The organism is Dactylosporangium cerinum (assembly GCF_042653625.1).
In the GTDB taxonomy this organism is placed as follows: Bacteria; Actinomycetota; Actinomycetes; order Mycobacteriales; family Micromonosporaceae; genus Dactylosporangium; species Dactylosporangium cerinum.
On the sequence record NZ_JBHSIU010000041.1, the window covers coordinates 514,488 to 851,419 of the forward strand.

Annotated in this window: 343 protein-coding genes, 2 tRNA genes, 13 pseudogenes and 1 riboswitch (1 of these 359 only partly in view); of the genes and pseudogenes, 158 read left to right on the forward strand and 200 right to left on the reverse strand. The window is 71.8% G+C overall.

Features of this window, described 5'->3' with window-relative positions; all coding sequences use genetic code 11:
• On the reverse strand, positions 1-992 hold the 5' portion of the coding sequence (locus ACFPIJ_RS31385; RefSeq protein ID WP_380120287.1) for a hypothetical protein. The gene continues 1 nt to the left of window position 1, outside the view; the window shows 992 of its 993 coding nt (coding positions 1-992); the start codon lies at positions 990-992; the stop codon is cut by the window's left edge — 2 of its three bases fall inside, at positions 1-2.
• Entirely contained in the window at positions 989-2,227 is a 1,239-nt protein-coding gene (locus tag ACFPIJ_RS31390) for an MFS transporter (RefSeq protein WP_380120289.1), read from the reverse strand. Before ACFPIJ_RS31390 ends, ACFPIJ_RS31385 begins: the two co-directional genes overlap by 4 nt.
• Positions 2,228-2,455: 228 nt before the next feature.
• Here ACFPIJ_RS31390 and ACFPIJ_RS31395 point away from each other — a divergent pair, with 228 nt between their 5' ends.
• The 4 genes from ACFPIJ_RS31395 to ACFPIJ_RS31410 all read left to right on the forward strand — a co-directional run bounded on the left by ACFPIJ_RS31395 (position 2,456) and on the right by ACFPIJ_RS31410 (position 6,473).
• Positions 2,456-3,832 (forward strand): CBM96 family carbohydrate-binding protein, encoded by a 1,377-nt coding sequence (locus ACFPIJ_RS31395; protein WP_380120291.1) that lies wholly within the window; start codon positions 2,456-2,458, stop codon positions 3,830-3,832.
• Between the two features lie 133 nt (positions 3,833-3,965).
• The gene (locus ACFPIJ_RS31400; RefSeq protein ID WP_380120293.1) at positions 3,966-4,544 is read left to right on the forward strand and encodes a hypothetical protein; all 579 of its coding nucleotides are present in this window, start codon (positions 3,966-3,968) and stop codon (positions 4,542-4,544) included.
• A gap of 10 nt (positions 4,545-4,554) precedes the next feature.
• Positions 4,555-5,655, forward strand: a complete 1,101-nt coding sequence (locus ACFPIJ_RS31405; RefSeq protein WP_380120295.1) for a sensor histidine kinase — start codon at positions 4,555-4,557, stop codon at positions 5,653-5,655.
• A gap of 194 nt (positions 5,656-5,849) precedes the next feature.
• Entirely contained in the window at positions 5,850-6,473 is a 624-nt protein-coding gene (locus ACFPIJ_RS31410; RefSeq protein ID WP_380120297.1) for a response regulator transcription factor, read from the forward strand.
• On the opposite strand, the gene ACFPIJ_RS31415 is transcribed toward ACFPIJ_RS31410, so the two are convergent.
• Genes ACFPIJ_RS31415 through ACFPIJ_RS31425 form a run of 3 tightly spaced genes read right to left on the reverse strand, consistent with a single transcriptional unit; the run spans position 6,463 to position 9,226 of the window.
• The gene (locus ACFPIJ_RS31415) at positions 6,463-7,656 is read right to left on the reverse strand and encodes a metal-dependent hydrolase family protein (RefSeq protein WP_380120299.1); all 1,194 of its coding nucleotides are present in this window, start codon (positions 7,654-7,656) and stop codon (positions 6,463-6,465) included. The genes ACFPIJ_RS31410 and ACFPIJ_RS31415 overlap by 11 nt on opposite strands.
• On the reverse strand, positions 7,653-8,897 hold the full coding sequence (locus ACFPIJ_RS31420; RefSeq protein ID WP_380120301.1) for an RNA polymerase sigma factor: 1,245 nt from the start codon (positions 8,895-8,897) through the stop codon (positions 7,653-7,655). The genes ACFPIJ_RS31415 and ACFPIJ_RS31420 overlap by 4 nt, the downstream gene beginning before the upstream one ends.
• Positions 8,894-9,226 (reverse strand): YciI family protein, encoded by a 333-nt coding sequence (locus tag ACFPIJ_RS31425; RefSeq protein WP_380120302.1) that lies wholly within the window; start codon positions 9,224-9,226, stop codon positions 8,894-8,896. Before ACFPIJ_RS31425 ends, ACFPIJ_RS31420 begins: the two co-directional genes overlap by 4 nt.
• A gap of 238 nt (positions 9,227-9,464) precedes the next feature.
• Between ACFPIJ_RS31425 and ACFPIJ_RS31430 the strand changes: the two genes are divergently transcribed.
• Complete coding sequence (locus tag ACFPIJ_RS31430) at positions 9,465-9,638, forward strand: CsbD family protein (protein WP_380120304.1); 174 nt, start codon at positions 9,465-9,467, stop codon at positions 9,636-9,638.
• Between the two features lie 41 nt (positions 9,639-9,679).
• Here the strand turns inward: ACFPIJ_RS31430 and ACFPIJ_RS31435 are convergent, their stop codons facing one another.
• From ACFPIJ_RS31435 to ACFPIJ_RS31445, 3 genes are read right to left on the reverse strand one after another with little or no spacing between them, the layout of a single operon-like run.
• The gene (locus ACFPIJ_RS31435; RefSeq protein WP_380120306.1) at positions 9,680-10,897 is read right to left on the reverse strand and encodes a cupin domain-containing protein; all 1,218 of its coding nucleotides are present in this window, start codon (positions 10,895-10,897) and stop codon (positions 9,680-9,682) included.
• A complete protein-coding gene (locus ACFPIJ_RS31440) occupies positions 10,894-11,154 on the reverse strand; it encodes a hypothetical protein (RefSeq protein ID WP_380120308.1) in 261 nt (86 codons plus the stop codon). Before ACFPIJ_RS31440 ends, ACFPIJ_RS31435 begins: the two co-directional genes overlap by 4 nt.
• 56 nt (positions 11,155-11,210) lie before the next feature.
• Positions 11,211-12,893, reverse strand: coding sequence for a DUF6194 family protein (locus tag ACFPIJ_RS31445; protein ID WP_380120310.1), 1,683 nt, complete (start codon positions 12,891-12,893; stop codon positions 11,211-11,213).
• A gap of 65 nt (positions 12,894-12,958) precedes the next feature.
• On the opposite strand from ACFPIJ_RS31445, the gene ACFPIJ_RS31450 reads away from it, so the two are divergent.
• Entirely contained in the window at positions 12,959-13,816 is an 858-nt protein-coding gene (locus tag ACFPIJ_RS31450) for a MerR family transcriptional regulator (protein WP_380120312.1), read from the forward strand.
• On the opposite strand, the pseudogene ACFPIJ_RS31455 reads toward ACFPIJ_RS31450, so the two are convergent.
• From ACFPIJ_RS31455 to ACFPIJ_RS31465, 3 genes and pseudogenes are all read right to left on the reverse strand, one after another.
• Positions 13,748-14,836: pseudogene (locus ACFPIJ_RS31455) on the reverse strand (PP2C family protein-serine/threonine phosphatase); the annotation flags it as partial. The gene ACFPIJ_RS31450 and the pseudogene ACFPIJ_RS31455 sit on opposite strands and share 69 nt — an antisense overlap.
• Positions 14,833-15,645 carry an alpha/beta fold hydrolase gene (locus tag ACFPIJ_RS31460; protein ID WP_380120314.1) on the reverse strand — a complete coding sequence of 271 codons (813 nt, stop codon included), beginning with the start codon at positions 15,643-15,645 and terminating at the stop codon, positions 14,833-14,835. The pseudogene ACFPIJ_RS31455 and the gene ACFPIJ_RS31460, both read right to left, overlap by 4 nt.
• 3 nt (positions 15,646-15,648) lie before the next feature.
• On the reverse strand, positions 15,649-16,029 hold the full coding sequence (locus tag ACFPIJ_RS31465) for an ATP-binding protein (protein ID WP_380120316.1): 381 nt from the start codon (positions 16,027-16,029) through the stop codon (positions 15,649-15,651).
• A gap of 174 nt (positions 16,030-16,203) precedes the next feature.
• Here ACFPIJ_RS31465 and ACFPIJ_RS31470 point away from each other — a divergent pair, with 174 nt between their 5' ends.
• Both ACFPIJ_RS31470 and ACFPIJ_RS31475 read left to right on the forward strand, forming a co-directional pair.
• Positions 16,204-16,530 (forward strand): STAS domain-containing protein, encoded by a 327-nt coding sequence (locus ACFPIJ_RS31470; protein ID WP_380120317.1) that lies wholly within the window; start codon positions 16,204-16,206, stop codon positions 16,528-16,530.
• A 35-nt stretch (positions 16,531-16,565) separates the two neighbouring features.
• Positions 16,566-17,753, forward strand: coding sequence for a low temperature requirement protein A (locus tag ACFPIJ_RS31475; protein WP_380120319.1), 1,188 nt, complete (start codon positions 16,566-16,568; stop codon positions 17,751-17,753).
• Positions 17,754-17,759: 6 nt separating this feature from the next.
• Here ACFPIJ_RS31475 and ACFPIJ_RS31480 read toward each other — a convergent pair whose 3' ends face one another.
• Positions 17,760-18,317, reverse strand: coding sequence for a hemerythrin domain-containing protein (locus ACFPIJ_RS31480; RefSeq protein ID WP_380120321.1), 558 nt, complete (start codon positions 18,315-18,317; stop codon positions 17,760-17,762).
• Between the two features lie 96 nt (positions 18,318-18,413).
• On the opposite strand from ACFPIJ_RS31480, the gene ACFPIJ_RS31485 reads away from it, so the two are divergent.
• Positions 18,414-18,755 (forward strand): TraR/DksA family transcriptional regulator, encoded by a 342-nt coding sequence (locus ACFPIJ_RS31485; RefSeq protein ID WP_380120323.1) that lies wholly within the window; start codon positions 18,414-18,416, stop codon positions 18,753-18,755.
• 57 nt (positions 18,756-18,812) lie between these two features.
• A complete protein-coding gene (locus tag ACFPIJ_RS31490) occupies positions 18,813-20,390 on the forward strand; it encodes a cellulose binding domain-containing protein (RefSeq protein ID WP_380120325.1) in 1,578 nt (525 codons plus the stop codon).
• Positions 20,391-20,429: 39 nt separating this feature from the next.
• Here ACFPIJ_RS31490 and ACFPIJ_RS31495 read toward each other — a convergent pair whose 3' ends face one another.
• Genes ACFPIJ_RS31495 through ACFPIJ_RS31505 form a run of 3 tightly spaced genes read right to left on the reverse strand, consistent with a single transcriptional unit; the run spans position 20,430 to position 22,211 of the window.
• Positions 20,430-21,155, reverse strand: coding sequence for a hypothetical protein (locus ACFPIJ_RS31495; protein WP_380120327.1), 726 nt, complete (start codon positions 21,153-21,155; stop codon positions 20,430-20,432).
• On the reverse strand, positions 21,155-21,550 hold the full coding sequence (locus ACFPIJ_RS31500) for a glycosyltransferase family 2 protein (RefSeq protein WP_380120329.1): 396 nt from the start codon (positions 21,548-21,550) through the stop codon (positions 21,155-21,157). Before ACFPIJ_RS31500 ends, ACFPIJ_RS31495 begins: the two co-directional genes overlap by 1 nt.
• A gap of 34 nt (positions 21,551-21,584) precedes the next feature.
• Positions 21,585-22,211 carry an ElyC/SanA/YdcF family protein gene (locus ACFPIJ_RS31505; RefSeq protein WP_380120331.1) on the reverse strand — a complete coding sequence of 209 codons (627 nt, stop codon included), beginning with the start codon at positions 22,209-22,211 and terminating at the stop codon, positions 21,585-21,587.
• Between the two features lie 46 nt (positions 22,212-22,257).
• Between ACFPIJ_RS31505 and ACFPIJ_RS31510 the strand changes: the two genes are divergently transcribed.
• The 3 genes from ACFPIJ_RS31510 to ACFPIJ_RS31520 all read left to right on the forward strand — a co-directional run bounded on the left by ACFPIJ_RS31510 (position 22,258) and on the right by ACFPIJ_RS31520 (position 27,377).
• Positions 22,258-23,409, forward strand: a complete 1,152-nt coding sequence (locus tag ACFPIJ_RS31510; RefSeq protein ID WP_380120333.1) for a hypothetical protein — start codon at positions 22,258-22,260, stop codon at positions 23,407-23,409.
• Positions 23,410-23,484: 75 nt separating this feature from the next.
• Positions 23,485-24,348 (forward strand): helix-turn-helix domain-containing protein, encoded by an 864-nt coding sequence (locus tag ACFPIJ_RS31515; protein ID WP_380120335.1) that lies wholly within the window; start codon positions 23,485-23,487, stop codon positions 24,346-24,348.
• A 272-nt stretch (positions 24,349-24,620) separates the two neighbouring features.
• Positions 24,621-27,377, forward strand: a complete 2,757-nt coding sequence (locus ACFPIJ_RS31520; protein ID WP_380120337.1) for an effector-associated domain 2-containing protein — start codon at positions 24,621-24,623, stop codon at positions 27,375-27,377.
• Here the strand turns inward: ACFPIJ_RS31520 and ACFPIJ_RS31525 are convergent.
• The 4 genes from ACFPIJ_RS31525 to ACFPIJ_RS31540 all read right to left on the reverse strand — a co-directional run bounded on the left by ACFPIJ_RS31525 (position 27,356) and on the right by ACFPIJ_RS31540 (position 33,909).
• The gene (locus tag ACFPIJ_RS31525) at positions 27,356-30,289 is read right to left on the reverse strand and encodes a tetratricopeptide repeat protein (RefSeq protein ID WP_380120338.1); all 2,934 of its coding nucleotides are present in this window, start codon (positions 30,287-30,289) and stop codon (positions 27,356-27,358) included. The two genes, ACFPIJ_RS31520 and ACFPIJ_RS31525, sit on opposite strands and share 22 nt — an antisense overlap.
• Positions 30,286-31,317 carry a hypothetical protein gene (locus ACFPIJ_RS31530; protein ID WP_380120340.1) on the reverse strand — a complete coding sequence of 344 codons (1,032 nt, stop codon included), beginning with the start codon at positions 31,315-31,317 and terminating at the stop codon, positions 30,286-30,288. Before ACFPIJ_RS31530 ends, ACFPIJ_RS31525 begins: the two co-directional genes overlap by 4 nt.
• A gap of 163 nt (positions 31,318-31,480) precedes the next feature.
• Positions 31,481-32,263 (reverse strand): transketolase-like TK C-terminal-containing protein, encoded by a 783-nt coding sequence (locus tag ACFPIJ_RS31535; RefSeq protein WP_380120342.1) that lies wholly within the window; start codon positions 32,261-32,263, stop codon positions 31,481-31,483.
• Positions 32,164-33,909 carry a thiamine pyrophosphate-dependent enzyme gene (locus tag ACFPIJ_RS31540; protein ID WP_380120343.1) on the reverse strand — a complete coding sequence of 582 codons (1,746 nt, stop codon included), beginning with the start codon at positions 33,907-33,909 and terminating at the stop codon, positions 32,164-32,166. Before ACFPIJ_RS31540 ends, ACFPIJ_RS31535 begins: the two co-directional genes overlap by 100 nt.
• A gap of 135 nt (positions 33,910-34,044) precedes the next feature.
• Here ACFPIJ_RS31540 and ACFPIJ_RS31545 point away from each other — a divergent pair, with 135 nt between their 5' ends.
• Positions 34,045-34,764 carry a GntR family transcriptional regulator gene (locus ACFPIJ_RS31545; RefSeq protein ID WP_380120345.1) on the forward strand — a complete coding sequence of 240 codons (720 nt, stop codon included), beginning with the start codon at positions 34,045-34,047 and terminating at the stop codon, positions 34,762-34,764.
• Between the two features lie 124 nt (positions 34,765-34,888).
• On the opposite strand, the gene ACFPIJ_RS31550 is transcribed toward ACFPIJ_RS31545, so the two are convergent.
• The 5 genes from ACFPIJ_RS31550 to ACFPIJ_RS31570 all read right to left on the reverse strand — a co-directional run bounded on the left by ACFPIJ_RS31550 (position 34,889) and on the right by ACFPIJ_RS31570 (position 38,648).
• The gene (locus ACFPIJ_RS31550) at positions 34,889-35,809 is read right to left on the reverse strand and encodes a class I adenylate-forming enzyme family protein (protein WP_380120347.1); all 921 of its coding nucleotides are present in this window, start codon (positions 35,807-35,809) and stop codon (positions 34,889-34,891) included.
• Between the two features lie 11 nt (positions 35,810-35,820).
• Positions 35,821-36,714: a class I adenylate-forming enzyme family protein gene (locus ACFPIJ_RS31555; protein WP_380120348.1), complete on the reverse strand. Its 894-nt coding sequence runs from the start codon at positions 36,712-36,714 to the stop codon at positions 35,821-35,823.
• A 139-nt stretch (positions 36,715-36,853) separates the two neighbouring features.
• Positions 36,854-37,309, reverse strand: coding sequence for a hypothetical protein (locus tag ACFPIJ_RS31560; RefSeq protein WP_380120350.1), 456 nt, complete (start codon positions 37,307-37,309; stop codon positions 36,854-36,856).
• Positions 37,306-38,148, reverse strand: coding sequence for a fumarylacetoacetate hydrolase family protein (locus ACFPIJ_RS31565; protein ID WP_380120352.1), 843 nt, complete (start codon positions 38,146-38,148; stop codon positions 37,306-37,308). The genes ACFPIJ_RS31560 and ACFPIJ_RS31565 overlap by 4 nt, the downstream gene beginning before the upstream one ends.
• Positions 38,148-38,648 carry a nuclear transport factor 2 family protein gene (locus tag ACFPIJ_RS31570; protein WP_380120354.1) on the reverse strand — a complete coding sequence of 167 codons (501 nt, stop codon included), beginning with the start codon at positions 38,646-38,648 and terminating at the stop codon, positions 38,148-38,150. Before ACFPIJ_RS31570 ends, ACFPIJ_RS31565 begins: the two co-directional genes overlap by 1 nt.
• 260 nt (positions 38,649-38,908) lie before the next feature.
• Between ACFPIJ_RS31570 and ACFPIJ_RS31575 the strand changes: the two genes are divergently transcribed.
• The 7 genes from ACFPIJ_RS31575 to ACFPIJ_RS31605 are packed head-to-tail and all read left to right on the forward strand — an operon-like array spanning position 38,909 to position 45,483.
• Positions 38,909-39,397, forward strand: a complete 489-nt coding sequence (locus ACFPIJ_RS31575; RefSeq protein WP_380120355.1) for a nuclear transport factor 2 family protein — start codon at positions 38,909-38,911, stop codon at positions 39,395-39,397.
• On the forward strand, positions 39,397-40,251 hold the full coding sequence (locus ACFPIJ_RS31580) for an NAD(P)H-binding protein (RefSeq protein ID WP_380120357.1): 855 nt from the start codon (positions 39,397-39,399) through the stop codon (positions 40,249-40,251). Before ACFPIJ_RS31575 ends, ACFPIJ_RS31580 begins: the two co-directional genes overlap by 1 nt.
• Entirely contained in the window at positions 40,248-41,855 is a 1,608-nt protein-coding gene (locus tag ACFPIJ_RS31585; RefSeq protein WP_380120359.1) for an FAD-dependent monooxygenase, read from the forward strand. Before ACFPIJ_RS31580 ends, ACFPIJ_RS31585 begins: the two co-directional genes overlap by 4 nt.
• On the forward strand, positions 41,852-42,751 hold the full coding sequence (locus ACFPIJ_RS31590) for an alpha/beta hydrolase (protein WP_380120361.1): 900 nt from the start codon (positions 41,852-41,854) through the stop codon (positions 42,749-42,751). The genes ACFPIJ_RS31585 and ACFPIJ_RS31590 overlap by 4 nt, the downstream gene beginning before the upstream one ends.
• Positions 42,748-43,860 (forward strand): amidohydrolase family protein, encoded by a 1,113-nt coding sequence (locus tag ACFPIJ_RS31595; RefSeq protein ID WP_380120363.1) that lies wholly within the window; start codon positions 42,748-42,750, stop codon positions 43,858-43,860. The genes ACFPIJ_RS31590 and ACFPIJ_RS31595 overlap by 4 nt, the downstream gene beginning before the upstream one ends.
• 13 nt (positions 43,861-43,873) lie before the next feature.
• Positions 43,874-44,740, forward strand: a complete 867-nt coding sequence (locus tag ACFPIJ_RS31600; protein ID WP_380120365.1) for an SDR family oxidoreductase — start codon at positions 43,874-43,876, stop codon at positions 44,738-44,740.
• A complete protein-coding gene (locus tag ACFPIJ_RS31605) occupies positions 44,737-45,483 on the forward strand; it encodes an SDR family oxidoreductase (RefSeq protein WP_380120367.1) in 747 nt (248 codons plus the stop codon). The genes ACFPIJ_RS31600 and ACFPIJ_RS31605 overlap by 4 nt, the downstream gene beginning before the upstream one ends.
• A 63-nt stretch (positions 45,484-45,546) precedes the next feature.
• Here ACFPIJ_RS31605 and ACFPIJ_RS31610 read toward each other — a convergent pair whose 3' ends face one another.
• Positions 45,547-45,825 carry a hypothetical protein gene (locus ACFPIJ_RS31610; RefSeq protein WP_327003347.1) on the reverse strand — a complete coding sequence of 93 codons (279 nt, stop codon included), beginning with the start codon at positions 45,823-45,825 and terminating at the stop codon, positions 45,547-45,549.
• Positions 45,826-46,074: 249 nt separating this feature from the next.
• Here ACFPIJ_RS31610 and ACFPIJ_RS31615 point away from each other — a divergent pair, with 249 nt between their 5' ends.
• On the forward strand, positions 46,075-46,935 hold the full coding sequence (locus tag ACFPIJ_RS31615; RefSeq protein WP_380120369.1) for a dioxygenase family protein: 861 nt from the start codon (positions 46,075-46,077) through the stop codon (positions 46,933-46,935).
• A gap of 192 nt (positions 46,936-47,127) precedes the next feature.
• Here ACFPIJ_RS31615 and ACFPIJ_RS31620 read toward each other — a convergent pair whose 3' ends face one another.
• Complete coding sequence (locus tag ACFPIJ_RS31620; protein ID WP_380120371.1) at positions 47,128-47,973, reverse strand: DUF6292 family protein; 846 nt, start codon at positions 47,971-47,973, stop codon at positions 47,128-47,130.
• A gap of 86 nt (positions 47,974-48,059) precedes the next feature.
• Here ACFPIJ_RS31620 and ACFPIJ_RS31625 point away from each other — a divergent pair, with 86 nt between their 5' ends.
• Positions 48,060-49,325 carry a sulfite oxidase gene (locus ACFPIJ_RS31625; RefSeq protein ID WP_380120373.1) on the forward strand — a complete coding sequence of 422 codons (1,266 nt, stop codon included), beginning with the start codon at positions 48,060-48,062 and terminating at the stop codon, positions 49,323-49,325.
• 372 nt (positions 49,326-49,697) lie between these two features.
• Here ACFPIJ_RS31625 and ACFPIJ_RS31630 read toward each other — a convergent pair whose 3' ends face one another.
• Together ACFPIJ_RS31630 and ACFPIJ_RS31635 are read right to left on the reverse strand one after the other, a co-directional pair.
• A complete protein-coding gene (locus tag ACFPIJ_RS31630; RefSeq protein WP_380120375.1) occupies positions 49,698-50,351 on the reverse strand; it encodes a response regulator in 654 nt (217 codons plus the stop codon).
• A complete protein-coding gene (locus tag ACFPIJ_RS31635; RefSeq protein WP_380120377.1) occupies positions 50,348-51,466 on the reverse strand; it encodes a sensor histidine kinase in 1,119 nt (372 codons plus the stop codon). The genes ACFPIJ_RS31630 and ACFPIJ_RS31635 overlap by 4 nt, the downstream gene beginning before the upstream one ends.
• Positions 51,467-51,575: 109 nt before the next feature.
• Between ACFPIJ_RS31635 and ACFPIJ_RS31640 the strand changes: the two genes are divergently transcribed.
• The 3 genes from ACFPIJ_RS31640 to ACFPIJ_RS31650 are packed head-to-tail and all read left to right on the forward strand — an operon-like array spanning position 51,576 to position 54,121.
• The gene (locus ACFPIJ_RS31640) at positions 51,576-52,391 is read left to right on the forward strand and encodes an ABC transporter ATP-binding protein (protein WP_380120379.1); all 816 of its coding nucleotides are present in this window, start codon (positions 51,576-51,578) and stop codon (positions 52,389-52,391) included.
• Positions 52,388-53,359: a transmembrane transport protein gene (locus tag ACFPIJ_RS31645; RefSeq protein WP_380120380.1), complete on the forward strand. Its 972-nt coding sequence runs from the start codon at positions 52,388-52,390 to the stop codon at positions 53,357-53,359. Before ACFPIJ_RS31640 ends, ACFPIJ_RS31645 begins: the two co-directional genes overlap by 4 nt.
• Before the next feature lie 9 nt (positions 53,360-53,368).
• Complete coding sequence (locus ACFPIJ_RS31650; protein WP_380120382.1) at positions 53,369-54,121, forward strand: arylamine N-acetyltransferase family protein; 753 nt, start codon at positions 53,369-53,371, stop codon at positions 54,119-54,121.
• 125 nt (positions 54,122-54,246) lie between these two features.
• Here ACFPIJ_RS31650 and ACFPIJ_RS31655 read toward each other — a convergent pair whose 3' ends face one another.
• From ACFPIJ_RS31655 to ACFPIJ_RS31665, 3 genes are read right to left on the reverse strand one after another with little or no spacing between them, the layout of a single operon-like run.
• Positions 54,247-55,746, reverse strand: a complete 1,500-nt coding sequence (locus ACFPIJ_RS31655) for an alkaline phosphatase family protein (protein WP_380120384.1) — start codon at positions 55,744-55,746, stop codon at positions 54,247-54,249.
• A gap of 41 nt (positions 55,747-55,787) precedes the next feature.
• Positions 55,788-57,023, reverse strand: a complete 1,236-nt coding sequence (locus tag ACFPIJ_RS31660; protein WP_380120386.1) for an MFS transporter — start codon at positions 57,021-57,023, stop codon at positions 55,788-55,790.
• On the reverse strand, positions 57,020-57,598 hold the full coding sequence (locus tag ACFPIJ_RS31665; RefSeq protein ID WP_380120388.1) for a helix-turn-helix domain-containing protein: 579 nt from the start codon (positions 57,596-57,598) through the stop codon (positions 57,020-57,022). The genes ACFPIJ_RS31660 and ACFPIJ_RS31665 overlap by 4 nt, the downstream gene beginning before the upstream one ends.
• Before the next feature lie 157 nt (positions 57,599-57,755).
• On the opposite strand from ACFPIJ_RS31665, the gene ACFPIJ_RS31670 reads away from it, so the two are divergent.
• Entirely contained in the window at positions 57,756-58,874 is a 1,119-nt protein-coding gene (locus ACFPIJ_RS31670) for an epoxide hydrolase family protein (protein WP_380120390.1), read from the forward strand.
• Positions 58,875-58,878: 4 nt separating this feature from the next.
• On the opposite strand, the gene ACFPIJ_RS31675 is transcribed toward ACFPIJ_RS31670, so the two are convergent.
• The gene (locus tag ACFPIJ_RS31675; protein WP_380120392.1) at positions 58,879-59,640 is read right to left on the reverse strand and encodes a hypothetical protein; all 762 of its coding nucleotides are present in this window, start codon (positions 59,638-59,640) and stop codon (positions 58,879-58,881) included.
• A gap of 616 nt (positions 59,641-60,256) precedes the next feature.
• Between ACFPIJ_RS31675 and ACFPIJ_RS31680 the strand changes: the two genes are divergently transcribed.
• Positions 60,257-60,532: a hypothetical protein gene (locus tag ACFPIJ_RS31680; protein WP_380120394.1), complete on the forward strand. Its 276-nt coding sequence runs from the start codon at positions 60,257-60,259 to the stop codon at positions 60,530-60,532.
• Between the two features lie 1,138 nt (positions 60,533-61,670).
• On the opposite strand, the gene ACFPIJ_RS31685 is transcribed toward ACFPIJ_RS31680, so the two are convergent.
• The 5 genes from ACFPIJ_RS31685 to ACFPIJ_RS31705 all read right to left on the reverse strand — a co-directional run bounded on the left by ACFPIJ_RS31685 (position 61,671) and on the right by ACFPIJ_RS31705 (position 65,867).
• Entirely contained in the window at positions 61,671-62,495 is an 825-nt protein-coding gene (locus tag ACFPIJ_RS31685; protein WP_380120395.1) for a hypothetical protein, read from the reverse strand.
• On the reverse strand, positions 62,492-63,322 hold the full coding sequence (locus ACFPIJ_RS31690) for a siderophore-interacting protein (RefSeq protein WP_380120932.1): 831 nt from the start codon (positions 63,320-63,322) through the stop codon (positions 62,492-62,494). Before ACFPIJ_RS31690 ends, ACFPIJ_RS31685 begins: the two co-directional genes overlap by 4 nt.
• A gap of 131 nt (positions 63,323-63,453) precedes the next feature.
• Positions 63,454-64,431, reverse strand: coding sequence for a hypothetical protein (locus tag ACFPIJ_RS31695; RefSeq protein ID WP_380120397.1), 978 nt, complete (start codon positions 64,429-64,431; stop codon positions 63,454-63,456).
• A complete protein-coding gene (locus ACFPIJ_RS31700; protein WP_380120399.1) occupies positions 64,428-65,303 on the reverse strand; it encodes an ABC transporter ATP-binding protein in 876 nt (291 codons plus the stop codon). Before ACFPIJ_RS31700 ends, ACFPIJ_RS31695 begins: the two co-directional genes overlap by 4 nt.
• Before the next feature lie 174 nt (positions 65,304-65,477).
• A complete protein-coding gene (locus ACFPIJ_RS31705) occupies positions 65,478-65,867 on the reverse strand; it encodes a GntR family transcriptional regulator (protein WP_380120934.1) in 390 nt (129 codons plus the stop codon).
• Between the two features lie 76 nt (positions 65,868-65,943).
• Between ACFPIJ_RS31705 and ACFPIJ_RS31710 the strand changes: the two genes are divergently transcribed.
• The 5 genes from ACFPIJ_RS31710 (at position 65,944) to ACFPIJ_RS31730 (ending at position 71,255) form a co-directional block, all read left to right on the forward strand.
• Positions 65,944-66,678 carry a hypothetical protein gene (locus ACFPIJ_RS31710; protein ID WP_380120401.1) on the forward strand — a complete coding sequence of 245 codons (735 nt, stop codon included), beginning with the start codon at positions 65,944-65,946 and terminating at the stop codon, positions 66,676-66,678.
• An 80-nt stretch (positions 66,679-66,758) separates the two neighbouring features.
• Positions 66,759-67,322 carry a DUF7691 family protein gene (locus ACFPIJ_RS31715; RefSeq protein WP_380120403.1) on the forward strand — a complete coding sequence of 188 codons (564 nt, stop codon included), beginning with the start codon at positions 66,759-66,761 and terminating at the stop codon, positions 67,320-67,322.
• A gap of 7 nt (positions 67,323-67,329) precedes the next feature.
• A complete protein-coding gene (locus ACFPIJ_RS31720) occupies positions 67,330-69,144 on the forward strand; it encodes a hypothetical protein (RefSeq protein ID WP_380120404.1) in 1,815 nt (604 codons plus the stop codon).
• A gap of 336 nt (positions 69,145-69,480) precedes the next feature.
• Positions 69,481-70,461, forward strand: a complete 981-nt coding sequence (locus ACFPIJ_RS31725) for a hypothetical protein (RefSeq protein WP_380120406.1) — start codon at positions 69,481-69,483, stop codon at positions 70,459-70,461.
• A gap of 2 nt (positions 70,462-70,463) precedes the next feature.
• On the forward strand, positions 70,464-71,255 hold the full coding sequence (locus tag ACFPIJ_RS31730) for an inositol monophosphatase family protein (RefSeq protein WP_380120408.1): 792 nt from the start codon (positions 70,464-70,466) through the stop codon (positions 71,253-71,255).
• Between the two features lie 318 nt (positions 71,256-71,573).
• Here ACFPIJ_RS31730 and ACFPIJ_RS31735 read toward each other — a convergent pair whose 3' ends face one another.
• The 3 genes from ACFPIJ_RS31735 to ACFPIJ_RS31745 all read right to left on the reverse strand — a co-directional run bounded on the left by ACFPIJ_RS31735 (position 71,574) and on the right by ACFPIJ_RS31745 (position 75,529).
• Entirely contained in the window at positions 71,574-71,942 is a 369-nt protein-coding gene (locus tag ACFPIJ_RS31735) for a hypothetical protein (protein ID WP_380120409.1), read from the reverse strand.
• A 78-nt stretch (positions 71,943-72,020) separates the two neighbouring features.
• Positions 72,021-72,902, reverse strand: a complete 882-nt coding sequence (locus tag ACFPIJ_RS31740) for a hypothetical protein (RefSeq protein ID WP_380120411.1) — start codon at positions 72,900-72,902, stop codon at positions 72,021-72,023.
• A 452-nt stretch (positions 72,903-73,354) separates the two neighbouring features.
• Entirely contained in the window at positions 73,355-75,529 is a 2,175-nt protein-coding gene (locus tag ACFPIJ_RS31745; protein WP_380120413.1) for an MMPL family transporter, read from the reverse strand.
• Between the two features lie 144 nt (positions 75,530-75,673).
• Here ACFPIJ_RS31745 and ACFPIJ_RS31750 point away from each other — a divergent pair, with 144 nt between their 5' ends.
• From ACFPIJ_RS31750 to ACFPIJ_RS31765, 4 genes are all read left to right on the forward strand, one after another.
• A complete protein-coding gene (locus ACFPIJ_RS31750) occupies positions 75,674-76,852 on the forward strand; it encodes a sensor histidine kinase (RefSeq protein WP_380120937.1) in 1,179 nt (392 codons plus the stop codon).
• Positions 76,853-77,010: 158 nt separating this feature from the next.
• Positions 77,011-77,316, forward strand: a complete 306-nt coding sequence (locus tag ACFPIJ_RS31755) for a hypothetical protein (protein WP_380120415.1) — start codon at positions 77,011-77,013, stop codon at positions 77,314-77,316.
• A complete protein-coding gene (locus ACFPIJ_RS31760) occupies positions 77,313-77,996 on the forward strand; it encodes a response regulator (RefSeq protein WP_380120416.1) in 684 nt (227 codons plus the stop codon). Before ACFPIJ_RS31755 ends, ACFPIJ_RS31760 begins: the two co-directional genes overlap by 4 nt.
• 118 nt (positions 77,997-78,114) lie before the next feature.
• On the forward strand, positions 78,115-78,405 hold the full coding sequence (locus tag ACFPIJ_RS31765; protein WP_380120418.1) for a DUF4287 domain-containing protein: 291 nt from the start codon (positions 78,115-78,117) through the stop codon (positions 78,403-78,405).
• A gap of 104 nt (positions 78,406-78,509) precedes the next feature.
• On the opposite strand, the gene ACFPIJ_RS31770 is transcribed toward ACFPIJ_RS31765, so the two are convergent.
• Together ACFPIJ_RS31770 and ACFPIJ_RS31775 are read right to left on the reverse strand one after the other, a co-directional pair.
• Entirely contained in the window at positions 78,510-79,370 is an 861-nt protein-coding gene (locus ACFPIJ_RS31770) for a hypothetical protein (RefSeq protein WP_380120420.1), read from the reverse strand.
• Positions 79,367-79,774: a hypothetical protein gene (locus tag ACFPIJ_RS31775; RefSeq protein ID WP_380120422.1), complete on the reverse strand. Its 408-nt coding sequence runs from the start codon at positions 79,772-79,774 to the stop codon at positions 79,367-79,369. Before ACFPIJ_RS31775 ends, ACFPIJ_RS31770 begins: the two co-directional genes overlap by 4 nt.
• 74 nt (positions 79,775-79,848) lie before the next feature.
• Here ACFPIJ_RS31775 and ACFPIJ_RS31780 point away from each other — a divergent pair, with 74 nt between their 5' ends.
• Positions 79,849-80,352, forward strand: a complete 504-nt coding sequence (locus ACFPIJ_RS31780; RefSeq protein WP_380120424.1) for a nucleoside deaminase — start codon at positions 79,849-79,851, stop codon at positions 80,350-80,352.
• A 98-nt stretch (positions 80,353-80,450) separates the two neighbouring features.
• Here the strand turns inward: ACFPIJ_RS31780 and ACFPIJ_RS31785 are convergent, their stop codons facing one another.
• The 6 genes from ACFPIJ_RS31785 to ACFPIJ_RS31805 are packed head-to-tail and all read right to left on the reverse strand — an operon-like array spanning position 80,451 to position 86,598.
• The gene (locus ACFPIJ_RS31785) at positions 80,451-81,818 is read right to left on the reverse strand and encodes an NtaA/DmoA family FMN-dependent monooxygenase (RefSeq protein WP_380120426.1); all 1,368 of its coding nucleotides are present in this window, start codon (positions 81,816-81,818) and stop codon (positions 80,451-80,453) included.
• 1 nt (position 81,819) lies between these two features.
• Positions 81,820-83,022, reverse strand: a complete 1,203-nt coding sequence (locus ACFPIJ_RS31790) for an LLM class flavin-dependent oxidoreductase (protein ID WP_380120428.1) — start codon at positions 83,020-83,022, stop codon at positions 81,820-81,822.
• Complete coding sequence (locus ACFPIJ_RS64595; protein WP_460491440.1) at positions 83,019-83,132, reverse strand: GNAT family N-acetyltransferase; 114 nt, start codon at positions 83,130-83,132, stop codon at positions 83,019-83,021. The genes ACFPIJ_RS31790 and ACFPIJ_RS64595 overlap by 4 nt, the downstream gene beginning before the upstream one ends.
• Complete coding sequence (locus ACFPIJ_RS31795; protein ID WP_380120430.1) at positions 83,129-84,316, reverse strand: LLM class flavin-dependent oxidoreductase; 1,188 nt, start codon at positions 84,314-84,316, stop codon at positions 83,129-83,131. Before ACFPIJ_RS31795 ends, ACFPIJ_RS64595 begins: the two co-directional genes overlap by 4 nt.
• Before the next feature lie 10 nt (positions 84,317-84,326).
• On the reverse strand, positions 84,327-85,424 hold the full coding sequence (gene solA, locus ACFPIJ_RS31800; protein WP_380120432.1) for an N-methyl-L-tryptophan oxidase: 1,098 nt from the start codon (positions 85,422-85,424) through the stop codon (positions 84,327-84,329).
• 4 nt (positions 85,425-85,428) lie between these two features.
• Positions 85,429-86,598 (reverse strand): NAD(P)/FAD-dependent oxidoreductase, encoded by a 1,170-nt coding sequence (locus ACFPIJ_RS31805; protein WP_380120434.1) that lies wholly within the window; start codon positions 86,596-86,598, stop codon positions 85,429-85,431.
• Positions 86,599-86,706: 108 nt separating this feature from the next.
• Positions 86,707-86,818: riboswitch (SAM riboswitch) on the reverse strand.
• 169 nt (positions 86,819-86,987) lie between these two features.
• Between ACFPIJ_RS31805 and ACFPIJ_RS31810 the strand changes: the two genes are divergently transcribed.
• Positions 86,988-87,827 (forward strand): enoyl-CoA hydratase/isomerase family protein, encoded by an 840-nt coding sequence (locus ACFPIJ_RS31810; RefSeq protein ID WP_380120436.1) that lies wholly within the window; start codon positions 86,988-86,990, stop codon positions 87,825-87,827.
• A 20-nt stretch (positions 87,828-87,847) separates the two neighbouring features.
• Positions 87,848-88,750: a serine hydrolase domain-containing protein gene (locus ACFPIJ_RS31815; protein ID WP_380120438.1), complete on the forward strand. Its 903-nt coding sequence runs from the start codon at positions 87,848-87,850 to the stop codon at positions 88,748-88,750.
• Positions 88,751-88,753: 3 nt separating this feature from the next.
• Here the strand turns inward: ACFPIJ_RS31815 and ACFPIJ_RS31820 are convergent, their stop codons facing one another.
• A complete protein-coding gene (locus ACFPIJ_RS31820) occupies positions 88,754-89,488 on the reverse strand; it encodes a VOC family protein (RefSeq protein WP_380120440.1) in 735 nt (244 codons plus the stop codon).
• 103 nt (positions 89,489-89,591) lie between these two features.
• Here ACFPIJ_RS31820 and ACFPIJ_RS31825 point away from each other — a divergent pair, with 103 nt between their 5' ends.
• Positions 89,592-91,685: an MMPL family transporter gene (locus tag ACFPIJ_RS31825; protein WP_380120442.1), complete on the forward strand. Its 2,094-nt coding sequence runs from the start codon at positions 89,592-89,594 to the stop codon at positions 91,683-91,685.
• On the opposite strand, the gene ACFPIJ_RS31830 is transcribed toward ACFPIJ_RS31825, so the two are convergent.
• From ACFPIJ_RS31830 to ACFPIJ_RS31840, 3 genes are read right to left on the reverse strand one after another with little or no spacing between them, the layout of a single operon-like run.
• Positions 91,675-93,000 (reverse strand): NtaA/DmoA family FMN-dependent monooxygenase, encoded by a 1,326-nt coding sequence (locus ACFPIJ_RS31830; protein WP_380120443.1) that lies wholly within the window; start codon positions 92,998-93,000, stop codon positions 91,675-91,677. The genes ACFPIJ_RS31825 and ACFPIJ_RS31830 overlap by 11 nt on opposite strands.
• On the reverse strand, positions 92,997-93,878 hold the full coding sequence (locus tag ACFPIJ_RS31835) for an alpha/beta hydrolase fold domain-containing protein (RefSeq protein WP_380120445.1): 882 nt from the start codon (positions 93,876-93,878) through the stop codon (positions 92,997-92,999). The genes ACFPIJ_RS31830 and ACFPIJ_RS31835 overlap by 4 nt, the downstream gene beginning before the upstream one ends.
• Positions 93,875-95,287, reverse strand: coding sequence for an MFS transporter (locus ACFPIJ_RS31840; RefSeq protein WP_380120447.1), 1,413 nt, complete (start codon positions 95,285-95,287; stop codon positions 93,875-93,877). Before ACFPIJ_RS31840 ends, ACFPIJ_RS31835 begins: the two co-directional genes overlap by 4 nt.
• Before the next feature lie 94 nt (positions 95,288-95,381).
• On the opposite strand from ACFPIJ_RS31840, the gene ACFPIJ_RS31845 reads away from it, so the two are divergent.
• Entirely contained in the window at positions 95,382-96,029 is a 648-nt protein-coding gene (locus ACFPIJ_RS31845) for a TetR/AcrR family transcriptional regulator (protein WP_380120449.1), read from the forward strand.
• On the opposite strand, the gene ACFPIJ_RS31850 is transcribed toward ACFPIJ_RS31845, so the two are convergent.
• Positions 96,020-96,445: a nucleoside deaminase gene (locus ACFPIJ_RS31850; protein ID WP_380120451.1), complete on the reverse strand. Its 426-nt coding sequence runs from the start codon at positions 96,443-96,445 to the stop codon at positions 96,020-96,022. The genes ACFPIJ_RS31845 and ACFPIJ_RS31850 overlap by 10 nt on opposite strands.
• Positions 96,445-97,359, reverse strand: coding sequence for a PhzF family phenazine biosynthesis protein (locus tag ACFPIJ_RS31855; RefSeq protein WP_380120453.1), 915 nt, complete (start codon positions 97,357-97,359; stop codon positions 96,445-96,447). The genes ACFPIJ_RS31850 and ACFPIJ_RS31855 overlap by 1 nt, the downstream gene beginning before the upstream one ends.
• Before the next feature lie 93 nt (positions 97,360-97,452).
• On the opposite strand from ACFPIJ_RS31855, the gene ACFPIJ_RS31860 reads away from it, so the two are divergent.
• Positions 97,453-97,911: an Lrp/AsnC family transcriptional regulator gene (locus tag ACFPIJ_RS31860; protein WP_380120455.1), complete on the forward strand. Its 459-nt coding sequence runs from the start codon at positions 97,453-97,455 to the stop codon at positions 97,909-97,911.
• An 89-nt stretch (positions 97,912-98,000) separates the two neighbouring features.
• Positions 98,001-98,645: a nitroreductase family protein gene (locus ACFPIJ_RS31865; RefSeq protein WP_380120457.1), complete on the forward strand. Its 645-nt coding sequence runs from the start codon at positions 98,001-98,003 to the stop codon at positions 98,643-98,645.
• A 37-nt stretch (positions 98,646-98,682) separates the two neighbouring features.
• Here ACFPIJ_RS31865 and ACFPIJ_RS31870 read toward each other — a convergent pair whose 3' ends face one another.
• Positions 98,683-99,045 (reverse strand): DUF2203 domain-containing protein, encoded by a 363-nt coding sequence (locus ACFPIJ_RS31870; protein WP_380120459.1) that lies wholly within the window; start codon positions 99,043-99,045, stop codon positions 98,683-98,685.
• Positions 99,046-99,098: 53 nt separating this feature from the next.
• On the opposite strand from ACFPIJ_RS31870, the gene ACFPIJ_RS31875 reads away from it, so the two are divergent.
• Complete coding sequence (locus tag ACFPIJ_RS31875) at positions 99,099-99,794, forward strand: suppressor of fused domain protein (protein WP_380120461.1); 696 nt, start codon at positions 99,099-99,101, stop codon at positions 99,792-99,794.
• Between the two features lie 21 nt (positions 99,795-99,815).
• Here ACFPIJ_RS31875 and ACFPIJ_RS31880 read toward each other — a convergent pair whose 3' ends face one another.
• A complete protein-coding gene (locus tag ACFPIJ_RS31880) occupies positions 99,816-100,325 on the reverse strand; it encodes a universal stress protein (RefSeq protein WP_380120463.1) in 510 nt (169 codons plus the stop codon).
• Positions 100,326-100,438: 113 nt separating this feature from the next.
• On the opposite strand from ACFPIJ_RS31880, the gene ACFPIJ_RS31885 reads away from it, so the two are divergent.
• On the forward strand, positions 100,439-100,867 hold the full coding sequence (locus ACFPIJ_RS31885; protein ID WP_380120465.1) for a hypothetical protein: 429 nt from the start codon (positions 100,439-100,441) through the stop codon (positions 100,865-100,867).
• Here the strand turns inward: ACFPIJ_RS31885 and ACFPIJ_RS31890 are convergent.
• The 5 genes from ACFPIJ_RS31890 to mddA form a co-directional block, all read right to left on the reverse strand.
• Positions 100,807-103,161 (reverse strand): penicillin acylase family protein, encoded by a 2,355-nt coding sequence (locus ACFPIJ_RS31890; protein WP_380120467.1) that lies wholly within the window; start codon positions 103,159-103,161, stop codon positions 100,807-100,809. The genes ACFPIJ_RS31885 and ACFPIJ_RS31890 overlap by 61 nt on opposite strands.
• A 466-nt stretch (positions 103,162-103,627) precedes the next feature.
• Positions 103,628-103,813, reverse strand: a complete 186-nt coding sequence (locus tag ACFPIJ_RS31895) for a LuxR C-terminal-related transcriptional regulator (RefSeq protein ID WP_380120469.1) — start codon at positions 103,811-103,813, stop codon at positions 103,628-103,630.
• Positions 103,814-103,874: 61 nt separating this feature from the next.
• Positions 103,875-104,213 carry an Imm51 family immunity protein gene (locus ACFPIJ_RS31900; RefSeq protein ID WP_380120471.1) on the reverse strand — a complete coding sequence of 113 codons (339 nt, stop codon included), beginning with the start codon at positions 104,211-104,213 and terminating at the stop codon, positions 103,875-103,877.
• 54 nt (positions 104,214-104,267) lie between these two features.
• Positions 104,268-106,469 carry an alpha/beta fold hydrolase gene (locus ACFPIJ_RS31905; RefSeq protein WP_380120472.1) on the reverse strand — a complete coding sequence of 734 codons (2,202 nt, stop codon included), beginning with the start codon at positions 106,467-106,469 and terminating at the stop codon, positions 104,268-104,270.
• A 13-nt stretch (positions 106,470-106,482) separates the two neighbouring features.
• Positions 106,483-107,226, reverse strand: a complete 744-nt coding sequence (gene mddA, locus ACFPIJ_RS31910) for a methanethiol S-methyltransferase (RefSeq protein WP_380120473.1) — start codon at positions 107,224-107,226, stop codon at positions 106,483-106,485.
• An 80-nt stretch (positions 107,227-107,306) separates the two neighbouring features.
• On the opposite strand from mddA, the gene ACFPIJ_RS31915 reads away from it, so the two are divergent.
• Together ACFPIJ_RS31915 and ACFPIJ_RS31920 are read left to right on the forward strand one after the other, a co-directional pair.
• Positions 107,307-107,927, forward strand: a complete 621-nt coding sequence (locus tag ACFPIJ_RS31915) for a TetR/AcrR family transcriptional regulator (protein WP_380120474.1) — start codon at positions 107,307-107,309, stop codon at positions 107,925-107,927.
• A 109-nt stretch (positions 107,928-108,036) separates the two neighbouring features.
• A complete protein-coding gene (locus ACFPIJ_RS31920) occupies positions 108,037-108,927 on the forward strand; it encodes a pentapeptide repeat-containing protein (RefSeq protein WP_380120475.1) in 891 nt (296 codons plus the stop codon).
• Between the two features lie 25 nt (positions 108,928-108,952).
• Here ACFPIJ_RS31920 and ACFPIJ_RS31925 read toward each other — a convergent pair whose 3' ends face one another.
• Positions 108,953-109,096 carry a hypothetical protein gene (locus ACFPIJ_RS31925; protein WP_380120476.1) on the reverse strand — a complete coding sequence of 48 codons (144 nt, stop codon included), beginning with the start codon at positions 109,094-109,096 and terminating at the stop codon, positions 108,953-108,955.
• 103 nt (positions 109,097-109,199) lie between these two features.
• On the opposite strand from ACFPIJ_RS31925, the gene ACFPIJ_RS31930 reads away from it, so the two are divergent.
• Complete coding sequence (locus ACFPIJ_RS31930; protein ID WP_380120477.1) at positions 109,200-109,751, forward strand: alpha-ketoglutarate-dependent dioxygenase AlkB; 552 nt, start codon at positions 109,200-109,202, stop codon at positions 109,749-109,751.
• Between the two features lie 77 nt (positions 109,752-109,828).
• On the opposite strand, the gene ACFPIJ_RS31935 is transcribed toward ACFPIJ_RS31930, so the two are convergent.
• From ACFPIJ_RS31935 to ACFPIJ_RS31965, 7 genes and pseudogenes are all read right to left on the reverse strand, one after another.
• On the reverse strand, positions 109,829-110,692 hold the full coding sequence (locus ACFPIJ_RS31935; RefSeq protein ID WP_380120478.1) for an SHOCT domain-containing protein: 864 nt from the start codon (positions 110,690-110,692) through the stop codon (positions 109,829-109,831).
• A 107-nt stretch (positions 110,693-110,799) separates the two neighbouring features.
• Positions 110,800-110,904: pseudogene (locus ACFPIJ_RS31940) on the reverse strand (IS5/IS1182 family transposase); the annotation flags it as partial.
• 27 nt (positions 110,905-110,931) lie between these two features.
• On the reverse strand, positions 110,932-111,246 hold the full coding sequence (locus ACFPIJ_RS31945) for a hypothetical protein (RefSeq protein ID WP_380120479.1): 315 nt from the start codon (positions 111,244-111,246) through the stop codon (positions 110,932-110,934).
• A gap of 19 nt (positions 111,247-111,265) precedes the next feature.
• On the reverse strand, positions 111,266-112,459 hold the full coding sequence (locus tag ACFPIJ_RS31950) for an ABC transporter permease (RefSeq protein ID WP_380120480.1): 1,194 nt from the start codon (positions 112,457-112,459) through the stop codon (positions 111,266-111,268).
• Entirely contained in the window at positions 112,456-113,142 is a 687-nt protein-coding gene (locus tag ACFPIJ_RS31955; RefSeq protein ID WP_380120481.1) for an ABC transporter ATP-binding protein, read from the reverse strand. Before ACFPIJ_RS31955 ends, ACFPIJ_RS31950 begins: the two co-directional genes overlap by 4 nt.
• Complete coding sequence (locus tag ACFPIJ_RS31960; RefSeq protein ID WP_380120482.1) at positions 113,139-114,218, reverse strand: peptidoglycan-binding protein; 1,080 nt, start codon at positions 114,216-114,218, stop codon at positions 113,139-113,141. The genes ACFPIJ_RS31955 and ACFPIJ_RS31960 overlap by 4 nt, the downstream gene beginning before the upstream one ends.
• The gene (locus ACFPIJ_RS31965; protein WP_380120483.1) at positions 114,215-114,763 is read right to left on the reverse strand and encodes a hypothetical protein; all 549 of its coding nucleotides are present in this window, start codon (positions 114,761-114,763) and stop codon (positions 114,215-114,217) included. Before ACFPIJ_RS31965 ends, ACFPIJ_RS31960 begins: the two co-directional genes overlap by 4 nt.
• A 143-nt stretch (positions 114,764-114,906) precedes the next feature.
• Between ACFPIJ_RS31965 and ACFPIJ_RS31970 the strand changes: the two genes are divergently transcribed.
• A complete protein-coding gene (locus tag ACFPIJ_RS31970; protein WP_380120484.1) occupies positions 114,907-116,274 on the forward strand; it encodes a sensor histidine kinase in 1,368 nt (455 codons plus the stop codon).
• Positions 116,271-116,957, forward strand: a complete 687-nt coding sequence (locus ACFPIJ_RS31975; protein ID WP_380120485.1) for a response regulator — start codon at positions 116,271-116,273, stop codon at positions 116,955-116,957. Before ACFPIJ_RS31970 ends, ACFPIJ_RS31975 begins: the two co-directional genes overlap by 4 nt.
• Before the next feature lie 16 nt (positions 116,958-116,973).
• Here ACFPIJ_RS31975 and ACFPIJ_RS31980 read toward each other — a convergent pair whose 3' ends face one another.
• The 4 genes from ACFPIJ_RS31980 to ACFPIJ_RS31995 are packed head-to-tail and all read right to left on the reverse strand — an operon-like array spanning position 116,974 to position 120,283.
• Positions 116,974-117,492 (reverse strand): hypothetical protein, encoded by a 519-nt coding sequence (locus ACFPIJ_RS31980; protein ID WP_380120486.1) that lies wholly within the window; start codon positions 117,490-117,492, stop codon positions 116,974-116,976.
• A complete protein-coding gene (locus ACFPIJ_RS31985; protein ID WP_380120487.1) occupies positions 117,468-118,133 on the reverse strand; it encodes a hypothetical protein in 666 nt (221 codons plus the stop codon). Before ACFPIJ_RS31985 ends, ACFPIJ_RS31980 begins: the two co-directional genes overlap by 25 nt.
• A 3-nt stretch (positions 118,134-118,136) precedes the next feature.
• A complete protein-coding gene (locus tag ACFPIJ_RS31990) occupies positions 118,137-119,030 on the reverse strand; it encodes an aldo/keto reductase (RefSeq protein ID WP_380120488.1) in 894 nt (297 codons plus the stop codon).
• Positions 119,031-119,083: 53 nt separating this feature from the next.
• On the reverse strand, positions 119,084-120,283 hold the full coding sequence (locus ACFPIJ_RS31995; RefSeq protein ID WP_380120489.1) for a D-alanyl-D-alanine carboxypeptidase family protein: 1,200 nt from the start codon (positions 120,281-120,283) through the stop codon (positions 119,084-119,086).
• A 79-nt stretch (positions 120,284-120,362) separates the two neighbouring features.
• Here ACFPIJ_RS31995 and ACFPIJ_RS32000 point away from each other — a divergent pair, with 79 nt between their 5' ends.
• The 3 genes from ACFPIJ_RS32000 (at position 120,363) to ACFPIJ_RS32010 (ending at position 122,042) form a co-directional block, all read left to right on the forward strand.
• A complete protein-coding gene (locus ACFPIJ_RS32000; RefSeq protein WP_380120490.1) occupies positions 120,363-120,740 on the forward strand; it encodes a hypothetical protein in 378 nt (125 codons plus the stop codon).
• Positions 120,741-120,851: 111 nt separating this feature from the next.
• The gene (locus ACFPIJ_RS32005; RefSeq protein ID WP_380120491.1) at positions 120,852-121,775 is read left to right on the forward strand and encodes a sulfotransferase domain-containing protein; all 924 of its coding nucleotides are present in this window, start codon (positions 120,852-120,854) and stop codon (positions 121,773-121,775) included.
• 63 nt (positions 121,776-121,838) lie between these two features.
• Positions 121,839-122,042, forward strand: a complete 204-nt coding sequence (locus tag ACFPIJ_RS32010) for a hypothetical protein (RefSeq protein ID WP_380120492.1) — start codon at positions 121,839-121,841, stop codon at positions 122,040-122,042.
• Here the strand turns inward: ACFPIJ_RS32010 and ACFPIJ_RS32015 are convergent.
• Entirely contained in the window at positions 122,032-122,853 is an 822-nt protein-coding gene (locus ACFPIJ_RS32015) for a LysR family transcriptional regulator (protein ID WP_380120493.1), read from the reverse strand. The genes ACFPIJ_RS32010 and ACFPIJ_RS32015 overlap by 11 nt on opposite strands.
• Here ACFPIJ_RS32015 and ACFPIJ_RS32020 point away from each other — a divergent pair.
• The 3 genes from ACFPIJ_RS32020 to ACFPIJ_RS32030 are packed head-to-tail and all read left to right on the forward strand — an operon-like array spanning position 122,848 to position 125,104.
• Positions 122,848-122,964 carry an aldo/keto reductase gene (locus ACFPIJ_RS32020; protein ID WP_380120494.1) on the forward strand — a complete coding sequence of 39 codons (117 nt, stop codon included), beginning with the start codon at positions 122,848-122,850 and terminating at the stop codon, positions 122,962-122,964. The two genes, ACFPIJ_RS32015 and ACFPIJ_RS32020, sit on opposite strands and share 6 nt — an antisense overlap.
• A gap of 21 nt (positions 122,965-122,985) precedes the next feature.
• A complete protein-coding gene (locus ACFPIJ_RS32025; RefSeq protein ID WP_380120495.1) occupies positions 122,986-123,465 on the forward strand; it encodes a nucleotide triphosphate diphosphatase NUDT15 in 480 nt (159 codons plus the stop codon).
• Positions 123,466-123,487: 22 nt separating this feature from the next.
• Entirely contained in the window at positions 123,488-125,104 is a 1,617-nt protein-coding gene (locus tag ACFPIJ_RS32030) for a methyl-accepting chemotaxis protein (RefSeq protein WP_380120497.1), read from the forward strand.
• A gap of 56 nt (positions 125,105-125,160) precedes the next feature.
• Here ACFPIJ_RS32030 and ACFPIJ_RS32035 read toward each other — a convergent pair whose 3' ends face one another.
• Positions 125,161-125,676 carry an SRPBCC family protein gene (locus ACFPIJ_RS32035; protein WP_380120499.1) on the reverse strand — a complete coding sequence of 172 codons (516 nt, stop codon included), beginning with the start codon at positions 125,674-125,676 and terminating at the stop codon, positions 125,161-125,163.
• A 66-nt stretch (positions 125,677-125,742) separates the two neighbouring features.
• Between ACFPIJ_RS32035 and ACFPIJ_RS32040 the strand changes: the two genes are divergently transcribed.
• Positions 125,743-126,393: a TetR/AcrR family transcriptional regulator gene (locus tag ACFPIJ_RS32040; RefSeq protein WP_380120501.1), complete on the forward strand. Its 651-nt coding sequence runs from the start codon at positions 125,743-125,745 to the stop codon at positions 126,391-126,393.
• Between the two features lie 117 nt (positions 126,394-126,510).
• Positions 126,511-127,551 carry a PLP-dependent cysteine synthase family protein gene (locus tag ACFPIJ_RS32045; RefSeq protein ID WP_380120503.1) on the forward strand — a complete coding sequence of 347 codons (1,041 nt, stop codon included), beginning with the start codon at positions 126,511-126,513 and terminating at the stop codon, positions 127,549-127,551.
• A 58-nt stretch (positions 127,552-127,609) separates the two neighbouring features.
• On the opposite strand, the gene ACFPIJ_RS32050 is transcribed toward ACFPIJ_RS32045, so the two are convergent.
• Complete coding sequence (locus tag ACFPIJ_RS32050; RefSeq protein ID WP_380120505.1) at positions 127,610-128,830, reverse strand: MFS transporter; 1,221 nt, start codon at positions 128,828-128,830, stop codon at positions 127,610-127,612.
• A gap of 163 nt (positions 128,831-128,993) precedes the next feature.
• Here ACFPIJ_RS32050 and ACFPIJ_RS32055 point away from each other — a divergent pair, with 163 nt between their 5' ends.
• Positions 128,994-129,614 (forward strand): TetR/AcrR family transcriptional regulator, encoded by a 621-nt coding sequence (locus ACFPIJ_RS32055; RefSeq protein ID WP_380120507.1) that lies wholly within the window; start codon positions 128,994-128,996, stop codon positions 129,612-129,614.
• Between the two features lie 16 nt (positions 129,615-129,630).
• Here the strand turns inward: ACFPIJ_RS32055 and ACFPIJ_RS32060 are convergent, their stop codons facing one another.
• A complete protein-coding gene (locus tag ACFPIJ_RS32060) occupies positions 129,631-130,104 on the reverse strand; it encodes a molybdenum cofactor biosysynthesis protein (RefSeq protein ID WP_380120509.1) in 474 nt (157 codons plus the stop codon).
• A 35-nt stretch (positions 130,105-130,139) separates the two neighbouring features.
• On the opposite strand from ACFPIJ_RS32060, the gene ACFPIJ_RS32065 reads away from it, so the two are divergent.
• From ACFPIJ_RS32065 to ACFPIJ_RS32080, 4 genes are all read left to right on the forward strand, one after another.
• A complete protein-coding gene (locus ACFPIJ_RS32065) occupies positions 130,140-130,871 on the forward strand; it encodes a VOC family protein (RefSeq protein WP_380120511.1) in 732 nt (243 codons plus the stop codon).
• A gap of 82 nt (positions 130,872-130,953) precedes the next feature.
• Entirely contained in the window at positions 130,954-131,211 is a 258-nt protein-coding gene (locus tag ACFPIJ_RS32070; protein ID WP_380120513.1) for a PspC domain-containing protein, read from the forward strand.
• Between the two features lie 25 nt (positions 131,212-131,236).
• Positions 131,237-131,866 carry a hypothetical protein gene (locus tag ACFPIJ_RS32075; RefSeq protein ID WP_380120515.1) on the forward strand — a complete coding sequence of 210 codons (630 nt, stop codon included), beginning with the start codon at positions 131,237-131,239 and terminating at the stop codon, positions 131,864-131,866.
• 44 nt (positions 131,867-131,910) lie between these two features.
• Positions 131,911-132,204 carry a hypothetical protein gene (locus tag ACFPIJ_RS32080; RefSeq protein ID WP_380120516.1) on the forward strand — a complete coding sequence of 98 codons (294 nt, stop codon included), beginning with the start codon at positions 131,911-131,913 and terminating at the stop codon, positions 132,202-132,204.
• Positions 132,205-132,294: 90 nt separating this feature from the next.
• On the opposite strand, the gene ACFPIJ_RS32085 is transcribed toward ACFPIJ_RS32080, so the two are convergent.
• Positions 132,295-132,753: a carboxymuconolactone decarboxylase family protein gene (locus ACFPIJ_RS32085; protein ID WP_380120518.1), complete on the reverse strand. Its 459-nt coding sequence runs from the start codon at positions 132,751-132,753 to the stop codon at positions 132,295-132,297.
• 87 nt (positions 132,754-132,840) lie between these two features.
• On the opposite strand from ACFPIJ_RS32085, the gene ACFPIJ_RS32090 reads away from it, so the two are divergent.
• A complete protein-coding gene (locus tag ACFPIJ_RS32090) occupies positions 132,841-133,716 on the forward strand; it encodes a sigma-70 family RNA polymerase sigma factor (RefSeq protein WP_380120520.1) in 876 nt (291 codons plus the stop codon).
• A gap of 150 nt (positions 133,717-133,866) precedes the next feature.
• Positions 133,867-134,265: a hypothetical protein gene (locus ACFPIJ_RS32095; RefSeq protein WP_380120522.1), complete on the forward strand. Its 399-nt coding sequence runs from the start codon at positions 133,867-133,869 to the stop codon at positions 134,263-134,265.
• On the opposite strand, the gene ACFPIJ_RS32100 is transcribed toward ACFPIJ_RS32095, so the two are convergent.
• Both ACFPIJ_RS32100 and ACFPIJ_RS32105 read right to left on the reverse strand, forming a co-directional pair.
• Complete coding sequence (locus tag ACFPIJ_RS32100; RefSeq protein WP_380120524.1) at positions 134,244-135,707, reverse strand: phenylacetate--CoA ligase family protein; 1,464 nt, start codon at positions 135,705-135,707, stop codon at positions 134,244-134,246. The two genes, ACFPIJ_RS32095 and ACFPIJ_RS32100, sit on opposite strands and share 22 nt — an antisense overlap.
• Positions 135,700-136,641 (reverse strand): GIY-YIG nuclease family protein, encoded by a 942-nt coding sequence (locus tag ACFPIJ_RS32105; protein ID WP_380120526.1) that lies wholly within the window; start codon positions 136,639-136,641, stop codon positions 135,700-135,702. Before ACFPIJ_RS32105 ends, ACFPIJ_RS32100 begins: the two co-directional genes overlap by 8 nt.
• 171 nt (positions 136,642-136,812) lie before the next feature.
• On the opposite strand from ACFPIJ_RS32105, the gene ACFPIJ_RS32110 reads away from it, so the two are divergent.
• Positions 136,813-137,271, forward strand: coding sequence for a hypothetical protein (locus tag ACFPIJ_RS32110; protein WP_380120528.1), 459 nt, complete (start codon positions 136,813-136,815; stop codon positions 137,269-137,271).
• Positions 137,268-139,631 (forward strand): FxSxx-COOH system tetratricopeptide repeat protein, encoded by a 2,364-nt coding sequence (gene fxsT / locus ACFPIJ_RS32115; RefSeq protein WP_380120530.1) that lies wholly within the window; start codon positions 137,268-137,270, stop codon positions 139,629-139,631. The genes ACFPIJ_RS32110 and fxsT overlap by 4 nt, the downstream gene beginning before the upstream one ends.
• 44 nt (positions 139,632-139,675) lie before the next feature.
• Here fxsT and ACFPIJ_RS32120 read toward each other — a convergent pair whose 3' ends face one another.
• Together ACFPIJ_RS32120 and ACFPIJ_RS32125 are read right to left on the reverse strand one after the other, a co-directional pair.
• Complete coding sequence (locus ACFPIJ_RS32120) at positions 139,676-140,773, reverse strand: TolB-like translocation protein (protein WP_380120532.1); 1,098 nt, start codon at positions 140,771-140,773, stop codon at positions 139,676-139,678.
• The gene (locus ACFPIJ_RS32125) at positions 140,770-141,270 is read right to left on the reverse strand and encodes a SigE family RNA polymerase sigma factor (protein ID WP_380120534.1); all 501 of its coding nucleotides are present in this window, start codon (positions 141,268-141,270) and stop codon (positions 140,770-140,772) included. Before ACFPIJ_RS32125 ends, ACFPIJ_RS32120 begins: the two co-directional genes overlap by 4 nt.
• A 163-nt stretch (positions 141,271-141,433) precedes the next feature.
• On the opposite strand from ACFPIJ_RS32125, the gene ACFPIJ_RS32130 reads away from it, so the two are divergent.
• Entirely contained in the window at positions 141,434-143,281 is a 1,848-nt protein-coding gene (locus ACFPIJ_RS32130) for a zinc metalloprotease (protein ID WP_380120535.1), read from the forward strand.
• An 18-nt stretch (positions 143,282-143,299) separates the two neighbouring features.
• Here the strand turns inward: ACFPIJ_RS32130 and ACFPIJ_RS32135 are convergent, their stop codons facing one another.
• Positions 143,300-145,315 (reverse strand): AAA family ATPase, encoded by a 2,016-nt coding sequence (locus ACFPIJ_RS32135; RefSeq protein WP_380120537.1) that lies wholly within the window; start codon positions 145,313-145,315, stop codon positions 143,300-143,302.
• A gap of 514 nt (positions 145,316-145,829) precedes the next feature.
• On the opposite strand from ACFPIJ_RS32135, the gene ACFPIJ_RS32140 reads away from it, so the two are divergent.
• The 3 genes from ACFPIJ_RS32140 to ACFPIJ_RS32150 all read left to right on the forward strand — a co-directional run bounded on the left by ACFPIJ_RS32140 (position 145,830) and on the right by ACFPIJ_RS32150 (position 147,654).
• A complete protein-coding gene (locus ACFPIJ_RS32140) occupies positions 145,830-146,405 on the forward strand; it encodes a hypothetical protein (protein WP_380120539.1) in 576 nt (191 codons plus the stop codon).
• A gap of 1 nt (position 146,406) precedes the next feature.
• Entirely contained in the window at positions 146,407-146,925 is a 519-nt protein-coding gene (locus tag ACFPIJ_RS32145) for a hypothetical protein (protein ID WP_380120541.1), read from the forward strand.
• A gap of 108 nt (positions 146,926-147,033) precedes the next feature.
• Positions 147,034-147,654, forward strand: coding sequence for a hypothetical protein (locus tag ACFPIJ_RS32150; protein ID WP_380120543.1), 621 nt, complete (start codon positions 147,034-147,036; stop codon positions 147,652-147,654).
• Here ACFPIJ_RS32150 and ACFPIJ_RS32155 read toward each other — a convergent pair.
• Positions 147,630-148,208: a dihydrofolate reductase family protein gene (locus tag ACFPIJ_RS32155; protein WP_380120545.1), complete on the reverse strand. Its 579-nt coding sequence runs from the start codon at positions 148,206-148,208 to the stop codon at positions 147,630-147,632. The two genes, ACFPIJ_RS32150 and ACFPIJ_RS32155, sit on opposite strands and share 25 nt — an antisense overlap.
• Positions 148,209-148,327: 119 nt before the next feature.
• Here ACFPIJ_RS32155 and ACFPIJ_RS32160 point away from each other — a divergent pair, with 119 nt between their 5' ends.
• The 5 genes from ACFPIJ_RS32160 (at position 148,328) to ACFPIJ_RS32180 (ending at position 153,407) form a co-directional block, all read left to right on the forward strand.
• On the forward strand, positions 148,328-149,158 hold the full coding sequence (locus ACFPIJ_RS32160) for a pentapeptide repeat-containing protein (protein WP_380120546.1): 831 nt from the start codon (positions 148,328-148,330) through the stop codon (positions 149,156-149,158).
• Between the two features lie 139 nt (positions 149,159-149,297).
• Positions 149,298-149,960, forward strand: a complete 663-nt coding sequence (locus tag ACFPIJ_RS32165; RefSeq protein WP_380120548.1) for a Crp/Fnr family transcriptional regulator — start codon at positions 149,298-149,300, stop codon at positions 149,958-149,960.
• A gap of 157 nt (positions 149,961-150,117) precedes the next feature.
• Positions 150,118-150,795: a hypothetical protein gene (locus tag ACFPIJ_RS32170; RefSeq protein ID WP_380120550.1), complete on the forward strand. Its 678-nt coding sequence runs from the start codon at positions 150,118-150,120 to the stop codon at positions 150,793-150,795.
• Between the two features lie 18 nt (positions 150,796-150,813).
• On the forward strand, positions 150,814-152,769 hold the full coding sequence (locus tag ACFPIJ_RS32175; RefSeq protein WP_380120552.1) for a sensor histidine kinase: 1,956 nt from the start codon (positions 150,814-150,816) through the stop codon (positions 152,767-152,769).
• The gene (locus ACFPIJ_RS32180; RefSeq protein ID WP_380120554.1) at positions 152,766-153,407 is read left to right on the forward strand and encodes a response regulator; all 642 of its coding nucleotides are present in this window, start codon (positions 152,766-152,768) and stop codon (positions 153,405-153,407) included. Before ACFPIJ_RS32175 ends, ACFPIJ_RS32180 begins: the two co-directional genes overlap by 4 nt.
• Before the next feature lie 22 nt (positions 153,408-153,429).
• On the opposite strand, the gene ACFPIJ_RS32185 is transcribed toward ACFPIJ_RS32180, so the two are convergent.
• On the reverse strand, positions 153,430-154,014 hold the full coding sequence (locus tag ACFPIJ_RS32185) for an alpha/beta fold hydrolase (RefSeq protein WP_380120556.1): 585 nt from the start codon (positions 154,012-154,014) through the stop codon (positions 153,430-153,432).
• A 69-nt stretch (positions 154,015-154,083) separates the two neighbouring features.
• Here ACFPIJ_RS32185 and ACFPIJ_RS32190 point away from each other — a divergent pair, with 69 nt between their 5' ends.
• Positions 154,084-154,725, forward strand: coding sequence for a TetR/AcrR family transcriptional regulator (locus tag ACFPIJ_RS32190; RefSeq protein ID WP_380120558.1), 642 nt, complete (start codon positions 154,084-154,086; stop codon positions 154,723-154,725).
• On the opposite strand, the gene lexA is transcribed toward ACFPIJ_RS32190, so the two are convergent.
• Positions 154,703-155,332 (reverse strand): transcriptional repressor LexA, encoded by a 630-nt coding sequence (lexA, locus tag ACFPIJ_RS32195; protein WP_380120560.1) that lies wholly within the window; start codon positions 155,330-155,332, stop codon positions 154,703-154,705. The two genes, ACFPIJ_RS32190 and lexA, sit on opposite strands and share 23 nt — an antisense overlap.
• A gap of 60 nt (positions 155,333-155,392) precedes the next feature.
• Positions 155,393-156,151 (reverse strand): thioesterase family protein, encoded by a 759-nt coding sequence (locus ACFPIJ_RS32200; RefSeq protein WP_380120562.1) that lies wholly within the window; start codon positions 156,149-156,151, stop codon positions 155,393-155,395.
• Between the two features lie 40 nt (positions 156,152-156,191).
• On the opposite strand from ACFPIJ_RS32200, the gene ACFPIJ_RS32205 reads away from it, so the two are divergent.
• Complete coding sequence (locus tag ACFPIJ_RS32205; RefSeq protein WP_380120564.1) at positions 156,192-156,716, forward strand: NUDIX domain-containing protein; 525 nt, start codon at positions 156,192-156,194, stop codon at positions 156,714-156,716.
• Between the two features lie 3 nt (positions 156,717-156,719).
• On the opposite strand, the gene ACFPIJ_RS32210 is transcribed toward ACFPIJ_RS32205, so the two are convergent.
• The 19 genes from ACFPIJ_RS32210 to ACFPIJ_RS32300 all read right to left on the reverse strand — a co-directional run bounded on the left by ACFPIJ_RS32210 (position 156,720) and on the right by ACFPIJ_RS32300 (position 181,796).
• Entirely contained in the window at positions 156,720-158,870 is a 2,151-nt protein-coding gene (locus ACFPIJ_RS32210; RefSeq protein ID WP_380120566.1) for an FtsX-like permease family protein, read from the reverse strand.
• Positions 158,867-159,544 carry an ABC transporter ATP-binding protein gene (locus ACFPIJ_RS32215; RefSeq protein ID WP_380120568.1) on the reverse strand — a complete coding sequence of 226 codons (678 nt, stop codon included), beginning with the start codon at positions 159,542-159,544 and terminating at the stop codon, positions 158,867-158,869. Before ACFPIJ_RS32215 ends, ACFPIJ_RS32210 begins: the two co-directional genes overlap by 4 nt.
• On the reverse strand, positions 159,537-160,064 hold the full coding sequence (locus ACFPIJ_RS32220; RefSeq protein WP_380120570.1) for a PadR family transcriptional regulator: 528 nt from the start codon (positions 160,062-160,064) through the stop codon (positions 159,537-159,539). The genes ACFPIJ_RS32215 and ACFPIJ_RS32220 overlap by 8 nt, the downstream gene beginning before the upstream one ends.
• A 91-nt stretch (positions 160,065-160,155) precedes the next feature.
• Positions 160,156-161,982, reverse strand: coding sequence for a serine/threonine protein kinase (locus ACFPIJ_RS32225; protein ID WP_380120572.1), 1,827 nt, complete (start codon positions 161,980-161,982; stop codon positions 160,156-160,158).
• Positions 161,983-162,028: 46 nt separating this feature from the next.
• Positions 162,029-163,981, reverse strand: coding sequence for a cation:proton antiporter domain-containing protein (locus ACFPIJ_RS32230; RefSeq protein WP_380120574.1), 1,953 nt, complete (start codon positions 163,979-163,981; stop codon positions 162,029-162,031).
• A 49-nt stretch (positions 163,982-164,030) separates the two neighbouring features.
• Positions 164,031-164,819, reverse strand: coding sequence for a protein kinase domain-containing protein (locus ACFPIJ_RS32235; protein ID WP_380120576.1), 789 nt, complete (start codon positions 164,817-164,819; stop codon positions 164,031-164,033).
• A gap of 17 nt (positions 164,820-164,836) precedes the next feature.
• Positions 164,837-165,850 (reverse strand): FHA domain-containing protein, encoded by a 1,014-nt coding sequence (locus ACFPIJ_RS32240; RefSeq protein ID WP_380120578.1) that lies wholly within the window; start codon positions 165,848-165,850, stop codon positions 164,837-164,839.
• The gene (locus tag ACFPIJ_RS32245) at positions 165,847-166,284 is read right to left on the reverse strand and encodes a hypothetical protein (protein WP_380120580.1); all 438 of its coding nucleotides are present in this window, start codon (positions 166,282-166,284) and stop codon (positions 165,847-165,849) included. Before ACFPIJ_RS32245 ends, ACFPIJ_RS32240 begins: the two co-directional genes overlap by 4 nt.
• A gap of 15 nt (positions 166,285-166,299) precedes the next feature.
• A complete protein-coding gene (locus ACFPIJ_RS32250; protein ID WP_380120582.1) occupies positions 166,300-167,817 on the reverse strand; it encodes a hypothetical protein in 1,518 nt (505 codons plus the stop codon).
• 118 nt (positions 167,818-167,935) lie between these two features.
• Positions 167,936-170,656, reverse strand: a complete 2,721-nt coding sequence (locus ACFPIJ_RS32255; RefSeq protein ID WP_380120584.1) for a CBM96 family carbohydrate-binding protein — start codon at positions 170,654-170,656, stop codon at positions 167,936-167,938.
• A gap of 20 nt (positions 170,657-170,676) precedes the next feature.
• Positions 170,677-171,243, reverse strand: coding sequence for a hypothetical protein (locus ACFPIJ_RS32260; RefSeq protein WP_380120586.1), 567 nt, complete (start codon positions 171,241-171,243; stop codon positions 170,677-170,679).
• Positions 171,240-172,553 carry a glycoside hydrolase family 5 protein gene (locus tag ACFPIJ_RS32265; protein WP_380120588.1) on the reverse strand — a complete coding sequence of 438 codons (1,314 nt, stop codon included), beginning with the start codon at positions 172,551-172,553 and terminating at the stop codon, positions 171,240-171,242. The genes ACFPIJ_RS32260 and ACFPIJ_RS32265 overlap by 4 nt, the downstream gene beginning before the upstream one ends.
• 3 nt (positions 172,554-172,556) lie before the next feature.
• Positions 172,557-174,272, reverse strand: coding sequence for an ArnT family glycosyltransferase (locus tag ACFPIJ_RS32270; protein WP_380120590.1), 1,716 nt, complete (start codon positions 174,270-174,272; stop codon positions 172,557-172,559).
• Positions 174,269-175,525, reverse strand: coding sequence for a glycosyltransferase (locus tag ACFPIJ_RS32275; RefSeq protein WP_380120592.1), 1,257 nt, complete (start codon positions 175,523-175,525; stop codon positions 174,269-174,271). Before ACFPIJ_RS32275 ends, ACFPIJ_RS32270 begins: the two co-directional genes overlap by 4 nt.
• Entirely contained in the window at positions 175,522-177,906 is a 2,385-nt protein-coding gene (locus ACFPIJ_RS32280) for a glycosyltransferase (protein ID WP_380120594.1), read from the reverse strand. The genes ACFPIJ_RS32275 and ACFPIJ_RS32280 overlap by 4 nt, the downstream gene beginning before the upstream one ends.
• A 712-nt stretch (positions 177,907-178,618) precedes the next feature.
• Positions 178,619-179,560, reverse strand: coding sequence for a M56 family metallopeptidase (locus ACFPIJ_RS32285; RefSeq protein ID WP_380120596.1), 942 nt, complete (start codon positions 179,558-179,560; stop codon positions 178,619-178,621).
• Positions 179,557-179,958 carry a BlaI/MecI/CopY family transcriptional regulator gene (locus tag ACFPIJ_RS32290; RefSeq protein ID WP_380120598.1) on the reverse strand — a complete coding sequence of 134 codons (402 nt, stop codon included), beginning with the start codon at positions 179,956-179,958 and terminating at the stop codon, positions 179,557-179,559. The genes ACFPIJ_RS32285 and ACFPIJ_RS32290 overlap by 4 nt, the downstream gene beginning before the upstream one ends.
• A gap of 51 nt (positions 179,959-180,009) precedes the next feature.
• Positions 180,010-181,059, reverse strand: coding sequence for an ABC-2 transporter permease (locus ACFPIJ_RS32295; RefSeq protein WP_380120600.1), 1,050 nt, complete (start codon positions 181,057-181,059; stop codon positions 180,010-180,012).
• Complete coding sequence (locus tag ACFPIJ_RS32300; protein ID WP_380120602.1) at positions 181,056-181,796, reverse strand: ABC transporter ATP-binding protein; 741 nt, start codon at positions 181,794-181,796, stop codon at positions 181,056-181,058. The genes ACFPIJ_RS32295 and ACFPIJ_RS32300 overlap by 4 nt, the downstream gene beginning before the upstream one ends.
• Positions 181,797-181,968: 172 nt before the next feature.
• On the opposite strand from ACFPIJ_RS32300, the gene ACFPIJ_RS32305 reads away from it, so the two are divergent.
• Both ACFPIJ_RS32305 and ACFPIJ_RS32310 read left to right on the forward strand, forming a co-directional pair.
• Positions 181,969-183,147, forward strand: coding sequence for a sensor histidine kinase (locus ACFPIJ_RS32305; protein ID WP_380120603.1), 1,179 nt, complete (start codon positions 181,969-181,971; stop codon positions 183,145-183,147).
• Entirely contained in the window at positions 183,144-183,809 is a 666-nt protein-coding gene (locus ACFPIJ_RS32310) for a response regulator (RefSeq protein ID WP_380120605.1), read from the forward strand. The genes ACFPIJ_RS32305 and ACFPIJ_RS32310 overlap by 4 nt, the downstream gene beginning before the upstream one ends.
• A gap of 6 nt (positions 183,810-183,815) precedes the next feature.
• Here the strand turns inward: ACFPIJ_RS32310 and ACFPIJ_RS32315 are convergent, their stop codons facing one another.
• Positions 183,816-185,192 carry a sensor histidine kinase gene (locus tag ACFPIJ_RS32315; RefSeq protein ID WP_380120607.1) on the reverse strand — a complete coding sequence of 459 codons (1,377 nt, stop codon included), beginning with the start codon at positions 185,190-185,192 and terminating at the stop codon, positions 183,816-183,818.
• Positions 185,193-185,321: 129 nt separating this feature from the next.
• Between ACFPIJ_RS32315 and ACFPIJ_RS32320 the strand changes: the two genes are divergently transcribed.
• Complete coding sequence (locus tag ACFPIJ_RS32320) at positions 185,322-186,068, forward strand: methyltransferase domain-containing protein (RefSeq protein WP_380120609.1); 747 nt, start codon at positions 185,322-185,324, stop codon at positions 186,066-186,068.
• On the opposite strand, the gene ACFPIJ_RS32325 is transcribed toward ACFPIJ_RS32320, so the two are convergent.
• The 4 genes from ACFPIJ_RS32325 to ACFPIJ_RS32340 form a co-directional block, all read right to left on the reverse strand.
• A complete protein-coding gene (locus tag ACFPIJ_RS32325; protein WP_380120611.1) occupies positions 186,041-186,829 on the reverse strand; it encodes a DUF4184 family protein in 789 nt (262 codons plus the stop codon). The genes ACFPIJ_RS32320 and ACFPIJ_RS32325 overlap by 28 nt on opposite strands.
• An 18-nt stretch (positions 186,830-186,847) precedes the next feature.
• The gene (locus ACFPIJ_RS32330) at positions 186,848-188,074 is read right to left on the reverse strand and encodes a glycoside hydrolase family 3 N-terminal domain-containing protein (protein WP_380120612.1); all 1,227 of its coding nucleotides are present in this window, start codon (positions 188,072-188,074) and stop codon (positions 186,848-186,850) included.
• A gap of 63 nt (positions 188,075-188,137) precedes the next feature.
• A complete protein-coding gene (locus tag ACFPIJ_RS32335; RefSeq protein ID WP_380120614.1) occupies positions 188,138-188,662 on the reverse strand; it encodes a hypothetical protein in 525 nt (174 codons plus the stop codon).
• A gap of 50 nt (positions 188,663-188,712) precedes the next feature.
• A complete protein-coding gene (locus ACFPIJ_RS32340) occupies positions 188,713-189,102 on the reverse strand; it encodes a BlaI/MecI/CopY family transcriptional regulator (RefSeq protein ID WP_380120616.1) in 390 nt (129 codons plus the stop codon).
• 88 nt (positions 189,103-189,190) lie between these two features.
• On the opposite strand from ACFPIJ_RS32340, the gene ACFPIJ_RS32345 reads away from it, so the two are divergent.
• A complete protein-coding gene (locus ACFPIJ_RS32345) occupies positions 189,191-190,111 on the forward strand; it encodes a M48 family metalloprotease (protein WP_380120618.1) in 921 nt (306 codons plus the stop codon).
• 8 nt (positions 190,112-190,119) lie between these two features.
• On the opposite strand, the gene ACFPIJ_RS32350 is transcribed toward ACFPIJ_RS32345, so the two are convergent.
• Together ACFPIJ_RS32350 and ACFPIJ_RS32355 are read right to left on the reverse strand one after the other, a co-directional pair.
• The gene (locus ACFPIJ_RS32350) at positions 190,120-190,785 is read right to left on the reverse strand and encodes a response regulator (RefSeq protein WP_380120620.1); all 666 of its coding nucleotides are present in this window, start codon (positions 190,783-190,785) and stop codon (positions 190,120-190,122) included.
• Complete coding sequence (locus ACFPIJ_RS32355; RefSeq protein WP_380120622.1) at positions 190,760-191,953, reverse strand: sensor histidine kinase; 1,194 nt, start codon at positions 191,951-191,953, stop codon at positions 190,760-190,762. The genes ACFPIJ_RS32350 and ACFPIJ_RS32355 overlap by 26 nt, the downstream gene beginning before the upstream one ends.
• 169 nt (positions 191,954-192,122) lie before the next feature.
• Between ACFPIJ_RS32355 and ACFPIJ_RS32360 the strand changes: the two genes are divergently transcribed.
• The 3 genes from ACFPIJ_RS32360 to ACFPIJ_RS32370 are packed head-to-tail and all read left to right on the forward strand — an operon-like array spanning position 192,123 to position 194,019.
• Positions 192,123-192,773 carry a DUF4386 domain-containing protein gene (locus tag ACFPIJ_RS32360; protein WP_380120624.1) on the forward strand — a complete coding sequence of 217 codons (651 nt, stop codon included), beginning with the start codon at positions 192,123-192,125 and terminating at the stop codon, positions 192,771-192,773.
• Positions 192,774-192,824: 51 nt separating this feature from the next.
• Entirely contained in the window at positions 192,825-193,397 is a 573-nt protein-coding gene (locus ACFPIJ_RS32365) for an RNA polymerase sigma factor (protein WP_380120626.1), read from the forward strand.
• Positions 193,390-194,019, forward strand: a complete 630-nt coding sequence (locus ACFPIJ_RS32370) for a hypothetical protein (RefSeq protein WP_380120628.1) — start codon at positions 193,390-193,392, stop codon at positions 194,017-194,019. Before ACFPIJ_RS32365 ends, ACFPIJ_RS32370 begins: the two co-directional genes overlap by 8 nt.
• 30 nt (positions 194,020-194,049) lie before the next feature.
• On the opposite strand, the gene ACFPIJ_RS32375 is transcribed toward ACFPIJ_RS32370, so the two are convergent.
• The 3 genes from ACFPIJ_RS32375 to efeU all read right to left on the reverse strand — a co-directional run bounded on the left by ACFPIJ_RS32375 (position 194,050) and on the right by efeU (position 196,131).
• Positions 194,050-194,619 carry a DedA family protein gene (locus ACFPIJ_RS32375; RefSeq protein ID WP_380120939.1) on the reverse strand — a complete coding sequence of 190 codons (570 nt, stop codon included), beginning with the start codon at positions 194,617-194,619 and terminating at the stop codon, positions 194,050-194,052.
• A 38-nt stretch (positions 194,620-194,657) separates the two neighbouring features.
• Positions 194,658-195,182, reverse strand: coding sequence for a phosphatase PAP2 family protein (locus ACFPIJ_RS32380; protein ID WP_380120630.1), 525 nt, complete (start codon positions 195,180-195,182; stop codon positions 194,658-194,660).
• Positions 195,183-195,276: 94 nt separating this feature from the next.
• Complete coding sequence (efeU, locus tag ACFPIJ_RS32385; RefSeq protein ID WP_380120632.1) at positions 195,277-196,131, reverse strand: iron uptake transporter permease EfeU; 855 nt, start codon at positions 196,129-196,131, stop codon at positions 195,277-195,279.
• 102 nt (positions 196,132-196,233) lie between these two features.
• On the opposite strand from efeU, the gene ACFPIJ_RS32390 reads away from it, so the two are divergent.
• The 13 genes and pseudogenes from ACFPIJ_RS32390 (at position 196,234) to ACFPIJ_RS32450 (ending at position 205,176) form a co-directional block, all read left to right on the forward strand.
• Positions 196,234-196,599 (forward strand): BlaI/MecI/CopY family transcriptional regulator, encoded by a 366-nt coding sequence (locus tag ACFPIJ_RS32390; RefSeq protein ID WP_380120635.1) that lies wholly within the window; start codon positions 196,234-196,236, stop codon positions 196,597-196,599.
• Entirely contained in the window at positions 196,596-197,486 is an 891-nt protein-coding gene (locus ACFPIJ_RS32395) for a M48 family metalloprotease (protein WP_380120637.1), read from the forward strand. Before ACFPIJ_RS32390 ends, ACFPIJ_RS32395 begins: the two co-directional genes overlap by 4 nt.
• A 79-nt stretch (positions 197,487-197,565) precedes the next feature.
• Complete coding sequence (locus ACFPIJ_RS32400; RefSeq protein WP_380120639.1) at positions 197,566-198,069, forward strand: sigma-70 family RNA polymerase sigma factor; 504 nt, start codon at positions 197,566-197,568, stop codon at positions 198,067-198,069.
• Complete coding sequence (locus tag ACFPIJ_RS32405) at positions 198,066-198,797, forward strand: hypothetical protein (protein ID WP_380120641.1); 732 nt, start codon at positions 198,066-198,068, stop codon at positions 198,795-198,797. Before ACFPIJ_RS32400 ends, ACFPIJ_RS32405 begins: the two co-directional genes overlap by 4 nt.
• A 657-nt stretch (positions 198,798-199,454) precedes the next feature.
• The gene (locus tag ACFPIJ_RS32410) at positions 199,455-200,360 is read left to right on the forward strand and encodes a hypothetical protein (RefSeq protein ID WP_380120643.1); all 906 of its coding nucleotides are present in this window, start codon (positions 199,455-199,457) and stop codon (positions 200,358-200,360) included.
• A pseudogene (locus ACFPIJ_RS32415) lies at positions 200,357-200,461 on the forward strand (hypothetical protein); the annotation flags it as partial. The gene ACFPIJ_RS32410 and the pseudogene ACFPIJ_RS32415, both read left to right, overlap by 4 nt.
• Before the next feature lie 50 nt (positions 200,462-200,511).
• A complete protein-coding gene (locus tag ACFPIJ_RS32420) occupies positions 200,512-200,682 on the forward strand; it encodes a hypothetical protein (protein WP_380120948.1) in 171 nt (56 codons plus the stop codon).
• A 9-nt stretch (positions 200,683-200,691) separates the two neighbouring features.
• Positions 200,692-201,378, forward strand: coding sequence for a response regulator transcription factor (locus ACFPIJ_RS32425; protein WP_380120645.1), 687 nt, complete (start codon positions 200,692-200,694; stop codon positions 201,376-201,378).
• Complete coding sequence (locus ACFPIJ_RS32430; RefSeq protein ID WP_380120647.1) at positions 201,378-202,148, forward strand: phosphatase PAP2 family protein; 771 nt, start codon at positions 201,378-201,380, stop codon at positions 202,146-202,148. Before ACFPIJ_RS32425 ends, ACFPIJ_RS32430 begins: the two co-directional genes overlap by 1 nt.
• The gene (locus tag ACFPIJ_RS32435; RefSeq protein ID WP_380120649.1) at positions 202,094-203,128 is read left to right on the forward strand and encodes an MGDG synthase family glycosyltransferase; all 1,035 of its coding nucleotides are present in this window, start codon (positions 202,094-202,096) and stop codon (positions 203,126-203,128) included. The genes ACFPIJ_RS32430 and ACFPIJ_RS32435 overlap by 55 nt, the downstream gene beginning before the upstream one ends.
• Positions 203,125-203,841, forward strand: coding sequence for a polysaccharide deacetylase family protein (locus ACFPIJ_RS32440; protein ID WP_380120651.1), 717 nt, complete (start codon positions 203,125-203,127; stop codon positions 203,839-203,841). Before ACFPIJ_RS32435 ends, ACFPIJ_RS32440 begins: the two co-directional genes overlap by 4 nt.
• Positions 203,838-204,815: a UDP-glucose 4-epimerase GalE gene (gene galE, locus ACFPIJ_RS32445; protein WP_380120653.1), complete on the forward strand. Its 978-nt coding sequence runs from the start codon at positions 203,838-203,840 to the stop codon at positions 204,813-204,815. Before ACFPIJ_RS32440 ends, galE begins: the two co-directional genes overlap by 4 nt.
• A 67-nt stretch (positions 204,816-204,882) precedes the next feature.
• Positions 204,883-205,176, forward strand: coding sequence for an FtsX-like permease family protein (locus ACFPIJ_RS32450; protein ID WP_380120940.1), 294 nt, complete (start codon positions 204,883-204,885; stop codon positions 205,174-205,176).
• Positions 205,177-205,266: 90 nt separating this feature from the next.
• On the opposite strand, the gene ACFPIJ_RS32455 is transcribed toward ACFPIJ_RS32450, so the two are convergent.
• Positions 205,267-205,815, reverse strand: coding sequence for a hypothetical protein (locus tag ACFPIJ_RS32455; protein WP_380120655.1), 549 nt, complete (start codon positions 205,813-205,815; stop codon positions 205,267-205,269).
• Between the two features lie 103 nt (positions 205,816-205,918).
• A complete protein-coding gene (locus ACFPIJ_RS32460) occupies positions 205,919-206,485 on the reverse strand; it encodes a TIGR03086 family metal-binding protein (protein ID WP_380120656.1) in 567 nt (188 codons plus the stop codon).
• 53 nt (positions 206,486-206,538) lie between these two features.
• On the opposite strand from ACFPIJ_RS32460, the gene ACFPIJ_RS32465 reads away from it, so the two are divergent.
• The 3 genes and pseudogenes from ACFPIJ_RS32465 to ACFPIJ_RS32475 form a co-directional block, all read left to right on the forward strand.
• On the forward strand, positions 206,539-207,495 hold the full coding sequence (locus ACFPIJ_RS32465; protein ID WP_380120658.1) for a helix-turn-helix domain-containing protein: 957 nt from the start codon (positions 206,539-206,541) through the stop codon (positions 207,493-207,495).
• A gap of 63 nt (positions 207,496-207,558) precedes the next feature.
• On the forward strand, positions 207,559-208,140 hold the full coding sequence (locus tag ACFPIJ_RS32470) for a dihydrofolate reductase family protein (protein WP_380120660.1): 582 nt from the start codon (positions 207,559-207,561) through the stop codon (positions 208,138-208,140).
• A 27-nt stretch (positions 208,141-208,167) separates the two neighbouring features.
• A pseudogene (locus ACFPIJ_RS32475) lies at positions 208,168-208,320 on the forward strand (transposase); the annotation flags it as partial.
• A gap of 7 nt (positions 208,321-208,327) precedes the next feature.
• Here ACFPIJ_RS32475 and recD2 read toward each other — a convergent pair.
• Positions 208,328-210,562 (reverse strand): SF1B family DNA helicase RecD2, encoded by a 2,235-nt coding sequence (recD2, locus tag ACFPIJ_RS32480; RefSeq protein WP_380120662.1) that lies wholly within the window; start codon positions 210,560-210,562, stop codon positions 208,328-208,330.
• 131 nt (positions 210,563-210,693) lie between these two features.
• Here recD2 and ACFPIJ_RS32485 point away from each other — a divergent pair.
• The 6 genes and pseudogenes from ACFPIJ_RS32485 to ACFPIJ_RS32510 all read left to right on the forward strand — a co-directional run.
• A pseudogene (locus tag ACFPIJ_RS32485) lies at positions 210,694-210,861 on the forward strand (GntR family transcriptional regulator); the annotation flags it as partial.
• A 157-nt stretch (positions 210,862-211,018) separates the two neighbouring features.
• Positions 211,019-211,279 carry an NUDIX hydrolase gene (locus ACFPIJ_RS32490; RefSeq protein ID WP_380120664.1) on the forward strand — a complete coding sequence of 87 codons (261 nt, stop codon included), beginning with the start codon at positions 211,019-211,021 and terminating at the stop codon, positions 211,277-211,279.
• A gap of 96 nt (positions 211,280-211,375) precedes the next feature.
• On the forward strand, positions 211,376-211,504 hold the full coding sequence (locus ACFPIJ_RS32495) for a hypothetical protein (protein WP_380120666.1): 129 nt from the start codon (positions 211,376-211,378) through the stop codon (positions 211,502-211,504).
• Between the two features lie 292 nt (positions 211,505-211,796).
• Complete coding sequence (locus ACFPIJ_RS32500) at positions 211,797-212,078, forward strand: hypothetical protein (protein WP_380120668.1); 282 nt, start codon at positions 211,797-211,799, stop codon at positions 212,076-212,078.
• Positions 212,079-212,143: 65 nt separating this feature from the next.
• The gene (locus ACFPIJ_RS32505; RefSeq protein WP_380120670.1) at positions 212,144-212,320 is read left to right on the forward strand and encodes a hypothetical protein; all 177 of its coding nucleotides are present in this window, start codon (positions 212,144-212,146) and stop codon (positions 212,318-212,320) included.
• A 116-nt stretch (positions 212,321-212,436) separates the two neighbouring features.
• Positions 212,437-212,802 (forward strand): hypothetical protein, encoded by a 366-nt coding sequence (locus ACFPIJ_RS32510; protein WP_380120672.1) that lies wholly within the window; start codon positions 212,437-212,439, stop codon positions 212,800-212,802.
• Between the two features lie 436 nt (positions 212,803-213,238).
• Here ACFPIJ_RS32510 and ACFPIJ_RS32515 read toward each other — a convergent pair whose 3' ends face one another.
• Complete coding sequence (locus tag ACFPIJ_RS32515) at positions 213,239-213,433, reverse strand: hypothetical protein (protein WP_380120674.1); 195 nt, start codon at positions 213,431-213,433, stop codon at positions 213,239-213,241.
• Positions 213,434-213,607: 174 nt separating this feature from the next.
• Complete coding sequence (locus ACFPIJ_RS32520) at positions 213,608-213,820, reverse strand: hypothetical protein (protein WP_380120676.1); 213 nt, start codon at positions 213,818-213,820, stop codon at positions 213,608-213,610.
• A 743-nt stretch (positions 213,821-214,563) separates the two neighbouring features.
• On the opposite strand from ACFPIJ_RS32520, the gene ACFPIJ_RS32525 reads away from it, so the two are divergent.
• Positions 214,564-214,749 (forward strand): hypothetical protein, encoded by a 186-nt coding sequence (locus ACFPIJ_RS32525; protein WP_380120677.1) that lies wholly within the window; start codon positions 214,564-214,566, stop codon positions 214,747-214,749.
• 151 nt (positions 214,750-214,900) lie between these two features.
• On the opposite strand, the gene ACFPIJ_RS32530 is transcribed toward ACFPIJ_RS32525, so the two are convergent.
• The 3 genes from ACFPIJ_RS32530 to ACFPIJ_RS32540 all read right to left on the reverse strand — a co-directional run bounded on the left by ACFPIJ_RS32530 (position 214,901) and on the right by ACFPIJ_RS32540 (position 216,712).
• On the reverse strand, positions 214,901-215,149 hold the full coding sequence (locus ACFPIJ_RS32530; RefSeq protein ID WP_380120679.1) for a hypothetical protein: 249 nt from the start codon (positions 215,147-215,149) through the stop codon (positions 214,901-214,903).
• A gap of 112 nt (positions 215,150-215,261) precedes the next feature.
• Positions 215,262-215,840, reverse strand: coding sequence for a hypothetical protein (locus tag ACFPIJ_RS32535; protein ID WP_380120681.1), 579 nt, complete (start codon positions 215,838-215,840; stop codon positions 215,262-215,264).
• 143 nt (positions 215,841-215,983) lie between these two features.
• Positions 215,984-216,712: a hypothetical protein gene (locus ACFPIJ_RS32540; protein WP_380120684.1), complete on the reverse strand. Its 729-nt coding sequence runs from the start codon at positions 216,710-216,712 to the stop codon at positions 215,984-215,986.
• Positions 216,713-216,944: 232 nt separating this feature from the next.
• Here ACFPIJ_RS32540 and ACFPIJ_RS32545 point away from each other — a divergent pair.
• From ACFPIJ_RS32545 to ACFPIJ_RS32555, 3 genes are all read left to right on the forward strand, one after another.
• A tRNA-Glu gene (locus ACFPIJ_RS32545) sits at positions 216,945-217,022 on the forward strand.
• Positions 217,023-217,030: 8 nt separating this feature from the next.
• A tRNA-Thr gene (locus tag ACFPIJ_RS32550) sits at positions 217,031-217,103 on the forward strand.
• Between the two features lie 86 nt (positions 217,104-217,189).
• Entirely contained in the window at positions 217,190-217,486 is a 297-nt protein-coding gene (locus tag ACFPIJ_RS32555; RefSeq protein ID WP_380120686.1) for a hypothetical protein, read from the forward strand.
• 4 nt (positions 217,487-217,490) lie between these two features.
• Here the strand turns inward: ACFPIJ_RS32555 and ACFPIJ_RS32560 are convergent, their stop codons facing one another.
• Positions 217,491-219,095, reverse strand: a complete 1,605-nt coding sequence (locus tag ACFPIJ_RS32560) for a leucine-rich repeat domain-containing protein (protein ID WP_380120688.1) — start codon at positions 219,093-219,095, stop codon at positions 217,491-217,493.
• A 51-nt stretch (positions 219,096-219,146) separates the two neighbouring features.
• On the opposite strand from ACFPIJ_RS32560, the gene ACFPIJ_RS32565 reads away from it, so the two are divergent.
• Both ACFPIJ_RS32565 and ACFPIJ_RS32570 read left to right on the forward strand, forming a co-directional pair.
• The gene (locus ACFPIJ_RS32565; RefSeq protein WP_380120690.1) at positions 219,147-219,515 is read left to right on the forward strand and encodes a hypothetical protein; all 369 of its coding nucleotides are present in this window, start codon (positions 219,147-219,149) and stop codon (positions 219,513-219,515) included.
• 27 nt (positions 219,516-219,542) lie between these two features.
• Positions 219,543-220,301, forward strand: a complete 759-nt coding sequence (locus ACFPIJ_RS32570; RefSeq protein ID WP_380120691.1) for a DUF4253 domain-containing protein — start codon at positions 219,543-219,545, stop codon at positions 220,299-220,301.
• 3 nt (positions 220,302-220,304) lie between these two features.
• Here ACFPIJ_RS32570 and ACFPIJ_RS32575 read toward each other — a convergent pair whose 3' ends face one another.
• Positions 220,305-220,781, reverse strand: coding sequence for a hypothetical protein (locus ACFPIJ_RS32575; protein ID WP_380120693.1), 477 nt, complete (start codon positions 220,779-220,781; stop codon positions 220,305-220,307).
• Between the two features lie 110 nt (positions 220,782-220,891).
• Between ACFPIJ_RS32575 and ACFPIJ_RS32580 the strand changes: the two genes are divergently transcribed.
• Both ACFPIJ_RS32580 and ACFPIJ_RS32585 read left to right on the forward strand, forming a co-directional pair.
• Positions 220,892-222,385 (forward strand): sensor histidine kinase, encoded by a 1,494-nt coding sequence (locus ACFPIJ_RS32580; protein WP_380120695.1) that lies wholly within the window; start codon positions 220,892-220,894, stop codon positions 222,383-222,385.
• Positions 222,382-223,044, forward strand: coding sequence for a response regulator (locus ACFPIJ_RS32585; RefSeq protein ID WP_380120698.1), 663 nt, complete (start codon positions 222,382-222,384; stop codon positions 223,042-223,044). Before ACFPIJ_RS32580 ends, ACFPIJ_RS32585 begins: the two co-directional genes overlap by 4 nt.
• Positions 223,045-223,058: 14 nt before the next feature.
• Here ACFPIJ_RS32585 and ACFPIJ_RS32590 read toward each other — a convergent pair whose 3' ends face one another.
• The 3 genes from ACFPIJ_RS32590 to ACFPIJ_RS32600 are packed head-to-tail and all read right to left on the reverse strand — an operon-like array spanning position 223,059 to position 226,836.
• A complete protein-coding gene (locus ACFPIJ_RS32590) occupies positions 223,059-225,536 on the reverse strand; it encodes an FtsX-like permease family protein (RefSeq protein ID WP_380120700.1) in 2,478 nt (825 codons plus the stop codon).
• Positions 225,533-226,258: an ABC transporter ATP-binding protein gene (locus ACFPIJ_RS32595; RefSeq protein WP_380120702.1), complete on the reverse strand. Its 726-nt coding sequence runs from the start codon at positions 226,256-226,258 to the stop codon at positions 225,533-225,535. Before ACFPIJ_RS32595 ends, ACFPIJ_RS32590 begins: the two co-directional genes overlap by 4 nt.
• Positions 226,255-226,836, reverse strand: a complete 582-nt coding sequence (locus ACFPIJ_RS32600; RefSeq protein WP_380120704.1) for a PadR family transcriptional regulator — start codon at positions 226,834-226,836, stop codon at positions 226,255-226,257. The genes ACFPIJ_RS32595 and ACFPIJ_RS32600 overlap by 4 nt, the downstream gene beginning before the upstream one ends.
• A gap of 142 nt (positions 226,837-226,978) precedes the next feature.
• On the opposite strand from ACFPIJ_RS32600, the gene ACFPIJ_RS32605 reads away from it, so the two are divergent.
• The 7 genes from ACFPIJ_RS32605 to ACFPIJ_RS32635 all read left to right on the forward strand — a co-directional run bounded on the left by ACFPIJ_RS32605 (position 226,979) and on the right by ACFPIJ_RS32635 (position 233,893).
• Complete coding sequence (locus ACFPIJ_RS32605; protein WP_380120706.1) at positions 226,979-228,124, forward strand: sensor histidine kinase; 1,146 nt, start codon at positions 226,979-226,981, stop codon at positions 228,122-228,124.
• The gene (locus ACFPIJ_RS32610) at positions 228,121-228,816 is read left to right on the forward strand and encodes a response regulator (RefSeq protein ID WP_380120708.1); all 696 of its coding nucleotides are present in this window, start codon (positions 228,121-228,123) and stop codon (positions 228,814-228,816) included. The genes ACFPIJ_RS32605 and ACFPIJ_RS32610 overlap by 4 nt, the downstream gene beginning before the upstream one ends.
• Before the next feature lie 121 nt (positions 228,817-228,937).
• Positions 228,938-230,122 (forward strand): alpha/beta hydrolase family protein, encoded by a 1,185-nt coding sequence (locus ACFPIJ_RS32615; protein WP_380120710.1) that lies wholly within the window; start codon positions 228,938-228,940, stop codon positions 230,120-230,122.
• A 74-nt stretch (positions 230,123-230,196) separates the two neighbouring features.
• The gene (locus ACFPIJ_RS32620) at positions 230,197-230,697 is read left to right on the forward strand and encodes a hypothetical protein (RefSeq protein WP_380120712.1); all 501 of its coding nucleotides are present in this window, start codon (positions 230,197-230,199) and stop codon (positions 230,695-230,697) included.
• 85 nt (positions 230,698-230,782) lie between these two features.
• A complete protein-coding gene (locus tag ACFPIJ_RS32625) occupies positions 230,783-231,448 on the forward strand; it encodes an ABC transporter ATP-binding protein (RefSeq protein WP_380120714.1) in 666 nt (221 codons plus the stop codon).
• Between the two features lie 170 nt (positions 231,449-231,618).
• A complete protein-coding gene (locus tag ACFPIJ_RS32630; protein WP_380120716.1) occupies positions 231,619-232,707 on the forward strand; it encodes a peptidoglycan-binding protein in 1,089 nt (362 codons plus the stop codon).
• Positions 232,694-233,893 (forward strand): ABC transporter permease, encoded by a 1,200-nt coding sequence (locus ACFPIJ_RS32635; RefSeq protein ID WP_380120718.1) that lies wholly within the window; start codon positions 232,694-232,696, stop codon positions 233,891-233,893. The genes ACFPIJ_RS32630 and ACFPIJ_RS32635 overlap by 14 nt, the downstream gene beginning before the upstream one ends.
• Positions 233,894-233,982: 89 nt before the next feature.
• Here the strand turns inward: ACFPIJ_RS32635 and ACFPIJ_RS32640 are convergent, their stop codons facing one another.
• The gene (locus tag ACFPIJ_RS32640; RefSeq protein WP_380120720.1) at positions 233,983-235,086 is read right to left on the reverse strand and encodes a peptidoglycan-binding protein; all 1,104 of its coding nucleotides are present in this window, start codon (positions 235,084-235,086) and stop codon (positions 233,983-233,985) included.
• A gap of 366 nt (positions 235,087-235,452) precedes the next feature.
• Between ACFPIJ_RS32640 and ACFPIJ_RS32645 the strand changes: the two genes are divergently transcribed.
• Genes ACFPIJ_RS32645 through ACFPIJ_RS32655 form a run of 3 tightly spaced genes read left to right on the forward strand, consistent with a single transcriptional unit; the run spans position 235,453 to position 238,598 of the window.
• Complete coding sequence (locus tag ACFPIJ_RS32645; RefSeq protein ID WP_380120722.1) at positions 235,453-236,478, forward strand: Bug family tripartite tricarboxylate transporter substrate binding protein; 1,026 nt, start codon at positions 235,453-235,455, stop codon at positions 236,476-236,478.
• Between the two features lie 6 nt (positions 236,479-236,484).
• Complete coding sequence (locus tag ACFPIJ_RS32650; RefSeq protein ID WP_380120723.1) at positions 236,485-237,057, forward strand: tripartite tricarboxylate transporter TctB family protein; 573 nt, start codon at positions 236,485-236,487, stop codon at positions 237,055-237,057.
• A complete protein-coding gene (locus ACFPIJ_RS32655; protein ID WP_380120725.1) occupies positions 237,054-238,598 on the forward strand; it encodes a tripartite tricarboxylate transporter permease in 1,545 nt (514 codons plus the stop codon). The genes ACFPIJ_RS32650 and ACFPIJ_RS32655 overlap by 4 nt, the downstream gene beginning before the upstream one ends.
• An 11-nt stretch (positions 238,599-238,609) precedes the next feature.
• Here ACFPIJ_RS32655 and ACFPIJ_RS32660 read toward each other — a convergent pair whose 3' ends face one another.
• Positions 238,610-239,287, reverse strand: a complete 678-nt coding sequence (locus ACFPIJ_RS32660; protein ID WP_380120727.1) for a response regulator — start codon at positions 239,285-239,287, stop codon at positions 238,610-238,612.
• Positions 239,284-240,846 (reverse strand): sensor histidine kinase, encoded by a 1,563-nt coding sequence (locus ACFPIJ_RS32665; RefSeq protein ID WP_380120730.1) that lies wholly within the window; start codon positions 240,844-240,846, stop codon positions 239,284-239,286. Before ACFPIJ_RS32665 ends, ACFPIJ_RS32660 begins: the two co-directional genes overlap by 4 nt.
• A gap of 81 nt (positions 240,847-240,927) precedes the next feature.
• Between ACFPIJ_RS32665 and ACFPIJ_RS32670 the strand changes: the two genes are divergently transcribed.
• A complete protein-coding gene (locus ACFPIJ_RS32670; RefSeq protein WP_380120732.1) occupies positions 240,928-241,884 on the forward strand; it encodes a tripartite tricarboxylate transporter substrate binding protein in 957 nt (318 codons plus the stop codon).
• Here ACFPIJ_RS32670 and ACFPIJ_RS32675 read toward each other — a convergent pair.
• Positions 241,841-243,982 (reverse strand): CHASE3 domain-containing protein, encoded by a 2,142-nt coding sequence (locus ACFPIJ_RS32675; RefSeq protein ID WP_380120733.1) that lies wholly within the window; start codon positions 243,980-243,982, stop codon positions 241,841-241,843. The two genes, ACFPIJ_RS32670 and ACFPIJ_RS32675, sit on opposite strands and share 44 nt — an antisense overlap.
• Positions 243,983-244,213: 231 nt before the next feature.
• Between ACFPIJ_RS32675 and ACFPIJ_RS32680 the strand changes: the two genes are divergently transcribed.
• Positions 244,214-244,549 carry a GlsB/YeaQ/YmgE family stress response membrane protein gene (locus tag ACFPIJ_RS32680; RefSeq protein WP_380120735.1) on the forward strand — a complete coding sequence of 112 codons (336 nt, stop codon included), beginning with the start codon at positions 244,214-244,216 and terminating at the stop codon, positions 244,547-244,549.
• A 16-nt stretch (positions 244,550-244,565) separates the two neighbouring features.
• Here the strand turns inward: ACFPIJ_RS32680 and ACFPIJ_RS32685 are convergent, their stop codons facing one another.
• The 4 genes from ACFPIJ_RS32685 to ACFPIJ_RS32700 form a co-directional block, all read right to left on the reverse strand.
• Complete coding sequence (locus tag ACFPIJ_RS32685; RefSeq protein WP_380120737.1) at positions 244,566-246,116, reverse strand: sensor histidine kinase; 1,551 nt, start codon at positions 246,114-246,116, stop codon at positions 244,566-244,568.
• Positions 246,117-246,378: 262 nt separating this feature from the next.
• Positions 246,379-247,275, reverse strand: a complete 897-nt coding sequence (locus ACFPIJ_RS32690) for a universal stress protein (protein ID WP_380120740.1) — start codon at positions 247,273-247,275, stop codon at positions 246,379-246,381.
• Between the two features lie 8 nt (positions 247,276-247,283).
• Complete coding sequence (locus ACFPIJ_RS32695; RefSeq protein ID WP_380120742.1) at positions 247,284-248,195, reverse strand: universal stress protein; 912 nt, start codon at positions 248,193-248,195, stop codon at positions 247,284-247,286.
• On the reverse strand, positions 248,195-249,181 hold the full coding sequence (locus ACFPIJ_RS32700) for an Acg family FMN-binding oxidoreductase (protein ID WP_380120744.1): 987 nt from the start codon (positions 249,179-249,181) through the stop codon (positions 248,195-248,197). The genes ACFPIJ_RS32695 and ACFPIJ_RS32700 overlap by 1 nt, the downstream gene beginning before the upstream one ends.
• Before the next feature lie 295 nt (positions 249,182-249,476).
• Here ACFPIJ_RS32700 and ACFPIJ_RS32705 point away from each other — a divergent pair, with 295 nt between their 5' ends.
• Positions 249,477-251,042 carry a bifunctional aminoglycoside phosphotransferase/ATP-binding protein gene (locus tag ACFPIJ_RS32705; RefSeq protein ID WP_380120747.1) on the forward strand — a complete coding sequence of 522 codons (1,566 nt, stop codon included), beginning with the start codon at positions 249,477-249,479 and terminating at the stop codon, positions 251,040-251,042.
• 15 nt (positions 251,043-251,057) lie between these two features.
• On the opposite strand, the gene ACFPIJ_RS32710 is transcribed toward ACFPIJ_RS32705, so the two are convergent.
• The 5 genes from ACFPIJ_RS32710 to ACFPIJ_RS32730 all read right to left on the reverse strand — a co-directional run bounded on the left by ACFPIJ_RS32710 (position 251,058) and on the right by ACFPIJ_RS32730 (position 257,780).
• Positions 251,058-252,554 carry a hypothetical protein gene (locus ACFPIJ_RS32710; RefSeq protein ID WP_380120749.1) on the reverse strand — a complete coding sequence of 499 codons (1,497 nt, stop codon included), beginning with the start codon at positions 252,552-252,554 and terminating at the stop codon, positions 251,058-251,060.
• A 58-nt stretch (positions 252,555-252,612) separates the two neighbouring features.
• The gene (locus ACFPIJ_RS32715; RefSeq protein WP_380120751.1) at positions 252,613-253,938 is read right to left on the reverse strand and encodes a glycosyltransferase family 2 protein; all 1,326 of its coding nucleotides are present in this window, start codon (positions 253,936-253,938) and stop codon (positions 252,613-252,615) included.
• Entirely contained in the window at positions 253,935-255,590 is a 1,656-nt protein-coding gene (locus tag ACFPIJ_RS32720) for an NAD(P)-binding protein (RefSeq protein WP_380120753.1), read from the reverse strand. Before ACFPIJ_RS32720 ends, ACFPIJ_RS32715 begins: the two co-directional genes overlap by 4 nt.
• A gap of 273 nt (positions 255,591-255,863) precedes the next feature.
• Complete coding sequence (locus ACFPIJ_RS32725) at positions 255,864-256,496, reverse strand: DUF2267 domain-containing protein (protein WP_380120755.1); 633 nt, start codon at positions 256,494-256,496, stop codon at positions 255,864-255,866.
• Positions 256,497-256,658: 162 nt separating this feature from the next.
• Entirely contained in the window at positions 256,659-257,780 is a 1,122-nt protein-coding gene (locus tag ACFPIJ_RS32730; protein WP_380120756.1) for a site-2 protease family protein, read from the reverse strand.
• A 153-nt stretch (positions 257,781-257,933) separates the two neighbouring features.
• Between ACFPIJ_RS32730 and ACFPIJ_RS32735 the strand changes: the two genes are divergently transcribed.
• Positions 257,934-258,800, forward strand: a complete 867-nt coding sequence (locus tag ACFPIJ_RS32735; RefSeq protein ID WP_380120758.1) for a universal stress protein — start codon at positions 257,934-257,936, stop codon at positions 258,798-258,800.
• Between the two features lie 36 nt (positions 258,801-258,836).
• On the opposite strand, the gene ACFPIJ_RS32740 is transcribed toward ACFPIJ_RS32735, so the two are convergent.
• The 11 genes from ACFPIJ_RS32740 to hypF form a co-directional block, all read right to left on the reverse strand.
• Positions 258,837-259,418 carry a CBS domain-containing protein gene (locus ACFPIJ_RS32740; RefSeq protein ID WP_380120760.1) on the reverse strand — a complete coding sequence of 194 codons (582 nt, stop codon included), beginning with the start codon at positions 259,416-259,418 and terminating at the stop codon, positions 258,837-258,839.
• Positions 259,418-259,996: a hydrogenase maturation protease gene (locus ACFPIJ_RS32745; RefSeq protein ID WP_380120762.1), complete on the reverse strand. Its 579-nt coding sequence runs from the start codon at positions 259,994-259,996 to the stop codon at positions 259,418-259,420. Before ACFPIJ_RS32745 ends, ACFPIJ_RS32740 begins: the two co-directional genes overlap by 1 nt.
• A complete protein-coding gene (locus ACFPIJ_RS32750) occupies positions 259,993-261,294 on the reverse strand; it encodes a Ni/Fe hydrogenase subunit alpha (RefSeq protein WP_380120764.1) in 1,302 nt (433 codons plus the stop codon). The genes ACFPIJ_RS32745 and ACFPIJ_RS32750 overlap by 4 nt, the downstream gene beginning before the upstream one ends.
• Positions 261,291-262,064 carry an NADH-quinone oxidoreductase subunit B family protein gene (locus ACFPIJ_RS32755; protein ID WP_380120766.1) on the reverse strand — a complete coding sequence of 258 codons (774 nt, stop codon included), beginning with the start codon at positions 262,062-262,064 and terminating at the stop codon, positions 261,291-261,293. The genes ACFPIJ_RS32750 and ACFPIJ_RS32755 overlap by 4 nt, the downstream gene beginning before the upstream one ends.
• A 31-nt stretch (positions 262,065-262,095) precedes the next feature.
• Entirely contained in the window at positions 262,096-262,923 is an 828-nt protein-coding gene (locus ACFPIJ_RS32760; RefSeq protein ID WP_380120768.1) for an FAD/NAD(P)-binding protein, read from the reverse strand.
• Positions 262,920-263,381: a Crp/Fnr family transcriptional regulator gene (locus tag ACFPIJ_RS32765; protein ID WP_380120770.1), complete on the reverse strand. Its 462-nt coding sequence runs from the start codon at positions 263,379-263,381 to the stop codon at positions 262,920-262,922. Before ACFPIJ_RS32765 ends, ACFPIJ_RS32760 begins: the two co-directional genes overlap by 4 nt.
• Positions 263,378-264,490 carry a 4Fe-4S dicluster domain-containing protein gene (locus ACFPIJ_RS32770; protein WP_380120773.1) on the reverse strand — a complete coding sequence of 371 codons (1,113 nt, stop codon included), beginning with the start codon at positions 264,488-264,490 and terminating at the stop codon, positions 263,378-263,380. Before ACFPIJ_RS32770 ends, ACFPIJ_RS32765 begins: the two co-directional genes overlap by 4 nt.
• A gap of 62 nt (positions 264,491-264,552) precedes the next feature.
• Positions 264,553-265,608, reverse strand: coding sequence for a hydrogenase expression/formation protein HypE (gene hypE / locus ACFPIJ_RS32775; protein WP_380120774.1), 1,056 nt, complete (start codon positions 265,606-265,608; stop codon positions 264,553-264,555).
• Positions 265,605-266,720: a hydrogenase formation protein HypD gene (gene hypD, locus ACFPIJ_RS32780; protein ID WP_380120776.1), complete on the reverse strand. Its 1,116-nt coding sequence runs from the start codon at positions 266,718-266,720 to the stop codon at positions 265,605-265,607. The genes hypE and hypD overlap by 4 nt, the downstream gene beginning before the upstream one ends.
• Entirely contained in the window at positions 266,717-266,977 is a 261-nt protein-coding gene (locus ACFPIJ_RS32785; protein WP_380120779.1) for a HypC/HybG/HupF family hydrogenase formation chaperone, read from the reverse strand. Before ACFPIJ_RS32785 ends, hypD begins: the two co-directional genes overlap by 4 nt.
• A 7-nt stretch (positions 266,978-266,984) precedes the next feature.
• Positions 266,985-269,348 carry a carbamoyltransferase HypF gene (gene hypF, locus ACFPIJ_RS32790; protein WP_380120781.1) on the reverse strand — a complete coding sequence of 788 codons (2,364 nt, stop codon included), beginning with the start codon at positions 269,346-269,348 and terminating at the stop codon, positions 266,985-266,987.
• A 229-nt stretch (positions 269,349-269,577) separates the two neighbouring features.
• Here hypF and ACFPIJ_RS32795 point away from each other — a divergent pair, with 229 nt between their 5' ends.
• From ACFPIJ_RS32795 to ACFPIJ_RS32805, 3 genes and pseudogenes are all read left to right on the forward strand, one after another.
• Entirely contained in the window at positions 269,578-272,220 is a 2,643-nt protein-coding gene (locus ACFPIJ_RS32795) for a bifunctional acetate--CoA ligase family protein/GNAT family N-acetyltransferase (protein ID WP_380120783.1), read from the forward strand.
• 148 nt (positions 272,221-272,368) lie between these two features.
• Complete coding sequence (locus ACFPIJ_RS32800; protein ID WP_380120786.1) at positions 272,369-273,445, forward strand: Acg family FMN-binding oxidoreductase; 1,077 nt, start codon at positions 272,369-272,371, stop codon at positions 273,443-273,445.
• 42 nt (positions 273,446-273,487) lie between these two features.
• Positions 273,488-273,868 (forward strand): annotated as a pseudogene (locus ACFPIJ_RS32805) (CoA-binding protein); the annotation flags it as partial.
• A 125-nt stretch (positions 273,869-273,993) separates the two neighbouring features.
• Here the strand turns inward: ACFPIJ_RS32805 and ACFPIJ_RS32810 are convergent.
• From ACFPIJ_RS32810 to ACFPIJ_RS32820, 3 genes are all read right to left on the reverse strand, one after another.
• A complete protein-coding gene (locus ACFPIJ_RS32810) occupies positions 273,994-275,424 on the reverse strand; it encodes an MFS transporter (RefSeq protein ID WP_380120787.1) in 1,431 nt (476 codons plus the stop codon).
• Between the two features lie 114 nt (positions 275,425-275,538).
• A complete protein-coding gene (locus ACFPIJ_RS32815) occupies positions 275,539-276,015 on the reverse strand; it encodes a hypothetical protein (RefSeq protein ID WP_380120789.1) in 477 nt (158 codons plus the stop codon).
• Positions 276,016-276,099: 84 nt separating this feature from the next.
• Positions 276,100-276,579, reverse strand: coding sequence for a methyltransferase family protein (locus ACFPIJ_RS32820; RefSeq protein ID WP_380120791.1), 480 nt, complete (start codon positions 276,577-276,579; stop codon positions 276,100-276,102).
• Between the two features lie 57 nt (positions 276,580-276,636).
• Here ACFPIJ_RS32820 and ACFPIJ_RS32825 point away from each other — a divergent pair, with 57 nt between their 5' ends.
• A complete protein-coding gene (locus ACFPIJ_RS32825) occupies positions 276,637-277,281 on the forward strand; it encodes a TetR/AcrR family transcriptional regulator (protein WP_380120793.1) in 645 nt (214 codons plus the stop codon).
• Between the two features lie 164 nt (positions 277,282-277,445).
• On the opposite strand, the gene ACFPIJ_RS32830 is transcribed toward ACFPIJ_RS32825, so the two are convergent.
• Both ACFPIJ_RS32830 and ACFPIJ_RS32835 read right to left on the reverse strand, forming a co-directional pair.
• Positions 277,446-278,993: an FAD-dependent monooxygenase gene (locus tag ACFPIJ_RS32830; protein ID WP_380120795.1), complete on the reverse strand. Its 1,548-nt coding sequence runs from the start codon at positions 278,991-278,993 to the stop codon at positions 277,446-277,448.
• The gene (locus tag ACFPIJ_RS32835) at positions 278,993-279,949 is read right to left on the reverse strand and encodes an alpha/beta fold hydrolase (protein ID WP_380120796.1); all 957 of its coding nucleotides are present in this window, start codon (positions 279,947-279,949) and stop codon (positions 278,993-278,995) included. Before ACFPIJ_RS32835 ends, ACFPIJ_RS32830 begins: the two co-directional genes overlap by 1 nt.
• 231 nt (positions 279,950-280,180) lie before the next feature.
• Here ACFPIJ_RS32835 and ACFPIJ_RS32840 point away from each other — a divergent pair, with 231 nt between their 5' ends.
• Positions 280,181-280,723, forward strand: coding sequence for a hypothetical protein (locus ACFPIJ_RS32840; RefSeq protein WP_380120798.1), 543 nt, complete (start codon positions 280,181-280,183; stop codon positions 280,721-280,723).
• A 34-nt stretch (positions 280,724-280,757) separates the two neighbouring features.
• Here the strand turns inward: ACFPIJ_RS32840 and ACFPIJ_RS32845 are convergent, their stop codons facing one another.
• Both ACFPIJ_RS32845 and ACFPIJ_RS32850 read right to left on the reverse strand, forming a co-directional pair.
• Positions 280,758-281,777, reverse strand: coding sequence for a CapA family protein (locus ACFPIJ_RS32845; RefSeq protein WP_380120800.1), 1,020 nt, complete (start codon positions 281,775-281,777; stop codon positions 280,758-280,760).
• A 415-nt stretch (positions 281,778-282,192) separates the two neighbouring features.
• The gene (locus ACFPIJ_RS32850) at positions 282,193-282,825 is read right to left on the reverse strand and encodes a TetR/AcrR family transcriptional regulator (protein WP_380120802.1); all 633 of its coding nucleotides are present in this window, start codon (positions 282,823-282,825) and stop codon (positions 282,193-282,195) included.
• Positions 282,826-283,427: 602 nt separating this feature from the next.
• Here ACFPIJ_RS32850 and ACFPIJ_RS32855 point away from each other — a divergent pair.
• The 3 genes from ACFPIJ_RS32855 (at position 283,428) to ACFPIJ_RS32865 (ending at position 285,851) form a co-directional block, all read left to right on the forward strand.
• Positions 283,428-284,105 carry a hypothetical protein gene (locus ACFPIJ_RS32855; protein WP_380120805.1) on the forward strand — a complete coding sequence of 226 codons (678 nt, stop codon included), beginning with the start codon at positions 283,428-283,430 and terminating at the stop codon, positions 284,103-284,105.
• A gap of 431 nt (positions 284,106-284,536) precedes the next feature.
• Positions 284,537-285,067 (forward strand): RNA polymerase sigma factor, encoded by a 531-nt coding sequence (locus ACFPIJ_RS32860; RefSeq protein WP_380120807.1) that lies wholly within the window; start codon positions 284,537-284,539, stop codon positions 285,065-285,067.
• Positions 285,060-285,851 carry a hypothetical protein gene (locus tag ACFPIJ_RS32865; protein ID WP_380120809.1) on the forward strand — a complete coding sequence of 264 codons (792 nt, stop codon included), beginning with the start codon at positions 285,060-285,062 and terminating at the stop codon, positions 285,849-285,851. The genes ACFPIJ_RS32860 and ACFPIJ_RS32865 overlap by 8 nt, the downstream gene beginning before the upstream one ends.
• Positions 285,852-285,887: 36 nt before the next feature.
• Here ACFPIJ_RS32865 and ACFPIJ_RS32870 read toward each other — a convergent pair.
• Positions 285,888-285,971 (reverse strand): annotated as a pseudogene (locus ACFPIJ_RS32870) (IS5/IS1182 family transposase); the annotation flags it as partial.
• Positions 285,972-286,119: 148 nt separating this feature from the next.
• Positions 286,120-286,443, reverse strand: a complete 324-nt coding sequence (locus ACFPIJ_RS32875; RefSeq protein WP_380120811.1) for an Imm51 family immunity protein — start codon at positions 286,441-286,443, stop codon at positions 286,120-286,122.
• Between the two features lie 288 nt (positions 286,444-286,731).
• Here ACFPIJ_RS32875 and ACFPIJ_RS32880 point away from each other — a divergent pair, with 288 nt between their 5' ends.
• On the forward strand, positions 286,732-287,499 hold the full coding sequence (locus ACFPIJ_RS32880) for a hypothetical protein (protein ID WP_380120813.1): 768 nt from the start codon (positions 286,732-286,734) through the stop codon (positions 287,497-287,499).
• 361 nt (positions 287,500-287,860) lie between these two features.
• Here ACFPIJ_RS32880 and ACFPIJ_RS32885 read toward each other — a convergent pair whose 3' ends face one another.
• Positions 287,861-288,529, reverse strand: a complete 669-nt coding sequence (locus ACFPIJ_RS32885; RefSeq protein WP_380120816.1) for a DUF6584 family protein — start codon at positions 288,527-288,529, stop codon at positions 287,861-287,863.
• 171 nt (positions 288,530-288,700) lie between these two features.
• Here ACFPIJ_RS32885 and ACFPIJ_RS32890 point away from each other — a divergent pair, with 171 nt between their 5' ends.
• On the forward strand, positions 288,701-289,378 hold the full coding sequence (locus ACFPIJ_RS32890; RefSeq protein WP_380120818.1) for a hypothetical protein: 678 nt from the start codon (positions 288,701-288,703) through the stop codon (positions 289,376-289,378).
• 88 nt (positions 289,379-289,466) lie between these two features.
• On the opposite strand, the gene ACFPIJ_RS32895 is transcribed toward ACFPIJ_RS32890, so the two are convergent.
• The 6 genes and pseudogenes from ACFPIJ_RS32895 to ACFPIJ_RS32920 form a co-directional block, all read right to left on the reverse strand.
• A complete protein-coding gene (locus ACFPIJ_RS32895; RefSeq protein ID WP_380120820.1) occupies positions 289,467-289,850 on the reverse strand; it encodes a VOC family protein in 384 nt (127 codons plus the stop codon).
• 112 nt (positions 289,851-289,962) lie between these two features.
• Positions 289,963-290,907 (reverse strand): M15 family metallopeptidase, encoded by a 945-nt coding sequence (locus ACFPIJ_RS32900; protein WP_380120823.1) that lies wholly within the window; start codon positions 290,905-290,907, stop codon positions 289,963-289,965.
• A gap of 497 nt (positions 290,908-291,404) precedes the next feature.
• Positions 291,405-291,839, reverse strand: a complete 435-nt coding sequence (locus ACFPIJ_RS32905; RefSeq protein WP_380120825.1) for a hypothetical protein — start codon at positions 291,837-291,839, stop codon at positions 291,405-291,407.
• Positions 291,840-291,866: 27 nt separating this feature from the next.
• Positions 291,867-292,103 (reverse strand): annotated as a pseudogene (locus ACFPIJ_RS32910) (ISAs1 family transposase); the annotation flags it as partial.
• A gap of 481 nt (positions 292,104-292,584) precedes the next feature.
• Positions 292,585-292,791 (reverse strand): hypothetical protein, encoded by a 207-nt coding sequence (locus ACFPIJ_RS32915; RefSeq protein ID WP_380120827.1) that lies wholly within the window; start codon positions 292,789-292,791, stop codon positions 292,585-292,587.
• 37 nt (positions 292,792-292,828) lie between these two features.
• The gene (locus tag ACFPIJ_RS32920; RefSeq protein WP_380120829.1) at positions 292,829-293,077 is read right to left on the reverse strand and encodes a hypothetical protein; all 249 of its coding nucleotides are present in this window, start codon (positions 293,075-293,077) and stop codon (positions 292,829-292,831) included.
• Positions 293,078-293,202: 125 nt separating this feature from the next.
• Here ACFPIJ_RS32920 and ACFPIJ_RS32925 point away from each other — a divergent pair, with 125 nt between their 5' ends.
• Positions 293,203-293,379: a hypothetical protein gene (locus ACFPIJ_RS32925; RefSeq protein WP_380120832.1), complete on the forward strand. Its 177-nt coding sequence runs from the start codon at positions 293,203-293,205 to the stop codon at positions 293,377-293,379.
• A 122-nt stretch (positions 293,380-293,501) separates the two neighbouring features.
• Here ACFPIJ_RS32925 and ACFPIJ_RS32930 read toward each other — a convergent pair whose 3' ends face one another.
• From ACFPIJ_RS32930 to ACFPIJ_RS32955, 6 genes and pseudogenes are all read right to left on the reverse strand, one after another.
• Positions 293,502-294,452: an FAD binding domain-containing protein gene (locus ACFPIJ_RS32930; RefSeq protein ID WP_380120834.1), complete on the reverse strand. Its 951-nt coding sequence runs from the start codon at positions 294,450-294,452 to the stop codon at positions 293,502-293,504.
• On the reverse strand, positions 294,449-295,528 hold the full coding sequence (locus ACFPIJ_RS32935) for a thioesterase domain-containing protein (RefSeq protein WP_380120835.1): 1,080 nt from the start codon (positions 295,526-295,528) through the stop codon (positions 294,449-294,451). The genes ACFPIJ_RS32930 and ACFPIJ_RS32935 overlap by 4 nt, the downstream gene beginning before the upstream one ends.
• Entirely contained in the window at positions 295,525-296,013 is a 489-nt protein-coding gene (locus tag ACFPIJ_RS32940) for a condensation domain-containing protein (protein ID WP_380120837.1), read from the reverse strand. Before ACFPIJ_RS32940 ends, ACFPIJ_RS32935 begins: the two co-directional genes overlap by 4 nt.
• Positions 295,910-297,550: a condensation domain-containing protein gene (locus tag ACFPIJ_RS32945; RefSeq protein ID WP_380120839.1), complete on the reverse strand. Its 1,641-nt coding sequence runs from the start codon at positions 297,548-297,550 to the stop codon at positions 295,910-295,912. The genes ACFPIJ_RS32940 and ACFPIJ_RS32945 overlap by 104 nt, the downstream gene beginning before the upstream one ends.
• A complete protein-coding gene (locus ACFPIJ_RS32950; RefSeq protein WP_380120841.1) occupies positions 297,550-298,785 on the reverse strand; it encodes an MFS transporter in 1,236 nt (411 codons plus the stop codon). Before ACFPIJ_RS32950 ends, ACFPIJ_RS32945 begins: the two co-directional genes overlap by 1 nt.
• Positions 298,775-300,451: pseudogene (locus ACFPIJ_RS32955) on the reverse strand (fatty acyl-AMP ligase); the annotation flags it as partial. The pseudogene ACFPIJ_RS32955 and the gene ACFPIJ_RS32950, both read right to left, overlap by 11 nt.
• 26 nt (positions 300,452-300,477) lie before the next feature.
• Between ACFPIJ_RS32955 and ACFPIJ_RS32960 the strand changes: the two are divergent.
• The gene (locus tag ACFPIJ_RS32960; protein ID WP_380120942.1) at positions 300,478-300,624 is read left to right on the forward strand and encodes a Txe/YoeB family addiction module toxin; all 147 of its coding nucleotides are present in this window, start codon (positions 300,478-300,480) and stop codon (positions 300,622-300,624) included.
• A 118-nt stretch (positions 300,625-300,742) separates the two neighbouring features.
• Here ACFPIJ_RS32960 and ACFPIJ_RS32965 read toward each other — a convergent pair whose 3' ends face one another.
• The 4 genes from ACFPIJ_RS32965 to ACFPIJ_RS32980 all read right to left on the reverse strand — a co-directional run bounded on the left by ACFPIJ_RS32965 (position 300,743) and on the right by ACFPIJ_RS32980 (position 304,810).
• Complete coding sequence (locus ACFPIJ_RS32965; protein WP_380120944.1) at positions 300,743-301,378, reverse strand: transposase; 636 nt, start codon at positions 301,376-301,378, stop codon at positions 300,743-300,745.
• Positions 301,379-301,390: 12 nt separating this feature from the next.
• Positions 301,391-301,786: an Imm1 family immunity protein gene (locus ACFPIJ_RS32970; protein ID WP_380120843.1), complete on the reverse strand. Its 396-nt coding sequence runs from the start codon at positions 301,784-301,786 to the stop codon at positions 301,391-301,393.
• Between the two features lie 243 nt (positions 301,787-302,029).
• The gene (locus ACFPIJ_RS32975; RefSeq protein ID WP_380120844.1) at positions 302,030-302,668 is read right to left on the reverse strand and encodes a DUF2625 family protein; all 639 of its coding nucleotides are present in this window, start codon (positions 302,666-302,668) and stop codon (positions 302,030-302,032) included.
• Between the two features lie 363 nt (positions 302,669-303,031).
• A complete protein-coding gene (locus ACFPIJ_RS32980) occupies positions 303,032-304,810 on the reverse strand; it encodes a hypothetical protein (protein ID WP_380120846.1) in 1,779 nt (592 codons plus the stop codon).
• A 293-nt stretch (positions 304,811-305,103) separates the two neighbouring features.
• On the opposite strand from ACFPIJ_RS32980, the gene ACFPIJ_RS32985 reads away from it, so the two are divergent.
• Complete coding sequence (locus tag ACFPIJ_RS32985) at positions 305,104-305,697, forward strand: hypothetical protein (RefSeq protein WP_380120848.1); 594 nt, start codon at positions 305,104-305,106, stop codon at positions 305,695-305,697.
• Between the two features lie 568 nt (positions 305,698-306,265).
• Positions 306,266-309,907, forward strand: coding sequence for a LamG domain-containing protein (locus ACFPIJ_RS32990; protein WP_380120850.1), 3,642 nt, complete (start codon positions 306,266-306,268; stop codon positions 309,905-309,907).
• A gap of 68 nt (positions 309,908-309,975) precedes the next feature.
• On the opposite strand, the gene ACFPIJ_RS32995 is transcribed toward ACFPIJ_RS32990, so the two are convergent.
• Both ACFPIJ_RS32995 and ACFPIJ_RS33000 read right to left on the reverse strand, forming a co-directional pair.
• The gene (locus ACFPIJ_RS32995; RefSeq protein ID WP_380120852.1) at positions 309,976-310,245 is read right to left on the reverse strand and encodes a hypothetical protein; all 270 of its coding nucleotides are present in this window, start codon (positions 310,243-310,245) and stop codon (positions 309,976-309,978) included.
• Positions 310,246-310,421: 176 nt separating this feature from the next.
• Complete coding sequence (locus ACFPIJ_RS33000) at positions 310,422-310,751, reverse strand: hypothetical protein (RefSeq protein ID WP_380120855.1); 330 nt, start codon at positions 310,749-310,751, stop codon at positions 310,422-310,424.
• Positions 310,752-310,763: 12 nt separating this feature from the next.
• Here ACFPIJ_RS33000 and ACFPIJ_RS33005 point away from each other — a divergent pair, with 12 nt between their 5' ends.
• Positions 310,764-311,009, forward strand: coding sequence for a hypothetical protein (locus ACFPIJ_RS33005; RefSeq protein WP_380120857.1), 246 nt, complete (start codon positions 310,764-310,766; stop codon positions 311,007-311,009).
• A 167-nt stretch (positions 311,010-311,176) separates the two neighbouring features.
• Here ACFPIJ_RS33005 and ACFPIJ_RS33010 read toward each other — a convergent pair whose 3' ends face one another.
• The 5 genes and pseudogenes from ACFPIJ_RS33010 to ACFPIJ_RS33030 all read right to left on the reverse strand — a co-directional run.
• A complete protein-coding gene (locus tag ACFPIJ_RS33010) occupies positions 311,177-311,341 on the reverse strand; it encodes a hypothetical protein (protein ID WP_380120858.1) in 165 nt (54 codons plus the stop codon).
• Between the two features lie 100 nt (positions 311,342-311,441).
• Positions 311,442-311,576: a hypothetical protein gene (locus tag ACFPIJ_RS33015; protein ID WP_380120951.1), complete on the reverse strand. Its 135-nt coding sequence runs from the start codon at positions 311,574-311,576 to the stop codon at positions 311,442-311,444.
• A 273-nt stretch (positions 311,577-311,849) separates the two neighbouring features.
• A complete protein-coding gene (locus ACFPIJ_RS33020) occupies positions 311,850-312,341 on the reverse strand; it encodes a hypothetical protein (RefSeq protein WP_380120860.1) in 492 nt (163 codons plus the stop codon).
• A 248-nt stretch (positions 312,342-312,589) separates the two neighbouring features.
• The gene (locus ACFPIJ_RS33025; protein WP_380120953.1) at positions 312,590-312,718 is read right to left on the reverse strand and encodes a hypothetical protein; all 129 of its coding nucleotides are present in this window, start codon (positions 312,716-312,718) and stop codon (positions 312,590-312,592) included.
• Positions 312,719-313,026: 308 nt separating this feature from the next.
• A pseudogene (locus tag ACFPIJ_RS33030) lies at positions 313,027-313,389 on the reverse strand (DDE-type integrase/transposase/recombinase); the annotation flags it as partial.
• Between ACFPIJ_RS33030 and ACFPIJ_RS33035 the strand changes: the two are divergent.
• Positions 313,376-313,699, forward strand: coding sequence for a DoxX family protein (locus ACFPIJ_RS33035; protein ID WP_380120862.1), 324 nt, complete (start codon positions 313,376-313,378; stop codon positions 313,697-313,699). The pseudogene ACFPIJ_RS33030 and the gene ACFPIJ_RS33035 sit on opposite strands and share 14 nt — an antisense overlap.
• A gap of 42 nt (positions 313,700-313,741) precedes the next feature.
• Here the strand turns inward: ACFPIJ_RS33035 and ACFPIJ_RS33040 are convergent, their stop codons facing one another.
• From ACFPIJ_RS33040 to ACFPIJ_RS33060, 5 genes and pseudogenes are all read right to left on the reverse strand, one after another.
• The gene (locus tag ACFPIJ_RS33040; protein ID WP_380120864.1) at positions 313,742-313,987 is read right to left on the reverse strand and encodes a hypothetical protein; all 246 of its coding nucleotides are present in this window, start codon (positions 313,985-313,987) and stop codon (positions 313,742-313,744) included.
• A 152-nt stretch (positions 313,988-314,139) separates the two neighbouring features.
• Positions 314,140-314,463 carry a phosphoketolase family protein gene (locus ACFPIJ_RS33045; protein WP_380120865.1) on the reverse strand — a complete coding sequence of 108 codons (324 nt, stop codon included), beginning with the start codon at positions 314,461-314,463 and terminating at the stop codon, positions 314,140-314,142.
• 35 nt (positions 314,464-314,498) lie between these two features.
• A pseudogene (locus ACFPIJ_RS33050) lies at positions 314,499-314,798 on the reverse strand (phosphoketolase family protein); the annotation flags it as partial.
• A 5-nt stretch (positions 314,799-314,803) separates the two neighbouring features.
• Positions 314,804-314,857, reverse strand: a pseudogene (locus ACFPIJ_RS33055) (hypothetical protein); the annotation flags it as partial.
• 128 nt (positions 314,858-314,985) lie between these two features.
• Positions 314,986-315,255 carry a hypothetical protein gene (locus ACFPIJ_RS33060; RefSeq protein ID WP_380120867.1) on the reverse strand — a complete coding sequence of 90 codons (270 nt, stop codon included), beginning with the start codon at positions 315,253-315,255 and terminating at the stop codon, positions 314,986-314,988.
• On the opposite strand from ACFPIJ_RS33060, the gene ACFPIJ_RS33065 reads away from it, so the two are divergent.
• Together ACFPIJ_RS33065 and ACFPIJ_RS33070 are read left to right on the forward strand one after the other, a co-directional pair.
• Positions 315,242-315,610: an MTH938/NDUFAF3 family protein gene (locus tag ACFPIJ_RS33065; RefSeq protein ID WP_380120869.1), complete on the forward strand. Its 369-nt coding sequence runs from the start codon at positions 315,242-315,244 to the stop codon at positions 315,608-315,610. The two genes, ACFPIJ_RS33060 and ACFPIJ_RS33065, sit on opposite strands and share 14 nt — an antisense overlap.
• A 324-nt stretch (positions 315,611-315,934) precedes the next feature.
• Positions 315,935-316,471, forward strand: coding sequence for a zinc-binding dehydrogenase (locus tag ACFPIJ_RS33070; RefSeq protein ID WP_380120871.1), 537 nt, complete (start codon positions 315,935-315,937; stop codon positions 316,469-316,471).
• A gap of 404 nt (positions 316,472-316,875) precedes the next feature.
• Here the strand turns inward: ACFPIJ_RS33070 and ACFPIJ_RS33075 are convergent, their stop codons facing one another.
• The 7 genes from ACFPIJ_RS33075 to ACFPIJ_RS33105 form a co-directional block, all read right to left on the reverse strand.
• On the reverse strand, positions 316,876-317,340 hold the full coding sequence (locus ACFPIJ_RS33075; protein ID WP_380120874.1) for a hypothetical protein: 465 nt from the start codon (positions 317,338-317,340) through the stop codon (positions 316,876-316,878).
• Positions 317,341-317,733: 393 nt separating this feature from the next.
• Entirely contained in the window at positions 317,734-319,830 is a 2,097-nt protein-coding gene (locus ACFPIJ_RS33080) for an NPCBM/NEW2 domain-containing protein (protein WP_380120876.1), read from the reverse strand.
• A 46-nt stretch (positions 319,831-319,876) separates the two neighbouring features.
• The gene (locus ACFPIJ_RS33085) at positions 319,877-320,053 is read right to left on the reverse strand and encodes a hypothetical protein (RefSeq protein WP_380120878.1); all 177 of its coding nucleotides are present in this window, start codon (positions 320,051-320,053) and stop codon (positions 319,877-319,879) included.
• A 55-nt stretch (positions 320,054-320,108) separates the two neighbouring features.
• Complete coding sequence (locus ACFPIJ_RS33090) at positions 320,109-322,175, reverse strand: alpha-galactosidase (RefSeq protein WP_380120879.1); 2,067 nt, start codon at positions 322,173-322,175, stop codon at positions 320,109-320,111.
• A complete protein-coding gene (locus ACFPIJ_RS33095; RefSeq protein ID WP_380120881.1) occupies positions 322,172-322,996 on the reverse strand; it encodes a carbohydrate ABC transporter permease in 825 nt (274 codons plus the stop codon). The genes ACFPIJ_RS33090 and ACFPIJ_RS33095 overlap by 4 nt, the downstream gene beginning before the upstream one ends.
• Complete coding sequence (locus tag ACFPIJ_RS33100; RefSeq protein ID WP_380120884.1) at positions 322,993-323,892, reverse strand: carbohydrate ABC transporter permease; 900 nt, start codon at positions 323,890-323,892, stop codon at positions 322,993-322,995. Before ACFPIJ_RS33100 ends, ACFPIJ_RS33095 begins: the two co-directional genes overlap by 4 nt.
• A 1-nt stretch (position 323,893) precedes the next feature.
• Positions 323,894-325,186 (reverse strand): ABC transporter substrate-binding protein, encoded by a 1,293-nt coding sequence (locus tag ACFPIJ_RS33105; protein ID WP_380120886.1) that lies wholly within the window; start codon positions 325,184-325,186, stop codon positions 323,894-323,896.
• A gap of 188 nt (positions 325,187-325,374) precedes the next feature.
• Between ACFPIJ_RS33105 and ACFPIJ_RS33110 the strand changes: the two genes are divergently transcribed.
• Genes ACFPIJ_RS33110 through ACFPIJ_RS33140 form a run of 7 tightly spaced genes read left to right on the forward strand, consistent with a single transcriptional unit; the run spans position 325,375 to position 331,251 of the window.
• Positions 325,375-326,091: an SDR family NAD(P)-dependent oxidoreductase gene (locus ACFPIJ_RS33110; RefSeq protein ID WP_380120888.1), complete on the forward strand. Its 717-nt coding sequence runs from the start codon at positions 325,375-325,377 to the stop codon at positions 326,089-326,091.
• Between the two features lie 49 nt (positions 326,092-326,140).
• On the forward strand, positions 326,141-326,851 hold the full coding sequence (locus ACFPIJ_RS33115; RefSeq protein WP_380120890.1) for a FadR/GntR family transcriptional regulator: 711 nt from the start codon (positions 326,141-326,143) through the stop codon (positions 326,849-326,851).
• Complete coding sequence (dgoD, locus tag ACFPIJ_RS33120) at positions 326,848-327,993, forward strand: galactonate dehydratase (protein WP_380120891.1); 1,146 nt, start codon at positions 326,848-326,850, stop codon at positions 327,991-327,993. Before ACFPIJ_RS33115 ends, dgoD begins: the two co-directional genes overlap by 4 nt.
• Complete coding sequence (locus tag ACFPIJ_RS33125) at positions 327,987-328,778, forward strand: aldose epimerase family protein (protein WP_380120893.1); 792 nt, start codon at positions 327,987-327,989, stop codon at positions 328,776-328,778. The genes dgoD and ACFPIJ_RS33125 overlap by 7 nt, the downstream gene beginning before the upstream one ends.
• Before the next feature lie 12 nt (positions 328,779-328,790).
• Entirely contained in the window at positions 328,791-329,435 is a 645-nt protein-coding gene (locus ACFPIJ_RS33130) for a bifunctional 4-hydroxy-2-oxoglutarate aldolase/2-dehydro-3-deoxy-phosphogluconate aldolase (RefSeq protein ID WP_380120895.1), read from the forward strand.
• Entirely contained in the window at positions 329,432-330,373 is a 942-nt protein-coding gene (locus tag ACFPIJ_RS33135; protein WP_380120897.1) for a sugar kinase, read from the forward strand. The genes ACFPIJ_RS33130 and ACFPIJ_RS33135 overlap by 4 nt, the downstream gene beginning before the upstream one ends.
• Positions 330,374-330,384: 11 nt before the next feature.
• Entirely contained in the window at positions 330,385-331,251 is an 867-nt protein-coding gene (locus ACFPIJ_RS33140; protein WP_380120898.1) for an SMP-30/gluconolactonase/LRE family protein, read from the forward strand.
• Positions 331,252-331,352: 101 nt separating this feature from the next.
• Here the strand turns inward: ACFPIJ_RS33140 and ACFPIJ_RS33145 are convergent.
• A pseudogene (locus ACFPIJ_RS33145) lies at positions 331,353-332,018 on the reverse strand (PTS transporter subunit EIIC); the annotation flags it as partial.
• A 454-nt stretch (positions 332,019-332,472) separates the two neighbouring features.
• On the opposite strand from ACFPIJ_RS33145, the gene ACFPIJ_RS33150 reads away from it, so the two are divergent.
• The 3 genes from ACFPIJ_RS33150 to ACFPIJ_RS33160 are packed head-to-tail and all read left to right on the forward strand — an operon-like array spanning position 332,473 to position 336,612.
• Positions 332,473-333,234 (forward strand): DeoR/GlpR family DNA-binding transcription regulator, encoded by a 762-nt coding sequence (locus ACFPIJ_RS33150; RefSeq protein ID WP_380120900.1) that lies wholly within the window; start codon positions 332,473-332,475, stop codon positions 333,232-333,234.
• Positions 333,231-334,184, forward strand: coding sequence for a 1-phosphofructokinase (gene pfkB / locus ACFPIJ_RS33155; protein ID WP_380120902.1), 954 nt, complete (start codon positions 333,231-333,233; stop codon positions 334,182-334,184). The genes ACFPIJ_RS33150 and pfkB overlap by 4 nt, the downstream gene beginning before the upstream one ends.
• Complete coding sequence (locus ACFPIJ_RS33160) at positions 334,165-336,612, forward strand: PTS transporter subunit EIIC (protein WP_380120904.1); 2,448 nt, start codon at positions 334,165-334,167, stop codon at positions 336,610-336,612. The genes pfkB and ACFPIJ_RS33160 overlap by 20 nt, the downstream gene beginning before the upstream one ends.
• Positions 336,613-336,667: 55 nt before the next feature.
• Here the strand turns inward: ACFPIJ_RS33160 and ACFPIJ_RS33165 are convergent.
• On the reverse strand, positions 336,668-336,932 hold a 265-nt coding region (locus ACFPIJ_RS33165), incomplete at its 5' end, for a transposase (RefSeq protein ID WP_380120906.1).

Here is a 336,932-nt window from a genome sequence, read left to right on the forward strand (position 1 = left end):
CAGCCGGACGTGAGCGCCGCCGGGGACTCCGCGCCCGGGATCAGCAGCCGCGGCGCGCCGGAGCCGTCCGCCGGGACCGACCACACGTCGGGCCGGCCGTCGTCCTGCCGCAGCGTGTACGCCAGGGACGCGCCGTCCAGCCAGGCCGCCTGGTCGTCGACGCTCGCCCGCTCCGCGGTCTGGGTCACCCGCATGGTGGCGAGGTCGAGCACCGACAGCCGCCATCCCTTCGTCGGGTCCGCGTCGATCGCCTGCTTGAACGCGATCCGGGTGCCGTCCGGCGACAGCGACGGGCACTCGACGTTGTCCCGCAGGGTCTCCACGGTGCGGGCCGCGAGGTCGCCGCGGACCAGGTACCGGCGTCCGCCCGTCGACATCGTCGCGTAGAACCGGTTGTCGTCGGCGGCGAAGGTGACGCCCCAGAAGTTGACGTCGACGTTGCGGTAGGGGGCGCCGTCCCGGATGACCGTGAACTCCTCGAGGGTGTTCACGGTGGTTCCCGTGCGGGTGTCGAGGATGCCGGTCCGGGTGGAGAAGCCGCTGCTGGTGTACGAGTCGCCGCCCACGAAAACGGTCCAGGCGACGAACCGGCCCGACGGCGAGACCCGGGCCCGGTTCGGCAGCCCGGGCACGGCGAACGCCTGCCGCTGTTTGAGGTCCGCGTCGAGCACGACCACTTCGTAGCTCCACGCGCTCGACGGTCGCAGGCAGATCCCGGTGCCGGCGGCGGCGTACACCCGCAGGCACTCCACTGTGGACACGATGCGCGGGCCGGCCGGGTCGGTCGCGGACACGGACGCCAGGTGCCGGTCGGTGATCGTCAGCAGCCGCGGTCCCGGCGTCAGGGTCAGGGTGCCGGCGGCCGCCGCCTGGGGCGCTGGGGCCGCGGTGCGGTCGGCGGCGAGCGCCGTGTAGCCGGCGGCGACGCCACCCAGCAGGGCGACGGCGGCGGCGAGCACGCCGATCCGTGCGCCGTTGGACATCGGCTTCATCGCGTCTTCAACCCTTTTCTCAACAGCGTCAGCGTGGCGACGACCACGAGGGCGACCCCGAGCGCGGCGACCCGGCTGGCGGTCTGCGGGCCCCACGCCTGCCACGCGAGTCCGAAGAGGACGGACGAGGCGAGGTACGCCAGCGCCTGCCCCGTCTGGATCAGCGCGATCCCGGTCGTGCGCAGCCGGGCCGGCAGCACCGGGCCCGCGAGAGCGACGAGCACCCCGTCCGTGGCGGCGTAGAACAGCCCGTGCAGCGCGAGCGTGACGACGAGCAGCGGCCACCCGCCGAACGGGCCGAACAGCAACGCATAGGTCACGCCCAGCGCGGCGTAGCCGCCGAGGACCACCGGCAGTCGCCCGATCCGGTCCGCGAGCAGGCCCAGCGGCGTGGCGAGCAGCAGGTACGCGAGGCTGGTGCCGACGGCCAGCAGCGGGAACCACACGAGGCTCAGGTCTTCGCGGCGCTGGAGCATGAGGTACACGAAACCGTCGCCGATCGTGGCGAGGCCGAGCAGGCAGGCGGCCGCGACGAGCCGCCGGACCGGTGCGGCGCGCAGCAGCCCGGCCGCCTCACCGACGGTGACCTTCGGCGCTTCGGGTTTGCCGCCGTCCGGTCGTTCGCGCACGAACAGGACCAGGACCACCACGGCCAGCGCGGCGACGCAGAAGCTGGTGACGAACACGGCGTCGTAGGACTCCCCCGCCGCGGCGAGGACGGCGAGCGCGGCGAGGGGCCCGAGGAACGCACCGATGCCGTCCATCGTGCGGTGCACGCCGAACGCCCGGCCGAGTGCCTCCGGCGGGCTCGACGCGGTGATGAGCGCGTCCCGGGGCGCGGTCCGCACACCCTTGCCGAGCCGGTCGACGGCGATGACGGCGCCGATCGCGGCCATCGACCGGCCGGCCAGCAGTAGTCCGAGCTTGGCGACGGCGGACAGCGTGTATCCGAGCCCGGCGACCAGCTTGCGGGAGCGGATCCGGTCGGCAACGAACCCGCCGACGAGGCGCAGCAGTGCGGTCGCGCCGGTGTAGACGCCGTCGATGACGCCGTAGGCGAGCGGACTGACGTGCAGGCCGAGCACGAGGTACAGGGGCAGGACCGCGGTGACCATCTCGGCGGACACGTCGGTGATGAGGCTGACGGTGCCGAGCGCGACGACGTTGCCGCTGACCAGGGCCAGCCTCCTGCGGCGCGGACCGGCGGCGGGCGCCTCGGCCAACGGCTTCGACACGGTCGACAGGTACACCCGGCGCATTCCCTTCTGCAGTGACGGTCCGCCATCCTCCGCCGCCGCGAATTCCGCCGGCAACGTACCGCACAAGGCAGTCCGGCGTGCAGATCATGAACGGCGCTTTACATCGAAGTATTTCGCTATATGTTTACCTCACGGTACCGGCCCGGCCCATCGGCGTCCCTATGTTCCTTGCGCTTCTGCACACGCCCAGAGAAGGGTTTCTGGATGGGCATCCGTCTCACCCGCCCCCCGGTGACGATGGCGACGGTCGCGGTGCTGGTCGCCGCCACCGCCACCGTCGTCGTGGCCTCCGCCTCGCCGGCGTCGGCCGCCACGCAAACGTTCACGCCGGTCGCCGACACGTACGTCCAGAGCGACGCCACCTCCACCAACTACGGCACGGCCACGCAGATCGTCGTGGACAACTCGCCCGTGCGCCGGCTGTTCCTGCGGTTCACGGTGTCCGGCGTCAGCGGCACGGTCACCGCTGCCAAGCTGCGGCTGCGCACCATCAGCGGCAACGACGGCAGCGCCAACGGCGGCACGTTCAAGGCCATGAGCAACACGTCGTGGTCCGAGACGGGCACGACGTGGGCCAACCAGCCCGCGATCGACGGCGCCACCCTGGGCACCCTCGGCGCCGTCAGCCGCGACGGCTGGTACGAGATCGACGTCAAGGCACTCGTGACCGGCAACGGCACGTTCAGCATCGGCGGCAGCTCGACCAACACCGACGGCGCCTACTACGACTCGCGGGAGAGCGGCGCCGACGCACCGCAGCTCGTGCTCACCACCGGCACCACCACCCCGCCGTCGGGCGACCCCGTCTTCGTCGGCGCGGGCGACATCGCCAACTCCGGCTCCGGCGACAGCGCCACCGCGGCACTGATCGACAGCATCCCCGGCACCGTCTACACGCTCGGCGACAACGTGTACGACAGCGGCACCGCCAGTGAGTTCAACTCCTACTACGAGCCGACCTGGGGCCGGTTCAAGTCCCGCACCCGCCCGACGCCCGGCAACCACGACTACGTCACGTCGGGCGCGTCCGCGTACTACAGCTACTTCGGCTCCGTCGCCGGCCCGTCAGGTCGCGGGTACTACTCCTTCGACCTCGGCAACTGGCACATCGTCTCGCTCAACTCGAACATCAGCATGTCCGCCGGCTCCACGCAGGAGCAGTGGCTGCGCACCGACCTGGCGGCCAGCACGAAACCGTGCACGCTCGCCTACTGGCACCACCCCCTGTTCACCTCCAGCTCCAACCACGCGCCGTCGACGTCGACCCGCCCGCTGTACCAGGCGCTGTACGACTACAACGCCGACGTCGTGCTGTGGGGCCACAACCACGTCTACGAGCGCTTCGGCCCGATGAACCCCAGCGGTGGCCTCGACACCGCCCGCGGCCTGCGCACCTGGGTCGCCGGGATGGGTGGTGCCAGCCACTACGCGTTCGGCACCATCCAGCCCAACAGCGAGGCCCGCAACAGCTCCGCCTACGGCGTGCTGAAGTTCACCCTGCACAGCAACACCTACGACTGGCAGTTCGTGCCGGTCGCCGGCCAGTCCTACAGCGACAGCGGCACCGGCTCCTGCCACTGATCGCCACCACCATGACGCGGTGGATCCGCACCGATCCACCGCGTCGCGGCGGGCCACCGGCACATGACGACCGGCGCCGGGGTCTGGCCGGGAGGCACTGCCGCGGCGGCGGCCACGAAATTACGGTCCAGGCATGGATCTCACGTGGTTTCAACGGTTCGGCGCCGTCAGCGGCGTCGTGCTCGGGCTGTCGATCGGGGTGCCGGGGGCGGTCGAGGCGTTCACCGGCGAGACGTCGGCGACGAGTTTCGCCCTGGGGCTCGGGGTGGCGTTCTCGGCGCCGGCGGTCACCGCGCTCTACCTGCACCACCGGGCCACCGCCGGCCGGTTCGGGGCGGTCGCGTATGCGGTCAACCTGCTCGGTCTCGGGCTGTTCACCGGGGTCGCGTTCGCGCTGAACCTGGTGCTGTTCTACCTCGACAAGTCCACTGTGGACTCGCTCCTGGCAGGGCCGACCGGGTCGGCGGTGTCGATCAGCGCGCTGGTGTTCGTCGCCGGGACGGTCCTGTTCAGCGTGTCGATGGTGCGCTCCGGCGGCTTCCCGAAGCTGCCCGCGGTCGGCTACGGCGTGGCGCTGACGCTGCTCGCGCTGCTCGCGCCGCTGCCGGACAGCCCGGCCACCAGCGTCGTGCACGTCGTGGCGGCGGTGTCGATCGGGTGGCTGTCGCTGGCGGTGCTGCCGGCCCGCCGTCCGGTGCCGGTCGCTGCGTAACCTGGTGGGCATGGGTCCGCCGCGTCCGGTGTCGTGGCTGCCGTACGTGATGTACGGCGCCGTCCTCATCGCGGGCCTGCACGACCTGACCCGCGGCCAGAACGGGGGCCCGGCCCAGGCGGCCGGGCTCGTCGCCGCGATCGGGGTGCTCGCCTCGCTGGAGCCGGTGGAGCGGCGGGTCGCCGCGCCGCCGTGGCTCTTCCTGGCCGCGCGGACGGCGCTGTTCGTGGCGGTCGCGGCGCTGGACGGGTCGGGACTGTCGAACCTGCTGTTCCTGCTGGTGCCGTTCACCGCGTACTTCGCCTACGGCAGGCGGGTCGCGGTCACCCTCGCGGCGGCCGGGGTGGTGCTGCCGGTCGGCTGGGCGACGGTTGCCGACGCGTACTGGTACCGCAGCGGCGAACGGGTGACAGATGTGCTGATGCTGGGCGTCGGCATGGCACTGGCGGTCGCGATGGCGGCGGCCGCGGTCGGTGAGTCGGACTCGCGGGCCCGGCTGCGGCTGGCGCTCGCGGAGGTCGCCGAGCTGTCCGCGGCGGCGGAGCGGGGCAGGGTGGCCCGGGACATCCACGACGGTCTCGGGCACCACCTGACCGCGGTCAGCATCCAGCTGGAGAAGGCGACGGCGTTCCGGGACCTCGACCCGGCCGCGGCGGAGCAGGCGGTGCGCGACGCCCGGGAGTCCGCGGCCCGGGCGCTGGACGACGTGCGCGGCGCGGTGCGGGCCCTCGCCGCGCCGTTCTCGCTGTCCGACGCGCTCGCCGAGCTCGCCTCGGCCGGTGGCGCCGGGGTCTGCGCCGTGGACGTGGAGGTGTCCGGCGACGAGCCCGACCTGCCGGTCGCGGCGCGGGTGGCGCTGTTCCGGGCGGCGCAGGAGGGTGTGACCAACGCCCGCCGCCACGCCGGCGCCCGCCGGGTCACCGTGCGTGCGACGTTCGGCGGTGCCGCGGCCCGGCTGGTCGTCGCCGACGACGGGCGCGGGTTCGCCGACGGCGCCACCGACGGGTTCGGGCTGCGGGGCATGCGCGAGCGGGTGGCCGCGGTGGGCGGCGACGTCGAGGTGGCCGCGAAGCACGGGGTCACGGTCACCGTCACGGTGCCGGCCACATGACCGGTCCGGAGCGAAGCGGAGGACGCATGACCGGTCCGGAGCGCAGCGGAGGGGCCGGTCATCATGGGCTCAGTCCGGAGGTCAGGCGGCCGGAGCGAAGCGGAGGACGCATGACCGGTCCGGAGCGCAGCGGAGGGGCCGGTCATCATGGGCTCAGTCCGGAGGTCAGGCGGCCGGAGCGAAGCGGAGGACGCATGACCGGCGTCCGGGTCCTCGTCGTCGACGACCAGCAGCTGGTCCGCGACGGCATCGCGTCGCTGCTGGGCATCCAGCCGGGGATCGAGGTCGTCGGCACCGCCGCGGACGGCGCCGAGGCCGTCGCGAAGGCCCTGGAGACCGCGCCGGACGTGGTGCTGATGGACGTCCGCATGCCCGGCATGGACGGCGTCGAGGCGACCCGGGAGCTGTGCGGGCGCCTGCCCGGGTGCCGGGTGGTGATGCTGACGACGTTCGACGACGACGATTACGTGACGCGGGCGCTGCGGGCCGGCGCGACCGGCTACCTGCTGAAGGACCTCGGCGCGGCCGACCTCGCCGCCGCAGTCCGGCTCACGCACGCCGGGGTGGCGCCGCTCGCCGCCGGGGTGGCCGCCCGGCTCGCCGCGCCGCCGGCCGATCAGGGCGTGCTGACCGCCCGGGAGGTGGAGATCCTGCGGCTGGTCGCGAAGGGCGCGACGAACCGTGAGATCGGCCGGGTCCTGTTCGTCAGCGAGGGCACGGTGAAGAACCACGTGTCGCGGGTGCTGGGCCGGCTCGGCCTGCGCGACCGCACCCAGGCGGCGATCTACGCCCGCGAGCACGGCCTGCTCAGCGACTGAGAGCTACGCCGTTGAGCGCGACCCCGCGGACATAGACGGCGCGGATGCGGTGCAGCGCGCCGGGATCCCGCAGCGGGTCGCCGTCGACGGCGAGGACGTCGGCGTCGTACCCGGGGGCGAGGCGCCCCTTGCGGTGCCCGAGCCCGCAGGTGGCTGCGGCCACGGAGGTCGCGGCCCGCAGCGCGGCCACCGGGGTCATGCCGATCTGGGCGAGCTGGGCGACCGCGGAGCGCAGCACGTCGTGGGGCTTGACCGGCCCGATGCCGGCGTCGGTGCCCGCGGTCATCACCGCCCCGGCGGCGTGCAGGCGGCCCAGCCCCGCGATCATGAGGGGCAGTCTGGACAGTACGGCCGGCGGCGGGGCGAACCCGGGCACCGGCACGAAGCCCACGGTCATGCCGACCGCGACCCGCTGCGCGACGATGGCGGCGAGCACCGCGTCCGGGATCGGGTCGACGCCGTCGGCGGACATGAACGAGACGTGTTCGAGGCCGTCCACACCGGCCGCGAGGGCGTCGGCGACAGCCTGGGTGCCGTGGGCGTGCGCGGTGACCGGCAGGCCGAGGCGGTGCGCCTCGGCGACTGCGGCGCGCAGCTCGTCGGGGCCGAACTGGGACACCTCCGGGCGGCTGCCCGGCGTGAGGTTCCCACCGCTCGCCATGATCTTGATGACGTCGACGCCGCGGTCGGCGCGTTCCCGAACGGCGGCGCGGATCCCGTCGACGCCGTGGGACGCGCCGCCGAGGTAGTGGCAGTGCCCGCCGGGCGACGTGATCGGCGGTCCGGCCGCCACGACGGTCGGCAGCGTCGCGTCGGAGGCCGCGGCGGCACGCACCGCGAGGGAGCCGTAGCCGCGGTCGCCGAGGTCCCGGACCGTGGTCACCCCGCCCCTGGCGGCGTGCCGGGCGGCGGCGGTCATCGCGGCGAGGGTCTCGGCGTCGTCCCGGGCAGCGAGGCTGCCGACCGGGTCGGCGGACGCGTCGAACGCCAGGTGGACGTGGGTGTCGACCAGGCCCGGCAGCAACGTCGCGGCGCCGAGGTCGACGACGGTCGCGCCGGCGGGGACGGGCAGCGCGGTGCCGACGGCGGTGATCGTGCCGCCGTCGAGGATCACGGTGGGGTCGGGCATCAGGGTGCCGGCGGTGCCGTCGAACAGCCACGCCGCGCGCAGGACGGTGTTCACGTCGCTGAGCGTGCGCCCGGGTGCGGTGGCGCGGCATCGGTACAGGTACTGAGTTCGGCGCGGGCGAGCAGGGCGCGGCGCTCCTCGTCGCTGAACGCGGCCGCGGCGGCCTGCCGGAACAGTGCGGCGGCGCGGTCGGGCTCGCCGAGCCTGGCGGTCAGGTCGGCCTCGACGGCCAGGGCGTGCGGGTAGCCGTCGAGGGCACCGCCGGCGCGGGCCGCGGCGAGCACCGCCAGCCCGGCCCGCGGCCCGTGCGCGTAGCCGTGCGCGACGGCCCGGTTGAGCTCGATCACCGGCGACGGCTGCCCGGCGGCGAGCCGGTCGTAGCAGCCGGCGATCCGGAGCCAGTCGGTGTCCTGCGCCGACGCGGCGGTGGCGTGGCAGGCCGCGATATGCGCCTGCAGCCCGTAGACGCCGTCCGCCGCGACCCGGGCCAGGATCGCGCTGCCCTCGGCGATGGCGGCGTGGTCCCAGCGGGACCGGTCCTGCCGGTCGAGGGTGAGCAGGTCGCCGGCGGCGTCGCGGCGGGCGTCGCGGCGGGAGTGCTGGAACAGGAACAGCGCCAGCAGCGCCGGCACCTCCGGCTGGCCGGGCAGGAGCCGCTCGACCAGGCGGACCAGCCGGATCGCCTCGTCGGCGAACGCGGGCTCGCCGTCGGCGTTGTACCCCTGGGTGAACAGCAGGTACAGGACCGCGAGGACGCCGGGGAGGCGTTCGGTGAGCGCCCGGCCGGTCGGCACCCGGTACGGGATCCCGGCCGTCGCGATCTTCGTCTTGGCCCGGGTGAGGCGGCGGCTCATCGCCGACTCGGTGACGAGGAACGCCCTGGCGATGTCGGCGGTCGGCACCGCGCAGATGGTGCGCAGCGTCAACGCGACCCGCGCCTCGAGCGGCAGCGCCGGATGGCAGCAGGTGAAGATCAGCCGCAGCCGGTCGTCGTCCAGCGCGTCGGGCGCCGCCGGCTCCGGTGCGGTCAACGCCAGCACCGCCAGGTCGCGCAGCTTGCGCTGCTCGACCTGGGACCGGCGCAGCACGTCGACGGCCCGGTTGCGGGCGACCGTCATCAGCCACCCGCCGGGGTTGCCGGGCACGCCGTCGCGTGGCCACCGCTCCAGCGCCGCGGCGAGGGCATCCTGGGCGCTGTCCTCGGCCAGGTTCCAGTCGCCGGTGACGCGGATGAGGGTCGCGACGATCTTCGGGTACGCCTCGGCGGCTGCAGCCGCGACGGCTGCGGCCGTCACCGTGGGGCGGCGTACGGGCGCAGCTCCAGGCGCCCCCACCTGGCCATCGGGTGCGCCCGGGCGACCTCGATCGCCTCGTCCAGGTCGGCGCATTCGAGCAGGTCGAACCCGACGATCACCTCCTTGGTCTCGGCGAACGGGCCGTCGGAGACCAGCAGCTCACCGTTGCGGACCCGGACCGTCGTCGCCGACGCCGTGGGGGCCAGCTCGTTGCCGGTCAGCCGCCGCCCGGCCCGGTCGTTCTCCGCCACCCACAGGTCGATGTCCGGTTCGGGCGCTTCATCCGTGTCCGGCGACGTGTCAGTGCAGACGAACATCATGTACTTCATGGCTTCGCATCCTCCGCTGGTCGGGATCTCACCATGGTGACGAACGGCGCAGCCCCGTTCGGACAGAAACCCTAGGCCAGTTGGAAGCGGGACACGATCTGCTGCAGCAGTGCTCCCCACCGTGCAGATCGGTTGCGGATCGGGGCGCCTGAGGTGAACCAGCCAGTTTCACCCGGTCGCCACGGGGCACCCCGGAGGCGTGGGCCGCGGCCGGCGGCCGGATGGAAGTGGGTTCGCGATGGGACTGAACGAGAAGGTCGGCAATCAGGCCGAAGAGGCCAAGGGCAAGGTCAAGGAAGGCGTCGGCAAGGCCACCGACGACGAGCAGCTCGAGGCCGAGGGCAAGGTCGACCATGCGTCCGGCAGCCTCAAGCAGGCCGGCGAGAAGATCAAGGACGTCTTCAAGGACTGAGCACGCATGCCAAGGGCCGGCGCCGAACGAGGCGCCGGCCTTTATGCGTCCAGGGTCAGCAACGTCTCCGCGAGCAGGCGCCGCACCAGCACCAGCCGGTCGTCGTCGTCAAGGCCCGGCAGGTCACCGACGCGGTGCACCCGGCCGTCGAGCAGCTCGCGCACCGCCGCCGCGCATACCCCCGGCATCGTGACGGTCCGGTCCGGCGCCACGATCGCCACGGAGGAAGGCGCTTCGGAGGCCCGCAGCAGCAGCCCCGGCCGCACCTGGACCCGGTCGGCCACGGACAACCGCGCCAGCGCCGCCGCCTGCGCCACGGGCCGTATCGGCGCGGGCCGCGCGACGGCACCCGTGCGCCGCCACCCCCGCACCAGATCCTCCGGTGCAAGCGTGTCGAGCCATGAATGCAGCGCCTTGACGGTGTCGGCGAGCACCGGGGCGATCGACGACCCGTCGCCCAGGTCGGTGCCCATCGGCAGCCCGACTCGCAGCGCCGGTTCGTCGGCGGCGAGGTCCAGCAGCGCCTCCCCGACGCTGAGCCGGGTCGGCGCGCGCAGTCCCAGTGTCAGGTGCAGCGACCAGTCGTCGAGGGCCGAGGCGGCGTGCAGCCAGCCGCGCGGCAGATACAGCGCGTCGCCCGGCGCCAGGACGGCGTCCAGCACGGGCGGTTCCTCGGCGACGGCGGCCACCTCGTCGGCGCGGCCGCCCCACGGCTGCCGCTCGACCGGGTCGGTGACCACCGGCGGGTGGACCTGCCACCGTTTGGTGCCGGCGACCTGCAGCACGAAGACGGCGTGGGTGTCGTAGTGCGTGGCGAAGCCCTGGTTGCCGGGCGGGGTCAGGTACGCGTTGATCTGCACCGGCACGCCCAGCTCGCGGCCGAGCCCGCCGGCCAGGTCGACCAGCGGCGGCCAGATCCGGTGCAATCCCTGCAGCACCAGCGTCGCGCCGCCGTTGAGCAGTTCGAAGACCCGTTCGTCGTGGACCTGGTCGCCGATCTCCGCGCCCGGCCCGCCACCGCCGGTGTACCGGGACGCGGCGATCACCTTGCCCCGCTGCGCCATCCGCACGAACGGTGTGCGCAGCCCGCGGCGGCTCAGCAGCTCGTCCACGTCGTCGAGGTCGAGCAGGTCGGTGTAGTCGTCGACGCGGCGCGACAGCAGCGGCGCGCGGTCCCAGTGCCGCTCGGCGAAGTCGTCGGCGGGGATCGGGACACATCGGCGCAGCGCGGTCCGCGCGCCGCCGCTGCCGGTGGTCATTCGCTCGCGCCGCCGTCCGCACCGCCGTCGGTGGCCCGGGCGTCCGCGCCGCCGTCGTTGGGGCCCTCATCCGCGCCGCCGTCGGCGCCGCCGTCCTCGGCCTCGATGTTCGCGCCGCCGTCGGCGGTGCCCTCGTCCATCATCGCGCCGCCGTCGGCGCCGCCGTCGTGCGCGGCCGGCACGGCACCGCCGTCGGCGGGTCCCTCGGGGCCGGGGCCGGGCGGGGTGGTGGTGATGTCGTCGTCGTTGAGCGCCATCGGTGAACTCCTCTGTCGGTGGTCGGAGCCTCCCCGGTACCCCTCCCGCGACGAGATCAACCGGATCGACGCAGCGCCGCCCGGTGGTGCGCCGCGACGATCAGGGCGTCGAGTTCGGCGGCGGTGCGAGGGCCCGGGTTGAGCACGCACACCCAGCCCTGCCGGCCGTAGGACGGGTGCGGCAGGATCGCGTCGAGGCGGGCGAAGTCCACGCCCGCCCGCCGTTCCTCCAGCGCCGCGGGCGGATACCCGAGCAGCCGCTGGAACTCCTCGCGCCCGGCGTGGACGTTGACGCGGAAGACGCCGGGCCGGTCCAGCCGCGACGCCTCGTCCCAGCCGGGGGTGTCCCGCCCGACGATCGTGGCGAACGGCATCCGCCGGTCCGGGCCGACGTAGAAGAACCGGTCGCCCCAGCTCGTCTCGGGCGCGCCCGACTCCTCGGTCGCAAGGAGCAGTTCGGTGCCGGGCAGCGCCAGGATCCGTTCGGCGAGGGCCGCCGGGTCGGGTCCCTGCGGCGCGGCGGCGGGGACGTGCAGCACGGCGTCGCAGCCGGCGAGGGTCGCCGCGTCGAGCGGGAAGTACCCCTGTTCGGCCGTGACGTCGGTCCGCTCGCGCAACCCGTCCGCGACCGCGGCCAGCGCGGCGGCGTCCACGAGGCGCGGACCGAGCGCGTGCCCGGCAGCCGGCACGGCGTCCACGAGGCCTGGGCCGAGCGCGTGCTCGAAGGTGCCGGCATCGGGCGCCGCCAGGCCGAGGGCGGCGCTGGAGCCGAGGCTGCCGGCGATGTACACGTACCGCCCGCCGAGCAGGGTCGCGGCGACGGCGCCAGCGCTCGACCACGTCAGGTCCATCCCCGCGAGGTGCCAGGTGCTCGGGTGCCGTTGCAGGTGCCGATTGTGGGCGAAGACCAGCGTCGGGCCGCGGTGCCGCTCGGCGGCGCGCAGGTCGAGCAGGTTGCGGGCCATCAGCGCGTCGCGGATCCCGAGCAGCCGCGACGTGCGCTCCTGCGGGGCGATCGGGTCGGCCGCGACGGCGTGATACCGCAGCAGCCCGAGCGCCGTGCTGCCGTGCACCTCCGCGCGGTGCCAGGCCCGCGGTGAGGACGCTTCGACCAGGCGCGGCGCCTCGGCGTACAGCGTGGTGACCAGGTCGTCCGCGACGACCCGGAGGGTCACGGCGGCCGCCCCGCCGCCGACGGACTTCGTGGCGTCCATGAGCGCGGCGGTGTCGCTCCAGCGCCCGTCGTCGCCGAGCAGCGCCCCGAGGTCGGTGCGGCCGTGCCGGAGCCCGTCCGGGCCGAGGTGCGCGGTGAGGTAGTCGTGCAGGTGCCGCAAGTACCGCCCGGGGCTCGGCGCGGTGGTCATCTCCAGCGGCGCGTCGAAGCCGTGGAACGCCACCCGGTCGCCGGGTGGGCGGCCGGCGTTGTGCTCGCGCAGCCAGGCGACGAGGTCACGGTTGGCGTCCAGCTGCCCGAGGCCGTGGCTGAACCCGGCGGCCACCACCGCGTCGAGGGTCCCTTCGCCGCCGCGGATGTAGTCGTCGACGTCGAGCGCGGCGACCCGGTCGGACTCGATCGCGACGGACCGGAAGCCGTCTTCGACCAGGGCCTGGAGCAACGCATTGCGCAGCTGTGGGAACGCGGGCTCGCCGTGGGTGGGTTCGCCGAGGGCGAGCAGTTCCGGCGACGTGAGCGGCGCAGTGATCAGGGCGCGGACCTCGGCGACCGGTGCAGGAGTCATGACCTCTACCGTATCGTTGAACCGCCCGTTGAATGTTTTACCGCTTGATGGTGCGGAAGGCGGCGATGAAGCCTCAAACGCAGGATCGGTTCCGGCCGGTGGACCTCGCCCGCGAGCACGGCCTGTCCGCGCAGGCGGTCCGCAACTACGAACGCGACGGGTGCATCCCTGCGGCCGCGCGCACCCCGAGCGGCTACCGCGCCTACACGGCCGTGCACGCCCACGCGTTGCGCGCCTACGTGGCGTTGATCCCGGCGCACGGATACGCGACCGCCGGCGACATCATGCGCGCCGCGAACGCCGGCGACCTGGACACCGTGCTGCGCGCCGTGGACCGCAGCCACGCGCAGTTGCAGCGCGACCGGGAGACGCTCGACGCCGTCGAGGTCGCCGTCACGACCCTGGCCACGCCGGCGCCCGTGGTCGCGGTGAAGGCCGACCGGCCGCTGCTGGTCGGCGACGTGGCGCACCGGCTCGGCGTGACGCCCGCGACGCTGCGCACCTGGGAGCGGGCCGGGATCCTCGCGCCCCGGCGGGCCACGGTCGGCCATCACCGCCTGTACACCACCGACGACGTCAGAGACGCTCAGCTGGCGCAGCTGCTCAGGCGCGGCGGCTACCTGCTGGGCCACATCGCAGAGGTCGTCGGCCACGTGCGGGCCACGGCCGGACCGGCGCCCCTGGACGCGTCACTGCGGGGCTGGCGGGAGGGCCTCGCCGCGCGCGGCCGGGCGATGCTGACCGCGGCGGGCCGGCTCGCCGACTACCTACGCTTCCTCGACGGCCGCCGGGAGGACCTGCAGCGCGAGCAGGGCCGTGTCGTCGTCGATGCCGGTCCCGAGGTCGTCCAGCAGCCCGGTGAGCGCCGCGACGACGCCCGCGGCACCGGCGGTGGCGTATCTCTCGGCGAACGAGCGCAGTGACGGCGCGCCGAACCGGCCGGTCGGGGTCCTCGCCTCGGTGAGGCCGTCGGTGTAGAGCAGCAGCGTGTCGCCCGGCCCCAGGTCGACGGCTCGGGTGACGATCCGGATCCGCGGGAGCAGGCCGATGAGGGTGCCACCGACGGTGGACTGGAACTCGGCGGTGCCGTCGGCACCCAGCAGCAGCGCCGGTGGGTGCCCACCGCTGGCGAGGTCGGCGCGGTGTCCGGTCGCGGTCGGCGTGAGGACCCCGAACACGACGGTGCAGTAGCTGCCGTGGCCGAAGTCGGCGTCCTGGCACAGCACGGTGTTGAGGTTGTCGAGGACCGCGGCGGGCGACGGGTCGTAGACGGCGGCGGCGCGCAGCGCGTAGCGGGCCCGGGCGGTGACGGCGGCGGCCTCGACGCCCTTGCCGCACACGTCGCCGAGGAAGAACGCCCAGCGGCCGTCGTTGAGCCGGAACAGGTCATAGAAGTCGCCGCCGACCTCGTCCGGGGACGCCATGTGGTAGTGCGCGGCGGTGCGCATGCCGGGCGGGACGGGCAGGACCGCGGGCAGCAGGCTGCGCTGCAGCCCGGCGACGAGCAGCCGGAGCCGGTCCCGTTCACGGTCGGCGGCCTGCCGGGCCCGCAGCAGCTCCCGCTCGTAGTCGCGGCGGTCCCGGGCGTCGAAGACGGTGGTGCGGATCAGGTCCGGGCCGCCGCCGGCGTCGCGCCTGACGGTGGAGGTGACCAGCACCGGCAGTCGCTCCCCGGCGGCGGTGCGCAGTTCGAACGCGACGCCGCGGACCTCGCCCTGCATCCGCAGGAGCGGCGCGAAGTGCGTCTCGTGATACATGCGGCCGCCGACGGTGAGCAGGTCGCTGAACCGGCGGTGGCCGACGACGTCGTCGCGCTCGTGGCCGAGCCAGCCGAGCAGCGTGGCGTTGATCTTCGCGATCGTGCCGTCGGGATGGGTGGAGAGGTACCCGCACGGCGCGTTGTCGTACAGGTCGGCGACGTCCTCGTCGAACGGGACGCTCACGGCAGGGTCGACACGAACGACCTGATCGCCGCGGCGGTCTCGGCAGGGGCGCTGAGCTGCGGGCAGTGCCCGGTCGCGTCGAGGGTGACGAGCCGGCTGCCGGCGATCCGCTCGTGCACGAACGCGCCGACCTCCGGCGGGGCGATCATGTCCTCGCGGCACTGCAGGATCAGCGTCGGCAGGGTGACGCCGGCCAGGTCGGCGCGGTTGTCGGACAGGAACGTCGCCCGCGCGAACGTCGAGGCGATCGCCGGGTCGGTGCGGCAGAAGCTGTTGGTCAGCTCCGCGCCGAGCTCCGGCCGGTCGGGGTTGCCCATGATGGCCGGCGCAATCGCCGCCGACCAGCCGAGATAGTTGCTGTCCAGGGAGTCCAGCAGCTCGTCGATGTCGTCGCGGCTGAAACCGCCGTGGTAGCCGTCGTCGTCGAGGTATCGCGGCGACGGCGTCACCAGTACCAGCGCGGCAAACCGATCCGAAGCCAGGTTTGTGGCGAGGATACCGATCATCGAGGCGACGGAGTGCCCGACGAACACGACCCGGCGCAGGTCCAGGGCGTCGCACAGGGCCACGACGTCCTCGGCGTAGCCGTTGAGGGTCGCGTGCCGCTGCGGGCTCCACGCGGCCGGGTCGGCGCCGCCCGCCCCGGCGTGGTCGAACGCGACCACCGTCGTGTCCTTGGCGAGGATAGGCTCGACCAGCCGCCACATGTGCTGGTCGCAGCCGAACCCGTGGGCGAGCAGCAGCGGATGACCGGCGGCGCCCGGCTCGGGGCCGGTGACGGTGACGTTGTGGCGGGTCCGCAGGCCCATGCGTCAGCTCGCCGCCCCGGCACGGGGCATGAACAACCTGACCGTGACCCCGCGGGCGGTGCTGGAGATGTGCAGGTCGCGGCACAGGGCGCGGACCATCCACAGGCCGCGGCCGCTGACTGCGTCCGCCGCCGGCAGCTCCTGCGACAGGTGCTCGGGCAGGCCGGGGCCGTCGTCGCTGACCTCGATGCTGACCCCGTCGTCGGTCTGTTCGATGACGATCCGGCCGCTGCCGCCGCCGTGGCGCACGGCGTTGGCGGCCAGTTCGCTGACCGCGATCACGAGGTTGTGGGCGTTGGTGGCGGAGACGCCGGCCACGTGGGCGGCCTGGTCGACGAGGTCACGGACTCGGCGGAGGCCGTCACCGGTGAACTCCTTGGACACGGAGCGTATGCGGTCGCGTGTCATGAGTCACCGCGCCCCTACGCATAGGTTGTGTCCTGGCATGTCGCCCCGATCGACACTGTACCCACACCACGCGGCGGCGAATCCTGGCGGGTTTCACCAGGCGGTAGCATCGGCCCGGACAAGATCTGACCCGGTCGCGAAGGAGGCGGTGTGACAGCGTCGTTCACCACCGGCGACCCGCGTCCGGACGGCTCCGTGCGCCTCGACGTCGAGGGCGACCTGGACCTGACGGTCAGGTCCTCGCTCGTCGGCCACGTCGACCGGCTGCTGGACGACCCGGCGGTCACGGGCGTCGTCATCGACCTGTCGGCGGTCGAGTTCATCGACTCCAGCTGCATCGGCGCGCTCGTCGGCTGCAAGCTCGACGCCGACAAGCGCGGCCGGACCATGCGCGTGCAGGGCGCCCGCGGCCAGGTCGACGAGGTGTTCGAGATGACCGGCGTCGGCGCGGTCCTGGGCGGGCCGTCCGGGTTCTAGGCGTGGCGGGTGACCCGGTTGGGTAACCGCGGTGGATGCCCGACGCCGAGCAGCGCCCCGCACCCCTGATCCGGCCGCCCCGGCTGCTGACCGACGTCGACCGCGCGGCGACCCGGCTGGAGTTGTTCTTCGACCTCGCCTATGTGCTGGTCATCGCCGAGCTCGCGGCGAGACTGACGAACGACCTGACGGCCGAGGGCGTCGCCGTGTTCGCCGGGCTGTTCACGGTCGCCTGGTGGTCGTGGGTCACGACGACGCTCTACGCGAACCGTTTTGACACCAACGACGTGCTGTACCGCCTGGGCAAACTGGCCTCGACCGCGGCCGTGCTCGGCATGGCCGCCAGCGCCCCGGACGCGACCCGCGGCACCGCGACCGCGTTCACGCTGTGCTACCTGGCGACCAGGGTCGTGCTGTTCGCGTTGTACGCCCGCGCGTACCGCCACGTCCGGGACGCCCGGGCCACGATCGGCATCTACCTCATCGGCGCCACCGCGGGCGCGGCGTGCTGGCTGGCGGCGCTCGCGGTGCCGGGCGACTGGAAGTTCCTGCTGTGGGGGTGTGGCCTCCTCCTGGAGGCGCTCGCCCCGGTCGCCGCGACCCGGTTCGGCGACAACGTGCCGCTGCACCTGGAGCACCTGCCCGAGCGCTTCGGCCTGTTCGTGATCCTCGTGCTCGGCGAGTCCGTCGCCTCGGTCGTCCTCGGCGTCCACGACACGCACTGGACGACGTCGTCGGTGCTCGTCGCGGGGGTGTGTTTCGTCGCGGTCGCGGCGCTGTGGTGGAACTACTTCGACCTGGGCGGCGCCGCCGGCAAGCAGGAGCTGGTGCACACCGACGAGACCCAGGAGGGCGGCGCGGCCGACGGCTACGTCTACGCGCACCTGCCGCTGACGCTGGGCCTGGCCGCCGCGGCGGTCGGCATCGAGCAGTTGATCCTGCACCCGGACGGCGGTGTCTCGACGCTCGGGCGGTGGATGCTGCCGGCCGGGGCGGCCCTGTTCCTGCTCGGCACCGCTGCGGTCATCGCCGGCACCGCCCGCCGCCTGCGGGCCGCGTGGCCGTGGCCGCTCGCCGCGGTGCCGCTCGTCCTGGCCGCCGGGACGCCGGTCGGCTGGCCGCCCGCGGCGACGGCCGGCCTGATCGCGGCGGCGCTGCTCGCCGTCGTGCTGGCCGGGATCCGGGAGCAACAGCGCGGCGCTCTGCGCACCACCGAGACCTGAGGTTGGTCAGAGGTTCACCTCGTGCGACGTCGGCCGCAGCACGTCGCGGATCACCAGCGCGGCGGCCGGCACCCCTGGCCTCGCCGGGCTCTCGGCGGCGACCCGGGCCTGCGCGGCGCGGGCCACGTCGCCGAGGTCCTCCAGCTCACCGGCGGCGACGGCGGCGCGCAGCCGGGGGAACTCCTCGCGCGTCTCACGACGGATGTGGGTGGTCAGCATGCCGTGCAGCACGACCAGCCCGTCGGTGCGGCCGAGGCCGGCGGCGGCGTCGACGCGGGCGGCGTCGGAGAGGGCGTCGCTGATGCGGCGTTCCTCGTCCAGCAGCTGCTCGGCGAGGTGCTCGGCCGGGTCCAGGTGCCGGGTGATCGGGTGGACGATCTCCTCCTCGATGCACTCGTGCACCGCGATCAACCAGGCCAGCTCGCCGAACGCGGCGTGCCGGTCCTCCCCCGCCGCGGCGAGGGTCCGCTGGAACTGCCACTCGATGCGCTGCTGCTGTCCGGCGAGCAGGCCCGGCAGATCCGCGGCGGGATGCAGGGCCGGGTGCGCCGAAGATGTGAACATGGGGCCTCCTTGCCGATCGGGTGCCACTACCCCGCCCGGGCGGGGCGACACCTCATCGTCCTCCCGCGGACGGGTGCCGCGGGGCAGGATGGGCACATGCCCGGTCAACCGCACGAGGTGCTGCGGCTCGCCCGCGAGGACGCCATGGTGCAGATCGCCGCCCTGCACCGCGATCTGGAGGGCGTCATCGACGCGTCCCGGTCGTCCAACGCCGACGACGAGCACGATCCGGAGGGCGCGACGATCGCGTTCGAGCGTGCCCAGGTCGCGGCGTTGCTGGACGGTGCCCGCCGGCGCCTCGCGGAGCTGGACGCCGCCCTCGAACGGGTCGAGGCGGGCACGTTCGGCCGGTGCGAGCGGTGCGGCCGGCCGATCCCGGCCGAGCGCCTCGAGATCAGGCCGTCCGCCCGGACGTGTGTCACCTGCCCCACCCATTGACTTTTAGTTAAGTTTCTTTATCGTTGTGCCTCAATATACCTCGTCCTGGAGGCATTGATGGCGCTACGACTCCGGCTGGTCCTGGCCGCCGCCGCGACACTCCTGGTCGCCGGCGGCACGGCCGCGATCACCACCCCCGCCGCCGCGGCCGGCTCGCTGACCGCGGCCCTCACCTACGACTCCGACTGGGGCTCCGGCTACCAGGCGAAGTACACGATCGCGAACGGCAGCACGTCGACCGTCACCGCCTGGACGGTCGAGTTCGACCTGCCGGCCGGTTCGACGCTCGGCAGCTACTGGGACACCCTGGCCGCCCAGTCCGGCACGCACGTCACGGCGACGAACCGCACCTACAACGGCACCCTCGCGCCGGGCGCCTCGACCAGCTTCGGCTTCCTGGTCTCCGGGTCCGGCAAACCCGCCAACTGCAAGCTCAACGGCGCGAGCTGCGCCGGCGTGATCGACACCCAGGCGCCGACCGCCCCGGCGAGCCTGCGCAGCACCGGCGCCACCTCCAGCAGCGTCAGCCTCGCCTGGAACGCCGCCACCGACAACGTGGGCGTCACCGCCTACGACATCTACCGCGGCGGCACGCTCGCCACCACCGTCACCGGCACGACCGGCACCGTCGGCGGGCTCTCGGCGTCGACCGCCTACACGTTCACGGTCAAGGCCCGCGACGCCGCGGGCAACACCTCCGCGGCGAGCAACTCGGTCAGCGTCAGCACCACTGCCGGCGGTGGTGGCGGCGGTGGTACCCCGCTGCCCGTCGCACCGTACGTGGACATGGGCGCGTGGCCGACCCCGTCCCTGGTCGACATGGCCACCGCGGGCAACCTGAAGAACTTCACCCTCGCGTTCGTCAACAGCGCCGGTTGCAAGGCGTCGTGGTTCAACGCGTACGACCCGCGGGCCGCCTGGGCGAAGGACCAGATCGACGCGATCCGCGCCCGGGGCGGCGACGTCAAGATCTCCTTCGGCGGGGCGAGCGGCATCGAACTGGCCCAGGCCTGCTCGACCCCGGCCCTGGTGAAAGCCGAGTACCAGGCCGTCGTCGACGCGTACCAGCTCAACTACATCGACCTGGACATCGAGGGCGCGGCGGTCGCCGACCCGACCACGGTGGCCCGCCGGTCGCAGGCCCTCGCGCTGCTGCAGGCGGCCCGGCCGAACCTGAAGATCTCCCTGACGCTGCCGGTCCTGCCCGAGGGCCTCACCGCCGACGGCGTCGCGGTGGTCCGCTCGGCCCGCGATGCCGGGGTGAACCTCGACATCGTCAACGTGATGGCGATGGACTACCAGCGCAGCAGCGGCGACTACGGCAACTTCGCCGTGCAGGCGGCGCAGTCGACGTTCGCGCAGCTCAAGACCCTGTACCCGGCGAAGACCGACGCGCAGGTGTGGCGGATGGTCGGTGTGACGCCGATGCTGGGCAAGAACGACGACGGCGGCACCTACGACCAGGCCGACGCCCGGCAGATGGTCGCGTTCGCGCAGGCCAACCACCTCGGGATGCTGTCGTTCTGGGAGACCACCCGCGACCGCAACGCCTGCACCGGGGCGCTCTACCTGTGCACGAACATCCCGCAGCAGCCCTACGAGTTCAGTCGCATCTTCGCCGCGTACACCGGCTGACGCTCTTGATGGCCTTGGACGGGACTCCCCCGTCCAAGGTCAGCTCGTGCTGAACGGGGTCTGCGGCGGGGCGGAGCGGCGCCGGCGGTCGTCGGTGTCCGCGACGGTCTCCGCGGCCGGGTGCGAGAACACCGCCGGTGCGATCTTCGCCCGGGTGGCGGCGGTCTCCTCCTTTTCGGCTTCGGGTTTTTCGGCCTCCGGCGGTGCCTTGAACGTCTCTGCGGCGGGGCGGGCCGCGGCCTTGTAGGCACCCGGCGTCTCGGGCGCCGACGCGCTGAACGCGTTGCGGGACGCACCACGCAGCTGGCTCGGCGGTCCCACGGGGTCCTCGCCGCTCGCCGGCGGGGTGGCGGCGGCCGGCTTGAACGCGGCGGCGGCCTCCTCGCCGGTCATCCCGCCGGAGGAGACCGCGCGCCACAGGGTCGTGGTGGTGCCGGCCACGGTGACGACGTGCCGGTCCAGCGCCTCCGGGGTCGCGCCGGCCGCGGCGAGGACCTTGGCGGCGGCCGGCGGCAGGTCGGCCCACGGACGGACGGTGGCGGCGGTGAAGCCGTTCGCCGCCCACTGCGCGGCGAGGCGGCTGATCCGCTCGGCGACCTGGGCGGGGACGACGTCGCGGCCGCTCGGCCGCTCACCCAGCAGGGCCCGCGCGAGCTCGGTGAGCTCCGTGATCGGCACCCAGCGCACGTCCATGCCGCCCCCGCTCACGTCGGAGTTCGGGGGTGTTGCCACACGGGTGGCACGGCGGCCAGCGGTCGGTTCCATCAGCTCATGATCCCCCATCGTGTAATCGGACGGCTACGCGCACCCCGGCCCGGTGATGTTCCCGACCGCCATCCGGCATTGCCGGCTTGGCCCCGATGAAGATCGACCTGGCCGCAGCCGCGATCCCAGCCGCCGCCCGGGCCACCGCCCGGGCCACCGGTGCGGGTGGTGCCGGCGGTGCGGGTGAGCCGCTGCGGAGCGCGCACGCCGCGGTTCGTGTCGTGCCGCAGCACGGTGCAGCCGCGGTCCTCGGCGTCCCGCGGGACCTGCGCGGACGCGGGGCCGCTGCCGTTGTCGATCACCACGACGCCGGTGCCGGACGCGGCGTCGCGCAGCGAGGTGACGGTGGTGAGGAGACCGAGGCCCGGGTCGTGCACCGGCAGCAGCAACAGCATTGAGATCCCTCACTCGAATCGGTTGAGTGAGGTGTTACCCCGGCGCGCGCCGGGGCAATGACGCGACCATCGCCCGCTCGCGGCGCCGCAGCCGGGCCGGGTCGGTGACGCCGAGGAACCACAGCCGGGACGCGACGTGCACGACCCGCTCCCGGTTGGACGCCGGCTCGCCACCGGTGGCGGGCACGTCGAGCAGCCCCGCGCCGCGCAGCCGCAGCACCTTGCGGGCGAGGAAGCGGATCCGTGGCAGGTGCCACGCGTGCGATACCAGCCCGAGCGGGTGCCCCGGCCCGAACGCATGCCCGGCGAGCAGCCCGTCCTCGACGGTGTGCAGCAGGTTCTCCAGCGTGCTCCGCGAGCGGCGCTCCAGCTTCAGCTCAGCGTGCGCCGCCAGCCCGGCCGCCTGTGCCCGGGCCAGCATCAGGTCGCCCTCGCGGGACCCTTCCGGCGGCTGCGGCGCCCCTCGCGACGCCTCGGCCCAGCCGCCGGTGAACACGACCAGCGGCGCACGCGCGGCGGCGAACGCGTCCCGGTGCGTGTGCACGTAATCGATTGCGGCGTCGACCCTCGCGGCGCTGGCCGGGGTGAGCACGAACTGCTCGCCGATCGTCGTGACGCCCCGCCCGAACACCAGCAACACGGTGGCGACCGGTGCCGTCATGATCTCCACGGTACCGGGGCCCGCGCTCGCGTGTTTGACTGCGGCGGTGACATCGACGACGCCGCAGCTGCCGGAGCACGACCTCGCCGGGTTCGTGGCGGACCGGCTGCCGCGGCTGTCCGGCCTGGAGCACGAGGCGCTCGTCGTCGCCCTGGAGCTGCGTGCGGACCCGGCGGCGGTCGCGCCGCTGCGGGAGCGGGTGGTGGACGCGCCGGCGGAGCTGCTGTTCGGGCTGCATCACGCCCTGGTGCGGCTGACCGGCTACGACCCGGTGCTGCCCCTGGACCGCGACGCCTGGCCGGACGCGGTGCGGCGGGCGTGGGCGGCCTGGGACCCCGGCGTCGCGGCCCGTCCCCGGGTCGAGGACGTCGAGCTGCTCGCCGGCGACCGGGCCCGGCTCGTCGTGGTGGACGGGCGGGGCGTCATCGGCATCGACTACGACCCGCCGCCGCCCGCCTCGTCCTGGCCGCGCTGGGGCAAGTCGGTCCTGGTCGCCGGCGAGCGGCTGTACGACGTCGGCTCCGACTGCGGCACCTGCGAGACGAGCCTGCGGCTCATCGGCTGGCCGCCGCGGCCGGCCGCGGTGCTGTCGCAGCGGGTCCGGGACCGCCTCGCCGACGTCGGGGCGCTGAGCGGTGACGTGCTCGACGCCGTCGCGCCGCTGCTGACCGGGCTGCGCTCCGGGCACTACCTCGCGGTCCTGGCCGACCTGGACCTGCAGCACGTCACCGACCCGGCGGCGTCGTGGTGCTCGCGCCGCCACGACCTGCGCACCGGTGAGACCGACGACGAGGACGACGCCGGGCTGGACTGGCCCGGCACCGAACATCTCCAGCTGCGCACGGTCGTGCCCGGAGCCGGTCTCACCTTTGCGGTGCTGCTGCCGAGCCGGGCACTGGACGCGCTCGACGGCCGCGCCGTGGACGCGCACGCCGAGACGATCACCGCCGGCGGGCGGCCCACCGCGGTGGTCAGCGCGTGGGTCGAGGACCGTTACGTGCGCGGCGAGCACCCCGAACGGTTCCTGGTCGGCGTGATCCTGGACGGCCACCACAAGCTCGTCGCCTACGCCCGGGCCGGGGTCGCGGCGCGGGTGCTGCTGCTGTGCCGGGTCGAGGACTCGTGGGGGCCGCCCGCCGCGCGCACCGCGTTCCTCGACGAGGTGTTCGCGGGGCTGGGTGAGGTCATCGGGGCGTAGCGCCACGGCCCCGACGGTATTGACCGTCGTGCATGGCGGCGTTACTTTGAGGATTGTTTACAGAAGGGCGGGACGGTGCTGCCGAGGCACGAGCTGGACGTGCCGGACCCGGCGCCGCTGCCGTTCGCGATCGGCTCGTTCGACTGGTTCGGGCCGATGGCGCGGGCCGGGTTCCCGCACCGGCACAGCTTCCACGAAATCGTGTACGTGACCAGCGGCAGCGGCGCGCACGTCGTGGATCTGCACGCGCATCCGCTGCGGCCGCCGCAGCTGTTCGCGGTCGCACCGGGGCAGGTGCACCACTGGCAGGACGTGCGCGGGCTGGACGGCTGGGTGGTCGTCTTCACCGACGACGCGCTGCTGCAGCACCCCGGGGACCGGCGCGCCCTGGCCGTGCTCGCCGGGTCGGCCGGGCTGCGGCCCCGGGCCGGCGACGCGGCCGAGCTGGCGGCGCTGCTCGGGGTCATGGCGCACGAGTACACCGAACGGCCCGCCGGGTTCGACACGGTCCTGGCGGCGCTGCTGCACGTGCTGGTCGTGCGGACGCTGCGGCTGGTGCCCCCGGTGCCCTCGGTTTCACCGGCGCACCGGGCCCGCTCGGCGCCGTCCGTGCTGGAGACGGGTGTCGCCGAGCGGTTCGGGCGGCTGCTGACCTTCGAAACCGGTATCGCGCCGACCGTGCGGGCGTACGCGGCCCGGCTCGGCGTGTCCACCAGCCACCTGACCGAGGCGGTCAAGGCCTCCACCGGCGAGCCGCCGGGGCGGCTGATCCGCCGCGCCCAGGCCCTGGAGGCACGGCGGCTCCTCGCGGGCACCGGGCTGAGCGTGGCACAGGTCGCGCACGCCGTCGGGTTCGCCGACCCCGCGTACTTCTGCCGCTTCTTCCGCCGTGAGGTCGGCGTCAGCCCGGGCCGGTTCCGCGACCAGCACCGGCACTGACCTGCCACCCGGCAGGGATCGGGGGTCGAGCCCGGCGTCCTGCCCCGCACGGTCGACCGCACGCCGGGCGGGAGTTCCAGGACGATCGCCCCCGAATGGAGACGTCGGCCAGGTCGTCGCCCGCACCCCGTCCTGGGAAGCCGCCGCCCGTCCCGCTCGACGTCCTCCATCCGGCCGGAAGCACTGGCAGGTCGTGCCGCCGCACGACATCTGCTGCCGCCCGTAAAATGTGCCCGTGCCCGCGATGACTGCCGGAAATGGCCTCGGTCGATATGCCTGAGGCCGATCCGAGGCGGGGCACGGTCAGTCTGGGCCGGATCGTCGACGCGCTGGTGCAGATCCCCGACCTGAATGACCCGTCGGTCCGCCGCGATCTTCTCCTGGACCTGCCCAGCGGCATCCGATCGAGCGCCACCACCGGTGCCACCGCCCGCGGCGATATCGTCAACCTCATCCGGGCCTGCGCCAGAGTCCCCGACGGCGATCAGGAGCTGATCCTCGCCCTGTCCACCCGGCTGGGCACCGAGGCACCGGATGTCCGGCACGCGCTTGAGATCATCCAGCAGCAGTGGCCGACGATGCGATCATCGTCGATCGTCTCGGAGTGGCGCGGCACCGACGGATCCGCGGCCGACGCACACCCCGTCGACCAGTGGGAGCCGGCCGACCTCGGCGTGCACCCCGCCGTCATGCCGGGCATCACCGACGCCGAACGCCGGCTCTCGACACTCACCGCCTACGTGCCACGGCCGCACGACACCACCGTCGCGCAGATCCTGCCGCCGGCGCGCAACGCGATGGTCATCCTCTGGGGTGACCCGGCGACCGGCAAGACCCGCACCGCGCTGGAGGCCGTGCGCCACCACCTGACCGACTGGCCGGTGCTGCGACCGTTCGACGCGGATGCGCTCCTCGAGCACCTCCAGCGCGATCCGACCGGCGGCCGGCTGGTGATCTGGCTCGACCGGGCCGAGACCTACCTGGACGACGACCGGGTGCCGGCGGCCCTGCGCCGCCGGCTGACCGGCCCGCCCGGCGCCGCGGGGCAGACCGTGGTCATGGCGACGGTCGAGACCGGCCAGTGGCGACGGCTGAGCGGTGACGAGGCAACCGGGCCGGACGCCGGACGGGCCCTGCGGGCCCTGCTGGAGACGGCCGTGCCCGTGCCGGTGCCGGGCACCGTCACCGGATCGGCGCAGCACGAGTGGCGGCAGCTCGGACGGGCGGATCCCCGCCTCGCGCTCGCCGGTGACGGCTCGGCCGGCCGGTTCGTCCAGGCGCTGACCGGCGGGCGCAGGCTCATCGACCGATACGAACACCCCGCGACGGAGGCGGACGCCGCGAGTCGCGCGGTGATCACGGCCATGATGGATCTGCGCCGGATCGGTCACCGTTCACCCGTCGACGAACCGCTGCTGATCGCCGTGTCGAAGCGCTACGGGCCGGCCGAGGGCGGCGGCTGGTCGCCGGCCATCGCCGCCGCGCTGCGCAGCGTGGACGGTGTCGAGGCGATCACCGTGCAACGGCGCGACGGCGCGGACATCCGGCTGTATGACCTGCACGGATATCTCGAGCAGCACGGCCGGGAGCGGCGCCGGGGCGAACCCGTGCCAGGCCAGGTCTGGGACCAGTTGCTCACCCACGACCTGTCGGCGGACGACGCCCTGCGGATCGCGCTGTCCGCGAACCGCCGTGGCCTCTACCGGCACGCCGCCATGCTCGCCGCCGCCGCGGTCGACCAGGGGCTGCCCGCGGGCGGGCGGCCGCTCTCGCTCTGGTTGGAACGCGCCGGACACCTCGAGGCGGCGGACCGGCGCCTGGCGCAGTGCGCCGCCGCGGGCGACGTGCCCGCCATCCGGACGCTGGGCGCGACCCTGCTCCGTCGTGGCGACCAGGTCGCGGGTGAGCAACAGCTCCGGGCCGCCGCCGGCAGCGGCGACCACCTGGCGCGGTCCGCGCTCGTTGCGCACCTGGAGCAGTCGGGACGAGCCGATGAGATCGCGGACGTGTGGCGCGAAGGAGTGCGCGCCGGTGACACCGACTCGTGCCTGTCGCTGATCGAGCACCTGACGGCGGCCGGCGACGAGGTTCCGGAGCTCGAGTCGCTGCTCGGCACCGCCGCGGCGGACGGCGACCTGCTCGCGCTCAGCCACCTGGTGAAGGTGCTGGACGGGACGGCTCGGCAGCCGGACGACCGGGGCAACCGGATCCTCAGCCGCGCGGCCCGGGAGGGCAGTATCGGGGCGCGCCGGCTCCTCGTGCGCCGGCTCAGCGATCAGGGCCGGCTGGCCGAGGCGGTCGCGGCGGGCCGGCCGCTGAGCACCACGGGCCGGGCCGAGGACCTGATGCTGCTGGCGCGGCTGCTCGACGCGACGGGAGCGGCTGACGAGGCGGAGCAACGGCTGCTGGCGGCGGCGGAGGCCGGCGCGATCCTCGCGCTGCAGCGACTGGTCAACCGCTGGGACCGGGCCGGGCGATCCGAGGAGGCCGAATCACTGCTCCGCCGGGTCGCCGAAGCCGGCCATCCGATGGCGCTGCGCCAGCTGAGGGATCGGCTCCGGCGCACCGGCCGCGAGGAGGACGCCGAGTCGGTGCTCCGGCAGGCCGCCGAACGCGGCAACACCGAGGCGATGCGGCTCCTGGCTCAGCTCCGCCCGGCCGAGGCCGAACGCTGGCTCGGCCGCGCCGCGGCGGACGACACGGTGGCGCTGCGTTCCCTGATCGCGGTGTTCGACGCCTCGGGACGGACCGGCACGTCCGCCGAATGGCTCCAGGACGCGGCCCGCCGCGGCAACGCCTACGCGCTGCGGGAGACGATCCGCAGGCACCGGCGCAACGACGACCCCGAGCGGTGGCTCCGGTTCGCGGTCGAGATCGGTACACCGGGATCACTGGAGGATCTGGCGGTCTGGCTGGAAGCCCGCGGGCGGCGGGAGGAAGCCGACCGGCTCCGGCGCTTCGGTGTGGATCCGGGGGGCGCGACGGCCGCCGAATGGGCGCTACCGGATCACCGGATGGCGATCCGGTAGCGGCTCGCGCTGAGCAGTTCGTCCTCGAGCGCGTCCAGCACGTCGGAGCGTTCACGCGCTCCGGCGACGAACTCCTCCGTCGTCGCGTCGTCCGGGGAGGCGTCTCCGGTCAGCGCCCGCTGCACGCCGGTGAGCCACCACGACCGCAGCGATCCCGTGGGGTCGGACGCCGGTGCCGCCGCGCGGGCGCGGCTCTGCTGCAGGATCTCCCGCACCGCGTGGGTCGCGTCCGCCCGGAAGTGCTCGAGGTCGGCCCCGTCGACCATCACCGCGCTGACCCGAAGCCGCTGCACCACCGGCACGAACCGCAGCTCCGCCGACGACCGGACGGCCTCCTCCCACGGTTTCACCACCGATTCGACGACGTCGCTGCCGAACGGCGCCGAGCCCGCCTCGTGCAGCGCGGCCAGCGCGATCTTCCCCCGCATCGCTTCGAACTCCGGGCGCGCCCGCAGATACGACGGCAGCGACCGGAGCACGACGTCGGCCTCGGCGACCCGGTCGAGCGCGACGAGAAGCTCCAGCGTCGCGAACAACGCGTCCGCGTCGTTGCCGTCCGCGGCTGCCGCCGCCTCCACCGTCGACAGCGCGGCTTCGAGGCGTTCGCGCCGGGTCTCGCCGGCGGCCGCGAGCGCCCGCCGGACCGTTGACCGCAGCGACGGGGCAGGGAGATCCGGCATGGGCGGCGCGATCGGCGCCGCCGGGCCGCCGGAGGCCCGCGCTGCCTGGACGCGATCGGGCACCGCGGTTTCCTGGCTGGGCGCCTCCGCTGCCGGTTCCGGCGGCTGGTCGGCTGATGCCGCCGGCTCGACCGGGTCGCTGCCACCGGCGGTTACCGCCTCGGTGGTCACGGCCTGCTGGCCGGCGCCGGCCAGTTCCCTGCGCACCTGCGCCAGGCCGCCCCGGGCCACCACGTCGTTGGGGAACCGCTGCACGGTCTCCCGGTACACGACCTCCGCCTCCACCGGCCGCCCGGCGCTCCTCAACACCTCGGCCAGACCGCACCGGACCACCGCGTTGTCGGGGAACCGCTCCACGCTCTCGCGGTACACCGCCTCCGCCTCCGCCAGCCGCTTCGAGCTCTTCAACACCTCGGCCAGGCCGTTGCGGACCACCACGTCGTCGGGGAACCGCTCGGCACTCTCCCGGTACACCGCCTCCGCCTCACCCAGCCGCCCCGAACTCTTCAACACCTCGGCCAGACCGCCCCACACCACCACGTTGTCGGGGAACCGCTGCACGGTCTCGCGGTACACGACCTCCGCCTCACCCAGCCGCCCCGCGGTCTTCAACACCTCGGCCAGGCCACACCGGACCACCGCGTTGTCGGGGAACCGCTCCACGCTCTCGCGGTACACCGCCTCCGCCTCCGCCAGCCGCTTCGAGCTCTTCAACACCTCGGCCAGGCCGTTGCGGACCACCACGTCGTCGGGGAACCGCTCGACGCTCTCGCGGTACACCGCCTCCGCCTCACCCAGCCGCCCCGCGCTCTTCAACACCTCGGCCAGACCGCCCCGGACCACCATGTTGTCGGGGAACCGCTGCACGGTCTCGCGGTACACCGCCTCCGCCTCACCCAGCCGCCCCGCGCTCTTCAACACCTCGGCCAGGCCACACCGGACGACCACGTTGTCGGGGAACCGCTCCACGCCCTCGCGGTACACCGCCTCCGCCTCACCCAGCCGCCCAGCGCCCTTCAACACGTCAGCCAGGCCGTTGCGTACCACCGCGTCGTCGGGGAACCGGTCGAGCGCTTCGAAACCGATGCCGATCGCGGCCTCGGCCACGTTGCGCTTCTGCCAGCACCGGATCAACGTGGTCCAGGTGTGCGCGTTGAGCGGGTCGACGCTGCGCGCCTCCTCTGCCCATTCGGTGGCCAGGACCAGGTGGATGCGCAGATTCGCCAGCTTCGAACTGAACTGGCAGAGCGACCGCACGAGGTAGTAGACGTTGCCGGTGCGGGCCGTGTATTCGCGTTGCTCTCCGAGCAGCTCGTGGATGCCGGGCAGGGCGCGCCGGTCCCGCCCCAGGCCCTGCGCCAGCTGCCGGGCACGTGCCGCCCATCCGAGCGTGGCCCGGTCGAGTTGCGATCGGCCCGCCGGCCGGCCCGAACCGCCGGCCCGGTCGCCGAACCCGGCGGCCAGCCACCGGCGGGCGTCGTCCGGCAGGCTGGCGTCGCTCCACGGCCCCTGCCAGGCCCCGGCGACGGGGTAGGCGCGCTTGACCCAGCGGCATTCGTTGACCGCCAGGAGCCGGGCGTCGTTGCGTGGCAGACGCCGCTCGGACACGAGCCGTTCCAGCGCCACCAGGTAGTGGTGCAGGCCCAGCATGACCAGCTCCATCGACTGCTCGGGCGTCCGGCCGGTCAGCCGGCGCAGCCCCACGAGTCCCCAGTGGCCGTGGAACAGGGGCGTGCCGGGGACCAGGTCGCACAGCTGCAACCAGCGCTCGATGAAGCTGTCGTCCGGCTGGACCCGCGAACACGCCGCCCAGAACCAGCCCAACGGGTCGTGCGCGCGGTTGCGGGTCATCGCGCCGAGTCGCTGGCCGGCCTGGGGGAACCGCTCGCCGAGTGCCTGGATGCCGGCCGCTGGGACGGGGTCAAGGTTCGCCAGCGCCCGCAGCGCGCGTTGCCACATCAGGTCCACGCCCTGCGCCGCGTGGCCCGGCCGGTCCCACCGCTCCCGCAGCCAGCCCGCCAGCGCCGCGTCGACCTCGGACTGGAATGCCGGGTCGCGGATGGCGGACACCCAGTCCAGCAGCAGCGAATCCGGCTCCACCGTGCTCAGCGGACCGTGGTAGAACCGGTTCGTGAACAGGGCGTCGATCGCCTCCACGGGCTGCGCGGCGAAATAGTTGAGCCATTCGGGGGTGCGGTTGCGGAAGATCTGCGCTGCGCTGATGTCGATCACACCAGGTCCCGGTCGACGCGCTCGAAGCGGTGCTGGAAATCAGCGTCGTCGAGGTTGACCAGCTTGAGCAAATGAAATCCCCGCAACTCGTCCACCGGTCCGTCGACGCCCGCCCGGATGGTGCCGACGGCCCAGACATGCTCCGCCTTGAACACCACTGCCGGGTGCAGCACCTCACGGCAGAGGTCCGCGCCGAACTGCAGGTCCACGCAGTGTCCGGCGCCCACCGGCGGGGAGGTGCAGAACGCCTCGCGCAGGTCGACGTCGAACGGCGTGGGCCGGCGCAGCACGGGGCGCTGCTGCGACCCGGTGGGGACCAGCCGCACGGGATACCGGAACACCACCACGTCGATCCCGGCACCCGGATCACGCATGGTGGGATCCAGGTGCTCCAAGCCGAGGCTGTCCCTCAGCTCGTTCTCCCAGCCCGTGTGCAGGTCGGACAGCATGTTCTCCAGGTCGCTCCAGACGAACGCCGACAGCGGGCGGTTGTCGAGACGTTGCTGCCACCAGTACAGCAGGTGGGTGATGTCGTCCGCGGCGTCGATGTCGGTGATGCCGTTTCTGCGGCGGTCGGCCATCAGATCGAGCGCGGTCCGGACGGTGTGCCGCGACTCGCCGGTGTGCAGCGCGATGTTGGCGATCTCGTCGACCCGGCCGAGCCAGGTCACGTCGTCGACGCCGTCGGCGCCGTCGTCGGCACCTTCACCGGCGGTGAACGTCTCCGGGCAGGTGGCCGCGTCGGCGGTGAACTGCTCGGTGCGGACACCACCACGTTGCCGATCCGACAGGTAGAGGTTGTGGTGAACATAGAACTGCTCGAACGCGGCCTCCGCGTCCGCCGTGCTGACCCGCTGCGCCGCGAGTCGCGCGTAGCCTTCCGCCCGCTGCCGGGGCACGCCCTCCTCGAGCAGGAAATTGCGCACGGCAAAGCGTTTCGCGCCCACACTGGCGTCGTCTCCGAGACCGGCCAGGACGGCGGCGAGATCCGGTGACGAATCTCGAAGCCAGGAAGGTGCGTAGCTCACACCCGCCATCCTGCCCCGGCCGGCACCGGCACCGAACCGTCTTCCGGTCGGCGATCAGGCCCGTTTGTACGACCTTGTTCTACGTCGATGCGATTGGTACCTCCGCGCCAGTTCACCAGGTCGAGTGCGGCCGCGCCAGTTCACCAGATCGAGTACCTCCGCGTCAGTTCACCAGATCGAGTGCGGCGCGGACGACCGCGTCGGTGTCGATGCCGTGATACCGGTAGACGTCCTCCAGGCCGCCGGCCTGCCCGAACCGGGACACCCCGAGCGACAGTGACCGCACCCGGTTGACCGTGGCGAGGAACGCCAGGGTGTGCGGGTGGCCGTCGAGCAGTGTCACCATCGGCGCGGCCCGGTGCGCGGGGAAGACCTGGTCGAGGATCCACGACGGCCCGTCGGCCAGCCCGCGCCGCGCCTGGACCGCCTCGAACAGCCGGCCGGGGCTGGTCACGCAGACCACCTCGGCGTCGACACCCGCCCCGGCGAGCCGGTCCGCGGCGGCGAGCGTCTCGGTGATCATCGCGCCCATCCCGACGAGCGTGACCGCCGGGACGTCCCCCGAGGCGGCGCGCAGCGTGTACGCCCCCGCCAGGACCTGCCGGCGGCGCCGTTCCCGGGCGGCCGGGTCGGCGGGGACGGCGGCGAGGGCCTGGTTCACCGGGCGGGTCGACAGCCGCAGGTACGACGAGCTGCCGTCGGGGCGGCCGAGCCGCGAGATGGCATCGAACAGGGTCCACTCGACCTCGATCGCGAAGGCCGGCTCGAAACTGACGCAGCCGGGCTGCTCGAGGCCGATCGACGGGGTCTTGATCGACTGGTGGGCGCCGCCCTCGGCGGCGAGGCTCACCCCGGACGGCGTGCCGACCAGGATCGACTGGCCGCCGGCGTAGATGCCGTAGGACCACGGCTCCAGGGCGCGCTCGACGAACGGGTCGTAGAGCACGCCGATCGGAACAGCGGCTGGCCCCAGCGGCTCCAGGTAGCCCCGAGCTCGCCGATGAGGCCGACCAGGTTGACCTCGGCGATGCCGAGCTCCATGTGCTGGCCGGTCGGGCGCTCGCGCCAGTGCATCGTGGTCTCGGCGTCGTCGGCGAACCAGTCGTGCCGCTCCGTCGGCGACCACACGCCGATCTTGTTGAGCCAGCCGGCGAGGTTGGTGCTGGAGCTGACGTCGGGGCTGACGGTGACGACCCGGCGGGCCGCCTCCGGCGCCTCCCTGGTCAGGTCGAGCAGCGCTCGGCCGAGCGCGGCCTGCGTGGTGGAGGTGCCCGACGGGGTCCGGCCGATGTCCGCCGGGACCGCGGGCGGGGCTTTGCTTGCCGGGGTCTCGCGCCGCAGTCGCTCCGCCGTCGCGCGGCACAGCCGGCCCGGGCCGGAGTCCTCGGCGAACCGCGCCCACGGCCGGTCGGGGTCCATGCCCAGACCGGCGGCGAGCGACCCGAACTGCTCGACGGTCAGCAGCGAGGAATGGTTCTGCGGATGTCCCTGCGTGGGCAGTCCGTAGCCTTTGATGGTGTACGCGATGATGACGGTCGGACGGGTGTCGTCGATCTGTGCGTACGCGGCGCGTAGCGTGTCGAGGTCGTGCCCGCCGAGGTTGCGGATGGCGCGGGTGAGCGTGTCGTCGTCGAGGCCGGCGATGAGCTCGGCGATGGCTTCGGCTTCGTCCTTCTTTTGGTCTTGGGCGTCGTCCTTGGCTTGGTCTTTGGCGTTCTTGGGTCGGTCTTTGGCGTCGCCCTTGGTTCCGTGGCCGGGCAGGCGCAGTCGCAGCTCGTCGGGACGGCAGCGCAGCAGTCGCTGGTACTCGGGGTTGGGCATGGCGAGAATCCGGGCCCGCAGATGCTCGCCGCCGGGCCGGGCGAACAGCTCCTCGAGGAGGCGGCCGAACTTCACCGTGATGACCTGCCAGCCGGCCGCGGCGAACATCTGCTCGATCCGCCCGGCGGCGATGTGCGGCACGACCCGGTCCAGCGACTGCCGGTTGAGGTCGACGATCCAGACGACCTCGCCGAGCTCCGCGACGGACGCGTCGAGGACCGCCTCCCAGACGGCGCCTTCGTCCAGCTCGGCGTCGCCGACGAGGGAGTACTGCCGGCCGCGGCCCGCGCCGCCGATCTTCGCCTCGACGAACCGGCGGGCGATCGCGCCCCAGATCGGTGCGGTCGCGCCGATGCCGACCGACCCGGTGGAGTAGTCGACCGGGTCGGGGTCCTTGGCGCGGCTCGGGTACGACTGGAGTCCGCCGAACTCCCGCAGCCGTGGCAGGTAGGACTCGTCGAGCTCCCCCAGCAGGTAGTTGACGGCGTGCAGCACCGGAGACGCATGCGGCTTGACCGACACCCGGTCCCCGGCCTGCAGCTGCTCGAACCACAGCGAGGTCATGATCGACACCATCGAGGCGCAGGATGCCTGGTGGCCGCCGACCTTGAGGCCGCTCGGGTTGGGCCGCACCCGGTTGGCGTGGTGGACCATGGCCGTCGACAGCCACAGCACCCTGTCCTGGACCTGCTGCAGCGCGTCGGGCTGCAGCGCGTCGGGCTCGGCCTGATCCGTCACGGGCACCGCCGGGGTGTGGAGGATGCTGGTCATGGCCTCACGGTATGAGGAATATATGATAGACGCAAGACACCAACTTCTCACATCACCGCTCGCCGCCACCGCCCTGGCAGATACGGCGATGCGGGCCACACACCGAAACAGGGGGCGATGCGCTACCGTATATTCGTGGTGTCAGAGGCGTCGCTCGAGAAGTCAGCAGCCAGGGCCGGACTGCGGTCCGTGGCCGGTCCCAACTCCGCCGTGGACCGGGTGACCGCCGAGATCAGGCGCGGCGTGCTCAACGGCACCCTCAAGGCCGGGTCGAGCTTCTCGATCGCCGACCTCAGCGCGCAGCTGGGCGTCAGCCACATCCCGGTCCGTGAGGCACTGCGCCGCCTCGAGACCCAGGGGCTCATCACCCTGCGCCCGGGGCGCAGCGCGTTCGTCAACCCGCTCGACCGCGACGAGCTGCGCTCGATCTACCGGCTCCGCAAGCTCATCGAGTGCGACCTCGCCGCCCGGGCCTGCCTGGGCCTCACCCCCGCCGACCTGGACGAGGCCGAGCGGCTGCTCAAGGAGTTCACCCAGGCCGACGTCGACGCCGACGAGTCGTGGGAGATCCACAAGCGGTTCCACCTGGCCTTGCTGCGACCCGCGCTGACCGACTGGGACCTGCGGCTGCTGGAGCAGCTGTGGCACGCCTGTGACCGCTACACCCGGGTCGTCTACGAGACCTACCAGATCGACCTGGAGGAGCGGCGCCGCCGCGAGATCGCGCACCGGCTGCTGATCGACGCCGCCCGCACCGGCTCCCCCGCCGAGCTCAAGCTCGCGGTCAACGAGCACCTCGCCGAGCACGAGCTCGCCTGCCTCGAGTGGATGGCCGCGCTGCCGCCGTCCACCTGACAACGTGACGCAACTTGACCGACCCCCAGCCATTCATTACGTTCAGTGGCGACCGCGGTGCGCCGAGTGGTTTCGGGGTCGCTGATTTTTCGGCGGGTGCTACGGTGAGTGAAGCGGCCAACCGTTACCGGAGCTGGCGTTTGAGGACTTTTCCGGTGGCGTTCTTCGGCAGCTCGTCCAGGAAGACGACGTCCCGCGGTTTCTTGAACGAGGCCAGCCGCCCGCGACAGAAATCGATGAGCGCGCCGGCCTCGATCGGCTGCTCGGCAACGACGAACGCACACACCGACTCGCCCCACTCCGGGTCCGCCACCCCGACCACGGCCGCCTCCCGGACCCCGGGAAAGGTCAGCAGGACCTCCTCGACCTCGCGCGGGTAGACGTTGGACCCGCCGGTGATGATGACGTCTTTCAGGCGGTCGGTGAGGTACAGGTAACCGCCCGCGAAGTGTCCGACATCGCCGGTTCGCAACCACCCGTCGACGACCGCGGCTTCCGTCGCCGCCTCGTCGTCCCAGTAGCCGGCCATGACCACGTCCCCGCCGACCTGCACCTCCCCGTCGACACCCTCGGGCAGCGCCCGCTGGGCGGGGCCGGCGCCCCGGGCGGGATTGGCGACCCGAGCGGGGCCGTCGACACGCTCGGGCTTGTCCACATGCTCCGGCCCGTCGACACGCTCGGGCAGTGCCCGCTCCGGCCCGTCGACACGCTCGGGCAGTGCCAGTTGGACGGGACCGGTGACCTGGGCGGGCCCGGCGGCCTGGGCGGGCCCGGCGGCCTGGGCGGGACCGGCGGCCTGGGCGGGACCGGTGACCTGGGCGGGCCCGGCGGCCTGGGCGGGCCCGGTGACCTGGGCGGGCCCGGCGGCCTGGGCGGGCCCGGTGACCTGGGCGGGACCGGTGACCTGGGCGGGACCGGTGACCTGGGCGGGGCCGGCGGCCTGGGCGGGGCCGGCGGCCTGGGCGGGGCCGGCGATGCGGACCTCGACGGTGCTGAACGGGCGGCCGCATGAGCCGGGGTGTGCGGGGGCCTCACCGGCTGGCATGACAGTGATCGTCATCGGGACTCGCCCTGGCCGTAGATCTCCGTGACGATCGGGCCGAGGACGGCGACCGCGGCCCGCAGGTCCTCCTGGTAGAGCGGAGCCCCGCTGACCACGACGCTGCGCAGCGTCGACAGGTCATGGCCGTCGACCGCGTCGAGGACGCGCTTGAGCATCGTCGGTGCCAGGAAGGCCGCGTGCGTGACCCGGCGCCGTTCGATCAGGGCGAGGTACTCGTCCGGTGCGAAGCGCAGGCCGGGGGCGATGACGTGGGTGGCGCCGTGCGCGGTGGCCGGCAGTAGGTACAGGCCGCTGCCGTGGGTGAGCGGTGCCGCATGGAGGTACACGCTGCCGGGCGCGACCGGGTCGAGGTCGGCGTGGTACGCGGCGGTCATCGCCCGGAGATTGCGGTGGGTCAGCGTGGCGCCTTTGGGGCGGCCGGTGGTGCCGGACGTGTAGAACAGCCACGCCGGGTCCTGGCCGGCCACGCCGGCGAGGTCGTCCCGGTCGCCGGTGAGGAGTCCGGGCGGGAACGGTGTGCGGATCACCGTCACCCCGGCCGGCAGCCCAGCGGTGGCCGGCAGTGTCTCCTCCGCGACGACGATCGCCGCGGCGGCGCAGTGCCGCACCACGTAACCGACTTCGTCGGGGTGCAGGTGCCAGTTGAGCGGCACCGCGACGAACCCGCCCCAGAGGCTCGCCCACAGCGCCTCGACCAGCTCCGGCGCGTTGGGCAGCAGCAGCACGACCCGGTCGCCGCGCCGCAGACCGAGCCGGCGCAGCCCGGCGGCGAGGCGGGCGACCCGGTCGAGCAGCTGCGGATAGCTGGTCGTCCGGTCGCCGGAGATCACCGCCGGGGCGCCACCGGCTCGGGTGGCGCCCTCGGCCAGCATCCACGCGACGTTCACGTCCGTGTCCCGAACGGCCCGCACCCAAGCGACCCGCACCCGAACGACGGCGCGGTCACGAACGACCCGCACCCGAACGACGGCGCGGTCACGAACCTGCCGGCCACGACACCGGCAAGACCGCTCCCGGACGGCGCGGTCACGAGCCGATCGGCTGCGCCGCCGGGCGGGCCGCGAGCCGGGTGTAGGCCTGCGCCACCGCCGGCACGAGCGCGAGCGCCGCGGTGCGGTCGAGCCGGTCGGTGCGCTGCTGCATGATGGCGCCGAGCCGGCGTTCCGGCGGCACGTCGTCGCCGCGGGCGGCGATCAGCGTGTGGAAGTGCGGGTTCGCCTCGCCGAAGGTGAGCAGGTAGGTGGCGGGCGCGCCGGTCACCTCGCTGACCGCGTCGACGACGTCGCGGGCGCGCCGGCCGTACGTGGCCAGTTCCAGCTCGCTCAGCCCGCCGAGGCGCAGGGCGTGCCGGCGGACGCGCAGGACGTACCAGCCGGGGACGTCGAAGCCGGGGATGACCTCGCAGGCCCACAGGTCGTCGCGGAAGACCACCGCGGCGTCCTCGGCGGACTCCATCTCGCAGGGCAGGCAGTCGCTGCTCATGAAGCGTTTCCAATCCGGGTGGTCAGCGAGCCGAGGCCCTCGATCGTGCTGACGAGTTCGTCGCCGGGGCGCAGGTAGACGGCCGGGTCGCGGCCGAAACCGACGCCGGCGGGGGTGCCGGTGAAGATGAGGTCACCGGGGTGCAGCGGCAGGTGCGAGGACAGGAAGGCGATCAGCGCCGGCACGGTGAAGATCAGGTGCTTGGTGCGCGAGTGCTGCACCTGCGAGCCGTTGAGCTCGCAGCTGATCTCCAGGTCGGCAGGGTCGCTCACCTCGCCCGGCGTGACCAGCCACGGGCCGATCGGGCCGAAGCCGGGCAGCGACTTGCCCAGGCCGAACTGCGGCGACGCGCCTCCGGCGAACTGCAGCGCGCGGTCGCTGAGGTCCTGGCCGATGGTCAGGCCTGCGACGTACGCCCATGCGTCGGCGGCAGGCACGTGCCGGGCCGGCCGGCCGATGACGACGACCAGCTCGACCTCCCAGTCGACGGTGTCCGAGGGCAGGTCGACGGTGCCGGGGCCGGTGATGCAGGAGCTGAACTTCGGGAACACCATCGGCTGTGACGGCAGCGCCATACCGGACTCGCCGGCGTGGTCGGCGTAGTTGAGCCCGATGCCGAACACCTGCGACGGCCGCGGCACGGGAGGGCCGACGCCGGCAGGAGTCGCTACCAAAGGACCGGCCTGCGGGCGCAGGGCGGCCCAGGCCATGAACTCGTCCCAGTGGTCCAGGACGTCGTGCGGGTCCGGGCCGAAGCGGCCGTCGCTGGCGGTCGCGACGTCGACGAGGTCCGCGCCCTCCTGGCTGACGAGCCGGCCGGCGACGTTGGCGAGCCGCATCAGTCGAACACCGTGACGACGGCGTCGGCCGGGATGTCGTCGTTGACGCGGTCGGTGTCGTCCGCGCGGCGCCAGATCTCGTAACCGTTCTCGCGGCAGATCTTCCCGTCACGCATCTGGAACGCGTGGGTGAGCCGCATGCTGCACCGGGTCCCGGGCGGGAACGGGCAGTTGCGGAACCCGTCGGTCTTCACCGTGATCTCGAAGATGCTGTCGTCGAACACCCACTCCTCGGTCGCGAACCGGTGCAGGTTGGTGATCTTGTGTACCTGCATCGCCGCGAAGATCTTCAGGTACTCGGCCTTCACGGTGGCCTTGTCCCGCAGCAGCAGGCCGCGGGCCGGGACCTCCCACACGATGTCATCGGTGTAGACGCCGATCGCGAGGTCGATGCCCTCGGCGTTCTCGTTGTGGAAGTGCTGGTCGACGGTGGCGTTGTTCCTGGCGATGATCGCCTCGCGGATCGCCTCGCGCGACTCTGCGCCGGTCTCGACGGACATGGGGTGACTCCAAGCGGGGTGTAGGAACCAGAATGCGGCGAACAAGCGCCGCTAGAATATATTCTCTGCAGACTGACACGACGCCCGCCGCGCGCACAACCCCCTCCCGCACGCCCGCAGGCCGCCCGATCGACGGACCTTTCCGCACTGGCCACAGGGCGGCGAGAAGTCTGCCTACGCTGGTTGTGCTCCGACGAAACGTGTGCGAACGTCTGGAGTCAAACGTATATCCTAGCGCCGCCACAGGATGGAGTTGCCCCATGTCTGTAGAGATGGACGCCGGATCGCGTGAGGCGATCATCGCCAGGAACAACGCGACCGTCGACCAGCACTTCCACAACGAGAACGCCGACGGCATCGACCTCGCGATCGCGGTGTACACCGATGACATCGTGTGGGAGGTGCCCGCCCGCGGCCTGCTGCTGCGGGACAAGGCCGCGGTCAAGGCCGAGTACCTGAAGATCTTCGCGGCGATGCACGTCCACAAGATCACCAACCTGCACCGGTTCGCGACCGAGGAGTGGGTGTTCGACGACAGCATCTTCGAGATCACGATCATGAACGACGGGTTCACCAACTGCCCGTTCCCGCCCGGGACGCGGTGCAGCATGCGGCTCACCCACGCGTTCCAGATGCGTGACGGCAAGATCTGCCGCGAGAACGGTTACGAGATCTGGCGCGGCGCGGACGACACCGACCGCGTCAACGACGACATCCCCGCCGACGCCACGGTCACGGTGTTCGACTGATGGCCGTCCTGCTCATCGGCGGCACCGGCACCGTCGGCCCGCACGTCGCCCGGGCGCTGCTGCGGCGCGGCGACGACCTGGTGCGCGTCCTGACCCGCGACGCCGGCCGGGCGGCACAGGTCCTGCCGCCCGGCTGCCAGGTCGTCGAGGGCGACCCGGGCGACGACGACACCGTCATGGCCGCCGCCACCGGCGTCGACACCGTCTTCCTGCTCACCGCCCACGATCACGACATGAGCGACCTGCAGCTACGCATCATCCGGGCGCTGCGCCGGCACAACGTCCGCATCGTGAAACTGAGCGGCACCAGCACCGCCATCAACCCCGACGGCCCGTACACCTGCCGCCAGCATTGGGAAGTCGAGCAGGTGCTGGTCAACAGCGGGCAGCCGTTCACGATCGTGCGGCCCAACGCCTTCATGCAGACCCTGATCGGCGCCATCATGCTGCCGGCCCTGCGCGCGACCGGTCGCATCCCCAACGCGATCGGCGACGCCGGTATCAGTTTCGTCGACGCCCGCGACATCGGCGACGTGTGCGCGCTGCTGCTCACCGAGGACCGCTGGACCGGGCAGACCGTGGTGCTCACCGGCGCCCGTGCGGTCACGTACCACGAGATTGCCGGCCTCCTCGGCGCCGAGACCGTCGACATCACCCCTGCCGACGTGCGCGCGTCACTGCTGGAGCGCGGCATGCCACGGTGGGAGGCCGAGCATTTCCAGGAGATGTACCAGCTGTTCCGCGACCGCCAGTCCGAGTTCGTGACCCCGGACGTCGAGCACGTGCTGGGCCGCCCCGCGCGCCCGGTGGAGGACTACCTCCACGAGTGCCAGGAAGCGCTGACCACGGCATGAGCGCGACGATCAGGACCAGCGTGCTGGTCGTCGGCGGCGGTCCCGTCGGATTGGCCACGGCCATGGAGCTGGACCACCACGGCGTCGCAACCGTCGTCGTCGAGCCGCGCGAGCACGTGTCCTACCTGCGCCCCCGCGCGAAGACCACGTCCCCGCGCACCATGGAGCTGTTCCGGCGCTGGGGCCTCGCCGCCACCATCCGCGAACGCGCCCCGCTGCACATCGACTGGTCCAAGGACATCGTGTTCTGCACGACGGTCACCGGCCGCGAGGTGACCCGGCTGACCGGCACCCTCGGCCTCGCCCTGGCCGGCAGCGACGTGACCGCCGAGCCGGGCCAGCAGGTCGCGCAGCCGATCGTCGAGCAGGCGATGCGCGATGCCCTCGACCGTCCGGAGAGCAACGCGACGCTGCTGTTGGGCAGGCGGGCGGTCGCGTTCGACGAGCGGGAAAGCACCGTCCTCGTCACCCTCGAAAACGAATACGGGGTCATGTCGACCGTGGAGGCGGACTACGTCGTCGGCGCCGACGGCCCCCGCAGCGCGGTGCGGACCGCGATGGGCGCGGTGTACGAGGGATCCAGCCTCCCCCGCCCCAACATCAGCATCACCTTCGAGTCCGCCGAGCTCGGGGACCTGATCCCGCACGGCAACGCCGTCCAGTACTGGGTGCTCAACCCCGCCGCACCCGGGATCGTCGGCCGCCTCGACCTCAACGGCACCTGGTGGGCGATCGCCACGTACCGCCCCGACGAGCAGGACGAGGACGACGCCGAGGTCGACGCGGCCGGGCTGGTGCACAAGCTGCTCGGCCGGGAGCTACCGATCAAGGTGATCGCCACCGACCCGTGGCGGGCCCGGACCCTGATCGCCGACCGGTTCCGCAACGGACGGCTGTTCATCGCCGGCGACGCCGCGCACATGAACCCGCCGTGGGGCGGGCACGGGTACAACACCGGTGTCGGCGACGCGATCAACCTCGGCTGGAAGCTCGCCGCCGTCGTCAACGGGTGGGCCCCGCCCGAGCTGCTGGACAGCTACGAGGCCGAACGCCGCCCGATCGCGCAGAGGTTCGTCGCCGCCGCGGCGGAGAACGGCCGCACCGGGCCGGCGATGCTCGCGGTGGCCGGGCTGATGGGCGACGGCTTCGACGCGGTCGAGGCCGAGGTCGCGGCAGGAATCCAGGAGGCCAAGCGGATCGAGTTCCACAGCGACGGCCTGGTGTTCGGCCTGGGCTACTCCGAATACGCGGAGGTCCAGACCACCAACGGGTCGGACTACGTCCCGGTCGCCGCCGCCGGCAACCGGCTCCCGCACACCTGGCTGCCCATCGGCCAGTCACTGTTCGACCGGCTCGGGCCCGAGTTCACGCTCATCGGCCCGAGCTGGCACGCCGCCGCGTTCGCGCGTCACGCCGAGCGGCACGGCATACCCCTGGCCGTGCTCGACGACCCCTCGCTCGGACTCGACGCGTTCTTCAGCGACCGGCTCGTGCTGGTGCGCCCCGACCAGCACATCGCATGGATCGGCGGTCCGGTCCCGGACGCCGAGGCCGCGCGGATTCTCGACCACGCGATCCGCGGAGAATGGAGACAGCAGCCATGACACCCACCGCCACTCCCTTCACCCACACCAGCGCCAACGGCCTCACCATCACCGGCCGGCGCAACACCCCGCAGACCCCGGCCGCCGCCACGCAGGTCCCGCTGATCATCGCGATCCACGGCGGCACGTACACCTCCGAGTACTTCGACATCCCCGGCTACTCGCTGCTGGACCGCGCCGCCGCGCTCGGCGTCCCCGTCATCGCCGTCGACCGTCCCGGCTACCTGGGCAGCACCCACGTCGAGCCCGCCGAGTCGATCATCCTGGCCAACGCGGAGGCGCTCGACCAGGTCATCGGCGAGCTGTGGCAGGAGCACGGCGCCGGCCACGCCGGGGTGTTCCTCATCGGCCACTCGATCGGCGGCGCCGTCACCACGGCGATCGCGGCCCGGGAACCCGCCTGGCCGCTGCTCGGCATCGCCGTGTCCGGCTGCCTGCTGCAGGTGCCGGACGGGCCGCGGCTGGCGTTCGACGCGCTGCCCGACATCCTGATGATCGACCTGCCGGGGCCGATGAAGGACAGCGTCATGTTCGGCCCGGCCTGGACGCACGCCACGACGATGCCGGACCTGAGCCACAGCTCCGACACGTCGGTGCCGCGGGCCGAGCTGATCGACATCAACAACGGCTGGATCAGCCGGGTCCGCGAGGTCAACGCGCAGGTCAAGGTGCCGGTGCACGCCCGGCAGGGTGAGTTCGACGCGCTGTGGATCACCGACGTGGGTCAGGCCGCCGACTACGCCGCGTCGTTCACCGCGGCGCCGGTCGTCGACGGGCGCCTGGTGCTCAACGCCGGGCACTGCGTCGACTTCCACAACGCCGGCGCGGCCCTGCAGCTCAGCCAGCTCGCGTTTGCCCTGGAGGTCAGCGTGGCAAAAGCGGACGCGGCGGAGTGAGCGCAACCGCGCTCACGAACGTGCGGGTGTTCGACGGGGTGCGGCTCGGCGAGCCCACCACCGTCGTCATCGACAACGGTCTGATCGCCACCGGCTCGTCGGCTGACACCGAGGTCGACGGGCAGGGCGCCGCGCTGCTGCCCGGGCTCATCGACACGCACGTCCACGTCACCGAGGTCGCGCACCTGGAGGTCGCGGCCCGGTGGGGGGTCACCACGATGCTCGACATGGGCTGCTGGGACGCCCGCATCCCCGGCAAGCTCAAGGGCCTGCCGGGCCTGCCCGACGTCCGCATCGCCGGCAACCTCGCCAACGCGCCTGGCTCGCACTTCGTCAAGCACATGGGCTTCGGGCCGTCCAGCACGGTGACGGGGCCGCAGGACGCAACCCGGTTCGTCGCGGACCGGGTCGCCGAGGGCTCCGACTACATCAAGATCGCCGTCGAGGACCCGAAGATCCCCGGCACGAAGGCGCTGAGCCCGCAGACCGTCGCCGCGGTCGTCGAGGCGGCGCACACCGCCGGACTGCTGACGATCGCGCACGTGGTCAGCGCCGACACGCTCACCGTCGCCATCCGGGCCGGCGCGGACATCGTCACCCACACGGCGCTGACCAGCGAGCTGGACGCCGAGTTCGAGGCGCTGCTGGCCCAGCGCCAGGTGGTGATCGTGCCGACGCTGACCATGATGGACGGCGTCGTGCGCAACATCGGCGGCAAGCTGATCATGCGGGTCCTGGGCACCGTGATTCCCGGGATGCGGATGCGGTACGACCATGCCACCGCCACCGTGGCGACCTTCCGCAAGGCGGGCATGACGGTCCTCGTCGGCACCGACAGCAACGACAACGTCAAGACACCCGCCCAGGTGCCCTACGGCGAGTCGATCCACGAGGAACTGCACCGGCTCGTGGCCGCCGGCCTCAGCCCGGCCGAGGCGCTGCGCGGCGCCACCTCGGCCGCCGCCGGCACGTTCGGCCTGTCCGACCGGGGCGTCATCGCCCCCGGCCGCCGTGCCGACCTGCTCCTCGTCGGCGGCGACCCGACCCTGGACATCGCCGCGACCCGCGACATCCGCGGCGTCTGGATCGGCGGCACCCGCACCCGCTAGGAAAGGCACCGACATGATCGTGGTCACCGCCGCCAACGGCAACCAGGGGCGGCTGCTGATCCCCAAGCTGATCGAGGCGAAACTGCCGGTCCGGGCGTGCGTGCAGTCGGCGGCCTCGGCCGACCGGCTGCGCGCCCTCGGGGTGCCGGACGTGGTCGTCGGCGACGTCAGCGACCCCGCGGTCGCGGCCCGGGCCATGCGCGGCGCGCAGCAGGTCTACCACATCGGCCCGACCCTGCACCCGCGCGAACGGGAGATGGGGCTGACCGTGGTCGACGCGGCCCGCGCCGCCGGCGTGCGGCACTTCGTGTTCAGCTCGGTCCTGCACGCCATCACCACCGACCTCGTCCAGCACGAGATCAAACGCGACGTCGAGGAGCACCTGCTGTCCTCCGGCCTGGAGTTCACCATCCTCCAGCCGGCCAACTACATGCTGCCGCTGAAGCTCAAACCGGTCTTCGCCCGGGGCGTGTTCGAGCTGTCCTGGTCCCTCGAACGCCGCCAGTCCATGGTCGACCTCCACGACGTCACCGACGTGGCCCGCACCGTCCTCGCCGAAGGCGAGCGACACTACGGCGCCACGTATGAGCTGGTCGGGCCCGGCCGGTACACCGCGCACGAACTCGGCGACATCATCGCCCGGGTGCTGCAGCGGCCGATCGAGGTGCGGCAGATCGACGCCGACACCTACCTCAAGGCGTGGGTGGGTGACGGCGACCCGGCGCAGTTCACCCACCAGATCCGCGTGCTGCGGTCCATCACCACCCGCTACAGCAGCCACGACTTCGTGGGCAACCCCAACGTGCTCACCTGGCTGCTCGGCCGCTCACCCACCACCTTCGAAGCCTACGTGCGCCGCCACGCGAACGGAGCCACATGAACCTCACCGGCAACACCGTCCTCATCACCGGCGGCGGCAGCGGCATCGGCCGCGGGCTCGCCGAGGAGCTGCACCGGCGCGGCAACACCGTCATCGTCGCCGGCCGGCGCCTCGAGGCCCTGGAGCAGGTCGCGGCGGCCAACCCGGGCATGCGCTGCGTCCGGTTGGACGTGTCCGACCCGGCCTCGATCGCCGCCGTGGTGCCCCGCCTGATCGCCGAGCACCCGTCGCTGAACGTGGTGGTCAACAACGCGGGCATCATGTTCGGCGACGACCCCGCCGAGCCGATCGACGACGCCCAGCTGACCGCGATCGTGGCCACGAACCTGCTCGGGCCGATCCGGCTCAACTCGGCGTTCATCACCCACCTGCGGGCGCTGCCGTCGGCCACGATCATCAACGTCAGCTCGATGCTCGGCTACGCGCCGCTGGCCTCCTCGACGTTGTACTCCGCGACGAAGGCCGCCCTGCACTCCTACACCCTGGCGTTGCGCTACCGGCTGCAGGGCACCACCGTGGCGGTGCTGGAGATCGCGCCGCCCTACACGCAGACCGCCCTCATGGACGTGAACCTGACCGACCCCAGGGCGATGCCGCTGGAGGAGTACCTGGCAGAGACCATGGAGGTGCTCGCCACCGACGAGGTCGAGATCCTGGTGCGGCGGGCGGCGCTGCGGCGCGACGTGCAGCGTCCCGACGAGGTCGGGGTGACCCAACGCTTCAACGACCTGATGAGCGGCTGACCGTTTTGGGTTACCGGCACCTGCTTCCCTTGGTTCCGTTGCGGGCCGGCTGTCCGAAAATGTTCAGAACGGCGCCGGGCCGGTGCCCGCCAGGGACATCAGCACCTGGGTCGCGAGCAGCCGCCGCACGTTGGTGACGGCGACCGTGCCGATCTGCTCATACGGCAACTCCAGCTGCAGCCCGTCGGTCGCGTTGCGGACCTCCGCGTTGACCTCGTTGGGCCGGAACGTGCCGCTCCAGCCGTTGAGGTTGCCGCGATTGTTGGTGCCGAGCGAAGCCATGCCGGTGACCCGTGCCCCGTTGGCGAGGATCAGCGTTGCAGGTCCCGAGTAGGTGGTCATATGTATGACCGTATCGGCTGGCGCCCGCCCGGGTCCACGTATGCCCCACGCACGCTCCTTCGTCGCCCGTCTGAGGTCGGCCTGAAGGTCCTCCACGTCACCCTCGGCGGAGCGGGTCGCGCCGGTCGGCGCGACCCGCCGAATGCACCACGACTCCGGCGACAAGTCCATCGACTCGCACCGATGGCGCTCCCTAGTGTCGGTCGGGCCCGGCACGACCGGGCCGACCAGCGAACCGAGGAGCCGGCAATGACAGGCCAGCGCAACGATCCGCACGACACCACCGACGAGACCCGCACCGGTGGACCCGCACTCACCCGCAAGCAGCTGCTGCGCGCCGCGCTCGTCGCCGCGCCGCTGCCGATCCTGCTCGCGGGCGTCCCGGCGCTCGCCCGGGACGGCGCCGCCGGGGAGAACCTCGAACCGACGCCGATGTGCGACGACGGCGACGACGAGACCCCGCCGCAGATGGAGGGCCCGTACTTCAAGCCGAACTCGCCGCAGCGCACCGCGATCGCGGCCGGGCTGCCCGGCACCAGACTCACCGTGTCCGGCTACGTCTTCGGTACGTCGTGCCAGCCGATCGCCGGTGCCCTGCTCGACTTCTGGCAGGCTGACAACGCCGGCGCGTACGACAACGTGGGGTACCGGCTGCGCGGGCACCAGTACACGAACGGCCAGGGTGCGTTCAGCCTCACCACGATCGTGCCCGGCCTGTACCCGGGACGGACCCGCCACCTGCACGTGAAGGTCCAGGCTCCCGGCCAGCCGATCCTCACCACGCAGCTGTACTTCCCGGGCGAACCACGCAACTCGACCGACAGCCTCTACGACCCGCGGCTGCTGATGACGGTCCGCTCCGTCAGCGGCGGCCGCGAGGCGACGTTCGACGTCGTGCTCGACGTGCCGGGCGTCCCGCCGACCACGCCCCCGACCACGCCGCCGTCGACACCCCCGAGCACGCCGGGCGGGACCTGGGCGGCCGGGCAGACCTACGCGGCCGGCGCGCAGGTCACCTACGGCGGTGTGGCGTACCGCTGCCTGCAGGGACACACCGCGCAGCCCGGCTGGGAGCCGCCGAACGTGCCCGCGCTCTGGCAACGCCTGTGACCACCCGGCCCGCGGTCCGGCAACGCCTGTGACCACCCGGCCCGCGGTCCGGCAACGCCTGTGACCACCCGGCCCGCGGTCCGGCAACGCCTGTGACCACCCGGCCCGCGCTCCGGCAACGCCTGTGACCACCCGGCCCGCGCTCCGGCAACGCCTGTGACCACCCGGCCCGCGCTCTGGCAGCGCCTGTGACTACCCGGTCGCCAGGAAGGGCCAGACCTCGTCCCAGCTGACCTGGAAGTCGTGTCCGGCGAGCTGCACCCGGAACAGCTCCACGTCGCCGGGGCGGGCGGGCAGCACCGCGGCGACCCGCCGCCGGTCGCCCGGCCGCCCCGGCAGGTGCACCTCGTCGCCGACCGCGGGCACCGGCGGCATCTCGTAGCACAGCAGCCGCCGCCGGAACGCCGCCGTCCGCCACTCCGGATCGGACCGGCACACGGTCGGCACGTCCGGCACCGTCCCGGGCACCGGGTGCGCGGCGAGGGCTTCGAGCAGCTGCGGGCCGTGGTACCGCCAGGGCCGCCGGCCGGGCAGGGTCAGGTCACCGTCGAGGTGCCGGACGGCCCGGTCGGCGACCACGGCCGGCTCGGGCAGCAGCCCGTCGAACCAGTGCCAGGTCCGCTGGCCCCCGGTCCCGGGCGGCTCGATCACCGTCGACCAGCCGCGGTCGCTGCCCCACTCGACGGCGAAGCAGGGCGTCGCCGGGTGCGCGCCGACCGCCCGGGCCAGGTCGATCACCAGCCGGCCGCGCAGGTCGAGCCCCGGCCGGTCGAGCTCCCGGCACAGCACGGCGACGCCCCGGTCTGCGAGCGCCCGCTCCACGGCCAGGAGGTATCCGAACTGCGGATATCGGTCCGGGTCGGGTTCACCGGCCGCGGCGCGCAGCGCCATGATGCCGGCGGTCACCTCGAGCAGCCGCGGGACACCGTCGCCCCAGCCGGCCACCAGGGTGCGCGCGGCCAGGTCGAGCTCGAACCCCTCGACGTCACGGACGGCCGCGAGGACGATGAACGCCTCAGCCCGCCGCACCGTCGACACGCCGGCAGATCCTACCTGTCCGTGGCCCGCTTGCCGTTCCCACGGCCCGCTTGCCGTTTCATGGTAAGTCGATAGAGTTTATAGGTATGTCGATCGACCTCACCGATGAGCACGTGTACGACGCGCTGCGCACACGCCAGTGGCTGGCCGGCGAGGCCGACGCGCGCGGCCTGTCCCGCCGGCACCTGCTGCGCCTCGGCGCGGCCGCCGCCGTCGCCGCGCCACTGGTCGCCGCTGCCGCCCCGGCCGCTGCCGCCGCTGAACCCGCGCCGGCGCCCACCGGGCCGATCCGCAAGCCGCTGCCGCCGGAGTTGTTCTACCCGTTCGGCACCAACGCCGAGACCCGCTGGGAGGCGATGGCCGGCCAGGGGTACTACACGCCCACCGACCGGTTCTTCGTGCGCAACCACACCAGCACCCCGACGATCGACGCGAAGACGTGGCGCCTGGAGCTGTTCGGCAGCGGCCTGCGGCACGGTCCCGTCGAGCTGTCGCTGCGGGACCTGCGCCGGCTGCCGAGCGTCACCTACGACGCCGCGATCGAGTGCACCGGCAACGGACGCAGCTTCTTCACCACCCAGCAGGGCCAGACGGTCAGCGGCACCGCCTGGAAGCTCGGCGCGGTCGGCGTCGGCCGCTGGCGCGGGGTGCGGCTGTCCACTGTTCTGCACCGCGCCGGGATCCGCCCCGACGCGGTCGACGTGCTCCCCGAGGGCCTCGACGACGAGTGGGTCACCGGCGGGGTCAACCTCGGCCGGGTGCGCCGCCCGCTGCCGGTCGCCAAGGCGATGCGGGACGTGCTGCTGGCGTACGAACTGAACGGCGAACCGCTCCCGCCCGACCACGGCTACCCGGTGCGGGTGGTGGTGCCGGGCTGGATCGGCATCGCCGCGATCAAGTGGCTGGGCCGCATCGAGGTGTCCACCGCCCCGCTGTTCTCGCCGTGGAACACCCAGTTCTACCGGTACTTCGGCCCCGGCTACCCCACCGAGGGCGAGCTGCTCAGCCGGCAGGTGGTGAAGAGCGCGTTCGAGCTGCCGTGGCAGGCCACCCTCGCCGCCGGCCGGACTCAGGTGCTGCACGGCCGGTCGTGGTCCGGCAACGGACCGATCCGCCGGGTCGAGGTCAGCACCGACGGCGGCACCTCCTGGCACCCGGCGACGCCGAACGGCCGGCGCGGCGGAGTCTGGCAGCAGTGGAGCTACCGCTGGCGGCCGACCGGCCCGGGCGCCTACACACTGCGGGCACGGGCGGTCGACGTGACAGGCACGAGCCAGCCCGACGTGACCCCGTTCAACACCCTCGGCTATCTCTTCGACGCGGTCGTCGCCCACCCGGTAACGGTCGCCTGAGCCTCCGCCGCCCGGGCCGGTTCCGGTTCAGCCGACCCGGGCGGCGGTGTCGCATCCGCGCGACTGGCAGGTCTCGTCCGCCGGAGTGGCAGGGTCCCCATCCGCGTGAGTGGCAAGGTCCCATCCGCCGTAAGCGGCAAGGTCTCGTCCGCCGCGAATGGCAGGGCCCCGTCCGCGTGACAGACAAGGTCCCATCCGCCGTAAGCGGCAAGGTCTCGTCCGCCGCGAATGGCAGGGTCCCCATCCATCGTGAGCGGCAAGGTCCCATCCGCCGTGAGCGGCAAGGTCCCATCCGCCGCGATGGCAGGGTCGGTCCCCATCCGCCGCGATGGCAGGGTCCCCATCCGCCGTGAGCGGCGAGGCCTCCCCCTCCTAGCAAGGACCGGTGACGACCCCGTGTTCCCAGGCCCAGGCGGCGATCTCGACCCGGTTGCGCAGGCCGAGCTTGGTCTGGATGCCCGACACGTGGCTCTTGACTGTGCTCAGCGAGATGAACAGCTCGGCGGCGACCTCCAGGTTCGTGCGTCCCCGGGCGATCGAGCGCACCACGTCGGTCTCCCGGTCCGTCAACGGTTTCGCGGCCTTCGCCGGTGTCGCCGGCACCGCCATGGAGCGCAGCAGCCGCACCGTCACCGACGGCGAGATGAGCGCGTCCCCGGCGTGCGCGGCCCGGACCGCCTCGACGAGCAGTGCCGGCCCGGCGTCCTTGAGCAGGAAGCCGGTGGCACCGCCCCGGATTGCGCCGTAGACATACTCGTCGAGGTCAAATGTGGTGACCACGACGACCCGCAGCGGGTCGGCGACACCGGGCCCGGCAAGCGCCCGCGTCACCTCGAGACCGTCGGCGCCCGGCATGCGAATGTCCACAAGCGACACGTCGGGCCGCAGCCGGCGGGCAAGGTCGATCGCCGTAAGACCGTCGGCCGCCTCGGCGACCACGGCGATGTCCTGTTGGTGCTCAAGAATCATCCGCAGCCCGCCACGGATCATCGCCTGGTCGTCGGCGATCAGCACCCGGATCGTCATCGCACACCCGTCAGCGGGACCGTGCCGTGCACCCGCCAGCCGCCGCCCGGCCCGGGCCCCGCCGACAGCTCGCCGCCGAGTGCCTCGACCCGCTCGCGCATGCCGACGATCCCGTATCCACCGTGGACGGTCGCGGGGCCGTCGGCACCGTCGTCGGCGACGAGCACCTCGACCGATCCGTCCACTTCGGACAACTCAACGGTGACGCTGCGGGCCTGCGGCGCGTGCCGGATGACGTTGGTCAGGGACTCCTGCACGAGCCGGTGGACCGCACCGGTCACTTCCGCGGGCCAGTGCTGCTCATCCTGCGGCAGCTGCAGGTGTACGGCAGGCCCGACCTGCTCGAACCGCCTCACGAGGTCGGCGATCCGTTCGGGTCCCGCCGCCACCGCCCAGCTGCCGGGGTCCTCGGCCGGGTCGTCGCGAAGCACCCCGACGACCCGGCGGACCGCGGCGAGGGCATCGGCGCCGGCGGCCTCGATCCGGGCGAACGACTCCCCTGCCTTCACCGGGTCCTCGCAGACGACCAGCTGCGCCGCCTGGGCCTGCACGACGATGCCGGTGACGTGGTGGGCGACGACGTCGTGCAGCTCGCGGGCGATGGTGAGGCGTTCGTCGCGGCGGACCGCCTCCACCGCGGCCAGCCGGCGCGCGTCGAGCAACCGCAGCACCCCGCCGGTGAGGACGCCGCCGGCCCAGGCAAGCCCGCCGAACACGGTGACGGCGAACGCCCCGGACGAGCCCGGGTGACTGAGTGCGCCGACGGCGACCACCGCCAGGCCAGCCGCGGCGACCGTCACGACCGTGCGGACCGGCGCGACCCGCGTCACCGACCCGACGAGGACGGCGAGGGCGAGGGCGGTCGCCGGCCCGGGCTCGGCAGGCAGCCCGGCCACCTGCGCCGCGGCCACCGCCGCCGCCGCGACGGCGAGCCCGACTACCGCAGCCCGCGCCCGGCCCCGGTGCCGCAGCAGGGCAGCCGCGCCGACCAGGGTCCCGGCGGCAGCGCCGGGCAGGAAGTAGGCGCCGCCCCAGCTGGCCGCGATCGCCACCGCCGTGCCGGCCACAACCATGGCGAGCGCGACGGCCAGTCCGAGGTTTCCGACGAGTCTCACGCGATCAGCGTACGAGGGCTGGGATCGCGGCGGACCGGTCAAAAGTACGGCCGGGGCGGCCCGTCTCCGGACCGATGTGTGCCGGCAGCGCGCCGCCGACGATGGGCGCATGGTCATTTCCGGCACCACCCCGGCCCTCGCGGCCGAGGGCCTCACCAGACGCTACGGGCGGCGGGTCGCCCTCGCCGACTGCACGCTGCGGATCCCGCCCGGACGGGTCGTCGGGCTCGTCGGGCCCAACGGCGCCGGCAAGTCGACGCTGCTGCAGCTCGCCTGTGGTCTGCTCGCCCCGACGTCGGGGACCGTGTCGGTGCTCGGCGCCCGGCCGGGGACACGGCTGGACCGGGTCGGGTTCGTCGCCCAGGACACGCCGGTGTATGCGGCGCTGAGCGTCGCGGACCATCTGCGGCTCGGCGCCCGCCTCAACCCGGCCTGGGACGCCGCGTTCGCCGCCCGCCGGGTCGCCGCGCTCGGCCTCGACCCGAGGCAGCGCGCCGGCCGGCTCTCCGGCGGGCAGCGGGCCCAGCTGGCGCTGACCGTCGCCGCCGCGAAACGGCCGGAGCTGCTGATCCTCGACGAGCCGGTGGCCGCGCTCGATCCCCTTGCGCGGGAAGGGTTCCTGCGCACGCTGGTCGAGTCGGTGGCCGAGCTGGGCGCGACCGCCGTGTTGTCCTCGCACCTGCTGTCGGACGTCGAGCGGGTCTGCGACCACCTGGTCGTGCTCACCGGCGGCCGGGTCCGGCTGGCCGGCGACGTCACCGCCCTGCTGGACGCCCACCACCGGGCGACGGCCCCGCCGCCGGGCGCCGACGTCGTGCATGGTGCGGTGGTGCGGGGACCGCTGAAGGCCGGGACCGGCGCCGGACCGGTCCAGCTGGAGGAGCTCGTCCTGGCATACCTGCGCAGCGAGGGGGACCCGCGATGACCTGGCTGTCCTGGCGGCAGTTGCGGGCGCAGCTGCTGGTGACCGGTGTCGCTCTCGCCGTGCTCGGCGCCTACCTCGTCGTGCTCGGCACGCAGATCCGCAGCGGGCATCACGACGCCGTCGCGTCCTGCGGTGATGCGTGCGGCTCCGCGCTGCGGGAGTTCCAGTCCCGCTTCCAGGGGCAGCTGTATCTGCTTGACGCGCTGCTGCTGGTGACGCCCGCGCTGCTCGGCATGTTCTGGGGCGCGCCGCTCGTCGCCCGGGAGCTGGAGACCGGCACGCACCGCCTGGTGTGGAACCAGAGCGTGTCCCGGCACCGTTGGCTGGTCGTGCGGCTTGCCGTGGTGACCGCGACCGCGGCGGCGCTGACCGGGTTGTTCAGCCTGCTGCTGACCTGGGCCGCCAGCCCGTATGACGCGGTCGCGGCGGACCGGTTCACCGCCCTGCTGTTCGGTGCCCGTAATCTCGTGCCCGTCGCGTACACCTGCTGCAGTGTCGTGCTCGGCGCCTTGGTGGGGCTCGTGCTGCGCCGGACCGTGCCCGCGATGGCATTGACGGCGCTGCTGTTCGCCGCGATCCAAGTCGCGGTGCCGACCGTGGTCAGGCCGCACCTGGGCACGCCGGTGCACAGTTCGCAGGCAATGTCCGCGGAGGCGATCCGGAACCTGAGCTTCCTCGGCGCACAGGCGGACGTGGAGGGCCTCAGCGCGCCGAACGTCTGGGTGGTGTCGAACAGCAAGCTGCTGACCGCCGACGGCCGGACCGTGGACCTCGACCGGTACCACGGCTGTTTATCCGGCCAGTTCGACGTCATGGCGCAGTGCGTGGCCGCCTTGGACCTGCACGTCGACGTGGCGTACCACCCGGGCGGGCGCTACTGGCGGTTCCAGTGGCTGGAGTCGCTGCTGTTCCTCACCGCGGCGCTGGCGCTGACCGGCCTTGCGCTCTGGCGGATCAGGGTCGCATAGGCTGGGCTGGTGGACGCCTATCTCGAGCGCATCGGTGTGCCTCGGCCCGCCGCTGCCGACCTCGCCACGCTGCGGGTGCTGCAACGCGCGCACCTGGGTGCGGTGCCGTTCGAGAACCTCAGCGTCAAACTGGGCGAGGAGATCGTGCTGAGGCCCGCCGCGCTCGTTGCGAAGATCGTCGACCGGCGGCGCGGCGGCTTCTGCTACGAGCTCAACGGTGCGTTCGCCGCGCTGCTCACCGATCTGGGCTACGAGGTGACCCTGCACTCCTGCCGGGTGTGGACGGGTCGGCGGTTCGGCGTGCCGCTCGACCACATGGCGGTGCGGGTGCAGCTCGACTCGCCGTACCTCGTCGACGTCGGGTTCGGCAGGTTCGCGCACTACCCGTTGCGGTTGGACACCATCGACCCGCAACCCGACCCCGGCGGCGTCTACGAGGTGATCCCCCAGGGGCCCGACCTCGCCGTCCGCGGCGACGGCACCTGGGAGTACCTGCTCGACCAGCGCCCATACGAACTGCTCGACTTCACCCCGCTGGCCTGGTGGCACCGCACCGCACCGGAGTCGAACTTCACCAGGAAGCTGACCTGCTCGATCCTCACCGGCACCGGCCGGGCCACGATCAGCGGCCGGACCCTCATCACCACCGTCGGCGCCGACCGCATCGAACGCGTCCTCGACGACGATTCGGAGATCCTGGCGGTGTACCGCGACACCTTCGGCATCACCCTCGACGCCGTCCCGGCGGCCATCGCGGGCTGACCCCTGCGGCCAGTTCCGGCGCGCAGGGCCCCCGCGCCGGTCGCGGGGGCCCTGCGGCGGTCACGGTCAGGGGACCCTGCGACGGTCACGGGGGCCTGCGACGGTCGCGGGGGGCCTGCGGCGGCCTATGCGATTCGCAGGTCGTCGATCGCCCAGTACCAGTTGTTGCTCGCGTCGTAGTAGCGGAACTTGACCACCATCCGCGTCGCGCCGGCCGGCACCGCCACCGTGAGCGACTCGACCTTCGCCCGGGCGTCCGCGGTGTAGCGCTTGACCAGGACGTCGGCGCCGCCGTTGAAGGACACGAGGACGTCGGCCTTCTGGGCGCCCTCCTGCCGGTAGTGCGTCACGTAGTTGAGGCGGACCGTGGTGCCGGGGCTCACGGTGTACGACGGGGACAGCAGGGTCGAGTCGAAGCTCGTGCCGCCGGACTTGTCGTTGAACTCGTCGGAGTCCGCGACGGCGAACACGCCGCGGGTGCGCATCGCGTTCTCCCGTTCCTGGCCGCTCTGTGCCCGGCTCCAGAACTCGTCGGTCGCGAAGGTCCATCCGCGCCATTCGGTGACGCCGCCCGACGGCATGCGGCTGCGGTCCACCGACCAGCCGGCCGGGGCGTTCGGCGTCCAGCCCTTGAGCGACGCGGGGATGCCGGTCTCGTCGACGCGCGTCTGCAGCGACGGTGCCAGGGTGTCGAACGCGTCGGTCGAGCGGGTCGAGACCGGTTTGCCGTCCAGTGCCGCGCCGACGCCGAAGTGCGCGAGGGCGCTGGACGCGACATCGGCGAGCCGGGTGTCGACCGGCCGGGCGCCCGCCGCGACCCCGGCGCCTTTGGCCAGAACGAACGTGCGTCGCTCGTCGATGCCGCAACCGCCGTGGCCGCCGCCGGGCGAGAGGTGGCCGTGGTCGGTGGTCACGATGACCAGCCAGTCCTCGGAGGCGTAGGTGGGGCGGGCCGAGATCGCGGCGAGCAGCTGACCCAGCTGCTGGTCCTGCTTCTCGATGGCGGTCCGGTACGCCGTGCCGGTGCCACTGGCGTGTGCCACGACGTCGGTGTTGCCCAGATACACGAAGGAGGCGTCCGGGTTCTCATTGCGGAGCCGGTTCACCGCGTCATTCGTGATCTTGACGTCGGCGCTGACGTAGCCCTCGGCGTCGCCGTCGAAGGTCACCCGGGTGTCGATGGCGGCGCCGAAGGTGCCCTGGGTGTGCAGCACGGCCCAGTCGACCGCGGAGTAGGTGCGGTAGGCCGGGTTCGCCTGTTCGAGGCGGGTGAGGAAGTCGGGGTATGTCGCGTACTGCTTGCCCGCGAAGCTGTTGTCCTTCACGCCGTGCTTGTCGGGGAACACGCCGGTCGCGATCGTCGACCAGCCGGGCCCGCTCGACGAGGCGGCGACGCCCGGGCAGTACACCAGGCTCTCGCCGAGCGTGCCGGCGGCGGCGAGGCCGTCGAGGTTGGGCGCGTTCGCCGCGACGACTCCCGCCCAGTTGAGCCCGTCCATGCCGACGACCAGCAGCTTCTTGGTCCCGGCGGCGTGCGCGGGGACGGCTACGGCGACGGCTCCGGCGAGCGCCATGCCGGTGGCCAGCGCGCCGGCCAGGACGGTCCTTCGGATCGATCGTTGCATCGGGTACCTCCGACTCGGGGGTCACGTCGCAACGATCGAAATCAATGAGGATGAACGACATCACTCCGGCGGGCGGGTTTCCGGATAACAGGTCCGGACCAATTTGGTCGGATGAGGAGCAGTGCGGTCGCGCCGGCGGCGAGGTACAGCGCGGCCTGGAGGTCGAGCATGGGCATGATGCCGATCCGGTCGGCGAGCAGGCCGGCCGCCAGCATCCCCACGCCGCTGCTGCCCTCGAAGATCGCGCCGAAGACGCCGAACACGCGCCCGCGCACCTGGTCGGTCGTCTCCTGCTGCAGCAGGCTGATGAGCCCGGTGAGCATCGCGATCCCCGGCGCGCCGACCAGGATGAACAGGGCGATGTAGACCGGCAGCGCGTCGGTCACCGCGGGCCCGTTCCACACCGCGAACGACAGCAGCCCGAACGCCCCGGCTCCGGCGGCGACGAGCGTGGCCGGCCCCGGGGTGCGCCGCGAGGTGGCCAGCAGCAGGCCCAGGCCGATCGAGCCGATCGCCTGGACGCCGCGCAGCAGGCCGGTCTCCGTGGCGCCGCCGCCGAGCTCGCGGACCACCCACACCACGAACAGCACGACGAAGATGCCCTGGGCGCAGCCGGCGAGGGCGGCGATCGCCAGGCCGATCCGGATCCGCCGCCCGCCGAACGCGATCCCGCCCGCCGGCTTCCTGCCGGTCTCGGCGACGGCTCTGGTACCCGTGGCGATGCCCGCGATCAGCACCGCCGCGACGGCGAACGTGACCAGGTCGACCACCACGATGACCGGCAGGCCGCTGAGGGTGAGCAGCAGCCCGCCCAGCGCGCCGCCGACCAGCCGCCCCAGGTTCTGGTTGAGCCCGACGAGGGAGTTCGCCGCCACCAGTTGCTCCTGCGGGACCAGGGTCGGCAGGAGCGCGTTCTTCGCCGGGCCGAACAGCGTGAGCATGGCCGCCTCGACGGCGATCACGGCGTACAGCACGGGCAGGTCGCCGCGGTCGTGCACGAGCAGCAGCGGCAGCAGCGCGACCGCCTGGACGGCCGTGATGCCGACCAGCATCCGGCGGCGGTCCCACCGGTCGGCGAGGTGCCCGGCGACCGGCCCCAGCAGGACCGCCGGGGCCAGCTCGACGAGGAACGCGAACGACGTCTGCAACGGCGAGCCGGTCAGCTGGAACACGAGGATCGGCAGGGCGACCAGCAGCAGCCAGTCGCCGGTGTCGGAGATGAGCCCGGCCAGCCACAGCCGGCGGAACTCACGATGCGCCAGCGGACCCTGCCTCATGCGCCGTCCCCTTCGTTGAGTGGGAATCCGTGGAATCCGAAGTGGACCGTCTCGGCACCTTCGGGTGGGTCGTCGCGGGTGACGCCGATGTACGGGCGGATCAGCGCGTCGATCTGATCGCCGAGCGTGCGCAGCTCGGTGGGGGTGAGCCGGAGCGTGTACAGGCCGTACTGCTCGGCGTCGCGCCACTGCGCCGGTGACCGGTCGCGGCGGGCCAGCCGCTCGCGGACGAGACGCTGGTCGCGCTGGACGGCGAGGGCCGCGATCACCGCCGCCTGCTGACCGGCCGGCGAGCCGGGATCGGCGTCGGGCGGCACGTCGAAGCCGGTCACGAGGGCCCGCCACGGCCGCTCCCGCGCGTCGGTGGAGTCGTCCGGCGCGACGAGCCCCGCCTTGGCCAGTGCCCGCAGGTGGTAACTGCAGTTGGACGGGGTGTCGCCGACCGCCCGGGCGCACTGCGACGCGGTCGCCGGGCCACCGGAGATGAGATGGTTCAGCAGCTCGTAGCGCACCGGGTGGGCCAGGGCCCGCAGTGCCTCCGGCTCGGTGATCGTTCGTCGCGTTTCGCGCCCCACGCCTGCCACCTTTCTGAAAGACTCTTTCAGAGTGCCACAGGTGACGGCCGATGTAAAAGTGTCTTTCAGATATTGCCGGTCAGAACCTGTCCGCATCTGCTGGCATCGTTCGTTTGCAGGGGCACACGCCCGAAGCCGACGCTGAGGAGTCCATGTCATGAGCACCGACGTCACGCCGTTCCGGGTCGCCGTCGACCAGGCCGAGCTGGACGACCTGCGCCGCCGCCTCACCGGCGTGCGCTGGCCCGCCCAGGTGCCCGGCGCGGGCTGGAGCCGGGGCGTGCCGGTCGAGCACCTCAAGGACCTGGTCGAACGCTGGGCGACGAAGTTCGACTGGCGGGAGGTCGAAGATCGGATCAACCAGCACCCGCAGTACACCACCCGCATCGACGACCAAACCATCCACTTCCTGCACGTCCGCTCGCCGCGCGAAGGCGCGCTGCCGCTGTTGCTCGCGCACGGCTGGCCCGGCTCGTTCACCGAGTTCCTGCAGGTCATCGAGCCGCTCACGAACCCCGCCGACCCGGCCGACGCCTTCCACCTGGTCATCCCGTCCCACCCGAACTTCGGGTTCAGCGGCCCGGCCGGCGCCGGGTGGGACTCGTGGCGCGTCGCGACCGCGTACGCGACCCTGATGGCCCGCCTCGGCTACGACCGCTACGGCGCGCAGGGCGGCGACTTCGGTGCCTTCATCGCCCCCGACCTCGGCCGCGTCGACCCCGACCACGTCGTCGGCGTGCACGTCAACGCCGCCTCGGTCGGGTTCATCCCCTTCGGCGACCTGCCCGAGGGCACCGTCCTCACCGACGCGGAGCAGGTCCGTTACGACCGGATGCAGCAGTACCTCAACGACGAGAACGGCTACTTCCAGATCCAGGCGACCCGCCCGCACACGCTGGGCTTCGCTCTCGCCGACTCCCCCGTCGGGCAGCTCGCCTGGATCGGCGAGAAGTTCCACGACTGGGCCGTGCCGGCCGGCTCGATCGACGCCGACCACGTGCTGACCCACGCGACGCTGTACTGGTTGACGAACACCGGCGGCTCATCGGCGCAGATGTACTACGAGTCGATGCACTCCAGCCACTGGCCCACCCCGTCCACGGTGCCGACCGGCGTGGCGAACTTCGCCGAGGACATCGCGATCCGCCAGTTCGCCGAGCCGCTGAACACCATCACCCACTGGGCCGAGTACGACCGCGGCGGCCACTTCGCCGCCCTCGAGGTGCCGGACCTGTTCGTCGACGAGGTCCGCACGTTCTTCCGCACCGTGCGCTGACCGGCTACCGGATGCACCGGTAGCCCGCGGCCACCGAGGTGTCGCACAGATAGCACCACTCGGCCGGGACCGTCTCGTGGCCCATCGCCGCGTAGACGGTCCGGCTGGCGTCGTCGACCTTCTCCCAGACACGGGCGAAGTACCGTACGATCCAGCGATCCCCCTCCGGCCGCCAGCTCCACAGCGTCGCCTGGACGGCGGCATCCCCGTCGCTCCACCACAGCTCGGCCGGGCCGGTGGCTTCGGGCACCGGTGGTGGCAGCCACCGCTCGTCGACCATCGGCGGGACGTCCGGCGGCGTGCGGCAGGCGAACGTCTGGTGATGCCGCCAGTCCCGCACCTCGGCGAGCAGCGCGTGCTTCTCGATCCGCTGGTCGACGGACCGGTCGATGACGCGACACCCCCACTCGCCCAGATCCATGGTGGTGCTGCCGTCGAGGAGGACACCCACGCCGCAGGTCCAGTCACCGTCCACGATGCCACCGAACGCCAGCCCCAGCGCGGTGACGACGAAACGCCGTCCGCGGCGGACCCCGTGTTCCATGCCGTTGCCGACGAGCAGAGGGTACGACAGGCCGCCATACCGCTCCTCGAACCACACCAGGACGTCGGCGAGTTCGACGGGTGCCGGCGCCCCATCGGGAAGCACCGCAGCCGCCCGAACGGCGGCGGCGTCCAGGTGCGGACGCCGGATCGCGTGCCGCGCCAGGAACCGGCGGGCCCGCTCTGACAGGCCGGGATCGTCTAGCACGTATATGGCCGCCACGATATCAACGTCCGGCGGACTGACGCCGTCCCGAGGCTGCGGGCCACGCCCAGTCGTCGGCGATGCTCGCCGCGTCGGCTGAGCGAGATCGGCCCGGCCCACATCCCCCGCCGTTTCTGTAAGGCAACTGGGCACCGGTCGGATGCGGGTGTCTGCACCTGGTGCGTGACGCGATCAGTGAACGCCGGCGATCGTGCGGTCATCGGGCGGTTCAGCGAAGCGTGGTCTCCGGCGCCCGGGTCATGGCAGGGCGGTGGCCGCCCTCGGCAACCCCCGGCGACATGATCCTGCCAGGGACCGCGGTCGCGCGCACGACCCGCTGGGCTACGACCCGTTGGCTGCGACTGGCGGGCGATCGGCTCTGCCCTCAGCGGCCCGGCCACCGAGAGCGCAGACACCGCCGAGACAGCAGGCACCGTCGGTGAGCTCGATGCCGTGTAGGTCTCGCCGACGGCGCACGGATTTGGGGGCGGGCGGCTCCTCGTCGAAGACGGGCGGCCTGACTCGTCAAGGCCGGTCGCACCGGATGACTGTTGTGGATGGCCTGCCGATCGCCCGCTACCGGAAGGCGCTTCCGTCGGGCGACCGGGCGCGCTGTCGGGTCGAGGCAGGCGCGTTGCCCGCAGAGCCACCCAGCCCGGAGCGCCACGAACCGGTGCCGTGGCCGGGCCTCTACCTGACGAATTACTCGGCCGGCATCGCCCCGAACCACGGGACCTGCTGCGGCCCAGGCATCCCGACGATGTCCCACGGCGGGTGCACCCTCGCGCTCCGGGCACCTCTCACGCCCGGCACCCGTACGTTCACGCTCTGGACGGCCGGCCACTCCCACCAGCACAACGCGACCAACAACCGGATCTCGCTCACCTGCAAGGTGGACCACCTCGCCTGACCCCAAGCGACGGCAACCACCACGGCGAACGAAGGCGCCGGTCCCGGAACGGCCGACGGACGTCGCCAGGTCGCAATCGCACCGATGTGACGGCACAGCCGCAGCTGGAGCCCGCAACGGCAGCAACGATGTCCACAAGGGACAGAGCTCGACTCGGGGCAGCGAACCCGGCTCGTCCCGGATGTCCCGGCCGGTCTGCCGGACAAGCCAGGCGCCCACGGCGCCGGGTCCGTGCGGCGCGGACTCGGTCGCGGCGGCGCCGTCCGCAGCAGGTCCGGTCAGTGCGTCAGGGGTGACGACAGGTGCCGGCGGCGCGAGCGAGGTCGTGTAGACATGGCCCGCAGCGCCCGGTCGGCTCGGCGGATCGGCCGGCGCACCGGATCCGGCCCGGAACACATCGCGGTGTGCCGGCGCGCCGAAATCTGAGGCGTTGCCGCCACGACAGGCGTGCACAGGTGCAGATCGGGCTGCCCCAACAGTTGCCGCATGGACAAGCGCACCGCCAAGCGCCGAACGACCTGGCCCACCGGCAGCCGCCGCAACAGCGGGCGCTGGCCGAGCCAGGCCCGGACGCGCGCCCTCACCAGCCACCGGCCGGGCATGCGCCGCACAGGCAGACCCACCACTGGTCCCAGGACGAACCGGGACAGGCGCAGGACGAGCCGCCGCAGACGCAGGGCCAGCGGGCGCAGACACAGGACGCGCCGGCGCAGGACGGGTTGGCGCGCGGGGTGGGGTGGAGACCGCCGGGTTCCGCGGCGTGGCACGGACCGCCGGCTCCCGCTCGGCGGCCAGCTCGTCCAGCAACCGAGCGCCCCGCACCCGGGCCAGCTTCGTCGCGTGCCGGGTGGCCAGGCCGTGTGCCCGGGCCTCGGCGAACTCCGCCCGGACCCGCACCCGCTCCTCACGCCGGCGCCGGCGCTCGGCTCGGGCCGCCGCGAACCGTGCGTCCCAATCGACCGATTCGAACGACGTGACGGCCCCGGAATCCGGTGCGTCCAAAGAGAAATACGGTCTGGGCACGTGCCGCCTCCCCCCGGTAGGCGCTACCCCTCAATTCTCAAGGCGGTGCAGCCCCACGTCCAGCGCCATGACCCACCGTGAGCCAGGCAACACGCAGCGGGCGTCCGGGCGGGAATCAGTCGGTGGCGAGTGCTGGGCGGCGGGTCTGGGTCCAGCGCCAGCCGAGCTGGACGAGCAGGGTCACCGTGACCGCGACGGTGAACGTGGCCGGGGTGCCGAGGCGTTCGATGAGGACCGCGACGAGCAGGCAGAAGACCGCGAAGCCCAGCAGGCCGCGCGGGACGCCCTGCAGGGTGCGCACGGCGCCGTCGGTGCCCTGCTGGGCGAGGACGAACGCGGCCACGACGCTCGTGGCGATCGGGAACGGGGCGAGGACGCCGGTCATCGACGGGCCGACGGTCGCCGCGGCCGTGGTCACCGTGACGACAAGCGCCGCGGTCGCCAGGGCCCGCCCGGGCAGGTCCCACCAAAGCCAAACCGGCGCCCCCGAAGGAGCCGAAGACGCCGAAGACGCCGAGGAAACCGAAGAAGACGAAGAAGACCCCGGCACCGGCGGGAAGGCCCGGAGAGCGAGCCAGGCGGTGGTCAGTACCACCGCGAACGCAGCAAACGCAGGAAGGTGCAGGCGCGCGAGCCCGAGGTCAAGGGCCAGCGTCACGAGCCACGCCACGGACAGCGCGCCGACCCAGCCGGTCCGGCGGGAGCACCAGGCGAACACGACCGTGAACGCCGCCAGGGAGACCAGGCCGAGCAGGGCCGACGACGCGGCCCGGGCGCCGAACTGGGGGCCCTGTTCGAGGCAGGTGACAAGGAGGATCGGGCCGGCGACGATCGGCAGGGCCACGAGGGTACCGGCGACCGGTGCGCCCCAGCGGCGGCCCGCGAGGGACGATCCGACGACGAGGAGCGGAGCCAGCAGCAACTTGAGCAGCAGCGTCACGAAGAGGGGGGTTCCTGTTCGGCCTCGACCTGGGTGTTCCAGTCGCGCTTGGAGGCCTGCCAGCCGTCCTCGTCGTGGCCGAGGCGCCAGTAGCCGGAGATGGACAGCCGGTCGAGGGGGACGCCGCGGTCCAGGCGCAGGTGCCGGCGCAGCTCCTTGACGAAGCCGGCCTCGCCGTGGACGAAGGCGTGCACGTCGTCGCCGTGCCACGTGGCGGCGGTGACCGCTTGGACGAGGGCCTCGCCGTAGGGACGGCCGGCGCGGCGCAGCCAGGTGACGCCGGGGATCTTCTGCTCCTCGCGGGCGTCGGCGACCTCGACGAACGCCTCGACGGTGGCGCCTTCGGGGATGCGTTCCAGGGCGGCGGCGATCGCCGGCAGGGCGCTCTCGTCGCCGGCGAGGAGGTGCCAGGCGGCGGCCGGGTCGGGGGCGTACTTGCCGCCGGGGCCGCCGAAGGCGATCTCGTCGCCGGGGCGGGCCGCGATCGCCCACTGCGCGGCGAGGCCGGTGTCGCCGTGGACGACGAAGTCCAGGGTGACCTCACGGGTGGACGGGTCCCAGTCGCGCACGGTGTACGTGCGGGTCACCGGCCACTGCTCGCGGGGCAGGTCGGCCCGGATCGCGGCGAGGTCGAACGGCCGCGGGTAGACGACCCCGGCGGGCGGGAACATCAGCTTCACGTAATGGTCGGTGTACTGTCCGGCGTCGAACCTGGCGAGGCCCTCGCCGCCGAGCACCACACGGTGCATGTTCGGGGTGAGCCGCTCGGTGCGCACCACCCGCCCGGTGTGTGCCTGCGGTGCCCGCCGCGCCGGTTGTTCTGCCATCACGTGCCAACGGTATACGCCGCGATCACCGGGGTCGGCGCCCCCCAGCATTCCGCCGTTGGTGTCAAGCTGTGACGAGCGGCGCCGCCGGAGTCATGCCCGTCTCCGGCGGCGCCGCCCACAAGCACATCTCAGGTGACCCGCCGTCGCAGCCACCAGAAGGACAACAGGGTCAGCAGACCCGCCACGGCAAGCAGCAGGCCCGTCTCGGCCAGTTGGAGTGGCCAGAAGCGGTTCGGTGGCTGGTACACCACCGACTGCTGCAAATTGAGCGCGCCGACCGCGGCCTCGCAGGCCTTCGGGGTGTCCGCGGCCCGGGTGCACGGCGTCGGGTCGTCCAGCCGGACGAACGGTGTGCCGTCGGGCTTGACGGTCTCGTTGGAGATCATCCACGCGCCCGGAAACTCGAAGTTGCCGACGACGCGCACCTCGCCGTCCGAGGTCATGCCCATCTCGGCGAGGTTCTCCATGTCCAGGGCGACGGTCGTGTGCACCGGCGGGATCAGCTGCTGCCGGAGGCCGAACGGCAGCAGGACCTGGACCGCGGCGACCACGGCCACCGTGACGGCCATTGCCGGGATGGTACGGCGCAGCAGCAGGCCCGCGGTGATCCCGACGGCGAGCGCGAACAGCGCGTAACCGACCGGCACGATTCCCCGGGCGCCGAAGTTCACCGGCTGCAACCGGTCCAGCGCGACGGCATCGATCGGGGACGCCCACCAGCCGAACGCGACGGTGGCCGCGCCGGCGAGGACGGCGGTCGCGAGCGCTACGCCGCCGAGCCTGACCGCGAACCAGCGGGTGCGGGTGATGCTCTGGTTCCATGCCAGGCGGTGGGTGCCGGTCTCGAGCTCCCGGGCCACGAGCGGCGCACCCCAGAACACCCCGACGATGACCGGCGGCAGCATCAGCACGGCGCTTCCGGCCAGGTACAGGTTGGCCGCGTACCCCCGCCGCACCTGCGACAAGAACGTCTCGGCCGAGTTGCTCACCTCGCGGAGGTCCACGATGTGCGACGCGGTCAGCGCCAGCGCCGCCAAGAGGAGCAGGACCACGGCCCCGAGCGCTTGGAACTGGACACGGAACTGCCGCCAGGCCATCCAGGTCATCGTTGCGGCTCCAGGACTCGGGTGCGGCCGGCGGCCTCGGTCAGGTACGCGAGGACCAGGTCCTCCAGGCTGAGCGACTCGACGACCCAGGCGGGGTCGTCGATCGGGGCGGTGCTGCGCACCACGAGCGTCGACTGCTTCGTGGTGTGCCCGGCGTAGATGAGCTCCTGCCCGCCAGGCAGCGTGGCCGGGTCGCAGCGGGCCCCGGTGAGCCGGTGGTGGGTGCCGACCAGGTCGTCGACCTCGCCGGCGACCTGGACCCGGCCGGCGGTGAGCACGATCAGGTAGTCGCAGGTCCGCTCCAGGTCGGCGATGAGGTGCGAGCTGAGGACGACGCTGGTCTCCTGCTCGGCGGTGAACTCCATCAGGCTCTGCAGGAACTCGCGCCGGGCCAGCGGGTCGAGGCTCGCCACCGGCTCGTCGAGGATGAGCAGCTGGGGGCGTTTCGCCACGGCGAGGGTCAGGGCGAGCTGGGCGCGCTGGCCGCCGGAGAGCCTGCCGGCGCGCTGCTCGGGGTCCAGGCCGAGCGCGGCGATGCGGCGCTCGGCGAGGCCAGCGTCCCAGCCGGGGTTGAGGTGGGCGCCGAACCTGAGGTGGTCGGCGATGCTCAACCCGGCGTACACCGGCGTGTCCTGGGCGACGAACCCGACCTGTGCCAACCGTGCGCCGGGCCGCGCACCGAGCACCGACAGGGTTCCCGACGTCGGCGTGAGCAGCCCGCAGGCGAGCTGCAGCAGCGTCGACTTGCCGGCGCCGTTCGGCCCGACGAGACCGACCACGCGACCGGCGGGGATGCGCAGCGTGCAGTCGGCGAGCGCCCGGCGCCGCCCGTAGCTCTTGGTGAGCCTTTCGGCGTGCAGCACGTCGGTCATGCCGCCACCTCCGCTGCGCTCCGGCGTCGGCCTGACCCGAAACCTGCGCCCACGATGACCAGCTCCTCGCTCCGCTGCGGGCCGGTCACGCCGCCACCTCCGCTGCGCTCCGGCGTCGACCTGACCCGAAACCTGCGCCCACGATGACCAGCTCCTCGCTCCGCTGCGGGCCGGTCATGCGCGGTCCCCGACCGGCTCGCGGAAGGTGCTGACGAACAGCGCCTCGATGCTCTCCTCGTCCAGCCCGGCGGCCCGCGCGTCGGTGAGCCAGCGGCGCAGGTCCCGGCGCAGCGGCTCGTGCGCGGCGAGGGTGTCGCCGCTCAGGGTCCGGGTCACGAACGTGCCGATCCCGGGGCGGGCCTGCACGAGACCCTCGTACTCCAGCTCGCGGTACGCCTTGAGCACGGTGTTCGGGTTGATCGCCACGCTCGCCACGACCTCCTTCACGGTCGGGAGGCGGTCACCCTCGACGAGCACGCCGAGGCGCATCGCCTGGCGCACCTGCTGGATCAGTTGCATGTACGGCGAGACCCCCGAGCGGGTGTCCAGATGGAACTCGATCACTGCCACCTCACTTCCACTAGCCTACTAGCACAATAGCCTACCATCCCTTTGTGTCAAGGGACGTTAGGATGCGCCGATGCCTGAAGACGACTGGGAAGCCCAGCTGGCACAGGGATTCGAGATCCTGCTGCGCGCACCGTTGTCCACCTTCGACCCGGACGCGACGTACGCCTTCCACCACTGGGACGAGGTCGTCTCCGACGAGTTCTTCGACGAGGGTCTCGACCTCGAGCTGCTCACCGGCGGGGCGATCGTCGGCGCACCGTTCGACGGGGTGCCCGTCCTCGCCGACACGGTCGAGGACGACGAACTGTCGTGGAAGGACTGGCGGGTCGACCTCGGCCGGTCGATGTTCCGCATCGACACCGACATCCCGAAGCTGGGCAAGGCCCGGCCCGGCACCCACGTCGGGCGGGTCCTCACCGCGCGGGGCCTGACCGTCGAGGACCTCGCCGAGGAACTGGTCCACCTCGACGCCCGCATCCACACCGACGGCACGGTGTTCGACGCGATGCGCCACGCGACGTGGACGATGGGCGGCCCGGACCGGCTGGTGCCGTTCGACCCGGACTGCGTCGTCGAGCCGAAGTGGGAGCGCCGCCTCACCCGCGTCGAGCACCCGGGGCTCCGCGACCACCTGCGCATGCTGTGCCTCGACGCGCACTCGGCCCGCTGCGCCGGCGCCCACTACGTCCGCACCCGCCACCGCGGGTTCGGCGGCATGCGCAAGGCCGGCGGCCGGGTCGTCGCGGCCTGGGAACTCGGTGAGGGCCAGGCGTACTCGGTCGTCACCGCACTGCCGAAGTCGTAGCGCGCGCCGGGGCACAGCGTCCGCCGGGAAACCGCGTGCGCGCCGGGTATACGGTCGACCGCCTACGAAGGGATGTGTCAATGGGATACGGCGTCATGGCCTACCGGGTCGACATCGAGAAGCTCAGCGCGCTGTGCGGCAGCGGCGACAACCAGATGCGGCGGGTGATCTGCGGCCGGTTCCGCACCGACATCACCCGGCTCAACGACGACCTCGACTGCTCCAACGACCGTGGCGCACCGTCGGTCTTCACCGCGATCGAACATCTCGTGATGGGCGGCGACAAGACACTTCCCGGCCACCTGTACGGCTACGGCTTCAAGTACATCGTCGAGTTCTCCGGCCGGTTCCTGAACAATCAGCACTTCTACCCGTGCCCGTCGTCGTACCTGGACAGCACCGTCGATCCGGCGCTGAAGGCCACCGGCGCCACGATCAGCATGTCGGACCTCATCTTCCGCGGCGCACCCGTCGACTTCCCGTCGCCGGACGACTTCCCCTCCATCGGGTACTGGACCGCGGACGAGGTCGCCGCCGCCGCCGAACCGCTGCAGTCCGGCACCACGGACGAGGTCCGCGCCGTCGCCGCCTGGACCGCCGACGCCGCCGCCGCGCACAAGGGCATCGTCGGCTTCTACCACTGACCCCGCCGTGAAGACGTTGACTGCCGCACGGGCGGCCCGGCTCGCGAGCACGGCGGCGGCCGGACCGGACAGGGGTGTGCTCGCCCGCCGGGCGTGGCGGCTGCTGCTCGCCGCCGGCGACGCCGGGGACCGCGAGGCGATCGACGCCGTGTGGCACCAGTGGCTGCGGGAGCCGCGGCAGGACGCGTTCGACGCCCTGCGCCGGTGGCGCCCCGGCTTCGTCCGCGAGGTCTGCAGCCTGGCGGTGTCGCCGACGGTGGGACCCGCCAGCCGGGCACGGATGGCGGCGATCTGCGTCGAGCAGGGGATCGCCCCGGACGACGCCGCCGAGCGGGTCGTGTTCCACCTGCTGACCGGCCAGTTCGAGAAGGTCCACGACAGCGACCCGGCGCTGCTCGCCGAGGGCTATCAGACCGCCGATCCCGCGCTCCGCGCCATGCTGCGCGACGCCCTCGCCGCCGACGGGGACTTCGACCTCCCCCGGATTCTCGGCGCGGACGACCTCACCGACGACGAGGCCGGATTCCTCGCCGGCCACTTCGCCGCGACCCGCGACTGGGACCGCCTGTGGCGGCTCACCACGGAACTGCCGGTGCGCGCGGCGGTCACGGCCGTGCGCCGGTTCGACGACTGGCGCCCCGACGACCCGGCGGGGCGGGCGCTGTTCGCGCGGCTGGCCCGCAGCGACCCTGACCTGATCGAAGCGGCCGAGCGGGAGCTGCGGGCGACGTCGGTCCGCATCCCGGTCGAGTCCCACCTGACCGCCGCGGCCTTCGCCCCGGACGGGCGCAGCATCGTGCTCGCCGCCGGCGACGGCAGGTGGCACGCCGACCCCGTGCGGCGCTACGCGCTCCCCGACGGCGGGCAGCTCGCGCAGTGGCCGGTCACCGTCCACGAGGGCGCACTGCTGGACCTCGGAGACGTGGTACTGCTGGAGGAACGCATCCACGGGTACCGGCTCGACGAGCTGACCGCCGGTGCGCGACGGACGCTGTTCTTTGCAGCGGCGCACCGGGGGACCGGCAACGGCCCGCCGGTCCAGGCCGACGACGGGTTCGTCACCACCATCGACGGGCACGAACTGCTCGTCGGCGCGGGCCGGCCCCTGACGGTGCAACGGATCCCGGCGCTGCGGCTGCCGCCACCGCGCTGGTCCCACTGCCGGCCGGTCGCCGCGGACCCGCGCAGCGGCAGGCTGGCCGTGGCCGGGCAGCGCAGCATCGCGGTGCTGGCCCCGAACCGGCAGGCGGTCGCGTGGACCGACGACACCCGCCCGATCGACGAGGCCGTGTTCCTGGATCCGGAGCAGCTCGTCACCAGCGACGGCGTGCACCTCACCCGCTGGGAGATCAGCGGTCGGCGGCTGGTGTCGGCGGCAACCCGCCCGCACGCAGGCCTCACCCACGTGACCGCGCTGCGCGACCGCGGGCAGGTGCTCGCCGTCGGGCCGCACGGGTTCGCGCAACGGACCCGGCTGAGGCTCTTCGACGCCGGGTCACTCGACCCGGCCGGGGAACTGCCGGCGCTGTTCGACCGTCCGGCATGGTGCGTGTGGGCGTCGCAGGACGGCGGGCGGATCGTGTGCTCCGACCGGGACGGCATCGCGCACGTGCACGACGTGGTCAGCGAGTCGGTCCTGGACGCCCTGACCCGCCCCGCGGTGCGGCTCGCCCCCGTCGACGCGGAACGGCTCGCCACCGCCCGCCGGCGCGCGACGGACGGGACCGGGCCCGAGGGGTGGCGGCGCGAGTACGGCCCGGCGGTCCACGAAGCCCTGGACGTGCTCACCGCGATCCTGCGGCACCGCTCACTCGTTGCATAGCCGAGGGGTTTTCGGGATGCGGCGACGGCACGTGCTGACCGGCGCCGCAGGTACCGTCGCGGCGGCGGCGATCGGCGGTGCCCAACTGGCGGACCGGCGCGGCGTCGACGTGACCGTGCCGGACGCGACACTCGGCAACGAACGCCTCGAACAGCGCCGCGCCGCCGCCTGGGGCCGTTCGGGCGTTCGCGGTCGTCACCGAGGGTTGGTAGGGACAGCCACACCCCCGTGCCTGGGGATGACGGGACGCCGTATCCGGGGGTCGACGGCATCGTGCCGGGGCACCCCGGATTGGGATCGTGGGCGCATCATCAGCCCTCGCATGTGGAGACCATCATGACCGGTCCGCAGCCCCTCCGTTGGCACCGCCCGCTGCTGTGGTTCGCGGCGGCCATGGGCCTGCTCACCATCGTCGCCGCCGTCGGCGTGTTCGTTGACGACCGGCTCGTTGTGGGCAGCCCGGCCTGGCTCAAGCCGTTCAAGTTTTCCGTCTCGATGGGGGTGTACGCCCTGACCCTGGCCTGGCTCCTCCGCGCCGCCCGGCGGGCCCGGCGCACCGGCTGGTGGGCGGGCACCGTCGTCGCGCTCGCCGCGACCGTCGAGATGTGCCTGATCGTGCTGCAGGGAGTCCGCGGCGAACCCAGCCACTTCAACAACTCCACGCCCTTCGACGAGGCGATCTGGTCGCTGATGGGCAACATGGTCGTGGTCCTGTGGACGGCCAGCCTCGTGGTCGCGATCGTCGTCGCCGTCCAGCGCGGCGGCGACCCGGTGCTCAAGTCGGCGGCCCGGCTCGGGTTCACCCTGTCGCTGGCCGGCATGCTGGTCGCGTTCCTCATGACCACCCCGACCAGCGAGCAGGACGCCGCCCTCGACCGCGGCGAGACGGTCGGCATGATCGGCGCGCACAGCGTCGGCGTCGCCGACGGCGGCCCGGCGATGCCGGTGACCGGCTGGTCGACCACCGGCGGCGACCTGCGCATCCCTCACTTCGTCGGCATCCACGCCCTGCAGGCACTGCCGCTGCTCGCCCTGCTCCTGGCCGGCGCCGCCCGCCGCTGGCCGACCGGTCCGTTCGGCTCCCAGCGGGCCGCGCGGGGTCTCGTGCGGGCCGCGGCGCTCGGGTACGCCGGCCTGATCGCCCTCCTGACCTGGCAGGCCCTGCGCGGCCAGCCCCTGCTCGAACCGGACGCCCGGACACTGCTGGCGGCGGGAATCCTCGCGGTGACGGTGCTGTGCGCCACCGGCGTCGCCGTCCGCCTCCGCGACCGGACGCCGATCCCCGCGGAGCCCGCACCGGCTCCGGCTATCGTCTGACGGTGACGAACGACGACCTCGAACTGGCCATCGCCGCCGCCGAAGCCGGCGCGGCGGTGGTCCGTTCGCATTTCGGAACCCACCTGGACCGCTACTCGAAGGGCGGCGGCGACTTCGCAACCGTCGCCGACATCGAAGCGGAGCGGGCGATCCTCGACGTGCTGCGGACCGCCCGCCCCGGCGACGCCGTGCACGGCGAAGAGAGCGGCCGCACGGGCGGCGGGGACCGCACCTGGCTGGTCGACCCGCTGTGCGGCACGCTCAACTACGCGGCCGGCGCCATGCTCGTCAGCGTCAACGTGGCACTGCGGACCCCCGCGGGCACCGCCGTGGCCGTGTCGGTCGACCCGTTCGCCCGCGAGGTGTTCTGGACGTCGGGCGGCCCCGCTCACGTGCGCGGCAACGGCAAGGACACGGTGCTCGTCCCGACCGCGCAGTCGGCGCTCGTGGACGTGAACCTCGACCCGCCGTTTCCGAACGGTCCGGCCTTCCATCCGGCGCGGCTGCTCGCCGACCCGACCTTCGGCGAACGGTTCCGCCCCCGGGTCGTCTCGACCACCCTCGCGGTCGCCTGGGTCGCCGCCGGCCGCCGCGCCGCCTACGTGACGGACGGCGACCTGCGCGACAGCGTGCACTTCACCCCAGGGATCGCACTGTGCGAGGCGGCCGGCTGCGTCGTGACCGACCTGCGGGGCCAACCGGTGCACACCGGAGCCGGCGGCCTCGTCGTCGCCGCCGATCAGCAGACCCACGCCACCCTCATCGAAATCATCGAGCGGCAGTTTCAGCACTGACCAACCCAGCGGATCCGCCTGCCTGGTCCCGCGACCTGCGCAACACCGTCCACCCCCGCCCCCAGGATCGCGCTGATCCGACGACCTGGTGTGTCCATACACGTCCACCAGTCGCACCATCGTGCGAACTTCGGTTGTGCCCTCGTCCGTTTCGGGCGGGGGCATCACTGCACCGGTCACCGGGGTCGTGTCGACCGCACGTACACCGGCACAGGGCCAACGGATCAGCTCGCGGAGCGCAGGTCCTTCATCTGGGACTCCTGTCGATCAACGCGCGTGGTGGACGTATCCACGAGACCGTCGAGGGTGGACGCCTGGTCACTGGTTCTTGTAGACCTTGAGTGCTCTTAGCACCGCCAGCGAGGTCGAGAGCTTCGTCAGGCGGGCGGATGCTGACTCAGCCTCCTTGATGTAGGACTCGGCATTGAGCTTGACCTCCTTCAGCGCGTTGCGAAGCTCGACAAGTTCGTCGAGGAACTCTTCAGGTAGCTCGGCAGTGAGCCAACTCTTGCGGCACTTCTGGCAGACCAGGCCGCGCCGGAACCATTGGATGTCTGAGTGGTCCCTGCGGTACCAGCGCTGCCCGGACGCGTACCCAAGGGACGATGGGTTGACGGCAGTGCACACCTGAACGGAGTTGCAGTTGGGGCACCACTTCTTGGTGCCGCCCTGGGTGACTCGTGCCATGGTCTCGTGATCCGTCCTAACCTGATCATGGCCGTGGCCAGCTACTCGCCACCCACCCGCCTCGGCCGCCGCGTCCGGTCACTGTGGAAGGGATCGCCGTAACGGCAGCGTGAGCGACCGCCCAGACCGGACTCTGGGCGTGGCACGGCCGCCGGCAGCGCCGACCGGTTGGTGGCCGCTCGCGCCTGGCGACTGGGCCAAGATCCTACGCGGCCGCACCCAGACAAGCTCCGGCCCGGGGTCCCCCAACCACCACCGCCGTAGCCTCCGGCCGAAGGCATCACGGGCGGCGATGTCAGTCACTGCCTGACCCACGAGCTCGCCGGCGTGTTCGATGTCGCCGAGGTTGTAGACGGTATCCGCGCGCCAGATGAGATACGTGGCCCGGTCACGGCTGCGCTCCTTCGGCTGCAACGCAAGCGATTGCGTCAGCCAATGACCGGTCGCCTGATGGCGACGCAGGAGCAGGTAGCAGGCCGCCACTTGTGCGAAGTACTCAGCTTGATCGAAGTGCTCGGCCCAGGACGGTGTGGGCTCCTCGTCCGCTCGTGACATCGCACGCTCGGCATCGATGAGCAGCCGTTCGCAGTCGAGGGTTTCGCCCAGGACCGCGTGCGTGCGAACCTGACGGGTCATCAGCACGTGGAACGGGTTGACCTGTTCGGCGTCAACGAACCGGACCGGCAGCCTGCCATGATCGTCCGTCATCGCCGCCTCCCCTCGGGGAGGAAGGCGTTGAGCATCGAGACGGCCCGCACGAAGGTCTGAGACGCCTCCGGCTCCGTGACCAGGGCTGTCGGTCAGCGAGTCGTGCAGATGGGCGACGAGTTCCACCACGAACCGCATCCGGACCACCGTCGGCGCGGGCAGCGTCAGCCCCGCACAAAGGGCTTCAGAGAACGGATCATGCTTGCCGAGTCGAGCAAGCATAGCGTCGACGCGACTCATCGGTTCGGTCATCGGGCCTCACTCCGCCCCGCGTGACCTGCGAAGACTCAGCGGCAGCGGATCAACCACCACCACCACGTTTGCCGGGTTCGCATCGCGATACCTCCGGCCCACCCAGGGATCGCGCGAACCCGACGACCTGCGCGACACCATGCACCCTCACCCCCGGGATCGCGCGGATCTGACAACCCGCGCGACACCATGCACCCTCACCCCCGGGATCGCGCGGATCTGACGTGCGCGACCCGCTCACCCTCACCCCCGGGATCGGGTGATGGTGAGCGGGTCGCCCGTGCTGATCCCAGCGCAGTTTGCCCGGGCGGAGGAGCGCGAGTGGGTCGATCGCGCTGTGCGGGGCCGCCGGCTGTGTCGTGGCCGAGCTGCCAAGGCAGCCGATGCGCACCCGAGCCGGCGGCCTCGACGTCGCCGCTGAGCAACAGACCCGCGCCACCACCCTCATCGAATCATCGAACGGCAGCTCCAGCGCTGACCAGTTCGCCGGCGGGCTGCTCGGGCTCGGCGGCCTGCAGCTTCTCGCCCTCGACGTCGATGTCGGGCAGGAGCCGGTCGAGCCAGCGCGGCAGCGCCCACGCACGCCGGCCGAGCAGTGTCATCACCGCCGGCACGAGCGTCATCCGCACCACGAACGCGTCGAACAGAATCGCCGCGGCGAGCGCGAACCCGATCGACTTGATGATCGCCTCCGGCGACAGGATGAAGCCGGAGAACACGCTGATCATGATGATCGCCGCGGCGGTGACGACGCGGGCACCGTGGCTGAAGCCGTTCACCACGGCCTGCTCCGGCGCGGCGCCGTGCACGTGCTCCTCACGCATCCGGCTGACGAGGAACACCTCGTAGTCCATCGCGAGGCCGAACACGATGCCGATGAGCATGACCGGCAGCAGGCTGACGATCGGGCCGGTCTGCTCGACGCCGAAGAGGCCCGCGAGCCAGCCCCACTGGAACACCGCGACGACCGCGCCGAACGTGGCCGCGACGCTGAGCAGGAACCCGCCGATCGCCTTCAACGGCACCAGGACCGAGCGGAACAGCAGCATCAGCAGCAGGAACGCGAGCACCACGATCACCGCGAGGTACGGCCCGAGCGCCGAGCCCATCTTCGCCGACACGTCGATGTTGACGGCCGTGGTGCCGGTGACGGACAGCGCTGCCCCGTCCGCCGCCGGCAGCGCCCGGATCGCGTGCACCAGGTCGGTGGTCTGCCCGCTGTCCGGCGCGCCGGCCGGGACCACCTGGAGGATCGCCGTGTCCCCGGCGGGGTTGAAGGCCGGCGGGCTGACCGCGACGACCCCGGGCAGCGCCGTGATCCGCTCGGCCGCCCCCGTCGCGGCACGCTTCGGATCCGGGTTGCCCGCGGCGTCGACGACGACGAGCAGCGGGCCGTTGAAGCCGGCCCCGAAGCCCTCGGTGAGCAGGTCATACGCCTTGCGCTGCGTGGTCTGCGGTCCGGCCACGTTGTCGCCGGGCAGGCCGAGGCGCATGTCGAGGGCGGGGATCGCGACCAACCCGAGGCCCAGGACGGTGACGGCCAGGGTCAGCACCGGCCGGCGGGTGACCAGCAACGCCCAGCGCCGCCCCATCGTGCCCTTGGCGCCGGTCCGGACCTGGCGCCCGCCGGTGACCCGCCGGCCCGCGAAGCCGAGCAGCGCCGGCAGCAGGGTGAGCGCGATCAGGACCGCGACGACGACGGCCCCCGCGGCGGCCAGACCCATCTGCGTCAGCATCGGGATGTTGACGACCACGAGCGCCGCGAGGGCGATGACTACCGTCAGGCCGGCGAACGTGACCGCGGACCCGGCCGTGCCCACGGCCCGCCCGGCCGCCTCGACGTCGGATCGGCCGGCCGCGAGCTCGTGCCGGTATCGGGACACGATGAACAACGCGTAATCGATGGCCACGGCGACGCCGAGCATCAGTGCGAGGGTCGGCGTGGTGCTGCTGAGGTCGACGAAGCCCGTGACGATCTGGATGCCTGCCATCGCCGCGACGACACCGAGCAGGGCAGTCAGCAGCGGCAGCCCGGCCGACACCAGCGACCCGAGGGTGACCAGCAGCACCAGCGCGGCGATGAGCAGGCCGATCGCCTCGCCGACGCCCTGCTCCGCCGGCGCCTGCAGGGCATCACCGCCGATCTCGACGGTCAGGCCCGCGTCCCGGCCGGTGGCCGCCGCGGCCAGCAGCGCCTCGCGGTCGCCGTCCTTCAGGGCGATCGGGTCCACCCGGTAGATCACCTGCGCGTATCCGACGGTGCCGGCCTCGTTGACGGCACCCTGCAGCGGGTCGGTGACGTTCGCGACCTGCCCGCCGGTGCGCAGCGCCGCGACGGTCCGCTCGATCGCGGCGGCGTTGTCAGGGTCGGTGAGCCGCTCCCCCGCGGGCGCCGCGAAGACCACCCGGGCCTGCGCGCCGCCGGCGCCGGCCTGCGGGAAGCGCTGCGCGAGCAGGTCCTGGGCCTCCTGCGCCTGCGTGCCCGGAATGGTGAAGCTGCCGGCGGTCGGCCCGGACAGCGTGGCCGCGCCGACGCCGAGGACCGCGATCAGCGCCAGCCACAGCGCGAGGACAAGCTTCCGTCGGCGGAAGCTCAACTTGCCGAGCCGGTACAGGTAGGAGCTCATGCGTCCACGGTCCCGGTTGGCGGGTGGGAAAGCGTCCTCCAGCCGCAGACACCGCCGTACCATGGCCGTGGTATTCGCGGCGGCATCCAGTACTACCGGTAGACGACGCCCCGGCACCCGCCGCCCGCGTACGGTGCAAAGGTGATGGACAGCAGCGACAGCGCCCTGACACGGGTGTGGAGACGAGCGGCGGGCAAACCCCTGCTGCTCGACATCCTGCTTGCCCTGGTGCTGGCGTTCGCGGTGCTGCGCGAGGCCGTGGACGCGCGGGCCACCGTCGGCGACGTGCTCGTCGCGGGGGTCGCGTTCGTCGCGGTGCTCATCCGCCGGATGGGCCCGCTTGCCGCGCTCGGCATCGCAACCGTCGCCACCGTCGGCGCGATCCTGAAAGGGGTCAGCAATCCGGGGCTGATCGTGGCGCTCGGCGTCATCACCTACTCGATCGCCGCGCACACCGACCGCCGCAAGGGTTGGACCTGCGCGCTCGCCGCCTCGTCCATCGTGTACCTGACAGGTCTGATCGTCGCCACCGAGGACTGGTGGCGGGGCGAGACCCTGGGCGTCTTCGCGTGGATCTTCATGGCGGCGGCGGTCGGCGACGCCGCGCGCACGCACCGCGCCTACGTCGCCGAGGTCGAGGAGCGTGCCCACCGGGCGGAGCAGACCCGGGAGGACGAGGCACGGCGGCGGGTCATGGACGAGCGGCTGCGTATCGCCAGGGAGCTGCACGACGTGGTCGCGCATCACATCGCGGTCATCAGCGTGCAGGCAGGTGCCGCCGCACACATCCTGCAGCGCCGCCCCGACCAGGTCGGCCCGGTGCTCAACCACATCCGGGAGGCGTCCGACACGGTGCTCAAGGAGATCCAGTCGGTGGTCGGGGTGCTGCGCAGCTCCGACGAGCACGAGAGCACCGAGCCGACCCCTGGTCTCGCCCGGCTGCCCGAGCTCCTGGCGACGCTGGAGACGACCGGGTTCCCGGTGCAGCACCAACAGGTCGGCGAGGCGCGGGAGCTGCCCGCCATGGTGGACCTCGCCGCGTACCGCATCGTGCAGGAAGCCCTCACCAACGCCCACCGCTACGGTGACGGTTCCGCCCGGCTGGACATCTCGTACACCCCCGGCGACATCGAACTTGAGGTCAGCAACCGGATGAGGACCACCACCGCGACGGGCTCCGGTTACGGCCTGCTCGGCATGCGCGAACGGGCCAGCGCCGCCGGCGGGAGTGTGACCGCGGGGCCCGCCGGCTCGCACGTGTTCCGGGTGCATGCGGTGCTGCCCGCGGATCCGCCAGTGCGCCTGCGGGCGGAGTCGACATGACCACCCGGACGCACAGCCGGTCGCACGCCCTGCCGCCCGCAAACCCGTGCCCGCATGACCACCTGGCCCCGCCCCGCGCCGCACGCAGACCCGCGGCCGCGAGCGTGGGCGCCGCTACGAGCGCGGGCATGGGCGCCGCTACGAGCGTAGGTGCAAGCGTGGGCGCGGGCGCGGGCGCGGGCGCGGGCATGGGCGCGGGCGCGGGCATGGGCGCGGGCATGGGCGCGGGCATGGGCGCGGGCATGGGCGCGGGCATGGGCGCGGGCATGGGTGTGGGCGTGGGTGTGGGCGTGGGTGTGGGCGTGGGCGCCGCTACGAGCGCGGGCGTGGGTGTGGGTGTGGGTGTAGGCGCGGCGGCGGCTACGGGCGTCAATGAAGTCAATGAAGCAGCCGACATGACCACCCGGACGCGCGCGCTGGTGCCCGCGGACGCGCCCGTGCTCCTGCTCGTGGGGTCCGCATGACGATCCGGGTGTTGCTCGCGGACGACCAGGCGCTGATCCGGGCCGGCTTCAAGATGATCATTGACTCGGAGCCGGACTTCGAGGTGGTGGCTGAGGCCGGCGACGGGCGGGAGGCGCTCGACCTCGCCCGCACCGCCCGCGCCGACGTGATCCTCATGGACATCCGTATGCCTCGTATGGACGGGCTGGAGGCGACCCGGCGCATCGGGGCCGACGACAACCTCGCCGGCGTGCGGGTCCTGGTGCTCACCACGTTTGAGACCGATGACAACGTGGTCCTGGCCCTGCAGGCGGGTGCCAGCGGCTTCCTCGGCAAGGGGGTCGCGCCCGCCGACCTGCTCCACGCGATAAGGGTCGTCGCGGGTGGCGAGTCGCTGCTGTCGCCCAAGGCGACCCGTGGGCTGGTGAGCCGGTTCCTGACCAGTCTGCGCCCGGGGGCCGAGGACCTCGTGAGCGCCCTGGACCTGCTGACCGAGCGGGAGCGTGAGGTCCTCGTCCTCGTTGCGCACGGGCTGTCCAACGACGACATCGCCGAGCGGCTGTTCGTGTCGCCGCTGACCGCGAAGACCCACGTCAACCGGGCGATGACCAAACTCAACGTGCGGGACCGCGCACAGCTCGTGGTCATCGCGTATCAGAGCGGTCTGGTCCGCCAAGGTGACCAGCTCCCAGCACCGTAGCGGCGGCCCCGCCGAAAAAACTCAGAAAAAGTTCGGCGGGGTTGTCGAAGCGGGGGTGGGTCGTTCGACGCGTCAGTGAAAGGCGCGATGGACGCGCCGGTGGCGGAAGGATTCGGACATGTCGTTCCAGGCGTACCTCGACAACATCGAGACCAAGACCGGCAAGACCCCGCGGGAGCTGCTGGCGCTCGCCACCGAGCGGGGGCTCGACGGTCCCGCGGTCAAGGCGGGCGCGATCGTGGACTGGTTGAAGGCGGACTTCGATCTCGGGCGTGGCCACGCGATGGCACTCGTGCACGTCATCAAGCACGGCCCGAAGATCCCCGGCAAGCACGTCGGCACCACCGGCGCGCACCGCGACGACTCCGACACGCTCTGGCTGGACGGCAAGGCGACCCGCCCCGCGTGACGGCGGCGGCACCACCAAGAACCAGCAAAGAACCAGAGAACCAGCAAAGACCACTAAACTCACCAAAACCGTCAAAAGAACCACCAGAACCACCAGAACCAGGCTCACCACCCGATCCGGGTGAGGGCCAGTGACACGAAACCGCGCAGCGCCCGCCGCTCCCAGCCGGGGACGTCGGCGGGCAGCGGCCGGTCGTGATCGGCGGCGACGGCGAGCATCGTCAGCGCCGGTTCGGGCGTGGCCCCGCCGTGCCGGTACGCCAGGGCGATCGCCGCCGTCAGCGCGACCTGCTCGTCCGGTGTGGCCAGCAGCGCCTCGAGCCGCCGGTCGATGCGCGGATCGGCGACCGGCAGATGGGCCAGGGTCAGGTTGGCACTCGCTCCGACGGGCCCATCGGACACCGCGAGCAACGCCTCCAGCGCCCCGGGTGCAGGCGGGAACCAGGCCAGCAGCGCCGCGGAACGGGCCGCGACAGCCGGATCCGGGTCACTCACCCAACCGGCGACGGTCGCGGCGTGGGCGGCCAGGGCCCGGTACGCGTCCCGCGCCCACCGGTCCGGCCCCGACATGTCCCAGTAGAAGTCGCCCACGGGCTCGTCGTCCCAGCCCTCGTCGAGGAACCGGTTCAACAGCAGCAGCTGCGAGTCGGTGATGGAGGACGCCGACGGGTAGGCGGCGTCGACGTCGAACGGCAGCGCGTCGTCGCGGTGGTCGCCGATGCCCACCGTCGCCAGCAGGTGCACCAGCGCCGCCCGGTCCGGGGTGGCCGGGTCATCGACGAGCGCCACGAGGAACGGCATCACGACGGCGGTGGCCTGCCATCGGGTGCCCTGGTGGTACAGGTGGTCGAACAGCTCCGCGTACGCAGGCGACGGCGAAGGCCCCGCCAGGGCGCGCAACAGCTCCGGCACGTGGCCCGAGGTGCCGTTGCAGCCGTAGACGGCGGCCCAGTCGACGTCGCTCACGCGGTGACCGGGCGGCCGTTCTCGAAGCGTTCGAAGGGGGCGCCGGGCCGCACGTACACCCGGATCGCCGTCGGGTCGGACGGCTGGACGTCGCAGGGGAAGCGGGCACCGGCCACGATGCGGGGCGCGTCGCGGTTGACGAGCGTGACGTCGTAGCGGTGCCGGCCGGCCAGTCCCGGGCCCGTGAGCGTGGCGTCGACCGCCAGCCGGACGTCGTACTCGCGGTTGAGCTTGTCGTCGTTGGCGTCGCCGGTACGCCATTGCTCCTGCACCGCACTCACCACCAGCTCGCCCCGGACGGTGCCGGCGGCCCGGGCTGCCGTCGCGCGACGCCGCTGCCGCAACCATCCGTCGACGAGCACGGCGAGGATGACGAGGACGAGGACGATGATCGCGGCTTTCACGGCGCCATCATCACGGTAGGAGGCGGACGGCTGTCAAGGATGCGGCGCGGCAGCCGCCGGGCGAGGATGGGCGGGTGACCCCCGATGAGATGCTCGGCGCCGCGATCGAGGCGGCGCAGGCCGGGCTGGCCGCCGGTGAGCTGCCGATCGGAGCCGTGGTCGTGGCCGGTGACGAGGTCGTCGGCTGGGCGTACACCGGCGAACGCACCCATGGCCGCCGGCTGGTGCACGCCGACCTGCTCGCGATGATCGAGGCCGACGAGACGCTGGGATGGCGGGACCGGCCGGAGCCGCTGCGGCTCGCGGTCACTCTCGAGCCGTGCGTGATGTGCCTCGGCGCGGCGATGTCGCTCGGCGTCCGCGAGGTGTACTTCGCGCTGGAGTCCCCCGGTGACGGCGCGGCCGGCATCGCCGCGTCGTGGCGTCCCGGCCCCGGGATGGCGTGGTACGAGGCACCGGCGATGCGCGGCGGCATCCGTCGCGCCGAGAGCCGTGAGCTGTTCCGGCGCTACAGCGCGACGGCGGCCGACTCGCCGCTTCGGGAGTGGGCCCGGACAGTCGCCGACCTACCCGACTGACACGAGCCCGACAAAGCCCGACAACAACCCCACCAAGACGCCCGAACGACGCCCCGGACCGAAGCCCGGAAGGAGGCGGCGCCGCACGACGTGGCGAACTACGCCGCCGTCAACGAGGAACGGTCGGCGTACGCGGGGATGCCGAGGTTGTCCCGCAGCGTGGTGCCGTCGTATTCGGTGCGCAGCGAGCCGCGCTCCTGCAGCAGCGGCACCACCTTGTCGACGAACTCGTCCAGGCCCGTCGGGGTCAGGTGCGACCCGATGATGAACCCGTCCGAGCCGTCGTTCTGCACGAACGCGTCAAGGCGGTCGGCGACCTGCGCGGGCGTCCCCACGAACTCGGTGTGCCCGAACACGTGCACCGCCAATTGCCGCAGCGAGAAGCCGTTTGAGGCAGCAAGCGCCCGCCACTTCGAAACGGTGTCGAGGGCGTCCTGGTGGATGCGGGCCCGGCCCTGGATCACGAGCGGCCCGGCGGGGTCCGGGTCCACGTCGGGCAGCGGGCCGTCCGGGTCGTAGCCGGACAGGTCGCGGTTCCACACGGTCTCGAGCAGGATCTGCGCGCCGCGCCCGCTGATCTGCGCCAGGGCGATCTCGCGGTGCCGTTCGATCGCGTCGGCCTCGGTGTCGCCGAGGACGAACGAGGCGCCGGGCAGGACCTTGGTCGATCCGGCGGGGCGGCCGTGGCGGGCCGAGCGTTCCTGGATGTCGCGGTAGAACGGCTGCGCCTCGGCGAGGGTGTGGAACGGGGAGAAGATCGCGTCGGGGCCGCCGCCGGCGGCGAACTCGCGGCCCTCGGCGGAGACGCCGGCCTGCAGGATGACCGGGTGGCCCTGCGGGCTGCGGGGCACCGTGAACCGGCCGCTGATGTCGAACTGCTTGCCGCTGAAGGCGAACTCGCCCGCGTCGGCTCGGCGCAGGAACTGCCCCGAGCCGGCGTCGGCGAGGACGTCGTCGGCGGACCAGGAGTCCCACAGCCGCCGGGCGACCGCGAGGAACTCCTCGGCCCTGATGTAACGGTCCTCGCGCTTGAGGAAGCCGCCGCGGCGGAAGTTGCCGCCGGTGAAGGCGTCCGACGAGGTGACGATGTTCCAGCCGGCCCGGCCGCCGGACAGGTGGTCGACGGTCGCCAGCTGCCGGGCGAGCTCGTAGGGCTCATTGAAGGTGGCGTTCACGGTGGCGATCAGCCCGAGGTGCGAGGTGACCGCGGCCAGGGCGGTGAGCACGGTGATGTTGTCCGGGCGGCCGATGACGTCCTGGTCGAAGATCTGGCCCAGCCGCTCCCGCAGCGCCAGCCCCTCGGCGAGGAAGAAGAAGTCGAACTTCCCCCGCTCGGCGGTCTGGGCGGCGTGCTGGAACGACGCGAACTCGATCTGGCTGCCGGCGGCCGGGTCCGACCACACGGTCTGGTGGTTGACGCCCCCGAGGTAGGCGCCGAGGATGATCTGCTTCCTGGGTCTGGTCATCTCAAGCGTCCGTTCCGACTGAAGTTCCGGCTGAAAGAGCCTGGTAGCGGCTCACGGGACGGTCCAGGCCCAGCTGGCCGCGCAGCGTGGTGGCCGAGTAGCGGTCGCGGAACAGGCCGCGCCGCTGCAGGACCGGCACGAGCTGATCGGTGACGGCGGTCAGGTCGGAGGGCAGGACCCCGGGTCGCAGCCGGATCCCGTCGTAGCCGAGTCGGTGCAGTTCCTCGATGTGGTCGGCGAGGGCTTCCGCCGTACCGGCGAAAATGCGCGCGTCGGAGAACAATTCAGCACCGTCGAGCGAATCGAGGTGTTCCTTGCGGGAAGCGGCGTCGGCGCCGAGGAACACCACCAGGTCGGCGTAGACCTGCAGCTGCGCGTCGCCGGCCTCCTGCCGGACCTCGGCCAGGATGGCGGCCGCGCCGGCCGGGTCGTGTGGGGTGACGAAGACGACGTCGGCCTGCCGGGCGGCCAGCCGGTAGGGCACGGTGGAGTGCGCGAGGACGGTGACCACCGGCTGGCCCTGCGGCGGGCGGGGCGTGATCGACGGCCCCCGCACCGAGAACCAGCGGCCCTCGAAGTCGATGCGGTGCAGCTTGTCCCGGTCGATGAACCGGTCCGTCGCCCGGTCGCGGATCTCGGCGCCGTCCTCCCAGCTGTCCCACAGCCGGCGGACCACCTCGATGTAGTCGGCCGCCTCGTCGAACCGCTCGGCGATGAACTGCTCGACCTCCGGCGTGGCAAGGGTCTCGAAGCTCAACGCCGGAGGCGACGAGCGCCGGCCGAACAGCGCCGCCTCGCCGCCCAGCCCGCCGACGCGCACCTGCATGCCGGCCCGGCCGGTGCTGATGTAGTCGAGCGTGGCGATGTTCTTCGACGTGTGGAACGGCTCGGTGTGGGTCATGCTGACCGCCGGGATGATGCCGATGTGTGCGGAGCCCGGGGCGATGCGGGCCGCGATGAGGGCCGCGTCCAGCCGGCCGCGGACCTGGTCGGTGCGGCTGTCGGCGGCGAAGTGGTCCGCGGACTGGATGGTGAGCGAGTCGTCGATCGTCACGAAGTCCAGCAGGCCGCGCTGCGCCTCGGCGAGCAGGCCGGTCCAGTAGGCGGCGGTGAACAGGTCGTGCGGCCGCGCGGCGGGGCTGCGCCAGGCCGCCGGATGCCAGCCGGCGCCGTCCAGCGCGACCGCCAGGTGGAGATGGGTCACTGTGGGTTCCTTCCGGGGCTGCGCAGCGCCGAGAACAGCACGGCGCGGCGGATCTCGAAGCCGAGCGCTTGGTAGAGCCGGATGGCGGTGGTGTTGTCGCGTCCGGTCATGCCTGGCTCCAGTGGCCGCGGCGGATCCACTCCTGTGCCAGCAGCTCGTAGGAGCGGACCCGGTCGGCGTGCTCGTGGGTGATGGTGGTGACGGCCAGTTCGTGCGCGCCGGTGGCGTCCCGCAGCTGTTCGAGCTTGTCGGCGACCGTCTGCGGCGAGCCGACGAGCTGCGTGTCGATGCGGTCCTGGACGAGTTCGCGGTCCGCCGCGGTCCACTCGTGCGCGGCCGCCTCCTTCGGGGTGGGGAACGGGATCGCGCCCGAACCGCCGCGGATGCTGCGCACCCACAGGCCGTAGCCGGAGGCGAGCTCGGCGGCGTGCTCGTCGGTGTCGCCGACGACGACGTCCGCCGACACGGAGATGTACGGCGCGGCCAGGTCCTCGGACGGGCGGAACGCGGCCCGGTACGCGTCGACCGCGTCGATGACGGTGCTCGGGCTGTGGTGGTAGCTGGCGGCGAACCTGAGGCCCTTCTCGCCGGCGACGGTCGCGCTGGAGCCGCCGGACGCGCCGAGGATCCAGACCTGCACCGCGGCGCCCTCGCCGGGGTAGGTGTGCACCTCGACGCCGCCGGGCGACACGTACGTGCCGGCGAGGAAGGCGAGGATGTCGCTGACCTGTGTGTCGTAGTCGGGGGTGTACGCGCCGGGCTGCTGCAGCAGGTCCAGCAGCGTGGCGAACTTGGTCGCGGAGTTGGCCAGGAGCAGGCTGAAGTCGTACTGCTTGGGCAGCAGCAGCCCGTTGTCGGCGCGCTGCTCGACGGTGTGCGCCCCGCCGCCGCGGTTCGCCACGTACGCGGAGACGGCGGCCGTGTGCTGGTCGGCGGCCGGGGCGGGCTTCTGGCGCCCGATCGAGCGGCCGAGGCCGAGGTCCAGGCGGCCCGGGTACACGGCGTCGAGCAGGCCGAACTCCTCGACGGTGGCGAGGGCCTGGCGGTGCCCGAGCTGGACCCCGGCCGAGCCGAGCCGGATGGTGCTGGTGGCGCCGGCGACGAGCGCGATGGACACGGCCGGGGACACGCCGAGCACGCCGGGGTTCAGGTGGTGCTCGGCGAACCAGTACCGCTGGTAGCCGAGGCGTTCGGCCTGCCGCGCCAGGTCGATCGCGTTGCGGACGGCGTCGCCGGTGCCGGCGCCGCTGCTGCGTGGAATGAGGTCCAGGACGGCCAAGGGGGTTGTGCTCATGGAGTTCCTCTCATCGGTTGAACGCGAAGCGCGGGTCCGGGCGGGTGCCGTCCAGGGCGAGGTCGGCCAGGACCCGGCCGATCGCGGGCACGAACTTGAAGCCGTGGCCGGAGAAGCCGGTGGCCACGACGACCGGGCCGTGCCGGTCCAGCACGAAGATCGAATCGGGAGTGGTGGTGTACGTACAGCTGATCGGCGTGAACACGTCGGCGTCGACGCCCGGCAGCCACCTGCGGGTGTACTCGCGCAGGGCGGCCAGTTGCGCGGGTTCCGGGGTGAAGTCGCGGTGGTCCGGGTCGACCTCGGGGCCGACGCCGTGGAAGCCGACCTTGATGCCCTCCCCGGGCGTGGCGAGGCCGTAGATCCCGCCGTAGAAGTGATCCGGGTCGGCGAAGCGGTGGCCGAAGCTCGGCCAGCCGTCCTCCGGTACACGGGCGGCGAAGTGCGCCGGCTGCTCCTGGGTGACCCGCAGCGGCGGCAGCGGCGCCAGCCCGCCGACGAGCTTGGCGGCCCAGGCGTTGACCGCGGCCACGACCCGGCGGGCGCGGTAGCTGCCGCCGTCGGTGTGCACGAGGACCGTGTCGTCGCCGAGGACCTCGATCGCCGTCACCGGCGTCGAATGCCGCACCTCCGCGCCCTCCTTCGCCGCGGCGTCCTGGAGGGCGGCGACGGCATGGTCGGCGTGCAGCCGCCCGCTGTCGGGGTGGAACAGCGCGCGGGTGTCGAACCGGATGCCGGGCCACCGTTCGGCCGCCTCCGCCGGGGTGAGCCAGCTGTGCGGCACCCCGGCGGCGGCCAGCCCGTCGGCGAGGTCCTGCAGGAACGGGTGGTCGCCGTGGTCGACACCGCCGGTGACGGTCAGCAGCCGGGCGCCGGTCACGTCCTCGAGTTCCCGCCAGAGCCGCCGGGCCTCCCGGGCGAGTCCGATGTGGACTGGGTCGGGGTAGGACAGCCGGAAGATGCGGGACGCGCCGTGTGACGCGCCGTTGGTGTGGCCGGCTTCGTACTGCTCCAGCAGCGCCACCCGCATGCCCCGGCGGGCGAGCTGCCAGGCGGCGGCGGAGCCCATCGCCCCGCCACCGACCACCACGACGTCGAGCTGTGTCATCGCCTCAACCCAGGATTCGTGCGGCGCCGTAGCCGCTGGCCAACACCGAACCGGCGGCGAAGCGGCCGGGAGCGAACTGGGCGAGGCCGGGGTCGGCGTCGGCGATGAGCAGCCGGGCCACGTGGTCGCCCCAGACCGGGGCGAGCTTGAACCCGTGCCCGCTCGTCCCCGCGTCGACGTACACCCGGGAACTGACCTGCCCGGTGACGGGTTGCCAGTCGGGGCTGACGTCGTACAGCGACGCCCAGCCGCGCTCCCGCACGGCGCGGCCGCGGATCGGGGCCCGCAGCGCGGCGCGGACGGCGAGCCAGTCGAACTCGTCGTCGGTGATCGCGGTGGCGTAGTCGTCGGGGTCGGTTGCCGTGGTGGGTGCGAGGGGGCCGAGGAGGTAGTGCCCGGCGCCGGCGGGCCGGGAGTAGTAGCCGTGCTGGACGTCGATGAGGACGTACGGCACGGCCCGTGGCGCGTCGGCGGGCGCGTGGCCGAGCCCGGCGACGACGTGCCGTTCGGCGGTCAGCGGCAGCGTGACGCCGACCTGAGCCAGCAGCGGGACGGTCCACGGTCCCGCGGCCACCAGCAGCCGCTCCACCTCGTGCCGCGTGCCGTCTCCGGTGACGACCCGTACTGCGTGGGTGCCCTCGCTGATCTCCCGGACCGGGGCGTGTTCCAGCAGCACGGCGCCGTGCTCGACGGCGCGGGCCGCGTAGCCGAGCGCGGTGCGCCGCGGGTCGGCGTAGCCGGCCCGGTCCTCCCACACGCCGACCGCGGTCCCGTCGAGGTTCAGGTACGCGAACCGGTCCGCCAGGTCGTCCGGGCCCAGGACGGTGTGGCCGATCCCGGCGGCGGCGAGGCCGGCGGCGGTGGCGCGCACGCCCGTGACGTCGCCGGCGCCGTGCAGGTACAGCCCGCCGGTCTGCACGTAGCCGCTGTGGCCGCCGACGCGGGTGTCGAAGTCGGCGAGGATCTCGGTGCTGTCCCGGGCGACCCCGGCCAGGAACGGGTTGGTGTAGTAGGACCGCACGACGCCGCTGGCCTGCCCGGTGGGGCCGCCGACCCGCTCGCCGCGCTCGAACACGACCGTCGGCACGCCCCGGCGGGCCAGGTGGTAGGCGGCGCTGAGGCCGTGCACGCCGGCGCCGATGATGCCGATCTCGGCGCGCCTGCCGCCGTTCATCGCCGGCACCCGGGCGCTGGGTTGGGGATGCCGTGCATCAATCGCGCGGCGGGAAGGGGGTTGGCTGGGTCATGTGCTCTCCCTCGGCCGAGGCCCGGGGCGGTGCGGGCCGCATGCTTACCGCACGGTCGTTGTGCGGTCGTGTCGTCACCCGGGGCACCCCGTCGCGGTGGAGGGTTGCCGGCCAGCTAGCCGGGGCTGGACGCTGGCACTCGTAACACGGACGTTCACCGCCAGCCCAGTGGTCTGACATCAGCAACGATAAAGGTCCACAGCGCGAATGTCTACTAAACCCATAGGATTACCGTGCGTCCGAGATCACAGGGTCATGGACAAGCGGAGCAGTGCTCCGTAATATCGGAGCACTGCTCCGATTCGAGAGGTGCCCGATGACCAAGGAACTCCACGAGTGGCAGGCCCGCTCGGGCGGCTACGTGCCACGACCCAGCTTCGAGGCGTACGCGGAGAAGTACGCGGACTACTTCGTCATGCAACGCCGCGACGGGATCATCGAGCTGCGGATGCACACCGGCGGCGGGCCGGCCCAGTTCGGCTTCGCCACCCACAACGCCTGGGGCCAGGCCTGGCAGGAGATCGGCAACGACCCCGACAACGAGGTCCTCATCCTCACCGGCACCGGTGACCAGTGGCTCGCCGCCGGCGCCAGCCCCGCCCCCGACGAGGCGACCAGGGAGCTCATGCGGCAGCCGTTCCCGAAGGACTTCGCCTACGAGCACACGTACTACGACGCGACGAAGCTGCTGGAGAACTTCATCTTCGGCATCGACATCCCCACCATCGCGGCGATCAACGGCCCGAGCATCGCGCACACCGAGTTCGCGCTGCTGTGCGACATCACCCTCGCCGCCGAGACGGCGACCATCATCGACCCGCACCTGCCGACCGGCGTGGCCCCCGGTGACGGCCAGCAGCTGACGCTGCAGGAGCTCATCGGGACCAAGCGGGCCGCCTACCACCTGTACACCGGCGAACCGATCACCGCGCGGCTGGCGCTGGAACTCGGTCTGGTCAACGAGGTGCTGCCCGCCGAGCGGCTGCTGCCCCGCGCGTGGGAGCTCGCCGAGACCATCATGAAGAGCCCCCGAGCCGCCCGCCGGCTGACCCACGCGATCGTGCAGCGGCCCTGGAAACGCCGGCTGGTGCACGACCTCGGCTTCGGCGTCGCTCACGAGATGTTCGGCATCTCCGCCGACCGGCTCCTTGGGTAACCGGCTTGTACGATGCGCCGGTGGGCGACGAGCTGCTTGACGACTTCATCCGCGCCGACCGCGAGCGCGGCCTGGGGGTCTACGGGATCCACCTGCACCGCGAGGGCAGCCCGCCGGTCGAGCGGCGGGTCCGCTCCGACGACCGGGTCAACCTGTACTCGGTCGCCAAGACGTTCACCTCGGTCGCGCTCGGGCTCGCCGAGGCGGAGGGCCGGCTCACCCTGGAGGACCGGCTCCTGGACCACTTCCCCGAGCTGCGGTCCGTGGCCGCCGACGGGGTCGAGGCGGTGACGCTGCGGCAGTTGCTGACGATGTCCAGCGGCACCAGCCACGAGTGGTTCGCCGACCAGCGCGTCGACGCCGCCGACCTGCTCCACGAGATCGTCGCCACGCTGCTGGACGCCGCGCCCGGCACGCGGTTCGCGTACACGGACTCCGGGCCGTATGCGATCGGCCGGGTCATCGCCAGGGTCACCGGCGCCGACCTGCGCTCCTACCTCCTCCCCCGGCTGTTCGCACCGCTGGACCTGCACAACCCGGCCTGGCACGCGTGCCCGCTCGGGTTCCCGTTCGCGGCCAGCGACCTGTTCCTGCGCACCCACGAGCTGGCCCGCTTCGCCCAGCTGCTGCTGCAGGAGGGCGAGTGGGACGGCCGCCGGCTGCTCCCCGCCGACTACGTGCACCGGCTGACCGCCGACCCGGCCGACACCAGCGCCATCACCGAGGGCGAGCGGTTCACCCACGGCTACGGCCTGGGCGTCTGGCTCGACCGGTCCCCCATGTTCCGGATGGACGGCCGCTACGGTCAGTACGCCGTCATCTGCCCCCAGCTGCGCGCCGCCGTGACCGTGACCGCGCACTCCGAGCGCGAGGTCGAGCTGCTCGACGCGATCCACGAACTGGTCGTCGACCGCCTCGAATGAGCCTCAGGTGAGCCACGGCGCGAGGAGGGTCGGATCGGCGACGGCGGACCGGACCTGACCGCGCTCGTCCTCGGTCAGCGTGAGCCCGCCGAGCCTGGCGCCCCACTCCGCCACCCGGTCCGGCTCCTCGAAGGCGGTCGACAGCTCGATCAGCGCGGCCAGGGCGGTCGCCTGCTCCACCGGTGACGCGGTGTCGCCGTGCCGGCGCAGTCCCGAGTTCAGCGCCCGGAAGGCGGCCAGGTCGTCGTTCTTGAACTCGCGCAGGACCCGCGCGTTGTCCAGCACCCTGGCGAGTCCCGTGAGCCGTTTGGAGCCGCCGTACTCCACCTCAGCCGGCTCGCCACGCTGGATGAAGACAATCGAGTTGCCCGACGGGTCCATGACCGTGAAGCGGGAGGCGCCGGGACGGAACCGGGTGATCCGGGGCAGCCCCTTCGCCAGGACCTTGCCGTAGGCGCCGCGCATCGCCGCCGTGAACGCCGCGTGATAGGGCGCGACCGCGTCGACCATCACCAGGCAGCCGCCGGTCCACTCGCGCGCCGGGTCGACGTCGGGGGCTGCGCGGGAGTAGTGCAGCTCGAAGCCGCTGCGCCGGAACGCCAGGTACAGATACGGCTTCGTCTGCTCCCACGTGACGGCGAATCCGAGGGCGCGCCAGAAGGCCAGGGTCTCCTCCGGCGACGTGCACGGCAGCAGTGGCACCGTCGTTTCATTGGGTTCGATCTGCGACTCAGTCACGCTCTACAGTGTAGAGCGATATTTCGGCCGTTGCGGGACCGTCGATGTCGATGTTGGATGACGTCGGCAGCGGCCACGTCGGCGGCGGCCCGAGGAGGCTGCGGTGCTTGCATCGCTCGGCCGGTGGACCGCCAACCACCGGATGCTGGTCCTCGCCGGCTGGGTCGTGATCGCCCTCGCCGGCGCGGTGTTCGGAGGTTCCGTCTACGACCGGACGCAGTCGGTGGACAGCCTGCGGCCGGACGCGGAGTCCGCGGTGGCGCAGGCGCGCATCGACCGGCTCGCGCCGGAGGGCGAGCGCGTCGTGGCCGTGATCTCCGGGCGGGACTTCAACGCGACCGCGCTGGTCGACCAGGCCAGCCGGGTGATGTTCGAGATCCGGGCCATCCCGGGCGTCGCTGCCGTCACCGACGCGTACACCGCCGGCTCCGGCCAGGTCTCGCCGGACAACCAGAGCTCGCTCGTCACCGTCGAGCTGAAGCCCGGGCTGAGCGACGACGAGGCCCTGGCCGTCGCCGACCGGGTGACGGCCGTGCTGCGCCGCATCGACACCGGTGTTCCCGTCCTGGTCGGCGGGGAGGTCCTCGCCGAGCGCACCTTCGGCGAGCAGGCCGTCAAGGACGCCGCCATCGGTGAGACCGTCGCGCTGGTGGTGCTCTGCGTCGCTCTCGCCGTCGTCCTGGGCGGCCTGGTCGCCGGTAGCCTGCCCCTGGCCACGGCCCTCGCCACGGTCGCGGCGACGCTGCTGGCGCTGACCGGGCTCGCCGCGGCGGTGCCGGTGAGCGAGTACGCGGTCAACGTCGTCACCCTGCTCGGCCTCGGGCTCGCGGTCGACTACAGCCTGCTGATCCTGACCCGCTTCCGTGAGGAGCGGGCCGCGGACCGCAAGGCGGCGGTGCCGGAACTGCTCGCGCGGACCGTCGCGACCGCCGGCCGGGCCGTGCTCGTGTCCGGCCTCGCCGTCGGGGCGGCCCTCGCGGGGCTGTTCGCGTTCGCCGAACCGCTCCTCGCCGCGATGGCGCTGGGCGGCGCACTGGTCGTCTGCCTCGCCACGATCGCCGGCCTGACGCTGGTACCGGCGCTGATCGCCGTCGCCCACGCGCGCATCCCCGCCCCCCGGAAAAGCAAGAGCAAGACCAAGCGCACGAGCGGCGTGCTGGCGCGGCTGGCCGCGTTCGCGCAGCGCCGCCCGATGCTCGTGGCGCTCGGCGTCACCGCCGGCCTGGTCCTGCTGAGCCTGCCGCTGTTGCAGGTCACCCTGGCCAACTCCGACGCGCGGTCGTTGCCCACCGGCAGCGAGGAGCGCCTGGCATACGAGGCCGTCGAACGCGACTTCGCCAAATGGACCACGCAGCCGGTCACCGTGCTCATCGAGGCCGGCAAGGACGAGCCGCCGGTGCGTGCCGTCCTCGCCCGGGTGCGCGAGCTGACCGGCGAGGCCGAGCTCGACCTGCGCTCCGACCTGCCGGCCGGGGTCACCGTCGTGGACCTGCGCCCGGCCGGCCCCGCCGACGGCGAACCGGCCCAACGCCTCGTGCGGCAGCTGCGGGCCATGGACACCAGCGTTCCCGTCCTGGTCGCCGGGCCCGCCGCGGAGCTGATCGACGCGAGGGAGTCCGTGGCGTCGCGGCTGCCGATCGCGGTCGCCGTCATCGTCGTCGCGACCGCGATCCTGCTCTTCGCGTTGACCGGCTCGGTCGTGGTGCCGGTGAAGGCCCTGTGCATGAACGTCCTCACCCTGCTGGCCACGCTCGGCGTCCTCGTCGCGGTCTTCCAGTGGGGCTGGGGCTCGGCGCTGCTGGGCTTCGAACCGTGGGGCGCGTTGGACCTCACCACACCGCTGCTGCTGTTCGTGTTCATCTTCGGGCTGTCGATGGACTACGAGGTGTTCCTGCTGGCCCGGATCAAGGAGGAGTGGGACCGGCGCACCGGCGACGACCGGGCCGCGAACGACCGGGCCGTCCTCGCCGGCATCACCGCCACCGGCCCGGTCGTCACCACCGCGGCCCTGGCGATCGGCATCGTCTTCCTCGGCTTCGCCCTCGGCGACCTGATCGCGGTGAAGGAGATCGGCGTCGGCATGACCGTGGCCGTGCTGCTGGACGTCACCGTGGTGCGCGGCCTGCTGCTGCCCGCCGTCATGTCGCTGCTCGGCGCCGCGAACTGGTGGCGCCCGGGCCGCCGCGTCAGCAGTTGACCTGGGCGGCCTGGCCGAACCGCTCGCGGAGGGTCGTCTCGCGGTACTGCGTGCGGAACAGGCCTCGGCGTTGCAGCACCGGCACGACGTGGTCGACGAACGCGGGCAGCCCGTCGGCGATGACGTCGGGCATGAGCGTGAACCCGTCGGCGGCGCCAGCCTCGAACCATGCCTGCACGACGTCGGCGACCTGTTCGGGGGCGCCGGCGGCAACGAGGTGCCCGGAGCGCCAGAGCCGCCGCAGGATGTCGCGGACCGTGAGGCCCTGCCGGGCCAGCCGCAGCGCGCCGGCGTGCAGCACGGGCCCGCCCGGCTCGTCCGGCTGTTCCGGCAGCAGCCGCGGCGGCACGGGGTGGTCCAGCCGCAGCGTGTCCGGGTCGAGGTGCAGCTTGGCCGCCAGGCCGGGCAGGGCGTCGTCGCGCTGGGCCAGCTCATCGAGGGCCGCGAGCCGGTCGAGGGCCTCGCGTTCGGTGCCGCCGATCGACGTCAGCAGGCCCGGCAGCACCGTCACCGCGGCCGGGTCGCGGCCATGACGCTCGGCCCTGGCGCGGATGTCGGCCGCGTACGCCGCCGCGGCCGGGACGGTGACCGCGCCGGAGAAGACGGCGTCGGCGGTGCGGGCGGCGAGTTCCCGGCCGTCATCGGAGGCGCCGGCCTGCACGATCAGCGGATACCGCTGCGGCGACGGCGGCAGGGGCAGCGGCCCGCGGACCTGGAAGTGGGCGCCGGCGTGCCCGATCGGCCGGAGCAGCGCCGGGTCGGTGAACGTCCCCGACGCCACGTCCGCGACGAACGCGCCCGCCGGCAGGCCGCGCCACAGGGCGAGGACCACATCGACGAACTCGTTCGCCCGGGCGTACCGGTCGCCGCGCGGCGCGATGCCGGTGCCGCCGAAGTTGTCCGCGACGACGGGGACGAACGTCGTCACCGCGTTCCAGCCGGCCCGGCCGTGACTGATCAGGTCGAGGGTATGGAACCGCCGGGCGATGTTGAACGGCTCGTTGAACGTCGTGGACGCCGTGCCGATCAGCCCGATCCGCTCGGTGGCGCGGGCGATCGCGGTCAGCACCAGGGTCGGTTCGAGGTAGTACGCGCCCTGCGGGTCGTGGGTGATGTCGCCCCACCGGCCGGGCACGTCGGAGAGGAACACGGCGTCCAGCAGGCCGCGCTCGGCGACCTGGGCCGCCTCGACCCACCGGTCGACGTCGGCGAACGCGGCCGGGTCGGCGGCCGGCCACCGCCACGCGGCCGGGTGCACGCCGAGCCCGGCACCGACGAGGTGGACGTTGAGGTGGAGCTGCCGGGGTACGGTCACGCCGGTTCCTTCCCTGCGGACAGCGCCCGGGCGAGCGCGGCGGCCTGCGCGTCGAGGGACGCCCGGCCCGGCGCCGAGTCGGGGTCCTTGATGTCGAAGCCGTGGTAGGCGCCCGGGTAGAGGTGCAGTTCGGTGCGGACCCCGGCGGCCGCGAGCCGGGCCGCGAACTGCAGCGTCTCGTCGCGGTTGGGTTCGAGCTCGCCGACCACCAGGCAGGTCGGCGGCAGCCCGGTCAGGTCGGCGGCCCTTGCCGGTGCCGCCTGCGCCGGGATGTCCTCCAGCGCGCCGAGGTACGCCCGCCACGCGGCCTGGGATGCGGCCCGGTGCCAGGTGCGGAGGTCGGTGATCTGGTGGCTGGACGCGGTGTCGTGCCGGTCGTCGAGGACCGGCGCGTGCAGCAGCAACAACCGCGGCCGCAGCGGGTCGGCGCGGTCGCGCAGCCGCAGCGCCAGCCCGGCGGCGATGGCCGCGCCGGCGCTGCTGCCGATGAGCGCCGCGGCGTCGATGCCGGTGTCCCGCAGCCAGGTCCAGGCGGCGTCGCAGTCGTCGACGGCGGCCGGGAACGGGTGGGCCGGGGCCAGCCGGTACCCGACCGAGACGACGGTGGAGTGCGCCTGCTGGGCGTACCGGATGCACTGCGGATCGAACTGCTCCAGGGTGCCGGCGGTGAACCCGCCGCCGTGGACGAACAACGCCACCGGACCGTCGGGCGCCGCCCCGGCTGGACGGTATCGGCGCAGGACCGGGCCACCGGCCGGTGTCACCTCGTCGACGTCGCCGGACCACGGCCCGCGCCAGACCGGCCCCATACCGGCGACCGGATGCAGGAACCGTTGCCGCAGGTCCGGATCCACCAGGTCCGACAGGTCGCCGGTCACGCGGTCGCCTCCTGGTCCGAGAGCTCCGCGAGGTCCTCGGTCGCCTCCGGCGTCCGGCCGGACGGGGTGAACCACACCGCAGCGGCCACCAGCACCGCGAGCGCCGCCGCGAGCGCACCACCCAGGAAGGCCCGCGCCACCCCGCCGGCGATGCCGTCGGCACCGGCGGAGACGCTCAGCAGCACCGCCAGGCCGAGGGAACCACCGATCGACAGCGCGGCCTGCAGCACCCCGGACGTGACGCCCACGTCGGCGGGTCCGGTGCTGGCGAGCACGATGACGTTGAGCGGGACGATCGTCGCGCCCGCGCCGAGGCCGAGGAGGATCTCGGGGCCGAGGACCGCGGTCAGGTAACCGCTGCCCGCCCCGACCCGGCTGAGGATGAGCATCGCGGCGCCGACGAGCAGCAGCCCGCACACCGCGAGGAGCTGCGGCCGCATCCGCCGCAGCAGCGCCGGCGCGGTGCGGGCGGCCAGCATCAGTGCGAGGCCGAACGGCAGGAAGCCCAGGCCGGTGCGCAGCGGGTCCAGGTCGAAGACGCGTTGCAGCAGCAGCGTCAGGAAGAACAGGAACCCGGTCAGCACGAACGCGAGCAGGACCAGCGCGGCGAACGCGCCGGCGCGGCCCCGGTCGGCGAACACCCGCGGCGGCAGCAGCGGGTCGCTGACCCGCCGTTGCGTCACCGCCAGCACCGCCAGTGCGAGCACCGCGAAGCCGAGCGCGGAGACGGCGGTGGTGTCCCGCCAGCCGTGCCCGGCGGCCCGGACGAACCCGAAGACCAGCGCGGTCGTGCCGGACGCGGACAGCAGCGCCCCGGCGACGTCGAGGCGCCCGCCGGCGGTGCCGGCCGCCCGGGCCGGCACCAGCCGCGCCGACAGGACCAGCACGACCAGCCCGACGGGCACGTTGACCAGCAGCGTCCAGCGCCAGTCGCCGGCCCAGGTCAGCAGCCCGCCGAGCAGCATGCCGGCGCCGGCGGCCAGGCCGGTCACGGTCGCGTAGACGCCCAGGGCCCGCTCGCGCCGCTCGGCGTCGAAGCTCAGCGACAGCAGGGCCAGGCCGGCCGGTCCCGCGAGGGCCGCGCCCGCGCCCTGCACGACCCGCCCGCCGATGAGCCAGCCGGTCGCCGGGGCCAGCCCGGCCAGGGCCGAACCGGCGGTCAGCAGCGCGATGCCGGCCAGGAACGCCCGCCGGTGCCCGAGCAGGTCACCGACCCGACCGGCGACCAGCAGCCCGCCGCCGAACGCGAGCAGGAACCCGTTGACCACCCAGGTCAGGGCGCCGGTCGACAGCCCTAGCTCCCGCTGCAGGTCCGGCAGCGCCACCGCCACGATCGTGCCGTCGAGCTGCAGCATGAACTCCGCACCCACCACCGCCGCCAGCAACAAGCCGGCCCGTTCTCTCCGCATGGCAACTCCCATTGAACCGATAGGCAAGTCATATTGAACCGATGAGTTCAAACTTGCAAGTTCAATGTTCTGGACCGTGCGGTACGCTCAACGGGTGACGACCACACGCGGCCGGCTCGACAAGCGCTCGGCGATCCTCGAGGCGGCGGGCAAGGTCTTCACCCGGCAGGGCTACGAGCTGGCCGGCGTCGACGCCATCGCGCAGCTCGCCGGCGTGGCCAAGCCCACCGTCTACAACCACTTCCACGACAAGGAGACGCTCTTCCGCACCGTCATGCGGGACGGCGCCGGCCGCACCGCGGCGCGGATCATCGCGGCCCTGGACACCATCGACGACGACGCCGACCTCGCCGCCGAGCTGACCCGGGTGGCGCACCTGGTGATCGAGTGCCAGCTCAGCGACGAGGGCTGGGCGTTGCAGCGCCTGCTGTATGCGGAGGCGGGCCGCTTCGCCGACCTGTACGACGATGTGGTCAGCCAGGGCGGCGTCCCCGTCGTCAACGCCCTCGCCGGCCGGCTCGCCCGGCTGGCCAACCGCGGGCACCTCGACATCGACGACGTGATGACCGCCGCCTCGCAGTTCATGGCGCTCGTCGCCGGTGACCTGCCGGCGTTGTCACGGCTCGGCACCCGTCCGGTCCCCGCCGACGAGCTGGACCGCGCTGTCGTCGCCGGCGTCAGCACCTTCCTGCGCGCCTTCGCAGTGTCGCGCGAAGCGCGAGCCGGCGAAGGTCAGGTGTAGTAGCCGTCCACGGCCGCGCGGGCCTCGGCGTAGAGCAGCGGCCCTTCCTGCGGGACCGGCGCGAACCCGCCGCCGGGCTTGAGCGCCCCGAGCTGCTCCCCCGACAGGGCGTAGACGACGCGGCCCAACCCGGAGCGGTCGATGGCGCCGGTGCACATCCCGCACGGCTGGCAGCTGGTGTACATCGTGGTGCCGGCCGCGACGTCGGCGGGCAGGTTGCGGGCCGCCCAGCGGGCCAGTTTGAGCTCCGGGTGGGCGCTGATGTCGCCGTCGGACAGCACGGTGTTGTGCTCCTCGGCGAGGACCTGCCCGTCGGGTCCGACGAGCAGCGACCCGAACGGCGCGTCACCGGCCGCCCGGGCCAGGGTCGCGAGCTCGATCGCGCGGAGCAGGAACCGCTCCTCCTCGGGTGTCATCAGGCCTCCTCAGGCAGGGTCATGGTGCCGCGGGCGACGGTCAGGCCGGAGCCGCTCACCTGCACCTGGGAACCGTTCACCGTCACGGTGATCCGGCTCGGCCGGCCCATCGAGTGCCCCTGCTCGACGACCACGGTCGCGGTCCCCGACGCCGCCGGCTCGACGACGCCGCCGGCGACCAGCTGCGCGCCGAGCGGTCCGGCCGCCGTGCCCGTCGCCGGGTCCTCCCAGATTCCCATCGCCGGGTTGAAGAACCGCGCGTAGGCGGTGGCGCTGCTGTCCACGGTGTCGCCGGTGTACAGGTAGCAGCCCTCGCCACCGACCTCCCGCAGTGCGGCGGTGAGCCGGGCACCGTCGGGTGCGGCCCGGTCGACGGCGGCGCGGTCGCGGACCGGCACGAGCAGGTGACCCGCGCCGGTGTCCACCACCTGCGCCGGGCGGTCGGCGACCAGGTCGTCCTCGCGCAGCCCGAGCGCCGCGGCGAGTTCAGCCCGGTCGGTGACCACCGCGCCGAACACCGGCGGCGACTGGTCCATCGTGACGGTGATCGCGCCGTCGGGGTCGCGGTGCACGTGGACCGGCAGGACGTCCTCGCCGATGTGCTGGGTGAACGTGGTGTCGTCGCCGTCCAGCCGCAGCTCGCCGGAGGAGGCCAGGTGCAGCCAGGCACCGAGCGCGTTGTGGCCGGCCCCGTACACCTCCTGGCCCGTCGGGGTGAACGACCGCAGCCGCCGGGTCGCCGGCGCCACCGTCGCGCGCTGGACGAACGTCGTCTCGGACTGGTTGAACTCACGGGCGACGGCCCGCATCTGCTGGTCGGTCACGTGGTCCGCGTCGGGGACGAGGGTGAGCGGCGCCCCGGTGAGCGGGGTGGCGGCGAACACGTCGACGTAGACGAACTGGATCTCGGTCACGACTACGACGCTACGACCGGGGACGGCTGTGACGTAGCCCGTTCCTGCGGTATCCCGGGCGGGCGGGCGCAAAAGTTGCGGTAACCTGCCGCGATGACCGCACCCCCGCTCGACGAGCTGGACCGGCAGCTGCTCGCCGCGGTGCAGGAGGACGCCCGCGCGTCGCTGACCACCCTCGCCGCCGCGATCCACCTGGGCGTGTCCGCGACGCGGGCCCGGCTGAAGAGCCTGGAGGAGCGGGGCGTGATCACCGGCTACGCGGCCCGGGTCGACCCGGTCGCGTGCGGGCTGCCGCTGCGGGCGGTGGTGCGCATGAAGGTCCACGGCGCGCTGTACGACAAGGTCGCCGCGATCCTGGCCCGCGAGCCGCAGATCGTGCGGTGCGTGCGGGTGACCGGCGAGGCCTGCTACGTCGTCGAGGTCCTCGCCGCCGACATGCCGGACCTGGCCCGGATCACCTCGGACCTGGCGCGGATCGGCTCCATCACCACCGACCTGGTGTACGAGGTCGTGGCCGACCGCGCCGTCCCGTCCCTGTCGCCTTCCGCGTAGCGCCGTTGCCTTCCCGGCCTGGTTTGGCCGCCGCGGCACCGGGCAGGACCGCCGCGCGTAGTGTTTGGCTCGTCACGAATGGGGTGCCCATGTCGACGCTTCCGCTGTCGCCCGACGAGCTGCTGACCACGACCCGGTCGGTCCGCAAGCGCCTGGACCTGTCCCGTCCGGTGCCGATGGAGCTGATCCGGGAGTGCCTGGAGATCGCGCTGCAGGCCCCGTCGGGCTCCAACGCGCAGAGCTGGCACTGGATCGTGGTGACCGACCCCGAGCCGCGCCGGGTGATCGGCGAGGTGTACCGGCGTGCCTTCCGGGCGTACGCGGAGGCCGGCGGCCCCAACTCGACGCGGTACGCCGACAACCCCACCCGCCAGGCGACCCAGCTGCGGGTCGGGGAGAGCGCCGCCTGGCTCGGCGAGCGCATGGGCGACGTGCCGGTGCTGGTCCTCGCCTGCCGCCGGGTCGCCAAGCTGTCCGCCGACAACCAGGCCGACGTGTGGGGCTCGCTGCTGCCGGCCGCGTGGAGCTACATGCTCGCCGCCCGCGCCCGCCGCCTCGGCACCGCCTGGACCACCCTGCACCTCGATTACGAGGCGGAGGTCGCCGAGCTGCTCGGCATCCCCGACGACGTCCGCCAGGGCGTGCTCATCCCGACCGCGTACTACACCGGCGACACGTTCAAGCCCGCCCCGCGCGAGCCCCTGGACTCCGTCCTGCACCTGGACCGCTGGTAGCCCGGCCAGGGCTGCACCAGCCCGACGGACCGCGGCGTCAGGGTAGTGGGCGGCGGCCGGCGAAGCCGAGGTCGGCGCGGTGGAACCAGGCGAGGTCCTGGTCGCCCTCCAGCCAGCACAGCAGCACCGGCACGCCGTCGAACTCGGCCGGGAAGTCCAGCAGCAGCGGGGCGAGACCCTTGAGCTGGATGCCGGGCTGCTGCACCGCGGTCACCAGCTCGTCGAGCCGGGCGGCGCTCGCCTTGTACTCGGGCAGTCCGCCGAGCGGGGTCGGGTCACCCCCGGGGGCGAGCGATGCGGCCAGCTCGGCCGTGTCCGCCCGGACGGTGACGAGCTCGTCGAGCAGCGGCCGTAGCCGGGCGAGTTCCAGGCGCGCCGACGCCGGCGTGTACAGACCCATACCCGCCAGCGTGGCACCCCGCCCCACCGGGCGATGACTTAGGGTCCTGAGTCGTGGATGACGTGAGCGGGTCGGGACTGTTGCGGCACGAGCCGGTGTATGACGGGTTCGTGGCCTCGGAGGGGCCGCGGCAGGAGGTGGCGGAGGCCATCGACCGGCACATCGCCGAATTCCTCGGCCCGGTCGAGTTCGTGCTGCACGAGGTCGCGTCGCACCTCGTCGGGGTCCATGTCTACCTGGTCGAGCCGACCGAGCGCCGGCCGTACCGGACGCTCATCACGTCCGGCATGAGCGAGCAACCGATGACGGTCCCGGACGGGCACGGCATCAGCCCCTACGCGGAGCTGATGCTGTGCCTGCCGGCCGACTGGCCGATGACGCAGGCCGCGCTGCACGACGACCGGACCGGCTGGCCGGTGCGGATGCTGAAGCAGGTGGCCAGGCTGCCGCACGAATACCGGACCTGGATCGGCCCGTGGCACTCGGTGCCGAACGGCGACCCGGCGGTGCCCTACGCCGACGGCACACCGTTCGCCGGCGTCGTCGTCACTCCGATGCTCACGGTGCCCGAGGCGGGGCACCGCATCGTCGTCGGCGACGGGACCGTGATCGACCTCCTCGCCCTGGTGCCGCTGCACCCGGCCGAGGTGGCGCTCAAGGTGACCCAGGGCACCGGCGCACTCATCGAGGCCCTCGACCGGGGCGGCGTGACCGAGCTGCTGGACCCGGACCGGCCGTCGTTCGCCTGACGTTCGGCACGCACCCTGGCGTCACCCCACCTGGGAACGGTCCTCCTTGCTCTGGGCGCGGACCACGACCACCGGGCGGTCGGCCTTGTGGACGAGGGTGTCGGAGGTGCTGCCCAGCAGCAGTTCGCTGAGCTTGCGGTGGCCGTGCGCGCCGACCACGATGCCGGGGCTGCGCCGCTCCCGGGCGACGCGCATCAGGGTGTCGGCGACGGACTCGTCATCGGCGATGGCGAGACCGGAGGCGTCGGCGAACCCGCACTCCCGGGCGAGGTGAGCGCCGTGCTGGGCGGTGCGTTTGGCGGCCTCGTACAACTCGGCGTCCACTTCCATCGCGGTGCGCAGATCCAGCACGGTCGGTGGCATCTCCAGACCGATCAGGGGCATGGTCGCGGGCTCGAAGAGCCGGCCGGCCTCCCAGACCGTGACCACGAGCGCCGCCTGCCACCCGAGCAGCGGCGCCGCGTCGCGCACCGCCCGTTGCGCGGCGGCGGAGCCGTCGTACCCGAAGATGACCGGTGCGTCAGTCGCCATCTGCGGCACGTACCCACGGATCTTGTGCGGACAGGGTGAGGCCCGGGTGGTCGTCAGCCGCCGAGCCATTGCCGGAGCAGGTCGCCGCCCGGAGCTCGGTAGGCTCAGGCCCCATGCGCGACAGGCATGAGACGCTGCTCTACCTGGCCGAGCACCCCGCGCTGCCGGCCGGGGACGTCGACGCGCTCATCGCGGCCGCGGACCCGCACATCCTGCCGCTCCTCGCCCGGCGCGAACACCTGACCCCGGAGCAGGTCGCCACCCTCACCGAAGCCGGTGGCCGCCGCACCTTCCTGGCGCTCGTCGAGTCCGGGCGCGTGCCGGTGGACCGCGTGCCGCACGGCGACCCGCAGGCGCTGCTGGCCGGTATCGATCGCACCGACGCGCCGGACGAGTGGCTGCGGTTGCTCGCCGCCTGGCCGGATCCGCTGGTACGCAAGGAACTCCTCGCGCACGTCTGGGACCTGCTGACCGTCCTCGTTCACCCCCAGACCGTCTTGACCGACAGCTTGGGGTCGGCCGCGATCGACGACTCCGAGTAGCGGCAGTCGCGCAGCTGTTTGCGGGACCACAGCAGGGTCTGGTCCGCGTAGTACGGCGACGCCGGGTCGGCGGACTCGCTGAACGTCAGGATGCACCGGGCCGACGGCCCCGAGGACGTGTAGGCGAGGGTCAGCAGGAAACTGGTGCCGTAGTTGACCACGTAACCGCGGTCGGTGAGGTCGCTGCCGTCCACGAACGTGCCGGGGTTCATGAACGGCTCCCGGGACGAGCCCGGGAACGGTTCGTACTGCGCCATGTTGGCGATCCCGACGTTCTCCGTGGAGCCGGGCACCGGGATGCGCTGGCCCGCCTTGACGGTGTACTGCACCGACTGCAGCTGGACGTTGAGCGGCAGGCCCACGGCCCGCAGCCGCAGGATCGCGCCGGCGAGGCCGGTGAGCAGCGGCGCCGGGTCGGCCGGGGCGCCGCGTGGGGTGCGGCCCGGGTCCGCGGGGTTGAACGGCACGCCGAACAGCGGCCCGGCGACGGTGAGCGCGTCGGGGTGCTCGGCGAGGACCGCGCCGATCGTCTCGCGCCACAGCACCGCGCCGCGGCTCTGCGGTTCGAACAGCCGGTCCCAGCCGGCGAGTGCGGCACAGCCGGCGCTGATGTCGACCGCGGTGCCACCGACGGACACCGGGCGGGTGCCCTGCGCGCGGCAGGCCGTGACCACGTAGCCGGCCAGGTCGGCGGCGGTCAGCGAGTCGCCGGACAGGATGGCGGTGCCCAGGCCGGTCAGGTCGAACCGGTTGGTGCCGTTGATCAGTCGCAGGTTCTGCCGGGAGCGCGCGGACAGCGGGGTGAACTCGCCGCCCTGCAACGGTGAGAACCCGGTCAGGAACTGGTTCTGGTTGGGCACCCAGTGGCTGTCGTTGGCGTTGAACACGTAGTCGCGGCGCAGCAGCTGCGGCTGCCGGGCGAACGGGATCAGGCCCGGCGAGCGCGCGCCCGCCTGCACGACCCAGGCGTTGGCGCTGTCGCTGCCGTTGAGGGCGCCGAGCGGATGGGCGGCCCATTCGGCGATGGAGGCGTCGGACAGGTTCGGCGTCGGCGACGAGTCGGCGTACCAGGCGTTGCCGGCCGAGTCGGTCGCGATCGTGTTGACCCACGGGATGCCCTGGTCCCGCCCGATCGAGGCGCGCAGCCCGTTGACGTCGGTGGCGCGGGCCATGTTGAGCCAGACCCGCAGCAGCCGGTCGTTGTCGATGTTGGCGTCGCGATACGTGTACGCCGTCGTCGTGGTCCAACCGAACGCCGGGTCGATGGCCGACAGGTCCAGGACCGGCCCGTACCGGGTGAACCACATGGTCTGGGTGACGTTCTGGTTGTTGACCCGGATCGTCACCTGCTTGGAGGTCATCGCCTCGGGGTGGCCGTCGACGAGGTACGTGGTCGGCGAGCCGGGCACGAGGTCGACCGAGTAGAACGTGAACCGGGACCCCTCGGCGATCGTGTGCGTCCACGCGACCTTGTCGCTGAACCCGATCTGCACGCCGGGCAACCCGCCGAGGCTGGCGCCGTAGACGTTGAGATTGCCGGGCACGGTCAGCTGCGATTCCCAGAATCGCAGCTCGCCCTCCCACGGGAAGTGCGGGTTGCCCACGAGCATGCCCCGCCCCGTCTGGGACTTGTCCGCGCCGAGCGCCCACCCGTTGCTGGACAGCGCCCGCTGCTCCTGCAGGCCCTGCAGCCCGTCGGTGGTGACGGCCGCGCCGACCGGCAGGCGCGCATCGAGGCTCGATGGCGGAGCGGCGGTGGCGATGGGTCCGAGCAGCGCGTCACCGCTGGCGAGGATCGCGATGTTGCGCTGGTACGCCAGCACGTCCACCGCCGTGATCGGCCCGATCCAGGGCTGCCCCGCGCACCAGCCGGGCACTCTCCCTGCGCCGGTGGCGGCGAGGAACGCGTTGTAGCCGCGCACGTAGCCGTTGAGGACGTCGCGCTCCTCGGGCTGCAGCCGGGTCAGCTGGTCGCGGGCCCGGTCGACCAGGCCCAGCGACTGGTACGCGAAGTCGGTCGCCAGGTTCACACCGTCGGGTCCCGGGCCGAACCACCGCGACCGTTCGCTGCGGACCTTGACGATCTGGTCGGCGAGGTCGCAGAACCGGTCCTCGGCATAGGCCCACGCCTGCCCGAAGGCCGCGCTGCCGACGCTGCCGGCCAGCACGTGCGGCACCCCGTAGCTGGTGCGCCTGATCACGGCCGTGTAGACCCCGGAGGCGACGGTCTCGCCCTGTGCCGCGCCGGCGGGCACGCCGACGACCGCGGGCGTCAGCAGGGCTGCTGCCGACAACAGTGTGACGATCCGACGGGCGCGATGCACGGCTCCTCCGATGTGACGCAGCGGACTGATGGCGGTTCGAATCCGTTGAACCCAGGTCGCATTCACCATGTGCAAGAAAGGGCGTTTTCCTTGCCGGCTTGGCCATTCCACATCCGACGGGCGGGGCGCACCGCCGTGCAGGTCACCATATTGCACTCGGCGACCCCTGCACTACGGCCAATGGTTGATCAATCGAGATTCATTGATCAAAAACAGACGATCACGCCTGTTCACGCACGCATCGCGGATTCGGACCCTGCCGATTCGACAATTGCACAAGATCGCGCCATTGTGGCGCCGCCCATTGATCCCTGACTGCTTTGGTTTCGACAAGGACGGGGTCGGCAGCTTCCGGACAACGGGATGGAACGCGGAACCGAACATCGGCATCTTCGACGGCGTGGAGGGCTTTCTTCTCCGCCGGCGACATTCATGATCAAGCCGGTGCAGGTGCCGGGACTGCCGTCGGGCAATCGAACACGGAGATACGGTCCTGGAGGCCGAGTTCGGTGAGGATGCTCGACACGTTGGACTTCACTGTCTGCTCGCCGAGGGACAAGGCGCAGGCGATCTCGCGGTTGGAGCGGCCGCGGGACAGGGCGGCCAGCACGTCGGTGCCCATCGGGGCGAAAGTGCGGGACAACCTCACCTTCTTCGTCACATGAAGGCGGGCATGCAGGCGGTCAGTCGTCGAGCTCGATGCCTTTCGCCTTGGCGAGCTCAACGATCTTCCGCACCTGCGCCGCGTCGGTGGTGACAGGGGCCAGCAGCTTCGACAGCGATTCGAGGGCGCCCCGGTCGGTGCCGTACGCACAGAACATGCCGCCCTCCGGGTCATAGGAGAACCGGCCTTCGAGCGCCGGCGCCTCCGTGCTGACGAGCAGCTTCGCGACCTCTGCCCAGAAGTACCCGTTGGGCTCGTGCCCGAGTTCCTCGACGAGACCGTCGACGTCGGTGGTCCCGGCGTTGAGCAACAGCGAGTACTTGCCCGGCGACGTCTCGATCAGCTTCAGCGCGGTCATGGACGGAGCTTCGCAGGCCTCCACCACGAACAGCAAACCGTGGGCGGTGTCCGCTCAGAAGAGCTCGGCGAGCAGGGCGGCAGCGCGGGCGGCGCCGTCGCCGGACACGGGGCGGTAGGTGACGGGGCGGTCGATCTCCTCCGCGATCGCCGCGGCCAGCATGTCGGGGGTCAGGGTGTCGTAGTCCATCCGCCGGCCGGCGCCGTGGCGGCGCAGCCGGTGGGTGACGTGGAACTGCTGCTCGAAGTGGTTGCGCAGCGGCACGTAGATGAACGGCCGACCGGCCGCGGTCAGCTCCATGCAGGTGGTCAGGCCGCCCTGGACCACCGCGAGATCGCACGCCGCGAGGTGCTGGTCCAGCGACGGCACATACGGCCGGACCTCCAGGCCCGCCGGTGCCGGCACCGAGGCGGGGTCGATGCGCGGGCCGGCGACCAGGATCATCCGCAGTCCGGGCACCTTCCGGGCGGCCTCCGGGAACGCGGCGGCGACCAACCTGAGCAGGTGCCCGCCGACGCCCGAGCCGCCGACCGTGACCACGCAGACGCGCTCGTCGTCCCGATAACCGAGCGAGGCCCGCAACACGGCGCGCGCAGCGGCCCGCGAGTCGGCGTCGGACGCGGCCGACCCAGCGCCGGTAACAGCGCCGGTGCCGGTGCCGGTGACAGCGCCGGTGACGTAGCCGGCGAAGTCGTAGTGCTCGGACGTCCAGTCGCGGATGCGGGGCAGGTCCGGGCCGAACCGCTCGTCCACGACGTCGTCGGGGTCGCCGACGAAGATCGAGCGGTCGCGCAGCCGGGGGTAGCGGGCGATGTGGCCGATCATCTCCGCGTTGTAGTCGGCGGCGACCAGCGCCTCCCGCTCGCCGCCGGCCGGCATCGGCAGGAAGCCGACGAAGTCGGTGAGCCAGGCATACGCCGACCGCTTCAGCTCGGGATTCTCGTGCAGGAAGTGGTCGACGTCCCAGGCCTCATCACCGACGACGAGGTCGTAGCGCTCCTGCGCGAGCAGGTCGTGGAAGACCATGAAGTTGGCGAGGAGGATCTCGTCCATCCGCCGCAGCGCCTCGAAGCAGTGCAGGTCGTGCTCGCCGGACTCGCTCTCCACGTGCGCGGACTCGTTGACCAGGAACCGGCTCGCGGGGTGGACCCGCTCACCGGCGTCGGCGAGCATCTGGGTGACGGGGTGCTGGGTGAGCCAGTCGATCTGGACGCCGGGCCGCAGCTCGCGCAGCTGCGTGGCGATGGCGAGGTCGCGCCGGGCGTGGCCGAGGCCGATCGGTGAGGACAGGTAGAGGACCCGCTGCGGCCGGGACTGCCAGCGGCTCCATACCTGGCGGGTCGGCGCCGCCGGGCGGAACCGGTCGGCGAAGCCGCGCACCAGCAGGTTGACCCGGACCGGGTCGCGGGCGATGGGGATGTGCCCGCCGCCGTCGATGACGACCAGGTCGCCGCCGGTGAGCTCGGCCAGCGCCTCGCTGCGGGCGAGCGGGACGACCTGGTCGGCGCTGCCGTGCAGGACCAGCATCGGGCTGGTCAGCCGGGCGCACCAGGACTCGAGGGCGTCGCGGTCGGGCCGGTCGGCCTGGCTCTCGACGTCCAGGACGGCGCCGGTGGTCTCCAGGGCCCAGCCGACGCCGTCCTCGACCGCCTTCGTCGAGTGCGGCTCGCTGAAGCACTGGCCCATGAAGAACCAGGCGAAGTCGTCGTGCCGGGTGTGCCAGTAGCGCCGGTTGTACTTGCGCCAGTGGCTCGCCGGGTCGGTGCCGAGCCGCGGCACCGCAGACGGCGGGAGGTCGGGTGCCGGCGGGTCGTCCAGTCCGCCGGATGCGGCGCGGGCCTGCCCGGGCGGGGTGAGGGCGATGGAGGCGCCGATCGCGACGGTGCCGTGGACCCGCGCGGGGTGTTCGGCGGCGAGTTCGAGTGCCCAGTTGACGGCCCGGGACAGCGCCACGACGACCGCCTTGTCGGTGCCGGTGGCGTCGAGCACGGCGAGGGCATAGGCGACCTGGGCCGCCTGCCCGTACGCCGGTGGGGTCGCCGGCCGGTCGGAGCGTCCGTTGCCCGGGCCGTCGTAGGTGACGACGCGGAAGTGCCGAGCGAGGTAGGGCAGCTGCATCTTCCAGATCCGTTTGTGGACCAGGGTCCACGTCGGCAGCAGCAGGATCGTTGGGCCGCCTTCGCCATACACCTCGAAATGAATCTTGACGCCGTCGTGCTCGATGAAGCCCTCGGTGTCCGCCTGCCGTGCCCGCATAGCTCCCCCGCCCTCAGCCCTGCTTCAGTGCGCCGGGTCGGGGCACGAAGCGCGGCACCCGCCGCAGGTAGCGCTCATACGGCTCGCCGAGCTGCGCCCGCAGGTCGTGCTCCTCCAGCCGGACCCCCACCATGATGTAGCCGCTCGCCGCGAGGGCGAAGACGAGCCGGCCGACGCTGAGGTCGGGCGCGGCCCAGAACGCGATCAGGAAGCCGACCATGAGCGGGTGCCGGACCAGCCGGTAGATCAGCGGCTCCCGGAACTCAGGCTCGGCATAGGCGCGGTCCCGCGCCCGGTCGAGGATCTGGCGCAGGCCGAAGAGGTCGAAGTGCCCGACGGCGAAGGTGCTGAAGATCAGCACGATCCAGCCGAGCGCGTAGACGGCCCACAGCACGGCGCGGGCCCAGGACGGGCCGACCGACCACACCTCGGCGGGCAGTGGCTGCCACTGCCACAGCAGCAGGGCCAGCACGGCGGTGGACGCCAGGACGTAGGTGCTGCGCTCGACGGAGGTCGGCACGAACCGGGTCCACCACCGCTTGAACCAGGGCCGGGCCATGACGCTGTGCTGCGCGGCGAACAGGGTCAGCAGCGCGGCGTCGACGAGCAGCGCCCGCCATGCCGGGCCTGCCGCACCGTCGTCGATGCCCTTGGGCACGGCGACGCCGGCCAGGAATCCGATCGTGTAGAGCAGGGTGGCGAGGAAGGCCAGATAGGCCGTCGCGCCGTAGATGAGGACGAACGCTTTGCGAAGCATAGGAGCCTCCTTGTTCGGTCGACCGACCGACCAGAGTCACGGTAGCATTCGGTCGACCGACCGAACAAGGAGGCAACCGCTTGAGCACCGCCGCCCGCATCATCGAGGCCGCAAGGGCGTGCCTGCTCGCCGACGGCTACGCCGCGCTGTCCACCCGCCGCGTCGCCGAGCAGGCGGGCGTGCCACTCAGCCAGATCCACTACCACTTCGGCGGGAAGCAGGGCGTCATCCTGGCACTGCTCGACCACGAGAACCAGCAGCTGGTCGACCGTCAGATCCAAATGTACGGCGCGGAAACACCCCTCTGGAAGCGCTACGAGCAGGCGTGCGACTTCCTCGACGACGACCTCGCCTCCGGCTACGTGCGGGTGCTGCAGGAGATGATCGCGGCCGGCTGGTCCGACCCGCAGGTCGCCGCCAGGGTCTCGACCATGCTCCAGGCGTGGTTCTTCGTGCTGGTGCAGGTCGCCACGGAGGCGGAGGAACGGTTCGGCTCTCTGGGCCCCATGCGCCCGGTCGACGTCGCCGGCCTCATCGGCCTGTCGTTCCTCGGCGGCGAGGCCGTCATTCTTCTCGGAGGCGGTGAAGGCGGCGAAGGCGGCGAGGACGGCGGCTGGAGCGACCGGGCCCGCCGCTGGTTACGCAGCATCGGCGACCTCATCCGCCACTTCGAGGAAAGCGACCGGACGGCCACCAGTTGAGGCCCATGTGATCGATCCATGTCCGCGACCCGTCACGTGATCCCGGCGACCGTGTCGCGATCCAGACGGAGCGCGGCGAACCTGGCCCACGACGGTTGATGCTGTGCCCGTGCCGACCTCCCGCCTCACCCACGCCGTGGGTGCACTCCTGATCATCGCGACGCTCACCCTGGCCGGCGCCACCCCCGCCGGCGCCGAACCGACCCGCGGCCCGGACTGCCCGGCGACCCGTGCGCAGCTGGCCGGCCAGCACATCACCACCCTCGAGGGCCTGCCCGATCTCACCTGCGCCGACCTGCACGACGCGGTCCTCGACGGGCTCGACCTCGGCCAGGCCGACCTGTCCCGGGTCGACGCGCACGGCGCCTCGTTCCGCAACACCGACCTCATCCAGGCCACCCTCACCGGCGCCAACCTGCGCGGCGCCCGCTTCGACGGCGCCGACCTCAGCCAGGCCGAGCTCGACACCGTCGACGCCCGCGACGCGTCGTTCGCCGACGCCGACCTCAGCCAGGCGGACCTGACCGGCGCGGACCTGCGCGGCGCGGACTTCACCGGCGCATCGCTGACCCAGGCCGAGCTCGTGAAGGCGGACCTGCGCGGCGCCCGCACCGTCCTCGCCGAGGCCATCCAGGCCGACGCGGCCGACGCGAAGGTCGACATCCTCGACCCGGGCACGTTCCAGGCGTCGCTGCTCGCCGTCCTGGTCGGCCTGGTGCTGCTCGTCAAGGCGCTCATCGACGTCGCCCGCGGCCGGACCCCGGGCGGGAGGGCCGTGCACCGGGGCGTGTCCCGGCTCGTCGTCTACGCCGTCGTCAACGTGTTCGTGTGGTTCATCGCCGGCATGATGCTGCTGCCGCTGATGTTCATCGAGGTGCTCTACCCGGTGCTCGTCGGCGCGCTGTTCGTCTACCTGTCCGGCGCCGTCCGCGGATACCGCCCGGCCCGGTTCGGCCCGGCCGACCCGACCTCGCAACGGGTCGGCCTGACCATCCGCTGAACCATCCGCTGAACCAGACGCTGAACTATCCGCTGAACCAGGCGCTGAGCAGATAGCCGGCGAGCAGCATCACGGAGCACAGCACCAGCGCGGCGACCGCGAGCCCGACCAGCAGCATCGGGCGTCGCGGCGCCCCGCGCGGCGCCGGGCCGGGCAGAAACGACGGCATGAGCCGCACGCTATGCAACCGGTCCACGCCGCTGGGGCAGGCGCCGGGCTGACCCTGTGAAACTCTCGTGAAGCACGATCAGAAGTTTTGTAGCGTCTGCCCGATGACCGCACCACCGCTCGACGTCCGCCACATCGCCGCGGCGTTGCCCGACCCCGACGCCGATCTGGCGTTCCTGCTCGCCGAGGTCGACTGGGACGACCGCATCCGGGCCCGGCGGACGGCGAGCTTCGGCACGCCGTACAACTACTCCGGCCACCACTACGACCCGGCGCCGATGCCGCCACGGATCGCCGCCATCGCCGCGATCGCGGCAACGCACGCCGGGCACCATTACGACAACTGTCTCGCGAACCGCTACGACACCGGCGAGCACACGATGGGCTTCCACCGCGACTCCTACGAGGGCCTGGTCCCGGACAGCGCGGTCGCGATCGTCTCGCTCGGAGCCACCCGGACGCTGGTGTTCCGCGGCGAGGACCGGGCGCACCGGGCCGAGATCGTGCTCGAGCACGGCTCGCTGCTGCTGATGACCGCGGAAACCCAGCGGCACTGGACGCACGCCGTGCCACGCGCCGCCGGCGTCGGACTCCGGTGCAGCTTGACGTTCCGGCGTTTCGCAGTGGTGCGACCAGCGTCAGCGTCGGACCGGTAACCGGACCGGCCCGCGCACGGTCGGATCGTGGTCCCGCGATGTGCCGTCAGGTGACGTGAAGATCCACGGCACGGTGCTCAGACGCTGTCGCCGTGGCGCAGCAGCCGGGCCTTCGCCGAGTCGAACTCGGGCTGCGTGAGCGCGCCCGAGCGGCGCAGCTCGTCCAGCCTGGCCAACTGGTCCACCATGCTGTTCTGCCTCGGTTCGACCGGCGGCGCTTCGCGGATGGCAAGGCGGGTCCAGTCTGCCGGGTCGTAGTCGACGCTGAACCGGTCGCCTGGCTGCGGCGCCGCCAGCGGCGACACCAATTTTGTCGCCACCGCCTCGAACGGCGCCGACCCGTCGGCAGGCTCGACCCGCAGCCGCAGGTTCGCCAGTCGATGGGTTGCCACCGCCTCGAACTGCACCGACCCGTCGGCCAGCTCGACCCGCAGCGGCATGTTCGCCAGCGGGCTATCGTTCAGCGTGGTACCGGTGTCGGTGACCGACAGCACGGTACCGACCGCCGGTCGGCCGGGCCCCACGAGCGTGTTGTACGGCCTCTCCAGGAGAGAACGCACATACGCCTCGTTCGCCGCATTGGGCCGCGGCGGTACCCGTCGCATGTACACGGCGAACGCGAAGATGCCGACCCCGACGAGCACGAAGATGCCCCCGAAGACCCAGCCGAACAGGTTGTCGCCCGCCACGCCGGCCGCGAGGGCGCCTGCCCCGACTGCGGCGAAGATCGCGCCCGTGACCAGCAGCCCTCCGCCGGCCAGGATGGCGATCACGGCCACCGGAAGGCCGACGGTTACGGCGATCATGCTCATGTCGGACGAAATGTGGCAGGTCCCGGTCGGCTCGCAGTCGGTGCTGTTCACCCCGCCGTACGTGCCGACTCCGACCGCCGCCGCAGCGGCTAGGCCGATCACTTTGGCGATGACCACGCGGGCGCTCACGATGTCACAGCCTAGACACGGCCGGCGGCGCGAGCCATGCTGCGACGCAGTTCCGACAAGAAGCCTTGAGCCAGACATTCCGCGCAACGACGTTGATACCGAGCGTCTCATGTTGTGCGGGCGTGGTCGAAGTGGAGGAGGACGAGCGCGACGGCGACGATCTTGCCGATCCGCCGGGGGCAGAGACTGACGTTGCGCAGCGCCTTGAACGTGCCTGCCGCATGAGGCCCAAAGAACACTCAGCGACAACGGATGCCCGACGTCCGCCACGACGTCGAACCCGGCCGCGGGCAGTTCCCGCACGAGCGAGCGGGCCAGGACACCGACCCGGTCGGTGAGCCCGGCCACGGCCCGCGGCGCCAACGTCCGGCCACCGGCGCCCGGCGGGCGGTGTGCTGTCGCCGCCGCCGGGCCGCGGCTCGAACTGCCGCGGCGAGAACCCGGCGAGCCGGCCGGGCCCGGGCGTGGACGGCGGCGGCGTCGAGTTCCTCGTCGGTCTGCGGCTCCTCGTCGTAGTAGGCGAAGCTGGACCCGTACCAGGCGATGACGGTCACGACCGAACAATGTTGACGGTCAACCGGTCCGCAGCGCGTCGGTGGGCGTGAGCCGGGCCGCGCGGAGGGCCGGGTACAGCCCGGCGATCGCGCCGACCGCGCACGCCGCGGCCAGGCCGAGCCCGACCGCGAACGCCGGTATCAGCGGCTGCCAGCCGCGTTGCAGGGCCAGGGTGTAGGTGGCACCGGCGCCGAGGAGGACGCCGGCGGCGCCGCCGGCCGCACCGACGAGCAGCGACTCGACGAAGAACTCGAGGCCCACGTGCCGGCGGGCGGCGCCCAGCGCGCGGCGCAGGCCGATCTCGGTGCGGCGTTCCAGCACGGAGATGACCATCATGTTGGCGACGCCGACCCCGCCGACGAGCAGCGCCACCGCGCCGAGGCCGACGAACAGCGCGGTGCCGGACTCGGCCACGTCCAGCCGGGCCGAGAGCGCGTCGGAGGGGCGGCTGACCGCGACGTCCTCCGGGTGCTCCGGGTTGGCGGCGCGGCCGAGCATCGCCGCGACCTCGGCCGTGCGCTCCTGCGCCGCCCGGACGTAGATGCGGCTCGCGTGCCCGTCGTGGCCGAAGTCCTGGGCGGCGGCACCGAACCCGATGAGCACCGACCGGTCGATCTCCGGCGCCAGTTCCGCCGGGTTCAGGATCCCGATGACGGTGTACCAGTGGCCGTCGAGCAGGATTCGCGGGCGGCCCGACAGGTCGGCGATGCCCAGCCGCGACGCGGACACATGGCCGAGCACTGCGACCGGGTACCGGCCGGTCAGGTCGGTGAGGAACGCGCCGTGGGCCAGCTGTCCGTCCAGTGTGGACAGCAGCGCGGCGTCGGCGGCCCGCACCGACAGCCCGGCGGTGCCGGCGGAGGGGACGAGTTCGCTGCGGCGGACCCGGACGTCGGTGATCTCGGCGGTGGGCGCGCTGGCCTGCACACCGCTCGTGGCGCCGACCCCGCCGGCGGCGGTCGCGGGCAGCGGCCGTTCCGTGCCGCTGGCGCTCTGCCCGTCGGCGACGGTGAGCAGGTTGGTGCCGAGCCGGTCGATGCGGGCGAGCAGGTCGGCCTGGCTGGAGCGGGTGATGCCGAGGACCGCGACGACGGCGGCGATGCCGATGCCGACCCCGAGCACCGACAGGGCGGCCCGGGCCGGCCGGGACCGCAGGCCGATCGTGGCCACCGGCAGCAGGTCGGCGGCGCGCAGGCGGGACAGCGGGGTCATTCGGGGCTCCCGGTATCGTCCGCGACGAGCCCGTCCCGCAGCGTGATCCGCCGGTGGGCGGCCTGCGCGACCTCGTCGCTGTGGGTGATGACGACGATCGTCGTGCCGTCGGCGTGCAGCTCGCGCAGCAGGGCGAGGATGCCGGCGCCGGTGGCCGAGTCGAGGTTGCCGGTGGGTTCGTCGGCGAAGACCACCGGTGGCCGGCCGACGAGGGCGCGGGCGATGGCGACCCGCTGCTGTTCCCCGCCGGAGAGCTTCTGGGCCTTGTGGTGGGCCCGGTGGGCGAGGCCGACCCGGGCCAGCGCGTCGGTTGCCGCGGCGCGGCGGGTCGCGGCCGGGACGCCGCGGTACAGCAGGCCGGTGGCGACGTTGTCCAGTGCGCTGAGGTGGGCGATCAGGTGGAAGTGCTGGAAGACCACGCCGAGTCGGTGCGCGCGGAGCCCGGCCAGCCGCCGGTCGGACAGGTCCTCGATCGGCTGCCCGGTGATGCGGACCGAGCCGCTCGTCGGGCGGTCCAGGCCGGTGGCGAGGTTGAGCAGGGTGGTCTTACCGGACCCGGACGGGCCGACGATCGCGGTCAGCTCTCCACTGTGGATGGTGAGGGTGATGCCGCGGATCGACTCGACCGGCGGCGTGCCGGGGTAGACCTTCCGCGCGTCGCGCAGGTGCAGGACCGGGCTCATGCGACGGGCACCTGCACCCGCTGGCCGGCGCTCAGCTCACCGGTCACCTCGACCGTGCCGCTGAGGCTGTCGAACAGGCCGGGCTCGACCGGCACGTACCGGCCGGAGTCCAGGCGCACCTGATACCCGCCGCCGGGGCGGGCCAGCAGCGCGGCGACCGGCACCAGCAGGACGTCGTCGTGGGTCTGCCGGGTGACGGCGATGTCGACCGGCGCCTCGTCCAGGTCCCCGGCGGCGGCCGGCAGGGTGACGCTGATCGTCACCGGCACCATGGGCGGCCCGGCCGGCCCGTTCGTCGGGGCACTGGTCGCCCGGCCGATCTGCGTGATGGTCCCGGGGAACGGTGGCATGCCGGCGACGGTGACCGTGACCAGGTCACCGACGTGGATCAGTGGCCGCCGCTCCAGGGTGACCTGGGCGGTGACGGCGGGCGTGGCGGAGGTCGCGGTCAGGACCGGCTGGTCGGGCCCGATCGTGGTGCCGACCGTGCCCTGGACCTGGCTGACCCGCAGGGCGCCGGGCTGGAACACCACCTGACCCAGCGCCAGGGTGCCGGTCCGCTCGCTGACCGGCAGCCCCCAGCCGGTCTGCACGCGGCGGATCGCGGTCGTGGTGGCGGCCGAGAAGTGCTGGTCCACGGTGATCTGGTGGCCGGGGTCGGCGCCGAGCGCCACCAGGTTCTCCTCCAGCTGCCGGACGTCGGCGCCGTCCGTCATGCCGCCGGTGAAGTCCCGGTAGGCGGGTGTGGCGCCGTACAGCAACCGCACGGGGCGGCCGTTCACCGCGTAGAGGTCGCCGCCCCGGCCGACCGTGGCGCCGGCCGCGGCCACGGCGGTCAGCACGCCCGGCTCGCCGAGGCGGTTCACCGGGTAGGACCCGGCGAAGCCCAGCGCCCCGCTGACCTGCACCCGCTCGGACACCGTGCCCCTGGTGACCTCGGCGGTGCCCGTCGCCACCGCCGCCGTGCCGTCGTCGGCGGCCTGCGGCTGCGCGGCCACCGCGAACCAGACCGCCCCGACCGCCGTGCCGGCCGCGGCCACCGCCACGACGCTGCCGAGCACCCTGCCGGTGCTCACTTCTTCGACCCGCCGTTGATCTTGATCCCGCCGTCGTAGTGCTCCTTGCACGCGGCCTGGGCCGCCTGGAACTTGTCGGACTTCACGACGGTCGGGTCGGTGAGCTTGAACGCGCCGCGGCTGTCCGGGTCCGGCCAGTCCGGCAGTCCGTGCTGCCGGACGCATTCGGAGAACCTGGTCATCTGCTCGAGTTTCGCGGCGGACGGCGGCGGTTCCGGCGCCAGGACGCTGGCCGGCAGCTGGGCGGAGATGTGTTCGCACGCCTCGGTCGCGGCCCGCATCTGCTCCTCCGTCACCGACCCGTCGGGCGCGCCGGCCCGGGTGAGCCGCCCGTCCTCGAGGGTGCCGTCCCGGAAGCGGGCGACGCCGTGGTCGCGCATGCACTGCCCGTACTGCCGGACGAGGGTCATGATCTGGTCGTCGCTCATCGTGGCCGCGGTCCGGGACGCGGCCGGGCCGGCCTTGCCGCCGCCGCAGGCCGAGAGGATGCCGACCGCGGCGAGCAGGACGATCGCGAGCCGGTGCCGGAGTAGGGCTGTCGTCATGCCTCACAGGCTGCTGCCCGGGCGGCACCGGCGTCGTCTGAGCCCGATCCCATCTTTGCCGCCGGTGGATCGGAGTCCGCTCCTACCCGGGGATACGAGCGCGGTCCGATGCGCACCGCAGAAGCGCTGTCTACGCTGGGCCCGTGCACCGGGCCGGCGAACTGTTCCGTCTTCTGCTCGCTCGACGGGTCTACCTCCTCGACGCGGTGCTGGCGCTGTTCCTGACGGTCCTGTCCAACCCGGTGCTGAAACCGGTCGAGTGGCGGGTGGACGGCGTGCTGCTCACCGACACGACCAACGACCCGCAGGCCGCCGGCCGGCTGCTCGCCACCTGGTGGGCCTGGACCGCCGTGATGGTCGTCGGCCTGCTCCTGCAGCACCGGTGGCCGCTGGTGGCGCTGGCCCTGACCAGCCTCGGCGCGGCGGCGCACGCGCTGATCCGCGACCCGCAGGGGCCGCAGATCCAGTTCTTCCTGCTCATCGACCTCGCCGTGCCGGTCACGCTGTACACCCTGGCCAGCCGCAGCCGGTCCCGGCGGCTGTCCACGGCGGTGCTGGGCGTGCTGATGCTCGCCGTCATCGCCGTCGGCGTCGTCAACCAGCTCGGCCTCTCCGCCGGACCCGGGGTCAGGAAGCCGCTGTCCCCCGGCAAGAGCGTGCCCAGCTTCCAGCTCTCCGTCGCGGACATCCAGCACAAGGTCGTCGAGCCGGGGCTGACGATGCTGCTCGTCCTGGCGCTCGCCTACGCGCTCGGCACCGCCTCCCGCGCCCGGCAGGCCCATCTGGAAACCCTCGAACAGCGCGCCGCGGACCTGGAGCGGGATCAGCGCCAGCGGATCGCGCTGGCGACGGCCACCGAGCGGGCCAGGATCGGCCGGGACCTGCACGACGTGGTGGCGCACAGCCTCTCCGTCGTCGTCGCGCAGGCGCAGGCGGCGCTCGCCGCCCAGCACCGGCACCCGGAGCGCACCACGCAGGCGATGCGCGAGGTCATCACGGTCGGCCGCGAGTCACTGGCGGAGATGCGGCGGCTGGTCGGCGCGTTCGGCCCCGCGCCGGACGCCGGGCACGGCCTCGCCCCGCAGGTCGGCATCGATGCGCTGCCCGGCCTGGTCGAGCGGGTCCGGGCGGCCGGCGTGCCGGTGCGCCTGACGGTCACCGGACCGCCGGCGGACGTGCCGGCCGGGGTGGACCTGTCCACCTACCGGATCGTGCAGGAGGCGCTCACCAACACGCTCAAGCACGCCGCGCCGGGCGCGGAGGCCGGCGTGACCGTGACGATCCGCTCGGACCGGGTCGAGGTCGAGGTCGTCGACGACGGCGCCGGCCGCCCCGCCGGCCCGCGCCGGGAGGACGGCAACGGGCTGCGGGGCATCGCCGAACGCGTCCACCTGCTCGGCGGGGTGCTGGCCGTCGGGCCGGAGCCGGGCGGGGGTTTCGCCGTGCGGGCCTGCCTCCCCGTGTCGTCCCAGCCGAGCCGCGCCCCCGACAGCACGGCGACCGTCCGGTGAGCGACGACGACCCCGTCCGGCGGATCCGCGTGGTGCTCGTGGACGACCAGACGCTGATGCGCACGGCGTTCCGGGTCATCTTCGACGAGACCGACGACATCGCCGTGGTCGGCGAGGCCGGGACCGGCGAGGCCGCGGTGCGGGTGGTCGACAGCGTCCGGCCCGACGTGGTCCTGATGGACATCCGCATGCCGGGCATGGACGGCGTCGAGGCGACCCGGCGCGTCCGTGCCCTGCCGGGCGCCGATGCCCGGGTGCTCATCCTGACGACCTTCGACCTGGACGAGTACGTGTACGCCGCGCTGCGGGCCGGGGCCAGCGGCTTCCTGCTCAAGGACGCGCTCGCCGAGGATCTCCTCACCGCGGTCCGCACCGTCGCGTCCGGCGAGTCCGTCACCGCGCCCAGCGTGACGCGACGGCTCATCGACCACTACGTCGGCAGCGCGCCGTCCCGGGTGGACCCGTCGGACCGGCTGGCCGTCCTCACCGCCCGGGAGCTCGAGGTCCTCACCCTGATCGCCCGCGGCCGGTCCAACCCCGAGATCACCCAGGACCTGCTGCTGGCCCCGGGGACGCTGCGCACCCACATCGGCCGGATCTTCGCCAAGCTCGGCCTCCGCGACCGGGTCCAGGCGGTGATCCTCGCCTACGAGTGCGGGCTGGTGCGCCACGACGACCGGTGACGCACGGGTGCCGTCCTCATGGTGGGAGCAGGATCCAGCGCCCCGCGGTCGGGCCGCCGTGCATGTCGGCGAGGTCGGCCACCCCGTCGAGGAGCTCGCCGAGCCGGTCGTCGACGGCGTGCAGGTCGGTGCCGGTGAGGTTGACGGTGAGCACCAGCTCGTCGTGGCTGAGAAAGGCGATGTCCGGGTCGTCGACGTCGGTGCGGCGGCGGTTGCGTGGCACTTCCAGCGCGGGCACCCGGCGCTGGGTCGGGACCAGGTCCCGGTCGACGGCGGTGAGCACCGCGAGCAGCAGCGCGGCCGGGCCGCCGTCCAGGTCGCGGAGCCCGACGGTCAGGGTCGTGCCCTCCGCCGCGGCGCCCGTGCCGTCGACGTCGAACCGCAGGCTCGGCGGCTGCCGGAACGCCGAGGTCAGCAGGTCCGACCAGTGCGACAGCCAGTGCAGCACGGTCGCACAGTCCTTCCCGGCCGCCGTGCGCTGCCGGGGCGTACCCCCGACCACCTCGTAGCTCAGGGCAGTGGTGGGATCTGCCACAGGTGGACCTCCCCTCCGGCCGTGTCGGACAGGGGCTCGGCCCGCAGTGCCGAGACGACGCGAGCGGTCCACTGCGGCTTCGCGCCGCCCGGGCGGCCGCACAGGACGCCGTGCCCGGCCGGCACGGCGTCGAACGCCTCGCGGGCCGCCCGCTGCGCCGCGACCAACGCCGGTTCCGGGGTGAACAGCCAGATGTCGTCGGCGTAGGGATCCCGGCGCCGGTCCTGGCCCGGGGACCGCATCGGGATCGGGCCGAGGCCGAACTCCCGGCCGACGGCACCGAGGGCGTGCACACCGGCCGTGATGATCCGCAGGCCGGCCAGTCCGTCGACCGGACCACGGAACCAGTCCGCGGGCAGGTCGATGTCGCACAGGATGCTCGGCTCGCCGCGCAGGCGGCCCAGCGTGATCTCGGCGACGGCGGCGGCGTCCGTTTCGGCCAGGCGCGCGCGCAGCGCCAGGCCCGTGTCCTGGCCGAAGCGTGGCAGCAGCCACCGCCGGCCGAGGAAGGCCAGTTCGAGCCGGAACTTGGCCATGATGAACAGGTCGTGGACCCGCCAGTCCTTGTTGACCAGGTGGGCGTTGCCGTTCGCCACCAGTCCGAACGGTTCGTACTGCAGCCAGTACGCGGCGCTGTGCATGGGCTACGACCACGCAAGCGTGCCGCGGTGCCGCCAGTACCCGTCCGGAGTTTCCGGTGCCGGCAGCGGACCGGTGCCGGACAGGGACAGTGCCCGGAGATTCAGAGCCAGCTGCGCCGTGGTCGCCGCGCCGGACAGCACCACGCCCGCCCACGGCTGGTCCAGCGCGGCCGCGATGGCGTCCGCGTCCCGCTCGGCGAGCCGCCCGTTCGCCAGGGCCTCCTTGACGATGACGGTGCGCCCGTCGGCGTGCGCCTCGGCGAGGGCGGGCCCGGCCGACGGCTCGAGGGGATTCCAGGTCGCCTGGACGCTGCGGAACAGCGGCTCGCCGGCGACCTCGACGCGCAGCGCGGCCCGGATGGCGTCGGCCTGGCGCGGCCCGCTGGTGGACAGCCCGACGGTGACGCCGCGGGCGGCCAGGTCGGCGAGCCGGTGGTGCAGGACCCGGTCGGTCAGCGCGGTGCTGTCCGGTGTCACGGAATGGATCTGGTACAGGTCGAGCCGGTCCCCGAACAGTGCCAGGGTCTCGCTGACCTGCCGGTCGTACGTGGCGACGCTGTGGTCCTTGGCCTCGTGCACCGGCGCGTCGATGCGCCACCCGGCCGTGTAGGTGTAGCCCCATTTGGAGCCGACGACGACGTCGCGCCGGTCGCCGAGCCAACCGGCCAGGAACTCCTCGGCGAGGCCGTAGGAGCGGGCCACGTCCACGTAGCGCACCCCGGCCGCGTACGCGACGTCCAGCACCGCGTGGCTGCGCGCCCGCATCGAGGACACCGACCGGTCCTCCGGCAGGTCCCGGTCACGCCCCAGGTTGATGTACCCGGGCCGCCCGACGGCGGCGAGCCCGAGCCCGATCCGGTGCACGGGCACGCTCAGGTCCAGCCGATCAAGTGCCATCGCCTGATCCTAGGCCGCGGCCGTCAGCCGATGACCCGGGTTTCCTGCCCGCGCTACCGCCGGCGGCGGCGCAGCACCGTGATCACGCCGACCGAGACGGCGGTGAGGGCGACCGCGCCGACCGCGAGCACGGTCGGCCAGATCGAGTACGTGCCGGCCCGATGCGCGGCCGGTGCAGCCGACTGGACGGGTGCGGTCGGCGGGGGCGGGCTGTGCAGCGCGGCCGCCTCCTCCGGGGTGACGAGGTGGCCGACGGACGTCGCGGCGGGCAGCGCGAAGCCCCAGTCGAACAGCATCGTGCTCTGCTTCCAGGCGCGGGCGGGCACGATCTCGGCGCCCATGATGGTGACCACGAGCCGCCGGCCGTTGCGTTGCGCGGCGCCGACATACGTGTGGCGGGCCTCGTCGGTGAAGCCGGTCTTGCCGCCCAGCGCGCCCTGGTACTCGGTCAGCAGCTTGTTCTCGTTCTGGATCTGGAAGCCCTTCGGGTCCTTCGGCGGCTGCGCCGGCCACTGGAAGACCAGGGTGGTGTCGTAGGTGATGAAGTCGGGCCGGGCGAAGTCGGCGCGGGCGATGAGCGCCAGGTCGTAGGCGCTGGTGAGCTGGTCCGGGGCGTCCAGGCCGGACGGGGTGACGGCGTGGGTGTCGTCGGCGCCGAGCCGGCGCGCCTCGGCGTTCATGGCCGCGACCGTCGCGGCGACCCCGCCGTCACCGCCGGCCACGCGGGCGAGGGCGTTGGCGGTGTCGTTGCCCGACTGGAGCAGCAGCCCGAGCCACAGCGTCGACACGGGGTACTTCCCGCCGACGATCATGCCGACGGCGGAGCTGTCCTTCGGCAGCGCGAGGTCCTCGGGGGTGGCCTCCACGACCAGCGCCGGGTCGAGTTTCGGCAGCGCGGTCGCGGCGAGCAGCAGCTTCTGCACGCTGGCAGGCCGGCGGCGCAGGTGCGGCGCGCAGGCGCCGAGGACCTCGCCGGTGTCGAGGTCGGCGACCATCCACGACATCGCGGACAGCGTCGGCGGCGCCGGGGTTCCCGGGGCGACGGCCAGGCCGGTCGTGCCGAGCTGCCCGCCACCGACCACGGGCGCGGCCGGATCGCGTTCGGGCGACGGCGGCGTCGGCGGGATCGTGGCGATGGTGGCATACGGGCACGGCACCGGCGCCGGCGCCGCAGTGGACGGGCTCACCACCGGCGCCGGCCACGCCATCAGCCCCGCGCTCAGCACCGCGGCCACCAGTCCCGTCGCTCCCATGGCGGGGAGCGTAGCCGCCACGGGTCGGCTCGATGGAAACGGGCGTGCGGCGCACTCGGTGGCCGGGCATGATCTGCCGGTGAACCCATGGGCTTTCGTCGCGGCCACGGTGGGGTTCATCGTGGTCGGGACGTGGCTGGCGGTGACCGGCGACGGGATCGCGCGCTGGGTGGGCGGCGGCGGGGCGGTGTTCTTCGCGGTCGGCCTGGTGTACGGACTGCGCGACCTGCTGGGGCCGCGCCCGCAGATGACTGCCACGGCCGAGGACCGGGCGCCCGTCGACATGACGCCGAAGCCGTGGATGCTGCTGGTGGGCGTGCTGCTGCTCGTCGGGTTCGGGGTGGCGGCGACGGTGTTCAGCGAGGGACGCGACCGCTGGCTGGGTGTCGGAGCGCTCGCCGGCGCCGCGTTCGGGGTGGTCGAGACCGCCTGGAAGCAGCGTGCCGGGAGGCGTTGAGGGCAGCCGAGGTCGACCGTCGCTCCGCCTCAAGCCGACCAACCTCGCTGCCAACGGGACACCGGATCGGACGCGACTCACCGTGACGATTACGGCCGATAGGGTGATGACATGGTGAACGCGGCGCCCGCCGTCTACCGCTGCGGACTGACCGACAGCAGCCGCTGGCGGGAGTTCCAGCTGCGGCCGGACGACATCGTGATCAGCGTGCCGTCGAAATGCGGTACGACCTGGATGCAGATGATCTGTGCTCTGCTGGTCTTCCAGACCCCCGACCTGCCCGCCCCGCTCACCACCGTCTCGCCCTGGCTCGACATGTTCCTGAGACCGATCGCGGACGTCACCCGGACCTTGGACGCCCAGCAACACCGCCGGTTCATCAAGACCCACACCCCACTCGACGGTCTGCCCCAGGTGCCCGGCGTCGCGTATGTCGTTGTCGGACGCGATCCCCGTGACGTCGCCGTGTCGATGGCTTACCACCGGCCCAACCTCGACGACAAGGTCATCCACCGCCTCCTGGCCTCCGGCGACCAGGCACCCACCGGCCCGCCAACCACACCGGTGCGTCCGGCAAGCACGCGTGAACGCGTGCTGCGGTGGATCGATGACCCGCGGCCGGCGACGGAGAACCTGGACTCGCTGCGCACCGTGGTTCACCATTTGGGCCAGGCGTGGGAACTCCGCAACGAACCGGCGGTGATCCTGCTGCACCACGCCGATCTCTCTCGAGACCTCGCAGGGGAGATGCGGCGACTCGCCGACCGGCTGGGCATTCGCGTGCCGCGGAACCGATGGCCAGCCCTGGTCGAGGCGGCCACCTTCACCTCCATGCGCGCCAAGGCCCACCAGCTGGCCCCTGACGAGCGGCTCGGACTGTTCATCAACAACAGTGCCTTCTTCCGCTCCGGCAAGCCCGGCCAGTGGCGCGAAGTCCTCAATGACGCCGACCTCGCCGCCTACGACAGCTTGATCCGGTCGCTGGCCGATCCAGACTTCGTCGACTGGGCCGAAGACGGCACACACAGCAGCTGAACGACACCAGCAACACGAGCCCACGCCTGCACCGACGACGGTGGGCTGACCGCCGAGATCCATGTGCGCGACCAGACCGAGATCCTCGATATCCGGCTGCTGATCCGGAAGGGCCGGGCCCGCAACGGCAGCTGGTTCCAGACCGTCGCGCTCGGCGAGCCGGACGCAGTCGTGGCCGTGCGGGCCGATGGACGGCAGTTCAGAACCCCGCGGTTGCCAGGTTTCCTGTGGTACCAATGCCCGCTGGAACGCCGCGTCACGGACTGACGTGGAGCCGCGCCGCGTGCGAGGCGAGGGCGTCCACGGCGGTGGCGACGGCGGGACGGGCGGCGGCGCTGTCCCGCCAGACCGCGAAGACCCGGCGGGTGGGTTGCGGGTCGAACGGCACCGACACCGACACCGACACCGGATCCCGGCCGAGGCGCGGGATCACGGCCGCACCGAGCCCGGCGGCGACCAGGGCCAGCTGGGTCGAGTGCTCCGACGCGGTGTGCCGGATCCGGGCCTGGGCGCCGTGCCGGCGCAGGGTGGCGGACAGCCAGTCGTGGCAGATCTGGCCGGTGCTCCAGCCGATCCAGTCCTCGCCGGCGAGGTCGGCGACGGTGACGGCGGCCCGGCCGGCGAGGGGGTGCGCGGCGGGCAGCGCCACGTCGAACGGGTCGTCGAGCAGGTGCCGCCGGGACAGTCCGTCGGGGACGGCGAGGACGTCGTCGGCCCAGTCCTGCACGACGGCGACGTCGGGGTGCCCGCGGCGCAGCGCGGCGACGGCCGCGTCGGGCTCCTGCTCCGACAGTGCCACGTCCAGGTCGGGGAAGGCGGTCCGCAACTGCGCCAGGACGCCGGGCAGCAGGCCCCGGGCCGCGGTTGCGAACGCGGCGACCGCGAGCGGGCCGGCAACGACGCCGCGGTGCCCGGCGAGGCCCGCCTCGACCCGTTCGACGAGCGTCAGGACCTCGCCGGCGCTGCGGGCGAGCACGGCGCCGGCCTCGGTGACCCGCACGCCGCGGCCCTGCTTCTCGACCAGGTGCTGGCCGGTCTCCCGTTCGAGCCGGGCGATCTGCTGCGAGACGGCGTGCACCGCTCCCCCGCGATCCTGCCGATCCCCGGCACGTCCCGCCTCGCGCACCTGGAGCAGAACGTCGCGGCGGCACACATCGAACTCGACGCCGAGGACCTCGCCGCGCTGTAGCTCGCCGGTACCATGGCCGCCGTGGAAAACGGGGATGTCAGGGTCGGGATCGGGGTGTTCGTCTTCCGCGACGGAAGGTTCCTGATGGCGCGGCGCCACGGCGCGCACGGCGCCGGCACGTGGTCGGTCCCTGGCGGCCACCTCGAGTTCGGTGAATCGTTCGAGGACACCGCGATCCGGGAGGTCGCCGAGGAGACCGGCGTCCAGATCACCAATGTCCGGTTCGGCGCCGTCACCAACGACGTCTTCGCCGACGAGGACCGCCACTACGTCACCGTCTGGATGCTCAGCGACCACGTGTCCGGCGAGCCGGCGATCCTCGAGCCCGACAAGTGCCTGAGCCTGGGATGGTACGACTTCGACGCCCTGCCCGAGCCGCTCTTCCTGCCGTGGCGGCAGTTGCTGCGCTCGCCGCTGTTCGACACCATCCGGAAGTCCGCGGTTTTTCCTGCCGTGCCGCCGGCCGGAGCCGATGAGCCTCAGGAGTGCCCGATGGCGTAGCCCGTTCAGGAGGCTCGACGACATGAACATGCTCCGGCGGACCCGGGTCGCGACGCGACTGGCGGTCGGGTTCCTGATCGTCTCCCTGTGCGTGGTGGCCATCTGGCTGGCGGCGTTGTCGTCGGCCGACGGCACCCGCACGACCGCGTCCAGCCTGTCCGCCGCGCAGGCCGAGCTCGACACGGCGCAGCAGCTGAAGTTCCGCAGCACCGACGTGCTGGGCTGGCAGGCCGGCTACGCCTTCGACATCGTCCGCGGCGCCGCCGACGCGACCGCGGACACGGCGGTGTCCCGCGCGGCGTTCCTCGCGGCGATGGACAGCTTCAGCAGCGAGGTCGACGCGATGGCGGCGCTGCCGCTGACCGCCGGCCAGCAGGCCGACGTGCGCGCGATCCGGGCCGCGTTCACCGAGTTCCTCGGCCTCGACGAGCGGGTCATCGCCGCCTACCGGGCCGGCACCCCGGCGCAGACGTCCGAGGCCAACGACATCGTCGCCGGTGAGGCCCTGGACGTGTACCAGACGATCAGCGACGGCGTCGACGACCTGCTCGCCGTCGCCCGGCAGAAGTCCGCCACCGCGCAACGCGGCGCGCAGCACTCGGCGAGCACGACGAGCCGGACCGCGACCGTCGCCGGCATCGCGGCGCTGCTGCTGTCGATCCTGCTGGCCGTCGCGCTGTCGCTGTCCATCATCCGGCCGCTGCGCGCCATCGGCGATCGGCTCGCCGACATCGCCGACGGCGACGGGGACCTGACCCGCCGCCTGGACGCCGGCGGCGACGACGAGTTCACGTCGGTCAGCCGGTCGTTCAACACGTTCGTCGCGAAGATCGGTGACACGGTCCGCGCCATCGGCGGGTCGGCGGCGACCGTCGCCGAGGCCAGCGCCCGGCTCACCGACACGTCGACCAGCATCATGACCGGCGCCCAGCAGACGTCGGACCGGTCCGGGCTCATCGTCGCCTCGGCGGACGAGGTGTCGGGCACGGTGCGGACCGTGGCCAACGGCGCGGAACAGATGAGCGTCTCGATCCAGCAGATCGCCGGGACCGCCGCCGAGGCGGCCAGGATCGGCGGCCAGACCAACCTGCTGACCCAGGCGACCTTCGACCTGATCGGCCGGCTCGCCTCGTCCAGCCGGGAGATCGGCGACGTGGTCAAGGCGATCACCGCGATCGCCGGGCAGACGAACCTCCTCGCCCTCAACGCGACCATCGAGGCCGCCCGGGCCGGCGAGGCGGGCAAGGGCTTCGCCGTGGTCGCCGGCGAGGTCAAGCAGCTGGCGCAGGAGACCGGCCGGGCCACCGAGGACATCACCGCGAAGGTGCAGAGCATCCAGCAGGACACCGCGGCCGCGACCGACGCGATCAACCAGATCGTCGAGATCACCGGCCGGCTCGGCGAATACCAGAACACGATCTCCGCCGCCGTGGAGGAGCAGACCGCGACCACCGACGAGATCAGCCGCAACATCACCCAGGCGGCCGCGAGCTCTGCCGACATCGCCGCGAACATCGCCGGGATCTCCGCCGCGGCGCAGAGCACGACCGGCGGGGTCCAGGACACCCGCACCGCCGCGCACGAGCTGTCGGCGATGAGCCACGAGCTGCGCGACCTGGTGGGCCAGTTCCGGGTGTGACGGGCCCGGGCGCCGGCCGGGTTCCGTGACCCGGCCGGCACCCTCCGATGCCCAGCTCAGGTCGCGGCGGTGCGGGCCAGGCCGTTGACGGCGCCCTGGAACATGCGGTTCCAGGGCCGGGCAACCAGCGGGCGGACCAGGCCGACGGCCGCACCGGTGAACGCCTCGACGTTGCTGATGTGCGTCCCGCCGGAGGCCGTCGGGGTGAAGCGCCATGAGTGGCAGCTCCTGATGCCGCCGGAGTCACCGGCCCAGGCGGCGCGGGCCTCGGGTTCGAGTTCGGCGATGGTGGCCTGCTCGGTCTTGGTGCCGACGGGGAAACCCAGCGCAAGGGTCTGGTCGAAGCGCGCGCCCAAGGCGAAGCCGGGGGTGCCCGCCCAGGCGGTTGCCGTGTGCAGCGGCGACCAGTGCGGCCAGGTGGCCAGGTCGCTCCACACCCGCCAGACCTGCTGCGGGCTGGCTTCGGTGACCGCTGAACCCTGCACGACGAGGGTCTTCCAGCCGGGCGTGGACGCGGAGATGCGCCGGAGGCAGAACGTGACGTTGTCGTTGTGGACGGACTCAAGAGACATTCCTGAACCATACAGTTCAGTACATGTGAACTCAACAGTACAGTTCAGATGTGATAGCGTCCGCTCATGACCCAGCCCCAAACGCCCCGCATACCTGCAGGTGAACGGGCTGAACGCAAGCGCCAGGCGATCGTGCGGGCAGCCCGCGACACGTTCGTCCAGCACGGCTTCGACGCCGGGATCGACCTGATCGCCAACCAGGCCGGGGTTTCCAAGGTCACCGTCTACAACCACTTCGGCAGCAAGGAAGGCCTGTTCCAGGCCGTCATCGGCGACGCGTTGGAGCAGGCGCTCGACCAGGCGGTCGCCGGCACGCAGGCGCGCCTGGACAGCTCCGACGACCTGCGCGAGAGCCTCGTCTGGACCGCGCGCTCCTGGGTCGCCGCGATGACCCGGCCGGACATGCTCGCCCTGCGTCACCTGGTCGTCAGCGAGGTGCGCCGCTTTCCTCGGCTCGGTCAGGCCTGGCAGCAGAACGGCCCCGACCGGGCCCGGCCGGCCCTGGCGGCGACGTTCGAACGGCTCGTGGCCCAGGGGCGGCTGCGGATGCCGGACGTCGACGTCGCCATCATCCAGCTGTACTCCCTCGTGCTCTACCCGCATCTGATCCACAGCGCCTACGGCGCGACGCTGCCGGATCCCGTCGCCGAACGCCTCATCACCACCGGCGTGGACATGTTCCTCGCCTATCACCAGTACGTGCCCGCCACCGGATAACGGGCACCGCCTGCTCGTAGCATGGCCGGCACGGCGACGCGGCTGGTTCGGCGATGAGCCACGAACTGCGCGACCTGGTCGGCCGGTTCCGGGTGTGACCCGTGGCAGACTGCCATGATGCACGACGATCTGCCGGCGGCCGCGCGGGAGCGACGCTGGGCCGTGGACGCGCTCGCCGCGCTGCGCGCGCCTGTTGCCAGCCCTCCCTTACGGCACTATCCGCTGCCGCCGGAGTGGGGCATCTCGCTGCTGCTGCAGGACCACTCGGGTGGACCGACGGGCAGCGTGAAGGACGGCACGGTCCGCCGATCGTTCGAGCACGCGATCGCGAGCGGCTGGATCGGTGCGGGGACCACGCTCATCGACGCCACCGCCGGCAACGGCGCGGTCGCCGCCGCCCGGCTCGCCGGCCTGCTCGGGCTGCCGTTCGTCGCGGTCGTTCCCGGGCGCACCTCTGCGGCGAAGCGCGCCAGGATCTCCGCGCACGGCGGCCGTTGCCACCCGTTCGACCCGCCGGTGGGCATCTACGACGAGGCGCGTCGGCTGGCCCAGGAGCCGGGCACGCACCTGCTGGACCACTTCGCCTGGGCGGCGCGGTCCGAGGACTGGCGCGACGCCTCCGGGCTGGCCGCGACGCTGGTCCGGCAGGTCACCTCGGCGACCGGGGCGCCGCCCGACTGGGTCGTGACCGGCGCGGGCACGGGCGCCACCTCGGCGGCGATCGGCCGGCACGCGCGCTTCCACGGGTTGCCGACCCGGCTCGCCGTCGTCGATCCCGAGCACTCCGCGTACTTCCCGGGCTGGGTGACCGGGGATCCCGGGTACGCGACCGGTATGCCGTCGCGCATCGAGGGCATCGGCCGGCCGCGCACCGAGCCCGGCTTCCTGCCGGCCGTCATCGACCTGGTGATCCCCGTCGCCGACGGGGCGAGCGTGGCCGCGATGCGCCACCTGGCCGACGCGCACGGCTGGCGGGCGGGCCCGTCGACGGGCGCGAACCTGTGGGGCGTCATGCACCTGGTGTCCCGGATGCGGGCACGCGGCGAACGCGGCACGGTCGCGACCCTGATCTGCGACGGCGGCGAGCCGTACCGGGACACGTACTACAACGACGAGTGGCTGCGCACCGCGGGCATCGAGGTCACCCAGTGGCCGTGATGGTCGCGGGCACCGGGTGGGTGCAACGTGGTGAGCGCCCACCCGGTGCTCCGCTCGGTCAGGCGGCCGTCGGTGACGTGGCCGGCGCCGGCGCCTGATCAGTGACCGGCACCCGGAGCAGGCCGGTCGCCCAGGACACCGGGACGGCGATCGCGGAGACCACGATGCCCACGATCACCGGTGCGGAGGCCCCGTGCGTGGCGAGGGCCCAGCCGCCGATGAGGGAACCGATGGCGATGCCGGCGTTGATGGCCGAGGCGGGCAGCGTGGCCGCCAGGTCGGCGCCCGGGCCGGACAGCGACACGATGCGGTACTGCAGCGACGGCACCATGCCGAATCCGGCGATGCCCCAGACGATCAGCGCGAGCGCGACGAGCGGCGGCGCCTCGGCCACGACGTACAGCAGCGCCAGGGCCGCGACGAGGACGGCGTTGGTCACGAGGATGGCCCGCGACGCGTTGCGGTCGGCGAACCGGCCGCCGCCGAAGGCGCCGACCGCGGTGGCCGCGCCGTACGCCAGCAGGAACGCGCTGATGCCGGCGCCCGAGATGCCGGTGACCCGGTCGAGGAACGGGGTGATGTAGGTCAGCGTCGCGTACGGTCCGGCGAACAGCAGCACGCACAGGCCGAGGACGGCGAGCACCCGCGGCGCGAACGCATGCCGCGCCTGGGTCCAGGCGTTGCCCGCGCCGCCGCTGGGCACGGGCGGGATGACCAGTATCAGGGCGGCCAGGATCAGCACGCCGAGCCCGATGATGGCCAGGAACGCGCCCTCCCAGCTGGTGGCCTCGCCGATCAGCGTGCCGATCGGCACACCGAGCGCGGTGGAGACCGCGAACCCGCCGATGACGGCGGAGAACGCCCGGCCGATCCGCTCCGGCGGCACCATGCTGATGCCGGCGGTGAAGGCGAGGCCGACGAAGAGGCCCTGCAGCGAGCCGGTGACCGCCCGCACGACGATGAACGTGGCGAAGTCTGCCGTGAGCACCGCGACCAGGTTGAACACCAGCCACGCGGCCAGCGTCGACCAGAGCAGCGGGCGGCGGCCGAGCCTGATGGTGAGCGCGGTCAGGACCGGCCCGCCGATGGACAGGCCGAGCGCATAGGCGGTGACCAGGAATCCGGCGGTGCTCACCGACACGCCGAGGTCCGTGGCGACCGGCTGGAGCACGCCGACCACGACCAGTTCGGCGCTGCCCATCGTGAAGGTTCCCAGGAACAGCAGCAGCAGTGCGAGGTTGGTGCGCCTCCGGCGCCCCGGCGCGATCTGTGTACTCATGACGTCCTTCCCCTCAAGGCCATCCGTCCGGATGCCCGGCACGGTCGACGCATCGACGAAGCACACCGTACCGTAGATAGGGAGGGATCCCTAACATTCTGCCTGGCTATAGTTCGAGGGATCTCCCGCCTCTCGTTCGCCGGGTGATGGCAAGGGGGACACGATGCGGCGGTCCGGCTCCGAAACCCGCGAGCACCTGCTGCAGGTGACGCACGATCTGTTCTACTGGCACGGCATCAGGGCCACCGGTGTCGACACGGTGGCCGCCGCGGCCGGGGTCGCGCCGACCACGCTGTATCGGCTGTTCGGGTCCAAGGACGGCCTGGTGGACGCCTACGTCGACCACGTCGATCAGGGCTTCCGCACGTGGTTCACCGGCGCCACCGAGCCGGGCGCGCAGCCGCCGCGGCAGCAGATCCTCGACCTGTTCGACAAGATCTTCGAGTCCTTGCAGCCCGACACGTGCCGCGGGTGCGCGTTCCTGATGACCATCGGCGAGTTCCCCGACAAGGAGCTGCCGGCCCACCGCCGGGCGGTGGCCATGAAGGCCTGGGTCCGCGAGCGGGTGCACGGGCTGGTCCGGCATCTGGCCGAGGTCGAGCCCGTCGACGACCCCGACGCGCTCGCCGACCGGCTGGCACTCCTCATCGAGGGGATGAACGCGTCGGTGCAGGCGCTGGGCGTCGACGGCCCGGTCCGGCAGGCCCGGGCGATGGCGGAAGTGCTCCTGGACGCGGCGACGGCCCGGGGCCGCGCGCACGGTCCGGCCGGTTCCGGCACCTGACGATCGCGACCCGCGTTCAGCGCTCGACGGTCGCGGTCACCGGGCCGAGGCGCAGCACGCCGTCGTCGAGCGGTTCGCAGCGCACGCCGCCCTTGCCGCGCAACGCCTTCCACGCGCCCGGGCCGACGGTCACGTCCATCCACGCGCACGGGTGGGCGGCCCGCCGGACCCGCAGCCGGACCGGGCCGGCGCCGGAGTCCAGGGTCAGCACCGCGCCGACGAGGTCGTCGACGGCGAGCCCGGCGACCAGGATGTTGCGGCGCACCGCGGCGAGGCCCGCCCCGGCCGGCAACGACTCGCGCGCGATGACGGTCACGCTGGCCTCCCGGTGCGCGGGCTTGCCGAAGTACCGGTCGCCCACGATGCCGAGACCGGCTCTGATCCGGATCTCCTCGACGAGCTCCCCCACCGGCGCCGGCAACGGCCCGTCGGCGGGGCGCCCCACGTACCGGTGCGACGGCGAGGCCAGCAACTCCACGATCTCGGGCACCCCAGGAAGTCTGCCACCGCCGTAGCATCGCCGGCATGGCGACGCGGCTGGTGCAGATCAACATGAAGGCTCTCCACGACACCGCGCTGGGCGGCTTCTGGGCGGCGGTGCTCGGCTGGGAGCTGTCCAGCGAGGGGCCCGGCGTGACCAACCTCGAGCCCCCGGGGTTCGTCTACCCCGACCCCGTCGCCGTCTGCATCGACCTCGTCGCCTCCGCGGAGCCCAAGGCGGTGAAGAACCGCGTGCACGTCGACCTCGCCACCACCTCGGCGGCCCACCAGGCGGAGCTCGTCGCGCGCCTGCGGGACCTCGGCGCGACCCCCGCCGACGTGGGGCAGGGCGACGTCCCCTGGACGGTCCTGGCCGACCCGGAGGGCAACGAGTTCTGCGTGCTGGACCCGCGGCCGCCGCACCGGGACACCGGGCCGATCGCCGCGGTCGTGGTCGACTGCGCGGACCCGCGCGCCATGGCCCGCTTCTGGGGCGAGGCCACGGACTGGACCGTGCACGAGGTGACCGACCACGAGGCGGTGCTGCGCTCCGCCAAGGGCGTGGGCCCGTACCTGCGGTTCGTGCGCACCCCGGACGTGAAGACCGGCTGGAACCGGGTCCATCTCGACGTCCGGCCGTATCCGGGCGACGACGCCGCGGCCGAAGCGGCCAGGCTACGGGCGCTCGGCGCCGCCGTCGTCGACGCGGGCGAGATCTCGTGGACGGTCCTCACCGACCCGGAGGGCAACGAGTTCTGCCTCCTCGCTCCGGGCTGACTCAGGGGCGTCCCCTGATGCCGGCGGGGGTCCCGCTGCGGCACGCTTGAAGCACAAGGAACAAGCGTGAAGGAGCAAGACGATGGAGACCGTGTACCAGTCGATGCGACAACAGGGCCTGGTCCGGCCGGCGCAGGGCCGGGTGCTCGGCGGGGTGTGTGCCGGGCTCGGACGGCGCTTCGGCATCGACCCGTGGCCGGCGAGGTTGCTGTTCATCCTGGTGCTGCTGTTGATCCCCGGCAGCCAGATCCTGGTGTACCCGATCCTCTGGATCATCATGCCGGCCGAGCCGGTGACCGTCGCGCCGCCCTCGTCGGTGTGGGCCTCGAGCGCTGACTGAGAAGCGCCGACTAAGATCGGCGGGCATGTCTGAGGAATGGCGCGCCCGGCTGGCGCCCGCGTTCGAGGTCCTGCTCGGCGCGCCGCTGTCGAGTTACCCGCCGGACGCGACCTACGCCACCTACGCGTGGGGCAACTTCATCCGTGAGGCCGAGCTGGACCGGCTCCCCGACTGGCTCGACCCGGCGGTGTTGCGGGGCGACACGGTGTTGGTCAACCAGCACCTGGGGATGCACGACGAGGGGCCGCTGCGCATCGACGCGGCGGGCTCGCTGTTCGACGTGCCACCGGCGTACGAGCCCGTCGAGGGCCGTGACCTGCCGCTGCCGCCGCCGGACGGCTGGCGCGTCGGGTACATCCGGCTCGCCTCCGACGGCTCCCTCTTCGACGCGATGCGGGCCGCCACCCAGGTCGGCGACGGCCCGGAGGACCTCTTCGCGTTCGACGACGACGCCGACGAGGAGTGGGACGAGGCGCTCGCCGAGGCCGGGGTCGACGAGGAGCTGCGCGCGCACCTGCGCTGGTGCTGCGGCGACGGCACCACGGGGATCACGTACTTCGGCGCCGACGAGGAGGCGCACGCCCCGCGCGGCACGGTCGTCGCCTCGTGGGAGGACCAGAACGGCCAGTGGGACATGGTGGTCGTGCGCCTCTGACCCGGGTGACACCTTCGCCACATCGACGTCGGTAACGATGCGAGGTGTCGTGGAGCACAGGCGGATCGAGCACGCCCTTCCAGGTCGACACCGGTCGGCGGCTGCGGCAGGGCATCGGCTTCACCGCGGCCGGGGCCGTGGTCACCTGGATCGGCGTGACGATCAGCATCGCGTACATCGCCGACGCCGGGAAAGGCGGGTTCAGTCCGCTGCCCGGCCTGGTGCTCGGGGTCGGGCTGGTGGCGCTGTTCTTCGGCGTGGTGCGGCTGGCGCAGAGCGTGCTGCGGCCGGGCGAGCGGTTCGACGTCGGCGCCTGGGTCACCATCGGGCCCCGATAACCGATCGACGGCTGTAGCAGGTGGGCAGGGTCCGTCCCTTCCGCGACGCGGGCCTGTCGGGTTCCTTCGACGGGCCCGCGTCGTCAAGGCTCAGCCCCAGGTCTGGCCGGCCGGTTCCTTGATGGTGCGGTTGATCCGGTTGAAGAAGTTGGTCAGCGCGATCTCCAGGTTGATCGCACCGATCTGCTCCTCACTGAAATGGGCGTTGACCTCTTCCCAGATCTCGTCCGTGACCCCCTCCGCGCCGTCCTGCAGCCGGGTGGCGGCCTCGGTCAGCGCCAGTGCCGCGCGCTCCGCATCGGTGTAGAACGGCGCCTCGCGCCAGGCCGCCACGTTGTGCAGCCGCTCATCGGTGTCACCGGCCTTCTTCCCGCCGGCGACACTGGCGTAGACGCACGCCGAGCAGCTGTTGATCTGGCTGGCACGCAGATGGATCAGCGCGAGCAGCTTCGGATCGACACCCCCGGCGGCGATCGCCTTGTGCAGGTGCCCGATTGCTTGCCACACGTCGGGATTGTCGGTGTTCTTGTGCTTCAGTCGGTTCTGCATGGCAGGGTGCTCTCCATGGTCGGGGTTACGTTGAGGGGCTGTTGCCCGTCACCCCAATGACGGAGCAGCTTCCAGGGAGGTAACACCATGTCCGGCACCCATCCGGCCGACCCGATCGCCGAGGCCTTCGAGGCGCACCGCGACCGGCTCACGGCCGTCGCCTACCGTGTGCTCGGCTCGCACGCCGACGCGGACGACGCGGTCCAGGAGGCGTGGCTGCGGCTGTCCCGCCAGGACACCGACACCATCGACAACCTCGGCGGCTGGCTGACCACGGTGGTCGGCCGCATCAGCCTTGATCTCCTCCGCTCGGGCCGCACGCGCCAGACCGTCCCGCTCGACGACCGGCCGTCCGAATTCACCGTGACGCTCGACAGCGATCCGGCTCCGGACGAGCTTGTGGCGCTGGGTGACTCGGTGGGCCTGGCGCTGTTGACGGTCCTGGACTCGCTGCGCCCCGACGAGCGGCTGGCGTTCGTGCTGCACGACGTGTTCGCCGTCTCCCATGCGGAGATCGGCATCATCCTTGGCAGATCCACCGACGCGACCAAGATGCTCACCAGCCGCGCCCGCCGGAAGGTGCAGGCCGCGCGGCAGCCGGCAAGCGACCGGCAGCGGCACCGCGAGGTGGTCGGGGCATTCCTGGCCGCGGCCCGCGAGGGCCGGTTCGAGCGTCTGCTGGAAGTGCTCCACCCCGAAGTGAAGTTCACCGTCGACACGCCGGACGGTCAGTTCGTCGTGCTCGGAGCCACCGAAGTCGCCACCCGCGCCCGAGTGGCCGCCAATGCAGCGCGAGGGCATGCCGCGACCGTCAACGGCCGCCCCGGTGTCATCTCGTGGAACGAGGACGGCACCCCGCTGTCCCTGCTCGCCTTCACCGTCGCCGACGGCCGCATCACCGAGATCACCGCGCTGATCGACCCGGCCAGGCTCGCGCTCATCGACCTGCCGAACCCGGCGTGAACCGCCAGCGTCCCGGAGCGGCAGCCAGAATGGGGCTGGTACCGTCGACGTATCGATGAGATTGAGCGGACGTTCCAGGTCGACACCGGTCGGCGGCTGCGGCAGGGCATCGGCTTCACCGCGGCCGGGGCCGTGGTCACCTGGATCGGCGTGACGATCAGCATCGCGTACATCGCCGACGCCGGGAAAGGCGGGTTCAGTCCGCTGCCCGGCCTGGTGCTCGGGGTCGGGCTGGTGGCGCTGTTCTTCGGCGTGGTGCGGCTGGCGCAGAGCGTGCTGCGGCCGGGCGAGCGGTTCGACGTCGGCGACGACGGGCTGCTGCACCACACCTCGCGCGGCGACCGGTTCGTGCCGTGGGATCAGGTTGCCGGGGTGCGCGAGATCGGCGTCACCCGCAGCGGCGACCTGGCCGTGTGGCTGGGCTCCGGGCTGCGGGCCGTCGTCGTGGTCCGCAAGGGCCGCAACATCCGGTTCAATTCCCTGGCCGGCGACGCCAATCTGCTGCTGTGGACGATCCAGCAACGCGTTCAGGGGCCGGGCCGCGTGTAGCGGTGTTTGACCTGCGGCGGGAAGTAGTCGGGGTCGCCGGTGGCCCGCAGCTGCACCTGTGGTGTCTGATATCCGGCCGGCACGTAGTTGGCGAACTCGCTGTTGAGCCGCACCAGCTCCGCCCGGATCGCGCCAGCAAGCAGCGGTGCGTGGGTGGGCTCCTCGGTGATGCCGGGGGCGAGTTCGGCCACAATGGACAGATGGCGTTCCTCGTCGCTGTCTGAGACGACCTGCAGGACGAACTTGCCCGTCACCCAGTCGCTGATGCCGTCGCGTTCCAGCGCGACCGTCACGTTCTCCGGGTAGATGTTGGCACCGAAGTAGGAGACCGTGAACAGGGAGCGGCCGAAGACCCAGACGAACGGCAGGTGCGGGGCCGCCGGGCCGTCGAGACCGGCGGCCGGGTCGAAGCCGTGGTCGCGGCAGAACGCCAGCAGGGCGTCGTGCGAGATCAGCCCGCCCTCGTCGGCGATGTGGTAGCGGATCAGCGGGATCCCGCCGTCGCCGGTGAACAGCAGCGTCCCCTCGTGGGTCTCGAAGTAGCGGGTCGCCGGGTCGTACTGCACGAGCGTCGGCAGCCGCGGGTCGCCGAACAGTTCGCGGGCGGCGTCGGGGCGCCCGGCGAGGAACCGGCGGATCGCGACGCTCAGCGGCGTCTCGGTGCCGAGGACCCCGGCGTCGGCGGTGCCGTAGAGCGAGACGGAGTCCGCCAGCGGGTCGGTCATCCCGGCGCGGGCGCCGACGAGCGTGCGCCACTCCTCGCTGAACACCTCACCGGCGAGCAGGAGCCGGATCGAGTACCGGGGCCAGTCCACGCCGCGCTGCCGGCCGGCGTCCACGACGTTCTTCACGAACGGCGGGTAGCCGGCCAGGACGACCTGCTCGAAGTGCGGCCCGAGCTCCTGGACCACGCGCAGGATCTCATCGACGTTGTTGCCGGGGGTCGCCACCGTGATCGGGTGGCCCTTGGCGGCCAGGTGGCGGCAGGCGGCGGCGGTGTACATGCCACCGACCCAGGAGCCCAGCGCGAAGCAGACCACGACCAGGGTCCGCCGCCGGTCTGCGCGGAAGCTGCCGACGAGGGCCTGCTCGAACCGGCGGGCGACGACCAGCTCGTCCAGCACGGAGCGCGGCCACACGGTCGGCTGCCCCGACGACCCGGACGACACCGCGACCGTCTCTGCGCCGTCGAGGGTGCCGCCACGGCACAGCTCCGGCAGTGGATACCTGCGGTGATAGTCGGCCTTCGTCAGCAGCGGCAGCTGCGAGAAGTCGGCCGTCGCCGGGTCGACGCCGTGGTCCCGCAGGAACGCCTGATATGCGGGCACGGTCGCGGCGACGTCCTGGAACAGCCGCAATGCCGCCTCGGCGCCGTCGCCCGGTGTACTGAGCAGCGGCGCGGCGTAGAAGTCCCGCAGCCCGTCGAGGACCTTCTCATCCACTGTGGACGCTCCGTTCATGTGCATTGCGCAATCGGCTGGCGAGTTCGGCGCTGCGGTCCGCGAACGGCCGCCACCCGTCCGGGGTCTTCTCCAGGAACCGCTTCGCGTTGGCCTGCCGGCAGTCGCGTTGCGTCCAGGTGGACAGGCGCCCGCCCCGGATCTCGAAGCGGACCAGGAGGTCGTCGGCCCAGCCGTACACGTCGCTGTCCGGATCGGTGATGACGGTCGCCTTCTGCTCGGCGACGAGCCAGTCGATCGCCTCGATCTCCTGCTGGATCTTCTCGGCGAACTCGAAGGCGAGGCCGGCCGACGCCCGGTCCCGATGCTGGATGAGCCGCTCCCGCACGGCTTCGACCGCGTCCGGCTCGCGCCGCAGTGTCGCGATGGTCGTGGCGAGGAACGTGTCGCGGTCGGTTGCGTCGACGCCGCGGATGCGGGCCATGTCCCGTGCGGCGCCGGTGAGCCGTTCGTCGGTGTACCCGAGCGGCAGCACCCGCCCCAGCCCCGCCAGCGCCAGCCGCGCTTGCGTCCCGCCGAGGTACGGTCCGAACACGTCGTCGGGCCGGTCGGGGCCGAACGGCCCGTAGTCGACGACGAGCCGCGGCACCCCGCCCTTGCGGTCGATCCGCAGGTAGATCGGCACCTCCAGGCCGCCACGGACCCGGTTCCAGCGTGGCTTGGCGCGTTCCAGCAGGTTGCGCTCCAGCCAGGCCGCCTCGTGGACGGAGTCGCACACGACCGCCTCGACCTGCACGATCTGCGCCACCATCCTGGTGAGGTGCCGCCGGCCCTTCAGGTTCGTCCAGTAGGAGCCGACCCGGGACCGCAGCTCGGTGGCCCGGCCGACGTACAGCACCCGGCCGCGCTCGTCGCGGAACCGGTACACGCCGGGCAGGTTCGGCAGGCTGGCCGCCGCCGTTCGAGGCGTGCTCACCCGCGGCATTCTACGGAGGTGGCCAGATCGACTGCAGACCCTCCCGCAGGACGGCGATCTCTCCGCAGGAGCGCCACCTTTTCCGGCCAACCGGGGAAGCCGTGGGCGTCGATGACGATCTTTTGGAGATGGTGACACAATCGGTCGGTCTGTTGACGGAAGGTGATCTTTGTGTCAGAGATTGAGCTGATCCTGGCCGCGTTGACAGCCGGTGCGGCAGCCGGGACGACGGCTGCGGCGCAGGCCGCGGTCCTGGACGCCTACACCGGTCTGCGGAACGTGGTACGCCGGGTGCTGACCCGGCAGGGCCGCTCGGATGCGGTGCTGGACACGGTCGAGGCCGAGCCCGGCGTCTGGCAGACCCAACTCGCCGACGCACTGGCTGGGGCGGGAGCGGATCGCGACGCGCAGGTGCTGGCCGCGGCCCGAGCATTGCTCGAAGTAGCCGACCCGGACGGTGCTGCCGCCGGCAGGTACCAGGTCGACGCCCGGAACTCGACCGGTGTGCAGGTCGGGGACCACACCGTGCACGTGGATACCAATTACGGCGCGACCGGTGGGACGATGACCGGGCCGGTGCACATCTCCTATGGGCAGGTCCCCAGCCCCCCAGCGCCGCCGGGGGCGTGACAGGGTCAGCCGTCCCCGGCACCGGCGTTGCCGACCACCCCACCACCGGACACGGAACCACGGCCCGTGACGTCTACGGCATCGTGGCCGGGTCCATCGGCTCGGTCACGGTCAGCGGTCGGACCCCGGTGCGGTGGCCACACCGGGTCGGGGTGGTCCCGCCCATTGCGGCCGGCCGGTTGCGTCGCTCCGCCGACGTCGCTCTGGACGCCGCGTTCGTGGCCGGTGGCGGTGCCGCGGTGGTGGGTCAGGTGCTGTCCGGACTGGGTGGGGTGGGCAAGACACAGCTCGCAGCAGGTCTGGCACACGCCTGGTGGCAGCAGCAACGGGTGGAGCTGCTGGTCTGGGTGACCGCGACTTCGCGGACCGCAGTGCTGGCACGCTACGCCCAGACCGCTACGGATGTCACCGGTGTCGAGGACCCCGACCCCGAACAAGGCGCTGAACGGCTGCTGGCATGGCTGGCTAGCACCGACCGGCGGTGGCTGATCGTGCTGGACGACCTCACCGATCCTGCGGACCTTCGTGGGCTGTGGCCGCCGGTCACCGGCAGCGGCCGCACCGTGGTGACGGCCCGCCGCCGCGACGCAGCGCTCCTGGCTGGCCGGGCGCTGATCAACGTCGACCTGTTCACCCCGGCCGAGGCCGTCGCCTACCTGCAAGGCAAGCTCGGCGACCGGCCGCATCGCCTCGACCAGGCTGCCGAACTCGCCGAGGATCTGGGCTGGCTCCCCCTCGCGTTGGCGCAGGCCGCCGCCTACATCATCGACCAGGACCTCACCTGCGCCGACTACCGTCGCCGGCTGACCCGTCGCCGGCTGCACGCCATGCGCCCGAACGTGCTCCCCGATGATCAGAAGACCGCGGTCGCGGATACCTGGGCCCTGTCGATCGACCTCGCCGACGCCGCCACCACCGGCACCGCCGGTCTGCTGCTGCAGCTCGCTGCGCTGCTGGACCCCAATGGCATCCCTGCGCAGCTGTTCACCACCACAGCTGTCACCGCCTACTGCACCAGCCGCGGTCCAGTATCTGTCGACGCCGAGGACGCCCACGACGCCCTGCGCGCATTGCGCCGCCTCAGCCTCGTCAGCATCGCTCCGCCTGCCGACACCCCGGCGGCCGGCCACCCGTCCGACACCCCGGCGACCATCGATGCTGGCATGGTCCGGGTGCACGCACTGCTGCAACGTGTTGTTCGCGAGAGCACCCCGGCCGAGTACCAGCACAGTGTCGCGGTCACCGCCGCCGACGCCATCGCCGAACTGTGGCCCAGCCACGAACCTGACGCCACCGCCGCCCAACCCTTGCGCGCCAACACCATCATCCTGCACCAGCACACCGGTCGGCACCTGTGGACCACCACCGAGGACGCCCACCCCGTGCTGTTCCGTACCGGCGCCAGCCTCGGCAACACCGGGCTTGTCACCGCCGCCCGCGACTATTACCAGCACCTGCACAGCATCGCCGCAGACCATCTCGGCCCGGACCACCCCGACACCCTGGCAACCCGCTACCACCTCGCCGCCTGGCGGGGGGAGGCCGGGGACCTGGCCGGCGCCGCCACCGCCTTCACCCAGTTGCTCGACGACAGACTGCGGGTCCTCGGCCCGGACCACCCCGACACCCTCGCCACCCGCCACAACCTCGCCCGGTGGCGGGGGCACGCTGGGGACCCGGCCGGCGCCGCCACCGCCTTCACCCAGTTGCTCGACGACAGACTGCGGGTCCTCGGCCCGGACCATCCCGACACCCTGACCACCCGCAGCAACCTCGCCCGGTGGCGGGGGGAGGCCGGGGACCTGGCCGGCGCCGCCACCGCCTTCACCCAACTGCTCGACGACAGACTGCGGGTCCTCGGCCCGGACCACCCCGACACCCTCGCCACCCGCAGCAACCTCGCCCGGTGGCGGGGGGAGGCCGGAGACCCCGCCGGCGCCGCCACCGCATTCGCCCAACTGCTCGACGACCATCTGCGGGTCCTCGGCCCGGACCACCCCGAAACCCTGACCACCCGCCACTACCTCGCCTCTTGGCGGGGGCACGCCGGGGACCCGGCCGGCGCCGCCACCGCATTCGAACAGCTGCTCGACGACTCCCTGCGAGTCCTCGGCCCGGACCACTGGGCCACCCTGAACACCCGCCACAACCTCGCCTACTGGTGGGGGCACGCCGGGGACCCGGCCGGCGCCGCCAAGGCCTTCGAACGGCTGCTCGACGACTATGTGCGAGTCCTCGGCCCAGACCACCCAGAAACCCTGACCACCCGCCACAACCTCGCCGATTGGCGGGAAAAGGCCGGGAACCCGGCCGGCGCCGCCACCAGCTCGTCCCGGGCCTGCCGGCACTCACCGGACTGATACCGCTCCGCCAATGTCGTCACCCGGTAATGATCAAGGAAGGCTCATCGGGGGCCGATGGTGACCCAGTCGGCGTCCGGGACGGTGACCTGCTGCCCGGGCGTGCCGTCCGGGGCGAAGGCCCTGACGGTGGCGCCGTCCACGACGAGCAGGCGGGTCGGCGACGTCCAGCACAGCGCGTCCGGGTTGGCGTTCGCCATCGCCGGTAGCCGGACGGTGCGCTTCCCGGTGGACGCCTCGACGATCTCGAGCCAGGTGTCGCCGGTCTCGGGGCGCATCTCGGTCACGACGTAGCGGCCGTCGGTCGACCAGCTGCAGGCGCCGGCGACGTACCCCTTGACCGGCAGCGTCTGGATCGTCGCGCCGGTCGTGGCGGAGATGACCTGGACGCCGGTCTGCTTGCCGGTGGCCGGGTCGAACACCGCGACGGTGACGGCGTCCTCGCCCCGGAACCACGCCGGGCCGCAGCCGCCGGTGTCGTCGCAGCCGGCCTGCGGCGCCCGGAACAGCACGTCGCGCCGCTCCCCCGTACCCACGTCGATCAGGTGCAACCAGCCCGGGGTCGCGCTGCCGTCCAGCACGGTCCGCCCGTCCCGGCTCCACATCTGCCCGGACACGCTGTCCAGCTTCGACAACGGCCGCGCGGTCAGGTCGTGCAGATCGATCAGGTACAGGTCGAGGTTGCCGCTGCGGGTCTGCACGACGGCGTGGGTACCGCTGCGCGCCACCGACGCGTAGGCATACGGCGTCGCGACGTAGGTGCCGCTGTCCCGGTTGTAGATCCACAGCGGCCCGTCGCCGTTGACGCCGATGGCGGTGACCGTGAACCCGTCGGGCAGGTCGACGCGGGCCGGGGTGCCGGTGACCGGCAGGACCGGCAGCGGCGTGGCGCTGCTGGTGGGCGACACCCGGACCGCGGTCGGCGAGGGCCGCGCCGGCTCGGGCGCACTGGTGCGGTGCGTGAGGGCCGGCACCGCGAGCACGGCCAGCACCGCCGCTGCTGCGATGGTGGCGGCCGCGCGCCGCCGGCGGATGTGCCGGGCGCGCCGGAACGAGCCGTCGAGCAGCGGCGCCGGCCGGGACTCACCGGCGAGGTCCTCCAGCACGTCGCGGACGATGCGGTCGAGATCCTGGTTGGTCACCGTGCCTCCACTCCGTCGAGCTCCGGCATCCTGCCGCGCAAGGTGGCCAGCGCACGCGACGCCTGGCTGGCGACCGTCCCGGGCGACACCCCGAGCAGGTCGGCGACCTCGCGTTCGCTGAGATCCTCGAGGTACCGCAGCACCAGCACGGCCCGCTGCCGCGGTGGGAGCGTGCCGAGGGCGGCCCGGACGGCGACCCGCAGGGCGGTGTCCTCACCGGTGGGGGTGCCGCGTTCGGGCGGGTCCGCGGTGAGCACCTCGGCGCGCCGTTTCCGCCACCGCCACCACGAGACGTACTCGTTGTACATGATGCGGCGCACGTACGGCTCGGCGTCGCCGTGCAGCCGTGACCAACGCAGCAACGCCTTCGCCAGGGCCGTCTGCACGAGGTCCTCGGCCGCGTGCTGACTGCCCGTGAGCGCGTGCGCCGTCCGCAGCAACGCCCGCCCCCGCGCCGAGACGAACTCGGTGAACTCCCGTGCGGCCCCGCCATCCATACGCAACCTCCCTCCATCAGTACGCCCACCGGCCCGACAACCTTGCACACGCCCCGGGAAAAGTTCGGCCGCCCTTGCCGTGCACGTGTCAAGCACCGGACAGGTCCTGTTGGGATCTGTCAGAGTTCGTCAACCCGGTCCCCGCGCTGCGCACAGTCACCCCATGAAGACTGATGGCCGCTATGTTGGCGGCACCGAAGAACACTCCCTCGTGCTGAGGGTCGACCTGGGTGGCAGCGGCGTGCTGAGCGCCGACGTGTCGCGTGGCTTGACCTACCTCGCGTCGGTGCGCACCGCTCCCGGCGTCACGGTCGACGCGCCGCACGGGCGTTGGCCGGCGCAGTGGCAGGACGCGCTGGGCGCCAACGCGACCGGGACGATCGCCGTCGCCGCGGTGCCGGCGCACCCGGAGCAGCTGGCGGTGACGCTGCACCTGGACCACTCACTCAACGGCCTGCCGCCGGCGGACTACCCGGGCACCGTGGAGCGGCAGGGCGACGAGGTGCGCGACCTCGGCATCGAGGTCGACCTCGAGTCGGGTGTGCGGGCGCCGGCACCGGTGGACTTCCAGGGTGCACCCATGGACCTCGGGAGCTGCCTGCACTCGGCCGGCTTCGCCACCACCGTCACCACGGCACCGTCCCCCATCCCCGCTCCCGCTGAGCCGTGGGACTACTCGACCATCTTCTCGGTGCTCAACGACCTGATGACCAACCTCAGCGGGCCGGCCGGCCTGGTGCCCGCTTGGAAGCTGCACCTGCTGCTGCTGTCCCGGTGCAGCCGGCCGTCGCTCGCCGGCATCATGTTCGACCAGACCTGGCCGCTGCCGCGGCAGGGCTCGGCGGTGTTCGTCGACACGATCCGCGAGCTGATCAAGGACGATGACGAGGACCGGCAGATCCTGCGCACGGCCGTGCACGAACTGGGTCATGCGCTGAACCTGGCGCACCGGTTCGAGCGCGCCGTCGGCCGGGCCGACTCCACGTCGTTCATGAACTACCCGCAGCGGTACCTGCAGGGCCAGCACGTCGAGGACTACTGGAACAAGTTCGCGTACACGTTCGACCCAGACGAGCTGGAGTTCCTGCGGCACGGCCCACGCGGCGCGGTCCGGCCCGGCGACGCCGCGTTCCACTCGGTGCGGTACTGGCGGGACACCGGCGGCGGCTACGTGCCGTACCTGCAGGAGGTGCCGCAGACGGGGATGCGGCTGACCCTGGTGCCGCCGCAGAACGGGCCGCTGTTCGCCTACGGCCAGCCGGTCCTGCTCGGCGTCACGCTGCAGAACGTCGGCGACACCCCGGTGCAGTTCCCGTCCAATCCGCTGGACCCGAAGACCGGCGGCCTGGAGCTGCTGATCCGGCGGGTCACCGGCACGACCGATGACCGGTCCTTCGCCGACGCCACCACGTTCGTGCCGCTGATGCAGGCGTGCGAACTGGAGGACGAGTCGACGCAGGTCACGCTGGCGCCCGGGAGCACCTTGAGCAACAACGTCAACCTCACGTTCGGCTCCGGCGGCTTCGCCTTCGCCGAACCCGGCACGTATCAGGTGCTGCCGCTGCTGAGCCGGCCGACGGCGGGGTCGCCCGCCACGGACCAGCTCGTCGTCGGCGAGGTGCTGCGGATCCGCATCGGGTACCCGAAGGACGTGGGCGACGAGCACGACGCGCTGGTCCTGTCCCGGCCCGACGTCGGCACGTACTTCGCGCTCGGTGGCAGCGACTGCCTCACCCGGGCCGAGGACGACCTGATGGCGGTGTACGAACGCCGCAGCGCCGTCAACGGGGCCGCCGACCCGGTGGCCACCGCCATCGCCCGCGCCGCCGGCATCAACGCCGGACGTCACTTCGTCCGCGTCCGCGACGGGGCGTTCGTGCAGCGCCCGGCCGACCACGGACGGGCCGCGGAGCTGCTCGGCGGCCTGGACGCGACCGCGCTGAACAACTTCGACCCCCAGACGGCCGAGAGCACGGCCCGCCTGGCCCGCCGCTACCAGGGCAACGGATGACCAAGCTCGCCGTGCCGGTCAGCTGACCGGCACGGCCAGGCGGTGCCGCAACCGCTGCGCGTCGGGGTGGCCCAGCTCCTCCAGGATCCGCAGGGCGATCCGCCATTCGTGGTGCGCGCCGCCGGTGTCCGCCGCGGCGAGCAGCGTGTCGCCCAGGTTGGCCAGCGACTGCGCCTCGTGGTAGCGGTCCCCCGCCTCGCGGAACATCGCCACCGCGCGCCGGTAGCAGCCGGCCGCCTCGCCGTAGTCGCCCAGCCGGTGGTTCGCGTAGCCGATGCTGTCCAGGGTGGCCGCCTGGCCGACGGGGTCGCCGAGCTGCTGGAACAGCGCGTGGGCCCGCCGGCAGTAGGCCAGCGCCGTGCTCTGGTCGTCCAGCAGCCCGGCGAACCAGCCGATCGAGTTCAGCGCCCTGGCCTGGCCCGGCAGGTCGTCGGCGGCGGTGTGCAGGTCCAGCGAGCGGCGGGCGTGCGCGAGCGCGTCCCGGTGCCGGCCCACCCGCTCATACGTCCAGGACAGGTCCAGTTCGGCGTGCGCCTGGCCGCTGGCGTCGCCGCGCGCGGCGAACAGGCCGATCGCCGTCGACAGCTCCGCCTGCGCCGGCTCGTACTGGTTGAGCCGGAAATGCGCGAGGCCCAGCCCGCGATGCGCGTACGCCTGGCCCTGCGGGTCCGGCAGCCGATCGGCCGCCTCGACCGCGGCCCGGCTCAGTGCGAGCCAGTCGTGCCAGTGTCCACGCCGGTCCAGGAAGGTGGTCATGGTCCAGGCCAGCTGCCAGGCGTGGCGGTCGAGGCCGGTGTCCGCGGCGAGCCGCACCGCGGCCAGCAGCACCGGCCGCTCCGCGGTGAGCCACGCGAGCGCCCGCGGGTAGCCGGCGAGGGGCTCCGGCGTGACGCCGGATGCGGCTGGTTCCAACGCAATGGGATGCCGGTACGGGTTGAGGATCAGCGCGGCCCGGTGTGCCGTGTGGAGATAGTGGTCGAGCATCCTCACCACGGCGGCGCGCTGCTCCCGCGGGTCGCCGGCGCCGGCCAGCTCCGAGGCGTAGGAGCGCAGGAGGTCGTGCAGGTGATACCGGCCCGGCGTGTGCTCCGTGACCAGATTCGTGGCCGCCAGCTCGGACAGCAGTCTGCGGGCCGGTCCGGCGCCCGACCCGGCCGTGCTCGCCGCCGCCGGCACCGTGACGTCCGGCCCCGGATGCCCGCCCAGCAACCTGAACAGCCCCGCCCCGTCGGGACTCAGCTGCACGTACGACCACGAGATCACGGCCCGCAGGTCGGTGGTCAGATCCTCGCTGCCGAAGGAGTCCAGGCTGCCGCGGGCCACGGACAGCTCGTCCGCGACCGCCGCGAGGCCGAACCGGGGATGGGTGGCGGCGCGCGCCGCCACCACTGCCAGCGCGAGCGGTAGTCGCGCGCAGCGCTCGACGATCAGGTCCACGGCCGCCGGCTCGGCCGCGACCCGGCCCGCGCCGATCCTTCCGGCGATCAGGTCCCGGGCGTCCGTGGCCGGCATCAGGTCCAGGACCAGCGGATGGGCGCCCTCCCCGGCGATCAGGCCGAACAGGTCGTTGCGACTGGTCACGACCGTGCTGCAGCTGGCCGTGCCGGGCAGCAGCGGCCGGACCTGCTCGGCGCTGCGGGCGTTGTCCAGCACCAGGAGCATGCGCCGGCCGGACAGGATGCTCCGGTAGAGGGCCAGCTGTCCCTCGATGGTGGCCGGGATCCGCTGCGGTGGCACGTCGAACGCGTCCAGCAGCGCGCGCACCGCCTGGGTGGTCGACAGCGGCTGGCCGGTGGGGTCGAACCCGCGCAGGTTCAGGTACAGGTGCCCGTCCGGGAAATGGTCGGCCGCCTGGTGCGCCCAGTGCACCGCCAGGGCCGTCTTGCCCACGCCGGCGGTGCCGGAGATTGCCACCACCGTCACCGCTGACCCGGGATCGGTCAGCAACGCGTCGAGCGCGGCGATTTCGGCACGCCGGCCGACAAAGCCGGAGACGTCGGCGATCAGCTGCCGCGGCGGCGTCGCGGCCTGCATGGCCGCCGACGGCGGTGTCGCGGCCGGCCGGGCCGCAGGGGTCGGTGTCGCGGCCGGTATGGCCGCGGGGGGTGGGTCAGCAGAGCTGGCTGCCAGCCATAATCGGTGGAACGTGGCGGTGTCGCCGTCGAGGCTCTCGACAATGAGCTCCAGCAGCCCCCAGCGCGGCACCTTCGGCTCCGCGAAGGCCGCCCACACGGTGGTGTGGCTACAACCGACTTCCTTGGCGATCCGCCGCAGGCTGGGCCAGCCGGCGCGGTGATGCAGCTCGTGCAGCGCGTCGACGAGATCTCGGGCCGGACCGTCCGCGACATCCGGTTTCGGCAGCGCCGCCACCAGGCCACCTCCCGCCGTCGAAGCGTGGGCCGCACCCCAGGGTGGCAGCGCCATCCGACGGTGTAAAGCCGATTCCGGCGCATGTCCAGTTCCGTTCGGAACCGTCAAGCCGGTCTGCTCGCTGCCCACCATGGTGTCGACCGGCGATCTGCCGGTCGAGTCCCTGAAGGAGTGACGGATGGACGCCACAATCACACTCGAACGGCATGACGGCGGCGCATTCCAGGTCGCCGCGGGTTCGGACGAGGCGTCGGGTCAGCGGCACCTCACGTTCGCCGTGCCCGGCACCAACGACTCGGTCCGGGTGGACTGGCAGCCGGGCGCCGACTTCACCGGCGGAGATCCCGTGGAGGTCGCGCTGCGCATCGGTACGATGCCGGCCCAGAATGCCTCCCTCAAAGACGGTGAGCTGCTCGTCACCGAGCTCTCCGACGCGCCGCGGTTCGGCCCGGACGCCAACGGAATCCTCGACGCCCTGCGCGACGCGTTCAGCAGTTTCCTCCTGGCCGACCAGCAGGTGGTCGCGGCGCCGCCGCCGGCCGCCACCGGCGGCAAGATCGGCAAAATCGGGAAGTTCGGCAAAATCGGGAAGGACTTCATCGAAGACGATCAGAGCGGCCAGGCGGCCACGGTGGCCGAGTACGCCGCCGTCGGAGGCGTCATCGGCACCCTGCTCCTCGGAACTCCCAGCGGGACGGCCGTCGGCACCGCGGTGGGCGCCGTCGTCGGCGTCCTCGTCACCGCGACGGAGTGAGATGCCCACCACCCGACACCCGGCGAACCCGCTCATGCTGCTTCCCGGGTTGCTCCTCATCATCGTCGGCATCGTGGTGATGGTCGGCGGCTTCGCCTGGGCGGTCCTGACCGTCCTCGGCCTCGCCGACCGGACACCGGAGCTCAGCGATCTGGGCGCCGGGCCGCACGCGCGTGAGGATCTCGGACCCATGCTCGACGGGTTCGCTGTCTTCGTCGTCGGCACCACGGTGATGACCATCGGCCGGTACCTGTGGCGCGGTGCACGTCGCCGCGGCTGGCGCGACCGGCTCGGCCGGCTGCTGCTCATCATCACCTGCCTGGCCGTGGGCACCGGCATGGTCGTATTCACACGGTTCGTCCTCGCCGCGATGGACGGGTCCGACGCCAGCGGCACGATCCTGCGCGGGTTGGTCGTCTTCGCCCTGATCGGCATTCCCGCCAGCCTGCTGGGAATGGTCGGGCTGCGTCTGGCCGACGAGGAGATCCTGATGACCGCCGAGGCAAGGGCCTCGCTCTAGACCGACACGACCATTTGGTAAGGACGACAGAGGGGTTGCCAACTGTTGTCGGTTGAGTGTTCTGTAGCGCTCGTTGACGCTGTTGAGCGTCGCGCGTGTTGGCGGAAAGTGAGCGACCAAAGAACACTCAGCGGCAACGGCGAGAGCCACTGGTGGTGGCCCGGGCACCTGTTCGGGCTGAGTCTCTTCGACCAGTCCGACGGCCTGCAGTTCCGGGGACAGTTGGACTGGGACCATGGAGACCTGTGGTTCGGCAGCACCGGCGTGACCGCGGTGTTCGGCCTCGGCAGCGACCGCCTGCCGAGGCCGGGGTGGCACCGGTCGGCTCCCCGGGTGAACCTGTGGGGCCAGGTCTGGGGCTCCACCGGCGCGAGCGGTCCGTTCGGCTTCGGTGACAACTGGTCCAAATGCTGGCTGCACGCCAACCAGAAGATCTCCGTGGCCGACGGACCGATGATCAACCAGGCGCACTGGTGGGACACCCTGCTGTCCTTCGAGTCCGCCTTCGAGTCCGGCGAGCGGGCACTGCCGGGCACGTTCAGCCTCCCCGAGATCGCCTTCGAGGTCGTGCCGGGCAGGCCGCTCGTGGTGGAGCTGGAGCTGAGGTTCGACATCCAGCTGCAGGGATCTTCCGCCTTCCGCTTCGGAGACTCCGGAGGCTGGACCGGTGCGGTCTTCCAGACTCCGCAGTGGTCATGCGTGCCTCAGACGTGCAGGGTGGGCCGGTAGATCAGCTCCTGGGTGCGCCCGTCGAGGGTCCGGCTCTCGATCAGCTCAAGGTCGAAGTCCGCCGCGCCCTGGAAGATGGGCTCCGTGCCGGTCTGACCGGTGATCACCGGGAAGACCGTCACCTGGACGAAGTCGACCAGGCCGGCGGCCATCAGCGCCCGGTTCAACGACAGGCTGCCGTGCGAACGCAACGGCACGCCGGACTCCTGCTTCAGCCGGGCGACGACGTCAGCGGCGTCCCCGCCGGCGATCGTCGCGTCCGGCCAGTCGAGCGGTCCCTGCAGCGTGCTCGACACCACCGTGGCCGGGAAGCTGACCATCCGGGTGACCCAGGGGTCGCGGACCTCGGACTCCTCGGTGCTCTCGGCCAGCATCCGGGAGAACGCCCGATACGTGTCGGCCCCGAAGACCATGCGCTGTTCCTCGGTGTACAGGGCGAGACGGTGCGCGAGCAGTTCGGGACCCTGTTTGCCCCAGTAGCCGGTCCAGTTGCCGGTCGCCGTGCCGTAGCCGTCGAGGCTGGAGAAGACGTCGAAGGTGTAGGTGGCGGTCATGCTGTCCTCCAAGCGGGTGGGTGTACGTGCCGGGCTCTCACCAGGGCTACGAACGGCACCGCCCCCGATCGACAACGACGGCGAGTGAATCTTCCGGCGTCGTGCTGGACACTGTGGTCATGAGTCGACGCCGTGGGCCGGGTCTGTGGCCGTTCTGGGCCGCACTCGCTTCGGTCATCGGGATCAGTGCGGCTGTCGCGGTGACCGCCGGCCTGCTGCTGTGGGTCGGTCTCGGGCGTCCGTCCAGGGCGGGCGACGCGCCACTGACCGCCGGCGAACTGCTGGATCTGACCCGCATCGCGCTGGTCGTCGCCGGCGGGATCGGCGGGGTGGTCGCCCTGGTCGTCGCGTACCGCCGGCAACGGCTGCACGAGCAGGCCGAGGTGCGCGAGAGCAGGAGGCTGTTCAACGAACGGTTCGTCGCCGCCAGCGCGCAACTGGGCCATGACGCCGCTGCCGTGCGGCTGGCCGGTGTCTACGCGATGGCCGGCCTCGCCGACGATTGGCCCGACCAGCTCCACGCGTGCGTCGACGTGCTCTGCGCGTACCTGCGGCTGCCCTACGAACCGGACCGGGCGGCCGACGGGTGGAAGACCGGTGAACGCGAGGTCCGCCTGTCGATCATCAGAATCATCGGCGACCACCTTCGCCCTTCGGCCCGCACGGACTGGCGCGACCACAACTTCGACTTCACCGGTGCGGTCTTCGACGGCGGCGACCTCGACGAGGCGATCTTCGCCGGCCGCCGGGTCAGTTTCGAGGGCGCGCGATTCACCGGCGGCGTGCTGCACCTCGAACGTGCGCGGTTCCTGGCCACGGTCAGCTTCACCGACGCGCAGTTCAGCGGCGGCACCGTCGACCTGCGAGGCGCCGACTTCGCGACCCCTCCCGTCTTCAGCCACCCCGCCGACCAGCCGCCGCCCGGCCTGCTCCTCGCCGGGCAACCGTAGTCCGCGTTCGTAGGCCCGGATTGGAATGTTGACGCGGATCTTTCCAATGAGGTTGGGGTGGGGTGGTGGCCGTTGGAGTCTGGTTCCAACGAACACGGCGTTGGAGGGGGATGCGGTCGTGACGGGATTCTGGGGTCACTTGACGGTTGCCGAGCGGCAGGCGTTCGGCGGGCGGAGTTTCCGGCGGTCCTGGCGCGGCGGTGCGGTGCTGTGCCGTCAGGGTGACCCGCCGGACTGGGTGGCGTTGCTGCTCACCGGGCACGTGAAGGTGTCGCTGCACACCGCCGACGGTGACACGGTGATGCTCGCCATCTGCGGCCCGGGCGCGCTGATCGGGGACCTGTCGGCCATCGACCGGCGGCCGCGGTCCGGCACCGTCGAGGCGCTCGGTGACGTCACGGCGGCGCTGATGCCGATGGCCGCACTGGACGGGTACCTCGACGCGCACCGGCGGGTCGGGCTGGTCCTGACGCAGGAGGTGACCCGCCGCCTGCGCGACGCGGACCGGACCCGCGTCGAGCTGAGCGTGCACAGCGCGGCGGACCGGCTCGCCGCCCGGATCGTGGAGCTCGCCGACCGCTTCGGCCGGCCGCACGGGCGCAGCGTCCACATCGGACCGATGCTGTCCCAGGACGACCTGGCGCACTGGGTCGGCGCCTCCCGCGAGGCCGTCGCGAAGACCTTCGCGATGTGGCGGCGGCAGGGCTGGATCCGGACCGGCCGGCGGTCGATCACCGTCCTGGATCTGGAGGCGTTGCGCCGCCGGGCGGGCCTTCCCGACCCGATGCCGCAGGCCGCCTGAGGACCGACGCGAGGCCCGGGTGGGGTGAGAGCGGATTACTGCCGCGTTGCCGTCCCGGGAGTGCCGGGACGCCGGCCTCTGGAACCGGGACCGCACCCGAACCGATGCTGTGCGCAGGTCGTGGAGCGCGACCCGAAGCGACGGCGGAGGATGACAGATGGTTTCTACGAAGTGGCGGCTCGCCGGTGGGGTGATCGCGCTGATCGGCAGCGCGGCCGGGCAGCTCGCACAGTACGTGGTCGCCCCGGCGCACCTGTCCGGCGGCACCGCGGCCGAGCAGGTCGACGCCCTCGCCGGACACAGCGAGCGGATGCAGGTCGCGGTCTGGCTGGACGTGCCGATCCTGCTGCTCATTCCCGCCGCACTGTATCTCGGCTGGCTCGGGCAGGCCCGCCGGTCCAGGCTCGCGGCGACCGGAGCCGGCCTGACGTTCGTGAGTGCGCTGGGCATCGGCTACCTGTTCGCCGCGGACCTGCTGATCCATCTGGCCGCGCAGGCCGAGGATCGCGATGGCGCGGTCGCGCTCGTCGATGCGTTCCAGACCTCGGCGGTGTTCAACACGGCGGTCCTGACCGGGGTGCTCGGCACCACCGTCGGTCTCGTGTTGACCGGCATCGCGCTGGTACGGGCGAAAACCGTCCCCGCCTGGGTCGGTATCGCCGTGGCCGCCGCGCCGGTGCTCACCATCGTCGGCGAGGCAGGCGGCGTCGGCGCGGTCGCGATCACGGCCTACGTCCTGCAGTTGCTCGGGTTCGCCGGCTGCGCGGTCACCCTGGTGCAGCTGGCCGGGCGGGAGGCGGCAACCGCGGCGTCGATGACACCGGCCGCCGCGTAGCGCGACACTATCGACACGATGACGAACACACACCCGGCCGACCGGGTCGCGCAGGCCGCCGTCGTCGCCGCGTTCGCCGCGACGGCGGGCTGTGTCGCGGTCTCCGCCGTCAACCCGCTGACCCCCTGGTCAGTGACGATGTCCGGATCGGCGGCCGCATACCTGTCGGTGCCGCTGGTCGGCGCCGCGATGCTGCGCGCCGCCCGGCGCAACGCGGTCGGCTGGCTGCTGCTGGCCAGCGGGGTCGGCTTTCCGGTCGCAGCGGCCGGGTACGTCCTCGCCGAGGCCGCGTTCAACGCCGGGCGGCCGGTCGGCTGGGCGGGCTGGTGGGACGGCTGGCCATGGGTGTTCGCGCTCGGGCTGCCGCCGACCGTCGGCATCCTGCTGTTCCCCGACGGCAGGCTGCCGTCGCGGCGATGGTGGCCGCTGCTGGCCGTCGCGATCGCCCAGGCGCTGCTGTTGCTGCTCGGTCTGCTGTTCTCCCCGGGGCTGCTCGACTATCCCGACCAGCGCAACCCGGCGGCGCTGCCCGGCGCCTGGGGCGCGGTCGCCGGCGGCTTCGTGGGCACGATCCTGCTGATCCCGCCGCTGTCGACGTTCGCCGCCTGGTCGTTGCAGCGGCGGGCCCGCACGATGCCGGCGCTCAAGTTGATCGCGCCGGCGGCGTGGCTCATCGCCGCGTCCTGGTGGTCGTGCGTGGTCATCACCGTCGGCGTCGGTGGTGCCGAGGTCGGTGCGCTGCCGTTCCAGCTCGCCGGCATGCTCGCGCTCGCCCTGGCCGCGTGGGTGGCGATCCGCCGCTACGGACTGTACGACGGCCGTCGCGTGGTCAACCTGACCCTGGTCTACACGATGCTGACCGGCCTCGTCATCGTCGTGTATCTCGCGGCGGCGGCGTTGATCCGGGCCGTCGTGTCACCTCGAATCGGCGCAGCGGTCGCGGTGGCGATCGCTTTGCTCGTCGCGTTGCCGCTGCGGGACGTGTTGCAACGCGCTGCGAACCGGCTCGTGTACGGCTACCGTGACGACCCGTACGGTGCTCTCGTCGAGCTCGGGCATCGCCTCGAGGCTGCCGCCACGGCCGATCTGCTGCCCGGTGTCGCCGCGACGGTGCAGACCGTGCTGCGCCTGCCGTACGTGGCGATCCGGATTGCCGGGCACGTCACCGCGGAGAGTGGCACCCGACGCGGCCGGCCCACGGAGGACTTCCCGCTGATGTTCGCCGGCGAGCTGATCGGTGAACTCCTGGCGGAACCCCGCGACGGGGTGTTCACCGTGACCGAGCGGCGGCTGCTCGCCGGCATCGTCGGCCAGGTCGCCGCGGCCGGGCACGCGGTCGCGCTCACCGGCGACCTGCGCCGATCCCGGGAGCGGGTGGTCAGCGCGGCCGAGGAGGAACGCCGGCGGTTGCGCCGCGACCTCCACGACGGCCTCGGCCCTGCCCTGGCCGGGGTCGTGCTGGGTCTGCAACGCGCCCGGCACCGGCTCGACAGTGACCCCGCTGCGGCCGCCGAGCAGTTGGACACGCTGACCGGGCAGACCCAGGCGGCCGTCGCCGATGTCCGGCGCCTCGTCTACGGGCTGCGTCCGCCGGCCCTCGACGAGCTGGGGCTGATCGGCGCCCTGACCGAGCAGGCCCGGTCCCTGGGGCCGATCACCGTCGAGGGCCCGGACGTCGAGCCGGTGCTGTCCGCCGCGGTCGAGGTTGCCGCGTACCGCATCGCCATGGAGGCGATGATGAACACCGTCCGGCACGCCGGGGCGCGGAGCACCACCGTCCGCGTCACCGCCGACGGGATGTTGCGGCTCGACATCGCCGACGACGGTCACGGCATGCCGGACGGATACCGGGCCGGCGTCGGCATCACCTCGATGCGGGAACGCGCCGTCGAACTCGGCGGCAGCTGTGTCATCGAACCACGTCTGCCGCGCGGCACCCGGGTCCGGGTTGCCCTGCCCCTGGAGATGCCATGACGGCTGTCAAGGTCCTCGTCGTCGACGACCATCCCGTGTTCCGCTCCGGTCTGCGGACCCTGGTGCTGGAGAGCCCGGCGCTGGAGTTCGTCGGGGAGTCCGCCGACGGCGGCGAGGCCGTGGCGATGTGCCGGCAACACACGCCGGACGTGGTGCTCATGGACATCCGGATGCCCGGCACCAGCGGCGTCGAGGCGACCCGCCGCATCGTCGCCGACCAGCCGTCCGTCGGTGTCCTGATGCTCACCATGCTGGAGGACGACACCTCGATCTTCGCCGCGCTGCGCGCCGGTGCCCGCGGTTACGTGCTCAAGGGTGCCGCACCCGACGAGATCATCCGTGCGATCGTCGCGGTGGCTGCCGGTGAGGCCCTGTTCGGCCCGGTCGTCGCCGCGAAGATCGCCACGTTTCTGCAGCCGGACCCCAGGCACCGCAGCCATCCGTTCCCGCTGCTGTCGTCCCGCGAACGCGACATCCTGGAGCTGATGGCGCGAGGCTGCTCCAACGCGGCGATCGCTGAGCAACTGGTGCTGAGCGAGAAGACCGTCCGCAACAACGTGTCGAACATCTTCGCCAAGCTCCATGCGACGGATCGCGCCGACGCCATCGTTCAGGCCCGGAAGGCCGGGCTCGGGTAGACCGGGATCCGCCGGCACGGCGCTATCGCGGGCCGGTGAGGCAGTCGCGGATCAGGTGGACGACCTCCGGGAGCTCGATGTGGTCGTCCGGGGTGGCGCCGAAGTGGGCACCGGTGGCGGTCACCGTCGCCGTGGCGCCGAGTTCGGTGACGAAGGTGCGGACGTGCTCGATCGGGTCCGGCGCCAGCACCGGGTCGTCGACCGCGGTGAGCACCCGGATCGAGGCGGCGGCGCGCCGGATCCGGGGCCAGTCCAACGGTGCGGCGAAGAACTCCTCGAGCACCTCGTAGCCGACGTCCCGCGCCGGCGTGGCCACCAGCACGGCACCGGTGAACCTGCCGTCCCGGTCGGGGTCGTGGGCCTCCAGCAGGCGCAGCAGGTTGACGCCGCCGATGCTGTGCCCGACCAGCACGGTGTCGGCCGGGTCGGTGCCGCCGACCACGGCGCCGTAAGCGGCGAGCCACGGCACCGGCCGCGGTGTCGCGGGGGCCGGCAGGTCCGGCACCTCGACGCGGTGCCCGTCCCCCGAAAGGGCATCGCGCAGATATGGGAACCAGACGCTGTCCCCGGCGGCGTGCATGCCGTGCGACACGACCACAGTACTCATCCCGGACTCCCCAATCGAAACGCTACGTATCGTATGAGCATCGACGGTAGCACGGGGTATGGTGCGTGGGTGCCCAACCATGAAGCCCGCACCCGCACGTCGGGGCGCCGCCGCAGCGAGGACGCCCACCAGGAGGTCCTGCAGGGCGTGCTGGAGATGCTCGAGGAGCAGGGCTACGGGGCGATCACCATCGAGGGCGTCGCCGCCCGGACCGGTGTCGCGAAGAGCACCATCTACCGCTGGTGGTCCTCGAAGGGCGACCTGGTCATGGAGGCCTACGGGCGGGCGATCCGGCAGCGGATGCCGGTGCCGGACCGCGGCTCCGTCGAAGCGGACCTCACCGCCTTCGTGGCGGACCTCTACCGCATCGCCAGGCATCCGGCCCGGATGAGCGCGCTGCGCGGGCTGATGGCGGAGGCGCAGGTGGACGCGACGTTCGCCGAGTCCTTCCGGGCCTGGGTCGGCGAGCGGCAGCAGGTCGTCACCGATCTGTTGCAACGCGGCGTCGACCGGGGCGAGCTGCCCACCGACGCCGACCTCCGACACGCCGTCGACCTGGTCTTCGGCCCGTTCTGGTATCGACTGCTGGTCGGGCACGCACCGCTGCGGGCCGCGGACGCGCCCGGACACGTCCGGACCGTCCTCGCGGGTCTCCGGCAGCGGCCGCCGGGACCGGCCCCCGCGACGGTCAGAGGCGGCGCAGCACGCTGACGACGCGGCCGAGGATGACGGCCTCGTCACCGGGGATGACGTCGTAGGACGGGTTGCGGGGCACCAGGTCGACGTGGCCGTCGCGGCGCCGGTAGACCTTCACGGTCGCCTCACCGTCGATCATCGCGGCGACGATGTCACCGTTCTCCGCGACCGGCTGGCGGCGCACCACGACGAAGTCGCCGTCGCAGATGGCCGCCTCGATCATCGAGTCGCCCTTGACGCGCAGGGCGAACAGGCTGCCGTGCCCGACGAGCGAGGACGGCAGGGTCAGCTCGTCGTCCGACTGCTCCTCGGCGAGGATCGGCTGACCGGCGGCGATCGCGCCGAGCACCGGGACGCTGACCCCGGCGTCGCGGTAAACAACCGTGGGCCCGGCGGTGGCGTCGGCGTCGCGGGCGTCCATCGCCCTCGGCCACCGTCCGTCGCGGCGCAGGTATCCGAGCCGCTCCAGGGACTTGAGGTGATGCGACACCGACGAGGTCGACCCGAGCCCGACCGCGGCGCCGATCTCGCGCACCGTCGGAGGATAGCCGCGCTCCTCGACCCAGCCACGGATCACCGACAGGACGTGCTGCTGCCGATCGCTGAGATCACTGTCCGCCATGTGATCACCATACGGCAAGATTCGATCATTTGTACGAAGTTCCATCGATCAGTTGATCGGTCAGCGGCGGGGGGCGACGAACAGGCTCTGCGCGGAGCGGCCGATCGGTCCGTGCTGGTCGTGCAGGGCCGTGTCGGCCAGGCCGATCCCGGCGGCGTCGATGGACGTCGCGGAGCGCAGGCACACCCACTCCCCGATCGGGTGCCGTAGCAGGTGCACGGTCAGGTCGGCATTGACGAACAGGAACCGGCTGAGCTCCAGTTCGTTGCTGATGCCGTTGCCGGAGTCGGCGGCGACCAGCACCCGGCTCAGCGGGCCCGGCTCCTCACCGTCCACAAGGGACTCCCGCATGCGCAGCCAGGCGGTGGCGGGACCGCGCTCCAGGAAGGAGCCCTCGGAGAAGCGGACCTCCATCGCGGTGTGGTAGCCGACGTCATGCGTCGTCGGGTACATGGGTTTGGCGGTGGCCCCGTCCAGGTGGACCGTGACGGGCGGGATGGCGGCCGGCACCAGGTCCTCGCCGGCCCGGATGAGCAGGGCCGAGCAGCGCATGAACGGGTCGATCGCGGCCTCGACCAGCGTGACGCTGCGGCCCTGCCGCGTCACCCGGGCGGTCACCTCGAGCGTCGCGATCGGCACCGGCCGCGCGATCTCGTACGTCAGCCGCGCCACCCGCATCCCCGGCGGCGCCACCGACTCCACGGCCCGCCCGAGCAGCGCGGCCGGCGGTCCGGCGTGCTGCGACCCGGCGTCCCACGGCCCGCGGGTGTGTTCGGTGGACTCGAACCGGCCGTCGCCGAGCGGAAGGTAGAACGCCATCGGGACATCGTAGGTCGACGCGTGCCGATAGCCTGCGGTGATGGCGGACCTGATTCCCGTCGGGCAGGCCGTGCCCGCGCCCGACGGCGCACCGCTCGCCGCCCGCGGCAACCACCAGGACTGGCTGCTGTCCTGGCACCCGCCGGGCGAGCGACCGGCGGGCAGGGCCCACGGCGCCAGCGGCGTCTGTGTCGCCGGCGCCGACCTCGTGCTGGTCAGCCACCACGGGGGCCACTTCGGACCGCCCGGCGGCCGGCCCGAGGGCGATGAGACCGACCTGGAGACCCTCTGCCGCGAGCTGCGCGAGGAGGCGTGCGTCCGGGTCACCGCGGCCTGCCTGCTCGGCTTCTCCCGTTCCGAGTGCGTCGCCGGGCCCGAGCTGGGCCTGGTCCTGGTCCGGTCGTTCTGGCGGGCGGAGGTGCTCGTCGACCCGTGGGATCCGAGGTTCGAGGTGCCGCACCGCCGGGTCGTGCCGGCGGCCGCCGCCCTCGACGAGGTGTGGGACCACGCGGACGGTTCGGTCCGCATCATGGCCCGCGTCCTCGCCGAGGCGCGACTGGCCTGACCGTCATTCGCTGCGGGCGGTCTCCGGGCCGGTGATGCGCCGCAGCAGCGGGAACGTCGCGGCGATGATGCCCAGCGACAGCAGCAGGCCACCGGCCACGATCGCGCTGTAGGTCAGGCCCGGCGGGTGCAGGGTGTACTGCATCTGCGCGGCGAGGAACAGCTGCGCGCCGAGCAGGCCGGCAGCGACCGCCAGGACGGCGGCGGCCAGCAGTGGCACCGCGCTCTCCAGGGCGATCACGCGGCGCAGGACGCCCAGTGGTACCCCCGTGAGCCGCAACAAACTGAAGGGCCGTTTGCGGTCGGCGAGACCGGCGATGACGCTGACCGCGAGGCTGCAGCCGGCGATCGGCAGGCTGGCGAAGATGATCACGGCGGCGAGCTGCTGGAAGCCGGACAGCTGTGAGTTCTGGTCGTTGGTGTGGTCCCACTCGGTGGCCGGCATGATCCGCAGGTCGGGGAATGCCCGTTGCAGGGCGGTGCGGCTGCGTTCGAGGCCGGCGGTGGACCCGTCGGTGCTGAGGACGACCTCGATGACCGGCTGCGCGGCGAACTGCGCCTCGGTCAGCGGCGCGGCCGGCCAGACGATGCCGGATCCGTGCGGGGCGCGGTACCGCATGAAGCCCTCCGACACCCAGGCCACCACGGCCCCGTCGGCACAGCGACCGAACTCGGGCGAGCGGGCGAGGTCCGCGCACAACACGGTGCCGGCATGCTCCCCGTCGTTCATGGGGTTGTCCCGGATGAGGGTCACGGAGCGGACCGAGCCGTCGGCGGCCAGCGACGCGACGACCGGGGCGGGGATGTCGTCATGTTCGTGCTCGAACTTCGTGACCATCGTCGAGACGGCGAGGGCGTCGACGTTCGCGCCCCGCTCGGCGGAGATGGTCTGGATGATGCCCACCGAGACCGTGGTGACGAACAGCCCGATCACGACGCCGCTGATCGCCCGGAAGGCCGCCGCGGGGTTGTCGGCCAGGCGGCGGGCGGCAATGAGGGTCGCGGGCCGCTGCGCCCGGCGGGCGAGCAGGCGGGCACCGATCATCGTCAGCCACGGTCCGGCGAACACCAGGCCCACCATGATGAGCAGCAGCCCGGGCAGGAACACCGCGACCTGGGCGGTGGAGTGTTCCGGCACCCTGCCGATGAAGAACGTGAGTTCGGCGATGCCGAGCAGGAGCGGGATCAGCCGATACCAGCGCGGCGGTTTCGGCGTGACCCGGCGCACCACGCCGAGCGGTGAGATGCGGACCCGGCGCAGCGCCACCAGGGATGCCACGGCCGCACCGATGGGCACGCCGACCGCGACCGCGACCGCCATCAGCGGGCCGAGCGTCACGTCCTCAATGTGGAACGGCATGCCGGTGAACGGGATTCCGGCGAGCTGGGCCCGGAAGCCGAGGTACAGCCCGAACCCGATGAGGGTGCCGAACAGCGCGGCGACGGTCGACTCGACCGCGGCGACGACCGAGATCTGCCGCGGGGTGCCACCGATGAGGCGCATCGCGGCGAAGCGCTGCTCGCGCCGGGCGGCGGTGAGCCGGGTCGCGGTGCCGATGAAGATGAGCACCGGGAAGAGCAGCCCGCCGGCGACGACGGACAGGATCAGGTCGAGCGCGGCGAGCGGGATGCCGTATGCCTCGGTCGGGAAGCTCGAGACGCGCTGGGCGTCGTACAGCTGCGAGACGAACTCCGGTGTGCTGCCGACGATGACGGTGAGGCTGCCGGGTGAGGGCAGCGCCGCGTCGCCGATGAGGCCCGCCTGCCGCCCCGGGAAGCGGGCGCCGAGCTGGTCCGCCGGATTCTGCGCGATCAGGTCCGCGAGGGCCGGCGAGACGTAGTACTCCCCCGCTGCGGGCAGCCGGGGCAGGCCCTGTGGGACAGGCGCATCGGCCGCGGTCGCGGCGAGTTCGATCCGCACGATGGACTGGCCGTCGAAGTAGTCGTTGCGTTCGGCCCACCACAGTGGACCGTCGGCGGACGGCATCGGGCGGAGCGCCGCGAACCGGCCGAACTGGCCGTCCACCGCGTTGACGCCGGCCAGGGTGCTCACCAGCAGCCACACGCCGAGTGCGACGGCGCCGGCCATGACCACGAGCCGCACGAGCGCCTCGCGGCCGCCGGCGAGGGTGAGCCGCACCCCGAACCGGATCACGACGTGCTCCGGGCGGCGGCGAGGGCGTGCACCCGGCCGTCGCGTACGACGACCTGGCGGTCGGCGTACGCGGCGACCCTTGCCTCGTGGGTGACGAGGACGACAGTGGTGCCCTGGGCCCGGGCGGAGTCGACCATGAGGTCCATCACCTGCTCTCCGGTGAGCGAGTCGAGGGAGCCGGTGGGCTCGTCGGCGAACAGGACGCGGGGCTTGGCGACGAGCGCGCGGGCCAGCGCGACGCGCTGCGCCTCGCCGCCGGACAGTTCGCCGGAGCGGCGCAGCTCCAGCCCGTCGAGGCCGAGCCGGGCGAACCAGGGCCGGGCCTCCGCGACGGCGGCGGCGCGGCGGGTGCCGCCGAGCAGCAGCGGCAGGGCCACGTTGTCCTCGGCGGTGAGTTCCGGCACCAGCTGGCCGAACTGGAACACGAAGCCGAACCGGTCGCGGCGCAGGGTGCTGCGGCGGGTCTCGTCGAGCCGGTCGACGCGGGTGCCGTCGAACAGGATCTCGCCCTCGTCGGGCACGAGGATGCCGGCGAGGCAGTGCAGGAGGGTCGACTTGCCGGAGCCGCTGGGCCCCATCACGGCGACGATCTCGCCCTCGGCGACGGTGAGGGTGGCGCCACGCAGCGCCGGGGTCTGCCCGAAGGCGAGCTTCACGTCGCGGGCCTCAAGCATTGCGGACCTCCTTGGTGAGAGCGTCGAGGCGGGCCACGGTCGTCTCGATCCAGTGCAGGTCGGCCTCGAGGTGGAACAGCCCGTGGTCGGCGAGCATCGCGTCGACGAGGTTGCCGCCGCGTTTGATGTCGGTGAGTGCCTGCATACGGTGCAGGTGTGCGCTGCGTTGCAGGTCGAGATAGTCCTCGGCGGACCGGCCGAGCATCAGCGACAGCACGACCTTGGCGAACAGGACCGTCTGCAGGTGCGGCTCCGGCTCGACCGGTTCGGTGAGCCACGCGTCGACCTCGGTCGCGCCGGCGTCGGTGATGACGTAGCGCTTCCGGTCGGGTCCTTCGCCGGGCTCGACGTCGCTGATCACCACCTTGCCGTCCCGGGCGAGCCGGCCCAGCGTCGCGTAGACCTGCCCGAACGACAGCGGCTTGCCGCGCCCGAAGAAGGTGTCGTAGTCGCGCTTGAGGTCATAGCCGTGGCTCGGCTCCCGTTCCAGGAGCCCGAGCAGCGTGAGGGGAACGCTCATGGAGACCACCATACGCTGAAGGTATACGCCGCGTATATACCCTCAGCGTAGATACAGCGAGACCGATCCCCTCAAGGAGCGGTCCGAACGCTCAGGTGCGGATCTCGATGTTGGCGAACGAGACGGAGAACGGCGGCGGCTCGCTGGTCTGGTCGGCCTGGAGGATGCCGAGCACGACGCGGCCTCTCCTGAACCGTGCCTCGTTCCAGGTCCCGGCGTCCCGGCCGTCGCGGGTGAACGTCACGTTCATCCCCTTGGCCGCGATGCCGATCCTGGTCACGGTGTTCAGCGGGATCGGGCCGGTGGACGGGAACGCACGCATCGGCGTGATGGTCGCCGCGTCGTGCGTCGCCAGGGAGTAGCCGTCGGCGCAGACCCGCAGGACGTAGCCCGTGGTGGAGAACCGGAACCAGATCCCGGCGCAGCTGCCCGCGGTCAGCAGCCGCACGTCGACGGTCATGCTGAAGTCGGTCAGCTCGTCCAGCACGCCCGGGCAGCGGTAGGGCCCGGCGCTCTGTTTCGTGACCACGAGTGCGTTGTCGAACCGGCAGGTGACCCGGTTCTCCTTGTCGTCGCGGGTCGTCCACCCGTCGACGGCGGTGAGCGGGTCGGCGATGAACACCTTGCCGCTCGCGCCCGGGGAGCCGGGGGTGGACGGGCTCGCGGTGCCGGCGGTCGACGCCGACGACGGTGCGCCACGGGACGGCAGCGGGATGACGCCGTAGACGAGACCGGCGACGGTGAGCGACGTGATGATCGCGGCGACCGCCACCACCGCGATCATGGCCCGTCCCCACCGGCCGCCGCCTGCGGTGGACGGCGGGGCCGCCGCAGGCACCGCGGGCTGCCCGCTGTCCACCAACCTGGGCTGCGCGCCGTCCGCGAACCTGGTCGTCGCGTCCGCGTCGCCCAGGAACGCGGGTGGTTGCCCATCCGTGGTGCCCGGCACCGCGGGTGCTTGCCCGTCCGTGGTGCCCAGCGACGGAGAGGTCTGCAGGTCCGTCGCCTGGACGGCCTCCTCGGCGGCGACCAGGAGGTCGGGTTGGCGGGCGAACGCGTCGGCCACAGCGCTGGGCTGGGAAGGCCCGGCGACCAGCAGCCGGTCGAGCAGCCCACGGGCGGTCGGCCGGTCGGCGGGGTCCTTGGCGAGGGCCTGCTCGACCAGCTCGCGCAGCAGCCCGGACAGCCCCGTCAGGTCCGGCGGCTGGGTCAGGATCCGGGTGGCGATGATCGGCCCGGCGTCCGACCCGAACGGGTTGCGGCCGGTGGCGGCGTAGGCGATGACGGCGCCCCAGGAGAAGATGTCCACCGCCGGGGTGACGGGCGGGCCGTCGATCGGGCCGAACCGCTCCGGCGCCATGTACGCGACGGTGCCGACCACCTGGTCGGTGCGGGTGAGCCCGGTCGTCGCCGACGGCGAATGGGCGATGCCGAAGTCGATGACCTTCGGGCTGCCGGCCGCGAGCAGGACGTTGTTGGGCTTCAGGTCACGGTGGATGACCCCGGCGCCGTGGATCGCGGTGAGGGCGGTCGCGACGCCGATCGCGAGACCGTGCAGGTTCGACGGTGTCAACGGGCCCCGCTGCCGCACGACGTCGGAGAGGCTCGGGCCGTCGACGAACTCGACGACCAGGTGCGGCAGCTCATGGTCGGGGTCGGCGTCGAGGACCTCGGCGGTGCAGAACGGCGGGACCTGCCGGGCGCGGTTGACCTCGCTGCGGAACCGGCGGCGGAACTGCTCGTCGTGGGCCAGGTCGCCGCGGATCACCTTGACCGCGACGGGCACGCCGGCCGGGGTCTGCGCCAGGTAGACGGTGCCCATGCCGCCCTCGCCGAGCCGGCTGATCATCGTGTACCGGCCGAGCTGCCTCGGGTCCCCGGCCCGCAGTGGCGATCCTGGCAACTCGTTGCCCGTCATCGGTTCCGTCCCCCCGTATGCATCTGTCGGCCGGGAAGATTGTGCATCATGCGGGCGCGGTTGTCGGTACCGGCGCGTCCCGGTCGGCCCGCACCGCCGGCTGGGCGGCCCGCACGACGAGGTGCGCGTCCGCCGTCGCGACGGTGCCGATGACCAGGGCCGCCGGTGGGACGTCCGGGCCGAGGACGGTGCCGCCGAGTTCGCGCACAGCGGCGGCGAGCCGCCGGGCCGGGCGCGCCCCGGCGTCGACGATCAGCTCGGCGCGGTGCGCGGCGGCGATGGCGGCGCCGAGGCGCAGGACCGCCTCGCCGTCGTCGCCGTCCACCCTGACCAGCACCGTGGCCCAGCCGTCCGGTGGCGGCGCGACCACGGTCACCAGACTCGCCCGCAGCGCCGCGAGGCCGTCCTGTCCGGCCGTGACGAAGACGACGTCGGCGCGGGTCGTGTCGGCCTGGGCCAGGATGTCGGCGGCCGGGTCGGCGCTGAACCGGGCGAACACCGCCGCCGACGGCCCCTGCTGCCGGACGGGCTCGGCGAGGTCCGCGAGTTCTTTCATCGCCGCCGTCATCGCCAGCAGGTCCCCGGAGAGCCCGGCGCCGACCTCGACGCGGGCCACCGGGAACGGCACGATGCGGCTCAGCACCACCTCGGCCGGGTCGTGCCGCACCGCCACCGCGGTCGCCAGGTCCACCATGGGCCGCGCCGCCGGCCCGGCCGGGACGACGGCCAGCACCCGGTAGGCCTCCGGCACGCCCAGCGCCGCCCGTTCCAGCTCCGCGACGTCCCGTGCGACGAGAGACTTCGGGTAGATGACGGACAGCAGCGGCCCGGCCATCACGGTGGTGACGAGCGCCATCACGACCATCAGCGAGAACAGCGTGTCGTCGAGGATGCCCAGCTGGACCCCGACGGTGAGGATGACGATCTCGGTGAGCCCCCGGGTGTTCATCAGCGCTGCCAGGGCCCCCGCCCGGCGCGCCGGGATGCGGTTGAGCCGGGCGCCGAGGTACGCGCCGGCGAACTTCCCGGTGATCGCGACGACCAGGATCAGGGCGAGGTCGAGCAACCCCGTGCTGTCCAATGTGGACAGGTTGACGCGGAGACCGGCGATGACGAAGAAGACCGGCAGCAGGAGCAGGACACTGACCTGTTCGAGCCGTTCCAAGGTCTCGTGCCGCAGCAGTTCGCCGCCGGCGCGTGGCATGACCGCGCCGAACACGAACGCGCCGAAGATGGCGTGGACGCCGATCGCCTCGGTGCACCAGCACGACAGCAGCAGCCCGACCAGCATGACCGCGAGGATGCCGGGGGTGAGCCGGCCCGCCCGCGTCCGGGCCTCGACGAGCCGCCGCAGCTGCGGCCGGACGAGCAGGAACATGACGAGTGCGTACGGCACCGCGAGCAGCGTCTGCCACGGCACGTCACCGCCGCCGGCGCCGATCGCGACGACCCCGGCGAGCAGCGTCCAGGCGACGACGTCGTCGACGGCGCCGCTGGCGAGCGCGAGCCCGCCGACCTCGGTCCGCAGCATGCCCCGGTCGGTGAGGATGCGGGCCAGGACCGGGAACGCGGTCACCGACATCGCCGCGCCGATGAACAACGCGAACGGCGCCACGTCCGGCACGTCGTGGTGGCGGGCGAGCCACAGCGCCAGCAGGACGCCGAGCCCGAGGGGCAGCAGCACCGAACCGACCGAGATCGAGACCGCCGCCTTGCGCCGCCCTTTCACCGCGTCGAAGTCCAGGTCGTAGCCGACGATGAACATGAACAGGACCAGGCCGACGTTGGCGAGCCCGGCGAGGGCGGTGCGGATGTCGACCGGGAACAGCCGGTCGCTGACCATCGTGCCGAACAGGGTCGGCCCCACCAGGACCCCGGCCAGGATCTCGCCGATGACCGGCGGCTGGCCGAGCCGGCGGGCCGCCGCGCCGAGCAGCCGCGCAAGCGTGATGACGCAGGCGAGCGCGAGCAGGAGCTGACCGAGCTGATGTGCCGTCATGCCGACCCCCGGTTGTCTGGTGCGCGCATGGCCGTGCTCATGGCCGTGCTCATACGAAGGCGTCGGCGCGGGCCGCGAAGGTTGCCGCGGTGGGGCGCTGCCCGGCGGGGCCGAGGCAGTCACCGACGAGGTCCGCGACGGGACCCGGCAGCGACGGGTCGATCCGCGGTGCTTCCGACAGCACCCGGCGCAGGGCCAGCAGCCCGTCGCCCGCGGGCAGGTCGCCGTAGACGCCGGTGCCGCTCACCACCCGGTGCAGCATGACGCCGAGGGACCACACGTCGGCGGCCGGGACGAACCGCCCGCCCGTCAGCACCGCCGGGTCGACGTATTCGACGGAGTCGAGCGGACCCATCCCGGTGATCGTGACGCCCTCGGTGAACACCTGCGCCAGTCCGAGATCCGACAGCCTGCCGCCCGCCGGGTTCAGCAGGACGTTGCCGGGTTTGATGTCGCGATGCACGAGGCCCGCCTCGTGCAGGGCCGCCGTGGCGCGGGCCGCGTCGGCGACGGCGCGGATCGCGTCCGCGGGCGCCGGCGGGGTCGCCGGGTTGGCCAGGGACCCGGCCGGGAGGTACTCCATCGAGTAGAAGAACCTGCCGTCCTGCTGCCCCGCGTCGTACGGGGACACGAGGTACGGCGACTGCACGGCGCTGAACGCGGTCAGCTCCCGCACGGCACGGCGGAATGCGACCTCGGTCGACTCGGCGGACAGCACCTTGACGGCCACGTGCTCGACGTCGACCGGCAGCCGGGGCGGGCGGCGGGCAAGGAAGTACTGCCCGTGGTTGCCCGAGCCGAGCGGCCTGACGAATTCGTAGTCGGCGATACCCTGCACGCCGGTCCCTTCTGTGTTCACGGGTTGCGGTGCGACTCGTACCGCAACCAGCGGCGGCCGAAGATGACTTTGGTGCCGGGCCGGATCGTCACCGGCTGCGCCGGCGGGACCGGTGGGGCCTCCTGCGCGCCCGGCTCCTGGACGAAGGTGCCGTTGGCGGAGCCGAGATCCAGCACCTGCACCTGCCAGCCGGACAGCCGGATCCGCAGATGCCGGCGGGAGATGCCGCCGTGCGAGTCGGCGATGCGCAGCGGCCGGGCCCGCCCGGCGGCGACGTCGGCGTCGCGCTCCGGCTCCCGCCCGACGACGTAGTCGGCGTCGGCGCGCAGCGTCATGCCGTTGTCGAGCAGCAGGACCCCCAGCGGCGGCCGCGGCCCGAGCCGGGTCACGTGCGTCACCTGCAGCATGGCGATGCCGCACAGCTGGCAGAACCGCACCGCCGGGTCGTTGAAGTGCCCGTTCTTGCAGTCCACGCCCTCGACCAGCGGCTGGGTGGCGGCGGCCGGCACGTCGGGCGGCGGCGCCGGCGCGTGCCCGGGCAGCAGCAGGACCGACTGAAACGGCGAGGGCCTGGGCGGTGCCGGTTCCTGGGGTTGCGGGGCGGCGGGGAACCGGACGGTCAGCCCGGCGGCGCCGACGACCCCGGCGGTGAGGCTGGCCAGGGGGTGCGGTGTCCCGGCCCCGGGCAGCGCCAGCCGCAGCGTGCCGACGGGTCCGGCGACGACGTGCCGCACCGACTCCGGGCCGGACATCCGGACCCGGCCGTCCACCTCGGCGGCGCCGTGCCCGCAGACGAACACCGCGACGCCGCCATCGGCCGACTGGCCACCGACGGCGCAACTGAGCTCACCGGCGGCCAGCAGCCCGGCCGCGTGCCGGGTCAGTTCCGCACCGTCGCCGCCGTCCGCGGCGATCCGCGCGACGAGCGCCAGCAGTTCCTCCGACCCGGCCGGTTCGCACGCCGCGAACAGCCGGCCGGCCCGCATGACGAGACCGGCGCCCGGCAAGGGTTGCACGACGGGTTCGCTCATGTCAGCCGTCCGCCCCGGAACCGCCAGCGCAGGAACGGCACCCGCATCGGGCCGTTCGCCACCAGCCAGACGGCCGTCCACACGGCGGCGAACTGCAGCGCGAACGCCGCCACCGGCGGGGTGGCCTCGACCCCCGGCACCGCGCCGGCGCGCAGCAGCAGCCACAGCATGACGGCCTCGGGCACACCGGTCAGCAGGCCGAACAGCGACGGCCAGTCCTTTTCCCAGCGGAACTGCATGAGCAGGTGATACAGCAGCTCCCAGGCGATGCCGAGGACGGCGACGGCGCCGAGCACGACGAACGCGGTCCGGTACCGGTCGGAGAGCGGGCCGCCGCCGGGCAGCACGGGAGTGATCAGGGCGGTGACCACCGACCCGACCACGGCGAGCAGGAATATCCGGGTCTGGATGCGACCCAGCAGCACGGGCACCATCGTCTGTTTCCTTCCCTAGACCGGACGGCCGAGCGCCCAGCGGACCCACTGCGTCGTGGACCGGATCGGGCCGATGCTGCGGCAGAAGCCGCGCCTGGCCAGGTCGTCGGCGATCTCCTGGGCGGCGATCTGCAGCCCGAGGAACGTGTCGACGCCAGGGAAGTAGCCGCCGAGCGTGGTCGCCCCGGACGCATACAGCGCCCCGTCGCCGCTGGCGGTGCCCTTCACCTCGAAGTGCCGTTCGACCTCGAGGCGGCCCAGCGGGTTGCGGCCCGCCCCGCCGTGCTCCAGCAGGTCGGCCAGGACGCGGTGCTCGGCGATGTCGGCCTCCAGCCCGGTGCAGTCGATGATGTAGTCGGCGCGGATCTCGACGGCGCCGTCGGCACCGTTGATGAGGCTGACCAGCGTGCCGTCCGTGTCGGGCCAGACCTTCTCGGCGACGCCCTGCATCGCGCGATACCAGCCGCCCTGCCGTCCCTGGCGCAGCTGCCGCTGCCAGCGCCGCCGCTTGGGTGTGTTGGTGCCGCCCATCTCGGCGTACTGCTTCGCCCGTTCCTGCCCTTCCAGGCGGCGCATGCGGGCCTTGAGCTGCCCGCCCCAGACCGACTTCGGATAGTTGAAGCCCTGGTATGCGAAGCCGTCGCCGCCCTTGCGCCGGGCCCACCAGTGCGGGCCGTGCGCACCGGTGACGAAGGTGCGGAACACATGCACGATCTGCGTGTGCGTCCCGTGCCGCTCCCGGTCGTCGATCAGGCGTTGCAGCACCCGCGACGAGACGATCCCGCCGCCGCGGATCAGCACCGTGCCGGGTCTGGTCTTAAGGAACTCGTAGACGTGCTCGTGCGGCTCGTAGGCGTTGACCACGTGTTCGTAGTCGCCGTGCCGCGTCCGGAACTCCTGCAGGTCGGGCAGGAACCGCAGCCCCGGGTAGCCGACGGCGAGATGGACGAAGCGCGACCGGTACACCACCCGTTTCGTGGCAGTGGTGCCCGCCGGTGGGGTCAGGACGGTGAAGTAGCCGCCCGCGGCGCGCCGGCGCACCATCCGCACGACACCCTTGACGAGCATCTCGTCGTAGCCGATGCGCGCCGACTCCCGGCGCAGGCTCGCGAAGACCGTGCCCGCCTGCGGGGTCCAGTAGTCGGCGAAGATGGGCTCACCGAGGATGTGCACCAGCGGCCGCAGTGTCCGGTCCCGCCACGCCTCGCTCAGCGCGTAGGACGGGAAGCCCCAGATGTTGTCCGGCCGCGACGACGAGTCCGACCGGATCCGCTCGGGCTCCGGGATCTGCGAGACCCGGGTCAGGTACTGGTAGGTCTGCCAGGGATGATCGATGTTGGACAGCACCCGGATGTCGGACGCCGGGACACCCGCGATGCGCAGGTAGTCGGCGGTCACGAACGACCCGATCCCGCCGCCGACGGTCACGAACGGCACGTCGTGGACGGGGATCCCGGCCCTGGCCAGTATGTCGTCGTCCCAGACGGTCGTGCCCAGCAACTCAGGCGTGAGGTCGCCAGCATCCATTTCCATCCCCCGATTGATGTGCCATAGAGATAGCACACCGGGGCAACACCCGGGGGCGGATGATCGTGAGCACCGCCGCACGCTGAGGGCTACGCCGCGTTCACCCTCAGCGCACGGGCCGTGGTCAGTGGCAGGACGCCGAGCCGCTGTCGGTGCTGCCGCCGGCGTTGGTCCCGACGAACTGCCAGCTGTACGAATTGTCCGACAGCGTCATCTGCAGTACGCCGAACGTGTTGGCGATGCGGGCCTCGCTGTTGGGCGACGGGGTCGCGCGGATGCTGAAGAAGTTGCGGCCGCCACTGCCGACGATGAACTCGGCGATGCCCCGCGCCGGGTCCGCGGCGGCGGTGACCGTCTGCGGAGCGAACCGCTCGTAGAAGTGGGCGTGGCCGTTGAGCACCACGTCCGCGTTCTTGTTGTAGAGCAGCGTGTAGATGGAGGTCATGTCCGGCTGGTGATCCTGGCTGCTGGAGAACATCGGGATGTGCCAGTAGGCCAGGGTGCACGGCTTGGTGTTGGCGTTCAGGTCGGCGAGGAGCCACTGATACTGCGGGTTGCCCGGGTTGCATCCGCCGACGACGCCGCACTGGCTGTCCAGCGCGACCATGTGCCAGTTGCCGATGTCCCAGCTGTACCAGGACTTGCACAGCGTCGTGCAGCCCGGGTCGAGCGGGTGCGACCGGTCGCCGAAGTAGGTGAAGTAGCCGGTGCCGCCGGTCGGTTCGACGGCGCTGCCGATGTACCCGTATTCGTGGTTGCCCGGCACCGGGCGGCTGATCGGGTCGAGGCGCCCCCACGACGGGGCGTACATCTGCTGGAACTCCTCCAGGGTGCCCTTCTCGTACTGGTCGTCGCCGAGCGGCAACACCGCGTCGGGGTGCAGGCTGAGCGCCAGGTCGGAGGTGGCCATCTGCTGGCAGGTGGTGACGCTGGGGGTCTTGCCGATCGGGCACGCCATGTCTCCGGCCGCGACGATGGTCGGGTCGGTGTTGGTGAGGCTGAACGCGGCCGCCTGGGCCGCGCCGTCGGTTGTCGCGGTCACCGCATAGGTGCCGCTTCTCGGACCGGCCTGCAGCGGCGGGCTGGTCGCCACGCCGCCGCCGTCGGTCGTGACGGTGACCTCGTGCGCACCGCCGGGGAACGTCGCGGTCGGGTCGGTGGCCGGCGCGGTGAAGGTGACCGGCAGGTTCGCCACGGTCCCGCCGCCGGGCCTGGTCACGCGGGCGCTGAGCGCCGAGGCGAACGTGCGGCCCACCATCACGGTCTGCACGGCGCCGCCCATTGCGGTCACCGTGGTGCCCGTCCCGCCCGGCGACGGCGTCGGCGACACGGACGCGGACTCCGACACCACCGGCGACGCCGAGGGCGATGGGGACGCCGAGGGCGACGGGGATGCCGAGGGCGACGGCGACGGCGACGCTCCGGTCACCGTCTTGACCACCAGGGTCGGCGGGGTCGAAGCGGACTCCCGGCTGGCGACCTTGTTGGTGCCGACCCGGGCGGTGGTCAGGCCCAGCCCGACCGTGCCGTTGCCGGTGACCGCGGCGGTCACGTCGATCGACGCCCACGTGTTCACCGTGATGTTCGGCCCCGAACCGACCTGCGCGCCCATCGCCGGCGCCGTCGCGTAGGTGACGGCCGACTCCGTCCACGACGCCGGCGCGGTGAACACCTGGACGCCGAGGGTCGAGGTGGAGAAGCTGTAGAGCTGCAGCGTCGCCGACGTGACGGTCCCGGTCATGCCGGCCGGGGCGAACCGCAGCAGCGACGTGATCACCGGGGCGGCGTTGGTGTTGAGTACGTAGTCGGCGCCGAAGTTGGTGTCCGGTTGGTCCGAGCGCAGCGACGCGTCGGCGGTGGCCTTGAAGGTGTACGTGGTGACGGTGCCGGTGGGTGACGGGGAGGGGGACGGCGACGGGCCGGTGACGGTGCCGTTGGTGAGGGTGAACGCGGCCGGCCCCGTGGTCCCCTCGGCGGCCGCCGTGACGGTGTAGGTGCCGGCAACCGCGTTCGCGGTCAGGGCGGGCGCGGTGGCACGGCCGCTCGCGTCGGTGGTGACCGACACCGCGGTGGCGCCGCCGGTGAACGCCGCCGAGGCGCCGGCGGCCGGCGTGGTGAACGTGACCGGCAGGTTCGTCACGGGCGCGCCGGCGCCGTCGGTGACGGTCGCGACGAGCGGCGCCGCGAACGCGGTCCCCGGCGCGGTGGACTGCCCCGAGCCGGCCGTCGCGGCGACGGTGGCGGGGGTGCCGGTGTTGATGACGAGCTGCGGCGGGGTCGCGGCGACCTCGCGGCTGGCGAACTTCTTGCTCACCGTCGACGTCGTGGTGACCACGAACGTGTAGGTGCCGTTGCCGGTGACGGCGGCGCTGACGTCGGCGGTGGCATAGGCGTTGACGGTCAGGTTGGCCATGTTCGCAACCATGGCCGTCCCGGCCGGAGGGGCCGTGTTCCAGGTGATCGCGGGCTCGGTCCAGTCGCTCGGCGCGGTCCAGATCTGCACGCCGGTGGACGACTGCGCGTAGCTGAACAGCTGCAGCTGCACGCCCGCCGGCGCGGCGGTCAGCCCGGACACGACGAACTTCAGGTACGCCACGGCGGTGGGCTTGTCGGCGGATGCGGCGCGGACCGTGAGGTCGGTCAGGGCGCCCTGGTTGGCGTCGGGCTGGTCCGACACGACGGTGGCGTCGGCGGATGCCTTGACGGTGAGCGGACCGGCGGCGTCGGAGATCGTGACCCACGTGCCGACGAGCAGCGCGGAGACGGCGGTGAGCACGGCGGCGCGCAGCAGGCGGCGGCGCGGTGGGGCGGTGGCGGAAGTGGTTGAAGCGGGGTCGGACATCATGATCGCTCCTGGAAAGGGATTCAGTCGTCTTCGACGAGGCCGCGTTTGCCGCACGGCCGCAGGGAGGTCGCCGACCAGACCCACTGCATGGTCACGTGGACGCTGGCCTGGGTCGGCCCGGTGCTGTCGTAGGTGCCGTCGACGGTGAGCTCGTCGGCGCCGCCGGCCTTGATGGTCGCCGGGCCGTCGACCTTCGCCGGCCACACCGTGTCGCCGACCCGCACGACGTAGGTGTCCACGGCGATCGACGCGGTGGTCTCGTTGATGACGAGGCCACGGAGGCGGATGCGGTACTTCCCTGCGGCGAACGACCGGCCGTCGCTCAGCGCGGGCTCGAAGGCGGCGTCGTTGACGGTGATCGTCGGTGCGGCGCCGGCGGGGCAGAAGATCTGGGCACCGTCGGCGCCGACGACGACCTCGGCGGCGCCGTCGGGCCCGGCGGGCAGGGCCGGCGGGCGGGCGTTCGCGCGGGCGGCGGGCGCCGCCGCGGGTCGGAGGCGCTCGACGACGAGCACTCCCGCAGCGGTCAGGACGGTGACGAGGGCGACGGCGGCGAGCAGGCCGCGCGCGCCGAATGGCGGTTTCACCACAGGGACCTCCGGGTCATCGGGGTGAGTGACTGGCACAGCGGCGTGGAGGGTGCGGCCCGGGCCAGTTCATCGGAGTAGCCGGCGCGGTACCGGCCGCTGTTGTCCTGGTCGAAGTAGTCGTGGGTCTCGTAACTGACCCGCCGGACGGGGTCCTCGATCCAGGCGTGCGGGTGCAGCCGCCCCCAGTCGGCGGGCGACATCTGCGCGTACCCGGACACCAGCACCCGCCGGCGGTCGCCGGTCCTGCGGATGGCCCGCACCGCCTGCTGCGAGGCGCGTTCCCAGATGAGCGCCGCGTCGCGGCCCTTCGCTGCCAGCTTCGTCGGCTCGTTGAGCAGGCCGTAACCGGCGATCGCCGGCAGGTCGGCGGTGGCGCGGGCGAGCCGCGACCAGAGGTCGGCGAGTGCCGTGGTCGGCAGTTCCAGCGAGCCGAGCGGGACTCGGCGGACCCTGCCGGCGCCGGCGTCTGCGCTGCCGTCTGTGTCTGCGCTGCCGAGCGCGTAGTCGCCGTAGCCGTGCAGGTCCAGCACGACCCGCAGCCCGGCCGCGGCGGCGGACCCGACGGCGGTGCGGATCCGGCCCAGCTCCGCGGCGACGAGCGGCCCCGACGGCCGGTCCTGCAGCCGTTCCCAGCTGATCGCGAGCCGGACCAGCCGGACCCCGCGACCGGCCAGGTACGCGTAGAAGCCGGCGTCCTCGTAGGTGTAGTCCGACCCGTACCGGCCGGGGTTGAGGTTGCTGAAGTCGGGGTTGCCGTCGCCGGTGCCGAACGACCCGCCGGCCAGGGCCACACCCCGGAGGTATCGCTCCGCGCCCGGGTGCGCCTCGACGATCGGCGCCTGCGGCCCGGCACTGCCCACGGTGGACCCGGACCGGTAGACGGTCATCCGGTAGTTCGGCGGCCACCGTCCCGCCGCCCAGGCGGTGACCGGCAGGCCGATCGCGTCCGCGGCGCGGTACCAGACGGCACCGAGCGCGTTCCACTGGTCGATGTCGGCGCCGGCGGGCCAGCCGACCTCGCCGACGAACCCGGACGCGTCCTCGCGGCGCAGCCAGGCCGAGAAGTGCGCCAGCCCGGCGAGGGCACCGGCCTGCAGCGCGTCGGTGCCGCAGACGACGACGGGCGCGGGCCGCTGCAGCCGCCAGACGACGACCACAGTGGACAGTGTCAGCGCGCAGAGCGCCGCCGAGGTGGCGGCGGCGCCGGCGACGACCCGCCACCGCGTCGGGACGCGGTGGCGGGTGACCTGATCGCGCGCGGACGGGCGCCGTGCCGGGTGGGCCGTGCGGGTCCGTGTCGCGGTCACCGGTCAGCCTCCCGCCTTCTTCACGCTCGCGCCCGGGTCCACCGCGCGGACCGCGACGGTGTCGAGGCCGGTGCCGAACGTCACGACCGGGTGGCTGTGCTGCAAGGCCTTGCCGAGCGTCGGGAAGAGGTTGAGCGTGTCCTTCGAGGGTTGCCCGTCGGCCTGCAGGTGCACCGAGAGGTCGTCCTGGTGGTCGAGCAGGACGTAGTCGATCGACGCCCACTGCGGGGAGCCGGGCAGCTGCACGTCCTTGTCGACATCGAGCTTCGTGAACCAGATGACGTGCGAGCGCGGGTATCCGGCCTCGACGAGGTCGACCCAGAACGCGTCGTCGACGACGAGGTACTCGTCCCTGCCGACGTTGTCCAGCACCCATCGCAGCGCGGCCGCCTTGCCGGCGTCGCGGTCGTTGGTCCGGAGGTCCTGCAGCCCGTACTGCCAGGAATGGGCCACGAAGACCGCAAGGACGAGGGTGGCCGCGCCGACCAGGATCTGCCGGCCGCGACGCAGCCCGGGTGAGCCGAGACCGGCCCGCAGCGTCGAGTCGACACGGTCCCGGATCCAGGGCACCACGACGAGCCGACCGGCGAAGAGCCAGTCCGCGACGCCGGCGACGGTGAGCGCGGCGAACGGGATCATCGCGATCACGTACGGGTAGGGCAGGTAGCCGCCGCGCAGCATCTGGGTCACCTGGATGCAGAAGGCGGCGGCGACGGCCCGGGTCCGGCGGATGAGCAATCCAGGGATCGCGAGCAGCAGCGACAGCATCGGCAGCCACCGGTCCTGATCGATCCAGGACTGGATGACCGCGTGCGCGGTGCTCTTCGGGTCGAAGATGTCGCCGCTGCCGACGCGTTCGAACAGCTGCCAGCGCACCGCGTACTCGATGCTGACGTGGCCCGGGCCGGCGAGCAGCTCGTTGTTGATGAGCGCGTAGAGCGGGTACGCCGCGCACAGCAGCCCGAAGCAGGTGCCGAACATCGTCACGGTGAACCTGCGGTTGCGCCGGTCCGACCGCATCCACAGCAGCAGGGCCACGGCGGGCAGGTACAGCAGCGCCGTCTCCTTGCTGAGCACGGCGACGGCGAACGACCCGCCGCTGGCGATCGCGGCGGTCAGGCTGCGCCGCGGGGAGGCGGCGAAGAAGAACGCCGCGACGAGCCACGGCGTGACGATGTTGTCCAGCAGCGCGGCACGGGTGAAGTACACCGACAGCGGGCTCAACGCGAACAGCAGCACCGCGATCATGCTGCCGAACCGGGTGAAGTCCAGCCGCCTCGCGAGCCCGTACAGCAGCGGGATCGAGATCAGCTTGCACACAAGCATCAGCTCGCGGGTCGACGCGATCGCGTACGGGGCCCGGTCCGGCGCCCCGGTGAGCACGTTGTACGCGGCGATCTGCAGCCAGCCGAGCGGCGGATGGGCGTACCAGTAGGTGTAGTGGCCGAGGTGCCCGAGGTGCTGCACCGCCCACGCGTAGGCGGTGTAGGTGCCCTCGTCGTCGAAGCGGGCCGGTGAGCGGTTCATGCCCACCGCGTGCACGACGCCGCCGACGACGGTGAGCACCGCGACGATCAGCGCGTCCCAGCGATGCTCCCGCAGCCACGCCACCGCGGCCCGCAGTTGCCGCCGCCTGCGTCCGGCCGGCGGTGGCGGCGGGTCGCCGAGGTCGATGTCCAGCGGTGGCAGCTCCAGGTCGTACAACACGGGCGCGCTCATGAGCCGATCACCTCCAGTTCGCGGTGGGCGCCGACGTGTTCGGTCTTCTCCCAGCCGCGCTGCCCCCGCACCTCGCGGACCGACGCGCGGATGGCGGCGACCGACAGCAGCAACTGGTAGGGGATCGCGCCGGCGACGAGCTTCGCGTAGTCGCGGAACCTGGCCTTGAGCGCGAACATCCGGTTGAACTCCGCCAGCCCGATGATCTCCACCGCGATGGTGGCCACCGTCGGCATCAGCGGCACGAACGTGAACAGCACGAACACCGCCGGCGCCTTGAACAGCACCATCGACAGCAGCGACACCGGGACCAGGACACCGGCGAACGCCTGCAGGAACGGCGACGCGAGCAGGTACCGCGCCATCCAACGCTTGCTCCTGGTGGGCAGCCGCCGCCATTCGCCCTTGCGCAGCACCTGCAGGTATCCCTGATTCCACCGGGTGCGCTGCTTGATGAGGCCCCGCAGCGACGGCGGCGTCTCCTCCCGGGTCGCCAGCTCCGGGCTGTAGGCGACCGCGACGTGCGCCCCGGCGACCGACAGCCGGATGCCGAGCTCGCAGTCCTCGGCGAGGCACTCGGTGTCCCAGCCGCCGACGAGCCGCAACAGGTCCGTGCGGATGAACACGGTGTTGCCGCCGAGCGGGATGAACCCGCTGCGGGCGTGGAAGTGCAGCCTGCTGGAGAACCAGAAGAAGTACTCCAGGGTGTTGCGCAGCGCCCACCAGCTGGAGCGGTAGTTCATCAGCTGCACGCCGCCCTGCACCACGTGCGCGTGGGTCTTGCGGAAGCAGGCGTCGACGTGTTCGAGCAGTTCGTGGGCGACCTCGTCCTCGGCGTCGAAGACCCCGACGATCTTGCCCGCGCACAGGGGCAGGGCGCGGTTGAGTGCCTTCGGCTTGTTCTTCACCGGGCTGTCGTCGACGACGACCTTCACCCGCCGGTCGCGCAACGCGAGCCGGTGCGCCACCGCGGCGGTGCCGGGGTCGTCGTCACCGACGACCACCAGCACCTCCAGCGACGGGTGGTTCTGCTCCAGCAACCTGCGGACCGTGTCGGCCAGGACCGCCTCCTCGTGCCGCGCGGGCACGATCAGCGAGAACGACAGCCGGGGTTCGTCGGGTGCCGGGAAGGGCATCTGGCCGAGCGCCCGCGGTGTCCGCCACGAGTCGATCATCCAGATCAGGGTGGTCGCGGCGACGATGAACAGCACCGCGGTCACCAGGCTGTACAGGATGACGAACGCGACGGTCATGCCGTGCCTCCGGACGGGGCCAGCCGGGTGGCGGCCCGCCAGTTCGGGAACGTGTCCTGTTCGCGCACCGCCGCCGGCACCGGCACCGGCACCGCGGCGGGCCGGATCAGCTTGGGGATCTCGTCGGCCCAGCCGAAGGTGTCCGACGCGACCGACCGGGTCCTGATGTTGGCCAGGAAGCCCTGCAGGATCTGCCGTTCCTTGGCGCGCAGTTCCGCGTAGCCCAGGCCGCCGACGGTGATGGCGGGCGCGAGGTAGCGAAACGGCGGGAACCCGTAGGCGTCGTCGGTGTTGGTGATCATCCGCTCGACGGTGTCCTCGAAGGTGAGATCCGCGATTGCGGGCGCGCCACGTTCGATGATGAACAGCTCCTCGACCGTGGTGGTGCTGCCGAGTTTGCACGGCACCAGCCGGTCGACCGTGTACTTCGGCGGAGGCACCAGCATCTGCGTGATCGCGTTGATGCCCATGATCGGCACGTTGAACTTCGCCAGGGTCAGCGCCAGCGAGCGTCCGCCCTTGGAGTGCAGCCGGCTCTGCCACTGCAGCCGGCGCCATTCCTTGCTGGTCAGGTCGGTGGCGTTGACCGCGCGCAGCGTGTGCGAGCTGATGGTGAGGGGTTTCGGGAAGCACACCGCGTTGCCCTGGGCGTCCACGACGGTCATGTCGTCGGACAGGAACCGTCCACCGTGGTCGCGCAGCAGCCGCAGGATCGTGGCGGTCTTGCCGGTGTCGGTCAGCGCGGACAGCATCACGCCGACACCGCCGAGCGTGACGCAGGCCGAGTGCAGCAGCATCCGCCCCCGGGAGATCAGCACGAACCGCAGCAGCGCCTCGACGATGTTCGTGTAGACCACGTGCGGCGAACGCGCCAACAGCGGACCCACGACGATGTTGATCTGGTCGCCGAGCTGGACCCTGAAGTTGGCGCCGAAGCGGCCGAGGTGCTCCTCGTAGCGCAGGGTTGCCGGGTCGGCGAACTCGGTCATCGCGGCCCGCCGGCGTGGTCTCCGGTTGCCGACGTCGCCGACCCTGACCGCGATGTCGACGCTGTCGTCGGCGACCCACTGGGCGCGGAAGAACTCAAGTTCCGGCAGCATGATCTGCGAGCCGATGGTGACCGTGCCGGCGATGTCGTAGCGGTACTTGAGGTAGCTGGAGCGCCGCTTGCCGGACACCACGGGCTCGGCGTGCGGGCCGTGGTCGACCAGTAGGTGCACCGGATCCCGGGCGGGTTCGCCGGTGCGGGTGCCGTAGATGACCCGGTCGCTGAGCAGGAACCGCAGCAGGAACAGCACGACGAGGGTGATGCCGTTGGACACCAGCACGCCGATTCCGGTCAGCACGAGGACCTGCAGCACCGGCAACCGCAGGAGCAGCAGAAGGTTGTTCATCGCCCAGAAGCGGACCGCGCGGCTGGTCCAGGTGCCGTTGCCCTTGCCGCGGTACACCAGCAGCTCGATCAACGCGAAGTTCCACAGCGTCGAGGCCTGGGTGGCGATCGCGGCGCCGAGCAGGTGGTTGAGGCCGGCGGCAGAGTAGGCAGCCCACAGCGCGGCCGTGTTCACCGCCACGCCGGACAGGCCCACGAGCCCGAAGGCGACCATCCGGCCGAGCTGCTGCACGCGCTCCCGTTTGGTCTTCGGCGCCTGGGTCAGCTGCCCGGCGAGCCGGTGCCGGCGCAGCCGTGTGAGGTGCCGCAGATAGGTCATCGCCTCCTTGACCGAGGCTTTGGAGTCGCCGGCGTGCCGGGCTGCCATCTCGTAGCTGACCTCGGCCACGGTGCTGCCGGGGTGCCGGACGAGGATCTCCAGCAGCAGCTTGAACCCGATCGGGTCGAGCCGGTCGAGTTGCACCGCGGTCCGGCGGAACGCGAAGAGCCCGCTCATCGGGTCGGTGATGGTGGCGAGGCGCCGGGGGAAGAGGGCCCTCGCCAGCCTGGTCGCGGTCGAGGAGCCGGCGGTGCGCCGGGCGCCGTCGAGGCCGTCGCCGGTCGAGCCGTTGCCCGCGTACCGCGTGCCGACGACGATGTCCGCGCTGTGCCGGGCGGCCACCTGGGCGAGGTGCGCGACGACCTCCGGAGGGTGCTGCAGGTCAGCATCCATGACGACGACCCACTCGCCACGGGCGTGTCTGGCGCCGGCCACGACGGCTGAGCCGAGACCGCCGTGCCGCTCGTCGCGCGGGCGGTGCAGGAGGCGCACGGGCAGGGCGCTGATCTGTGCCTGCTCGGCGACCAGGAACGGGGTGCTGTCGTCACTGTCGTCCACGACCAGGATCTCCGCCTGAATGTCGGCGAACGCGGCATTGACCCGGCTGAACAGGGTCGTGACGTTGTCCACCTCGTTGCGGGTGGGCACGATGATCGTCAACTGCGTCACGTCGCCGGACTTTTCATGATCGAATTCAATGATCGATGTCGTGTCCGCGGGTCGTGCGTCGGCAATGTCGGTCAAGAGAGACCTCCGGGGCTTCTCGCTCGCGTGTTCGACGCGCATGAATGGCGTTTTCGGGCACGGTGAAATGGGGCGGCGTCGGCCGGCCCGAGTGATACCGTCAATTTCCGCAATGATGCGTGGCGGCTCGCCGCATGCTGCGGTGAGCTGCCCAGATGGATGTCGTCAAGGCATGACAAAGGAAGAGCTGCCAGCACGGGCGCTCCTATGCCATGGCGGCATCAGGTGGTGCGGGCCATCCGAACCTGAACGTCACCCCCGTAAGTGGAGTGGTGCGGTGAATACCGAAAGCAGAGGCGATTGGCATCCCCGCCTGAACGGCAACAGTATTCGCCTATATGTTTGGCTGTCCATCGCAAGAAAGGTTCATGAACAGAAGGTGAATTACCACAGATGAGTCCGGTCGATGAATACCGGATCACCGACTCCGGCCATTCGGACTCAACGGGCGCAGGTCTGGCCTTTTGTGAAGATCATGTTCGACGTGTGTTTCAAATCGCGGCGCGTCACTGTCGGCTATGCGACTGGAGACATTCACAAATGTCACCTACATGTTGTGGGAGGAACGGGAAGAAACGGACTCCCGCCATCCACGTACGTGTTGCACAGCGAAAAAGAATGGGCCGGACCGCGCGATTCAGGCGGCCGGCCACCACGCCCGTACGAGGCCGATAAATTCCCCGACCGCACCACCCATAGCGGCAAAGGCGGCAACCACAACGGCACTCGTCAACGCCGACCAGACCCGGCCCACCGACACCGGCGGTCGGGTGAGCGCCTCGATCCGGCACATCAGGTTCGACCCGCCGATACCCATTTCGCCGATACCCGCGGCGCCGATACCCGCGGCACGAGCCGGCTGCGACGCCAGCGCCACCTTGGCCACGGTGCGGGCGACCAGCCGCCGATCACCGACGGTCGCGGCGGCGTCCTCGTCCGAGGCCCGCTCCACCAGCAGCGCGACCCCGTCGGCGACGGGCCGCAGCAGCGGGTGCACCGCCGCCGCAAGGACGGCAACCGCGATCAGACGGTGATGCCGCAGCCGCAGATGTGCCCGCTCGTGTGCAAGGACCGCCGCCCGCTCATCCGGATCGAGCAACCGCAGCAGCCCGCTGGTCACCAGGACATGCCCGGCCCGGCGACGGGCGCCACGACCTTCCCCGGGCACCGCGACGGCATGTGGGCGGTCCCAGTCCGCAACCAGCATCCCGTTGTGCGGCAGGCCTGCGGCCCGCAGGTCCCGCACCGCACCCCGACGCTGGCGGGTCTGCCTGACGACCCGCCAGCCGAGCCACCCCGCCAGCAGGAACGCGGCGCCGGCCACCAGATCCGGCACCGGCTCAGGCAGCACGATCCCGGCCGACAGCGCCTGCCCCTCCCGGCGTTCCATCGCCGGCAGGTCGTCGAACAGGGTCAGGACGATCAACGCCAGGGCTCCCGCCCCCGCCGCCGCGGCGATCGCGGCGGCCACCGCCAGCGTCCGGGCCGCCGCCTGCGGCCGCGCGCTGCGGGTGAGCCGCCGGGTGGGCGGCGCCAGCAGCAGCGGCAGCACCAGGGGGAGGTAGACCAGCCAGGTCATCCAGGCGCACCGCCGTCGGCGCGTTCCAGCAGCGCCCGCAGGACTTCCACGTCGGAGGCGTCCAGCCGGTCGGCGAAGTGCTGCAACACCGCCCGCCGGTCCCCCGGCCCGTCGAGCACCGCCCGCATCTGCGTGGCGGCTGCGGTCGCGGCGTCGTGGGTCGGCCAATAGGCGTGCGCGCGACCGGACGGCTGCCGCTGCAGCAGCCCCTTGTCGTGCATCCGGGTCAGGATCGTCAGCACCGTGTTGTACGCCAGGACCGTGCGGTCGCCGCCGTGGCTCTCCGCCAGCGCGGTCTGCACCTGCCCGGGCGTGAGCGGCTCGGTCGCAGCCCACAGCAACGCCATGATGTCCGACTCGAGGGAACCCCATGCCCGCCGCGGCTGCCGTTCACTCACGGCGACACGATATCCGCCGCTCCCCCGCTTGTCAGGAGGTCCGCCGGTGGGTCACGACAATCTCAGCCGGCGGATCCAGACGGCGCAGAGCAGGGTCAGGCCGAGGGCCAGCAGAAGGTAGCCTGCCGTCTCCGCCCACTGGAACGTCCAATATCTCCCGGCCGGCTGATACGTCACCAGCTGGCCGAGCCGAAGCCGATCGATGGCCGCGTCACACTCCGCCGGTGGGAACGCCGGCGAGGTGCAGGCCTCCGGCACCGGTCCGGCGTACGGTCGTCCCGTCGAGTCGACTGTCCGCACCGAGGTGATCCACGCCCCGGGGAGGTCCACCGGCATCGACACCGCCAGGACCTGGCCGTCCACCCGCACCTGGTGCGGCCGGCCGGACACCGTGAGCGGGGTCGTGGTGGACAACGGATCGCGGTAGTGCTCGCGCACGACCGCCGGCACGAGCACCTGCACCGCCGCCAGGATCACGAGGGTCACCGCCATCGCCGCCACGGCGCGCCGCACCAGCAGGCCCACCGCGACGCCGAGGACGAAGGCGAAGGCGGCATGGCCGACGGGGACGACGTCCCGCGCGCCGAAGACCAGCGGCGCGAACCGGTTCGGCAGGTCCAGGCCCTGGTCGTGACCGGGCAGACCGCCGGCCCGATCGAGCGGGCCGGCCCACCGGGTGACCGCGAGGCTCAGCAGCGCGGTGGTCAGCACCGCCGCCAGGGCGTGCAGCCCGAGCCGCACGAGCAGCCAGCGCGACCGGGTGACGGTCTGCGTCCAGGCCAGCCGAAGCGTCCCGGGCTCCAACTCCCTGGCGACCAGCGGGGCGCCCCAGAACATGCCGATGACGGCCGGGGTGAGATACATCAGCGCGATGCCGGCGAAATACAGGAACGGCCGCAGATCGTCGGCCTGGACCCCGGCGGCGAACACGCCCTGGGCCCGCCCGCAGTCGTCAGCGGCGACGCAGGTGCCGAGACCGCTGGCCGTGTACAGGTCGGCGAGGTGCCCGCCGGTCAGGGCGAGCACGACGGACACCACCGCGAGCACGCCGGCCGCGGCCCACACCTGTGCGCGGATCTGCCGCCAGGTCAACCAGGTCATCGTGCCGCCTCCGCATCGTCGTGCCGTCCCCGGCTCAGGTAGGTGAGGACCAGGTCCTCCAGGCTCAGCGGCGCGTGCTCGGCCAGCAGCTCCGCGACCGGGCCGGCCGCCTGCACCCGGGCGGTGCTCAGCACGATCAGGTAGTCGCAGGTGCGGGCCAGGTCCGCCACGACGTGGGAGGACAGCACCACGCTCACCTCCCGGTCCGCGACCGCTTCCGTCAGGTCCTGCAGGAACTCGTGCCGGGCGAGGGGGTCGAGACTCGCCGCCGGCTCGTCCATGACCAGCAGGTCGGGCCGCTTGCCGACGGCCAAGGTGAGGGCGAGCTGAGCGCGCTGCCCACCGGACAGCCGCCCGGCACGAAGGCCCGGGTCCAGGCCGAGCCGGTCGACCCGCCGTTCGGCGTAGCCGGCGTCCCAGCCGGGGTTGAGTCGCGCGCCGAGCTTGAGGTGTTCGGCGACCGTCAACGTCGGGTAGAGCGGTGCGTCCTGCGCTATGAAGCCGACCCTCGCCAGGTGGGCCCGGTCGGTGCCGGGCCGGCGACCGAGGACCTCGACAGTGCCGACCGTCGGTGCCAGCAGACCGACCGACAGGTTCAGCAGGGTGCTCTTACCGGCCCCGTTCGGCCCGACGAGACCGACCACGCGGCCGGCCGGGATCGACAATGTACATTGCGCCAGCGCCCACCTGTCCCCATATCGTTTGCCCAGGCCACGGGCCTCCACGACAGTGCTCATCGTTCGTCCTTCCACGGATCGGTTGCGGTGATGACGATCCTGGCGACGCGGGGCGTGGGTGTCGTCATGCCCGGGCACAGCGGCATCGGGGCGGGTTGTCAGACCCAGGTACACCCCCGGCGTCGTGCTGTGGTCTGACGCGGCGCGCGGGCCGGGCCGTTACGGTTTGTCCATGCAGCTGCCCAGACCACCGTTGTCCGGTCGCCTCGGGCCGGCGCAGCGGGCCGTGGCCGACGGGCTGACCGCTGCGGCCCTGGTCGCGGTGGCCACGGTCGTGGCGTGGCAGTCCGCCGGACCGCGCGGGTCGAGATGGGTCGACGCGGTGGTGTTCGCCGCCGCGGTCGCCGGCGGGGCGGTGCGCCGCAGCAGGCCGCGGACCGCCCTCGCGCTCACCGTCGCCGTGGCGGTCCTCGCCACCGGGGCCGGTTCGTTCCCCGCGCCATGGGTCGCGGTCGCGTTCGTGATGTATGTGGTGCCACAACGGATTGCGCGCCGGGAGGCGATCTGGCTCCTCATCGGTTCGGTGGCCGCGGCCATGGTCGGGCTCGCCGGCTTCCTTGACGCATTCTGGGCCCGGCCCGGGCCGAACCGCGTTGCGATGCTCACCGAGATCCTCCTGCTCCTCACGGTGGCCTGGACGATCGGCTATGCGGTGCGCCAGCAGGCGTTGTACACCGCCGGGTTGCGCGAGCGGGAGGCGCAGGAGACGCAGTCACGGCTCGCGGAGGCCCGCCGCGCGATGAGCGAGGAACGGTTGCGGATCGCACGGGAGTTGCACGATGTCGTCGCGCACACGTTGAGCGTGATCGCGGTGCAGGCCGGCGTCGCCAACCATGTCGCGGCCGAACGGCCGGACGAGGCCAGCCGGGCGTTGCTGTCGATCGAGGAGACCAGCCGGGACGCCCTGCGCGAGATGCGGTCGATGCTCGGCGTCCTGCGCGCCGGCCCGCTCCCCCCGTCGGGCCCCGGCCTCGACGACCTGGACGAGCTGGTGCGGCGCACCGCCGACGCCGGCCTCGTCGTGGACCTGCAGACGACCGGCGCCCGCCCGGAGCTGCCCACAGGGCTGGACCTGGTCGCGTATCGCATCATCCAGGAGGCCGTCACCAACGTGTTGCGGCATGCCGCCACCGACCGCTGCCGGGTGACCGTCGGCTTCCGGCCCGACGCGCTCACCCTCGAGATCGCCGACGGCGGCCCGGGTGCGGCGGGGACGTCCGGCGGGCACGGCATCGACGGCATGCGTGAACGTGTCGACATGTACGGCGGGACCTTCACCGCCGGTCCGGCGCCGGGCCGCGGCTTCGCGGTGCGGGCCACGTTCCCGCTCACGGTCAAGGCCGTCGGATGATCCGGGTCCTCGTCGCCGACGACCAGACGCTGGTCCGCGGCAGCTTCCGGGTCCTCGTCGACACCGCCCCCGATCTCGTCTCGGTCGGTGAGGCCGCGACCGGCGCCGAGGCGGTCACGCTCGCCGGTCAGGAGCGTCCCGACGTGGTGCTCATGGACATCCGCATGCCGGATCTGGACGGCATCGAGGCCACCCGGCAGATCTGCGCCGACCCGGCGACCGCGGGCGTGCGGGTGCTGATCCTGACGACATTCGACGCCGACGAATACGTGTTTGCCGCGCTGCACGCGGGCGCGAGCGGTTTCCTGCTCAAGGACACCAGGCCAGGCGACCTGCTGACCGGGATCCGGGTCGTGGCCGCCGGGGAGTCGCTGCTCGCGCCGGGGGTGACCCGCCGGCTCATCGAGGCGTTCACCCGCCACCCGGGCGACCGTGGGCAGAGTGACTGGGCCGCGCTGGCCGACACGACCGAGCGGGAGCGGGAGGTGCTGACGCTCGTCGGTCGTGGCCGGTCCAATCAGGAGATCGCCGAGGATCTGCACATCACGATGTCAACGGCGAAGACCCATGTCGGGCGGTTGCTGATGAAGCTCGGCGCCCGGGACCGGGCCCAGCTGGTCATCGCCGCCTATGACGCCGGTCTCGTCCGGCCTGCCCGCTGAGCTGCGTCACTCCGAGAGGGGAAGCCGGATGCGCAGGAGTGCGCCGCCGCGTGGGCCGTCGTCGACGGTGAGCGTGCCCCCGTGGGCGGTGACGACGTCACGGGCGATCGGCAGGCCGAGGCCGGTGCCGCCGCTCTGCCGTGAGCGGTCGTCGTCGAGGCGGACGAACCGGCCGAAGACGCGTTCCCGGTCGGCGGCGGGAATGCCGGGGCCGTCGTCGGCGACGGTGAGCTCCGCGGTGCCGCCGGCGGCGGTGAGGCTGATCGTGACGTGGCTGTGGCAGTGGCGGGCCGCGTTGTCGAGCAGGTTGCGCAGGACCCGTTGCAGGTGGTGCGGGTCGCCGTGGACCCGGGCGGGGGCGACTCGCGTCTCCACGTGCAGGTCAGGGTGGCCGGCGACGAGGCGATCACGTTCGGCGTAGACGATGTCGTCCAGATCGACGTCCTCGCGGCGCAGTTGCGGGCCGGACTCGTCGACGCGGGCGAGCAGCAGCAGGTCGGCGATGAGCCGGGCCATGCGGGCGCTCTCGTGGCGCATGCGCGTGACGTGGGTGCCCGCGGACGGCGGCAGGTCCGCCGCGCCGAGCAGGTCGAGGCCGGCGTGGATGGTCGACAGCGGGCTGCGCAGCTCGTGACTGGCGTCGGCCACGAACCGGCGCTGCGCCTCGGTGGCCGCCTCGATCCGGTCGAGCATCGTGTTCATCGTCGTGGCGAGGGCGGCGATCTCGTCCGCGGTGGCGGGCACGGGGAGGCGGGTGTGCAAATTCCGGGCGGTGATGGTGTCGGCCTGCCGGCGCATCGCGTCGACCGGGCGGAGGGTCCGCCCGACGAACACGAACGTGGCGGCGCCGACGACCAGGGTGAGCAGCGGCATCCCCACGGCGAGCGCACCGAGGATCGCTTCGGTGCCGTCGTTGACCTCGTCGAGGGACTGCGCGACCAGGACGGTGCGCGGTCCGTCCGGAGTGTCGACGCCAACGGCGACGATCCGGAAGCGTTCGTTGTGGGCTATCTCGAGGCGGCGTTGCTCGCGGACGGTCTGCCCGGCGGCGGGCCGCAGCGGCGAGATCGGCCCGGCCCCGCCGACCGCGGCGGACGCGGAGACGACCCGGCCGGTGCCGTCGACGACCTGCACGACGGTCCGGTCGCGGGCCGACGGCCGCAGGGTGGCGGCGAGACCGGCACCGTCGGCGTCGCCGAGGGCGGCCGCGACCTGGGCGGCGCGCTGTGTGGTCGACTGGTCGACGTTGTCGGTGAGGATGAGCCGGGCCGCCACGACGAGGGCCGCGCCGCTGGCCAGAGCGGCGATCGCGACGACCGCCGCCGCGGCGAGCGCGGAGCGCATCCGCACCCCGAGCCGCCCGTTGCGCCACCAGCTGGTCATATCAGGAACGTAGCCGGGCCGACCTGAACCCGGGCTGAAAGCGCCACCCGAGTGATTACGTACCGTATCCGTGCCACTACCTACCCGTTGTAGATATAGGCACGGCGGCACAACGAACGGGGATCAGCTTTGGACACGAACTACGCGCGGGTGTTCCAGGACACCGGCGCGGTCGACAAGTACGAGCACGTCACCTACGCACCCGGCAGCTACGCGTCCCGGATCAACGAACGCCAGCGCGCCTACCTGCGCGCCCTGGTCCGCCGGGCGTTCCCGGCCGACCGGCCCGTCCAGCACGACTTCGCCTGCGGCACCGGCCGGGCCATCCGCAGCCTGCACGGCCTGGTCCGGGCGGCGCACGGGTATGACACCTCCACCGACATGCTGGCCAAGGCCGCCGAGGTCGGCACGCTGGCCCGGCTGCACGCGGTCGCGGCGGACGGCCCCGTGCCCCCGCCCGCGCCGTCGGACGGGCCGGCCCTGGTCACCATGTTCCGGCTGCTGCTCAACGTCGACGACGCCGTGCGCAACCGGGCGCTCGCGTTCGCCGCGCGGGTGCTGCCCGGCCCCGACGCCGGCCTGCTGGTCATCGAGAACCACGGCAACGCCCGCTCGTTGCGGCACCTGCGGGCGCACCGGCTGCGGGGGCAGCGCTGGTTCGCCGAGCTGTCCCACGACGACGTCGACCGGCTGCTGGACCGGCACGGCTTCGAGATCGTCGAACGACGCGGATTTTCGATGCTGACGCAGGGTTGGTACGAGCGGCGCGGGCTGGACCGGATCGCCCGGGGCGTCGACTCGGCGGCGAGCGCGCTGCCCGGCGCCGACCGGTACGCCGTCAACGTCGTCTACGTGGCCCGCCGCCGGGCCGCCTGACGTCGGTGTGCCGCCGCGGCGGCGATCAGGGCCGCCGCGGTGATGCCGAGCAGCCGCCCGGACAGCACCGCCGGCCGGGGCACCGGGGGCAGGAACCGCACGATCCGCTCCCGCGGCTGCGGCGTGAGCACGGCGGCGGCGACGCCCGCCGCCGCGGTCGCCGCGGCCGTCCCCCAGAACACCGCGGGCCGGCGCCGGATCTTCGGCGCCGGTCCGTGCCAGGCCTCGAGATGCCGGCGGCGGCCGATGCGGGCGGATAGGGCGACCCAGCCGAGCGCCCCGGCGGCGCTGGAGGCCAGGTGCAGCGGCATCCAGGCCGGCACCCCGGGCAGCACCTCACGCGCCAGTCCGGGCAGGCCGACCCTGGTGCCGCGCACCGACGCGTGGGTGCCGTGGTCCCAGGCGACGTGGCTGGCGGCGCCGATGAGCGCCGAACTCGCCGTGACCCACCACGGGTGCCGCACGCCGCCGAGCACGCCGTAGTCCGCCGCGGCGAACGGCCCGAGGCCGGGCAGGTGCGCGGCGACCTCCGGGGCCGCACGGCGCACCAGCCGGGTCGCCGCCATCGTGACGGGCACCGAGGCGAGCACGCCCCACCAGGTGTGGCCGTAGGTGTACGGCGGCCGGCTGCTGATCCCCGAGGCGTAGGGCAGGTCGGGCGCCGCGGATCCGATGACCAGCGCGACGCCGTCGAACCAGGTCGGCTGCCACAGCTTCAGTGGCAGCACCGCCGCGGCGTGCGAGGGGAACGTGGCCGGCATGATCCAGACCCTAGTGGGTCAGGCGCAGCGGGCGAGTCCCGCGCGGAGCTTGGCGCGCACGACCCGGGTCGCGGACTCGACCACCCGGGCGGCGAACGCCGGGTCGGCCTTCGCGGCCGCGAGGAGCGCGTCGGTCCACGGGCCGGCGTCGGACAACTTCACCGACAGCGCGACGTCGCCGCCGGCCTTGATGAACCGCACCGCGCGCTGGCCCAGCGGCACCGAGTTGACGGCGACGGCCGCGCCCAGGTCGTCGGACAGGACCAGGCCGTCGAAGCCGAGCTGCTGCCGCAGCAGCCCGGTCACGATCGGCGTGGAGAAGGCGGCGACGTTCGCGGGGTCCAGCTTCGGATACGTCGCCGAGGAGATCATGACCGCCGCCGATCCGGCCTCGATGCCCTTGATGAACGGCTGCAGCGCCGGGTCGTCGGCGGTGGTGACGTCGTCGCGGGCACCGGTGGACGTGTCGGTGTTGACCCGGACCCGGCCGAGGCCCGGGAAGTGCTTCAGCGTGGTGAGCACCCCGGCGCCCTGCATCGCCGTCACGACCGTCGCCACGTCGGCGGCGACCGGCTCGGGAGTCGAGCCGTACTGCCGGTCGAAGCCGCCGATCGGCGGGTTGGCCTTGCCGACGCCGGCCGGGACCACGTCGGCGACCGGGGCCAGGTCGATGGTCACGCCGATAGCCTTGAGCCGGCCGGCCCATTCGGCGGTGTTCGCGGCCAGGGTCGCGTCGTCCAGTTTGCCCTGGTTGACCGCGGTCGGGATGGCCGGGAAGTCGGCGCCCTTCAGCGTCTGGACCTGGCCGCCCTCCTGGTCGATGCCGATCTGCAGGCCGAGACCGGTGGTCTTGGCGGCCGCCTGCAGCTGCCCGATCGCCTGCTTGAGCGACGCCGCGGATGCCGTGCTGCGGCCGGCGAGGAAGATCCCGCCCAGCTGGTAGCGCTGGATCGCCTGCACCGCGTTGAGCGGCGTCCCGATCGGGGTGCCGATCATGACCAGCTGCCCGACCTGTTGCTCCGGGGTCAGTTTCGCCACGAGCGCCGCGGCGCAGTCGGCGCTCGGCGACGGGGACCCGGCGGCGCTGGAACCCGTCGAAGGGCCTGGCGTCCGGGCGTTGTTCGCGGGTGTACCGCCACCGGCCGCGACATACCAGAGCGCCGCACCGGCAACGAGCAGCGCCACTGCTCCGACGGCGACGACCCATCGGGGTAACGGGCCGATCCGGCCATGCTGGCGAGCCATGGGCCGCTCCGTCCGAGGGTTGCGCTGTGCCCGACCTTGTGGACGTTACCCGGGCGGCGCCCGTCAACCGGCGGCGGACCGGGGATAGCGGTGATCGGGCAGCTGGTGCAGCCACAGGGCGAGGGCCCGGACGGTCTCGCGTTCGAAGGCGTCCTTGGCGCGGGTCACGGGCGCCGCGCCGGCCGCGTCGTCGGCGAGGACCTGCATGCGGGCGCGGGTGACGGCGAGGCCGTTGCGGATGAAGGTGTCGAACGTGGTCTCGTCGGCGGTCTCGACGGCCAGCATCCCCCGCACGTAGACGTCCTCGGTGCTGATGCCCGGGGCCAGGTCGCACAGCCAGGCCCGCTGGCGCTGCCGGCCGGCCGCGGTCAGCGAGCAGGTGCGCCGGTTGCCGCTGGCCATCCGCGCGGGGACGGCGGTGTCGACGCGCAGGAAACCGGAGCGCTCCAGCCGGGTCACGGCCGCCATCACCCGGACGATGTCCATCCGGTGGGCGCTGCCGAAGATCTCGTCGTGGCGCTGCATGAGCTCCCACGCGCTGCTGTCGCGGCCGCCCAGCAGGGCGAGCAGGACGTCGTCGAGCACCATCGCCAGGCACCTCCCCCGCCAACTTCTACACATCGTAGAAGCAACAGAGCTTAGTCCTCCGGGTGCTCCAGCAGCAGCGCGCGGAGGATCTCCTCGTCGCGGTCGTCGAGCGTGCCGACGAACCGGCGCAGCACCGAGGCCCGGTCGGGCTCGTCGGCGAGCAGCCGGCTCATCCGTTCGGCGACCAGGCCGGCCGCGTCGCTGAGCGCGCCGTAGCGGAACGCCCGGCCGTCGCGGTGCCGGGTGACGGAGCCCTTCTCGTGCAGCCGGGTCAGCGTCGTCACCACTGCGCTGTAGGACAGCGCGCCGGTGGGGTCCAGCAGGTCGCGGACCTCGCCCGGGGTCAGCGGCGCCGGGGCGGTCCCGAGCACGGTGATCACCTCTGCCTCGAGCTGGCCGGGCCTACGCCGCCGGTCGCCCGCGGGCGGGGTTGTGCTCACCGGTATGACTCTATCGACCGCCGGACCGCCAACGCTGCCCCGCCTCTATACAGTCCATGGCAGACTCGACCGGTCTGGACGGAGACCCATGTTCGATCATTTCGTGTGGTCGGTGGTTGTCGTGCCACCGCTGGTCGTGCTCGTGGTGCGGCTGCTCGCGGACCGGCTCCCGCCGGCGACCGCCGCCCGCGCCGTGGCCTGGTCCGCGGCCGTGGTCGCCGCCGCCAGCACGGTCAACCTGCTGCTGTTCGCGATGAAGGCGATCGCCCAGGTGCCCGCGGTCGGCCGGGCGTTCGGCTGGTCCGCCCGAGTCGTCACGGCCGACACCGCCGCCGAGCCGTGGGTGCCGTGGCTCAGCGTCGCGCTCCTGGCCGCCGTCGCCGTGTCGGTGACCCGGCGGTGGCGCCGCCACCGCGAGGTCCTGGCGCTCGCGCGGTCATCCCACGACGGCCCGCTGGTCATGCTCGACGACCCGACCGCGCAGGCGTTCGCGGTCCCCGGCACCCCCGGCTACGTCGTGGTCACCACCGGCATGCGGTCGCTGCTCACCGACCGGCAGTTCGACGCGCTGCTGGCACATGAGCATGCGCACCTGGACGGCCGGCACCACCGCCTGGCCCGCCTCGCCGGCCTGGCCGCCGCCGCCCATCCCGCGCTGTGGTGGGTCGCCCGGCACGTCGACTACCTCGTGGAGCGGGCCGCCGACGAGCAGGCCGCCAGCGAGGTCGGCAGCCGCCGCACCGTCGCGCACGCCATCGGCGTCGCGGCCCTGGCGACCGCCGGCACCGGCGCCTCGGCCGCCGGGTCCGCCCTGTCGGTGCTGCACGTCGCGACCTCGCAGGGCATCGTGCCCCGGCGGGTGTCGCTGCTGCTGACCCCGCGCACCTCGCGCGGCGCCTGGCTGCTGCGGCTGCTCCCGGCCGGCCTCGCCGCGTTTTCGGTCGCCTGGTCCGTCGAGGCGGCCCTGGACCTGGTCGAGCTCATCGAGGCGGCCCGCGGCGCCCGCTGACCCGTCGGTCAGCCGGGGCGGGCGGTGATCCTGCGGGTCTCGTAGGCCCACATGGCGATCTCGACCCGGTTTCGCACCCCGAGCTTGGCCATCAGGCTCGCCAGGTGGGTCTTCACCGTGCTGAGGCTGATGTGCAGCGTGTCGGCGATCTCGGCGTTGGAGAGTCCGCGGGCGACGGTGAGCACCACGTCCTCCTCGCGCGGGGTGAGCGGGTCGATCGGCTGGGGGGCGGGCCGTCCGGCCGGCGCGTTCGCGAACGCCTCCAGCAGTCGCACGGTCACGCTGGGTGCGATGAGTGCCTGGCCCTCGGCGGCCGCCCGCACCGCCTGGACGAGCAGTTCCGGCCCGGCGTCCTTGAGCAGGAAGCCGCGCGCACCCGCCCGCAACGCGCCGAAGACATACTCGTCGAGGTCGAACGTGGTGATCACGACCACCACGAGCGGGTCTGCCACGCCGGGGCCGGCCAGCTGCCGGGTCGCCTCGACGCCGTCCGGTGGCGGCATCCGGATGTCGAACAGGCACACGTCGGGCCGCAGCTGTCGCGCCAGCTGCACCGCCGTCCGGCCGTCGACCGCCTCGCCGACCACGTCGATGTCGGGCTGGGCGTCCAACATGATCCGCAGGCCGGCGCGGATGACCGGCTGGTCGTCAGCGATGAGGACGCGGATGACCACGGTGCACCCCGCTCCCGACCGGGAGTTGCGCCTCAACGAGCCAGCCGCGCCCGGGCAGCTGTCCCGCCTCCAGGCTCCCGCCGAGCAGCGTGACCCGCTCGCGCAGGCCGGTCAGGCCGTAGCCGGCTCGGCTGCGACCACGCCGGGTGGCCACGCCGTCGTCGCGGACCGTCACGCGGACCCGGCCCGGCTCCGCGGTGACCTGGACCTGGACCGTGCTGGCGTGGACCGCGTGCCGGCGCGCGTTGGTGACCGATTCCTGCACGATGCGGTACACGGCACCGTCCACCGCCAGCGGCAGCCGGTCCAGCGGACCGTCCAGCCGCAGCTCGATCGGCAGCCCGCCGGCCGGATCGCGGGTCAGGGCGGCCAGGTCGGCGACGCCGGCCACGGGAGCCAGCTCGGCACGCATGTTGCCGTCGCGCGTGTTGCCGTCGCGCAGCGCCGAGACCATGCCGCGCATCGCCTCCAGGGTCCGTGCGCCTTCCTCTTCGACGTCCTCCAGCGTCGTCAGCGCCGTCGCCGGGTCGGCGCCGACGAGCACCCGGCCGGCCTGGGCCCGCACGACGATGGCTGAGACGTGGTGCGCCACGGTGTCGTGCAGGTCCCGGGCGAGCGCCTCCCGCTCCCGGGCGCGCATCCGCTCCAACTCGCCGTCGCGCGCCGCCGACCACAGGCGCACCGACACCCCGAGCACCCCCGGCAGGGTCAGGAACACGAAGCTGCCGACATAGTCACTCGGCGGGACGTCGTCGACGAGCGTCGACAGTGCGAACGCCGTGCCCGCCACCGCCGACCCGAGCACGACGTGCCGGCCGGATCCCCACCGGAACAGCGAGTACACCAGGACGAGCACGATCATTCCCGTGTAGAGCCCGATCGGCTCGGGATGCGCCGCCGCCGCGTCGATCAGCGTGAGCACAATCCCGGCCCCGAACGCCACCGCGGCCATCGCCAGCGGATGGGTGCGGCGCCACAATGTCGCCAGGCACAGCCCGGCGGTGATCAGCACAGAGACCGGCCACCAGACGATGTCGTCGCGCAGCACCGTCTCCAACCCGGCGCCGGCGAGGCCGGCGGCCAGCAGCGCCCAGTCCCGCCCGACCCGCGGCGGCGGATCCGCAACCCGCGGCTCGGCCCACAGCCGCCACAGCTCGTCTCGGAACATGGCTCCAGCCTTATGCAGGTCATGTCAGACGTCATCGGCCGAAAGCACCAGGCCGTTCCCCCGCTCCGGAGGGATGGCACTGCGGCCCGGCGGCCGATGATGCGCCCCGCCCGCGCAACCAGACTCCTCGTCGACGGAAGCGTCATGCCAACCTATGGAGGAGATCGCAATGCATCCACGTGTGGCAGGTGTGCTGTTCATCCTTGCCTCGGCCACCGCCGTCGCCGGCGGCTCGCTGCTGCTGCCCATCCAGCAGCCGGGGTACCTCAGCACCGGCGGCCGGCACGCGCAGCTGGCCACCGGGGCCTTGCTCGAGTTCGCCCTCGCGGTCAGCGTCATCGCCATCGCCGCGGTGCTGTGGCCGGCCCTGCGCCGCTCCGGCGAACACCTGGCGATGCTCTATGTGACCACCAGGACGCTCGAGGGGGTCCTCATCGCCGCGGGTGCGACCGGCGCCCTGGTGATGACGTCCCTGGCCGAGGCGCACGCGTCGACGGCGGCCGGCGAGGTGGTGCTCAGCGGCCGGGACTGGGTCTACCGCATGGGGACCCTGGTCGTGTTCGGCGCCAGCGCCGTCGTCCTCAACGCGCTGCTCCTGCGTGGCCGCCGGGTGCCGTCGTGGCTGGCCTGGTGGGGCCTGATCGGCGGCGGCCTGCTCCTGCTGCGCGGCGTCATCGAGGTGTACGGCGTCGCACTGCCCGTCGCGGCGCAGGCCGTCCTCGCCGCGCCGATCGGCATCGAGGAGATGGTCTTCGCCGGATGGCTGATCGTGAAGGGTCTCGCACCCGCGGAGTCACGCGGCGCGGCCGTGTTCGCGTGAGTTTATGGTTGGGACCGGTAACCGGCTGGCCGTAGGCGGACATTCCCAGGTATGGAACCAGATGACGCGGCCGCACGAAGGCGCTTCGAGGCATTGTTCGAGGCCCACTATGCGGAGTTGACGCGTTTCGCAGCCCGTCGGGTAGGCGCCGACGCGGCGGGCGACATCGTCGCCGGCACGTTCCTCATCGCCTGGCGCCGGTTCGGCGAGCTCCCGGCCGACCACGCCCGAGCCTGGCTCTACTCGACCGCCCGGCAGGTCATCGCCAACGAGGTGCGGGGGCGTACGCGGTGGGAACGGCTGTCCGCCAAGGCGGCCTCGGTGGGCGAGATCCACGTGGCGGACCATGCCGCGCTGGTCGACGAGCAGGTCCGCGTCCGTGCGGTGCTCGCCGAGCTCTCCCCGGCCGACCAGGAGATCCTGCGGCTGATCGAGTGGGACGGGCTGGACGTGGCCGAGGCGGCCCTCGTCCTGCGCTGCACCCGCACCGCCCTCAAGGTGCGCCTGCACCGGGCCCGGCGGCGATTCGCGCAGCGGTTGCTGGCGACGGACGACCGGTGCACCTCGACGGCCCGGCACATCCGGCCATCCATCGTTACCGAAGGAGCATCAGCCCATGAATGACACCGTGGACCGCCTGCGCGCGGCCGACCCGACCCGCACGATGACCGACGCCGACCCGGGCGACCCGCAGGCGCGCGCCCTGCTCGCCCGGGTCCTCGCCGTGCCGCAGGAGTCACCCCGACGGCGTGGCCATCGGCGGCTGGTCGCCGCCGTGGCCGGCACGGCCGTGGCTGCCGCCGCCACCGCGTTCCTCATCACCGAACCGGCTGCGGCGTACACCGTGGACCAACGTGCCGACGGGTCGATCGGTGTCTCGTTCCGCGCCGCCCGCCTGAAGGACACGAAGAAGCTCAACGCCGAACTCGCGCGGGCGGGTGCGCGGACGGTCGTCATCCGGATGGTCCCGGCCGATCGATGCACGGCACCGCTGGACATGGATCCGTTGTTCCCGTTCCTCACCAGCGCGACCCCCGCGGACCTCGACCGCTATCCGGTCTCCTACCAGCTCCGGGACGAGGGCGTGATCATCACGATCCGGCCCGACAAGATGCCGGCCGCCGACACCCTGGCCTTCGGGTACGCCATCCGCAAAGACCACGACGGCAGCACCACGATTGCGGTCCCCGCAGTCGTGCGCACCCTGCCGGCCTGCATGGCCGTCCCGAACCCGCCCCGGCGATGAGTCCGGCGGCGGCCGCCGCTCCCGTGCGGCTCAGCGCTGCCGGGATCGGGACCGGGCGCGCAGCACCTCGACGGCGATCGGCAGCACCGACACCGCCACGATGCCGATGAGGATGAACTCGATGTTCGACTTCACGAAGGCGATCTGCCCCAGGAAATAGCCGAGCACCGTGACGCCGGTCCCCCACAGCGTGCCGCCGATGACGTTGTACAGCACGAAGGTGCGGTAGTGCATGCCGCTGGCGCCGGCCACGATCGGGGTGAACGTCCGCACGATCGGCACGAAGCGGGCCAGGACGATGGAGCGGGCGCCGTATTTCGCGAAGAACTCCTGCGCCTTGGTGAGGTGCTCCTGTTTGAACAGCCGCGAGTTGGGCCGCCGGAACAGCGCCGGGCCGGCCCGGCGGCCGAACAGGTAGCCGAACTGGTCGCCGGCGACCGCTGCCACTGACACCAGCAGGCACACCAGCCACAGCGGCTGGTGCAGGTAGCGGCCGTCGGCGACCAGCAGCCCGGTGGTGAACAGCAGCGAGTCGCCCGGCAGGAAGAAGCCGATCAGCAGCCCGGACTCGGCGAAGACGATCGCCAGGACGCCGATCATCCCGAAGGTGGAGATGAGCCATTCGGGATCCAGGAACTTCACGTCGGCTTCCTCACGGTCGTGACGGTTGGGGTGTGTGCGACGACCGCGACGGCGGCGACCGCGATGCCGAGGGCGGCAAGGATGTCACCGGGGTAGTGCACCCCTACCCAGATCCGGGCCAGGCCGATCACCGCAGCGGCCACCAGCAGGACCGCGCCCCAGCCGCGGTGCAGGAACACCGCGACGCCGAGCCCGATCGCGAACGCCGCCGTGGCGTGGTCGCTGGGCAGCGAGACGCCACCGGTGTGGGCGATCAGCTGGTGGACCCGGTGCGTCTGGAACGGCCGTGGCTGCCCGCTGAGATGGCTGAGCAGTTGCGCGCCGAGGAACGCCAGCAGCAGCGCGGCGAAGGTGTGGGCGACCGCGACGGTCCGCCGGCGTAGCAGCGCCCACACGACGAGCGCGGCGAAGCCCGCGAACACGCCGTAGATCAGCCGGTCGGCGACGAACTCCATGACGTCGTCGACTCCGTCCACCCGGCCGGCCCGGTCGTTGATCAGCTGGAACAGTCGGTAGTTCACCCAGGTCACCTCCATGTGTGGCCAAGGTAAGGAACCGATCCTGAGAATCCGATGAAGAGCGGCTGCGGTCCGGCTGCCGGGCTCACCGGCGCGTTCATGGTGCCGGCGCGCGGACCGCCGCCGCGGCCGGGCGGGGTGTGCCCGAGGGGCGGAAGAACAGCCCGAGCATGATCACCGCGAACAGCAGCCAGGCGGTGATCTCCAGCACGCTGGCGCGTGGCGTCAGGTTGATCGTGCCGGTGAGCAGGGTGGCGTACCACGACGTCGGGTCGATCGTGGTGCTCAGGTCGAACGCGGTCCGGGTGCCGCCGGGCAGCACGTTCGCGCTCTGCAGGCCGTGCACGCCGTACTTGAGGATCCCCGCGGCGACGAGGATGAGCAGCGCACCGGTCCAGGTGAAGAAGCGGCCGAGGTTGATCCGCATGGTGGCGGTCGTGACGACCCAGCCGAGAGCGACCGCGGAGGCGATGCCGGACAGCATGCCGAGCAGCGGCGCGGCGGAGTCGGTGGCGCCCTCGGCTGCGGCGAAGACCAGCAGGACCATCTCCACGCCTTCGCGGAGGACGGCGAAGAACGCCATCGTCACGACCGCCCAGCCGCCCATCGACAGCGCGGTCTCCAGCCGGCCGGTGATCTCACCCTTCAGCGTGCGGGCGGTGCGCCGCATCCAGAAGATCATCCAGGTGACCAGCGCCACCGCGACGAGCGATGTGACGGCCTCGAACAGTTCCATCCGCACGCCGCTGCCGAGCCACCCGGCAACCGTGGTCAGCAGCACGCCGACGGCGGCGGAGGCCAGCACCGCGGCGGCGACCCCGGCCCAGACCTGGCGCAGCCGGTCGCGGCGGGACGACTGGGTGAGGAACGCCACCAGGATGCTGATCACCAGCGCGGCCTCGAGCCCGTCCCGCAGGCCGATGAGGTAGCTGGCGAAGAAGACCGTTCCCACGATGTGCTCCAAGCGTAGGCTTACCTAACGACGCCAATCTCCTACATCTTGTAGGAGCGCGTCAAGCCGAACGGTCCGGACACGGACGGTTATCGTGTGGCGGTGACTGATGTGACAGGGCGGCGGGCGCCGGGTTCCCTGGAGTCGCAGACGATGGCAGCGCTGTGGGCGGCCGGCGAACCGCTGTCGCCGTCGCAGGTGCAGGAGGCCCTCAATGCCGATCTCGCGTACAACACCGTGCAGACGATCCTGATCAGGCTCATCGACAAGGGCCTGGTGCAGCGCCGCGCCGCGGGCCGCAGTCACGTGTACTGGCCGGTCCACGACGCCGCCACCGCCGCCGCACAGCGGATGCGAGCTGTGCTCGACGGCCTCGACGACCGGCAGGCGGTGTTGCGCCGCTTCACCGACGACCTCGCCGAGTCCGACATCGCCACGCTGCGCGCACTGCTGGACCGGCCCACATGACCTTCCTGGTGTACCTGCCGCTCCTGCTCCCCCTCGCCCTCGCGCTGACCGCCAGGGCGCTACCGGCGACCACGCGCCCCGAGCTCACCGCCCGGGCCCTGGCCGCCTGCGCGGCACTTGCCGCGGCGGTCAGCGCCGGTTGTCTCGCCCTGCTGGCTCTGACGGTCCTGGACGACCTGCCGCCGATGGAGGTCCGCGAGCGGACCGCCGGCTTCCCGCTGCCCGAGCCGGTCCCGGGCGCCGTCGCGGTCACAGCCGGGCTGCTGCTCGCCGCCGCGGCGTACAGCGTGGTGCGACACCAGCGTCGCCGGCGGGCCATCGTGGCGGACCTGCATGCCGCCGGCACGCCGCACGACGGGCTGCTCGTCGCCGACTGGTCCGAGCCGCACGCGGTCGCGGTGCCACCGGCCGGCACCACCGGATCCGGGCACATTCTCGTGACGTCGGGGCTGCTCCGCCTGATCGACGCGGCGGAGTGGCGCGCGGTCGCCGCGCACGAGCGGGCCCACCTGCGCCGCCGGCACCACCGCACGGTGGCACTGGCCACGGTGGCGGCCGCCGTCAACCCGCTGCTGCGCCCGGTCGCCGGCGCGGTCGTCCTGCTGGTCGAGCGCAGCGCCGACGAGGACGCCGCGGCCGCGGTCGGTGACCGCCGCACGGTCGCCCGCGCGATCGCGAAGGTCGCCCTCGCCGGCGGATCACGCGCCGGCACGCTGGGCGCCGGTGGCTCCGACGTCGTGCGCCGGGTGGCCGCCCTGACCCGCCCCGGCGCCGGCGGCCCGTGGGCCGCGATGGCCCTGGCCGCCGCGATCGTGCTCGGCTCCGCCACGGCGGGCACCGCCGCCCTCGCCGACTTCATCCGCGTCGCACTGATCTGGCTGCACTGATCTGGCCGCACAGATCTGGCCGCACTGATCCCGCCGGCAGTCAGGTAAGCGGATCGGGGTCCCGAAACGTATGCAGGGCGTGGGGCAATTGGAGTTCACGGAGTTCTACCGGGCCGACCGGGACAGGTGCCTTCGCGCGGTGCTCACCGGCGTCGGCGACCGGCAGCTGGCCGAGGACCTGGTGGCCGAGGCGTTCACCCGGGCGTGGATGTCGTGGCACAAGGTCCGCCGACATCCGGCGCCGCGGGCGTGGATCGTCCGCACCGCGCTGAACCTGCGGGTCTCGTGGTGGCGCCGGCGGCGGCGCGAGGTCGAACTGGACGACGGGCACGAGGCGGCGGACCCAGGCGGTGACCCCGGCCTCGTGGCCGGTCTGGACCCCGCGCTGCTGCACCTGTTGCGCCGGCTGCCGCAGCGGCAGCGGGAGGTGATCGCGTTCCGGGTGTTTCTCGACCTGGACACGGCCGCCACGGCCAAGGCCCTCGGCATGGCCCCGGGCACTGTCACCGCCCACCTGTCCCGAGCCGTCGCGACGCTGCGCGGACAGCTCGTCATCAACCAACACCTGGAAGGTGGATCATGAACGACCACGACACAGCGGTACTGGACACCCTGAGGGACGCCATGGACGGGGTGAGCATGGCCGTCCCGGTCGAGCAGATCGTGAGCACCGGGCGCACCCGCCGGCATCACCGCCGGGTCGCGACCGTGGCGGCCGGGACGGTGGCGGTCGCCGGCCTCGCGCTGGGCGTGGCGACGCTCGCCAACCCGTCCGCCGCACCGCCCGGGCAGGACGTGCACGTCCGCACGGTCGCGTACACCGTCGACCGGCTGACCGACGGCACCGTCCAGGTGACCTGGACCAAACGCCAGTACATCGACGACCCCGCCGGGCTGGAGGCGGCGCTGCGCCAGGCCGGCTTCCCGGTGCTCATCAAGGTCGGCGAGTTCTGCGTCGGGCCGCACGACGACCCGACCCTGGTCCGCGGCACCGGACCCGGCGTCACGGACGTCGTGCGGGTGACCGACACGGGCGGCGAAGTCACGTTCATCTACGACCCCGCGGCCGTGCCCGCCGGCAAGCAGCTGTTCATCGGCTACCTGAACCCGGCCCAGCTGGCGATCACCGGCGGCATCCCCGGATCGGTCGAACGGCTGGTGCCCGCCAGCGGGCCGCTCACCTGCACCACCGAGCTGCCACCCGGCCACGGCAGCCCCAGCGACAAGCACGGCCCGAACGTGAAGCCGTCCGGCTCGCAACGCCCGGGAAAGCCGTCGGACCCGAGCGCGACACCACCGCAGAACAAGTAGCGGACCGACCCGTTCGCCCCGGCACCGTCCAGTGCCGGGGCGAACGGCCGATCCGGGCCGATCAGGGCGTCGTGCTGGCAGCGGCCAGCGGTGGCGGTCGGCGTCGCCATGTAGGCAGCCGAACCTGACAATTCGTTGAACGGCCGGCTCACTGCAGCGCTATCGCCGACCGACGGCAGGTCCTCGGCGTACCCGGCGAACGTGTGCCCGGCGTCCAGCAGTTGCCTGGCGAGGTTGGGCACGCCGGTGAAGGTGTGGCCGCAGTGGTTGTCGGTGACGCCCTGGGCCGACGCTCAGCACTGGAATGCTCCTCATTCCTACAGCTTGTAGGAGTAAGCTGCTCCGGTGGGTGGCGACACCCACGAGGCCAACCTTCAGGGGGATTTCAGGCTTCGCCGCCTACGGTCCGGCCATGGTGAGCATGGCGGGCGTGCCGACACGCCACGGACGCCTGGCGGCGATCGCACTGGGCGGCTGGACCCTCGCATGGTTCGTGATCATGGCGTGGAACGGTGGCGGTTCGTGGCACTTCTTCGTGCAGGGCGCGCAGGCGCTCGCCGACACCGACGACGCGATCCGCGGCGGGCTGCACACCTACGCGGCGGCGCCGATCCTGCAGATCGGCCCGGTCGCGCTGCTCGCCGCCCTCGCGCGGCGATGCCGGCCGGCGTGGCCGGCGCCCTGTTCATCTGGCAGGTGCTGGGCGCGGCCGCCGGCCTGGTCATCCTGTGGCAGATCCGCCGGATCGGCATGGCCACCCGGCCCGATCTGCGGCACGACGGGCGCCTGGACCGGCGGATCGCCGCCGCGGCCGTCGTGTTCATGCCCGTCTGGATGTTCCTGGCGGTCGGGGTCACCCACGTCGACGACGTCCTGGCACTGTTGTTCACCGTCCTGGCGCTCCGCGCCGCGGTGTGCGCCCGGCCGGTCCTCGCCGGGGTGCTGCTCGGCCTGGCAGTCGACGCCAAGCCGTGGGCCCTGCCGTTCGGGTGCCTGCTGCTCCTGCTCGGCGCCCGGCGGGCGGTGCTGTCCGGCGCCGCGAGCATGGCGCTCGTGGTCGCCGCCGCGTGGCTGCCGTTCTTCCTGGCGGATCCGGCCACGAGCAATGCCCTGCACTTCACCATCACCAACACCCGACTGTCGGCGCTGCGGGTGCTCGGTGTCCACGACGCCCGGACCCCACCGTGGGACCGGCCGGCCCAGGCCGTGCTCGGCGCCGCGGCGGCGCTGCTGGCCTGGCACCGCGGCCGGTGGCCGGCGATGGTGCTGCTCGCCGTCGGCGCGCGGGTCGTGCTGGATCCGGGCACCAACAAGTACTACGTGGCCGGGGTGGTCGTCGGCGCGGCGCTCTGGGATGCGCTGGGTTCCCGTGCGGCCTGGCCGTGGTGGACCGCGACCGCCTACCTCGGGCTGTTCGTCGCGCGCTGGGTGCCGATGCCGGACGCCGCGCACGGCTGGCTGACCCTCACCTACGTGCTGGCGTGCGCGTTCGTGCTGGTCACCCCCTCGGGTGCGCCGCTTTCAGCGACCCTTCAGGTCCGGAATGTGAGGCTTCGCCCATGACGATCGCCCGCCGTACGGCGAACAAGGTGCCCGAAGTCACCGTCTACTTCTGGATCATCAAGGTCCTGGCCACCACGGTGGGCGAGACCGCTGCCGACCTGCTCAACATGAACCTGGGCCTCGGCCTCACCTGGACCACCGTCGTGACTGGTTGTCGCAGTCCCGCGACGCCGGTGGCCTCGGCCTCGGTACCGTCGGACCGAGTGTGGTGTTCCTGCTCGCCTCGGTCGTCCTGGTCGTCCACCTGGCCCGCAGCCGGGTGGACGCGACCGGGGAACGGCCCGCCGAGCCCGCCCGGATCAACGCACGTAGCTACCCGTAGGAGGACCGGATGCGGTTGCTGCTGGTCGATGACGAGGTCGGGCTGGCCGAGACGATCCGCGACGGGCTGCGCACCGAAGGCTTCACCACCGACCTGGAGTTCAACGGCGTCGACGGGCTGTGGGCGGCGACGGAATCACCCAACGGCGCCTACGACGCGATCGTGCTGGACATCATGCTGCCGGGGCTCAGCGGCTACGAGGTGTGCCGGCAGCTGCGCCAGCGCGACGTGTGGACGCCGGTGCTGATGTTGACCGCCAAGGACGGCGACCATGACGAGGCCGACGGGTTGGACCTCGGCGCCGATGACTACCTCACCAAACCGTTCTCGTTCGTGGTCCTGGTGGCCAGGCTCCGTGCGCTGATCCGCCGGGGCGCGCCGCAGCGGCCGGTCGTGCTCAGCGCGGGCGACCTGCGCCTCGACCCGGCCCGGCGGCGGGTGACCCGCGGCGACGACGAGATCTCGGTGACGCCGCGGGAGTTCGCGCTGCTGGAGTTCATGATGCGCAACGCCGGCGACGTGCTGACCAAGACCGCCATCATCGAGAACGTCTGGGACGCGGCCTTCGACGGTGACCCGAACATCATCGAGGTCTACGTCGGCTACATCCGCAAGAAGATCGACCATCCGTACGGCCGGTCCGCGATCCGCACCGTGCGCGGAGCCGGGTACCGCATGGACCCGGACGGCGGCTGATGCGCCGGATCCCGGTGCTCTGCGCGGTCGCGCTGAGCGTCCTCACGCTGCTCGTCGTCACCCGGTTCGGGCCACTGATCCGTGTCGACGCCGCGGTCAGCGGCGCCGCCCGTCGCTTCGCGCTGCGGCACGACGGCTGGCGTATTGCAATGTCGGCGGTGACCCACAGCGCCGACACCCGGGTCCTCCTGCCGATCGCACTGCTGCTGACCGGGCTCCTGCTGTGGCGGCGGTGGCGCACCGGCCTCGCCTTCCTGCTCGGCACCGCGGTCACCGCCACCGTCATCCGGCTGACGATCCTGGCGCTGGTGCACCGCCCGAGACCGGTGGACCCGCTCACCGCTACCGCCGGCTGGGCGTTTCCGTCCGGGCACACCACGTCCTCGGCGGTGACCGCCGGCGTCGTCGTCGTGCTCGGCCGGGCCGTCCTGACCGGACGGTGGCAGCGCCGCGTCCTGATCGCCGTGGCGGGCACCTGGGCTGTGCTCGTCGGGGTCAGCCGGGTCGCGCTGCTGGCGCACTGGCCCAGCGACGTGCTCGGCGGCTGGCTCCTCGCCACGGGTGTCGCGGTGGCCTTCGCCCGCGGTCTCCAGATTCAGCGTTCCTTCAGGACCGGACGGCCAGCATCCCCTCAGCGTGACGATGGCCGGTCGCACCGGCCCGAGGGGAGCTCCGAGTGGAACACCGAGGAACCAGCACCGCGCGACGTCGGATCGTGGTCGTCTCCGCCAGCATCGGCGCCGGACACGACGGAGCGGCCGCCGAGCTGAGCCGGCGGCTGCGGGCGCAGGGGCACCAGGTCGACCGGCACGACTTCGTCGACCTGGTGCCGCGGCAGGCCGGTGCACGGCTGCGCGGCCTGTACCGGCGGCAGCTCACCGTCCTCCCGCGCAGCTGGGGCTGGCTGCTGGCCCTCGCTGGCGCGCCCCGTCTCGCGAGGGCTGCCGCCGCGCTGACCGCCTCCGCCGACGACGCGCTGCTCGCCGCGATCGGCGACGCCTCCGCGGTCGTGTCCACCTACCCCCTGGCCAGCCAGGTACTCGGCCGGTTGCGGCGCCAGGGCCGCCTCGCAGCGCCGGCGATCACCTACCTCACCGACCTCTCCGTCCATCCACTGTGGATCGCCGATGGGGTCGACGTCCACCTCGCCCTGCACAACGACGTTGCCCGGCAGGCGAAGGATCTCGGCGCGACCGACGTGCGGGTCGTCGCACCGGCCGTCGCACCGGCGTTCACGGAACTGGTCCCGGCCGACACACTGGCCGCCGCCCGGGCGCGGCTTGGGCTACCGGCGGCGCCGATCGCGCTCGTGGTGGCGGGCGCGTGGGGGGTCGGGTCCGTCGAGCGGGCCGCAGAGGACGTCGCCGCCACCGGGCTCGCCGTCCCGGTCGTGGCCTGCGGCCGCAACGACGCGCTGCGCCGGCGGCTCAACCGGTCCGGCCGGGTCGTCGCGCTCGGCTGGATCGACGACATGGCGACGCTGATGCGGGCGTGCCAGGTCGTGGTGCAGAACGCCGGCGGCCTGTCGTCCCTCGAGGCGCTCACCGCCGGCGTGCCGGTCGTGACCTACCGCTGCCTCCCGGGCCACGGCGCCATGAACGCCGAGGCGCTCGACCGCATCGGCTGGGTACCGTGGATCCGCCGCCGCCGCGACCTCGCCGCCGGGTTGCGGGCGGCCCTGGACCGGCAGGACCGGTTCGCGCCGGCCGCAGCGCTGCCCGAGTCGTGCACCCACCTGGTCGCGGCATGAGGCGGGCGCTGACTGCCGGGCTGCTCACCGCGGCCGTGGTGCACGCCGCACCGGCGGTCACCGCGTTCACGCCGGCCCGGCGGGCACTGTTGCCCGCGCTGGCCGGGACCGGGCCGCGCGATCGGGTGGCGCTCACGTTCGACGACGGGCCTGACCCGGTGTCGACGCCCCGGTTCCTGCGGCTGCTCGCCGACCACGACGTGCGGGCGACGTTTTTCGTGCTCGGCTCGATGCTGGCACGGGATCCCGGGCTGGGCCGGGAGACGCTCGCCGCCGGGCACGAACTCGCCGTGCACGGCTGGACGCACCGGTGTCTGCTGTTCCGCACGCCCGGGGCCACCTATGACGACCTGGCCAGAGCCCGGGACCTGGTCGCGTCGCTCGGCGGTGACCGGCCCCGCTGGTTCCGGCCGCCGTACGGCGTGCTCACCACCGGCGCGCTCGTCGCCTCCCGGAGGCTGGGGCTGCAACCGAAGCTGTGGACCGCGTGGGGCCGCGACTGGGAAGCCTCCGCCACCCCGTCCTCGATCGTGCGGACCGTGACCAGCACCCTGATCGGCGGCGGCACGATCCTGCTGCACGACTCGGACTGCACCTCCGCCGCCGGGTCGTGGCAGCGGACCCTGGCATCGCTCCCCCGGATCATCGACTGGACCCGCGACCGCGGCCTGCGCCTCGGCCCGCTCGGCGAACATCAGGCGGTGCCCCGATGACGTGGCTCGTCACCGGCGGCGCCGGTTACATCGGGGCGCACGTGGTCGCGGACCTGCTCGCGGCGGGCGAACGCGTCGTCGCGCTCGACGACCTGTCCACCGGCGACCCGGCCCGGCTGCCGGAGGAGGTGCCGCTCGTTGTCGCCGACGCCGGCGACCCCGTCATCCTGCGCGCGACGCTGGACCGGCACGGCGTCACCGGGGTCATGCACCTGGCCGGCAGCAAGTCCGTCCCCGAGTCTGTGTCCCGGCCCATCTGGTACTACCAGCAGAACGTCGGCGTGGTCGGTGCGCTGCTCTCGGCGATGGTCGACGCGGGAGTGCGCCGCCTGGTGTTCTCCTCCTCAGCCGCCGTCTACGGCGTGCCACACACCGCGACCGTCGCCGAGACAGCACCGACCCGGCCGCTGAACCCGTACGGGCAGACGAAGCTCGTCGCGGAGCAACTCGTCGCCGCCGCCGGCCTGGCATACGGCATATCGTGGATCGCGCTGCGCTACTTCAACGCCGTGGGCGCCGGCGCCGCGCACCTCGGAGACCGGGGCGCCACGAACCTGTTGCCGCTCGCCTTCAACGCCGTGGAGATCGGTGTGCCGCTGACCCTCGCCGGAACCACCCTGCCGACCGCGGACGGCACCGGCGTCCGCGACTACGTCCACGTCGCCGATCTCGCCCGCGCGCACCGGCTCGCCGCCCAACGGCTGGCCGGCGATCACTGTGCTGCGATCTACAACGCCGGCGCGGGCCGCGGTCACTCCGTCCTGGACGTCGTGCGGACGGTCGCGTCCGTCACCGGCGCCGCCGTGCCGATCCGGTCCGGTCCGCCACGCCCCGGCGACCCTCCGGAGGTCGTCGCCGCGATCGACCGCATCCGGTCCGGCCTCGGCTGGTGTCCCCGGCGCACACTCCTGGACTCGGTCGCCTCGGCCTGGCGCGCGCGCTCGACCAACCTGACCGACGTCGGCGGATGGTGACCGCCGCGACCACCTCGCCGTCACCCGGGGTCAGCGGCCCGGCATCCGCCGAGCACTGTTCCTCGGCATCTCCGAACGCTCCGGCGAACTGGCCCTGCTCAGCGCCGCCGGCTGGCCCGACAACCTGCTCCGCCGGCTCGTCGCCACCGAGGCCGTGGCCCTGGGCCTGCTGGGCGGCGCCGCGGGTGCGGGCCTCGGACTGGGCGCCGCGGCCGTGTTCGCCGGTGCGCTCACTGCCCCGCTGGTGTGGTGCGCGGCGATCGCCCTCACCGCCGGCGTCGCCGTGTCCGCGATCGCAGCAACGGTGCCGATCGCGATCCTGCATCGCCTGCCGATCGCCCAACTCCTGGCCGAGGAGTAACCGCGGCGTCGATCACGGGCTACCGCCTCGTCCAGGTAAACATCCGTGCCGTGCGTGGGTGGGACCCGCCCGAGCAGGTCCCACACCGCGTCAGTCGACGTCAGCATCGGCGGGTGGCGCGAGCAGCGCCAGGGTGGAGCCGAGGGCCTGAGGTAGGCGCCGGTAGAAGTCGGTGGTCTGCTCGTGGAGGGCGGCGAGCTGGTCGATGACGGCGTCGTCGAGCTGCCCGTAGAGCAGGCGTGCGACGTCGCCGTCCAGACGGTCGAGCTCGTCGGTCCACGGCAGCAACCTGTCGTGCGACTCCAGATCCAGGGCGGCGAGCACCGACATGGCGCCGGCCATCTGCGGCAGAAGCGCCTGCATCTGCGTCTCGTACCGCTCGAGCAGACTGGGGTTGACCCGGTGCGGTGCATGGCGGGCGAGCCAGCACACGCCGTCGATCTGGAACTGGACGGCAATCATGAGGCGATGAACCTCGGCCGACTGGGAACGGACCAGTTGCGTGAAGGCCGTGCGCTCCTCGGCGGTTCGGCGCAGCTGCTCGGTCCGGAGGCCGATCCTGCCGACCAGCACGGTTCCGAGCAGGGTGAACAGCCCGCCGACAACGGAGCCCCCGAGCGCAGCGAGTGCCTCGGTCATCGCAGGTCCCGCTCGCAGACATCGATCATCTGCACATTCTTTCATCGACCTCGAAGCCAGGACCGCGCGGATGTCATGGCGCCGGCGCGATCAAGGAGCGCTGTCAGGTCCTTCTCCGGTGTCCCAGGAGATGCGCGAGTTGTTCGGTCGTGGACGACGCCTGGACGTTGACCACGGGCCGGTCGTACATGACGCCGCGAAGCCGGTCCGGGATGACGGCGGCAGCGTCGGCGAGGCAACGGTCGGCGATGCCGTTCGGGGCGTCGCTGGGCTGACCGGTGGCTACCGCCAGGTCCCAGCCGTGCGTGACTGTCTCGACGGTGAATCCTCGCGCCGCATCCATGGCCGTGCAGGTTCCCCAGGGGGCCTGCACGTCTTCCGCAGCGCTCAGCGGGGTCCAGGCCGTTCTGATGGAGGCCGCCAGCCGCGCGTACGTGGAGGCGAGTTCCGCATCGGGAACGTCGTCGACGACATGCGGGATGCCCCGCGTCGGAGTGCGGCGCGCGGTGGCGAGTCCGCGCTGGGCGGTGCCGATGAGGTGGCCGAGCAGGCGCCGCACGTCGAAGTCTTCGCACGGGGTGGCCATGCTCATTGCCTCGATCGGCACCGCAGTGGCCAGGAGCGTCACCCAGTCAAGAGCATCGAAGTAGTCCTGCCGCTGCTGCGCCATGGTCACTCGATCACGATAATGCCGGGCGCGGGCGTCACCACGATCACCGATCGGTGAGCCGACGGGTACCGACCAGTTCGAAATGCGCCGGGCGCCCGTCAGGGATCGGCGCCGGCTCGATGCTGGCGGCGGCGCGTGATGCCGGATGGGCCGTCGGCGATAATGTCGGCGTGGAGTATGTGTCCAGGGTGCCCGGTCCGCCGCTGGACGGGCTGATCGACGACCTCTACTACCTGGAGGGCGCCCCGCCGTACTCCAGGTTGATGCTGCCGGCGGCGCCCGCGCCATTGCTCATCGTCAACCTCGGGGCGCCGTTTCTCATCCGCGCAGGCACCGACGTCGACGCCGTGGAGTACGCCGACGGCTGCGTGGTTACCACGCCCACCCGTGCGTGGGAGTTCAGCTACCCAACCCCGACCCGGTCCGTGGGCGTCCACTTCAGGCCGTGGGGCCTGGCACCGTTCCTTCCGATGCCCGCGGCCGAGTTGTGCGACCGACCTGCGACGGTGGAGCAGATCTGGGGCCAGCCCGCTGTCGCTGCATTGCGACACCGACTGACCTTGGCGGACGCACCGCACGAAATGCTGACGTTGCTCGAGGACGAACTGGTGCGACGGCTGCGGGTGATCGACGGTCTTGACCTGGTCCGCCAGATGAGCAGCGCCGTCGCGGCGACAGGCGGGACGGTGCCGATCAGCGACATCGGTGTGGCGGCCCGCGCCAGCAGCACGTATTTGGTGAAGCGGTTCAAGGCCGTAGTCGGTGTCACGCCGAAACGGCTGGCTCGCAGCTACCGCTTCAGCTCCACCGTGTTGGCGCTCGACGTCGCTGCACCGATCGACTGGGGAGACGTTGCCGCTGGCGCGGGCTACTTCGACCAGGCCCACTTCGTGCGCGAGTTCCGGGAGTTCACCGGGCTCACGCCGACCCGGTACGCCGAAGTCCGGCGGCGATTTCTGCGCGATCATCCCGACCACGTCCTGGACGGCTGGCCGCTTCCAGCCGATTGATTTTGTACAAGAGCGACAGCTCACGCCGCACAAGACTTGGGACTCCGAACAGAGGAGGAATCCATGGGGAAAGTGGTCATGAACGCGTCGGTTTCGGTGGATGGTTTCATCGCGGCTGAGAACGACGATCCCGGTCCGATCTTCGAGTGGCTGGTCAGCGGTGACGTGCCGTTGGACGACAGTGGCGTTCTGAAGGTGTCGCAGGCTTCGTTCGACTACGTCCGGCCGTACTGGGACGAGATCGGGGTGACCATTGCCGGCCGTCACGCCTTCGACATCACCGACGGCTGGGATGGGACGCCTCCGAGTGGGATCGACCATGTGGTCGTGGTGAGTCACCGTGGTGCGCCCGAGGGCTGGGACCCCCAGGCGCCGTTCCACTTTGTCGACGGCATCGAGGCGGCCGTGGCCAAGGCGCGGGAGCTTGCGGGTGACCGCACTGTCGAGTTCGCTGCTGGCGACGTCGGCGGCCAGGCGCTCGCGGCAGGTTGGGTCGACGAGGTACGCATGGACGTCGCACCCGTCGTGCTCGGGTCCGGTAAGCGTTACTTCGGCTCCGTCGACGCGCAGCACCTGCTGGAAGGCCCAGACGTCGTTGTTCAGGGCAACCGGGTGCTTCACCTGCGCTATCGGGTGCGCCGTTGACCGATCTGAGTGGGTACCGCGCGACACCGTTCAAAGCAGGCGTTCAAGTCCTGGCTCGCCGACCGTGACCAGACATGGCGCGACGGGGTGGAGGTGGTGGCGATGGACGGGTTCACCGGTTTCAAGACCGCCACCTCCGAGGAACTCCCCGACGCGGTTGCGGTGATGGATCCCTTCCACGCCAGATTCACCGGCTGGTGAGGCGGTGGGTCAGGGCGGTGTGGCGGCGGCCGGTGCCGGCGGTGCGGACCGCGATGGACAGGGCCTTGCGGCTGCCGGCCAGCACGACGAGGCGCTTGGCGCGGGTGACGGCGGTGTAGAGCAGGTTGCGTTGCAGCAGGGTGTACGCGCTCATCGTGACCGGGATGACGACGGCGGGGTATTCGCTGCCCTGGGAGCGGTGCACGGTGATGGCGTAGGCGTGCTGGAGTTCGTCGAGCTCGTCGAAGTCGTAGTCGATGTCCTCGTCCTCGTCGGTGCGCACGGTCAGCTGGCGGTCCGTCGCGGACAGGGCGGTGACGACGCCGACGGTGCCGTTGAAGACGCCGGCGGTGCCCTTCTCGTAGTTGTTGCGGATCTGGATGACCTTGTCACCGGGGCGGAAGACCCGGGCGCCGTGGCGGCGTTCCGGGGCGCCCTCCCGTGACGGGGCGAGTGCCTGCTGCAGCAGGGTGTTGAGGTTGCCGGCGCCGGCCGGGCCGCGGTGCATCGGGGTCAGCACCTGGATGTCGCGGGACTGCAGGCCGAAGCGTCGTGGGACCCGGCGGGCCACGATGTCGACCACGGTCTCGGCGGTGGCCTCGGGCTCCTCGACGGGGAACAGGAAGAAGTCGGGGTGTTCGCCGAACAGCGGAGCCTGGCCGGCGTTGATGCGGTGGGCGTTGACGATCACGCCGGACTGGGCGGCCTGCCGGAAGACCTTGGTCAGCCGCACCCGGGGCACGGTGTCGGCGGCGAGGACGTCGCGCAGCACCTCGCCGGCGCCGACGGAGGGCAGCTGGTCGACGTCGCCGACGAGCAGCAGGTGCGCGCCGTCGGGGACGGCCTTGACGAGTTTGTTGGCCAGGATCAGGTCGAGCATGCTGGACTCGTCGACGACGACCAGGTCGGCGTCGAGTGGGTTGTCCCGGTCGTAGGTGGCGTCACCGCCGGGGCGCAGTTGCAGGAGCCGGTGCACGGTGGTCGCCGGGTGTCCGGACAGTTCGGTGAGGCGTTTGGCCGCGCGGCCGGTGGGCGCGGCCAGCACGATGCGGGCCTTCTTCGCCGCGGCCAGGGTGATGACGGACTTGACGGTGAAGGACTTGCCGCAGCCGGGCCCGCCGGTGAGCACGGCGACCTTCTCGGTGAGCGCCAGCCGTACCGCTGCCAACTGCTCCTCGGCGAGATCGTGGCCGGTCCGCTCGCGCAGCCAGGCCAGGGCCTTGGCCCAGTCGACGCCGGCGAAGGCGGGCATCCGGTCGGCCCGCGTGTGCAGCAGCCGCAGCAGGCTCCCGGCCAGGGAGGATTCGGCGCGGTGGAACGGGACCAGGTAGACGGCGGGGATGGTGCCGTCGCCGGTGCTCGGGTTGGGCACGGCCTCGCGGATCACGCCCTCGTCGGCGGCGAGGTCGGTCAGGCAGGTGCGCACCAGGGCGGCGGGCACGCCGAGGATCTCCGCGGCGTCGGTGATCAGGTTGGGTTCGGGCAGGTAGCAGTGGCCGTTGTCGGCGGCCTCGGACAGGGTGTACTGGATGCCCGCGCGCACCCGTTGCGGGCTGTCGTGCGGGATGCCGACGGCCTGCGCGATGGTGTCAGCGGTGCGGAAACCGATGCCCCAGACGTCGGCGGCCAGCCGGTAGGGCTCGTCGCGCACCACGGCGACGGCGGAGTCGCCGTACTGCTTGTAGATCCGCACGGCCAGTGACGTGGAGACGCCCACACCCTGCAGGAAGACCATGACCTCCTTGATCGCCTTCTGTTCCTCCCAGGCCGCGCCGATCATGGCGGTGCGTTTGGGGCCGAGGCCGGGCACCTCGATCAGCCGGGCCGGTTCCTCCTCGATCACGCGCAGCGTGTCGGCGCCGAACCGTTCGACGATGCGGGCCGCCATCCGGGGGCCGATGCCTTTGATCAGCCCGGAGCCGAGATACCGCTCGATGCCCTGGATCGTCGCCGGGAGCACGGTGGTGAAGGAGTACACCTCGAACTGCTTGCCGTACTTCGGGTGCGATCCCCACCGCCCGACGAGTCGCAGGCTCTCCCCTGGCTGCGCGCCCAGCAGCGAGCCGACCACGGTGAGCAGGTCCTGGCCGGAGCGGTCGGTGGCGACCCGGGCGATGGTGTAGCCGGTCTCCTCGCTGACGTACGTGATCCGCTCCAGGACCGCGTCCAGCGTCACGCCGTGCGTGCGGTCAGCGGTGCTGGCCTGGGGGGAGGTCGACACGGCGAAATCCTATCCGCCTTGACAACGGCATGATCCCCAGGACAATCATTCCACTAGGCACTTAATGGAATGATGCTTTGGTGATCGACTTCTAGCTCGATGACCGGTCCGGCGTCGCCACCTACCTGCAGCTGGCGCAGCAGGTGCGGCACGCGCTGCGGCTGGGTCTGCTGGGGCCCGGGGACATGCCGCCGACGGCGAAAGAGGTCTTGGCGAAGCTCGCCATCAACCCCAACACGGTGTTGAAGGCCTACCGGGAGCTGGAGCGCGAAGGGCTGCTGGTGGTCCGGCAGGGGTCGGGCACGTTCGTGCGCACGTCCCTCGCCCCGCGCGATCAGGCCGAGCAGGTCGAGCTGCAGCAGCGGCTGACCGACTGGGTGGCCGCGGCCAGCCGGGCGGGCCTGATCGACGAGGACATCGAGGCGATGTACCGCGCGGTGATACTGGACCGCGAAGATGCGCGACGCCGAGACCCTCTCCACGGCGGTGGTGCTCGAGAAGCCGAAGCGCTGGGTGCACGAGGTGCTCCGCATGCCCGACGGCCAGGAGATCGACTGGTATTTCACCGACACCGCGCCGAGCGTCGTTGTCGTCCCCGTCACCGCCGCCGGCAACGTCGTCATGGCCAAGCAGTATCGGTACAACCTGCGGCGGGACACGATCGAACTGCCGGCTGGTCAACGCGGACGAGCCGATCGACAAGGCGGCACGGCGTGAGCTCGTCGAGGAGACCGGTCACGTCGTTGACCCCGGCAACCTGTATCCGCTCGGAGCCAGCTTGTGTGCCAGGCGGCGCCAGGTCATTGAGGCCTGGTGGTGGACGACGCGACCGCGGTCCTGTCGGAGATCCACGACGTCGGCTGGGACCTGGTGACGTCGGCGCCGTTCAAGAACATCCAGTACGAGGCGATGGGCGCGCTGTACGTGTTCCGGCGGCGCTGAACGAAGAACACCCGCAGCCTGATCGCTACGGGTGTCCGGCGGTGCCTCTGCCCAGCCCGGCCCCGCCATGCCTCGCCATGTCCGGCCTCGCATCGCCTCGCCGGGCCAAGACTGCCACCCTACCCCCAGCACCTGCCGATCAAGCCGTCAGCGACCTAGCCTCAACCGGGTGACCGACAAACCGGCAGGCCCTCCGACCAGCCCGTGGCTGCCCGAGCACCTCCGCGGCCTGACGCAGGAGACCGCAACCGACGAGCAGTGAGCCGAGATCCGGGCCGCGTTCCGCCGGCGCGTGACGAAGCTCGACGAGTACTGGACCCCAGAGCGGCGGGCTGCGCTCCGGCCGGACGTGTCGGCGGCGCTCTCGAGGAACCAGGAACTGGTCGACGCCCGCAACGCTGCCGAGGCCGCGGACCCGTTGCTGCTCTGGCGACGACTGGGCGTCGAGGCCGCTCGAACTGCGGACCTCGCGGAACGCGTGGTGCCGATAGAGAGTGTCGCAGCGTTCCGGGAAGCGTTCGATCAGGCTCTTCCGCAGGTTCGGGCGAAGAACCCGCTGGACCGAAAGGCTTGAGTCGATCACGCTCAACCCCGATCGAAGGCGTGACCCCCACCCGCGCTGAAGGTATCGTCGAACGTATGGCCGACCAGCAGCCCGACACCCGCGGCGACTACGTCGACGAGCGCGGCGTGACTATCACCGCCGCCGGCCGTGAGCGTGCCCGCGCGAAGCTCAACGAGCTCGACGCCCGCTGGACGCCGGAGCAGCGTGAAGAGCGCCGCCTGGCCATCCTCGCCCGCATCCAAGCCGCGTGACGTTCCAGCTGGTCCTCATCGAAGACTAAAGCCGTCGGCCCGGATGAGCCGTTCGGGTGACCGGCCGGGACGACGGCACGATCCCGCGGCAGGCGTGCCGGGGCTACGGTCCGGAGATGGCCCGGGACAAAGACCCGTTCGTGCTGGCTGGCCGCGTCGAGGACGCCACAGTCGAGCTGGCGATGCTGCTCCGGGAGGACGTCAGCATCGACCCGGCGCATGTGATCGTGCCGTTGATGGCGACGATGGGCGGGTTAACTGCCGCCGTTGAGGAGATCGCGCGTGCCGCGGTGTCCGTCGATGAGGAGGCGGCGGTGGTGCTGCGTCGGGCGGCGGGCCTGTTCATGCAGGCGCGAGGCGACCTGCAGGAGGCGTTGATGCGGCTGCCGGTGGTCGCGCCGCGGGGCACGCTGTACGGGGCCAGGCTGGATCCCCCGCCGGCACCGGCCCGGCTTGTCCCGAGAGACGCGCCGCCGGACTGAACGGCCAGGCCTGAGCTGCCGCTTTGCCTCGACTGCGGCGGCCACTCCGTCAACTTCGCGATATCCGGGTCGACCGGTTCGGTGTTGACGTGCTCGATCTTCGGAAGGGGCCTGCCTGCGGGCGCCTCGTCCTCGCGTGCCGCTGCGGCCCGGACTGCCTCGATGAACTCCTCGACCTTGTCCGGCGGCAGATAACCGTCGTACGGTCCGACTCTGATCGCGACCCAGCCGTACGGCTCCGACTCCACGGTGATCGTCTCCCGGGGCTCCCGGGCGGCCAGCCGCCTTCCGGCTCGACGGGCCACGTCCACGGCAGTTGCATCGTCGCTCCTCGTCAAATACCCCATCAAAGAACGGTTAGCGCCAATCATCGCAGGTCACACCGTTGCGGCATCGACCGGCGGGCTCAACGCAAGTTCCCCATCAAGGAAACCGCCTATCGCCGCACCGCACACGCCGCCGCATGTTCAACCAGCCAGTGCAGCCCCGCCGCCATCGCTGCCACGTCCACGCTGTGCCCGCACCCGGTACACCGCTCCGTCAGGAACCCGGACAAGTCCATCTCGATCCAGGCTTCTCCCCCGCCAGCAGTACGGAGGATCTCCGACACGATCTCCCTGTACTCGTTCATGCTTCCATCGTCCCGCGGGCCGAATCGGGCTCCGTGTCGAAGTACGTGCCCGGCAGGTGGCGCACGGCAGGAGACCCGACGGTTCGACGTGATTGTCGCAGGTCACGCCGTTGCGGGCAGTGACCGGCGGGCTGAACGGAAGTTGCGCGTCAAAGAAAAGCGCGAGTACCGCTGTCACATCACGAGCACCGTCGGGTTTGACGGCGGCTCCACCAGCACCTTGAAGTGCCAGTGCCCGTTCGACGCTTCCTCGTCCGCGCCACACGCGCAGGTCCAAACGTCAGCGTCTGGCATCCCGGCCGGCGGCCAGAACCGGAACAGAATCGCCTGGATGCTCATCCGGTCATCGGCGCCGGGCAGGGTCTGGATGTGGAACTCCTTCGGCATCCCGGCCTGGATGAGCTCGGGACCGAACAGGGGTTGTGGCGCCGCCTGACGCGAAGATCCCGACTGCGGCGACCCGATAGTCGAGCATGAAGGTAACCGTGCCGAAGACGCTGCTCCCGGGGATGGTGGTGTCCTTGTGGAACCCTTCGATCTTCCCAGGGTGGGGCGGGCACCGGTCATCGTGCCGGCTGCACGGTCAATGCGGGCGGTCGCCTCTGCCGCTTCAGCCGACTCGCGGGCCGACCGCAGCGCTTCGCCAGCGATCCGGTTCGCTTCGACCGAGTGGGTGTTCGCCTTCGCCGCTTCGTCCTTCGACCCGTGGGCGATCGTGTTGGACTCGCCCTCGATGGTATTCGAGGCTTCCGCTTCCGGTTCGACTCCTTGGCGATCTTGTTCGAGTCCTTGGAGTTTCGGTTCGCCCGGACCGCAATGGCAAGCGCGGCGAGGCCGGCGGCCCCGCCGACGAACCCGGTGATGGTGCTGGCGATGTCTGTCCACAATGGGGTGTCGGTCATCGCGCCAACGTACCGGCGTGGCACCCGGTCAGGATCAGCACAACGCCCGATCATCGGTGGACGACCCGCGCCGCGATGGCTGGGCGCCGGTCGTCCAGAGAGGCCAGGCGGGCCGGGTCAGCCCATCGGGTACGTCGGGCACAACCGCTTGTGCACCACGTCCAGGATCTTCCCCGCCGTCGCCGCGCCCGAGCCGCTGCACGACGATCACCGCTACCGTCCCCCGGCATGGACCGACGTGAGAAGCCGCCCCGCGACACGGCCAAGGACCGCCGGTGGACGATCACCGTCGCCGGGACCCTGCTATGGATCATTATCGGGAACGCCGCCCTGCACCTGAACGTCGCCGCCGTCTACGGCATCGCCGTCGTCGCCGCGGTCATCCTGTGGACGGTGACCGCACCCAGGACGTGACTGGCAAGCATCGCCGCCCTGGGCCCGGAGCGACCGACCGACAGGCGCTGCGCCGGCCGACTACGACAAGCCGACGTCGAACCGGGGGTCGTGGGTCGGGATCGTCTGGTTGAGCTCGCCGTCCTTGTCAGGGGATCCAGCCCAGGCGCGGTCACGGTTCGCCACCCGCGGCGGATTGCGCTGTACGCCGCGCCGACCCTTCGTCGCCCTGCTGGTTTGCCCTCGCCTGCTCAAGCACTTCCTCGTCGGTTAGGCCGTGCTGCGCGTCGTAGGCGAGCGTCGCCGACTGCCCGAGCTGCAGCAGCACCCGCATCCCGTCGCGGATCGCCTGACGGTCCCAGTCATGCAGCTGCGAGTCGTCGGCGGCGATGGCGTCGAGGAAACGGCCGGTCGACGGCATGTCCCGGGGGCGGGAAGTGCTTGGCCTGCATGACGGTGACGCCACCGGCGATGTTGTTGATGATGATGTCGGCGCCCTGGCCGCCGATCCCGCCTGGGGATCCAGCACCCGCCTACGGCCGGCGGTCGCCAGGCCCGGGCAGGAACGATAGCCACGCCTTGAACCGGTACGACGACACATCGATCCACGTCGGCCCGCTCTCCGCAGTGACCGCCCAGTTCTCGTCGACGGCGAAGTTGGCGTAGTACACCGGGTCGCCGGCAGGGTCCAGGCGGCTCGGGTCCACGGCCTCCTTCCATGCCGAGGCATGGAGCACGGCGAGGTCGATCCCGAGCGTCGAGGCCGCCTCCTCCGAGAGGTACCCCCGTCGCTCGTAGCGGCCCGACCCGTCGCGCTCCTGCCGCGGGACGCGCGCCACCCAGTCGAGCACCTCCCGCGGGTACTCGTAGAACGCGTAGAAGTCGTCAAGGTCGTGGAACTCCCCCGCCCGCGCCGCCAGGTCGGCGGCCAACGCTGGATCGCTGCGCAGGTCGAGCCATCCGGGGCGCACCTTGACGAAGCGCTGTCTGGTGACGCGTTCCAACGGCAGCGGCCCGTGCCCGCCGGATGCCGGCCCACCGGTCACTATCGCGAAGATCTCCCGTCGATCGGCATTGCGCTGCACAAACCGGCACTCATCGCTGTCGTTCACGTATCCCCCCGAGACCTCAACCTAGCGGTCGCCGCTCATGCCCTGAACAGGTCTCATGCTTCGCCCAGCTCAACAGGTAGCGGCCACGATCGATCGGATGCGATCCGACCGATTCGCGGTCAGCTCGGCACGCCCTGCGCGGGTCACGCATCGCGGGTACGCAGGTCGGTGGCGAGCTCGTCGAGCAGCCGGCTCAGCTCGCCGCTCGACTGGACCGGCCCTACCTCGCGACCCGGGCGCATGCGGGCCGCGTACTCGTGCAACAGCTCGGCGATCACCTGCACGCGGGCGAGCGACAGCGAGATGATGTTGGGGTAGAAGTACGTCACGTTGGGTTCGTGGCCGCGGCCTGCGGCGATCTCGGCGCGCCACTCCGCCACGGGGGCGTCGAGCTCCAGCGGGAGCGCCTCATGCCGGCCGCCGCCGGACGGGATATACCGCGCCTTGGTAAGGAAATGCCGTGGTGGGTCAGCGGCGACGTGGGGGGCGGTGAACTGGAACTGCATGGTGTGCTGGCGCATCCTCGAGGCGCATTCCTCGGCGATGGCGCTCAAGGCGTCGTCCGTGCGCAGCGGCCCGACCGCGGTGCCGGGCAGCACCCGCTGCGCGAAGTCGCGGAACATGGTCGCGATGGCCGTTGCCTGGCCCCGTGAGAGGGACAGCGTGTCGGACGGCAGGTCGGCGAGCGGGTCCGCCGCGGAATTGACAAAGCTGTCGACCGGGCGCGCCCTGGCCACCGCCTCGGTGAGCGTCCTGCCGGCGTCGGTCAGCGTGACCGCGGCCATGACGGCGGAGCCGTCGGGCTGGCGCTGGAAGTCGCGCCAGACCAGCAGGTGCAACGCGGGGTCGCGGGGCTCCTCGGGCCAGGGCATGGCGTCACTCGTCCTCCTCGTCCTGCCGCGACAGGTCCCCGTCGTGGCTGGCAATGCTCCGCAGGGCACCCCAGACCGGTCGCTCCGTCACGTCGGCCTCCCGTCCGCGTCGTGGCCGCCCAGCTTATACAGCGACGACCTGTTAAACCGCGAGATGGTGCGGGTTCGACTCCCGCCCGGGGTACGCAAAGCGCCCGACGTCACGGTCCGCGACACCAAGGCGTGCACCGGACGGCCGTTGGAGCTGCCCGGAAAGCTCGTCTGGCGCTCACCCAGAAGATCACGGGTTCAAATCCCGTACGGCCGACCACACACCACGCCGTCGTCTCTCATCAGGAAGAGCGCTGACCCGGTACGACAGAGGCGGCCAGTTCGAGTCTGGCTGGCGGCTCGCATGCGGTTGTAGCTCAGCAGGAAGAGCACTACCCCGCCACGGTGGAGACCGCCGGTTCGAGCCCGTTCACCGTGTCCTACCCCATGAGCGACGACAATCCCCGGGCCGGTATGGGCGACTGGCAGGTCACGCACAACGTCATCGACAAGACCGGCACGCTGGTCCACCGCATCTCGATCCCGGACGTGTGCCGCGGCATCGTCGACCAGCAGCAGACGCGGGTCTGCGTGGCGCAGCAGGGCGGCTACCAGGTCATCGACACCTACCACCCGGTGGGACGGTTCTGGACCTTCCAGCTGATCGAGTCGGGCATCTACGTCGGACTGTCCGCGGCGGTGCTGGCCGTCGCGGTGTGGTGGGTCGTGCGCAGGCTCGCCTGACGGTTCACAGCTCGGCCTGCGGGAACACCTCCCGGACGCGGGCGCGGGAGGCCGCGTCGAGGCGGTTGTACCGCAGGTCGAGCCGGTCCAGCGGGAGCGTGAACAGGTCGTCGGGCAGGGACCGCAGCTCGTTGAACGACAGGTCGAGGACCCGCAGCGCCCGGAACCCGCCGATGCCCGCGAGGTCCCCGGCGGTGAGCGGGCCGCGGCCGCCCTTGTCGCTCGGCCCCCACCGGTCCACGGACAGTTCCACCAGGGTGGCGACCGGCGCGGCGAACACCGGCCGCAGCAGCGAGTGCGGCGGCACCGGCAGTGCGCTGTGGTCGGTGCCGCCGGACAGCCGCAGCACCCGCAGCCGGGGCAGCCCGGCGAAGCCGGGCAGCGGGGTCCGCAGCAGCCCGAGCGCGTTGGCGAGGTCCAGCTCCTCGACGTCCGGCAGGTCCGCGGGGAGCGCGTCGAAGGCGTTGCCGGACAGGTCCAGGCGGCGCAGGTGCCGCAGCCCGGTGAGGCCGGGCGGGACCCGGCGCAGGTGCTGCCACGTCGAGCCCCGCAACGACAACTCCCGCACGCCGGCGGGGATGCCGGCGACGTCGGTGCCGTCGGCGACCAGCCGCCGCAGCCCGGTCAGGTCCGCCGGCAGCTCGAACACCGGCAGATCCCCCGTCGCGGACGGGCGGGCCATGCCGGACACGTCGAGCTCGACCAGGCTGCCGAGACCCGCCGGCAGGGCCGGCAGCGGGTTGCCGGCGACGCGGAGCACGCGCAGGGCGGGCAGCGCGGCGACGGCGGCCGGCAGCGACGTCAGCCGGCACGAGCGCACCGACAGCGTCTCCAGGGCGGTGAGCGCGGCGATGCCGTCCGGCAGCTCACCGAGCGCGGTCTGGTCCAGGACGAGGGTCCGCAGCCACGGCATGGTGAGGATCTGCTCCGGGAACCCGTCCAGGTCCCGGCCGGTGAGGTCGAGGTCGGTCGCGTGGGCGTCGTGGGCGGCGGCGACGTCGGCCAGGGCCTGCTGCCGGGCGGTCAGCGCACCGGCCAGCAGGACCGGCAGCCCGGCCCGCAGCCGTTCCAGGAACGCGTCCAGGTCCAGGTTGCCGCGCTTCGCGTCGAGCACCTCGGGCACGAACGACCCGGTGATGGTGCCGCGGTGGAAGTCGCCGTCGACGCCGAAGTTGTCGACGCGGGTCGCGCCCGGCGCGGTGACCCGCAGGTCGTGGTCGAAGTTCACGACCCACGGCGTGTCGACCCGGCCGGTCTCCAGGATGCCGTCGTTGTAGTGCCCGTAGACGAAGTAGGTGAACGCGCCGTCACCCAGGTACACCTCGGCGTCACCACCCTCGAGGGTCTCCGCCCGGGTGAACCCGCCGACGTAGACGCCGGGCGTCGCCTCGTAGGCGGCGACCGCCCCGCCGACGGTGAGGTCCCCGGCGAACGCGACGAGGTCGAACGGGCCGGGCGCGACCGCCGCGACGGCGGGCAGGAGGTCACCGTCGAACGCCACGTCACCGGCGAACAACAGCACCGTCTCGTAGTAGCCCTGGAAACAGGCGGACAGGCCGCCGTCGAGGCGGGCGTCGGCTTCGGCGAACGGCAGCAGCTCCGGGATCACCCAGGCGATCGTAGTAGGCGAGGATCCTGGTGTACGACTACCGTCAAGCGGATGAGCTCAGGACGGTTGGTCCTCATCGCCGCCGCGACGCTGCTGGCGCTCGCGGCGTGCAGCGACTCCCCGACGACTCCTGCACCGACGCCGACGTCCGGCGCCGCGACCGCCGGCGACTGCGGTGGCGCGGTCGCCAAGGTGCAGGAGCGCCTCGCCCGGCCCGGCGTGCAGGGGGTGCGGGTCGAGGGCCAGTGCACGACCGTCGTCATCACCACCACGCTGTCCGACGGTGACGCCGGCACCGCCCGCCAGCTGTGCGACCTGGCGGCCGAGGTGGCGTACACCGGCGGCGTCAACGGGATCCGGGTGCTCGGCCAGGCGGACAAGGAACTCGCGCAGGGTATCGCCGGTGCAAAGTGTCGTTGACCGCGCCGATCGACTACGGTCGTGATGGTGTCCGCCAAGCGTATGACGCTGCCCGCCCGGGTCAAGGCCCTCACGGTGCCGCTGCCCGCCGGGAAGCACATCCGTCCCGACCTCGACGACGACGAGCCCGCGGTGCTCTGGCTGAGCAAGACGGCGCCGCCACCCGGTCTGTGGGAGGAACTGCGGGCCGCGCACCCCACCTCCGGCCTGTGGCCGCTGCTGCTGACGCCGCTCGAAGGTGACGCGGCCCGGCCGTGGGTCGAGGGTGAGCTGGTCCCCGACGACATGTCCGACCCGGCTTCGCACGACCCCGCCGACCTGCTGTCGTCGTGGTGGGCCGAGTCCGAGACCGGCGGCGACGCCTGGCCCGGCCTGGCACCCGCCGCCGGCCCCGATGAGACCGCGGCCGACGCGACCGCCGACCGGGAAGCGGCGGCGCTGCTCGCCTCCCGGCGCCAGTGGCGGCTCGGCCTGGTCGCCGCCGGCCGGGGCGCGGACGCTCCGACCGTCGCCGGCTGGGACGGCCCGGCCAACCACACCGGCGACACCGCCGAGATCTCCGCCGTGCTGCGCAGCTGGGAGGACCGCTTCGGCGCCCGTGTCGTCGGGCTCGGCTACGCCGAACTGTTCCTGAGCGTCGCCGCCCCGCCGGCCACGATCGACGAGGCGCTGCGGATCGGGGCGGAACACGTCGCGTTCTGTCCCGACACCCTCAACGACCTGCCCCTCGACGCCTACGCCGCGGGCCTTGTCGGCCTGCCCGCCTGGCATTTCTGGTGGGACTGACCGCTATTTGTCGAAGTTCAGGCCGCTCGGCTCGAGTGCCTGGCACGCCGTGCGCGCCTCCTGCCACTTCGGGTGGGCGGTGATCGGCACCAGCTCCGGCGGCGGGTGGAAGTCGCCGTTGCTGTCCGGGTCGGGCAGTTCGGGTATGCCGTGGGTCTGGATGCAGGCACCCCACTTCCGCAGCTTGGCGATCTCCTCCGCGGTGCGCTCCCGGCGCGGCGCGGGGCCTTTCGCGCCCCGGAACAACTCCGCGCACGCCGGTGGCGCGGGCAGGTCGCCCGCCGGGGGCGGGATCACCCACGTGCCCTCGGCCTCGACCGGGTCGGGATAGTCGGGGAAGCCGTTGTCGCGCATGCAGTGCACGGCCTCGAGGAGCTTGGCGTGGTCGACCCCGCCGGACGGATGGGCGGTGGGCCGGCCGCCGCCGCACCCGGTCAGGACGAGCAGCGCCACCACCGCCATCGGTCGGACTTTCTTCATGCCACCCACCGTCGCGGTTGCGGGTCGGCCGCCACTTCCCCCAAAGGTGGACCGGTGGACCCCCCGATCTGGGGTCCGGGGCGCCCCCGCACGCTGGGTAACCTGAGGTGGTGTCCATCCGGTTCGGCCTGCGCGGCCGCATGGCCGTGTCCTACGTGCTCGTGTCGGCGGCCGCGGTGCTGGTCGTCGAGGCGGTGCTGCTGGCGGTGGTGATCCCGCGGATCCGCGCCGCCAGCGACAGCGTCAGCCAGGCCAGGCAGCGCGAGGCCATGACGGACAGCGCGAACCTGCGGCTCAAGAGCGAGGCCTCGGCGCTGGACGTCGCGACCGCCCTCGGGGACACCGTCACCGTCCTGGACGCCAGGGCGCCCGGCAGCTCCGGGCCGCCGGACCTGTTGAGCGGCGCCGCCGCCGAGCACTACCGGGGTCGGAAGGACAAGCCCACGGACGCCGCCGACGCGGTCGAGGTGGTCGCCACGACCGACGGGCGGGTCGTGCGGAGCACCTCCGCCGACTTCCCGGCCGGCTCGACGCTGCCCACCGACGCGGTCGCGGCGCCCGGCAGCGGCACGACCGACGTCTCGGGGCGCACCGTCGGCTGGGCCACCCGGCCGGTGGAGCTCACCACGGCATCGGGCCGCACGGTGATCGGCGTGGTCTACGTCCGGACACCGGCACAGTCCACCGACGGCGGCGGCGACCTGGCCGCCACCAGGATCAGCCGGGCGGTCACCTCCCTGGTCGTGCCGGGGCTGGCGGTGCTGGTGCTGCTCCTGCCGGTCGGCGCGTTGTTCGGCCTGCTCAGCACCGGCGGGGTGATCCGGCGGGTGCGGCGGCTCGCCGCGGGCGCCACCGCGATGGCCGGCGGCGACCTGCGGGCCCGGATCCCGGTCGCCGGCACCGACGAACTGGGCCGGCTGGAGGAGGCGTTCAACACCCTCGCCCAGCGTCTGGACGCTGCCGTCGAGGTCGAGCGGACGATGGCCGGCGCGGAGGCGCGGCGGGCCGAACGGACCCGGATCACCCGGGAGCTGCACGACTCGATCTCCCAGGACCTGTTCTCGGCGAACCTGCTCGCCGGCGGGCTTCGCCGGGCACTCCCGGCGGACACCGAGCTGCGCCGGCAGGCCGAGGCCATGGAGGAGTCGCTCGGGCGCACCATGCGGGAGATGCGCGCGATGCTGCTGGAGCTGCGGCCCGTCGCGCTGGAGGACGCCGGCCTCGCCGAGGCGCTCACCGAGCTGTGCCGAGCGTACGAGGCCCGGCTCGGCATCGCCATCACCATGCACGTCGACCCGGTGCCGCTGGCACCGGCGGTCGAGCACGCGGTGTTGCGGATGGTGCAGGAGGCGCTCGGCAACGCCGCCCGGCACGGCGATCCCGGCGCGGTCGAGCTGCGCGTCGCGGCGGCCGACGGCGGGGTGGCGGTGACCGTCCACGACGACGGCAAGGGCTTCGACCCGGCGACCGCCGGGCGTCGCCACGGGATGGGGCTGGGACTGATGCGCGAACGGGCAATCGAACTGGGCGGCACCCTCGACGTGGTCAGCGCCCCGCGGTCGGGCACCACGGTGACGGTGCTCCTGCCGGGCGGTGCCGGATGATCCGGATCCTGATCGTCGACGACCATCAGGTGGTGCGCCAAGGGCTGCGGTTCGTGCTGGAGCAGGAGCCCGACTGCGTGGTCGTGGGCGAGTGCGCCGACGGTGACGCGGCCCTCGCGCAGATCGACGCGGTCCGGCCCGACGTCGTCCTGCTGGACATGGTGATGCCCGGCGTCGACGGGATGGGCGTGCTGCACGCGTTGCAGGACCGCGACGAGCGGCCCGCCGTGGTGGTGCTGACGTCGTTCCCGGCCGACGATCTGGTGATGGACGCCGTGCGGGCGGGGGCGACCTCGTACCTGCCGAAGACCGCCGCGGTCGACCGGGTCGTCGAGGCGGTCCGGGCGGCGGCGACCGGCGGCAGTGTCCTGGACCCGGGGGTGGCCGCGCTGCTGGTGCGCAGCGTCCGCGACGGCGGCACCGGCCCGCTCGCGCGGCTGTCGACCCGGGAGCGGGACGTCCTCGCGGCCCTGACGCGCGGCCGGTCCAACCGGGAGATCGCCCGCGCGCTGTCGTTGAGCGAGCAGACCGTGAAGTCGTACGTGTCGAGCATCCTCACCAAGCTCGACCTGCAGGACCGCACCCAAGCCGCGATCTTCGCCCTGCAGCAGGGTCTGGTGCCGCTGCGCGAGGCCCTGCAGACCGACCGGGAACCCTGACCGCGGCCACTGCGTCATTCGAGTGGCTGGCGCGCGATCGCTCTCGGTTCTCGCCCGGTCAGCAGCCACCCGCCGAGGTAGGCGACGATTGGCAGGCCGATGAGGATCGCCGCCAAATTGATCAAAGGCGGGTGGGCCAGCCAGTGCAGCTCCTTGTGATACCAGGCCAGCACCGCGAGGTACGTGCAGGCGACGCCGATGATCGCGCCGGTCAGTGCGAGCGAGCCGGCGGTCGCGGCGGTCAACGCGCGGCGGGTGCGCCGGCGTGCGCCGGTCGCCGTGAGGGTGCGCAGGTCGCGGGCCGTCTCACTGCGGATCAGGCCGACCGTCATCGCGAGCACGCCGAGGGCGACGGCGATGCCGGCTGCGGTGAACCAGGCGGCCAGGCGGGTCTCGTCGGCGCCGGTCGGGCGGGACTCGACGTAGAGGCCGGCGGTGGCCGCGACCTGCTGCGCCCGGTCGATCTGCGCCGCGGTGAGCTTGCCCGGCGCGTCGACGAGAAAGCCCACTGGGACTTCGGTCAGGTGGAGGTTCGCCATGCCGTGCGCGGTGATGAGGACGTTCGGCAGCGACTGGTAGTCGGGCAGGGGCACGTGCTGCAGGACCGGTTGCCAGCGCAGGTCGCGGCGGCCGGGGACGACGTTGTATCCGTTGAGGTTCGCCCGTGGCGTGAGCACATCGGTGTCGGCGCCGACGCTCGCCGGGTCGATGCCGTAGTGGGTGAGCAGTTCGGGGGTGGCGTAGTACAGCGGAACGAAGTCGCTGTCGCTGTACACCGTGCCGCCGGGCTCGCCCGGGCCGGCCTCGCGCGGGATGCCCAGCACCATCGGCGGGCGGCCGCCGCTGTCGCGCTCGATCGGACCGTTCGGATCGACAAGGCCGGTCAGCGGCAGCACCGTGGCGTGCAACTCGGCGGCGATGATGTCGGCCTGCTTGCGGAAGTCGGCCACCTGCGCGGTGGTGACGACCGGAACCGGCCCGCTCATCCGAGCCGAGGAGAGCCATACGATCAGCTGGTCGGCCGGGATGGCGCCGCCGGTGGGTGCCGAGTTCTTGGCCACGGTCACGGCGGCGCCCAGGGTGACCATGGCGGCGATGCCGATGGCCAGGGCGATCGCGGCCAGGGCGGCGCCGGAGCGGGCGCGGTAGCGGGCCAGGTCACGCATGGCGAGACGGGTCGCGAGGGGCGCATGCCGGGCGACGGCGCCGATGCTGGCCACGCCGACCGGGGCGAGCAGCAGCACCGCGAGCGCGGTGAGCAGCACGCCGCCGATGATGTACCACTGCTTCGTCTGCTCGGACAGGTACAGCGTGGTCAGCCCGGCGGCGAGCAGCACCGCTCCGACGGCGGCGAACCGGTGTGCCGGGCGCGGCGGGGCCGGACGGGCGGAGATGGCAGCGACGACCGGAATGCGGGCGGCGGCTCGGGCCGGCCACCAGGCGGCGACGACGGCGGTCAGGGTGGCGAGCGCCACGGCGAGCAGGAGCGGTGCCCACGGCAGGTCGAGCCGGTCGATGCGGTGGCCGAGCAGTGGTTCGAAGAAGGGGCTCAGCGCGACCCAGCCGGCGACGCCGACGAGCGCGCCGGAGAGCGCGCCGGCGCCGCCAATGACCAGGCCGTTGGCCAGCAGGACCAGGCGGATGTGCCGGTGACCGGCGCCGATGGCGCCGAGCATGCCGAGCGCGCGCAGCCGCCGCTGAGCCATGACGTGGAATCCGGCGACGGACAGCAGGCCGACGAAGACCAGCCCGATCGTGGCGAGCACGAGGACGAGGATGGTGGCCGGGTCCGTCTCCTCGTTGCGCAGCTGGGTCGAGAGGCCGTCGGGGCGGGGTTTGGCGATGTACTCCGCTCGGGACACCTTCAGCAGCACGTCGACGCGGCTGACCGCACTACCGAGCTGGTCGGGAGCTACGAGGGCGAACGGCTCGGCGAGGTTGAGCGGGTTCTCGACCACGCCGACGACGGTCCACGGGCGTCCGGCAGCGGTCCAGGTGCCGCCCACGTGCAGGCCGGCCAGCCGCAGCACGCGGTTGGTGACCGCGATCTGATCGGGGCCCTGCGGCCAGTGGCCCTGGTTGAGGCGCAGCATCGAGCGGCCGTACGGCCCGTTGGGGTCCTGGGCGCGTAGGTCAACGCCGTCGGCACTGCCCGGCACCGGCACCTTCTTGGTGTGCTCGATGACCTCGATGGTGCCGTAGTTGCTGCGCAGCTGGGCCAGGTCGGCGTCGAGTCGCGGGCCGGTGCCGTTGACGGAGACGATGTGATTGGCGGTGCCGAACGTCGACGCCTCGGACGGGGCGTTGCCGGCCATGGCGAGGCCGACGGTGGTGGCGGCGACGGCGAGCAGCAGCAGCGTCAGCACGATCGCCTGCTGGCGCCACTCACGGCGGAACAGCCGCCACGCCCAGCGCACCACGGCGCGGCGGGCCGCCATGCCGCCGTTGCCGGTGCCGAGGACCAGCGGACGGTCCTGCATGGTGACGCTCATCGGGTGGCCTCCTCGGCCAGCAGCGAGTCGGGCCCGGGACGCGGCGCGGTGCGGTCGACGACCCGCCCGTCGCGGATGAACAGCACCCGGTCGGCCCAGGAGGCGAGTTGCGCGTCGTGGGTGACCACGACGGCGGCAACGCCGCGCTTGCAGGCCGCCAGGATCATGCGCATGACGGCCTCGCCGTTCTGGGAGTCGAGGGCGCCGGTCGGCTCGTCGGCCAGCAGGAGTCGCCGGTCACCGACGACGGCGCGGGCGATCGCCACCCGCTGCCGTTCTCCGCCGGAGAGCTGGTCGGGGAAGCGCTCGGCACGGTCGGCGAGGCCGAGCTGGTCCAGGGCGGCAATGCCTGCGGCGCGGGCCTTGCCCGCCCTCGTGCCGTCGAGCTCGAGCGGCAGCGCCACGTTCTCGGCGGCGGTGAGGCCGGGCAGCAGGTTGAAGTCCTGAAACACGTAGCCGATGGCCCGCCGGCGCAGCCGGGCCCGGTCGTCGCGGGACGTCGCCGACAACGGCTGGCCCGCGACCAGCACCTCACCGGAGGTCGGCAGCTCCAGGGCGCCGGCGATGGTGAGCAGCGTGCTCTTACCCGAGCCGCTGGGACCCATGACGGCGACCATCTTGCCGGCCTCGACCGTCAGGTCGACCTCGCGCAGCGCGTGCACCTCGTCAGCGCCGTCGTGGTAGGTCTTCGATACCGCACGCAGTTGCAGCACCCCGCTCATCGGCGGACCCCCACTCGGCGGCGGATCAGCGGCACCGTTGCCCGGGTCGGAGCGGGCGGCTCGAGCGCGGCCCGCTTGAGCCGGCCATCGGCGGTGTCCAGCCATTGCACGACCGAATCGAGGCGGTACAGCTCGGCGTCGACCACCAGCCCCAGGCTCAGATCGAGGTCGCCCTCCTCGTCCTTGAGCCGGGTCCACTGCTGCATGAGCTCCACGACGTAGCGGCGGTGCGCCTGGATGACCTCATGCACGTCCACTCCGGGGAGCCGGATCGCAACGAGGATCTTGATGACCAGCTCGTCGCGCGGAGGGGCGGCGAGGTCGGGCGGCGTGCGCAACCAGCTGGCCAGCTCGTCGGCCCCGTCGGCGGTGATACGGAACCCCTTCTGCGGGCCGGGGTCGGCATCGTCATCGGATTCCACGAGCCCGTCACGCTCGAGCCGCTGCAGGGTCGTGTAGACCTGCCCGACGTTGAGCGGCCATACCTCGCCGGTGCGCGCCTCGAACTCCTCGCGCAGTTGCAGCCCGTACTTCGGGCCCTCGCTGAGCAGCGCCAACAGCGCGTGCCGGATACTCACAGTCGCACCGTACTCGATATCATGCGCGGTATCATACTGGGTATAGTCGAGCCCCGTCCAGCGGCTGCCGCACGGGCAGTGGCCCGCAGGCGTACGCCCGGCGGTCGATGCCCCGGATGCGCTCGGCGAATACGGTGGGTCGGTGAACCTGCGCACGCCGCTCGTCTGGCTCCTGCTGTGCACATACCCGCTGGTGGTGGCCTCGGCTACGGCGAACGGTGGCACGGACAGCTTCGGGCTGCCCGGGCTGCGGTATGTGCTGCCGCTGCTGGTCGTGGTCATCCCGCTGGTGCTGCTGAGCCGGCGGCCGGTGATCGCGCTCGCGCTCATGCTGACCGGTTGCCTGATCGTCGCCGCCTACGTCTGGTCGTGGGAGTTCGGCTTCCTGCGCGACGTGCGGTACCTGCAGTTCATCACGATCGACCTCACCGTCGGGTACATCGCAACGCATCGCAGCCCGCGGGTGTCGATCGTGGCGGCGGTCGTGGCGTGTCTCGCGGAGATCGCGGCCATCGCCGTCGGCCGGATCGCGAGCGCACCGTCGTTCATCCTGGCCGTGGTCACGGCCATGCTCGCCGCGTGGCTGATCGGCAACCGGAACCGGGAACGCCGGGCACTCGCCGAGTCGATGCGGGCTCAGGAGGCGTCGCAGGCGATCACCGCCGAACGGCTGCGCATCGCCCGGGAGTTGCATGACATGGTCGCGCACAGCATCGGCGTCATCGTGATCCAGGCGGGTGTGGGCGCCCGGGTGATCGAGACACAACCGGTCGAGGCCCGCAACGCGTTGCGGACCATCGAGACAACGAGCCGGGAGACGCTCGCCGGGCTGCGCCGCGCGGTCGGTGCGCTGCGTGGCAGCGAGACCGCAGACGGGCGGTACGCGCCACCGCTGGAGCCGGTGCCCGGCCTGGCGGACCTCGACCGGCTCGTCGCGGCCACCGCCGACGCCGGGGTCAGGGTCGACGTGCTCTGGCGCGGATCACGCCGGCCGTTGCCGCCCGACCTGGACCTGGCCGCGTTCCGGATCGTCCAGGAGGCGGTCACCAACGTGGTGCGGCATGCCGGCACCGACACCTGCCAGGTGACGATCGGACACGGCGACGACGACCTGACCGTCGAGGTCACGGACCACGGGTCGGCAGCGACGGCCCCGACCGGCCACGGGTTCGGGCTGCTCGGCATGCGGGAGCGGGCGACCTTGCTCCGAGGGGACTTCGCCGCCGGGCCACGACCGGCGGGCGGGTACCGGGTCGCGGTCCGCCTGCCGCTGCCGGCAACCGCATGAACACCGACCGGAGCGACGATCCGCCGTCCGGCACCACGATCCGGCTGGTCCTGGTCGACGATCAACCGTTGATCCGGGCTGGACTGCGGGTGCTCATCGCCGACACTCCCGGCATCGACCTCGTCGGCGAGGCCGGCACCGGTGAGGAGGCGGTCCGGCTGGTCCGCTCGGTGCGCCCGGACGTGGTCGTGATGGACATCCGGATGCCGGGCATGGACGGGATCGAGGCGACCCGGCAGCTCATGGTCGACCCGGGCACCGCCCGGGTGCTGATCCTCACCACGTTCGACGAGGACGAGCACGTCTACGCCGCGCTCCGCGCCGGGGCCAGCGGATTCCTCGTCAAGGACATGGCGCTGGAGGACATCGTGCGGGCGATCCGGGTCGTCGCCGCCGGGGACGCCCTCATCGCCCCGAGCGTCACCCGCAGGCTGATCGCGGTGTTCGCCGAACCGGTCGCGCCGCCGCGGTCCCCGGCAGGTGGGCACCGGTTGCCGGACAGCGTCACGCCCCGCGAGACCGAGGTGCTGACACTGGTCGGCCGGGGCCTGTCCAACCACGAGATCGCCGCGCACCTCACGATCAGCGTCGCCACGGCGAAGGCGCACGTAGCCCGGCTGCTGGCCAAGCTGGGTACCCGGGACCGGGTGCAGCTCGTCATCCGCGCCTACGAGTTCGGGCTCGTGCCCTGACTCCTGCCGGACTACGCCCCCGGGAGGAGGCGGCCGCCCGCAGATGCAGCCCGCGGGCTGACGACGTGACCGCCGCCGACCGGACATTGTGAGGGCACGTTCCTACACAACGGGAGGGCACATGGTGGGATCAGCCGCGGTACACGTCGACGGGGTGCGGATGACACGCCGGCAGGCGATGACGGCAGCGCTGGCCGTTGCGGCCGCCGCGCCGATCGGGTTCGCGGACGGCTCGTGGGCGGCTCCGGTCGCCGCCGGTCCGGTGCGGCTCGTGCTGCCCGGGCCCACCGGCCCGCACCCGGTCGGCACGGTGCCGCTGCACCTGGTCGACCGTTCGCGTCCCGGGCAGCCGCGCGAGTTGATGAGCAGCGTCTGGTATCCCGCCCGGGACGTCGGCCGGTACCCGCCGGCACCCTGGATGCCGCCCGCGGTCCTGCGGACGTTGCTGGCCGCGACCGGGTTCGACGCCGACGTCGTGGCGGCGCCGTTCACGGCCGGGCACCTTGGCGCCCCGGTGCGGCGGTGGGCCGGGCGGCTGCCGGTGGTCGTCTTCTCGCACGGCGCGCACGGGCATCGGGCCGAGAACACCGTCGTCGTGCAGGAGCTCGCCAGCCACGGGTACGTGGTGGTCACCGTCGACCACACCGACGACGCGTTCAGCGAGTTCCCCGACGGCCGCGTCATCGTCCCGGACCCGGATCGCGGGCTGGGGCCGGCGGACTTCGCCGACGACATCCGATTCGTGCTCGACCGGATCGCCGACCTCGCCGCCGGGGTCAATCCGGACGCCGGAGACCGGCCGCTGCCGGCCGGTCTCCGCGGTGCGCCCGACCTGCGTCGCATCGGCATGTTCGGCTGGTCGAAGGGCGCGACCGCGACCGCCCTGGTCATGCACGCCGACCGGCGGGTCAGGGCCGGGCTCGCCCTGGACGGGCCGATGCAGCCGGCCATCACCACCGACCTGGATCGCCCCTTCATGCTGATGACCGCCGAGTTCACCCGGGCCGCCGAGCCCAGCGTGGCCGAGTTCTGGTCGCACCTGCGTGGATGGCGGCGCAACCTGCAGGCGATCGGCGCGGTCCACTCCTCATACGGCGACTACCAGACCCTGATGCCGCAGCTGGCCGTGCTTGTCGGCATGGGCGACGAGGAGCTTCGGGCCTGGATCGGTACGCTCGATCCGGTTCGTGCGGTGCGGATCCAGCAGGCGTACCCAATGGCGTTCTTCGATCTGCATCTGCGGCGGCGGGGGCATCTGCTGGACCGTCCCAGCCCGGCCTTTCCGGAGGTGACGGTCATCGCGTGAGGCCCCCAAAGTCGGGTCGGCCCGGCTACCTTTGGGGGAAGTGGTCGTGCCGCACCTGAGCGACCTTCAAGGGTATGAACCTCCGAATGCTCGCCGTCGCCGGGACCACCCTGACCGCCCTGATCGCCCTGGCCGGGTGCGGTGGCGACGATCCGCCCACCGACCCGACCGGCAACGGCGCCACGTCGATGCTCGAGGCGGCGAAGTGCATGCGCGAGCACGGTTACCCTGACTATCCCGACCCGGTTCGCTTCGACGACGGCCGATGGGGATTCCCGGACTCCGCGCCCGACGTGGATCCGCCCGAAGCCTGCCGCAGGCTGTTCATCAGGGGCAAGAACGAACAGGCCCCGAAACCCGACGCGAACCCCGCGTACCTGGCCCAGGCGCGGAAGTTCGCGGAATGCATGCGGACGCACGGCGCACCGGGGTGGCCCGACCCGGACAGCGACGGCTACTACGATCCGCCGGCCGCGCTGCTGGAGAAGAACAACGCCGACGTGCACCAGGCACACGCCGCCTGCGACTCTCAGCAGCCGCCCGGCGGCGCGCTCATGAAGCCGCTCGCCGAGTGAGGGCACCCGCTCCCCGGAATGGGGGCGGGTCGTCGTTCACCTTTGGGGGATGCGCCGGCGTCCCGGGCCCAGGCATCGTCGGGTCATGGCCGTCCTGGAGCTGCACGACGTGCGCAAGACCTATCCCGGCGAACCGCCCGTCGAGTCGGTGCGGGGCGTGGATCTGCTGGTCGAGGCCGGTGACATGCTCGCGATCTCCGGCGCGTCCGGCTCCGGCAAGTCGACGCTGCTGCACCTCATGGCGACGCTCGACCGGCCGACGCAGGGGTCGGTGGTCATCGACGGCATGTCGGTGGGGGGCCTGACGGACCGGCAGCTCGCCGGGGTCCGGGCGCACCGGGTCGGCGTGGTGTTCCAGCAGTTCTTCCTGCTCGAGTCGCTCAACGCGCTGGACAACGTCGCCGCCGGTCTGCTCTACCGGGGCGTGCCGGCCGGGCAGCGGCGGGCGGCGGCGGAGGAGGCGCTGCGGCGGGTGGGGCTGGAGCATCGCCTCCGCCACCGCGTCACGAAGCTCTCCGGCGGCGAGCGGCAGCGGGTGGCGATCGCCCGTGCCGTGGTCGGCCGGCCGGCGATCATGTTCGCCGACGAGCCGACCGGCAATCTCGACTCCAGTCGCAGCGGCGAGATCATGGCGCTGCTGGGCGAGCTCAACGACAGCGGCACGACCATGGTGATCATCACGCACGAGCCGGCTGTCGCCGCTGCCTGCAAGCGCCGGGTCGTCATGCGCGACGGCCGGCTCGTGGCCTGAGACGTACCCCTCGAATTGGGCGCCCGGCGGGTCACCTTTGGGGGAATCGGCACCGGTATCGTCCCGGCGATCGTGGTCACCATGACCGTACTGGACCCTCCTATCGGATCTCCGCCGCGATGCATGCGGGTGGCCGCAGGCGCCGATCGGCGCGGCGTGGGGCGGTGGCCATGAGCCGCACCACGAACGTGCTCACGGGCGTCGCGCTCACCGGCGTCGCCGGCCTGGTCGGCCTGGTCGCCACGCAGCGCGTGCCGCACGACGGCGGACCGCCGGCACCGGCCTCCGTGAGCACCTCCACCGCATCCGTGACCCGCAGGACCATCTCGGAACGCCAGTACGTCAACGGCACGCTCGGGTTTGCCGGCTCCTATCTGGTCGCGGGTGCCGGGTCGGGGACGCTCACGTGGCTCCCGGCCATCGGCGCCGTCGTCAACCGTGGCGACGTCCTCTACGAGGTCGACGGCCGGCGGGTGACGTTGCTGTTCGGCGCCCGGCCCGCCTGGCGGGACTTCGGCGCCGGGATGACCGACGGCGTCGACGTCCAGCAGCTGGAGACCAACCTGCGGGACCTGGGCTTCGGTGACGGGCTCACCGTCGACCAGACGTTCACCGCCGCGACGTCCACCGCGATCCGCCGGTGGCAGCGGGCCATCCACGTCACCGTGACCGGCACCGTGCCGATCGGTCTGATCACGTTCCTGCCCGGTGCGGTGCGGGTCAGCAGCCACCGGATGCAGCCCGGTGAGCGGGTCGAGCCGGGCGGCCCGGTCGAGTCCGGCACCAGCACCACGCCCGCGGTCAACCTCGCCGCGTCGACGCAGCAGCTCGGCTGGATCAAGGTCGGCACCCCGGTCGTGGTGACCCTCCCGGACCGCACGACCCGCAACGGCACGGTGACCGCGATCGGCGCCACCACGACGTCGACCACCGGTGGCGGTGCCGGCGGACCGGGTGAGCCGCAGAGCACGGCGGCGGTGACGGTGACCGTCGAGGGCGCGGTCACCGGGTTCGTCGACCAGGCCGGGGTCCAGGTCTGGGTGGTTCGCGCGACGCACGCCGACGTGCTCACCGTGCCGATCGCGGCGCTGAACTCGGTGTCCGACGGCAGATACGAGGTCATCGTCACCGACGGCACCGGCACCCGCCGGCTGCCGGTGCGGACCGGGTTGTTCGACGATCTCGCCGGCACCGCCGAGGTGAGCGGGGACGGTCTCACCGAGGGACTGAAGGTGCAGGTGCCACGTGAAGACGCATGAGGTGCCGCGCAGCAGGCTGCGCTGCGCGGACCTGCTGCCGACCGGTTCGCTCGGCCTGCGCTCCCGCAAGGTCCGGGCCCTGCTGTCGGGGCTGGGCATCGCGATCGGCATCGCGTCGATCGTGTCGGTGCTGGGCGTGACCACCTCGAGCCAGTCGGCGCTGCTGGCGCAGATCGACCAGCTCGGCACCAACCTGCTCACGGTCGCCAACGGCACACCCAGCGCGGGGGTCGAGCAGATCCTGCCGACGACGGCGACGCCGATGATCCGGCAGCTGCCGCACGTGCAGTCGGCGGCGCCGACGGCGAAGCTCGCGGGCGTCACCGTGTATCGCAACGATCACGTCGCCGCCGGTCGCACGGGTGGACGCTCGGTGCGGGCCGCGGACGCGTCGCTGCTCAGCACGCTGGACGGGGCGCTGCTCGCCGGGCGGTTCATCAGCGGCGACGAGTCGCCGGTCACGGTCCTGGGCTATTCGGCCGCCGCGACGCTCGGCATCACCGACGTCAGCGGCAACGACCGGGTGTGGCTCGGCGGGCACTGGTTCACCGTGGTCGGCATCCTCACACCGTTCGTGCTGGCGCCCGAGATCGACCAGTCGGTGATCGTGTCGTTCGACGCGGCGGCGCATCTGCTCGGCTACAACGGCCATCCCAGCCGGATCTACGTGCGCGCGGACACCGAGTTCGTCACCGGCGTCGCCGGGGTGCTCGCCGGCTCGGCGAACCCGGAGGACCCGTCCCGGGTCACCGTCAGCCGCCCGTCGGATGCCCTCACCGCCCAGCTGAAGGTCAAACAGGCCGGTGCCGGGCTGATCCTCGGGCTGGGGGCGATCGCGTTGCTGGTCGGCGCGATCGGGATCGCCAACGTGATGGTCATCGCGGTGCTGGAACGGCGGACCGAGATCGGTCTGCGCCGGGCGTTGGGCGCCACGCGCGGGCATGTCGCGGCACAGTTCCTGACCGAGTCGCTCATCCTGGCCACGCTCGGCGGTGTCGGCGGCGTCGTCATCGGTGCCGCCGTCACGCTCGGCATGTCCATCACCAAGGGCTGGGCGACGCTGATCCCGGCCGAGGCGCTGTGGGGCGGCCTGCTGGTCTCGGTTGCCGCCGGCGCGGTGGCGGGGCTCTATCCGGCGCTGCGGGCCGCGCAGCTGCCCCCGACAGATGCGCTCCGCACGGCCTGACGCCCCCGCCACCGTGCTCCGGGGCTGGCTTGAACGACGACACCGCGAGCCGGGCGCCGGCTCGCGGTGTCGTGCTGACCTGGGGTGCGTCAGGAGGTGCCGGTCGGCACGGCGACGCGCTGGCCGGCGGCGAGGCCCGGACCGCTCACCTCGACCAGACCGGCGACCTGGTCGAAGATGCCCACCTTGACGGTCACGTGGCGGGTCTGCGCGGCATCGCTCACCAGCACCTCGTACTCGACCTGGGACAGCGCCCGCAGCGCCGGAATGGGCACGACGAGCACGTTGCGGTGCGCCTCGACGGTGATGCCCACCTGGACCTGCGCGTCCTCCAGCGCGGTGCCGACGTCACCGGTCGGCGTGATGACGACGGTGGCCGTGGGCTGCCCGCCTCCCCCGCCGCCCTGGCTCTGGCCGCCGGGGCCGCTGCTCTCCTGCTGCCGGCTGACCGCGCCGACCACGGAGATGGTGCCGGGCCTGAGGGTGCCGTCCGGCAGTGTCACGACGACGGCGTCACCGACCTTGCAGCGGGCCAGGACGTCGGCGGACACCTGCACGGTGACGGCGCGCTGCGCACCGGTGCCACGCACGACGGCCGTCCCCGGCCCGACCGACACCCCGGCGCGCAGGTCGCTGCCGGCGATACGCACCGCACCGGCGACGAACAGGACCTGGCCGAGGGGCACGATGCCGGTCACCGGCAGGCCGGAACCCTGCTGCCAGCGGCGGACGGCCCGATAGGTGTCCGCTGAGAAGTGCTGGTCGACGGTGAAGCCGGTGCCGTATCCGAGAGCCTTGAGGTTGTCCTCGAGCTGCCGGACGTCGACGCCGTCGGTCATCCCGTCCTGGAACGCCCGCCATGGCGGGCGATCCCCGAACAGCAGGATGACCGGGTTGCCGTCGATCTCGTACGCCGGTTTGCCTCGGCCGACCACGTCGCCGGTGGCCGGCAGCCACGTCAGCAGGCCCGGGCCGGGCGCGATCACGGTGTAGGTGCCCGATCGGCCGAGCGTGCCACCGACGGTCTGGCGCCGTGCCACGTCGGTGGCGACCACCTCCGCGGTCGCGGCCGGAGTCCGCGGTGCCGCCTGCTGCCCGCCGCCCGGTGTCCGCTGATGGACCAGCACGGCGCCGGCGCCCGCGACTCCGGCCAGCGCGATCCCGGCCACCACGGCCGTGCGTTTGCGATTCACGTCATCCGCTCCTGCGCATCGATAGGACGCAAGTCCTGGTCTGACTCATAGGAACAGCCTGAACCGCCCGATCTGCGCCGCGCTTCCCCAAATATCGGCAGGCAGGGTGCCCCCTTTGGGGTCCTCGAAGACAGCCGGGCGCCCACCCCATTTTGGCGAAAGTCCGGACGTGTCAATTCTGGCGTGGCAGCGCCTTTGCGCCGATGCCCCTGCCCACCGGGCAGTGCCTCGAAGATGCGATCCGGCGGCGCCGCGTGACCACAACGACCAATACGCCCGCAGCGTTCACAACCGTGACCTGGGTCACCCGGTGAGGCATGGTGCGTAACACGTTCGCCTCGCCCACGTGACAGGAGCACAACCTTCATGTTGAAACGGAGCCTCGCGGTGGCGCTGCCGGCCGTGCTGCTGCTCGCCACCGGCTGCGCCAACCAGTCCGTCGGTGAATCCCCCGCACCGTCCGGTGCGGGCGCTGTGGCGTACCCGACCAAGACGCTGCAGATCATGGCGCCGGCCGGTGCCGGTGGCGGCTGGGACACCACGGCGCGTTCGATGCAGAAGACCTTGCAGGACGCCGGTCTGCTCAACGGCCAGTCGGCGGAGGTCCGCAACGTCACCGGCGCCGCCGGCACGATCGGCCTCGCCGAGCTCGTGACCAGTCACCAGAAGGACCCGCACCAGCTCATGGTCACCGGCCTGGTCATGGTCGGCGGCGTGGTCACCAACAAGTCGCCGGTCGACCTCAGCAAGACGACGCCGATCGCGACCCTCACCGCCGAGTCCGAGGTCATCGTCGTTCGCAGCGACTCGAAGTACACGACGCTCAAGCAGCTCGTCGACGACGTCAAGGCCAACCCGACCGCGGTCAAGTGGGGCGGCGGTTCGGCCGGCGGCACCGACCAGATCCTGGTCGGGCTGCTCGCCAAGACGGCCGGCGCCGACGCCAAGACGGTGGCCAAGCAGTACGTGGCGTACTCCGGCGGCGGCGAGACCAAGGCGGCGCTGCTGTCCGGTGACGTGAGCGTCGCGGTGTCCGGCACCAGCGAGTTCGCCGACCTGGTCCAGTCCGGCAAGCTCCGCGCACTCGCGGTGTCCAGCCCGAAAGGTGAGGACGCCGGGGCCGGCACACCCGCCCCGAGCATCAGGGAGTCCGGCTATGACCTGGACCTGCTCAACTGGCGTGGTGTGGTGGCACCGCCGGGGCTCAGCGCCGCAGACCGCGCCGCCGTGCTCAAGCTCGTCGACGACCTGCACAAGTCCACGCAGTGGAAGCAGGAGCTGACCGCCAAGAAGTGGCAGGACTTCTACAAGTCCGGTGACGAGGCCGCGGCCTTCTACCAGGCCGAGAGCACCCGCATCAAGACGGTCCTGACCGAGATCGGCCTGGGCTGAGCGCCCATGACCGAAGCAATGTCCCCGGACCCGGAGGCCACGCCCCCCGAGGCCTCCAGGGCGGTGCCGGAGGTGGCCCCCTCCACCTCCGGCACCACCAGCCCCGCAGCGCCCTCCGGCGCGCCGGCCGTCGGTGGCCTGCTGCTGACCGTCGGCGTCGCCCTGCTGTGGCAGGCAATCGCCGCCGGCGTCGACAGCGGCGTCACGCTCGGCGGCCCGACGCTCGCGCCGATCGTCGTGACCGGCCTGTGGGTCATGGTGGCGCTCTGGTATCTGCTCGACGCCGTACGCAAGCGCGCCACGGCCGCCGGAGCGCCGGCCACGGTCGCCTGGCGGACCCCGGTGTTCCTGCTTGCCGCGCTCATCGTGTACGCGATCGTGCTCAAGTACACGGTGGTGGGCTATGTGCTGTCGACCGCCGTGTTCGTGCTCGTCTCCGCCCGGCTGCTGAGCACCCGTCCGATCCGTGCCGTCATCGTGCGCGATCTGGTGACGGCGGTCGGGCTGTCGCTGGGCATCTACCTGGTCTTCACCCGGTTGCTCGGGATCGTCCTGCCCGCAGGGGTGTTGCCGCTGTGAACTCGATCATGGATCTGCTGTCCGGGTTCGAGACGGTCCTCAGCCCGCAGAACCTGCTGTACGCGGCGATCGGCGTCACGATCGGCACCCTTGTCGGCGTGCTGCCCGGCATCGGGCCGGCGCTGACCATCGCGCTGCTCCTGCCGGTCGCGCTGCGGCTCGACGACCCGACCGGCACGCTGATCATGTTCGCCGGGATCTACGCCGGCGCCATGTACGGCGGTTCGACGACCTCGATCCTGCTCAACACCCCCGGCGAATCCGCGTCGGTGGCGACGTCGATCGAGGGCTACCAGATGGCCCGGCGGGGTCGCGCCCGCTCGGCGCTCGCCACCGCCGCGATCGGGTCGTTCGTCGCCGGCACGATCTCCACGGTGCTGCTCGCGTTCGTCGCCGCGCCGATGGCGAGCCTCGCGGTGACGTTCCGCGCATCCGACTACTTCGCCCTCGCCGTCCTGGCGATGGTGACGGTCACCGCGATGGTCGGCGCGTCACTGGTCCGGGGGCTGATGTCCTTGACGTTCGGACTGTTCCTGGGCCTGATCGGGATCGACTCGCTCACCGGACAGGCCCGGTTCACGTTCGGGGTGCCGGAGCTGCTCGACGGCGTCGACATCGTCACCATCATCGTGGGGCTGTTCGCGATCGGTGAGACGCTCTACCTCGCGTCCCGGCTGAAGACGCTGCCGGACACGGTGGCGCCGCTGGAGCCGGCCGGGAAGGGCTTCGCCTGGCTCAGCCGGGAGGACTGGTCGCGTTCGTGGCGGCCGTGGCTGCGTGGCACCGCGCTCGGGTTCCCGTTCGGTGCGCTGCCGTCCGGTGGTGCCGAGATACCCACCTTCATGTCGTACACCTTGGAAAAACGCCGATCGAAGCGCCCTTCGGAATGGGGGCACGGCGCGATCGAGGGGGTCGCCGGGCCGGAGGCGGCGAACAACGCCTCGTTCTCCGGCGTCCTGGTGCCGCTGCTCACCCTGGGTATCCCGACCTCCGCCACGGCCGCGGTGATGCTGGCCGCGTTCGGCTACTTCGATCTGTCCCCTGGCCCGCAGTTGTTCGAGAAGTCCCCGACCCTCGTGTGGGGGCTGATCGCGTCGCTGTTCATCGGCAACGTCATGCTCCTGGCGTTGAACCTGCCGATGATCCGGATCTGGGTGAAGGTGCTGCAGATCCCCCGGCCGCTGCTGTACACCGGCATCCTGGTGTTCGCCACGCTCGGCGTGTATGCGGTGTCCGGCAGCGTCGTCGACGTCCTCATCGCGTTCGCGATCGGTGTCGTCGCCGTGTTCATGCGCCACTTCGAGTTCCCGATCGCCCCGGTGATCCTCGGCGTCATCCTCGGGCCGATGATGGAGATCCAGTTCCGCCGGACGCTGCTGCTGTCCGACAACGACCTCACCGTCTTCGTCCGGCGTCCGCTGACCCTGGTCCTGCTGCTGCTCGCGGTCGCCGCGCTCGGGCTGCCGCACCTGCCTCGGTTGGTCGCCCGCGTCCGCGGCCGGGGGGACGCCCGCCGCTTGGCGTTCGGCGACGAGGACTGACACCGGCACGGCTACGACGGGCGGCCACGCCAGACATACCGGTGCTCGGGGCGGCCCGCCCCGCCGTAGCGCAGCCGCACCTCGGCCTTGCCGGACTGGACGAGGTGCTCGAGGTAGCGGCGGGTGCTCACCCGGGACAGCCCGGCGAGAGCGGCGCACTCGGCCGCGGACAGGTCGGTGCCGCTGTCGCGCAGCACCGTGACCACCAGCTCCTCCGTCGCGGCGGCCAGCCCTTTCGGCAACGCCGCCGCGCGGTGCGCCGGGGCGCCGAACAGCCGGTCGACGTCGGCCTGCGCCGGCCGGCGTGCCTCGGTCAGCCGCTGGACCGCCTCGGCGTACCGCTCCAGTCGTTCGCGCAACGTGTCGAAGCTGAACGGCTTGATGACGTAGTGCACGACGCCGCCACGCAACGCGACCCGGATCGTGTCGGCGTCCTGGGCCGCGGTGATCGCCAGCACGTCCACGGTGCTGGCGGTCTGCCGCAACCGGTGCAGCACCTCCAGACCGGACAGGTCCGGCAGGTAGATGTCCAGCAGCACCAGGTCGGGGCGGAGCCGCTCGACCGCGTCGAGGGCGGCCGTGCCCGTGTGGACCGTGCCGACCACCGTGAACCCCGGCACCCGCTCCACGAAACTGTGATGGATGCGGGCCACCATGAAGTCGTCGTCGACCACCACGACCCGGATCATCCGACCTCCCGGTGACCGTCGACGGGCAGGCGCGCGGTGAACGTCGAACCCTCGACCGTGATCGTGCCGCCCCTGGCCGCACAGACCCGGCTGATCAGGGCGAGCCCAAGCCCCCGATGACCGTCGCCGCTCTTGGTGGTGAACCCACGACCGAAGACCTGATCGGCGTGTTCGCTGGCCACGCCGGCGCCCGAGTCGGCCACCGTCACGGCGATCTCGGCGCCGAGGTCCCGCACCGACACGCTGACCCAACCGCCGGCCTGGACCGCGTCGACGGCGTTGTCGACGAGGTTGCCGGTCACCGTGACCAGGTCCGCGGCGAGCCGTTCGGCGGCGGGCCGGGGCATCGCCGTGTCGTCGCTGATCCTCAGGTCGACGTGCTGCTCCGACGCCACGCTTGCCTTCGCGATGAGCAGCGCCGCCAGCGCCGGGTCCCCGATCCGCGACTGCACCTCGTGGTTCAACGCTTCCTGGGTCTGCCCGGCCTGGAGGATGAACGTGACCGCCTCGTCGTACTGGCCCAGCTGCACCAGCCCGGAGATGGTGTGCAGCCGGTTCGTGAACTCGTGTGCCTGCGCCCGCAACGTGTCGGCGGCACGGCGGCTCAGGTCGAGCTCCCGCTCCAGCGAGGTCAGCTCGGTCCGGTCGCGCAACGTGGTCACCGAGCCGGCCGCATGGCCCCGGACCAGCACCGGCATGCGGTTGAACACCAGCACCCGCGCGTCGTGCACCAGCACGTGGTCCGGTTCGTCGGAGCCGTCGGTGAGCAGCGCCACCACGTCCTCGGCCACGCTCAGCGCGCGCAGCGGCCGGCCGGTCACGTCACCGGAAAGCCCGAGCAGGCGCAGCGCCTCGTCGTTGGCGAGGGTCACCCGCCCGGCCGGGTCCAGGCCGATGAGGCCCTCCTTGATGCCGTGCAGCATCGCCTCACGGTGCTCGACCAGGCCGGCGATCTCGACCGGCTCCAGGCCGAGCGTCTGGCGCTTGATCCGCCGGGACAGCAGCATCGAACCGGCGATGCCCAGCACGGAGCCGAGCAGCAGGTAGGTCAGCAGGTCCGGGGTGGCGGTCGCGAGCAGTGCCGGCCACGACGGATACGTCTTGCCGACCACGACCACGCCGAGGACCTTGCCGTCCGCGGGGTCGAGCACCGGGGCGAGGGCGACCAGTGCCCGCCCGTCGTGCTCCACGACGCCGAGCCAGGCCCGTCCGTCCGCGCCCCCGCCGGCGCCGAGCCCGGCCGGCTGCCCCCGCCGCGGCCCGGTGAGCAGCACGCCGCGTGCGTCGGTCAGCTCGACGAACGACACCCCGGCCACGCTGCGGGCGGTCTCCGCGCCGGCGGCGAGGGACTCGTGCCAGATGGTGGCGCGCAGGCCGGCCCGGATGATGTCGGTGGCGGCGAGGTTCTCCGCGGTCGAGCGGAGTTTGGCGCCCTGCTCCCGGTGGAAGGCCGCGTCCGCCTCGGCCACGGACACTGCAGCGACGGCCCCGACCACGAGCAGCACGATGCCGAGCTGGAGCACGAGAAACTGCCGGGCCAGGGAGAACTGCCAGCGCACAGGTCTCCTCCTTGCTGCGACACCGCCGGGCGGGGCGGTTGTCTGGCCGTAGGCTACCCGCCCGCGGCTATGGTGGGCAGGGTGTACCGCCGGACGCTGCTCGCCGCTCCGCTGGCTGCCCTGCTGGCCGGCGGTTGCGCCGCGGACGACGACCCTGAGCTGCGGCTGATGGTGCCCAACGCACCGGGCAGCGGCTACGACATCACCGCCCGCACGATCGCGACGACGATGGACGTGGCGGCGGTCCGGCACGGCGTCGAAGTGTTCAACCTGCCCGGATCGGGCGGGATGGTCGGCCTGCAGCGGCTGGTGTACGAGCACGGCAACGGCTCACTGCTGATGCTCATGGGCCTCGGGCTGGTCGGCGCGCAGCACACCACCCCGATCCCGGTCACGCTGGACGCGGTCACGCCGATCGCCCGGCTGATCGAGGAGCCGGAGGTCGTCGTCGTCACCCGCGACGCGCCGCTGCGCTCGCTCGACGACATGGTCCACGCCTGGCGTGCCGACCCGGCGGCGCTGCTCGTGGGTGGTGGCTCCTCCCCCGGCGGGCCGGACCACCTCGCCACGATGCTCATCGCGAAGGCGGCGGGCGTCGCCCCGCTGACCGTCCGCTACGCCCAGCACGACGGCGGCGGCGTCCTGCTGGGCGCGGTGGTGTCCGAGCGGGTCGCGGTCGCGGTGTCGAGCCTCGGCGAGGTCGCCGGCCAGATCGCCTCGGGGCAGCTGCGGGTGCTCGCGACAACCGGCCGGGACCGGGCCGAGGGCGTCGACGCGCCCACGCTCCGGGAGGCCGGCCTGGACGTCGTGTTCGCGAACTGGCGTGGGCTGGTCGCCCCGCCCGGCCTCGACCCGGCGCACCTGACCGCCCATGGGACGGTGGTGGCGCGGCTGCGGGACTCCGAGACGTGGCAGCAGGCGATCGCCGGACACCGGTGGACCGACAGTTACCTCGCCGGCGAAGGCTTCGGCGCCTTCCTCCGCGAGCAGGACGTCAGGGTGACCCAGGTCCTCGGTGAGCTGGGCCTGGACACCTGAAACCCGTGTGCCCGCGTAAGGACTCGCCAGGAGCCGGCGGTTCCGAAGCACCGGGTGGTCCTGCCGGCACCGATCCGGACGACGCCAGGTCCGTCGAAGGCTGACCGGTGGAGTCCGGCGACGACCTGGTGGCGTCGACGCCTTCGGCGGCGGGGGTCTGGCTGAGCGGGATGGTGAACCACAGGGTGGTGCCGTGGCCGGGTGGGCTGGCGAGCCGGCTGCTGCCGCCCAGGGCGGTGACCCGGTCGCCGAGCCCGCGCAGGCCGGAGCTGCCGCTCGGGTCGGCGCCGCCGACGCCGTCGTCCTCGATGCGCAGCTGGAGGGTCTGTTCGTCGGCGGTGGCGTCGATGCGTACGCGCGAGGCGTGCGCGTGTTTGGCGGTGTTGGTGATCGCCTCGGCGACGACATGATATGCGCTGGTCTCGATGTTCGGTGGGAGCCGGGAGGGCAGGTCGATGTGCAGCTCGGTCGGCACCGGTGAACGGCGGGTCAGGGTCCTGAGGGCCGATTCGAGGCCGCGTTCGGTCAGGATCACCGGGTGGACGCCGTGCGAGAACTCCCGCAGGTCGTTGATGGCGGCGGCCAGTTCGTCGGTGATCTCGGCCAGTTCGTCGGCCAGCTCCGGCGGCGGCGCCGTGGCCAGTGCGTGGATCCGGCGCAGGTCCAGCAGGAGGCCCAGGAGCCGTTGCTGGGTGCCGTCGTGCAGGTCGCGTTCGAGCTTGCGGCGGGCCTGGTCGCTGGCCTCGACGATCCGGACGCTGGCGGCGCTCAGGTCGGCGCGGGCCTGCAGGTTGGCGACGGCCAGGCCGACGAGGTCGGTGAAGTCGGCGGTCCGGGCGGCGTCCTCCGGGCGCAGCTGCTCCTCGCTGGTCGCCATGACGACCAGTGCCCCCCACAGGTTGCCCTGCATCACGATGGGCGCGCCGACGGAGACCGTGATCCCGTATCGGGTCAGGAACGGGTCAGGCACGGTCGTGCCCTCGCCGACGCGGGTCCACCAGGGCTGCTGGCTGGCGTAGACGTGCATGGCAGCGCCGTCCGGTGGCAGTACCGTGCGGGTGCCGGCCACGAGGGGAACGGCGTGCGCGCTCCAGCCCCCGACGACGACCGCCTCCTTGTCCGGCTCGTAGCGCAACAGCATGGCGATGTCAGCGCGCAGGAGCTGCCCGACCTCCTCGGTGACCGCGCCGAACACCGTGTCCGGCGGCGACGCGCGGGCCACCAGTGTCGCGATCCGTCGCAGGGCGGTCTGTTCGGCCAAGATCCGCTGCAGGTCGTCGCGGTATGCCTCCAGCGACATGGCCATGGCGTTGAACGAGCGCTGCAGCACGCCGATCTCGTGCGGTCCGTTCTCGGGCATCCGGGTGGACACGGACCCGGCGGCCAGCCGATCAGCCATCCCGGCCGCCGCCACGACCGGCCGGACGATCCCACGGTTCATCAGCGCCGCGTACAGCGCCATGACCAGCACGGACCCGGCGAGCGTGACGCCCGCTACGCCCCACGCCCAGGCGGTGTCCGCGTCGGCGCTGGCCGCCTGCCCGGCCGCTTCGCTCATCTCTCTCGTGGTGAACTGGGCGAACTCCGCGTGGATCGCGTCGAGCCGCTGCTGGCTGTCGAGCAGCTGGGTGGCGTCGGGCACCAGGATCTGACCGCCGGCGCCGGACACCGTCGAGCTCGACATGTCGGCCACGTAGGTCGCGATCTGGTCGTTGAGATGCCGGACGCGTGCCTGCTGCTGGGCGTCCTCGGAGACGAGCGTCTCCAGTTGCACCGACTGCACCGGTATTGCCGCACGGGCCTGTCGCCACGCCGCCATGAACCGCGGGTCGTGGGTGATGACGAAGGCGCGTTCGGCGCTCTCCATCGACAGCACGGATGCCTGGAGCTGTCCGGCGCTGATGAGCGCGGCCTGCGAGCTGCGCGCGGACCGGACCTCCCGGTCCAGCCGTGCCACCGCCACCAGCATCGTCACCAGCGCCGTGCTCAAGGCCACCGCGCACACCAGGCACAGCACCATCACCCGACGGGTCAGCCCGGCGCCGAGGAGTGCCGACCGCGCTGGGTCGCGCCCGGAACTCCGGTTGCGCGCCTTCACACTGATCTCCGTTCAGCGCACCATCGCCGACGGGCGGCGGGACATGCACCCGCTGGACGAAGGTGACATCACAGCGGTTGATTTCACCTTTCGGTTCACACCAAGCGTACTACCGCAGAAACCGACCACTTTCCGCTTGGTATCGAGATGCATCATTGCGACTGGACAGGTGGCCCGGCCCGGGTCGCTCCCCCAGAACATGTGTTCCGGCAGTTGCGTACGGCGCGCACAATGCAACCGGAGCCGACCGTCGAGAGGACGTTCATCGTGGGCGTGCAGGACTACCTTCCAGCCATCGTGTTCGGCGCGGTCATCGGCATCGTCGCCCGGATCCTGCTGCCCGGACGGCAACCGATCGGGCTGATCCTGACGATCCTGATCGGCATGGGCGCCGCCGTGGCCGGCACGTGGGCCGCGGACCGGTGGGATCTGCACAGCGACAAGTCCATCACCGTCGCCGGCCACACCTACGACTGGCTGGTCCTGGGCATCCAGGTCGGCATCGCCGTCGTCGGTGTCGGCGTCGCCGCGCTCCTGGCCAGGGCGTTCTCCAGCGACGACGACTGAAGACGACGACTGAAGCTCACACGTGGCCGAGCGGGAAGTCGGCCTGCAGGTGGGTGCCCTGACCGGGCGGGCTCTCGAGGGTCAGGGTGCCGCCCATTGCCTCGACCCGGTCGGTCAGTCCGATGAGGCCTGTGCCGCGCTTCGGGTCCGCGCCACCGATGCCGTCGTCGCTCACCGTCAGGTGCAGGTAGCCACCCCGGACCTCCACGCAGACCTGCACGAGCGTGGACTCGGCGTACTTGGCGGCGTTCGTCAGCGCCTCCGCCACCACGTAGTAGGCGGCGACCTCGATCGGCTCCGGCTGCCGGCCGTCCAACCGGATGTCGAGCTCGACGCCGATGGCGGAGCGGCGGGCCAGCGCGCGCAACGCGGGCCGCAGGCCACCCTCGGTGAGAATCGCCGGGTGCACGCCGCGCGAGAGCTCCCGCACCTCCTCAACCGTGCCGTTCAACCCGGCCATGACGGCGGACAGCTGCTGCCGGAGCTCCGGCAGCTCCGGTGGCACGCTCGCCTCGGCCAGGCGGATGTCCAGTCCCAGCGAGATGAGCCGTTGCTGGACGCCGTCGTGCAGGTCGCGTTCGAGCTGCCGGCGGGTCAGGTCGGTGGCGAGCACGAGCCGCGCCCTCGACGCGACGAGGCCGGCGCTCTGCCCGAGCGTCACCGCCTGCCGGATGATCAGCAGCGCGATGACCACGACCTCGACGATGATCTCGACGTTGTCCATCGGGACGCCCCGGACCAGCTGCACGACCAGCAGCACCCCCGTGCCGGCGACCGGCACGTACGGCAGCAACAGGTGGCCCCAGCGGGTGCCCGGATGCACGGTCCAGCGCGGCGCCTCGCGGGTAGGCGTCAGCGCGGCGACCGCGATGAGCGCGTACCCGGCGATGAACCCGGCATTGGCCAGCGGGGGAATCCCCGGCGCGCCCGCGGACACCAGGTAGGCGAAGAGGCTGTCCGAGAATGACAGGCAGAGCAGTCCGGCGCCGAGGATGATCAGCAGCACCCGGTTCGCCGCCGACGCGGTCGCGGCGATGAGCAGGACGACGATGACGGTCAGCACCAGGTCGGTGACCGGGTAGGCGATCGCGACGGAGTAGGCAAGCGGGGTGGCCGCACCGGCCCGCACCACCGACCCGAGCGTGGTGGCCCAGCTGAGCACGAACAACGCGCCCACGACGACGAGCCCGTCGAGCACCGTCACCAGCTGCCCGGGACGGCGCCGATGCGCGCCGTGGGCGGGCCGGTCGGCGGCCAGGGCGATGATCGCCACGAGCGCGAACACCGGCATGGTCAGATAGGCGGCGTCCGCAAGCGACGGGGACGGCAGCGCGACGTCGCGGAACAGCTGGTACCACGACCAGAAAAACTGCCCGATCATCCAGCCGCCCGTCGCGGCGCCCATCCACAGCCGCCACCATCGCTGCGTGCCGGAATGCCGGAAGGCGGTGATCCAGCAGGCGAGGGTGGCCGCGAGCGCGGCGAGGAACTGCCCGGCGTCGTCGACGAACAGCGACCACCACGGGCTCAGCAGCCCCGAACTGGCCAGTCCGACGACAGCGCTCACCGACAGGGCAGCGATGACGAGCGGGGTCGATATGAGTCTGCACGACAAAAGGATCAATCCTGACCGGAGGAGATCAGAACGACGTACTGGCTACACGACGCACCCGTGTGTCCTTCCCCCGCGTGTGTCATTCCCCCGCGTCCCGACCCGAATCGTCACCTTGCGGCCCGTTCACCAGCCGCGTTCACCCCCGCATTCGCCCTCCACTGCCTCCTCCGGGGAGGCGTTCCTGGGCGCGCGCGGGCCGGCGGCGAAGGGGATGTCAGCCAGGATGGGCACGGACGACGGCGACCGGGCACGGCGCGTGATGCAGCACGGCCCGGCTCACGGACCCGAGCCGCAGCCCGGCGAAGCCGCCCCGGCCACGGGCCCCGACGACGAGCAGTTCGGCGCCGGCACCGGCCCGCGTCAGCACGCGAGCGGTCCCGCCCTCGACGACGTCGCGGCGGATCTCGACGTGCGGGGAGGGATCGCCCATCCCGGCGATCGCCTCGGCCAGCTGCCGTCGTGCGGCGTCGCGGAGGTTGTCGCGCTCGTACCGGTCCGGTGCGATGCCGTCTGCCTCGAGCGGGACCGGCACCTGGTACGCGTGCACGGCGGTCAGCCCGCATCGGCGCAGCGTGGCCTGCTCGACCGCGAACCCCAGCGCACGCTGCGCCGACGGTGACCCGTCGACGCCGACCACGACCCGGCTCTCGTTCGGCCCGGCGGGACCCGTCCGCGGCCGGACCACCACGACCGGGCAGGCGGCGTGATCGGCCAGCTGGGCGCCGGTCGACCCGACCAGCAGCCCGGTGAACCCGCCGCGGCCACGGCCACCGACCACCACCGCTGCGGCGTCCTGCGACGCCGTCAGCAGCGCCGGCACCGGCCGGCCGGCAACCAGTTCGGTGGTGACCGTCAGCTCAGCGCTGACATCCAGGGCCCGGACGGCGGCGTCGGCGAGCAGCCGCTCCGCGTGCACGCCGGCGCCGGTGCCGGCCGCGACGGGGAGGGCGAGGCCTGGTGGCGGGTAGCGCAGCTGGGGCCCGCCGCAGGCATGCAGGATCTGCAGCGGCACGCGTCGGCGAGCAGCGTCCGCGGCGGCCCATTGCACCGCGTGGTGGCTGTCGTCCGAGCCGTCGACGCCGACGACCACGCCCGTCGCTGTGCTGGTCATGCTGCCGGTCATGCCGTTGCTTCCCCCGCGCCCGTGGCGGCACCGGAGGCCGCTGGGGCCCGCTGCGGGTGGGCGACGAGCACCGGGCAGTCGGCGCGGTGCAGCAGGCGCAGTCCGACCGAGCCGAGCAGCAGCCCGGTGAACCCGCCATGGCCGCGGCTGCCGATCACGACGAGCCGCGCCCGCCGCGAACGGTCACCCAGCACGTCTGCGGCGTCGCCGGCGACGCCGTGGAACTCCCACGGGACCTGTGGGTGCCGCTGTGCCGCAGCTACCACGTGTTCGGTTGCCGCCTCCGCCAGGGCCCGGCGGGTCTCGGCCGTGTCGTACAGCACCGGTGGCAGGCCGACGGCCGGTGGCCCGATCGACGTCTCGATCGCCCGGACCGCGACCACCTCGCAGCCCCAGCGGGCGGCCTCGGCGAACGCCAGCTCCAGGGCGGCGTCGGCGGCCGGTGACTCGTCCACTCCGACGAGCACGCCGCCGGACGGGTCCGGCCTGCCACGCACGACCGCGACCGGGCAGGTGGCATGCATGGCCACCTGCTGGGCGACCGAGCCGAGCACCGCGCCGACCGCCTGGTGCCGGCCGCGGGTGCCGACCACCAGCAGCCCTGCATCATCCCCGGCCCGGACCAGGACCGCGGCGGGGTGCCCGCGCACCGCCGCCGCGCTGACGTCGAGGCCGGCCGCGGTCGCCTCGGCCTCGCGGGCGGCGTCGGCGGCGAGCATCGCGGCCAGCTGCTGCGCGGTCTCGGCCAGGTCGCCACGCGGCGCGAGGACCTCCGGCACCTGCCAGTGGTAGGCCAGCACGACCCGCAGCGCCGTCCCGCGCCGCTGGGCCGCCGCTGCGGCCCAGCGCAGCGCCTCCAGCGACGGCGTCCCGCCGTCGACGCCGACGACGACCTGACCGCTCGCCATCACACGCCCTCGCCGGAGCTTCGCCCCTCGGTGACGGTTACGGTATCGGCGGCCGGCCGGCGCGGGCTGCCTGGCGGCGCGGGCGTCTGCGCCACGCACAACCGCAGCACCAGCTGCGGTTGTCCGGGTGGCTGCAGCAGGCTGCGGACCAGCACCCGCGCGCCCGGAGTCTCGACGACGTCGGTCATGGGCGAGCCCGCCAGGCCCCGCGCGGTCGCCATCAACCACACCGCGCTGACCGCCTCACCGGAGACCAGCCAGTCCAGCGGCTCATCGCGGGCGGTGGCGACCACCAGGTAGACCGCGTCGGCGTCGTCGCCGGCACCGGGCGACAACGCGGCCTCGTCGCCGAGGCCGAAGTCACGCAACGGCACCGGCCGGTCGGCCGCCCCGGCCACCGTGCCGGGTGGAACCCCGTCCGGGGCGTCCGCGCCGCGGTGCGTCCACCGGTGCAGTTCCTCGGCGGCACGCGGATCATGCGCGCCGACCTTGTGCGCGCCCTGGGCGGCGTAGCCGAGGTATACGACGTCCTGCTGCTGCAACAGGTGCAGCCGCGCACCCTCTGCCTCAGCGGCCACCCGCAGCTGGTCAAGCACCTCGCCGGGGACCGGCATACCCTGGGCGAACAACCGCCGGTCGGTGTGCCGCAGCCGCATGCTGCGATATGCCGCGAGATTTTCCTGCGTCGCGGGCCGCGGCCGGCAGTCGCGGATCCGAGCCAGCAGCAATGGTCTGCCCGCGTCTGGCAGCCGGTCCACGGCCGGTTCGAAGCCGGCCGCGGCCAGCGCGACCCGGGCGTGATGCAGCGCCGCGCCGCAGCTGAGGGTCATCAGCCGCCCGTGCGGGTCGACTTCCGGCAGCCGCCGGTCGGCGTCGGCGTACAGGTCGAGCACATCGTCGTGCACCTGCCAGCGCCACGGCTGGGTGTTGAGGATCGACGGCGCCAGCCGCGCGTCCTGCGCCGCCTGGTGCAGCACCGTGATCATGTGTGGTCCTCCTGGGCTCAGCGCGACACGCGTGGCGAGTCCGGCGTCATGTGCCCTGCCCGCCCGGTCACGTCTCACGCACGGACCGGCCGGAAATCACCTTCACCTCCCGGCACCGCCATTGCCGCCCGCCGGAGGCACCACGGGGACACCGTCGCAACGGGGGGGTGCGGCGTCAGTCCGGGCCGGTGCCGCAGCACATCGTCATCTGGTCCGGGCGACGCGGATTCGTCCGCATTCGTCCCATGCTTCCGGAAGATTGGCGCGGCCTGGGCGGTGACATGGGGATACTTTCATGAAGGTCGACGCCGACGGCGGCAGCTCGAACGAACCGTTCGCGGTGGTGCACGAGACCCATTCGGCGGTGCTGTTCCTGGTCGGCGATCGGGCATACAAACTCAAGAAACCCGTGGACCTGGGCTTCCTCAACTTCACCAGTCGCGAACAGCGCCTGGCCGTGTGCCGGCGTGAAGTCGAACTCAACCGCCGGATCGCCGCCGATGTCTACCTGGGCGTCGCCGACGTGCACGGCCCCGACGGCGCGCCGTGCGAGCATCTCGTGGTCATGCGGCGGATGCCGGTGCACCTGCGCCTCGCCTCGCTCATCCGGGCCGGCGCATCCGTCGACGATGACGTGCGGCGGCTGGCCCGGCTGGTAGCCGCCTTCCACGCCGCCGGTCGCCACGGTCCGGACATCTCCGCGCAGGGCAGTGCGGAGGCGCTGCTCGGGCGTTGGACCGACAGCTTCCATCAGGTGCGCCCGTACCGGAAGTCCGTGCTGGACGACGAGGTCGCGGGCGAGATCGAGCAACGCACGGCCGACTTCGTCGCCGGCCGGCGCCGCCTGCTGGACGACCGTGTGAAGGCGGGGCGCATCGTCGACGGTCATGGGGACCTGCTTGCAGATGACATCTTCTGCCTCGACGACGGCCCACGGGTCCTGGACTGCATCGAGTTCGACGATCGGCTGCGGTGGCTCGACGGGCTCGACGACGCCGCGTTCCTCGCGATGGACCTGGAACGGCTGGGCGCCGCCACGCTCGGCGCGCGGTTCCTCGACTGGTACGCCGAGTTCGCCGCCGACCCCGCCCCTGCCTCGCTCCGCCACCACTACATCGCCTACCGGGCGTTCGTCCGGGCCAAGGTGGCCTGCCTCCGCCATACGCAAGGAGACCCTCAGGCCGCCGTCGACGTCGCGCAACACGCGGATCTGGCGCTCTCGCACCTGCGGACGGGCACCGTCAGCCTCGTCCTCGTCGGAGGCATGCCCGGCACCGGCAAGACCACCCTGGCCGGCCGGTTGGCCGACCACCTCGGCGCCGTGATGCTCAGCACCGACCGGGTCCGCAAGGAGCTCGCCGGCCTGTCACCCGAGACCTCGGCCGCCGCACCGTACGAGACGGGCATCTATACCCCAGCCTGGACGCAACGGACCTACACGCAGCTGCTGTCCCGGGCCGGGGCCCTGCTCGAACGCGGCGAGTCCGTCATCCTGGACGCGTCGTGGGCCGACGCGGCACACCGTGCCGCGGCCGCAGACATCGCCGCGTGCAGCCGCAGCGCATGCATCCAGCTGCGCTGCGACGCCGCGCCGGAGGTCACCACCGCCCGGTTGCGCCGGCGGACGCACACCATCTCCGACGCCGACGAACACATCGCCGCCGCCGTCGGTGCGCACCACGACCCCTGGCCTCAGGCAGCAACGATCCGGACGGACGAGATACCCGATCAGTCGCTGGAGCGGGCCGTCCGCTTGACCCTGCCGGCAGGCGTCCTCACCAGCGATGACGGAGCCGGCCCGACGCCGGTTGCACCGTGGGACGGGTTGTCGGGCGCCGCACGTCCTTCGGACTCCCGGTAGCCGTCCCGCGGCGGGTCACGCAGGGCCGTCCAAGGTGCTCGGCGCTCGTCGTTTCGGCACCACCGGCCGGGAGGTCACTTGACGTGGCTGGACGCTGATGGCGTCGGTCGGCGGTGCGGGTGCCGGCTCGACCGGACCCTGCACTGCGGCTGTGCCCGCTGTGATCCGGTGTGTTGCCAGGGCGATCGCGAGCGGGACCGTCGTCAGGAGCGGCACCGTGAAGCGCAGGTCGATGACGGACAGGGTGACTCCCAGCAGCAGCATCGACAGGCTCATCCCGGCCAGCAGCGCGCTGTCGGCCGCCTCCCGGCCGCCGAGCCGTCGCCTGGTCTTCCTCCGTGACCACGCTGCCGCGCACAACGCCAACACGGCGCCGATCAGCAGCACTGACGGCGGTGTCACGAAGGTCTGCCCGTAGGCCCACAGCAGACTGTTCAACGGCGTGGCGGTCAGCGCGGCCTTGCCCGAGCCGGCCGGCTCGAAGCCGGTCACCATGAGCGTCGCCGTGCAGTTGCTGACCTGGTTGCCGGAGCGTCCACCGGACGGCATCGTCCACAGGTCGGTGGTGCAGGCGATCCGTTCCGGCGCGGGCCAGCCGGGTTGCACCAGATGCCAGGTGTCGGTGGCGATCGTGGTCAGGAAGTCGCCGGGCTGGCCGGTGATCGCTTTGCGGGCGAACCCTGCGAACAGGCCGTCGTTCGCAGGGCCCGGGTACTGCTGGCCGATGCGGTTGCGGTCCAGTCCCCAGAGGTACACATCGCTGACCTCACGCTGGCCCAGGGGTTCCGGGGGGCAGATCTGGCGTTCCCGTGGGGTGAAGTCGGTGCGTGAGCAGTCCACGAACGTGGTCGTGCGCTGCCACAGGTACCGGCCGGAGTAGGCGTTCAACGCATAGGCGTCGTAGTGCCGGTGGAACCACACCATGTAGCCGCCGATCGGGATGGCCAGCGCGACGGTGAACACCGCGATGTGCCGCCATCCGATCCGGCGCACGATCAGGTAGAGCACGCACAGCACGGCCAGCGGTTGACCCACCGTCCGGGTGAGCGCAGCCAGTGCGATGGCCGCACCGCTGAGGCCCGTCAGCCACAGCGGCGGCTGCTGCCTCCACATCAGGAGCGCGACGCCGGCGAGCAGGAGCGATGTGAACAGCGTCTCGGACAGCACGTAGTGCTCGAGTTGGATCTGCCGCGCGTCGAGCAGCACCGGCACCGCCGCGAGATTCGCCCACCGGCGACGCACGCCCCGCCGCACGAGCAGGAGGTAGATCACGACACCCATGGACAGGCCCATGAGGTGCTGCGCCGTGGAGACCGAAACGATGCGCCCGGTGACGGCGTCGAGCACCTTGAGCATCGCGGAGTACCCGAACGGCCAGATCGGGCTCGGCGTGTTGGAACCCGCCGCGTCCAGGTAGGCCCGGGTGTCGTAGAAGTAGCCGAACGCCGGGTAGTAGGCGAGCATCATGCCGACCCGGATCAGCGCACCGATCGCGACGAGGCCGATGATCACCCGGTGCTGCCGAAGCTGCAGGCGATGCACTCCGGGCCATTTCATTGACATCACGGGCTCAGACCTCGGAGTTTTCGGACGCCTCGACGGTCGGGCGTTGGGACGGAATGTCGGCGGGGGTCGCGGTTGCCGGGTCGGCCCTGGCGAGGTGTGGCGTTGCCGCACCGCGGACGAACGGACGCAGCGACAGCAGGCTGGCGAACAGCCCGGAGAAGATCAGGATCACGCCCAACGCGATCGCGGTCGCTGACGGCACGACCGTCCGCAGGTTCTCCCGGGGGTTCAGCGCGCTGAAGCCGGCGTGGCCCCAGTCGGTGACCGCGATGACGGTGTTGGCCAGGCCGAGCAGACCGATCAGCAGTCCCGCGGTGACGCACCGCTCGAAGCTCAGCCATCGGGTCCACCGCGCATGTTTGTCCTCCCGGGTGATGCCTTCCTGCACCCCGTACAGCCGCGCGAACCCACCGAAGATCAGCAGCTGTGCGCCGACCAGCACGGCCAGGCAGGAGTAGACGAGGGCGCCGACGTCGAGCGAGACGCCGAACGCGTGCCGCTCGCCGGGGATCAGGCAGGCGGTGCCGAGGAGACCGGCGAGCGTGACGAGCAGGCCGGGAACGAGCAGGGTGGGCTTGGGCGCGAAGACGAGCAGGAAACGCAGATGGCGCCATCCATCACGCCAGGTCCGCAGGTGCGGTGGACGGCTGCGACCGTCGGGCCGCAGCGTGGTGGGGACCTCGCTGATCGAGTACTTCGCCAGCGCGGCTCGGATGACGAGTTCGCTGGCGAACTCCATCCCGGTCATGCACAGCCCGAGCGCGCGGATCCGGTCGCGGTTGAACCCACGCAGACCACAGTGGAAGTCGCCGACGCCGGACAGCGCGAACAGCAGCCGGCCGAGCCAGGACAGGACCGGGTTGCCGAGATACCGGTGCAGCGCAGGCATCGCGCCCGGTGTGATGCCGCCCTTGAAGCGGTTGCCCATCACGACGTCCGTGCCGGTGCGCAGTTCGGCGATGAACGGGCCGAGGTTGCCCAGGTCGTAGGAATCGTCGGCGTCACACATGACGACGTATCGGCCCTGCGCCGCCTCGATCCCGTTGATGAGGGCCCCGCCGTAACCGCGGATGGCGGCGTGGACCACTTTCGCGCCGGCGGCAGCGGCGAGGGCCGGCGAGCCGTCGGTCGAGCCGTTGTCGGAGACGAGCACCTCGCCGGCGACACCGAGTTCGGCGAGGCCGGCAAGCGCCTTGCGGACGCAGATCTCGATGGTCTCGGCCTCGTTGAGGCAGGGCAGCACCACACTGACCTCGACCGGGGCAGCACTGTGCGGCATGGGACGACGTTCCGTCTCCGACGCACCGGTGACCGCCACCACCCAGGTCATCGGCCGGCCTCCTCGTGGGCACCGATCCGATAGGCGTTCGCCATGACCGTCAGCGTGATCGTGCTGGCGGTGATGGTGGGGAAGACGGTGGAGTCGACCAGGTGCACCCGCTCGAATCCGGCGGGACGCCCCAGCGGGTCGGTTTCGAAGTCGCCGGGCTTGCGACGCATCGGCAGCGTGCCGCCGCAGTGGAAGCCGCGACCGGGCTCGCCGAGCTTCATCGTCGGGCCCAACGGCACCGCCCGGAGCAACGAGCGGTGGCGATGCAGCTTCGCGATGAGCTTCTTGAGCACCGGACGGGTCTGCGGTCCGCGCCGGCCGTGCAGGTCGAGGGTCCCGTCCCGGTGCAGCGTCAGGCCTATCTCACCGGAGAGGTCCGAGTGCAGGTATCCCTGAATCAGCAGCATCCGCTGCAGCAGTGCCGCCGAGACCGAGCGGAAGGCCGGGTATGCGGCGCCGAGGGCCGCGGCGATGGCGCGCCGGTAGAGTTCGTTATAGGTGTAGATCTGTAGATGGATGCTGTTGGCTGAGAGCTGTGGATCGAACACCTCCAGGAACACCTGCGACAGCGTGTGCAGCCCTTCGTCGGACACGCCCCGAACACCCGAGTAGCGCAGCATCGGCAGCAGGAAGTACTGACTGTCGCGCATGACCACCTCGTGGCCGTAGGCGCCGATCGACTCCAGGTACAGCTTGGTGGAGCACAGCACACCGCCGGCGACGTAGAGCCGTGTGGCGACGTGGAGGGTCTTCTCGCCGGTGACCCGGTCGCGGCCTTCGATGTGCACTTCGCCGCCACGCTCCGCGAACCTGGTGACCAGCACCCCAGGGACGTAGGTCACCTTCCCCTGTGCGACGAGCTCCCGCAGCGTGGTGGCCGGGTTGTAGATCAGCCCGTACGGGCAGCCGAACATGCACAAGCCGCACCGCTCGCACGGATGCCCACCGGCGTTGCGGCGGGCCACCGCCAGACGTGCCCGGCCGAACACGAACCCTTGAGCCCGCAGCGGCTGCTGGTTTCGGCGCAGGTCACGCAGCAACGCCTCGGCCTGCCGGCTTGCCGGCAGCGACTCCAACCGGTCGGTGTACGTCGGAAACCGCTCGGCGAGGTCGTCGGCCGCGCCGGACAGGCCGACGAACGACAGCACCTGCGCGAAGTGTGGTCCCAGCTCGCCGGGTCCGATCGGCCATTCGTTCAGCTCGTCCGGCAGGCACGGCAGTGCGGCGGCGCCCCAGACGTTGCCGAGTCCACCCTGACCGAACGACGGGACCACGCCGACGTCCGTCGCGCGGCGCGGCAGGTGCCGCTCAGCGTCCCGGTACGGAAAGTCGGAACCGAAGCTGACCTTCAGCGGCACACCGCTGATGCCTGCGCTCATGTTCTCCTGAACGCTCGCCAGATCCTCATCGGCCCACTGCACCGGTCGCTGTCCGGCCATCCGTCCGACGGTCAACGCCCTCGTGGGTTCCAGGGTGAGGCCCACGTCGAGGATGGTGACGTGCAGTCCTTGCCGGGTCAGTGCGACCGCTGCGGCGATACCGGCCGGACCGGAGCCGATGACGCAGATCATGGCTGGGTCGCGCAGCGGCTCGACCGAGTTGTGTGGACCGGATCTCCGGGTGGTGCACTGCTCAAGGTTCATTCCGTTCATGCACAGCAGCCATCGCGGACCGGGACCGGGAGGATCCCGCTCGTCCGTTGGGTGGTCCGGCCCTACGCGGCGGCTGACACCACCATCGGAGCCACTCTCGCGAGCGCGATGTCCCTCGTCGACCCGCTTCCTGCGTGCATTCCACCACCGTGCGTGGCCCGGCCGCTCAGGTCGGCGGAAGGTAACCCGGTCCGCGCCGCCACATCACCTCCGCCGATTGCCTGGGACCCTTACCAGCGCAGGAATGACACCCGATGCAGCTCACCCTCGCGCTCAATCGGTCCAGTACAGCGGCGACCGGCCGACCGGTTCAGCAGATCTTGCGGACGCCGGCGGCGTGGCGCCGGCACTGCCGGGATTGCCGGGCTGGTGCTGCACCCTGTCCACGAGCGTCTGGACCGCCGTGATGAGGTCCTCCATCCGCTCGTCCAGGCTGTGCGTCCGCGCGTCACGACCGCTGCCGTCCCCAGCCGTCGCGGAGCCGTCACTGTCGACCAGGCCTCGCAGCGCATCTGGTAGCTGTGTGAGTGCCCCGTCAAGCTGCCCGGGCGCGAGCTGTCTGCGCAGCGCGCGGGTCACCCGGGGCGCCACGTCGGCCACCTCGACCGCTGAGATGCCGGCCTCATGAGCGAAGCGGCGCAGGTACTCCTCAGCGCCGAACTTGACCGGCACCCGAGCCGGACGCCAGCCCTCGAAGTACACCCCGCGGAGCAGCTCCGGCAGACCGGCGGCGAAGTCGGCCGACCCGTCGACCGGGAGCCGGTCGCGAAGGCTGTGCAGCCACGCGCGGAGGATGCGATAGGCAACGTGGGTGTCGGACGTGCCGAGTTCGGCGGCAACCGCGCCGAGCCAGGTATGGGAGGTACGGGTAGCGTGGTCGAACACGTCGCGGTTCGTTGAGGTCATGATCCACCACCCTCAGTATCACGAGGGAACGCTCCGACGGGCGGCAGGGCATTCCCATCTGACAGTTCCCGGACTGCTGCGGTCGCGTCCGGAATCCCGCTCCTTGTCGGCTGCCAGGACATCGGTCGCGTCCAAGACTGCATTGACCTGACATGTCCGCCGTCACCCACAGGACGTGGTCGGCGCACGCAACTGCGCCAATTCGATCGCGCGGGCGACGTCATCGGCAGACAGCACACCGACGAGTCTGCCGCCGTCGACGACGACCGCTCTGTCGTCCGGTGCCGGCAGTGCGACGCTCGCGACGGCCTGCGCCGCGTCGACGAGTGTGGCGGGTCGGGCGATCTGCCGAAGCGTCGTCGCGGAGCGGGCCGGCGCGGGAACCTGGACGAGTGCGGCGAGCTGCACCGTCCCGGTGGGCCGGCCCGCATCGTCGCAGAGCGGAAACACCCGCTGGCGGGAACCGGCGGCGGCGAGGACGAAGCTCTCGATGCTCTGGTCGGGTGCGCCACACACCGGGGCGGCCTGCATCACGTCTCGGACCGGCAGGCCGGCCAGGATCGCGCGGGTGCGCACCCCCGCACCCTCCGCGCTCGCCGCAGCGAGCACGAACCAGCCGAGGATCCCCAGCCAGATGCCGTTCAACGCACGGAAAACCAGGAACTCGGACAACCCGACGAGGAGCATCGTCACGCCCAGCGCGTGACCGATCCGGGTGGCGGTCAGCGCGGCGCGGATGCGGTCACCGCGCCACCACCACAGCGCGGCACGCAACATCCGCCCGCCGTCGAGCGGAGCGCCCGGCAGCAGGTTGAACGCGGCGAGGACGACATTGATCGTCGCCAGCCAGCCTGCTGCGGCGACAACGGCGGACGGCCCGCCCAGCAGGGACAGCAGCAGCGCGGCGGACCCGAACCCGGCGCCGGCCGCAAGGCTCGTCAGCGGGCCGGCAACGGCCACCAAGAGGTCGGCCCGGGCGCTGGGCGGTTCGTCGCGGAACTCCGCCACGCCGCCGAGCAGCCACAGCGTCAACCGTTCGACCCGGATGCCGAAGTGCCGGGCAACCAGGGCGTGGGCGAGCTCGTGGGCGAACAGCGACAGCAGGAACAGCGCGGCGCTGCCGATCGCCAGCAGCCACGCGACGGTCCACGGAAGGTCCGGCACGCTGGCCGGCAGGACACCGACCGCGAGGCGATCCGCCAGCAGGAACATGACCACCAGCACCGACCAGTGCACACCGACCGGGATCCCGGCAATGCGACCGAACCGCAGCGTCTGTTTCATGGCTCACCTCGGAGCACGCTCACGAACGGCCCCGACCAAGGATCTCTCGGACCGGCCGTCCTCCGGCAAGGCGTACCCGCATCGGCACCGGGTAGTTCGCCGGGACACGGGAATCCGGGGCAGTACGGGTCCGGGCAGTACAGGGGGTCCACGGTGAACAGCGATCCGGCGATCGTGGTGGGTGTGGACGGCTCACCAGCGAGTCTCGAGGCTGTGGCGTGGGCGGCCGGCGACGCTGTGGCGCACCGGTGCCGGCTGGATATCGTGCACGCCTTCGTCTGGCCGGCCATGTACGGCCCGGTGCCGTCGCCGTTCGACGAGGGCGTGCGCGAGGCGGCCGCGCAGACACTCACCGTGGCCGCCGACCACGCCCGAGCGGTCGCGCCGGGGCTCGAGGTGCGCACGCACCTCCAGCTGCACGAGCCGGCGGAGGCGCTCATCGCAGCCTCCCGGCACGCCGCCACGGTCGTCGTCGGCCATCGCGGCCATGGCGGCTTCACCAGCCTGCTGCTCGGCTCGGTCGGTGCCGCGCTCGCTGCCCACGCGGCGTGCCCGGTCGTCATCGTCCGGCGCGAGGACCGGCCGGCCGGCGCGGAGGAGGGTCGGGTCGTGGTCGGTGTCGACGGATCCCACGACGCTGAGGCGGCCCTGCAGTTCGCGTTCGAGCAGGCGACGTATCGCGGCGCCGGGCTGACCGCGGCCCACGTCTATCAGTGGCCGGTGTCCACCGGGCCGGGCGACATGCTGCCGCTGGTCTACGACCTCGACGACCTGCGGGAGGACGAGCAGCGGGCGCTGTCCGAGTCGATGGCCGGGTGGGCCGGGAAGTACCCGGACGTCGACATGCGGCACACGCTCATCCGTGGCCGGCCCGCCGCGGTCCTGACGGAGGTGTCCGCGGGTGCGGAGCTGCTCGTCGTCGGCTCCCGCGGCCGTGGCGGGTTCGCCGGTCTGCTGCTGGGGTCGGTGAGCCAGGCGGCCATCCGCCACTCCGCCTGCCCGGTGGCCGTGGTCCGATAGCGAGCCCGATCTCGGTGGCCGGCCTGCCGGCGGCGTTCAGCCGGACGGCGCCGTCACCCGCACCGCGGTGACACCGGCGGTGGTGCGCACCAGCGCCTCGGCGACCGCGCGTTCGATGTCTTCGTCGAACCGGCCGTCGATGGTCGCGACCGTGTCGTGGACGTGGACCGGCCAGCGGTGCTGCCCGTCGGCGTAGACGTCGAGCCGGTGCTGCGCCTCGCGCTGCGCGGCGTCGTCGGTGGGCAGCATCGTCCGCAGCACGTCGCAGCGGCTGACGACACCGACGACCCGTTCCTCGACGACGACCGGCACGGTGTGCGCGTCGTGCTTGACCATGGCCGCGGCCAGGTCGGCGACGTCAGCGTCCGGCCAGGCCATCACCGGCCGGGCCGACATCACCTCACGGATCTGGCGCGCGCCGAGGTCGCCCGCAGTGGCACCGCCCGCCTGCCGTCGCAGCAGGTCTCCCTCGGTGACCATGCCGACGAGGACGCCGCGCTCGTCGGTGACCGGGACGGCGGTGATCGACTGCCGTTCGAGCAGTTCCACCACCGCCGCGACCGGCCCGTCGGCGTGCACCGTGTATGCCGGGGTGCTCATGATGTCCTTGGCGTGCATCATGCCTCCTCAGGGTCGTCCGGCCAGGCAATGCTCATTGATCCCGCGGGTCTGGCTTCTCCCCTCCACTGTCCACGCACTGGCGGTGGTCGTGCAGGGTCTTTGGTCCCGCTCGGCTGGATCACGGCCCGCGCTTCGGCGGCGACCTGCTCGGCCACCAGGTCGGCGGCGGCGGCGACCTCGGGCGACAGGTGGGCGCCGAACCCGGTGTCGGACGCTTCGACGGCGTACACGACCAGCTGTTCGGGGAGCCGGCCCAGGACGGCGCCCAGGGTGATCGCTTCGCCCGGGTCGGTGGCGTGGGTGCTCGCGGCCGTCCGGCTGCCGGTCTGCGGCCACGGGGTCACCAGCCGGTGGATGCGGCCCGGATGTGGCGGATCCGCGTGGATGGCGTCGATGAGGATGGCGAGGCGGCGCCGTTGCCACAGCAGGATGAGCGCACCCGTTTCGCCGTCGCTTTCGGCGAGTGTCACCCCGGGGAGGCCGGCGGCGCGCAGCCGGTGAATGACGGCGGGGCCGATACCGTCGTCGCGCCGGTACGGGTTGCCGACGCCGATGATCACCACGTCGGGTCTCATCGGCGCTGCACCGTGAGGTCCAGGAAGTGGGTGGCGCATGAGATGCACGGGTCGTAGTTGCGGATGGCCTGTTCGCAGGCGGCGGTGAGCCGTGCGTCGTCCAGGTCGAGGCGGTCCTGGACGAGGCGGCGCAGGTCGTCCTCGATCGCCGGCTGGTTCTGCGAGGTCGGCGGGACGATCCTGGCGGTGCGGATGGTCCCGTCCGGGTCGAGTTCGTAGCGGTGGAACAGCACGCCGCGGGGTGCCTCGGTGGCGCCGTAGCCGCTCGCCGCGCGCGCCGGCACCGGCACGTGGCCCGGCGCGGGTGGTTCGTAGGCGTCGATGATGCGCAGGGCCTCGTCGACGGCGTAGACGAGTTCGACCGCGCGGACGACGATGCTGCGGAACGGGTTGTCGCACCGCCCGTGCAGGCCGGCCGCGCCGGCGGCGGCCCGGGCGACCGGTGACAGTGCCGCGTGGTTGAGCGCGTACCGGGCGAGCGGCCCGGTCAGGTGCCGGCCGGCGCCGGTCAGCGCCGCCTGCAGGGCGGTGGAGTGCGGTGTCTGCGTTTCCACGATGTGGGTCTCGAAGTCGCGGACCGGGAACGCCAGGCCGGTCGACGTCCGGGGCTCGCCGCGGTCGATCGGGTAGCGGTGCGGGTCGGTGAGGGCGAGCAGGGTGTGGCCGATGGTGAAGTCGGGGAAGTCGAAGCCGGCGACCCATTCGACGGTGGCGACGGCGTGCTCGAGCGCGGGGCGCAGCGTGTCGCGGGCCAGGGCCTGCAGGGCGGCAGGCTCGGGCGGGCGGTGGAAGCCACCGACGCGGACGTTGACGGGGTGGATGGCGCGGCCACCGACGAGTTCGAGGATGGCGTTGCCGGCCTGCTTCAAGGCCAGGCCCCGGTCGACGGCGGTGCGGTGGTCGCGGGCCATCTCGACCACGCCGGGGTAGCCGAGGAAGTCCGGTGCGTGCAGCAGGTACACGTGCAGGGCGTGGCTGGCGATCCATTCGCCGCAGTACAGCAACCGCCGCAGTTCGCCGATCGCCGCGCCGACGTCGACGCCGCAGGCGTCCTCGATCGCCGCGCAGGCGCTCATCTGGTACGCGACGGGACAGATGCCGCAGATGCGGGCGGTGATGTCGGGTGGTTCGGTGTGGCCGCGGCCGGCGAGGAACGCCTCGAAGAACCGGGGTGGCTCGTAGATGCGCAGCTGCACGTCGGTGACCGTGGCGCCGTCGATGCGCACGTGCAGCGCCCCTTCGCCCTCCACCCGGGCGAGCGCCGAAACGTGCAGCGCGCGGTCGTTGCGGTGGCTCACGGTTGCTGCCCCTGTTCGGCGGCGGCCTGGAACTCCGGGCGGGCGACGTGATACGTGCGGAAGACCCGGCCGACGTCCTGCGGCGACATGCCGTGGGCGCGGAGCGACCCCACGAGGGCGTCGGTGTTCGGCCCGGCCATCGGGCCGAAGCAGCCGTAGCAGCCGCGGCCGTAGGCGGGACAGATGGCGCCGCACCCGGCCCTGGTCACCGGTCCCAGGCAGGGGACACCGTCGGCGACGGTGATGCAGGTGGTGCCGCGGACCTTGCACTCCTGGCAGACGCTGTGCACCGGCAGGCCGGGACGCCGCCCGGCGAGGACGGCGGTCAGCAGGTCGATGAGCTGCCGGCGGTCGATCGGGCAGCCGGGCAGTTCCAGGTCGACGCGGACGTGCGCCGAGATCGGGGTGGACCGGGCGAGGGTGTCGATGTATTCCGGATGGGCGTAGACGACCGATTGGAACGCCTCCACATCGGCGAAGTTGCGCAGTGCCTGGACACCGCCGGCGTTGGCGCAGGCCCCGATCGTGACGAGCATCCGCGACTGCTGCCGGACGTGCTGGATGCGGGCCACGTCGGCGTCGGTCGTGACGGACCCTTCCACCAGCGACACGTCGTAGGGGCCCGGCGCGTCGGCGCTGGACGCCTCCAGGAAGTGCTCGATGTCGAACCGCCCGGCCAGCGGCAGCAGTTCGTCCTCACAGTCCAGGAGCGTGAGCTGGCAGCCGTCGCAGGAGGCGAACTTCCACACCGCCAGTTTCGGTTTGTCCATCACAGCCCCACGATCGCCGGGTCTTTGCCCATCACAGCTCCCTGACCGCCAGCAGCGGCAGCGCGTGGTCGCAGCGGGCCACCGGTCCGTCCCGGCACAGCAGCAGCGGGCCGAGCTGGCAGTGCCCGCAGTGCCCGATTCCACAGTGCATGTTGCGTTCCAGCGACAGCCACACCCGATCCGGGGCAACGCCGCGCCGCAGCAGGTCGCGGGCGGCGAACCGCATCATCACTTCCGGCCCGCACAGGTAACCCACGGCCCGGACCGGGTCGGTGGGCAGGTCGTCGGTGTGCAGGTCGTCATAGAGTCCGGTGACCACGCCGACCCGGCCGGTCCAGTCGGCGCCCGCGCGGTCGACGGTGGCCAGCACGTCGATGCCGGCGGCGCGCCAGGTGTCGTACTCGTCCGGGTAGAGCAGCCCGTCGGGGGTCCGGGCGCCGATGAGCACCGCGACCCGCCGGTAGCGTCCGCGATCGGCGGCGACGTGACGGATCAATGGCCGCAGCGGTGCCAGGCCCAGTCCACCGGCCACCACGACGACGTCGGCGGCCGCTGCCGGCAGCGGCCAGCCCTGCCCGAACGGGCCGCGCACGCCGAGCATCCAGCCCGGTTGCAGGGCGTGCAGCGCGCCGCTGGTCGCGCCGACGGCCCGCACCGTGTGCAGCAGTCCGCCCGTGCCGTACCGGCCGGAGACGGAGATCGGCACTTCACCGACGCCGAACGCGTACAGCATCGCGAACTGGCCGGGCTGGAACACCGGCAGCGGCAGGTCGACGGGTTCCAGCGCGAGGGTGACGGTGTCGGCGGACTCCACGACGCGGTCCGTGACCCGGTAGCGGGCCGGGGTCATGCTCGTCATGCCGGCTCGCGGTACAGGTCCAGCAGCCGCACCCGGGTGGTCTGCAGCCGCTCCACGACGACGGCCGTGAAACGGCTGGTCAGCTCGTAGCCGAAGGCCGGGTCGGCGGCGCAGAGGCCGCGCACGCCGGGCCCGTCCAGGGCGATGGCCTGGACCGGGCCGAGGGTGACCGCGCCGAAATGCCACCGGTACGGGGGGAACAGCCAGGACCAGCCGAGGACCGAGCCGGGGCCGAGCGTCTCGACGATGACGTCACCGCGCCCGGGCAGCCGGGTGTCGAGGTTGACGTAGCCGTCGCGGATGAGCCACCAGCGTTCGGCCTGGCCGTGCTCCTCGAAGATCCTGGTGCCCGCCTCGAACGGGGCACGGCTCGCCCAGTGCGACAACCGTTCCACGTACGGCGCCGGCAGACCCGCCAGGAACGGGTGCGCCACCATCAGGTCGTAGATGCTGCTCATGGTGGTCCTTCCAGGTCGGTTGCCGGGTGGGTGTGCAGGGCCTGCAGTTCGGCGGTGACGTCGATGCCGACCGGGCACCAGGCGATGCAGCGGCCGCAGCCGACGCAGCCGGATTCGCCGAACTGGTCGTGCCAGGTGCCGAACTTGTGGGTGATCCACTGCCGGTAGCGGGCGTCGCGGGAGCGGCGGACCGGCCCGCCGTGCAGGTAGCTGAAGTCCAGGTCGAAGCACGATTCCCAGGTCTGCCACCGCTCGGCGTGGTCTCCGGTCAGGTCGGTGGTGTCACTGACCGAGGTGCAGAAGCAGGTCGGGCACACCATGGTGCAGTTGCCGCAGGCCAGGCACCGGTCGGCGACGTCGCCCCACTGCCGGTCCTCGCGGTGCGCGGCCAGCAGCGTGCGCAGGTCGGTGCCGGGCAGTGTGCGGCCCATCCGGTCCGCGGCGGCGCGCACCGCGTCCGCGGCGGCGCCGACCTCGGCCGGGGTCGCCGCCGTGGACGGCAGCTGCCGCAGCAGTGCCGCGCCGGTCGGGGTTGCGGCGCCGGCGAGGTAGGTGCCGTCGGGTCGTTCGGTGAGCACGAGGTCGGCGCCGCTGTCCGCTGCCGGGCTGCCGCCCGCCGCCACGCAGAAGCAGGTGCCGCCCGGTTCGGTGCAGTTGACCGCGACGATGAGCAGGTCGCTGCGGCGGGTGGCGTACCGCGTGCCGTCGCCGAGGACGTGGTCGAGCACGCCGATGGCCCGCAGGTCGCAGGGCCGCACCCCGAACAGCGCCAGCCGGCGCGGCACCGGCGGGTCGCCGGCCACGACGACATCGTCGCCGGTGCGGGTCGCTGTCCACAGCAGGTCCCGGGGTGGGTGCAGCACCTGCTTCCACGACTGCGGGCCGGAGGTGTGGGTGAACGCCAGCCGCGGGTCGCCGGGGTGCAGCCGGTAGGTGCCCGCCTCGACCTCGGTCCGCCGCCCGTAGGGCAGGTGCGCCGCTTCGCCGACCTCGGCCAGGACGATGGCGTCGTTGCGGACGGTCGGACCGACGATGACCCGGCCGTCGGCGTGCAACGCCCCGAACAGGGCCTGCAGGTCCGCCAGCAGCACCGGGTGCTCGTCGCTCATCGCAGCCCTTCCAGGTGGATCTCTTCGAACCATGACAGCGGACGCCGTGCGGCGGGGTCGTGTCAGCAGATGCGGGGCAGCTGCTCACCGACGAGCAGGTCCACGATCCGGCGGCCACCGACGACGGTGCGCAGCAGCACCCGACCGGGATGCTCGGCCACCACCCGCCCGACCGCGACCGCGTCCTGACCTTCGGCCGTTGACCGCATGGTGGCCAGCAGCTCGTCGGCCTGGTCGGCCGCCACGATCGCGGCGAGGCAGCCTTCGCTGGCCACGTGCAGCGGGTCCAGGCCGAGCAGGTCGCAGGCGGCGGCGACGGCGGCGGGCACGGGCAGCGTCGCCTCGTCGACCTCGATCCCGACCCGGGCGGCGACGGCGATCTCGTTGAGTGCCGACGCGACGCCGCCGCGGGTCGGGTCCCGCATCGTGTGCAGCGCCGGGCCGGCCGCCGCCAGCATCGCGGCGACGAGCCGGTGCAGTGCCCGGGTGTCGGAGACGATGGCCGATTCGAACCCCAGGGCCTCCCGGGCGCCGATGATGGCGGTGCCGTGCGCGGCGATCGGCCCGGACAGCAGCACCACGTCGCCGGGCCGGGCAGCGGCGGCCGACACGGCCGCGCCGGGCAGCATCCGGCCCACGCCGGTCGTGGTCACGAACAGTCCGTCGGCGGCGCCGCGCCCGACGACCTTCGTGTCTCCGGTGACGATGCGGGTGCCGGCAGCCGCGGCGGCCGCGGCCGCGGAGGTGCAGATCCGCTGCAGGTCCGCGACGGGGAAGCCCTCCTCGATGACGAAGGCCAGGGCGAGCGCGACGGGTGCGGCGCCCATCATCGCCAGGTCGTTGGCCGTGCCGTGCACGGCCAGGGCGCCGATGTCCCCGCCGGGGAAGAACAGCGGGTTGACGACGAAAGCGTCGGTGCTCACGGCGAGGTGCGCGCCGTCGACGGCGAGCAGCGCGGCGTCCTCCGGCACGGCATCGGCCGGGCCGAACGCGGGGAGGATGACCTCGCGGAGCAGTTCGGCGGACAGCTGGCCGCCGCTGCCGTGCCCGAGCAGCACCGTGCCGGTCTCGGACCGCGGTGCCGGGCAGGTCAGCCGGGCGGGGTCGGCGATGCTCATCGCGGCTGCCGTTCGCCGGCCGGGACCGGGGCGCGGCCGGCGGTGTAGAAGGCGGCGCAGGTGCCCTCCGTCGACACCATCGGTGCGCCGAGCGGTGACCGGGGTGTGCACTGCCGGGCGTAGGCGGAGCATGCGGTCGGCACCGCCGTCCCGCGCAGGATGTCTCCGGCGATGCAGGCCGGGTGTTCCCGTGCGGCGGGATCGGTGATGCGGAAGCGCCGTTCCGCGTCGAAGGCGGCGAACTCGTCGGCGAGCATCAGGCCGCTGCCGGCGATGGTGCCGATCCCCCGCCAGGCACGGTCGCCGGTGCGGAACACCCGCCGGATGGCGTCCTGCGCCGCGGTGTTGCCGGAGCGGCGCACCGCGCGGACGTACTGGTTCTCCACCTCGGCCCGGCCGTCCTGCAGCTGCCGTACCGCCATCAGCACTCCTTCGAGGAGGTCGAGCGGTTCGAAGCCGGTCACCACGATCGGCACCCCGTACCGGGCGGCGATCGGCTCGTACTGGGTCCAGCCCATGACGGCGCACACGTGCCCGGCCGCCAGGAACGCCTGCACCTGGCAGTCCGGCGCGTCCAGGATCGCCATCATCGCCGGCGGCACCAGCACGTGGCTGACCAGCATGAAGAAGTTCGTCAGCCCGAGCTGGTGCGCGCGCAACACCGCCATCGCGTTGGCCGGGGCGGTGGTCTCGAACCCGACGGCGAAGAACACCACGTCACGGTCGGGTCGTTCGGCGGCGATGTCGACCGCGTCCAGCGGTGAGTACAGCACCCGGACGTCGCCGCCATGGGCGCGCACCGTGAGCAGGTCGGTGTGGCTGCCGGGGACCCGCAGCATGTCGCCGTAGGAGGTGAACACGACCCGGTCCCGGCCGGCGATGTCGATGGCCTTGTCGATCAGCTCGAGCGGGGTGACGCAGACCGGGCAGCCGGGTCCGTGGATCATCCGCAGTCCGGCCGGCAGCAGCTCGTCGATGCCCTGCCGCACGATGGTGTGGGTCTGCCCGCCGCACACCTCCATCACGGTCCACGGCTGCCGGACCGTGTGCCGGATCTGCTCCAGCAGCCGCCGGGCGAGGACGGGATCGCGATACTCGTCGAGATATTTCACGGGCCGGCCTCCGGGGTGAGCTCGCGTTCCAGGAGATCCCCCATCGCCTGCAGCAGCTGCAGGGTCCGCAGGGCCTCGGCCTCGTCCAACCGGCTGATCGCGAACCCGACGTGGACCACGACGTAGTCCCCGGCCCGGGCGTCCGGGACGTAGGCCAGGCACACCTGCCGCTGCACGCCGCCGAAGTCGACGGTGCCCATCGTCAGGCCGGTGCTGTGCTCGACGGCCGTGATCCGGCCGGGTACACCGAGACACATGGCGTGTTCACCCGCCCCGCAGCTGGGCCGCGGCGACGGCGGCCTGCCCGTAGCTGATCCCGCCGTCGTTGGCCGGGACCCGTTCGTTGACCAGCGCGGTCAGGCCCGCGGCGGACAACCCGGCGACGAGTGCCTCGACGAGGAGCCGGTTCTGCATGACGCCGCCGGACAGGCAGACCGTCGACGTGCCGTGCTCGGCTGCGGCGTCGCTGCACACGGCGACGGTCATCGCGGCGATCGTGGCGTGGAACGCGGCGGCGAGCAGCCCGGCGCCGGTGCCGTCGTGCAGCGCTTCCAGCAACGTGAGGAGGGTCGGCGCCGGGTCGTACACCACCAGGTCGTCGCGGGTGGCGAGCCGCCATGGCAGTGGCGCCGCACCGGCGTGCCCGGCCGCGCACGCTTCGAGGGCGACGGCGGCCTCGCCCTCGTAGCCGGCGTCGTCGCGGACGCCGAGCAGCGCCGCGACGGCGTCGAAGAGCCGGCCGGCGCTGGACGCCGTCGGGCAGTTGACGCCTGCGGCGACCATCCGGCGCACGGTCGCGACCTCGGACGGCGGCAGCCGGCGCAGCAACGGCGCCGCCAGCAGCTCGGCACGCGCGAGCGATGTCTCGTCGAACGGCTCACCGCCGAAAAGGTAGCCCAGTGCCATGCGGGCCGGCCGGCGCACGGCGGCCGCACCGCCCGGCAACGGCGCCCGGCCGAACCGGGCCAGCCGCCGGTAGGAACGCAGGTCGGCCAGCAGCACCTCACCGCCCCACAGGGTGCCGTCGTCGCCGAGGCCGAGCCCGTCGTAGGCGACGCCGAGGTACCGGCCGGTGATCCCGTGTTCGGCGGCGCACGACGCGACGTGCGCGTGATGGTGCTGCACCCCGATCCGGCGCGGCGCCGGGATCGTCGTGGCGTACTGCGTCGACAGGTAGCCCGGATGCAGGTCGTGCACGACCACGGCCGGTTCGATCCCGGTGATCCGGGACAGGTGCGCCAGGTGCTCGGTGAACGACGTCATCGTGTCCTGCTGCTGCAGGTCGCCGGTGTGCGGGCCGACGATCGCGACGGCGCCGCGGGCCAGGGTGAAGGTGTGCTTGAGCTGCGCACCGACGGCCAGCAGCGGCTCGGTGGCGGCGACCGGCAGGTCGAGCGGGTCCGGGGCGTAGCCGCGGGCCCGGCGCAGCACCGACGGCCGGCCGGCCACGACGCGGGCCACCGAGTCGTCGTACCGCACTCGGATCTCCCGGTCGTGGCTGAGGAAACCGTCCGCGACCCCGGCCAGGCGGTCCGCGGCGTCGGCGTCGTCGATCGCGATCGGCTCGTCGGCGATGTTGCCGCTGGTGACCACCAGCGGCCGGGCCAGATCGTGCAGCAGGAGGTGATGCAGCGGCGCGGCGGGCAGGAACAGCCCGAGCAGGTCGGTGCCGGGTGCGACCGCCGCCGCCAGCGGGTGGTCGGGGTGGGCGGTCAGCAGGACGACCGGCCGTGGGACGGACGCCAGCAGCGCCGCCTCCGCCGGGGCGACGGGTGCCAGGCGGGCCGCTGCGGCCAGGTCGGCCACCATCACGGCGAACGGTTTCGCCGGTCGGTGTTTGCGGGCCCGGAGCCGGGCGACGGCCGCCTCGTCGGTGGCGTCGCACACGAGCTGGTAGCCGCCGATGCCTTTGACCGCGACGATGCCGCCGTCGCGCACGAGCGCTACGGCGGCCCGCAGCGCCTCCTCGCGGTGCTTGCCGGCGTCGTGGCCGTCTTGTCCGCCGGACGGTTGCCAGGTCAGTGTCGGGCCGCACGCCGGGCAGGCGATCGGTTCGGCGTGGAAGCGCCGGTCGGTGGGGGTGCCGTACTCGGCCGCGCAGGCGCGGCACATGGCGAAGCGCCGCATCGTCGTGCGGGCCCGGTCGTAGGGCAGGCCGTCGACGATCGTCGCCCGCGGTCCGCAGTCGGTGCAGTTCACGAACGGGTACCGGTGCCGGCGGTCGTGCGGGTCGAACAGTTCCGCCAGGCAGGCGTCGCAGGTGGCCAGGTCCGGCGGCACCAGTCCGGGTCGGTCCCGGGCACTGCGTCGGGGCGGTTCGGCGGATCGGGCGACGTGGAAGCCGCTGCCCGGTGCCGGGCTGTCCCCGGCCGGCACACCGATGCGCACCTGGTCGACGCGGGCCTGCGGCGGCGCGTCCGTGTGCAGCCGGGCGGACAGCCGGCGCATCGCGTCGGCGGGTCCGGCCGCCTCCACCACGACGAGGCCGCCGTCGTTGCGCACCCATCCGTCCAGGCCCAGTTCCCGGCCGAGGCGGTACACGAACGGGCGGTACCCGACACCTTGCACCGTGCCGCAGACCTCGATGCGCCGCACCACCCGGCGCGGTGTCGCCGCCGTCGCGCGCATCGTGCCTCCAATCCCGCCCCGGCCACCATGTCGGCCCGAGTCTTGTCCGGGTTGCCGCAGGTCGGCGGCTGTTCCGGGCAAGCTCACCCAGCTTCACCCCCGCCAGGCGGTGCGCACCATCGGCGTCGCGAAACGCGCGGAACAGGCCGCACGGCCCGGCATGAGGGGACCTTCGGCCCGACCGCCGGCCGCCGCGGCGACAGACATTGCGAGGTGGGGGGTGGAACCGATGAGCGACGCCACCGACTACCTGACCATGCACGGCCGGATCGTGCGGATCCGGGGCGTCCGGCCCGACGACGCGCCGGCCCTGCGGACGCTGTACGAGCAGCTGTCGCCGCACAACCGGCACCTGCGGTTCTTCAGCGCCGGCGCCGCGCCGGACGCCGAGGTCCGCCGGCTCGTCCGGCCCAGCGACCCGGCGCACGGCAGTGTGCTCGCCGACATGGAGGGCGCCGTCGTGGGCGCCGGTTCCTACGAACGCATCGACGACGAGCGGGCCGACGTCGCCGTCGTCGTCGCCGACGAGCACCACGGCGAAGGCCTGGGCACCCTGCTGCTGGAACGTCTCATGGCCGCTGCCCGCCACGCCGGCATCGCCGAGCTGGTCGGGGACGTCCTGCCGCAGAACGCGGCGATGCTGCAGGTCAGCGGCGACCTGGCACCGGGGGTTGCGCGGCGGCTCGATGCGGATGAGGGCACGGTCCGGATACGGGTGCCGACCCTGCCGGACGAGGCCGCGCTGGCCGCGGTCGCCGCGCGGGACCGCACCGCCGAGCACCACTCGTTGCGGCCGTTGCTGGTGCCGTCCTCGGTCGCGGTCATCGGTGCCGGACGGCGTCCCAGCGGGATCGGTCACGAGGTCCTCGCCGCGCTGCGCGACGGTGGGTACACCGGCGCGCTGTACGCGGTCAACCCGCACGCCGAGCAGGTCTGCGGGATCGCCGCGCACCCGGCGGTGGGCGCGATCGGCGCGGCGGTCGACCTGGCCGTCGTCGCGGTCCCCGCTCCGGCCGTGCCGGAGGTGATCCGGCAGTGCTGCTCGGCCCAGGTCCGCGCTGCGGTGATCCTCACCGCCGGGCTCGACCCGGCCGTCCAGGCCGACCTGGTCGCCGCCGCCCGGGCGCACGGCATGCGCGTCGTCGGCCCGAACTGCCTCGGCGTCATCAACACCGACCCGGCGGTCCGGCTCACCGCGGCGTTCACCCGGGCGACCCCGGCGCCGGGCGGGCTCGCGGTCGCCGCCCAGTCCGGCGCGGTCGGGGTCGCGATCCTGGACGCCGCCGCCCGCGACGGCGTCGGCGTCTCCACGTTCGTGTCGTTGGGCAACAAGGCCGACGTGAGCGGCAACGACCTGCTCGCGTACTGGCACGACGACCCCGCCACCCGAGCCGTCGCCCTCTACCTCGAGTCGTTCGGCAACCCGCGCCGGTTCGCGTGGACCGCCCGCACGCTCGCCCGCCGCAAGCCTGTCCTGGCCGTCAAGAGCGGCCGCTCCCCCAGCGGGCAACGCGCCGGCGCGTCGCACACCGCAGCCGCCACCACCCCGGACACCGCCGTGGCGGCCCTGTTCGACCAGGCCGGCGTCATCCGCACCGACACCCTCGGCGAACTGCTCGACACCGCCCGGGTCCTGACCGACCAGCCGTTGCCGGCCGGCCAGCGCCTCGCCGTCATCGGCAACGCCGGCGGCCTCAACGTCCTGGCCGCCGACGCCGCCGACACCGCGGCCCTCACCGTGCCGACCAGCCTGGGCGGTGCCGCGAATCCCGACGATCTGGGCGCTGAGGCCACTCCCGCCGCGCTCGCCGCCGCCATCGGCGCCGTCGCTCGAGGCCGCGACGCGGACCTGGTGGTGGTCGCGTTCGTCGCCACCCGCGCCAACGACTGCGCGGGGTCGCTGGCCGCGGTGGCCGCTGCCCTCGACGACTGCCCGCAGCTGCCGGCGGCGGTGGTCGTCGTCGGCGTCCCCGACCCGCCCCGCAGCATCGGCCGGCGGCGCGTGCCCGTGTTCGACCTTCCCGAACCGGCGGTGCTGGCCCTGGGCCGGGCCGCCCGCTACGCGGCCTGGCGACGCAAACCGCTCGGCGACCGGCCAGCGCTGCCGGACATCGACCGCCGCACCGCCCGCGACGTCGTGGCCCGCGCGATGACCGCCGGACCCGGCTGGCAGCCGGTCGACGTGGCCCGCAGCGTGCTGCGCTGCTACGGCGTCCCGGTCGTCGACACCCGCACCGCCGCGGACGCCGACGAGGCGGTCCGCCACGCCACGGCCCTCGGCTACCCGGTGGTCGTCAAGGCCGCAGCGCCCGGCCTGGTGCACAGGAGCGACGTCGGCGCGGTGTGGCTCGGCCTCAACGACGAGACCGCGGTCCGGCGGGCGTACCAGGCGGTCGCCAAGGCACTGCACACACCGGCGCCGGCCGTGCTGGTGCAGCCGAGGGCCGCACCGGGGGTGGAACTGGTGGCCGGTGTCGTCCACGACCCGCTGTTCGGCTCGCTGGTCATGCTCGGCCTCGGCGGCGTGCACACCGACCTGCTCGGCGATCGGGCCCTGCGGCTGTTGCCGCTCACCGACCGCGACGCGGCACGCATGTGGCGTTCGCTGCGCGCCGCTGCGCTGCTGACCGGCTACCGCGGTGCCCCACCGGTGGACACCGCCGCGCTGGAGGACCTGCTGCTGCGGCTCGGCCGGCTGGCCGAAGACCTGCCCGACGTGGCGGAGCTGGACCTCAACCCGGTCCTGGCGGAACCGCACGGCTGCACCGCCGTCGACGTCAAGCTGCGCCTCGCACCGGTCGGCGTGGAAGTCGGCGTGGAACCGGAACGGTACGTGCGGCACCTGTCCCGGGTCGGACGGCCGGGCAGGTGAACTCGACGCCCGGTGGCGCTACGGCCGGCTCGAGCGCCGGTGCGGCCACCGCGCCGGTGGTTGGTTCGCGCTGCGCTGGGCAGACACCCACAAACTGCGCTGGGCAGACACCCACAAACTGGCCAGCATCCGCCCGAGGGAGCTCATCATGGGAACGCAGCAGCACTCGGAGCACACCGATCCCACCCAGGGGTACACCGTCGCGGCGGTGTGCCGGCTCCTCGCCCGGGCCGCCGTGGCCGCCGTCCACGCACCGTCGGTGCTCAACACCCAGCCGTGGCGCTGGCGGATCGAACACGACACGGCGCTGCTCTTCGCCGACCGCGACCGCGCGCTGCCGACGATCGACCCGGATGGGCGGCTGCTGACGCTCAGTTGCGGCGCCGCCCTCCACCACGCCTGCGTCGCCCTCGCCGCCGAAGGCGCCGACTTCACCGTCGAGTCGCTGCCGTCCGGTCACGGCCCGGACGTGATGGCGGTGGTGCACTACGACGGGCCGGCGCCACCGTCGCCAGTGGCCGTGCCGCTCGCCGACGCGATCATGAAGCGCCGCTCCGATCGCCGGTCGTTCGCCGACCGGCCCGTGCCTGACGAGTTGCTCGACCCGTTGCGCAGCGCCGCTGAACGCTGCGGCGCGCACCTGCAGGTCACCTGGTCCCGGGACCTGGCAGACATCGCGGCGGCCACCGCGCAGGCCGCCGACGCCGAGTTCACCGACCCCGCCTACCGCGCCGAGCTTGCCGCCTGGATCCGCCGCCCCGGCGAAGCGCGCGACGGCGTGCCCACCGACACCCTCAGCGACGCCGGCCCACGCAAGATCCCGCTGCGTGACTTCCGGGCCATCGGCTACCCCAGCGGACTGCACAGCACCGCCGACCTCGAGGACCAGCACGCCCGCTACGGCATCGTCGTCACCGACGGCGACGGCCCCCGCGACTGGCTGACCGGCGGGGTGGCCCTGTCCGCCGTGCTGCTCACCGCCACCGTCGAGCATCTGGCCACCTCCACGATGAGCGACCTCGTGGAACACGAAACCGCCCGCCGCACCGTCCACCGCATGCTCGGCGGCGTCGGCTACCCCGCCATCGGCGTCCGGATCGGCATTCCCGCCGACAGCACCGAACCCGCGGAAGCTCCCCGCCGCCCGGCGCGCGACATCGTCGAGGTCCTCGCCGACCCACTCTGCGAGGAGGCGGTGCTGACGCCACCACCGGCATTCCACTGAACCGCCGCACACCCGAACGCGCACCAAACGGAGGTCCTCCAGATGCGTACCCCGCCCCAGATCCTCGCCGAGGCGCACACCATCGCCGTGGTCGGCGCCTCCCGGGATCCGCAGAAGCCGGCCCACTGGGTGCCGGGAATGCTGCAGGAACAGGGCTGGCACATCGTGCCGGTCAACCCGCACGCCGACACCATCCTCGGCGAGCACGCCTACGCCCGCCTGGCCGACGTCCCCGGACACGTCGACGTCGTGGAGGTCTTCCGCCCCGCCGACGAGGCCCCGGAGATCGTCCGCACGGCCGCCGCGGTCGGTGCGGGCGCGGTCTGGCTGCAACTCGGCCTGGTCAGTCCCGAAGCCCGGCAGCTCGCCGGCGAGGCCGGCCTCGACTACGTCGAAGACACCTGTATGGGTCAGGAACGCGCCCTGCACGACATGGTCCACGGCTGCGAACAGCCGCCGCGGTGCCGGGTGTATCACGGCATTTCGCCGACACCCGACATCGCCGAACTCCCTGTCCCGCCGCGGTCATAGCCGGTTTGGCCGGTGGCTCACTGCTGGGGTTCTGCCGGTGCCCTGCGGGGCATCAGGGCGACGACCGGGAGGCTGAGGGCGGTGACGGCCAGGACGACGATGAGGCTGACCTGCATCGCATGGGCCAGTCCGGAGGTCGCGGCCTGGAAGAAGACCGACGTGACCGCGGCCGAGCCGATCGCTGAGGCGAGTTGCTGGATCGAGCTGAACGAGCCGCTGGCGCTGCCGGCTTCGTCGGGTTTCGCGTCGCCGAGCGCGACGACGGGGATCGTGGCGAAGCTGAGGCTGATACCGACGCCGATGACGAAGAACGCCGGCGCCAGCGTCCAGAGGCTGACGTCCGTCCCGGAGTGAACGACGAGGGCAAGAACCCAGCCGCAACCGACGAGGTCGACCGTGAGGCCGATGAAGACGAGCCGGCGGCCGAGCCTCGCGACCAGGCCACCCATGGCGGCGAACCCGGCGGCGACGAGCCCCAGGGTGAGCGGCACCAGACCGAGCGAGGTGTTCCTCGCACTGGCGTGCAACCCCTCCTGCAGGAACAGGGACAACACGAAGAGCAGGCCGGAGGCGGCGGCGACGGCGACCAGGCACACGAGCAGTCCGGACGTGAACCCCCGGTTCTTCAGCAGCGAGGGCGTGATGAGCGGGTGCGTCGCGGTGCGCTGGCGGTAGGCAAAGGCGGCGAAAAACAGGACGCCGACGATGATCGAACCGACGGGGACTGCGGTCCAGCCGTTGGTCGAGCCCTCGATCAGGCCGTACAGCAGCCCGATCATGGCTACCGCGAGCAGGCCGGAGCCCCAACCGTCGACGACGGTGGACCGGTCGCCGTCGTCGTCCCGCGGCAGGATCTTGGCGGCGAGGACCAGCCCGGCGATGCCGAGGACGATGTTGGCGAGGAAGATCGGGCGCCAGGACAGACCGAACAGGTCGGCGCTGATGATGAATCCGGCCAGGACCGGGCCGCCGACACTGGACAGCCCGAGCACCGGCCCGAACAGCCCGAACGCCTTGGCGAGCATGTCGCGGCTGAACGCCTTCGTCATGATCGCCATGCCTTGCGGGAGGAGGAGCGCCCCGAACGCTCCCTGAGCAACCCGGGCGGCGATGAGCAGGACCGGGTCGGGTGAGAGCCCGGCGACCGCCGAGGCCAGGGTGAACCCGCCCATGCCGATCAGGAAGAGCCGGCGCTGGCCGAACTTGTCACCCAGCCGCCCGCCGACCACGAGCAGGACCCCCATGGCGAGCATGTACGCCGGTCCCAGCCACTTGATCAGGCTCTCACCGCCGTTGAGCTCGCCGGCGATGGTGGGGGCGGCGATGTTCGTGACGGTCGCATCGATGACGTCGAGAGCGTCCGCGAGCAGCACCAGCCCGAGGATCGCCCACATCGTGCGGCTGGAGCGGCGTGTGGTGACTGTGCCCGGCCCCGTCAGGGTGGTCATGAGGAACGTCCTTCCCGGCGCCCCTCTTGGGCGGCCTCACCCCTCCTACGAACGCCCCTGACCCGATCCGACACCGCCGCCGGATCTTTCTTCGAGATCTTCGGTACGACGTCGTCAGTTGCCGTAGTCGGGGATCGTGTGTCCGGTGTCGTGGTTGACCGCCCGATAGTCCACGTTCCCGTCGTGGTCGGTGTCCATCTTCAGCAGGTCGAGGGCGCCGTCGTTGTTCGTGTCGTACTCCCACACGTCGTCGCGGCCGTCGTGATCGGTGTCCTCGGTGACCAGGTCGATCCGGCCGTCGTGGTTGAGATCGGAGTCGACCTCGTCGATTCGGCCGTCGCCGTTGTGGTCGTAGCGAACCTCGTCCATGTGGCCGTCGTAGTTCTTGTCGTACTCCCACGTGTCGGCCCGGCCGTCCTGGTCGGTGTCGACCGCGATCGCGTCGACGCGGCCGTCGCCGTTGAAGTCGTACCGCTCGACGATCTCGGGTACCGGCACGTGGTGGTGGGCGTCCGGGTCGACGGTGAGGTGCGGGTCCGGGTCATACAAATGGTCGTCCAGGCCGACGTGGTCGTGGAAGAAGTCGGTCATCGTGCAATGCCTCCTCGGTCGGCGTTTATGGCATCACGATACCTTCATGGGACTCAAATGCCACGAAGTTGACGGGGAGCCGACTCAGAGCCAGCGACGCACGCGGGCGCGGTACTCGGCGTAGGCCGGGCCGAACCGCTGCTCGAGGTAGCGCTCCTCGGGCCGGATGACCAGCCGGTGCACGGCCAGGAGCACGGCCGGCCACAGCACCACCGGCCACCACGAGCCGATCACCAGCGCAACGCCGAGGTAGATGACGGCCAGGCCGGTGTACATCGGGTTGCGGGACAGCCGGTACGCACCCGTCGTGACCAGGCTCGCCACCCGGTGGTGCGGCACGATGGTCGTGCGGTGCCCGATCACGCCGAACACGCCGCCCCCGGTGAGCAACAGCCCCACGCCGGCCAGGGCCGCACCGGCGACGACAGTGACGGGGCGCCCGCCGATGGACAGTCCGGCCAGCCGGTCGAGCGCGGCGCCGGCGACGAGCCCGGCCACGTAGTACAGCGGCGGCGGAATGAAGATCACGCGCGCGCCGCGGTTCGGTTCTGCCTGTACTGCCATCGGTACACTCCTATCGGTAGAGTTCAACTCTATCCAATAGCGCACTACACTCCTCCCGTGACTGTCAAGCGGCGATACGAGTCGGCACACCGACAGGAGCAGGCGCGGCTGACCCGGCGGGCCATCCTGGACGCGGCCGCCGTGCTGTTCGTCGATCCCGGCTACGCGGCCACCCCGCTGACCGCGATCGCCGCCAAGGCCGGGGTCGCCATCCAGACCGTGTACAAGGTCTTCGGCAGCAAGCAGGCACTGCTGTCCGCGCTCGTCGACGTCACCGTCGCGGGCGACGACGAGCCGGTGGCACTGCCGGACCGGCAGTTCGTCGCGGACATCCGGGCGCTCAGCGACCCGCGAGCCATGCTGACCCGCTACGCACAGCACCTGGCCGAAACCCACGCCCGGATGGTCCACGTCATGCTGGCCCTGGCCGGCGCCGCCACCGCCGATCCCGACGCCGCCGCGATCTGGCGCAAGCACCTCGACCAACGCCGGCAGGGCATGACCATGTTCGCCGCCGACCTCGCCGCCACCGGCCGGCTGCGACCCGAGCACACCATCGAGACCGCGGCCGACGTGCTATGGCTGGCCATGGACGTCCGCAACTACGACTGGCTCGTCCGCCAGCGCGGCTGGACCCCCGAACAGTTCCAGCACTGGTACGTCGACACGGTGGCCGCCACCCTGCTGCCCCCCGCCGCCTGAGCACGGCAACTCCTGAACGGGTCAGGTGTTGCGACGATCGTTAGAACCTAAGCGGTCATATTTGGCCCCAGCATGATCGAACCCACTCTCGCCGCAGTCACGTTGCGTAGAGGGTGCCCGGCCAGGTGGCCAGCGCGCACTCATGCCGATGATCGCTCACCTGATCATGCGGGAAGATTGGGGTCGCCGAACCAGGTTGCCAGCGCGTCGGGGAGGCCGTCGGTGCCGTTCGGGCCGAGAGCCCACGCCACGTAGCCGTCCGGGCGGATGAGTAGGGCATCGGCGGCCCTTGGTGTCGATGTCTGGGCAGTGACGAGGTCGATGCGGTCGCGCCAGGGGCTGGTCAGGTTGGTGAGGTGGCGGGAGCCGATCAGGTCCAGCAGTAATGGCCTGCCTTCATGCATGAGTTCGGCGAGACGGGTGGCGCGGGTTCCGATACTGAGGTCGAGGTCGGGGGCGAACCGGCCGGTCCATTCATGGGGTGTGCCGGGATGCATCCGGTAGCGGACGTCCGAGCCGGCCAGCAGGTCGGCGATCTGCCCGGTGACGCCGGGGGTTTCCAGCAGTTCGGCGACGACCTGGCGCAGGGCGGTGATCGCGGGTCCGGGAGACATCAGGGCCAGCTGCGCCTGAGTCTGCATGGTGACGCGTTCAGCGGCGGGACGGCGTTCGGCTTCGTAGCTGTCGAGCAGTCCGGGTGGCGCCCAGCCGTGCACCTGTGCGGCGAGTTTCCAGCCGAGGTTGGCGGCATCCTGCAGCCCGAGGTTGAGTCCGGGCGCGCCGACCGAGGGGTGCACGTGGGCGGCGTCTCCGGCGAGGAACACCCGGCCGTGACGGTACGAGGTGGCGATCCGGGTGTTGGTGACAAATCCGCGGCGCAGCAGGTGCGGCCCTGCGGTGGTGGGTGCGGCGAGCGGCAGGTCCTGGCCGAGGACCCGGTGCAGGCTGGCGCGCACCTCGTCGACGCTGACGGGTATCTCGTCGGTGATCGAGGGCCCGTTCCACTCGATCACCGACACCATCACTACGCCCGGCTCGTGCGGCACCACCACGTAGGCGCCCCGTTCGGTGCGGTGCCAGGCGTACAGACCGATTCGGTCACCGCTCGGCAGGACGATGGCCGCAGTGTCAGTGCTGATCGATGAGGCCGGCACGACCACATGTGCGGCACGCGAGATGGCGCTTGGATCGGTGAAGCCGGAGAACAAAACACCGATCTTCTTGCGCACCCCGCTGCGGGCGCCGTCGCATCCAACCAGATACCGGGTGCGCATCTCGTAGCCGCCGTCAGGGCCCTGCACCCGCACGGACACGACGTCGTCGTCCTGACGTAGTTCCTGCAACCGGTGTCCACGTCGCAGGTCCACGCCGAGATCGCTGGCCCGCTGCTCCAGCAGCGATTCGAGGCGTGCCTGACGGATCTGCAGGCCGTGAAGCGGATTGCCGGGCAGGCCGGACAGTCTCAACGGCAGCGCGCCGAACAGGAACGCCGGGGCGGGCTGCGGGCGATCGCCGCGGCCACCGAAGGGCTGATACAACCCCCGGTGGTCGAGGAAGCGGACGACCTGACCGGTCAAAGCATTGGCCTTGTACGCGGTACTGCGTTCGGACAACTGCTCAAGCACGACCGGGCGCGCCCCGGCAAGCATCAATTCACCGGCCAGCAACAGCCCGACAGGGCCGCCACCCACGATGATCACGTCGGCATCCATCAGATTCTCCCCTCGTTCGATCCGCCGCCGGCTACGCCGTCTGCCGTCCGGTCGTGTGACGGATGATCAGGTCGGCGATCCGCGGTGTGGGACCGGGTGAGAAGAACGGGTGGTGCCCCATGCCGGGCAGCACCTCCAGTTGCGCGCCCGGGATCTGTCCCGCGGGTGCTTCGCCGTGGGCGGGCGGGAACAGGACATCCTCGCTGCCGTGCACGACCAACGTCGGGGGTAGTGACGGCGGACAGCGGAGCACGGCGGTCGTCGCCGAAGCGGCGCCCGGCGAGGTCGTGATTCAACGCGGCAGTGATGTTGCCGGTCCGGGCGTAGCAGCGTTCGGTGAAACGCCGCGCGGCGGCCTCGTCGAAGGGCAGGACGTCGCCGTTGAGGACTCGCCAGGTCTGTACGTCGGCGTCAATGCGCTGGCGCCGCGTCGCGCGAGGCGCGGTCGCGGAGGCCATCAGGTGGTTGAGGAACCGTGCCGTCGGGGGCGGCAACTCGCCAGCCGCAGCGGGTTGACCTGCCACTGCCAGCGCCCACGCCGGGCCGGGATTGTTGCCCATCGGCGAGGAAGCTATCGCCGTCAGCGTGCGTACGCGGGCTCCTTGGTGCACGGCAAGCCATTGCCCGATCGCCGCGCCCAGCGAGATTCCGACGATGTCCGCGGCGGTAACGCCGTGACCATCCAGGACTGCGGCCGCGTCGGCTGCCATGTCGGCGAGCGCGAACGGATGCGTCGTGAAATCGACGGCATCGGAGAGACCGGTGTCGCGGTGATCGAACCGAATCACCTGCCGACCATTGTCCACTAGAGCTTCTACCAGCTCGTCGGGCCAGCCGATGCCCTGCGTGGACGTACCCATGATCATCAGGACGGTGGGGTTACCGGGCCGACCGAAGCGCTCGGTCCACAACCGCAGTCGCCCGGAACGCACGAACTTCTCGTCACCAGTAAGCATGCCGGGCACCGTAGCGGTCACCGGACAATCCAAAAGCCACTACCCATTGTAGTCAAAATTGGCGCCCATGAGATAATGAAGCAGGACCAGGGGACGCATGCGGGCCCCACCTCGACTCCGCGTACCGCCGAGGAATCGGACGGCGTTCGCCCAGCACAACCCCCGCTACGGCGCTGCCGGACAGCTCGACAACTGCAGTTCGACCGCTCGTCTGCACTCAGACTTCCTACCGTGATGGGCGATGTCCGAGCGGCACAGGTTCCGGGGGTACCGACGCTCGTCGAAGGGCCGCAACTCCGCCCGGGGGCGGAGGCGACGTGGTCGCCCATCGACTCGATCTGGCTGATCACCACCGCCGAGCGTACGCGCACGGCGAGACTGAAACGGCTCGTAGCAGGGGAAGACGCGGCCCGCCTTCGGGTCGAGGCCTTGGTCGAGCGTGACCAGCTGATCGGCGCACGGCTTCGAGCCGCGGCCTTGGATGCCGGGAGTGCCGTCGTCGAGGTTCCGACCGACGTTGATTGGGATTGTGTACTGGCAGCGGTGCGTGAAGCCGTCAACACGGCCACGGCGTCATTCGGGCGGCTTCGGCCAGGGCGGGAACTGTCGTCACGACGACGCCATGAGAACGCCGTCGTCTATCGTCAGATCGTGGCGCACGAGCGGCACATCGGAGCGACCCTCCCGGCGTTCCCCTACGCATGTGTATGCGGACGCAGCGGTTGCACCGACACGACCCCGGCCACGTCGGCCGAATTCGAGGCGTGCGCCTAACCACCTACTGCACTGGCAGAGGGAGTCTCGCGGTTCAGTGACCGGTCGGGCCCACCATCCGTAGCCCTGCGGCCGCGGCGCCGCGCATGTTCACGTAGCCGGAGATGCGCTGCAGGACGCGGGCGTAGCCGGTGCCGGGCGCGACGCCATTGGCCGCTGCCGCGACGTCGACCAAGCGGGCCTGCGGGTGGTATGCCATGAACATGGGGTGTACCGCGACGTCGGTGACCCGCCAGGTTCCGGGGGCGACTTCGGTGAACGTGAACCGGGGCACGACCGAGTCCTGGGTGTTCTCTGGCGCGCCGTCTGAGAATCGACACAAGAGGTTGCCCAAGCCGTACGCGACCCACTTGTCGCCGATCTTCTCGAGCGGCTGCACGACGTGAACGTGCATGCCGATGATCAGGTCGACGTCAGGGCTGGCGAGCAGCCTCGCGGCTTGGTTGATCTGGTCGGAGTCCGGCGCGTTCTGGTATTCGGTCCACCCCCAGTGCATGGACAGGATGACGATCTCCGCGCCGGCCTGTTTGGCCGCGTGCGCCTCCTGGAGAATCTTCGGGACGTCGATGGGGTTGGCGATCCACGGCTTGTCCGGCGGCCGTTTGATGCCGTTGAAGCTGAACGTGTAGGCCAGCTGCGCGACCTTCACGCCGCGTACGCTGAAGACGTTGGGCCTGGCGGCTTCAGCCTCGGAGCGCGCCGATCCGCTGTGGTGCAGTCCCACCCGATCGAGGTTGTCCAGCGTGCGCCGTACGCCTTGCTCGCCGTAGTCCAGTGTGTGGTTCGAGGCGGTGGAGCAGGTGTCGAAGCCGGCGCCGGCCGCGGCGTCGACCAGCTGCGGGGGCGCGCTGAAGGTCGGATACCCGGTGAACGGGCCCTCTGGTGGGGCGAGCGGTTGTTCCACATGACAGACCGCGAGATCGGCCGGCCGAATGGTCGGGGCGACCGCAGCGAGAATCTGTGTGAAGTCGTGGCCAGGCTTGCCGGCTGCGTGTGCGTCAGCGGCGGCCTGTGCGGTCAGGTCGGGCGGCACGAACAGGTCCCCCGCTGCCACGACGCTGAGCGTCGTGGGGCGGGCTGGGGACGCGGCGTATGGCGACACCGATGGCTCGACAGTGACCGGCTCGGCGACATTCGTACAGCCACCGGCACCGGCGACGAACGCGGCGACGACGAGGCCCAGACAGGCCGAGACAGGGCGCTTGCTCCGCACAAACGAGATCGTGGCAAGGTCCGGCCTGTGCCTGACCCGTCGTCACTGTCAACCACCCGATAAACCACCCCGCGCCATCGGTCCAGTCCGCGGCATTCGTCTCCAGGACGTCAAGCTCGTCACGTGCTCTCTGCGGCCGCCATGAGGTGCGCACATCTGCCGCAGGTCCCGCGCGGCGGTCAACTCGGAGGTCGGCACGCTTCGTGACGGCGGGTCGGTGCATCGAGCGCAGCAGCGGCGCTCGCTCGTGCCGATGTCAGTGCGTGGCTCGACTGCTTGTATTTGGGTGTGGTGCGGTCGCATTTTTGGTGTGTGTGGTGGCGAGGATGGCGTCAAGGCCACGTTCGAACAGTTCGTCGTCGTTCCAGCGGTTGGCATCGAGGTGGCCGGAGGCGTTGAGGGTAGGAAAGGCGGTCGGATCCGCTGTGATGTGGCGTCGAGCGTCGAGCCGCAGGCCGGGGTCGGACGTTCGGCGGAAGGTCGCCTCGGTCAGTGCCGAGCCGATAACGTGGTTGGCAAGTAGGTGGGTTGTTACCGCTAGATGCAGGTCGGTGAGTCCGCCGCGTGACAGCGCCGACTGCAGGAATTCGGTACGGGCCAGGACGTGCGGTCCCAGCACCGGCCGGCCGATCCAGGCCGGTGCCCACGGGTGTCGGAGCAGGACTGCACGCCACGCTTTCATCAGATGCCGGACGTCGTGCTGCCATTCGGTGGGCTCGGGGAGTGCCACCTCGCCGAAGATGTGGTCGAACGCGAGGTCGAGGACGTCTTCTTTGGTGTTGACGTGCCAGTACAGGGCTGTGGCAGTGACGTCGAGGCCTTCGGCCAGGCTGCGCATCGTCAGGCCCGAGGTTCCGCGCCGGTCAAGGATGTCCACGGCCGCGTCCACGATCCGAATCCGACTCAGCGGAGAGGAGCGTGTTGTGGGGAGGGGGCGACGCAACCAGATCGAGGTGGCCTCGGGCTTGGATATCGGCACAGTCGGAGCTTAATCGAGTGGCGTACCTAAGTTAACGTCGGTAGGTTACTTTAACAACGTTAACTTTACGAGGGGTAATTATGCCGCTGCTCCGCGTTCAGCTCGCGAGTGATCGCGCCACCGCCCGGAGGGTCATGGAGCTCCACCGCGTAGACAAGGTTCATCACGAATCTCGTGAGGCGGCTCGGGATGAGGCGTGGCGACGTGGGTGGACTCCGGCCGGTGAGCCGGTTTTCGTCGGCGTCATGAATGGCGAACCAGTTCGCCTCCTCTATGACGTCGAGGTCTATTCGGACACAACGCCCTGAGGGGTCGGCGCATCCGCTCATGCCGCTGTCATCGCATGTCCACCGATGCGGCAGTCACTGTCCGTCGCGGCTGGGCCAGCGGCAGCGTGCACGACTTTGCCGATGACAGTGCACGCGCTCAGGGCAATGGTGCATGGGCTCGAAAGATCATCCTGCGGATACAGCACCGTCACAGGCTCGTCGATGCTGTGTCATCATGCTGCGGTGGCCGAGAAGCAGGCTGACCTGCGCAACATGGTCGATGACATCGTCCGGGCCTGCCCGGCGGAAGATCATTGGTCTTTGGACGCCGAGAGGCGGGCGTTGCTGCAAGGCCTGACCGCTGACGATCCGCAGGCCATCACGATGGGCCTGGCGCATCTGTGCACCGCGTTCATCGATTATCTGAACGTGTTCCGGCCAGCGGCGCCGGCCGTGCTGTACGCGCTGGCGCTGCTGGATCTCAAGTTGGGCGGCGATATCTTGATCCGGAGCCCGTGCGGCAGGCTCCGGCCGTTGCGTGGCCACCTGCTGGCCTGGTTGTCGACCGTGGCCGACGCGGTCGGTGACGTGAGCGAGCGCGAGTTCGTCGAGCTCGCCGGATTCTCACCGCTGGAGTACCCGACGTCGGCATGGCACACGGTCCGGCAGCTTCGTCCCCGGATGTACGACGCCGCCGCCGCGTTTCTGGACGACCCGCACGCCGATGTTCGGCAGGAGGCGATCACCGCGGCGGTGGTGCTCGTACGAGTCCCGGAGCTGGCGGTACATCGTCAGCGGATCGCCGCCGCGGCGCGAGCATTTCTGGAAACCTGCACCGACCCCATGCACAGGCGATGGGCTCATGAAGCATTCCACGAGCTGAGCCCGATGTATGTTGCCGACGAACCGGCACCGATGTAGCCGAAACCCATTGCATGCACTGATCTGCCGCAACTGCTGCATGTCGGCACGCCCGTGCTGGTCACCATCGGTAAGGGAAGCGACGACGCCGAGGCTTGCTGTCCTGCCGATGTCAGTGCACTTGATCCTGCGAAGACTGAGAGGCTGGTTCGGAAGGTTATGTCCGTTCGAGGTGAGGGTGAAGAGGCCGGGTTTCGTCCCGGTCAGGATCTGCCGGAGGGACTCTCTGGCAAGAGTATTGGATCTTGGTCGACCGCTGTCTTACCGGGAGCCCCGATCCATGTCCGTCCCTGCCTCAGTCGCCGCCGTCGTAGGCCGTACGACCAGGGCCATCACGATGAAAAGGCTCAAGGTCGCGGCGTGCCGAAGTCGAGACGGACTCCCTGCGGCACCATGGTTTAGCGTTCGGCGCGCCAGCACCCGGAAGCTGGATGGAACCGGAACGGGGTCTCGCGGGGGTAACTGATGTGACACCACCACCGGACGCGCTACGAGATCTATACGGCGCCCGCTACGCCCGGCTGGTCGCCGTCGTCGGGGCGATCGCCGGGAACCGGGCCGACGCTGAGGAAGCGGTTCAGGAGGCGTTCGCCCGGCTGATCGGGAAGTGGTCGACTGTCGGCTCCTACGATGATCCGGAGGCCTGGCTGCGCCGGGTGGCGTTGGGCGTGCTGTCCAACCGCCGCCGCAAGGCGCGCAACGGATTGCGGGCTCTGTGGCGACACGGGCGCCAGGACGTCGACGACGGGCCCTCGGGCGACTCGGTCGACGTGCGGCGTGCGCTCGCGGCGCTCAGCCAGGCCCAGCGCGCGGTCGTCGTGCTGCATCACTACGTGGGGCTGAGCGTCGCGGAGATCGCCCATGAGCTGCGGATTCCGGTCGGCACGGTGAAGTCACGGTTGAGCCGCGGCCACGCGGCGCTCGCGCCGATGCTCCGGGAAGGGATCGACGATCATGCCTGAAGACGCTGTGCGTACCCTCGTTACCGAGTCGGTGGAGCGGCACCGGCCCGACCAGGTGCCCCCGTTCGAGACGATCACCGCGCGTTGGCGCCGGCGCCGCACCATCCGTCGCGGCGCGGCGGCGGCCGCCGCCGTGGCCGTGGCCGCGGTCGCAGTGCCGGTCGCGCTCAGCACCCGGTCGGTTGGACCCGGGCCGCAGGTCGCCGCGCCGAGCGTGTCGGCCAGTCGGCTCGCCGGGCGCGTTCCCCTCGACGTGACGGGCGTGAGTGCCTGCCACGGCGCCGACTGCCGTACGGTCAGCGATCCGGGGCAGGTCCAGCTCCTCGTCGACGACCTCAATTCCACCGTGCCGCTCAATGGCTACCAGGGTCCCTGCGAGCCGGATCCGGCGGGCGTCACCCTGACGTTCTCCGGGCCGAACGTGCCGTACCCGGTCGTCACCGTGTTCACCAGCTGCACCTGGTGGATGATCCGAGGCGAGTCGCAACGGTACGATGCCTCGGTACGGGCGCGCGACAGCGTGCTACAGGCCCAGAAATTCGGCATGGTGGTGCACGACTGCTACGTCACCAGCCCGTACCTCGAACCCGGGAACTTCGCCACGGACTATGTGGGGCTCACCCTCGCCGAAGCACAGTCGCAGGCCGGACGCCGCGGAGTCCTGGTCCGCGTCCTCGGCGAGGACGGCAACTGCGGCGGTTTGATAAACGCCGACGCCAAGGGCCGCAACCGGGTCAACCTGTACCTGGAGGGCGGCCGGGTGAAGTCCGCCTCATACTTCTGACGCACGCACCGTCGCGCCCGAGCGCCAAGTTGTCGGCAGGACTTTCCAGTCCTTGAGGGTGGCGTCGGCGCGTTCGCCGATGACTCGGATCCGGGCACGGGCGCGGTTCACGACCTCCTGCCGCCTCTTCACCCTCACTCCGAAACGGATATAACCTTCCGAACCAGCCTCTGACATCCCGGAAGTCTCGATGCGCCCCACCCTGGACGGTTTTGATCAGCCGTAGACCTCGTCCGGGCCGCAGTTCATGGCGACCTCGCAGTCGCCGTCAGTCGTCGAACTCGAACCCGACGGTCTCGGCGAGACGTACGAGTTCCCGGAGCCGTTGTTCGTCCCCCGCTACAGCCCGGAGCCTGATGGCCAGGTCTTCGAGCGCGGCACAATCGCCGCTGTATGCGTAGAACGCGCCGCCCTCGGGATCTGACTCGAAGCGACCGTCAAGCGTCGGCGCCTCGGTGGTGACCAGCAGTTCGACAATCCCTTCCCAGAAGTAGCCGTTCGCCTCATGACCAAGTTCATGGATCACATGGTCAACGTCGGTCGTTCCGGCTTCCAGGCACAGGGAGTACTCGCCGGGCGCGATCTCTGCCACCCTATCGAGTCCATCGCGAGATCTTCACAGCTTGGTCAAATCCGCACAAGGGCACGGGCACCACGTTGATCACGTTTCCGGACATACCGCTGAGCGCGTGCGGAGTCATGCGTTGATCGTTACGCCGCGTGACCGTCAACGGGCCGCAACGAGGAGCACTCATAGCCGAGATGAGTACACGTGATCATGGCAGTGGCCGGGTCGCCGGGATTCGGTTGGCCGGGGTCACGCTGCGCGGGAAGCGAAAAGCCTTCGACTGGAGCGGCTGGCGTTGCCTACGGTGAGCCGATGGATGAGGTCGAGCAGTCCAGCCGGATGCTCGGCGAGGCCGTGATGCTGCTGTATGAGAGCTTCGCCGGCTACCCGTTGCGGGAATGGACCGACCCGTGCCTGCACTGCCACACGGCCGATGAGGAACAGGCGCTGCATAGAGTGCCGCTGCGCGACCTGACCCCCAACGACCTCGAGCGGTACGTCGCGGACTCGCTGATGTTGTGGGGTGACCTCGGCGACCTGAAGCACTTTCTCCCTCGGATCCTGGAGATTGCCGCAACGGAAGGCTTCGAGTTTCCCGATGTCGAGATCGTCTACGGGCACCTTGCGTACGGCGCATTCGCCACGTGGCCGGCCGCCGAACAGGCAGCGGTGCGGGATCTGGCGATGGCGCACTGGCGGACCGCCCTCGCCGAAGGCGTGCACCTGGCTCACTTCGAGCCCGTCCTGACCGGGATCATGCTGATCGAGGACGATCTCAGCTCTTATCTCAGGCACTGGGAGCGCTCCGGCGACGCGGTCACGCTCGCCAACCTGGCCGAATATGCCCGAGAGATCGCCCGCATACGTAGAGGGGAACGCGTGTGGAACGCGTTCCTCGAGGTCGGCAGACCCGGGGGTGCCTACGGCACCGTCAGGCCCGGCCCCGGCCAGGTAACCGATTGGCTGGCCCGGCCGGACCTCCTCGCAAGGCTCGCCGCACGTCGAGGCACACTGCCCGATCCGCCGGCCGAGGCCGCACTCGAGGAGGCACTCAAGGCGGTCGGCGAGCTGAGCCCCTGAACCGGGCCAGCGGGCGGTTGCTGTCCCGTGGCCCATGTGGGCCGGTCAGGGCGATGAGCCACAGAAGTTGATCAGAAGTTGACCTCCGCTCATCCAGCGACAGCGCTCCGTCGACTGGCAGGATAGACCGGCACCTCGACGATCTTGGTTACCTCATCTGCCGCGATCCGCTCGCTACGCAACGTCACTGCGAGCTGGCCCAGTCGGCGTCCGGACAAGGAGCCGATGAGCGAACGGGGCGACGCATCCGCGGCGCCGGCGATCCATCGGCTGCTCGCCAACCTCAGCGACCGCCCGGAGGGAGATAGGCAGTTGCACACCCTCACGACGCCTCGGTTCGGATCGCCTGCGGGCAGTGGGCCTACAGTGCCCACCGGATCACGGTGATCAGTCCGAGGACGGCCAGCGTCACGACGATCAGTCCTACCACCGCTGCCAGCAGGCAGAGAAGCTCGTCGCGCCATGAACCGGGGAACTGAGGCCGGGGCCGGCCGGCCTCAGTCCAAGCCACCGGCGCCGGGCCGTCCTGGCTGGCCCGTTCGATCAACCGCGCCAAACGAGCGCTCGCCACCGGCGCGAGCTTGTCTGTCGGGTCTGTATTGACCCTCAACACGAGCAGGCGCATCCAGGCACCAGGATTGGCCTTCTCGAATGCGGCAATCTCCGTTTCGGTGGCATCCTCCGTGAGGAAGCCCCAGCGTCCGGCTTCAACCAAGTTGCCTACCTGCCGGTAAAGAGCCGCACGCTCAGCACGCAGATCCAGGTCGTCGGGGTAGGCGGCCGTGAGGCTCGCCAAGCGCTGCATCGCTGGGTGGTAGTGGCCGCGCCGCAGATCCGCGAGCAGTGCGTCGGCTGGGGGGCTGTGCTCGTCGTGCGGCGACACCGGCTCCAGGGGCGGCAGCGTGGTCTGTCTCAGTGGTGCGGAGTTCACCGCCCACACGGCGCTGGTGAGCAGGATGAGTGTGATCGCGACGGCGCGGCGCCGGCGGGGCGGCATCGTCCGCGCGACGTCGCACAGTCGTTGCCACATGGCATCAGGCGCTCCGGCATCATCTCAATGTGCATGTCGGGCCGAGCACGAAAGGCGCGCGCAAGACCGGTAGATGAGTCGAACACGCCGAGTTACTGGCGCGGGGCGCGGGGAAGAGAACAGTGGATGGTGTCGGCCACGGTGGTGTCGGCCAGGAGGTGTTCCGTGCTGATGAAGGATGTCCGGGCGCCGGACGCGGTTCCGATGCTGTCGCGAGGCAAGCATCGCCATCCGGGCAAGGGTGCCTGCTTCATGGAGCTGGCGTCGTTTCTGGCCGGTGGGCGGTGGAGCGACCATCCGGTCTGCACCCACCCGTTGCTCGCCGGGGTGGCCCGTCTCGTCAACGACAACACCTCCGATGCCGGCCGTCAGCAGCTGGCCGGCCTGGTCCCGTCGGTGATCGGGTTGGTCAGTGCCGACCTGCGCGTCGACGCGCGGATCGCGCTCCGGCTGGCGACGGCGGCGCTGCCGGTCGTGGCCGCGGAGCGGCAGTGCGCCATGGCGGTCTCCGTGCTGGCCTGTGATCACATGCTCGCCGTTCTCGACGGGCGGTCGCCGGACACGCTGGAGAAGCGCTCTCAGGAGGCGCTGGCGCAGGCCCCCAGGGCCACCCGGTGGGCCGGGAAGTTCACCCGTGGCGTGCCTGCGGCATCGGCGGCGGCCTTCCGCCGGCGGGTCGCGCCGCACGCCGTCCGCTCGGCGGTGGAAGGGGTCGCCGCGACCTGCACGCCGCATCGGGACCGCCTGCTGCGCGCGCTGCTCGTGGACGCGATCGAGGAGTGCGCCGCCTGGGTCGGGCGGGAGGAGGGGCGTCGCGACGCGCGGTCGTCCGGAGCCGGCCGCAGCTGAGCCGATCAGCTGCGCCGGCAGGTGGCGGCAGCGGCAGCGGTGGCTCGCGTTGCGGTGCTGCGGCCGTCCGGAGCGCCGGCGCCGACGGTCATCGCGGGTCGCGCCGCAGCGGGTGGTCGGCAGGGACCTCGACGAGCACGATCGGCACGCGGTCCGGGTCCTCGATCCACACCTCGACCAGCCCCCACGACTCCCGCCGGGGCTCCCGGAGGACCGTCACCCCCGCGGCCCGCAGGCGCTCGTACTCGGCCCGGACGTCACGGACCTGCAGCCACAACTGCAGCGGTCCGCCGGGCTCATCGTGCGAACCGGACAATTCGAGGAGCCCCTGGCCGAGGAAGAAGACCACGCCCGGGTGCTCGGCCGGTCCGAATTCACGGTAGATCGCCAGGCCGAGGATGTCGCGGTAGAAGCTCCGGCTGCGCCCGAAATCGGCCGGGCGCAGCAGAATGCGGCTGCTCAGTACCTCCACGGCTCGATCATCCCCGCCCTCCGGCCACTCCGCAGCGGATCCACGTGGTGCACGCGGCGACCGGTCGGTCGGCGAACGGGCAGGGATGCTCCTCGCCGGTGCGAGGGTGTCGCTACGCCACCGGGAAGTCATAATATGTGCTTGGATACGGCTCGTTGTCGAGCGTGTAGTGCCACCATTCCTTCGGGTAGTTGGTGAACCCGCCTTGTGCCATCAGGCCGGTGAGCAGCGCCCGGTTGTTCCTCGCCAAGCCGCTCAGGCCCGCGGTGATCGTGTGTGCGAGTGGGTCGAAGCAGTCGAAGCCCGTTCCCATGTCGATGCCATTGTCGGGAAACCGCTGCGCCGCCGGCGCGGTGCAGGGCAGGAGCGGTTCGCCCGTCCGGTAGGAGGGTTCCGCGCGCGACGGGGTGGCGACCAGTGTCAGGTCCATCGTGCTGCCCCGGCTGTGCGCGGTGGGCCCGCCGATGTACCCGTCGTCGAACAGCACGGACTTGTCGACCTCGGGGTAGAACTCCGCCTTCATCCGCTGGTCGGCTGTCGTCGCCCAGTGCACGAAGTCGTCGACGCCCTGCTGGGGCCGGTAGCAGTCGTACACCTTGAGGCTGTACCCCTTGCTGAGCGCGGTTGTCTGCACCCGGTGCAGCGCCTCGGCGGCCTGGCGGGTGAGCAGGCAGCGTGGCCGCTGGTAGCCGGTGATCGGCCGGCCGACGAAGTTGTGGGCGGTGGCGTAACGGATGTCGGTCAGGATGCTGGGATCGATGTCGGGCAGCGAGACGAATCCCGGCGGGAGCTGAGCCGCGGCGGCCGTGGACGGGCTCGGCGGTGCCGGCGGGGACGTGTCGCCCGCGGCGGGCGGGGACGACTCGCGGGCCGGCGCCGGGATCGTCGGGGCGGGCGGCGGTTGCGTCGGCCGGGCAGGTCCGCCGCACGCGGCGATCAGTGTGCAGGCCACAGCGGCGGCCAGGACGCAGACGCAGTGCCCGGCACGACGGCGTGCGCCGGCCCCGGTCGCCGCCGCCCGACCGGACGCTGTGGGCCCGCCTGTCGTGAGGTACATGCGCAGATTATTGCGCTTTGTACGGTGGTCGATGCCCGCGAGCCGCGCGGTCGGCGCCCCTCCCACCTGCCGCAGGGCGGTGCTGCCACCTGGTCGCTCCGGGCCGCAGCGGCTCGGGCGCTCGCCTGCGGTTCGTCCGGAGACCACGTTCAAGGCCCTGCGCGGAGTCAGCTGTGCTCGGGGATGCAGCCTGTGCGACACGTCCGCTACCTGGTCCGGATGACCACCTTTCCGAACGGGCTGCCCGACTCGTAGTAGCGGTACGCGGCGGCGGCCTCCGCGAAGGGGAGACGCGGTCGATGACGGGCCTGAGGCGATGGGCCGCGATGGTGCGGTTCATTTCGGCGAACTGGGCACGGCTACCGACGGCCAGCGCACGGACGGTGGCGCCGGCGCCGAACAGGAGACCGGGGTCGATCGCCGAGCGACCGCCGGAGGCGGACCCTACCAGGGCCCCGGCAAAGTCGGCTCGATGACGCCCGAAGTGTCGATCACTGTCATTCATCGCTGCCGTTCCGCTCAACGCGCGTGCGCGGCTCGTGCGCGAGTTGCGTCGCGTACACGTCTGTTTGATCGATGTCGGCGACCGCCTGGCGAGCCGCTGTCTCGTCGCCCCGATCACGGAGCAGGCGCACAAGCATGTAGAACGCGGTCTTGTCGCCGCGTTCGGCGCGATGTCGGAGGTCGCTGCCGCGCCCCTGCTCGTACAGCAGGCGGTCCAGCCGTCGGCGTGCACACCGATCGCTCTCGCCCCGGCGGGCGAGTTCATCGAGCCGCCCCGCCTTCGCGAGCAGGTCCATGTGCCGCAGGTGTGCGTTGTGAAGGTAGGGGTCCGGGCTGTAACACTCGGCAGTGGAGCCGACAACCGCGATGGCTTCATCCCAGTCACCACGCTCCTGTGCGGCCCGCGCCACCGAATCCCAGTCGTCCATGGCGCCGAGTATGACCCTGGCACGTTGTTAGGTGATGCCGAGCAGGGCCAGCGAGCGGTTGGGATTGCGGGCGTAGTGGCGGTTGGCGGCGGCGATGTTGGTGGTGCCGTCGAGGCGTAGGGCGCCGATGGCGGCGTTGCGGATGGCGGCCATGACTTGGGGTCCGGTACCGGTGCGGATCTGGGAGCGGTCTTCGTCGTAGGTGACGTCGCGGACCCAGTGGACCTTGTTCTCGATCGACCAGTGGCCGCGGATCCAGTCGGCCAGGTGCCATGGTTTGGCTTGGTGGGTTTGGAGATCGGTGATCGCGTAGACGGTTTCGGTGGTGAAGCGTTTCGGTTCGTCGAGCCGGCGCCGGCGGAGCCCGAGACGACCGACGCGAGCCTCATCGCCACCGCGCAGGAGATCTGGACCGCTGTGCTGCGGCAGCGCTACGACACCGGCCAGCCGGAGATCCTGGCGATGGTGGCGATCCGGGCGCACCAGTTCGAGATCGGCGCCGCGGCCGCCGACCACAGCACCATCAGATGAACCCACAGCTATGCATGGATCAACCAGCACCGACCATCCGAACGCACCGTATCCCCAGACGGTCAGCGAGGCACTGCCACTGATCAAACCGGCGTCCGGTAGCCGCGGATCGCGCACGCGGCCCTCCAATAGCCGCCACTTTTCGCAGGATGACGGGTGGGTCTGCGGTCGGTGCGCCGGTGCCGAGATGAGCCGTTCCTGCTGCCCGACGGACCTACGCAAGATCCAGCAGCTCCATGCGGCCGGTACGGACCATCCAGTCGATCCAGTAGCCGAGCCGCCCACATGCGACGCAGCGACTCGTGACCGACAACGCGCGGATGCCCGCGTTGTCGGCGTAGAGGAAATACCCCACGGCGACATTGAAGTGCTCTTCGTCGCCATCACCGTCGCACTCGCAGACCATGAAGGCCAGCTTCATCTGGTCCCAGTACGCGCCGCTGTCCGCGATGAAGTGCTCAGTCGCGGCAGATACGCTGCACCGCGCGCTCCTCGATGTCGCCATGGACCCCGAAAACCTGACCGCCGCACACGGCGCACCGGCAGAGGCGCACTTCGTGGACGTCGTAGCCCTCCGCGCCCTGGGCCATCGCATACGCCGCGAGATCATCGATGCCTTCGCCCACCGGCCATCCGTCAACCGCAGTGATCACCTGGCCAGTCTGATGCGCCCGGGCTCGAGCCACTGTGCCGACCACCACGAACATTTGATCAGCTGCACTGTCATGTAGCCGCTGATGGAGCTCCGCTCGGGGCTCGGTGCTCGACGGCTGGTCGGGGTGGGTCGTTGTGGAACGACCGAATGAGGCGTAGGCCTCGGTAGTTTGGGTTGATGGATCGCGATCATCTCGTTCACCTCCTGCACCGGGACGGCGAGGCGTTCGCGGCGTGTCGGCGCGAAGTGGCGGCCGGTGTCGTCATCCGGGTCTGGGACGGCGGCACGCCGGCCTCCACACTTGCCGCCATCGGCTCCGTTGCGTTGAGTGTTGCCCTGGTCGGGCACGCTTGAGTCGTGAAGGTCTCCAACCGCTGGCGTCCAGCCCTGCCGGCACGGTCGGCGTTCTCCGGGTTCCGGTTCCCGCCGGACGTCATCATGGTCGCGGTCCGGCTGTACCTGCGGTACAACCTCTCCTACCGCGACGAGCCCGTCCCGAGGTTGCCGCCCAGCGTCGCGGTGTTGCGGATCAGCCGGGAGGCGAAGTGCGGAAGCATCTGCGCGAGCAACGGCACCCGGCCGTCCAGGCGGCGCTCGATCTCGGTGAACGTGGTGGCCGCACCGATCTCGATCCGGTCGGCGGTGGCGGTGATGCCGCGGAGCTCGGGCAGCCGGTCGATGGCCATGACCCGCTCGGCGCGACGACCGCGGAGGTTGACGTCGACACCCCAGTCGGTGCCGCCTGCGACCACGACGGTGTCCCGGTCGTCGTGCAGGAGCCGGACGGCGTCGGTGAGCGTGGCCGGCCGGACGAAGGCGCGGCCCTCGTGCTCCAAGGCCGAGACCACGGGCGCGGGCGCCGGCGACGCGAGCCGGGCGACGAGCGAGTCGTCGGGCGCCGGTGCGCCGAGTGCGAACGCGGCGTCGCGGATCGACCGGTAACCGGTGCAGCGGCACAGATTGCCGGACAACGCATGCAGATCGAAGCCGTTGGCGCCGCGCTCCGGCCCCGGCTGCCCGTCCGCGCGGTCCGGACGGTAGTACTCGGCGGCCATGCTGCAGACGAAACCGGGCGTGCAGTAGCCGCACTGGGAGCCACCGTGCTCCACCATCTCCACTTGAACCGGGTGCAGGGCGGCCGGCGTCCCGAGGCCCTCCGCGGTGACGACCTCCTGACGGTCCAGCCCGGCTACCGGGACCAGGCAGGCGTTGACCGCGACCCATTCGGTCGGCGTGGCCACGCCCGGGCGGGCCACCAGGATCGCACAGGCGCCACACTCGCCCTCGGCGCAGACCTCCTTACCGCCCGTGAGCCCGCGACCGCGGGGGAACTCGAGCGCCGTGGTGTGGGTCGCCACGCTCGCGAGCGACTCGGGATGTCCGTTGACGATGACGGCCCGTGGTACGGGGCGGCCGGCGGCAGTCATCCGTATGCCTGCTGCCGGCCCGCAACGGCGGCGATGACCGAGGCGAGTGCGTACACGTCGGGCGTGCGGAACAGCGAGAAGTGATCGCCGGGCAGCACCGTCGGCCGGTCGAGGCCGGGGCAGGCCGACCGCCATACGTCGAAGGCGGCGGCACGCATGGCAGCATCGGTCTGCTCCGCCTGGATCAGCGTCACCGGTCCGTCGAAGCGACCCGGCCGGAACTCCCGCGCGGCGCGCACGTGCGCGCGGACCAGGTCGACGCTGCGCCGCAGCTGCTCCCAGTCGGCGTCGACCAGGTCGACACCGGCATCGGCGGCGATCGCCCGGGCCGCGCGCAGCACCTCGTCCAGCGGCCGGCCGCGCAGCCGCGCCGGGTCGATCGGCCGACCTGTCAGTCGCCCGATCTGTTCGGCCAGGCCCTCGGCGATGCCGAAGTCGTCGTCCTGCGGCAGCACGTCGGCGGAGTAGGTGTCGACGAGGATCAGGTGCGCGACCGAACGTCCGCGCTCGGCGAGCAGACGGGCGGTCTCGTGCGCGACCAGGCCACCCATCGACCAACCGAGCAGCACGAGCGGACCGTCGACGCCGGGCCGCTCGGTTTCCGCGGCGTAGAGCGCGGCCAGCTCGGCCACTCCTTGCGCGGCGTCCGGGGTGGGCAGCGGCGGTGCGGCGAAGCCCCACATCGTGCACGAAGGGTCGAGGGCGAGGCTCAGGTCGTGGAAGCCGACCAGGTCACCGCCGGCCGGCGGCACGCAGGCCACCGGGACGGCACCGCCGCCGCGCAGGACGACAAGGGCACGCGACGGCGCGCGCATGCCCTCGACGGCGAGCCCGGCCAGCCGGGCCGGGGTTGCCTGGCCGTCGAACAGCGCCGCGAGCTCGAGCCGGGTGTCCAGCCGTGCGTTCACCCGGGCGATGAGCTGCTGGGCCAGGAGCGAATGCCCGCCGAGTTCGAAGAAGTCCTCGTCGGCATCAATCGGGGCGACGCCGAGGAGTTCCTGGAACACGTGAACGACCGTCTGCACGGCCGGCTCGGCCGCGCCCTGCGCGGGATTTGTCACGGCGGGGTTCGTCACGGCAGGTCCTTTCGGAGTGCGGGCAGGAGGGTGGAGATCCGGTCGTCGGGGCGGCGGGCCATGGCGTCGAGGACCGCGAGGTAGTCGGCCGCGAGCGCCCGCGCCGTGCCGTCGTCGAAGAGCTCGGCGTCGTATTCGAGCGCTCCCACCAGGCCGCCGTCGTGGTCTTCGCGCAGGAGCAGATCCAGCTCGCTGCGGGCCACACCGTTGAACAGGTCGATCGGCTCGACGTGCACGCCGGGCAACGCCACGCGATCCAGAGGGGTCTCGTTGAGCGACACCTTGAGCTGGAACAGCGCCCGCCGGCCCTTGCGCCCGGCGCTCACGGCGCGGACCACCTGCTCGAACGGCAGTTGCTGATGCGCGAGGGCGGCGACGCAGTCACGGCGGGTCCGGCGGATCAGCTCGCGCAGGTCCGGGTCGCCGCTCGAACAGGCGATGGACCGGCTGGTCCGGTGCGATGGAGGGGCGGACGGGGGCCGCATGGTGGACCGCCTCCCGCCGCAGTGCCGCGTCAAGTAGCGGGAGCCGGTCCAGGCGGGTGTCCGGCACGGCGACGGCGGTGCTCAGCAGCGTCGTCAGCGAGGAGGCGAGCCGGGCGACGGTGCTCGGCAGGAACAGGTCGGCGGCGTAGATGAGCCGGCACTGCAGGCCGTCGGCCGTCTCCAGCACCGTGAGGTCGAGGTCGAAGCGGGCGCCGTCGTGGTTGAGGTCCAGCGGGGTGATGTCGACGCCCTCGGCCGCGGTGATCGTCTCCGGGACGTTGTGATAGGCCAGGTTCACCTGGTAGATCGGGTTCTGCCCGAGCCGGCGGCCGGGGTGCAGTTCCCGGGCGAGCACGTCGAGCGGCAGGTCCTGGTTGGCGTATGCCTCCAGGCACGTGTCGCGGATCTGGTCGACGAACTCGGCGAAGGTGAGCCACGGGTCCGGTCTGCCCCGCAGCGCGACCGAATTGACGAAGAACCCAAGCAGATCGTGGAACTCGCGGAAGCGGCGGTTGGCGACGGCGGTACCCACGACGATGTCCCGCTGACCGCTGTAGCCCGCGAGTACGACCTGGAACGCCGCGAGCAGGACCATGAACGGGGTGGCACCGTGCCGCCGGGCCAGGCCCGCGAGATCACCGAAGATGCGTGGTCCGATGGTGAACTCGTGCACCGCGCCGCGCCGGCTCACGTCCGCGGTGCGTGGATGATCCGTGGGCAGGGCAAGGATCTCCGGCGCACCGATGAGCTTGCCGACCCAGTAGGCGAGCTGCTGGTCCGCCTCCTCGGTCTCCAGCCAGTCCTGCTGCCAGCGGGCGTAGTCGCCGTACTGCAGGGTCACCGGCGGCAGCGGATCCGGGGTGCCGTTGAGGTGGCTGCCGTACAACGCCGCGAACTCCCGGGCGAAGACGCTGAACGACCAGCCGTCGATCACGGCGTGGTGGAACGTCAGCAGCAGCAACGACTCCTCGGCGGGCAGCCGGACGAGGTGGAAGCGCAGTAGCGGCCCGCCGGCGACGTCGAACGGGTCCCCCTGCTCGGTGCGGACCAGGCGGTCGGCCTCCCGCCGGGCCGGTTCGCGCGTCAGGCCGCTCAGGTCCACCAGCGGCAGCGTCCGCCGCTCGGGCGGCGCGATGCGCTGCACCGGTATGCCTTCCACGATCGGCAGCCGGGTACGCAGTACGTCGTGCCGCCGCCCGATGTCGTTGAGTGCCGCCTCGGCGGTCCCGCGGTCGAACCGCCCGGTGACCCGGACCGGCGCGGGGCTGTTGTAGGCGGCGCTGCGGGCGTCCTGCTGGTGAAGGATCACCATTCGACGCTGGGTGAACGACGCTGGGGCCGCCCGCTCGCCGCCCTCACCGGGCGGCGCGTCGTCGAGCAGGCCCGCCGTCGGCACACCGCGCGACCACAGCCGGTGCCACAGTGCTGCACGCTGCGCCGGCGGCATGGTGCGCACCCGCTGGCGCAGCTGCGCCAGGGCGGGCGGGCCGTGCTGTTCGCCGGCGTCGCGCGGCGGGCGGTCAGAACCGTTGACCATCACGACTCTCCTTCAAGCGCAGTGACCGGTGTCGCGCGCGCCAGGCCCTGCAGCCACGGCAGCGCGCCGAACCCCGCGACGACGAGCAGCCCGCCGAACACGAGCATCGGTGCGTGCAACCCGGCGCCGTGGGCGATGAACCCGGCGACGGCCGCGCCGGCCGGCATCGCGGTCAGCCCGACGGTGCGGTAGCTGCTGGTGACCCGTCCGAGCAGCTCGGACGGGACGATCCGCTGACGCAGCGAGACGACGACGACGTTCCACGCCCCGCCGGACAGCCCGGCGAAGGCCAGGGCAGCCAGAGCGACCGGCAGGCTCGACGTGAGCCCGCCGGCGAGCAGTGCGACGCCTTGGCCGGCGGCACCGCCGGTGATGAGCACCCGGTCCCCGAGCCGGCCACGCAGCCAGGGCGCGACCGCGGATCCGATGACGCCGCCGACGGCAAGGACCGCCAGCAGCACGCCGTAGCCGTACTCACCGATGTGCAACACGTCCAGGGCGTACACGACAAGCACCGCCTCGACCGCGGCCACGGAGCCATTGATGGCTGCCGCCAGCAGGCAGATCGTGCGCAACGCGGGGTGCCGCACCAGCCACCGCAGCCCGGAGCGGATCTCACCGGCCAGGCTGGTCACCGGCGTGCCCTCGTGGCGGGCGGTGAACCTGCCGCGCAGCGTCCACACGAGGGCCGCGCCGAGGACGAACGTCACCGCGTCGACCCACAGCGGCAGCGCGGGGGCGATACGGAACAGCAGCGCGCCGAGCAGCGCGCCGGCGAACGTCGACGCGGCCGTCTGCGCGGCGAAGAGCCAGGCGTTGGCGCGGTCGAGCGCGGCGGGGCCGACCACCATCGGCACCATCGCAGTGGCGGCGTTGTCGAACATGGTTTCGGCCACGCCGAGGGTCAGTGACACCCCGGCCAGCCACCAGATGTCGGGGACCTGCGCCAGCACCGCGGCGGCGAACGCACCGACGAGCACCGCCCGGACCAGATCGACCCGCCACATCAGGACCCGGCGGTCGAGCCGGTCCGCCAGTGCCCCGCCGACCAGCCCGAACAGCGGCCACGGCAGATAGCCGGCGGCGAATACCAGGGCGATGCCGCGCGGGTCGTCGGTCAGTCCGGCGGCCAGGAGCGGGAACGCGACATAGCGGATCCCGTCCCCGAGCGTCGACAACGTCGAGGCGGTCCACAACGTCCAGAACCGGCCACCGAGCCCAGTATCACCAGGCATTGAGCTCCCCGGACAGCAGCAGGTCGCCGCACCGGCGGCGCTGCACCTTGCCACTCGTGGTGCGCGGCAGTCCGCCCGGCCGCAGCAGCACCACGTCGGCCAGCCCGATCTGGTGCTCGACGGCGACCAGTTCCCGGATCGCCCGCACGACGTCGGCGACGGAAGTGGCGGTGGTGACCCGTCCGGGTCCGGGCGTCGCCGGCGCGTCGCCGCGGTCGAGCCGGACGCCGCGGGCGATCTCCGCAACGACCGCGACCGCCGTACCGCCCATGGACCGGTGGGCGACGGCGGCGCTGAGGCCGCCGGCCATGGCAGGGTGCGCACGCTCGACGGTCTGCTCGATGTCGGACGGGTACACGTTGCGCCCGTCGATGATGATCACGTCGTCGATACGTCCGACGACGTACAGCTGATGCTCGTGCATGAAGCCGAGATCGCCGGTGCGCAGGTACCGTTCCCGCTGAATCTCTCCGGGAAGCTCGGTGCCCGCGGCGATCCCGGCATCGAATTTCGCCACGCTGTCCTGCGGCCGGCCCCAGTAGGCCCGCGCGACGCTGCCACCCCGGATCCAGATCTCTCCCACGCCATCCTCGGGGCACTCCTTGCCCGACTCGGTGTCCACGATCCGGACACTGACGTTCTCCGGCACCCGACCGCACGCGGTGAGCCGGCGTCCTGTGTCCGCCGAGGTGGGCACGACCGTCCGGCCCTGCTCCAGCAACCGTACATCGACGGTTGTCGTGACGGCGTCGTCCGGTGTGCGGTGACCGCTGACGTAGCAGGTCGCCTCGGCGAGTCCGTATGACGGCATGAACGCCGAACGGGCGAAGCCGTACTCAGCGAATCTTGCCGCGAACCGGTCCAGCGTGGCCGGATCGACCACCTCGGCGCCGTTGATCGCGTAGCGCCAGCGGCTCAGGTCGAGCCCAGCCAGCCGCTCCGAGGGAATGCGCGTGGCGCACAGGTCGAACGCGAAGTTGGGCGCGCTGCTGGTGAACGCGTCGTACCGCTGGATACTGCGCAGCCACAGTTCCGGACGCATCAGAAAGGTGGAGGGCTGCATCAGCACGGAGACGCCGCGCAGGATGACTATGGCAGCGATATTGGCCAACGCCATGTCATGGAAGAGCGGGATCCAGTTGACCGCGGTGCCCGGGTTCGGAGCGTTGTCCAGCCGGCCAGGCAGGGTGGCGGTGGCCAGGGCGAGGCCGTTCTCCACCAGGTTTCCGTGGCTGATCATGACGCCCTTCGGCGCGCCGGTGGAGCCCGAGGTGTACTGCAGGAACGCCGTCGTCGACGGCGCAATCGGCGGCCCGGTCCAGGCCGCCGCAAGCTGCGGGTCGATGCCGGCGACGTCGATCGCGATCGCGGAGCCGAACCGCTCGCCGGCGTACTGCGTGGTGGACAGCACCAGCGCCGGCTGGGAGTCCTCCACAATCGGCTGCATCCGCTCAAGCAGCCGCCTGCCGCCGAACGGAGAGTCCGGGTACGGCACCGGCACCGCGATCACCCCGGCGTACAGGCACGCGAAGAACGCCAGCACGAACGGCGCGCCGTTGGGCAGCATCACCAGCACGCGGTCCCCGGGAGCGCTGCGACCGGCGATCTCGGCGGCCATCGCCCGGACCAGCCGATCGGCCTCGCGATAGGTCACCGCGCGAGCCTCCGAGCCGTCGCCCGCGAGCTCGACGAGTGCCCGCTGGTCGGGGCGGTCAAGGGCGGCGGCGCGGCAACTGGTCGGAGTTCTGGTCCCGGCGCATCGACCAGGAGCACCGCCTGGTGTACCGGATCGTCGACGACATGGTGCAGATCGTGCAGTGCCGCTACCACTATGAGTGACCGTTCGCCGGCCGACGCGATCGCCCCGGCGTGGGTTGAGGGGGTGTGGGTGGAGCGCAGCTCCGGCGACTGAATTCAACCGTGCCGCGCCCAGTAGCGGCAGCTCAGCAAGCCAACGCTACGGCCGCTGGTCGGCTCGTACCGATTGTCGGTGTGTGTCGATTCGGTACGGTTGGCCGTTTGGTCGCTTAGAGATCAGTTCAGAATGAGCTGGCGTAGGCAGATCACTGAGCAGGCAAGGCTGATCAGTGCTTCGTGGATGTCGGCGCGGCGTTCGGTGCGCAGGCGCAACTTTCTTGAACGCGTGTAGCCAGGCGATGGTGCGTTCGACGTACCAGCGGTGCTTGCCCAGCCCCGAACCGTGGCCGGTGTTGCGGCGGGCGATGTGCGGGACGATGCCGCGGGCTCGGACGAGGCGGCGGTACTTGTCGTGGTCGTAGCCGCGGTCGGCGTAGATGCGGCGCGGTCGTTGTCTGGGCCGGCCGCGCACGCCCCGGACCCGCGGGATCGCGTCGATGAGCGGCAGCAGTTGCGTGACGTCGTTTCGGTTGCCGCCGGTCAGCGTGACCGCGAGGGGGATTCCGGCGGCGTCGGTGATCACGGTGGTGCTTGCTGCCCAGCTGGCCCCGGTCGACCGGGCTCGGACCGGTGCGCTGCCCCCTTTGAGTGCACGCAGCTGCGACGAGTCGACGATCGCCGCGGACAGATCGAGGCGGCCGGCGGCACGCAGCTCGGCCAGGACCAGCTCGTGCAGCTGCGGACAGACCTACACCTCAACCCACTGCAACTGCGGTGACAGTCCGCCATGCTGGCAAAAGTAGCGGACTGCTTGAACAGCGTCCTCGATCGGCACCGCAGCGGACGGAGGAAACTCCGACCAGTGTCCGTAGTAGTAGAAGACCACGCCGTTGCCGTCTCGCGCCCACGAGGATCCCTGGCTGCTGAAGTACGGCGGATTCCCGGATGCCGCCACGTAGCTCAAGACTGAGACCTCACGGCCCAACCCGATGGACAGCGAGTCGCCTCCGTCAAGAGTCACCTCAGCGATCAGAGGCTGACATGCTGCGTCCCGCTCCACGTCCGCTAATGCTTGCCGAAGCTCGTCATCGCAGGTGACGACAACGCCAGCTTCGCCACTCCTCCACGTGATCTTCGCGCGCAAGCCTTCTCCCGGGAATAGCGATCACAGACTCGTAAGCCTACGGAACGCCCCGCGAGCCAACCAAGATCAATCACGCAGTTTGCGCCAGAGCCGAGTTTGGGCGCCACCTCTCGGCGAGGATCGGCTCACGTATTGTCGGCCCGTGTGCGGCTCACGCACGGTGGCGGGCAGCGAAGACAGGGCGCGCCATCTCTGCGGCATGTGTGGAAACGTGATGAAGCGCGCTCGCTCGCAGGGCCGTCCCTACGGGCTGGTGTTGGCCGCGCCGATAAGAGACATTGCCTCGGACATCGGGATGGGACGGCGGGATACCGCGTTGTGGTCCTTCCCTTCCCGGGTCCAGAGCGGCGGCAACACGTTGATGGCCTGGTCGAGGCGGCAGGCGGCGACTTCGTCAGCCCATCCCGGCCAGCGCAGCTCCTCGTAGAAGCCATTCATCGCACCACTGATCATGGCAGCGAGCCAGTCGCCGTAACCGCGCGCGGTGTCCTCCCACCGGAGGGTGTCCGGCGCCAGGTACCAGATCGTCGGCTTGCCGCTCGGGCCGGGCATCCAGGCGAACTGTCCTCCCAAGACGTCCTGCGCAACGACCAGTCGGCCGGCGACGCCCTCATTGATTTCGCCGAGGCTGGCGAGCAGATGTTGCTCACTCCCGGATCCGAGAACACGGAGCCATCCGTGATCCAGCACCAGACCGCCGCTGCGGTGAACTACGGCACCCAGCCAGGACCGCGTCGTCACCTGCACCTGGAGCAACTCCAGATCGGCGCGCCGAGTGTCAGCGTCGAGCACGACGACCGAATACGGTGCCGCGGCAATGACGGCCTCAATCTCGGGCCACGCCGGATCATCGGTGTCGAGCAGCTCGGTCAGCGAATACACGCCGGGATCCTACCGAGACCCAATGCGCACGCTCTTCGGCGCGACATCGCAGCGGCTCCGCAGCGCATGCCGCCGGGACGGCGTACGCAGCGTGACGATCACGCCGAGTCACAACGCCGACCGGCGGCATGAGCGGACGTGGGCATCGAAAGGTCAGGACGACTGGCGACCGGGCTCGCCGCGAGACCTGCAGTTGCATCAGCGCCGTCGTGTGCGCAGCGCCGCGAATCCTTTCTCGCTGACCTGCCAATCCCAAGTGGTTGGCACGGCCATGGGCATTTGGCTGCACGCCATTTCGCGCCGCTTGGCGCTCTGCTCTACCGTTTTACCGCAGTGCCTGATGGTTCAAACCAGTCTCGGATATTACGGCGTTGGCCAGACGACAACCCACAGCAATGCCAGTACGGCAAAGACCAATGCTAAGCGAAATATCCAAGTGGTGATCTGCGACATCCAGATCGGATGTCGGCGATCGTCGAACTGGCGCCCAACGACGGTGCCACGGTGCACAAATGGCTTCCAGTACTGTTCGACAAAAGACTGATTAAAATATTCACTGTGACTGAAGTCATGGAATCTGTCGTGGACCCCTGGCGTTCCAAAACCGAATGTCCCTGAGGGTCCGTAGCCGACAGTGAGGCTCGTTGCGAGGACTGGCCAAATGTCGCGACGTCCACATTCGTTAACCACCTGGAGAGCACTGTCGATGCGATCCCATCGGTAATTTCGGCGGATTATCGAGCCGCACAGGATCAGGCGCTGTGGTCGGAGTGTTGCAACCTCCCGAAGAAGTCGACTTATCGCGTAGGTTCCGAAGCTGTGTGCGATCACTGTTATGTCCCGATCCGGATGGGCGGAAATTGCCGCCTCAATCTTCCATCGCACAACTCTTATTGGGGCATTTCGAGTGAAGAAAGGAAACCAGAATCGAACTACATCGAGGTAGTCATACTTGACAGGTTCGACCACCGTATCGGGGAGTTGTCCCAGTGTTGACTTGACCATCTCTTGCCACTCGGCTTGCGTACGTATTCCATGCACAAGCAGGACAAGGCGCTTCCGGCCGGAGGTAACCTCGGCTTGTTGAGGATAGCTCGCCGAATCCGATATTTCGGAATTGAATACGCGTCTTAAGTATGGTAGGCAGTGGGTTCGCACAGCCTCCTCAAGTTCGTTCAAGTTTTGGTAAGCGATGCGCGGTAGTTTGTCAGGTCCGTAGGTCATTCGCTGCTTCGGCGTGCTGGTGACGACAAACGTCGGCGTCGCCGCACCTACGGCGAGACCAGTTTCGAACACGCAGGCGCCGGAGTTCTCCGAAAGATCTGCGATGACGAATCTCGCATTCCGGATCTTGTCGGCGATCTTGGAGTGGCCGTACGGCGCACCGCCCCATGGGTCCGATCCGTTTCGGCAAGTAAGGCCGGTCTCCTTCAACACTGTATGTGCAATGACTCTACGCTCGGGTTCCTTCTCGTAGCGGGAAATGATGAATACGAAAGCCGGGTTTCGCTGTGGTATGAAGCTGTTCGCAAAGCCAGTGACAACCGCTGCCAGCTCGCCCCCCAGAACTTCGTCTCGAATCGAGGGATCGTGCGGCAGCATTAGGGGCCTGTTGAGAAACATCGGGTTGCCGACATTAAGGGTGTCCGAACTGCGTATAAGATCTAGGTCGTAGGAGTTTGGAGAGACGTGGCTGACGGTCGCGGTCCGACGGGTCCCGCCGTCAGCCGAGCCAAAGCGTAACGTAACAGCTCCGGCTTCTTCCGTTCGGGCGATTGCAACGCCTTCCTCGCATATTAGAAGCACCGGAATGCCGTGTTGGATTGCTAGCAGCATTTCAACGAAGATATTCGGCGTCGTGGTCTGCAGCGAGTCGCGCTTGGGTAGAATCGCTACCATTCCCGAACAGTCGCCCAACACCTCGTCGACGCGGTCTCGAAAGTTTAGACCTCGGGGATGCGGGATCCTGCGATAGCCTTGATGATCGCCGACCAGCAAAAAACCATGCTCGTTCATGAGCTTGCGTGCCACGAACAAGTTCAATGCCTCATGCCTGGGCTGCCAGGAGCACGCCAGATAGATTGTGTGGCGATCCGTTTCGATCAAGGCTCCACCGATCCATTGTGCGTCGTAAGTGTCCAACTATCATGCATGCGCCGTCCCACATATTCCATAACCGCAGTGTCGAAGGTTCCCTCTTTTGGGGGAGTTGGGATCGGTCGATCGGTTTGACCTTTGGTGTCGGCGTCGTCGATAGTGGTGGCCTTTCGGCCCTTGGCGGAGGCTTTCAGATCAATATGACGGTGGCCAGTGCCCGCGGGCAGCTGAGCGTTGTCCTGAGGCTGCGGATCAGCACGCGGATTCGGCCCGTACCGTTACAGGCACCACCATCAACATGACCGCCGGCGCCGTGGGGACCTGATCCGGCGCAATCCATGGGGGACGACGCGTCACTGACGATCTCAACGCCACCAACGCCGGACGCCGCGCCCACCAGGCTCGCGATGCTCGCCGCCATCGGCGTGATCGCCGCGGCGGCGAGCGGCGCATGGGCCTGGACTCGAAACCCGGGCAAGCACCGGACGTTGCCGGACATGTGCGCCGGGGTCGCGGCCGGCGTCCCCGGCGCCGTGCCCGGCTCGTGCGCCTGGTCGGCCGGCGGCACGTCGTTCACCGTCACGAGCACCCTGTTCCAACGCACGCGGTTGCGCGACGCGGCCGAACGGGCCGAGGCCCAGTTCCGCGACGAGCGACAGGGTGCGATCAACCGCTCCACGGATTCGGGTTGGCCGAAGGCGTACCGGGAGATGCCGGGGATCGCCGACGAGGCGTTCTGCCTCGAGCAGTACGACGGCCGCGCCTACTTCGTCCACTGCAGGGTCCGCGACAACAACGCGATCCTGGACCTCACCGCCGGGTGGGACGACAGCACCGGACCGGCGGACAGGCGGGACGCCGTCGCGCAGGCCCTGACGACGTTCGCGCCGACGGCGCAGCGCCTCATGACCGACCTGGTGGGTCGCCTTTGACGCGACCTACCAGGTCGCCGTCCAATCGGGAACCTGGACCCACCCCGCCAGCCACGACGTCCCTCCCAGGTCCGCCGCTACACCGCCCTGACCCGCCACCTCGTGTTGAGCCATGCAGACCAGACATGCACCCTCCCCGTGAAAGCGTCCGTCGATGACCGCATGCGTTTGTCACGTCCTATGGACGTGCGATTCGCACGGGGGTGTCGACGCCATTGATCCCCCCTCAACGAATCGATACGCGGTCATACGGCAGGGCCAGCGCATCCGTCTCGCAATGGCCGTGTCATACCTCAACTATTCGGCAATTCCGCGTCGCCCGCCTTGCCCGCAGACCGGCCGACGGCACTGGTGAGCCGAAGAGTAGAGGGACAGTAGCCGCTGAGTAGAAGGCTAGCGTACACAGGAGGCAGCGCGCTTTTGTCGGAATCGAACCGTTAGTCATCACGATACCTATATATCCATCGGGGATTGCCGCCCACCGATTGCTGCCCTACGCTCTGCGGCGTTTGATTTCTTCGAACGGGGGCTGTCCATGATCACGTCCATTTTAGGGCGTTCCATTCGCGTGCACATAATCGCGGTATCGACGCTCCTGGCCGGCCTACTGGTCACGGCCGGTGCAGCATCGACCCCGGCGGCCGCGGCACCGCCGTGCTCCGCCGGCAAGCCCGACGAACGGGCCGCCGCCGCGGCGGCCAAAGCCTGCGGAGGCCGGGTCGAGGTCCTCTCCGGCCGCAGCGAATACACCCAGGTCTTCGCCAACGCCGACGGCACCTCCACCTTCACGTCAAGCGCGGTACCGGCCCGCGTCCACCGTACCGACGGATCCTGGGCTGCGGTCGACACCAACCTGCGCGCCCGGCCCGACGGCTCACCGGCACCCATCGCGGCGGTGTCGGACGTGGTGTTCTCCGCCGGCGGCACCGGCCCGTTCGTCACCTACCGCGCCGGCGGGTCGACGCTGTCGCTGGCGCTGTCCCGGTCGCTGCCGACGCCGGCGCCGGTGGCGCTGCCGGCGCCGCTGATCGACGGTTCGTCGGCGGTGTACCGCAACGTGCTGCCCGACATCGACCTGCGGGCGACGGCCACCCCGACCGGGTTCACCCACGTGCTCGTCGTGAAGACCGCGGCGGCCGCGGCGAACCCGGAGCTGGCGAGCATCCGCTACGACGTCGGCGGCGACGCGCTGGCCCGCACGGCGACGGGTGGGCGGGTGGCGTTCCGCAACCAGGCCGGCCGCACGATCGCGGTCGCGTCCGAGGCATTCATGTGGGACTCCACCGTCAACCCCGGCGCCGGCGGCGAGATCCAGGCCAGCGCGGCGCAACTGTCGGCGCTGCGGCAGGCACCGACGGCCGAGCTGGTGTCGACAGAGCACCGGCCCGGGGCGACGGCCCGCACCGCATCCATCGCGGTCTCCGCCGACGCCGACGGTCGTGCCGTGCTGCTGCGTCCCGACACCGCTCTGCTGCGCAGCTCGACCGCCACGTTCCCGCTGTTCATCGACCCGCAGATCGGGCCGACGGACACCAAATGGGCGTACACGCGGTCGCTGGACGCCGACTACGGCCCCAACGACAAGGCGCGGGTGGGCTACAACCCGCCTACCTACGGCGGTGACGGCAGGCTCTACCGCGGCTTCTTCGAGTTTCCCACCACCTACGGGGGACAGACGTACAAAGGCAAACACGTCACTGCCGCGTCGTTCTCCATCGAACTCTGGCACTCCTACGCCTGCACCGACACCCCCACCAGCCTCTTCCGGGCCGCCACCATCAACGTCGGCAACGGCGGACGCATGAGCTGGGGATCGCACCCCCTCGGCGCCGGCTCCCCCTACCTCGCCACCGCATACGGCCACGCCAACAAAGCCGGCGGCTGCACCACCGGCCAACCCGACATGCTCATGACCTTCGGCAGCGAAACCATGCGCGCCGACGTACAAACCGCCGCCACCCAGGGCTGGGAGATCTACACCGTCGGCCTGTGCGCCTGCGACTCCAACGGCGCCAACGAATCCGCCGACAGTCGGTGGAAGAAGTTCTACGTCGACTACCGCACCACCATGAGCATCACCTACAACACGGTCCCGGGCACTCCTGCGAACCTCTCGCCGCACCAGGGCCAGGTCGCCTGCGGCGGTTTCGTCGGCACGAACACGCCGGTGCTGCAGGCGCAGTACGTCGACGCCGACGGCGCGGACACGCTCAGCTCGACCTTCCAGTGGCAGCAGCTGCCGTCCGGGGGCGTGACGACCCTTGCCGGACCGGCAAAGCCCGCCAACAACAACGGTGCCGTGACGGTCAGCCTCGGTGCTGCCGCGGAAGGCAAGCAGTACCAGTTCCGCGTGCAGACCAATGACGGCACCGACACATCACCCTGGTCACCGTGGTGCACGTTCACCGTCGACACGACGGCACCACCCGCACCGGTGGTGACCCCGGTGGCGTCGGGCTCGGCACCGGTGTACACCGGCTGCGACCCGGGCAACATGGGCGCCTGCACCCCGCGGGGCGGTGCGGGGGTCGGGGGCGCCTTCCAGTTCAGCGAGCCCGCCGGCCCGGATGGTCAGGACGTCGTCAAGTACGTCTACGGCTGGGACGCGCCATCGGAGAACGTGACAGTGGCACCGGGTGCGGCCTCGCCGACCATCATGCTGACGCCTCCGCACTACGGCATCAACAAGCTCACCGTGTCCAGTGTGGACGGATCGGGCCGCACCAGTCCGACCACCGTCTACAACATCCTGGTCGGCGCCCCGTCGGCGCCGCTGGCGCACTGGCCCCTGGACAGCATCAACGGCCACGGCTTCACCGATCAAGTCTCCGGCGGGGCGCTGACCACGACCGGCGTGAGCTGGACGCCCGGCGCACGGTACGTCGGCGCCAACGCGGCGACGTTCGCCGGCACCAGCAGCCAGGCCACCCAGCAGGTGCCGGCCCTGGACACGTCCGGCTCGTTCAGCATCGCGGTGTGGGTCAAGACGGCGCCGCCGTGGTGTACGTCCGGGAACTACAGCGTCATGTCGATGGACGCGAGCCCTGTCGCCGCCGACAACCACGCCAGCGCGTTCGCGGTCAACTTCGACTGCCAGCTCAAGGCGTACCGCTTGCAGGTGGCCGACCGGAACGTGCCGACGCCCTCGCACGTCAACGTGACGTCGGCCGCCAACTCTGCGGTGCCGGGCCGATGGACGCTGCTGGTCGGCACGTACGACGACGCGCAGAACCAGACCAGCCTGTGGGTCGACGGTGTGCAGGTCGGCACCACGGCCGTGCCGCCCGCGTGGGCGACGGCGCACGACGCCACCCCCCGCGCGACCGGTCCTGTCGTCCTGGGCCGGCACCGCTGGCAAGACCTCTCCGCCGGCTATTTCCAAGGTGAGATCGCCGACGCGAGGGTCTGGAACCGGGTACTGGTCGCCGACGACATCAACGGCACGAACGCCGACGCGGCCAAGGGTGTCCCGGCGCGGGCCGGCCTGACGCGGCCACTGGAGGTGGGTTCGTGGCAGTTCCCCGACGGCGAGTGCTACTGCGGCGACAGCCCGGACGGGTCGGTGTTCAGCCGCAAGTCGACCCTGGTGCCGAACTGGACCCTCGACCCGGCCTGGAACGGGGATCCGGCCACCACCCCGGGGTGGCTCACCAACGATTCGCACGACGGCAACGGCGGTGTCAGGTTCAACGGCGGCTTCTCCTCCACCCGTGACGACAAGGGCACGCAGAGCACCGCCGACGACGTCGACCGGCCGGTGCTGCGCACCGGCGACTCGATGACGTTCACCGCCTGGGCGAAGCTCGACACGATCACCAACGCCGACCAGGGCGTGGTCACCCAAGGGCCGTTCATCCTGATGTACCGCGGGTGGGACCACCGGTGGGGCCTCACCATGTTCCAACCCAACGGGTCCGGCGGATTCGTCGGCATCGAGTCCAACTCCGACACCGCCTCCGTCACCGGCGAATGGGTCCATCTGGCGGGCGTGTTCAACGCGGCGACCGGCGACATCCAGCTGTACGTCAACGGCGTGCGGCAGGCCTACGCGGGGCACGGCGCCTACGGCGACACCACCCCGGCCAGCCTGCTGATCGGCAACAAGTCGACCAATCCACTGTGGACCTTCCACGGCACGATCGACGACGTCCACGTGTATCAGGGCGTGCTCAACGATCGGGAGATCGCCAACAGCTACGCCGGCATCTGACCTTCCTCCTCCCCCCCAGAGCGCGGGCCCGCCAGCATCATCGGCGGGCCCGCGCTCGCCTGCGACGGTCAGCCCTGTTTCGGGGTGAAGGCCGCGGCGTGCTCGCGGATGAAGGCGGTCACGCGTACAACGAAAAGACAGAGCGTCGCCCTGTCTGGCTCGTACACTCGGTTCTCGGCCGTGACGTGCGGTTTTTGTACGGAGTTCGCCCGGTCGACCGGGAACTGCGGGATCTGGTGCTGCGTCTGTCCGCGGAGAACCCGACCTGGGGCCATCGCCGCGTGCAAGGTGAACTGGCTCGGCTGGGCCACCGGATCGCGGCCGGACGGTATGCCCACGATCAAGCTGTGCAGCCGAGCGCGCGATGTCCGTGAACGCGCACCACGTGTGGTCCCCAACTGGTCCCCCGTCCGGCACACGGTTTAGGAACGGAGACGCGCTCGGACGGAACCGAGTCGCTGACCTCGCCCTATGTCATCTGAGGATCGAGCCTCGCCAAGGTCATGACAGGCATTTACCGTGCGGCCGACGCGATGACCGCCCGACAGCACCCACCATCGACGGCTGTTGCCACTGGATCCTGACCGTCAGAGGCAACCAGCCCAGCCTGCAGCAGCAACTGGCCAGCCTGCCCTGGCGACTCGTTCCTGTCGCCGACCGCACCACCGATCGCGATCACGGCCGCCGAGAGATCCGCACCCTGAAAGATCCTGTCCGTCTCCACCGGCATCGACTTCCCCACGCAGCCCAGGCGATACAGATCCGGCGCCGCCGACGCCGGCTCGACGAACCTCGACGCTTCACCACCGAGACCGTCTACGCGATCGCCGATCTCCTTGCCCACCAAGCGAAACCGATGCACCTGGCCGACTGGATCCGCGGCCACTGGTCCATCGAGACCAAAATCCACCGGGTCCGCGACGTCACCCACGACAAAGACCGCTCCCAGATCCGAACCGGCACCGGCCCGCACGTCATGGCCGCCCTCCGCCTCGCCGGCGCCACCAACATCGCCGCCGCCAACCGCCACCACGCCCGCAACCCCGACAGGGCACTGGTCCTACTCGGCATCAACGAACGGCTTTGCCGGGGCCCTGCATAATGACTCCTTCGAGGATTTGATCGGGAATGCGGGACATTCTGGTCAGCTGGAGAACGGCTCGATGACGAAGCGGCCGTAGGCGACGAAGACGGCGATCGCGAAGTACGCGGCATCGCCCGCCACGAGCTTGACCTGGCCGAGCCGGCCGCGTGTGATCATCGCGCCGGTCAGGAGCAGGACCCACCGTCCAACGACCGGCCAACCGTCCAGCCCAGCCGCCCGCTGACACCGATACGCCCGTGCTCGTCCTCGACCGGGAGCAGGATCTTGCTCAGCACGACGCTCGTCGTGCGGTCCTCGTCGGGGAATGGCGGAGAATCGGTTTCCGTCATGCCAACCCGTGCAACGTCCTGCCGAACCTGTCGGGCTCGCAAAGGCGGCGTTGCGTTGCGGGGATCGGCGGACGCGGTTGACCCGTGTCCGGGTCATCGGTCAGATCGCGTGGGCGAGTTCGTTGAACCGCAGATACCAACGCACCGCCACGACGATCACCTCCGGTGGGAACCGGAACCCAGCGAACGCCGACTTCGGAGGCAGCCACGGGCGACGAGGGGTCGACAGCTTCACCGGTCAAGCGTGCCAACGCTCAATGCAACGGAGCCCCCACGCAATCTGACCGCGGACCCGATACGGTTCAACGCCGTCCGTCGATCCCACAACGGCGCCCTCGCACCGTCTCGACGATCGTGGTCGCACTCAACGCCCAGCTGCTGCGCCGGGTCCAACTGGCGCCGACGCGGTGAACCACGATGGATGGCACAACGGGGACGGACCCCACACCACGACAGATGCCGCCGGGCAGATGGCGGAGCACCAGCCCGGCGGCATCGACGAAGTCTGTTATCCCAGGTAGGTGACGGTCGTGCCGCAGTAGCTCGGTGGCAGGGTGTGCACCGGATTGCGGCACACCTGGACCGTCAGTCGGGTAAGGACCGAGGTGGTGGTGCTGGTGCCGCCGAGGGTGAACTGGAATCTCTTGACGCCGTTGTCGACCGTCACCGTCTTGGAGCCGACGACGGCGCTGCCGCTGTACGCGGTGAAGATTGCCGTGCTGGAGTAGTCGTCGGGGGCGCAGCCCGGTGTGGAGCTGGCGACGATTGGCCGGTCGACGACCTCGCCGCTGACATCAACCGCGAAGGGCGCGACGGGTCCAGGCGTGCGCCACAGGAGGGTTCCTTTGGTGCTCCCGTGGGGGCAGGTGTCGAAGGAGCTCGTGGAGTCGGCGTAGAAGGGCTGGGGCGGTGCGATATCGGCGCTGGCGGGCGCCGCGGACAGGGTGAGAGCCGTGAGTGTCGCGGCGGTGGCGGCCAGTGCGCCACGGATGATTCTCATGTGCCGTCCTTGTCTCGGGGGTGACCGTGCGAGCACGGGCTTACAGGAAGCGACATATGGGAATGTATCAAATCTCCGCGTGGGTCATGAAGGACGATGTGGCGGGCCCGAACGGGTCCGATGCGTTGAGCGTTGCCCAGGTCGGGCAGGCTTGAACGGTGAAGCTCGATGTCCTGCGCGGCGAAGACGGCGTCGAACGCTGGGGGCGAACTTCGCGTTGCGGTCACGGACCAGGAACCGAAACCGGGTCATACGGTCACCAGGGTCCAGCACCAGATTGCGGCCTGCTGGCTGGTCCAGGCGGCGGTCGGGTGCGCGGTAACACCGAGGATGTGCACCCGCCGCGTGCTGATCTCCACGACAAGCAGCACGTACAACTGCCGCAATGTGATGGTGTCGATGTGGAAGAAGTCGGTCGCCAGCAGCCCGGATGCCTGGGCCCGCAGGAACGTCCGCCAACTGGTGGGCGCCGATGCGTTGTTCGATCGGATGACGCGGCGAGTCCGATTCTCTGCCGGCTCAGATGGCCCCGGCGAGCTCGGTGAACGCTGCGGCGACGCGGAGCCCGCGCGGGGCGTCGAGACGGAGTTCGTAGGGCCCGCGTCTGAGGTTCTGCATGAACGCGTCCAGCGACGATCGTCTGTGCGGTCCGTTCGGTGCGTAAGCCGCGCATCGGTCTAGCCGGTGCTTCAGCTGGCCGCGATCGGCCTCGATCCGGTTGTTGGCATGGCGTTCGACGTGGTGCCACGCCGACGGCACCAGCTCGTCGAGGACGGCCGGGGTACACCGGTGCCGCGTCGGTGACGACCTCGCTCGGTGTGACCTTCAGCGTGGCCAGCGCCCGGCGGAAGAACCGGCGTGCCGCGGCGGCGTCGCGGCGGGCGGAGACGAGCACGTCGATGACCTGGCCGTCCTGGTCGACAGCGCGATACACGTACCGCCAGACACCGTTGACCTTGACGTAGGTTTCGTCGACGAACCATCTGTCACCGGGCGCATGCCGGCAGAACCGGGCCGCGTCGGCCAGCAGCGGCGTGCATCGTTGCACCCTATCCAAGGAAAAGCTCGCCGCGCAGCCAGGCGGCGAATGGACCCACAGCGTCAGCGCCGGGTTCCTCAAGACCCTCGGTTGCCTGGAACTGCTGTCCGTCGTCGGCCTGATTCTGCCCGCAGTGCTCGACATCGCACCGGTCATGGTGCCGGTCACCGCCGTGTGCTGGGTCCTGCTCCTGACCGGCGCGATGATCACACGCGGCCGGCTCGGCCAGGTCAAGCTCGTGGCGGGCGATGCCGCGTACTTCGCGATCGCCGTCTTCGTCGCCTACGGCCGCTTCGTCATCGAGCCGTTCTCCAGCTGACCAGAATGTCCCGCATTCCCGATCAAATCCTCGAAGGAGTCATTATGCAGGGCCCCGGCAAAGCCGTTCGTTGATGCCGAGTAGGACCAGTGCCCTGTCGGGGTTGCGGGCGTGGTGGCGGTTGGCGGCGGCGATGTTGGTGGCGCCGGCGAGGCGGAGGGCGGCCATGACGTGCCGGCCGGTGCCGGTTCGGATCTGGGAGCGGTCTTTGTCGTGGGTGACGTCGCGGACCCGGTGGGTTTTGGTCTCGATGGACCAGTGGCCGCGGATCCAGTCGGCCAGGTGCATCGGTTTCGCTTGGTGGGCAAGGAGATCGGCGATCGCGTAGACGGTCTCGGTGGTGAAGCGTCGAGGTTCGTCGAGCCGGCGTCGGCGGCGCCGGATCTGTATCGCCTGGGCTGCGTGGGGAAGTCGATGCCGGTGGAGACGGACAGGATCTTTCAGGGTGCGGATCTCTCGGCGGCCGTGACCGCGATCGGTGCTGTGGCGGCACGGACCGGCCGGAAGGTCACGCTCGTGCCGATCAGGGCACGGCGGGCGAGCCACGCGGCGGCGGTCGCACCGGTTTCGCATTCGCCGTCGCCGATGAGCGGCACGACGAGCCTGGTTGGGGCGTCCAGGGCCATGCCCTGCGCGACGGCGAGGGCGGGACCAAACTGACCGCCGGTGTATCGAACGCCCGGAATGAGTGGGGTGATCTCGCTGCCGAACCGTCGGGATCCGGAAATCCGGTCACGAGGGTTGTCAGGCTCTGCCGCGACCACGGGACGTCTGATCGACCGTCCAGTGGCAGCGCGCCGCTGAGGTAGGCATAGGCGAGCGCGGCCGGCGCCGCGTGGCCTGCTCCGTGCACGACGATGAGCTCCGCGCCGGGCGGCTGATGCGCGATGAGGGGTGCGAGCTGGGCGAGGATCGCGTTGACCGGTGGGCAGACGCCCCAATGACCACGTGGTTGCGGCTTGACGTCGGCCCGGTCCAGCGGCCGTTCGACGCGGACGTTACCAGCGTCGGTTGGGCCAGGTCGGCCGGCTCGGGCGCTCTGACGCGTAACGCGGCCAGAGCGTCGCGGGTCTGGCTCTTCACCGTCGACACCGAGCAACGCATCGCCTCGGCGGTGGCCGTCTCGGTCAGGTCCTCGAAGTACCGCAGCACCAGCACCGCCCGCTGCCGGGGGCCAGCTTCGCCAGCGCGGCCTGGACCGCGAGCGCCGTGGTCACGGTGTCCGCAGCGTCGGGCACGGGGCGCTCCGGCGGCCGCTCGGCGAGCTGCACGGCGTCGTCGTTGCGCTACAACCCGTCGGCCGTCAACCGCCGGCAGTGGCTGATCGACCAGGGGGTACTACGGACCGACAGGCTGTCCGGCGTCGTCGGCCAAATCCGCTGACAGGCGCGCTCGGCGGTGCGCCCGGCGTAGCGGATCGCCTCGACCGGGTCGGTGATGACGAACCGTTCGCTGACCAACTCGTCGAACTGAGGGAAGTACGCTGGTAGGGACGCGGCGCGAGTGGCGAGCCGCCTTCCGGCGCCGCAGTGGAGGTGAATGATGAAGCCTCGCATCGACGGGACCAGGTTCGGTTCGATCACGGTCAGGGGAACCGTTTTCAGGCACGACGTCATCATCCGGCCCGACGGCCAGGTAAAGAAGCGGAAGAAGAAGCTCTCGAAGGCCGTCTACGGCACGTCACACATGATCTCGCGGCAAGAGGCCAAATATGCGTACAAACAGGCGGCCGGCGTACGCCGCTTGATCGTGGGCAGCGGCCAGGATGGCAACGTGGAGCTCTCTCCCAAGGCGGCCGCCTACCTGAAGCGAAGGAAATGCCGGGTGGTGCTGCTGCCCACGCCCAAGGTGATCAACGTGTGGAACCGAACGAACGGTACAGCGGTCGGCCTGTTCCACGTGACCTGCTGAGCGCTTCCATCGGCAAGCTCGGTCCATCGTGCGACCCGACGCTGGGCGCCCCGTCGGACGCCGAACGGTAACGCTCGCGCAGGGTCTCCGGCACGGCGATCGGACACCCGGACACCCAGCTGGTGGGCCGCCATCGAGCCCCACACGAGCGCCACATGGACGTCGATCCGCAATGCAAGGTTCGCGGCGGCTTCGGCGACCGCCGGAAGGATCCTGCAGCCAGGCCACCTGCCACCTGCCACCGCCGGATCGACATCCACCCGGAAGGGCTTGCACCTTACGAGGCGCGGCGGCTTGCGCGGGTGATCACTTCCTCGGTCGTGAGTGGGCTCTTGTGGTAGCTCAGGCACAGCGGGGTCCGGATCTTCTCGAACGAGCCGCCTTCAACCGCGGAATAGAACTGGCCCGTCCGTAGCCGAGAGATGTCCGGCACGTCGCCGCCCTTGGCTTGGGCCCCTACCGCGGGTTGAAAAGCTGCGGGACGCGGGCAAGCTCGGGCCGGGCCGCACGGTCGCCATCACCGGCATCGGCGGCCTGGGCACCTACGCGGTCCAGTACGCCCGGCTGTTCGCGGGCGGATCGACGGTGATCGCACTCGGTCGCACTGACAGCAAGCTGGACGTCGCGGTGGACAACGGCGCACACCACGGGATCAACACCAGGGACAAGTCCGTCGAGGCAATCCAGGACGAGTTCGCGAAACTCACCGGCCGACGCACAGTCGACGCGATCCTGGACGGCGCGGGCGCCAAGGCATCGGTCTCGCTGGTGTTCGATCTGCTGGGTGTGGAAGCACAGGTGTCGGCGTCACAGGTCATCTGGTCGCACTTGTGCGGGGTTCGAAGACCTGTGCGTATCTGATCGAGGCACCGGCGGCTCGGATGGTTTGGTGCTGGACCTGGGTTGGCCGGGGCGGTGGGTGACCGAGTGGCGGCTGGATGGTTCGGACGTCGGTTGCCCGGTACGGGGCCTGATGGCGATCGATAGTTGGCTCCGTGGGGAGGTGCTGGTGGCTTGTTGCGGCAGTCGGGCGTTGCGCTGTTGGGCGGAGAGGTCCATTCAGATCTCGATGATGTACCAGGTGCGGGGGTCGTGGAACTGCATCCACATCCTGTTGTCTCGGCATGTTGTCCTGCGTGCCCCGGTGCCTGGTCGGTTCCCGTCGGGCAGGAGCAGCGGTGCGGTTGTGGTGGCTTCTACGGGGCCGTCGTTGATGCGGGCGAAGGTCACCTCGCCGGGTGCGAGCCGGCGGCGTCAGCCGTGCATCAGTATTGGCCGGTGTAACAAGACGAATTGACTCGGTAGCAATCGGCGTACCCGACGATTTCGTGGTCAACGTCTCGCACGTAGACCGTGACATCGGTGATCCCGCCGGAGACCGCGCTTCCGTCCAGCGTCACGTTGCCGATCGTCTGCCAACCACCCGTGGTTCCGCCGCAGCGGTCCCAACCCTTGGCGTCCACGACCAAGTTCCCTTGCGATCCGATCACCGAAAGCTTTCCGCACTCGCCCGCCTTGACATAGAACTTCAGCGATGTGACCGTGACGGACCGGCTGTACCAGCTGAGACCTCCGGTGGCCTGGACGGCGACAGCACCCGCCCCGCCGGAATGCACCGCCTTGGCGACGAAGCTGGTCGGGGAGGCGTTGGCGGCGGAACTCCACCCGAATACGGAAACGGCGAGCATGCCGACCGCGATTCCTGCCTGCAGCATCCGTCGTCTGAGCATGGCATCTCCTTGCGGGTGTTCGTCGCGACCCGTGGGCGTACGACACAGCGGGTTGGATCGCGTCCGAGACTATCAACGAACTTCAGTCGGTACGCCGCCGCCCTGTGGGCGGTTGTCTGGTGTCCACGTTGGCGGTCATGGCCCTGAGGATGCCTGGTAGGGCACCGTTGCATTGAGCGTCGGCAAGATCCAGGCAGACTGAGCAGTGAAGTCATCGACCCGACCTGATCCGTGGCAGCCTGCGAAGTCGGCGTCGTACCACTACACAACGCCGTCGCCGCGATCGAATCCCTCCGCCGCGCCGATGTCATGAAGATCCTCGTCGAGCTCGCCGGTGAACGAACCGGACGGTCGCACCCAGGTGAACCGTCACCTGGGTGCGACTGTCCCGGTTCAGCAGCTGGCGTTCAGGCCGATCCAGTTGGCACGGTCGTTGTAGCCGCCGTCGCCTCCGTCGCCCACCACCAGGTCGAGCACCCGGACGTTGGTCAGATCGACGTCAATCTGGCGGGTGTCGTCACGGGTCAGCAGCCCACTGTCGAACAGGACCCGGCCATCGCCGATCACCTGGAAGGTCGCGGTCGCGCCCTCCGGTCCAACGTTGCGGACCGCGTCGTCGATGCCGACCATCGCGGTCAGCCGGCGGCACTGACTGCCCAGGTAGTAACGGACCGTGGAGGGCGACGCGACCCCGAGGCCCGTCGGGTACACCTGGCCGAGCACACTCAGCGGCGACCAGCCGCCGACGCTGAGATCGATCGTCGGGCTCATCCAGCCGCTGGTGGCACTGATCCACGCGTGGTGCGACAGCGCGGCCTCACCGTCGGGCGGCGCCGGCGCGACCACCACCGCCGAGACCGTGGTCTGTGTCAACCGCCCGTGTCCCATCACGTCGTACGACGTGGTGGCGGTCATCCTGGCCTCGCCGGTGGCCGCGGTGGACGGGGGCGTCACCGCGAAGGCGAAGGTGGCGGCGCTGCCGCGCGGCAGGACTGTCGGTGCGCCGCTGAGTGGTTTGACCGTCCAGCCGGCGGGGGTGGCCAGCCTTACCTTCGGCGCGAAGACCGGCAGCGTGCCGTCGTTGCGTACGGCGACCTCGACCCGCGCCTCGTCACCGCCGGCAAGCACCGGCGCGGTGCCGTCCGGAGTTGGGACGGCGTCAACCTTCGTGATCTGCGGGAGGCCGGCGGTCACGTGCGGGATACCGGGCACGCCGCGGGCCGGGCCGACCCGGAACAGCGCCGCGCCGTGGGCCGCGACGGCCGCGCTGACGGTGCCGGCGCTCTCGGTAACCTGGTTGGTCCATGCGTTCTTCAGGGTGAACCGCGACCCGGAGAGGCCGACCGAGGAAGCCGTCGTGGTCAGGATCTTCGGGCCGTCGCCGCGGTTGAGCAGCACCACGGCCCGGTCGCCGTTGGCCAGCCGCTTCACCCACGTCTCCGTCGCGCCGGCGGGGCCGACCCGGACAGCCTGGACACCGGCGGGGTCCTGGTCGATTGCCAGCACGTCGGGGTCGGAGAGCGTGTCGATGGAGGTCTGGCTGAGCTTACGGACATCGCTGCCGATCACCAGCGGCGCGGCGGCCATGGACCACAGCGTCATCTGGGTGCGGAACTCCTCATCGGTCATCCCGAGCTCAGGGCCCAGGTAGTCCGGGTCGTTGAAGTGACCGGGTCCGGCGACCTCGGGGTGCCGCGCATTCGCGTCGTAGTTGCGCAGCACGTCCTTGAACTTGATGTCATACACGAAGCCGACGTCGGTGTAGGTCCGCCAGGACTGCGCGATCGCCGGCGCATAGGTCCAGGAGTACGTCGACTGCTGCTGCGGCGGGTAGTTGCCCCAGTCCGGCGAGGTCACCGGGTTACACAGGTTGAAGATGATCGGCCGGTGGCTGGCGTTGTTCCGCAGCGCCCGCGCGAACTCGGTGAAGACGGTCTTCGGGTCCAGGTTGGCGGCGATCCCGCAGAGGAAGTCCACCTTCACCGCGTCGAACTCCCAGGCGGCGAACTGGTCCGCGTCGCGCTGGTAGTAGCCGCCGCTGCCAATTCCGCACCGGCCGGGGATGTACGGTCCGGCGTCGGTGTAGATGCCGGCCTTCAGGCCCTTGGCGTGGATGTAGTCGACCAGCGGCTTCAGCCCGTTCGGGAAGCGGGTCCGGTCGGGCTGCAGTTCGCCGGCGGCGGTGCGCGGCTCCGGGTCCTGCCAGCCGCCGTCGAGCCAGACGATGTCATAGCCGGCCCGAGCCAGGCCGCGCGAGACCAGGGCGTCGGCGACCCCCTTGACCGACTCCTCGGAGAAGTCGCCGCCGAGGCCGAAGTAGGTGTTCCAGCCTTGGTACGGCGTCGGGCTGAGCACCTGCTGAGGTGCTGGCTCCGTGCCGGCGACAGTGCCGGCGACAGTGTCGGCCGCTGGGCCGGCGTTGGCGGGTGCGGGCACGATCAGCAGACCGGCCGTGAGGGCGAGCAGGGCGGGGAGCACGTGTCGTTTCACGTCGAATTCCTTTGCTGCCGGGGAATTGGGCGGACGCCGTGACGGGCTACTTGCCGGGCTTGTACTTGTCGGAGGCCTGCTGCCGCAGCTCCAGGTAGCGCTTCAGGCCGGCGCCGTCGAGATCCTGCACGAAGGCGTCCCAGTCGGTGTCGTGGACTTGGGATCGGTGCTGAACGCCAGGTGAGTGCGTCGCTGGGCCGAGGACGGTCAGGGCATGGGTCATCGATCAGATCAGGCGCATAGCGGTGCTCCTGTCCTGCTTCACAAGGGGTTGGTGGTCAGGCGCGGCGCAGGACGACCACCTCGGCGTCGTGCGTCGCGGTCCACTGCACGGGCAGTCCCACGGCGGCGAGGTGGCTGCCCGAGTAGAGATGTTCACCGGCCCGGTAACGTGCTTGCGGTGACAGGCCGCGCAGTGGCAGCCGGACCGGCCGGGACGGTAGCAGGCCGGCGCCGTCCAGGCGGCCGGTGTGCCAGGCGAGCACCACGACGGTGCGCTCGTCCGGGGCGAGGTACTGCACCGCGCACCGGACTCGGTCCGGTCCGCCGATGAGGTGCACAGTGCCGTGCATGACGATGTCGCGGATTTCCTTGTAGCGGGCGATCCAGCGGGCCGCCTCGGCGCGCTGCTCGGCGGTCCAGTGCCGGATGTCGGCGCCGATGCCGAGGACGCCGGCCATCGCGAGCACGAACCGGAACGCGAGCGTGCGCGGGCGGGGGTCGAACAGCCCGGGCGCGTCGGTCACCCAGGAGCTGAGCAGGTGTGGTGCGTTGGCGTGCAGGAAGCCGTGCTGAATGGCGAGGCGGTCCAGCGGGCCGGTGTTGTCGCTGGGCCAGAACACGTCGGCGCGGGCCGCCATGCCGAGGTCGGTACGCGCGCCGCCGCCGGCGCACGCCTCGATCAGCACCTGCGGGTGGTCGCGACGCAGCCGTTCGTAGATGCGGTACAGGTTGGTCACGTGGGCGCCGTCGAGATCGAGCACGCCGGTGGCGCCCGGCCGGCCCGGCTCGGTCCGCGGCCGGTTGAAGTCCCATTTCAGGTAGTCGATGTCATGTTCGCGCAGCAGTCCGTCCACAGTGGAGTGCACGAATTCGGCCACCTCCGGCCGGCCCAGGTCGAGCAGGTACTGGTTGCGTACCGCGGTGAGCGGGCGGCCGCCGACGGCATACACCCAGTCCGGGTGTTCGGCATACAGCCGGGAGCGCGGGTTGACGCACTCCGGCTCGACCCACAGCCCGAACTTGAGGCCCAGCGCCCGCACGTCGCCGATGAACGCGTCGAACCCGGCGGGGAACTTGGCCGGGTCGGGCGTCCAGTCGCCGAGGCCGGCGGTGTCGTCGCCGCGGCCGGTGAACCAGCCGTCGTCGACGACGAACGTCTCCACCCCGATCTCGGCCGCGATCCGGGCCAGCGCGAGCTGGCTGTCCGCGTCGACGGCGAAGTAGGTGGCCTCCCACGAGTTGTAGAGCACCGGCCGTGGCGCGAGCCGGTCGCCGGCGAGCAGGCGCTGGTACCGGTGCCAGACCTGGGCCAGCCCGCCCAGCCCGCCGGCGCTGTATGCCCCGGCGGCGACCGGTAGCGTCAGCCGCTGGCCGGGCGCGAGCTCCAGGGGGCCGTCGACAAGCCGCCGGCCGGCCCGGATCCGGGTCAGGCCGCCGGTGTCGCGCTCCGCCTCGATCTGCCACGATCCGGTCCAGGCCAGGGCGACGCCCCAGACCGGGCCGTCGTCGGCCTGATCGGTGATCGCGAGCCACGGCACGTACAGATGACCGGGGACGCCCTGCGCGCTGCCGACGGCGAACGCGCCGTGGGCGAGGTCGACGCGGTCGAGCTGGAACTCCTGCGCCCACTGTCCCCACTGGTAGCTGATCCGGGCACCATGCGGGGTCGGCACGCAGAACCCTGCCGAGCCGGCCCGCGCCAGCCGCAGCGGCTCCGGGCCGTCGTTGGTCAGCTCGACCCAGCGCTCCACCACGTCGGTGCCGGCCGGGATCCGGTAGTGCAGCACGGCCCGCAGCCCGTTGACCGGGTCGGCGAACGTGACCTCCAGTTGCTGGCCATGGGCCGCGGCCTCGGTGAACTGGAACGCGGAGCGTGTCTCCACCACGAGGTCGGCGCCGGCGAACGGCCGGTCGGTCTCGGTGGCGTATTCGACCGGGGCGGCGTCGCCCTTGGTGAGGAACGGCACCGGGCCGTCGTATCCGACCGGCGACGGCCCGTCGGAGACTCCGTGCGGGCCCCACGCGACCAGTTCCAGCCAGCGGCCGTGGTCCGGCACGGCCACGGTGTATTCGGTGCGGGTGCCCCGCAGGGTCCATCGCCGGGTAACGTGACCGTCCCTCATTTGACGGCTCCGATCGCGAGGCCGGACACGAAATGCCGCTGGAATCGCAGGAAGACCGCGACTGTCGGTACCGCCGCGATGACTGTGCCGGCGGCGATGACGCTCCACGACGAGACGAACTGGCCCTGCAGGCCCAGTAGCGCCGGGGTGACCGGCATCTTGTCGTCGGTACGCAGCACGGTGATCGCCCACAGCAGGTCGTTGAAGATCCAGGTGAACGACAGCGCGCCGAGCGCGGCGAGCGCCGGGCGGGTCAGCGGCAGGATCACCCGGGCGAAGATCTGGCCCGGCCCGGCCCCGTCGATGGTGGCCGCCTCCTGGATCTCGCCCGGCAGATCGCGCATGAAGCCGTGCAGCACGAACGTGTAGAAGCCGAGGCCGAAGCCGACCTGCACCGCGATCAGCGCGTAGAGCGTGTCGTAGAGGCCGGTCAGCTCGCTGAACTTGGCCACCGGGATGAGCAGGATCTGCGGCGGGAGGAGGTTACCGGCGAGCATCAGCAGCAGGATCGTGCGACGGCCGGGGATTCGGTACCGGCTGAGCGCGAACGCCGCGCCCGCGGCCAGGATCAGGCTGAGCGCGACCGAGGGCACGGTCACGAGCATGCTGTTGATCAGGGCCCGCAGTTCGCCGCCATCGGTCCACGCCTGGCGGTAGGTGTCCAGCGTGAACGAGCGCGGCAGGGAGCCGACCCCGTTCGCGGCGATGTCATCGAAGGTCCGCGTCGACATGACGACGACCCAGAGGATCGGGGCCAACCACAGCAGGGAGAGCAGCACCATGCCTGTGTGGAACGCCCCGGTGCGCAGCATGCGGATCATGCGTTCTCCTCCCTGAACGCGCGCACGAGGTAGCCGAGGATGACCGCCAGCGCGAGCACGAAGATCACCACGGCGATCGCGGACGCGTAGCCCAGCCGCAGGCTCTGGAACGCGGTCGAGTACATGTAGGTGCTCAGCAGCTCGGAGGAGTGGTATGGGCCGCCGCGGGTGAGCGACCAGACGATGTCGAAGGAGCGCAGCGAGTCGATCACGATGACCGACAGCACGACCGCGTTGACGCCCTTGAGCTGCGGGACGGTCACGTTCCACAACCGCTGCCAGGCGGTGGCGCCGTCGACCCGGGCGGCCTCGTGCAGCGCCGGGTCGATGGCCTTCAGGCCGGCCAGGTAGAGCACCATCACGTAGCCGATCTGCCGCCACAGCGCCGGCAGGATCACCGCGTAGAGCGCGGTGTCCGGGTCGGCGAGCCACGGCCGGATCAGCTGCTCCAGCCCGACGCCGCGCAGGATCGTGTCGGCGAGACCGTCGGGTTGGTAGAAGACCCGCCAGACGAGCGCGGTGACGACCAGTGAGAACACCACCGGCGTGAAGAGCGCCGCCCGGTAGAAGCCGACGCCGCGCCGGTCGCGTTGCAGGAGCAGCGCCATCCCGAAGCCGCCGGCGACCGACAGCCCGCCGAAGAGCACCAGCCAGATGACGGTGTTCAGCAGGGCGCCGCGGAACGTCGGGTCACCGGCCAGCTCGGTGTAGTTGTCGATGCCGACGAAGCGTGGCGGCGTCATGCCGTCCCAGCGGGTGAAGGAGAACCAGAACCCTTGCAGCGCGGGCCAGAACACCCAGACGCTCTCGACCGCGAAGGGCACCAGGACGAAGGCCACCAGCAGCGGCGACAGCCGGGGCCGTCGCCGCCGGGGTGTGGTATCGATTGCCGTCACGTCAGGCCTTGAAGACCTTCTCGGCGCTGGTCTGCCACTCGCGCAGGATCGCGTCGATCTGGTCGGGTTTGTCGATGAACTTCGTCAGCGCGACGTCGGCGGTGGGCTGCAGCGCGTCGCTGGAGTCGCGGTTGAAGAACTGGGTCAGCTCCTTCGCCCCGTCCAGCATCGCCTTGCCCTTGACGACCATCGGGGAGTCGACGGCCTTGGCCTTCGGGTTGGCCGGCAGGACGATGCCGGAGCTGGACTTCACGTAGGTCTCCTGCGCCTCGACACTCGCGAGGTAGGTCAGCAGGGCCTTCGTGCCGGCCCTGTTGGCGGTCTTCGCGCTCGCGAAGAAGCCGTCGGTCGGCGCCTCCTCCGCGACCGGCACCGCTGGGTCGATGATCGGGAACCGGAAGAAGTCGAGGTCGCCGAGCGCGTCCTTCGGTGCGGCGTCAGCGAAGAACGTGCCGATCAGGAACATGCCGGTCTTGCCCGCCAGCAGGGCGGTGGTTGCCTCCTGGAACGGGTAGGCCTTGCCCTTGGGGTCGAAGTAGGGAAGCACCTCGGCCCACTTCGTGAATACCGCCTTGACCTTCGGGTCGTCGAAGCGTTGCTTGCCGGCGAGCAACTCGCGGTGGAACGGCGCGCCGTTGACCCTGATGTTGAGGTAATCGAACCAGGCCGAGGCCACCCACGGGGTGTCGCCGAGGCCGATGCCGATCGGCGGGATGCCCTTGCCCTGCAACGTCTGGCACAGGGTCAGGAATTCGGTCCAGGTCTTCGGCTCCTGCACGCCCCACTTGGCGAAGTTGGACTTGCGGTAGAAGAAGCCCCACCAGTAGTTGTTCATCGGCACGAAGACCTGCTTGCCGGTGGCGTCGGTGGACAGGGAGCGCAGCGCCTGCGGGTAGTCGCCGAGGCTCTGCCAGATGTCGGAGACGTCGAGCAGCAGGTTCTTGCTCGCGTAGTCGTTGGCGACGGAGCCGGCATACCACGTGTAGATGTCCGGCGGGTTCGCCGAGGTGAGGTAGGTGGGCAGCTGGGTGCGGAAGGTCTCCGACGCGATGGTGTTGAGCGTCGCTGTGCCCTTGCCCAGCTTGTTGAAGTCCGCCACCAGCTTCTCCATGGCCGACTTGGCCTGCGGGGAGGAGAGGTTGGACTGCAGGGTGATCGCGCCAGAGGCCTTGTCGGACGATTCGCCGGCGGAGCTGGCGCACGCGCTCAGCAACGAGCCGCCGCCGAGCGCACCCATGCCCAGGAGACCGAGGTGCCCAAGGAATCGGCGGCGACCGGGGTCGAAGTCGCTCACGGGGTGTCCCTTCCTCAACGACACTCTGCGTGACTGCACGCTGTGTCGGTCATATGAACGGTGTATCCAGAAGGTTGCATGCGGGCCTTGGTAGCTGTCAAGATGTATTCGTAATTAATGGTTAAACCGTGGACTGCGGTGGGGAGACAGGTCAGCATATGCGGCGGCTAGAGGGCAGGACTGCGCTGGTGACAGGCGCGGCGGGTGGCATAGGGGCGGCGACCGCCCGTCGGCTCGCCGCCGAGGGCGCCGCGGTGGGCCTCATGGATGTGGAGGATCCCGGGCCGCTCGCCGCAGAGCTGACCGCAGCCGGCGTCCGGGCACTGTCCGTAGTGGCCGACGTCGCTGAAGAGGACGCCTGGGCCGGCGCGGTGACGGCGGTGCGAAGCGCGCTCGGGCCGGTCGACATCCTGGTCAGCAACGCCTACACCGTCGAGGTCGCCCCGGCCCACCGCACCAGTCGCGCGTCCTGGGACCATCAGCTCGCGGTCAGCCTGACCGGCACCTTCCTGGGCATCCGGGCCTGCCTCGACGACCTGCGCGACCGGCAGGGCGCGGTCGTGCTGGTCTCGTCGGTGCACGCGCTGGTCGGGCTGCCGGGCCGGCCCGCCTATGCTGCGGCCAAGGGCGGCCTCGTCGCGCTCGGCCGGCAGCTCGCCGTCGAATACGGCCCGGGGATCCGGGTCAACACCGTCCTGCCCGGGCCGATCCTCACCGGCGCCTGGGACGACATCTCCGAGGACGACCGTCGCCGCAGCGTCGCCGAGACGATCGCCAAACGGTTCGGCACCCCGGACGAGGTGGCGGCCACCGTGGCCTTTCTCGCCTCACCGGACGCCGCGTACATCACCGGGGCCAGCCTGGTGGTGGACGGCGGTTGGACCGCGATAAAAACGTCAGCCTGACACAGTGCCTGACAGATCGGCAGCGACGAACGAGAGGGTGCGGAGAGCATTGGCAAACTACGCGGGCCGCGGCGTGCACGGGCAGACCGTCGAGGTCCTCGCCCGTCGCATCCTGGCCGGAGAGATCGCCGAGGGCGAGACGCTGAACCTCGGGGCACTCCAGGAGGAGCTCGACGTCAGCCTCACCGCGCTGCGGGAGGCGCTCAAGGTGCTCTCGGCGAAAGGCATCGTCGACGCCCGCCAGAAGCGGGGCACCTTCGTCCGGCCCCGCGCTGACTGGCACCTGCTCGACGGCGACGTGATCCGTTGGCAGTTCGCGGAGGGCGCCGACCCGCGGCTGCTCGACAAGCTGCACGAGGTTCGCAGCATCATCGAGCCGGCCGCGGCCCGGCTGGCCGCGATCCGGGCCGTCGACGAGGACTTCAGCGCCCTGGAGCAGGCACTGGCGCAGATGGTCGAGGCGCATGGCAACCCGGCCGCGTCCGTGGCCGCCGACCTGTCCTTTCATCGTGCTCTGCTCACCGCGACCCACAACGAGCTGCTCGAGCGGATGGAGGTGGTCATGGAGACCGGCCTGGCCGAACGTGACCGGTTGGTGCACGGCGGTGCGCATGACGACCCGGTGCCCAGCCACCGCGCGGTGGTCGACGCGATCCGCTCGCGCAACGAGTCGGCGGCCGAGGCCGCGATGCGCGGACTGCTGGCCAAGGCCGTCCGCGACGTCGAGAAGGTCCGCGCACAGAAGAAGGACAGCCGGTGAAGATCGACCGCATCGAGACGTTCCTCGTCCCGCCCCGCTGGCTCTTCTGCCGCGTCGAGACCGACGAGGGGCTGGTCGGCTGGGGCGAGCCCGTCGTCGAGGGGCGTGCCGAGGTGGTCCGCAGCGCGGTCGAGGTCCTTGCCGAATACCTCGTCGGCCAGGACCCGCTGCGGATCGAGCACCACTGGCAGGTCCTCACCAAGGGCGGCTTCTATCGGGGCGGTCCCGTGCTCTCCAGCGCGGTCGCCGGTCTCGACCAGGCCCTGTGGGACATCGCCGGCCAGGCGTACGGCGCGCCGGTCCACGCCCTCCTCGGCGGCCCGGTGCGCGAGCGGGTCCGGATCTACTCCTGGATCGGCGGCGACGAGCCGGGCGAGGTCGCCGAGGCCGCCGCGGCGCAGTCCGCCGCCGGGCTCACCGGCGTCAAGATGAACGCCTTCGGCCGGCTGTCGACGATCCCGACCCCGGCCGAGGTGGATGCGATCGTCGAGCGTGTCGCCGCCGCCCGCGCGGTGCTGGGCGACGACCGCGACATCGCGCTGGACTTCCACGGCCGGGCCAGCGCCGCCGCGGTCCGCCGCATCCTGCCCGAACTGGCGCCGCTGCGGCCGTTGTTCGTGGAAGAGCCGGTCCTGCCCGACCAGGTCCACCACCTGCGCGACATCGTCAACTGCTCGCCCATCCCGATCGCCACCGGCGAGCGCCTCTACGGCCGATCCGAGTTCCTGGGGCCGCTGCAGGCCGGGGTCGCCGTGGTCCAGCCGGACCTGTCGCACGCCGGTGGGATCTCCGAGGTCCGGCGGATCGCCGCGCTCGCCGAGACCTACGGGGCGGTGCTCGCCCCGCACTGCCCACTCGGCCCGATCGCCCTCGCCGCGAGCCTGCAGGTCGCCTTCGCGACGCCCAACTTCCTCATCCAGGAGCAAAGCATCGGCATCCATTACCACCGCGGATCCGAGTTGCTCGACTACCTCGTCGACCCGGAGCCGCTGCGGTTCGTCGACGGGTACATCGTGCGGTTCGACGCGCCCGGACTCGGCGTCACCGTCGACGAGGCAGCGGTCCGGTCCGCTGCCCGCACACCACACGCCTGGCGCAACCCGATCTGGCACCACGACGACGGCTCATTCGCAGAATGGTGAGCTACCCGGTTCCGCTGACGGTCGGGTACGACGCGGCGCACGGCGGGCGGTGGACCACGCTGTCCGGCGGCGGGCGCGAGTGGCTGTGGCACCACGCGTCCCCCACTCGCGACACTGTGCGGCCCGGTGATCCGTTCGTCGATGCCGGGGGCCTCGAAGAGTGCCTGCCAACCGTGCGCGGCACACCCGACCACGGCGAGGTCTGGTCGCGCCCGTGGCGCGTCGCCGGGCCGGGCACCCTCACCGTGGAACGGCCGGAGTTCGAGCTGACCCGCCGGATCGCCGAGCGCGGCGGGGTGGTCGTCGCGGACTACCGCCTCCGGGCCGAACCCGGGTACCGGTTCGTGTGGGTCGCTCACGCGCTGCTCGACGTGTCGCCGGACGCGCGGCTGGACGCCCCGGCAGGCACCCGGACCCGGCTCTATCCCGACCCCGCTCCGCCGTTCGACGGGCCGTGGCCCTCGCCCGGCGGGGTGCCGCTGGACCGGCTCGGGCCGGACGACGGCACCGCGATCGGCGCGGTGCTGCTGGACTGCCCCCGAGCCACGGTAGTCGACGGCGCCGACCGGCTGACGCTGTGGCTGGAGTGCGACGGGCAGCCCCGCTCCACCGCCCTGTGGCGCAACCTGCGTGGCTGGCCGGCGCACATGCCGTACCACAGCATCGGGGTTGAGCCCATGCTCGGCGGGGGCTTCGACGTGGCCGAGGACGTGCCCGCCGCCGTGGTCCCGGCCGCCGGTGAAGTGCTTTGGCGGCTCACCGTCTCCGCCGACCGGACAAGTTGAAGGAAGTCTGCGATGCATCTGCTTGACGAACTGCGGACCCATCGGCTCCTGGCAATCGTGCGCGGCCCCGATCCGGACGCCGCCCTCGCCGCCGTGCTGGCGCTGGCCGGCAGCGGCATCGCGCTCATCGAGGTCTCGCTGACCGGCACCGGCGCCCTCGGCACGATCCGCCGGGCGCGCGCCGAGCTCGGCGCCGGGTTCGGGCTCGGCGCCGGCACCGTCCGCACTGCCGAAGACGCCCGGGCCGCCGCAGACGCGGGCGCCGCGTTCCTGGTCAGCCCGGCCCTGACGCCCTCGCTCGGCGAGGCCGGCCGGCTCGGGCTGCCGATGCTCGCCGGGGCGCTGACCCCGACCGAGGTGGTCCAGGCCGAGGCGGCCGGCGCCACGGCGGTGAAGCTCTTCCCGGCGTCGCTCGGCGGCCCTGGCTACCTCGCCGCGCTGCGGGATCCCTTTCCCGGTACGGCGTTCGTTCCGGTCGGCGGTGTCGACGCGCAGAGCGCGGGGCAGTACCTGCGGCACGGGGCGGTCGCGGTCGGGGTCGGTTCCCCCCTGCTCGGCGACGCGGTCCGCGGCGGCGACCTCGGCGCCCTGCGCGACCGCGTCGCCGCATTCCTGGCAGGCGTAGCCGACGCCGGCGCGGGCGGAGCCGGCCAGTGACCGACGTGCTCACGCTCGGCGAGACAATGGCGTCCTTCCGGACCGCCGGCCCGCTCCGGCTCGGCGGCACCGCACAACTCTCCGTCGCCGGCGCCGAGTCGACGGTTGCGATCGGCCTCGCCCGCCTCGGGCACCGCGCCGCGTGGATCGGTGTCACCGGCGCGGACGAGCCGGGCGAACTGGTCCGCCGGAGCCTGCGGGCCGAGGGCGTCGACCTGACCTGGGCACGGATCGACCCGGACCGGCCGACAGGGCTGATCCTCTTCGAGCCCCGCGTCGGCGACATCAACCGTGTCACCTACCACCGCGCGGGGTCGGCGGGGTCCGCGCTGAAGCCGTCCGACGTCGCGGCGGCGTTCGACGCCGTCGGGCCGCCGCCCCGGTTACTGCACGTCACCGGGATCACCTGTGCGCTGGGCGCCGGCCCATATGAGGCGGTACGGACCGCGGTGGAGCGGGCCCGTGCCGTGGGTGCGCTCGTCTGCCTCGACGTCAACCATCGGCGGCGGCTGTGGTCAATGGCGGAGGCCGCTGCCGCACTACGCCCGCTGCTGGCATCCGCCGACCTCGTGATCGCCTCCGACGACGAACTCGGCGTGCTCACCGACGCCGCCGACCCGGTCGCCGCGCTGCGAGCAGCAGGCGTGGGCGAGGTCGTGGTGAAGCACGGCGCAAGCGGTGCGACCAGCCACAGCGACCTCGGCACCGTGCACCGGGCGGCCAGGAGGGTGCCGGTCATCGACACCGTCGGCGCAGGTGACGCCTTCGTCGCCGGCCTGCTGTCCGCGCTCCTCGACGGCCTGCACGTCGCCGAAAGGCTCGACCGGGCAGTCACCACCGGCGCCTTCGCCGTCGCCACCCGCGGCGACTGGGAGGGCCTGCCCACCCGCGGGGAGCTGACCCTGCTGGACCATGAACCAGGCACGGCCGTCAGGTGAAGGAGCGATCGATGGAACTGATCCCCTGGAGCGAAGACCGGCTGGAGCTTGGCGAAGGCGCGCGCTGGGTCGGCGACCGCCTCGTCCTCGTCGACCTGCTCGCCGGGCGGCTGCTGGAGACCACCGGCGACGCGCCAGAACCGTTGCGCGAGCTGCGCCGGCTGGACGTCCCGCTCGGCGCCGTAGCACCCGTCAGCGGGCGGCCCGGCGACTTTCTCGCAGCCGCGGGTGCCGGCGTCGAACTGCACGACGGCGACGGCAGGCGCACGCCGGTCGCAGATCTGGCCAGCGACTCGCCCGAGCCGGCTCGGGTCAACGACGCGGTCGCCGACCCGCACGGCCGCTTCTGGGTCGGCATCATGACCTACGCCGCAGTCCCCGGCGCCGGCGCGCTCTTCCGGATCGCCCCGGGTGCGGCGCCGGTCCCGGCCGTCACCGGCCTCACGATCCCGAACGGCCCGGCGTTCGACGCCGACGGCACCACCATGTACCTCGCCGACACCCCGCTCGGGCAGGTCGACCGGTTCATCGTCGACCCGAACACCGGCGAGCTCAGCGGACGAGAACCGTTCCTGCGGCTCGCGCCCGGCGAGGGTAAGCCGGACGGGATGACGGTCGACGCCGCCGGCCACCTCTGGATGGCGCTGTGGGGCGGCTCAGCGGTCCGCCGGTACCGCCCGGACGGCGTCCTCGACCGGGAGGTCCGCCTGCCCGCCGCACAACCGACGAGCGTCTGCCTCGGCGGTCCTGGCCTGCGCCGCCTTTTCATCACGACCGCCAGCTATGGGCTCGCACCGCCCGGCCCGCTCGACGGCGCGCTCTTCGCTCTTGACGTGGAGGAAGCCGGTTTCTGCGCTCGCTGTGCGGCAACTCGTTGACACACAGCGTCGCCTAACCACCGAGCGGGCGGCCGTTCAGTCCGTCCTGCTCGGCCTCGTCGTCGCGCACGGCACGGGCGTCACGACAGAGTCACAGGGGACTAAATCCGCGGGCCCGTGCCCGTCTCCTCGGCCGGTTCGCCGCGGCCGAACCGGAGCAGGACCGAGGCGACTGCGAAGGTCACGCCGGCGGCAATGACGATGCCGAGGATGACCCAGATGTGGTCACCTTTGGGTGTGACGGCCATGTAGGCGAAGATGCTGCCCGGCGACGGGGTGGCGACCAGCCCGGCCCCGGTGACCATGAAGGTGCCGACGCCAGATGCGCCACCGGCGATCATGGCAAGGATCAGCTTGGGCTTCATCAGTACGTACGGGAAGTAGATCTCGTGGATGCCGCCGAGGAACTGCACGATGATCGCGGCCGGCACGCTGGGGCGCAGCGAGCGGGGGCCGAACAGGAAGAACGCGAGCAGCAGGCCGAGGCCGGGGCCGGGGTTCGATTCGATCATGAACAGGATGGACTTGCCCTTGTCGGCCGCCTCCGCGACGCCCAGCGGCCCGAAGACACCGTGGTTGATGGCGTTGTTGAGGAACAGCACCTTCGCGGGCTCCACGAGGACCGAGGTCAGTGGCAGCAGGTCCTTGGCGATGAGCCAGTCCACGCCGTGGCCGGCCTGCTTGGTGAGCCACTGCGCGACCGGTCCGATGCCGTAGAGGCCGCCGATGGCCATCGCGCCGCCGATGATGCCGGCGCTGAAGTCCTCGCCGCGTTCTTCACCCTTACCAGGCACTTACCCTGCATCAAGGCGTTTTGGGCAGTGCGGTGCAAGGGTTTGGACGAAGTCCAGGTTTCGGTCTGCCTAGCGGGAATCTGGGTTGGTTCCGCAGGGAGCTGCACCGCTGTCTGTGTTGGTTTGTGTTGGTATGGCCGTCCGATTACCAAACCCGATCGGGCGCAAATGTGGTTCGGCCAGGGTGAAACGGGGGCGAAACAACGGCCTGGACGGGTGTTGGCCCGGGGCGGGAGATCGTCCGTATCGCATGGCCTCAGCCCACGACCTGCTCATGCGGCCACGCCGGGAGCCCGTCGACCCCTCGTTTGTTGCGGTCTGGAGCCGCAACTAGGTCGTGTGGATTTTTCTGCGGCGCGAACCCTTGACACCCACACAATCGGGTGTAAAGCTGGATTAAACAAGGCAAAACAACAGTGAAACAGACATGTACGCCGAAGAGCGACAGCACGAGATCCTCCGCATCGCCCAGGCCAGGGGCCGGGTCGAGGTGGCGGCCCTGTCCGACGAGCTCAACGTCACCGCCGAGACCATCCGGCGCGACCTCACCACCCTGGAGCGGGCCGGCGAGCTCCGGCGGGTGCACGGCGGGGCGATCCCGATCGAACGAATCGGCTTCGAGCCCGCCCTGGCGATGCGCGACACCGTCTACATCGACGAGAAGGAGCGCATCGCGAAGCTGGCACTCAGCGAGGTGCCCGACGAGGGCGCCATCATCGTCGACGCGGGCACCACCACCGCGCGGCTGGCGCAGATCCTGCCCGGCGACCGCGAGCTGACGGTCGTGGTGAACTCCCCGGTGATCGCCACGACGATCGGCACGCGTAAGAATCTCAACGTCCTCGTGCTGGGCGGCCGGATCCGCGGCAAGACGCTCGCCGCGGTCGACGACTGGTCGCTGCGGCCCCTCGCCGAGCTTTACGTTGACGTCGCCTTTCTCGGCACCAACGGCATCTCGGTCGAGCGCGGCCTCACCACGCCCGACCCCGCCGAGGCCGCGGTCAAGCGGGCGATGATCCACGCCGCCCGCCGCACCGTCGTGCTGGCCGACCACACCAAGCTCGGCAACGACTACCTGGCCCGCTTCGGCGAGCTGGCCGACCTCGACCTGCTCATCACCGACAGCCGGGCCGACCACGACCTCGTGGGCGACATCGAGGCCGCCGGTGTTCGGGTGGTGCTGGCATGATCGTCACCGTTACCCTGAACCCCAGCCTCGACATGGCCGTCGAGATCCAAGCACTGGCGCGCGGCGAGGTCATCCGGGCCACCGCGGCGCACCTCGACCCGGCTGGCAAGGGCGTCAATGTCTCACGCGCGCTGCTGGCCAACGGCGTGCCGTCGGTGGCCGTGCTGCCGTGCGGCGGCGACGAGGGCGGCCAGCTCGTGCGGCTGCTCAAGGCCGAGGGCGTCGAGGCCCTCGCGGTGCCGATCACCGGCCGGACCCGCTCCAACATCACCCTCGCCGAGCCCGACGGCACCGTTACCAAGGTCAACGAGCCCGGGCCGACGATGCACCGCGCCGACCTCGACGAGGTGATCGACCGAGTCCTGACCCGGGCCGGAAGCGCCGACTGGGTCGCACTGTGCGGCAGCGTCCCGCCGGGACTGCCGGCGGACGCCTACGCCCAGCTGTGCCGCCAGCTGCGCGCCGTCGGCATCCGGGTCGCGGTCGACGGCAGCGGTCCGGCGCTGCGCAAGGCGGCGAATGCCGGCGCGACGCTGCTCAAGCCCAACCGGGACGAGCTCGCGGAGGTCGTCACCGGGCCGCTGACCGACCTCGCCTCGGTCGTCGCCGCGGCGCAGCGGCTGCGGGCCTGGGGCGCCGGCGCGGTGCTGGCCAGCCTGGGCGCCGACGGCGCCGTGCTCGTCGACGCCGACGGTGTGCTGTCCGGCACGTGCCCGATCACCCGGGCGCGCAGCACCGTCGGCGCCGGCGACGCGCTGCTGGCCGGGTTCCTGGCCGCCGGCGCGCGCGGCGCCGCCGCGCTGGCCGAGGGCCTGGCCTGGGGCGCCGCCGCCGTCAGCCTGCCGGGCAGCCGCATGCCGGGCCCCGCCGACCTGGATCGCCACAGGGCCACGATCCACCGCTGGCCGGCCCTCCTGAAGGAGGCACCCCGTGCCGATCTACACACCTGAAATCACCGGCACCGGGTTGCGGGCCTCCGTGCAACGCGTCGGCGGCTACCTCGCCGCAATGGTCATGCCGAACCTCGGCGCGTTCATCGCCTGGGGTCTCATCACCGCGCTGTTCATCCCGACCGGCTGGCTGCCCAACGCGTACATCGCGCAAATCGTCGGCCCGATGATCAAGATCCTGCTGCCGCTGCTCATCGGCTACACCGGCGGCCGGCTCGTGCACGGCCAGCGCGGCGCGGTCGTCGGCGCCGTCGCCACGATGGGCATCATCGTCGGCGCCGACGTGCCGGTGCTCCTCGGCGCCATGCTCATCGGCCCGCTGACCGCGTACGTGCTGAAGCTGTGGGACCGGCTGACGGAGAACCGGATCCGGCCCGGCTTCGAGATGCTCGTGGACAACTTCAGCGCCGGCATCATCGGCGGCGCCATGGCCATCGGCGGCCTCTACGGCATCGGACCGGTCGCGCAGTGGCTCACCAAGCAGGCCGGCCACGGCGCCGACTGGCTCGTCAGCCACGACCTGCTGCCACTCACCTCGGTCCTCGTGGAGCCCGCGAAGGTGCTGTTCCTCAACAACGCCATCAACCACGGCGTGCTCGGGCCGCTGGGTGTGGCGGAGGCGGCCGACAAGGGCAAGTCCATCCTGTTCATGATCGAGACGAACCCCGGCCCCGGCCTCGGCCTGCTGCTCGCGTTCCTCCTCTTCGGCCCCCGCGCCCTGCGCCCCAGCGTCCCCGCCGCGATCATCGTGCAGTTCCTCGGCGGCATCCACGAGATCTACTTCCCGTACGTACTGATGAAGCCCAAGCTGATCCTCGCCATGATCGCCGGTGGCGCCTCCGGCGTCGGCACGTTCATGATCACCGGCGCCGGCCTCGTCGCCACCCCCTCGCCCGGCAGCATCTTCGCCTACATGGCCGTCACCCCACACGGCGGCTACGTCGCCGTCCTGCTCGGCATCGCCATCTCCGCCGCCGTCACCTTCGCCGTCGCCTCTCCCCTGCTCGCGCTCGGCCGCGGCGAACCAGCCCCCGAGGCGGGCGGTGACTGCGCGAAGCCAGCCAACGTCAACGCGAAGCTGACGGAACGGAGGCGTAACCGGCCATACCCACCTAGGTCCGTTGCGACTGCACACGTGACGGCGCCCGCCGCCGGACGCTCCGAGGCGACCCGGGTTATCTCCCTACACCAACAGCTCACCGCGGCGCAGACCGCGCTGCAGCGAATCGCCGTGCTCGTCGCGTGTGGCGCCACCGAAGCTGCGGTCTTCAACGCGGTCGCCAAGGAGCTAGGGCAGCTCGTCGGCGCCGACGCGGCAAACATCATCCGCTATGAGACCGACGGCACGGCGACCGCGGTCGCAGCCTGGAGTCGGTCCGGCGCAGCAATCCCCGCCGGGACGAACATGCCGCTGGAGGGACGCAATGTTGCGGCGCTCGTGCTGCGCAGCGGCCGTTCCACTCGGATAGACAACTTCGCGGACGCCCCCGGCGCGCTCGCCGCGCTCATACGCGAGCACGGCATCCGCTCGACGGTCGGCGCCCCGATCTACGTCGAGGGACGCCTCTGGGGACTGGTGACCGCCTCCATGATGCGGAACGAGTTGTTGGCACCCCACGCCGAGACGCGTCTCGCCGACTACACCCACCTGGTCACCATCGCCATCGCCAACGCCCAAGCCCGCGCCGACCTGGCGGCCTCCCGGGCGCGCACGGTAATCGCCGCCGACCAGGCCCGGCGCCGCATCGAACGCAACCTGCACGACGGCGTCCAGCAGCAGCTGCTCGCGCTTGCCCTCCAGATACGTGAGACCCAGGCGAGCGTCCCACCTGAGATGTCCGAACTGCGGGAGCGACTGTCCGCGGTGACGAGCGGGCTCACGGGCACGTTCGACGACGTGCGAGAGATCTCGCGCGGCATCCATCCAGCGATCCTGTCCGAAGGCGGCCTCCGACCCGCACTGCGCACGCTGGCCCGCCGGAGCTGCGTCGCGGTGGACCTCAGCGTCCACCTCGACGAGCGACTTCCCGAGCCCGTCGAGGTAGCGGCGTACTACGTCGTCGCGGAAGCACTCGCGAACGCCATCAAACACGCTGACGCCTCGCTGGTACACGTAGAGGCCGCAACCTGCGCGGGTCGGCTGAACTTGTCCATCGATGACGACGGCGTGGGCGATGTCGACCCGGCCCGCGGGTCCGGCCTCATCGGACTCGTCGACCGGGTCGAAGCACTGGGCGGAACCATCACGATCAGCAGCCCTGCCGGTCAAGGTACCCACATACGAGCCGAGCTACCCATCCAACGTTGGGACCTAAGCCTAGATCGGCTTGATCGGGTCGACACGGGCATAGCGACCGCCACGGACGTCAGCGCCAGCGCCAGGACGCGGGTGGTGGGAGAAACGTCGAGAACGGTCTTGCCAGAGTAAGGACGCTCTGGCACGTAGGGGCGCCGGTTCGGGGGCGCTGATGCCCCTATGTTTGTCAAGCGGTTCGTGGGGTTTGGCCTGCTGGGTTGCGCTGTTGGATGAGGTGGTAGACCTCGCGGGCGATGTAGCGCTTGAGGCAGCGGATGGCTTCGCGGCGGGTGTTGCCTTGGGCGGTGCGTCGGTCGAGGTAGTCGCGGGTGCGTTGGTCGGTGCGGGTTCTGGTGAGCGCGATGTGGTAGAGGGCGGCGTTGGCGCGGCGGTCGCCGCCGCGGTTGAGCCGTCGTCGGCTGGTTTTGCCGGAGGAGGCTTCGACGGGGCTG

Bases quoted from the DNA above. Each gene is read 5' to 3' on its own strand.
- ACFPIJ_RS31395 (WP_380120291.1), top strand. From the start codon at position 2,456: ATGGGCATCCGTCTCACCCGCCCCCCGGTGACGATGGCGACGGTCGCG.
- ACFPIJ_RS31400 (WP_380120293.1), top strand. From the start codon at position 3,966: ATGGATCTCACGTGGTTTCAACGGTTCGGCGCCGTCAGCGGCGTCGTG.
- ACFPIJ_RS31405 (WP_380120295.1), top strand. From the start codon at position 4,555: ATGGGTCCGCCGCGTCCGGTGTCGTGGCTGCCGTACGTGATGTACGGC.
- ACFPIJ_RS31410 (WP_380120297.1), top strand. From the start codon at position 5,850: ATGACCGGCGTCCGGGTCCTCGTCGTCGACGACCAGCAGCTGGTCCGC.
- ACFPIJ_RS31425 (WP_380120302.1), bottom strand. From the start codon at position 9,226: ATGAAGTACATGATGTTCGTCTGCACTGACACGTCGCCGGACACGGAT.
- ACFPIJ_RS31430 (WP_380120304.1), top strand. From the start codon at position 9,465: ATGGGACTGAACGAGAAGGTCGGCAATCAGGCCGAAGAGGCCAAGGGC.
- ACFPIJ_RS31435 (WP_380120306.1), bottom strand. From the start codon at position 10,897: ATGACCACCGGCAGCGGCGGCGCGCGGACCGCGCTGCGCCGATGTGTC.
- ACFPIJ_RS31440 (WP_380120308.1), bottom strand. From the start codon at position 11,154: ATGGCGCTCAACGACGACGACATCACCACCACCCCGCCCGGCCCCGGC.
- ACFPIJ_RS31445 (WP_380120310.1), bottom strand. From the start codon at position 12,893: ATGACTCCTGCACCGGTCGCCGAGGTCCGCGCCCTGATCACTGCGCCG.
- ACFPIJ_RS31450 (WP_380120312.1), top strand. From the start codon at position 12,959: ATGAAGCCTCAAACGCAGGATCGGTTCCGGCCGGTGGACCTCGCCCGC.
- ACFPIJ_RS31460 (WP_380120314.1), bottom strand. From the start codon at position 15,645: ATGGGCCTGCGGACCCGCCACAACGTCACCGTCACCGGCCCCGAGCCG.
- ACFPIJ_RS31475 (WP_380120319.1), top strand. From the start codon at position 16,566: ATGCCCGACGCCGAGCAGCGCCCCGCACCCCTGATCCGGCCGCCCCGG.
- ACFPIJ_RS31480 (WP_380120321.1), bottom strand. From the start codon at position 18,317: ATGTTCACATCTTCGGCGCACCCGGCCCTGCATCCCGCCGCGGATCTG.
- ACFPIJ_RS31485 (WP_380120323.1), top strand. From the start codon at position 18,414: ATGCCCGGTCAACCGCACGAGGTGCTGCGGCTCGCCCGCGAGGACGCC.
- ACFPIJ_RS31490 (WP_380120325.1), top strand. From the start codon at position 18,813: ATGGCGCTACGACTCCGGCTGGTCCTGGCCGCCGCCGCGACACTCCTG.
- ACFPIJ_RS31495 (WP_380120327.1), bottom strand. From the start codon at position 21,155: ATGGAACCGACCGCTGGCCGCCGTGCCACCCGTGTGGCAACACCCCCG.
- ACFPIJ_RS31500 (WP_380120329.1), bottom strand. From the start codon at position 21,550: ATGCTGTTGCTGCTGCCGGTGCACGACCCGGGCCTCGGTCTCCTCACC.
- ACFPIJ_RS31505 (WP_380120331.1), bottom strand. From the start codon at position 22,211: ATGACGGCACCGGTCGCCACCGTGTTGCTGGTGTTCGGGCGGGGCGTC.
- ACFPIJ_RS31520 (WP_380120337.1), top strand. From the start codon at position 24,621: ATGCCTGAGGCCGATCCGAGGCGGGGCACGGTCAGTCTGGGCCGGATC.
- ACFPIJ_RS31540 (WP_380120343.1), bottom strand. From the start codon at position 33,909: ATGACCAGCATCCTCCACACCCCGGCGGTGCCCGTGACGGATCAGGCC.
- ACFPIJ_RS31550 (WP_380120347.1), bottom strand. From the start codon at position 35,809: ATGCCAGCCGGTGAGGCCCCCGCACACCCCGGCTCATGCGGCCGCCCG.
- ACFPIJ_RS31560 (WP_380120350.1), bottom strand. From the start codon at position 37,309: ATGAGCAGCGACTGCCTGCCCTGCGAGATGGAGTCCGCCGAGGACGCC.
- ACFPIJ_RS31565 (WP_380120352.1), bottom strand. From the start codon at position 38,148: ATGCGGCTCGCCAACGTCGCCGGCCGGCTCGTCAGCCAGGAGGGCGCG.
- ACFPIJ_RS31570 (WP_380120354.1), bottom strand. From the start codon at position 38,648: ATGTCCGTCGAGACCGGCGCAGAGTCGCGCGAGGCGATCCGCGAGGCG.
- ACFPIJ_RS31575 (WP_380120355.1), top strand. From the start codon at position 38,909: ATGTCTGTAGAGATGGACGCCGGATCGCGTGAGGCGATCATCGCCAGG.
- ACFPIJ_RS31580 (WP_380120357.1), top strand. From the start codon at position 39,397: ATGGCCGTCCTGCTCATCGGCGGCACCGGCACCGTCGGCCCGCACGTC.
- ACFPIJ_RS31585 (WP_380120359.1), top strand. From the start codon at position 40,248: ATGAGCGCGACGATCAGGACCAGCGTGCTGGTCGTCGGCGGCGGTCCC.
- ACFPIJ_RS31590 (WP_380120361.1), top strand. From the start codon at position 41,852: ATGACACCCACCGCCACTCCCTTCACCCACACCAGCGCCAACGGCCTC.
- ACFPIJ_RS31600 (WP_380120365.1), top strand. From the start codon at position 43,874: ATGATCGTGGTCACCGCCGCCAACGGCAACCAGGGGCGGCTGCTGATC.
- ACFPIJ_RS31605 (WP_380120367.1), top strand. From the start codon at position 44,737: ATGAACCTCACCGGCAACACCGTCCTCATCACCGGCGGCGGCAGCGGC.
- ACFPIJ_RS31610 (WP_327003347.1), bottom strand. From the start codon at position 45,825: ATGACCACCTACTCGGGACCTGCAACGCTGATCCTCGCCAACGGGGCA.
- ACFPIJ_RS31615 (WP_380120369.1), top strand. From the start codon at position 46,075: ATGACAGGCCAGCGCAACGATCCGCACGACACCACCGACGAGACCCGC.
- ACFPIJ_RS31625 (WP_380120373.1), top strand. From the start codon at position 48,060: ATGTCGATCGACCTCACCGATGAGCACGTGTACGACGCGCTGCGCACA.
- ACFPIJ_RS31630 (WP_380120375.1), bottom strand. From the start codon at position 50,351: ATGACGATCCGGGTGCTGATCGCCGACGACCAGGCGATGATCCGTGGC.
- ACFPIJ_RS31640 (WP_380120379.1), top strand. From the start codon at position 51,576: ATGGTCATTTCCGGCACCACCCCGGCCCTCGCGGCCGAGGGCCTCACC.
- ACFPIJ_RS31645 (WP_380120380.1), top strand. From the start codon at position 52,388: ATGACCTGGCTGTCCTGGCGGCAGTTGCGGGCGCAGCTGCTGGTGACC.
- ACFPIJ_RS31655 (WP_380120384.1), bottom strand. From the start codon at position 55,746: ATGCAACGATCGATCCGAAGGACCGTCCTGGCCGGCGCGCTGGCCACC.
- ACFPIJ_RS31660 (WP_380120386.1), bottom strand. From the start codon at position 57,023: ATGAGGCAGGGTCCGCTGGCGCATCGTGAGTTCCGCCGGCTGTGGCTG.
- ACFPIJ_RS31670 (WP_380120390.1), top strand. From the start codon at position 57,756: ATGAGCACCGACGTCACGCCGTTCCGGGTCGCCGTCGACCAGGCCGAG.
- ACFPIJ_RS31690 (WP_380120932.1), bottom strand. From the start codon at position 63,322: ATGGCAGAACAACCGGCGCGGCGGGCACCGCAGGCACACACCGGGCGG.
- ACFPIJ_RS31695 (WP_380120397.1), bottom strand. From the start codon at position 64,431: ATGACCTGGATGGCCTGGCGGCAGTTCCGTGTCCAGTTCCAAGCGCTC.
- ACFPIJ_RS31700 (WP_380120399.1), bottom strand. From the start codon at position 65,303: ATGACCGACGTGCTGCACGCCGAAAGGCTCACCAAGAGCTACGGGCGG.
- ACFPIJ_RS31710 (WP_380120401.1), top strand. From the start codon at position 65,944: ATGCCTGAAGACGACTGGGAAGCCCAGCTGGCACAGGGATTCGAGATC.
- ACFPIJ_RS31715 (WP_380120403.1), top strand. From the start codon at position 66,759: ATGGGATACGGCGTCATGGCCTACCGGGTCGACATCGAGAAGCTCAGC.
- ACFPIJ_RS31725 (WP_380120406.1), top strand. From the start codon at position 69,481: ATGACCGGTCCGCAGCCCCTCCGTTGGCACCGCCCGCTGCTGTGGTTC.
- ACFPIJ_RS31735 (WP_380120409.1), bottom strand. From the start codon at position 71,942: ATGGCACGAGTCACCCAGGGCGGCACCAAGAAGTGGTGCCCCAACTGC.
- ACFPIJ_RS31740 (WP_380120411.1), bottom strand. From the start codon at position 72,902: ATGACCGAACCGATGAGTCGCGTCGACGCTATGCTTGCTCGACTCGGC.
- ACFPIJ_RS31745 (WP_380120413.1), bottom strand. From the start codon at position 75,529: ATGAGCTCCTACCTGTACCGGCTCGGCAAGTTGAGCTTCCGCCGACGG.
- ACFPIJ_RS31750 (WP_380120937.1), top strand. From the start codon at position 75,674: ATGGACAGCAGCGACAGCGCCCTGACACGGGTGTGGAGACGAGCGGCG.
- ACFPIJ_RS31760 (WP_380120416.1), top strand. From the start codon at position 77,313: ATGACGATCCGGGTGTTGCTCGCGGACGACCAGGCGCTGATCCGGGCC.
- ACFPIJ_RS31765 (WP_380120418.1), top strand. From the start codon at position 78,115: ATGTCGTTCCAGGCGTACCTCGACAACATCGAGACCAAGACCGGCAAG.
- ACFPIJ_RS31785 (WP_380120426.1), bottom strand. From the start codon at position 81,818: ATGACCAGACCCAGGAAGCAGATCATCCTCGGCGCCTACCTCGGGGGC.
- ACFPIJ_RS64595 (WP_460491440.1), bottom strand. From the start codon at position 83,132: ATGACCGGACGCGACAACACCACCGCCATCCGGCTCTACCAAGCGCTC.
- ACFPIJ_RS31795 (WP_380120430.1), bottom strand. From the start codon at position 84,316: ATGAGCACAACCCCCTTGGCCGTCCTGGACCTCATTCCACGCAGCAGC.
- solA (WP_380120432.1), bottom strand. From the start codon at position 85,424: ATGACACAGCTCGACGTCGTGGTGGTCGGTGGCGGGGCGATGGGCTCC.
- ACFPIJ_RS31805 (WP_380120434.1), bottom strand. From the start codon at position 86,598: ATGAACGGCGGCAGGCGCGCCGAGATCGGCATCATCGGCGCCGGCGTG.
- ACFPIJ_RS31810 (WP_380120436.1), top strand. From the start codon at position 86,988: ATGACCAAGGAACTCCACGAGTGGCAGGCCCGCTCGGGCGGCTACGTG.
- ACFPIJ_RS31840 (WP_380120447.1), bottom strand. From the start codon at position 95,287: ATGCGGAGAGAACGGGCCGGCTTGTTGCTGGCGGCGGTGGTGGGTGCG.
- ACFPIJ_RS31850 (WP_380120451.1), bottom strand. From the start codon at position 96,445: ATGACACCCGAGGAGGAGCGGTTCCTGCTCCGCGCGATCGAGCTCGCG.
- ACFPIJ_RS31860 (WP_380120455.1), top strand. From the start codon at position 97,453: ATGACCGCACCCCCGCTCGACGAGCTGGACCGGCAGCTGCTCGCCGCG.
- ACFPIJ_RS31865 (WP_380120457.1), top strand. From the start codon at position 98,001: ATGTCGACGCTTCCGCTGTCGCCCGACGAGCTGCTGACCACGACCCGG.
- ACFPIJ_RS31870 (WP_380120459.1), bottom strand. From the start codon at position 99,045: ATGGGTCTGTACACGCCGGCGTCGGCGCGCCTGGAACTCGCCCGGCTA.
- ACFPIJ_RS31880 (WP_380120463.1), bottom strand. From the start codon at position 100,325: ATGGCGACTGACGCACCGGTCATCTTCGGGTACGACGGCTCCGCCGCC.
- ACFPIJ_RS31885 (WP_380120465.1), top strand. From the start codon at position 100,439: ATGCGCGACAGGCATGAGACGCTGCTCTACCTGGCCGAGCACCCCGCG.
- ACFPIJ_RS31895 (WP_380120469.1), bottom strand. From the start codon at position 103,813: ATGGGCACCGACGTGCTGGCCGCCCTGTCCCGCGGCCGCTCCAACCGC.
- ACFPIJ_RS31900 (WP_380120471.1), bottom strand. From the start codon at position 104,213: ATGACCGCGCTGAAGCTGATCGAGACGTCGCCGGGCAAGTACTCGCTG.
- ACFPIJ_RS31905 (WP_380120472.1), bottom strand. From the start codon at position 106,469: ATGCGGGCACGGCAGGCGGACACCGAGGGCTTCATCGAGCACGACGGC.
- mddA (WP_380120473.1), bottom strand. From the start codon at position 107,226: ATGCTTCGCAAAGCGTTCGTCCTCATCTACGGCGCGACGGCCTATCTG.
- ACFPIJ_RS31925 (WP_380120476.1), bottom strand. From the start codon at position 109,096: ATGCCGTCGTTTCTGCCCGGCCCGGCGCCGCGCGGGGCGCCGCGACGC.
- ACFPIJ_RS31930 (WP_380120477.1), top strand. From the start codon at position 109,200: ATGACCGCACCACCGCTCGACGTCCGCCACATCGCCGCGGCGTTGCCC.
- ACFPIJ_RS31950 (WP_380120480.1), bottom strand. From the start codon at position 112,459: ATGACCCCGCTGTCCCGCCTGCGCGCCGCCGACCTGCTGCCGGTGGCC.
- ACFPIJ_RS31955 (WP_380120481.1), bottom strand. From the start codon at position 113,142: ATGAGCCCGGTCCTGCACCTGCGCGACGCGCGGAAGGTCTACCCCGGC.
- ACFPIJ_RS31965 (WP_380120483.1), bottom strand. From the start codon at position 114,763: ATGACGACAGCCCTACTCCGGCACCGGCTCGCGATCGTCCTGCTCGCC.
- ACFPIJ_RS31985 (WP_380120487.1), bottom strand. From the start codon at position 118,133: ATGCACAGCGCCGCGTACTGGCTGCAGTACGAACCGTTCGGACTGGTG.
- ACFPIJ_RS31990 (WP_380120488.1), bottom strand. From the start codon at position 119,030: ATGGCACTTGATCGGCTGGACCTGAGCGTGCCCGTGCACCGGATCGGG.
- ACFPIJ_RS31995 (WP_380120489.1), bottom strand. From the start codon at position 120,283: ATGGGAGCGACGGGACTGGTGGCCGCGGTGCTGAGCGCGGGGCTGATG.
- ACFPIJ_RS32005 (WP_380120491.1), top strand. From the start codon at position 120,852: ATGGTGAACGCGGCGCCCGCCGTCTACCGCTGCGGACTGACCGACAGC.
- ACFPIJ_RS32030 (WP_380120497.1), top strand. From the start codon at position 123,488: ATGAACATGCTCCGGCGGACCCGGGTCGCGACGCGACTGGCGGTCGGG.
- ACFPIJ_RS32035 (WP_380120499.1), bottom strand. From the start codon at position 125,676: ATGTCTCTTGAGTCCGTCCACAACGACAACGTCACGTTCTGCCTCCGG.
- ACFPIJ_RS32040 (WP_380120501.1), top strand. From the start codon at position 125,743: ATGACCCAGCCCCAAACGCCCCGCATACCTGCAGGTGAACGGGCTGAA.
- ACFPIJ_RS32045 (WP_380120503.1), top strand. From the start codon at position 126,511: ATGCACGACGATCTGCCGGCGGCCGCGCGGGAGCGACGCTGGGCCGTG.
- ACFPIJ_RS32050 (WP_380120505.1), bottom strand. From the start codon at position 128,830: ATGAGTACACAGATCGCGCCGGGGCGCCGGAGGCGCACCAACCTCGCA.
- ACFPIJ_RS32055 (WP_380120507.1), top strand. From the start codon at position 128,994: ATGCGGCGGTCCGGCTCCGAAACCCGCGAGCACCTGCTGCAGGTGACG.
- ACFPIJ_RS32065 (WP_380120511.1), top strand. From the start codon at position 130,140: ATGGCGACGCGGCTGGTGCAGATCAACATGAAGGCTCTCCACGACACC.
- ACFPIJ_RS32070 (WP_380120513.1), top strand. From the start codon at position 130,954: ATGGAGACCGTGTACCAGTCGATGCGACAACAGGGCCTGGTCCGGCCG.
- ACFPIJ_RS32075 (WP_380120515.1), top strand. From the start codon at position 131,237: ATGTCTGAGGAATGGCGCGCCCGGCTGGCGCCCGCGTTCGAGGTCCTG.
- ACFPIJ_RS32085 (WP_380120518.1), bottom strand. From the start codon at position 132,753: ATGCAGAACCGACTGAAGCACAAGAACACCGACAATCCCGACGTGTGG.
- ACFPIJ_RS32090 (WP_380120520.1), top strand. From the start codon at position 132,841: ATGTCCGGCACCCATCCGGCCGACCCGATCGCCGAGGCCTTCGAGGCG.
- ACFPIJ_RS32125 (WP_380120534.1), bottom strand. From the start codon at position 141,270: ATGGATGGCGGGGCCGCACGGGAGTTCACCGAGTTCGTCTCGGCGCGG.
- ACFPIJ_RS32130 (WP_380120535.1), top strand. From the start codon at position 141,434: ATGAAGACTGATGGCCGCTATGTTGGCGGCACCGAAGAACACTCCCTC.
- ACFPIJ_RS32135 (WP_380120537.1), bottom strand. From the start codon at position 145,315: ATGCAGGCCGCGACGCCGCCGCGGCAGCTGATCGCCGACGTCTCCGGC.
- ACFPIJ_RS32140 (WP_380120539.1), top strand. From the start codon at position 145,830: ATGGACGCCACAATCACACTCGAACGGCATGACGGCGGCGCATTCCAG.
- ACFPIJ_RS32145 (WP_380120541.1), top strand. From the start codon at position 146,407: ATGCCCACCACCCGACACCCGGCGAACCCGCTCATGCTGCTTCCCGGG.
- ACFPIJ_RS32155 (WP_380120545.1), bottom strand. From the start codon at position 148,208: ATGACCGCCACCTACACCTTCGACGTCTTCTCCAGCCTCGACGGCTAC.
- ACFPIJ_RS32160 (WP_380120546.1), top strand. From the start codon at position 148,328: ATGAGTCGACGCCGTGGGCCGGGTCTGTGGCCGTTCTGGGCCGCACTC.
- ACFPIJ_RS32170 (WP_380120550.1), top strand. From the start codon at position 150,118: ATGGTTTCTACGAAGTGGCGGCTCGCCGGTGGGGTGATCGCGCTGATC.
- ACFPIJ_RS32175 (WP_380120552.1), top strand. From the start codon at position 150,814: ATGACGAACACACACCCGGCCGACCGGGTCGCGCAGGCCGCCGTCGTC.
- ACFPIJ_RS32180 (WP_380120554.1), top strand. From the start codon at position 152,766: ATGACGGCTGTCAAGGTCCTCGTCGTCGACGACCATCCCGTGTTCCGC.
- ACFPIJ_RS32185 (WP_380120556.1), bottom strand. From the start codon at position 154,014: ATGAGTACTGTGGTCGTGTCGCACGGCATGCACGCCGCCGGGGACAGC.
- lexA (WP_380120560.1), bottom strand. From the start codon at position 155,332: ATGGCGGACAGTGATCTCAGCGATCGGCAGCAGCACGTCCTGTCGGTG.
- ACFPIJ_RS32200 (WP_380120562.1), bottom strand. From the start codon at position 156,151: ATGGCGTTCTACCTTCCGCTCGGCGACGGCCGGTTCGAGTCCACCGAA.
- ACFPIJ_RS32205 (WP_380120564.1), top strand. From the start codon at position 156,192: ATGGCGGACCTGATTCCCGTCGGGCAGGCCGTGCCCGCGCCCGACGGC.
- ACFPIJ_RS32215 (WP_380120568.1), bottom strand. From the start codon at position 159,544: ATGCTTGAGGCCCGCGACGTGAAGCTCGCCTTCGGGCAGACCCCGGCG.
- ACFPIJ_RS32220 (WP_380120570.1), bottom strand. From the start codon at position 160,064: ATGAGCGTTCCCCTCACGCTGCTCGGGCTCCTGGAACGGGAGCCGAGC.
- ACFPIJ_RS32225 (WP_380120572.1), bottom strand. From the start codon at position 161,982: ATGACGGGCAACGAGTTGCCAGGATCGCCACTGCGGGCCGGGGACCCG.
- ACFPIJ_RS32230 (WP_380120574.1), bottom strand. From the start codon at position 163,981: ATGACGGCACATCAGCTCGGTCAGCTCCTGCTCGCGCTCGCCTGCGTC.
- ACFPIJ_RS32240 (WP_380120578.1), bottom strand. From the start codon at position 165,850: ATGAGCGAACCCGTCGTGCAACCCTTGCCGGGCGCCGGTCTCGTCATG.
- ACFPIJ_RS32245 (WP_380120580.1), bottom strand. From the start codon at position 166,284: ATGGTGCCCGTGCTGCTGGGTCGCATCCAGACCCGGATATTCCTGCTC.
- ACFPIJ_RS32250 (WP_380120582.1), bottom strand. From the start codon at position 167,817: ATGGAAATGGATGCTGGCGACCTCACGCCTGAGTTGCTGGGCACGACC.
- ACFPIJ_RS32255 (WP_380120584.1), bottom strand. From the start codon at position 170,656: ATGATGTCCGACCCCGCTTCAACCACTTCCGCCACCGCCCCACCGCGC.
- ACFPIJ_RS32270 (WP_380120590.1), bottom strand. From the start codon at position 174,272: ATGAGCGCGCCCGTGTTGTACGACCTGGAGCTGCCACCGCTGGACATC.
- ACFPIJ_RS32275 (WP_380120592.1), bottom strand. From the start codon at position 175,525: ATGACCGTCGCGTTCGTCATCCTGTACAGCCTGGTGACCGCGGTGCTG.
- ACFPIJ_RS32285 (WP_380120596.1), bottom strand. From the start codon at position 179,560: ATGACCTGGCTGGTCTACCTCCCCCTGGTGCTGCCGCTGCTGCTGGCG.
- ACFPIJ_RS32295 (WP_380120600.1), bottom strand. From the start codon at position 181,059: ATGACCTGGTTGACCTGGCGGCAGATCCGCGCACAGGTGTGGGCCGCG.
- ACFPIJ_RS32300 (WP_380120602.1), bottom strand. From the start codon at position 181,796: ATGAGCACTGTCGTGGAGGCCCGTGGCCTGGGCAAACGATATGGGGAC.
- ACFPIJ_RS32305 (WP_380120603.1), top strand. From the start codon at position 181,969: ATGCAGCTGCCCAGACCACCGTTGTCCGGTCGCCTCGGGCCGGCGCAG.
- ACFPIJ_RS32310 (WP_380120605.1), top strand. From the start codon at position 183,144: ATGATCCGGGTCCTCGTCGCCGACGACCAGACGCTGGTCCGCGGCAGC.
- ACFPIJ_RS32315 (WP_380120607.1), bottom strand. From the start codon at position 185,192: ATGACCAGCTGGTGGCGCAACGGGCGGCTCGGGGTGCGGATGCGCTCC.
- ACFPIJ_RS32325 (WP_380120611.1), bottom strand. From the start codon at position 186,829: ATGCCGGCCACGTTCCCCTCGCACGCCGCGGCGGTGCTGCCACTGAAG.
- ACFPIJ_RS32330 (WP_380120612.1), bottom strand. From the start codon at position 188,074: ATGGCTCGCCAGCATGGCCGGATCGGCCCGTTACCCCGATGGGTCGTC.
- ACFPIJ_RS32335 (WP_380120614.1), bottom strand. From the start codon at position 188,662: ATGGTGCTCGACGACGTCCTGCTCGCCCTGCTGGGCGGCCGCGACAGC.
- ACFPIJ_RS32345 (WP_380120618.1), top strand. From the start codon at position 189,191: ATGTTCGATCATTTCGTGTGGTCGGTGGTTGTCGTGCCACCGCTGGTC.
- ACFPIJ_RS32355 (WP_380120622.1), bottom strand. From the start codon at position 191,953: ATGTTCCGAGACGAGCTGTGGCGGCTGTGGGCCGAGCCGCGGGTTGCG.
- ACFPIJ_RS32360 (WP_380120624.1), top strand. From the start codon at position 192,123: ATGCATCCACGTGTGGCAGGTGTGCTGTTCATCCTTGCCTCGGCCACC.
- ACFPIJ_RS32365 (WP_380120626.1), top strand. From the start codon at position 192,825: ATGGAACCAGATGACGCGGCCGCACGAAGGCGCTTCGAGGCATTGTTC.
- ACFPIJ_RS32370 (WP_380120628.1), top strand. From the start codon at position 193,390: ATGAATGACACCGTGGACCGCCTGCGCGCGGCCGACCCGACCCGCACG.
- ACFPIJ_RS32375 (WP_380120939.1), bottom strand. From the start codon at position 194,619: ATGATCGGCGTCCTGGCGATCGTCTTCGCCGAGTCCGGGCTGCTGATC.
- ACFPIJ_RS32395 (WP_380120637.1), top strand. From the start codon at position 196,596: ATGACCTTCCTGGTGTACCTGCCGCTCCTGCTCCCCCTCGCCCTCGCG.
- ACFPIJ_RS32405 (WP_380120641.1), top strand. From the start codon at position 198,066: ATGAACGACCACGACACAGCGGTACTGGACACCCTGAGGGACGCCATG.
- ACFPIJ_RS32410 (WP_380120643.1), top strand. From the start codon at position 199,455: ATGCCGGCCGGCGTGGCCGGCGCCCTGTTCATCTGGCAGGTGCTGGGC.
- ACFPIJ_RS32425 (WP_380120645.1), top strand. From the start codon at position 200,692: ATGCGGTTGCTGCTGGTCGATGACGAGGTCGGGCTGGCCGAGACGATC.
- ACFPIJ_RS32430 (WP_380120647.1), top strand. From the start codon at position 201,378: ATGCGCCGGATCCCGGTGCTCTGCGCGGTCGCGCTGAGCGTCCTCACG.
- ACFPIJ_RS32440 (WP_380120651.1), top strand. From the start codon at position 203,125: ATGAGGCGGGCGCTGACTGCCGGGCTGCTCACCGCGGCCGTGGTGCAC.
- galE (WP_380120653.1), top strand. From the start codon at position 203,838: ATGACGTGGCTCGTCACCGGCGGCGCCGGTTACATCGGGGCGCACGTG.
- ACFPIJ_RS32455 (WP_380120655.1), bottom strand. From the start codon at position 205,815: ATGACCGAGGCACTCGCTGCGCTCGGGGGCTCCGTTGTCGGCGGGCTG.
- ACFPIJ_RS32460 (WP_380120656.1), bottom strand. From the start codon at position 206,485: ATGGCGCAGCAGCGGCAGGACTACTTCGATGCTCTTGACTGGGTGACG.
- ACFPIJ_RS32470 (WP_380120660.1), top strand. From the start codon at position 207,559: ATGGGGAAAGTGGTCATGAACGCGTCGGTTTCGGTGGATGGTTTCATC.
- ACFPIJ_RS32490 (WP_380120664.1), top strand. From the start codon at position 211,019: ATGCGCGACGCCGAGACCCTCTCCACGGCGGTGGTGCTCGAGAAGCCG.
- ACFPIJ_RS32505 (WP_380120670.1), top strand. From the start codon at position 212,144: ATGGCCGACCAGCAGCCCGACACCCGCGGCGACTACGTCGACGAGCGC.
- ACFPIJ_RS32510 (WP_380120672.1), top strand. From the start codon at position 212,437: ATGGCCCGGGACAAAGACCCGTTCGTGCTGGCTGGCCGCGTCGAGGAC.
- ACFPIJ_RS32515 (WP_380120674.1), bottom strand. From the start codon at position 213,433: ATGAACGAGTACAGGGAGATCGTGTCGGAGATCCTCCGTACTGCTGGC.
- ACFPIJ_RS32520 (WP_380120676.1), bottom strand. From the start codon at position 213,820: ATGCCGAAGGAGTTCCACATCCAGACCCTGCCCGGCGCCGATGACCGG.
- ACFPIJ_RS32525 (WP_380120677.1), top strand. From the start codon at position 214,564: ATGGACCGACGTGAGAAGCCGCCCCGCGACACGGCCAAGGACCGCCGG.
- ACFPIJ_RS32530 (WP_380120679.1), bottom strand. From the start codon at position 215,149: ATGCCGTCGACCGGCCGTTTCCTCGACGCCATCGCCGCCGACGACTCG.
- ACFPIJ_RS32540 (WP_380120684.1), bottom strand. From the start codon at position 216,712: ATGCCCTGGCCCGAGGAGCCCCGCGACCCCGCGTTGCACCTGCTGGTC.
- ACFPIJ_RS32555 (WP_380120686.1), top strand. From the start codon at position 217,190: ATGAGCGACGACAATCCCCGGGCCGGTATGGGCGACTGGCAGGTCACG.
- ACFPIJ_RS32565 (WP_380120690.1), top strand. From the start codon at position 219,147: ATGAGCTCAGGACGGTTGGTCCTCATCGCCGCCGCGACGCTGCTGGCG.
- ACFPIJ_RS32575 (WP_380120693.1), bottom strand. From the start codon at position 220,781: ATGAAGAAAGTCCGACCGATGGCGGTGGTGGCGCTGCTCGTCCTGACC.
- ACFPIJ_RS32585 (WP_380120698.1), top strand. From the start codon at position 222,382: ATGATCCGGATCCTGATCGTCGACGACCATCAGGTGGTGCGCCAAGGG.
- ACFPIJ_RS32590 (WP_380120700.1), bottom strand. From the start codon at position 225,536: ATGAGCGTCACCATGCAGGACCGTCCGCTGGTCCTCGGCACCGGCAAC.
- ACFPIJ_RS32595 (WP_380120702.1), bottom strand. From the start codon at position 226,258: ATGAGCGGGGTGCTGCAACTGCGTGCGGTATCGAAGACCTACCACGAC.
- ACFPIJ_RS32610 (WP_380120708.1), top strand. From the start codon at position 228,121: ATGAACACCGACCGGAGCGACGATCCGCCGTCCGGCACCACGATCCGG.
- ACFPIJ_RS32615 (WP_380120710.1), top strand. From the start codon at position 228,938: ATGGTGGGATCAGCCGCGGTACACGTCGACGGGGTGCGGATGACACGC.
- ACFPIJ_RS32620 (WP_380120712.1), top strand. From the start codon at position 230,197: ATGAACCTCCGAATGCTCGCCGTCGCCGGGACCACCCTGACCGCCCTG.
- ACFPIJ_RS32625 (WP_380120714.1), top strand. From the start codon at position 230,783: ATGGCCGTCCTGGAGCTGCACGACGTGCGCAAGACCTATCCCGGCGAA.
- ACFPIJ_RS32630 (WP_380120716.1), top strand. From the start codon at position 231,619: ATGAGCCGCACCACGAACGTGCTCACGGGCGTCGCGCTCACCGGCGTC.
- ACFPIJ_RS32645 (WP_380120722.1), top strand. From the start codon at position 235,453: ATGTTGAAACGGAGCCTCGCGGTGGCGCTGCCGGCCGTGCTGCTGCTC.
- ACFPIJ_RS32650 (WP_380120723.1), top strand. From the start codon at position 236,485: ATGACCGAAGCAATGTCCCCGGACCCGGAGGCCACGCCCCCCGAGGCC.
- ACFPIJ_RS32660 (WP_380120727.1), bottom strand. From the start codon at position 239,287: ATGATCCGGGTCGTGGTGGTCGACGACGACTTCATGGTGGCCCGCATC.
- ACFPIJ_RS32680 (WP_380120735.1), top strand. From the start codon at position 244,214: ATGCAACCGGAGCCGACCGTCGAGAGGACGTTCATCGTGGGCGTGCAG.
- ACFPIJ_RS32690 (WP_380120740.1), bottom strand. From the start codon at position 247,275: ATGACCAGCACAGCGACGGGCGTGGTCGTCGGCGTCGACGGCTCGGAC.
- ACFPIJ_RS32695 (WP_380120742.1), bottom strand. From the start codon at position 248,195: ATGGCGAGCGGTCAGGTCGTCGTCGGCGTCGACGGCGGGACGCCGTCG.
- ACFPIJ_RS32700 (WP_380120744.1), bottom strand. From the start codon at position 249,181: ATGATCACGGTGCTGCACCAGGCGGCGCAGGACGCGCGGCTGGCGCCG.
- ACFPIJ_RS32705 (WP_380120747.1), top strand. From the start codon at position 249,477: ATGAAGGTCGACGCCGACGGCGGCAGCTCGAACGAACCGTTCGCGGTG.
- ACFPIJ_RS32715 (WP_380120751.1), bottom strand. From the start codon at position 253,938: ATGACCTGGGTGGTGGCGGTCACCGGTGCGTCGGAGACGGAACGTCGT.
- ACFPIJ_RS32720 (WP_380120753.1), bottom strand. From the start codon at position 255,590: ATGAACGGAATGAACCTTGAGCAGTGCACCACCCGGAGATCCGGTCCA.
- ACFPIJ_RS32725 (WP_380120755.1), bottom strand. From the start codon at position 256,496: ATGACCTCAACGAACCGCGACGTGTTCGACCACGCTACCCGTACCTCC.
- ACFPIJ_RS32730 (WP_380120756.1), bottom strand. From the start codon at position 257,780: ATGAAACAGACGCTGCGGTTCGGTCGCATTGCCGGGATCCCGGTCGGT.
- ACFPIJ_RS32740 (WP_380120760.1), bottom strand. From the start codon at position 259,418: ATGCACGCCAAGGACATCATGAGCACCCCGGCATACACGGTGCACGCC.
- ACFPIJ_RS32745 (WP_380120762.1), bottom strand. From the start codon at position 259,996: ATGAGACCCGACGTGGTGATCATCGGCGTCGGCAACCCGTACCGGCGC.
- ACFPIJ_RS32755 (WP_380120766.1), bottom strand. From the start codon at position 262,064: ATGGACAAACCGAAACTGGCGGTGTGGAAGTTCGCCTCCTGCGACGGC.
- ACFPIJ_RS32760 (WP_380120768.1), bottom strand. From the start codon at position 262,923: ATGACGAGCATGACCCCGGCCCGCTACCGGGTCACGGACCGCGTCGTG.
- ACFPIJ_RS32765 (WP_380120770.1), bottom strand. From the start codon at position 263,381: ATGAGCAGCATCTACGACCTGATGGTGGCGCACCCGTTCCTGGCGGGT.
- ACFPIJ_RS32770 (WP_380120773.1), bottom strand. From the start codon at position 264,490: ATGAGCGACGAGCACCCGGTGCTGCTGGCGGACCTGCAGGCCCTGTTC.
- hypE (WP_380120774.1), bottom strand. From the start codon at position 265,608: ATGAGCATCGCCGACCCCGCCCGGCTGACCTGCCCGGCACCGCGGTCC.
- ACFPIJ_RS32785 (WP_380120779.1), bottom strand. From the start codon at position 266,977: ATGTGTCTCGGTGTACCCGGCCGGATCACGGCCGTCGAGCACAGCACC.
- hypF (WP_380120781.1), bottom strand. From the start codon at position 269,348: ATGCGCGCGACGGCGGCGACACCGCGCCGGGTGGTGCGGCGCATCGAG.
- ACFPIJ_RS32795 (WP_380120783.1), top strand. From the start codon at position 269,578: ATGAGCGACGCCACCGACTACCTGACCATGCACGGCCGGATCGTGCGG.
- ACFPIJ_RS32800 (WP_380120786.1), top strand. From the start codon at position 272,369: ATGGGAACGCAGCAGCACTCGGAGCACACCGATCCCACCCAGGGGTAC.
- ACFPIJ_RS32810 (WP_380120787.1), bottom strand. From the start codon at position 275,424: ATGACCACCCTGACGGGGCCGGGCACAGTCACCACACGCCGCTCCAGC.
- ACFPIJ_RS32815 (WP_380120789.1), bottom strand. From the start codon at position 276,015: ATGACCGACTTCTTCCACGACCACGTCGGCCTGGACGACCATTTGTAT.
- ACFPIJ_RS32820 (WP_380120791.1), bottom strand. From the start codon at position 276,579: ATGGCAGTACAGGCAGAACCGAACCGCGGCGCGCGCGTGATCTTCATT.
- ACFPIJ_RS32830 (WP_380120795.1), bottom strand. From the start codon at position 278,993: ATGGATGCCGACGTGATCATCGTGGGTGGCGGCCCTGTCGGGCTGTTG.
- ACFPIJ_RS32835 (WP_380120796.1), bottom strand. From the start codon at position 279,949: ATGCTTACTGGTGACGAGAAGTTCGTGCGTTCCGGGCGACTGCGGTTG.
- ACFPIJ_RS32860 (WP_380120807.1), top strand. From the start codon at position 284,537: ATGGAACCGGAACGGGGTCTCGCGGGGGTAACTGATGTGACACCACCA.
- ACFPIJ_RS32865 (WP_380120809.1), top strand. From the start codon at position 285,060: ATGCCTGAAGACGCTGTGCGTACCCTCGTTACCGAGTCGGTGGAGCGG.
- ACFPIJ_RS32880 (WP_380120813.1), top strand. From the start codon at position 286,732: ATGGATGAGGTCGAGCAGTCCAGCCGGATGCTCGGCGAGGCCGTGATG.
- ACFPIJ_RS32885 (WP_380120816.1), bottom strand. From the start codon at position 288,529: ATGTGGCAACGACTGTGCGACGTCGCGCGGACGATGCCGCCCCGCCGG.
- ACFPIJ_RS32890 (WP_380120818.1), top strand. From the start codon at position 288,701: ATGAAGGATGTCCGGGCGCCGGACGCGGTTCCGATGCTGTCGCGAGGC.
- ACFPIJ_RS32900 (WP_380120823.1), bottom strand. From the start codon at position 290,907: ATGTACCTCACGACAGGCGGGCCCACAGCGTCCGGTCGGGCGGCGGCG.
- ACFPIJ_RS32905 (WP_380120825.1), bottom strand. From the start codon at position 291,839: ATGGACGACTGGGATTCGGTGGCGCGGGCCGCACAGGAGCGTGGTGAC.
- ACFPIJ_RS32915 (WP_380120827.1), bottom strand. From the start codon at position 292,791: ATGAAGCTGGCCTTCATGGTCTGCGAGTGCGACGGTGATGGCGACGAA.
- ACFPIJ_RS32920 (WP_380120829.1), bottom strand. From the start codon at position 293,077: ATGTTCGTGGTGGTCGGCACAGTGGCTCGAGCCCGGGCGCATCAGACT.
- ACFPIJ_RS32925 (WP_380120832.1), top strand. From the start codon at position 293,203: ATGGATCGCGATCATCTCGTTCACCTCCTGCACCGGGACGGCGAGGCG.
- ACFPIJ_RS32930 (WP_380120834.1), bottom strand. From the start codon at position 294,452: ATGACTGCCGCCGGCCGCCCCGTACCACGGGCCGTCATCGTCAACGGA.
- ACFPIJ_RS32940 (WP_380120837.1), bottom strand. From the start codon at position 296,013: ATGCGGCCCCCGTCCGCCCCTCCATCGCACCGGACCAGCCGGTCCATC.
- ACFPIJ_RS32945 (WP_380120839.1), bottom strand. From the start codon at position 297,550: ATGGTCAACGGTTCTGACCGCCCGCCGCGCGACGCCGGCGAACAGCAC.
- ACFPIJ_RS32950 (WP_380120841.1), bottom strand. From the start codon at position 298,785: ATGCCTGGTGATACTGGGCTCGGTGGCCGGTTCTGGACGTTGTGGACC.
- ACFPIJ_RS32985 (WP_380120848.1), top strand. From the start codon at position 305,104: ATGGGGGACGACGCGTCACTGACGATCTCAACGCCACCAACGCCGGAC.
- ACFPIJ_RS33005 (WP_380120857.1), top strand. From the start codon at position 310,764: ATGCACCTGGCCGACTGGATCCGCGGCCACTGGTCCATCGAGACCAAA.
- ACFPIJ_RS33010 (WP_380120858.1), bottom strand. From the start codon at position 311,341: ATGACGGAAACCGATTCTCCGCCATTCCCCGACGAGGACCGCACGACG.
- ACFPIJ_RS33020 (WP_380120860.1), bottom strand. From the start codon at position 312,341: ATGAGAATCATCCGTGGCGCACTGGCCGCCACCGCCGCGACACTCACG.
- ACFPIJ_RS33040 (WP_380120864.1), bottom strand. From the start codon at position 313,987: ATGCACCTGGCCGACTGGATCCGCGGCCACTGGTCCATCGAGACCAAA.
- ACFPIJ_RS33065 (WP_380120869.1), top strand. From the start codon at position 315,242: ATGAAGCCTCGCATCGACGGGACCAGGTTCGGTTCGATCACGGTCAGG.
- ACFPIJ_RS33060 (WP_380120867.1), bottom strand. From the start codon at position 315,255: ATGCGAGGCTTCATCATTCACCTCCACTGCGGCGCCGGAAGGCGGCTC.
- ACFPIJ_RS33075 (WP_380120874.1), bottom strand. From the start codon at position 317,340: ATGCTCAGACGACGGATGCTGCAGGCAGGAATCGCGGTCGGCATGCTC.
- ACFPIJ_RS33085 (WP_380120878.1), bottom strand. From the start codon at position 320,053: ATGACCCATGCCCTGACCGTCCTCGGCCCAGCGACGCACTCACCTGGC.
- ACFPIJ_RS33090 (WP_380120879.1), bottom strand. From the start codon at position 322,175: ATGAGGGACGGTCACGTTACCCGGCGATGGACCCTGCGGGGCACCCGC.
- ACFPIJ_RS33095 (WP_380120881.1), bottom strand. From the start codon at position 322,996: ATGATCCGCATGCTGCGCACCGGGGCGTTCCACACAGGCATGGTGCTG.
- ACFPIJ_RS33125 (WP_380120893.1), top strand. From the start codon at position 327,987: ATGGTGAGCTACCCGGTTCCGCTGACGGTCGGGTACGACGCGGCGCAC.
- ACFPIJ_RS33130 (WP_380120895.1), top strand. From the start codon at position 328,791: ATGCATCTGCTTGACGAACTGCGGACCCATCGGCTCCTGGCAATCGTG.
- ACFPIJ_RS33140 (WP_380120898.1), top strand. From the start codon at position 330,385: ATGGAACTGATCCCCTGGAGCGAAGACCGGCTGGAGCTTGGCGAAGGC.
- ACFPIJ_RS33150 (WP_380120900.1), top strand. From the start codon at position 332,473: ATGTACGCCGAAGAGCGACAGCACGAGATCCTCCGCATCGCCCAGGCC.
- pfkB (WP_380120902.1), top strand. From the start codon at position 333,231: ATGATCGTCACCGTTACCCTGAACCCCAGCCTCGACATGGCCGTCGAG.